Source organism: Streptomyces sp. NBC_00859 (assembly GCF_045161865.1).
In the GTDB taxonomy this organism is placed as follows: Bacteria; Actinomycetota; Actinomycetes; order Streptomycetales; family Streptomycetaceae; genus Streptomyces.
Genome location: NZ_CP108826.1, coordinates 3,488,412 through 3,949,784 on the forward strand (window position 1 = coordinate 3,488,412; position 461,373 = coordinate 3,949,784).

At 70.4% G+C, this 461,373-nt stretch carries 373 protein-coding genes, 3 tRNA genes and 4 pseudogenes (1 of these 380 cut by a window edge); 157 read left to right on the top strand and 223 right to left on the bottom strand.

Annotated features, from left to right (window positions below; genetic code table 11):
• Positions 1–499: 499 nt before the first annotated feature.
• From OG584_RS15015 to OG584_RS15100, 18 genes are all read left to right on the top strand, one after another.
• Positions 500–1,453 carry an IS481 family transposase gene (locus OG584_RS15015; protein WP_405778330.1) on the top strand — a complete coding sequence of 318 codons (954 nt, stop codon included), beginning with the start codon at positions 500–502 and terminating at the stop codon, positions 1,451–1,453.
• Between the two features lie 469 nt (positions 1,454–1,922).
• Positions 1,923–2,189: a DUF6284 family protein gene (locus OG584_RS15020; protein ID WP_405778331.1), complete on the top strand. Its 267-nt coding sequence runs from the start codon at positions 1,923–1,925 to the stop codon at positions 2,187–2,189.
• Positions 2,186–2,719: a hypothetical protein gene (locus OG584_RS15025; RefSeq protein ID WP_405778332.1), complete on the top strand. Its 534-nt coding sequence runs from the start codon at positions 2,186–2,188 to the stop codon at positions 2,717–2,719. Before OG584_RS15020 ends, OG584_RS15025 begins: the two co-directional genes overlap by 4 nt.
• The gene (locus OG584_RS15030; protein WP_405778333.1) at positions 2,716–3,723 is read left to right on the top strand and encodes a DUF2637 domain-containing protein; all 1,008 of its coding nucleotides are present in this window, start codon (positions 2,716–2,718) and stop codon (positions 3,721–3,723) included. Before OG584_RS15025 ends, OG584_RS15030 begins: the two co-directional genes overlap by 4 nt.
• Positions 3,723–4,058 carry an RRQRL motif-containing zinc-binding protein gene (locus OG584_RS15035; RefSeq protein ID WP_405778334.1) on the top strand — a complete coding sequence of 112 codons (336 nt, stop codon included), beginning with the start codon at positions 3,723–3,725 and terminating at the stop codon, positions 4,056–4,058. The genes OG584_RS15030 and OG584_RS15035 overlap by 1 nt, the downstream gene beginning before the upstream one ends.
• A 19-nt stretch (positions 4,059–4,077) precedes the next feature.
• Complete coding sequence (locus OG584_RS15040; RefSeq protein WP_405778335.1) at positions 4,078–4,323, top strand: hypothetical protein; 246 nt, start codon at positions 4,078–4,080, stop codon at positions 4,321–4,323.
• Positions 4,324–4,334: 11 nt separating this feature from the next.
• Positions 4,335–4,628, top strand: coding sequence for a hypothetical protein (locus tag OG584_RS15045; RefSeq protein WP_405778336.1), 294 nt, complete (start codon positions 4,335–4,337; stop codon positions 4,626–4,628).
• Positions 4,629–4,715: 87 nt separating this feature from the next.
• Complete coding sequence (locus OG584_RS15050) at positions 4,716–6,371, top strand: hypothetical protein (RefSeq protein WP_405778337.1); 1,656 nt, start codon at positions 4,716–4,718, stop codon at positions 6,369–6,371.
• 1 nt (position 6,372) lies between these two features.
• A complete protein-coding gene (locus tag OG584_RS15055) occupies positions 6,373–8,472 on the top strand; it encodes an ATP-binding protein (protein ID WP_405778338.1) in 2,100 nt (699 codons plus the stop codon).
• Between the two features lie 221 nt (positions 8,473–8,693).
• The gene (locus OG584_RS15060) at positions 8,694–8,885 is read left to right on the top strand and encodes a hypothetical protein (protein WP_405778339.1); all 192 of its coding nucleotides are present in this window, start codon (positions 8,694–8,696) and stop codon (positions 8,883–8,885) included.
• A 24-nt stretch (positions 8,886–8,909) separates the two neighbouring features.
• On the top strand, positions 8,910–9,416 hold the full coding sequence (locus tag OG584_RS15065) for a hypothetical protein (protein WP_405778340.1): 507 nt from the start codon (positions 8,910–8,912) through the stop codon (positions 9,414–9,416).
• A 12-nt stretch (positions 9,417–9,428) separates the two neighbouring features.
• Positions 9,429–9,935, top strand: a complete 507-nt coding sequence (locus OG584_RS15070) for a hypothetical protein (protein ID WP_405778341.1) — start codon at positions 9,429–9,431, stop codon at positions 9,933–9,935.
• Positions 9,936–9,958: 23 nt separating this feature from the next.
• Positions 9,959–10,420 (top strand): single-stranded DNA-binding protein, encoded by a 462-nt coding sequence (gene ssb, locus OG584_RS15075; protein WP_405778342.1) that lies wholly within the window; start codon positions 9,959–9,961, stop codon positions 10,418–10,420.
• Between the two features lie 88 nt (positions 10,421–10,508).
• Positions 10,509–11,447 (top strand): bifunctional DNA primase/polymerase, encoded by a 939-nt coding sequence (locus tag OG584_RS15080; protein WP_405778343.1) that lies wholly within the window; start codon positions 10,509–10,511, stop codon positions 11,445–11,447.
• Positions 11,444–11,800 carry a hypothetical protein gene (locus OG584_RS15085; RefSeq protein WP_405778344.1) on the top strand — a complete coding sequence of 119 codons (357 nt, stop codon included), beginning with the start codon at positions 11,444–11,446 and terminating at the stop codon, positions 11,798–11,800. Before OG584_RS15080 ends, OG584_RS15085 begins: the two co-directional genes overlap by 4 nt.
• Entirely contained in the window at positions 11,797–13,059 is a 1,263-nt protein-coding gene (locus OG584_RS15090; RefSeq protein ID WP_405778345.1) for a DUF3631 domain-containing protein, read from the top strand. Before OG584_RS15085 ends, OG584_RS15090 begins: the two co-directional genes overlap by 4 nt.
• A 173-nt stretch (positions 13,060–13,232) precedes the next feature.
• The gene (locus OG584_RS15095) at positions 13,233–13,439 is read left to right on the top strand and encodes a helix-turn-helix domain-containing protein (protein ID WP_405778346.1); all 207 of its coding nucleotides are present in this window, start codon (positions 13,233–13,235) and stop codon (positions 13,437–13,439) included.
• A 67-nt stretch (positions 13,440–13,506) separates the two neighbouring features.
• Positions 13,507–14,892 (top strand): tyrosine-type recombinase/integrase, encoded by a 1,386-nt coding sequence (locus OG584_RS15100; RefSeq protein WP_405778347.1) that lies wholly within the window; start codon positions 13,507–13,509, stop codon positions 14,890–14,892.
• 47 nt (positions 14,893–14,939) lie between these two features.
• Here the strand turns inward: OG584_RS15100 and OG584_RS15105 are convergent.
• The 11 genes and pseudogenes from OG584_RS15105 to OG584_RS15155 all read right to left on the bottom strand — a co-directional run bounded on the left by OG584_RS15105 (position 14,940) and on the right by OG584_RS15155 (position 29,930).
• Positions 14,940–15,013: transfer RNA gene (locus OG584_RS15105), tRNA-Thr, on the bottom strand.
• A gap of 97 nt (positions 15,014–15,110) precedes the next feature.
• Positions 15,111–16,673 carry an alpha/beta hydrolase gene (locus tag OG584_RS15110; RefSeq protein WP_405778348.1) on the bottom strand — a complete coding sequence of 521 codons (1,563 nt, stop codon included), beginning with the start codon at positions 16,671–16,673 and terminating at the stop codon, positions 15,111–15,113.
• A gap of 202 nt (positions 16,674–16,875) precedes the next feature.
• Positions 16,876–18,087, bottom strand: a complete 1,212-nt coding sequence (locus OG584_RS15115; RefSeq protein WP_405778349.1) for a DNA polymerase III subunit delta' — start codon at positions 18,085–18,087, stop codon at positions 16,876–16,878.
• 297 nt (positions 18,088–18,384) lie between these two features.
• Positions 18,385–21,684, bottom strand: coding sequence for a dTMP kinase (tmk, locus tag OG584_RS15120; protein ID WP_405778350.1), 3,300 nt, complete (start codon positions 21,682–21,684; stop codon positions 18,385–18,387).
• A 374-nt stretch (positions 21,685–22,058) separates the two neighbouring features.
• Complete coding sequence (gene topA, locus OG584_RS15125; RefSeq protein WP_405778351.1) at positions 22,059–24,887, bottom strand: type I DNA topoisomerase; 2,829 nt, start codon at positions 24,885–24,887, stop codon at positions 22,059–22,061.
• A 576-nt stretch (positions 24,888–25,463) separates the two neighbouring features.
• Positions 25,464–25,661 (bottom strand): hypothetical protein, encoded by a 198-nt coding sequence (locus OG584_RS15130; RefSeq protein ID WP_405778352.1) that lies wholly within the window; start codon positions 25,659–25,661, stop codon positions 25,464–25,466.
• Positions 25,662–26,000: 339 nt separating this feature from the next.
• Positions 26,001–27,509, bottom strand: coding sequence for a methyltransferase (locus OG584_RS15135; RefSeq protein WP_405778353.1), 1,509 nt, complete (start codon positions 27,507–27,509; stop codon positions 26,001–26,003).
• A gap of 155 nt (positions 27,510–27,664) precedes the next feature.
• Complete coding sequence (locus OG584_RS15140) at positions 27,665–28,234, bottom strand: small secreted protein (protein WP_405778354.1); 570 nt, start codon at positions 28,232–28,234, stop codon at positions 27,665–27,667.
• 298 nt (positions 28,235–28,532) lie between these two features.
• Positions 28,533–28,931 (bottom strand): annotated as a pseudogene (locus OG584_RS15145) (sodium/proton-translocating pyrophosphatase); the annotation flags it as partial.
• A 96-nt stretch (positions 28,932–29,027) separates the two neighbouring features.
• Positions 29,028–29,492 carry an ATP-binding protein gene (locus OG584_RS15150; RefSeq protein ID WP_405778355.1) on the bottom strand — a complete coding sequence of 155 codons (465 nt, stop codon included), beginning with the start codon at positions 29,490–29,492 and terminating at the stop codon, positions 29,028–29,030.
• A gap of 84 nt (positions 29,493–29,576) precedes the next feature.
• A complete protein-coding gene (locus OG584_RS15155; RefSeq protein WP_328318827.1) occupies positions 29,577–29,930 on the bottom strand; it encodes an STAS domain-containing protein in 354 nt (117 codons plus the stop codon).
• A gap of 80 nt (positions 29,931–30,010) precedes the next feature.
• Here OG584_RS15155 and OG584_RS15160 point away from each other — a divergent pair, with 80 nt between their 5' ends.
• On the top strand, positions 30,011–32,476 hold the full coding sequence (locus OG584_RS15160; protein ID WP_405778356.1) for a DEAD/DEAH box helicase: 2,466 nt from the start codon (positions 30,011–30,013) through the stop codon (positions 32,474–32,476).
• 94 nt (positions 32,477–32,570) lie between these two features.
• On the opposite strand, the gene OG584_RS15165 is transcribed toward OG584_RS15160, so the two are convergent.
• The 7 genes from OG584_RS15165 to ssd form a co-directional block, all read right to left on the bottom strand.
• On the bottom strand, positions 32,571–33,035 hold the full coding sequence (locus OG584_RS15165) for an Rv3654c family TadE-like protein (protein ID WP_405778357.1): 465 nt from the start codon (positions 33,033–33,035) through the stop codon (positions 32,571–32,573).
• A gap of 53 nt (positions 33,036–33,088) precedes the next feature.
• Entirely contained in the window at positions 33,089–33,832 is a 744-nt protein-coding gene (locus OG584_RS15170) for a TadE family type IV pilus minor pilin (protein ID WP_405778358.1), read from the bottom strand.
• The gene (locus OG584_RS15175; RefSeq protein ID WP_405778359.1) at positions 33,819–34,091 is read right to left on the bottom strand and encodes a DUF4244 domain-containing protein; all 273 of its coding nucleotides are present in this window, start codon (positions 34,089–34,091) and stop codon (positions 33,819–33,821) included. Before OG584_RS15175 ends, OG584_RS15170 begins: the two co-directional genes overlap by 14 nt.
• Before the next feature lie 181 nt (positions 34,092–34,272).
• Complete coding sequence (locus tag OG584_RS15180; RefSeq protein WP_405778360.1) at positions 34,273–34,773, bottom strand: type II secretion system F family protein; 501 nt, start codon at positions 34,771–34,773, stop codon at positions 34,273–34,275.
• Between the two features lie 302 nt (positions 34,774–35,075).
• Entirely contained in the window at positions 35,076–35,957 is an 882-nt protein-coding gene (locus tag OG584_RS15185) for a type II secretion system F family protein (protein WP_405778361.1), read from the bottom strand.
• On the bottom strand, positions 35,918–37,108 hold the full coding sequence (locus tag OG584_RS15190; RefSeq protein WP_405778362.1) for a TadA family conjugal transfer-associated ATPase: 1,191 nt from the start codon (positions 37,106–37,108) through the stop codon (positions 35,918–35,920). The genes OG584_RS15185 and OG584_RS15190 overlap by 40 nt, the downstream gene beginning before the upstream one ends.
• Positions 37,105–38,181, bottom strand: a complete 1,077-nt coding sequence (ssd, locus tag OG584_RS15195) for a septum site-determining protein Ssd (protein WP_405784083.1) — start codon at positions 38,179–38,181, stop codon at positions 37,105–37,107. The genes OG584_RS15190 and ssd overlap by 4 nt, the downstream gene beginning before the upstream one ends.
• 512 nt (positions 38,182–38,693) lie before the next feature.
• On the opposite strand from ssd, the gene OG584_RS15200 reads away from it, so the two are divergent.
• Entirely contained in the window at positions 38,694–39,551 is an 858-nt protein-coding gene (locus tag OG584_RS15200) for an HAD family hydrolase (protein WP_405778363.1), read from the top strand.
• 470 nt (positions 39,552–40,021) lie between these two features.
• On the opposite strand, the gene OG584_RS15205 is transcribed toward OG584_RS15200, so the two are convergent.
• Positions 40,022–40,882 (bottom strand): oxidoreductase, encoded by an 861-nt coding sequence (locus OG584_RS15205; RefSeq protein WP_405778364.1) that lies wholly within the window; start codon positions 40,880–40,882, stop codon positions 40,022–40,024.
• 102 nt (positions 40,883–40,984) lie between these two features.
• Between OG584_RS15205 and OG584_RS15210 the strand changes: the two genes are divergently transcribed.
• The 7 genes from OG584_RS15210 (at position 40,985) to OG584_RS15240 (ending at position 51,757) form a co-directional block, all read left to right on the top strand.
• Positions 40,985–41,974, top strand: a complete 990-nt coding sequence (locus OG584_RS15210; RefSeq protein ID WP_405778365.1) for an ATP-binding protein — start codon at positions 40,985–40,987, stop codon at positions 41,972–41,974.
• Between the two features lie 757 nt (positions 41,975–42,731).
• Positions 42,732–45,686, top strand: coding sequence for a SulP family inorganic anion transporter (locus OG584_RS15215; RefSeq protein ID WP_405778366.1), 2,955 nt, complete (start codon positions 42,732–42,734; stop codon positions 45,684–45,686).
• 268 nt (positions 45,687–45,954) lie between these two features.
• Positions 45,955–47,949: an acetate--CoA ligase gene (gene acs / locus OG584_RS15220; protein WP_405778367.1), complete on the top strand. Its 1,995-nt coding sequence runs from the start codon at positions 45,955–45,957 to the stop codon at positions 47,947–47,949.
• A 369-nt stretch (positions 47,950–48,318) separates the two neighbouring features.
• Complete coding sequence (gene nhaA / locus OG584_RS15225) at positions 48,319–49,932, top strand: Na+/H+ antiporter NhaA (RefSeq protein ID WP_405778368.1); 1,614 nt, start codon at positions 48,319–48,321, stop codon at positions 49,930–49,932.
• Positions 49,933–50,016: 84 nt separating this feature from the next.
• Positions 50,017–50,535, top strand: a complete 519-nt coding sequence (locus OG584_RS15230; protein ID WP_405778369.1) for a phage holin family protein — start codon at positions 50,017–50,019, stop codon at positions 50,533–50,535.
• Positions 50,532–51,458, top strand: coding sequence for an alpha/beta fold hydrolase (locus OG584_RS15235; protein ID WP_405778370.1), 927 nt, complete (start codon positions 50,532–50,534; stop codon positions 51,456–51,458). The genes OG584_RS15230 and OG584_RS15235 overlap by 4 nt, the downstream gene beginning before the upstream one ends.
• Positions 51,459–51,577: 119 nt before the next feature.
• Entirely contained in the window at positions 51,578–51,757 is a 180-nt protein-coding gene (locus OG584_RS15240) for a hypothetical protein (protein ID WP_405778371.1), read from the top strand.
• Between the two features lie 72 nt (positions 51,758–51,829).
• Here OG584_RS15240 and OG584_RS15245 read toward each other — a convergent pair whose 3' ends face one another.
• From OG584_RS15245 to nth, 4 genes are all read right to left on the bottom strand, one after another.
• A complete protein-coding gene (locus tag OG584_RS15245) occupies positions 51,830–53,203 on the bottom strand; it encodes a 6-phospho-beta-glucosidase (RefSeq protein ID WP_405778372.1) in 1,374 nt (457 codons plus the stop codon).
• 160 nt (positions 53,204–53,363) lie between these two features.
• Complete coding sequence (locus tag OG584_RS15250) at positions 53,364–54,569, bottom strand: MarP family serine protease (RefSeq protein WP_405778373.1); 1,206 nt, start codon at positions 54,567–54,569, stop codon at positions 53,364–53,366.
• Between the two features lie 117 nt (positions 54,570–54,686).
• On the bottom strand, positions 54,687–55,448 hold the full coding sequence (locus OG584_RS15255; protein ID WP_405778374.1) for an NUDIX hydrolase: 762 nt from the start codon (positions 55,446–55,448) through the stop codon (positions 54,687–54,689).
• Positions 55,449–55,596: 148 nt separating this feature from the next.
• On the bottom strand, positions 55,597–56,601 hold the full coding sequence (gene nth / locus OG584_RS15260; RefSeq protein ID WP_405784085.1) for an endonuclease III: 1,005 nt from the start codon (positions 56,599–56,601) through the stop codon (positions 55,597–55,599).
• 475 nt (positions 56,602–57,076) lie between these two features.
• Here nth and OG584_RS15265 point away from each other — a divergent pair, with 475 nt between their 5' ends.
• Positions 57,077–57,751, top strand: a complete 675-nt coding sequence (locus OG584_RS15265; protein ID WP_164258843.1) for a Crp/Fnr family transcriptional regulator — start codon at positions 57,077–57,079, stop codon at positions 57,749–57,751.
• A gap of 314 nt (positions 57,752–58,065) precedes the next feature.
• On the opposite strand, the gene OG584_RS15270 is transcribed toward OG584_RS15265, so the two are convergent.
• The 4 genes from OG584_RS15270 to OG584_RS15285 form a co-directional block, all read right to left on the bottom strand.
• The gene (locus OG584_RS15270) at positions 58,066–58,896 is read right to left on the bottom strand and encodes an MBL fold metallo-hydrolase (protein WP_405778375.1); all 831 of its coding nucleotides are present in this window, start codon (positions 58,894–58,896) and stop codon (positions 58,066–58,068) included.
• 24 nt (positions 58,897–58,920) lie between these two features.
• A complete protein-coding gene (locus tag OG584_RS15275) occupies positions 58,921–59,811 on the bottom strand; it encodes an NUDIX hydrolase (protein WP_405778376.1) in 891 nt (296 codons plus the stop codon).
• Between the two features lie 213 nt (positions 59,812–60,024).
• A complete protein-coding gene (locus OG584_RS15280) occupies positions 60,025–60,492 on the bottom strand; it encodes a RidA family protein (RefSeq protein ID WP_405778377.1) in 468 nt (155 codons plus the stop codon).
• On the bottom strand, positions 60,489–60,650 hold the full coding sequence (locus tag OG584_RS15285; RefSeq protein WP_164258849.1) for a DUF4177 domain-containing protein: 162 nt from the start codon (positions 60,648–60,650) through the stop codon (positions 60,489–60,491). The genes OG584_RS15280 and OG584_RS15285 overlap by 4 nt, the downstream gene beginning before the upstream one ends.
• 71 nt (positions 60,651–60,721) lie before the next feature.
• On the opposite strand from OG584_RS15285, the gene OG584_RS15290 reads away from it, so the two are divergent.
• Positions 60,722–61,681 carry an ArsA family ATPase gene (locus tag OG584_RS15290; protein ID WP_405778378.1) on the top strand — a complete coding sequence of 320 codons (960 nt, stop codon included), beginning with the start codon at positions 60,722–60,724 and terminating at the stop codon, positions 61,679–61,681.
• Entirely contained in the window at positions 61,678–63,204 is a 1,527-nt protein-coding gene (locus OG584_RS15295; protein ID WP_405778379.1) for an ArsA-related P-loop ATPase, read from the top strand. Before OG584_RS15290 ends, OG584_RS15295 begins: the two co-directional genes overlap by 4 nt.
• Before the next feature lie 64 nt (positions 63,205–63,268).
• On the opposite strand, the gene OG584_RS15300 is transcribed toward OG584_RS15295, so the two are convergent.
• Complete coding sequence (locus OG584_RS15300; RefSeq protein ID WP_164258855.1) at positions 63,269–63,616, bottom strand: WhiB family transcriptional regulator; 348 nt, start codon at positions 63,614–63,616, stop codon at positions 63,269–63,271.
• A gap of 430 nt (positions 63,617–64,046) precedes the next feature.
• Between OG584_RS15300 and OG584_RS15305 the strand changes: the two genes are divergently transcribed.
• Positions 64,047–66,320, top strand: coding sequence for a transglycosylase domain-containing protein (locus OG584_RS15305; protein WP_405778380.1), 2,274 nt, complete (start codon positions 64,047–64,049; stop codon positions 66,318–66,320).
• Positions 66,321–66,659: 339 nt separating this feature from the next.
• Here the strand turns inward: OG584_RS15305 and OG584_RS15310 are convergent, their stop codons facing one another.
• Positions 66,660–67,124 carry a GatB/YqeY domain-containing protein gene (locus OG584_RS15310; RefSeq protein WP_405778381.1) on the bottom strand — a complete coding sequence of 155 codons (465 nt, stop codon included), beginning with the start codon at positions 67,122–67,124 and terminating at the stop codon, positions 66,660–66,662.
• Between the two features lie 77 nt (positions 67,125–67,201).
• Between OG584_RS15310 and OG584_RS15315 the strand changes: the two genes are divergently transcribed.
• The 4 genes and pseudogenes from OG584_RS15315 to OG584_RS15330 all read left to right on the top strand — a co-directional run bounded on the left by OG584_RS15315 (position 67,202) and on the right by OG584_RS15330 (position 70,658).
• A complete protein-coding gene (locus OG584_RS15315) occupies positions 67,202–68,140 on the top strand; it encodes a metallophosphoesterase (protein ID WP_405778382.1) in 939 nt (312 codons plus the stop codon).
• A gap of 113 nt (positions 68,141–68,253) precedes the next feature.
• Positions 68,254–68,327 (top strand) — tRNA-Pro (locus OG584_RS15320).
• A 497-nt stretch (positions 68,328–68,824) separates the two neighbouring features.
• Positions 68,825–69,328: pseudogene (locus tag OG584_RS15325) on the top strand (radical SAM protein); the annotation flags it as partial.
• 451 nt (positions 69,329–69,779) lie between these two features.
• Positions 69,780–70,658 carry a hypothetical protein gene (locus tag OG584_RS15330; RefSeq protein ID WP_405778383.1) on the top strand — a complete coding sequence of 293 codons (879 nt, stop codon included), beginning with the start codon at positions 69,780–69,782 and terminating at the stop codon, positions 70,656–70,658.
• Positions 70,659–71,058: 400 nt separating this feature from the next.
• Here the strand turns inward: OG584_RS15330 and OG584_RS15335 are convergent, their stop codons facing one another.
• The 4 genes from OG584_RS15335 to OG584_RS15350 all read right to left on the bottom strand — a co-directional run bounded on the left by OG584_RS15335 (position 71,059) and on the right by OG584_RS15350 (position 79,267).
• Positions 71,059–74,202, bottom strand: coding sequence for a type I restriction endonuclease subunit R (locus OG584_RS15335; RefSeq protein ID WP_405778384.1), 3,144 nt, complete (start codon positions 74,200–74,202; stop codon positions 71,059–71,061).
• The gene (locus OG584_RS15340) at positions 74,202–75,413 is read right to left on the bottom strand and encodes a restriction endonuclease subunit S (protein ID WP_405778385.1); all 1,212 of its coding nucleotides are present in this window, start codon (positions 75,411–75,413) and stop codon (positions 74,202–74,204) included. The genes OG584_RS15335 and OG584_RS15340 overlap by 1 nt, the downstream gene beginning before the upstream one ends.
• Complete coding sequence (locus OG584_RS15345; RefSeq protein ID WP_405778386.1) at positions 75,410–77,155, bottom strand: N-6 DNA methylase; 1,746 nt, start codon at positions 77,153–77,155, stop codon at positions 75,410–75,412. Before OG584_RS15345 ends, OG584_RS15340 begins: the two co-directional genes overlap by 4 nt.
• A gap of 615 nt (positions 77,156–77,770) precedes the next feature.
• Positions 77,771–79,267, bottom strand: a complete 1,497-nt coding sequence (locus OG584_RS15350) for an ATP-binding protein (protein ID WP_405778387.1) — start codon at positions 79,265–79,267, stop codon at positions 77,771–77,773.
• Between the two features lie 1,339 nt (positions 79,268–80,606).
• Here OG584_RS15350 and OG584_RS15355 point away from each other — a divergent pair.
• Complete coding sequence (locus tag OG584_RS15355; RefSeq protein WP_405778388.1) at positions 80,607–81,923, top strand: hypothetical protein; 1,317 nt, start codon at positions 80,607–80,609, stop codon at positions 81,921–81,923.
• Here OG584_RS15355 and OG584_RS15360 read toward each other — a convergent pair.
• The 3 genes from OG584_RS15360 to OG584_RS15370 form a co-directional block, all read right to left on the bottom strand.
• Complete coding sequence (locus OG584_RS15360) at positions 81,844–83,988, bottom strand: tetratricopeptide repeat protein (protein ID WP_405778389.1); 2,145 nt, start codon at positions 83,986–83,988, stop codon at positions 81,844–81,846. The two genes, OG584_RS15355 and OG584_RS15360, sit on opposite strands and share 80 nt — an antisense overlap.
• 204 nt (positions 83,989–84,192) lie before the next feature.
• Positions 84,193–85,770 carry a DUF2207 family protein gene (locus tag OG584_RS15365; RefSeq protein ID WP_405778390.1) on the bottom strand — a complete coding sequence of 526 codons (1,578 nt, stop codon included), beginning with the start codon at positions 85,768–85,770 and terminating at the stop codon, positions 84,193–84,195.
• Entirely contained in the window at positions 85,767–86,333 is a 567-nt protein-coding gene (locus tag OG584_RS15370) for a LemA family protein (RefSeq protein ID WP_405778391.1), read from the bottom strand. The genes OG584_RS15365 and OG584_RS15370 overlap by 4 nt, the downstream gene beginning before the upstream one ends.
• Positions 86,334–87,051: 718 nt before the next feature.
• Here OG584_RS15370 and OG584_RS15375 point away from each other — a divergent pair.
• Both OG584_RS15375 and OG584_RS15380 read left to right on the top strand, forming a co-directional pair.
• A complete protein-coding gene (locus OG584_RS15375; RefSeq protein WP_405778392.1) occupies positions 87,052–91,122 on the top strand; it encodes an AAA family ATPase in 4,071 nt (1,356 codons plus the stop codon).
• Between the two features lie 384 nt (positions 91,123–91,506).
• Positions 91,507–92,268 carry a glycosyltransferase family 2 protein gene (locus OG584_RS15380; RefSeq protein WP_405784086.1) on the top strand — a complete coding sequence of 254 codons (762 nt, stop codon included), beginning with the start codon at positions 91,507–91,509 and terminating at the stop codon, positions 92,266–92,268.
• A gap of 156 nt (positions 92,269–92,424) precedes the next feature.
• On the opposite strand, the gene OG584_RS15385 is transcribed toward OG584_RS15380, so the two are convergent.
• The gene (locus OG584_RS15385; RefSeq protein ID WP_405778393.1) at positions 92,425–93,348 is read right to left on the bottom strand and encodes an FkbM family methyltransferase; all 924 of its coding nucleotides are present in this window, start codon (positions 93,346–93,348) and stop codon (positions 92,425–92,427) included.
• A 179-nt stretch (positions 93,349–93,527) separates the two neighbouring features.
• Positions 93,528–94,763, bottom strand: a complete 1,236-nt coding sequence (locus OG584_RS15390; RefSeq protein ID WP_405778394.1) for an amidohydrolase family protein — start codon at positions 94,761–94,763, stop codon at positions 93,528–93,530.
• 176 nt (positions 94,764–94,939) lie between these two features.
• Between OG584_RS15390 and OG584_RS15395 the strand changes: the two genes are divergently transcribed.
• The 6 genes from OG584_RS15395 to gyrB all read left to right on the top strand — a co-directional run bounded on the left by OG584_RS15395 (position 94,940) and on the right by gyrB (position 103,241).
• Complete coding sequence (locus OG584_RS15395; RefSeq protein WP_405778395.1) at positions 94,940–95,392, top strand: DoxX family protein; 453 nt, start codon at positions 94,940–94,942, stop codon at positions 95,390–95,392.
• 334 nt (positions 95,393–95,726) lie between these two features.
• Positions 95,727–96,098, top strand: coding sequence for an SAV_915 family protein (locus OG584_RS15400; RefSeq protein WP_405778396.1), 372 nt, complete (start codon positions 95,727–95,729; stop codon positions 96,096–96,098).
• Complete coding sequence (lysA, locus tag OG584_RS15405) at positions 96,095–97,432, top strand: diaminopimelate decarboxylase (RefSeq protein ID WP_405778397.1); 1,338 nt, start codon at positions 96,095–96,097, stop codon at positions 97,430–97,432. The genes OG584_RS15400 and lysA overlap by 4 nt, the downstream gene beginning before the upstream one ends.
• 145 nt (positions 97,433–97,577) lie before the next feature.
• Entirely contained in the window at positions 97,578–99,644 is a 2,067-nt protein-coding gene (locus tag OG584_RS15410; RefSeq protein ID WP_405778398.1) for an APC family permease, read from the top strand.
• Positions 99,645–100,187: 543 nt separating this feature from the next.
• Positions 100,188–100,826, top strand: coding sequence for a nitroreductase family protein (locus OG584_RS15415; protein ID WP_405778399.1), 639 nt, complete (start codon positions 100,188–100,190; stop codon positions 100,824–100,826).
• Between the two features lie 321 nt (positions 100,827–101,147).
• Positions 101,148–103,241, top strand: coding sequence for a DNA topoisomerase (ATP-hydrolyzing) subunit B (gyrB, locus tag OG584_RS15420; protein ID WP_405778400.1), 2,094 nt, complete (start codon positions 101,148–101,150; stop codon positions 103,239–103,241).
• 31 nt (positions 103,242–103,272) lie between these two features.
• On the opposite strand, the gene OG584_RS15425 is transcribed toward gyrB, so the two are convergent.
• Positions 103,273–103,722: an ATP-binding protein gene (locus tag OG584_RS15425; protein WP_405778401.1), complete on the bottom strand. Its 450-nt coding sequence runs from the start codon at positions 103,720–103,722 to the stop codon at positions 103,273–103,275.
• 158 nt (positions 103,723–103,880) lie between these two features.
• Here OG584_RS15425 and OG584_RS15430 point away from each other — a divergent pair, with 158 nt between their 5' ends.
• Together OG584_RS15430 and OG584_RS15435 are read left to right on the top strand one after the other, a co-directional pair.
• On the top strand, positions 103,881–104,732 hold the full coding sequence (locus tag OG584_RS15430) for a helix-turn-helix domain-containing protein (protein ID WP_405778402.1): 852 nt from the start codon (positions 103,881–103,883) through the stop codon (positions 104,730–104,732).
• Positions 104,729–104,920: a DUF397 domain-containing protein gene (locus OG584_RS15435; RefSeq protein WP_405778403.1), complete on the top strand. Its 192-nt coding sequence runs from the start codon at positions 104,729–104,731 to the stop codon at positions 104,918–104,920. The genes OG584_RS15430 and OG584_RS15435 overlap by 4 nt, the downstream gene beginning before the upstream one ends.
• A gap of 46 nt (positions 104,921–104,966) precedes the next feature.
• On the opposite strand, the gene OG584_RS15440 is transcribed toward OG584_RS15435, so the two are convergent.
• Both OG584_RS15440 and OG584_RS15445 read right to left on the bottom strand, forming a co-directional pair.
• Complete coding sequence (locus tag OG584_RS15440; RefSeq protein WP_405778404.1) at positions 104,967–105,920, bottom strand: nucleoside hydrolase; 954 nt, start codon at positions 105,918–105,920, stop codon at positions 104,967–104,969.
• 145 nt (positions 105,921–106,065) lie between these two features.
• Positions 106,066–107,454, bottom strand: coding sequence for an MFS transporter (locus tag OG584_RS15445; protein ID WP_405778405.1), 1,389 nt, complete (start codon positions 107,452–107,454; stop codon positions 106,066–106,068).
• A 178-nt stretch (positions 107,455–107,632) separates the two neighbouring features.
• Between OG584_RS15445 and OG584_RS15450 the strand changes: the two genes are divergently transcribed.
• Positions 107,633–108,451, top strand: coding sequence for a GntR family transcriptional regulator (locus OG584_RS15450; protein WP_405778406.1), 819 nt, complete (start codon positions 107,633–107,635; stop codon positions 108,449–108,451).
• 189 nt (positions 108,452–108,640) lie between these two features.
• Here OG584_RS15450 and OG584_RS15455 read toward each other — a convergent pair whose 3' ends face one another.
• On the bottom strand, positions 108,641–110,767 hold the full coding sequence (locus tag OG584_RS15455) for a glycoside hydrolase family 3 C-terminal domain-containing protein (protein ID WP_405778407.1): 2,127 nt from the start codon (positions 110,765–110,767) through the stop codon (positions 108,641–108,643).
• A 416-nt stretch (positions 110,768–111,183) separates the two neighbouring features.
• On the opposite strand from OG584_RS15455, the gene OG584_RS15460 reads away from it, so the two are divergent.
• Positions 111,184–112,179: a glycoside hydrolase family 16 protein gene (locus OG584_RS15460; protein ID WP_405778408.1), complete on the top strand. Its 996-nt coding sequence runs from the start codon at positions 111,184–111,186 to the stop codon at positions 112,177–112,179.
• A gap of 102 nt (positions 112,180–112,281) precedes the next feature.
• Here OG584_RS15460 and OG584_RS15465 read toward each other — a convergent pair whose 3' ends face one another.
• Complete coding sequence (locus tag OG584_RS15465; protein ID WP_405778409.1) at positions 112,282–112,614, bottom strand: chaplin; 333 nt, start codon at positions 112,612–112,614, stop codon at positions 112,282–112,284.
• Between the two features lie 263 nt (positions 112,615–112,877).
• Here OG584_RS15465 and OG584_RS15470 point away from each other — a divergent pair, with 263 nt between their 5' ends.
• A complete protein-coding gene (locus OG584_RS15470) occupies positions 112,878–114,686 on the top strand; it encodes a prolyl oligopeptidase family serine peptidase (protein WP_405778410.1) in 1,809 nt (602 codons plus the stop codon).
• A gap of 89 nt (positions 114,687–114,775) precedes the next feature.
• A complete protein-coding gene (locus OG584_RS15475; protein ID WP_405778411.1) occupies positions 114,776–115,711 on the top strand; it encodes an SURF1 family protein in 936 nt (311 codons plus the stop codon).
• 66 nt (positions 115,712–115,777) lie between these two features.
• On the opposite strand, the gene OG584_RS15480 is transcribed toward OG584_RS15475, so the two are convergent.
• The 6 genes from OG584_RS15480 to OG584_RS15505 form a co-directional block, all read right to left on the bottom strand.
• A complete protein-coding gene (locus tag OG584_RS15480) occupies positions 115,778–117,064 on the bottom strand; it encodes a hypothetical protein (protein WP_405778412.1) in 1,287 nt (428 codons plus the stop codon).
• Positions 117,061–117,723 carry a SigE family RNA polymerase sigma factor gene (locus tag OG584_RS15485; protein WP_405778413.1) on the bottom strand — a complete coding sequence of 221 codons (663 nt, stop codon included), beginning with the start codon at positions 117,721–117,723 and terminating at the stop codon, positions 117,061–117,063. The genes OG584_RS15480 and OG584_RS15485 overlap by 4 nt, the downstream gene beginning before the upstream one ends.
• A 428-nt stretch (positions 117,724–118,151) precedes the next feature.
• Positions 118,152–119,243 (bottom strand): aspartate-semialdehyde dehydrogenase, encoded by a 1,092-nt coding sequence (locus OG584_RS15490; protein ID WP_405778414.1) that lies wholly within the window; start codon positions 119,241–119,243, stop codon positions 118,152–118,154.
• On the bottom strand, positions 119,240–120,523 hold the full coding sequence (locus OG584_RS15495) for an aspartate kinase (protein WP_405778415.1): 1,284 nt from the start codon (positions 120,521–120,523) through the stop codon (positions 119,240–119,242). The genes OG584_RS15490 and OG584_RS15495 overlap by 4 nt, the downstream gene beginning before the upstream one ends.
• A gap of 446 nt (positions 120,524–120,969) precedes the next feature.
• Positions 120,970–121,677 carry a class F sortase gene (locus OG584_RS15500; RefSeq protein WP_405784088.1) on the bottom strand — a complete coding sequence of 236 codons (708 nt, stop codon included), beginning with the start codon at positions 121,675–121,677 and terminating at the stop codon, positions 120,970–120,972.
• A 142-nt stretch (positions 121,678–121,819) separates the two neighbouring features.
• Entirely contained in the window at positions 121,820–122,698 is an 879-nt protein-coding gene (locus OG584_RS15505; protein ID WP_405778416.1) for a hypothetical protein, read from the bottom strand.
• A 288-nt stretch (positions 122,699–122,986) separates the two neighbouring features.
• Here OG584_RS15505 and OG584_RS15510 point away from each other — a divergent pair, with 288 nt between their 5' ends.
• Positions 122,987–124,045, top strand: a complete 1,059-nt coding sequence (locus OG584_RS15510) for a LacI family DNA-binding transcriptional regulator (RefSeq protein WP_405778417.1) — start codon at positions 122,987–122,989, stop codon at positions 124,043–124,045.
• A 100-nt stretch (positions 124,046–124,145) separates the two neighbouring features.
• Here OG584_RS15510 and OG584_RS15515 read toward each other — a convergent pair whose 3' ends face one another.
• The 4 genes from OG584_RS15515 to OG584_RS15530 form a co-directional block, all read right to left on the bottom strand.
• On the bottom strand, positions 124,146–124,598 hold the full coding sequence (locus tag OG584_RS15515; RefSeq protein WP_405784089.1) for a DoxX family protein: 453 nt from the start codon (positions 124,596–124,598) through the stop codon (positions 124,146–124,148).
• 19 nt (positions 124,599–124,617) lie between these two features.
• Complete coding sequence (locus tag OG584_RS15520; RefSeq protein ID WP_405778418.1) at positions 124,618–126,375, bottom strand: discoidin domain-containing protein; 1,758 nt, start codon at positions 126,373–126,375, stop codon at positions 124,618–124,620.
• 77 nt (positions 126,376–126,452) lie between these two features.
• Entirely contained in the window at positions 126,453–128,273 is a 1,821-nt protein-coding gene (locus tag OG584_RS15525) for an adenylyl cyclase (RefSeq protein ID WP_405778419.1), read from the bottom strand.
• A 257-nt stretch (positions 128,274–128,530) separates the two neighbouring features.
• The gene (locus OG584_RS15530) at positions 128,531–129,643 is read right to left on the bottom strand and encodes a DUF1996 domain-containing protein (RefSeq protein WP_405778420.1); all 1,113 of its coding nucleotides are present in this window, start codon (positions 129,641–129,643) and stop codon (positions 128,531–128,533) included.
• 335 nt (positions 129,644–129,978) lie between these two features.
• Between OG584_RS15530 and sigJ the strand changes: the two genes are divergently transcribed.
• Positions 129,979–131,172 (top strand): RNA polymerase sigma factor SigJ, encoded by a 1,194-nt coding sequence (gene sigJ, locus OG584_RS15535; RefSeq protein ID WP_405778421.1) that lies wholly within the window; start codon positions 129,979–129,981, stop codon positions 131,170–131,172.
• Positions 131,169–131,735: a peroxiredoxin-like family protein gene (locus tag OG584_RS15540; RefSeq protein WP_405778422.1), complete on the top strand. Its 567-nt coding sequence runs from the start codon at positions 131,169–131,171 to the stop codon at positions 131,733–131,735. The genes sigJ and OG584_RS15540 overlap by 4 nt, the downstream gene beginning before the upstream one ends.
• Positions 131,736–131,925: 190 nt before the next feature.
• Here OG584_RS15540 and OG584_RS15545 read toward each other — a convergent pair whose 3' ends face one another.
• The 3 genes from OG584_RS15545 to OG584_RS15555 form a co-directional block, all read right to left on the bottom strand.
• Entirely contained in the window at positions 131,926–132,582 is a 657-nt protein-coding gene (locus OG584_RS15545) for a DUF5063 domain-containing protein (RefSeq protein WP_405778423.1), read from the bottom strand.
• Entirely contained in the window at positions 132,575–133,174 is a 600-nt protein-coding gene (gene recR / locus OG584_RS15550; protein WP_405778424.1) for a recombination mediator RecR, read from the bottom strand. The genes OG584_RS15545 and recR overlap by 8 nt, the downstream gene beginning before the upstream one ends.
• Before the next feature lie 114 nt (positions 133,175–133,288).
• Complete coding sequence (locus tag OG584_RS15555; RefSeq protein ID WP_405778425.1) at positions 133,289–133,624, bottom strand: YbaB/EbfC family nucleoid-associated protein; 336 nt, start codon at positions 133,622–133,624, stop codon at positions 133,289–133,291.
• Between the two features lie 539 nt (positions 133,625–134,163).
• Here OG584_RS15555 and OG584_RS15560 point away from each other — a divergent pair.
• Entirely contained in the window at positions 134,164–134,940 is a 777-nt protein-coding gene (locus tag OG584_RS15560; protein ID WP_405784090.1) for an SLATT domain-containing protein, read from the top strand.
• Between the two features lie 45 nt (positions 134,941–134,985).
• Here OG584_RS15560 and OG584_RS15565 read toward each other — a convergent pair whose 3' ends face one another.
• Complete coding sequence (locus OG584_RS15565) at positions 134,986–135,807, bottom strand: class I SAM-dependent methyltransferase (protein ID WP_405778426.1); 822 nt, start codon at positions 135,805–135,807, stop codon at positions 134,986–134,988.
• Between the two features lie 438 nt (positions 135,808–136,245).
• On the opposite strand from OG584_RS15565, the gene OG584_RS15570 reads away from it, so the two are divergent.
• Positions 136,246–137,415: a benzoate/H(+) symporter BenE family transporter gene (locus OG584_RS15570; RefSeq protein WP_405784092.1), complete on the top strand. Its 1,170-nt coding sequence runs from the start codon at positions 136,246–136,248 to the stop codon at positions 137,413–137,415.
• 110 nt (positions 137,416–137,525) lie between these two features.
• On the opposite strand, the gene OG584_RS15575 is transcribed toward OG584_RS15570, so the two are convergent.
• Positions 137,526–138,590: an NAD-dependent epimerase/dehydratase family protein gene (locus OG584_RS15575; RefSeq protein ID WP_405778427.1), complete on the bottom strand. Its 1,065-nt coding sequence runs from the start codon at positions 138,588–138,590 to the stop codon at positions 137,526–137,528.
• A gap of 163 nt (positions 138,591–138,753) precedes the next feature.
• On the opposite strand from OG584_RS15575, the gene OG584_RS15580 reads away from it, so the two are divergent.
• Positions 138,754–139,209, top strand: coding sequence for a DUF3515 family protein (locus OG584_RS15580; protein ID WP_405778428.1), 456 nt, complete (start codon positions 138,754–138,756; stop codon positions 139,207–139,209).
• Between the two features lie 65 nt (positions 139,210–139,274).
• Positions 139,275–139,628, top strand: a complete 354-nt coding sequence (locus OG584_RS15585; protein WP_405778429.1) for a hypothetical protein — start codon at positions 139,275–139,277, stop codon at positions 139,626–139,628.
• A gap of 84 nt (positions 139,629–139,712) precedes the next feature.
• On the opposite strand, the gene OG584_RS15590 is transcribed toward OG584_RS15585, so the two are convergent.
• The 4 genes from OG584_RS15590 to OG584_RS15605 form a co-directional block, all read right to left on the bottom strand.
• Positions 139,713–140,363 (bottom strand): hypothetical protein, encoded by a 651-nt coding sequence (locus tag OG584_RS15590; RefSeq protein WP_405778430.1) that lies wholly within the window; start codon positions 140,361–140,363, stop codon positions 139,713–139,715.
• Between the two features lie 186 nt (positions 140,364–140,549).
• Complete coding sequence (locus tag OG584_RS15595) at positions 140,550–142,967, bottom strand: dolichyl-phosphate beta-glucosyltransferase (protein WP_405778431.1); 2,418 nt, start codon at positions 142,965–142,967, stop codon at positions 140,550–140,552.
• Between the two features lie 2 nt (positions 142,968–142,969).
• Entirely contained in the window at positions 142,970–143,680 is a 711-nt protein-coding gene (locus OG584_RS15600) for a GntR family transcriptional regulator (RefSeq protein WP_405778432.1), read from the bottom strand.
• 229 nt (positions 143,681–143,909) lie between these two features.
• A complete protein-coding gene (locus OG584_RS15605) occupies positions 143,910–145,364 on the bottom strand; it encodes a hypothetical protein (RefSeq protein ID WP_405778433.1) in 1,455 nt (484 codons plus the stop codon).
• 212 nt (positions 145,365–145,576) lie between these two features.
• Here OG584_RS15605 and OG584_RS15610 point away from each other — a divergent pair, with 212 nt between their 5' ends.
• Complete coding sequence (locus tag OG584_RS15610; RefSeq protein WP_405778434.1) at positions 145,577–148,963, top strand: hypothetical protein; 3,387 nt, start codon at positions 145,577–145,579, stop codon at positions 148,961–148,963.
• Positions 148,964–149,007: 44 nt separating this feature from the next.
• Here OG584_RS15610 and OG584_RS15615 read toward each other — a convergent pair whose 3' ends face one another.
• Complete coding sequence (locus tag OG584_RS15615; protein WP_405778435.1) at positions 149,008–150,375, bottom strand: aspartate aminotransferase family protein; 1,368 nt, start codon at positions 150,373–150,375, stop codon at positions 149,008–149,010.
• 35 nt (positions 150,376–150,410) lie between these two features.
• Here OG584_RS15615 and OG584_RS15620 point away from each other — a divergent pair, with 35 nt between their 5' ends.
• The 5 genes from OG584_RS15620 to OG584_RS15640 all read left to right on the top strand — a co-directional run bounded on the left by OG584_RS15620 (position 150,411) and on the right by OG584_RS15640 (position 153,111).
• The gene (locus OG584_RS15620) at positions 150,411–150,539 is read left to right on the top strand and encodes a hypothetical protein (protein ID WP_405778436.1); all 129 of its coding nucleotides are present in this window, start codon (positions 150,411–150,413) and stop codon (positions 150,537–150,539) included.
• 220 nt (positions 150,540–150,759) lie between these two features.
• A complete protein-coding gene (locus tag OG584_RS15625; RefSeq protein WP_405778437.1) occupies positions 150,760–151,200 on the top strand; it encodes a hypothetical protein in 441 nt (146 codons plus the stop codon).
• Positions 151,197–151,370: a type II toxin-antitoxin system Phd/YefM family antitoxin gene (locus OG584_RS15630; RefSeq protein WP_405778438.1), complete on the top strand. Its 174-nt coding sequence runs from the start codon at positions 151,197–151,199 to the stop codon at positions 151,368–151,370. The genes OG584_RS15625 and OG584_RS15630 overlap by 4 nt, the downstream gene beginning before the upstream one ends.
• 116 nt (positions 151,371–151,486) lie before the next feature.
• Positions 151,487–151,912, top strand: coding sequence for an SRPBCC family protein (locus OG584_RS15635; RefSeq protein ID WP_405778439.1), 426 nt, complete (start codon positions 151,487–151,489; stop codon positions 151,910–151,912).
• A 20-nt stretch (positions 151,913–151,932) separates the two neighbouring features.
• On the top strand, positions 151,933–153,111 hold the full coding sequence (locus OG584_RS15640) for a methyltransferase (RefSeq protein ID WP_405778440.1): 1,179 nt from the start codon (positions 151,933–151,935) through the stop codon (positions 153,109–153,111).
• Between the two features lie 80 nt (positions 153,112–153,191).
• Here OG584_RS15640 and OG584_RS15645 read toward each other — a convergent pair whose 3' ends face one another.
• The 6 genes from OG584_RS15645 to OG584_RS15670 form a co-directional block, all read right to left on the bottom strand.
• The gene (locus OG584_RS15645; RefSeq protein WP_405778441.1) at positions 153,192–154,754 is read right to left on the bottom strand and encodes a hypothetical protein; all 1,563 of its coding nucleotides are present in this window, start codon (positions 154,752–154,754) and stop codon (positions 153,192–153,194) included.
• Positions 154,755–155,023: 269 nt separating this feature from the next.
• Entirely contained in the window at positions 155,024–155,290 is a 267-nt protein-coding gene (locus OG584_RS15650) for a hypothetical protein (protein WP_405778442.1), read from the bottom strand.
• Positions 155,290–155,547: a hypothetical protein gene (locus OG584_RS15655; RefSeq protein WP_405778443.1), complete on the bottom strand. Its 258-nt coding sequence runs from the start codon at positions 155,545–155,547 to the stop codon at positions 155,290–155,292. The genes OG584_RS15650 and OG584_RS15655 overlap by 1 nt, the downstream gene beginning before the upstream one ends.
• Before the next feature lie 186 nt (positions 155,548–155,733).
• Entirely contained in the window at positions 155,734–155,922 is a 189-nt protein-coding gene (locus OG584_RS15660; protein WP_405778444.1) for a DUF397 domain-containing protein, read from the bottom strand.
• Positions 155,923–155,935: 13 nt separating this feature from the next.
• A complete protein-coding gene (locus OG584_RS15665) occupies positions 155,936–156,790 on the bottom strand; it encodes a Scr1 family TA system antitoxin-like transcriptional regulator (RefSeq protein WP_405778445.1) in 855 nt (284 codons plus the stop codon).
• A gap of 174 nt (positions 156,791–156,964) precedes the next feature.
• On the bottom strand, positions 156,965–158,248 hold the full coding sequence (locus tag OG584_RS15670; RefSeq protein WP_405778446.1) for an adenylosuccinate synthase: 1,284 nt from the start codon (positions 158,246–158,248) through the stop codon (positions 156,965–156,967).
• Positions 158,249–158,413: 165 nt separating this feature from the next.
• Between OG584_RS15670 and OG584_RS15675 the strand changes: the two genes are divergently transcribed.
• A complete protein-coding gene (locus OG584_RS15675; protein WP_405778447.1) occupies positions 158,414–159,265 on the top strand; it encodes a diacylglycerol kinase in 852 nt (283 codons plus the stop codon).
• A gap of 70 nt (positions 159,266–159,335) precedes the next feature.
• Here OG584_RS15675 and OG584_RS15680 read toward each other — a convergent pair whose 3' ends face one another.
• The gene (locus OG584_RS15680) at positions 159,336–159,962 is read right to left on the bottom strand and encodes a GbsR/MarR family transcriptional regulator (RefSeq protein ID WP_405778448.1); all 627 of its coding nucleotides are present in this window, start codon (positions 159,960–159,962) and stop codon (positions 159,336–159,338) included.
• A gap of 127 nt (positions 159,963–160,089) precedes the next feature.
• Between OG584_RS15680 and OG584_RS15685 the strand changes: the two genes are divergently transcribed.
• The gene (locus tag OG584_RS15685) at positions 160,090–161,064 is read left to right on the top strand and encodes an ATP-binding cassette domain-containing protein (protein WP_405778449.1); all 975 of its coding nucleotides are present in this window, start codon (positions 160,090–160,092) and stop codon (positions 161,062–161,064) included.
• A complete protein-coding gene (locus OG584_RS15690; protein ID WP_405778450.1) occupies positions 161,061–162,701 on the top strand; it encodes an ABC transporter permease in 1,641 nt (546 codons plus the stop codon). The genes OG584_RS15685 and OG584_RS15690 overlap by 4 nt, the downstream gene beginning before the upstream one ends.
• Before the next feature lie 27 nt (positions 162,702–162,728).
• Here OG584_RS15690 and OG584_RS15695 read toward each other — a convergent pair whose 3' ends face one another.
• The 15 genes from OG584_RS15695 to OG584_RS15765 all read right to left on the bottom strand — a co-directional run bounded on the left by OG584_RS15695 (position 162,729) and on the right by OG584_RS15765 (position 177,186).
• A complete protein-coding gene (locus tag OG584_RS15695; RefSeq protein WP_405778451.1) occupies positions 162,729–163,331 on the bottom strand; it encodes a Uma2 family endonuclease in 603 nt (200 codons plus the stop codon).
• A gap of 89 nt (positions 163,332–163,420) precedes the next feature.
• Positions 163,421–164,089: a response regulator gene (locus OG584_RS15700; protein WP_405778452.1), complete on the bottom strand. Its 669-nt coding sequence runs from the start codon at positions 164,087–164,089 to the stop codon at positions 163,421–163,423.
• Positions 164,086–165,441: a sensor histidine kinase gene (locus tag OG584_RS15705; protein WP_405778453.1), complete on the bottom strand. Its 1,356-nt coding sequence runs from the start codon at positions 165,439–165,441 to the stop codon at positions 164,086–164,088. Before OG584_RS15705 ends, OG584_RS15700 begins: the two co-directional genes overlap by 4 nt.
• Positions 165,442–165,561: 120 nt before the next feature.
• Complete coding sequence (locus tag OG584_RS15710) at positions 165,562–166,407, bottom strand: alpha/beta hydrolase family protein (RefSeq protein WP_405778454.1); 846 nt, start codon at positions 166,405–166,407, stop codon at positions 165,562–165,564.
• 55 nt (positions 166,408–166,462) lie between these two features.
• Positions 166,463–167,653 carry a kynureninase gene (locus OG584_RS15715; RefSeq protein WP_405778455.1) on the bottom strand — a complete coding sequence of 397 codons (1,191 nt, stop codon included), beginning with the start codon at positions 167,651–167,653 and terminating at the stop codon, positions 166,463–166,465.
• Between the two features lie 124 nt (positions 167,654–167,777).
• Positions 167,778–168,599, bottom strand: a complete 822-nt coding sequence (locus OG584_RS15720) for a tryptophan 2,3-dioxygenase family protein (protein WP_405784093.1) — start codon at positions 168,597–168,599, stop codon at positions 167,778–167,780.
• A 162-nt stretch (positions 168,600–168,761) separates the two neighbouring features.
• Positions 168,762–169,175, bottom strand: a complete 414-nt coding sequence (locus OG584_RS15725) for a DUF3151 domain-containing protein (RefSeq protein ID WP_405778456.1) — start codon at positions 169,173–169,175, stop codon at positions 168,762–168,764.
• 87 nt (positions 169,176–169,262) lie between these two features.
• A complete protein-coding gene (locus OG584_RS15730) occupies positions 169,263–170,411 on the bottom strand; it encodes a MalY/PatB family protein (protein ID WP_405778457.1) in 1,149 nt (382 codons plus the stop codon).
• Between the two features lie 92 nt (positions 170,412–170,503).
• Positions 170,504–171,535, bottom strand: a complete 1,032-nt coding sequence (fbaA, locus tag OG584_RS15735; RefSeq protein WP_405778458.1) for a class II fructose-bisphosphate aldolase — start codon at positions 171,533–171,535, stop codon at positions 170,504–170,506.
• Positions 171,536–171,700: 165 nt separating this feature from the next.
• Positions 171,701–172,243 carry an orotate phosphoribosyltransferase gene (gene pyrE / locus OG584_RS15740; protein WP_405778459.1) on the bottom strand — a complete coding sequence of 181 codons (543 nt, stop codon included), beginning with the start codon at positions 172,241–172,243 and terminating at the stop codon, positions 171,701–171,703.
• A 32-nt stretch (positions 172,244–172,275) separates the two neighbouring features.
• Positions 172,276–173,079 carry an aldose 1-epimerase gene (locus OG584_RS15745; RefSeq protein ID WP_405778460.1) on the bottom strand — a complete coding sequence of 268 codons (804 nt, stop codon included), beginning with the start codon at positions 173,077–173,079 and terminating at the stop codon, positions 172,276–172,278.
• A 49-nt stretch (positions 173,080–173,128) separates the two neighbouring features.
• Positions 173,129–174,160, bottom strand: a complete 1,032-nt coding sequence (locus OG584_RS15750) for a hypothetical protein (RefSeq protein WP_405778461.1) — start codon at positions 174,158–174,160, stop codon at positions 173,129–173,131.
• A 148-nt stretch (positions 174,161–174,308) separates the two neighbouring features.
• On the bottom strand, positions 174,309–175,862 hold the full coding sequence (locus tag OG584_RS15755) for a polyamine aminopropyltransferase (RefSeq protein WP_405778462.1): 1,554 nt from the start codon (positions 175,860–175,862) through the stop codon (positions 174,309–174,311).
• 54 nt (positions 175,863–175,916) lie between these two features.
• Complete coding sequence (locus OG584_RS15760) at positions 175,917–176,435, bottom strand: DUF2617 family protein (protein ID WP_405778463.1); 519 nt, start codon at positions 176,433–176,435, stop codon at positions 175,917–175,919.
• 436 nt (positions 176,436–176,871) lie between these two features.
• Positions 176,872–177,186: a hypothetical protein gene (locus OG584_RS15765; RefSeq protein WP_405778464.1), complete on the bottom strand. Its 315-nt coding sequence runs from the start codon at positions 177,184–177,186 to the stop codon at positions 176,872–176,874.
• A gap of 148 nt (positions 177,187–177,334) precedes the next feature.
• Here OG584_RS15765 and OG584_RS15770 point away from each other — a divergent pair, with 148 nt between their 5' ends.
• Both OG584_RS15770 and OG584_RS15775 read left to right on the top strand, forming a co-directional pair.
• Positions 177,335–178,534: a pyridoxal phosphate-dependent aminotransferase gene (locus tag OG584_RS15770; protein ID WP_405778465.1), complete on the top strand. Its 1,200-nt coding sequence runs from the start codon at positions 177,335–177,337 to the stop codon at positions 178,532–178,534.
• Positions 178,535–179,100: 566 nt separating this feature from the next.
• Entirely contained in the window at positions 179,101–180,300 is a 1,200-nt protein-coding gene (locus OG584_RS15775) for a serine hydrolase domain-containing protein (RefSeq protein ID WP_405778466.1), read from the top strand.
• Between the two features lie 650 nt (positions 180,301–180,950).
• Here the strand turns inward: OG584_RS15775 and OG584_RS15780 are convergent.
• From OG584_RS15780 to clpB, 5 genes are all read right to left on the bottom strand, one after another.
• Positions 180,951–183,008 (bottom strand): alkaline phosphatase family protein, encoded by a 2,058-nt coding sequence (locus OG584_RS15780; protein WP_405778467.1) that lies wholly within the window; start codon positions 183,006–183,008, stop codon positions 180,951–180,953.
• Between the two features lie 748 nt (positions 183,009–183,756).
• Complete coding sequence (locus OG584_RS15785; protein ID WP_405778468.1) at positions 183,757–184,818, bottom strand: macro domain-containing protein; 1,062 nt, start codon at positions 184,816–184,818, stop codon at positions 183,757–183,759.
• 39 nt (positions 184,819–184,857) lie between these two features.
• Positions 184,858–185,517, bottom strand: coding sequence for a DUF4433 domain-containing protein (locus tag OG584_RS15790; protein WP_405784094.1), 660 nt, complete (start codon positions 185,515–185,517; stop codon positions 184,858–184,860).
• Between the two features lie 205 nt (positions 185,518–185,722).
• On the bottom strand, positions 185,723–186,259 hold the full coding sequence (locus tag OG584_RS15795) for a YbjN domain-containing protein (RefSeq protein WP_405778469.1): 537 nt from the start codon (positions 186,257–186,259) through the stop codon (positions 185,723–185,725).
• Positions 186,260–186,358: 99 nt separating this feature from the next.
• Complete coding sequence (gene clpB / locus OG584_RS15800) at positions 186,359–188,965, bottom strand: ATP-dependent chaperone ClpB (protein WP_405778470.1); 2,607 nt, start codon at positions 188,963–188,965, stop codon at positions 186,359–186,361.
• A gap of 186 nt (positions 188,966–189,151) precedes the next feature.
• Between clpB and OG584_RS15805 the strand changes: the two genes are divergently transcribed.
• Complete coding sequence (locus OG584_RS15805; RefSeq protein ID WP_405778471.1) at positions 189,152–189,556, top strand: pyridoxamine 5'-phosphate oxidase family protein; 405 nt, start codon at positions 189,152–189,154, stop codon at positions 189,554–189,556.
• Positions 189,557–189,685: 129 nt separating this feature from the next.
• Here OG584_RS15805 and OG584_RS15810 read toward each other — a convergent pair whose 3' ends face one another.
• Complete coding sequence (locus OG584_RS15810; RefSeq protein WP_405778472.1) at positions 189,686–190,015, bottom strand: (2Fe-2S)-binding protein; 330 nt, start codon at positions 190,013–190,015, stop codon at positions 189,686–189,688.
• A 327-nt stretch (positions 190,016–190,342) separates the two neighbouring features.
• Between OG584_RS15810 and OG584_RS15815 the strand changes: the two genes are divergently transcribed.
• On the top strand, positions 190,343–191,347 hold the full coding sequence (locus tag OG584_RS15815; RefSeq protein WP_405778473.1) for a helix-turn-helix transcriptional regulator: 1,005 nt from the start codon (positions 190,343–190,345) through the stop codon (positions 191,345–191,347).
• Positions 191,348–191,552: 205 nt separating this feature from the next.
• Positions 191,553–192,536, top strand: a complete 984-nt coding sequence (locus OG584_RS15820; protein WP_405778474.1) for a LuxR C-terminal-related transcriptional regulator — start codon at positions 191,553–191,555, stop codon at positions 192,534–192,536.
• Positions 192,537–192,843: 307 nt separating this feature from the next.
• Here OG584_RS15820 and OG584_RS15825 read toward each other — a convergent pair whose 3' ends face one another.
• Positions 192,844–194,157, bottom strand: a complete 1,314-nt coding sequence (locus OG584_RS15825; RefSeq protein WP_405778475.1) for an MFS transporter — start codon at positions 194,155–194,157, stop codon at positions 192,844–192,846.
• 852 nt (positions 194,158–195,009) lie between these two features.
• Between OG584_RS15825 and OG584_RS15830 the strand changes: the two genes are divergently transcribed.
• The 4 genes from OG584_RS15830 to OG584_RS15845 all read left to right on the top strand — a co-directional run bounded on the left by OG584_RS15830 (position 195,010) and on the right by OG584_RS15845 (position 201,698).
• A complete protein-coding gene (locus OG584_RS15830; protein WP_405778476.1) occupies positions 195,010–196,905 on the top strand; it encodes a RiPP maturation radical SAM C-methyltransferase in 1,896 nt (631 codons plus the stop codon).
• Positions 196,906–196,941: 36 nt separating this feature from the next.
• Complete coding sequence (locus tag OG584_RS15835) at positions 196,942–197,598, top strand: DUF5825 family protein (RefSeq protein WP_405778477.1); 657 nt, start codon at positions 196,942–196,944, stop codon at positions 197,596–197,598.
• 118 nt (positions 197,599–197,716) lie between these two features.
• Positions 197,717–199,879, top strand: a complete 2,163-nt coding sequence (locus OG584_RS15840) for a prolyl oligopeptidase family protein (protein ID WP_405778478.1) — start codon at positions 197,717–197,719, stop codon at positions 199,877–199,879.
• The gene (locus tag OG584_RS15845; protein ID WP_405778479.1) at positions 199,872–201,698 is read left to right on the top strand and encodes a prolyl oligopeptidase family serine peptidase; all 1,827 of its coding nucleotides are present in this window, start codon (positions 199,872–199,874) and stop codon (positions 201,696–201,698) included. Before OG584_RS15840 ends, OG584_RS15845 begins: the two co-directional genes overlap by 8 nt.
• Positions 201,699–201,988: 290 nt before the next feature.
• Here the strand turns inward: OG584_RS15845 and OG584_RS15850 are convergent, their stop codons facing one another.
• The 6 genes from OG584_RS15850 to dnaK all read right to left on the bottom strand — a co-directional run bounded on the left by OG584_RS15850 (position 201,989) and on the right by dnaK (position 209,108).
• Positions 201,989–203,020, bottom strand: a complete 1,032-nt coding sequence (locus OG584_RS15850) for a LuxR C-terminal-related transcriptional regulator (RefSeq protein ID WP_405778480.1) — start codon at positions 203,018–203,020, stop codon at positions 201,989–201,991.
• 96 nt (positions 203,021–203,116) lie between these two features.
• Positions 203,117–204,646 carry a hypothetical protein gene (locus tag OG584_RS15855; protein ID WP_405778481.1) on the bottom strand — a complete coding sequence of 510 codons (1,530 nt, stop codon included), beginning with the start codon at positions 204,644–204,646 and terminating at the stop codon, positions 203,117–203,119.
• A gap of 247 nt (positions 204,647–204,893) precedes the next feature.
• Positions 204,894–205,361, bottom strand: a complete 468-nt coding sequence (locus OG584_RS15860) for a heat shock protein transcriptional repressor HspR (protein ID WP_405778482.1) — start codon at positions 205,359–205,361, stop codon at positions 204,894–204,896.
• 1 nt (position 205,362) lies between these two features.
• Positions 205,363–206,553 (bottom strand): molecular chaperone DnaJ, encoded by a 1,191-nt coding sequence (gene dnaJ, locus OG584_RS15865; RefSeq protein WP_405778483.1) that lies wholly within the window; start codon positions 206,551–206,553, stop codon positions 205,363–205,365.
• Positions 206,554–206,586: 33 nt separating this feature from the next.
• On the bottom strand, positions 206,587–207,249 hold the full coding sequence (gene grpE, locus OG584_RS15870) for a nucleotide exchange factor GrpE (RefSeq protein WP_405778484.1): 663 nt from the start codon (positions 207,247–207,249) through the stop codon (positions 206,587–206,589).
• Positions 207,246–209,108 (bottom strand): molecular chaperone DnaK, encoded by a 1,863-nt coding sequence (gene dnaK / locus OG584_RS15875; protein ID WP_405778485.1) that lies wholly within the window; start codon positions 209,106–209,108, stop codon positions 207,246–207,248. Before dnaK ends, grpE begins: the two co-directional genes overlap by 4 nt.
• Before the next feature lie 434 nt (positions 209,109–209,542).
• Here dnaK and OG584_RS15880 point away from each other — a divergent pair, with 434 nt between their 5' ends.
• Complete coding sequence (locus OG584_RS15880) at positions 209,543–209,830, top strand: chaplin (protein WP_405778486.1); 288 nt, start codon at positions 209,543–209,545, stop codon at positions 209,828–209,830.
• 122 nt (positions 209,831–209,952) lie between these two features.
• On the opposite strand, the gene OG584_RS15885 is transcribed toward OG584_RS15880, so the two are convergent.
• Both OG584_RS15885 and OG584_RS15890 read right to left on the bottom strand, forming a co-directional pair.
• Positions 209,953–210,813 carry a tyrosinase family protein gene (locus tag OG584_RS15885; protein ID WP_405778487.1) on the bottom strand — a complete coding sequence of 287 codons (861 nt, stop codon included), beginning with the start codon at positions 210,811–210,813 and terminating at the stop codon, positions 209,953–209,955.
• 18 nt (positions 210,814–210,831) lie between these two features.
• Positions 210,832–211,281 carry a tyrosinase family oxidase copper chaperone gene (locus OG584_RS15890; RefSeq protein ID WP_405778488.1) on the bottom strand — a complete coding sequence of 150 codons (450 nt, stop codon included), beginning with the start codon at positions 211,279–211,281 and terminating at the stop codon, positions 210,832–210,834.
• 316 nt (positions 211,282–211,597) lie between these two features.
• On the opposite strand from OG584_RS15890, the gene OG584_RS15895 reads away from it, so the two are divergent.
• A complete protein-coding gene (locus OG584_RS15895) occupies positions 211,598–212,887 on the top strand; it encodes a cytochrome P450 (protein ID WP_405778489.1) in 1,290 nt (429 codons plus the stop codon).
• Positions 212,888–212,965: 78 nt separating this feature from the next.
• On the opposite strand, the gene OG584_RS15900 is transcribed toward OG584_RS15895, so the two are convergent.
• The 3 genes from OG584_RS15900 to OG584_RS15910 form a co-directional block, all read right to left on the bottom strand.
• On the bottom strand, positions 212,966–213,460 hold the full coding sequence (locus OG584_RS15900; RefSeq protein WP_405778490.1) for a DUF5949 family protein: 495 nt from the start codon (positions 213,458–213,460) through the stop codon (positions 212,966–212,968).
• Between the two features lie 256 nt (positions 213,461–213,716).
• Positions 213,717–214,991 (bottom strand): NAD(P)-binding domain-containing protein, encoded by a 1,275-nt coding sequence (locus OG584_RS15905; RefSeq protein ID WP_405784096.1) that lies wholly within the window; start codon positions 214,989–214,991, stop codon positions 213,717–213,719.
• 20 nt (positions 214,992–215,011) lie between these two features.
• Positions 215,012–216,361: an ATP-grasp domain-containing protein gene (locus tag OG584_RS15910; protein WP_405778491.1), complete on the bottom strand. Its 1,350-nt coding sequence runs from the start codon at positions 216,359–216,361 to the stop codon at positions 215,012–215,014.
• A 147-nt stretch (positions 216,362–216,508) separates the two neighbouring features.
• Between OG584_RS15910 and OG584_RS15915 the strand changes: the two genes are divergently transcribed.
• On the top strand, positions 216,509–217,783 hold the full coding sequence (locus OG584_RS15915) for a glycoside hydrolase family 26 protein (protein ID WP_405778492.1): 1,275 nt from the start codon (positions 216,509–216,511) through the stop codon (positions 217,781–217,783).
• A 56-nt stretch (positions 217,784–217,839) separates the two neighbouring features.
• Here the strand turns inward: OG584_RS15915 and OG584_RS15920 are convergent, their stop codons facing one another.
• The 9 genes from OG584_RS15920 to OG584_RS15960 form a co-directional block, all read right to left on the bottom strand.
• Positions 217,840–219,030, bottom strand: a complete 1,191-nt coding sequence (locus OG584_RS15920) for a GNAT family N-acetyltransferase (RefSeq protein WP_405778493.1) — start codon at positions 219,028–219,030, stop codon at positions 217,840–217,842.
• Positions 219,030–219,731, bottom strand: coding sequence for a lipopolysaccharide biosynthesis protein (locus tag OG584_RS15925; protein ID WP_405778494.1), 702 nt, complete (start codon positions 219,729–219,731; stop codon positions 219,030–219,032). Before OG584_RS15925 ends, OG584_RS15920 begins: the two co-directional genes overlap by 1 nt.
• Positions 219,732–219,815: 84 nt before the next feature.
• The gene (locus tag OG584_RS15930) at positions 219,816–220,979 is read right to left on the bottom strand and encodes a glycosyltransferase (protein WP_405778495.1); all 1,164 of its coding nucleotides are present in this window, start codon (positions 220,977–220,979) and stop codon (positions 219,816–219,818) included.
• A complete protein-coding gene (locus OG584_RS15935) occupies positions 220,976–221,740 on the bottom strand; it encodes a polysaccharide deacetylase family protein (RefSeq protein ID WP_405778496.1) in 765 nt (254 codons plus the stop codon). Before OG584_RS15935 ends, OG584_RS15930 begins: the two co-directional genes overlap by 4 nt.
• Entirely contained in the window at positions 221,730–223,397 is a 1,668-nt protein-coding gene (murJ, locus tag OG584_RS15940; protein WP_405778497.1) for a murein biosynthesis integral membrane protein MurJ, read from the bottom strand. Before murJ ends, OG584_RS15935 begins: the two co-directional genes overlap by 11 nt.
• Entirely contained in the window at positions 223,394–224,806 is a 1,413-nt protein-coding gene (locus OG584_RS15945; protein ID WP_405784098.1) for an O-antigen ligase family protein, read from the bottom strand. Before OG584_RS15945 ends, murJ begins: the two co-directional genes overlap by 4 nt.
• Positions 224,803–226,296, bottom strand: coding sequence for an exopolysaccharide biosynthesis polyprenyl glycosylphosphotransferase (locus OG584_RS15950; protein ID WP_405778498.1), 1,494 nt, complete (start codon positions 226,294–226,296; stop codon positions 224,803–224,805). Before OG584_RS15950 ends, OG584_RS15945 begins: the two co-directional genes overlap by 4 nt.
• A complete protein-coding gene (locus OG584_RS15955) occupies positions 226,293–227,405 on the bottom strand; it encodes a glycosyltransferase family 4 protein (protein WP_405778499.1) in 1,113 nt (370 codons plus the stop codon). Before OG584_RS15955 ends, OG584_RS15950 begins: the two co-directional genes overlap by 4 nt.
• A 145-nt stretch (positions 227,406–227,550) precedes the next feature.
• The gene (locus tag OG584_RS15960; protein WP_405778500.1) at positions 227,551–228,681 is read right to left on the bottom strand and encodes a DUF3344 domain-containing protein; all 1,131 of its coding nucleotides are present in this window, start codon (positions 228,679–228,681) and stop codon (positions 227,551–227,553) included.
• Positions 228,682–229,199: 518 nt separating this feature from the next.
• On the opposite strand from OG584_RS15960, the gene OG584_RS15965 reads away from it, so the two are divergent.
• The 3 genes from OG584_RS15965 to OG584_RS15975 all read left to right on the top strand — a co-directional run bounded on the left by OG584_RS15965 (position 229,200) and on the right by OG584_RS15975 (position 230,793).
• Positions 229,200–229,613 carry a rodlin gene (locus OG584_RS15965; protein ID WP_405778501.1) on the top strand — a complete coding sequence of 138 codons (414 nt, stop codon included), beginning with the start codon at positions 229,200–229,202 and terminating at the stop codon, positions 229,611–229,613.
• A 396-nt stretch (positions 229,614–230,009) separates the two neighbouring features.
• Complete coding sequence (locus OG584_RS15970; RefSeq protein WP_405778502.1) at positions 230,010–230,243, top strand: chaplin; 234 nt, start codon at positions 230,010–230,012, stop codon at positions 230,241–230,243.
• A 250-nt stretch (positions 230,244–230,493) separates the two neighbouring features.
• A complete protein-coding gene (locus OG584_RS15975; protein WP_405778503.1) occupies positions 230,494–230,793 on the top strand; it encodes a hypothetical protein in 300 nt (99 codons plus the stop codon).
• 204 nt (positions 230,794–230,997) lie between these two features.
• On the opposite strand, the gene OG584_RS15980 is transcribed toward OG584_RS15975, so the two are convergent.
• Positions 230,998–231,237, bottom strand: a complete 240-nt coding sequence (locus OG584_RS15980) for a chaplin (RefSeq protein WP_405778504.1) — start codon at positions 231,235–231,237, stop codon at positions 230,998–231,000.
• Between the two features lie 271 nt (positions 231,238–231,508).
• On the opposite strand from OG584_RS15980, the gene OG584_RS15985 reads away from it, so the two are divergent.
• Entirely contained in the window at positions 231,509–231,922 is a 414-nt protein-coding gene (locus OG584_RS15985; protein WP_405778505.1) for a rodlin, read from the top strand.
• A 135-nt stretch (positions 231,923–232,057) separates the two neighbouring features.
• Here OG584_RS15985 and OG584_RS15990 read toward each other — a convergent pair whose 3' ends face one another.
• Positions 232,058–233,281: a WecB/TagA/CpsF family glycosyltransferase gene (locus tag OG584_RS15990; RefSeq protein WP_405778506.1), complete on the bottom strand. Its 1,224-nt coding sequence runs from the start codon at positions 233,279–233,281 to the stop codon at positions 232,058–232,060.
• Positions 233,282–233,563: 282 nt separating this feature from the next.
• Here OG584_RS15990 and OG584_RS15995 point away from each other — a divergent pair, with 282 nt between their 5' ends.
• The 3 genes from OG584_RS15995 (at position 233,564) to OG584_RS16005 (ending at position 238,795) form a co-directional block, all read left to right on the top strand.
• Positions 233,564–235,831, top strand: coding sequence for a (Fe-S)-binding protein (locus OG584_RS15995; RefSeq protein WP_405778507.1), 2,268 nt, complete (start codon positions 233,564–233,566; stop codon positions 235,829–235,831).
• A gap of 348 nt (positions 235,832–236,179) precedes the next feature.
• Positions 236,180–237,628 (top strand): FG-GAP-like repeat-containing protein, encoded by a 1,449-nt coding sequence (locus tag OG584_RS16000; protein ID WP_405778508.1) that lies wholly within the window; start codon positions 236,180–236,182, stop codon positions 237,626–237,628.
• Positions 237,629–237,844: 216 nt separating this feature from the next.
• Positions 237,845–238,795, top strand: a complete 951-nt coding sequence (locus OG584_RS16005; RefSeq protein WP_405778509.1) for a Yip1 family protein — start codon at positions 237,845–237,847, stop codon at positions 238,793–238,795.
• 77 nt (positions 238,796–238,872) lie between these two features.
• Here OG584_RS16005 and OG584_RS16010 read toward each other — a convergent pair whose 3' ends face one another.
• From OG584_RS16010 to OG584_RS16045, 8 genes are all read right to left on the bottom strand, one after another.
• Positions 238,873–240,486: an NADase-type glycan-binding domain-containing protein gene (locus OG584_RS16010; protein ID WP_405778510.1), complete on the bottom strand. Its 1,614-nt coding sequence runs from the start codon at positions 240,484–240,486 to the stop codon at positions 238,873–238,875.
• The gene (locus OG584_RS16015) at positions 240,483–241,058 is read right to left on the bottom strand and encodes a phage tail protein (protein ID WP_405778511.1); all 576 of its coding nucleotides are present in this window, start codon (positions 241,056–241,058) and stop codon (positions 240,483–240,485) included. The genes OG584_RS16010 and OG584_RS16015 overlap by 4 nt, the downstream gene beginning before the upstream one ends.
• Positions 241,055–243,013 carry a putative baseplate assembly protein gene (locus OG584_RS16020; protein ID WP_405778512.1) on the bottom strand — a complete coding sequence of 653 codons (1,959 nt, stop codon included), beginning with the start codon at positions 243,011–243,013 and terminating at the stop codon, positions 241,055–241,057. Before OG584_RS16020 ends, OG584_RS16015 begins: the two co-directional genes overlap by 4 nt.
• Positions 243,013–243,450, bottom strand: a complete 438-nt coding sequence (locus OG584_RS16025) for a GPW/gp25 family protein (RefSeq protein ID WP_405778513.1) — start codon at positions 243,448–243,450, stop codon at positions 243,013–243,015. Before OG584_RS16025 ends, OG584_RS16020 begins: the two co-directional genes overlap by 1 nt.
• A 1-nt stretch (position 243,451) precedes the next feature.
• Positions 243,452–245,335, bottom strand: a complete 1,884-nt coding sequence (locus OG584_RS16030; protein ID WP_405778514.1) for a VgrG-related protein — start codon at positions 245,333–245,335, stop codon at positions 243,452–243,454.
• Positions 245,335–246,084: a LysM peptidoglycan-binding domain-containing protein gene (locus OG584_RS16035; RefSeq protein ID WP_405778515.1), complete on the bottom strand. Its 750-nt coding sequence runs from the start codon at positions 246,082–246,084 to the stop codon at positions 245,335–245,337. The genes OG584_RS16030 and OG584_RS16035 overlap by 1 nt, the downstream gene beginning before the upstream one ends.
• Before the next feature lie 12 nt (positions 246,085–246,096).
• A complete protein-coding gene (locus tag OG584_RS16040) occupies positions 246,097–246,522 on the bottom strand; it encodes a phage tail protein (protein WP_405784100.1) in 426 nt (141 codons plus the stop codon).
• Positions 246,523–246,671: 149 nt separating this feature from the next.
• Positions 246,672–247,460 (bottom strand): hypothetical protein, encoded by a 789-nt coding sequence (locus tag OG584_RS16045; RefSeq protein ID WP_405778516.1) that lies wholly within the window; start codon positions 247,458–247,460, stop codon positions 246,672–246,674.
• A 268-nt stretch (positions 247,461–247,728) separates the two neighbouring features.
• Between OG584_RS16045 and OG584_RS16050 the strand changes: the two genes are divergently transcribed.
• Positions 247,729–248,286, top strand: a complete 558-nt coding sequence (locus tag OG584_RS16050) for a hypothetical protein (protein ID WP_405778517.1) — start codon at positions 247,729–247,731, stop codon at positions 248,284–248,286.
• 2,063 nt (positions 248,287–250,349) lie between these two features.
• Here OG584_RS16050 and OG584_RS16055 read toward each other — a convergent pair.
• From OG584_RS16055 to OG584_RS16070, 4 genes are all read right to left on the bottom strand, one after another.
• Positions 250,350–250,508, bottom strand: coding sequence for a DUF6760 family protein (locus OG584_RS16055; RefSeq protein WP_405778518.1), 159 nt, complete (start codon positions 250,506–250,508; stop codon positions 250,350–250,352).
• On the bottom strand, positions 250,505–250,984 hold the full coding sequence (locus tag OG584_RS16060; RefSeq protein WP_405778519.1) for a hypothetical protein: 480 nt from the start codon (positions 250,982–250,984) through the stop codon (positions 250,505–250,507). The genes OG584_RS16055 and OG584_RS16060 overlap by 4 nt, the downstream gene beginning before the upstream one ends.
• The gene (locus OG584_RS16065; RefSeq protein WP_405778520.1) at positions 250,984–251,427 is read right to left on the bottom strand and encodes a phage tail protein; all 444 of its coding nucleotides are present in this window, start codon (positions 251,425–251,427) and stop codon (positions 250,984–250,986) included. The genes OG584_RS16060 and OG584_RS16065 overlap by 1 nt, the downstream gene beginning before the upstream one ends.
• A 163-nt stretch (positions 251,428–251,590) precedes the next feature.
• Positions 251,591–253,183 (bottom strand): phage tail sheath family protein, encoded by a 1,593-nt coding sequence (locus tag OG584_RS16070; RefSeq protein ID WP_405778521.1) that lies wholly within the window; start codon positions 253,181–253,183, stop codon positions 251,591–251,593.
• A 550-nt stretch (positions 253,184–253,733) separates the two neighbouring features.
• On the opposite strand from OG584_RS16070, the gene OG584_RS16075 reads away from it, so the two are divergent.
• Positions 253,734–255,188, top strand: coding sequence for an RICIN domain-containing protein (locus OG584_RS16075; protein ID WP_405778522.1), 1,455 nt, complete (start codon positions 253,734–253,736; stop codon positions 255,186–255,188).
• A 192-nt stretch (positions 255,189–255,380) separates the two neighbouring features.
• On the opposite strand, the gene OG584_RS16080 is transcribed toward OG584_RS16075, so the two are convergent.
• The 5 genes from OG584_RS16080 to dcd form a co-directional block, all read right to left on the bottom strand.
• Complete coding sequence (locus tag OG584_RS16080; protein WP_405778523.1) at positions 255,381–257,624, bottom strand: ATP-binding protein; 2,244 nt, start codon at positions 257,622–257,624, stop codon at positions 255,381–255,383.
• The gene (locus tag OG584_RS16085) at positions 257,621–258,313 is read right to left on the bottom strand and encodes a DUF4255 domain-containing protein (RefSeq protein ID WP_405778524.1); all 693 of its coding nucleotides are present in this window, start codon (positions 258,311–258,313) and stop codon (positions 257,621–257,623) included. The genes OG584_RS16080 and OG584_RS16085 overlap by 4 nt, the downstream gene beginning before the upstream one ends.
• A gap of 209 nt (positions 258,314–258,522) precedes the next feature.
• Positions 258,523–259,176, bottom strand: a complete 654-nt coding sequence (locus tag OG584_RS16090) for a LuxR C-terminal-related transcriptional regulator (RefSeq protein ID WP_405778525.1) — start codon at positions 259,174–259,176, stop codon at positions 258,523–258,525.
• A 470-nt stretch (positions 259,177–259,646) separates the two neighbouring features.
• On the bottom strand, positions 259,647–260,144 hold the full coding sequence (locus OG584_RS16095) for a phosphoribosyltransferase (RefSeq protein WP_405778526.1): 498 nt from the start codon (positions 260,142–260,144) through the stop codon (positions 259,647–259,649).
• Positions 260,145–260,151: 7 nt separating this feature from the next.
• Positions 260,152–260,727, bottom strand: coding sequence for a dCTP deaminase (gene dcd, locus OG584_RS16100; protein ID WP_405778527.1), 576 nt, complete (start codon positions 260,725–260,727; stop codon positions 260,152–260,154).
• Between the two features lie 644 nt (positions 260,728–261,371).
• Between dcd and OG584_RS16105 the strand changes: the two genes are divergently transcribed.
• Positions 261,372–261,445 (top strand) — tRNA-Gly (locus OG584_RS16105).
• Positions 261,446–262,313: 868 nt separating this feature from the next.
• Here the strand turns inward: OG584_RS16105 and OG584_RS16110 are convergent.
• Entirely contained in the window at positions 262,314–262,550 is a 237-nt protein-coding gene (locus OG584_RS16110) for a hypothetical protein (protein WP_266862480.1), read from the bottom strand.
• 953 nt (positions 262,551–263,503) lie between these two features.
• Between OG584_RS16110 and OG584_RS16115 the strand changes: the two genes are divergently transcribed.
• Complete coding sequence (locus tag OG584_RS16115) at positions 263,504–264,046, top strand: hypothetical protein (RefSeq protein WP_405778528.1); 543 nt, start codon at positions 263,504–263,506, stop codon at positions 264,044–264,046.
• Complete coding sequence (locus OG584_RS16120; protein WP_405778529.1) at positions 264,043–264,948, top strand: hypothetical protein; 906 nt, start codon at positions 264,043–264,045, stop codon at positions 264,946–264,948. Before OG584_RS16115 ends, OG584_RS16120 begins: the two co-directional genes overlap by 4 nt.
• 445 nt (positions 264,949–265,393) lie before the next feature.
• On the opposite strand, the gene OG584_RS16125 is transcribed toward OG584_RS16120, so the two are convergent.
• From OG584_RS16125 to OG584_RS16140, 4 genes are all read right to left on the bottom strand, one after another.
• On the bottom strand, positions 265,394–265,900 hold the full coding sequence (locus tag OG584_RS16125; RefSeq protein ID WP_405778530.1) for a hypothetical protein: 507 nt from the start codon (positions 265,898–265,900) through the stop codon (positions 265,394–265,396).
• Positions 265,897–266,442, bottom strand: a complete 546-nt coding sequence (locus OG584_RS16130; RefSeq protein WP_405784102.1) for a SigE family RNA polymerase sigma factor — start codon at positions 266,440–266,442, stop codon at positions 265,897–265,899. The genes OG584_RS16125 and OG584_RS16130 overlap by 4 nt, the downstream gene beginning before the upstream one ends.
• A 292-nt stretch (positions 266,443–266,734) precedes the next feature.
• Positions 266,735–267,448 (bottom strand): hypothetical protein, encoded by a 714-nt coding sequence (locus tag OG584_RS16135; protein WP_405778531.1) that lies wholly within the window; start codon positions 267,446–267,448, stop codon positions 266,735–266,737.
• A gap of 785 nt (positions 267,449–268,233) precedes the next feature.
• Positions 268,234–268,905, bottom strand: coding sequence for a lysophospholipid acyltransferase family protein (locus tag OG584_RS16140; protein ID WP_405778532.1), 672 nt, complete (start codon positions 268,903–268,905; stop codon positions 268,234–268,236).
• 171 nt (positions 268,906–269,076) lie between these two features.
• Between OG584_RS16140 and OG584_RS16145 the strand changes: the two genes are divergently transcribed.
• Positions 269,077–269,331: an acyl carrier protein gene (locus tag OG584_RS16145; RefSeq protein ID WP_405778533.1), complete on the top strand. Its 255-nt coding sequence runs from the start codon at positions 269,077–269,079 to the stop codon at positions 269,329–269,331.
• 180 nt (positions 269,332–269,511) lie between these two features.
• Here the strand turns inward: OG584_RS16145 and OG584_RS16150 are convergent, their stop codons facing one another.
• The 10 genes from OG584_RS16150 to OG584_RS16195 all read right to left on the bottom strand — a co-directional run bounded on the left by OG584_RS16150 (position 269,512) and on the right by OG584_RS16195 (position 284,804).
• Complete coding sequence (locus tag OG584_RS16150) at positions 269,512–271,227, bottom strand: beta-ketoacyl synthase N-terminal-like domain-containing protein (protein ID WP_405778534.1); 1,716 nt, start codon at positions 271,225–271,227, stop codon at positions 269,512–269,514.
• Positions 271,224–277,466, bottom strand: coding sequence for an SDR family NAD(P)-dependent oxidoreductase (locus tag OG584_RS16155; protein ID WP_405778535.1), 6,243 nt, complete (start codon positions 277,464–277,466; stop codon positions 271,224–271,226). The genes OG584_RS16150 and OG584_RS16155 overlap by 4 nt, the downstream gene beginning before the upstream one ends.
• Positions 277,467–277,528: 62 nt before the next feature.
• On the bottom strand, positions 277,529–278,755 hold the full coding sequence (locus OG584_RS16160; protein ID WP_405778536.1) for a beta-ketoacyl synthase N-terminal-like domain-containing protein: 1,227 nt from the start codon (positions 278,753–278,755) through the stop codon (positions 277,529–277,531).
• The gene (locus OG584_RS16165) at positions 278,752–279,978 is read right to left on the bottom strand and encodes a beta-ketoacyl-[acyl-carrier-protein] synthase family protein (RefSeq protein ID WP_405778537.1); all 1,227 of its coding nucleotides are present in this window, start codon (positions 279,976–279,978) and stop codon (positions 278,752–278,754) included. Before OG584_RS16165 ends, OG584_RS16160 begins: the two co-directional genes overlap by 4 nt.
• Positions 279,979–279,988: 10 nt before the next feature.
• A complete protein-coding gene (fabG, locus tag OG584_RS16170; RefSeq protein WP_405778538.1) occupies positions 279,989–280,732 on the bottom strand; it encodes a 3-oxoacyl-[acyl-carrier-protein] reductase in 744 nt (247 codons plus the stop codon).
• The gene (locus tag OG584_RS16175) at positions 280,729–280,989 is read right to left on the bottom strand and encodes an acyl carrier protein (protein WP_405778539.1); all 261 of its coding nucleotides are present in this window, start codon (positions 280,987–280,989) and stop codon (positions 280,729–280,731) included. The genes fabG and OG584_RS16175 overlap by 4 nt, the downstream gene beginning before the upstream one ends.
• Positions 280,990–281,043: 54 nt before the next feature.
• On the bottom strand, positions 281,044–281,838 hold the full coding sequence (locus tag OG584_RS16180) for an SDR family oxidoreductase (protein WP_405778540.1): 795 nt from the start codon (positions 281,836–281,838) through the stop codon (positions 281,044–281,046).
• 67 nt (positions 281,839–281,905) lie between these two features.
• Positions 281,906–282,841, bottom strand: coding sequence for a beta-ketoacyl synthase N-terminal-like domain-containing protein (locus OG584_RS16185; protein ID WP_405778541.1), 936 nt, complete (start codon positions 282,839–282,841; stop codon positions 281,906–281,908).
• Entirely contained in the window at positions 282,838–284,010 is a 1,173-nt protein-coding gene (locus OG584_RS16190) for a beta-ketoacyl synthase N-terminal-like domain-containing protein (RefSeq protein ID WP_405778542.1), read from the bottom strand. The genes OG584_RS16185 and OG584_RS16190 overlap by 4 nt, the downstream gene beginning before the upstream one ends.
• Before the next feature lie 2 nt (positions 284,011–284,012).
• Entirely contained in the window at positions 284,013–284,804 is a 792-nt protein-coding gene (locus OG584_RS16195; protein ID WP_405778543.1) for an alpha/beta fold hydrolase, read from the bottom strand.
• A gap of 281 nt (positions 284,805–285,085) precedes the next feature.
• Between OG584_RS16195 and OG584_RS16200 the strand changes: the two genes are divergently transcribed.
• The 7 genes from OG584_RS16200 to OG584_RS16230 all read left to right on the top strand — a co-directional run bounded on the left by OG584_RS16200 (position 285,086) and on the right by OG584_RS16230 (position 294,893).
• A complete protein-coding gene (locus OG584_RS16200; protein WP_405778544.1) occupies positions 285,086–286,036 on the top strand; it encodes a sterol desaturase family protein in 951 nt (316 codons plus the stop codon).
• Positions 286,033–287,580: a DHA2 family efflux MFS transporter permease subunit gene (locus OG584_RS16205; RefSeq protein WP_405778545.1), complete on the top strand. Its 1,548-nt coding sequence runs from the start codon at positions 286,033–286,035 to the stop codon at positions 287,578–287,580. The genes OG584_RS16200 and OG584_RS16205 overlap by 4 nt, the downstream gene beginning before the upstream one ends.
• A 168-nt stretch (positions 287,581–287,748) precedes the next feature.
• Positions 287,749–289,296: an isocitrate lyase/phosphoenolpyruvate mutase family protein gene (locus OG584_RS16210; RefSeq protein ID WP_405778546.1), complete on the top strand. Its 1,548-nt coding sequence runs from the start codon at positions 287,749–287,751 to the stop codon at positions 289,294–289,296.
• Positions 289,293–290,426, top strand: a complete 1,134-nt coding sequence (gene aepY / locus OG584_RS16215) for a phosphonopyruvate decarboxylase (RefSeq protein WP_405778547.1) — start codon at positions 289,293–289,295, stop codon at positions 290,424–290,426. The genes OG584_RS16210 and aepY overlap by 4 nt, the downstream gene beginning before the upstream one ends.
• Entirely contained in the window at positions 290,423–291,556 is a 1,134-nt protein-coding gene (locus OG584_RS16220) for a pyridoxal-phosphate-dependent aminotransferase family protein (protein ID WP_405778548.1), read from the top strand. The genes aepY and OG584_RS16220 overlap by 4 nt, the downstream gene beginning before the upstream one ends.
• 60 nt (positions 291,557–291,616) lie before the next feature.
• Positions 291,617–293,842 carry an FAD/NAD(P)-binding protein gene (locus tag OG584_RS16225; RefSeq protein ID WP_405778549.1) on the top strand — a complete coding sequence of 742 codons (2,226 nt, stop codon included), beginning with the start codon at positions 291,617–291,619 and terminating at the stop codon, positions 293,840–293,842.
• 247 nt (positions 293,843–294,089) lie between these two features.
• Entirely contained in the window at positions 294,090–294,893 is an 804-nt protein-coding gene (locus tag OG584_RS16230) for a BTAD domain-containing putative transcriptional regulator (protein WP_405778550.1), read from the top strand.
• Positions 294,894–295,058: 165 nt separating this feature from the next.
• Here OG584_RS16230 and OG584_RS16235 read toward each other — a convergent pair whose 3' ends face one another.
• The 13 genes from OG584_RS16235 to OG584_RS16295 all read right to left on the bottom strand — a co-directional run bounded on the left by OG584_RS16235 (position 295,059) and on the right by OG584_RS16295 (position 322,489).
• Positions 295,059–296,270, bottom strand: a complete 1,212-nt coding sequence (locus OG584_RS16235; protein WP_405778551.1) for a cytochrome P450 — start codon at positions 296,268–296,270, stop codon at positions 295,059–295,061.
• A gap of 269 nt (positions 296,271–296,539) precedes the next feature.
• Complete coding sequence (locus tag OG584_RS16240; RefSeq protein WP_405778552.1) at positions 296,540–297,478, bottom strand: beta-ketoacyl-ACP synthase III; 939 nt, start codon at positions 297,476–297,478, stop codon at positions 296,540–296,542.
• A 179-nt stretch (positions 297,479–297,657) separates the two neighbouring features.
• Positions 297,658–299,049 carry an MFS transporter gene (locus OG584_RS16245; protein ID WP_405784104.1) on the bottom strand — a complete coding sequence of 464 codons (1,392 nt, stop codon included), beginning with the start codon at positions 299,047–299,049 and terminating at the stop codon, positions 297,658–297,660.
• A gap of 112 nt (positions 299,050–299,161) precedes the next feature.
• Positions 299,162–307,507, bottom strand: a complete 8,346-nt coding sequence (locus OG584_RS16250) for a type I polyketide synthase (RefSeq protein ID WP_405778553.1) — start codon at positions 307,505–307,507, stop codon at positions 299,162–299,164.
• A gap of 46 nt (positions 307,508–307,553) precedes the next feature.
• Complete coding sequence (locus OG584_RS16255) at positions 307,554–308,417, bottom strand: alpha/beta fold hydrolase (protein ID WP_405778554.1); 864 nt, start codon at positions 308,415–308,417, stop codon at positions 307,554–307,556.
• A gap of 141 nt (positions 308,418–308,558) precedes the next feature.
• The gene (locus OG584_RS16260) at positions 308,559–310,130 is read right to left on the bottom strand and encodes a long-chain-fatty-acid--CoA ligase (RefSeq protein WP_405778555.1); all 1,572 of its coding nucleotides are present in this window, start codon (positions 310,128–310,130) and stop codon (positions 308,559–308,561) included.
• Positions 310,131–310,176: 46 nt separating this feature from the next.
• Positions 310,177–311,634, bottom strand: coding sequence for a polyketide synthase (locus OG584_RS16265; protein WP_405778556.1), 1,458 nt, complete (start codon positions 311,632–311,634; stop codon positions 310,177–310,179).
• 4 nt (positions 311,635–311,638) lie between these two features.
• A complete protein-coding gene (locus OG584_RS16270) occupies positions 311,639–318,067 on the bottom strand; it encodes an SDR family NAD(P)-dependent oxidoreductase (protein WP_405778557.1) in 6,429 nt (2,142 codons plus the stop codon).
• 70 nt (positions 318,068–318,137) lie between these two features.
• On the bottom strand, positions 318,138–318,539 hold the full coding sequence (locus tag OG584_RS16275) for an acyl carrier protein (protein WP_405778558.1): 402 nt from the start codon (positions 318,537–318,539) through the stop codon (positions 318,138–318,140).
• Positions 318,536–319,114: an FcoT family thioesterase gene (locus tag OG584_RS16280; protein ID WP_405778559.1), complete on the bottom strand. Its 579-nt coding sequence runs from the start codon at positions 319,112–319,114 to the stop codon at positions 318,536–318,538. The genes OG584_RS16275 and OG584_RS16280 overlap by 4 nt, the downstream gene beginning before the upstream one ends.
• A gap of 30 nt (positions 319,115–319,144) precedes the next feature.
• Positions 319,145–320,356 carry a cytochrome P450 gene (locus OG584_RS16285; RefSeq protein ID WP_405778560.1) on the bottom strand — a complete coding sequence of 404 codons (1,212 nt, stop codon included), beginning with the start codon at positions 320,354–320,356 and terminating at the stop codon, positions 319,145–319,147.
• Between the two features lie 2 nt (positions 320,357–320,358).
• Positions 320,359–321,561 carry a cytochrome P450 gene (locus OG584_RS16290; RefSeq protein ID WP_405778561.1) on the bottom strand — a complete coding sequence of 401 codons (1,203 nt, stop codon included), beginning with the start codon at positions 321,559–321,561 and terminating at the stop codon, positions 320,359–320,361.
• A gap of 40 nt (positions 321,562–321,601) precedes the next feature.
• Positions 321,602–322,489 carry a TauD/TfdA dioxygenase family protein gene (locus tag OG584_RS16295; protein WP_405778562.1) on the bottom strand — a complete coding sequence of 296 codons (888 nt, stop codon included), beginning with the start codon at positions 322,487–322,489 and terminating at the stop codon, positions 321,602–321,604.
• A gap of 1,140 nt (positions 322,490–323,629) precedes the next feature.
• On the opposite strand from OG584_RS16295, the gene dacB reads away from it, so the two are divergent.
• Entirely contained in the window at positions 323,630–325,246 is a 1,617-nt protein-coding gene (gene dacB / locus OG584_RS16300) for a D-alanyl-D-alanine carboxypeptidase/D-alanyl-D-alanine-endopeptidase (protein ID WP_405778563.1), read from the top strand.
• 161 nt (positions 325,247–325,407) lie between these two features.
• Here dacB and OG584_RS16305 read toward each other — a convergent pair whose 3' ends face one another.
• The 3 genes from OG584_RS16305 to OG584_RS16315 all read right to left on the bottom strand — a co-directional run bounded on the left by OG584_RS16305 (position 325,408) and on the right by OG584_RS16315 (position 330,096).
• Positions 325,408–326,769, bottom strand: a complete 1,362-nt coding sequence (locus tag OG584_RS16305) for an aminopeptidase C (protein ID WP_405778564.1) — start codon at positions 326,767–326,769, stop codon at positions 325,408–325,410.
• A 504-nt stretch (positions 326,770–327,273) separates the two neighbouring features.
• Entirely contained in the window at positions 327,274–328,872 is a 1,599-nt protein-coding gene (locus OG584_RS16310) for a cryptochrome/photolyase family protein (protein WP_405778565.1), read from the bottom strand.
• Positions 328,873–329,382: 510 nt separating this feature from the next.
• Positions 329,383–330,096, bottom strand: coding sequence for a TetR/AcrR family transcriptional regulator (locus OG584_RS16315; RefSeq protein WP_405778566.1), 714 nt, complete (start codon positions 330,094–330,096; stop codon positions 329,383–329,385).
• Between the two features lie 87 nt (positions 330,097–330,183).
• Between OG584_RS16315 and OG584_RS16320 the strand changes: the two genes are divergently transcribed.
• Positions 330,184–331,836: a hypothetical protein gene (locus OG584_RS16320; protein WP_405778567.1), complete on the top strand. Its 1,653-nt coding sequence runs from the start codon at positions 330,184–330,186 to the stop codon at positions 331,834–331,836.
• A gap of 194 nt (positions 331,837–332,030) precedes the next feature.
• Entirely contained in the window at positions 332,031–333,407 is a 1,377-nt protein-coding gene (locus OG584_RS16325) for a S8 family serine peptidase (protein WP_405778568.1), read from the top strand.
• A gap of 209 nt (positions 333,408–333,616) precedes the next feature.
• On the opposite strand, the gene OG584_RS16330 is transcribed toward OG584_RS16325, so the two are convergent.
• From OG584_RS16330 to OG584_RS16340, 3 genes are all read right to left on the bottom strand, one after another.
• Positions 333,617–334,009, bottom strand: a complete 393-nt coding sequence (locus OG584_RS16330; protein ID WP_405778569.1) for a hypothetical protein — start codon at positions 334,007–334,009, stop codon at positions 333,617–333,619.
• A 105-nt stretch (positions 334,010–334,114) separates the two neighbouring features.
• A complete protein-coding gene (locus OG584_RS16335) occupies positions 334,115–334,747 on the bottom strand; it encodes a TetR/AcrR family transcriptional regulator (RefSeq protein WP_405778570.1) in 633 nt (210 codons plus the stop codon).
• Positions 334,748–334,980: 233 nt separating this feature from the next.
• Positions 334,981–335,430 carry a hypothetical protein gene (locus OG584_RS16340; RefSeq protein WP_405778571.1) on the bottom strand — a complete coding sequence of 150 codons (450 nt, stop codon included), beginning with the start codon at positions 335,428–335,430 and terminating at the stop codon, positions 334,981–334,983.
• 328 nt (positions 335,431–335,758) lie between these two features.
• On the opposite strand from OG584_RS16340, the gene OG584_RS16345 reads away from it, so the two are divergent.
• Entirely contained in the window at positions 335,759–337,123 is a 1,365-nt protein-coding gene (locus tag OG584_RS16345) for an FAD-dependent oxidoreductase (protein ID WP_405778572.1), read from the top strand.
• 130 nt (positions 337,124–337,253) lie between these two features.
• On the opposite strand, the gene OG584_RS16350 is transcribed toward OG584_RS16345, so the two are convergent.
• Complete coding sequence (locus tag OG584_RS16350; protein WP_405778573.1) at positions 337,254–337,865, bottom strand: helix-turn-helix domain-containing protein; 612 nt, start codon at positions 337,863–337,865, stop codon at positions 337,254–337,256.
• Positions 337,866–337,985: 120 nt separating this feature from the next.
• Between OG584_RS16350 and OG584_RS16355 the strand changes: the two genes are divergently transcribed.
• Together OG584_RS16355 and OG584_RS16360 are read left to right on the top strand one after the other, a co-directional pair.
• The gene (locus tag OG584_RS16355) at positions 337,986–339,128 is read left to right on the top strand and encodes an aryl-sulfate sulfotransferase (RefSeq protein ID WP_405778574.1); all 1,143 of its coding nucleotides are present in this window, start codon (positions 337,986–337,988) and stop codon (positions 339,126–339,128) included.
• The gene (locus OG584_RS16360) at positions 339,125–340,510 is read left to right on the top strand and encodes a uracil-xanthine permease family protein (RefSeq protein WP_405778575.1); all 1,386 of its coding nucleotides are present in this window, start codon (positions 339,125–339,127) and stop codon (positions 340,508–340,510) included. The genes OG584_RS16355 and OG584_RS16360 overlap by 4 nt, the downstream gene beginning before the upstream one ends.
• A 126-nt stretch (positions 340,511–340,636) precedes the next feature.
• On the opposite strand, the gene OG584_RS16365 is transcribed toward OG584_RS16360, so the two are convergent.
• Positions 340,637–344,146: an AfsR/SARP family transcriptional regulator gene (locus tag OG584_RS16365; RefSeq protein ID WP_405778576.1), complete on the bottom strand. Its 3,510-nt coding sequence runs from the start codon at positions 344,144–344,146 to the stop codon at positions 340,637–340,639.
• A 208-nt stretch (positions 344,147–344,354) separates the two neighbouring features.
• Between OG584_RS16365 and OG584_RS16370 the strand changes: the two genes are divergently transcribed.
• Together OG584_RS16370 and OG584_RS16375 are read left to right on the top strand one after the other, a co-directional pair.
• Positions 344,355–345,614: an MFS transporter gene (locus OG584_RS16370; protein WP_405778577.1), complete on the top strand. Its 1,260-nt coding sequence runs from the start codon at positions 344,355–344,357 to the stop codon at positions 345,612–345,614.
• 183 nt (positions 345,615–345,797) lie between these two features.
• Positions 345,798–346,091 carry a hypothetical protein gene (locus tag OG584_RS16375; RefSeq protein ID WP_405778578.1) on the top strand — a complete coding sequence of 98 codons (294 nt, stop codon included), beginning with the start codon at positions 345,798–345,800 and terminating at the stop codon, positions 346,089–346,091.
• Here OG584_RS16375 and OG584_RS16380 read toward each other — a convergent pair.
• Positions 346,082–346,816 carry a class F sortase gene (locus OG584_RS16380; RefSeq protein ID WP_405778579.1) on the bottom strand — a complete coding sequence of 245 codons (735 nt, stop codon included), beginning with the start codon at positions 346,814–346,816 and terminating at the stop codon, positions 346,082–346,084. The genes OG584_RS16375 and OG584_RS16380 overlap by 10 nt on opposite strands.
• 73 nt (positions 346,817–346,889) lie before the next feature.
• Positions 346,890–347,717, bottom strand: coding sequence for a hypothetical protein (locus tag OG584_RS16385; RefSeq protein WP_405778580.1), 828 nt, complete (start codon positions 347,715–347,717; stop codon positions 346,890–346,892).
• Between the two features lie 234 nt (positions 347,718–347,951).
• On the opposite strand from OG584_RS16385, the gene OG584_RS16390 reads away from it, so the two are divergent.
• The 3 genes from OG584_RS16390 to OG584_RS16400 all read left to right on the top strand — a co-directional run bounded on the left by OG584_RS16390 (position 347,952) and on the right by OG584_RS16400 (position 349,834).
• On the top strand, positions 347,952–348,449 hold the full coding sequence (locus OG584_RS16390; protein WP_405778581.1) for a methylated-DNA--[protein]-cysteine S-methyltransferase: 498 nt from the start codon (positions 347,952–347,954) through the stop codon (positions 348,447–348,449).
• A gap of 75 nt (positions 348,450–348,524) precedes the next feature.
• Positions 348,525–349,163, top strand: coding sequence for an RNA polymerase sigma factor (locus OG584_RS16395; protein ID WP_405778582.1), 639 nt, complete (start codon positions 348,525–348,527; stop codon positions 349,161–349,163).
• Positions 349,160–349,834 (top strand): methylated-DNA--[protein]-cysteine S-methyltransferase, encoded by a 675-nt coding sequence (locus tag OG584_RS16400; RefSeq protein WP_405778583.1) that lies wholly within the window; start codon positions 349,160–349,162, stop codon positions 349,832–349,834. Before OG584_RS16395 ends, OG584_RS16400 begins: the two co-directional genes overlap by 4 nt.
• Before the next feature lie 73 nt (positions 349,835–349,907).
• Here the strand turns inward: OG584_RS16400 and OG584_RS16405 are convergent, their stop codons facing one another.
• Positions 349,908–350,483 carry a hypothetical protein gene (locus OG584_RS16405; protein ID WP_405778584.1) on the bottom strand — a complete coding sequence of 192 codons (576 nt, stop codon included), beginning with the start codon at positions 350,481–350,483 and terminating at the stop codon, positions 349,908–349,910.
• A gap of 123 nt (positions 350,484–350,606) precedes the next feature.
• On the opposite strand from OG584_RS16405, the gene OG584_RS16410 reads away from it, so the two are divergent.
• Complete coding sequence (locus tag OG584_RS16410; protein ID WP_405778585.1) at positions 350,607–353,735, top strand: BTAD domain-containing putative transcriptional regulator; 3,129 nt, start codon at positions 350,607–350,609, stop codon at positions 353,733–353,735.
• Between the two features lie 61 nt (positions 353,736–353,796).
• Here the strand turns inward: OG584_RS16410 and OG584_RS16415 are convergent, their stop codons facing one another.
• From OG584_RS16415 to OG584_RS16430, 4 genes are all read right to left on the bottom strand, one after another.
• A complete protein-coding gene (locus OG584_RS16415) occupies positions 353,797–355,062 on the bottom strand; it encodes an ATP-grasp domain-containing protein (protein WP_405778586.1) in 1,266 nt (421 codons plus the stop codon).
• On the bottom strand, positions 355,059–356,318 hold the full coding sequence (locus OG584_RS16420) for an ATP-grasp domain-containing protein (protein WP_405778587.1): 1,260 nt from the start codon (positions 356,316–356,318) through the stop codon (positions 355,059–355,061). Before OG584_RS16420 ends, OG584_RS16415 begins: the two co-directional genes overlap by 4 nt.
• Entirely contained in the window at positions 356,315–357,637 is a 1,323-nt protein-coding gene (locus tag OG584_RS16425; protein ID WP_405778589.1) for an MFS transporter, read from the bottom strand. The genes OG584_RS16420 and OG584_RS16425 overlap by 4 nt, the downstream gene beginning before the upstream one ends.
• A 270-nt stretch (positions 357,638–357,907) precedes the next feature.
• Entirely contained in the window at positions 357,908–358,627 is a 720-nt protein-coding gene (locus OG584_RS16430; RefSeq protein WP_405778591.1) for a spermidine synthase, read from the bottom strand.
• 181 nt (positions 358,628–358,808) lie between these two features.
• Between OG584_RS16430 and OG584_RS16435 the strand changes: the two genes are divergently transcribed.
• Positions 358,809–360,431 (top strand): peptide chain release factor 3, encoded by a 1,623-nt coding sequence (locus tag OG584_RS16435; RefSeq protein WP_405778593.1) that lies wholly within the window; start codon positions 358,809–358,811, stop codon positions 360,429–360,431.
• A 58-nt stretch (positions 360,432–360,489) separates the two neighbouring features.
• Here the strand turns inward: OG584_RS16435 and OG584_RS16440 are convergent, their stop codons facing one another.
• Together OG584_RS16440 and OG584_RS16445 are read right to left on the bottom strand one after the other, a co-directional pair.
• The gene (locus OG584_RS16440; protein WP_405778595.1) at positions 360,490–362,013 is read right to left on the bottom strand and encodes an alpha/beta hydrolase; all 1,524 of its coding nucleotides are present in this window, start codon (positions 362,011–362,013) and stop codon (positions 360,490–360,492) included.
• Positions 362,014–362,144: 131 nt separating this feature from the next.
• Positions 362,145–363,140 carry a LysR family transcriptional regulator gene (locus OG584_RS16445; protein ID WP_405778597.1) on the bottom strand — a complete coding sequence of 332 codons (996 nt, stop codon included), beginning with the start codon at positions 363,138–363,140 and terminating at the stop codon, positions 362,145–362,147.
• A 66-nt stretch (positions 363,141–363,206) separates the two neighbouring features.
• On the opposite strand from OG584_RS16445, the gene OG584_RS16450 reads away from it, so the two are divergent.
• A complete protein-coding gene (locus OG584_RS16450) occupies positions 363,207–364,556 on the top strand; it encodes an MFS transporter (protein WP_405778599.1) in 1,350 nt (449 codons plus the stop codon).
• Here the strand turns inward: OG584_RS16450 and OG584_RS16455 are convergent.
• The 4 genes from OG584_RS16455 to OG584_RS16470 form a co-directional block, all read right to left on the bottom strand.
• The gene (locus tag OG584_RS16455; protein WP_405778601.1) at positions 364,519–365,007 is read right to left on the bottom strand and encodes a hypothetical protein; all 489 of its coding nucleotides are present in this window, start codon (positions 365,005–365,007) and stop codon (positions 364,519–364,521) included. The genes OG584_RS16450 and OG584_RS16455 overlap by 38 nt on opposite strands.
• A gap of 115 nt (positions 365,008–365,122) precedes the next feature.
• A complete protein-coding gene (locus OG584_RS16460) occupies positions 365,123–365,527 on the bottom strand; it encodes a cupredoxin domain-containing protein (RefSeq protein WP_405778603.1) in 405 nt (134 codons plus the stop codon).
• A gap of 114 nt (positions 365,528–365,641) precedes the next feature.
• Positions 365,642–366,487: a ferritin-like domain-containing protein gene (locus tag OG584_RS16465; RefSeq protein WP_405778605.1), complete on the bottom strand. Its 846-nt coding sequence runs from the start codon at positions 366,485–366,487 to the stop codon at positions 365,642–365,644.
• On the bottom strand, positions 366,484–367,269 hold the full coding sequence (locus OG584_RS16470) for a ferritin-like domain-containing protein (protein WP_405778607.1): 786 nt from the start codon (positions 367,267–367,269) through the stop codon (positions 366,484–366,486). Before OG584_RS16470 ends, OG584_RS16465 begins: the two co-directional genes overlap by 4 nt.
• Positions 367,270–367,605: 336 nt before the next feature.
• On the opposite strand from OG584_RS16470, the gene OG584_RS16475 reads away from it, so the two are divergent.
• A complete protein-coding gene (locus OG584_RS16475; protein ID WP_405778609.1) occupies positions 367,606–368,919 on the top strand; it encodes an aldehyde dehydrogenase family protein in 1,314 nt (437 codons plus the stop codon).
• Positions 368,920–369,069: 150 nt separating this feature from the next.
• Here OG584_RS16475 and OG584_RS16480 read toward each other — a convergent pair whose 3' ends face one another.
• Positions 369,070–371,163: a GTP-binding protein gene (locus tag OG584_RS16480; RefSeq protein WP_405778611.1), complete on the bottom strand. Its 2,094-nt coding sequence runs from the start codon at positions 371,161–371,163 to the stop codon at positions 369,070–369,072.
• Between the two features lie 218 nt (positions 371,164–371,381).
• Between OG584_RS16480 and OG584_RS16485 the strand changes: the two genes are divergently transcribed.
• Positions 371,382–372,155 (top strand): uracil-DNA glycosylase, encoded by a 774-nt coding sequence (locus OG584_RS16485; RefSeq protein WP_405778613.1) that lies wholly within the window; start codon positions 371,382–371,384, stop codon positions 372,153–372,155.
• Positions 372,156–372,364: 209 nt separating this feature from the next.
• Positions 372,365–373,456 (top strand): magnesium and cobalt transport protein CorA, encoded by a 1,092-nt coding sequence (locus tag OG584_RS16490; protein WP_405778615.1) that lies wholly within the window; start codon positions 372,365–372,367, stop codon positions 373,454–373,456.
• A gap of 18 nt (positions 373,457–373,474) precedes the next feature.
• On the opposite strand, the gene OG584_RS16495 is transcribed toward OG584_RS16490, so the two are convergent.
• Positions 373,475–374,059 carry a GNAT family N-acetyltransferase gene (locus OG584_RS16495; RefSeq protein ID WP_405778617.1) on the bottom strand — a complete coding sequence of 195 codons (585 nt, stop codon included), beginning with the start codon at positions 374,057–374,059 and terminating at the stop codon, positions 373,475–373,477.
• 192 nt (positions 374,060–374,251) lie between these two features.
• Between OG584_RS16495 and OG584_RS16500 the strand changes: the two genes are divergently transcribed.
• A complete protein-coding gene (locus OG584_RS16500) occupies positions 374,252–375,493 on the top strand; it encodes a hypothetical protein (protein ID WP_405778619.1) in 1,242 nt (413 codons plus the stop codon).
• 2 nt (positions 375,494–375,495) lie between these two features.
• On the opposite strand, the gene OG584_RS16505 is transcribed toward OG584_RS16500, so the two are convergent.
• Positions 375,496–375,906, bottom strand: a complete 411-nt coding sequence (locus tag OG584_RS16505) for a hypothetical protein (protein WP_405778621.1) — start codon at positions 375,904–375,906, stop codon at positions 375,496–375,498.
• Positions 375,907–376,005: 99 nt separating this feature from the next.
• Here OG584_RS16505 and OG584_RS16510 point away from each other — a divergent pair, with 99 nt between their 5' ends.
• Entirely contained in the window at positions 376,006–378,033 is a 2,028-nt protein-coding gene (locus OG584_RS16510; RefSeq protein ID WP_405778623.1) for an FUSC family protein, read from the top strand.
• A 184-nt stretch (positions 378,034–378,217) separates the two neighbouring features.
• Here OG584_RS16510 and snpA read toward each other — a convergent pair whose 3' ends face one another.
• On the bottom strand, positions 378,218–378,892 hold the full coding sequence (gene snpA / locus OG584_RS16515; RefSeq protein WP_405778625.1) for a snapalysin: 675 nt from the start codon (positions 378,890–378,892) through the stop codon (positions 378,218–378,220).
• 164 nt (positions 378,893–379,056) lie between these two features.
• Here snpA and OG584_RS16520 point away from each other — a divergent pair, with 164 nt between their 5' ends.
• From OG584_RS16520 to OG584_RS16540, 5 genes and pseudogenes are all read left to right on the top strand, one after another.
• Positions 379,057–379,950: a LysR family transcriptional regulator gene (locus OG584_RS16520; protein ID WP_405778627.1), complete on the top strand. Its 894-nt coding sequence runs from the start codon at positions 379,057–379,059 to the stop codon at positions 379,948–379,950.
• A 129-nt stretch (positions 379,951–380,079) separates the two neighbouring features.
• Positions 380,080–380,382, top strand: coding sequence for a barstar family protein (locus OG584_RS16525; RefSeq protein WP_405778629.1), 303 nt, complete (start codon positions 380,080–380,082; stop codon positions 380,380–380,382).
• A gap of 162 nt (positions 380,383–380,544) precedes the next feature.
• Positions 380,545–382,224 (top strand): VWA domain-containing protein, encoded by a 1,680-nt coding sequence (locus OG584_RS16530; protein ID WP_405778631.1) that lies wholly within the window; start codon positions 380,545–380,547, stop codon positions 382,222–382,224.
• Positions 382,225–382,323: 99 nt separating this feature from the next.
• Positions 382,324–383,937 carry a methionine--tRNA ligase gene (gene metG, locus OG584_RS16535; RefSeq protein WP_405778633.1) on the top strand — a complete coding sequence of 538 codons (1,614 nt, stop codon included), beginning with the start codon at positions 382,324–382,326 and terminating at the stop codon, positions 383,935–383,937.
• A gap of 161 nt (positions 383,938–384,098) precedes the next feature.
• Positions 384,099–384,311 (top strand): annotated as a pseudogene (locus OG584_RS16540) (Uma2 family endonuclease); the annotation flags it as partial.
• Between the two features lie 235 nt (positions 384,312–384,546).
• Here OG584_RS16540 and OG584_RS16545 read toward each other — a convergent pair.
• Together OG584_RS16545 and aspS are read right to left on the bottom strand one after the other, a co-directional pair.
• Entirely contained in the window at positions 384,547–385,365 is an 819-nt protein-coding gene (locus tag OG584_RS16545; protein WP_405778635.1) for a L,D-transpeptidase family protein, read from the bottom strand.
• Positions 385,366–385,834: 469 nt separating this feature from the next.
• Positions 385,835–387,619: an aspartate--tRNA ligase gene (gene aspS, locus OG584_RS16550; RefSeq protein ID WP_405778637.1), complete on the bottom strand. Its 1,785-nt coding sequence runs from the start codon at positions 387,617–387,619 to the stop codon at positions 385,835–385,837.
• Positions 387,620–387,791: 172 nt separating this feature from the next.
• Here aspS and OG584_RS16555 point away from each other — a divergent pair, with 172 nt between their 5' ends.
• The gene (locus OG584_RS16555; protein WP_405778639.1) at positions 387,792–390,179 is read left to right on the top strand and encodes a SpoIIE family protein phosphatase; all 2,388 of its coding nucleotides are present in this window, start codon (positions 387,792–387,794) and stop codon (positions 390,177–390,179) included.
• On the opposite strand, the gene OG584_RS16560 is transcribed toward OG584_RS16555, so the two are convergent.
• From OG584_RS16560 to OG584_RS16570, 3 genes are all read right to left on the bottom strand, one after another.
• On the bottom strand, positions 390,101–391,207 hold the full coding sequence (locus OG584_RS16560; protein ID WP_405778641.1) for an AI-2E family transporter: 1,107 nt from the start codon (positions 391,205–391,207) through the stop codon (positions 390,101–390,103). The genes OG584_RS16555 and OG584_RS16560 overlap by 79 nt on opposite strands.
• A 246-nt stretch (positions 391,208–391,453) precedes the next feature.
• Entirely contained in the window at positions 391,454–392,410 is a 957-nt protein-coding gene (locus OG584_RS16565) for a pirin family protein (RefSeq protein ID WP_405778643.1), read from the bottom strand.
• A gap of 304 nt (positions 392,411–392,714) precedes the next feature.
• Positions 392,715–393,170, bottom strand: coding sequence for an SseB family protein (locus OG584_RS16570; RefSeq protein ID WP_328318616.1), 456 nt, complete (start codon positions 393,168–393,170; stop codon positions 392,715–392,717).
• A 152-nt stretch (positions 393,171–393,322) separates the two neighbouring features.
• Between OG584_RS16570 and OG584_RS16575 the strand changes: the two genes are divergently transcribed.
• The gene (locus tag OG584_RS16575; RefSeq protein WP_405784106.1) at positions 393,323–395,149 is read left to right on the top strand and encodes an acyl-CoA dehydrogenase; all 1,827 of its coding nucleotides are present in this window, start codon (positions 393,323–393,325) and stop codon (positions 395,147–395,149) included.
• Between the two features lie 139 nt (positions 395,150–395,288).
• On the opposite strand, the gene OG584_RS16580 is transcribed toward OG584_RS16575, so the two are convergent.
• On the bottom strand, positions 395,289–395,795 hold the full coding sequence (locus OG584_RS16580; protein WP_405778644.1) for a DUF6083 domain-containing protein: 507 nt from the start codon (positions 395,793–395,795) through the stop codon (positions 395,289–395,291).
• A gap of 130 nt (positions 395,796–395,925) precedes the next feature.
• Between OG584_RS16580 and OG584_RS16585 the strand changes: the two genes are divergently transcribed.
• Both OG584_RS16585 and OG584_RS16590 read left to right on the top strand, forming a co-directional pair.
• The gene (locus tag OG584_RS16585; protein ID WP_405778646.1) at positions 395,926–397,227 is read left to right on the top strand and encodes a M18 family aminopeptidase; all 1,302 of its coding nucleotides are present in this window, start codon (positions 395,926–395,928) and stop codon (positions 397,225–397,227) included.
• A 145-nt stretch (positions 397,228–397,372) separates the two neighbouring features.
• Positions 397,373–397,594 carry a DUF6458 family protein gene (locus OG584_RS16590; RefSeq protein WP_405778648.1) on the top strand — a complete coding sequence of 74 codons (222 nt, stop codon included), beginning with the start codon at positions 397,373–397,375 and terminating at the stop codon, positions 397,592–397,594.
• Between the two features lie 25 nt (positions 397,595–397,619).
• Here the strand turns inward: OG584_RS16590 and OG584_RS16595 are convergent, their stop codons facing one another.
• Positions 397,620–399,434 carry an NHL domain-containing thioredoxin family protein gene (locus tag OG584_RS16595; protein ID WP_405778650.1) on the bottom strand — a complete coding sequence of 605 codons (1,815 nt, stop codon included), beginning with the start codon at positions 399,432–399,434 and terminating at the stop codon, positions 397,620–397,622.
• A 194-nt stretch (positions 399,435–399,628) separates the two neighbouring features.
• On the opposite strand from OG584_RS16595, the gene OG584_RS16600 reads away from it, so the two are divergent.
• From OG584_RS16600 to OG584_RS16610, 3 genes are all read left to right on the top strand, one after another.
• Positions 399,629–399,850, top strand: a complete 222-nt coding sequence (locus OG584_RS16600) for a hypothetical protein (RefSeq protein WP_405778652.1) — start codon at positions 399,629–399,631, stop codon at positions 399,848–399,850.
• Positions 399,847–400,242, top strand: coding sequence for a DNA-binding protein (locus OG584_RS16605; protein ID WP_405778654.1), 396 nt, complete (start codon positions 399,847–399,849; stop codon positions 400,240–400,242). The genes OG584_RS16600 and OG584_RS16605 overlap by 4 nt, the downstream gene beginning before the upstream one ends.
• Before the next feature lie 63 nt (positions 400,243–400,305).
• On the top strand, positions 400,306–400,809 hold the full coding sequence (locus OG584_RS16610) for an LURP-one-related/scramblase family protein (protein WP_405778656.1): 504 nt from the start codon (positions 400,306–400,308) through the stop codon (positions 400,807–400,809).
• A 208-nt stretch (positions 400,810–401,017) separates the two neighbouring features.
• Here OG584_RS16610 and OG584_RS16615 read toward each other — a convergent pair whose 3' ends face one another.
• The 5 genes from OG584_RS16615 to OG584_RS16635 all read right to left on the bottom strand — a co-directional run bounded on the left by OG584_RS16615 (position 401,018) and on the right by OG584_RS16635 (position 405,309).
• Complete coding sequence (locus tag OG584_RS16615) at positions 401,018–401,968, bottom strand: ABC transporter permease subunit (RefSeq protein ID WP_405778658.1); 951 nt, start codon at positions 401,966–401,968, stop codon at positions 401,018–401,020.
• Between the two features lie 72 nt (positions 401,969–402,040).
• The gene (locus tag OG584_RS16620; protein WP_405778660.1) at positions 402,041–402,982 is read right to left on the bottom strand and encodes an ABC transporter ATP-binding protein; all 942 of its coding nucleotides are present in this window, start codon (positions 402,980–402,982) and stop codon (positions 402,041–402,043) included.
• Positions 402,979–403,377, bottom strand: coding sequence for a GntR family transcriptional regulator (locus OG584_RS16625; RefSeq protein ID WP_405778662.1), 399 nt, complete (start codon positions 403,375–403,377; stop codon positions 402,979–402,981). Before OG584_RS16625 ends, OG584_RS16620 begins: the two co-directional genes overlap by 4 nt.
• Positions 403,378–403,692: 315 nt before the next feature.
• Positions 403,693–404,340 carry a class I SAM-dependent DNA methyltransferase gene (locus OG584_RS16630; protein ID WP_405778664.1) on the bottom strand — a complete coding sequence of 216 codons (648 nt, stop codon included), beginning with the start codon at positions 404,338–404,340 and terminating at the stop codon, positions 403,693–403,695.
• Between the two features lie 177 nt (positions 404,341–404,517).
• Positions 404,518–405,309 (bottom strand): carbon-nitrogen family hydrolase, encoded by a 792-nt coding sequence (locus OG584_RS16635; protein WP_405778666.1) that lies wholly within the window; start codon positions 405,307–405,309, stop codon positions 404,518–404,520.
• Between the two features lie 185 nt (positions 405,310–405,494).
• On the opposite strand from OG584_RS16635, the gene OG584_RS16640 reads away from it, so the two are divergent.
• A complete protein-coding gene (locus tag OG584_RS16640) occupies positions 405,495–406,319 on the top strand; it encodes a maleylpyruvate isomerase family mycothiol-dependent enzyme (protein ID WP_405778668.1) in 825 nt (274 codons plus the stop codon).
• Positions 406,320–406,350: 31 nt separating this feature from the next.
• Here the strand turns inward: OG584_RS16640 and OG584_RS16645 are convergent, their stop codons facing one another.
• Together OG584_RS16645 and OG584_RS16650 are read right to left on the bottom strand one after the other, a co-directional pair.
• Positions 406,351–407,646 (bottom strand): nitrate/nitrite transporter, encoded by a 1,296-nt coding sequence (locus OG584_RS16645; protein WP_405778670.1) that lies wholly within the window; start codon positions 407,644–407,646, stop codon positions 406,351–406,353.
• Entirely contained in the window at positions 407,643–408,296 is a 654-nt protein-coding gene (locus OG584_RS16650) for a GntR family transcriptional regulator (RefSeq protein ID WP_405778676.1), read from the bottom strand. Before OG584_RS16650 ends, OG584_RS16645 begins: the two co-directional genes overlap by 4 nt.
• 377 nt (positions 408,297–408,673) lie before the next feature.
• Here OG584_RS16650 and OG584_RS16655 point away from each other — a divergent pair, with 377 nt between their 5' ends.
• The 3 genes and pseudogenes from OG584_RS16655 to OG584_RS16665 all read left to right on the top strand — a co-directional run.
• Positions 408,674–409,192 (top strand): toxin-antitoxin system HicB family antitoxin, encoded by a 519-nt coding sequence (locus tag OG584_RS16655; protein WP_405778678.1) that lies wholly within the window; start codon positions 408,674–408,676, stop codon positions 409,190–409,192.
• Positions 409,193–409,282: 90 nt separating this feature from the next.
• On the top strand, positions 409,283–410,128 hold the full coding sequence (locus OG584_RS16660) for a DUF4097 family beta strand repeat-containing protein (RefSeq protein WP_405778680.1): 846 nt from the start codon (positions 409,283–409,285) through the stop codon (positions 410,126–410,128).
• Between the two features lie 15 nt (positions 410,129–410,143).
• Positions 410,144–410,371, top strand: a pseudogene (locus OG584_RS16665) (ABC transporter permease); the annotation flags it as partial.
• A 202-nt stretch (positions 410,372–410,573) separates the two neighbouring features.
• Here OG584_RS16665 and OG584_RS16670 read toward each other — a convergent pair.
• Positions 410,574–410,978, bottom strand: coding sequence for a pyridoxamine 5'-phosphate oxidase family protein (locus tag OG584_RS16670; RefSeq protein ID WP_405778682.1), 405 nt, complete (start codon positions 410,976–410,978; stop codon positions 410,574–410,576).
• 180 nt (positions 410,979–411,158) lie between these two features.
• On the opposite strand from OG584_RS16670, the gene OG584_RS16675 reads away from it, so the two are divergent.
• Complete coding sequence (locus OG584_RS16675) at positions 411,159–412,145, top strand: BRO family protein (RefSeq protein WP_405778684.1); 987 nt, start codon at positions 411,159–411,161, stop codon at positions 412,143–412,145.
• 356 nt (positions 412,146–412,501) lie between these two features.
• The gene (locus OG584_RS16680) at positions 412,502–413,215 is read left to right on the top strand and encodes a hypothetical protein (RefSeq protein ID WP_405778686.1); all 714 of its coding nucleotides are present in this window, start codon (positions 412,502–412,504) and stop codon (positions 413,213–413,215) included.
• Between the two features lie 92 nt (positions 413,216–413,307).
• Here OG584_RS16680 and OG584_RS16685 read toward each other — a convergent pair whose 3' ends face one another.
• On the bottom strand, positions 413,308–413,496 hold the full coding sequence (locus OG584_RS16685) for a DUF397 domain-containing protein (protein ID WP_405778688.1): 189 nt from the start codon (positions 413,494–413,496) through the stop codon (positions 413,308–413,310).
• A gap of 3 nt (positions 413,497–413,499) precedes the next feature.
• Positions 413,500–414,381, bottom strand: coding sequence for a helix-turn-helix domain-containing protein (locus OG584_RS16690; RefSeq protein WP_405778690.1), 882 nt, complete (start codon positions 414,379–414,381; stop codon positions 413,500–413,502).
• Positions 414,382–414,608: 227 nt separating this feature from the next.
• Between OG584_RS16690 and OG584_RS16695 the strand changes: the two genes are divergently transcribed.
• From OG584_RS16695 to OG584_RS16705, 3 genes are all read left to right on the top strand, one after another.
• Positions 414,609–415,028, top strand: a complete 420-nt coding sequence (locus OG584_RS16695; protein ID WP_405778692.1) for an ATP-binding protein — start codon at positions 414,609–414,611, stop codon at positions 415,026–415,028.
• A 109-nt stretch (positions 415,029–415,137) separates the two neighbouring features.
• Positions 415,138–415,554 (top strand): hypothetical protein, encoded by a 417-nt coding sequence (locus OG584_RS16700; RefSeq protein WP_405778694.1) that lies wholly within the window; start codon positions 415,138–415,140, stop codon positions 415,552–415,554.
• Positions 415,555–415,716: 162 nt separating this feature from the next.
• Positions 415,717–416,262: a hypothetical protein gene (locus OG584_RS16705; RefSeq protein ID WP_405778696.1), complete on the top strand. Its 546-nt coding sequence runs from the start codon at positions 415,717–415,719 to the stop codon at positions 416,260–416,262.
• 83 nt (positions 416,263–416,345) lie between these two features.
• Here the strand turns inward: OG584_RS16705 and OG584_RS16710 are convergent, their stop codons facing one another.
• The 4 genes from OG584_RS16710 to pdhA (OG584_RS16725) form a co-directional block, all read right to left on the bottom strand.
• On the bottom strand, positions 416,346–416,930 hold the full coding sequence (locus OG584_RS16710; protein ID WP_405778698.1) for a hypothetical protein: 585 nt from the start codon (positions 416,928–416,930) through the stop codon (positions 416,346–416,348).
• 215 nt (positions 416,931–417,145) lie between these two features.
• Entirely contained in the window at positions 417,146–418,582 is a 1,437-nt protein-coding gene (locus OG584_RS16715) for a dihydrolipoamide acetyltransferase family protein (RefSeq protein WP_405778700.1), read from the bottom strand.
• 14 nt (positions 418,583–418,596) lie between these two features.
• Positions 418,597–419,577 (bottom strand): alpha-ketoacid dehydrogenase subunit beta, encoded by a 981-nt coding sequence (locus OG584_RS16720; RefSeq protein ID WP_405778702.1) that lies wholly within the window; start codon positions 419,575–419,577, stop codon positions 418,597–418,599.
• Between the two features lie 2 nt (positions 419,578–419,579).
• Positions 419,580–420,740: a pyruvate dehydrogenase (acetyl-transferring) E1 component subunit alpha gene (gene pdhA / locus OG584_RS16725; protein ID WP_405778704.1), complete on the bottom strand. Its 1,161-nt coding sequence runs from the start codon at positions 420,738–420,740 to the stop codon at positions 419,580–419,582.
• Between the two features lie 328 nt (positions 420,741–421,068).
• On the opposite strand from pdhA (OG584_RS16725), the gene OG584_RS16730 reads away from it, so the two are divergent.
• The 3 genes from OG584_RS16730 to OG584_RS16740 all read left to right on the top strand — a co-directional run bounded on the left by OG584_RS16730 (position 421,069) and on the right by OG584_RS16740 (position 423,327).
• On the top strand, positions 421,069–421,740 hold the full coding sequence (locus tag OG584_RS16730) for a response regulator (RefSeq protein ID WP_405778706.1): 672 nt from the start codon (positions 421,069–421,071) through the stop codon (positions 421,738–421,740).
• Between the two features lie 140 nt (positions 421,741–421,880).
• A complete protein-coding gene (locus tag OG584_RS16735) occupies positions 421,881–422,297 on the top strand; it encodes a pyridoxamine 5'-phosphate oxidase family protein (protein ID WP_405778708.1) in 417 nt (138 codons plus the stop codon).
• 25 nt (positions 422,298–422,322) lie between these two features.
• A complete protein-coding gene (locus OG584_RS16740; protein WP_405778710.1) occupies positions 422,323–423,327 on the top strand; it encodes a phosphotransferase in 1,005 nt (334 codons plus the stop codon).
• A 68-nt stretch (positions 423,328–423,395) separates the two neighbouring features.
• On the opposite strand, the gene OG584_RS16745 is transcribed toward OG584_RS16740, so the two are convergent.
• On the bottom strand, positions 423,396–425,072 hold the full coding sequence (locus OG584_RS16745; protein ID WP_405778712.1) for a protein kinase domain-containing protein: 1,677 nt from the start codon (positions 425,070–425,072) through the stop codon (positions 423,396–423,398).
• Positions 425,073–425,543: 471 nt separating this feature from the next.
• On the opposite strand from OG584_RS16745, the gene OG584_RS16750 reads away from it, so the two are divergent.
• The 6 genes from OG584_RS16750 to OG584_RS16775 all read left to right on the top strand — a co-directional run bounded on the left by OG584_RS16750 (position 425,544) and on the right by OG584_RS16775 (position 433,593).
• A complete protein-coding gene (locus OG584_RS16750) occupies positions 425,544–427,190 on the top strand; it encodes a protein kinase domain-containing protein (protein ID WP_405778714.1) in 1,647 nt (548 codons plus the stop codon).
• Between the two features lie 322 nt (positions 427,191–427,512).
• The gene (locus tag OG584_RS16755; protein WP_405778716.1) at positions 427,513–428,373 is read left to right on the top strand and encodes a hypothetical protein; all 861 of its coding nucleotides are present in this window, start codon (positions 427,513–427,515) and stop codon (positions 428,371–428,373) included.
• A 72-nt stretch (positions 428,374–428,445) separates the two neighbouring features.
• Positions 428,446–429,060, top strand: coding sequence for a PadR family transcriptional regulator (locus OG584_RS16760; RefSeq protein WP_405778718.1), 615 nt, complete (start codon positions 428,446–428,448; stop codon positions 429,058–429,060).
• Between the two features lie 294 nt (positions 429,061–429,354).
• Entirely contained in the window at positions 429,355–430,095 is a 741-nt protein-coding gene (locus OG584_RS16765) for an ABC transporter ATP-binding protein (protein WP_405778720.1), read from the top strand.
• Positions 430,092–432,953, top strand: coding sequence for an FtsX-like permease family protein (locus OG584_RS16770; RefSeq protein WP_405778722.1), 2,862 nt, complete (start codon positions 430,092–430,094; stop codon positions 432,951–432,953). The genes OG584_RS16765 and OG584_RS16770 overlap by 4 nt, the downstream gene beginning before the upstream one ends.
• A gap of 76 nt (positions 432,954–433,029) precedes the next feature.
• Complete coding sequence (locus OG584_RS16775) at positions 433,030–433,593, top strand: bacterial proteasome activator family protein (RefSeq protein ID WP_405778724.1); 564 nt, start codon at positions 433,030–433,032, stop codon at positions 433,591–433,593.
• 291 nt (positions 433,594–433,884) lie between these two features.
• Here OG584_RS16775 and OG584_RS16780 read toward each other — a convergent pair whose 3' ends face one another.
• From OG584_RS16780 to pdhA (OG584_RS16810), 7 genes are all read right to left on the bottom strand, one after another.
• Positions 433,885–434,862, bottom strand: coding sequence for an NAD(P)H-quinone oxidoreductase (locus OG584_RS16780; RefSeq protein ID WP_405778726.1), 978 nt, complete (start codon positions 434,860–434,862; stop codon positions 433,885–433,887).
• Positions 434,863–434,872: 10 nt separating this feature from the next.
• Positions 434,873–435,952, bottom strand: coding sequence for a potassium channel family protein (locus OG584_RS16785; RefSeq protein WP_405778728.1), 1,080 nt, complete (start codon positions 435,950–435,952; stop codon positions 434,873–434,875).
• Positions 435,949–437,235, bottom strand: a complete 1,287-nt coding sequence (locus tag OG584_RS16790) for a molybdopterin molybdotransferase MoeA (protein WP_405778730.1) — start codon at positions 437,233–437,235, stop codon at positions 435,949–435,951. The genes OG584_RS16785 and OG584_RS16790 overlap by 4 nt, the downstream gene beginning before the upstream one ends.
• Positions 437,232–438,092, bottom strand: coding sequence for a DUF6457 domain-containing protein (locus OG584_RS16795; protein ID WP_405778732.1), 861 nt, complete (start codon positions 438,090–438,092; stop codon positions 437,232–437,234). Before OG584_RS16795 ends, OG584_RS16790 begins: the two co-directional genes overlap by 4 nt.
• A gap of 765 nt (positions 438,093–438,857) precedes the next feature.
• Entirely contained in the window at positions 438,858–440,339 is a 1,482-nt protein-coding gene (locus OG584_RS16800) for a dihydrolipoamide acetyltransferase family protein (protein ID WP_405778734.1), read from the bottom strand.
• Complete coding sequence (locus OG584_RS16805) at positions 440,339–441,343, bottom strand: alpha-ketoacid dehydrogenase subunit beta (protein ID WP_405778736.1); 1,005 nt, start codon at positions 441,341–441,343, stop codon at positions 440,339–440,341. The genes OG584_RS16800 and OG584_RS16805 overlap by 1 nt, the downstream gene beginning before the upstream one ends.
• A complete protein-coding gene (gene pdhA / locus OG584_RS16810) occupies positions 441,340–442,458 on the bottom strand; it encodes a pyruvate dehydrogenase (acetyl-transferring) E1 component subunit alpha (RefSeq protein WP_405778738.1) in 1,119 nt (372 codons plus the stop codon). Before pdhA (OG584_RS16810) ends, OG584_RS16805 begins: the two co-directional genes overlap by 4 nt.
• Positions 442,459–442,630: 172 nt before the next feature.
• Here pdhA (OG584_RS16810) and OG584_RS16815 point away from each other — a divergent pair, with 172 nt between their 5' ends.
• Positions 442,631–443,152, top strand: coding sequence for an Lrp/AsnC family transcriptional regulator (locus OG584_RS16815; protein WP_405778740.1), 522 nt, complete (start codon positions 442,631–442,633; stop codon positions 443,150–443,152).
• Between the two features lie 192 nt (positions 443,153–443,344).
• On the opposite strand, the gene OG584_RS16820 is transcribed toward OG584_RS16815, so the two are convergent.
• Together OG584_RS16820 and OG584_RS16825 are read right to left on the bottom strand one after the other, a co-directional pair.
• Positions 443,345–443,944 carry a TetR/AcrR family transcriptional regulator gene (locus OG584_RS16820; protein WP_405778742.1) on the bottom strand — a complete coding sequence of 200 codons (600 nt, stop codon included), beginning with the start codon at positions 443,942–443,944 and terminating at the stop codon, positions 443,345–443,347.
• Complete coding sequence (locus tag OG584_RS16825) at positions 443,944–445,476, bottom strand: 3-hydroxyacyl-CoA dehydrogenase (protein ID WP_405778744.1); 1,533 nt, start codon at positions 445,474–445,476, stop codon at positions 443,944–443,946. Before OG584_RS16825 ends, OG584_RS16820 begins: the two co-directional genes overlap by 1 nt.
• 122 nt (positions 445,477–445,598) lie before the next feature.
• Between OG584_RS16825 and paaN the strand changes: the two genes are divergently transcribed.
• Complete coding sequence (gene paaN / locus OG584_RS16830) at positions 445,599–447,272, top strand: phenylacetic acid degradation protein PaaN (RefSeq protein ID WP_405778746.1); 1,674 nt, start codon at positions 445,599–445,601, stop codon at positions 447,270–447,272.
• Positions 447,273–447,429: 157 nt separating this feature from the next.
• Here the strand turns inward: paaN and OG584_RS16835 are convergent, their stop codons facing one another.
• The 3 genes from OG584_RS16835 to OG584_RS16845 form a co-directional block, all read right to left on the bottom strand.
• Positions 447,430–448,086 (bottom strand): TrmH family RNA methyltransferase, encoded by a 657-nt coding sequence (locus OG584_RS16835; protein ID WP_405784108.1) that lies wholly within the window; start codon positions 448,084–448,086, stop codon positions 447,430–447,432.
• A 137-nt stretch (positions 448,087–448,223) separates the two neighbouring features.
• Positions 448,224–449,561: an HTTM domain-containing protein gene (locus OG584_RS16840; RefSeq protein ID WP_405778748.1), complete on the bottom strand. Its 1,338-nt coding sequence runs from the start codon at positions 449,559–449,561 to the stop codon at positions 448,224–448,226.
• Positions 449,558–450,163, bottom strand: a complete 606-nt coding sequence (locus tag OG584_RS16845) for a DUF5819 family protein (protein ID WP_405778750.1) — start codon at positions 450,161–450,163, stop codon at positions 449,558–449,560. Before OG584_RS16845 ends, OG584_RS16840 begins: the two co-directional genes overlap by 4 nt.
• Before the next feature lie 372 nt (positions 450,164–450,535).
• Here OG584_RS16845 and paaA point away from each other — a divergent pair, with 372 nt between their 5' ends.
• The 6 genes from paaA to OG584_RS16875 all read left to right on the top strand — a co-directional run bounded on the left by paaA (position 450,536) and on the right by OG584_RS16875 (position 455,417).
• Entirely contained in the window at positions 450,536–451,576 is a 1,041-nt protein-coding gene (gene paaA / locus OG584_RS16850) for a 1,2-phenylacetyl-CoA epoxidase subunit PaaA (protein WP_405778752.1), read from the top strand.
• A complete protein-coding gene (gene paaB / locus OG584_RS16855) occupies positions 451,573–451,884 on the top strand; it encodes a 1,2-phenylacetyl-CoA epoxidase subunit PaaB (protein WP_405778754.1) in 312 nt (103 codons plus the stop codon). The genes paaA and paaB overlap by 4 nt, the downstream gene beginning before the upstream one ends.
• Complete coding sequence (paaC, locus tag OG584_RS16860; RefSeq protein ID WP_405778756.1) at positions 451,881–452,582, top strand: 1,2-phenylacetyl-CoA epoxidase subunit PaaC; 702 nt, start codon at positions 451,881–451,883, stop codon at positions 452,580–452,582. The genes paaB and paaC overlap by 4 nt, the downstream gene beginning before the upstream one ends.
• Positions 452,576–453,061, top strand: coding sequence for a 1,2-phenylacetyl-CoA epoxidase subunit PaaD (paaD, locus tag OG584_RS16865; RefSeq protein WP_405778758.1), 486 nt, complete (start codon positions 452,576–452,578; stop codon positions 453,059–453,061). The genes paaC and paaD overlap by 7 nt, the downstream gene beginning before the upstream one ends.
• Positions 453,062–454,153 carry a 2Fe-2S iron-sulfur cluster-binding protein gene (locus OG584_RS16870; RefSeq protein WP_405778760.1) on the top strand — a complete coding sequence of 364 codons (1,092 nt, stop codon included), beginning with the start codon at positions 453,062–453,064 and terminating at the stop codon, positions 454,151–454,153. It abuts the gene before it with no gap.
• A gap of 106 nt (positions 454,154–454,259) precedes the next feature.
• Complete coding sequence (locus OG584_RS16875; protein WP_405778762.1) at positions 454,260–455,417, top strand: acyl-CoA dehydrogenase family protein; 1,158 nt, start codon at positions 454,260–454,262, stop codon at positions 455,415–455,417.
• 294 nt (positions 455,418–455,711) lie between these two features.
• On the opposite strand, the gene OG584_RS16880 is transcribed toward OG584_RS16875, so the two are convergent.
• The 4 genes from OG584_RS16880 to OG584_RS16895 form a co-directional block, all read right to left on the bottom strand.
• Positions 455,712–456,056 (bottom strand): rhodanese-like domain-containing protein, encoded by a 345-nt coding sequence (locus tag OG584_RS16880; protein WP_405778764.1) that lies wholly within the window; start codon positions 456,054–456,056, stop codon positions 455,712–455,714.
• A 47-nt stretch (positions 456,057–456,103) separates the two neighbouring features.
• Positions 456,104–456,949, bottom strand: coding sequence for a J domain-containing protein (locus OG584_RS16885; protein ID WP_405778766.1), 846 nt, complete (start codon positions 456,947–456,949; stop codon positions 456,104–456,106).
• Positions 456,950–456,983: 34 nt separating this feature from the next.
• Complete coding sequence (locus tag OG584_RS16890) at positions 456,984–458,435, bottom strand: DUF2252 domain-containing protein (RefSeq protein WP_405778768.1); 1,452 nt, start codon at positions 458,433–458,435, stop codon at positions 456,984–456,986.
• A 236-nt stretch (positions 458,436–458,671) separates the two neighbouring features.
• Positions 458,672–459,799 (bottom strand): hypothetical protein, encoded by a 1,128-nt coding sequence (locus tag OG584_RS16895; RefSeq protein WP_405778770.1) that lies wholly within the window; start codon positions 459,797–459,799, stop codon positions 458,672–458,674.
• Positions 459,800–459,878: 79 nt separating this feature from the next.
• Here OG584_RS16895 and OG584_RS16900 point away from each other — a divergent pair, with 79 nt between their 5' ends.
• On the top strand, positions 459,879–460,322 hold the full coding sequence (locus tag OG584_RS16900; protein WP_405778772.1) for a MarR family winged helix-turn-helix transcriptional regulator: 444 nt from the start codon (positions 459,879–459,881) through the stop codon (positions 460,320–460,322).
• A 99-nt stretch (positions 460,323–460,421) separates the two neighbouring features.
• Here the strand turns inward: OG584_RS16900 and OG584_RS16905 are convergent, their stop codons facing one another.
• Positions 460,422–460,769, bottom strand: a complete 348-nt coding sequence (locus OG584_RS16905; RefSeq protein WP_405778774.1) for a winged helix-turn-helix transcriptional regulator — start codon at positions 460,767–460,769, stop codon at positions 460,422–460,424.
• 143 nt (positions 460,770–460,912) lie between these two features.
• On the opposite strand from OG584_RS16905, the gene OG584_RS16910 reads away from it, so the two are divergent.
• Positions 460,913–461,373: the 5' portion of an FMN-dependent NADH-azoreductase gene (locus OG584_RS16910; RefSeq protein ID WP_405778776.1), read on the top strand. 154 nt of this gene lie beyond the right edge of the window; only the first 461 of its 615 coding nucleotides appear in the window; the start codon lies at positions 460,913–460,915; its stop codon lies beyond the right edge, outside the window.

Sequence of the window (461,373 nt, forward strand, 5' to 3'; positions counted from 1 at the left end):
CCGAAGGCCTTCACTCACATGCCACCGCCGAGCGATAGATGCCGTCGCTGTCCACTCCAGCATGCACTACGTCACCGCAGGTCAACAGGGGTTAACAGGCCCCGTGTTAAGCGCTGTTGGCTACCGGACACCCCACCTTCCGAGGTCTCCTGATTAGGCGCCAGCAAGGCAGAACGGCAGGGGAACCCGCCGAACACCCTTGACTCTGGTGCGCACCAGATGCTTACCTTCTGGTGCGCACCAGATGACCTCGGTCCGGTGGCGCAACGCCCGGAGAGCTCCGTGAAACGGGTCGGCTCGATGGAAGCGAATGCGGTCCTTGAGAACTGAATAGTGATCATGCGGGGCTGACGCGAGAGTGGCGGTCACGGCAGGTGCCTAGGTGTTCTGTCCACGGAGGTTGGTGACGGATCCCACGGCTTGAGGATCTTGAACGAGTGAGGGCCTTCCGGGTTCGGTGTGGATTGCGACATCTACACGGAACGATCAGAAGGCCCTCATGCCCCACCGTAATGCACCCCTGACCGAGACCGGGCGTCTGCGTCTGGCCCGCTGCGTCGTCGAGGACGGCTGGCCACTGCGCCGGGCCGCCGAGCGCTTCCAGGTCTCGCCCACCACGGCTCAGCGCTGGGCGGGCCGCTACCGCGAGCAGGGCGAGGCCGGGATGATCGACCGCTCCTCCCGGCCTCACCACAGCCCCCGCCGGACACCGACCCGCACCGAGCGGCGGATCATCAAGGTCCGTGTCCTGCGGCGCTGGGGACCGGCCCGCATCGCCTACCTGCTCGGGCTGAACCCAGCCACGGTCCACCGCGTCCTGACCCGCTACAAGCTGGCCCATCTGGCCCACCTGGACCGGGCCACCGGCCGGGTGATCCGCCGCTACGAACACGCAGCCCCCGGCGACCTCGTCCACGTCGACATCAAGAAACTCGGGAACATCCCCGACGGCGGCGGCCACAAAGCCCTCGGCCGGCAAGCAGGCCGCAAGAACCGGGCAGGCGCCGGCATGAGCTTCCTGCACAACGCCGTCGACGACCACTCCCGCCTCGCCTACAGCGAGATCCTCACCGACGAGAAGAAGGAAACCGCCGTCGGATTCTGGCAACGGGCCCACGCCTACTTCACCGCCGCCGGGATCACCGTCAAGCGGGTCCTCACCGACAACGGCGCCTGCTACAAGTCCCACCTCTGGCGCAACTCCCTTACTAATCAAGGAGTTTCACACACGCGCACCCGTCCCTACCGGCCCCAGACCAACGGAAAAGTGGAGCGGTTCAACCGCACCCTGCTGGACGAGTGGGCCTACGCACAGCCCTACCGCACGGAAGCCGAACGACGCGACGCCTACCCGCGATGGCTCCACACCTACAATCACCACCGCGGACACACCGCGCTCAAGGGCCAACCACCCGCCAGCCGCGTCCCCAACCTCACGGGTCAGTACACCTAGGGCGAGAGTCCGGGGGCAAACCGCCGCGATGAACGCAGCTCTCCCCCTACGCGCCTGGCAGGCGCCGCCCGATCTGGGTGGGGGGAAGACCAGCGGGGCCCCAATGCATGTGGCGGTAAGAGTGAGACCGCCCCCGCGACGACCGGGTGATGTCGTCGGCGGCACGCCAACTGCACTCCGGTGCAGCCGCCCTGCTGGCGTCAGGGCAGTGATGCTGACGCACCTGATTCACAGGCTCGGGACCGCAGGACCGTAACGACGGTCCTGCGGTGAAGCCCTGACCTACCGCCGCAGCTCTCTTACTGCGGCCGGTTGCCTCCTTCGGCCGTCCGGACACCCTGCGGGGTGTTCGTACGGACGGGGTTGCAGGGAGCCGGACTTCTGCTGGTTCCACAACGGCGGGCGCCCCCGGAGCGGTAACTCCGGGGGCGCTGTTCGGGCCGTTCCACCCACTAAGGAGACACGACCCATGAAGAACATCGTGACTGTTCAGGACCTTGTTACTGCGTTCGCTCCGTTCATGGAGCCCACCGACGCAGAGCTGGACGCCATCGAGGACGAGGCGCAGCTGATGGCGGCCGAGCTTGAGCTGCTGGACGTACAGATCGCCCTGCTCGATCGGCCGGTGTCGCCGTTTGACGAGCGCCGCTTGCGGCGGGCCGCGAACAAGGTGATGGCTGCTCGTGCCGAGGTCGCCAACCGCACTGCCGCGGTTCGAGAGGGTGACGCCGCATGATCCGCATCGTCACTACATCCCGTCTCGAACAGCTCCAGCACGCCGCCCGCACGGCCGACGAGCACGCTCGGCAGAGTGCCAGTGCTGCGAATGAGGCGTTCGGTCGGCACGTCCGCGAGCTGTACGCCGTCACCGACCGCGCGGAGCGGGCGGAGACGACCACGGCCGAGACGAGCAAGATCCTGGCCGGTGCGCTCGATGAGCTGGCCGCTGCGCAGAAAGATCTCCTCCTCAAGGACAGCGAGATCGATCGCCTTCGTGGTGAGCTGGAGAGCGCGCCGACAGTAGGGCAGTCGCTCACGGTGCTGCTCCACTACGGCGAGCCGCACACGATCTACCGCACGCAAGCGGAAGCCCATGCCGACACCGTGACGCACGGGGCCCGCCCGGACGAGTGGAAGCCCTGTGGCGGTGAACGCCCGGCGGCTGAGTCCACGTGGCGGTGTGAGGCGTTCATTTACGACGCCGAATCCAACGGGTACCGCCGGGCGTTCCTGCCGTCTCCGGTGCCGGTTGGGGGTGCGGCGTGAACAGTGTTCAGACGCGTTCAGCAGAGAAGGCGCTGTCGGGTGGTACGTGGTCGATCGTGGGCGGGGCGATGCTCTACTCGATCCTCACGGTGTCACCGTTGATGGCGGAGCACACGGCTGATCGGTGGGACTGGACGGCTCCAATCTTGCCGCTCGTGGTGGATGCCGCGGTGGTGATTGTGGTCAAGCTCGATGACGTGCTGGCCCGCCTGGGCGGGCACGGCGGACGCTGGCCCACCGTGCTGCGCTGGATGACGGGCCTGATGACGCTCGCTCTCAACACCGCCGACTCGGCCCTGAAGAAAGACCTGGTCGGCGTGGCTGTCCACTCCGTTGCGCCGCTCCTTCTAATCGTCACCGCGGAGACCAGTCTTGCCTACCGGCGCGCTATCGCCGCGGCCGTAGCGGGGCTGGAGGCAGAGCAGAAAGCCGAGCATGCCCAGCATGAGCGAGCGGCCCAAGAGGTGGCCGAGCGGGCACGTCAGGAGGCGCGGGAGGAGCGCGAGCACGCCGCGCAGTTGTCGCGTGAACAGCGCGAGCACGAGGCGCTTTTGGCCCGTGAGCAGACCGAGCGGGAGGAGCGCCGGCGCCGCGAGGAGCGTGAAGAGCGAGAGCGGGCAGAGGCTGGTGAGCGGGAGATCCGTGAACGCCGTGAACGCGAGCGTGAACACCGTGAACAGGAACGCGAACGCCTTGAACGACAGGGCCGAGAGCGTGCCGAAGATGAGCGGCGCGAGCGGGTGGAGAAGGCGGCCCGTGAACAGCGTGAACGCGACGAGCGGGTGGCCCGTGAACGAGAAGCATTGCTTGAACGCGGCCCCGCGCAGAGCAAGCTCCCCGAGGACGAAGCCCGCCGGATCGTGGCAGCGGCGTACGAGTCGACACTGACCGTTCGCCAGGCTGCGGAACTGTGCGGCTGGTCGGTCGGGTGGGTGTCCACCCGCTACGCCGAACACCGCGACCCCAGCCACACCGGCGCTGAACTCGCCATCGCAAGTAACTGATGGCCTCCCTGCCCATCTACCGATGGGGCCTTGCCCCGGACGGCTACGCCACGTACCGGCAACTGCGTGCTCTTGGACTGCGGCCCGGTGGCCAGGACGTCGCCGCCCAGTTGGAGCGCCCGCGCCGTCGCCGGGGTCCGCTGGTCGCCTACCTCTACCGCATCGACCGTGCGAAAGCGGTGCGGCCGATGACGCCTGCGAGGTGGGCGGCGCTGGCGAAAGCGAATGCCGCCCGCCGTATCTGCCCCGCCTGCCGGCGCGATGCCGGTTACACGATCCCCACCTCGCTCGGCGTCTGCGTCGCCTGCGCGGACGCTCCCGCACTCGCCGCCTGAACCGGAGGTTCCTCCCGCTATGAGTACACAGACCAGCCCCAACGCCCCTGGCACAGCGGTTGCCCCGCCCCCGTCGCATCACTGGGTGATCAGCCTGAAGAAGCCGGGTGTCGCGGTCGGCAGCTGGCATTCCGCCTACACCCCGCCCGCCGGCGCCACCCGGCAGGAGGCCTTCCAGGCCATCAAGGACCTGGTGATCGCACAGAACCCCCCGATGGCCGGCGCGGTCGTCATCTTCTTCTCACTCGAACCCAACCTCCTGTGAGGCAGGTACTCGTGAACCGTCGTCTCGTTCTTCCCGCCGCGCTCCTGGCCGGCGCCGCAGTCGCCGTCGTGAACGGGCTGCGCCTGGCCGCGTACAGCGTGCCGCTCCCAGTGGTCGTGACCTGCTCTATCGCCGCGTTCAGCGTCGTGGTCGCGTCCGTGCTGCATCTCGCGATTGCGGCCCTGACGACGACGCACCGCTGCCGAGAAGCCGGGTGCGACTTCCGGGTCCAGCTCCGCAACGCCGACGCGGTCGAGAACCGGCGGTGGCAGGAGATCGCCGCCCGTCATCCGCACCGCTCCTGAACAGCCCCGATTTCACGCGGAGGCCCGACCGCCAGCCGTCCAAAGCGTCGGTCGGGCCCCCTTCTCCCGCAAAGGAGTGACATCAGCATGACCGAGACCCACACGGAAGCGGCAGTAGTCCCTGCAGCTGCCCCCGTTCCTCCTGTCGAAAAGCCCCCGGACTCCACCCCGGCCGCTGCTGTGGTGGAGCACACGCCGGGTGGTTGGCCGGTGGTGCCGCTCGCGGTGACCGGTACGAACAGCACGATCGGGGTCATCGCGGCCGCCGCTGTCGCCGGGGGCCCGCTGGCGGCGGCGGTGGCGGCGACCGGGGCTGCGGTCCTGGGGACCGCCGCTGTCGTCCGCTCCACCCGCACCGCACGCAAGAACACCCCCCGCCGCAGCACCGGCCGCACCGGTCGGGCCATGTCGTCGGCGGGTCTGGGCCGTGCGATGCGGTCAGCTTCCACCGGCCGCCTCCCGTCACAAGGTCGTACGTCGTCGCAGGGCCGATCCTCGGGCCGCAAGAGCGGAGCGACCGGTGCGGGCAGCGGTCGCACCGGTGGTCTGCTCAAGTCGGCTGGTGGCAAAGGACGTTCGTCTGGCCTGGCCGGTGCTGCTGGTGGGGCGGGTGCGGGCAAGCACCGCAGCAGCCCATCCACCGGCCGAGCAGGCGCCGGATCCGGTGGGCGTTCCGCGCTCGGTCCAGGCCGTACCACCGGCCGATCGCAGACGGGCACCGGCACAGGCGCGGGTGGTCGGGTGGGGCAGGTCAAAGCCCTGCGGCAGGCACAGAGGCAGCAGGCCCCGACCCGCTCTGCGGCCCGGACCCAGGGCACAGCCAACCGCCGGAACGTCGCGGATGCCCGCCGCGACGCCAAGACAGCCGCCCGCACCGCCGGCGCCTCCTCGAGGGGGGCCGTGGGCCGCACGACGGCCAAGGCCCTGAAGGGTGCGGGCCGCATAACCGGTGCTGCGATCAACAAAGCCCGTCAGACCGCTGACCGGCGCACCCAAGGCCGCGTCGACAACAAACGGGCGGCGGTACGTCATGCCGGGGCCCGCCGGAGGGCACGCTCCGCGCTGCTGCGTTCCGCGGCCCGCATGCACGGCCGCCGCCTGCTCGCCGCGCTTCTCGCCGCCCCGCTCGGGGTGCTCGGCATGCTCACGACCCCTCTGGGACGCAAGCTCCGCCTGGGCTGGCTCATGCACCCCGGACGGCGCTTCTACCAGCGCATGATGCGCTCCGCCGCGGAGCGCAAGGCCGCCCGCGACGCCACTGCACGGGAGCGGCTGGCCGCTGAGAAGGAAGCCCTCGACGCCGAAGCCGCAGGTGAGGCTGCGGAAGTCGGCGACACCGTTCAGCGCCCGTTCCACCTGGTCCCTGCCACGAACACCACGCCTGTGGAGGTCGTCAGCATGTCCGGTTTCAAGTTCGAAGAGGCCGCTGCCGAGATGGAGAACGCGGCCCGCACCTACGAGCCCGAGAACAGCATGGAGATCCTCTCCATGGTCGAAAACCTCCCCGAGGCTCTGACCTCGGTCGCGAACACCTTCCGCATCCTCGCCGAGCGCTCCGACAGTGAGTTCCCGCTGGAGAAGGACGTGGCCGGGGCCTTCGACGAGATCTACGGCGCCCTCATGCGGGCCGTCGACTCCTCCGCCGACCTGGGCCAGCTGTTCCACCAGGTCCACGAACACGACATCGCCCGCCATGAGGACCCGCGTAACGGGCCCGAGGCCGAGAAGGGCTGGAACGTCTGACATGAGCACCAGTACCGCGACCACGAAGAACCAGCACAGTGGCCCGGTGCTGGACTGGGCTGCCGGTCACGGACCCGTGACCGGCGCCTTGTCCGCCACCACCGGAGCCTTCGCCCTGGCCACCACCGGGGCCGCGACCGGTATGCCGCCCGGCTGGGCCCTGACCGTCGGCGCCGCCGGCGCCATCGGCCACAGCATCGCCGGACTACGCCACCGCAACGCCGGGCGCACCGTGGCCACCCGCGCCGCCTCCTGGCTCGTTGGCGCCGGATGGACGACGTGGGCCATGAGCACCGGCCCCCTGACCTGGACCGCGCTCGGCTCCCTGGCCGCGATCGGTGCCGGTATGGGAGCCGCCGCCCACACCACCAGCCTCTACGAAGAAGCCCGCGAGGAGGAAGCGCTGGCCGCGGCCGAACGCCAGGTCGCAGCCGAACTCTCCGCCGACCGCCGCGCCATCGCCGCCGAATGGGTCGACCGGATCCAGCGCGTCTGCGGGATCACCCTGCGCGTCCTGGCCGTGGAGATGTGGCCGACCGGCACCGGCTTCACCATCGACGCCGAACTCCCGCCCGGTGGCACGACGTACGGGCGGATCGCTCAGGAGTCGGCCAAGCTCTCCGCCGACGCTCGCCTGCCGCACGGCTGCACCGCGACCGCCGGCCCCGGCATCGACCAGGGGCGCGTCCTGATCGACGTGACCACGGCGAACGTGCTGGAGCAGGAGGTTTTCTACCCCTCCGACTACAGCCGTCTGTCCATCCACACTGGCATCCCCTGGGGGCTGCGGACCAACGCTGAGGAGATCCTGGCGTTCCTGCGCGAGCAGTGCGCGCTGGTCGTCGGGCCGACGGGGTCGGGCAAGACGAACATGGTTCACACGATCCTCGCCGGGTTCGCCCGCGCCGAAGACGTGCTCACGTTCGTCATCGACCTGAACGCCGGGTCCGCGGGCCTGCCCTGGGTCCGCCCCGCCTTCGACACCAACGGGACCCCGTTGGGGGGCATGCGGCCCGGTATCGACTGGCTGGCAGCCTCGCACAAGGAGGCTCTGGCCTTGCTGGATGCGCTCGTGCGGATCGCGAAGCACCGCAAGACCGCCTACCAGGACCTCATGTCCCAGGCGAACACGGACCTGTTGCCGATCAGTGCCCGGATTCCTCAGATCATGCTCGTCGTGGACGAGGGTGCGGAGATCCTCGCCAGCAGCGACCGGGAGGTCCGCAAGCTCGCCGACCGGATCCTCGAAGTCATCCGGATCTCCCGCGCCATGGGGATCCGCACCGTGCTGACCGCGCTCGGCGCCACCGGGAGCGTGCTCGGCAACCTCATGATCCGCCGCGAAGCAAAAGTCAGGGTCGCCCTGACCGGCGGGGAGAAGGAGGGCATGGACCTGGGCAAGCAGTTCCCCGGCTCCCGTGGTCTCAAGCCCGAGCAGGCCCCGTACAAGGGATCCGGGTTCATGGGGACCCCGGAAAGCGAAGTGGCCCTGTTCAAGTCATGGCGGATCCTGCCCAACCAGATCCGTGACATCGTCGCCGCTACCTGCGAGCGTCACCCCACCCTCGACGGCCCGTCCGCAAAAGCCGCCGGCGACACCTACGCACAGCGGTGGAACCCCGACCGCACCGCATGGATGCGCGACGGGACCGCCACCCCGGCCGAGACCGCCCCGCCCGCAACCAGCGGACACGCCCCGGCTGGGGGAGGACTGAACCTGTCCGCTCTGCGCGACGAGCCGTCGCCCGCGGACAGCGCGGTCACGGACGCTGCGGTGCGGGCGTTCATGGAGCAGATCGACCAGCAATTCGGCACCGCACCCGAACCCCCGAACACCTCGGAGCGTCCGGCGGCGCCGGGGCTGAACCTGTCCGCGCTGCGGGCCGGAGACAGCGACGCCCGGCAGGCCGCACTCCAGATCCTGATGGACGCCGGGCCGGAGGGCACCGGCGCCTCAGCGATCTCGCGGACTCTCGCCGATGGGTACGGCACCACCCGGCAGACCATCGTCGGATGGCTCAAGGAATGGGCCGAGAAAGGCGAAGCGGTCCGTGTCGGGGAGGGCACCAAGACCCGCTACGTCCACCGGAATCACACCTGAGCACGTCCCGGCTTGTCGCCTGTCACCCCACCCCGCCCGAGAACGCCTCCACGCGGGTCTGTGAGGGCCGAAAACAGGTTGTGACCTGCAAGGCGACAAGCGACAAGACAAGACAAGCGTCAAGCCGCACGACAAGCCAGACGACAAGCAACGCGACAAGCCACCGGCGGGCCGCACCCCACTTCGGGTGCAGCCCGCCGGACGTCTTCGGGAGGCCGCTCATGATCGTGACCCTGTCCGCCGTCGCCCTCTTCGGAGTGCTCACCCTCGTCCTGCTCCGAAGCCGCACTGTCGGCCCGCTCAACGCGCTCACGGTGTTCCTCTTCGGGTTCTTCGTCGCCGACACCGGAGCCGCCACCGCTATACGCGCCGTCCTCAACGCGCTCATCAACGCGGCCCACAACATCTCCTGACCCCACCGCCCGGAGGCCCCGATCATGACCGAGCACGAGCATTCGATGGCGGCCTGGGGGCCGCGGATGAGCGACGCCGAAGCCAACGCCGAAGCCCGCCGCATCATCGACAACATCTACCGCCCCACCCCGCCGATACTGTCGACCCCCACCTCCTTCAGGGACGACACCCCGACCCCGCAGGTTGGCGATGCCTCACCTGTCCATCAGGACGATCACCGCATCGTGCCCGCATGGGCCGCCGGGGCCGCGGTCGCCTCCATCGGGATCGGCGCCGGCACGACCGGTATCGGCTGCGGCGCCTGGCTCGTCCTCAAGGGATTCGCCTCCATGAGCGTCACTGGAGCCGTCGCCATGGGCGCCCTCTTCACGGGTATCGCCTTCGCCGCGCTCTGCATCGGCGCCGCCTTCTCCCGCGCCAAGTCCAGCGTCTCCAAGCACATCTACAACGGGCCGGTCACCAGGAACACCCACGTGACCACCCACACCAAGGGCACGTTCGCCCGCTCGCACACCCACCTGCACGACTGACCGGAGCCCGCCATGACCGCTGAGACCACGAATGCCGCCAGCTTGGCCGACCAGGCAGCCGAGACGATCCGCTCCCTGAACTACGCCACCCTTCCCAACGCCGGTGCTCTGGCCTTCCCCGGCGACGCCTACAGCACCATCGGCAACCTCTCCATCCTTGCCATGCGCCTTCCCCAAGCCCTGCACCAGATTGGGGCGTTTATCGACCGGCAGCACGAGATCGACAGCCTCTACAGCGACCAGGGACCCGAGGACCTGATCGCCCGGATTACCAACCTGCGCAACGCCACAGGAGACGCCGTACGTGCAGCAGAAGCGCTGTATGCGGCCCTTGATCAGGCCCACAGCGCGCTGAGCCCGATCGACGCCCGCGGACACAACCTCCACGACGACCCCGACGAAATGCCGTGCGGGGAGGGCATGTGCCGGTGCTACTGCACCGGCACCGGACATCCCTGTGGCTGCGACTGCCCGCACGACGACGACTGCGACTGCGACTTCTGCCTGATCGACGCCTGACCCCACCCGAGAGGAACCACCTGATGTCGTTCGGAGAGACCCCCATCACCGTGATCGGCAACCTCACCGCCGACCCCGAGCTGAAGTTCACCGAAGGCGGCGCAGCACTCGCCAAGTTCACCATCGCGGCGACCCCGCGCACCTTCGACCGCGAGTCGAATCAGTGGAAGGACGGCACCGCGACGTTCTTCCGCTGCGCCGCCTGGCGTCAGCTCGCAGAGCACACTGCCGAGTCCCTGGCCAAGGGATCCAGGGTCGTGGCACACGGGCGTATTCGGCAGCACGACTGGAAGACCGATCAGGGCGAGAACCGCTCCATGCTCGTCATGGAAGTCGACGAGATCGGCGCCAGCATCCGCTTCACCAGCGTCACCATCAACGCCAAACGCCCCGCGCAAGCCCCGCCCGCGGCGGTTGACGACCCGTGGAACAAGCCCATCAACGCTTCCGGGAGCAAGCCGGAAGGCGACGAAACCCCCTTCTAGCTGCGCCAAGGGCGGCCCCCGCATCTCGCCAAAGAACCGGGGCCGCCCTTGTCAGCCAGTACCCGAAAGAGAACTGGAGGCATCCAGCATGACGCAACCTGCCGCCGAGCCGCGAGGCTGCAATCCCGCCTTACTCGCCTGGACCCTTGAACACGTCCGCCGCGGATGGCCCGTCTTCCCTCTCCGACCCGGCGACAAGCGCCCCGCCGGCCACGCCGAACGGCTCTGCCCCGAAACCGGCCGGTGCGCCGACGGGCACCGCAAACCCGAACAGCGCGCCACCACTGACTCCGACCTGATCACCGCCGCATGGTCGCACCAGCCGTACAACATCGGCATCGCGACCGGCCCATCCGGGCTTCTCGTTGTCGACCTGGACGTGTTGAAGCCGGAAGAGCCCGAAGGAACGCCTGACGGCGTCGAAAGCCTCTTTGCGCTCTGCGAGCGCGCCGGACAGACGCTTCCCGCCACCTACCAGGTGCGGACCCCCAGCGGAGGACAGCACCTCTACTTCACCCAGCCCGACGAGATGCGCCTGCACTCCTCCGCAGGGCGGCTGGGGCACCACATCGACACTCGCGGGTGGGGCGGATACGTCGTCGCCCCCGGCAGCATCACAACCCAAGGCGCCTACACCGTCACCAACGCATCACCCGTCGCGCCACTGCCGTTGTGGCTCGCCGATCAGCTCAGGGAGCGGCCCAAGCCCAATCCCCACACGGTAATGACCCCGGTCCGCGACGGGACCAAAGCAGCGCAGGTGGCGTTGGAGCGTGAGTGCGCGATCATCCGCTCCGCGAGCAAGGGAGGGGGACAGGGCAAGAACGGCCGCAACAGCACCTTGCACGAGAGCACGTGCAAGGTGGCCCGGTTCGTCGCCTGGGGGAACATCAGCCGCTCCACCGTGGAGGAAGCAATCCAGACGGCGGGGCAGTCAACGGGACTGTCCGCTGCCGAGTGCACCACCACGATCCGCAGCGCCATGGACTGGATCCTCGCCCACGCCACCCCCAGGGAGGCGGCATGACCAGCCCCACACCCCCCTCCTCCCCTGGATTGCCTCACTCGGCCACGACCCGCCGCGAGGACGCCACCCAGGCGCCCGCGCCCGTCTCGGCTGTGCGGCCGAAGGGCGACGCCGAAGGCGTCCCCATTGCTGTTCGCTCTGACCCGCACACGATCACCGTGAGCGGCATCGGGCCCGGTCTCCACCTGCGTGGACTCAACCGGGGCGAGATCCCGGTAGCCGACTGGCTCTGCGCCTGCGGGCACCACGAACGCGCCCGCGGCCGAGCAGCTGTCACCGAACTGGCCACCCGCGTACGCGTCGGCCACTGCCCGCACAACGCCCCCGCACAGAACAGGAGGGACGCCGCATGAACGACCCCGCACCGGCCGCCCCCATCGATGGTGCCGCGCTGCTCGATGAAGTCGAGGCATTCCACCGACGCTTCAACATCTTCCCCACCGAACACGCATACGTCGCCGTGGCCCTGTGGGACGCTCACGCCCACCTCATGGATGCCCTCGACGGCACCGCCCGCATCGCCTTCCTGAGCCCCGAACCAGGGTCGGGGAAGTCACGCGCGCTGGAGATCGTCGAGACGCTCACGCCGCGGGCTGCGACCACCGTCAACGCCTCCGCGAACGCCCTGTTCCGGCTCGTCTCCGCAGACGAAGGCACGCCCACCCTCCTCTTCGACGAGATCGACACCGTCTTCGGCCCCAAGGCCGGCGGGAACGAGGAGGTTCGCGGGTTCCTCAATTCCGGTTACCGGCGCGGCGCCAAGTCCCTGCGCTGCGTGGGGGACGGAAACGACCAGAAGGCCGGGTTCTTCCCCTCGTTCTGCGCGGTCGCCATGGCCGGACTCGGCTCCCTGCCCGACACGATCCTGACCCGCTCCATCATCATCCGGATGCGCAAGAAGGCCCCGAACGAGAAGTGCGAGGCCTACCGGCTCCGCGTCCACGAGAAGCAGGGTCATATCCTGCGGGATCGGCTCGCTGAGTGGACCGACACCATCAACGACCGGATCGCAGAAGCATGGCCGGAGATGCCCGAGGGCGTCACCGACCGGCCCGCCGACGTGTGGGAGCCCCTGCTCGCAGTCGCGGACGCGGCGGGCGGGCACTGGCCCGAGCGGGCCCGCGCAGCTTGCGTCGCGCTCATCAAGGCGGCAAGCGAAGGCGACGAAGCGTCCCACGGAGTACGGCTGCTGACCGATCTGCGTGACCACGTCTTCTGCGGTCTCGACAAGATGCCCACCGCCGCCATCCTCGAAATCCTGCTCGCACTGGACGACGCCCCATGGGCCGACATGAGCGAAGACGGGCAGAACGTCAAACCGCTCACCGCCCGCCGCCTGTCCAAGCTCCTGAGCCAGTACGTACGCCCCAACAACACCCCGATCAAGCCCAAGGGTATGCGGGTCGGCAGCGGCACCCCCAAGGGCTACTACGCCGAGGATCTGATCGACGCCTGGGCCCGCTACTGCCCCCCTCCCCCCGGAGAATCCGCAACATCCGCAACATCCGCAACACCGCAGGTCAACGGGGGTGAATCTGTGGCGGAAGACCCCTCAGACAGCCGCCACATGTTCGCGGAAACCGCCACACCCACACTCCGCAGCGTCGGCTGAACCTCCCCACCCGATAGGTGCCGCCGTACCTGGTCCGCGGCGGCACCTATCCGCAACAGAAACGGCATCCGCCACAAATACAGCCTGCTGACCTGCAATGTTGCGGTGTGGCGGATGTTGCGGATCCCCCAGAAGGGGCTGAGAGCCCCGAGCCTTGCAAAGGAGTCGTTTCGATGAGCACGGCCGTACGCACCATCGAGCCCCTTCTCTACACACCCGAAGAAGCCGCAGTAGCCCTGAGGCTGGGCCGATCAACCGTCTACGAGCTAATGGCCGACGGAGTCCTCGCCTACGTGAAGCAGGGACGCTGCCGCCGCATCAAGGTGGCGACCTTGACGGCCTACGTCGCCGGTATCCCTGCGGAGACACCCACTCACTGACAACAGCAGAGCAGGCAAGGGCGGGCCGGAGCGCATCCGGCCCGCCCTTCGCGTTGGAGGAAGCGCAATGAGCCCCCGCAAGCCGAATATGGAGTCATCCGTCTACGAAGGCAATGACGGATGGTGGCACGGACGCGTCACCATGGGCGTCAAGAACGACGGAAGCCCCGACCGCCGCCACCGGCGAGCCAAGACCAAGTCCGAAGTAGAGCGCAAGGTACGGGCGCTGGAGAAACTGCGAGACGAAGGGCGTGCCCCGATCGCTGGGCGTAAGCCGACAGTCGAGCAGTGGATGACCACCTACCTCACGACGATCGCGAGCCTCAAGCTCAAACCCCGTTCTCTGGATGACTACTGGTCCAAGACTCGCAACGACATCGTGCCTGGTCTCGGTCAGCACCGGCTCGACAAGCTCGCACCGGAGCACCTGGAGAGGCACTACGCCGACATGCTCCGCGAGGGGCACGCCCCGTCTCACGTGCTGAAGGTGCACCGCATTCTGTCGCGAGCGCTGAAGATCGCGCACCGGCGACGGATGATCGTGGAGAACGTCGCCACCCTCGTGGACCCGCCAACGGTGGATGAGACCGAGGCGAACCCCTTCACCATGGAGGAAGCCAAAGCGTTTCTGCTGGCCGCTGCCAAACGCCCCACCTTCATGCGCTGGCTCGTCGGCGTCGGCATGGGCTTCCGGCAAGGTGAAGCCCTGGGCCTGCGGTGGAAGTACGTCGACCTCGAAGCAGAGCTGTTCAACCCGCACTGGCAGCTCCAGCGCCTCACCTGGCGCCACGGCTGCCCGAACCCGCACCTCTGCGGCGAGCGACTGCATCGCTTCGAGAAATGCGCCAAGGGCTGCACCACGCACAAGGGCTACAAGCGCGGCTGCCCCCAGCCATGCCCGCCTGACTGCACACGCCACGCGAGCGTCTGCCTGCAGCGCAAGGGCGGTGGCCTCGCCTTCACCCGGCCCAAAACGAAGAAGAGCCGGAACGCCGTCCCGATCCCGACGCCGTTCATCCCGTACCTGCACGACCACAAGGACCAGCAGGACACCGCACGAGCCGCGGCCGGTGAGGAGTGGCAGGACTTCGACGCGGTATTCACGCGCCCGGACGGCCGGCCGATCGACCCCCGAGACGACTGGGAAGAGTTCAAAGAGCTTCTTGAAGAGGCGGGGATCAGCGACCGGCGTCTGTACGACGGCAGCCGCCACACGGCAGGGACCATCCTGAACGAGCTGGGCGTGGACATGCCGACCATCATGGAGATCCTTCGGCACACTCAGATCAGCCAGACACGGCGGTACGTGAAGGGCCGCTCCACCCTCTCGAAAGACGCCATGCTCCGCATGGGCAACGCCTTCGCGCCCCAGCCCAAAGCGGCGTCTGAGACCAAAACTGAGACCGCCGACCGCAAAGCGGCCCGCTCCCGACGCCGCCGCCGTATCCTCTGAAAGCAAAAGCCCCAGGTCACGGCGAGTGAGTCCTGAGGCTTCTACAGGGCCGCCTTCGGGATTCGAACCCGAGACCTACGCATTACGAGTGCGTTGCTCTGGCCAGCTGAGCTAAGGCGGCACGCTGTCCGGACCATGGTGCGGTCAGCAGCGACGCCAAGTCTACACAGTTTCCGGAGGTGCTCCTGACACCCCCTGTTTGCGCCCCTATGCCCAGGTCAGGAGCACTTCTTGCCGTTCTTCGGCGGGGTGCCGTCCAGGAGGTACTTGTTGATCGCGGTGTCGATGCAGTCGCTGCCGCGGCCGTACGCGGTGTGGCCGTCGCCGTCATAGGTGAGGAGCGTGCCGGAGGAGAGCTGGGCCGCCAGGGACTTCGCCCACTTGTACGGGGTGGCCGGGTCGCGGGTCGTGCCGACCACCACGATCGGTGCCGCGCCCTTCGCCGTGATGCGGTGGGCGGATCCGGTGGCGTGGATCGGCCAGTAGGAGCAGTTCAGGGCCGCGTATGCGAAGCCCTTGCCGAAGACCGGGGATGCCTTCTCGAAGGACGGCACCGCCTTGGTGACAGCGGCCGGGCCGGTGAAGGCCGGGGGGAGGTCCAGGCAGTTCACCGCGGCGTTGGCGAACATCAGGTTCGCGTACTTGCCCTTGCTGTCGCGCTCGTAGTACGAGTCGGACAGGGCGAGCAGGTCCGCGCCGTTGCCGGCCATCGCGTGGGTGAGCGCGGTGCGCAGCTGGGGCCAGGACGCCTCGTCGTACATGGCCGAGATCACGCCGGTCGTTGCGAGGGACTCGCTCAGCTTGCGGGCCTGCCCGGTGGAGTCCGGCTTGGCGTCCAGGCGGGAGAAGAAGGCCTCCAGCCGGTGCGAGGCGTCGGCGGTGGACTTGGTGCCGAGCGGACAGTTCTTGTGCTTGATGCAGTCGGCGGCGAAGGACTTGAAGGCGGTCTCGAAGCCCGCGGTCTGGTCCCGGTTCATCTCCAGCGAGGTCAGCGAAGGGTCCATCGCGCCGTCCAGGACGAGGCGCCCCACCCGTGCGGGGAAGAGTCCCGCGTAGGTGGCACCGAGGAAGGTGCCGTAGGACGCGCCCACGTAGTTCAGCTTCTTGTCCCCGAGGATTCCGCGCAGGATGTCCATGTCACGGGCGGCGTCGACCGTGGAGACATGCGGAAGGATCTTGGCGGAGCGCTTCTCGCAGCCCTTCGCGAAGTCCTTGAGCGACGTGGTGAGCTTCTTGGTCTCGCCCGGGTTGTCCGGAGTCTGGTCGACCTCCGTGTAAGCGTCCATCTGCTTGCCCGTGAGGCACTCGACGGGCTCGCTGCGGGCCACACCGCGCGGGTCCACGGCCACCATGTCGTAGCGGGCACGGACCGCCGCCGGGTAGCCGATCCCCGCGTACCCCTGGAGGTACTCGATCGCCGAACCGCCGGGGCCGCCCGGATTGACGAGCAGGGAGCCGATGCGTTTCCCGGGGCCGGTGGCCTTCTTGCGGGAGACGGCCAGCTTGATGTCGCCGTCCTTGGGCTTCGCGTAGTCGAGCGGTGCCTTCATCGTGGAGCACTCGAAGCCGGATGCACCGCAGGAGCGCCACTTCAGTTTCTGGCCGTAGTACGTGCCCAGATCGGCCGTCGGTGCGGCCTTCGGCGCCTCAGCCGGCCGGGACCCCGAGGCTCCGGACGGCGTGGCGCCGGGGGCCGAACGACCCGACGAGCAGCCCGAGACAAGCAGACCGGCCATCGCCAGCACGGTGACGGGGGTGGAGAGCAGACGCCTGAAGTCCATTCCCGGAGCGTAGTCCGGCCCCGGCCGAAGGCCCTCTTTTCCGGCCCGTACGAGTGAGCCGTCAATCCCTGCCGCCGCCGACCGTGACGAGCCGCCTCAGCCGCCCCGCCGGTGCCGGACAGGCGACCGGCGCCGGACCGGCACTCCCCGGGCGGCAATCAGCCCGTCCACCAGTCCGTCCGCGACCGGGCCCGTCCGGCCGTCAGCCCGCCCGCAGCGACACCGTCATCGCCTCGACCGCGAGGAGGGGCGCCACGTTCCGGTCCAGCGCCTGGCGGCAGGCGGTGATCGCCTCGATCCGGCGCAGGGTGCTCTCCGGGCTGGAACTCAGCGCGATCCGGTCCAGCGAGTCCCTGACGTCCTCATTGGCGATGGCCACCTCGGAACGCAGCTGGAGCGCAAGAACATCGCGGTAGAAACCGGTCAGGTCGGTCAGTGCGAGATCCAGCGTGTCGCGCTGGGTGCGCGTCGAGCGGCGCTTCTGACGGTCGGCCAGCTCCTTCATCGCCCCTGCCGTCCCGCGCGGCATCCGGCCGCCGGCCGACGCGCCGAGTGCCGCCTTGAGGTCCTCGGTCTCCTTGGTGTCGGCCCCCTCGGCAACCTCCTTGGCGTCCTCGGAGGCCGCGTCGATCAGCTCCTGGGCGGATTTCAGGCAGCCGCCGATCTCCTCGACTCGCAGTGGCATCCGCAGCACGGCGGCGCGCCGGGCCCGTGCGCGCTCGTCAGTGGCGAGGCGGCGCGCCCTGCCGATGTGCCCCTGCGTCGCACGGGCAGCGTCCAGGGCGGCCTGTGGCTCGATGCCGTCCCGTCGGATCAGGAGATCGGCCACCGCCTCCACGGGAGGCGTGCGGAGCGTGAGGTTCCGGCAGCGGGAGCGGATCGTCGGCAGCACGTCCTCCAGGGACGGCGCGCAGAGCAGCCACACCGTGCGGGGCGCGGGCTCCTCGACGGCCTTCAGCAGGACGTTCCCCGCACCCTCGGTGAGGCGGTCGGCGTCCTCCATGACAATGATCTGCCAGCGGCCGACAGCCGGCGAGAGCTGGGCGCGCCGGACCAGTTCGCGGGTCTCCTTCACGCCGATGGAGAGCTGGTCCGTACGGACGACCTCGACATCCGCGTGCGTGCCGACGAGGGCCGTGTGGCAGCCCTCGCAGAAGCCGCAGCCCGGAACACCGCCGAGCGCACGGTCCGGGCTGACGCACTGGAGCGCGGCGGCGAAGGCGCGGGCCGCGGTGGACCGGCCGGAACCGGGCGGGCCCGTGAACAGCCAGGCGTGCGTCATGGTCGACTTCGACATGCCGTCGGTGGAGGCGCGCTCGCTATTGGCGGTGACGAGTGCGTCGGCGTCACGGGCGGCGGCGGCGAGCTGCGTCTGGACGCGGTCCTGGCCGACGAGATCGTCCCATACGGGCATGCGGTCGCCCCCCTCTTGTTGTGCCGTGCTTCTGTGCCGTGCTCATTCGCTGTACTTCTGTGGCGTGCTCATTCGCCGAGCTTCTGCCGGGCTCTTCCCTGCCGGCTCACCGTGCCCGCCGTTGGGTGCGGCGCGGTTCCCATTGTGACGCAGGGGTCCGACAGCACGGTCGTCAGTCGTCATCGGAACACCGGCGGTCCTGCCCCGCCCTCCCGGTGCACGCGCTCCCCGCCGTCCGACGGCACCCGGACACCGGCGCGGGCCCGGAGGACGGTGTCCTCCGGGCCCGCGGGACAGTCAGCGGCGGCCCTTGCCCCGGCCTCTGCCCCTGTTGTCGTAGTCCCCGGGCTCGTGTTCCTCGTGGTCCGAGCCGAGCAGCTCGTCGGCCAGCGACGGCAGGTCGTCCAGCGGAGTCTCCTCCGCCCAGTCCGAGCGCCGCCGCGGGCGGTCCGGGTCGATCTGCGGCAGCTCGCGGGTGCGCTCGTTCGGGTTCTCCGGCGGTGTCTGCCGCGCCTGCTGCGGGTGCTCGTCCCTGAAGTACCCCGGCGGTACGCGGTCAGCGGGCGCGGCGTCCCGTTCCGGAGCCCCGGCCTGTCCCTGCGCCTGGGCCTGCGGGATGACCGCCGTCTCCTCCGGGTCCCCGCCTCCGGTGGAGTCGGTGGGCCCGGATCCGGGCGCGCCTTCGGAGCCCGACGGCCTGGCGGCCCACGAAGGACCGGCGGACCGCGAGGACCGTGTGGATCCCGACGCCCGCGAGCTGTCCGAGCGGCCGGACGTACCGGCATCCCGCGGGGACTCCGGCGCCTCCGCGATCTTCGGAATCACCCGCGTCGCGTCGGAGTCCGAGTCAGGAGCGGAACCCGGGCGGGAACCGGAATCCGAACCGGTCTCCGAACCACCGGACGGCGCCGGAGTGGGGTGTACCGCGACCGGCTGCGTCACCTCGTTGGCACCGAGCACCGGGGTCTCGACCGTCGTCTCGCTGTCGGGGGAGGCCGCCGCCGTCCTAGCCGCCTCGGCGGCCTCCGCCTCGGCCTGCCTGCGCGCCTCCTCGGCCCGCAGCAGCGCCTGCTCGGCCTTGCGCTGCTTCTCCTTGCGGCGCTCCTCGGCCTCCGCGCGGAGCCGTGCCTCTTCTTCCTTCTGCTTGCGGAGCCGCTCCTGTTCCTGCTCCCGCGCCTGCTCCTCGGCCTCGCGGCGGAGCCGCTCCTCCTCGGCCAGACGCCTGGCCTCCTCGGCCTGGCGGCGCGCCTCCTCGGCCTGGCGCTCCTCCTCGCGGCGCCGGGCCTCGTCGAGTTCGCGGCGCTTGCGCTCCTCTTCTTCGGCCCGGAGCTTCGCGAGCTGCTCCTGGCGCTCGCGCTCCAGCCGCTCCTCCTCCGCCTTGCGGGCCGCTTCCTCCTCGGCCTTCCGGCGGGCTTCCTCCTCGGCAGCCTTCCGCGCCTCCTCCTGAGCCTTGATCTCGGCTTCGGAAAGGGGGAGCAGCTGGTCGAGACGGTGGCGGACGGCCGTGGTGATCGCTTCCGGCTCCTGCGCCCCGTCCACCACCAGGTAGCGGCCGGGGTCGGCAGCGGCAAGCGTCAGGAAGCCGGTCCGTACCCGCTGGTGGAAGTCCGCGGGCTCGGACTCGAGCCGGTCGGGCGCCTCCGTGAAGCGCTCGCGCGCGGCCTCCGGGGACACGTCGAGCAGCACCGTCAGATTCGGTACGAGACCGCCGGTCGCCCAGCGGTTGATACGGCCGATCTCGGTCGGCGAAAGCTCGCGGCCCGCGCCCTGGTAGGCCACCGATGAGTCGATGTAGCGGTCGGAGACGACGATCGCGCCGCGCTCCAGGGCGGGGTGCACGACCGAGTCGATGTGCTCGGCGCGGTCCGCCGCGTACAGCAGCGCTTCCGCGCGATTGGAGAGACCTGCCGACGAGACGTCGAGGAGGATCGAACGCAGCCGTTTGCCGACGGGCGTCGCGCCCGGCTCACGTGTGACGACGACCTCGTGGCCCTTGCCGCGGATCCACTCCGCGAGGGCCTCTACCTGGGTGGACTTGCCGGCCCCGTCGCCGCCCTCGAAGGCGAGGAAGAAGCCGCTCTGCGCGGGTGACTGCGCCGGGTCGGCGCCCCCGCGCAACGCGTCGCGCAGATCGTGCCGCAGCGGTACGCCCGTACGGTCGTCCGCCTTGACCAGGACGAGCGCGGCCACCGGCAGCAGCAGCGCGCCGACCAGCATCAGCGTGAAGGCGGCCCCGCCGTGGGCGAAGACGAAGCCTCCGTCACCCAGGTGGTGCGGTCCGATCAGGGCGGCGACGAGCGGGGCGACGATCGCGCCCAGCGCGACGGCGACCCGTACGACCGCCTGGAGGTGCCCGGTGGTCCGGGCCTTCCTGCTGTCCTCGGTCTCCTGGTCGACCAGCGTGTGGGCGGTGTTGGCCGCGACACCCGCCGACCAGCCGGCGACCGCGGCGATCAGCACGACGGTCGCGGTATCCGGAACCAGGCCCATCACCAGCAGCGCCACACCGGTCAGGGTGATCGCCAGGGCGAGCAGCCTGCGCCGGGAGAGAGCGGGGAGGGTCTTGGGCGCCGTACGGATACCCGCGGCCGTGCCCGCGGTCAGGACGAGGGCCAGCAGTGCGAAAGCGACCGGGCCGCCGTTCAGGTCGATGGCGTCCAGTACGGCGACGGCGACGGCGGACGCGATGGCCGCGGCGACCGATGCGGCTGCCAGGACCAGCAGCGGGACGGTGCCTGTGCGGCCCTTGTCGGGGCCTGCGGCACCCGTCGGACGGCGCAGGCCCTCCAGCGGGGAGCGGGCGCGCGGTGTCTGGCCGTCGGGCAGTTCCAGGAAATAAAGCGTCGAGACGGACGCGGCGAAGAGGCCCGCTGCCGCATAGGAGCCGAGCGCCGCCTGGTGCAGCGAGAACCAGTCGATGCCCGATCCCAGCAACTTGCTGATCAGCGTGGCCACGAGAAGTGCGGCGGCCGCCGCCGGAATGGCGAGGAAGGCCGTTCGCAGCGAGAGCTTGCGCAGCGCTTCCAGATGGTCGGGCAGGCCGCGCACCGCGACGTTCTCGGGCGGAGGCGTGGGCAGCAGCGCGGGGGCGGCGCTCTCCTTGGCGACCGTCCAGAAGCGTTCCGCCACGCCCGCGACGAAGACTGTGGCCAGGAGGGCGGCAGGCGCCTTGGCCGGCGTCCAGTCGATCCACAGCGGGGCGATGATCAGCAGTGCGACCCGCAGGCCGTCCGCGCCGATCATGGTCCAGCGCCGGTCGAGCGGCCCGTTCGGCGCCGTCAGCGCGGCCACCGGGCCGAGCAGTACGGCTCCGAAGAGCAAGGTGGCAAGGGCTCGCGCGCCGAATACGGCGGCTACGGCGAAGGCGGCACCGCGGTACCCGCCCCCGAAGGATTCTTGTGAGATCGCCGCCTGCAACGAAAGAAGCAACAGCACGAGAAGGGCGAGGGTGTCGCCGATATTGCCGACGAGCTGGGCGCTCCACAACCGCCGGAGCGGGGGGATGCGCAACAGGGCTCGAACGGCGCGCTCGCGTGAGTCTGCGGCTAGTTCGTCGGAGGTGGGGCTCACGACCGTTGGCTGCTCGGCTCGCGTCATCCGACCAGCCTATCCGGAAGGGTCAAATCCCTGCCGGGCCCCCCGAACATTTGGGCGGACATTCCCGCGGAGCCGCTGCCGTACGCGTTCCGAGTCCCGCATCGGTTTCGAGGCCCGCACCCGTTCGCGGCCCGCACCCGGACCTGACGGGGTGCGACATCGTATGTGTGCGGCCGGATCTGACGCATACCGGACGGTCACCGAGCGGCCGGTGCTCCGCACCTGTCCGGCAAGCGCCGCACCGGCGAGTCGATCGCCCCGAACTCCGTGCGAGCGGACTCCGGTGCACAGCGCCCCAGTTCACGGCGGAACCGGAAGGTCCCGGCCTCCGGAGTGCCCGCATCGGGGCACCCCGGAGGCCGGGCAGGTGCTTCCTACTCGTCGGCGACGGCCTTGGCAGCCGTCTTCTGCGCGGCCTTCTTGGCCGGAGCCTTCTTCGCGGTGGCAGTGGTCTTCTTGGCTGCCGTCTTCTTGGCCGTCGTGGTCTTGGCGGTCGTGGTCTTCTTCGCCGCCGACTTCTTCGCCGGTGCCTTCTTGGCGGTCTTCTTCTTCGCCGGGCCCTTGGCGCGCTTCTCGGCGAGCAGCTCGTAACCGCGCTCGGGAGTGATGTCCTCGACGCTGTCATCGGTCCGCAGCGTCGCGTTCGTCTCGCCGTCCGTGACGTACGCGCCGAACCGGCCGTCCTTGACGACGACAGGGCGCTCGCTGACCGGGTCCGTGCCCAGCTCCTTCAGCGGCGGCTTGGCGGCCGCGCGCCCACGCTGCTTGGGCTGGGCGTAGATGGCCAGCGCCTCGTCGACCGTGATGTTGAAGAGCTGGTCCTCGGTCTCCAGGGAGCGCGAGTCGGTGCCCTTCTTCAGGTACGGGCCGTACCTGCCGTTCTGCGCGGTGATCTCGACGCCCTCGGCGTCCGTGCCGACCACCCGGGGCAGGGACATCAGCTTGAGCGCGTCCGCCAGGGTGACGGTGTCGAGGGACATCGACTTGAAGAGCGAGGCGGTCCGCGGCTTCACCGCGTTCTTGCCGGACTTCGGGGTGCCCTCGGGAAGGATCTCGGTGACGTACGGGCCGTACCGGCCGTCCTTCGCCACGATCTGGTGGCCCGACTCGGGGTCGGCCCCCAGCTCGAAGTCACCGCTCGGCTTGGCGAGCAGTTCCTCGGCGTACTCCACGGTCAGCTCGTCGGGCGCCATGTCGTCGGGGACGTCGGCGCGCTGGTGGTTCTCGGAGTCCTTCTCGCCGCGCTCGATGTACGGCCCGTACCGGCCGACGCGCAGCACGATGCCCTCACCGACCGGGAAGGAGGAGATCTCCCGGGCGTCGATGGCGCCCAGGTCGGTGACGAGTTCCTTGAGCCCGCCGAGGTGGTCGCCGTCGCCGTTCCCGGCGGCCGCCGCCGCACCCGCGTCGCCCTCGCCGAAGTAGAAGCGCCTCAGCCACGGCACGGACTTGGCCTCGCCGCGCGCGATGCCGTCGAGGTCGTCCTCCATCCGCGCGGTGAAGTCGTAGTCGACGAGCCGGCCGAAGTGCTTCTCCAGCAGGTTGACCACGGCGAAGGAGAGGAAGGAGGGGACCAGAGCGGTGCCCTTCTTGAAGACGTAGCCGCGGTCGAGGATCGTGCCGATGATCGACGCGTAGGTCGAAGGACGACCGATCTCCCGCTCTTCCAGTTCCTTGACCAGCGACGCTTCGGTGTAGCGGGCCGGCGGCTTGGTGGAGTGGCCGTCGACCGTCATCTCCTGGGCGGAGAGCGCGTCACCCTCGGCGACCTGCGGCAGCCTGCGCTCGCGGTCGTCCAGCTCCGCGTTCGGGTCGTCGGCGCCTTCGACGTACGCCTTCATGAAGCCGTGGAAGGTGATCGTCTTGCCGGAGGCCGAGAACTCGGCGACCCGGCCGTCGGACGAGGTGCCCGCGATCTTCACGGTGACCGAGTTGCCCACCGCGTCCTTCATCTGGGAGGCGACGGTCCGCTTCCAGATCAGCTCGTACAGCCGGAACTGGTCGCCGGAGAGACCGGTCTCGGCAGGCGTACGGAACCGGTCGCCCGAGGGACGGATCGCCTCGTGCGCCTCCTGCGCGTTCTTGACCTTCCCGGCGTACGTGCGCGGCTTGTCCGGCAGGTAGTCGCTGCCGTACAGCTGTGTGACCTGGGCACGGGCCGCGCCGACCGCGGTGTCCGAGAGGGTCGTGGAGTCCGTACGCATGTAGGTGATGAAGCCGTTCTCGTACAGCTTCTGGGCCACCTGCATGGTCGACTTCGCGCCGAACCCCAGCTTGCGGCTGGCCTCCTGCTGGAGAGTCGTCGTACGGAACGGGGCGTACGGCGAGCGGCGGTACGGCTTGGACTCGACCGAGCGCACGGCGAAGGCCGAGTCGGTCAGCGCGGCGGCGAGCGCTCGCGCGTTGGTCTCGTCGAGGTGCAGGACGTCGCTCTTGAGCTGTCCCGTGGAGTTGAAGTCACGGCCCTGGGCGACCCGGCGGCCGTCCACCGAATTCAGCCGGGCGACGAGGGTCGACGGGTCGGAGGCGTCGCCCTGGCGGCCGGTGGAGAACGTACCGGTGAGGTCCCAGTACTCAGCAGAACGGAAAGCGATGCGTTCGCGTTCCCGTTCGACCACCAGGCGGGTGGCGACGGACTGCACGCGGCCGGCCGAGAGGCGCGGCATGACCTTCTTCCACAGGACCGGCGAGACCTCGTAACCGTAGAGACGGTCGAGGATCCGGCGGGTTTCCTGGGCGTCGACCATGCGCTTGTTGAGCTCACGCGGGTTGGCGACGGCGGCCCTGATCGCTTCCTTGGTGATCTCGTGGAAGACCATCCGGTGGACCGGGACCTTGGGCTTCAGGACCTCCTGGAGGTGCCACGCGATGGCTTCGCCCTCGCGGTCCTCATCGGTGGCGAGGAAGAGTTCGTCGGACTCCGCGAGGAGATCCTTGAGCTTCCTGACCTGGGCCTTCTTGTCGGCGTTGACGACGTAGATGGGCTGGAAGTCGTTGTCGACGTCCACTCCGAGGCGGCGCACCTCGCCGGTGTACTTGTCCGGCACCTCGGCGGCACCGTTCGGGAGGTCGCGGATGTGCCCGACGCTCGCCTCGACGACATAACCCGGGCCGAGGTAGCCCTTGATCGTCTTCGCCTTGGCGGGCGACTCGACAATGACGAGTCGGCGGCCGCCGTGTGCGGTCTCGCTGGTCGGGGACAACGTGGCTCTTCTCTCCGGTCGGCACTCGGTGGTCATGCTCGCTGCGGAGTGTGACGGTACATCCCGCACCCGTGTCAAACGGTGAAAGCCCGCAACGGCCACTGGAACGGTAACCCGACTACCGGCATTTCTGCCGCCCGGATCGGCTCACTGCCGTCCGCGGGGCTTCGCTCCGGCCCGGCCGGAACCCACCTGCGGGCTTCTGCGGACCTCACTACGGCGCCCGCGCGAGGGGCCTGGGGCGAAGGCTCGTCGAGAGAGAATGAAAACTTTCCGGCCCGGTGACCCTGCGTACGCCGTCTGTCGACAGTGGGGCGCGGCGCCGGTCCCGGTGCGATGCCGGGGCGGGGCGGGGGGCGCCGGCCGGGGCCGGGCGGGTGGCTGCGCGGGGCTTCCGGAGCGCGGGCTCGTACGAAGGTTCTGGAGCAAGGTTCGGGCCGAAGGTTCGGATGCAGGTTCGGATGCAGATTCCGGATGACGCTTCCTGCGGCGATTTCAGGCAGTGGGCTTTTTCAGGCGGTGGATTTCAGGCGGTGGTTTCAGGAGGCGGATTCCAGGGGGCGTCGGGCGGCCGGTTCAGAGCCGGGTGAAGCACCACGCGCCCAGGGCGAGGGCTGTCACGCCGAAGATCACCGCCAGCGTGAAAGCGAGCGTGGGGTTCACTCCCTCCGCCACCGGCGCACGCCGAAGGGTCCGCGCTGAGGTCCACCACAGCAGGGCGCCTCCGAACAGTGCGAATGTCGTTCCGGCGAAAATCGCGGGCTCGCTCTCCATCTCCGTGCCATCCCGTCCTCGTGTTCCAGGACGGTGAGGCTGGCACCCCGGAGCGACACCGGTTCGAACGGCAGATGAACAGTGCCGACGGGCGGACGGCGACAGGTGAGTGACGACGGTTGCGCTTCGGACGACCGGCGCACTTCGGACGGCGGCCGGCCTGCGGGCGATCAGCCGTGGCACCGCACGTCGGATCCTGCGGCGCACACCTGCAGCACCCAGCCCCAACTCCCGTGCCGCACAAGCCGTCCCGCACGAGCCGTGCCGCACAAGCCGTCCCGCACGAGCCGTGCCGCACAAGCCGTGCCGGACGAGCGGATGGCGTCGGCGGTGGCCGGATCAGACGGGTGGGCCCACGGGATCGAGGAACCCCTCCTCGACCAGCAGCCTGACGGACTGCGGGGTGCGGTCCCTGAGCACCACCGGGTCCTCTCCGAGCAGCTGCGCGATGGCGTCCAGGATCTGCCCCGCGGAGAGGGTCCCGTCACACACTCCTGCGAAGCCCGCGCCCACCGTGTCGACCTTGGTGGCCCTGCGCATGCCCCGGTTCTGCCGGAGGATCACATGTTCGGGGTCCTCCGCGCCCGGCATGCCCACCTGCTCCTGGACCACCTCGGGGGCGAGCTTGAAGTGGTCGGTGAGCAGGGCGGCATCATCGTGGTCCCGCAGATACTCCCGGCGCTCGAAGTGGGAGCGCACCGTCTCGCCGAGCGGCTGCTCGACCGGATGCGGCCATTCCTCCACGACGATCGAGGGACGCTCGGAGCCCGACTTGTAGAGCGTGATCCAGCCGAACCCGACAGCCTTGGTCCGCCGGGCGTCGAACTCGTCGAGCCACGCCTCGTACCGCTCGTCGTAGGCGTCCGGGTCCGTACGGTGGTCACCGCTGTCACGCAACCACAGCTCCGCGTACTGCGTGATGTCCTGCACTTCGCGCTGCACGATCCACGCGTCACAGCCACGTGGCACCCAGGACCGCAGCCGGTCCTGCCACTCCTCGCCCTCCACGTGCTGCCAGTTCGCCAGGAACTGTGCGTATCCCCCCGCGTTCAGATGGGCGCCCGCCTCCGATACGAGCGAGCGGCAGAGATCGTCGCCGCCCATCCCGCCGTCCCGGTAGGTGAGCCTCGCACCGGGCGAGATGACGAATGGCGGATTGGAGACGATCAGGTCGTACGTCTCACCGGCCACCGGGGCGAACAGCGAGCCCTCGCGGAGGTCGGCCGCCGGGGCACCGGAGAGCGCGAGGGTGAGCCGGGTGAAGCCGAGCGCCCGCGGGTTGAGGTCGGTGGCCGTTACACCCGTCGCATGCTGGGCGGCGTGCAGGGCCTGGATGCCTGAGCCCGTACCGAGGTCCAGAGCTCTTCCGACAGGCGTACGAACAGTGATCCCGGCGAGCGTGGTGGACGCCCCTCCGACTCCCAGCACCACGCCTTCGTCATGACTCCCGATGCCTCCTGCGCCGCCGACCCCGCACCCCGGGTCCGAGACGATGAACCAGTCCTGGCCTTCCGGGCCGCCGTACGGCCGGACGTCGACCGTCGCCCGCACGGCGTCGCCCTCCGCACGCACCACCCAGCCGCCTGCGGTGCACTCCTCCAACGGCAGGGCGGCTGCCGCCTCCCCTGTGGCGACGGGCTGCTGGAGCAGGAAGAGCCGCACCAGCGTCTCCAGCGGTGTCCCGCCGCGGGTGGCGCGCAGGGCGGGCACCGTCTCACTGCGGGCCAGCGCCGCGTACGCGGGCGCGCCGAGCAGGTCGAGCAGGCCGTCCGCGGTGAAGGCGGCGGCGAGGAGGCTCTCGCGGATCAGCGGCGAGTGGTCGGGCGCGGGAAGACTGGTCGTACTCACCCACCCATTGTGGCTGCTCCCACTGACAACGCCCGCACTGAGCACCCCCGGACGGCCGAAGACCGCCGCTGACGGCGGCCGACGGCAGTCGGAACGGGGCAGTCAGCAGCGGTCTTCGGCGGTCGTCGTCGTCCGCCCCGGGCGGAGTCGCTGTCCTACGCCTTGGAGGGCGCGACCGTGGGTGACGGCGAGGATGTCGCGACCTTGCACGCGTCCTGACTGAGCAGCGCCTTGCCCGTGTCGCCGGAGAAGAGCTTCTTGTAGGCGGTCTCGTTGATCTTCTTCATGTTCTCGCCGATGCTCTTGAGGCCGTCGGAGAACTTCTGCTGGTCCTTGACGTTCAACGCGTCGACCTGCTTCTTCAGGTCGGCGTACGCCTTCGAGTTGGTGTTCAGCTCGGTGATGGCGTTCTGCTGGATCGTCTTACCGTCGTCGCCGGGCGGGGGTCCGGCCTTCTTGAGGTCGGCGGCGATGGCCGCGTCGGCCGTGGACAGATCCTGGAACGCAGCCGAGTCGGCCTTCTGGATGTCCGCCGGCTTGCCGTCCGCCGCCACGGCGGTGATCTGCTGGTTGGCCTTGTTGATCTTTTTCAGCTGAGGCCCGATGTCGCCGCAGAGCGACTTGGCCCAGTCGTTCGTCTTGTCGCTGCTGTTGTCGCTGCAGCCCGACAACGCCAGTACCAGTACCGCACCGCCGGACAGTGCGGCAGCAAGCTTCTTGTTCACCGGATTGGTCCCTTCCAAGGCTCTCGGCCCCGGAACATACACGCCAAGTGGGCGACATTCGCGTATCGTAAGACCGTTTTTTACCGTATTGAAGCCATTTGCACCAAGACTGCACGGGAGAGACAAGGCTCACGGGCGAACAGTCGCGCGACGCCGCGATGACGGGGGCGGACTGGCCGTCAGCACAGCCTGCGCGGCCGTCACCTGATGAGGCATCAGTGATGTGCCCGTTCACTCCAGCCGATGCGCGGCCCACAGATCCACAGGACTCAACGTGACCGGGCGGCTTTCGTCTGGATCAGGTCGGCCCGGCCTCTCCACCGGCCCTTCCGCCACGCCCACGGAGACACCTCCCGCCCGCGCCCAGGGAAATACCTCGCCGCTTCGACACGTGAACGGCCTCGCCGATGGCCACGAGGGCGACGGCCGCCACCGCAGCGCGTACCGGGGCGTCGGCGTTGCCGCCGTAGCGGAACTTCACCACTGCGGAGCGATCAGGAGTGCCGCCGGATTCATCACCTTGAGCAGCGGGTTGATCTCGGGCTGCCGTGTACTTGACGGGTCGCAGACCGTGCCACCGATGACGGTCGCCGCGCGGGCACCACTGCCCTCACCGCAGCGGTGAAAGGGACAGTGACCGTCTTCTACAGGGCTTCTTCGCGTCGTCCCACGGGCCACCCGAGTTGGCCAGGAAGACTAAGGAGCAACGGCAGGAGCACAAGCTCGCGGACTCAGCCGCCGGCTGCGCTCAAGGCAGCACGTTCAAAGAGACACAGGGACACAGGGACGCAGGTCAAGGAAGGACCGGCGCCGCCGCAGTCGGCCACGTCATACGGATGACGCCCCCGGACTCGCCGGAAGTCACCTCGACGTCGTCCACCAGACCGCTGATCACCGCGAGGCCCATTTCGTCCTCGCCGTCCGCGGACAGGTCGAGAGACGGGTCGGCGCCCGCCGCGGCCGGAGCGCTGGGCGCCCCGGAACCCGCGGAGGCCGCGCCGCCCGTACTCGGCACTTCGTCCCCGACCTCGATCGAGAAGGACTTCTCCTCCTCGATCAGTACGACCCGGACGGGAGCCTCAATGCCATTGCTGCGGTGGAGACCCACCGCACGGGAACACGCCTCGCCGACCGCGAGCCTCACTTCGTCCAGCACAGCCTCATCGACCCCGGCCCTGCGTGCCACGGCGGCCGCCACAAGGCGAGCAGTCCTGACATGTTCGGGCTGGGCGCTGAAACGGAGTTCAACGGTGGCCATGCGATCCCCCTCAGACGTACGGGCGTGCTTCTCGGGGGTACCGGGCTGGGAGCCCGGTACCCCTGCGTTCTTCCTCCGGAACCGTCAGTCCGTTGCCGCGACGGCATCATCGACCGTGGTGTGGATCGGGAACACCTTGGTCAGACCGGTGATACGGAAGATCTTGAGAATGCGCTCCTGGTTGCAGACCAGGCGCAGCGAGCCCTCATGGGCACGCACGCGCTTCAGGCCGCCTACGAGCACGCCGAGTCCGGTGGAGTCGAGGAAGTCCACGCCCTCCATGTCGACGACCAGGTGGTAACTGCCGTCGTTCACCAACTCGACCAACTGCTCGCGCAGCTTGGGCGCGGTATATACATCAATCTCGCCACCGACCTCGACGACCGTACGGTCGCCACCAGGCCCGGACACATTGCGAGTCGACAGGGACAGGTCCACGGATCCTCCAGCACCTTGCTATCGAGCGGCCGCCCCCTGTGGTCTCCCCGGCGGAGCCAGGGAACGGATCGCCAGCCGCGATGGCATTCAATCACTTACCAGCAGGCATGCACGACGCCTTGAGCCCATTGTCCGTCATGCCGGTGACACACTCGGTGCCGATGGCCAAGAATCACCACTCCAGGCGACCCACCGCGGACACGGGTGCACGACCCGATCCACGGCAGGTACTCGACCGTCTCTCCGCGGGGCAGAGCCGGGCTTCGCGCATCACTCATACGGAGCACCTGCCCCCACGTGCGGGGCGTCATGCCGTCTGGCCCGATCGCATCCGACCGGAAGTGATTGCCGCCATTCGGGCACGTGGCATCGAACATCCATGGGCCCATCAGGCCACAGCTGCCGAGCACGCGCTCGACGGCGAGTCTGTGATCATCGCCACGGGGACCGCATCGGGCAAGTCGCTCGCCTACCTCGCACCGGTGCTCTCAGCTCTGCTCGACGGCTCGGAAGCACCCAACGGGCGGGGGGCCACCGCCCTCTATCTCGCTCCCACCAAGGCCCTCGCCGCCGACCAGCGGCGCTCCTTCCGGGAGCTCGCCGCACCACTCGGGCACGGCATCAGACCAGCCGTGTACGACGGGGACACGCCCGTCGAAGAGCGCGAATGGGTACGTCAGTTCGCCAATTACGTCCTCACGAACCCGGACATGCTGCACCGCGGGATCCTGCCCTCCCATCCGCGCTGGGCCTCCTTCCTGCGCGCCCTGCGGTACGTGGTCATCGACGAGTGCCACACCTACCGCGGCGTGTTCGGCTCGCATGTGGCCCAGGTGATCCGCAGACTGCGTCGTCTCTGCGCCCGGTACGGTTCCGACCCCGTCTTTCTGCTGGCCTCCGCCACGGCGGCTGAACCCGCGGTGACCGCGGGCAGGCTCACCGGTCTCCCCGTTCACGAGGTGGCCGACGACGCGTCACCCCGCGGCGAACTGGTCTTCGCCCTCTGGGAGCCACCGCTCACCGAACTCCACGGCGAGCAGGGCGCCCCCGTACGCCGTAGCGCCACTGCCGAGACCGCTGACCTCCTCACCGACCTGACTGTGCAGGGCGTCCGCTCGGTCGCCTTCGTACGTTCGCGGCGCGGCGCCGAGCTCGTCGCCGTCATCGCCCAGGAACGCCTCGCCGAGGTCGACCGCTCGCTGGTCCCCAGGGTCGCCGCTTACCGGGGCGGCTATCTGCCCGAGGAACGCCGCGCCATCGAAGCCGCCCTGCACTCCGGTGAACTGCTCGGCCTCGCCGCCACCACCGCCCTGGAACTCGGCATCGACGTCTCGGGACTGGACGCCGTCGTGATCGCCGGCTACCCCGGCACCCGGGCGTCCCTCTGGCAGCAGGCAGGCCGTGCCGGACGCTCGGGCAGCGGCGCCCTCGCCGTCCTGGTGGCCCGCGACGATCCGCTGGACACCTACCTCGTCCACCACCCCGAAGCACTGTTCCAGCAGCCTGTGGAATCGACCGTCCTGGACCCGGACAATCCGTATGTCCTCGCCCCCCATCTGTGCGCGGCCGCTGCAGAACTGCCGCTGACCGCATCCGATCTGGACCTCTTCGGTCCGGCGTCCGCCGGGCTCATGCCGCAGCTGGAGGCTGCGAAACTGCTGCGCCGACGGGGAAAATCCTGGTACTGGACCCGGCGGGAGCGGGCCGCCGACCTGGCGGACATCCGCGGCGAGGGCGGCCGTCCCGTCCAGATCGTCGAGGCGGGCACCGGACGTCTGCTCGGCACGGTCGACGAAGCGTCGTCCCACACCGCGGTCCACGACGGCGCCGTTCACCTCCACCAGGGACGCACCTACGTGGTGAAACACCTGGACCTGGAGGATTCCGCCGCCCTGGTCGAGGAGGCAGGCCCGCCGTACTCGACCACCGCGCGGGACACCACCGCCATCTCCGTCCTGGAGACCGACACCGAAATCCCCTGGGGTGCCGGACGCCTCTGCTACGGGTCCGTCGAAGTCACCAACCAGGTCGTCTCGTTCCTCCGCCGCAGGCTCATCACCGGTGAAGTGCTCGGCGAGACGAAGCTGGATCTGCCGCCCCGCACCCTGCGCACCCGAGCCGTGTGGTGGACGGTCACCGAAGACCAGCTCGACGCAGCCCGGATCAACCCGGAACAGCTGGCGGGCGCTCTGCACGCCGCCGAACACGCCTCCATCGGCATGCTGCCGCTCTTCGCCACCTGCGACCGCTGGGACATCGGAGGCGTCTCCGTGCCACTTCACCCGGACACCCTGTTGCCGACGGTCTTCGTGTACGACGGCCACCCCGGCGGCGCCGGCTTCGCCGAACGGGCCTTCCAGACGGCCCGCGAGTGGCTCACCGCGACCCGGGAGGCCATCGCCTCCTGTGAGTGCGACGCGGGCTGCCCTTCCTGTATCCAGTCCCCGAAGTGCGGCAACGGAAACGATCCCCTGCACAAGCGAGGCGCGGTCCGCCTCCTCTCGGAACTCCTCCGGGAAGCTCCCGCCACCGGTTCACCCGAATGAGGGAAGCCAACCGGGCCGGGAGGCCGCCGGGAGGCCGCCGGGAGGCCGCCGGGAGGCCGGAACTCTTCTGAGACGGATACCGGCCTGGCGACTGCTATCCAGCCTGCGAGGGGAACCGGCCGGAGGGCAGGCTCGGCCCCGTGGACGTGCGGGGCAGAGGGCCGCCCGGAGGGGAGGAAGCTCCCGCAGACGGGGAAGCTTCCGCAGATGCTTCGCCCGGTGACGGGAGGGGCGGCGCGGGCCCGGGAAGGGCGCCGCCCCGATCCAGGCCGTACGCCGGGCCCGCCCTCGCTCTGACCTGCGGCGCATACGGGCCGAAGCGTGCCTCGGCCGTGACGTCGGCGATCTCTCCGCTCACCGCACACCGCGCCACCCGAGCCCCCTGCTCCCCGGCCACCTTCGCCGCCGCAGCGCAGGCCCTGCCCTGCCCCTGCAGCGCCCGGTCCGCAGCTGCCAGAGCCGCCAGATCGGCCGCGCCACCCGCACGGTGCCTGGCCGCCACACCCTGCCCCATCGCGAGCAGGGCCGCGAAGACCACGCACAGGGAGGCCATCGCCATGGCTACCCACACAGTCGCCGAGCCGCGATCAGAGGCACGCCCTCCGAACCACCTCACACCGCCACCTCCGATTCGCCGAAGCGCGTCCGCGTCACCTTCGGGCTGCCGCTCCGGATGGGTACGCCGACTCCGGCAGAAACTCCGGGTCCGGCACCCTCTCCACCTCCACCGACCGCACCAGCTCCGTCCGGGGCCCGGCCGACTCCAGCAGCCCTCAGGCCGTCGGAGGTGCCCCGGGCGCCCGGATCCTCCTTTCCACGCGACGTGTCCGGGGCATCGGCAGCGCCTCCGCTGTTCCCCGTACCGGTACCGCTGTCCGCGCCGTCCCCAGCGCCGGAGGGACCCGGCATTCCGGGCTCTGCGAGCGCTGCCGCTTCCGCGCTGAGCGTCAGCGCGATGGTGCCTGGCCCCGGAGTGGGCGCCTCCACCCGGACCCGCCACAACTCCCCTGCGCGGCCTACCGTGATGCGCGCCCCGGGTGGAGCGGCCGACCGTGCGGCGGAGACCGCAGCAGCCCTGGGTTCCGACCTGGCGACCGCCCGCGCACCGATCCGCGCGGCATCGACACACTGGATCTGTGCTGCTGCGGCGGTCAGAGCCCAGACGAGCGTCATCGTGAACAGCACCAGCGCAGGAATCACCACCGCAGCCTCGGCGGAAACCGATCCCCGGTCAGCCGGCCCCGCGTCGATGGGTCCCCTCACGTGGAACTCTCTGCCGAGCCGGCCTCTGATGTCCCGTCCCCCGCCGGCCGATCTCCCGACACCGCGTCGCTCACCGGCTTCAGAACTGCGCATGGAGCGCCTTCTCGACCACCGATTGCAGTGCCGCAGCGACAGGGCCGCTTGTCACCACCTTGTAGAGCACCGCCGCGAAAGCACAGGCCGCGATCGTGCCCATCGCGTACTCGGACGTGGACATTCCCGCGTCCCTGCGGGCCCCGAACCGCAGCGCATGCCACCGGACCCGCACCCGCCTCCATGCTGCTGAGCTCCCCGGCTCACCGAACCCGACCGGCTCGCCCGCGCTGTCCGCCGGCCCTTGTACGTTTTCCATGCCAACCCCCGTGTCTTGTGTCGTCTTTGGCGCGAACGGGCGGTCGCCCGGTTCGCACTCCTCGTCCGGTGCATTCAGTACGTTCCGGCTGTTCAGCCGACCCGTCGCTGCTGCCGTTCCTGGCCTGCCGCACCAGCCGTTCCTGTGTTCCAGCGTTTCCCTCCCGTTCTCCGTCGGGCCGTCAGGAGGCCTTCAGGAGGTGCCCAGCAAGCCCGATCACCACTGGCACCACACCGACTGCCAGGAACGCGGGCAGAAAGCAGAGGCCCACCGGCCCAGTGATCAGGACGCCCGCCCGGCCCGCCTTGTCCTTGGCGGCTCTGGCCCGTTCGGCTCTGAGCCCTGCCGCGATCCGGGCTACGGGATCTGCAGCAGGAGCCCCGGTCGAGGCGGCTCGCTCCAGGCAGCCGGCCAGGGACGCCGCACCCGGCACCGACCCGAACCTCCCCCAGGCCGAGGCGGGGTCACCACCGAGCCGCAGCTCGGCCGCCGTCCGGGCCAGGGTCTCGCCCAGCGGCCCGCCCAGCGATTCCCCGACCGCCTCAGCAGCCTCCCGGGGCGCCGCGCCGGCCGCGATGCACGCAGCAAGGAGCTCGGCAGCGAGTGGTAGTTCACGTGCGGCCTCCTGCGCCCGGCCCTCCTCCGCTCCGGACGGTGAACGTCTGCGCTGCCAGCTCCGCACCCCGTATCCAGCTGCGAGGCCGACGACGCATCCGGCCCATCCCCCGACAAGGACACAACAGGTGACCAGCGCCGCCAGCGGTGCGCCCCACCGGGCGACCCACACCCGGTACTCAGGACGTCGCAGCGCTCTCCCCGGTGCGACAGCCAGGAGCGTGGCGGCCCGCTTGCGTGAGCGCCGTTCGTGCCGCCGCCCGGCGCAGACAAGACCCAGTCGGGCAGCTGCAGCCGAAACGCACAGGACTGCCCCCAGCCTGTGGACAACGTCACCCGGCATCACACTCCCGGCCCCGGCTCCCCCGGTCATACGTCCTCCCCTGCCCGCACGATCCGCCCCGCCCAGAAGAACCCCGCGCTCTCCAGCACCCCGCCCGCCAGCAGGCAGCACAGACCGGCCGGGGTATGCAGCAACGTCCGGAGCGGATCCGCCCCCAGAGCAGCCCCCAGCAAGAGACCGCCCGCCGGGAGCAACGCCAGCACCAGAACCGTCGACCGCGCACCGGCCAGTTCTGCCCGGAGACCCGCCCGTTGGTCGCGCTCGGCACGCAACGCGCCCTCCAGCCCTTCGAGTCCGGCCGCGAGGCCGGCGCCCCCGTCCACCGATACGCGCCAGCACGCGGCCACACCCCCAAGGCCGCCCGCCCCCGGCTCCCGCGCCGCATAGCGCAACGCCTCGGGTACGTCCCCGCCGAACCGGGCCGCTGCCAGTACCGCGGCCTCCGCCGCACCCAGGGCCCCCGAACCCCGCCCGGCAGCCAGTAGCGCCTCTCCTGGCTGTCTCCCGGCCCGCAACTCGGCGGCCACCGCCCCGCACAGCGCGATCACCGCGTCGGTCCGCGCCAGTCGGTCGCGCTTCGCGGCCGCGGCACGCAGTCGCCGGCGCACCAGCGGCACCGCCGCCGCCCCCACCAGTAACGGCAGCACCGATCCGCCCGCTGTCGCCACGGCGCCGGCCACCACCAGACAGAGCCACTCCGGCCCCGGACGGGAACGCACCCGGCCACGGAACGAGCCGCCCCAAGGGGCCCAGCCCTCCCCGGGTCCCCCGGCGAACAGCAGCCGCCCTCTGCGCAGCCCTCGCTCCCGCGCGACCAGCATCCACAGGGCCGCACCCGCACACAGCGCGGCCAGGAAGACCAGAGCCGTCACAACGCACCCCCGATCATGGTCCGCAACCGCGGCCATCCCCGGCCCTCGGTAAAGCCGTCAGCGCCCCAGCACAGCGCCGGCACGGTCATCACCAGCCCTGTCGCGTCCCGCTCCAGCACATGCACCTCAGCGACCCTGCGCCGCCCACTCCGGTCCCGTACGAGATGGACCACGACCGCCAGCGCCGCCGCCAACTGGCTGTGCAGCGCCGACCGGTCGAGCCCGGCGGACGTGCCGAGCGCCTCGAGGCGGGCCGGAACATCGGCTGCGGCATTCGCGTGCACCGTCCCGCAACCGCCTTCGTGCCCGGTGTTCAGCGCGGCCAGCAGCTCGGTGACCTCGGCTCCGCGCACTTCGCCCACCACCAACCGGTCGGGCCGCATCCGCAGTGCCTGACGCACCAGATCCCGCAGGGTCACACGGCCCGCGCCCTCCTGATTCGCCGGACGTGCCTCCAGTCGCACCACGTGCGGGTGGTCAGGACGCAGTTCGGACGAGTCCTCCGCCAGCACGATCCGCTCAGCAGGCCCGACCAGACCCAGCAGGGAGGACAGCAGCGTCGTTTTGCCCGAACCGGTGCCACCGCTGACCAGGAAGGACAGCCGGGCCTCGATCAGAGCCCGCAGCAGCTCGTCACCACGCGGTGGAACCGTGCCGGCCGCTACCAGCTCCCCCAGCGAGAAGGCTTTTGGCCGCACCACGCGCAAGGAGAGGCACGTCGACCCCACGGCCACCGGTTCGAGCACCGCGTGCAGCCGTGTCCCGTCGGGCAGCCGTGCGTCCACCCACGGCCTCGCATCATCGAGCCGCCGCCCGGCCACCGCGGCGAGCCGCTGTGCCAGCCGCCGCACTGCGGCCGCGTCCGGAAAGGCCACACCGGTCAGTTCGAGCCCGCCGCCCCGGTCCACCCACACCCGGTCGGGGGCAGCGACCAGCACATCCGTCACCGCCGGATCGGCGAGCAGGGCCTCCAGCCTGCCCGAGCCAACGAGTTCTGACCGCAATTCCTCCGCGTGCCCCAGCACCTCGGCATCCCCCAGCAGCCGCCCCTGGGCGCGCAGCGCAGCTGCCACCCGTGCCGGTGTGGGCTCTGCCCCGCTCTCCGCGAGCCGCTGGCGTACGGCGTCGAGGAGCGGGGGCGAACCGACCGGAGACGGAAGACCGGCGGACACCGGTACCGGGTTCATGAGGCACCTTCCCCGGCCAGCGCCTGAGCCCAGAACGCAGTACAGAATCCGGCCAGCGGCCCGCGGACCCGGCCGCCCGGCGGGGTACCACCGCTCTCTGCCGCGAGCAGCCCGTCCTCAGCCGGCAGTTCCCCCACGAGGGGCAGGTCCAGCGCCCGTGCGACCCACTCCTCGTCCAGCCCCGGCGCATAGGGCCCGCGTACCACCGCCCGCAGGTCCTGGAGGACCATGCCGGCCATGGAGGCGACCCTGGCCGCGGCAGCCACCGCCCGCAGCTCCCCCGGCACCACCAGGAGTCCGATATCGAGCTGGGCAAGCGCCTCAGCAACGCTCTCGTCGACCCGCCGGGGCAGGTCCACAACAACCACTCCACCGCCCCTCCGTGCGGCCGCCAGAACGGCACGCATGGCTTCCGGGGCGATCACCACCGCGTCCGTCCTGTCCCAGCTGAGGACGCGGAGCCCGTGCAACTCAGGCAGGGATTCCTCCAGCGCGCTCCCGGCCACCCTCCCCTTGGAGCGGGCGAAATCAGGCCATCGCCTGCCCTGTGCGTGTTCTCCGCCGAGCAGCACATCAAGCCCGCCGCCGAGTGGGTCCCCGTCGATGAGGACGGTGCGCCGCCCGCTCCGGGCGGCGGTGACCGCCAGCGCACACGCCAGGGTGGAAGCCCCGGCCCCGCCCCGGCCGCCGATCACCCCGACGGTGAGCGCCTGGTCCCCGGCGCCTTCGGCGACATCAGCGATCCGCTCCACGAGCCAGCTCTCGGCGTCCGGCAGCCGCAGCACATACTCGGCACCGATCTCGACGGCCCGCTGCCAGACATCAGGGTCGTCCTGGTCCTTGCCCACGAGATACACACCTGGTCTGCGGGTGCTCCCACTTACGCGGGAAGCCGCGTCGTCCCCCACGAGGATCAGCGGCGCACCCTCCCAGCCGCCCTTGTGCTCCGGCACCCCGTGATGAACCTCCGGTTCCGCGCCGGCCGCGGCGCACAGCCGCAGCAGGTCGTCGAGGAGCACCGCGTCCTCGGTGACGATCAGCGGTCCGCCCCGCTGCCTCCCAGCAGGCGGCATCCGATCCGGTGTGATGGATCCAGCCACGATCCGGTCTCCCTCCACAGTGATTCCTTCCGGCCACGAAGTCGCTGCGAACGGCAGCTGACTTCGCGATGGGAATCACCGTGCAGAGATCCTGGAAATTAAGTGGATCTTGCTCAAAAACTGTGAACAACTCACTGGTTGTGAATATCTCCCCCACTCTTATCGGTGACTTCCGGAGAGCAGCGCAACGACTACGCAGCGTCACTCGTATGTAGTGTCGAGGACCGTCGGAGTCGACCGGAGGAGAGTGCCGCGGATGACCGCAGAACCGCTGCTGACGCGGGAGGAACGCCCGAAAACGTGTCCGGACATGCGACGACCCCAGCCGGGGGGGAGAGCTGGGGTCGTCCCCACGTCCGACTCGGGGGGGGGAGGAGCCGGACGGGGATAACACGGTCGCGAACGATCCGTGACTTCCATGGTGTACCCGAGAGCCTTCTCAGGCAAACCCACGCGCCGACGCGTAAGCCGAATGGCGGGCACCTATGCTCAGAGTTGTGGAAAACCACTCGTCGCCCCGTACCGCTGCCTTCTTTGACCTCGACAAGACAGTCATCGCCAAGTCGTCGACGCTGACCTTCAGCAAGTCGTTCTATCAAGGCGGCCTGATCAACCGCCGGGCAGTGTTGCGCACCGCGTATGCCCAGTTCGTATTCCTGGCCGGTGGCGCAGATCACGACCAGATGGAGCGCATGCGTGCGTACCTCTCCGCCCTGTGCAAGGGCTGGAACGTCCGACAGGTCAAGGAGATCGTCGCCGAGACCCTGCACGATCTCATCGACCCGATCATTTATGACGAGGCCGCTTCACTCATCGAGGAGCACCACACGGCAGGACGCGATGTGGTGATCGTCTCCACCTCGGGCGCCGAAGTGGTCGAGCCGATCGGGGAGCTCCTCGGGGCCGACCGTGTGGTCGCCACCCGGATGGTGGTCGGCTCCGACGGGTGCTTCACGGGCGAGGTGGAGTACTACGCCTACGGCCCCACCAAGGCCGAAGCCGTGAAGGAGCTCGCCTCTTCGGAGGGGTACGACCTGGCGCGCTGTTACGCGTACAGCGACTCGGCGACCGATGTGCCCATGCTCGAGTCGGTCGGCCACCCCTACGCGGTCAACCCGGACCGGGCGCTCCGCCGCGAGGCGTCCGCACGCGACTGGCCGATTCTCGTCTTCAATCGTCCGGTTCGGCTGAAGCAGCGACTGCCGGCCCTGAGGATGCCGCCACGGCCCGCCCTGGTGGCAGCTGCCGCCGTCGGCGCCGCGGCAGCCACAGCCGGCCTTGTCTGGTACGCGAACCGAGGGGACCGGAGCCAACGCAGAAGGGGTCCTTTCGCCCGGATTTGAGGCGGAAAGCAAAGAAGTGGAGCGAGGCCTTCCCATCTCCCCGCGATGAGGAGTACAAAGGAATCAACGGCCCGCGAGACCAAGGACATCCGCGAGGATCACCTGAAACCGCAGAAGGCCCCACGGACCGAGCACAAAAACCGAGTACCCACGCGACGTCGACCCGTCGATTACGGGCCAGCCGCACCAGGTACACGGGCGAAGATCCCGGCCTGATGGGCAATATTTCGAGGACGCCTGGTAACCCGGTGGACGTGCCAGCGGCGGCACCTATGAGGTGCCGCCGCATCTTTCTGGCCTGCGCGGCGCCAAGGGCTGTCCCGTAACCGCTGATGTATGAGCGCGCATCGGACGCGGCACATCGCGAGGCGGAGGGACGTTCGCACACTGGACGTTCGTGCGTCCGACAACGTGACGAGGCGCCGTAGCCGTCGTCGCCCGCCCCGCCCGCCAGGGGTTGCGCGACAGCCCTAAGCCGCCCCGCGCTGAAGCGCCTCGCAAACGGCCGTCGATTCCCGGACGCCGAGCTCCACCGCTCGACCGCAGTGCACGATCCACGCGGCCATACCCTCCGGCGTCCCCGACACGTAGCCGTCCAGCGCCGCGACGTAGGCCGCACGACCCAGCTCCGCGTGGCCGACCTCCGCAGGGCAGATGGACTTGGGGTCGAGGCCACTGTTGATCAGCACGACCCGCTCCGCAGCTCGCGCGACCAACCCGTTGTACGAGGTGAAGGGGCGCAGCGCGAGCAGCTCGCCGTGCACCACGGCCGCTGTCACCAGGGCCGGAGCCGCACTGCCTGCGATGACCAGCTGCGAAAGGCCTTCCAGCCGGGCAGACACCTCGCCGGCCTCCGGCAACGGGAGTTCGATCAGCGGCTCGTCAGCCTTCTCGCCGGCAAGCCGCGGCCGGCCGACCGCGTCACCCGAGTCCGCGGCCGCAACCAGATGCAGGCGCGCCAGGACCCGTAGCGGTGACTGCCGCCAGATGGACAGCAGCTGGCCGGCCTCTGCCGACAGTCGCAGCGCCGCACCGACCGCCAGCGCCTCGGCATCACCGCCGAAGTCCGTTCGCCGGCGCACCTCCTCCAGCGCCCAGTCCGCTCCCGCCAGTGCGGCCGACCCGCGCGCGGCACGCAGCGCAGCCTCTCCCGTGACCTCAGTGCTGCGGCGTCGCATGACGCGGTGCCCGTAGACCCGGTCGACAGCTTTGCGCACGGAGTCGACAGCGGCGCCCACACCTGGCAGCTGCCCCAGTGCGGCAAGAGGATCTGAGTGATCTGGAGGAGTCACCGGGGCTCCGGCGGCCGCCTTCCGGGAGAACGCAGTCATAGGAAGCGAGGCTACGCGCCCATAGCACCCACCCCACCTTGGAGTGGTCTTCTTCACTCACCATGCCCACGCAGCGCACTCGCCCGACTACCCTTTGTGAACATGAAGATCGCTTTCGTAGGGAAGGGCGGCAGCGGCAAGACCACGCTGTCCTCTCTCTTCATCCGCCACCTGACCGCCAACGAGGCACCCGTCCTTGCTGTGGACGCCGACATCAACCAGCACCTCGGTGCCGCACTCGGCCTCGACGACGCGGAGTCCGCCGCGCTGCCCGCGATGGGCGCGCACCTCCCGCTCATCAAGGAGTACCTCCGCGGCTCCAACCCCCGGATCGCCTCCGCCGAGACGATGATCAAGACCACCCCGCCGGGCACTGGGTCCCGACTGCTCCGGATCCGTGAGGACAATCCGGTGTACGACGCGTGCGCCCGCCCTGTCGCACTGGACGACGGCGAAATCAGCCTGATGGCGACAGGCCCGTTCACCGAGTCGGATCTCGGCGTCTCCTGCTATCACTCCAAGGTCGGCGCGGTCGAGCTCTGCCTGAACCATCTGGTCGACGGACCGGAGGAGTTCGTCGTCGTCGACATGACAGCCGGGTCGGACTCGTTCGCCTCCGGGATGTTCACCCGCTTCGACCTGACGTTCCTGGTGGCCGAGCCGACACGTAAGGGGATCTCCGTCTACCGCCAGTACAAGGAGTACGCACGGGACTTCGGCGTCGCGCTGAAGGTCGTCGGAAACAAGGTGCGGGACAGGGACGACCTGGAGTTCCTGCGCGCCGAGGCCGGCGACGACCTGCTGGTGAGCGTCGGCCACTCCGACTGGGTGCGCGCGATGGAGAAGGGCCGCCCGCCCCGCTTCGAGCTGCTCGAAGCAGGGAACCGGCTGGCACTCCAGTCACTTCAGGACGCGGCAGAGGACAGCTACGCGCACCGCGACTGGGAGCGATACACCCGCCAGATGGTGCACTTCCATCTGAAGAACGCGGAGAGCTGGGGGAACGAGCGGACAGGCGCCGACCTGGCTTCCCAGGTCGACCCCGCCTTCGTCCTCAGTGAGCGCTACGCCGAGGTCTCCCCCGCCTCTTGACGCCGCCTGCGGAACGGGGCGAAGGCGGGACAGGGGCGAAGCGGGGCGGGACAGACAGCCGGCTGCCCCGCCCCGCCCCCTCACCCAGCACGCCCACGCCGTTCACAGCAGCCCACGTGACGCCCGCGCGGGTGGTATCCGACTTCGTCCCATCTCTCGCAGTACGGTCGGCAACGATCAACTGCTCGACCCCGGCCGGAAGTCCACGGACCGGTAAGCGTTTCCCCGATCGGGGTTCGGCCCATCCGGCGCACCTCGCGAGACCGCTCGCCACCTCCGCGGCCGAGCCGGCACCGGCAGAACGCACGACGGACGGGCCAGAACCCCAGGGCCACGGTCTCCCACTTCACCAGGGCTACGACCGACTTCACCCCTCCGGCTCCTGACCTTTCGCCGCCCGCGCGACCGCTCACTCCGCGACAAGGGCTGCGCACAGAGCGGCCGTGACCGCGGCGGGCCTGCGCATTGCCCTGCGAAGCCCCGGCAAGGGGCTCTCCGCGCGAGGACGGTCGTGGTCCGCCCCGTCCGACGGTCCCGCATTGCACGCCTCGGCGCTTCTTCGCCCCGGTGCACCACCGGGCTGCCCGATCACCGAATCGAGTGAACCACTCGACCATTTGACCCTAATGTCTATGCTTCGCCTTTACTCTGAATTACGATCTATTTACTGAGCGTTGAAGATCCCGCCGTTGCACGCCGTGATTCACGGCCGCGTCACCCTGTTCCGCGACCGCGCTGCCCGGAGGAGACGGGAACTATGCCTGCCTGCGTCCCCACCCGTACTGAGAACACCCCTTCCGACGTCCCACCCTCCACACGCATCCGTCCGCCATACGCTCCGCCCCCCGGCGGAGCTGGCCGCCGGTCCCGCTTCCGGATTTCCGGAGCCGACCTGTCCGCCTCGATCACGGTCTTCCTGATCGCGGTCCCCATGTCCCTCGGACTCGCCGTCGCGATCGGCGCCCCGCTCGAAGCCGGGCTGCTCGCCGCGGCCGTCGGCGGCATCGTCGCAGGACTCCTCGGAGGCTCCGCGCTCCAGGTCAGCGGCCCCTCAGCAGGTCTGACGGTGGTGACGGCCGGCCTCATCCAGAGCTACGGCTGGCGCACCACCTGCGCCATCACTGTCGGCGCGGGCCTGCTCCAGCTGATCCTGGGTTCGCTGCGCACCGCCCGCAGCGCACTCGCCGTCTCCCCGGCCATCGTGCACGGCACTCTCGCGGGCATCGGAGTCGCCATCGCGCTCGCCCAACTCCATATTGTGCTCGGCGGCACACCGCAGAGCTCCGCGGTGGCCAACGCCCTGGCTCTTCCGGAGCAATTCGGGCGCGTCGCTCCTGCGGCGCCGCTGATCGGAGGGATCACCGTCGCCGTGCTGGTGCTGTGGACGCGTATCCCAGGGCGGGCAGGGCGGGCGCTGCGCAGAATCCCGGCCGCGCTGGCCTCGGTCGCGGTGGCCACCGCGTGTGCCGCTGTCGCCGCTCCCCGGATCGCCCGCGTCGACCTCCCGTCGTGGGAGGCGCACGCCCTGCCGGAGCTGCCGCACGGCCCGGTGCTGGGCCTGCTCGGTGCTGTGTTCACGGTGACGCTGGTGGCGAGCCTTGAGTCACTGCTGTCAGCCGTGGCCGTGGACAAGCTGGCCGCCGACCGGCCCGGAGCCGCAGGCAGACGCGCCGACCTCGACCGTGAACTGCGCGGGCAGGGCATCGCCAACGCGGTGTCCGGGCTGCTCGGCGGCCTCCCCGTGTCAGGCGGAGCGGTACGCGGCACCGCGAACGTCCGGGCGGGTGCGACGGGCCGCGCATCCACCGTGCTGCACGGTGTGTGGATGCTGATCGCGGCCGGTCTGCTGGTCGGCGTACTGGAGTGGATGCCGCTCGCCGCGCTGGCCGCTCTCGTCATGGTCGTCGGTCTGCAGATGGTGAGTTACGCGCACATCCGCAACGTCCACAAGCATCGGGAGTTCCCGGTATACGGGGCAACGGTCGTCGGCGTCGTGGGATTCGGCGTGCTGGAAGGGGTATCCGTCGGAATCGCCGTCGCGGTAGGTGTGGCCCTGCATCGGCTGGCCCGGACCCGGATCACCCTGCAGGAGAGCGGTGGCACCCACCTGCTGCGGGCTCGCGGCCAGTTGACGTTTCTCGCGGTGCCGCGTTTGAGCCGGACGCTCGGGCAGATCCCGCCGGGGTCGCACGCCGTTGTGGAGCTGGACGGCTCGTTCATGGACCATGCGGCGTACGAGACGCTCCAGCACTGGCAGGAGGGACATGTCTCCCAGAACGGCACGGTGGATGTGACAGGCCGGGGAGGCAGCCGGATCGTCGACCCCGCGCCCGCCGCGCACACCTGTTGCCGCCCCTGGACGCCCTGGCGCAATCACCACTGTGACGACCGCGCCGCAGACCGGACCGGCCGCACAGACCAGGCCGGCCAGGCGGGCCACACGAACGGCGCCGACGGCGCGAACCACTCCAGCAGCACGGTCTGCGACAGCACGGCCTGCGCAGACGGGGGGCCCGCTTCCACCCCCGACCGCTCCCTCGCCCCCGGCCCTGAATCCGAGCCCGTCCCCGGCACCGCGTCCCCCGATGCCCCCTCCCGGGCAACGGTTTCCAGTACAGCGGCGTTCAGTACAGCGGGAGCCAGCGCAACGGGGCCCCATGCAACGGGGTCCACTCCACCGGCGTCTCGTACCGCACCGTCACGTCGAGCCGTCTCCCCCCACGGGGTGACGTCCCACGCCACCACTGCCTCGCACCTCGCCGCCCCAGCCCCCACCGCCCCACACCCTGTTACCCACCACCAGGAGGCCGCCCCGTACTCCATCGCCTCGTCCCAGCGGCCGGGGAGCCGTCAACTGGCCAGTGGCTTGAGCTCGTTCCAGCGTGACACCGCACCACTGGTCCGGGACGAACTGGCGCGTCTCGCGCGGGAGGGGCAGCGGCCATCCCAGCTCTTCCTCACCTGTGCCGATTCCCGGTTGGTGACCAGCATGATCACATCGAGTGGCCCCGGCGATCTGTTCACTGTGCGAAACGTGGGAAATCTTGTGCCGTTGCCGGGCGCGGAAGCCTCCGACGACTCGGTGGCGGCAGCGATCGAGTACGCAGTGGACATCCTGCGGGTCGAGTCGATCACTGTCTGCGGGCACTCGGGCTGCGGTGCCATGACCGCTCTCCTGAACGACGCGGACACCGCGGCCGCCACTGAAGCCCTGTGCTCCACCGGCGCCAGTTCCCCCACTGGCTCCACGAGCCTCACCGGCCCCGTGAACCCCAGCGACCCAACCGGCTCCCTGCACTCACCCGGCTTCGCGAACGCCTCAGGGGCCGCGAACTCCGCAGACGACACCGCCGGTGCGACCGGCGTACGGGGCGGCACGGCGCCGTACGACGCCGGCGGCGCCCCCGCGAGCACACCCCTTCGGCGCTGGCTGAGGCACGGGCAGCCCAGTCTCGACCGGATGCTGAGCCGCCATCACCCGTCGGCCCGGATCTCCGGCCGGATGCCGGCCGATGCGGTGGAGCAGCTCTGCCTCACCAATGTGATTCAGCAGTTGGAGCATCTGCGGGCGCACGAATCGGTCGCGCGCCGTCTCGAGGAAGGAGCACTGGAGCTGCACGGCATGTACTTCCACGTCGGGGAGGCGCAGGCGTACCTGCTCGCCGACCCGCATGAGCTGGACGGAGTCTTCGCCCGGGTGGCTCCCGCCTGACGGTTCTCCTGTGCGACGGAGCCACAACTGTGTGATGGGCCACTGATGCGCCCCCGGCTCAGTCGGCCGATGACCCATGAGCACCCTCCGATCGCCCCCGACCGCCCGCGTCCCCCTGCGGAACCCCGCCCGTGCCCGCACTCGTTGGGGAGGTTGATCCGCAACCGGTCCAAACCGGAAGGGGTGCCTGCCGACACCCAGGCCCTAAAGGTCTAAACCAATTTATTGCCGTGAGCCCTTGTCAGAGTGGCTCGCGGGCTGATGAGCTATGACCTGGGACACAAGGCTTTGTCGAAAGGGCGATCTCGTGAGCAACGAAAGCTTGGCCAACCTGCTCAAGGAGGAGCGGCGCTTCGCGCCGCCCACCGAGCTGGCCGCGAACGCCAATGTCACAGCGGAGGCGTACGAGCAGGCGGCAGCGGACCGGCTGGGTTTCTGGGCCGAGCAGGCCCGGCGGCTGACGTGGGCCACGGAGCCCACCGAGACGCTCGACTGGTCGAACCCGCCGTTCGCGAAGTGGTTCGCCGACGGTGAGCTCAACGTCGCGTACAACTGCGTGGACCGGCATGTCGAGGCCGGCAACGGTGACCGCGTCGCCATCCACTTCGAAGGTGAGCCCGGCGACAGCCGGTCGATCACCTACGCGCAGCTCAAGGACGAGGTGTCCCAGGCCGCGAACGCCCTCACCGAGCTGGGCGTCGTGAAGGGGGACCGGGTCGCCGTCTATCTGCCGATGATCGCCGAGGCGGTGGTGGCGATGCTGGCCTGTGCCCGTGTCGGCGCCGCGCACTCGGTGGTGTTCGGCGGTTTCTCCGCGGACGCCGTCGCCTCACGCATCCAGGACGCGGACGCCAAGCTCGTCATCACCGCCGACGGCGGCTACCGGCGTGGCAAGCCGTCGGCGCTCAAGCCCGCGATCGACGAGGCGGTGACGAAGTGCCCGCAGGTCGAGCACGTGCTCGTCGTGCGGCGTACGGGCCAGGACACGGCGTGGACCGAGGGCCGGGACGTCTGGTGGGACGAGTTCGTGGGCCGCCAGTCCACCGAGCACACCCCGGTGGCCTTCGAGGCCGAGCACCCGCTGTTCATCCTCTACACATCGGGTACGACGGGTAAGCCGAAGGGCATCCTGCACACCTCCGGCGGCTACCTCACCCAGGCGGCGTACACCCACCACGCGGTCTTCGACCTCAAGCCGGAGACGGACGTCTACTGGTGCACGGCCGACATCGGCTGGGTGACCGGGCACTCCTACATCGTGTACGGCCCGCTCGCCAACGGCGCGACCCAGGTCATCTACGAAGGCACCCCGGACACCCCGCACCAGGGCCGTTTCTGGGAGATCGTCCAGAAGTACGGCGTCTCGATCCTCTACACGGCGCCCACCGCCATCCGTACGTTCATGAAGTGGGGCGACGACATCCCCGCCAAGTTCGACCTGTCGTCGCTCCGCATCCTCGGATCGGTCGGCGAACCGATCAACCCCGAGGCCTGGATGTGGTACCGGAAGAACATCGGCGCCGACAAGTGCCCCATCGTGGACACCTGGTGGCAGACCGAGACCGGCGCCATGATGATCTCGCCCCTGCCCGGCGTGACAGAGACCAAGCCCGGTTCCGCCCAGCGCGCACTGCCCGGCATCTCCGCGACGGTCGTCGACGACGAAGCCCGCGAAGTCCCGGACGGAGGCGGCGGCTACCTCGTCCTCACCGAGCCATGGCCTTCGATGCTCCGCACCATCTGGGGCGACGACCAGCGCTTCATCGACACCTACTGGTCCCGGTTCGAGGGCAAGTACTTCGCGGGCGACGGTGCGAAGAAGGACTCGGACGGCGATCTGTGGCTGCTCGGCCGGGTCGATGACGTCATGCTCGTCTCCGGCCACAACATCTCCACCACCGAGGTCGAGTCCGCGCTCGTCTCCCACCCCGCAGTCGCCGAGGCCGCCGTCGTCGGTGCCGCCGACGAGACGACCGGCCAGTCGATCGTCGCCTTCGTGATCCTGCGGGGCACAGCCGAGGAGTCGGCGGACCTCTCGGCAGAGCTCCGCAACCACGTCGGCGCGGTGCTCGGGCCGATCGCCAAGCCGAAGCGCGTACTGCCCGTGGCCGAGCTGCCCAAGACCCGGTCCGGGAAGATCATGCGGCGCCTGCTCCGCGACATCGCTGAGGACCGCGAACTGGGCGACGTCTCCACCCTCACCGACTCCTCGGTGATGGGCCTGATCCAGAAGAAGCTGCCGAGCGCCTCCAGCGAGGACTGAGCCACAAGCCACGGAGACCCGACCGTCCCGTAAAGGCCCGGCAGCCCCGTAACAGGGCACTCCGGGAGGGGCAGGACGGTCAAGGAGCAGCGCAGGAGCAGAAGCACAGCAGAGTGCCGGACGGGCTTGATATGCCCGTCCGGCATTCTGTCCGTAAGGTGACGTAGAGACGATCACCGGATACTCCCTGCCACTCCAGCAGAAAGCGCCCCGACTCGAATCCCCCCTCTCGCTCCCTCTCGAACAGCAGAGCGTCCTGGCTCGGGCAGGCTCGGATAACGTAGGGGCAGACGAAGTAGGTAAACGGGTGCGCCGGGAAGTCTGGTCGGCATGTGTTCTGTGCTGTCCACCTGACCGGAGGTCCCCCGCGTGGCCACGCCCGCCCCGAAGCCGAAGCGCCGTTCCGACTCGCACCCACAGGCTGGCTCGCAGGCCGAGCACGAGTCGCAATCACCATCCGGCTCGCAACAAGAGCCCGGCTCCCAGGCCGAGCACGAGTCACACCCTCAGTCCGGATCGCAGGCCGAGCACGAGTCACAACCTCAGTCCGGATCGCAGGCCGAGCACAGGACGCAGCCGCAGCCACAGCCCGGCTCGCACGGCTCATCCACGTCGTTCCTCGGTCGGCTCCCCCTCCCCGAACGGACCTATCTCGCCGATGCTCTGCGCACCGAGACCGTCGGAGGTCTGCTGCTCCTCATTGCCGCCATCGCAGCCCTCGTATGGGCGAACACCCCGCTGAGCAGCAGTTACGCGTCCGCCAGCCACTTCCATCTGGGACCGGCCTCCGTCGGTCTGCACCTATCGGTCCAGCACTGGGCGGCCGACGGCCTCATCGCCGTCTTCTTCTTCGTCGCCGGCATCGAGCTGAAGCGCGAGATGGTCGCGGGCGAACTGCGTGATCCCAAGGCCGCCGCGCTGCCCGTCATCGCCGCGGTGTGCGGCATGGCCGTACCGGCGCTGACCTACACGCTGGTCAACGTCGTCGGCGACGGTTCGCTGGGTGGATGGGCCGTGCCGACCGCCACCGACATCGCCTTCGCACTCGCCGTACTCGCCGTCATCGGGACCTCGCTCCCCTCCGCGCTGCGCGCCTTCCTCCTCACCCTGGCCGTCGTCGACGATCTCTTCGCGATCCTGATCATCGCGGTGTTCTTCACCAGCGACATCAACTTCGCCGCGCTCGGCGGCGCGATGGCCGGTCTGGCCGTCTTCTGGCTGCTGCAGCGCTTCGGCGTACACGGCTGGTACATCTACGTCCCGCTCGGGCTGGTCATCTGGGCGCTGATGTACAACAGCGGCGTGCACGCCACCATCGCCGGTGTCGCGATGGGCCTGATGCTCCGCTGCACCCGCCGCGACGGCGAGCGGCACTCGCCCGGGGAGCACATCGAACACCTGGTCCGGCCCTTCTCGGCGGGTCTCGCCGTCCCGCTCTTCGCGCTGTTCTCCGCTGGGGTCTCGGTGTCCGGCCGGGCGCTCACCGACGTGTTCAGCAGGCCGGAGACGCTGGGTGTCGTGCTGGGTCTGGTCGTCGGCAAGGCGGTCGGCATCTTCGGTGGTACGTGGCTGACCGCCCGCTTCACCAGAGCCCAGCTCAACAAGGACCTGGCATGGGCCGATGTGTTCGCGGTGGCCTCCCTCGCCGGAATCGGTTTCACGGTCTCGCTCCTCATCGGGGAGCTGGCCTTCGCCGGGGATGCCACGACGACCGCCGAGATCAAGGCATCCGTGCTGCTCGGCTCCCTGATCGCCGCCGCGCTCTCGTCCGTCCTGCTCAAGATGCGCAACCGCCGGTACCGGGCCCTGTGCGACGAGGAGGAGCGCGACGAGGATCACGACGGCATCCCCGATATCTACGAGGAGGACGAACCCGCGCACCATCTGCGCATGGCTGCGATCCTCGAAGGGAAGGCGGCCGAGCACCGCCGTCTCGCAGAACGGGCGGGGGCAGCAAGCGAGGACGAGGACCGTCCGGCATGATCTGAAGTCAGATCACTCCGAACAGACCGTTTGTGACGATGCCCGCGCGGACGGACGCTCGCGCAAGAGAAGAGGGATTCAGCGATGAGCCACCCCAGCAGCCCTGCCGGCACCGCCGACCGCAGTCTCGGCCAGCTGTTCGCCTCGGCGACCGCCGAGATGTCCGCACTGGTGCACGACGAGATCGCTCTGGCCAAGGCCGAGCTCCGCCAGGACGTCAAGCGGGGCGCCGTCGGCAGCGCCGCGTTCTCAGCAGCCGGGATCGTGCTCCTCTTCTCCCTGCCGATGCTGAGCTTCGCCCTCGCCTACGGCATCCGGACCTGGAGCCACTGGAACATGGCGATCTGCTTCGTCCTGTCCTTCGCCGCCAATGTGCTGGTGGCCGGGGTGCTCGCGCTGATCGGGCTCGTCTTCGTCAAGAAGGCCAAGAAGGGCAAGGGCCCGCAGAAGGTCGTCGCGTCCGCCAAGGAGACGGCCGCTGTCATCCAGGGCGTCAAGCCGCACCCCCGTCCGGCCCTCGACAAGGCGGCCGCACTGGTGCCCGCCGATTCTCTGCCCGCGGTCACGGACAAGCCGTCAGCTGTGGCACGCTCGTCGGCATGACCGCTTCTGCCGAAATGGGCTCCGTCGTACGAATCGATGGGCCCTGGACCCACCGCGATGTCGCCGCCAACGGCGCGCGCTTCCACATCACGGAAGCGGGTGACGGGCCGCTGGTGTTGCTGTTGCACGGTTTCCCGCAGTTCTGGTGGACGTGGCGCCATCAGCTGACCGCCCTCGCCGACGCGGGATTCCGGGCTGTCGCGATGGATCTGCGCGGCGTGGGCGGCAGCGACCGCACGCCGCGCGGGTACGACCCGGCCAACCTGGCGCTCGACATCACCGGTGTCATCCGCTCGCTGGGGGAGCCGGACGCCGCGCTCGTCGGGCACGACCTGGGCGGCTATCTGGCGTGGACGGCTGCTGTGATGCGGCCCAAGCTGGTGCGCAGGCTCGCCGTGTCCTCGATGCCCCATCCGCGCCGGTGGCGCTCGGCGATGCTCTCCGACCTCTCGCAGTCCCGAGCCGGTTCGTACGTCTGGGGATTCCAGCGGCCGTGGCTGCCGGAGCGACAGCTCGTCGCCGACGACGCGGCGCTCGTCGGTGAGCTGGTACGCGAGTGGTCCGGGCCGGCCCGGCCGGAGGACGACTCCGTGGAGACGTACCGGCGCGCCATGTCGATCCCGTCCACGGCGCACTGCTCGATCGAGCCGTACCGCTGGATGGTGCGGTCACTGGCGCGGCCGGACGGCATCCAGTTCAACCGCCGGATGAAGCGTCCGGTGCGGGTACCGACGCTGCATCTGCACGGATCACTCGACCCGGTGATGCGCACCCGCAGCGCCGCGGGGTCGGGGCAGTACGTCGAAGCGCCCTACCGCTGGCGGCTGTTCGACGGACTGGGCCACTTTCCTCAGGAGGAGGACCCCGAGGCGTTCTCCGCGGAACTCATCAACTGGCTGAAGGACCCCGAGCCCGACCGGTGACCCCGGTGGGCGACCCCGCGGGAACACTTGTCCTACGAACAGCCAAATGCCTGACGCATAGGCCAATTGGCCCCATGGGACGCGATTACGGACCATGAGGCACGGGCAAACACGAGGGTATGGGCTGGACGCACGACTACGGTGACACAGCACGCAACCGCCGCTCGGCCACAGGCCTGAGCACCTACGAGAGGGGCGGATCCCACGACCGGGAGACCGATCCACGTCTCGGTATTCCACGCATCATCCGCCGCCGGGCTCGCTGGGTGTCGGCGCGCTTACGCCATTCCAGGCCGTAGGCCGCCCGCTCCCCGGACCGGAATCCGTTGACCGGCGGTTGGGCGGCTCGGCGACTCGGACCGTCCGGGTGCTCAGCGTTTCGTGAGATAGCCCAGCCCCGGATGCACATCCCGGTAGCCGTCGAGCAGGCGTCCCGCGACATTCACGGAATCGACCAGCGGATGCAGGGCGAATGCCCGCACCGCGGCCCGCGCCGATCCGCTCTCCGCCGCCTCCAGCACGGAACGCTCCACAGCCTTCACCGCTGACACCAGGGCCGCCTCATGCCCCGTCAGCTGTGATACCGGCAGTGCGCGCGGGCCATTGGCGTCGACCTCGCACGGGACCTCGATCACGGCTGCCGCGTCGAGCACGGACAAGGTGCGGCCGCCCGCGGTCCCGTCAGGGACGTTGCCGTTGGGGACGTTGAGGATGAGGGTGGCGCTCTCGTCGCGCGCGATGGCACGCATCAGGGCCAGCGCGACGTTCTCGTACCCGCCCGACTCCAGGTCGTCCGCCTCGCGTTCGCCCGCGCCCGCCGCCTCGCGGTTCTCCGCCATGTACGTCGCCTCGCGTTCGGCACGGGTACGGTCCCAGGCCGTCAGCGCGGGTGTCGCCGGGTGCGTCATCTCGTCGTAGAACCGTGCCTGCTGCTCGTGGAGGAAGGCACCGCGTGTCTGCCCCGCCTGCTGGTAGGCGGCGACCGTTTCCCGGTTGAAGTAGTAGTAGTGCAGGTACTCGTTGGGGACCGACCGGATGGAGCGCAGCCACTCCGCCCCGAAGAGCCGGCCCTCCTCGAAGGAGGTCAGCAGCGCCTCGTCGTCGAACAGCCGGGGCAGCACGTCCTGTCCGTCGGCATACAGCCCACGCAGCCAGCCCAGATGGTTCAGCCCCACGTAGTCGAGCCGGGCCGAGAGCGGGTCCGCGCCGAGTACCCGTGCGACGCGGCGGCCGAGACCGACCGGTGAATCGCAGATCCCCACGACCCGGCCGCCGAGATGCGCGGCCATCGCCTCGGTGACGAGCCCCGCCGGGTTGGTGAAGTTGATGACCCAGGCCTCCGGGGCGAGCCGGGCGACCCGGCGGGCGATGTCGACCGCGACCGGGACCGTGCGCAGCCCGTACGCGATTCCGCCCGCGCCGACGGTCTCCTGGCCCAGCACTCCCTCGGCCAGCGCCACCCGCTCGTCGGCCGCACGGCCCGCGAGCCCGCCCACCCGGATCGCGGAGAACACGAAGTCCGCCCCGCGCACGGCGTCGTCGAGGTCGGTGGTGGTACGGACCTCCGGCGCATCCGGCACGTCCGCCGCCTGGTCGGCGAGGACCCGCGCCACAGCGGCCAGCCTGGCGGGGTCGAGGTCGTGGAGCGTGAGGTGGGTGACCCGGCCCGCAGCGTGGTCGCGCAGCAGCGCCCCGTACACCAGCGGCACCCGGAAACCACCGCCGCCCAGAATCGTGAGCCTCACCGTGCGCCTCCCTCTTCCCTCACCGCGTACGTCCCCGCACGCAGACCTGGACGGTCACGGCGCACCGTCCCCGCGCGCGTGGCCGATGCGCCTGAGGCGCGCTCACGGGCGCCCCTCCGGTTCCGGATCACGAGCTCGCCTCCTGTGCGCCCGGAGCGGGTCACAGCGCGCATCCCTCCGTGTCCACCTGCTGGTTCGCGGTACGGCCCTTGTCGACGTCCTGGCGGACCTCGTCGGCCGAGAGCGCGTATCCCGTGTTGCTGTCGTCGAGCGACTTGGCGAAGACCACGCCGTACACCCTGCCATCGGGGGTCAGCAGCGGGCCGCCCGAGTTGCCCTGCCGGACCGTCGTGTAGAGCGAGTAGACGTCCCGGTTGACCGTCCCGCGGTGGTAGATGTCCGGGCCGCTGGCATTGATCCGGCCGCGGACACGGGCGGAGCGGACGTCGTACGCGCCGTTCTCCGGGAAGCCGGCGACGATCGCGCTGTCGCCACCGTGCGCGTCGTGGTTGGTGTCCGTGAACTTCAGCGCGGGCGCGTGCAGGTCCGGCACGTCCAGAACGGCGATGTCGCGCGACCAGTCGTAGAGCACGACCTTCGCGTCGTACAGCCTGCCCTCACCGCCGATCTGCACGGTCGGTTCGCTGACGCCGCCGACGACGTGGGCGTTGGTCATCACCCTGCGGTCGCCGAAGACGAAACCGGAGCCCTCCAGGACCTTGCTGCACCCGGTCGCCGTACCGACGACCTTGACGATCGACTTCTTGGCGCTGGTCACGACCGGGCTGTTGGCGAGCGCCGGGTCGGGCGGCTTGACCTCGGTGATCGGTTCATTGGCGAACGGGCTGAAGACCTGGGGGAAGCCGTTCTGCGCGAGGACGGAGGTGAAGTCCGCGAACCAGGTGCTGGCCTGGGCAGGCACCACCCTGGAGACGCCCACGAGCACCTTGGAGTTGCGGACCTCCTTGCCGAGGGTGGGCAGTGTCGTACCGGCCAGGGCCGAGCCGATCAGCCAGGCGACCAGCAGCATGGCCACCACGTTCACCAGGGCGCCCCCGGTGGCGTCGAGAGCGCGCGCCGGGGACCACGTGATGAAACGGCGGAGTCTGTTGCCCAGGTGGGTCGTGAGGGCCTGGCCGACCGAGGCGCACACGATCACGATGATGACCGCGACGACCGTGGCCGTCGTGGAGACCTCGGACTTCTCCGTGAGCTGGTCCCAGATGATGGGCAGCACGTAGACGGCGACGACGCCGCCCCCGAGGAAGCCGATCACGGACAGGATGCCGACGACGAAACCCTGGCGGTAGCCGATGACCGCGAACCACACAGCGGCAAGCAGCAGCAGGATGTCCAGCACGTTCACCGTCGGGAGCCTCGCTTTTCGTCGCCGGGCACGGTCCGCCGGCCGGGTGTGCGGCCCCTCGGGGTGCCGCAGTGGATCTCCGCGTCGCCCGAGTGGCCCAGTACGTCGGACACCCTGTCATGCGCGCCAGTCGAGCGGGACCTGTCTGGAGTGGTCCCAGGGCTGCTCCCAGCCCGCGAAGTGCAGGATTCGGTCGATCACCCCGGCGGTGAAGCCCCAGACCAGAGCGGATTCGACCAGGAAGGCGGGGCCCAGGTGTCCCTTCGGATGGACTGCCGTCACCCGGTTGGCGGGGTCCGTGAGATCTGCCACGGGAACCGTGAAGACCCGGGCCGTCTCACCGCTGTCCACGGCCCGCACGGGGGTGGGCTCGCGCCACCAGCCGAGTACCGGTGTCACGACGAAGCCGCTCACCGGGATGTAGAGGCGGGGCAGCACCCCGAAGAGCTGCACCCCCGAAGGTTCGAGACCGGTCTCCTCCTGCGCCTCGCGCAGCGCCGCACGCAGGGGGCCCGTCGTCTGCGGGTCACCGTCACCGGGGTCGAGGGAGCCACCGGGGAAGGAGGGCTGCCCCGCATGGGAGCGCAGGCTGGTGGCTCGCTCCATCAGGAGCAGCTCGGGCCCGGCCCGGCCCTCACCGAACAGGACCAGTACGGCGGACTGCCGCCCACTGCCGCTCTCGGGCGGCAGGAACCGGCTCAGCTCCTCGGGGCGCACGGTGTCCGCCGCACGCGCCACAGGCGCCAGCCAGCCGGGCAGCCCGCGCTGCGTCACGACGACCGGTCTCTCGTCAGTCAGGCCGTCGTCAGCGCGGTCGTCGCGGTCGTCGTCGGTGCGACCCGTGTGAGTCCGGCCCGTGTGTGTCTTTCCAGCGCGCATCATCGGCACCCCCGCCTCTTCCAACGACTGTGGCGGACCTGATCGTTCCGCACGTCCGGGTACACCGGAAAGTTCCGGCTGATCCGGCTGATCCGGCTGGTCGGGCCGGCCTGCTGGTCCGGCCCCGACGGGCCGGTGCGTCCTGCTGTCACCCGGCCCCCATCGGCGGCGCAGGCTGCCCGGGATAGTCCGAGGGGGGCTTCAGCCGCTGGCCGGGCTGCCCGCCCTTCTCGTACTTCAGCAGTTTCCGCGCCTTCTCCGGATCCGTCTCGCCCTCCCCGTACGAAGGGCAGAGCGGGGCGATCGGGCAGGCTCCGCAGGCCGGTTTACGGGCATGGCAGATCCGGCGGCCGTGGAAGACGACCCGGTGCGAGAGCATCGTCCACTCGCTCTTCGGGAAGAGCGCGCAGATCTCCGCCTCGACCTTCACTGGGTCCTCCTGCTCGGTCCACTTCCACCGGCGTACCAGTCGGCCGAAATGAGTGTCGACCGTGATGCCCGGCACCCCGAACGCATTGCCGAGTACGACGTTGGCCGTTTTGCGTCCTACGCCGGGCAGCGTCACCAGATCTTCGAGCCTGCCGGGCACCTCGCCGCCGAAGTCGTCCCTGATGGCGGCGGACAGCCCCAGAACCGACCTCGCCTTCGCCCGGAAGAACCCGGTCGGCCGCAGGATCTGCTCCAGCTCCTCGGGGTCCGCCGCCGCCATGTCCTCCGGCGTCGGGTACTTCGCGAAGAGCGCGGGCGTCGTCTGGTTGACCCTGAGGTCGGTGGTCTGGGCGGACAGAACCGTCGCGACCAGGAGTTGGAAGGGGCTCTCGAAGTCGAGCTCGGGGTGGGCGTAGGGGTAGACCTCGGCCAGCTCCCGGTTGATCCGGCGTGCCCGGCGCACCAGGGCGGTGTGGGACTCGGACCTGGGGACCTCGACCGGTTCGACCACGGCAGCCGTCACGGCGGCAGCCTTCCCGGCCGGAGCCGTGCTGGCCGCTGCTTTCCCGGCCGGAGCCTTCCCGGCCGCTGCTTTCCCGGCCGCTGCTTTCCCGGCCGCTGCTTTCCCGGCCGCTGCTTTCCCGGCCGGCACCTTCTTGGCAGAAGATGCCTTGGCCGGAGATGCCTTCGCGGACGCTTCCCCGGCCGGCTTTCCCGCGCTCATGCCGACGCCAGCGGCCTGCCCGGCGTCAGTGGCCCCTGACGCGCCGCCGGCCTTCTTCGCGGGCGTTTTCGCGGCCTGCTTCGTGGCCTTCTTCACGGCCTTCCCGGCCACTGTCTTCCGCCCCGTCTTCGCCGGTTCGGCTGCCTCTGCCATCTCGGCCCCCTTCACCGGTTTCGTCGCTCTCACTACCTTTTTCGCCCGGGTGGGCGACTGTTCGCCCACAGCAGAATTGCGGCTCGGTGACACCCGTTCAGCCCCCTTGCCCTCTGCTCTCACAGGCGTTTCGGACACCCCGCCAGCCTAGAGCCAGGCACCGACATCCACCCCGGTCACAGCCAATTCCCAACCCAATCGGCCCCCTCCCGCACAAGCCGCAGCACCAGTACGTCAAACTTGTGACTGATCACACTGATTGACCCGTCCGGCATGATGGGGACCAGCCGGTCCCCTGAGCAGGTCGACAAGGAGAGAACTCGTGGACGACGTTCTGCGGCGCGCCCCGCTCTTCGCGGCGCTCGATGACGAGCAGGCCGCTGAGCTGCGCGCCTCGATGAGTGAGGTGACGCTCGCCCGCGGCGACGCCCTCTTCCACGAGGGCGACCCCGGCGACCGCCTCTACGTGGTCACCGAGGGCAAGGTAAAGCTGCACCGCACTTCCCCCGACGGCCGCGAGAACATGCTGGCGGTCCTCGGCCCCGGCGAGCTCATCGGTGAGCTGTCCCTCTTCGACCCGGGGCCGCGTACCGCCACGGCCTCGGCGCTGACCGAGGTCAAGCTCCTCGGTCTGGGCCACGGCGACCTCCAGCCCTGGCTGAATGTCCGCCCCGAGGTGGCCACGGCCCTGCTGCGCGCGGTCGCCCGCCGCCTGCGCAAGACCAATGACCAGATGTCCGACCTGGTCTTCTCGGACGTCCCCGGCCGGGTCGCCCGCGCACTCCTCGACCTCTCGCGCCGTTTCGGTGTGCAGTCGGAGGAGGGCATCCACGTCGTCCACGACCTCACCCAGGAAGAGCTGGCCCAGCTGGTCGGCGCCTCCCGCGAGACGGTCAACAAGGCCCTCGCGGACTTCGCGGGCCGCGGCTGGCTGCGGCTGGAGGCCCGTGCGGTCATCCTGCTGGACGTGGAGCGCCTCGCGAAGCGGTCCCGCTAGAAGCGGTCCGCCCGCACGCATGTGAAGGGGCGCCGCGCCCTCCTGGGTCCCAGGAGGGCGCGGCGCCCCTTTCGCGTACCCGCGCACCCGCGTGCGCTGGTTTCTCGTGTGCGACTGCTTGCCCACGTGCGCCACGTCCCCGCCCACGCCAGGTCCCACCACGTGCCTGTGACGGTCCACATGCCCGCGTACGGGCCGTATTCCGTACGGTCCACGTGCCCGCGTACGAACCTGCCCGCGACGCCGCGCCCCCCGGCCCCGTCCACCGGATGCCCGCGGCGGGCCCGGACGCCGCACGAACCTGGCCTGCGGGCTCAGATCAGCCCGTGCTCCCGCAGGTACTCCAGCTGCGCCCGGACCGACAGCTCCGCCGCAGGCCAGAGCGAACGGTCGACGTCCGCGTACACCTGCGCGACAACAGCCGAAGCCGTCGTGAGTCCGTTCTCGGCGGCCGTCTCCACCTGGGCGAGCCGGTTCGCGCGGTGCGCGAGGTAGAAGTCGACGGCCCCCTGTGCGTCCTCCAGCACGGGGCCGTGCCCCGGAAGCACGGTGTGCACCCCGTCGTCCACCGTCATGGAGCGCAGCCGCCGCAGCGAGTCCAGGTAGTCGCCGAGCCGCCCGTCCGGATGCGCGACCACGGTCGTACCGCGGCCGAGGATCGTGTCCCCCGTCAGTACCGCGCCGTCGGCCGGGAGGTGGAAGCAGAGCGAGTCGGCCGTGTGGCCGGGTGTCGGTACGACCCGCAGTTCCAGACCACCGGTGGTGATGACGTCTCCGGCCCCGAGGCCCTCGTCACCGAGCCGCAACGCGGGGTCCAGCGCCCGTACGGACGTACGCGTCAGCTCGGCGAACCTCGCCGCGCCCTCCGCGTGGTCCGGGTGGCCATGCGTCAGGAGGGTCAGCGCGACGCGCTTGCCGGCGCCCGCCGCCGTCGCCACGACGGCCTTCAGATGGGCGTCGTCGAGCGGTCCCGGGTCGATGACGACGGCCAGCTCGGAGTCCGGTTCGGAGACGATCCACGTGTTGGTGCCGTCCAGCGTCATCGCGGAGGCGTTGGGCGCCAGCACGTTGACCGCCCGTGAGGTGGCCGGCCCGGACAGGACCCCGCCCCTGGGCTGGCCCGGGAGGGCTGCGGCGTCACTCACGCGGGGCTCCTGTCGTCCGGGACGTCATCTTGGGGACCCGGCCGGCCGTTCCGGGGCCCCCACCGCCGGCATGCGCCGGGTGAACTCATCATGACCCGGCCAGCTCAGCACCAGCTCACCGGCCTCCAGCCTGGCCCGCGCCAGCACCGGCGTGAGCTCCTGAGCCTCCGCACCCGCCAAGGCGGCGGACACCGTCCCGTACGGCTGCAGCGAGCGCAGTGTCGAAATCGTCGGGGGCATCATCAGCAGCTCCCCCCTGTCGTACGCGTCAGCCGCTTCCGCCGGCCGGATCCAGACCGTCCGGTCGGCCTCGGTGGAGGCGTTGCGGGTCCGCTGCCCGTCGGGCAGCGCGGCCACGAAGAACCAGGTGTCGTACCGCTTCGGCTCGAACTCCGGCGTGATCCAGCGTGCCCACGCACCCAGCAGGTCGGACCGGAGGACCAGCCCGCGCCGGTCCAGGAAGTCGGCGAACGAGAGCGCACGGTCGACGAGCGCCGCACGGTCCGCCTCCCAGTCGTCGCCCGAGAGGTCACCGACGACGGTGGACGGGGTCTCGCCGGCGAGCAGCACGCCCGCCTCCTCGTACGTCTCCCGGACGGCGGCGCAGACGATGGCCTGGGCGGACGCGGCGTCGACGCCCAGCCGCGCGGCCCACACCTCACGCGGGGGCCCGGCCCAGCCGACGAGGCGGTCGTTGTCGCGCGGGTCGACCCCGCCGCCCGGATACGCGTATGCGCCCCCGGCGAAGGCCATGGAGGCGCGTCTGCGCAGCATGTGGACGGCGGGCCCCGCCTCGGTGTCGCGCAGCAGCATGACGGTCGCGGCCCTGCGCGGTGCGACGGCGGTGAGCTCGCCGGCCGCCAGGGCGCGGATACGGTCTGGCCATTCCGGCGGGTACCACTGACCTTGGGACATGGGCGGAGGCTAGCGGCTCTCGCGCCAATGTTCGAGGGGCCGCCGGGGCGTGAGCGGAGCACACGGGCCCCGGGCTCCCCACGTCCCCGGGCGGCCCGCGCTCGGGCCTTCAGGCGTCTCCGGAGCCCCGGCCCGCCGTCACTCGGGCCGTCAGGAAGCCCTGAGCGCCCCTGCCTGCCGTCACTCGCGCCCGTCCGGACGGCCCTCGGCGCCTCAGTCCCTCAGCTCGACCTGGATCTCCACCTCGACGGGCGCGTCCAGCGGGAGTACCGCCACACCCACCGCGCTGCGCGCGTGGACACCGCGGTCGCCCAGGACCTCACCCAGCAACTCGCTGGCGCCGTTGAGCACGCCCGGCTGGCCCGTGAAGTCCGGGGCCGAAGCCACGAATCCCACGACCTTCACGACCCGCTCGATACGGTCCAGGTCACCGGCGACCGACTTCACGGCCGCCAGGGCGTTCAGCGCGCAGGTACGCGCGAGGCCCTTGGCGTCCTCGGCCGTGACCTCCGCGCCGACCTTCCCGACCAGCGGAAGCTTGCCCTCCACCATCGGGAGCTGGCCCGCCGTGTACACGTACGCACCGGACCGTACGGCCGGCTGGTAGGCGGCCAGCGGCGGCACGACGTCCGGAAGCGTCAGCCCGAGCTCGGCCAGCCGCGCTTCGACGGCCCCGCTCATGCCGACTTCTCCCGCTTGAGGTATGCCACGAGCTGCTCGGGGTTGTTCGGTCCGGGTACGACCTGGACGAGCTCCCAGCCGTCCTCGCCCCAGGTGTCAAGAATCTGCTTCGTCGCGTGCACCAGCAGCGGCACAGTCGCGTATTCCCATTTGGCCATACGGCGACTGTAGCCGCTGTCACTGGCAGCCTCGGGCGTACCACCGTGCCCGACTGGTTAGGCTCGAATACGTGAGCAGGCTTCAGGTCGTGAGTGGCAAGGGCGGCACCGGAAAGACGACGGTCGCCGCAGCGATGGCGCTTGCCCTCGCGACGGAGGGCAAACGCACGCTCCTCGTCGAGGTCGAGGGCCGGCAGGGCATCGCCCAGCTCTTCGAGACGGAGGCATCCCCGTACGAGGAGCGGAAGATCGCCGTGGCACCCGGCGGCGGGGAGGTGTACGGCCTGGCGATCGACGCCGAACGCGCCCTGCTCGACTACCTCCAGATGTTCTACAAGCTGGGCAGCGCGGGCCGGGCCCTGAAGAAGCTCGGCGCGATCGACTTCGCCACGACCATCGCGCCCGGGGTGCGGGACGTCCTCCTCACCGGCAAGGCCTGCGAAGCCGTACGCCGCAAGAACAAGCAAGGCCGCTTCGCCTACGACCACATCGTCATGGACGCACCGCCGACGGGCCGCATCACCCGCTTCCTCAACGTCAACGACGAGGTGGCAGGCCTCGCGAAGATCGGGCCGATACACAATCAGGCCCAGGCCGTGATGCGCGTCCTCAAGTCGCCTGAGACGGCGGTGCACCTGGTGACACTGCTGGAGGAGATGCCGGTACAGGAGACCGCGGACGGTATCGCCGAGCTGCGCGCCGCCGACCTCCCCGTGGGGGACGTCATCGTGAACATGGTCCGCCCCGCGCTCCTGGACGAGCAGACCGTACGGACCGTGTCCGGCGACCGCCGCAAGGAGGTGGCCAAGGCGCTGACCCGCTCGGGCGTCAGCGGCGCGGCGAAGCTGGTGACCCCGCTGCTCGCCGAGGCCGTCGACCACGCGGAACGGGTGGAGCTGGAGCGCGAACAGCGCGCCGTACTGGCGGAACTGGAACTCCCCACCTGCGAACTCCCGCTGCTCGGCGAAGGAATGGATCTGGCCGGGCTCTATCGGCTGGCGACGGAACTGCGGAGGCACATCACGTCATGACCCTGGACAGCGTGCCCGTCCTCGACATCGATCCGCTGCTCGACGACCCGGCGACCCGCATCATCGTGTGCTGCGGCTCAGGCGGAGTGGGCAAGACCACCACCGCGGCCGCGCTGGGCGTGCGGGCGGCCGAGCGCGGGCGCAGGGCCGTCGTGCTGACCATCGACCCGGCGCGCAGGCTCGCCCAGTCGATGGGCATCGACTCGCTGGACAACATCCCGCGCCGGGTGGCGGGCATCAAGGCCACCGGCGACGGTGAACTGCACGCCATGATGCTGGACATGAAGCGGACCTTCGACGAGATCGTCGAGGCGCACGCGGACAGCGAGCGTGCCGCCGCCATCCTGAACAACCCCTTCTACCAGTCGCTCTCCGCGGGCTTCGCCGGTACGCAGGAGTACATGGCGATGGAGAAGCTGGGTCAGCTGCGGGCCCGCGACGAGTGGGACCTGATCATCGTGGACACCCCGCCGTCGCGGTCCGCGCTCGACTTCCTGGACGCGCCGAAGCGACTCGGGTCGTTCCTCGACGGCAAGTTCATCCGGCTGCTGATGGCCCCGGCGAAGGTCGGCGGCCGGGCGGGGATGAAGTTCCTCAACGTCGGAATGTCGATGATGACGGGCACGCTCGGCAAGCTGCTCGGCGGCCAGTTCCTGCGCGACGTACAGACCTTCGTCACCGCGATGGACACCATGTTCGGCGGCTTCCGTACCCGCGCCGACGCCACGTACCGGCTGCTGCAGGCACCCGGAACGGCCTTCCTGGTGGTCGCGGCGCCGGAGCGGGACGCGCTGCGGGAGGCCGCCTACTTCGTGGAACGGCTGGCTGCCGACGGCATGCCGCTCGCTGGTCTCGTGCTCAACCGGGTGCACGGAAGCGGGGCCGCGCGGCTCACGGCCGAGCGGGCGCTGGCCGCCGCGGAAAATCTTGACGACAGCGGCATTGTGGATCAGGAGGCCGGGAATGAAGAGGTTCGTGGCCCCACGGGCACCTCTCCCGAGCCCGGAACCACAGAGCCTGCAGAGACCCCCGAGACATCCCCCGCGACATCCACGGAGGCGCCCCGAGACGCGTCCGCAGACGCCGGCACAACCGCCGCCGAGACATCCGCAAAGACCGGAAAGACCGGAGAGCCCACTGAGACGACATCGCCGGGGCCCGACACGCGTGGCTCCTCCGCCGAGCGCGGATCAGGCGCACTTGGGTCCGGAACACCCGGGTCAGGAACGTCTCCATCCGGCACACCCGAGTCGGGAACGTCCGAGTCGGGAACGTCCGGGCCGGAGCGCCCGTCGGACCCTCTGCCGGACCCGACAGTCGATGCCCTGACCGCCGGTCTGCTCCGCCTGCACGCCGAACGCATGCAGGTGCTCGCCCGTGAGCAGCGCACACGTGACCGCTTCACCGCTCTCCACCCCGAGGTAGCCGTGGCCGAAGTGGCCGCACTGCCCGGTGATGTCCATGATCTGGCAGGGCTCCGGGCCATCGGTGATCGCCTCGCGACCGGTCGTGCTCCGGCCTGAGCCGATCCTCCGTACCCCGGGGCGCTCACCCGCGCGGTGCACGCGCGGCCTGCCCCATCGCGGCCTACCCCACCGCGGCGTACGTCTCCTCGAACGCTTCGTCGTCCGCGACGATCGCGGGCAGGATGCCCGTGCTGCGCTCGTACTCGGTGCGCGCGGTCTCCAGCAGTCGACGCCACGAGGTGACGGTGGGACGCCGGCGCAACAGTGCGCGCCGCTCCCGCTCGGTCATGCCACCCCACACGCCGAATTCGACGCGGTTGTCGAGCGCGTCGGCCAGGCACTCCGTACGCACCGGACATCCGGTGCACACCGCCTTGGCCCTGTTCTGCGCTGCCCCTTGTACAAACAGTTCGTCCGGATCGGTAGTGCGGCAGGCTGCCTGCGCACTCCAGTCAGTTACCCAGCCCATCCCGGCGCCGTCCTCTCCCGATTTCGAGGCTCCCCCACGGCGGTAGCGGCATATTCACCGCTGCCAGTTGAGGACGTTACGGAAGGTAGGCACAGCGCAACACCCCCTTCGGGCCCAATCTTGAATGGTCCGAACGGACTATGCGTACGCGGCAGATCACCCAACGGAGTGAGCGGGGGACATTCTTGACAACCCCGGCAAAGCGGGGCTGTTCACCCTCGCCACATCGGACGTCGGGTTACACATGCGGCAGATTCGGACATGCATTCACCCCCTTCGGGAGGGGTGACATCGCGCCGGGGGGCTCGGGGGGCGCCGGGGGCTTGATACAGAACGACACTGCTGTGACAGTTAGGTGCAGCTTAGGCCAAGGCATGTCCGCGTGTCCGGCGAATGAGGCTGCTCCACCTCCACGACGTAGGCTGCCCTCATGCCAAAGAAGCGCTCCGGCGGGGGTCTCACCAAGACCCAGCAGGCCGCCAAATTCCTCGGTGTCGCCGTGCTCTCCGGAGCTGTACTGGCGGGCATCGCACTGCCGGCAGCCGGAGCGCTGGGGCTCGCGGCCAAGGGCACCGTCAAGGGATTCGACGACATCCCGGCCAGCCTCAAGACACCGCCGCTCAGCCAGCGGACCACCATCCTCGACGCCAACGACAACCAGATCGCGTCGGTGTACGAGCGGGACCGTACGGTGGTGAAGCTCCAGGACGTCTCGCCGTACATGCAGAAGGCGCTCGTCGCCATCGAGGACGCGCGCTTCTACCAGCACGGTGCGATCGACGTGAAGGGCGTGGCGCGCGCGCTGAACCGCAACGCGCAGGAGGGCGGCGCGGCGCAGGGCGCTTCGACCCTCACCCAGCAGTACGTCAAGAACGTCTTCGTCGAGGAGGCGGGCGACGACCCGACCAAGGTCGCCGAGGCACAGCAGAAGAGTCTCGGCCGCAAGGTCCGCGAGCTCAAGTACGCGATCCAGGTCGAGCAGTCGCTCGGCAAGAAGAAGATCCTGGAGAACTACCTCAACATCACCTTCTTCGGCGAGCAGGCGTACGGCATCGAGGCGGCGTCCCAGCGCTACTTCTCCAAGTCCGCGAAGGACCTGACGATCGGTGAGTCCGCTCTCCTCGCCGGACTGGTCCAGTCGCCGACCCGCTACGACCCGATCAACGACATGGAAGAGGCCACCAAGCGGCGCAACACCGTGCTGCAGCGCATGGCCGACGTCCATGACATCTCACAGCCCCAGGCCGACAAGGCGATGGCCGCGCCGATCCAGCTGAAGGTCACCAAGCCCAAGAGCGGGTGCATCACGGCGGTCAAGGGTTCGGGCTTCTTCTGCGACTACGTCCGCAAGGTATTCCTGACGGACCCGGCCTTCGGCAAGACCAAGGAGGAGCGCCAGAAGCTCTGGTCGGTCGGCGGCCTGACCGTCAAGACCACCCTCGATCCCAAGGCGCAGGCGTCCTCCAACGTCGCGGCCACCTCCCGGGTCAACAAGGACGACAAGATCGCGGACGCGGTGGTGCAGGTCCAGCCCGGTACCGGGAAGATCGTGGCGATGGCCCAGTCCCGCCCGTACGGCCTGGACCCCTCGAAGCACGAGACGGTGCTGAACCTCTCCGTCGACAACAAGATGGGCGGCACGTACGCGGGCTTCCAGGTCGGCTCGACCTTCAAGCCCATCACGGCGGCCGCCGCACTGGAGAAGGGCATCAGCCCGGCGCAGAGTTTCACGACGGGCTCGCACATCTCCCTGCCCGGCACGAGCTTCACCAACTGCCAGAACCAGCCGGCCGACAGCAGCCCCTGGTCCGTGGAGAACGAGCTCACGTCGGAGAAGGGCACGTTCGACATGACCAGCGCGCTGGGCAAGTCGATCAACACATACTTCGCGAAGCTGGAACAGAAGACCGGCCTCTGCGAGACGATCTCCATGGCGAACAAGGTCGGTTACATCCGGGGCAACAACAAGCCGCTCCAGACGGTGCCTTCCACCACCCTCGGTGGCCAGGAGTCGACTCCGCTGGCGATGGCTTCGGTGTATGCCACCTTCGCCAACCGCGGTACGTACTGCTCCCCGATCGCCATCGAGTCGGTGACCGCTCCGGGCGGCAAGCGGCTCGCGGTGCCGAAGTCGAGCTGCTCGTCCGCGATGAGCGAGCACACCGCCGACACCATCAACCAGATGCTCAAGGGCGTGGTCGCGGACGGTACCGGCAAGCAGGCCGGGCTCACCGACCGTGACAACGCGGGCAAGACGGGTACCACCGACGAGCGCAAGAACGCCTGGTTCGTCGGCTACACACCCAACCTGGCGACGGCGGTCTGGGTCGGCAGCGACGGCGCGAAGCAGATCCCGATGACCAACATCAACATCGGTGGTCACTACTACGACGAGGTCTGCGGTGGCTGTCTCCCCGGCCCCATCTGGAAAACGGCGATGACCGGCGCCCTGTCCCCGTCGGAGACGCCCTCCTTCAACCAGGTGGACGTTCCGCGCGGCCACTCCAGCGGCGGCGGCAAGGGCGGTGGCGACCACCACGGTGGCGGCGACGGCAACGGCGGCGGCGACGGCGGCGGCGATACGGACAACGGCAACGCGAATGGCGGCGACCCGGGGAACGGCGACCCGGGGAACGGCGGGATCTCGTTCCCGCCGGGATTCATCGGCGGCAACGTCGGCGGCAACGGCCACCACCGCAGGTAGCCGACCGGGCTACGGACGCGCGACGCAGCGGTGCATGGGCGCAGGCCCATAGGCAGACAGGGAGGGCGCCCGGTGAAAGCCACCGGGCGCCCTCCCTATGCGCATCCGTACCCATCCCCGTATCCGCAGACGTATGCGTATCCATACCCGTATGCGCAGACGTATCCGTATGCGCATCCGCAGGCCCGTCTCGCGGCGCCACCCCGTCTCCGCGGGGCCGGCCTGCGAGGTGCCGATCCACGGGCTCGGCCTGCGTGACACTGTTTCCGCCGGCCCGGCTCCGCGAGGCGCCCGGCCCGCATGCCCAGGCTCAGAGCGCGAGGCTCCGTCTCCGGGTGCTCAGCCCGCGAGGCGCTTCTTCACCTCGGCGGCCACCCGGCCACCCTCGGCAAGCCCCGCCACCTTGGGGTTCACGATCTTCATGACGGCGCCCATGGCCCGCGGCCCCTCGGCGCCCGCGGCCTTCGCCTCACTGACGGCCTGCGCGACGATGGCGCCCAGCTCCTCGTCGCTGAGCTGCTTCGGCAGATACGTGGCGAGCAGCTCACCCTCCGCCTTCTCCCGCGCGGCGCTCTCGGCGCGGCCACCCTGCTCGAAGGCCTCGGCCGCCTCCCGGCGCTTCTTCGCCTCCTTGGCGATCACCTTCAGCACCTCGTCGTCGGTGAGCTCGCGCGCCGACTTGCCCGATACCTCTTCGTTGGTGATCGCGGAGAGGGTCAGCCGGAGCGTGGAGGAGCGCAGCTCGTCCCGCGTCCTGATGGCCTCGGTGAGTTCTGCGTGCAGCTTGGACTTGAGCGTGGTCATGCCGCCAAGTGTCGCAGGTACGGCCCCCGAGCCGCCCGCAGATTTTGTGGTGACTCTCCGTCTGCGACGATGGGCGTATGCGCGCACGCTATGGGATCCCCCTCAAAGTCACCGCAGGAATCACGGCCGTTGGCGCGGCAGGCATCGCCTATGCCGCCGGATTCGAGGCACGCTCCTTCCGCCTCCGGCGGGTGACCGTGCCAGTACTGCCGCCGGGTGCCCGGCCCGTACGCGTACTTCAGGTCTCGGACATCCACATGGTCAGCGGCCAGCGCAAGAAACAGCGCTGGCTCCAGTCCCTGGCAGGGCTCCGGCCGGACTTCGTGGTCAACACCGGGGACAACCTCTCGGACCCGGAGGGCGTACCGGAGGTCCTGGACGCGCTGGGCCCGCTGCTCGAATTCCCAGGGGTGTACGTGTTCGGGTCGAACGACTACTACGGCCCTAAATTCCGCAACCCGGCCCGCTACCTCTTCGAGAAGGCCCAGGGCAAGCACGGCCTCAACGGCAAGGCCCCGGCAGTGGACGTGGTGCGCAACCCGTGGGAGGACCTGCGGGACGGCTTCGACGCGGCGGGCTGGGTGAACCTCACCAATACACGCGGCCGGCTGAAGGTCGACGGCATGGAGCTCGCCTTCACCGGCCTGGACGACCCGCACATCAAACGGGACAGGTACGCCCAGGTGGCAGGCGGCCCGGAGACGGGAGCCGACCTCTCCATCGCCGTGGTGCACGCCCCGTACCTGCGCGCCCTGGACGCGTTCACTACGGACGGCTACCCCCTGGTCCTCGCGGGCCACACGCACGGCGGCCAGCTGTGCATCCCGTTCTACGGAGCGCTGGTCACCAACTGCGACCTGGACACCGGCCGGGTCAAGGGCCTCTCCGCCCACGAGTCCGGCGGCAACCGCTCCTACCTGCACGTATCAGCGGGCTGCGGCACGAACCGCTACACCCCGGTCCGCTTCGCGTGCGCTCCGGAGGCAACGCTGCTGACGCTGACAGCGGGGCGCTAGAGACGGCCGGACCGGCCGGGACCGGCTCTACCCGGCCGCCGCCAGAAACCGGATTTCGTCTCAGGCCACGGGTCCGCTAAAGTAACTGATGTCGCCGCCACGCGAGCGACAATCGGGGTGTAGCGCAGCTTGGCAGCGCGCTTCGTTCGGGACGAAGAGGTCGTGGGTTCAAATCCCGCCACCCCGACAGCCGAAACACCAGGTCAAGGGCCTGATCCTCTCTGAGGGTCAGGCCCTTGCTGCGTCTCCGGAGATCGTTTGGGAGAAAACTGGGAGAAGATCTTGGTCTGCTTCCCCCAAGGGGTAACCGGTGAGGCCGTCTGAGGTGCGGCGGCTGAACGCACTCGGACCTGCGCGTTCGCGAATGCGGCCCCCGTAGTCGGCCGGGCCGATCAGTTGGATCTATAGGGGCGTACGCGCAGGGCACGGTTTCCATGGCCGACCGCATCAAGGACCTCAGCCGTCATTCCTACAGCCGCTCCATCTTGACGCTGGTTGTCGCCGCGGCACCCTCAAAGTGCCGCGCTCAATCGCAACGCGCCCGACGCCCCACTGCGGGCACGATACCGACCACCTTGCACAGTCCCTCCCGGCATGACGGGATGCGGTGGCATCATGCTGTCGGTGACGTGCAAGATTCGCCTGTCCGCAGCTGGCGTTCACCTGTTCGACCGTGTCTCGGGGATGAACGTGCTGCTCGACGAGGTGCCTGTTTCCGCTGAGCAGTTCTCCCGTGCTCCGAGGTACCTGTCCGTCGCGCTGACCAACGCCTGCGAACTCCGCTGCGCCTACTGCTACGCGCCCAAGCACGCCGCCGCGCTCGGCAGGGAGCGTGTAGTCGCGTGGGCGGTCGAACTCGATGCTGCCGGGTGCCTCGGGGTCGGCTTCGGAGGAGGGGAACCGACCGCGTACCGAGGGTTCGCCCAGCTGTGTTCGGACATAGCCCGGTCCACGACTATGGCGGTGACCTTCACGACCCATGGGCACCGGCTCACGCCCGAACTTGTCGAATCCCTGCGCGGGGCCGTGCACTTCGTCCGGCTGTCAGTCGACGGGGTCGGAGCCACCTACGAGCGGCTGCGCGGTCGACCGTTCGCGGCCGTGGTCCAGGCGGCCGGGTTGCTCGGCTCCCTCGCTCCGTTCGGCATCAACGCCGTCATCAATGCCGACACGGTCGGCGAACTAGATGACCTCGCCGAGTTCGCCGACAAGGTCGGCGCGTCAGAACTTCTGCTTCTGCCAGAGCAGCCAACTGCGACAACTCCCGGTATAAGCGCAGCCGACGCTCAGCGCCTCGTCGAATGGGCCGCGACCGCCAGGGCCGGGGTTCGGCTCGCGATCGGCCCGGAACGCGCCACGTTCACTGACCCTCACACCCTGGCAGATCATTCACGCCATCGGTCTCGGTGCTGCTTCGGCCCGACAGGGCGCGGGACGAGGTCTGGCCGAGCACTGGGGGAGCCTGCGCTACATCCAGGCCCTGGAGGGCAACCAAGGCGATTACCTGCAGCTGTCGTCCGAGGGGCGCGATCTCCTGCGCTTCTACAAGGCCACCCAGTCCGGGGAGATCGGCACCGGCTTCGCCTCGCTGCTGGCCGAGAAGCTGGTCCGATCCCGCTACCCGGATCACTCGGTCTCCGTGATTCCCGCAGACGTCGCCCTGAAAGCCGGCTGGGCACTCCGCAGCACCTCCGGAACGGGCGCCCGCCCGGAGCCACTCCAGCGACGGCCCCACTTCTTCGTCGAAGCCTGGCAGCCGGGACAGCCGTCCAAGATCCTCCTCGTCTCCTCCAAGGGCACCCACAGCAGCGTCCAGCAGGTGCACAAGCAACTCAGCACGGCCAGCGCTCACGTGGAGTCCGTACACATCGGGCCTTACGGCACCGTCCCGTACCTGCTTATCGGGACAGAGATCCCCAAGAAGGAGAGCCTCGCGCTGCACATCCTGGAGGCGCCGGGCACGACCGCCCTCCGCCCGTCCGAAGAAACATCAGAAGCCGACCTGGACCTCATCCTGGGTCAGGAGAACCGCGTGGCCGACGTCGTGCGGCACGCGCAACGCGAACGGACGACCATCCCCGGGTTCCAGGTACTGCCCGAATCCTTCGCCTGGTTCAGCATCGTGCTGGCACGGACGGAAGCGGCCACGCTCACCGCCTTCACCGGAGGTGGCAAACCCACCGCCCAGTACCTGACCAAGGAGCAAGGCCGGCGCCACTTCCAGCACGATGTCCACGCCAACACCGACAGACTGCGAGATGCGGAGCACCGCATCCACGACATCGACTTCGTCGGCACCGACCACATCTACCGCCTCAACGGCACCCGCGTGGAGGCGTTCTCCGGGCTCGAGAAGAGCCTGTACACGCATCTCCACGATGGGCGCGTCAACGAGTACCGACGCGAAGTACACGAGCGCCGAGACCAGTGGCCGGGCCGCAGCACAGCGAAGCAGTGGAGCGCGGTGTCCATCCGTGCCGACGGGACTGTGCTGGCAATCCGTCTCCAGGAGGAGTGACCGTACCGACGGGCACGCGCTCGGATGGTCTCAGTTCTGGTCTCGTTCGCCCCCGTCCGACGTCGTTCGCGGGTGCCGCCTTCACCGGCTCCGCACCAGGTCAGGACGCCCACGACCCCCGCCGGACCCCGAAAGGAACATTTGGAAAGCGTGATGAGGGCAACCCCTCACGAGTTCGAATCTCGCATCCTCCGCAGATCAAAAGTCCCGCGCTGTTCACCGGTGCGGGGCTTCTGCGATCACCGTCTCAGTTTCCGTCTCCGCGTCGCGCTCGGCATAGTGGTAAGCGCGGCCTACCGGGTCCAGGCTCGGGCAGCAGGGCCATGGATTCTGCTTGCCTCACCTCCGCAGCGAAGTGGTCTGCTGGAGCGGGACATGCGGGATACGCGTGCTGCCGTATCTAAGAATCCACCTGCTGATCGACCGCTGCTTCGTAGAAGGCATCCGCCAGGGCGACGATGATCGCGTTGATAGCCGGCCCGTCGGTGAAGAAGTAGTCAGCCATCGTGTTGTGGGCGTCCTGGTTGTCTACAACCGCCTCCGTAACGGCTGCTTGGAAGTCTTGTGACTCCATGAACTGCTTCTTGGAGTTCACCTTGGTCTGGTTGATCAGGTTCGGGTCGGCGAGCAGCCGCTGGACGAGCCCCTGTACGAACTCCCTGACCTGGGACGCGGTAAACGATTCGGCGCCGAAGAGGTCGTTCATCTTGTCTATGACGAGCTGGAGCGCGACATACTTCGGATCCTTCTTTGTGCCCGTGCCGGCGGCGCTGATGCCCTTCAGTTGCCCGTCGCCCACGAGTGAGATGTCGACCGGGATCGCCTTGTTGTGCTTGACCCCGACCAGCACCACGTCGGAGAGGTCGACGTCGGCCGCCCAAGCGGACTCGGCGATGACCTTCTCCAGGAGCCGCAAGAAGATCGAGAGCATCTCCATGTAGGGGTCGCCGTAGTCGACGATCTGGGACATGAAGTCATAGAGGCGTACGTAGGTGGAGACGTCCTTGCGGAAAAGGTCGAGCGCCTGGAGCGTGACCCTGTCCTCTTCCTCGATCGCCCGCGCGTAGCGGCGCCGGAAGTCGTGCTGCGCCGGACTGATCGCCGCTGAGAGCGCATTGTTGCCCTTCCGGGTCACCCACAGCTCGGCGACCTTGCGGACGTCGTCCTCGGTGTAGATCCCAGCCTGGGCGAGTTTGGCAGCCAGGTGGACGACGATGTACGGATTGGTCTCGGTCTCCAGGGTCGCGTTCTTGAAGTACGGCTCGAAGGCCGTCTTGATGTCCTCGGGCTTGTTGGCGAAGTCGATGACGAACGTCTTGCGCTTCTGCTCCCCACCAGCGGTGCGGTGGGTGCGGTTGAGCCGCGAGAGCGTCTGCACCGCGGTGACCCCCGGTAGCTTCTTGTCGACGTACATCGCCGAAAGCAGGGGCTGGTCGAATCCGGTCTGGAACTTGTTGGCAACCAGCATGATCTTGTACGTATCGCCCTTGAATGCGGCCGCCAGATCAGCCCCGGCGCCGGGGTTCATGTTGGCCTCGGTGAACTCGTCATCCTTCGACGGCTGCGGGCCCCAGTCGCTGTGCCAGGTCTCGCCCTCGGTCATCGTCACCCCGGCGGAGAACGCGACCAGAGTGCGATAGTTGTACGAGACGTCCTCGGCGCGACGCCTGGCGATGTAGGCGTCTATGGCCAACTTGTACTTCACCACGGACTTGCGCGAGTCGGTCACCACCATCGCCTTCGCCTTGCCTTCGAGGAGGTAGGCGACGTTGGCATGGAAGTGCTCAACGATGATCTGCACCTTCTGGCTGATGTTCGTCGGGTGGAGCTGCACCCACCGCATCAGACCCTTGCGGGCGGCGGCCTCCTCGACCTCTCCCCCGTCACCGCTCTCGGCCCTGCCGGCGATCTTCAACGCGGTGTCGTAGGACTGATAGCCCTTGAGTACGTCGAGAATGTAGCCCTCCTCGATCGCCTGCTTCATCGAGTACAGGTGGAACTCGCGCGGCTTCCCGTCGGCGTCCTTGCGACCGAACAGTTCGAGGGTCTTGTTCTTCGGCGTCGCGGTGAAGGCGAAGTACGAGATGTTCTCCGACTCGGCACGCTCGGTCATCTCCGATGCCAGGATCGACTCCACATCGATCTCGCCACCCTCCTCGATCTCCTTGACCTCCTCAGCGGTCAGCACTTGCTTCAGTTTCGAGGAGATCTGACCCGACTGGGAGGAGTGCGCCTCATCGGCGATGACGGCGAACCGCTTGCCCTTCAGGCCAGCGTCGATCCGGATCTCGTCCAGCGCGTACGGGAAGGTCTGCACCGTCACCGCGATGATCAGCTCACCGTTCTTCAACGCCTGCGCCAGCAGACCCGACTTCGACTTCGCGCCGGCCTTACGGACGTCCTCGGGGCTGATAGTCGCGACGATCTTGCCTGTGCCGTCGATCTGCCGGATCGCATCCTGCAGCTGGGAGTCGAGCACCGTGCGGTCCACGACCACAATGACCGAGTCGAAGACCTTCCGATCATCGACTTGCAGCCGCGCCAGCCGGTGGGCCGTCCAGGCGATGGTGTTCGTCTTCCCCGACCCGGCCGAGTGCTCGATCAGGTATCGCTGCCCGACCCCCTCCTCCTTCACCGCGTCGACGATGCTCGTGACGGCCTCCCACTGGTGGAACCGCGGGAAGAGCATGCTCGTACGCCGCACCGACGTGCCGGTGGTGACGTCCCACTCTTCCTTGGTCTGCACGATCATCAGCCGCCCGATGATGTTCAGCCAGGCGTGTTTCTCCCAGACGCGTTCCCACAGGTACGCCGTCGACGACTGCCCGTCCGCGCCGGGCGGGTTGCCGGCACCGCTGTCGAAGCCGGTATTGAACGGTAAGAAGTGGGTCTTCTCCCCCTCCAGCCTCGTGGTCATCGCCGCCAGGTCGTTCGAGACCGCGAAGTGCACCAGCGCCCGGTGACCGAACGACAGCAACGGCTCCGGCCGCCCGTTCGTCAATGGATTGCGATCCTGCTTGTACTGATTGACCGCTTCATCCATCGACTGGGTGAAGTCGGTCTTCAGCTCCACCGTGGCCACCGGAAGCCCGTTGACAAAGAACACCAGATCAATCTTGCGCTGGTCGGCGGTCGAGAAGTACACCTGCCGCACCACCCGCATCCGCATCGCCTCGTAGTGCGCCGTCGTGGTCTCGTTGAGCGACGTCTCCGGACGGAACTGCGCCATCTTCAACCGACCACCGCCGATGTACTGCACCCCGTTGCGCAGGATGTTCAGCGTCCCACCACCATGTTCCAACGGCCGGTCGAGCGCCGCGGTCAGCACGTCGAGGAACTTCGGCTGCGACCCCGCCGCCTTCAACGCCTTCTCGTACGCCAGCCCCTGCGTCGCCTCCAGCCACGCGAACAGATCCGCCGGGAACAGCGCCCGCTCCCGGTCGTACTCGCCACCATCACGGTCATTCTTCGAGTACAGCCAGCCGTGATCCCGCAGGTACTCGCAGATCTCAGCCTCGAAGACAACCTCGTTGTGGTCAGCCATCACGCCACCCCTCGTACGTCGATCTGCCCCGTCACCGCCGCCGTGATCAGTGCCGATCGTCGCTCGCGAGCGAGCTCGATGAACCGCTCCGTCTCGGCGATGAGCGTGTCCGTCTTCGCGGTCTGCTCATCCAGGTGAAACGCGATCCGCCGCTGTTCGTCAATCGGGGGGACGGTGACACGCAACTGCTTGAGTGCCTCACACGTCAACCCGCCCTTGGTGCTGCCGTTCTCATCGCTGATACTCCGGAGATTGCCGTAAGCGGCCGTGAGCATCCACAGCAGGTAGTCCGGCCACCATCTAGCTCGGTTCGGGGTTACGTACGCGAGGTGCTGATTCACCGTTGCCTCGATGTCAAGAATCGTCGCCATTCCGCGCGTCTTTCCCTGGCCGGTTAGACCGACGAGCACCGAGCCGGGCGGGACAATCGGGAGGTGACACTCTGCGAGCGCGGCAGCGGTGACGGACTCCGCTGCGGAACCAACACGCGCCTGGTTGACCACGGAGCTGTTGAGCCATGGAACATCGCCACCCCAGTACTCCCTGCTCTCGCGTCGGGGCGTCGACCCGTTGCCGATCCGTGCGGTGCGGCCGAGCTTGTCGGCACCGCTATCCAGGCTAGGTCTTGGCGGGATTGCATTCGTGACGACCGACCGCCGGCGCTCGCGGAGCATCTCGATCAGTCGCTGCTGCTCTTCGATGAGCGTGTCGATGCGGGCCGTCTCGCGGTCGAGGTAGTCGGCGATGGCGCGCTGCTCCTTAGCGGGTGGCATTGGGACGGATAGCGCATTGATCTGGGCGGTGCCGATGCCGGGCTGAGCAGCGGTCTGGGAGTACTGTCCGAGGTTCATGACCTCAAGGAGATGGGCAAGCCATCGCACATCAACGGTGTCGCCGGGATGCGCAACAATCGCATGCTCGGATGCCCAGTATTCTCCCGACACGAGGTGCACGTTGCCGCACAGCGCGCCCTGCCTCCCGATCAGAATTCGTGTCCCGTGGTGGGTCTTCTGTTCGGTGTAGCCCCTGAGGCCATTGCCCCCGTACACGGGGTAGGTCCCCGTTGGTTCGATGGATTCGGCCGTGATTGCTTCGCCCGCCCTCATTCCCGGAGCAGCGTACTTGACCTTCGACTCGGTCCAATCGGACGGAATCGAAATTCCTTGAAGCCATTTAATCCTCGTCAGGCTCTTGGTGCGGAGGGGAGTCATCCTTCCACCTCACGCAGGAGGTCGAGGATCTTGGCGACCTGTTTCTCGAGGTCGGCGTCGATCTCGGCGAGCGGCCGGGGCGGGACATACTTGTAGAATTGACGGGTGAAGGGAATCTCGTAGCCAGTCTTGGTTTTCGCCCAGTCGATCCAGGCGTCGGGGACGTGCGGCTTCACCTCAGCGTCAAAATAGGTCTGGATGACCTCGCGCTCCCTTGCCGACCCGGTGATTGAGCCCCCGTAGGTGAAAGGCACGTTCTCGGTTTCGCGCTTCTTCGGGTCCGGCTTCGGGTTGCCCTTGCGGTCGACGATAGGGTTCCCGTCCTCATCGAGCAGGGGACGCACGACTGTGATAGCCCAGTAGCCGAACTCATCGTTGCGCAGGACCTTGGAGAGCTCGGGGTCGGTGTCCTCGAAGTTGGCGTACAACTGCACGACCTGGGCGCGGTCAGCGGCGCTGATCTCGCGTCCCTTGGAGCCGAGGCTCTTGCGCATCTTGGTCCAGAACGACGTACCGTCGATGAGTTGCACCTTGCCCTGGCGGTCAGGGTGCTTGGTATTGTCGAGAATCCAGATGTAGGTGGCAATGCCAGTGTTGAAGAACATGTTGGTCGGCAGGGCGACGATAGCCTCGACGAGGTCGTTCTCCAACAGCCACCTGCGGATGTTGGAGGGGCCGGACTCAGCGGCGCCGTTGAAGAGCGGCGAGCCGTTCATGACGATGCCGACGCGGCCTCCGCCGTCCTCGGGTGCGCGCATCTTGTGGGCCAAGTGGAGCAGGAAGAGCATCTGGCCGTCCGAGGTCGCGGGGAGCCCCGGCGCGAAGCGGCCGTAGGGGCCAGCGGAGTCGCGCTCCTTCTTGACCGCCTTGGCGTACTGCTTCCAGTCCACCCCGTAGGGCGGGTTGGACATGCAATAGTCAAACTGGCGCCCCTTGAAGGCGTCGTCGGTGAGCGTGTTCCCGAAGGCGATGTTGGTTGCGTCGTGGCCCTTGGCGAGCAGGTCGGACTTGCAGATGGCGTACGACTGCGGGTTGTACTCCTGGCCGTACAGGCTCAGCTTCGCTTCGGGGTTCCCGGCGAGCAGGTGTTCCTCTGCCAGGGAGAGCATGCCGCCGGTGCCGGCCGTGGGGTCGTACAGCGACCGGATGATGCCGCCCTCGGTGAGGTCGACGTCCTTCTCCGCGAAGAGCAGGTCGACCAGCAGTCGGATCGCATCGCGCGGCGTGTAGTGGTCTCCGGAGGTCTCGTTCGCGGCCTCGTTGAACTTGCGGATGATGTACTCGAACGCATCCCCCATGTCTGCGTTAGACACCACGTCGGGATGCAGGTCGACGGCGCCGAAGGACTTGACGATCTCGCGCAGGAGCCCGGCCTTCTCCAGCGCCAGGATCTCCTTCTTGAAGTCGAAGTACTCGAACACGTCCACGTCGGCGGAGAACCGGTCGATGTAGTCAGCGAGGTTGTCCGCCAGCCCGTCCGCATCTTCCAGCAGGTTCGCGAACTCGTAGTTGGAGGTGTTGTGGAAGGTCCGCCCCGTGACCTTCTTGACCTCGACCTTGAGCCGGTTCGGGTTCTCGTACCTCGCAGCCAGCTCGCGTACCGCCGCGCGGTCCGGCTCGAGGATGCAGTCGAGCCGTCTCAGGATCGTGAACGGGAGGATCACTGTCCCGTACTGGTTGGGGCGATAGGGCCCCCGAAGCTGGTCAGCGATTGACCAGATGAAGCTACCGAGCGTGCTCACAAGTTCCTCACGAGAATCGTCTAGCAGTGCCGATCACTCTGTCAGAGACAGCAGCTACCGTCCGATGGTTCAGCTACGGAGCCCCCGCTAAGGGCTGAAGTACCGACCTGTACCACCGTCTCCCTCCCGATCTCTGCAGAGCTGCGGATCAGAAGGTCCTGACATCCCCGGCTGACATCAACGACGCACCGCATAATTTCAGCCGCCACAGCGTGGCCGAAGCGTCGGAATGTCAAATGAGGATGCACAGACGGGGCGCTTGCTCACGCAAAGCAGCGTGCGACTGCAGGATCGGCACCACTGATCCACGGTCTGGGAGAAAACTGGGAGATGATCTTGCCCCAGAGGCCCGCCAAGGCCACGCGAGACCACCCCACTCCAAGCCTCTGACCAGCACAGACACCGATCCGCCCTGGTAGGGATCTTGCCCGTACCTCATTCGGGACGAAGAGGTCGTGGGTTCAAATCCCGCCACCCCGACAGCCAAAACAGCAGGTCAGGCCCGGTACTGAGAAATCAGTGCCGGGCCTGATGTGCGTTCGGGAGTCGTTGGGGAGCGGCTCCTGGGTCCGACTCCCCAAACAGCTCCCCTGCCCGCCTCCTCAGGCCCTCGCATCACTCCCCGTGCCAGACGCGCTCCAGATCGACCAACTCCACGTCCGGACGTCCGCTAGCCACCTCGGTCAGATTCACGTCGAAGCCTGAGCGGCCGAAGAGCAGGAGCTTCGCCCCTTCGGCCAGGACGCCGCGGGCGACCAGCAACCCTCTGATCAGGTCGAGGCGTTCGAGATCGGACAGCGTACGAGCCCGGTCGGACGACTTGGCCTCGCCAATCGCCCGGACGACGGGAGCGCCGGCCTGTCGGCGCTCTCCCTCGTCGAGGGCCACAACGTCGAGTTCGTGCTGGGAGCGGCCCGCGCTGTCGTTCACCACGGTGCTGCCGACCTCACCGATCGGGCCGCCCCTCGTGCGCTCGGCGGCATGCCGGGCCGTCCATTCGCGGGCCAGCTGCTCGAAGGCCGGGCCGAGGATCTGGGCGCTGACGGTGTGCGCGGCGGCCTTCCAGGCGGGGGCTGCCCTACGTTCCTCGAAGGCTGCCAGACGGGGCACGGTGACCAGTTGGTGCAGGCGTACCACCGGGTCGGCGAGGCGCAGTACGGGGCGGCGCTGAAGTAGCAGGTCCTCGTCCTTTACCAGGAAGCCCGAGGTGATCAGGACATCGAGCGGGTGGTGCAGGCTGCGCTGGTCGCGGCCGATTGCGGCGGCGACCTTGGAGGGGGTGGTCGCGCCGGCCGCTACCGCGCCAAGGACCGACAGGTACAGCGCCCGGTCCTGGATCCGCGGATCCTCCCGCAGCAGGTACCCGGCCTCCCCGAAAAGCGCGTGGCTCGGGTTGAAGACGGTGGAGAGCAGTAGTTCGTCGAGATCGGAACGGGTCTGCGGAGAGGCGCCACCGAGCAGGTCGCGGTACCCGGGGGTGCCGCCGAAGTAGGCGTACGTGCGGAAAGCGGTGTCGGTGTCCTCGATCCCGTAATACGAGGCCGAGGTGCGGTAGTCGAACGGCTTCAGGAGTAGATCAAGTTCGGCACGGCCTCGCAGAGCCCTGGCTCCGGAGAGCAGATCCGACATCACCGCGAGCGCGGATCCGCACAGGATCACCCGGCCGCTCAACGATTCCGGAGCGTCTCTGCTCTCGTCGGCCAGGGCCTGGAGAGCAGAAGGGATCTGAGCGCCGAGCGCATGTGCAAGCAGGTAGGGAAGCTCGTCGATCACCAGGAGCGGCGCGGTCTGGCCACCAGCAGTGGGAACCGGGCGCAGCGCGGTACGGAGTCCCTCGTCCCAGTCCCGGAAGCGCAACTGGCCCGCTGCGAGTCCGCGCCCTGCCGCGACCGCATCGGCGAACCGCTGGAGTGCGGGAAGCGGCTCCTCCTCCTGGGCCATGTGGTACTGCCCTCCGTGCTCCCTGCACAGGCGGCGCAGCAGAAAACTCTTCCCGGTGCGGCGGCGACCGTAGAGGATCCCGATACGCAGGCCGGGTGCGGACGAGGTGACGAATCGCTCCAGGTCGGCCCACTCGGTGATCCGGTCGAAGAGGTCCGCAGGTCGTGTCATGCGTCCACGACAGCAGTGCTAGCTAGACTAAGTCAAGTTAGACTAACTCGAAACAGTAACTGATCGCCCGAAGGGCGCAAACGGCTCCATCCCGGTAAGGGGTGACCTCCTGCGCCTTCTTCGGGTACCAGTCGATCGTGGCCGGATGGAACAGCCAGGTGGCGAATCCGGTCCGCCACGGCTGAACGACGCAGGCGCCGGGAGGACGGCATTCAAATCCCGCCACCGCGACAGCTAAGTAGCACGTCAGAGGGCCCTTACCGAATCGGTAAGGGCCCTCTGGCGTTGCTGCGTGTCTGTCTGCGTGACTAGCGGTCCGGATCGCTCCTGACGATGCCGTCCATGACCACCGCGCCGGTCTGGATCACAGGCCGGATCTGCTTCCGGTAGACCTCCTCGGTCACAGCCATGCCGGAGTGGCCGACGAAGCGGGAGATCGACTCCAGGGGGATCCCCCGGTCAGAGAGCAGGGACTCGAAGCCGCGCCGGAGCTCCTGCGGCGTCCACTCGTCGGCACTGATCCCTTTGGCGTCCTTGAGCGCCTGCCGGAAGCCCCGCCGACCTCGTCCCGGGCCGTCAAGAGTGCGCCGGCCCGAACCCTGTCGGCCCGCAGCCCCGGACGGTCCCGCTCGGCCTCGCGGGCCTCGCGGTCCTCGGGAGAGCCGACCGCTCCCCCGATCCCTCGTGGCATCCTGCGAGCACACCTGGACTGCGCGACCGCCGACCGCGGGTGCATCGCGAGCCTTGAGTCCGTGCAACGGCTTCGAGACGCCGGCGCGACCATGGGCTTGGTCCAACGGTGGCTGTCACCGAGACGGCAATGGTGCGGCTAAGGTGATCGGTTCAGGGCGGCAGCACAGGTCGAGGAGGGCTGAACGTGAGGACCGTCGGACCTCCGCCCGTACGCGTACCGGTCGGGCCCGGTGCCGAGCGATGGACCAGCCGGACGACACAACGCCGGATCCTTCTCGTTGTCCACAACGTCACCGCCGCCGGCCGCCTGCTGGACATTCTGCCTTTGTTCCATGACGACTTCCGCATTCAGCTGCTCGCTACATCGACCGGCTCCTCCGTCTTCCAAGGCGGAGTCGGTGAACTCTTCACGGATCTCGGGCTCCCGGTGCTGCCCTGGGAACAGGCGCTCTCCACCCCGGCAGATCTTGCAATCTCTGCGAGCTTTGGCGGCCAACTCTCCCTCTTGGAGGGCAAGTTGAGCGTCCTCTCACACGGAGTCGGATACACTAAGAAGCTAGCCGGGAGCCGGGAGCCGGGAGCCGGGAGCCGGGAGCCGACGTTCGGGTTGTCCGCGGAGTGGCTCCTGGCGGACGGGAAACCGTTCGTGGACGGTCTGGTCCTGTCCCACCCCGAGCAGCTGGACCGGCTGCGCAGTGCATGCCCCGAGATGGTGGACGCCGCGGTCCTCGCCGGGGACCCGTGCTTCGACCGGATGCTGGCCGCCCGCCGGTACCGGGATCGTTTCCGGCGCGCCCTGGGCGTACACCGTGGTCAACGGCTCGTCGTCATCAACTCCACATGGAACCCCGAGGGTTTCTTCGGTAGCGGACAACACAACGTCCTGCCGGGCCTGCTGCCCCGCCTCACCGCTGAGCTGCCGGCCGACGACTACCGCCTGGCGGCTGTGCTGCACCCGAACATCTGGTTCGGTCACGGACCGGGCCAGGTACGCGCCTGGCTCGACCGGGCCGTGCGCAGCGGGCTGACACTGATCGACCCCGTGCACCACTGGCGGCAGGCTCTCCTGGCCTCCGATGCCGTCATCGGCGACTTCGGTGCCGTGTCCTACTACGCCTCAGCCCTGGGCACCCCCGTCCTCATAGCCGCCACCGGGGCCGGGAAACTGGACCCCGAGGCGCCCCTCGCCGCCTTCGTTGAGCGGGCGCCTCGCCTCGACCCGTACGGACCGCTGGAAACCCAACTGACGCAGCTGATCGCCGAACACCGGCCGCAGCCCGGCGGCGCCGATTACATCACCTCGGCCCCAGGCCGGTCGGCACCGCTCCTCAGGCGCCACTTCTACAGGCTCCTCAACCTCCCCGAGCCCTCCGCGCCCGCCCTACTGGAGCCGCTGCCGCTGACTCCGCACGATCCACCATCACGTACGGCTCCGTTCCATGTGCGCACGCGTACCAGCGGCACCGATATCGTCGTCGCACGGTCGACCGCTCAGCCCTACGGCTCGTACGACGCGCACGGGGAGACCCACCTCGCCGTGCACGAGGAGACCCGTGACCCAAGTGCCCTGGAACTGGCCGACGTGATCACGCGCTACGGGCCCGCGGACGATGTGCGCCTGGGCGGCGCCGTGGCGTGGGCTACGGAGGTGCTGCGCCTTTACCCTGGCTGCTCCGCCGCCGCGTACGTGACCGGGCCGGACGGGTGTCTCGTACGCACGCAGGAGCACGGCCAGTTCCAGCTGACCGCATGTCCGGGCTCCGACCTGGATCCAGCGGCGTACGCCTCGGCGCTTCACGCGTGGCTGGCCGCGGGCCATTGCGTTCCGGCCGGCGGCATCACCCTCCACGTCCATGCCGCCGGGGCCGATCATCCCGTGGACGTCACTGCGGACCGCCGTCATCCACACAGCGCAGCCGCAGGCCCGCAAGATAGCGCAGGTGTGGAGTCGCGGCAGGAGTGAGCAGTCGCTCGGCCTCGGAGATCCCCCTCAGGGCCGCCTCGTCGTCGCCCGCTTCGTGGAGCAGCTCGGCGAGGTCCGTGAGAGCGCGGGCCTTGTTGTAGTCCTCTCCCTGATCCGTGAAGAACTCCACTGCTGCTTCCAGGAGTTGCCTCGATTCAGGGAAGCGCCCCATGCCGCGCAGAGCGCGTCCACGATGCCGGCCGATAAGGGCGAGCGCCCGAGGCAGGTCCTGTGCCCCCTCCTCGTCCGCGGCGATCCGCCGCAGGATGCTTTCCGCCTCGGCGAAACGCTCATGAGCGGGCTCATGGCGCCACTGGGCGAGCTCCAGAAGCCCCAGTTGCTCCACGGCAGACGCCTCACCACGCAGATGCCCTCCAGAACGCTCGCACGCGGCGGCGGCACGCGCCGCCTCCTCGGCGCCGCTCCATCGCCGCAACTGGCCCAAACAGTGCGACAGTTGGAAATGCAGCGCGCCTGCCATGGGCGAATGCGGCCGGTGCTTGTCGGCGCAACCGGTCGCAAGTCGCAGCGCGGGCAGCACCTCGTCCCAGTAGCCGGCCTTGAGCTGGAGCGGCCACAGGGCACGGGCCAGGCGCAGCGCCCTGTCGACATACCGGTACTCCTCGGCCACACCAACGGCCCGGACCAGGTTGGCGACCTCCGACGACAGCACTGCGATGCCCTGCGCCTCGCCCTCGCACATCTCCCCTTCCTCCGGGGCGGGTTCCGTGCGCCAGCTGAATGGCAGCGCTGCGTACGCGGCATGCAGGGCACGGTTCAGCAGATAGTCAAGGACACGCTCCACTGACGCGGTGCACGCCGGGATTCCGTCCTCCGCGCCCGCCACGTCCGCCAGGAAGCGCCGCACCTCGGGACGGAACCGGTACCGCTCGTCAGCCGTGGATTCAAGGAGCTGTGCCTCCGCCGCCTCGGCCAGCATCTCCGCTGCCTCCTGAGGTGTGACGTCAGCCGCGGCAGCAGCCAGGCGGGCGTCAACGAGCGGCCAGCCGCCCAGCGCCGTGAGCCGAGCCAGCCGCACTGTCCCTGGGCGGAGCCGTTCGCACAAGCCGCGCACTGCTCCTCGCACCGGGTCGGGTGCCGCGGAAGTTGCCCCGCCCTGGTGCTCGTGAACCGCCACGTCAGTTTCGGCCAGGAGACGCAGCGCCTCCGTCTTCAACGCGAAGGCGTTGCCCCCGCATGCGTGGAGCACCTGCGGCATCCGGTTCTTGGCCAGGGCGACCTTCTCCCGCCCGGCCACCTTGCGTACCAACTGCACTGCGTACCGGTCGCTCAGCGGCGGTACGGCTACCCGCTCGGCCTCCAGTCCGAACGGCCGCCCGGAGACGACGACCAGCAGAAATACCTCCGCAGTCGCCGGAATCAGCCCACGCACCTGCGCCACCGACGAAGCGTGGTCCACCACCACGAGCGCCCGGCGGCCCGACAGGAGCCGGCGGTAGACCTGCCTGCGGCCCTCGCCGGTCGGCGGCATGTCCTCGTCACTCACACCCATCTTCCCCAGCGCATGGGCCAGAACCGCGGCAGGTTCCGCCCCCTGCTCGCCTGCGATGGTGCGCAGATCGACGTAGAACCGGCCGTCCGGGAAACTGCTTTGGGTCATGGCGCCCAGGTGCAGTGCCACGGCGGAGGTGCCGATGCCCGGCGGACCGTGGAGCAGGGCGACACGGGGCCGCCCGTCGGCGGGCCGAGTGGCTTCGCGCCTCAACTGCCGCAACACGCGCTGGCGATCCGTGAAGTCCCTTGTACTGGGGGGCATTCCATCCGTCGATGAGAGCACCGTCTGTGACAGCTGGTCCGGCCGGCTCTGGAGGAACCTGGTCCACTCCCGTGCTTGCTCCGGGTCATCTCCGATGTGCGCGTACACCTGGCCGGCCAGCGTCCGCCATTCCTCCTCGTCACCAGGCATCGGCGTCTGCCGCCCGAGGGTCCGGCGCACCAGCGCCCCAGTGGACAGAGCCACCTGCTTGCCCATCTCGCCCGCGGCGCCGTTCCCCACAGTGGTCAAAAACGCGGTCAGCGCACTCAGCGCCACGACCTCCAGCACGTCGGCCCCCTCACCTGATCACCGGCCCGGTCCTGCCGGACTGTATCGCCAGGCAGACTCGCGGGGGGCTGATTCAAGACCGCGAGGTTCTCATCAAGTCCCGCACGGAGCCCGACAGCCGCATCTCGCCACCCCGGACGCAAACTGCAGTTCGTGCAGGCGTCCGGAGCGCCTCACGGCGGAGGCGCTCCGGATCATCCATCTCTAGGAGGAGGCCCCTTGCTTGGGGGCCTTCACCCGGTCGCCCTCCGGCATCGCCGACCTCACCAGCTCCGCCGAGCGGACGGTGCGGGTGCCCCGTGAGACTCTCAGCCGTACCTGGGCGCCGGTCGCGATGCCCTGTGAGGCCGCGGGCAGCGCCCAGGCGGTGGTCAGGTCCGTGGTCCCCTCGTCCAGGACCAGGAACCGGGCCGCCCTCTTGCCCTTGCGGGACTCCATCCGCAGCACCTCACCGGTGATCGTGTCGGGCTCCCGGCGCTCCAGGAAGGCGAGTGCCAGGAAGTACGCCGCCAGCGCGCCGAAGGCCGCGATGGCCGCCAACTCGACGGGCAGGGGCCCCTTGTGGGCAGCCGCATCGACGAACCAGCCGTGACTGCCGCTCACGAAGTTGCCGGGCATCATCGCCAGGAACGCCAAGACCAGCGTCCAGCGCCTGAACTTGCCGGCCACCACGAGGCCGAGCAGCGCGCTGCCCACCCAGCCGGCGCTCAGCACCAGCCCCGGCCTGCGCAGCGAGCCCCCGCTCTGCGCGTGGGCCGCGACCGTCCAGTCGGGCTGCCGCAGCACCGCGAAGGCGCAGAGGCCCGCCGCGACCACGCCCGCCGCGGCCGCGAACTGCAGCAGCCCGCTCGTCGAGCAGCCGAAGCCTGGGCGCAGCCGCGGGTAGCGGATCCGTACCGGCCGCCAGGTCCCTCCGTACGAGGACCAGACGCGTCGCCGGTCTCCGGAGTCGAAGCCCAGGAGCCGGCCGGTGAGGCTGGTGACGCCGAGAGCGGTCCCGTACGCGAGATAGCGGTCCCAGACCGCCACGGATGCGGGCGGCAGCTGGGGGAAGTCCTCGTGCGCCGTCAGCCAGGCGCGCAACCCGGCCCAGTGCCCGGCGCGTTCGAGGCCCTTCGGCGTCGCCCGCTCGCCCAGCGCCTTGCCGAGCAGGAAGGTCAGCGCGCCTCCCGGGGCCGCACCGATGAGGACCGCTCCGCGCACGCTGTGCCCTCCCATGACCACGGCCGCGGCGAACAGCACACCGGGCACGAAGCCACTGGCCATCAGCGCGCGGCTGAGCAACAGCGGGAACCGGTACCGGGACAGACCGCGCAGCCGGGCCTCGGCGACGATCTCCTGGCGGAGAGCCGCGTTCCAGGCGGCGGCCCGCTTGTCGTCACGGAAGGCGATCGCCCCGATGGGCGCGCCGCCGTTCACCGCGCGGGCGGTGACGCGGTCCAGTACCCGCTGCTCGTACGGCGTCAGCCCCGGGGCCGCCCGGCCGGCCCCGGTGACGTGGACGGTGCTGCGGGCCGGGTCGTTGCCCGGCTGCCTCAGCTCGACGAACCCGCGGGCCGCGAGGTCCAGCAGAGTGGCCGCGGCGGCGTGCTCCACGCCCCGCCAGTGATTGCCGAGCAGGCTGACCACGCCCGGCGGTTCGGGGTCGGCCCCGATCTCCTGGGTCGCGGGGCCCGGCGTGACCACACCGTTCCGGGTGGCGGCCAGCGCGAGACCGAAGGCGACGAGCCAGAGCACGATCAGGGCGGCGCCGCCCCAGTAGAGCTGTTCGGTGAGCGTCATGCGAACCTCACCTGGACGGCGTCCTGCACCACGCCTGCGGCCTCGAAGTACTCCCGCCGCCCGTGTGCGCCGCCCAGTCCGGAAACGACGTTCCCCGGGAAGCTTTCGAGGGCGGTGTGGTAGCTCTGCACCGCACTGTTGTAGAACTGCCGCGCGTACGCGATCTTGTCCTCCGCCGACCTCAACTCGGCCTGCACCGTGCTGAAGTGCTGGTCCGCCTTGAGTTCCGGGTAGCTCTCGCCGAGCGCGAACAGCCTCCCCAGCGTCGCGGTGAGCGCGTCCTCGGCGGCCGCCCGGTCCGTAGCACCGAGGCCCTCGTTCACGGCCGCCCCGCGCGCGGCGGTGACCGCTTCGAAGGTGCCGCGCTCGTGAGCGGCGTAGCCGCGCGCACCTTCAACGAGATTCGGTATGAGCTCGTGCCGCCGCTTCAACTGCACATCGATCTGCGCCCACGAGGCCTGCGTCTGATTCCGCAGCCGGACCAGCCGGTTGTAGGTCCGGACGACCCACCACACGCCCACGACGACAAACACCACAAAAACTGCACCAATGATGACACCCACGGTGTCGCCCCCCAAAGGCCCTAAAGATCCGACCCCCCTGGCCGATCCACGTGATCTTATTCGGCCTTTACACCCGCGCGGCTCGGGGGGAGCGTCCGGACCTCCAGGCCCAGGCGGTTCGGGGAGCGTCCGCCCATGGGACCGAGCCCGTGCGGTGTCCGGGGCGGAGCGGCAGTCGGGCCGCGGGGCCGCAGCGGCGGTACCCGGCCGCACGTGGTCCCCGCCGTCAGCACGAACTGAAGGCCCCGGTCGGCCCGGGGCCTTGAGCACATACATACTCCGCACCGTTCGGCACCGGTCCCTCCCCTCGTGGGGACCGGTACCGAACGCGGGCGGCATCGATCCGCGCCGTATCGCGACAAAGACATATCGGTATATCGGCGTGGATCGAGAATGGGGCGGCCCGTGGCCGGTGTGACGGCGGTCCCGACGGGACGGGTACGCGTCACGGGCTCGCGTTTCGGGCGGTGGGGCAGCGGGCGCCGATTCGTGGCTACGGTGGAATTCGACCGAGAAGATGCGGCGTCATGAGGTGTCTCTCCGAGCGTTGAGCTGGTGGACGATCCGGGCGCCGCCCGGGGGGTGCGTTACTACGGCGTGATCCTGCCAGCTGAGGCCGTCCGTGGGGGCGATCCGGCGGCCGGACCGACGCCTCACCGCAGGTCAGCCGGATAGGCTGGGTTTTCCGGTCCGGATGTCAGGTGCGGGGAAGTAAGGGGTGGAGACCTTGAGTTCCGACTCAGGGGCACGCATAGCCTTGGCGGAGCGTCTCGCGCTGCTTTACAAGGAGGCCGGCAACCCTCCCCTCAAGAGCGTGTCCGAGGCAGTCGTGCGGCTCCAGCGGGTCGACGAACGCGGTCGGCCCGTACGGGTGTCCGCGCAGCGGATCAGCGACTGGCGGCGGGCCCGGAACGTGCCCGCCCAGTTCGTCGCACTCGCGGCGGTCCTTCAGGTGCTGATCCCGCAGGCACGGCGTTCGCAGCCCGCGCCCGTCTCCGCGGGCCTCTACGACCCGGCCCAGTGGCAGCGCCTGTGGGAGCGGGCGGTGGCCGACCCGATCGGCGACCACCCCGAAGTGTCCGCGGACGGTGAGCAACGCCCCTCGGGCGAAGCCCTGAACGTTCCCGGTGGCGTGTGTCCCTACCGGGGGCTCGCCCCGTACCGCCAGCAGGACGCCCGGTGGTTCTTCGGCCGCGAACGGAGCAGGGACGCGCTCGTCGCCCAGCTGCGGGCAGCGGAGGGGACGGGCGGCCTGGTCATGCTGGTCGGCGCTTCGGGGTCGGGTAAGTCCTCTCTCCTGAACGCCGGCCTGGTGCCCACGTTGCGGGACGGCGCCCTGAGCGGCGGTTCCGGCCGGGCGCGGGAGGTAGTGCAGCTCGTTCCGGGGGGTGACCCTCTCGGCGAGCTGACGCGTCGGATTCCCGAGCTTGCGCACGCCGTCCCGGCTGCCCCGAAGCAGGTCCTCGCGGCCTCGAACCACGTCGCGCCGCCCACGAGGGAAGCCGTGGCGGACGAATCCGGCGAGTCCGGTACGGGCGGATTCGCGCGGGCCGCGCGAGGAGCCGTCACGGCATGGGCGGAGCGTGAGACGCCGTCCGCCCCCCGTCCGGTCATCATCGTGGACCAGTTCGAGGAGGCCTTCACCCTCTGCTCCGACGAGCAGAACCGGCGCGCGTTCATCCAGGCACTCCATGCCGCGTGCACGGCGGCCGGCCCGGGTGACCCCGCCCCCGTGCTCGTCGTCCTCGGCATACGCGCCGACTTCTACGAGCAGTGCCTGGGTTACCCCGAACTGGCCGACGCGCTGCAGCACCGGCACATGGTGCTCGGGCCGCTGACCACCGCGGAGTTGCGCGAAGCGGTGACCGGCCCGGCCAAGGCCGTGGGCCTCGAACTCGAACCGGGACTGGCGGAGCTGATCGTCCGGGAGGTGAGTGCGGACAGCCCCCGCGGGAGCGGGACGCACGCGGGGGTGCTGCCGCTCCTCTCCCACGCCCTGCTCGCCACCTGGCAGCGGCGGACGGCGGGAAGGCTGACGCTGGCCGGCTACAGCGCGGCGGGTGGAATCCAGGGAGCGGTGGCGGCGACCGCCGAGCGAGCCTGGTCCAGCCTCGGCCCGGCAGCCCGTACGGCCGCGAGACTGCTCCTCCTCAGACTGGTCCGGCTCAGCGAGGACACCCAGGCGACCCGGAGGCGGGAGACGCGGCGCCAGCTGGCGGAGGAGTCGACGGACCCCGACAGGACGGAGGAGTCACTCGAAGCGCTGGTGCACGCCCGGTTGGTGACGCTCGACGCGGAGACCGTGGAGATCACCCATGAAGCGCTGCTGCACGCCTGGCCACGCCTGCGGGACTGGATCGACGAGGACAGGAACGACAACCTCCTTCGCCAGCAGCTGGAGGAGGACGGCCGGGCCTGGGAGGCCACACACCGCGACACGTCGCTCCTCTACCGCGGGTCCCGCCTGGAGCAGACCCGCAACTGGGTGAAGTCGGCCGGTGACGCGTTCCTGACCCGGAGCGCGGTGGAATTCCTGGCTGCCTCGGCCGGACTGCGCAGACGTACCGTCTGGATCAGCCGTGGCGCGGTGTCGGCTCTCGTCGTCCTCGCGATGCTGGCTGTCGGCTCGGCGGTGATCGCGTGGCAGCGGCGGGACGACGCCGTGTTCGAGCAGGTCGTCGCCGAGGCCGATCGCGTCCAGTACACGGATCCGTCGCTGGCCGCCCAGCTCGATCTCGTGGCACACCATTTGCGGCCCGACGACGAGGCCGTCGGCAACCGGCTGATCTCGATGGTCAACGCGCCGCTGGCCACGCCGCTTCTCGGCCACACCGGCGCCGTCTACCTGACCTCGTTCAGTCCGAACGGGCGGGTGCTGGCCACCGCCAGCTACGACCGGACCATCCGGCTGTGGGACGTGAAGGACCCGACGCGCCCGCAGCCGCTGGGCAAGCCTCTCACCGGCCATACGAGTTGGGTGAGCAGCGCCGTCTTCAGTCCCGACGGGCGCACGCTCGCCAGCGCTTCGGACGACGGCACGATCCGGCTGTGGAACGTACGGGATCCCCGCCACCCGAAGCCGCTCGGCAGGCCCCTGACCGGCCATGGCGGCACGGCGTACCTCCTCGCCTTCAGTCCCGACGGGCACACCCTGGCCTCGGCCAACGAAGATCACACCGTGCGGCTGTGGGACGTGGCCGCCCCGGCCCGGCCGAAGCCGGCCGGCAGCCTGACCGGCCACACCGCCGCCGTGCGCTCAGTGGCGTTCAGCCCTGACGGACGGACACTGGCGTCCGGCGGCGACGACGGAACGATCCGGCTGTGGAACATGGCTGACCCTCGTCATCCGCGTCGGATCGCCCGGGTACTGACCGGCCACACCAGCACGGTGCACTCCGTGGCCTTCAGCCCCGACGGCCGCACGCTCGCCAGCGGCGGCGCGGACGACACCATCCGGCTCTGGAAGATGACCGACCCCCGTCGTGCCACCGAACTCGGCGCGCCTCTGACCGGTCACACCGGCCCCGTATGGTCCGTGGCCTTCAGCCCCGACGGAACGAGGCTCGCCGCCGGCAGCGCCGACAGCACGGCGAGCCTGTGGAACGTCAGCAATCCCGCGTACCCGTCGCAGGTCGGCGAGCCCCTCGCCGGCAGCAGCGGCGAGATGTACGCCGTCGGCTTCAGTCCTGACGGACGGACTCTCGCCACCGGGAGCGGCGACAACAAGGCCCGGCTCTGGTCGATCCCGACATCGGACATGACGGGGAGGATCGGAGCGTTCCGCGCGGACGGCAAGGTGCTCGCCACGGCCGCACGCGACGAGAAGGTCCGGCTGTGGAACGTGGAATCCCCGAGCAGGCCCGCGCTGCTCGGCAAACCGTTCATGCCGGGCCGGGGGGACCCGCGTTCGCTGCTCTTCTCCCCGGACGGCCGCACACTCGCGGTACTGACCGGGAGCCGCGCGGTGCAGTTGTGGAACGTCGCCGACCCGGCCCGGCCCGTCCCCTACGGCTCACCCGTCGCGCTGCGCACACGGTTCGCGGGCCCCGACGCGCTGGCATTCAGCCCGGACGGGCACACGCTGGCAACGGCACTCGACGACCGCACCATACGGCTGTGGGACGTCAGCGACCCGTCCCGTCTCCTCCCGCTGGGTGCGCCACTCACCGGCCAGAAGGGCTACGTCAACGCCTTCGTCTTCAGCCCGGACGGACGGACCCTCGCCGGTGGCAGCGCCGACGGCACCATCCAGCTCTGGAACGTGACCGACCCACGTCACACGGCCCGGACCGGCGCACCGCACAAGGGCCACCTGGGTCCCGTCAACGCACTCGCCTACAGCCCGGACGGACGGACGCTGGCCAGCGGAAGCGACGACGGAACAGTCAGGCTCTGGAACGTCGCCCACCCTTCACGGGCCCGGCCGGTCTCCACTCTCACGGGCCATACCGAGGCGGTCGTGTCACTGACGTTCAGCCGGAACGGCCGCACTCTGGCCAGCGGCGGCAACGACGACACGGTCAGGCTCTGGGACGTGACCCGCCCCTCGCATGCCTCACCTATCGGCCAATCGCTGAGCCCGAATGCCAAGACGGGCAATTTCCTGTCGTTCAGTCCCAACAGCCACCTGCTCGGAGTGTCGAGTGGCGCCGACACCGTCCGGCTCTGGGACCTGGATGCCGACAAGGCAGTCGCACGAATCTGCTCGATCACCCGAGGTGTCCTCACACCGGAAAAATGGCACGAGTATCTGCCCCGCTTGTCGTACGACCCTCCGTGCGCCCAGTAACGGATACCAGGCCCCTTCCGGGCGGCTCACGTGATCTCCATCACAACTCTCCTCTGCCACTGAGCAGTTGTCCCCCTGCCCAAACACGCTTGTTAGGGTGACAAACAGCCCGGTCGTCGGCGCATCCCCCGTCGCCGGCGGCCGGGCACTGCCACGTCCTCGCGGTTGCCGGGGCGACCGATCGCGCGCGTCCCGTCGAAATAGCGGCGGAACAGCAGGTCCGCATTGGGGGCGCCGACGTCTCTCCGGCTTCCTGACTTCCCGGCTTCCTGGCTTCCCCGCCGCCAGAATGGTCCTGCCCCTCTCGGTACTCCAGAATTGCCAAAGGGCCCGCCCCCCTGCGGAAATACTCTTCACCGCTTATTCGGAAAGGTCGTGAGTGCCGTGCGCCGGCGCATCATCATCGTCACGGCCGTCCACGGCCCGTCGGCCCCGTTCCTGGCGGAGGCCCACGCGTCGCTCCGCGCGCAGGAGCTGCCCGACGGGTGGGACTGGCACTGGGTGATCCAGGAGGACGGCAAGGGTTGCGATGTCGCTCCGCATGTGCCCGCTGACGAGCGGGTGACGTTCCGGCAAGGGCGAGCAGGCGGTCCGGGCGTGGCCCGGACCATGGCTCTCGCCCATGCGGACGGTGAGTACGTCAAGGTCCTGGACGCCGACGACCAGTTGACCCCGGGTGTGCTGGCCCGCGACCTTGCCGCACTCGAAGGGAACCCGGGCATCGGCTGGGCGACGTCGCGGGTGCTCGACCTGCTCCCCGACGGTTCCACCGTCGGCTTCGAAGGAGACCCCGACGACGGGCCGATCGAGCGTGGCGCCGTACTCGAGTACTGGAAGGCGAACGGCTACCGGGCGCAGGTCCACCCGGCATCGCTCTTCGTCCGCCGCGACCTGCTCCTCGCTCTCGGCGGCTGGATGGCGCTGCCGGCTTCGGAGGACACGGGGCTGCTGCTCGCGATGAACGCGGTCAGCCGGGGCTGGTTCTCCTCCGATGTGGGCCTCCGGTACCGCAAGTGGCCAGGCCAGGCGACAGGCCAGGCGGCGCACACCGATGCGGCCGAGCACGCCACGCGTATGTCGGTCGTGGAAGCCAGGTCGCGTGCGCTGGAGTCCTTCCAGTGGGGACACCCGGTCAGTCCCTGCTGACCTGGGCTTCACCCACGGTCCCGCAAGGCCGCGGCGGGAACAGGGTCAGCGGCCCGGCCGGCCCCCGCCGCCGATGCGGTGTGCCCGCTGAACCAGTGCCCGTTCCAACGGAGTTGCTGGTGTCCGGCTCTCCCGGTGGGGCCGGGCAGCACCGCCTCAGGACAGCAGCTCGGCGTCGATCCGCGAGAAGACGAGGTCGCTCTCACCGGTGACCGGCCCGCGCCACCGGGCAGGCGCCGGTGGACGACGCCGCCGCGCCGCGGCGTAGCCCGCCGGACTGTAGTCGTTGGCCAGCCGGTAGACGTGGAAGCCGCGTTGCCTCATCGCGTCGAGCAGCTCGTCGACGCAGTCCCCGACCTGCTCCATCCGGCTGGGAGTGACCTCCACGGTGATCTCGGCATCAGGCCGCAGCCGATCGAGAACGGGGAGCAGGCCCCGTATGACACTGCCCTCCGCGCCCTCCACATCGACCTTGATCACTCTGGCCGTCGTGATCTCCTCCGGTCGCAGGACCTCAGCCAGCGGAAGGGCTTCCATGTCGAAGGTGGACTCCGCGGTTCCGTCGTAGGGAACGATGCTGTTCGCCCCCATGTTGTGGGAGCTGGCGAGGATGAACGTCAGCAGCTTCCGGGTGTCGGCGACGGCCGTGTTCACCGCACGGATGTTGTCGCACTCGTTGAGCCGGGCGTGCTGCAGCAGCCTCCGGTGGAACACGGGAGAGGCTTCGACGGCCACCACCTGCCCGTCTCCGCCGACGAGGCGCGAAGCCAGCACGCTGAAGTAGCCGATATTGGCGCCGACATCGACGAAGGTGTCCCCAGGACGGAGCCTGCTCCGCAGCCAGTGAGTCATGTTCGGCTCCCATACGCCGAACATGTACAGGTAGCGCTGGATCAGGTCCTGCGTGTCGAGGGCGAACCGAGCGCCGGACTCGCTCTCGGAGCAGCGCCGTCGGGGACGGTCGCGCAGACGCGGATTCAGGTACTGGGCGGCCAGCCGCTCCTTGCCGAGAGGGCCGGGGGCATCGCGCAGATACCGGCGGCCGAGGGTGACCAGTGCCTCTGAAATCGTGTCCCGCATCCGATCGCCTCTCCGCAGGGTGCCCCCCTGAACCGTAACGCCGGGGGGATCGCACGGGCCGAGGGACCAGGCGTTGAGGCCCCGTACACACTGAGGCGCCTGGGGTTGGGGGGGGCGTGCCCGTGGGGCCGCAGCGTTGAGGGACCGTACGCCCTCAACGCTCCGCCGCCGGGCCGCGGTCAGCCCGTGGCGGTCTTCCGGTCCCGGTCGAACGGCAGGTCCAGCATACGAATGGCGTTGCCCCGCAGCAGCTTGTACGCGACTTCGTCCGAGACGCCCGCCATGTGATCGGCCGCCACCTGCTTGGTGTTCGGCCAGGTGGAGTCGACGTGCGGGTAGTCGGTCTCGAACGTCGCGTTGTTCACGCCCACCGTCTCGATGGCCTCGATGCCGTGCCTGTCCCGGAAGAAGCAGCAGAACATCTGCCGGTAGTAGTACGTGGACGGCGGCTCGGGGATCAGATCCTTGACCCCGCCCCACGCCCGGTGCTCCTCCCAGACGTCGTCCGCGCGCTCCAGGGCGTAGGGGATCCACCCCATCTGGCCCTCGCTGTACGCCAGTTTCAGCCGGGGGAACTTGACCAGCACCCCGGAGAAGAGGAAGTCCATCATCGAAGCCATCGCGTTGTTGAAGGAGAGCGACGCCTGCACGGCGGGCGGGGCGTCCGGGGAGGCGGCGGGCATCTGCGAGGACGAGCCGATGTGCATGTTCACCACCGTCCCGGTCTCCTCGCAGGCCGCGAAGAACGGGTCCCAGTAGCCGGAGTGGATCGACGGCAGGCCCAGATAGGTGGGAATCTCGCTGAAGGTGACCGCGCGGACCCCGCGGGCGGCGTTCCGCCTGATCTCCGCCACCGCCAGATCAATGTCCCAGAGCGGGATCAGGCAGAGCGGGATCAGCCGGCCCTTGCTGTCCCCGCACCACTCCTCGACCATCCAGTCGTTGTAGGCACGGACGCAGGCTAGGCCGACTTCCTTGTCCTTGGCCTCGGCGAAGGTCTGGCCGCAGAAACGCGGGAAGGTCGGGAAGCAGAGCGATGCCTCCACGTGGTTGAGGTCCATGTCCTTGAGCCGCTCCGCCGGATCCCAGCAGCCTCGCCGCATCTGTTCACGCGTGATGCCGTCGAGCGTCATCTCGTCCCGCGAGAAGCCCACGGCCGCGATGATCCGCTTGTAGGGGAAGATCTCCCCCTCGTACCGCCACCAGTCCGTGACCTGCCCTTCCGGGTCGGTGGTGAACCGGTACTTCCCGCCGACGTACGCCAGATCCCCGATACCGGCGGTGAAGGGCTTCGGCCCCAGATCCCGGTACTTGCTCGGCAACCACGTATCGAAGAGGTGCGCGGGCTCGATCACATGATCGTCCACGCTGATCACCCTGGGCAGTTCCGTTGCGCCGTTCTGACTGCTGCTCATTCGCTTCCCCTCAGCTACCTGCCGTTTTGTCGAACGTGAGCTGACGATCCGTCAGTTCCAGACTACGGAAGCACTTCAGCAGCGACAAGCGGTAGCCCGAACTCGCCCCTTGCGGGATCGCGGTCCGTCCGGTGAACTGACGACCCATCAGTTCGATCGACGGGCAGGGGTGCCTCATGCGGACGATGTGGCTCAGCGGAGCCGAATTGCTGGCCGTACTGCGTATCGGCCTCGGACTGTGGTGGCTGGAGAGCTGGCGCCACAAGGACAAGAAGACCTGGTTCGGCGGGGGTGGCGTCACGTGGGCGGCCGGCATAGCCGCCGAGCACCGATGGAAGTTCGTACGGAGCGGCTTCGACAGGACAGTGAGCCCGCATCCCCGGCTCATGGCCTACGTCGTCGCCTACGCGGAGCTGGCGCTCGGCCTCGGTCTGGTCCTCGGGTTCCTGACGCCGGTCGCCCTCGTGGGCGGGCTGCTGCTCAACCTGATCTATCTGGTGCTCATGCTCCACGACTGGGCCGAGCAGGGGCAGAACCTGATGATGGTGCTGATCTCGGCCGTCGGGCTGTTCGCCATGTGCTGGCAGACCTGGTCGCTGGACAACGCCTGGGGACTGTTCCTGCCCTAGGTGTACTGGCCCCGTGGCGCGCCCAGGACACCCGGGCCGCTGGACCCGTGCCGCCGCGGCCCGCCACGGGGGCTCGCTGTGCGCGTACCACTCAGCTGAACGGCGCGCTCCGCGGGTGTCCCTCCGACACCGGACCGGCGCACCGTGACCAGTTCCGTACCCCGCGGCGGACCGGGCGTCAGCGATCCGTCATGACCCGGCCGGCCGGCGTCAGGGGGGCATCATGAGGCGGCGGCACCCGCACGGACCGGGCATAGCTTCGGTGTCACATCCCGGGCTGCCTCCCCGCACCCGGGACGTCACCCGCTATGTGTGGTTCCTTCGGGAGGTTCCCATGTGTCTGCACCAGTACGACGACCCTGAACCGGATGAACGGGTCCCGGCCGGCCCTCTGTACGTACCGGTCCGGCCGGGGCCCGCGGGAGTCTCCCTCCGGCTCTTCCGCAGTCCGCTGGGCGTGCGTACCGCCGTCGCCTTCACCGGGCCCGCGCTGCTCGCCGCGACGTTGGGCAGGGGCCAGGCGTGGATCGTCCTCTCCGAGTCCGCGTTGCGGGCGACGGCGGAACCCCTCGGTGTGACACGGATGACGCTCGACCCGGTACTCACCGCTCCGGCAGTACGGACCGTCGCCCCCGACGGTCCCGCCGCGGAGCTCCGGCGGCCGGAGACCCCGGCCGTCCCGCGTGAGGGGAACCTGACATCGTGACGACTACTCTCGCTCCCTCCCCCGCGCCTGCGGCCGGCGACGACCTGTCGATATGGCCCGGCTCCACGACACGCCTTCCGCACGGTGGTCTCGCCGTCGGCGGAGTGGATCTGGCCGAGATCGCCGAGAGATTCGGTACACCGGCCTACGTGCTGGACAAGGGCGAGGTGCAAGAGCGCTGCCGGACGTACCGGGACGCCTTCCCGCACGCCGACATCCTCTACGCGGCCAAGGCCTTCCTCTCCCGCACGATGGTGCGCTGGATAGCGGCGGAGGGGCTCGGGCTGGACGTCTGCTCGGCCGGGGAGCTCGAACTGGCCGTGACGGCCGGGTTTCCGGCCGACCGGATGGTGCTGCACGGCAACGCCAAGTCACCTCATGACCTCGATGCCGCGCTGCGGCTGGGTGTCGGACGGATCGTCATCGACAACCCGTCCGAGATCGCCCAGCTGGCGGCCGCGGTGGGTCACGGGGGCCGTCAGAGGGTCATGGTCCGCGTGGTGCCGGGGGTGTCCGCCGGCGGGCATACGAAGATCCGCACCGGAACGGAGGACCAGAAGTTCGGCCTGTCCCTCACCGGCGGGCAGGCCCATCACGCGATATCGTGCGTCCTCGGACAGCCGCAGCTCGAACTCACCGGCCTGCACTGCCACATCGGGTCGCAGATCACCGACGTCAGGCCGTACGTCGTGGCCGTGCGGCGCATGGTGGGGCTGATGGCCAGGGTGCGGGACACACATGGTGTCGTCCTGCCCGAGCTGGACATGGGCGGCGGTCACGGCATCGCCTACCGTCCCGGCGAGGCCGCTCTGGACATCACCGCACTCGCCCGCAGCCTGCGCGCCGAGCTGAGCGACGGCTGTGCGGCCGCACGGCTGCCGGTTCCCCGTCTGATCATCGAACCCGGACGCGCCGTCGCCGGGCCCGCGGGCGTCGCGCTGTACCGCGTGCTCTCGGTGAAGCGCACCGGCGAGCGGACGTTCGTCGCGGTGGACGGGGGCATGAGCGACAACCCCAGACCCGCGCTGTACGGCGTCCGCTACGCACCCCGCCTGATCGGGCGCCGCTCCACCGCCGGGACCTGCACGGCCACGGTCGTCGGCCGGCACTGCGAGGCAGGCGACATCCTCGCGGCCGGCGTCGGTCTGCCGGGCGACACCCGGCCCGGAGACCTGCTCGCCGTACCGGTCGCCGGCGCTTACCAGCTGTCGATGGCATCGGGCTACAACCTCGTGGGCCGCCCCCCGGTGGTGGCCGTGGACGACGGCCGGGCCAGGCTGCTCGTACGCCGGGAGACACTGGCCGACTGCTGCGCCCGCGATGTCGGTCCGTGAGCCGACGGGCGGCGTGCGTCCGGGCGGCAGTGCCACATGACGGCAGTGGGTTACGGGTCACGCCCGGCACGGCGTTGCCGGTCCGGTGTGCCTCGGCGCGCGTCGGGATACTATCTGCACCTTTTACACCGCTTACGCTCCCTTTGTGGCGAAACTCGTGGATGCAGTCAAGCGGATCGTGATCGGTCGGGCGCTGCCCAGCGAGGGACTGCAGGAGACCCTGCTGCCGAAGCGGCTGGCCCTGCCGATCTTCGCCTCGGACCCGTTGTCCTCGGTCGCCTACGCGACGCAGGAGATCCTGCTCGTCCTCACGCTGGGCGGTCTGGCGTTCCTGCATCTGACGCCCTGGGTGGCGCTCGCCGTGGTGATCCTGATGGCCGTGGTCGTCCTGTCCTACCGCCAGGTGGTGCACGCCTATCCGTCGGGCGGCGGCTCCTACGAGGTCGTCGCCACCAACCTCGGCCCGTCCTCCGGGCTGGTGGTCGCCGCTTCGCTGCTGGTCGACTACGTCATGACGGTCGCGGTGTCGGTCGCGTCGGGCGTCGACAACATCATCTCCGCGGCCCCCTCACTCAACGGCTACCGGACGGTCATGGCGGTCGGCTTCGTCGTACTGCTCGCCGCGGTGAACCTGCGAGGGCTGCAGGAGTCGGGCCGGGCGTTCGCCGCCCCCACGTATCTGTTCGTCGCCGGCGTCCTGATCATGTGCGGCACCGGGCTGTTCCGGTGGATTGCGGGTGACGCCCCGGTCGCGGAATCCGCCGCCTACGGCATCGCCCCGACCCCGGGGGACAGCAACCTCGCCGGCCTGGCCGTACTGCTGCTGGGCCTGCGGGCCTTCTCCAGCGGCTGCACCGCCCTGACCGGGGTCGAAGCGATCTCCAACGGAGTACCTGCCTTCCGCAAGCCCAAGTCCCGCAACGCCGCCACCACGATGGGCGCGATGGGGCTGATCGCGGTGGTCATGTTCTCCGGCATCACCGCACTCGCCATGATCGCGAAGGTCCACATCACCGAGGACACCTGCCGGCTCACCGGGTTCACCGGCGACTGCGCGAACACCCCGCAGCTCACCGTCATCGCCCAGCTGGCCTCCGCGGTCTTCGGCGGTGTCCACAGCGTCGGCTTCTTCTACATCCAGGCCGCGACCGCCCTGGTCCTGGTCCTGGTCCTGGCCGCCAACACCGCGTTCAACGGCTTCCCGCTGCTGACCTCGATCCTCGCCCAGCACCGCTATCTGCCGCGGCAGCTCCACACCCGCGGCGACCGCCTGGCCTTCTCGAACGGCATCGTGGCCCTGGCAGTGGTCGCCGGCGCACTGCTGTGGGCCTTCCACGCCTCGGTCACCAACCTGATCCACCTCTACATCCTGGGCGTCTTCACCTCCTTCACCCTTTCCCAGACCGGCATGGTCCGGCACTGGAACCGCACACTGCGCACCGAGACCGACTCCGCACTGCGCCGTCGCCACCACACCGCACGGTCCATCAACGGCCTCGGAGCGCTGGTCACCGGCCTCGTGCTGGTCATCGTGCTGTTCACCAAGTTCACCCAGGGCGCGTACCTGGCGGTCATCGCGGCGGTGTTGCTGTGGCTGATGATGCGCGGCATCCGCCGGCACTACGACAACACCGCCGAAGAGCTGGCCCTCACCGAGGAACCTGCCGAGAGCACCGTGCTGCGCGGCCGCGTGCACGCACTCGTCCTGGTGTCCAAGGTCCACAAGCCCACCGTGCGCGCGCTCGCCTACGCCCGTGCGTGCCGCCCCGACATCCTGGAAGCCCTCACCGTCGACGTCGACCGCGACGAGTCCCGGACCCTCACGGATCAGTGGGCGGCCTCCGGCATCGACGTCCCCCTCAAGACCCTGGACTCCCCCTACCGGGAAATCACCCGCCCTGTCGTGGGATACGTCCGTGGCATCGTCCGCGACAGCCCCAATGACGTGATCAGCGTGTTCATCCCCGAATACGTCGTCGGGCACTGGTGGGAGAACCTGCTCCACAACCAGACCGCCCTCTGGCTGAAGAGCCGGCTCCTCTTCACTCCCGGCATCATGGTCATCAGCGTCCCCTGGCAACTCAGCTCGTCCAGAAGCAAACCGCTGCGCCCCACCCGCCGCGCTCCCGGCTCCGTCCGCCGCGGCGAACCCTCCCGGCCCTCCCGGGCCGACCATCCCGACAAGGCGAAAGGGCCGCGCCCCCGCCCCTGAGCCGCCGGCTGCGCGGGAGGTCCTGCTGTGGAGCCGGAGGCCGGTTCAGCTGTCCAGCCTTTCCGGGCAGCGCCGCGACGGCCGGACGCCGCCCTCGCCGGCGGTTGTCCGCGACCTGTCCGGGGCAGAGCAGCGAGCCGTACGGACCGGCAGCCGGGTGAGCAAGCCCGCGGGCACCAGCAAGCATCGCCGGTGGCCGGGCAGCGTGCTTGGCGGCGGCCCGGACAACACTGGCGGGCCACTTGACGGAGTGTCCGTCAGCGGGGAAACGGGGTGATGGGACGTCAGTGTCCAAGCCTGTGGTGGAGTGCCGGTTCAGAGGAAGGGTGAGTGCGGATCGCAGTGACCACCCCGACGGGTGATGCCGCCCGCCAGGTCGTCGCCACCCCGCCACCCTGACGCACGCCGGGGTCCGGCGCCGCCGACAGGAGCGCGTCCGGGCCGACCGCCCGCGGCCGCAGGGCCGTGGGGTCGCGGGCGCGGGCAGGTACCAGGCCGCCGGGCCCCTTCTGAAACCCCCGCGCCGGTGAAATGCTCCACGGCATGGAATTCTCCGAGGTGGTCCGCCGCAGGCGCATGGTCCGGCACTACTCCGACAAGCCGCTGGCCCCCGATGTGGTCGAGCGGATTCTCTCCTCGGCGCTGCGGGCGCCCTCGGCCGGTTTCTCCCAGGGCTGGGCGTTCCTCGCCCTGACAGAACCCGCCGACCGCGCCCGTTTCTGGCCGTTCGTTCCCACCCGTGCCGAGAAGACACCGACGATGCGGGACGCCCCGTTGGTCGTGGTGCCGCTGGCGCACAAGGCCGCCTACCTTGAGCGCTACGCGGAACCCGACAAGGGGTGGGAGGACCGCGCCGAAGCCCGCTGGCCCGCTCCGTACTGGCACATCGACACGGGGATGGCCTCGCTCCTGATGCTGCTCACCGCGGTCGACGAAGGGCTGGGCGCCTGCTTCTTCGGCATCATGCCCGAAGATCTTCAGCCCTTCCGCTCCGAGTTCGGGGTGCCCGACGAGTACGCCCCCATCGGCGGCCTCACGGTCGGCTACCGCGCGGAAGACCTGCCCCCGCAGAGCGGTCTTGTCGGAGAACGCCGACGTGGCACGGACGCGGTTGTCCACCGTGGGCAGTGGGGGCGGCACGCCTCAGCGGGGGCGGCGCACGCTGCGGAAGAGCCCCGGTGAACCAGTTCCTGTAGCCCCGAGCAGCGCGATACCCAGAATGGCCCTGAAGGGCCGCCTGGGGCCTTTGTGGCCGATTCCCTCAGGGGGGATCGGCCGCATTCGTTTTCGTGGACCAGGCGGGCGCACAGAGGCCTTGCACCCCCCTTGGGTCAGGTGACATCCGGTATTCTGGAGCATGTCCCGACCCGCCCGTGAGCGCCGGAACCGCGGGCCGGAGGCCTTTCTCCGGCCTGCCCGCGGCCGCCCATTACCCAGAGACCTGCACCGCTCCCGCCCGCCTGCGCGGAAGCGCGGCTTGTCGTGCCCGAAAAGAGATGTTTTATGACTGATTACGGCATTCATCCCGGCACGAATGTCACCGCCACCGCCGCCACCGCTGTCACCGATACCGCCGCACCCGGCACGGACCCCGGCGGCACCGGCGGCACCGCAGTGACCACCGCGTACGACGCCGGCGCGATCACCGTCCTGGACGGGCTCGACGCGGTGCGCAAGCGGCCGGGAATGTACATCGGATCGACCGGGGAGCGCGGCCTGCACCATCTGGTCCAGGAGATCGTCGACAACTCCGTCGACGAGGCGCTGGCCGGGGTGGCGGACCGGATCGATGTGACGGTCCTGGCCGACGGCGGCGTACGGGTCGTCGACAACGGCCGTGGCATCCCGGTGGGGATGCACCCGGTGGAGAAGAAGCCGGCCGTGGAGCTGGTGCTGACCGTGCTGCACGCGGGCGGCAAGTTCGGAGGCGGGGGCTACGCGGTCTCCGGCGGCCTGCACGGCGTGGGCCTGTCGGTGGTCAACGCCCTGTCGACCCGGCTGACGGCGGAGATCCGGACCGAGGGCCACAGATGGACCCAGGACTACAGGAACGGGGCGCCCACCGCGCCGCTCGCCCGCCACGAGCCCACGTCCACCACGGGCACATCGCTGACGTTCTGGGCGGACGGCGGCATCTTCGAGAGCACCGAGTACTCCTTCGAGACGCTGTCACGGCGCTTCCGGGAAATGGCGTTCCTGAACAGGGGACTCACCCTCACACTGACCGACGAGCGCCCGGCCGCACGGGCGACCGCCACGGCCGACGAAGCCGGCTCGGACACGGCAGCGGGGCAGACCGCGAAGACGGTCACCTACCGCTACGACGGCGGCATCACCGACTACGTCGCCCACCTCAACGCCCGCAAGGGCGAGCCCGTCCACCCGTCGGTCATCTCCCTCACCGCCGAGGACACCGGGCGGCTGCTGTCGGTGGAGGTCGCACTCCAGTGGAACGGCCAGTTCTCCGAGAGCGTCTACTCGTACGCCAACTCGGTCCACACGCACGAGGGCGGCACCCATGAGGAGGGCTTCCGCACCGCGCTGACCACCGTCGTCAACCGCTACGCGCGGGAGCGGAAGCTGCTGCGTGACAAGGACGACAACCTCACCGGCGACGACGTGCGCGAGGGCCTGACCGCCATCATCTCGGTGAAGCTGGGCGAGCCGCAGTTCGAGGGGCAGACCAAGACCAAGCTCGGCAACACCGAGGCGAAGACCTTCGTGCAGAAGGTGGTGCACGAGCACCTCACCGACTGGTTCGACCGCAACCCCAACGAGGCGGCCGACATCGTCCGCAAGGCGATCCAGGCGGCCACCGCCCGGGTCGCGGCCCGCAAGGCACGTGACCTCACCCGCCGCAAGGGTCTGCTGGAGTCGGCGGCGCTGCCGGGCAAGCTGTCCGACTGCCAGTCCAACGACCCGGCGAAGAGCGAGATCTTCATCGTGGAGGGCGACTCGGCCGGCGGCTCGGCGAAGTCCGGGCGCAATCCGGAGTTCCAGGCGATCCTGCCGATCCGGGGCAAGATCCTGAACGTCGAGAAGGCGCGGATCGACAAGATCCTCCAGAACACCGAGGTCCAGGCGCTGATCTCCGCGTTCGGCACCGGGGTTCACGAGGACTTCGACATCGAGAAGCTGCGCTATCACAAGATCATCCTGATGGCGGACGCCGACGTCGACGGCCAGCACATCAACACCCTGCTGCTGACCTTCCTGTTCCGGTTCATGCGCCCGCTGATCGAGCACGGCCACGTGTTCCTGTCCCGGCCTCCGCTCTTCAAGGTCAAGTGGAGCCGCGACCACGTGGAGTACGCCTACTCCGACCCGGAGCGCGACCTGCTCGTCGCACGCGGCAGGCAGGACGGGCGGCGGCTCAAGGACGACTCCATCCAGCGGTTCAAGGGCCTGGGCGAGATGAACGCCGAGGAGCTGCGCGTCACCACCATGGACGCCGACCACCGCGTGCTGGGCCAGGTGACCCTCGACGACGCGGCGGTGGCGGACGACCTGTTCTCCGTGCTGATGGGCGAGGACGTCGAGGCACGGCGCTCCTTCATCCAGCGCAACGCCAAGGACGTCCGCTTCCTCGACATCTGACCGGCCCGCCACCGCGCCGACGCTGACACCGTCACCCGGGCTCCGAGGCGGCCTCCCCCTCCACCTCGGCGAACACCGTCTTGCCAGGCCCCATCCGCTCCCGTACGCCCCACCGCGCCGCCACCGCCTCGACGAGAATCAGCCCCCGCCCGCCGTCCGCGTCTCCGGCGGGGTGCAGTCGCACCGGCAGACCAGGATGCGTGTCGGAGACCTCGACCCGGATCACTCCGGTACCGGCCCCGTACGTGAGCCGCAGCGCGAAGTCCCGGCCGGGAACGCGGCCGTGCAGTGCGGCGTTGGCGGCCAGCTCCGCGACGATCAGGGCCACCGACTCCGATACCGGGCTGCCGTACGGGACGTCCCAGGTGTCCAACTGGTGGGCGGCGAGACGCCTGGCCAGCCGGGCACCACGCCGGGTGGCGGAGAAGCGCTGGGTGAACGTGCGTCCGGAGCGGGGCATTTGGGCTGCGGGAAGTGTCATGGTTCCCAGACTTCCCAGGTCACAGCCGCCCCCGACAGGACCCGCGCCCGTACAAGCGAATCTGTATGGGTGGGCGCCCTGGACTGGGCGGGTCACTGCGCGTAACGATGCTCCGGCGGAGTGCGTTCGCGGGGTACGGGAGCGAGAGGCGGACGGCGATGGCGGCGGACAGCGGTGGCGGTGGCGGTACGAACAGCGAGCCGGAGATGTCGGACAGCCTCAAGACCTTCGGCGTGGTGCTGAAGGCCCTGCGCGAGGAAGCACGCCTCACGCAGGAGGAGTTCGGCCCACGCGTGGGGTACTCGGCGCACTATGTCGCCAAGATCGAACAGGGGCGGCGCTTCCCGCCGAGCGTGCTGATCGAGCGGAGCGAGGCTGCGCTCGGACCGCTCGCGGGCCGCGTACTTGCTGCCGCTGCGCGGAGTCTCACGCGCCGGGCGGGGCTGGCGTCGTGGTTCTGGCACTGGGCGGGGATCGAGGAAGGGGCCGTATCGCTCTACGCCTACGAGTGCCGGGTGGTGCCCGGTCTCCTACAGGCTGAGCCGTATATCCGCGCCGTCTTCGAGCGGCGCCTGCCGCCGCTGAGCGAAGAGCAATTGGAGATGCAGGTCGCGTCTCGGCTCGACAGGCAACGGTTACTCGCGGAGAGGCCGAATACCAGTTTCTGCTTCATCATCGAGCAAGCCGTCTTCACTCGGACGCTCGGCGGCCCGCATGTGGCGGGGAACCTCATCGATCACGTCATGGAACAGGCGAGCCGCCGCAACATAGAGGTGCAGATCGTGCCGTTGAAGCAGGAGGACCACGCCGGAGCAGGCGGGCCGATGTACCTGGCGGAGACCGAGGACAACCAGTGGCTCGGATACTTTGAGGGACACGACAGCAGCGCCCTGATCACCGACCCAAAACTGGTCAGTGCGATGCTCCAGCGCTATGGCAAAATGCGGTCACAGGCACTCGGCTGCCAGGCCACCATGAGCCTGTTGGAGCAGATGCGGGGAGCGCTATGAGCGGCATAGAGCTGAACTGGTTCAGGAGCAGCTACAGCGGCGACGGCGGCGACAACTGCGTCGAGGTCGCCGTCCGCCCCGACGCGATCCACGTCCGCGACTCGAAGGACACCCGGCTCCCCGCCCTCACCGTCTCCCCCACCGCCTGGGCGGCCTTCACCGCCCGAGCGGGCATCCGCCGGAGCTGACGGAGGACGCCCCGGGCAGCCGGGGCGGCCCGGGGGTGCAGCGGGCTCAGAGCGTCAGCAGCCGCTGGACGAGGTGTGCGGCGGCGTCCGGGCCCGCTTCCAGTACGACCCGGCAGTGGGCGCCCTGCTGCGCCGGGTAGTTGAGGTACTGGCCGCGCAGGTCGCAGATGGTCTGGCCGCGTCCTGGGCCCTGGGTGGCGTCGACCACGACGTCGACCGTGGGTGCGAGCGTGGGCACCACGCCTCCGACCGCGATGGCCGCGGCCAGCGGGTCGTGCACGGCGCAGCAGCGGCGGCCGAACGTCTCCAGGTAGAAGGCGAAGTAGAGGTCCAGCATCTCGCCCAGGGCGGTGGGAAGCGGGCGGCCCGACTTCAGCAGGAGTTCACGGTCCCCCTCCTCGAGGGTGTGGGCGAGGGTGACGTCGAGCGGGACGAGCGTGATGTCCCACGGCGCGGCGAGGACTTCGGCGGCGGCCTCGGGGTCGTTGTGAATGTTCGCCTCGGCGACCGGCGAGACGTTTCCGCTCTGGTGGGCCGCGCCGCCCATGATGGTGATGTCCTGTACCAGCGAGGGCAGTTCGGGCTCCCTGCGGAGGGCCTCGGCGACGTTGGTGAGGGGGCCGGTGGTGAGCAGCCTCAGCGTTCCCGGGTGGGCGCGGGCAAGTTCGATGATCATGTCCGCGGCGTCCTGCGCGACGGCGGCTTGGGCCGAGTCGGGCACGGTGATGTCGCCGATGCCGTTGTGACCGTGGATGTGGGGCACGGAGCCCGCGTAAACGCCCGCCTGGGGGTCGGCCGCGCCGACGGCGACGGGGATGGTGGCCCGCCCGGCGAGCTGGGTGAGTGCCAGGGTGTTGCGTGCCGCCTGCGTGGAGTCGACGTTGCCGCTGACGGTGCCGATGCCGACTATCTCCACCTCGGGAGAGGCCAGCAGGTAGGCGAGCGCCATCGAGTCGTCGATGCCGGTGTCGCAGTCGAAGTAGAGCGGCTGGGCTGTCATGGGAGGTCCTTCGCGGTCGGGGCAGTGGATGCCGGGGAGGGTGTCGGTACGGTGCGGTTCGATGCGGTTCGATGCGCGGCGACTGTCGGTCCCCGGCGGATGGGGAGTGGCGCCGCCTGTGCGATGCCGTGCGGTGCGGCGGCTGTCAGTCCGCCCGGCGGGTGATGAAGAGGCTGGCCACCAGGGCCAGGACGGTGATCCCGACCGAGATCCACAGGGCGGTGCTGTAGCCGGCGTGGGTGGCGCGGGCCGCGTACGGGGCGACGATGCCGATGCCGGTGCTCGCGCCGATCCCGAAGGCGGCGCTGTTGAGGCCGGGCAGCGCGGCGGGGGCGTCCTTGGGCGAGTTCAGTACGCCCAGGCCGTTCACCGTGGTCAGGACGAGGCCGTTGTACGTGATGCCCAGGAAGGCCACCGCGGCGAAGACGGTCCACTTCTCCAGCGGGTACGAGGCGATGACGCACAGGGCCGCGATGCTGAGGACGAGACCGGCGCGGAGCGTGATCAACCAGCCCCGCCTGTCGGCCAGCCGCCCGGCCATCGGGGCGGCGGCCAGCCCGATCAGCGCCGCGGGGGTGAGGAAGAGCAGCGAAGATTCGGTGGCGTTCATGCCGAAGCCGGTCTTCGGGCTCTGGCTGATGACGACGACGGTGAAGTTGATGACCGCGAAGATCCCGGACAGGGAGATCACGGTCGTCGCGATGACCGGCCACACCTCGCGGGACCTGAGGTGCTCCAGCGCGATCAGGGGCGTGGCCCTGCGGCGCTCGACCATTCCGAAGGCGACGGCCGCGACGACGGTTCCGGCCAGGTAGCCGAGGGTGCTCGCGCTGTGCCATCCGTCGGCGAAGCCGTGCGAGACGAGGTAGGTGACGCAGTACAGCGCTATCGACAGGGTGGCAGCGCCCCACCAGTCCATCCGGCCCTTGTCCGGCCGCCCGTCCCTGGGCAGGACGAACGCCACGCAGGCCGAAGCGGCGACGCCGATCACCAGGATGACGGCGAAGATCGACCGGTAGCCGAAGGCGTCGGACAGGCGGCCGCCCAGTAGACCGTCCACACCGCCGACCCCGCCGTTGATCGCGGTGATCACTCCGAGGGCGGTGGCGAAGACCTTCTTGCTGAGCCGCTCGTTGAGGACCACGTACGCGATCTGGAAGGCGGCACTCGACGCGCCCTGCAGCACCCGGCCGGTCAGCAGGACCGGCAGGTTCGGGGCCGCGAGGCACAGGACCGTACCCACGGCGGTCACTAGCAGTACCGCGATGAGGATCCGGCGGCGTCCCCAGAAGTCGCTGAGACGGCTCAGTACGACGCCCGTGATCGCTCCGGCCAGGAAGAACAGCGAGGAGACCTGCGCTATGCCGTCCACGCTGCCGTGCAGCCGGCGCGCCATCTCCGGCAGCGCGGGGGTGATCATGCTGGCGTTCAACTGATAGGCGATGACGCTCAGCAACAGCGTCGCCACCAGGGTGGCCGCCTTCCGCCCCCGCAGGAGGGGCATCGCACCCTGTTCCAGCGGTTCTGGATCCATAACTCCCGAGCTGCTGCCCGGACTGCCTGTGTTCACAAGGAACCTCATCGTTACATTGAGTCACACTCTTGGCTGATGTGAGATGTTATACCTCTCCGTCCGACATGCGTCTAGCATCGATGGAAATCTGGTTAGATGGACCGGACCACTACCGGCCCGTAGCGAAGCGAGGTGTGCAGTGGCCGTCACTGCCGTCACTGTCGATGGGTTCCTGGCCGAACCCATGACCGTCTCCGTCGGCCAGCCGCTGCGGGTGGCCGTCTACTCCCGCCTCGCGCACGGCATCCGCGACCAGGTCTTCCCGCTGGGCTCCGCCCTGCCCAAGGAGTCCGAGCTCGGCGCCAGACTGGGAGTGAGCCGCACGGTGGTGCGCGAGGCCCTCATGCTCCTTGAGGAGGACGGACTCATCCGCACCCGCCGCGGGGTGGGGCGGTTCGTCAGCCAGACCCTCCCGCGTACGGGACTTGAGCAGTTGCAGCCCTTCGAGGAGACGCTGGCCACGCCCGAACAGCCCGTGCGCACCGAGCGCCTGGAGATGAACCTCCAGCGCACCACCGACTTCGTCCTGCAGGGTCTGGGGCTCGAAGAGGACAGCAACGCCTGGTTCTGCGAGACCCGGCTGACCCGCGGCGTGGAGCAACTGGCCCTGGTCCAGGAGCACATCGCGTGCGGCTCGGACCTCCGCGCGCTCTCCCCCGTCGTGGCCGACCGGGTACAGGAGCTGCACGACAGCCCGCGGACCCTCCTCGGCGCCATGATCGGCATGCTCGGCCCGGTCTTCGGTCCCGGTGAATGCACGATGACGGCGGGTGTCGCCGGAGTCACCCGCGGCAGGCTCCTCGGGCTGCGCCCCACCGATCCGCTGCTCATCATCACGCAGACCGCGCAGCTGGCCGGCAAGCCCGCCTACCTGGCCAAGTACCTCGTCGCCCCCACCGGCGACCCGCTCTCGATCATCCAGCCGCCGCAGCCGGGCGCGGCGCCGGCGCGGCCCTGAGGCACCCCCGGGCCACCCCGACGAGCCGTTGCCGTCCCGTCTCTCCTGCCGCCCGTACGCGCGTCACCGTCCGGCGGGCACCGGCATCCGGTAACGCGCGTACGCAGGGGCCGGGCCCCCGGTCGGGACCGGGCCTCCGGACGGCGACGGGCGCACAACGGCCCCGCCGGGGAAGGGCCGTGAACGGTCTCAGCCGATCCGCACCTTCGTCTCCAGCGGCAGATCCGCCGACGACCGGCCGACCGACACCGTGTAGGTCCCCGGCACCACGGTCCAGCCGGTCTTGGATGTCTGCCACACCGCGAACGCCTCGCGGGGCAGGGCCAGAGACACCCTCCGGCTCTCGCCCGGCTTCAGGGTGACCTTCTCGAACGCCTTCAGCTGCCGGGACGGCTCCCCGGCCGCGTCGGGCGCCGTCAGATACAGCTGGACGACCTCGCTGCCGGTGCGGTGGCCGGTGTTGCGGATGGCGACGCTCGCACGGTAGCCGTCCCTGGCCCGCTCAAGACTCAGGCCCGACAGCTGGAACGTGGTGTACGACAGGCCGTGGCCGAACGGGAACAGCGGTTTCTCACCCGAGCTCTCGTACCAGCGGTAGCCGACGGCGAGTCCCTCGTCGTAGTACACCTGCACCCCGTCACCCGGGTACTGGACCGTGGTCTTCGCCGGGCCCTGCTCCTCGGAGGCCGGAAAGGTCTCGGGCAGCCGTCCGCCGGGTTCGGCGTCGCCGAAGAGCATCGCGGCCAGGGCGTTGCCCTGCTCCTGGCCGCCGTACCAGTTGGCGATGACGGCTCCCGCGCCGTCGATCCACGGCATGAGGACCGAACCCGAGGTGTTCAGTACGACGACGGTGCACGGGTTCGCCGCGACCACCGCCGCGATCAGTTCGTCCTGGCCGTTCGGCAGGGCGAGCGTGGTGCGGTCGGAGCCCTCGCTGGTGTAATCGGCTGCCACGACGACGGCCACGTCCGCCGCGCGCGCCGCGTCGGCCGCTCCGGCGAGGTCCTTGGTGTACGTCACGGGGATGTCCCCGGCCCGTGCCTTGATCCCGGCGAGCGGGGTGACGACGGTGCCGTTGGCGCTGACGGCACCGGAGCCGCCGCCGTGGGTACGGGCCCCCGCGTCGGCCGCGTCCCCGATGACCGCGACGGAGGCCGGGCGGGCGAACGGCAGCAGCTGCTGAGCGTTCTTGAGCAGCACGCTGCCCTGGACGCTGATGCTCCGGGCGAGTTGGAGGTGCGCGTCGCTGCTGACCACCTTGGACAGCACCGTCGCCGGGTCGGGCAGCCGGTGGTCGAAGAGCCCGGTCCGGTACATCGCGGTGAGGACGTGGCCCGCCATCGTGTCCACGGTGGCCTCGCTCACCGTGCCCGCCGCGACGGCGTCCTTCAGCTTGGTGCCGAGGTAGGTGGAGCCCGGCATCTCCATGTCGGAGCCCGCCCGCGCGGTGAGCAGGGTGCTGTGGGTGCCGCCCCAGTCGGACATCACCAGACCGTCGAAGCCCCACGCGTCACGCAGGGTGTCCTGCACAGCGGTGCGGTTCTCGTGCGACCAGGCACCGTTGACCTTGTTGTACGAGGTCATCACCGCCCCGGCGCCGCCCCGCTGGACGGCGGCGCGGAAGCCCGGGTAGTAGATCTCCTGAAGGGCCCGCTGGGAGACCACCACGTCGATCGAGCCGCGCAGGACCTCCTGGTTGTTGGCGGCGAAGTGCTTGACGGTGGCCATCACCGGGTGGGCCTGGATGCCCTCGACGACCGACGCGGCCAGCTCAGCGTTGAGGTACGGGTCCTCGGTGAAGGTCTCGAAGGAGCGCCCCCAGTACGGGACGCGCAGGATGTTGATGCAGGGGGCCAGGGCGATGTTGTGACCCTTGGCCGCCTGCTCCGCGCCGTAGGCGTCGCCGTAGCTCCGCGCGGTGCCCGGGTCCCAGGTCGCCGCGAGGGTCTTGCAGTCGGGCCACTGGGTCACCCCCTTCGAGCCGTTGCCCACACCGCCCGGACCGTCACCGAGATAGAGGGCGGGGATGTCGAGCCGGGCGTTGGCCGGGACGGCGCCCGCGTACCCGGTTCCCCCGCTTCCGCCGTGGAGCAGGGCGATCTTCTCGTCCAGGGTCATCCTCGCGATGAGCGCGGCGGCCTTGGCGGCGGCCTCGGCCGAGCCGGGCACCGAGGTCGCGGCCGTACGTACTGGTCCCGCGGCCGCTCCGCTCCGTACGGCCGCGGCCGCGCCGGTGGCGGATGCCACCGTGCCGACGCTCGCGGCCACCGTGCCCGCTCCGGCCAGCTTCAGTACCGATCTCCGGTTGACGTTCATGTGCCCTCCCGAGTCGCTGTCATGGATATGCGCGTGCCATGGGTGAACGAGTGCACAGGGGTACGGGTGCACGCGTAGACGGGTGACAAAAGTCAGTGACATGTACATGGGCACATTGATCGACCGGATCGTCAATGGTTTATACACGCTTCGTCGAATACGACTCCTCCGGCGTCGACACCGGAAGGCCCCGCCCCAACTGGCCCGTTTTAGGGTCAAGTTGGCTTCAGACAGTGAACGCTGCACGCCCCTTGACGCGGTCAGCCACCGTGCCCGACAGTCGTTCGCAGGACCTCTGAGAGCGCTCTCATCCAGTCTTCTCTTTCTCCCCTCCCCTCCCCTTCTCCCCCTCCGCTTCTTCGCCGTCCCACCCCACCCCCCGCTGCCCCTCCCTCCCCCCACGAAAGCAGCCCCCCATGCGCAGGATCGCTTTCTCCGGCACGTCCCCCGGCTCCGAACGCCGCCCCCGGCGCCGCCTGCTGACCGTGCTCGCCGCCCTCTCCCTTCCACTCGCCGGGCTCACCGGCCTGGCGGGTTCCGCCGGCTCCGCCGCGGCCAGTGAGCCCGCTGCGGGAACCCGTACGCCCGCAGCCGCCGACTGGACCACGGTGTTCAAGGACGACTTCAACGGTGCTGCCGGAACGGGCCTGAACACGGCCGACTGGCTCTACGACAAGGGCACCGGCTACTCCGGCGGCGCAGCCAACTGGGGCACCGGCGAGATCGAGACATCCACGGACTCGACCGACAACGTCTACCAGGACGGCTCGGGCCACATGGTGATCAAGCCGGTCCGCGACGCGTCGGGGCACTGGACGTCCGGCCGGGTGGAGACACAGCGCACCGACTTCGCCGCACCCGCGGGCGGCCAGCTGCAGCTCAGCGCATCACTGAAGCAGCCCGACCCGGCGAGCGGGCTCGGCTACTGGCCGGCCTTCTGGGCGATGGGCGCGGACGCCCGGCCGACCGGGGCCACCAACTGGCCCAGCATCGGGGAGCTGGACATCATGGAGGACGTCAACGCGCTCAGCCAGCACTCGACCACGTTCCACTGCGGCCAGTGGGCGGGTGAGTGCCACGACCCGGACGGGATCAGCAGCGGTCTGCAGGCGTGCGCGGGCTGCCAGTCCGGCTATCACACGTACTCGGTCATCGTGGACCGCACGAACGCGTCCGCCGAGCAGCTGCGCTTCTACCTCGACGGTGTCCAGACCTTCGCGGTCAACCAGAACGAGGTCTCCGACGCGACCTGGAAGGCCGCTGTCGACCACGGGTTCTTCGCCATCTTCGATGTCGCGATCGGCGGCTCGTACCCGAACAAGGTCTGCGGCTGCACCTCGCCGTCGGCCGACATCAGTTCCGGTGCGGGAATGAGCGTGGACTGGTTCTCGGCGGATGTGAGCAAGTCCTGAACCGTTGGCGGCAGCGAGCAGCACCGTGCCCCGGAAGGGTCCGAGGAATCGGCCTTCCGGGGCACGGTGCTCACTGTGCTACTGGTTCACTGCCGGCGCGGGTCAGTTCCAGTTGTGGTTGCGGCCGTGGTCGCGGCCGTGGTCCGAGCCGCCGTGGTTCCAGCCGCCGTGCTCGTGACCGCGGCCGTGGTCACGTCCGCCGTTCGAGCAGGAGTTGCCGAAGGCCGGGTTGAGCAGGCCGATGACGTTGATGCTGTTGCCGCAGGCGTTGACCGAGAGGTCGACCGGCACCTGGACGACGTTGCCGGAGAGGACACCGGGCGAACCGATGGCCGCGCCCTCCGCACCGCTGTCGGCGGAGGCGATCGACGCACCCCCCAGGACGGTGGCGGCGGCGATGGCAGACAGCACGGTCATCCGCACGATTCGAGACATGATGAACACAAACCCTTCCGTAGGAGCACTCCAGGGCCGGACAGACGCGAGCCCTCTTGTGTGGTCCTTCGCTATGCCTGCCCGCTGGGATGGGTTCCGCATCCGTTGTTCACCCGAAGGGACGCGGCGGTGGGCCGGCGTACGGGCGGCGGCCCGCGGAAAGGGCTGCCCGCTCCGGGTGGCCGTCCCGGCGGCCGATCGCCGTCCCGGCCGTCCCACCCGCTGCTGCCCGGCCCGCGGGACCGGGCAGCCACAATGGGCGTATGAGTGACGACGAGAAGTCCATGCCCGACTGGGAGAAGCGCTTCCGCGCGCCGCGCGTCGGGCTGCCCGACTGGGCCGACGACGCCCCGGACCGCTCGCTCTTCGTCTCCAACGCGACCGGCACGTACGAGCTTTACGCCTGGGACCGTGCGAGCGGCGAGCAGCGGCAGGCCACCGACCGGCCTGGGGGCACCCCCTCCGGGGGAGGAACGACCGACGGGACCCTCTCGCCCGACGGGGAGTGGCTGTGGTGGTTCAACGACACCGACGGGGACGAGTTCGGCACCTGGATGCGCCAGCCGTTCCGGGGTGGACCCGACGAACCCGCGGCGCCCGGTCTTGAGCCCTCCTATCCCGCCGGACTCGGCATCGGCCGCGACGGCACAGCCGTGGTCGGCCGGTCGACGGACGAGGACGGCTCGACGGTCCACGTCGTACGGCCGGGCGCGGAGCCGGTGGAGATCTACCGGCACCGGGAGTCAGCGGGGGTCGGCGACCTCTCGTACGACGGGACGCTGATCGCGCTGGAGCACACCGAGCACGGCGACGCGATGCACTCCGCGCTGCGGGTGGTCGGCACCGACGGGTCCACGGTCGCCGAGCTCGACGACACCAAGGGCGGCACCGAGGAGCTGGGACTCCAGGTGCTCGGATTCGCACCGGTCGCCGGGGACACCCGGCTGCTCGTCGGACACCAGCGGCGGGGCCGCTGGGAGCCGATGGTGTGGGACGTGGCGACCGGCAACGAGAGCACCCCCGCGGTCGAGCTGCCGGGCGACGTGAGCGCCGAGTGGTATCCGGACGGCTCCGCGCTGCTGATCGTGCACAGCTTCGAGGCGCGCAGCGAGCTATGGCGGTACGAACTGGCCACCGGGCAGCTCGTACGTGTAGAGACCCCGGCGGGTTCGGTGTCCGGTGCGACCGCCCGGCCGGACGGCACCGTCGAGTACCTGTGGTCGTCGGCCGCGCTGCCGCCGGCCGTGCGCTCCACATCGGGGGCGGTCGTGCTCGACGCGCCGGGGATGAAGGCACCGGAGTCGGTGCCGGTGCGGGACGTGTGGGTGGAGGGGCCGGGCGGCCGGGTCCACGCGCTGGTGCAGCAGCCGGCCGGGGACGGACCGTTCCCCACGGTCTTCGAGATCCACGGCGGCCCGACGTGGCACGACAGCGACGCGTTCGCCTCGGGCCCGGCGGCCTGGGTCGACCACGGTTACGCGGTCGTGCGGGTCAACTACCGGGGTTCGACCGGATACGGACGCGCCTGGACCGACGCGCTCAAGCACCGGGTCGGGCTCATCGAGCTGGAGGACATCGAAGCGGTCCGCGCGTGGGCGGTGTCGTCCGGACTCGCCGACCCTGCGCGGCTGGTCCTCGCGGGTGGCTCCTGGGGCGGCTACCTGACACTGCTCGGGCTCGGAACGCAGCCCGACGCGTGGGCGGTGGGGCTGGCCGCTGTGCCCGTCGCGGACTACGTCACGGCCTACCACGACGAGATGGAGGGCCTGAAGGCGATGGACCGGACGCTGCTGGGCGGCACCCCGGAGTCCGTGCCCGAGAGGTTCGCCGCTTCGTCGCCGCTGACCTATGTGGACGCGGTGCGGGCGCCGGTCTACATCTCGGCGGGTGTGAACGATCCGCGCTGCCCGATCCAGCAGGTCGAGAACTACGTGGACCGGCTCGCGGAGCGCGGGGCGGTCCACGAGGTGTACCGGTACGACGCGGGGCACGGGTCGCTGGTGGTGGAGGAGCGGATCAAGCAGGTCCGCCGGGAGCTCGACTTCGCCGAGCGGCATCTGAACGGGAAGTAGCGGGCCGGACGGTACGGGGAACACGCGGTGCGGGTACGGGGCGGGGTCCGGGGCAATGCTCCGCAATCGCGCCCCGTACCGTAAGGGATGTGTACCGGTTCCTGCTGACACCCCGCTGGTGGGGGATCACCGTCTTCGCCCTGCTCGCCATCCCCTTCTGCATCTTCATGGGCTCCTGGCAGCTGAGCAGGTTCGAGGACCGGGTGGCCACCCACCGGACCGACGAGCACCGGCCCGATCCGACCCGTCAGGCGTCGGCCCCGCTCGATTCCCTGCTGCCCGTGAACCTCGACACGTCCGGGCGGCAGGCCGAGGCCACCGGGAAGTACGGCAAGCAGTTCCTGGTGCCGGACCGGGTCGTGGACGGCAAGGAGGGGTCGTACGTACTGACCCTGCTCCGCACCGGCAGCGGCAAGGCGCTCCCCGTGGTGCGCGGCTGGCTGCCGCACGGCGCGAAGGCACCCGCGGCACCGAAGGGTGCCGTCAGGATCACCGGATCGCTGCAGGCCTCCGAGAACAGCGGGACCGACGGCGCGGACACCGCGGGCGGGCTGCCGTCCGGCCAGATCGGGATCATCAGCGCGGCCTCCCTGGTGAACGTCGTGCCGTATCCCGTGTACGACGCGTGGGTCACCCTGCCGCGCGCCTCCGCCGGCCTCAGGGCCGTCCCGGCAGCGGCGCCGCAGAACAGCGGGCTCGACCTGAAGTCGTTCCAGAACCTCGGCTACACGGGCGAGTGGTTCGTCTTCGCCGGCTTCGTGGTCTTCATGTGGTTCAGGCTGGCCAGGCGCGAGGCCGAGGCGCTCAGGGACGTCCGGCTCGGCCTCGTACCGGAGGAAGGGCCGGCCGCGCCTCCGACCGTGGCGACGGCTGCGACAACGGATGGGGCGCCGGACGGTCCGACGACCGGGGCGACGGCGGACGGAGCCGCCGACGGCGAGGCCGCGGCCGACGCTGCCGCTGCCGCTGCCGGGGAGAGCGCCGGCGACGGGGCTGCCGCTCCGGGGGTTTCCGGGCACCGCTAGACCGTGTCCGTAAAGTCGCGCCTGGTCTGCGGTTTCCGGTCCTAGGGCTCCGGCCTCCGGCCCTGGCTACGGTGCCGTCAGCAGCCCGGTGCGGTAGATCGTCCCCGCGCACGCGTTGGGGATGGTCGCCTCCGCGGCCGGTACACCCGGCTCCGCCTCGTGCACCACGGCCACGCTGCCGTCCGACGCGCCGTCGCCGCTGCCGAGCTGGGGGGTGGCGTCGGAACCCGAGGTGCCGTCCGATGTGGAAGGGCCGTCGTCGCCCGTTCCCCCCGAGCCCTCCGGTCCTCCCGCGCCGCCGGAGCCGGCCGACGGGGTCGGGTCGGGCGTGCCGCCGCCGGTGGGACAGGTCTCGGCCGGGACCCAGGCGAACTTCACCTCGTACGCCTGGGACGGGGCGAGTACCAGGCCGCTCGTCTCCTGCGACGGGTCCGGCAGGCCGCCCGCCGCGTCGCCCGCCGTGTGGTCCACCACCGTGATGCGGGCGGCGTCCGCCGCACCCAGTGCCTGGAAGTTGACGGTGCCCGCGTCGCTGACCGCGCACTGGCTGTGCGAGACGTTGGAGACCCGGAAGGTGCCGTAGACGGTGCCGTCCGCGTTCGGGGTGCCGGTGTCCGCCGATGTGACTCCGAGCTGCTGCGCCCCGCAGGCGGGCAGGGAGCCGAGCGACCTGCCCGAAGGATCGGTGCCGCCGCCCCCCGGACCGCCGTGGGTGCCGCTCCCGGCGCCCTTCGGTTTGTCCTTCTTCCCGCCCCCGCCGTCGGTGCCGCCGTCGCCGGACGACGAGCCCTTGCCCTTCTTGCCGCCGTCGCCGTCGGCCGAAGCGCCCGTACCGCCGGGGGTGTAGTGGCCCCGGCCGGCCACCGCGGGGTGGTCCTTGGCCCCGTCACCGGAGCCGGCGACATGGAGGAACGCCGGAATCGCGGTCCCGACGAGCAGCGCCGCCGCGGCCGTACCGACGACGACCTGGCGCCGCCGGGCCCGGCGCGCGGGGACGGCTCTGCGGAGTCTGTCGAGCGCGTCGTCGGACGGGTCCAGCCCGCTCACAGCGCCCTGCATCATCCGGCGCAGCGCGAGTTCGTCCTCTTCGAGGTCCTCGGCAGCGTTGTCGGAACCGTCGGTCTGCATTCCGTTCCCAGCCTGGTTGTTCACAGACCGTGTGGGCCCGCCGTACTGCTTGCGCCACTCTGCGGGCATGTCCCGTGCGTCGGGCTCACGGGGCCCACCGGCCCTGTCGGAGCCGTTGAGGCCACCGGAGCCGTCAGCCCCGTCGCGCCCGTCCGGGGCATGCCCGTCACCGTCGCGACCTTCGTGGTCGCGGCCGTATCCACCGAAACGATCTCTTCCGCTCATGCCGGGGCCTCCATGGCCACCCGCAGCGCGGCGATGCCACGCGAACCGTACGCCTTCACCGAACCGAGCGAAATCCCCAGCGCGTCGGCGACCTGCGCCTCCGTCATGTCACCGAAGTAACGGAGCACCAGGACCTCGCGCTGGCGCCGCTGGAGGTTGCGCATGGCCTTCTTGAGCGCGTCGCGCTCCAGGAGGTCGTACGCCCCTTCCTCGGCGCTCGCCATGTCCGGCATCGGCTTGGAGAGGAGCTTCAGCCCGAGGATGCGCCTGCGCAGCGCGGACCGGGAGAGGTTCACCACGGTCTGACGCAGATACGCGAGCGTCTTCTCCGGGTCCCTGACCCGTTTGCGGGCCGAGTGCACGCGGATGAACGCCTCCTGGACGACGTCCTCGCAGGAGGCCGTGTCATCGAGGAGGAGAGCGGCGAGACCCAGCAGCGACCGGTAGTGGGCGCGGTAGGTCTCGGTGAGGTGATCGACGGTGGTGCCGGCGGCCATGGCGTCGTCAGCGCCCTCGCCGCTCCGGGCAGCGGCCCCGCCCGTCCGCCTGGTCGGCATGGGGGCGATCACCGGCATACCGCCGGCCACGCGCGGTCGCCGGAGCGGGCGGACCACTCCGCCCCGTCCGGACAACGCTGCAATATCGAGAACCTCTGCCACGCCAGTTGGACACGCTTCCCCCCGCCAGGGTTGTACGCGTATGGCATCGCCTTTGACGATGCGGCCAATGCCCTCATGCGTACCCGATCTCCCCCAATGCCCCTTTTCCAACGGCAGCTTGCACAGGAAGAGGCCACCCAAAAGACGCTCCCCGCACGTCCGCGGTTGCGGACGCACGGGAGACTGAATCGTGTAACAGGCACGCGCCACAGTTCAAGTGGTTCAGACCTACGTCTTGCTCACAACTCGCACACAGATTCTACAGAGGATCAGGTACGGTCCGGCGGGCCGGGCTTCGTGCGAACCCCCCGCGGTCCGGCGAAAGGGGCCCTTGCACTAGGAGCGTCCGATGACGTCGCGTGGCCTGGCACCGCGACCCGGACGGGCATAGCGCAACAACCCCTGACGCATGCGGTCACGTACCGCGCCTACGCCGTCCCGGTCAGCTGGATCTCGGCCGCGACCGCCTCGGCGATCTGCGCCGCGTTGAGCGCCGCGCCCTTGCGGAGGTTGTCGGCGCAGACGAACAGGTCGAGCGCCTGCGGGTCGTCCAGCGACCGCCGTACGCGCCCCACCCAGGCGGGGTCCGTGCCCACGGCGTCGGCCGGCGTCGGGAAGTCCCCGGCATCCGGGTCGTCGAACAGCACCACACCGGGCGCGGTCGCCAGGATCTCGTGGGCCCGCCCGAGCGTCAGCTCGTTCTCGAAGCGCGCGTGCACGGAGAGGGAGTGGGTGGTGATGACAGGGACCCGTACGCACGTCGCCGTCACCGGGAGCGCGGGCCGGTCAAGAACCTTGCGGGTCTCGGCGCGGAGCATCAGCTCCTCCGACGACCAGCCGTCGGCGCCGGGCACCCCGGCCCAGGGGACCACATTGAGTGCGATGGGAGCCGCGAAGGGCCCCGTGTCGTCCCCCACGGCACGGCGCACGTCACCGGGGTGCGTCCCCAGCTCGGTACCGGAGACGAGCGCGGTCTGGCTGCGCAGCGCCTCCACGCCGGGGTTCCCCTCGCCGCTCACCGCCTGGTACGTCGAGACGACCAGCTCGCGCAGCCCGAACTCGGCGTGCAGCGCACCGACCGCCACGATCATCGCCAGCGTGGTGCAGTGCGGGGACGCGACGATGCCGCGCGGCCTGAGCCGTACGGCGTGCGGGTTGACCTCGGGCACCACGAGCGGCACGTCGGGGTCCATCCGGAAGGCACCCGAACTGTCCACGACGACCACGCCCTTGGACGCGGCGACCGGCGCCCACTGCCGTGCGACGTCGTCGGGGACGACGAAGAGCGCGACCTGGACGTCCTCGAAGGCTTCCTCGGTGAGGGGCAGTACTTCGACCTCCTCCCCGCGCACGACCAGCTTGCGGCCGGTCCTGCGCGGGGAGGCGATGAGCCTGATATCGCCCCAGATGTCGGCGTGCTGCGAAAGCATCTGGAGCAGCACGGTGCCGACGGCCCCGGTCGCACCCACGACCGCGAGCGCCGGCTTACGGCCTCCCGCTCGGAGACCGGTGCCGGTCATCGACCGGTGCCCCCATAGACCACTGCCTCGTCGGAGTCGCTGTCGAGGCCGAAGGCGCTGTGCACGGCGCGCACCGCCTCGTTGACCTCGTCAGAACGAGTGACAACCGAGATGCGGATCTCGGATGTCGAGATCAGCTCGATGTTCACCCCCGCGTCCGAGAGCGCCTCGAAGAAGGTCGCCGTGACGCCGGGGTTGGTCTTCATGCCGGCGCCGACGAGGGAGATCTTGGCGATCTGGTCGTCGTAGCGCAGCGAGTCGAAGCCGACGATCGGCTTCGACTTCTCCAGGGCGTCGACGGCCTTGCGGCCCTCGTCCTTGGGGAGCGTGAAGGAGATGTCGGTCAGACCGGTCGACGCCGCGGAGACGTTCTGCACGACCATGTCGATGTTGACCTGGCTGTCCGCGATGGCGCGGAAGATCGCGGCGGCCTCGCCGGGCTTGTCGGGTACGCCGACTACCGTGATCTTCGCCTCGGAGGTGTCGTGGGCGACACCGGAGATGATGGCCTGCTCCACTGACGCTTCCCCTTGTGCTTCGACTCGTGCTTCGTTGCTGACCCATGTGCCCTGGAGCCCCGAAAACGAGGACCGGACATGGATCGGAATGTTGTAGCGGCGTGCGTACTCGACGCAGCGGTGCAGCAGCACCTTGGAGCCGGAGCTGGCGAGCTCCAGCATGTCCTCGAAGGAGATCCGGTCGATCTTCCGGGCCTTCTTGACGACCCGGGGGTCGGCGGTGAAGACACCGTCCACGTCCGTGTAGATCTCACAGACCTCGGCGTCGAGAGCCGCCGCGAGTGCGACGGCGGTCGTGTCCGAACCGCCGCGGCCGAGGGTGGTGATGTCCTTCTTGTCCTGCGACACACCCTGGAAACCAGCGACGATCGCCACGTTGCCCTCGTCCAGAGCGGTGCGGATCCGCCCCGGCGTGACATCGATGATCCGCGCTTTGTTGTGGACCGAGTCGGTGATGACACCGGCCTGGCTGCCCGTGAACGACTGGGCGTCGTGGCCCAGGTTTTTGATCGCCATGGCCAGCAGTGCCATGGAGATCCGCTCTCCGGCGGTCAGCAGCATGTCGAACTCCCGCCCAGCGGGAATCGGCGACACCTGCCCGGCAAGATCGATCAACTCGTCCGTCGTGTCGCCCATCGCTGACACCACGACAACCACCTGGTTGCCACTCTTCTTGGCGTCGACGATTCGCTTGGCGACCCGCTTGATGCCCTCGGCATCGGCTACGGAGGAGCCTCCGTACTTCTGCACGACAAGGCCCACGTGCGCTCCTCGATCCAGTCAGTTCTGCGGTCGGCTCAGTCTAACGAGCGGCCGCACGACACCCCGTGTGTATCAGATCGTGAGATGTCCCGCTCACTCAATGATCACCGCCGGATGGCACGGCCGCTCGGTGAGCATGCCTGCCCTCGATCAAGCGGGACACTCGGAACGTGGGGCGCGTCACACAGGGTGTGGACCGTGAGCCTCAGTGCCGGGTCGTCATTGGCCTGGAAGGGCGCGTACTCGAAGTGGAGCATGCCCCTCCGGGATGGTGCAGAACCTTCCGGCCGCCCTGACCACCGGTACGCACCCCGTGCGCCGTCCGGAACCGGGCCTCGACGCGCCGCACCTCGTCCGCCCGAGCCGCCCCGGGCACGGACCGGGGAGGGAAGCCACCGCGGCGGGGCCGGTGGCTGCGGCCCGCCGATCCTCCGGCCGGCCGCGCTTCAGCCCCCGTCGGCCGCCGGGTCGAGGTGGGCGAAGACGACCACGTTGTCCACGTAGTCCTGGGCGTCCCTGTCGTACGCGCCGCCGCACGTGATCAGCCGGAGCTGGGCGTCGGGGGTGTTGCCGTAGACGCGCTTGTCGGGGAACTCCGCCTTGCTGAACGTCTCGACCGAGTCGACCTTGAAGGTGGCGACGCTGCCGTCCGTCCTGGTGATGTCCACCGCGCTTCCCGGCTTGAGGGTCCGCAGCAGCAGGAACACGGCGGGCCCCGTCTTCGTGTCGACGTGACCCGCGACGATCGCCGCGCCGCGCTCTCCGGGTGTGGCGCCGCCCCGGTACCAGCCGACCATGTTGGTGTTGTCCGCGGGCGGCGGGTTGAGCCGCCCTGACTTGTCGAGGTCCAGGGCGGTGAACGGGGCGTTGACGGCGATGGAGGGGATCGCCAGCCGGGTCGGCGCGGAGCGGGGCAGCGGAGCGGCCGTCGCGGGGGCGGTTGCCCGGGGGGCCGACGCGGCGGCCGGACGGGACTGCACCTTGGCGTCGCCCGCCGGGGTGCCGAATCCGAGCCCGAAGGAGTTGCAGAGCAGCAGAGCACCCAGACCCGCTGCCGCGGCAGGCCACAGCAGTGCGCGGTGGAGGGGCGGAACAACACGCTTCGGGGACGGAAGGGAGGGCTTCGGCGGGGGAAGCTTCTCGGCGGCCATCAGATGCTGCCTTTCGGGCGCGGGCGCGGGGCGGCGGAAAGTGGGGTGGAGGGGGGGGCCGGCGGAGGCGGCGTACAACCGTCGCGGCCACCGCCCCTGGGGGCGGTGGCCTCGTCAACGTCGTGATCTGCGAACGGACGGGCCGTCAGGCCAGTGACATACCACCGGCGTTGCGGCGGCGGCGCACCATGTAGACGCCCGCGCCGACACCGCCGAGAAGCAGCACCGATCCGGCTGCGACACCGCTGTTGGTCGCGAGGGCCCCACCGCCGGTGTGGATGCCGCCGTGCGGCCTGTGGTGGTCGCCGGCGCCGGGCTGGTCGCTGTTCCAGGAGTCGTCCTTCCAGGAGTCGCTCTTCCGGGAGTCGTCCTGGCCGATGCCGGAGTACGAGCTGTCCTCGTCGCTCGTGTCCGCGTACGAACTGCCGTCGTCACTCGTGCCCGAGTACGAGTCGTCGTCGCTCTTGGTCAGCGTCGTGGCCATGGCGAGAGCGCCACCGCCCGTGTGCACCCCGCCGTGCGGCCGGTGGTCGCCGTGCCCGTGGTCGTGATCGCCGTGGTCGCCGTGGTCGTGGTCGCCGTGCCCGTGGTCGCCGTGGTCGCCCTGCCCGTGGTCGTGGTCACCCTGCCCGTGGCCGTCGTCGCCGTGCCCGTCGTCGCCGTACGCGTCGTCGCCGTCGTCACCCGTGACCACCGCCGGAGTCATGGCGAGGGCGCCGCCACCGGTGTGCATCCCGCCGTGCGGCCGGTGGTCGCCGCCACCGTCGTGGTCACCGTGCCCGTGGTCGCCGTGGTCGCCGTGGCCGTGGCCGTGGTCGTGGTCACCCTGCCCGTGGTCACCTCGGCCGGCCTGGTCACCGCCGCCTTCGCTGTCGCCGGAGTTGTCATGGCGGTCACTACTGGCGGCGGCGCCGCTGTCCGAGTTCGGGGAGCCGGAGGCAGTCAGGGCGTATGCGGAGGGAGCGGAGAAGGCGAGGGCGGCAGTCACAGCAGCTGACGCGAGCAGAGTGCGGGCAGTGCGCATTGAGCTGATTCCTTTCACCACGACTGCGAAGGCTGACACTCCGTCGGCTCATCGATTCGCAGAAGCGACGCCCTCACCATCAGCAGGAATCTGACACCCCGCCACCGGAGACCGGGGCATCCGAGTGACGGCATGGGCCCAATGAGTGCCGGACCCGCCGATATTCACCCGATGGACGGCACGTCGCACCGCCGAAGCGACCCGGCGATGAGGTAGAGGGTGCGAGCGGGAGCCACGAGCAGTCCGAGACGGAGAGCGCTCTCCGCGCAGTCCTACTACAGTGCGTCCATGAGCAGAGAGTCCGAGGCGCCCGCCGCCATGCCCACCCTGGAAGACGTGGCGCGCGCGGCGGGAGTCTCCCGTGCCACCGTGTCGCGCGTCGTCAACGGCATCCGCAATGTGGACCCCGCGATCCAGCAGGCCGTACGCGACGCCGTGGCCGCGACCGGATACACGCCGAACCGGGCCGCGCGGGCGCTGGTGACACGGCGGGCCGAGACCATCGCACTGGTCGTCTCCGGGGCCGGTGACGCGTCGGAGGCCGAGCAGAACGCCTTTGCCTCCGGAGTGTTCGCCGACCCGTTCTTCGGGCGGGTGGCCGCCGGGGTCGTCGGCTACCTCCGGCCGCGCTCGATGCATCCGGTGCTGATGTTCGCCGAGACGCCCGCCGCCCGTGACCAGGTCGTCGGCTACCTGCGCCAGGGCAGCGCCGACGGCGCGCTGATCGTGTCCACCCACGCCGACGACCCGCTGCCCGGCATGATCGCGGCGGCCGGACTCCCCGCCGTGCTGTTCGCCCGCCCCGCCGACGCCGTGCCCATCAGCTTTGTCGACCTCGCCCACCGGGAAGGCGCCGAGCTGGCCGCCGCGCATCTGATCGCCCGTGGCTGCCGCCGCCCCGTGACCATCGCGGGACCGCAGGACGTCGCCGCCGGGGAGCAGCGGCTGGCCGGTTTCCGGGACGCGATGGCGCTGCACGGCCATCCGGACGTGCCGGTGGCCGAGGGCGGCTTCACACTGCACAGCGGCGTGGAGGCGATGGTCCGGCTGCTCGACGAACACCCGGACCTGGACGGGGTGTTCGCGGCCAACGACCTGATGGCGCAGGGCGCCTGCCTGGTGCTGCGCGAGCACGGCAGGCGGATCCCCGAGGATGTGGCCGTGGTGGGGTTCGACGACAGTTCGGTGGCCGTGGCCTGCCGCCCGCCGCTCACGACGGTGCGGCAGCCGGTGGAGAAGATGGCGGCCGAGATGGCGCGACTGCTCCAGGAGCGCATCGAGCACCCCGGTCGGCCCGTCACCTCCGTCGTCTTCGAACCGGAGCTGGTGGTGCGGGAGTCGGCATAGCGAACAGCGGCGACGGCGGCCCCGCCCCCTGCGGACCGGCAGCATGCCGCCGGCCCTCCGGTGTCAGGACCGGAGAGCCGGCGTTCACGTACCCGTTCCCTCAGACGGGTACAGCCATGTGCGTTTGCTGGTCGCTCCCGGCCCGCTCGCCCGCGCGTGCCGTGCGGTGCGCGGTGATCAGCCGGTCGACGGCAAGCGCGCCGGGACCCGAGACGGCGATCAGCAGCAGGGCCCAGCAGAAGAAGACAGCGGCCTCACCGCCGTTCTCGATGGGGAGCAGTCCCCGGTGCTGGTGGATGTCGAAGTAGGCGAACGCCATGGACCCCGACCCCAGGAGCGCGGCCGTCCGTGTGCCGAGCCCGAGCAGCACCAGGCCGCCCGCCGCCAGCTGGATGACAGCGGCGTACCAGCCCGGCCAGGTGCCCGCCGGTATGGAGTGACCGCCGAGGAGCCCGAAGAGCGATGCGACCCCGTGACATGTGAAGAGCAACCCGATGACGATACGGAACAGGCTGAGCGTGTACGGCTGAGCCCGGCTGAGGCGTGTGTTCATCATGAGGGCCGTGCTCCTCTCAGCTGTAGACGCCGAACTCGTAGAGCGAGTAGCCGTATCCGGAGCCGCGCGTGTTCCCCAGCATCCGGACGTAGCGGCCCGTGCCGTTCACATCGAGGTCGTCGATGTTGCCGTTCCCGTCGGTCACCGACTTGACCGTGGTCCAGTTGGTCCCGTCCTGCGACGTCTGGATGTCGTACGCCTTGGCGTACGCCGGGTCCCAGGCCAGCTGGATGTGCTTGAAGGTGGTGGAGGTGCCCAGGTCGACCTGGAGCCACTGCGGGTCGCTCCAGTCGCTCGCCCAGCGGGTGTCGAACTTGCCGTCCACCGCGCTCGCCGCGGCGCACGGGCAGCCGCCCGTCGGGTCGGTCTGGAAGGACGACGCGGTGGCCGTCTTGCCCTGGGACACGTTCGTCCCGTCGACCTTCGGAGGAATGACCTTCAGCGACTTCGTCTCGATACCGACGTTGCCGTGGCCGTCCGTGGACTTCACGTAGACCTTGTAGACCCCCACCTTGTCGGGGACCTTGGCGGAGAAGGTGCCGTCGCCGTTGTCGGTGGTGTCGGCCGGGACCAGCGCCTTGTTCTGATCGATGTAGTTGCTGCTGAAGAACAGCTGCGATGTGGTCCTGTCACCGTTCGGGTCGGTGACCTTGGCGCTCACCTTGACCTGCCCGCCGGCCGGGACACCGGTGGTGGCGTTCTCGACGGACATGTCCGAGATGACCGGCGGGGTGTTGTCGCCCGACGTGTTGCCCCCGTACGCCTTCTTCACCGCGTAGTAGGAGAGCCGCTTCTGGCCGTCCGGCACCAGGTTGAACCAGACACCGCCGAAATCGTCCTCGGTGCCGTAGTGGAACATCGTGGCGCCGAGCGCGACACCCTTGTGGGCGGTGATGCAGCCCCACGCCTTGGTGTAGCCGTCGGCCTTCTGCACGTCCGTGGGCTCGTCGGGGACGCCGTTCGCGTCGTCCGGCACCTCCCACTCGCCCGCCGGGCCGGTCTCGGTGACGATGTACGGCTTGTCGTAACCGCCCTGCTCCCAGTCCGACTTCACGTTGCAGACCGCGTTGTAGGCGTTGACCGCGTACAGGTCCAGATCGGGCGCGTTCTTCTTGTAGTAGGGCCACGCGCCGGTCCAGGCGTCGGTCGAGGTGACCGGGTGGTTCGGGTCCACCTGGTGGATCTTCTTCGCGACGTCGTTCACGAAGGAGGTGTAGGCGTTGCGCTGGGCCTCCAGCTCGTCACCGCTGTAGCAGTTCTGAAGCCCGAGCGTCGACTCGTTGCCGACGTTCCACATCAGCACGCCGGGGTTGTCCTTGTAGGTGTCGACCCACTTGGGGAACTCCGCGAGCATGTTGTTCTTGTACGTGGTGTCGGTGAGGTAGTTGACGCAGCCACCGGCACCCGGGCCGCCGCCCGGCTGGAGCCAGAAACCGGCGATCACCTTGACGCCGTTGGCCGCCGCCGCGTCGAACAGCGGCTTGCTCGTCGCGTCCGTACCCCAGGTGCGGATCGTGTTGACGCCCATCGACGCCACGTCAGGCATGTCCTTGGCGGCGTCGTCGACCGACGGGCCCCAGGTCAGCCCCTTGACCGTGTACGGCGAACCATCCACGGTGAGCGCCCAGTTGCCCTGCGAACCGGTCACCTTGACGACGCTGCCGGCCGCGTGGGCCGCCGGGGCCTGCACAGCGAGCAGCGCCCCTGCGAGCAGCGCCGTGGCGGCGAACGGTGCCATGGCGCGTTTCGCCGTGCGGGTGGGGGGATGGTGCATGTCGCTCTCCTTCTGTCTCCAGCGGATGCTGTCTCGTGCGGATGCGTGCGGGCCCGCGCGGGTGGGCCGCGCGCCGGTTACGGGTAGCTGACGAGGTAGGAGATGCCGGTGTTGTCGTTGTTCACCGGATCGCCGGTCCCGTTGATGACGTGGCTGATCGTGCCGTCGTTGCCGAGCGAGACCGTGACCATGTCGTGGAACTTCACCCCGGCCGCGTCCGGCGCCTGGATGGCGTTGTCCGACACGACCGACGGATCGGCCAGGAAGAGGCAGTAGCTCCCGAGCCCCCAGGCCTCGTGCGAGTTCACCGACGGCGCGACCTGGTACGCGGCGTAGCCGTTGCGGGCGCCGTCCTTCCAGGCGGCCTGGTTCGGCGGGTCGTACGGCATCTCGTTCTGGAAGAAGTACGTACGGCCGCCGTTGCCGTTCCAGACGACCTCGGTCTTCTGGTGGTGCTCGACGAACAGCCCGTACATGACGACGTTCGCACCGTTGACGACCAGGCCGCTGTCACTCGTGTTGACGTCCCAGCCGACCCCGGTTCCGTGGTCCGCACGCCAGAGCCAGAGGTTGTCGCCGATCACGTTGCTGCTGTTGATCTCCACACTGGTCCTGGCCCTGCCGGCCTGCGCACCGCCGATCCGGACGAAGACATCCTGGAGCAGGGTGGGATCAGCCGAGTGGTCGGCCGACGCGCCGGCCGGGCCGACCTGCACCAGGACATCCGATGCGGTGGCACCAGCGTCGACGAGCAGTCCGGAGATCTTGACTCCGTCGACGTCGGCGACGGAGATCGCGGTCACACCACCGCCGGGGACGATGGTCGCGATGCCGAGACCGAGCACTACGGTGCCGGCCTTGGTGATCTTCAGAGTGTCGTCCAGCCGGTAGACACCGGGGGTGACGAGCAGGTGTTTGCCCGCCGCCAGAGCCGAGTTGATGACCGCCGCCGAGTCCCCCTCCTTGGCGATGTAGAAGTCGCTCAGCGGTATGGAGTCGCCCTGCGCGCCCCCGCTCCACGTGATGCCGCGCGTCGCGGTCTTCAGAGCCGGGACGAACACCCGGTAGGCGCCGGAGCCGTCCACGTACAGGAACGGCTTCTCGCGGATGACCGGCGCCGTGTCGACGACGGTGTGCGAGGGGTCGGGGAAGTTCTGCGGAGGTGCGCCGTCGACCCCCACGAAGACCATGTTCCAGACGGACCCGGCCCACTCCCCCAGCGCGCTGTTACGGGTCAGCCACTGCTGCTGAGAACCGGAGACCACCCGGCCGTCCACCTTGCAGTCGGCCATGAACCCGCCGCTGGCCCAGCCGTCGTAGCCGTTCCACAGCGGCACCTCGCCCCGGATGTGGACCCGGCGCAGCGGGGCGGCCTGGGAGACGGCCCAGCGGTTGGAGCCGTTGGTCGGGGTGACCGAGAGGTTCTCGGCCGAGCGCCAGAAGTTCTGGGTGGCGTTGCCCTGCATCCAGTCGGCCTCGACGTGGACCAGGCCGTGGATGTCGACGTCGTCCGGCGAGAGGCCCAGGCCGGCCACGTGCGTGTAGAAGCCGACGTTGACGTCCAGTCCGTCGTAGGTGCCCGGCTTGAAGAGCAGTGCGAACCGCTCGGTACCGAACTGGTTCGACTCCTGGGTGGAGAAGACCGAGCTGACCTTGGCCTGGATGTCGGCGACCGGCATCGACGGGTCGAAGACCAGGACGTTCGGCCCGAGATCGGGCTCGGCGGCCGCTGCGGTACGGGAGTTGGGCGTACGGGTACGGAGCGGAGCCGCGGATGCCGTGCCGGCGAGTACCGGGGCTGCGGCGAGGGCGGCGAGGCCCCCGAGCGCGGCGCGGCGGGAGAAGCCGCGGGAAGTGGCTTTGGAAGGGTCGTGGGAGGGGTGTGCGGGGGGCGTCATGGTCACCTGCGTATGTGGGGGCGGATATGCGGGCGGGGGCGAAGAGACGGCAAGGGGAGTGAAGGTGCTGGGTCCGGCGCGCATCCGGGAGTGCGACGGGGAGAGCACAGGGGATGGGAGAGCGCTCTCCCGAATGCGCCGGAGAGTGTCCGGCACGATCCGGAGACCGGGGCGGTGCGAAGGTCGGCACGATCCGATGTGCGGCTCGTGCCGACGTGCGGCACGCTCCGGAGTCCGGTGCGGTCCGGACCGGAGACCTACGGCAGTTCGTAGTCGTCGTTGAGCGCGGCGCCTGCGGACGGGTTGGACTCGTCATAGCCGTGCGCGTCGCACTGGAGACCACCGTTGATGCAGTGCGTGACCAGGGCCTGGAGGGTGGGCGCGTCCCACCCGTTGAAGAAGTCGTAGTGGAACGAGTGCCCGGTGCCGCTGGCCAGCCGCAGCTTCGACATGTCGCCGTTGACGGGCCACGCCATCTTGAACTCGATCATCGGCAGAGCCACCGGGTGGTCGGCCGGGCAGACGTTCTGGTTGTTGCCCGACGCCACCGGGTACGCCATGTGACTCTGGTGGTTCGGGGTGTCCAGATGGATACCGTCCCAGCAACTGGGCGCCTGGAGGCGGATGTTGAGCTGGGTGTCCGGAGTGTTCGGGCACGAGATCGGGAAGTCGAAGTTGTGGTACTGCGTACCGCACTCCCAGCCTTCCACCGTGCCCTTCAGGTTCTTGAAGTCGTCGGCGCTCTGCATGGGGTTGCCGACGGTGAACCGGAGTCCCTTGGGGAAGGGCCGGACGCTGGTGTAGTCGTTGACACTCGACTTGTAGTAGATGGTCTGCGGGCCGACGGGGAGGATCTTCTCGTCCCCGTTGTACAGACTGGGCATCCAGTAGGCCGACTTGTCACCGGGCGCCAGGCAGGTGGTGCTGCCCTGGTCGAGCGAGGCGGTGGTGGTGTTGGCGTCGGTGCCGGTGTTGCCCATGAAGGTGTGGTCGTGGGACTTCCCCGGCTGGCCGGGGTAGACGATCGGGTCGTCGGGCGCCGTGTGGTTCGGGGCGCACTTGGCCTGGAACTCGTGGAAGTACCGGTGCGGCGGGTCGTACGTCGACGGGGTGACTCCGGTCACCGGCGGGTCGGCCATGATGTAGCCGTCGCCGTCCGGGTCGTCACCGGATGCCTTGGTGGACACACCCATGCCGGGCATCCCGGCCATGCCGGGGGTAACGGCCTTGGGATGTGCGGCGGCGGCCGTCGCGGCCGGTGCTTCCGCCGATGCGCTGGCTGTCATCACGACCCCGCCGATTCCGGCCGTGGTCAGGGCCAGGGCGGTGGACAGCAGCAGTCCTGTGAGGGTTCTCGACCTGCGTGGCATGGAGACCTCCTCCTGCGTCAGTGCGGGAAAACGAGGGCGGGAATGCGGTGGGAGAGCGCTCTCCCGAATTCGGAGTGTTCCGCTCCTGACAAGACCGTGTCAATAGCTCGTTAACAGCCGGAGTGCGAGCCCGGCCGCCCGAACTGCCCTGGTGGCGGTGGGGCGTTCGGCGGGTGAAGGCAGCGCGTCCGATGTCAGGGGCCGGTTCGGGCCGCCGGCTGAACGCAGCGGTCCGGTAGCCGGTCCGTTCGGCCCGGGGACATTTTTTTCGCCGCCCGTGTCACACTCCGGCCCCCGGGACCGCTCTCATACGGTGAGGCGACAGGGAGGCCAGGATGCCCGACACCCCGAACGACGAGCCGGCGGCGGACGAACCGGCGGCGGGCGCGGCCCACGGCGCGGACGTAGCGCACGGCGCAGGCGTGTCGCACCGAGCGGTCCCGGCGGACGGGCCGAGCGGTCCGCATACGGGCAGGGAGGCGGACGCGGAAACAGAGGCGGACGCGGCGACCGTCACGTTCCTGGACCACCGGGAACTGCTGTTCTCGCTCGTCTACACGATGCTGGGCAGCGTCGCCGACACCGAGGACGTCCTCCAGGAGACCTGGCTCGCCTGGGCGCCCCGGCACGGTGCACGGGACGCGGAACCGGTCCGGAACCCGCGCGCCTACCTCGTACGGATCGCGGTCAATCTGGCCATCGCCCGGCAGGCGGTCATCACTCGCCGCAAGGAGACCTACGTAGGCCAGTGGCTGCCCGAACCCCTGGTCACAGTGCCCCCTTCCGGCCCTGCGACGCCGGTCACCGGCGAGGAGGCCGCGGAGCGTGCCGATTCGGTTTCGCTGGCGATGCTGGTGGTGCTGGAGACACTGACTCCCCTGGAGCGGGCGGTCTTCGTACTGCACGAGGTCTTCGGGTACCCGCATGAGGAGATCGCCGGAATCGTCGGCCGCAAGCCCGCCGCCGTGCGTCAGGTCGCCCACCGGGCACGCGCGCACGTCCAGGCCAGGCGCCCGCGCTACCGCGCCGACCCGCGGATGATCCGGCGGACCACCGAGCGGTTCGTGGCCGCGGCGTTCGGGGGCGACCTCACGGCCCTGCTGGAGATGCTCGCGCCCGACGTGACGCTGTGGAGCGACGGAGGCGGGAAGTCCCCCGCGGCAGGGCCGCGGCCGGTCACCGGACGCGACAACGTCGCGCGTCTCCTGGTGGCCCGCGCAGCCCACCCGCCCGCGCGGGACCTGGACTTCAGCGTTCGCTACCGGCAGGTCAACGGCGATCCGTCGGCCATCGTGTTCGCGGGCGGCGAGCCGCTCGGTGTGATGGTGCTGGACCTGTCGCCGGATGACAACCGCATCAGCAACATCTACAACGTCAGCAACCCCGACAAGCTCACCGGAATCGTGGACGAGCAGGACCGGCCACCCGGCGACGCGGGCTCCGGCCCGGTCCCGGAGCGACCCGGATCCCCGGGCACAGCAACCGCACACCTAGCCGCAGAACCGACGACCGACCGGGAGAAGCCATGACGAAGCTCGCAGCGGGCGACACCGTACCGGTGCGCACCCTCACCACGATCCTCGGACGTGAGACGTCCGTACCTGCCCCGGACGGGCTGACTCATCTGCAGTTCCGTCGTTTCGCCGGCTGCCCGGTCTGCAATCTGCATCTGCGGACGATGGCGGACCGCCGGAGCGAGATCCGGGCCGCGGGGATCCATGAGACGGCCGTCTTCCACTCCCGCAGGGAAGAGATGCTGCCGCACCAGGGCAGCCTGCCGTTCGACGTGATCGCCGACCCGGGCCGGGAGCTCTACACCGCGTTCGGCGTGGAGACGTCGCCGAAGGCGGTCCTGCACCCAAGGGTCTGGCTGGCGGGCGTACGGGCCACTCCGGCGACGCTCAAGGACATCCGAGGGGGCCGCAAGCCCGGCCCGGCCAAGGGCGAGACGGTGCTCGGCCTGCCCGCCGACTTCCTGATCGCCCCGGACGGCCGGATCGAGGCCGCCCACTACGGGCGCCACGCGGACGACCAGTGGCCGGTGGACGAACTGCTGGACCTGGCCGCACGGAGGCCGGGCCGCACGACGTGAGCGGACCACGCACGACGTGAAGTGGCCGCGCTGCCGGTGCGGTCGGCACGCGGCAGGAGCCGCCCACCGCACGCGGCGCGAACGGACCCGCCGCACGAACGACCGCACGCAGTGAGCGGACCCGCCGCACCACAGGAACCGCCGCGCAACCGGAACCGCCGCGCAACCGGTCCTGTGACGGGGTCCGGCCTCAGACCGAGGGGAGCCCCAGCGGGGCGCCGATCTCCTCGGCCATGACCCGGCCCGCCTCCTCCGCCAGCACTTCCTCGCTCAGGTCCTGGTCCGTGTCCAGGCCGTCGAGAGCCGGGAGGGGCTGGTCGAGGCGGACATGGGCGACCAGCGACTGAAGTGCGCGGAGCGCGGCCGAGGCGGTGGAGCCCCAGTTGGAGAAGTACGAGAACTGCCACCACCACATCGCCTCGGCCGTCCGGCCGGCGCGGTAGTGGGCCATCCCGTGGCGGAGGTCGGTGAGGATGTCCGCGAGGTCGTCACTGATACGGCAGGCGACGGGTGCCTTGCGGGGCTCGTACGGGTCGAAGACCTCGGAGTACACGTCGATCGGCTCCAGGATGCGCGCGAAGCGCTCCCGCAGGTCGTCGACATCGGGCTCCGGGCCGAGGTCCGGCTCGTACCGGTCGGCCGGGAGGATGTCCTCGTGAGCGCCGAGGCGGCCCCCGGCGAGGAGGAGCTGGGAGACCTCGAGGAGCAGGAAGGGCACCGCGCTGTCCGGCTCGTCGCCCTTCGCCACCTCCGTGACGGCGACGATGAAGGACTCGACCTGATCTGCGATCTGGACCTCGAAGTCGCTCGGGTCCTCTTTGACCTTGTTCAGCGTTGCGTCAGACATCGAGTAGTCGTCTCCCCTCAAAGGCACGACCGAGCGTGACCTCGTCCGCGTATTCCAGGTCTCCCCCCACAGGGAGACCACTCGCCAGCCGTGTGACCTTCAAACCCATGGGTTTGATCATGCGCGCGAGGTACGTCGCCGTGGCCTCGCCCTCCAGATTCGGGTCGGTCGCCAGAATGAGCTCTGTGACGGCGCCGTCCGCGAGCCTTGCCAGCAGTTCACGAATCCGCAGGTCGTCGGGGCCGACACCCTCGATGGGGCTGATGGCGCCGCCGAGCACGTGGTAGCGGCCGCGGAATTCGCGGGTACGCTCCACGGCCACGACATCCTTCGGCTCCTCCACGACGCAGATGACCGTCTGGTCGCGCCGGGTGTCCCGGCAGATCCCGCAGAGCTCGGCCTGCGCGACGTTGCCGCACACCGCGCAGAACCGGACCTTGTCCTTTACTTCGAGCAGCGAGTGCGCGAGGCGGCGCACGTCGGCCGGCTCGGCCTGAAGGATGTGGAAGGCGATCCGTTGCGCGCTCTTGGGACCGACGCCGGGCAGCCTGCCCAACTCGTCGATGAGGTCCTGGACCACGCCTTCGTACAACGGAGCGCCTCTTTCGTTCTGCTGTGGAACGTACGGTAGTTGGTGCGAGGTCCCCTTAGAACCTCGGGAGCGTGACGAGCTTCGGAAGCCGGCGCGTCACGCGCCCACCGGGCCTCAGATACCGAGGCCCGGCATGCCTCCCAGCCCCTGGGCGAGCGGACCGAGCTTCTCCTGCTGGAGCGCCGACGCGTTCTCGTTCGCGGCGTGGACCGCGGCGACGATCAGGTCGGCGAGGGTCTCCGTGTCGTCCGGGTCGACGGCCTTGGGGTCGATCACCAGGCCGCGCAGCTCACCGGAGCCGGTGACGGTGGCCTTGACCAGACCGCCGCCCGCCTGGCCGTCGACCTCGGTCCGCGCCAGCTCCTCCTGAGCCGTCGCGAGGTCCTGCTGCATCTTCTGGGCCTGCTGAAGCAGCTGCTGCATGTTGGGCTGGCCACCACCGGGAATCACGGGTCACTCCGAGGCTGTTCGACGACATTCCGACTGCGCCAGGACCGTGGTCCTGCCGCACTTCACTTGCGTTCGCTCTGCGTAGCTACTGCTTACCGCCGCGTTTCCGCCGCGCTCCGGCGAAAGCCTCCAGGCCTCCCTGAAGCTCCTGCGCCGGTAAAACGAGCCTACGTGTTCCCCGCGCGCCCCGCCCTCCACCGCGGGGACCAACTCTTTCGGGTGAGTGCACGGAGGCTCCTATACCTGATCACAGCCCGCACGGAGTCGTAAACCCTGGCATAACGGCGCCAGGGCCCACCATTCGGCGGTATGAAGGGCACTCGCGTCAGCAGCGTTCGCGTGGAGAAGCGATCAGCGCGGTCGGCGTTCCGCGCGTTCCGGGGCGACCGGTGGGCGAGCGCGCACCGTACGTGACGGAGGGGAGACACCTGGTGGGCCAGCCGGACATTCCGCAGCCCGGGGAAGACGCCGTACGGCCGGGGGGCAACGGCATCAGCTCCTGGGCGGGCACCGGGACCGGAGCGGGGGCGGATCAGAGCGTGGAGCCGGGTACGGGGCCGGGCGGGGCGGCTGATCCCGGCGCCCGTGCGAGTGCGGATACCGGCACCGGTACCGGTACGGGCGCTCCCGCCGATCCCGGGGCCGACCTGACCGGTGAGCCGTTTCCTCCGGGTGACTGGGCGGAGCCCGTCGAGCGCCTGGACGAGCTGTACCGGTGGGTGGAGTCGGCCGCCCTGCGGACTGCGGGCTGGTACATGGCCGACCGGACCTGGAAGCGACGGGGGGCGCGGGCCCTGCGGGCCGGGGCGGCCGGGGGCGCACTCGTGGGGGCGCTGCTGCCACTGCTCGACCTGGCGGCCGGGCTGCACGGTGCGGCGGAGTGGGGCTATCCGGCGCTGCTGGCCGGGGTGGCGTGCGCGGCGTGCGATCGCTGGTTCGGGCTGACGGCCGGGTGGATGCGGGACGTGGCGACGGCGCAGGCGGTGCAGCGCCGGCTCCAGGTGCTGCAGTTCGACTGGGCGTCGGAGAGCGTCCGCGAAGTGCTCGGCCCGGCGGACGGCACCGCGAGCGAGGCCACCGAGCGCTGTCTGGGGGTGCTGCGGAGGTTCTCGGACGACGTGACGGACCTCGTGCGGGACGAGACAACGGAGTGGATGATCGGGTTCCGGACGGGCGGCACCGTACCCGGATCGGTACGGGGCCCCGGCGGGGCACGGGCCCCCGGGGAGCCGGTGCCCCTGGGCCGGACGGTGCCGGCGCTGGGCGTACGCCCCAACATGCCGCGCCAGCGCCCGCCCGAGTCGCCGTCGCGGTAACGGCTGTCCGCCGCGGCACCAGGGCCTCCGGCCGGCCTGGTCTCCTCAGCGCAGTCGCGCGGTCGCGACATGGACCTTCATCCCGCACGGCACGCGCCCGTCCGGCATCGCCAGCTCCTGCGCCCCGGTGAAGAACGCCTCCCGCAGGGACGCGACGGTGGGCGGGTCGAGGGGGCCGACGTCATAGACACCGGACACCGACGCCCACACCTGTTCCACGGGGCCGCTCAGGTCGATGGGGACGGTCTCCCATTCGACCGGTGCGAAGCCGGCCGGCCCGACGATGCTGTCGAACCCGTCACGGCTCCGTACCCTCCTGTCACCCAGCGCGGGGATGTGCTGCGCAGCGGGGGCCGCCATGACCGCTGATCGCAGCAGTCCGACGAACAACTCGTAGGCTTCGCCCCCGACGGCGCCGCCGCCGATCACACAGGCGAGCGTGCCTCCGGGAGACAGCACCCGGGCGATCTCCGCGATGACCTGTTCGACCTCTCCCATCAGCATCAGCGCCATGTGGGACACGCAGGCGTCGAAACTGCCGCCTGCGAAGGGAAGGTGCTGAGCCCGGCCCTCCAACAGCGTGGCCCCGGACAACGAGTGGCGTTCCCGGGCGAGTTGCAGGGCCTCTGGCGACAGGTCCACACCCGTGAGCTGCCGGTCGTCACCGGTCCGGGCGAGCAGCTCCAGCAGCAGGCCGTCACCGCAACCGAGATCCAGCACCCTCCTGTCCCCCGCGACCCGGTCACACAGGATTTCGTAACTGGACCGGCCGTCGGCGGCGCGGCCGCCACCGAACGCGTCCGCTGTCACTGCCGGGCGCTCCGCGTGGAACTCCCGCAGAAACGCCTCTTGAAGTGTCGTCGTCATGGCCCGAGCCTATTCCGGCCCCGCTGCGGGTCGCCGGCGCCCCGGGCCGCTGCCGCCCGGCCCCGCGCGACTGCCTGTTCGCGCCGACGTTCCCCAACTGCCCGATGCCCGGCGGATTTCAGCGGCATGCTGTCGCTACACGTGGTGGGGAGAGTCCGGCGGACCTCGCCGCCGACCTCGAACAGGCCCGGAACGGGCCGTGAAGGATGACCGTTGAGCCACCCCGCACCCATCCCACCCGACGGCGCACCACCCCTGGGCCCGGTCGCGCCCGTCCCCGGACAGGAGAGGGACCCCGAGCAGACGCAGGAACAGGCGCCGAGACAGGCACAGCGGCAGGGGCCGGAAACGGCCCGGGGCCTGGCACTCGACACGGCCCCTGGGGCTCCTCCGTCCCGGTCCGGGGCGGCGGACCGGCCGGCCGGTCCGTTCGCCGGTCTGCTCCGTGACGCCTCGCTGTCCGCGGTGCTGGCAGGTCTGGTGGCGGTCGTCGTGTCGTACTCGGGACCGCTGGTGATCGTGCTCTCCGCGGCGTCCGCCGGGCACCTGAGCTCCGCACAGACCAGCTCCTGGGTATGGGCGATCTCCATCGGCAGCGGCGTGACCTGCATCGCTCTGAGCCTGCGGACCCGCATGCCGGTGATCACCGCCTGGTCCACACCGGGTGCGGCGCTGCTGGTCACCAGCCTGGGTGCCTACTCGTACCCGGAAGCCATCGGCGCCTTCCTGGTGAGCGGGGTGGTGGTGGCCCTCATCGGAATGACCGGTGTGTTCGGGTGGCTGATGCGGCAGGTACCGGGAGCCGTCGTCTCGGCGATGCTCGCGGGCATCCTGTTCTCGTTCGGCACCGGGGCCTTCACCTCGCTCACATCCGCCCCCTACATAGCGGGTTCGGTCCTGATCGCGTACCTGCTGGCCAAGCGCTGGCTCCCCCGTTACGCGGTTCTGGCCGCCCTGGCCGCAGGCGTGGTGGCCAGTGCGGCCGGCTCGCGTCTCCATGTCCACCTCGGCGGACTGGAGTTGGCACGGCCGGTGTTCACCGCACCGGACTTCTCGCCGGCCTCGCTCGTCGGTATCGCGGTGCCGCTGACCCTCGCGACGCTCGCCTCGCAGAACGCACCGGGCATGGCGGTGCTCAGCGCTTCCGGGTACGAGCCGAAGGACCGTCTGCTGATCGGCTCGACCGGTCTGGTCTCCACCGTGCTCGCGCCGTTCGGCTCGCACGCGGTCAATCTGGCCGCGATCACCGCCGCCATCTGCACCGGCCCCGAGGCCCACAGCGACCCGCGGCGCCGCTATGTGGCGGGCGTGTCCTGCGGCGCGTTCTACCTGGTCATCGGGGCATTCGGCTCAGCGCTTGTGGCCCTGTTCGCGGGGCTGCCCAAGGAGCTGGTGGCCGCGATCGCCGGAGTGGCGCTGCTGGGGGCCCTGGCGGGCAGCCTGACGGGGGCGGTGAAGGAGGAGAAGGACCGCGAGGCGGCCCTCATCACCTTCCTCGCCACGGCCTCCGGGCTCACGCTCTTCGGTATCGGTTCGGCGTTCTGGGGGCTGGGCTTCGGTGTACTGACCCACCTCGTCCTCACCCACCGGCGGAAAGCGGCCGCGTAGGGGGCCTGCCCGGCCGGCCGTGTCCCGTGGAGCGGCCGGCCCCTGGCCTGTCGAGGGGCTGCCCCGGCCGGGCCGTCTGCCGGGCGGGGACTCCCGGCCCCCGTGACGCCTCAGGCCGGTTCCACCGCCGGGGCCCGCATCGACGCATGCGCGAAGCCGGCGATGCCCGCGGCGAACTCCACCGCCGGCAGCCAGCCCAGTTCGGACCTGATCCGCTGGGACGAGGCCGTGATGTGCCGGACGTCCCCCAGCCGGAAGTCCCCGGTCACCCGGGGTGCGGGGCCCGGGTACGCGGTCGCGAGCTCCTGCGCCATCTCCAGGATGGTGTGCGGCTCCCCGCTGCCCACGTTGTACGCGCGCAGCTCGCCGTCCGCACGGGACGCAACCCCCTCCAGTGCGGCGGTGTTGGCGGACGCGATGTCGCTCACGTGGACGAAGTCCCGCCGCTGTCCGCCGTCTTCGAAGACGACCGGCGCAGCACCACGTGCCAGCGACGAACGGAAGAAGGACGCCACACCCGCGTACGGGGTGTCCCGCGGCATGCCCGGCCCGTACACGTTGTGATAGCGCAGCGCGATCGCCCGGCCGCCGGATGCCCGCGCCCACGCGGCGGCCAGGTGCTCCTGGGCGAGCTTCGTCGTCGCGTACACGTTCCGCGGGTCGACCGGCGCGTCCTCCCCGACGAGGCCGGGCGCCACGTCGTCACCGCACTGCGGGCAGACGGGCTCGAACCTGCCCGCCTCCAGATCGGCGGGCGCGCGCGGGCCGGGGCGGACGACGCCGTGCCGGGAGCAGTCGTAACGGCCCTCCCCGTAGACCACCATGGACCCGGCCAGCACCAGGTCCCGGACGCCCGCGTCCGCCATGGCGGCGAGCAGCACGGCGGTGCCCAGATCGTTGCAGCTCACATAGTCGGGCGCATCGGCGAAGTCCTTGCCGAGGCCGACCATCGCCGCCTGATGGCACACCGCGTCCACCCCGCGCAGGGCCCCAGCCACCGCGGCCCGGTCGCGGACATCGGCCTCGATCCACTCCGCCCCGGTGGGGGCGGGCCGTTGCGCGTGCGCAGCCGGCAACAGGGCGTCGAACACCACCGGTTCGTGCCCGCGGGCCGCCAGGTCGGCGACGATGTGCGAGCCGATGAAACCGGCGCCTCCAGTGACAAGTACACGCATGCTGTGAAGGGTACGGGCGGACGGGCCCTGGTGTACGTTCCGTTGGTCCTGGCCGCTTCGGGCGACGGCCCGTGCGACGCGGGAGGGCGACCGTGCAGGCTGTGCCGTTCAGGAGAGGTTCCCCGCTGTGGTGCGTGTTTCCCGGAAGCGAATGATCATCGCTGTGGCAGCGGCCGGCATCCTGGTCGTCGGTGTGCCGGCGGTACGGAAGTGGAGCGCGCCCGAGTACGACGTGGCGGCCCCGCCGGGCGGAGGGGCACCCGCCTGCGAGCGGGCCTCCCACCGGTACCCGCACCGGCTCGCCGGGCAGGAGCTGACCTTCACCGGCCGCCCGGGGGTGGCCGTATGGGGAGACAAGGCGGTGGTGCTGCGCTGCGGCCTCAAGCCGCCGGCCCCGACCGTTGACGCCTGTGTGAGTGTCAACGGCGTGGACTGGATCGTCCGGGACAGCCGGACCGCGGGTGGCAGCAGGACGATCGTCACCTTCGGACGCGATCCCGCTGTGGAAGCGGTGATCTCCGGCCACGTCGCCGCCATCGACGGCGTCCTGGTCGAGTTGAGCAGGACGGTCGAGCCGATCAGGAGGTATTCGAAGTGCCTCGGCCCCGACGACGTCTGAGCCCCTGACGCCCGGGGCCTCAGGGATGATGTGACCGGCAGACGCCGCAGAGAACGGAGGCCGGCATGGAATCAGGTGCGAGGGACCGGGCGGTCCGCGCCGCGGGTGCGGTGGCGGTGATTCTCCTGGCGTTGCTTCCGGGCCTGCTGGCCGCGCTTCCGCTCGCGTTCAATGGCGCACAGCAGACGCTGAGTGCTCTGGGCAGGGCGGAGATGCCGGAAGGCACTTCGCCCTCGCTCGGCTGGGGGATCGCCATGCTGGCAGCCGCGGCGCTGCCCTTCGTCGCGGCCCCGGCGGCCCTGGCAGTGGGGCGCGCCAGGCGGCTGCCCTGGCTCCGAAGCGCGCGGATCTGCGCCAGAACCACGTTCGGCTGCGGCTTGTTCGCCTGTCTGGTGGCGATGGTCTCCGCGGCAGTGTGACCCGCTGACCCGATGGATGCCGGAGGCCGGGGCCGCCCGGGAGCCTCATCTGCTCCGAGGCCCCCGGGCTCCCCCACCGTCCCGTCAGCTGAAGACGATCATCGACCCCTGCGCCAGGCTGCGCGTGGCCGCCGCGTGCAGCCCCAGCCACACGTGACGCTCCCGGGCGAACGGGCTGTCGTCGTGCGGGACCGGGCCCGCCGGTTCCTCCAGCGCGGTCGGACGGGACGGGGCCTGCGGTGTCGCCGGGGGGTTCGCCGCGTCGATTCCGATGGCCCCTGCCACCAGCTCCAGTTCGCGGAGCAGGCCATGGGAGGAGCCCAGCGGGCCGCCGCCCTCCAGAAGTTCGTCGTTGGACAGCGGTGCGGCGAAGTCGACCGGGACATACGCGCCAGCGTGGTCGTAGTGCCACACCAGATGGGACTGCTGCGCCGTGGACTCGAACATCTCCAGGAGCTGTTCGTAGTCGCTGCCCAGGTCGTCGACCGGGGCGACTTCGAGGCCGCAGATCTTCAGGAGGTACGCGCGCCGCAGGAAGTGCAGGGCGTCGTAGTCGAAACCGGCCACCGGGGCCACGTCGCCGGACAGGCCCGGCATATAGGCGAAGACGGGGACGGACGGCAGACCGGCTTCGCCGAGTGCCTTGTCGTAGACGGCTATCTCTTCCGCGAAGGGGTTGTCGGGGCTGTGGCACAGCACATCGACGAGGGGGACCAGCCACAGGTCACATGCCAACGGGGCTCCTAGCGGGGTTCGGGGGTTGCCCCCCGAGCGGGCTTGTCGGGCCAGCGTAATGCTCGGTTCACGCTGCGCGAAGACCCCCGGCCGTCTCCTCCGCGCGGTGGCCGCGTTCTTCGCCGGCGTTCCTCCTTCTCCGGTGCGTGCCCGCAGCACCGGAGAAGGACCGGCGCCACCGCGGAGTCAGCTGCCCTTGCCCACGTGCCAGACCCAAGCGCCGCCGATCCGCTCGCCCGGCCGACCGAGCAGCTTCTGCACGGTGACGTACAGGGCCGCGTCGTTGTCCTCCGGCGGGATGACGACCACTCCGGCCTTCCAGTAGGCCAGGTCGTACTGGGCCTGCGCCCGCCAGTGGGGGCCGATCACCGGGATCTTCGCGCCGTAGCGGACGTCCCGGAAGAGGTTCGACGTGAAGCGTGGCGGCGCCCCGTAGATGCCCGTGCGCTCTGTCCCGAACGGCCCGTTGAAGTAGCCGCCGGGCACCGGGAAGTGGACCCCGGTGGCCGACTGCCAGTGCAGGGCCTCCGCACTGCCCGGGTCGGGCAGCGGCACCGGGACCACGGATTCGCCGGGTCCCACGTACTTCTTCCACATGCCGTCCGCGATGAACGCCGGGACGTCCGGCCGCTTCTGCACCGGCATCGGCGTGGGCACGATCGGGACCAGGGCGGCGGCGACCGCGAGGGCCCCCAGGGCCCGGTACGCGCGGACCCTGGTCCGTATCAGCCGGTCCGCGGCGAGCGCGACCAGCACCCCGAGCGCCGGGGCGCAGATCATCGCGACCCGGCCCTCGATCACCGAATCGAAGAGCGGCTGGTGCGCCAGCGCCCGCCACGGCCCCGGGAACACCACATCCGTGTAAGGGATACGGATCTTCTGCCCCAGCGAGAGGACCGCGGCGGCCACCGCGGTGAACGCCAGCGCCTTGACCAGCGCGTGCCGCCACAGCCGTACCGTGATCGCGAAGGCCAGCGCCACCAGCGGCCAGCCGTAGAAGGCGTTCTGCTCGGTCCGGTTCAGCGCCAGCTTGTCGGCCGTCGCGTCGCTGCCGAAAAGGGCGCGTCCGGAGAACTCCAGGAGGGCGCGCGGGCTGTTGCCCGCGTTGTTCCCGTGCAGCACGCTGTGGTAGCTCTGCGCGCCGAAGAACTGCCAGGCGAGCGGGTACGCGACCAGGGGCAGCGCGGTGAGTGCGGCGACCCCGAGCCCCTTGAGCAGCGGACGCCACGCCGCCCGGACCGCCTCTCTGTCCAGCAGCCCGTAGGCCAGGGCGAAGAGCAGCATGCCGAGGGCCGCCAGCAGGAACGGCTCCTCGCCGAGGAAGACCTGGTACGTCGCGAAGAGGCCGAGCAGCACCCCGTCCCGTACGGCGTGCTCCCCTTCGCAGAGCCGCAGCACCCGGTCGATGATCACCGGGATCATGAACAGCACCAGGAAGTTGGGGTGCGCGTTGCCGTGCGAGATCATCGGCGGTGCGAAGGCTGCGAGGGCCGCGCCGAGCGCCGCGGCCCACCGGTTGCGGACCAGGCGTCCGGCGATCAGCCAATACCAGGCGGCGGCCGTCGCGGCGAGCCCGCCGGTCAGCACCAGCGCCCATGTCACGGTCGGCCCGAAGGCCAGCGTCACCGGTGTGAGCGGGACGGAGAGCCCCAGCATGGGGGTGTTGCCCATGAGGTTCACACCGGCGGGGAAGTTCTGCGCGGTGGTGAAGAGCGGGTTGTGCAGATGCGCGACGTTGTCTGCGGTGACCGCGAAGAACCACTCCCACTGGTTCTGGTCCTGGAGCGAGTCGCGGAGGTAGCCGTGGCCGAGGTCGGCCCAGAGGTTCTTGTAGAGCAGGACGGACGCCAGCAGGAAGAGGCCGCAGACCGCCAGGTCGACGCGGCGCACCGCGCGGGCCTTCAGCCGGATCAGTTCCGCGAGCACCCGCAGGTAGTCGAGCGGGCCGACCTTGGAGCCCTCCTGGTGCGACCAGCGCACCGGGACCTCGGCGACCGCCCAGCCGCGGCGCCGGAAGTACTGGAGTATCTCGACGTCGATGCCCCACCCGTCGAGCCGCGCGTCGGCGAACGCCTCACGCGCCTTGTCACCGTCCAGGAGCTTGAACCCGCACTGGGTGTCGCGGATGCCGGGGACGGCGACGGCCCGTATGAGCCGGTTGCCCATCCGTCCCATCCACTCGCGCAGCCGCCCCTGGTGCACCTCGACGCTGGAGTCGGGGTGGGCCCGCGAGCCGACCGCGGCCTCGTACCCGGCCTCCAGCTCCTCGGTGAGCCGGCCGAGCTCCTCGATGGGTGTGGCCAGATCGGCGTCGGTGACGAGCACCCGCGCGCCTCTCGAAGCTGCCACACCGAGCCGCAGGGCGTGCCCCTTGCCACGGTTTCCCGCACTGCTGACCAGCCGGACCCGGGGGTCGGCTGCCGCGGCCTCGCGGGCGATGCGCGCGGTGCCGTCGGCCGATCCGTCGTCGACGACCAGCAGTTCCCAGACGTCCCGGCCTTCGTCCAGGTACGCCCGGACGGCGTCCAGCGTGGGACCGAGACGGCCCTCCTCGTTGTACGCGGGCACGACAACCGACAGCTCCACCACGGGGGTATCCACCACACTCACAGGGCGGGCCCGCCGGACGGACGTCCGGACGGCTGGGCCGCCCCGGGACCGCGCAGCCGCTTCGCCCAGCGGACGGCGTGCGCGTTGTACGCCTCGATCAACGCGTGTGCCCGGTCGCCGTCATTGCTCGTCACCGCGTCGACCAGCTGCTCGTGCCCCTGCCACAGCCACTCCTCCTGCTCCGCACGGCCACGCAGATACGGCACGGCGAACACCCAGCACTGCACGCGCAACCGGTGCAGGAAGTCGGAGATGTAGCGGTTGCCGGTGAGCGCGCCGAGCTCACGCCAGAACCGCAGGTCGTATCCGATGAGGATCTCCAGGCTGCCGGTCCGCGCGGCCTGCCCGGCCTCTTCGGCCCGGCGGCGCACGGACAGCAGCAGCTCGCCGGACACCCCGCGCACCGCGAGCCGCCGGAAGATACCGTCGACGATCAGCGAGCGGGCCTCGACCATCGCGCAGTAGTCGTCGACGGTGTACTCGTGGACCCGGAAACCCTTGTGCTGGTCCGAGTCGAGCAGCCCCTGCGCGGTCATCTCGACGAGCGCCTCACGGACCGGGGTCGCCGAGACCCCGTATCCCTCGGCGATCTGCTTGACGGTGAAGATCTCGCCCGGTTGGAGACGGCCCGCAAGCACTTCGTCACGCAGCGCGTCGGCGATCTGCTGCCGCAGAGTACTGCGGGTCACCGCTCCGCTCGCGGGCATCGTCTTGTTTCCCCTCGTCCGACTCCGGACACCCTAAGGGGTCCTTGCGCTGCGAGGGTCCGATGAGGTCGCCTGGGCCGGTGCCGTGCATCGCAAGGCGCCGGAGAGTCCAGGATGGGGGTCCCCCGCTGGCCCTCAAGGCCTTGGGGGAAGAGCCACCTGGGCTTTTCGGCAACGCCGCGAGACGCGGTGCGGGCCCGTGCGACCGGGCGGCCATAGTGCGAGGACCCTATGGGGTCCTGTCCGGACAGCCTCCGGCGCGCGCGTAGACAGTGATCAGAGCCGAGGTGATCTTCCTACTGCCGCAGTTCACGAAGTACGTGCGCAGGGTCCGGCGCTTCACGGCCTCCTGAACACCGGCGTCCAGCGGCTGTCCCGGCAGATCGGAGACGACCACGATGCGCCGCGCGGCGATGATCCTTTCGCGGATCCGGTCCGGTGGCAGCTCGGTGCCGAACAGCGTGTGGGAGGCGCGCGGCGCGCGGGCGAGCGAGAGATCGGGGAGCCCGCGGAAGTCGGCGGGCCGCCACAGCGTCCACGCCCGGCGCCTGGCAGGGGTGAAGAGCACCCCGTCGAAGCCGCCGGAACGCCCGGTGGCTTCAACGGCCGCGGAGACCGCCGTCACGTCGTTCTTGCGGCTCTGCGGGGTCCGCAGCTCCAGGCCGACGGGCAGGAGCGCGACCAGTGCGGCGGCGACCGCGGCCAGCGCGACGGTCCGGGACCAGCACCGGTCCAGGACCGCACCGGCCGGCAGCGCGAGACCGGCGGAGCTGAAGAGGACGTAGCGGTCGACGTACAGCGGGTGGAGGTAGGACGCCGCGAGCAGCACCCCGGCGGGGACGAGCAGCAGCGGGAGCGCGAGCGCGTGCACGCCGGGTGGCAGCCGGATGCGGGCGCAGACCCATGCCCCGGCGGCCAGCGCCGCGTACCCGATGAGCGTGCCGGCGCCCGGCCTGCCGATCCATTCGACCTGCGCGGACTGGGAGGTGGAGAAGACCGCGAGCGGTGCGAGACCGGCCACGACACATCCGGCCGCCCACACGAACGCCCGCCGTGACCCCGCGAACCCGTGCCGCTCCGGGTCGGCCCGGCCCGGACCACGCGCCCCGACGGCACCACCAGCCCGGCCCGCGTCACCGGCCTGCACCGAAGCACGCGTCCCGATCGCACCACCGGCCCGGCCCGCGAACACCGTCACGCCGTGTGCTGCCACCGCCAGCACCGCGAACTCGTGCAGCAGACAGGCCGTCAGCATGGCCGCCGTGTATGCGACCCAGCGTTTCGTCAGCAGCAGCCAGGTCGCCCAGACGACGAGGGCGCAGACCAGCGCGTACGAGCGGCCCTCCTGTGCGTAGCGCTGCACCGCCGGGATCAGCGGCATGACGAGCCCGGCGAGCAGCCCCGCCCGCGGTCCCGCCAGCCGGTGGCCGATGAGCGCGACGCCTGCGGATGCGGCCGACACCGCGAGGACGGACGGCAGCCGCAGCGTGGTGAGCCCGCCGTCGTGGAGCGCGAACACGGCGTGCATCAGCAGGTAGTAGAGACCGTGGACGGCGTCGACGGTGCCGAGCGTCCGCCAGATCCCGGCGACGCTGCGGTGCGCCATCTCGTACGTCACTGCCTCGTCACCCCAGAGAGTGCCGTCGCGCCGGATGCCCCACAGCCCCACGGCGAGCGCCGCCACGGCGGGCAGGGCGACGGCAGTACGGGGCGACGGCCGGGGCGGGCGGGGCGGTTCGGTGGCCGGGGCGGCAGGGTCGTGGGTCGCGGGGGCGGTCCGCAGAGCGGTGGCGATGACGGGCTCCGGTGCTCGGGAGGGGTACGTCGTGCCAGCTCAGCCTCTGTCGAGTTGATGGGCAGCCCCCTCCCGCCACGCCCATCAATTACCGTGGTGGCATGGGTCGTCCAGAGAGGCCGCTGGACCCGGGCGCGGGTCCGGTGCAGCGCTTCGCGTACGAGCTGCGCAAGCTGCGGGGCGAGGCGGAAGGGCCCACGTACCGGACGATGGCTGCCGGTGGCCGGTACTCCGCGCCGACGCTCTCCGCCGCCGCGTCCGGTGAGCGGCTGCCGACGCTGCCGGTGGCGCTCGCCTATGTGGCTGCGTGCGGCGGCGACCTCGGCCACTGGGAGCAGCGCTGGCGAGAGGCCGCGGCCGCCGACGAGCCGGCGCCCGATGACACGGACACCGTCTCGCCCTACCCGGGGCTGGCTCGTGTCGAAGCGGGCGGCCACTTCTTCGGCCGGGCCGATCTGGTGGCCGAACTGACCGAGTTGACCGCGCGCCGCCGCTTCGTGGCGGTCGTGGGCGCGTCGGGCAGCGGCAAGTCCTCACTGCTGCGGGCCGGGCTGATCCCGGTACTGCGCACGGCGGACGGCCCACGGCCCGCGGCGATCCGTGTCCTGACCCCTGGCGGGCATCCGGTCCGCACGCACGCGCCGCGGATCACGGCGGGCGGCGGGCAGGACGGCAGCGCGGACTCCGGCGGCACGGTCGTCGTGGTCGACCAGTTCGAGGAGCTGTTCACGCTCTGCCACGACCCTTCCGAGCGCGCCGAGTTCATCTCTCTGCTGCTGACCGGCGGCGCACGTGTCGTCGTCGCAGTACGCGCGGACTTCTACGGCCGGTGCGCCGAACACCGGGCGCTGGCCTCCGCACTGCGGGACGCGACCCTGCTCGTCGGCCCGATGAGCAGGGCGCAGTTACGGGAGGCCGTCGTCGGCCCGGCGACGGCGGAGCGGCTGATCGTCGAGCGGTCGCTGACGGCACGCATCGTCGCCGATGTGGCGGACGAGCCGGGCGGCCTCCCGCTGATGGCGCACGCGCTGCGGGAGGTGTGGCGCAGGCGGCGCGGCAGGACGCTGACGGTCGCCGCGTACGAGGCGGTGGGCGGGGTGCGGGGCGCGATAGCCCACACCGCCGAAGAGGTCTACTCCGGGTTCACCGCCGACCGGGCCCGCACGGCGCGGGCCCTGCTCCTGCGGCTGATCTCCCCGGGCGACGGCACCCAGGACACCCGGCGCCCGGTCACCCGCACCGAGCTGGGGACATCGCCGGAGACCGCCGCCGTGCTGGAACAACTGGTCGGTGCCCGCCTGCTGACCGCGGGAACCACGACCGTGGAGCTGGCCCACGAGGCGCTGATCAGCTCCTGGCCCCGGCTGCGCGGCTGGATCGAGGAGGACCGCGAACGGCTGCGCCTGCACCGGCAGCTGACGGACGCCGCGCGCGCGTGGGAAGAGCTGGGGCGGGATCCGGGGGCGCTGTACCGGGGGATGCGGCTGGCCTCCGCCCGGGACGCGTTCGGCGCCGGTACGGCCGCGCCCCGCTCCGCCGGGCCTGCGCCCACCGCTTCGTATCCCAGCCCGCCCGGTCGCACCAGCCCCGGCCCCGGCCCCTCTGGACTCACGGCGACGGAGAGGGACTTCCTCAGCGCGAGTCTCGACGGGCACGACAGCGCTCTGCGTGCGGCGGCCCGCACCACCCGCCGCCTGCGCGCCCTCACCGTCACGCTCGCCGTGCTGCTCTGCGTCGCGGTCGTCGCGGGCCTGACCGTCGGGCGGCAGAGCCGGATCGCCTCACGGCACGCGGCCGAGGCCGAGGCACGGAGGGTGGCCGCGGCCGTCTCCGTACTGCGCACGACCGATCCCCGGGCCGCCATGCGGCTCAGCGTCGCGGCCTGGCGGATCGCCGATCTCCCGGAGACCCGCAGCGCGCTGTACGGGGCCGCCGCCCAGCGCGACCTGGATGTCTTCGGCGGCCCTTCGGCGGAGTTCGCCGCGGACAACAACGACACCTGGCGCCGGACGAGCACCGACGGCCGCACGCTGACGGTGATCGGCCCCGGACGCACCGACCGGTGGGACATCACCACGCACCGGCGGCTGCCGTCGTACGCGGGGCTCGGGGCGTACGCGAAACGGATCACCGCTGTCAGCCCGGACACCCGGACCGCCGCAGTGTCCGTGCCGGGCGGGCTGCGGATGTGGGACCTGGCGGCGGGGCGGCTGACCGGCCGGGTCTTCGGAGGCGCGGGGAAGGGCCCCGGCACCGGCTGGTTCACGGCGAACGGGCGGGCCTACGCCGTCAGCCACTACCGGCGCGACCTCCAGCTGTGGGACCCGCGCGCCGGCCGCCCGCTGCTCACCGTCCCGGAACCGCGCGACGAGGTCCGGGCCGTCCAGGTGAGCCCGGACGGCCGGCTGATGGCGTACTGCGCGGGCGGACCGCTCCAGGTATGGGATGTTCCACGGCACCGGAAGGTGCCGGTGCCGTGGGCGGCGCGCGATCTCTGCGACACCCAGGACTTCGTGTTCACACCGGACAGTGCGGCCCTCGCCTTCACGATGAACACGGCCACCGCGCACGGGGCGCTCCGTACCTGGGACGTGCGCTCCGGGCACGAACGCCCGCGCGTCTCCGTACCGGGCCTCTCCGAGGCGGAGTTCAGCCCGGACGGCGCGTACGCGGCGACGCTCACCGATGACGCGGTCCAGCTCTGGCGCCTGGCCGACCCGGCGAGACCGGTGCTGCGCACACCTGCGAGGGGCTCCGGCCTGGCGGGACTCACCCTGGACATGGCACACCGGGTCCTGCGGTACGAGGAGAGCGGCGGCGGGGCCCATGCCGTGCACACGGTCGCCCTGGACAGCGCGGTCGGCGTGGACTGGCACCCGAAGCGGGCGCCGCGCCGCCGCCCCGGCCCGGTGAAGGTGACCGGGCCCCGGGGGCAGACCCTCAACTCCACACGTGAGCTGACCGATCCGCGCACCGGCCGCACGACGCGCGTCATGCGCGGCGAGGACGTGCTCGACGGCGCCGCCTTCGGTCCGGACGGCCGCCACCTCGCGATGAGCGACATGAACGGGCGCGTCACGCTGTGGAACGGCTCCGGCACCCGGCTGCTCGCCGTGCTCGCTCTCGGTGTGCCGTCCAGCGGGGCGGTGCCCGGCTGGCACGTGCCGGCGCTCGCCTTCTCGGCGGACGGGCGCAGGGTCGCCGTGGGCGACAAGGACGGCGGGCTGCGGATGTGGGACACCGCGGACCCGGACACCGCGGGCGCGGAGCTGCCGCCCGTGGACGGCCCCGTGCTGGCGCTGGCCTTCACCCACGACGGCTCCGGGCTGCGCGTGACCACCCCGCACACGCCGTCACGCGCCGTGGAGCTGCGGCCGGCGCGGGCGGCCGCAGCGGTGTGCGCGCGGGCGGCCGGCGGACTGTCGCGCGCCCAGTGGCGGACCTACCTGCCGTCGGTCGCGTACCGGAGTACGTGCGGGGAACGCTGAGGCCGGCCGGTCTCAGCGCCCCCCTGCCGCGAACTCGGCGGCGGCTACGCGACCGCGTGCTCGTCGGCCACCGAGAGCGCCGTGTCCAGCGCCGCCAGGCCCTCCTTGGCCTCCGCCTCAGTGATGTTGCACGGCGGGACCACGTGCGTGCGGTTCATGTTGATGAACGGCCAGAGGCCGAGCTTCTTCGCCGCAGCTCCGAACGCCGCCATCGGCGCGTTGGCCTCACCCGTCGCGTTGTACGGGACCAGTGGCTCGTGCGTCTCCCTGTTCCGTACGAGGTCGAGCGCCCAGAAGGCGCCCACACCGCGCACCTCGCCGACCGACGGGTGCCGTGCGGCCAGGTCCGCGAGGGCGGGGGCCAGGATGTCGGTGCCGAGGCGGGCGGCCTGGCCGACGATGTCCTCCTCCTCCATGGCCTTGATCGTCGCGACGGCTGCCGCGCAGGCCAGCGGGTGGCCGGAGTAGGTGAGCCCGCCGGGGAACGGACGCTTGGCGAACGTCTCGGCGATCTCGCCGGAGATCGCGACGCCGCCCAGCGGGACGTACCCCGAGTTGACGCCCTTCGCGAAGGTCAGCAGGTCCGGGGTGACATCGAAGAGGTCGGCGGCGAACCAGGAGCCCGTGCGGCCGAAGCCGGCCATCACCTCGTCGAGGATGAAGACGATGCCGTACCGGTCGCAGATCTCCCGGACACCCGCGAGGTAACCGGGCGGCGGGATCATGATGCCCGCGGTGCCGGGGATGGTTTCGAGGATGATCGCGGCGACCGACTGCGGACCCTCGTAGGCGATGGTGTCCTCGAGGTGCTGGAGCGCACGGGCGCTCTCCTCGGCCTCGGTGGTCGCGTAGAAGGGCGAGCGGTAGAGGAACGGCGCCCAGAAGTGCACCACACCGGCGGACGCCGTGTCGGACGCCCAGCGGCGGGGGTCGCCGGTGAGGTTGATCGCGGTCGCGGTGCCGCCGTGGTACGAGCGGTAGGCGCTCAGCACCTTCGTACGGCCGGTGTGCAGACGCGCCATCCGGACGGCGTTCTCGACGGCCTCGGCGCCACCGTTGGTGAAGAAGATCTTGTCGAGGTCGCCGGGGGTGCGCTCGGCGATGAGGCGTGCGGCCTCGGAGCGCGACTCGACCGCGAAGGCGGGGGCGAACGTCGTCATCGTCGCCGCCTGCTCCTGGATCGCGGCGACGACCTTCGGGTGCTGGTAGCCGATGTTGGTGAAGACGAGACCGCTGGCGAAGTCGAGGTACCGGTTGCCCTCGTAATCCCAGAAGTACGAACCCTCGGCGCCGGCGACGGCGAGCGGGTCGATCAGGTCCTGGGCGGACCAGGAGTGGAACACATGGGCACGGTCGGCGGCCTTGACGGCGGCACCTGTCCGGGGGTCGGGCTGCTGGGTCTGAGGGGTCATACGGCCCAGCGTAGAGAGCGCACGGCAGGGAGCACATGGCCATCGTGTATGGACTCGGCCGGATTCGTCGGCAGGATGTCGCATTCCCGGACCCGGTGGCCGTCCGGACGGCCGGCCGGGCAGGCGTGACGGCCGCGTTCTCGTACGCCGGCTGGGGAGCCTGACACGGCTGGAACCACATCGCCGGTCGGCCTGCCCGCCCCGCGCTTCGTCGAGGCTCATGGCGGACGGCGACCGGCACCCACCGGACGTGACGGAGCGGGCGGCGGCCCCGGATTCCCCGTCACACCGGCCTCCCGGTCATATCGGCGTGCCGCGGGGCCGCACTATCCTCGCCTCCAGCGGGCGCGCGCGCCGGCGCGGCCTTGGGGAGGCGGCACAGCCATGGGGAAGTTACAGCCTGGCGATCCAGACGATGCCGGCGCTGAGGCCGGCGCCGCCGGTACCGGCGACTCCGCACCCGGCAGGCCGCTGCCCGGTTACAGCTACTGCACCCCTGAGCCGGCGCCCGAGCGGCCGGACCGCAGCAGCCGCTGGACCATCGCGCTCATCGTGGTGGCCCTGATAGTCGCGCTCGGCGCGGGCGGCTCCGTCTACGCGGTCATGAACAAGGACGGCGAACCGAAGACACCTGTGCCCCACGCCACCACCGGCTCCAGGGCTCCGGGCGGGGACGGCTCGTCCCGGAGTCATGCTGCAAGCCGGGGCAGGCAACGGAGCCGCCTCTGCTGCCGGACGGCGCCCTGGGCCACGTCAGCCACACCGGACGGGCCGGAGGCGGCCCGTAGCACGGCGCGTTACGCCGCGACACGATGGCGTTCATGAAGACCATTACCCAACGGGAACTCGCCGCGCGCTCCAAGGCAGTACTCGACGACGTCGAGGCGGGTGAGACGTACCACATCACGCACAACGGCAACGAGATCGCCGAGGTGCGCCCGCCGGCCGCCGGGCGCCGACGTCATCCCGGTGTGAACGCGCGTCGCGCCCGCTGATCGTCCGGGCCCCGGAGAGCCCCGCGTCCGCAGGCGTTCCGTGTGGCCGTCCAGTCTCCGGGTAGCCGGTCCCGAGAAGGATGAGCCCACGAAAGACGCAAGAGGGAGAGGCACACATGTCGTCATCGCTGGTCGAGACCGTGGACATCAACGCTCCGGTCGCCGTGAGCTGGGCGCTGTGGAGCGATGTCACCCGCTGGCCCGCCTTCCTGAGCCACGTCCGGATCGTCGAGCCGATGGACGAACGGCGGTTCGCCTGGCAGCTCTCACTGCCGGGCGCCGACAAGAACTTCGTCGCCGAGCTCACCGAGGTCGTACCGGAGGACCGGATCGCGTGGCGGACCACCGAAGGCGTGCACCACGCCGGTGTGGTCACCTTCCACCACCTCACCGACACCACGAGCCGGGTGACGCTCCAGATCGAGTACGACCCCAAGGGCTTCGTCGAGCACCTGGGCGCACTCACCAACCTCGATTCCGCACTCGCCAATTACAACCTGGGCGAGTTCCAGAAACTGGCCGAGAAGACGGCCGCCTCCTGAGGCGGCTAGCCTGGTCGGCAATGAACCATTTGCCGACGTCATCAGGCTCGCTCTCGCTCACCCGGTTCCCCGAGGACCCCCGCGACCAGCTGCGCGCCTGGGACGCCGCTGACGAATATGTGCTGCGCCACCTCGAAGAGAACGGGATCGCCGCGGGGGCCACTGTCGCCGTGGCCGGTGACCGGTGGGGGGCGATCACCACGGCTCTGGCCGCGGCAGGCCCCTCCGGGGAGGCCGGGGAGACCGGTGGCGCACTCGTACAGATCACCGACTCGTTCCTCGGCCAGGAGGCGACCCGGGCCAATCTGGAGCGGAACGGCGTCCCCACCGGCGCCGTGACCCTGCTCTCCACGCGGGAGACACCGCCGGAGCGGATCGACCTGCTGATCGTCCGGGTGCCGAAGAGCCTCGCGCTGCTGGAGGACCAGCTCCACCGGGTCGCGCCCGCCCTGCACGCCGGGACCGTCGTCGTCGGCACCGGCATGGTCAAGGAGATCCACACCTCCACCCTGAAGCTCTTCGAGCAGATCGTCGGACCCACGAAGACGTCCCTCGCGGTGAAGAAGGCCCGGCTGATCTTCTCCACCCCGGACCCGTCGCTCACCCCGGGACCCAGCCCGTGGCCGCGGAGTTACGAACTCCCCGCGGGTGTCGGGGCGGCGTCGGGACGGACCGTCGTCAACCATGCCGGGGTCTTCTGCGCCGAACGCCTCGACATCGGCACCCGGTTCTTCCTGCCGCACCTGCCGCAGCACGACGGCCCGGAGCGGGTGGTGGACCTGGGCTGCGGAAACGGTGTGGTCGGCACGGCCGTCGCCCTGGCCAACCCGCAGGCCGAAGTGATCTTCACCGACGAGTCGTTCCAGGCGGTCGCATCGGCCGAGGCGACATTCCGGAAGAACCTCGGACCCGACGCCCCGGCCGATTTCCGGATCGGCGACACCTTCGCGGGCGTCGCTCCGGGCTCGGTCGACCTCGTACTGAACAACCCGCCGTTCCACACGCACCAGGCGACCAGCGACCAGACGTCCCGGCGGATGTTCCGCGGAGCGCGCGAGGCCCTGCGTACGGGCGGCGAGCTGTGGGTGGTCGGCAACCGGCACCTCAGCTACCACGTCACGCTCCAGCGGATCTTCGGCAACTGCCGGGTGGTGACGAGCGACCCGAAGTTCGTGGTCCTGCGGGCGGTCAAGCGGTAGCGCGGGGCCGTACGCCGGAGCAGCGCGGCAGCGCCTGAGGCGCGGTAGCCGCCGAGAAGCGGTCCGTCCCCGCCGGACGCTCAGGCCGATGACAGCTGTTCTGCTATCTCCTTGACCCAAGCGGCACTCTTCGCCGGGTCGTTGAGGGAGGCCGCCCATTCGTCCGGAGCCAGCCGGTGGTTGGCGGGGCCTGCTTTGAGAGCGATGAGCAGGGCTCTGGCCGAGTCCCGCATTGCGGCCGTTGTGCCGCCGCTCCCGTTGATGTCCGCGCCTGCGGCCAGTCCGTACAATTTACGTGCCATGGCCTGGCGTTCGCCGTTCTGCACCTTCTTCCAGAACTTCAGGGCCTCCTTCAGCGCGTCCTCGCGGGAGGCGGGCTCCGCCGGGGCCTCGTCCGCCGCCCAGCGTCCGGGGTGGCGGGCCGCCTCGTAGCGCTTCATGCCCGCGCGGCCTGCCTTGTAGGCGGTGACGCCGAGGATGAGACCGGCCGCACCCGCTGCGAGACCCCAGCCGACCGGGTTGCTCGCCAGTCCGGCTCCTCCCGCTGTGGCGGCGACCGCCGTCACGATGCCGCCCGCGGCCTTGGTGGACTCTCCCACCGCGGTGAAGGCCTGCTTGCCCATCTTGTTGCGCTGCTTGCCGAGCGCGTACGTGTGCACCGTGTCCATCGTGTTCACGTCTTCGGCGCGCCGGACATCCCTGGCGGCGTCACGGGCTTCGCCCATCGCTGCCCAGGCCGCGTCGATGGCCTCGGAAACCCGCTCCAGCCGGTCTTCGCCCTCATGGTCCCAGTGGGCGTCCAGCGCGACGTATGCCTCGGCCGCGGCCCATTCGGCTTCCTGCCGGCTCCGGTTCAGCCGGGCCAGCGCACCGTCGTCGGTGCGGTCGGGCTTCGGGAGCCCTTTCAGGGCATGGTATTTGCGGGCCGTCAGGCCGAAGCGGCCCGCCGCGCGGGCGCCCTTCACCGCGCCGTAAGCGCTGGAGCCGATACCGCTCGCCTCGGCCGCTGTCATGGCGTGCGCCGCCTGCTGGGCCTTGGTCAGCTCCTTGGCGATGCCGAGGGCGTAGTTTCCCGCGCCGGCGGCGCCGACGACCGCGTCAGCCGTTTTGGAGTTGGACTTCTTGTCCGCTCCGTGGAAGGCGGCCCCGCTCTTGTACTTCTCGGCGTCCTTCCTGGCTTTGGCCGCCTCTATGCCACTGAGCAGGGCGCCGGCGGTCTCCGTGACGAGGTTCTCCCCCGCGGCGGCGGCTCCCGACGAGCCGGCGGAGTGCTTGAGTCCGTCACTGACCGTGGCGGAGGCCTGCTGGGAGAAGCCCGCGTTGGCAGGTACCTGGACGCCCTTGACGAAGGTGTCGATGAATTCGAGATTCTTCTTGACCCGGTCGAGGGCCGCGGCGATCCGGTCGCGATAACTCTTCGTTCCGGTGGACGCGTTGCCCTTCTGCGGTGCCTTCTCCTTCGCCGTACCCCTGGCGCGCTGCACAGCCGCGGTCGCGGCCCGGTTTCCGGCGGTGGACTGGATGCGCAGGAGGGCGCGCTCCGCCGGGGTTCCGGACGGGCTCCCGGCCCGGGTCCGGTCCCGGTGCTGCGTCAGGGCAGCAACGGACTGCCGGGTCGCGGTGCGTTGGACCGGGGTGCTCATGAATGTGTGCCTCTCCTGCGCCGGACCGGGGCGAGTGGAGATTAGCCAGGCAGGGCTAACAGAAGGGGCACAGCGGGAAAATTCTTCACGGAGCGCACGAAACGGGTGGTGGTCGATTCCACAGCTACTACGTCATGCCCCAAAGCACCTTCGCCAACTGCCGGGTGGGCACGAGCAACCCGAAGTTCGTGGTCCTGCGCGCCGTGAAGCGGTGACCGACGCCCACCCGTGCCCCACACCTCGACGGTGGGGCACGGGAATTGGCCTTTTCAGGCCTGGCGGCGCGTGACGAGGACCCCCTTGCGGCAATCCGGCCGGTTCGCCGCCGGGGTGATCAGCGAAGCCGTGGCGTCATCGAGCGCGTAACACAGCTGGGCGTGCAGCGTCTCGGCTTCGGCGGGCGTAAGTCGCAGAGCGGCGTCGGCCTCGAAGGCCCCGTCCCGGCGCAGCCACAAGTCAATGGAGAGCGACCCGTCCGGCTCCCGCCGCACGGGCTTGCTGGGCACCCTGCTCACACGTACCTCGTCCGTATCCATCAGGCCGCTGCTCCCGTGGTCCTGAGTACAAGACTGCCGACGCTGTATGCCTGACCCGCCCCTGCCACGACCACGATCCCGTCGAGCGCGAGCCGCATCGCGGTGCGACGGGTGCGGCGTTCGACGTCGAGAGCGTCGTAGAGGCGGTGGGTACGGGTGAGGCGCAGGGGGCGTTGCGGGTACGCGGACGGGTGCAGGGCAAAAGCAATCCGGGGTACGCGCCTTCGCGCGAGATGGGTGCGGATACGGTGGAACATGCTGGCGCTCCTCTGAGGGCGTTGGCCATGCCCCGGGGTGCTGATGACACCGCCGGGGCACTTCCCGTCCGGACGGTAATCGTGCGACTACCGCCCGAAGCCAAGGTTAGCCACAAAGATGCTGCCGCATCAACATTGATGCGCAAGGTACCCAGAGTGGCATATGCGAGGAGTGCTCCCTCTTCCTCAGACCAGTTCGTCGAACTCGCCCGACTTGGCCCCCGCCAGGAACGCCGCCAGCTTCGCGGGAGTCGTCCGGACGACCACCGCAGGGTCATCGCTCTCCCTGACAAGGACATCACCGTCGACAACGGCGAGTTCGAGGCAGTTGCCCGCTTGTTCCGAGAAAGACGACTTACGCCAGTGAATTTCCACGGTCCTCAAGCTCTCATAGCTCGTGCAGCACCTTGCGAATGAAGTCACGGGACGGCCCAGGCTCCAGCGACCGCGCCTCCATACGATCCAACACCGCACGGTAGTTCGCCAGATGGGTCTCGGCGTCGAGAAAGGTCACACCGCCTGGCACATCGATCTGCACCGTATCGAGCTGCCCGACCGGACCGCTCGCGTACATCGTGGAACTCCCCGCACTGGGGAACCCTCCGGCAGCGAAGGGAATGACGCGCAGCGTCACCGCATCCCGCTCCGAGTACTTCAGCAACTCCTCCAGCTGACGCCGCACGACCGACCGTTCACCGAAGAGCATCCGCAGGGCGGCCTCATGGAGGAGGAACGAGCAGGCAGGGGGACTCGCCCGGTCGAGCAGCGCCCGGCGCCGCATCCGGAATTCCACGTGCAGGTCCATCGCCTCGCGGGTCAGCGGCGGGACCGCCTCCCCGAACACGGCGCGGGCGTAGTCCTCGTGCTGCAGCAGGCCCGGCAGGTGCGTGATCTGCACGTGCCGCAGCGACTTGGCGTGATGCTCCAGCTCCACGAGGTCGAGCATGAACGGGGCGATCAAGTCCCGAAACTCGTCCCACCAGTTCGACCCGGCGCGCTCGCGGGCCATGTCCGTGAGGGCGTCCACGTAAGCCTGGTCGGGGCAGATGTAGTTGCTCGCCCAGACGCGCACACGGTCGGCGCTGACGCCGAATCGCGCGGACTCGGTGTTGCTGATCGCGGTCTTGTCCACTCGGTGCAGCGCGGCCGCGTCGGTGAGCGACAGCCCGACATGCTCCCGCATCCGCCGAAGCTCAGCCCCGAGCCGACGCTGGCGAGCGGTGGGCGGCTTACGGACGGGCATCGACTCCCCCTCCACTGGCTCGCCTTGGTCAACGCCCAGATTCTAAGCCCCTGCCCCCACCACCTGAGCCACCATCTGAGCCTCTGCCCTCACCACTCGACCCCCGCAACCGCGCGGCGGCCGGCCCGAACCCGGACCGGCCGCCGCGCGGTGTTCCTGCGCCGTTCTCAGTTGTCAGACGAACGAGTTGATCTCGATCGTCTCGGTCCGGCCGGGTCCCACACCGATCGCCGAGATCGGTGCGCCGGACATCTCCTCCAGCGCCTTCACATAGGCCTGCGCGTTCTTCGGCAGGTCGGAGAAGGTCTTCGCCTTGGTGATGTCCTCGGTCCAGCCCGGCAGGTACTCGTAGACGGGCTTCGCGTGGTGGAAGTCCGTCTGGCTGAAGGGCAGCTCCTCGACGCGCTTGCCGTCGATCTCGTACGCCACACACACCGGGATCTGCTCCCAGCCCGTGAGGATGTCGAGCTTGGTGAGGAAGAAGTCGGTCAGCCCGTTCACCCGCGTCGCATAGCGCGCGATGACCGCGTCGAACCAGCCGCAGCGGCGGTCGCGGCCGGTGGTGACGCCGTACTCGTGGCCGATCGAGCGCAGCTTGTCGCCGTCCTCGTCGAAGAGCTCGGTCGGGAACGGCCCCGCGCCGACCCGGGTGGTGTAGGCCTTGAGGATGCCGATGACCCGGGTGATCTTCGTCGGGCCGACACCGGTGCCGGTGCAGGCGCCGCCCGCCGTCGGGTTCGACGACGTGACGAAGGGATAGGTGCCGTGGTCGACGTCCAGGAGCGTGCCCTGTCCGCCCTCCATGAGGACGACCTTGTTCTCGTCGAGAGCCTTGTTCAGGACGAGCGCGGTGTCCGCGACGTACGGGCGGATCTTCTCGCCGTAGCCGAGCAGCTCCTCGACGATCTGACCGGCCTCGATCGCACGCCGGTTGTAGAGCTTGGCGAGGATCTGGTTCTTGCCGTCGAGCGCCGCCTCGACCTTCTGCTCCAGGATCGACTCGTCGTAGAGGTCCTGGACGCGGATGCCGACGCGGTTGATCTTGTCGGCGTATGCCGGGCCGATGCCCCGGCCCGTGGTGCCGATCTTCCGCTTGCCGAGGAACCGTTCCGTCACCTTGTCGACGGTGGTGTGGTACGGCGTGATCAAGTGCGCGTTACCGCTGACCAGCAGCTTGGACGTGTCCACGCCGCGGTCGTTCAGTCCGCTCAGCTCGGAGAGCAGGACCGCCGGGTCGACGACGACTCCGTTCCCGATCACCGGAGTGCACTCCGGTGTGAGGATTCCGGAAGGGAGGAGGTGGAGCGCGTACTTCTGGTCGCCTACGACGACCGTGTGGCCGGCATTGTTGCCGCCCTGGTAGCGCACCACGTAATCCACGGATCCACCGAGGAGGTCGGTGGCCTTTCCCTTGCCCTCGTCACCCCACTGAGCACCGAGCAGCACAAGTGCGGGCACAGGCGTACACCCCTTCCGGGCGGGGCATGTCCAAGGTCAGGGGGCGCACGTCTGGCGTACGCCGATACCCGAACCGTCGAACCGGCTGCCCCGGAATAGACGAAGCCCCTGGCGCAATAGCGCAAGGGGCTCTTGCACAAGGATGCTACCCGAGGAAGGACCGAGGTGTCGGCTCCAGATCCCGCAGCGAGCACCGAGCATCAGCTGCTGGTGGTCATCGACCCGGTCGCCCGCCGTGCGGACGGCGAATCCGTACGGATCGCGAAGGACGTGCTGTGCGCCGGAGCGCACGCCAAAATCTGCCTGCCCGACGGGCCGGAGGAGTTCGCACGGGCACTCTCCAGACGCGGCCACCGGCGCCTGGTGGTGATCGGTGACGACAGAGCGCTGCTCAGGGCGGTGACCGTGCTCCACCAGGAGCGGAACCGGGTGCGCGGCGCCCTGTCCCTGGTGCCGGTCGGGCCCGCGCCCGCGCTGGAGCTGGCACGGTCGCTGGGTGTCCCGGAGGGCGCGGTGGCCGCGGCGCGCTCGGTGCTCGACGGTGCGGTGCGCTGGCTGGACCTGCTGGTGGACGACAGTGACGCGGTGGTGCTCGGGGATCTGCGGATCCCGGCGGCCGGCCCGCGCTCGGGGCCGTCCGACCGGGACACGGGCACCCTGCTGTCGGTGTGGGGAGCCTGCCGCTCGCTCGTACGCACCCTGGTGGGCCCGGCACCCGAACCGGATGCGCCCAGGGAGCAGCGGTTGCGGGTGGAGGCGGACGGGGTGCTCCTGACCGATCTGGACCAGCCGGTGGCGGGCGTTCGCGTCTCGTCGCGGGGCGGTGCCGGGAAGGCCGAGGTGGTGATCGAGCTACCGTCCGGCGACCGGCTCACCGTGGAGGCGCTGGCGGTGCGGGTTTCCGGGCCGGATTTCCGGTACGGCAGGGACGGCCAGGTGGGCGGCCCGGTGCGGACCCGGACGTGGACGGTACGAGCGGGGGTGTGGGGGCTGACGCTGCCCCCGGCCGCGGCGTAGTCGCGGCGCGCGGCGGGACGGGGCCCCGGACGATGCAGCCGGGGCCACGCGGGCGGCCCCGGAGGGCCCCTCAGCCGAAGCGCCTCTCGCGCTCCACGTCCCAGCGCTCCATCAGTGACGCGAGCTCCCCGTGCAGGAACTCGAAGAACGCGAGCGTCTCCCCCAGCCGCTTGCCCTGGGGGGAGTCGCGGCCCAGGTTCTCGACGCCTTCGCGCAGGGCGTCCTCCCAGCGCTTGATGACCATGTCCCGGCTGGTCAGCGCCTCGTACCACTGGTTGCTGTGCACCCGGAAACGGTCCCGGCGCGAACCCGGTTCGCGTTCGCGCGTGACCATGTTGACCTGGGTGAGGTAGCGGACCGCGCCGGAGACCGCCGCGGGACTGACCTTGAGCTGGGCGCCCAGCTCGGCCGAGGTCAGCGCGCCCGATTCGGAGGCGAGCAGCGCGGCGAAGATGCGGGCCGGCATCCGCTGCATCCCGGCATCGGCGAGCTGCGCGGCGAACCGCTCGACGAAGCGGGACACCACCTCGGCCTTCGCGCCGTCCGCGGTCCGGCCCGCTTCAGCGTCCACAGGCTGTGCGCCGTCCACCGCCCGCCCGGCCGCGGTGTCCACAGCCTGTGCGTCGGCCGCGCCGCCGCCGGGGCCAGTGGTGTCGGATCCGGCGGCGCCGGGCCCGGTGGTGTCTTTGGTCGTCATCCCTGGATCTTCTCCCCAGCGTCCCCGGTCCCTGCCATCCGTACGAGCCTCCGTACGAGTTCCTCCGTGCGAGTTTATATGTTTCCTTAACTTCACAACTTTGTGAAATCACTGTACTTTCAGAAACATGACCAAGGCACTCACCGCCGCCGGACTGCACAAGTCGTTCGGCAGGACACCTGCACTGGACGGTCTCGACCTCAGCGTCGAGACCGGCGAGGTCCACGGCTTCCTCGGCCCCAACGGCTCCGGCAAGTCCACGGCCATCCGGATCCTGCTCGGCCTGCTGCGCGCGGACGCGGGAGCGGCGCAGCTCCTGGGCCGGGACCCCTGGCGCGACGCGGTGGAGCTGCACCGGCGCATCGCCTACGTGCCGGGAGACGTCACCCTCTGGCGGAACCTGAGCGGCGGCGAGGTCATCGATCTGTACGGACGGCTGCGCGGCGGTCTCGATCCCGCGCGCCGGGCCGGACTGCTGGACCGCTTCGAGCTGGACCCGACGAAGAAGGGCCGTACGTACTCCAAGGGCAACCGGCAGAAGGTGGCCCTGGTCGCCGCCTTCGCGTCGGACGTCGATCTGTTCATCCTCGACGAACCGACTTCCGGGCTCGACCCGCTGATGGAGGAAGTCTTCCAGCAGTGCGTGACGGAACAGCGCGACCGGGGGCGGACGGTGCTGCTCTCCAGCCACATCCTGAGCGAGGTCGAATCGCTCTGCGACCGGGTGAGCATCATCCGCCGCGGACGCACCGTGGAGACGGGATCGCTCGCCGAGCTGCGGCATCTGACCCGCACCAGCGTCGTCGCCGAGCTGGCCACCGCGCCGCGCGGTCTTGAGCGGCTGCCCGGCGTTCACGCGCTGGACGTCCAGGGCACCCGGGTGAGACTCCAGGTCGAGACGGACCAGCTGGACGCGGTGGTCCGCTCGCTCAGCGCGTCGGGTGTGCGGTCGCTGACCAGCACGCCGCCGACGCTGGAGGAACTCTTCCTGCGCCACTACACCGCACCGGACTCGGCCCCGCCAGGGACCGGGGCAAAGGCCGGAACCGGCGCCGGCGCTGCGGCGGCCGGAGCCGCACAGACCCCCGCGGTCCCCCGATGACCGCCGCCACCGGCCGCCCCGGCTGTGCCGCCGCCGCGCTGCCGACCGCCGCGGGACGCTCCGCACAGCAACTGGCGGGCACCGCTGCGCTCCTTCGGCTCGCCCTGCGCCGCGACCGGCTCATGATGCCGCTCTGGGCCCTGCTGCTCGGCGGCTCGTTCGCGTCCGTCGCGCGGTCCTTCACCTCGCTGTACAACACGTCGGCCGACCGTGCCGGGCTGGCCCGGTCGATGAACGCCAACAGTTCCCTGCGTGCGCTCTACGGGCCCGTGTTCAGCGACTCGGCCGGCGGGCTCACCGCCTGGCGCATGGCCGGGCTCGGGGCCGTACTCGCCGCCGTGATGAGCCTGGTCGTCGTCGTACGCCACACCCGCGAGGAGGAGGAGACAGGGCGTCAGGAGCTGCTCTCGTCGGCCGGCGTCGGGCGGCGGGCCCCGCTCACCGCGGCGCTGCTGGCCGCCATGGCCGCCAACGCCGCTCTGGCCTGCGTGACCGCCGCCGGACTCACCGCGTCCGGCGAGCCGGCCGGCGGTTCGGTCGCGCTCGCCCTCGCGGTGGCCGGGGCGGGAATGCTCTTCGCGTGCACCGCGGCACTGGCTGCCCAGCTCACCGAGAGCGCCCGCGCGGCGAAGGGGATCGGCGGGGCCGCGATCGGCGCCGCGTACGTACTGAAGGCGGCGGGCGACGCGGTATCGGGCGGCGGATCGTCCGGCCTGACCTGGCTGTCCCCGGTCGGCTGGGCCGAGAACGTACGGCCTTACGCGTCCGAGCGCTGGTGGGTGCTGCTGCTCATGGCGGCAGCAGTCGCCGCCCAGGCCGCCCTCGCGTACACCCTGGCCGGGCGCCGCGACCTCGGGATGAGCTTCCTGCCCGCACGGCCGGGACCGGCAGGGGGCCGGATGGGCACGGCGGGCGCGCTCGCCCGGCGGCTGCAACGGGGCGGCGTGGCCGGGTGGATCGCCGGGTTCCTGGTCACCGGGGTGGTCTTCGGCGGGATCACCGGCGGCGCGGGCGACCTGGTCGGTGGCAACGCGGGCGCCAGGGAGATCTTCGAGCGGATGGGCGGCCACTCCGGCCTCACCACCGCGTTTCTCGCAGCGATGACCGGGGTGCTCGGTACGGTCGCCGCGCTGTACGTCGTCGCATCGGTGCTGCGGCTGCACGCAGAGGAGACCGGTGGGCGCGCCGAGTCACTGCTGGCGGGCGGGGTCGGGCGGCTGCGATGGGCGGCGGGTCATCTCACCGTCGCCTTCGTGGGGTCGGCGGCCGTCGTGCTGGCGGGCGGTGCGGGCCTGGCCCTGGGGTACGGGCACGAACCGGGCGCGGTCATCGGTGCCGCTCTGGCCCAGCTTCCGGCCGTCTGGGTGCTGGGCGGCGTCGCGGTCCTGCTGTACGGGGCGGCCCCGAAGGTCGCGCCCGCGGCGTGGGCGGTGGCCGGTCTCGCTCTGGCCCTGGGGTGGATCGGCCCTGCGCTGAGGCTCCCGCAGCCGGTCCTGGGCCTGTCGCCCTTCGGGCATCTGGCGAAACTGCCGGGCGCGGAGATGGCCTGGACACCGGTGGTGGTCCTGCTGCTGATCACGGCGGCGCTGGTGACGGCGGGTCTTATGGCTCTGCGGCGGCGGGACATGACGGGCTGAGGGGGGGTGCTGTGGCCTGCGGGAGCCTCAGCGCACGTAGTTCGTGAGGACCTCGGTGTCGAGTTCGATGCCCACCGGGTCGGGCAGCATGAGGACTTCGCCGAACTTCGCGGTGTGGCTGTCGCGGTATCCGACGCCCTGCGGGTCCGGGTCCGGGGAGCTGAACACCGTGACGGCACCGGCCTCACGGTCGACCAGCAGACAGACCGGGATCCCGGCCGCGGCGTAGGCGGCCGGCTTCTCCTTGCGGTCACAGCGGTCGGTGTCACGGTCGTACGACGTGATCTCGACGGTCATCAGCACGCCGTCCGGGTCCGCCCACTCACCTTGCCCGGCGAAGTTCCCGCACGGGGCGAGAGAACCATCGGGACGCGCCCTGCCGTTGCGGTACGAATCGACCTTCAGGCCCTGATCACCGCCGTACAGACCGAGTTCGGGCCGGTGCTGCATACAGACTCCCTGCAGCCACATCCAGATCTCGTTGTGGTCCCCGTCCGGCACTCCGCTGTCTCCGATCCGACCGTCGATGAACTCCAGCCTGACGGCGTCGGACTCCGCGGCGGCGAACTTGGCGATCTTCTCGAATTCCTCGACCGTCACCTGAGACATGCGCTCTGCCATAACCGTCATCTTGCACCCCCTCCTGTGCGAGCACCAGCGTCACCGAGCGCCGGGCGGATCGGCCCGCACCCGTGACGATTCCCCCGCCCGAGTGATGGCTACCCCGGCCTGACCAGCCCCGTCTCGTACGCGAACACCGCCGCCTGGGTCCGGTCCCGCAGACCGAGCTTCACCAGGATCCGGCTCACATGCGTCTTGACCGTCGACTCCGCCACCACGAGCCGGGAGGCGATCTCCGCGTTCGACAGGCCGTGTGCGATCAGGACGAGCACCTCGCTCTCGCGCTCCGTCAGCTCGTCGACCCGGGCGAGAGCGGGCTGCCGCGGGGTGTCCGACAGCCGGGAGAACTCGACGATCAGCCGCTTGGTGATCGTCGGCGCGAGCAGGGCCTCACCGGCCGCCACCACCCGTACCCCGTCGGCCAGCTGACGCGCCGACGCGTCCTTCAGCAGGAAGCCCGACGCGCCGGCCCGCAGCGCCTGGTAGACGTACTCGTCCAGGTCGAAGGTGGTCAGGACCAGTACCTTCGCCGACTCGTCGGCGGCGACGATCTCACGGGTCGCCTCGATGCCGTTCAGCTCGGGCATCCGGATGTCCATCAGGACGACGTCGGGGCGCAGGGCCGCCACCTGGGCCACCGCCTCGACACCGTTGACCGCCTCGCCGACGACCTCGATGTCCGGCATGGCGTTGAGCAGGACCGAGAACCCCTCGCGGACCATCATCTGGTCGTCGACGACGAGGACCCGGATGTCCGGTGCCGTCATGACGACTCCTCTGCGGGCCGCTGCACCGGGATGAAGGCGGTGATCTCGTAGCCGCCTTCCCGGGTGGCCTCCGTGGTGATCTCACCGTTCAGCATGGTGACCCGCTCCCTCATCCCGGTGATGCCGTGCCCGGCGCCCGGAATGGGGTACTCCCTGCCCGGAGGGGGCTGAGAGCCGGAGGACGGCTTGACCAGGCCCTGCGGCGGCCCGTTGACCACGCGCAGCCCCAGCCCGCCCAGTACGTAGCTGATCTCCACCTGGGCCCGCGCTCCAGGCGCGTGGCGCAACGCGTTGCTCAGCGCCTCCTGGACGATGCGGTACGCCGACAGCTCCACGCCCTGCGGGAGTTCACGGACCGCACCGGTCACGCTCTTGTCCACACTCAGTCCCGCCTCCCGCACATTGGTCAGGAGCCCGTCGAGCTCGGCGAGGGTGGGCTGCGGGGCGTCCGGGGCCTCGTAGTCCTCCGCCCGTACGACACCGAGCACCCGGCGCAGCTCGGTCAGGGCGGCGACCGCGTTCTCCCTGATCACCTCGAACGACCTGGTCAGCTCGGGCGGCGGGTCGGTCACCCGGTACGGGGCCGCCTCGGCCTGGATGGCGACGACGGACATGTGGTGGGCGACGACGTCGTGCAGCTCACGGGCGATGGTGGTGCGCTCCTCCAGGAGCGTGCGCCGGTCGCGTTCGATGGCGGTGACCGTCTGCTGGGCGGTGACCTCGCGGTGCGCCTCCCGGCGGACCTGGCCCACCGTGGTGATGAGCAGCGCGACCCCGGAGAGGAACAGCATCATCGCCGTGTCGGAGCCGTTGATACCGACCGACACCGTCCCCGAGACCGCCCCCGCGAGGAACCCGTACAGCGCGGTGCCCGCCCACATCCAGGCGGCGGCCCGCGGCCTGGTCCTGGCGGCGACCACCGTCAGCACCACGAGATGGGCGAGGAAGGCGCTGTCGGACCAGGGCCAGGACCCGGAGCCGTTGTCGAGCAGGCCGACCACGGGCGTCGCCACCAGCGAGGCCCACCAGGCGCCGACCGGCCTGATCAGGGTCATCACGACCGTGCCGGCCGAGATCAGCCCGGTCAGGAAGGACAGCGTGCTGTCGAAGTCGGTGGTGCCGTGGGCCGACAGCAGGAGCGTGATCAGCGCGAGACCCAGCACCACCGCGTGCGGGGTCCATCCGGCGCGGGCCCGTATCCGGCCCGGCAGCCGCCCGGTCAGCGCCCCGTCCGTATTCATCGGCTGCAGCGGGCGGTAGGCGAAGGCATCGTGGAAGAGGTCCTGGCGCAGGCCCGCCAACGCCCCGGATGCCAGTCGGATCTCGGGGCTCCGCGTCTCTGTATCGGTCACACGGACAAAGGTAGGCGGCGGCGCGGTCACGGTCGTCCGCACTGATACGGATCCTGCCGGGTCCCTCTCAGGGACTACCGGAGGGTGTACTGGCAGGTGTACCGGCGGGTGTACCGGCCCTCACCAGGCGAGTTGCTCGATCTCCGCGACGACCACCGCGCAGGCGTCGGCCACCGGGTCGATCGGTGCGAAGTGCCCGACCCCGTCGAGCAGCGTCACACCGACCAGCTCGCCCTCCTTGGCCGCCGCGTCCGCGTAGGCGTCGGTGAGCTGCGGCGGGACCGTGGTGTCGTCCCTGCCCTGGACGACGGTGGTCGCGATGCCGGTGGGGAGGAGCGCGGCCGGGTCCGCCCACTCCTCACGGACCACGGCGGTGCCGGTCGCGCCACCGCCTGCCGACAGGAACTGCTCCACCGCGCCTCCGCACACGCCCAGCTCACGGGCGAGGCCGAAGTGCGCGATCGGGGCCAGGGCGACCACACCCCGGAAAGGCGGTGTGGACCTGTGCCACGGCGCCTCCGGCGGCAGGACGTGCCGGGCGGCCGCCCACAGCGCGAGATGGCCGCCGGCCGAGTGCCCGGTGAGGACGGTCCGCCGCAGGTCGGCGCGCGGCAGGAAATCCGGTACGAGTTCGGGCAGCGCGTCCAGGGCGGTGGCGACATCGTCGAGGGTTTCGGGCCACCGGCCGGCGTCCTGCGGCCCGGCGCCGCCCCTCCGGTACTCGATGTTGGCGACCGCGAAGCCCCGCCGGGCCAGGAAACCGGCGAACGGGGTGATGTGCCGGCGGTCGTACTGCCGGCGCCAGGAGCCGCCGTGCAGCACGACGACGAGCGGGACCTGCCCGTCGCCGCCGTGCGGGGCGTAGAAGTCCACGGTCTGGTCGGGGTGATCGCCGTATGCAGCGGTGGCATCGGGGGCGACGGCGGGGTGCGCGAGGACCGAATCGGCCTCTGCGTCGTCCGGCATACGGCTCCAACCTCTCTCTGTGCGGGCCTGGCTGCCCGGACCAGCCGGGACGTTATCAGGCCAGTACCTCCGCCAGAACGCGCGCGGCACGCAGCGCATCGCCGAAACCGACGTAGAGCGGGGTGAACCCGAAGCGCAGGATGTCCGGCGGCCTGAAATCCCCGACGACACCGCGGGCGATCAACTGCTTCATGACCGCTCCGGCGTCCTCGCACCGCAGCGACACCTGGCTGCCCCGCTGTCCCGGGGCGGCCGGTGTCACCGATTCGAGACTCACGCACTCCAGGAAGAAGTCCGTCAGGGCGAGTGACTTCGCCCGGACCGCCTCGACCGTCACCCCGTCCCAGACGTCGAGCGCCGATTCCAGCGCGAGCATCGAGAGGATGTCGGGGGTGCCGACCCGGCCGCGCGGGGCGCCGTCCGCGGGGGTGTACGCCGGTTTCATGCCGAACGGTTCCTCGTGCGAGGTCCAGCCCGGCAGCGGTGAGTCGAAGGACGCCTGGAGGTCCGGGCGCACATACAGGAAGGCGGGCGAACCCGGCCCGCCGTTGAGGTACTTGTAGGTGCAGCCGACCGCGAAGTCGGCCCCGTGGGCTCCGAGCCCGACCGGCAGCGCACCGGCGCTGTGGCACAGGTCCCAGACCACCTTCGCCCCCGCGGCGTGCACGGCAGCCGTCACGGCGGGCAGGTCGTGCAGGCGGCCCGTGCGGTAGTCGACATGATTGACCAGGGCGGCGGCGGTACGGGGACCGACCGGGTCGCCGGGGGTGTACGGCACGATCCGCCGGCCGGTCATCCGGGCCGCCGACCCGGCGATGTAACCGTCCGTGGGGAACGTCGTGGCATCGACGAGGATCTCGTCCCGGTCGTCCCCGGCCATCCGGACAGCGGCCACCAGTGCCTTGAAGACGTTGACGCTCGTCGAATCGCCGACGACCACCGTGCCGGGCGCCGCACCGACGAGCGGGGCGATCCTGTCACCGATGCGCTCCGGCGCGGTCCACCAGCCCGACTCCTCCCAGGAACGGATCCCCAGGGCGCCCCACTCCCGGGTGATGACCTCCTGCATCCGTGCCGGGACGTGCCGGGGCAGGGCGCCGAGGGAGTTGCCGTCGAGGTAGACGGTGCCGGGGTCGACGGTGAACAGCTCCCGGACCGGGGCGAGTCCGTCGGCGGCGTCGAGGGCTGCGGCCTTGCGGGCCAGGGCGGTCAGGTCCGGCACGGGACGCACCTGCGCGGATGTCATCGGCTGATCCTCGGTCGTCGGAGATTTCGGGGCGGTGAGGGCTTCGGGCCCGGCGCGGCCGGGGGCGGTCGTTACGGGGGCTTCCGGGGCCGCCAGCGTGGCGCGGGCCTCCGGGGCGACCGGGTCAGACATGGCTGCGCGCCGTCCACAGCTCCGGGAAGACGCTCTTCGCCGCGCGCTTCTCCAGCCAGGAGACCCCGGCCGAGCCGCCCGTCCCCGTCTTCGAGCCCATGGCCCTGCGCGTGGCGACCAGGTGGTCGTTGCGCCAGCGCCACACCAGCTCGCCGACATCGGTCAGCGCCTCACCGAGCCGGACCAGCGGGGTGTCCTGCTCCCCCGTGTACACCGCGGTCCAGACCGCCTCCACCTCCGGCGACGGCTCGTACTTCTGCGAGAGATCGCGCCGGAGCACCGCGTCGGGCACCGGCTGCCCGTGCCGGGCGAGGAAACGCAGCACCTCGTCGTACAGGCCCGGTTCCTGGAGCGCCTTCTCCAGCTCGGCGTGGACCCGCGGCGCTCCGCGGTGCGGGACCAGCATCGACGCGGACTTGTCGCCCAGCAGGAATTCGAGCCTGCGGTACATCGCGGACTGGAAGCCGGAGCCCTCGCCGAGCGCGCCACGGTAGGCGTTGAACTGCGCGGGGGTGAGCTGGGCCAGCGGCCGCCAGGATTCGTTGAGCGACTGCAGTTCGTACGTCGAGCGCTTCAGGGCCGCGAGCGCGACGGGCAGATCGTCACCGCGCAGAGCTGCCGCGGCGGTCTCCCACTCATGGACGATCACGGTGAACCACAGCTCCATCACCTGCGTGGTCACGAGGAAGACCATCTCGCCCGGATCGTCGGAACGCAGGTGCTGAAGGTGGGTGAGGACATCTGCCTGGACGTAGTCCTCGTACGGGGTGGTACCCGCGAAATCCAGGTTCGGGGCCGTTTCGTGCGAAGGCATCGACATCGCTGTCTCCTCGATGGTGCTCCAGGTAGCGGTCCGCCTCTTCCATCGACAGGTGGGCTCCGGTCCCCGCCTTCATCATCGGCGTGATCCGTGGTTCACGGCAAGACAAGCAAGGCCGGACACGGTGTGTGTCCGGCCTTGCTCCATGCGGTGGGATCAGCCCAGCGTGTCCGCCGCGGCCGGGGACGAGTCGCGCAGGAACTCCGTGCAGCGCTCGTACTCCGCCTTCTCACCGATCGACTGCGCGGCGCGCGCCAGGGCGTGCAGGGCACGCAGGAAGCCACGGTTCGGCTCGTGGTCCCACGGCACGGGGCCGTGGCCCTTCCAGCCGGCCCGGCGCAGCGAGTCGAGACCGCGGTGGTAACCGGTACGGGCATAGGCGTACGACTCGACGACCCGGCCGTGCTCGAAGGCATCGTCGGCGAGCTGCGCCCAGGCGAGGGAGGAGGTCGGGTACTTCGCCGCCACATCGGCGGGGGCAGTGCCGGCCGCGAGGAGCTCGCGGGGTTCGGGGTCGTCCGGAAGACGGGTCTCGGGAGGGCCCCCGAGCAGATTCTCGTGAATGGACATGGAAGCCAGTCTGCCTGGCCGCGGCGGCGACACGTGCCGGGGGCGGTGGAACCGGGCATCTCCCGGGTGATCCGGACGGGAGCCCCGCTACTCCCGCACGGCCCGGATCGCCCGTACGAGCGCGTCGGCGCCCGCCTCCGCCTTCTCCCGCGGGCATCCCGCGTTGAGCCGGACGAACCCCTCAGCCCGGTACACCGAACCCGGCATGATCGCCACCTTCTCCACTTCGATCAGCTGCCGCTGGAGGGCCGCGCTGTCGATGCCCAGCGGGCGCAGATCGATCCAGGCCAGATATCCGGCCTGCGGCGGCGCCCAGCTCAGCTCGGGGAAGGCCGCGTTCAGCCGCTCGGCGAGCATCGACAGGTTCGCCGCGGTGTACGCGCGTACCGCGTCCAGCCAGCCCGCGCCATGCCGGTACGCCGCGATGTGCGCCGTCAGCGAGAGCACTGCGGGCGAGGCCAGCCCCTCGGCCGTCTCCATGCGGGTGAGGTATGCCGCCCGGTCGTCCGGGTCACCGATGATGCCGTAGGAACCGGTCAGTGCGGGAAAATTGAACGCCTTGCTGCCGGAGGTGATGAGCGCCCAGCGCCCGCTCCCGTACCGGGTCCAGGGCAGGTGCCGGCGCCCTTCGTGCACGAAGTCGGCGTGGATCTCGTCGCAGATCACCGCGGTGCCGTACCGCTCGGCGAGTGCGGCGAAGCGGCTCAGTTCGTCGTTGGTCCACACCCGGCCGGTGGGGTTGTGCGGCGAGCAGAGGAGCAGCACCTTGCTGTCCGGCCGGGCGAGCTGCCGCTCCAGTTCCGCGTCGTCGTCGACCGCACAGCCGCGCAGCTCCCGGCCGAGGCCGGAGACCGCCTTGGTGAAACCGTCGTAGGTGGGCGTGTGGACCACGACGCCGTCGCCCTCGTCCGTCCACATCCGCAGCAGTTGCGACAGCTGGTTGAGGACGGAGGGCCCGTACACGAGCCGGCCGGTGTCGATCCGGGTGTCGAAGCGGGTCGCGTACCAGTCGCGTACGGCGTCCCGGAAGTCCCCGAGGCGCCAGTCGGTATAACCGAACACGCCGTGGTCGATCCGCTCGCGAAGGGCCGCGAGGACCTCGGGCGGGCAGCGGAAATCCATGTCGGAGATGGTGAAGGGCAGCAGCCCGTCCACGCCGAACCGGTCCGCGACCCCGTCCCACTGGACGCTCCAGGTACCGCGCCGGTCGACGGCCGTGTCGAAGTCGTACTCCATGTGCGGCACCTCTCTCTGGCCCGGGAAGCTGCGGGTATGACGCGGGCCCGGCACCCCTGGTCGGGATACCGGGCCCGGCGTGACGGACGTGCCTACTTGATGCGGGTGCCCGTGGAGCGCAGGTTCGCGCAGGCCTCGGTCACACGCTTGGCCATACCGGCCTCGGCGGCCTTGCCCCAGGTGCGGGGGTCGTACGTCTTCTTGGAGCCGACCTCGCCGTCGACCTTCAGGACGCCGTCGTAGTTGCGGAAGACGTGGTCCACAACGGGGCGCGTGAAGGCGTACTGGGTGTCGGTGTCGAGGTTCATCTTCACGACGCCGTTCTCCAGCGCGGTGGCGATCTCCTCCGCGGACGAACCGGAGCCGCCGTGGAAGACGAAGTCGAACGGCTGGCTGCCGGCGGGCTTGCCGTACTTGCTGGAGACGCCCTCCTGCAGGTCCTTCAGCAGCTCGGGACGGAGAACGACGTTGCCCGGCTTGTAGACGCCGTGCACGTTGCCGAAGGAGGCGGCGAGCAGGTAGCGGCCCTTCTCGCCCAGACCGAGCGCCTCGGCGGTACGCAGCGCGTCATCGACGGTCGTGTACAGCGAGTCGTTGATCTCGTGGCTGACACCGTCCTCCTCGCCGCCGGTCGGGGTGATCTCGACCTCAAGGATGATCTTCGCGGCAGCAGCCTGCGCGAGCAGCTCCTGGCCGATGGCCAGGTTGTCGGCGAGGGTCTCGGCGGAGCCGTCCCACATGTGCGACTGGAAGAGCGGGTTGAGGCCGGCCTCGACGCGCTTGCGGGAGACCTCGAGCAGCGGACGGACGTAGCCGTCGAGCTTGTCCTTGGGGCAGTGGTCGGTGTGCAGCGCGACCGTGACCGGGTACTTCTCGGCGACGATGTGCGCGAACTCGGCGAGCGCGACCGATCCGGTGACCATTTCCTTGGCGTACTGGCCGCCCAGGAACTCCGCACCGCCGGTGGAGATCTGGATGATGCCGTCGCTCTCGGCCTCGGCGAAGCCGCGCAGCGCCGCGTGCAAGGTCTGGGTCGAGGTCACATTGATGGCCGGGTAGGCGAACTTGCCTGCCTTCGCCCGGTCGAGCATCTCGTTGTAGACCTCGGGGGTTGCGATGGGCATCTGTCCGCTCCTTGGGATGTGCGGGTGTGCGTAACTGGTCCCTGACCTGGGGGCGACGTCATCGTCACCGCCCATCTTTCCAGACTCCTGGCCCGGCTCCACCTGGCGTGGTGCCTTGACCCGGCGGGCGGGGTGTGGTTTCACGTGAAACCACACCCCGTGTGCTCAGAGGCCCAGGTCACCCTGGCCGTACACGAAGATGTACGGAACCCCGGCCTTGGCGATGACTTCGGCGGCTCCGGTGTCGCGGTCCACGATCGTGGCGACGGCGACCACCTCACCACCGGCCTCGCGCACCGCCTCGACAGCGGTCATCGGAGAACCACCGGTCGTCGAGGTGTCCTCGACGACCAGGACGCGGCGGCCCTTGATGTCCGGGCCTTCGATGCGGCGCTGCATCCCGTGCGTCTTGGCAGCCTTGCGCACGACAAAGGCGTCCAGCGTCTTTCCGCGGGCGGCGGAAGCGTGCAGCATGGCGTCCGCGATCGGGTCGGCTCCCAGCGTCAGCCCACCGACGGCGTCGAAGTCCAGCCCGTCGGTGAGGTCCAGCATCACCTGGCCGACCAGGGGCGCGGCCACACCGTCCAGGGTGATCCGGCGCAGGTCGATGTACCAGTCGGCTTCGATCCCCGAGGAGAGCGTCACCTTGCCGTGCACCACGGCCTTGTCCTTGATGTGCTGGAGCAGGTCAGCGCGTACGTCAGTCATGCCCCCGAGCTTAGGGGGCCTTGAACTGCAGCTCAGAGGCGGCGCCAGCTCCAGGTCGTCGCGATCTCCAGTGGATCGAGGAGCGTCACCAGGCGCGGCAGCGTGTTCAGACCGTTCGGCGGGCCGGACTGGGGCTCGACACAGACCGCTTCGGCCTGTTCGTCGTAGATCACGACCCATTCGTCGCGGCTGTGCACCTTCAGCTCCAGCTGCTCGGGCCAGGTGAGGGTGACATCCACGCCGTCAGGCATCCCGAAGCAGTCGTCCCAGGGGCCGGGGAGGGGGGCGATCCGCTTGCCCGTGGGCAGGTGGTCGTCGCCGCGCTCCTCCTGCCAGGCGGCCGCGAAATCGAGCTGCGCGTCACCACCGGCGCCCAGATTCCGCCGGAACCAGGGATGCCAGCCGGCCTGCGCCGGGAACGAGTCGCCGTAGGTCTCCACACCGAGGGTGAGCGTCAGGGCGGTCTCGGTCAGCTCGAAGGTCTGGGTGACACGGCCGGTGTACGGCCAGGGGTCCGCCAATTCATAGGTGAACACCCCTACACCCGGTCCGTCGACACTGCCGGGCCGGGACTGCTGCCAGCCGGTGTTGCGTCCGGTGCCGTGGATGGCGTGCGGCGGGGAATTCAACGGCAGCTGGTGCGGCGTACCGCCACTGCTGAACCGGCCGTTCCCGGTGCGGCCGCACCAGGGCACCATCGGGAAACAGCCGAACTTGGCTCCCTGGCGCAGCAGTTCGGTGCCGCCGATACGGAGGCTGCTGATACGGCACCCGTGCTCGGGGCTCACGGTCAACTCGACGTCGCCGGCGACGAGCCGGACCTCTTCGCTACTCACGCCCCGACCCTAACGGGGCGCGAGCCGATCGGCCGGACAGAACCTGAGTTCAGCGCCTGCGCCTCAGAGCCCTGCCCACCACGACCGCCGACGCCACGGCCAGTGCCGCCGCGGGTGCCGCCCAGCGCAGGGTCGCACCTGCCGCCCCCGAGGACGGGGCAGGCACCGGGGCGTAGCGGCCGCGGGGCGGCGCGTGGTCGACCTCCTCCGCGCTGCGGCCGATCATGGTGCGGCGGGCATGCGCGGCCTCCACCGGAGGGTCGCCCGGGACGATCCCCGCATCGTCCGCCGGTTCCAGCGACGGCGGCGGAACCTCCGCGTCGAACACGGACGGCTGCTCCCCCGGGCTCGCCCCGGCACCGGCCTCGGGCGCAGAGCCTTCCTCAGGCGAAGACCCCTCCTCAGATTTCGAGCCGTCCTCAGGGACCGAGCCGCTCTCCGGTGCCGAGCCGCTCTCCGGTGCCGAGCCGCTCTCAGATCCCGAGCCGCCCTCAGGTGCCAAGCCGCTCCCAGAGTCCGATCCGCTCCCAGATGCGGAGCCGGACACCGAATCGGGCTCCGGGCCCTCTTCCTGGTCCCCGGCCTGTGCTGCGGCTCCCTGTCCCCCGGCCCCGCCCTGCGCCTCGGCCCGCACCCGGTCACCGAACCGGTCCAGCAGGCGGTGCGCTGCCGCCAGCACCGCCTCGGGGGGAAGGTCCGCCAGACGCCCATCGGCCGACTGGACCGTCCCGCTACACGTGAGAGTCGCAGCCACTCCCGTGTCGGCAGCGGGCTCAGCACCGGGCTGGGTACCGGTCTCGGTCAGCCGCAGCTCCAGCGAGAGTTTCACCGAGCCCGGTCCGCGCACCTCCGCACCCTCGCCATGAACCGTGAAGCCACCGTCCCGGTCCGTGATGCGCATGGTCCCGCGGTACGTGATCGTGTGACCGTCGATCCTGACCTTCAGCCGGCCCGCGAGCAGGCCGTCCGTGCTGTCCGCGTCCTGTTGGAATCCCGGTACACAGCGGGCAACCCGGGCGGGGTCCGCCAGGACCCGTCGGACGGACTCTGCCGGAACCGGAACGACCACCTCATGCTCCATGGAAGTCGAGCCTACTCAGCCACAGCCGACACGTCTGCCTTTCGGGCCCCGCCAGTACGGGCCTGCCCACGGGCAGCGCAGCCTGCGTGCGTCCGTCCCGCGCCGCCTGCTCCGTCCCCCGGCAGCGGACACCCGCCCGTGCCTCGGGTCACCCCCCGTACCGCGGATGCACCAAGGTCGACGGCGCGACACCGGACGGCCGGCCCGTCGCCAGTGACCAGGGGCCTGCCCCGGCCGGACCCAGTGCCGGACCACTGCGGGCCGCCAGGACGAAGCCCCAGTCGCTGGGGCCCTTCGCGGCGCCGTTCGCCCGGTCGGGGCCCCCGGCGAACCCGGCGCCACGGCCCGAAGCCCGGTAGGGGACCGCCCGCAGGCCGGCCGCCCGCACTGTCGCGTCGACGGTCCAGAAACTCCCCGGCCGGGTATCCACAGGGCCCGCGTGGACGGCCAGCCGGCCGCCCGGGGCCAGCGCCCGCGACACCAGTCCGTAGAACTCCTCCGAGTAGAGCTTGGTGCTCGCGGTGATCCCCGGATCGGGCAGATCCGATACGACCACGTCATACCGGGGCCTCGGCGAGCGCAGCCAGTTGAAGGCGTCGGCGGTGACCACGCGCAGCCTCGGGTCGCGGTACACGTGCCCGTTGAGCGCGGAGAGGCCGGGATCGGTGCGGGCAAGGCGCTCGACACCCGGATCCAGCTCGACCAGCGTCACCGACGCCACGCCACGGTGGCTCAGCACCTCGCGCGCCGCGAGGCCGTCGCCGCCGCCCAGGATCAGTACGTTCCGGTGCGGGCCGCGCATCGCGGGATCGACCAGCGCCCGGTGGTACTGGCGCTCGTCCGCACCGTCGACCCGGAGCCTGCCGTCCAGGAAGAGGTCCAGGGTGCCGCGCGCCGACCGGGTCAGGACGATCTCCTGGACGCGGGTCTGCTCGGCGACCCGGACCTGCCCCCCGTACACCGCTCTCCTCGCCGCCTGCTCGAAATCGCCCACCAGTGCCGTCGCGGTGGCCAGCACGGCGAGCACCAGCACGTTCAGCACGATCAGCCACCACCGTGCGCGCGTCGCCAGATCGCGCCGGAAGAGCCACAGCACCAGCGCACCGCCCACCACGGCGTTGACCGTGCCGGTGAGCAGCGCCCCGGTGAGCTGGCCGAGGAGGGGGAGGAGCAGGAAGGGGAAGGCAAGACCGCCTACCAGCGCCCCCACGTAGTCCGCCGCGAACAGGTCGGCCACCGTGCCGCCCGCGTCCTGCCTGGACACCCGTTGGATCAGCGTCATCAGCAACGGGATCTCGGCGCCCATCAGCACACCGATCGCCAGCGAGAAGCCGACCAGGGCAAAACGGGAACCGCCGCCGCCGGCCCAGGCGAACGACCCGTACAGCACGAGGGCCGAGCCGCCGCCGACCAGCGCCAGCGCCGCCTCGACCATGCCGAACCCCACGGCGGCGCGGACCCGCAGCCGTTTGGCGAGCAGCGAGCCGATGCCCATCGCGAAGACCATGACGGACAGCACGACGGACGCCTGCGTGACGGAGTCCCCGATCAAGTACGAGGCGAGCGCGACCAGTTCGAGCTCGTACACCAGCCCGCAGGCAGCGCAGACGAAGACAGTGGCCAGCACCAGCAGCCTGCCGGTCCTCGGGCGAACGGAGAGCCGCGCGTCCTGGGTTTCGGGGGGCGCGGTCTGGTCGATCATGCTACGAACGCTACGTTACGACACGCGCACAACTTGTCACCCACAAGGGTGTATTCAGGCTTCGACGGGGATACGCACCCCGACCCGTGTGCGGGTCACCACGAGCTGACCCTCCTGTGGATAGGCATGCCAGGTGCGCCAGTGCACCTGGCCCTCGTGCCGCTGGGCGAGCATCGCTGTGAAGGCGTGCGGCGAGCCCGGGAACGTACCCGCGAGGCCGTTCGGATGGTCCGCGACCAGCGCGAGGAGCTCCTGAGCACGTCCGGCGAACGAGCAGTCCGAGAGCGTCTCGACGCAGGCCGCGAACTCGTAGCCCCAGTCGCCCACGCGCTCCGCGACACCGAGCGGTAAAGGGGTACTGCTCCCCGGAATGCAGGCGACGGTCTCGGAACAGAGGCCGCCTTCCTCCTCCAGGAGCACTTGGTGGGAGGCGCCGAGGAGCCTCATCTGGAGTTTGGCGCCGCCGAGTTCGAGGTCGAGGACCGCGAGCGCGGGCAGCGGCTCGCGTCCCAGCGCCCAGGCCAGATCGGCGGCGCGCGTGTCGGTGTAGGCAGTACTGAGGGTCGTGAGCATGGCTGGGCTCCGCAAACACACAATCGGCAGATGGACGGGGTTCTCCCCGGAGCAGGTGTCAGGGAAAGAGACGCCGGCATGGGCCACGGTCAGGTCTCAGGTCCGAGGGCTGCTTCTTCTCACATGGAGGGAATCACGAAGTACGCGACGGTCACAGCGTTTTTACCCAACTTGACGGGGTTTCCATCCCCTCGGGGGCTCCACTGTTCATACGTTCAACAAACTCACGGTAAGCGAAGTGCGGGGTGAGACGGCAGGTGAGCTGTGGGGCCGGCGGTGCGGTTTCGTACCGGATCACGGATGGCCGGGAAACGGCCCGCAGCACGGGCACCCACCGGATCAAACAGAAGGCGCCCGCCGGGGGTTGACCCGACGGGCGCCTGGGGGAGGGAGGGGAGTCCGCTCCCCCGGCAGGACACCGGAGAACGGACCGGTGTCAGCTGGAGCCACCGCAGCCGCCGCCACCCCCGCAGGACGAACCCCCGCCGCACGAAGAACCACCGCCGCAGGACGAGTGGCCGCCCCCGCCGCACGAGTGGTGGCCGCCCGAATGACCGCCCGAATGACCACCCGAGTGGTGTCCGCTGCCGCCCGAGTTGTTGTCCCCGGCCCACCAACTGCCGCCGTCGGCCGCGCCGCCCGCAGCGGTCGAACGGGCCCGGCGGCCCTTGCCCGAGCCGTCGCGCTTACGGTCGGCCGCCACCAGCGCGACCAGTGCGACCACTACCACTGCCAAGATGAAAAAGCCCATGGCCCTCACCTCTCTCCGTCCGGCGCGGCGGGGTCCCCCGTCGGCCCCGCCCGGTTGCCGGGCTTCTTGTGTGACAGGCCAATCCCCGGTGCACGCGGGCTCAAGCAGGAGTTGAGGAAGTCCAGAGGTTCGGCGCAGGATGGTCGCCATGACCACTACGGGAAGCCCCACGGGACACGTCGGCGGTCGGCCGCTGCTCAACCGCCGTCTCGACGGACTGGGTACGACGATCTTCGCGGAGATGTCGGCGCTGGCCACAGCGACCGGGTCCATCAACCTCGGGCAGGGCTTCCCGGACACCGACGGCCCGGATTCGGTACGCGAGGCAGCGGTACGGGCACTGCGCGAGGGCAAGGGGAACCAGTACCCACCGGGTCCGGGCGTACCGGAGCTCCGCACCGCGATCGCCGACCACCAGCGCCGCTTCCACGGCCTCACCTTCGACCCCGACACCGAGGTCCTGGTCACCGCGGGCGCCACCGAGGCCATCGCCGCAGCCATGCTCGCCCTGCTGGAGCCCGGCGACGAGGTCATCGCCTTCGAACCGTTCTACGACTCGTACGCCGCCTGCATCGCCATGGCGGGCGCCGCCCGCGTACCGCTGACGCTCCGCGCACCGGACTTCCGCCCCGACCTCGATGCCCTGCGGGACGCCGTCACGCCCCGCACCCGGCTGCTGCTGCTCAACTCGCCGCACAATCCCACCGGCATGGTCCTCACACCCGACGAGCTGACAGCCATCGCGGAACTGGCCTGCGAGCGCGATCTGCTCGTCGTCACCGACGAGGTCTACGAGCACCTGGTCTTCGACGGCGTCCACCACCCGATCGCGGCGCTGCCCGGAATGCGCGAGCGCACCGTCTCCATCTCGTCGGCGGGCAAGACGTTCTCCTTCACGGGGTGGAAGGTCGGCTGGGTCACGGCATCGCCCGCGCTCGTGGCCGCGGTGCGCACCGCGAAGCAGTACCTGACCTACGTCAGCGCCGGGCCCTTCCAGTACGCGATCGCCGAGGCCCTCCGGCTGCCCGACTCGTACTTCGACGGCTTCCGTGCCGACCTGCGCGCCAAGCGCGACCTGCTCGGCGACGGCCTGCGCGCGGCCGGGTTCGAGGTCTACCGCCCCCAGGGCACGTACTTCATCACCACCGACATCACACCCCTGGGCGAGAAGGACGCCTACGCCTTCTGCCGCGCCCTCCCGGAACGCTGCGGCGTCGTCGCCGTCCCCAACTCGGTCTTCTACGACGACCCCGACGCCGGCCGCAGCCAGGTCCGCTTCACCTTCTGCAAACGCGAGGACGTCCTCACTCAGGCGGTGGGCCGGCTGCGGAAGGCGTTCGGAGACTGAGCCGAGCACCACGGTCAATGGGCGGACCGCAGTGTGCGCCGCCGTGCCGCAGTGGTCGTCGCGGACACTCCCGGCCCCCTGGCCGCGCTGGACTCGGCGCACGCCCGGTGAGGGCGTCTCGGTGGTTGGCGGCGAACAGCGCAGCCATGGAGGGCACATCGGCCTCAGCCGCATACCGGTACCGCTTCCGCGAGCCCTGCGTGCCAAGCGCGACATCCTCGGCAACGGCCTCACGGCAGCACGGTGCGGCGTGGCCTCGGTCCCCAACTCGGCCTTCTAAGACGCCCCACAGGCCGGCCGCAGCCAGGTTCGCTGCGCGTTCCGCGAGAGGAAGGACGTCCCGCGCGAGGCCGCTTCACGCCCGCAGCGACGGCAGGCGGCCCGAACGGCGTTGAGGCATGGGCCGTGACACCGGGGGGTGTCCCTACCACCGTTCCGGATGGCCACCCCATCGTGCGGGCCTGCGCCGTTCGGGCATCGTGAGCCAGGCGCGGGGAGGGCGAGGGTTCGCAGCCCCGCAGCCGACCGCCTCAACAGCCGGGATCGCTACGACGGGGGAAGAACACGTGACCAAGTACAAGCGCACGCTGGGTGGAGCACTCACGCTGGCCGTGGCGGTCGGCGTCCTGGGAGGAACGCTGCCGGAAAGCGTCGCCGCCGCGTCATCCGGGACCGTATCCGCAGCCGCACCGTCCCTCCATGCCCCCGACGACGCCCGGCTGCCCGCCCTCCTGCGCCGGCTGACCACTGTGGACGGTGCGCCAGGGGCGCTCATCGAGACGAGTAGCCGGCGTGGCAGCTCGTCGCTGACCAGCGGTGTCGCGGACGTGCAGAGACAGACGCCGGTGCGCGGCGACAGCAGGTTCCGGATCGGCAGCATGACCAAGACGTTCGTGGCGACGGTCGTGCTGCAACTGGTGGGCCAGCACCGCGTGGCCCTGGATGCGCCGGTCGAACGCTACCTGCCAGGCGTCGTCCGCGGACCCGGCGGCGACGGACGGGTGATCACCGTCCGGCAGTTGCTGCAGCACACCAGTGGCCTGCCCGACTACCTCACCTACCTCAGCCCGCAGGACATCCTCAAGGACCCTCTCGCCCACCACGACGCTCGCGACCTGGTGAACATGGCCCTCGCCAACCCTCCGGCCTTCCCCACGCCCGGCGCCGGTTGGAAGTACTCCAACACCAACTACCTGCTGGCCGGCATGCTCATCGAGAAGGTGACCGGCCACACCTACGGTGAGGAGATCCGCCGACGCGTCATCAGGCCGCTCGGGCTGCGCGCGACGTCCGTACCGGGTGACAGCCCGGCGATTCTCGGTCCGCACCCCCGCGGATACGCACGGCCCGGCTCTGACGCGCCGCTGATGGACGTCACCGCGATCAACCCGTCGGTCGCGGGCGCGTCCGGCGAGATGATTTCCAGCGCATCCGACCTCAACCGCTTCCTCGGCGCGCTCGTAGGCGGCAGGCTGCTGCGTCCGGCGCAGCTCAAACAGATGATGACGCCCCCGCCGAACCTCGCTTCGGACGGCCGGTATTACGGACTGGGCCTGGAGCGCTGGACCCTGCCCTGCGGCGGAGTCTACTGGGGCCACGGTGGCGACATCTTCGGGTACGAGACCCTGGGCGGCGCCACGGCCGACGGCAGACGGGCGACGGCCATGGTGAACGTCGACCCGGGCGGCACGGACGCCCAGGACGACGACATGCGGGCCGCCGTCGAGACTGCGCTCTGCGAGGGCCGGCCCCCGGCGGCTCGCTGACGCCCGCCGCCATGTGGCAGCCCTCACCGAGCGATACGGGTGTACGAAGGAGGGCTGGCCCGGATAACTGCCGCAGCCACACAGAACGGTGCGGCGCGGTCGTGGTCCTGCACTCGGTCTTCTGCGACGACCCGGACGCCGGCCGCGGCCAGTACCGGGAGTCCCGAGCCCACGGCCGGCTGGATTCGGTGCGGTGGCGGTGCTGGTGAGTCGGCGAGGTGGGCTCTGCCGACGGGGGCGGCGTTCCTCGGCCTGCCGGCAACGGCGCTGCCCTCACTCGTGGTGGCGGTCCGGCCGGTTTCCCCCAGCGCCCAGTTGGCGCAGGAGAGCACTATGGCGGAGTCGACTCTCTCCACTGGAACGGATCGGCATTCCACCTGGAAGGCGACTGGGGGAAGGCCGAGGTGGAATCTTCGCTGCCGACCATCCAGATCCATACATGACCGGCACAGCACAACGCAGACGTGAAGGTGTCCATCCTGACTGCCCTCAGGGGTCCTTGCACTATGCCCACCCGGAGCGGCTTCGGGCCGCCGAGAGGGACCGCCCGGACGTCCTGCCTCCGGTGGAATGCGATCGGCCAGGCCAAGGTCTGCGTGATGTCAGGGACGTCGGCCACAGCGATGGCGGCTCATGGGTGATCCCGCTCCTCAGTCTGTCGCCACGCGGCCGGCGTACCGCTGGCTCCAGCCGGTGCCGGTGTCCGCGGTGACGAGTACGTCGTAGTAGCCGTCGAACGTCGGGCAGGTGACGGTGGCGGACTTGCCGGCGGCGACGCTGTGAGTCCGACCGCCGCCCTGGTGGCCGTCGGCCTTCAGGGAGTACCGCACCGTGCGCGTCCCGTCGTTGTGCAGGGTGAGCCGGACCATCCCGTGAGAGCCGCCCACGAGGTGTACGTCGACGCGCGGGATCCCGGTTTTCTGCTGGGCGGCGGGGGCGACTTGACCGGCGAAGGACCGCAGGAAGCCGTCGGGGCCGTAGATGGAGAACGCGTACTTGCCGTCGGTCTTCCGCGCATCCCATGTGTACCGGCGCGGATCGGGCGCCGACACGGTGTACGGCGTGTTCGAGAAGTCCTGGTGGGCATCGGGGAAGACCTGCAGGCTGACCGCCTTGCCGGCCGGCCCCCCGGCGAGCGTCATCAGGGCGGTCACCGTACGGGCGGAGCGGTCCTCGGTGAGTGTGGCGTGCGGGTGGAAGGTCAGGCCGCGGTGCTTCATCCTGTCGGCCGTCATGGGCGGCGGCGTGCCGTTGACCGGATCAGCGATGATCACCGGGCCCGGCCTCGGACGGGCGAAGTCGACAGCACTGGTCAGGTCACCGGCGATGGAGCGGCGCCACGCGGTGATGTTCGGGCTGGTGAACGGCTTTCCCAGGTACTTCGCCCAGGTTTCGAGGAACTTGATCGTCGAGGTGTGATCGAAGACCTCCGATGCGACGTACCCCCCGCGTGTCCACGGCGACACGAGCAGCATGGGGACCCGCGGACCGAAGCCGTACGGCGTGTCACCGGCGTACTCGCCGGCGGTGCCCGGCTCAGGACGCGGCGGAAGCACATGGTCGAAGATGCCGTCGTTCTCGTCGTACGAGATGATCACCAGCGTGTGGTCCCAGATATCGGGATTGCTCTGCAGGGTCTGCAGGACCTTGTTCATGCAGCGCTCGCCGTGCACCGTGTCGAAGGCAGGGTGTTCGCTCCACGCGGCCGGCGTCACGATCCACGAGACCTCCGGCAATGGGTGCTCCGCACCCGGTCGGCACGCGGCGATGAAGTCGCGCAGCACGCCGTTCAGGTTCTCCTCGGAGTCGTCGTTCACCACACCGGTGTCGGCGTAGAGGAATGAGTTCGCCTTCCAGATCTTCCCGGTGCCCTCCGCGAGGTCGGAGTCACTCGCGGTTCGTGGGTCGAACGCCCGGAAGCTGTTCGTCACATTGCAGCCGTACTCCCCGACGAAGCCGCTCTGGAGGCTTCCCATGACGCCGTTACCGCTGTTGTCCGAGTAGACGCGCCAGTTGATACCGGCCGACTGCAGCTGCTCGGGCACCGTCAGCCAGGTCCGGCTGTAGTCGTTCTGGCCGGCGTTGGTGGTCTCACCGTTCGCAGTACCCGTCATGAGGTAGTACCGGTTCGGGACGGTCGGCCCGTGCAGAGAGCAGAAGCTCATGTCGCAGACCGTGTACTGCGAGGCAAGCGAGTACATCCAGGGCATCGTCCCGGGCAGGTAGTACCGCATGGCGTTCGTACCCTTGTCCACCACCCAGGTATTCCATCGGCCGCCGTTGGCGCCGTAGAAGTTGTGGTTGCAGCCGTTCTGGCTGGTCGAGGCGAACGGCGTGACGATGTTGCCGGCGGCGTCACGCTGCTGGAAGACGGTGGTGCCGTCCTGGAACGTGAGCACCTGCCTGTCGCTCTGCCCACGCACACCGGGCAGTTGGCCGAGATAGTGGTCGAACGAACGGTTCTCCTGCATCAGGATCACGACATGCTTCAGGTCGGCCATGGTGCCGCTGTAGCCCTTGGGCAGGACGTAGCCCGGTTCGCGGTGGCGCCGTCCGCCCGCGGCGACGGCCTCGGCGGGGTCGAGGCCGACGGCCACCGCCCCCGCCGCAAGGCCGGCCGTCTGGAGAAACCGCCGCCTGGGGAATCGCGCGCCCTGCCCGACGTGTCTGTCGGCGGGCTCTGGCTCAGGATGGGTCTCAATCGTCATCGGGAATACCTTCTGTCGTCGATCCGCAAGCGGGCCCAGGGCTTGTCACACCGTGAGGAGGAAGCCCGAGCCGGCACATGCCCGGCCGCGCGCGAACGGTATCGGCACCGCAGACGAAATGTCAGGGGTGCGCGCCCGAATGGTTCGAGGTCATGTCGTGGGCCGTGGAGGACTTCCGACGTACCGGGCACCCGTCGTACACGAGAGCCATCACGGGATGTCCGACGCCTCCGGACTGAACCTGACGTTACGTCACACTCCCTGTCGCTCGGCGTAGTTACCGAGGGCATGAGGCGCGAGGCATGAGGCGCTCAGCCACGGCCCGCGCACAGAGCGGCTCAGGTGCCTGCGTCCGGCTCCTGGGCCGACATCGCCGTTCGGCGAGAGGGGTGTTCCCGCGTTCGGCGAGAGGGGCGTTCTCGCGTTCGGCCGGCGCCGTCGGAGCGCCGCAGGCGTGGTGGCGGTGACCTGTTCCGCGCTCACGGCGACCCGGAGGCGGGCCGGACCCCCAGTGCGCGTCACGTTCCGCAAGCGGGACGACGCCCTCCGGGACGCAGCCGAACGGCTGGAGGGGGCCTTCAAGCGCTGGGCGCTGCCCTCATGAAGCCGGGCCCGCCCCATCACGCCAGGGAGCTTGCCCGCAGGCGCAGTCCCTGGGCCGTGGAGGGTCGCGCAACGGTGACCGGCGTCGGCAACTGCGAACAGCTCGGCAGCGGGCCACGGAATTGATGCAGCCACTCGCCGGCCTCTACAAGAGCCCCACCTCGGAGAGCCGCTGCCATGCGGTGCGAACGTGAGCCTCAGTGAACAGGCGCTGCTTGCGCTGATTCCACCCGCTGATGCATTCTGCCACCGCACCCGGGGTCGACGGGGGAACAACAAGCTCTTCTGCGGCGAATAGAACAGTACTCAACAGTTCCATGCCGAAAGCATCTTCAAATCCAGCCGTCAGTTTTTGAAATCGGTTCGCGATCTCTTCGAACTCTGGAAGCTGTTTCAACAGCAGCTCAGCATCAGTCACTGACTTGCCGTCTAGTTCCAGGACTGCCTGAGCTCCACTGGTGCCGTCTCCGAACCCCGTGACAAAGTGGCCCTCCATTGCCGACACCGCCCTGTCCAGTGCCTGCGAGTAAGGACCATACGTCCCCTTCTCGTAGCGAAGTCCCAACGGTAGATGCAACTTCTGCAAGAAGTATGCAACCTTATGCGCTTCGAGAAGAGAAACGCGGGGTTCGAACGCAAGGCCGCGCGAAATCCCGCTGCGGATGTAGCGGTCGAGCGCGGCGAGGAAGGCGGCACGCTCACGGGTCATGAGAGGCGCTTGGGTGGCGTTCGGCATGGAGGATGCTTCGGGCGCGCCCAGCGGCTGCCAGACTCGGACCTCGACCCCGGGGATCGTCCCCAGTACTTGCGAGATCATCGGCTCGACCTCCCGCCACGAGAGGCCGCCATTTCCACAGCCCAGCGGCGGGACAGCGATGGACGTGATCCCCCGCTCAACGATTTCGTCACGCAGCGCAACAAGCCCCGATGCGATGTCTTCAATTCGAGACGGCGTGCGCCAGTGACGCTTCGTGGGGAAATTGATGATGAATCTCGGGCCAACCACTTGCCCGACCTCATGCACATGCATTTTACCGACGACGACATCGCCACGATCACATGACGCTTTATAGTCCTTGAAGTTCTCCGGATAGGCCCGCTTGAACTGCAAGGCAATACCCTTGCCCATGACACCCACGGTATTGACCGTGTTAACAAGGGCATCGACATCCGCCACGAGCAGATTGCCGGTGCCGTGCGTGATCATCGTTGTCCTTCCTCGATGGGTCAGTTCGCTTCCGTTGACTCAGTAGTACCACTCACGTCTGACACTCACCGGGAGCTCAGCGCCTGCTTCATTGAGCAGATGCTGTGCCTGACGGGCGTGATCATGATCGTACGTCCCTACCTCGATCAGCGCGCTGACCGGCAGATGCTCATGCACCAACAGCTCCGCCATGCGCCGTCGCATACGGTCACCGTCATCGGCTGTGTTGTTCCAGTACCTGGCTTCCATAATCTCCCAGTCAACTGCGCTGGACATGATCCGCAGGTCCGTGAAGTGCCGCGTGATCTCGTTGGCGCAGTTGCCGTCACTGAAGACGTAGGGACGGCCGGATTCCACCACAGCGTCCACAGACGTGACCAAGTAGGCGAGTGGTATCTGCCCTTCCCGGTAGGTAGCTACGCCACCGCGGTTGATCACATAGAGCATTGGTGATCGCGGAGCGAAGTAGAAGGGCACATAGTCGGCAGGGCAACCATGCGGCGGAACGGTGATCCGCCGCTCGCGTCGTGTGGACTTGACATCCCTGTCCCCACACTCCATCAGTACGCCTCCCCGGCCCTGCATGACAGTGTCCGAGACCAACTGCTTCTCAGTGAGGATGTCGAGAAGGTTGCGCACGTGCGTGAAGTGAAAGAGACGCCGTTCCCCAGCTTTCGTCACAAGAGCTGAGTAGACCACAGGGGCGCGCGCGACGAACAACCGTCTCGCCCCCAACAGGCCCTGTTCCTATGAGGTTTGGGGCACCGAGCGCCAAGGAGCCAGGTCCGCACGGAGCACCGCGGGCCCGACCGCGTGCAAAAGCCCGGCCGGTGCGGCGCCGAAGCGCCTCCCGGCCGGGCTTTCCCTGCTGGTCGCTCAGGACCGGTCGTTCAGGACCGGCCGCTCAGGCGTCGTCGCCCGGTTCGTCGTCGCCCTTGCCGGACTCCAGGTCCTGCTCGAGACCGAGCTGGTCGACGAGCCACTTGTCGAACTCGATCGAGGCTCGGACCCAGCTGACCGTGGAAGACACGAAGTGCTCCAGGGCCACGCCGGTGCCGATGAGCATCTGCGCCTCACCGATGAGCCGGACGCTGCCGTCGTCGTGGGTGTGCGTGTAGACCTTGGGCCACAGCGTGCGGCGGTTCCAGTCGTCGATCAGCTCGAGGAGCTGGACCTTCTCCTCGATGCCGTGCGGCCGGTCGTAGAACGTCCGCACGGAGAAGACCTGCTGGTCGTCCTCGCCGCGGAACATGAAGTACGTGCGGAATTCCTCCCACGGCGCGGCGAGGTCGCCCTCGTCGTCCAGGACGTACTTCAGCTCCATCTGCTCGAGGAGCTGCTTGACCAGATCCTGGTCGGGAACGACGGGGCCCGCCGGTCCTGAATCCTGCGGATCGGGCTGGCCCCCGAAGTTCGGAATGGAGGACGGGTCGATGGTCATCTTTGAATTGCCCTTCGTACGAGTCCGGCCATCCTCTCTCATGGCGGGCGGGGCGTGGCAAGCCCCGCCCCGCCCTGTCGGCCGGTATCCGCTCCTGGCTTAGTCCGCACGCCCCACGATGAGGCCTTCCCCGCCCGCGACCCGGTCGACCCGGACCGTGTCGCCGTCGGTGACCTCGCCGGCGAGGATCTCCTTCGCGAGCCGGTCGCCGATCGCCGTCTGGATCAGCCTGCGCAGCGGCCTGGCGCCGTACGCCGGGTCGTTGCCCTCATCGGCCAGCCAGGCCAGTGCCTCCGGGGTGACCTCAAGGGTGAGCCGACGGTCGGCGAGCCGTTTGGCCAGGCGGTCGATCTGGAGCCCCGCGATGTGCGCCAGCTCCTCCGGCGACAGGGCGGAGAAGACCACCAGGTCGTCGAGCCGGTTGAGGAACTCGGGCTTGAAGGATGCCCGTACGACGTCGAGTACCTGCTTCTTCTTCTCCTCGGGCTTCGTGAAGGGGTCGACCAGGTACTGGCTGCCGAGGTTCGATGTCAGGACCAGGATGGTGTTGCGGAAGTCCACCGTTCGGCCCTGGCCGTCAGTGAGCCGTCCGTCGTCGAGTACCTGCAGCAGTACGTCGAAGACCTCGGGGTGGGCCTTCTCCACCTCGTCGAGCAGCACCACGCTGTACGGGCGCCTGCGCACCGCCTCGGTGAGCTGGCCGCCCTCCTCGTAGCCCACGTAGCCGGGCGGCGCGCCGACCAGCCGGGACACCGAGTGCTTCTCGCCGTACTCGCTCATGTCGATGCGGACCATGGCCCGCTCGTCGTCGAAGAGGAAGTCGGCGAGCGCCTTCGCCAGCTCGGTCTTGCCGACCCCGGTCGGGCCGAGGAAGAGGAACGACCCGGTGGGCCGGTCAGGGTCCGCGATGCCGGCGCGGGTGCGGCGTACGGCGTCGGAGACGGCGCCGACCGCTTCGGACTGGCCGATGAGGCGCCGGCCCAGCTCCTCCTCCATGCGCAGCAGCTTCTGCGTCTCGCCCTCCAGGAGACGGCCCGCCGGGATACCGGTCCAGGACCCGACCACGTCCGCGATGTCGTCGGAGCCGACCTCCTCCTTGACCATGGTGCTTTTCGTGTCGGCGGTCTTCGCGGCTTCCTGCTCCGCCGCGGAGGCCTCCTCCAGCTCCTGCTCAAGGCCGGGGATCTCCCCGTACAGCAGCTTGGAAGCGGTGTCGAAGTCGCCGTCGCGCTGAGCGCGCTCGGCCTGGCCCCGCAGTTCGTCGATGCGCTCCTTCAGCTCACCGACGCGGTTGAGGCCCTCCTTCTCCTTCTCCCAGCGCGCGGTGAGCCCGCGCAGTTCCTCCTCGCGGTCGGCGAGGTCGCGGCGCAGCTTCTCCAGGCGCTGCTTGGACGCGGCGTCCGACTCGTTCTTGAGGGCCAGCTCCTCCATCCGCAGCCGGTCGACGGAGCGCTGCAGCTCGTCGATCTCGACGGGCGAGGAGTCGATCTCCATCCGCAGCCTGGACGCGGCCTCGTCCACCAGGTCGATGGCCTTGTCGGGCAGGAAGCGGGATGTGATGTAGCGGTCGGAGAGGGTGGCGGCGGCGACCAGGGCCGCGTCGGCGATCTGGACCTTGTGGTGGGCCTCGTAGCGGCCCTTGAGCCCGCGCAGGATCGCGATGGTGTCCTCGACCGACGGCTCCGCGACCAGCACCTGCTGGAAACGGCGCTCCAGGGCGGCGTCCTTCTCGATGTGCTCGCGGTACTCGTCGAGGGTCGTCGCACCGACCATGCGCAGCTCGCCGCGGGCCAGCATGGGCTTGAGCATGTTGCCCGCGTCCATCGCGGAGTCGCCCCCGGCGCCCGCGCCGACGACGGTGTGCAGTTCGTCGATGAAGGTGATGACCTGGCCGTCGCTGTCCTTGATCTCGGCCAGGACGGACTTCAGCCGCTCCTCGAACTCACCGCGGTACTTCGCTCCGGCGACCATCGCCCCCAGGTCGAGCGAGATCAGCCGCTTGTTCCGGAGGCTCTCCGGCACGTCGCCCTTGACGATCCGCTGGGCGAGGCCCTCGACGACGGCCGTCTTGCCGACGCCCGGCTCCCCGATGAGCACGGGGTTGTTCTTGGTGCGCCGGGACAGCACCTGGACCACCCGGCGGATCTCCTGGTCCCGCCCGATGACCGGGTCGAGCTTGCCCTCGCGTGCGGCGGCCGTGAAGTCCGTACCGAACTTCTCCAGCGCCTTGTACTGACCCTCGGGGTCGGGTGTGGTCACCCGGCGCCCTCCCCTGCTCGTCTCGAACGCTTCCAGCAATTTCTTGGCGCCGGCGCCCTGCTCCGTCAGCAGTTCGCCCGCCTGGCCGCCCTTCGCGGCGATCCCGATGAGCAGATGCTCCGTCGAGATGTACTCGTCCCCCAGCTCCTTGGCCCGCTGCGAGGCGTCCGCGATGGCGGCGAGCGCCTCGCGGTTGGGCTGCGGGGGCGCGACGGTCGACCCGGTCACGCTGGGCAGGCCGCCGAGCAGCCGCTCGGCCCCGGACCTGATGACGGCCTGGTCCGCCTCGACGGCGGCCAGCAGGTCGACGACGTTCTCGTTGTCCTCGCCCTCCAGGAGGGCGAGCAGCAGATGGGCGGGGGTCAGGTCGGGGTTGCCGTTGGACACGGCGCGGCTGTTGGCCGCGTTGATCGCGTCCCGGCTCTTGTTGGTCAGCTCGGCGTCCACGTGTGCGTTCTCCTCCTCGCGGGCGGGTCCGTCCCGGCAGTCGTCCCTGGAATGCGTCCCTGCAATGACTCAGCCAACGTACATAAAGTTGAGTCTATTCCACTCAACATGCGATGGACAGGGCCCCCGCCCCCTGTGTTGTAGGCCTCTGCGGCAGCGTCGGCCGGGCCGGGTAGGTTCGCGCCCATGGCCATTGACCCACGGAACCCCGATCCGAGCTATCTCAGCTTCTGGCGCGAACGCCACATCTGCACGCTCACGACCCCGCGCCCGGACGGTTCGCCGCATCTGGTGCCGGTCGGCGTGACGTGGGACCCGGAGGCCGGGCTGGCCCGGGTCATCACCAACAAGGCGTCACGGAAGGTGGCCAACGTCCTGGCCGCCGGCCCCGAGGGGGCGCGGGTCGCGGTCTGCCAGGTGGCGACCAAGCGCTGGGCGACGCTGGAGGGCCGCGCGAGGATCCGTACGGAGCCGGACGTCGTCGCCGACGCGGTGCGCCGCCACGCGGCGCGCTACGACCGCACACCGGCCGAGAACCCGGACCGGGTGGTGATCGAGATCAGTGTCGAGCGGGCCATGGGCCGCGCCTGACCGGCGCCTGGACCGCACGGGGACGAACAGGGCCGTGGGCGCAGCACAGCGGCGCCACCGTGTTCAGGTCACGGTGGCGCCGCTGTGTGGGGGAAGCGCCTGAGCGATCTTTACGACGGGGGAATCGCGTCAGGCACTGTGGGGGATAGCTGCGGTCGGCTCGGCGTCGAACAACTCGTGATCACGCCGGTCGAGATTGACGAAAACCATGCCGTAACGGATGGCACAGCGGACGGGCTGCGGGGCGCCCCTGGGCTTGCGCAGACACCGGTAGGCGCGCACATCCCCGTCGTCACCGTCGTCCTCGCGTACGACGACGACCGGCTCACCGAACAGGGTGACCATCAACGAGTCGCCACGGTGCGGAATCGCCGTGACGAGGTCGATGAAATGCCACCCGGAGCGGTAGGCGACAGCCATCTCGCGCTGGAAGACTCTGTCATCGGGCGGGACGGTCATGCTTCCACCGATGCCGGGGTGCTGTCCCAACCACTGTCCATGGGCGGAGCTGCCGCGTGCGCAATGTCCCAGCCACTGTCCGACGCAGCGGCAGCGCTGTCAGCCCCGACGCTGAGGCCCACCCCACTCAGAACACCGAACGCCAAGGGTACGGAGAAAGCAGCGGCAAGCGCCGAGCGAAGCAATATCTTGTACATAGTCGGCTTCGTCCTCACTTGATGGTGTCTTCTCCCCCGCATCACAAGACGATGGCTCATTCCGGCACGTCAGCGCTACACGCACGATGCATCATGTTCTTGCACGTTCAGGACCCTGGGGGGTGGAGATTTGCCCAGTAACACCACACAACCGACACACCCTCATGCCGTCACGGACTTGTGCGACGAGGGGGCCCGCCTCTATGCCGGCGCGTTGAGCGCCGGCCGTGTCACCCGCATCGAGGTGGAATCCACACCGTGCCTCGTGGAACTAGCGCTGTTGCACCCCGATCCCGACGACGCGAACTGGCTCCGGCCGGTTCCGCCTTCCATCGCGCTGGCTCAGCGGCTGCATCCGATCGAACGTGAGATCCAGGACCGCAGACGGCTGTCCGTGCGGCTGACGGACTCTTTCGAGCCGTTCATGGCCATCAGCGCCCAGACCCCGCCGAGCACCCATGCGATCACCGTGCTGGAAGGCTTCGACAGGATCAACGCGGCGCTCAACCTCGCCACCGCCGAGTGCCGCACCGAGATGCTGACCGTCCAGCCGGGAGGCGGACGCAGCGAACACGTCCTCAGTCAGGCCCTGGAGCGGGACAGGCCGCTGATCGACCGCGGCGTCAGCATACGCACGCTGTACCAGCACACCGTCAGACACAGTCAGGGAACTCTCGCCTATGTCGACCGGATATCGGGCGGCAAGGCCGAAATCCGTACCCTGGAAGAGCTCATAGAGCGCCTGATCATCTTCGACCGCACAGTCGCCTTCATCCCCGCGCGAGATGACCGGCGGGTGGCGCTGGAACTCCGCCACCCCGGACTCGTCGAGTACCTCATCAAGGTCTTCGATCAGTTGTGGCGGCGCGCCACGCCGCTGCTCGACGCGATCCCGTACAACCCCACACCCGATGGCGTGTCCGGCGTCCAGCGCTCCATCGCCCAGCTCCTGGTCGAAGGTCATGTCGACGAGGCGATAGCGCGACGGCTCGGCATGAACGTACGGACCTGCCGAGCCCACGTGGCCAAACTCTCCGCCTCCCTGGGCAGCAACAGCAGAGCCCAACTGGGCTATCTGATCGCGAAGTCCGGCATCCTGGATCAGGCGAGCTGCCCTCCGCCACAGCACGAATGAAGCGTTCCGCGTCCCTCCGCGCCACCCCGGCGCATCCGTCACAAGCGATGATTCTCGTCTGTCCACCGCAGCCCCACCACCCTCAACTTGCTGCTCTGCAGGTTGAGGAGGGGGATGCACGACCGCCGCCACCGGGGTTAACGTCAAGATTCTGCAGGTCCCCTGCAGATTGATCCAGCACTCCGGAACCCAGGGAAGGGCAGTAGTGACGGGGCCACAGCACACACACGGCGTCGAGGAGCTGTGCGAAGCGGGCAGCCGGGCCTACGCGGAAGCCCTGAAGCAGGGCCGCGTCAGCCGCCGGGCGGCGACCACCGCACCCTGCCTCATCGATCTGGGACTTCTGCATCCGGACCCGGACGACATGGAACGCCTCCTTCCCACGCCTCCCTCGCTCGCACTCCACGCGATACTCCGGGACATCGAGTCGGAGATCCACACTCACCGTTCGCGGGAGGTGAAGATCGTGGAGACCCTGGAGCGCTTCATGACGCCCGGAACCCCGGGATCACCACAAGACGCACCCGGAGTCGTCGTCCTGGAAGGCCTGCCTCGTATCAACACCGCCATCAACCGCGCCAACAAGGCCTGCCGCTCGGAGGTGCTGTGTGTCCAGCCAGGTCCGCGCAGCGCATACGAACTGCGCACCGCACTGCCCAGAGGCCTGTTACTGCGTGAGCGCGGCGCCCGCATGCGCACCCTGTACCAGCGAGCCTCGCTGCACAGTCCGGGTCTGCGCGACTACCTGGAGCAGATGGGCGACTCCATAGAGATCCGCAGCCTCGACGACATCCCCGAGCGCCTGATCATCTTCGACCGCTCGGTCGCGTTCATCCCCGCCAGCGCCGACCGCACCACCGCCCTGGAACTGCGCCACCCCGCACTGGTCGAATACTTCGCCACCGTCTTCGAGCGGTTCTGGCGGCAGGGGATCGCCCTGCACGAACCCGCTCCGCCCGTACCCGCCGAGGCCGGGATCTCCGAGCGCCAGTACGCCGTCGCCCGGCTCCTCAGCGAAGGACACCCCGACGAAGCCGTCGCCAAAAGGCTCGGAATCAGCGTCCGCACCTGCCGCACGCACATCGCGCACCTCTCCACGGTGCTCGGCACCACGAACCGGGTACAACTCGGCGTACGGATCGCACAGTCCGGGATGCTCAAGGATCCTGAGACGCACCAGTCAGAGTGAGTGCCTCACACCGGCACCCCCCGAGACCCACGCTGATCCGTTGGAAGAGAACCGATGGAAGGCACACCGGCAACAGATGACCGTGGCCTCGCCGCCCACAGTGTTCGGACCGCACCGGCCCGGCAGAGTCCGAAGCGGCGACCCAAGGAACTGCTGCCACAATCTCGGTTGCGGCCTCCGTCCCCGGCGCCTCTGTCGGAGATACGACAACAGTCGCTGACGAAGCAGAGTGCGTCAGCCGACGGCAGGGGGCCGCAGCACTCCCTTCCCCCTCGTATTGGCGAAAAGAAAAGCACCGAACACGACGTCATTTTTTGAAGTTCTGCACTGTTTTATCCCGGTTACGCACCGCGGATCGCAGGGCTATCGCTGCGTACAACCCGCCTGCGACAACCAGCAGGCCGGCCGCTGTAAAGATCGTGTCGATCCGCCCGAACCGCATATCGCCCACGGTCGCATGAAAGTCGCGCAAACCCGTGCTGGCGAGCCAGCCGGCACCCGAAACTCCCACCAGGGCACCCAATTGCTGAACGGGATTTATCACAGAGATGACCCGCCCCAAATGGGACTGTGGAACCGATGCCAGCAAAACTGGGGTCAATGCCGTATTGACTGCCGCCAAGGGGATGCCCACGACGGCCAACGTGACGAGGGATGGCCCAAGAGCGCCCAGCCTCGAGTAGAACACTAGGCCTACGCCGGTCAACATCAGCCCAAAAGCGAATATTCGGGCAGCACCCAGTCGGCCCACCAGCCATGTGGCAACGAAAGCCCCGCCGATCAGTCCGAACCCAAGTGCCATCTCAAGCGTCCCGTACCAGCTCGCATCGGCATGCAGGTTGTCGGTCACGAAGAAGACATTCAACGTGTTCAGGGCATCAGCACCGACGGTGACCAAAGCAACGGTGACTACCAGTGCGGTCACGACGCGGCTCTGCGTCACCATCCGCAGTCCCGACATGAACTCTGCACGCACGCCTGCCAGTCCGGGCAGGGCCGTCGGCGCGGGAGCGGAGGCCGTGGCAGGTACGCGGACAGCACGTACGGCTACGAACGAGACCAGAAAGGAGAGTGCATTCAGCAATAGCGCCCACCGCACGCCGACGACAAACAGAAGTGGTGCGGCCAGTGGCGGTCCTGCGATGACGGCGATGGCCTGTGTCGCCTGGCCGATTCCGGAAGCTCGTGCCCGCTCCTCGGGTTCCACCACATCCCCGATCAGTGCAAACCGGGCCGGGTTGAAGAACTGCGCGGCGGAAGTGGCCAACAGCACCGTGGCATATACAGCCACGAGAACACCCATGTCCGGCAAAGTGCCATTGGGTAAGAACCCGACGACGGTCAACGCGCCAATCAGTCCCGCGCGAACCAGGTCAGTAATGATCATGGTGCGGCGCCGGTCCCAGCGGTCGACGAAAACCCCCGCGACCGGTCCGACAGTGAGGGTTCCCACTGCGACGACAGCAACCAACGCCGAGGCTGCAGCCGGAGCGTACGACTTGCCGGCCAGCAGTACCTGCCCGATCCAGAGCGAGAGAGTCGTGGCGAAGGCGAAATCACCGATCTGGGAGACCAACTGCCCTGCCCACAGCAACCGGTAGTTGCGATTGATCAGCATCATCGCGACATTGTGTCGGCAGCTGCGACCCACTGGGAAGAGGATGGGACGTGAAGATCCACATAGCTCGCTGGCCTAAACAGGCAAAGACGGTTTAGGCCAGCGATCGCGGCTGACAGGGCTTGCCGATGTGTGCAGAATTCATATCGTCGCACCGAAAGAAAACCCGGCGCGAACCGTGAATGGATAAGGGACGAATGGAGATGCAGACGTTCAGTTCCATTCGCACCTCCAGACGTTTCGGATCCGTATCACTGGTTGCTCCGTCCATCGTCGGACTCGATATGGAAAATGCCCCTGATTTTCCATTCCGATTGAGTCCGACGATGGAGGTCCAGCGATCAAGGAAGGTACGAATCCGTTGGCGCGCAAACATGCCCGCATGAATACAGATTCGGAGGAGCAGATGCAAGACTACCTGGAGCAACTCCAGACGCTTCCCATACTTTCCGAGGACCCTTCGGCCGAGCAAAACGTACCCGAGCCGGCTTACTGACCTCTCGCCCTGGTCGGCCTTCACAAATGAGAGGAGGAACGCACCATGGCCCACAAAATCACGATTGAGAACGACCCCATCGAGGGCGAAGACGGCGAGACGAACCCACCCATCACCATCTCCATCGAATAAGGGACCCAAAGATTTCGCAGGTCCCTAGGTCGATTCACTACAGAGAGAAGGCATCCTCATGGCCAGGAAGATCACCATCGAGAACGACCCCATCGAGGGCGAAGACGGCGAGCTGAACGCACCTATTACGGTCTCCGTCGGAGACTGACGGGCACCGCTGACAGCTCAGGTGTGGGGTCGCCTCTACGGCGGCCCCACGTCCGACATCCCTAAGGAGTACACCTGCCGTGCGAGTTTTGCTGGTCAACATGCCCTGGGCTCCGATAGAAGTACCTTCGCTCGCCCTCGGAATACTGAAGAATCGCGTCGCCAAGGCCATGCCCGATGCCGAGATCGACGTAATCCACGCAAACCTTGATTTCGCGGATTGGATCACCGAGCGCATAGATTTCCATGGTCGAGACTACTACTATTACTCTCTGGTCAGTTACTTCAAGGGTTGCGGTGACTGGGTCTTCTCTTCGGCCTTGTATGACAATCCCCAGTGGAGACTCGCCGAATTTAAGGAGCAGCTTGGAAACAGCATGACCGAAGCTGAATTGGAATTGTCCATTCAGCTACATGCACTGGTTCCGCAGTTCATCGAGCATATCGTGAAGCGCATCGCAGGACTCATGCCCGACGTGGTCGGCTTCACTTCCACGTTCCAGCAGAACGCCGCCTCACTCGCCGCAGCAAAACACCTCAAGGCTCTTATGCCCCGCGTAGCGACCATCTTCGGCGGCGCCAACTGTGATGGCGAACAGGGAGCCGCTCTCCACAGAAATTTCAATTTCGTTGACTATGTAGTACGGGGAGAAGGCGAATCTGCATTCCCTCGACTCCTTGCAGCGCTGCAAGATACAGGGGATCTGGCGAAAATACCCGGACTGTGCTGGCGAGACCATAACGGACAGACATCAGCTAATCCAATGGACGCTCGACCGTTGCCCCCCGGCGAGATCGAAGCTCCCGATTACGACGGGTACTTCGAGCGTCTCAATGCTTCGCAGGCCCGCGGTTGGGCGGAGCCAAAATTGGTCCTGGAGGGCGCACGTGGCTGTTGGTGGGGAGAGAAGCACCACTGCACTTTCTGCGGACTGAATGGATCATTCATGGAGTTCCGCAGCAAGAGTCCGGCGAGGTTCTACGAGGAACTGATCACACTGGTTGAGCGCCACCAGGTACTGGACATATTCGTCGTCGACAACATTCTCGACATGGCATATGTGAAATCTGTTCTTCCCAGGATAGTCGAATCCGGATACGACCTACGCATCCAGTACGAGATAAAGTCCAATATGCGGTACAAACAGCTGGGCACGTTGGCGGAGGCCGGTCTCATGCACGTCCAGCCTGGAATCGAGAACCTCAACAGCCATGTTCTCAAACTCATGGACAAGGGCGTTACCGGCTGCCATAACGTCCGAATGATGCGGGACGCGGAGACCCACGGTCTGACTGTCTCCTGGAATTACCTCTACGGATTCCCGGGTGAATCGGATACAGATTATACTGACGTCATTGTACAGATGCCGGCTCTGCACCACCTCTTCCCAGCCGGAGGCAGTAGCCGAATCGCCCTCGAACGCTTCAGCCCCTACTTCAATCAACCCGACCGTGGCTTCGCCGAGCGCCGGCCCGATCCGCAGTACTCACTGATCTACGATCTTCCGGAGTCTGAACTCAACGACCTGGCATACCTGTTCAGCGCGCCGCCCCAGGGAATCGGAAAGCAGACGGCCAGCGTGCTGGATGCCGCTATCGACGACTGGAAGCGCGCCTATCCGCACAGTCGGCTGACCTATTGCGATCTAGGTCACTCCATCACGCTGGTGAGCGACCGCCCAGGGTTCCAATGGTCAGTGCTGCTGTTGGAAGACCCTCTGGAGCTGGCGGCCTTCCGGCTTCTGGACCAACCACACAACCTTCCTTCCCTGGCACGAAAGCTATCCGTGGGTGAACCCCTCCTCCAGCAGTTGCTCGACAAGTGGCGAAATCTGGGCGTGGTGTTCACTGAGAGCGGCACCTACATCCAGGTAGCGCCCGAGGCGCGAAATCAAGCTGTGTTGCACATCGCTCAGGAGCGAGGGAACAAGGCTAGGCGGCAAGGCGTGGACTCACCAGAACTCCTGCCGGCTTGACAGCACAGTTCTGGACCCACCAGAAGGAGGACCGACTTGATCACCCAAGTGACGCCGCAGACCGTGGGGTTCTGGCGCGAATACGAGCCCGCCGTGTATCGCAGCTGGAACATGAAGCTCGGTGACACCCCGGTCAGCAAGGACACAGCCGAGCAGGCCCGAGCGGCATACACGGCCGGTGCCCGGCGTGCGGAACTGTACGAGCCAGTAGACCTGGCCTCCCAACGGGATCCCCTCTCGACCATCCGCGCGCTCACACTCGTACGCGAACTCACCTCTCATGGAATCGTCGTGCACTGGCGTCTGAACCTGGGAGAAACCGGGGACCTGGACAGCTGGCGAACACTGAGCCACTTGTACCCACCTGTAGAACTCGGCGGATTTCCCGGGGCTGGAACGGCACTCGAGCAATGGCAGTCGAGGTTCTACGTCTGCAAGTTCATCTTCCGGCAAGGGCCCGGATTTCTTCAGGTTCGCGATCGGCGTAACGGATATCTCGCCAGTCTGACCCTCGACGAACCGTCCGAGCTAGGCGCAGTTCCGACCCTATTGCCAGGCGCGATGCCCAATAGCGTGCCATCAGGCGTCCTGGCTGAGTTCGCCGCCGAAGATCTGGTAGGGACCGTTGGGGAACTGGTGTGGTGGTTGCCGTACCGAGTCCGACGCTGGCCATTTCCGTCGACCGTGGTCTGAAGCCACTGCCCCGGTCTCCTGCGGAATGCGGCGTCCAAGGCCCCGACAGACAGGACCACTGACCATGGGAACTATTCGAGTGACCATATCGCGCTCCCGCCCCCAAACGGCCAGAAACATGTCAGCGTATCCCGTGGCTCCACGGTCGGACCTCGTCGAGGTCCAGCATGGACACCGGATCGCTGATCCGTACCGCTGGTTGGAAGACCCGACAGATCCTCGAACGGTGCAGTGGTGTGAGCAGCAGGATGCTCTGTTCGCAGAGCATCGCAGGGATCTGGCAGAACTTCCCCGAATGCGTGACGCCATGAGCGGGTTGCTAGCCGCGGGCTGGGTCTCCACACCGAGCTGGCGAGGAAGTACACAGTTCTTCATGCGGCGGTCCGCTGGACAGGATCACGCCGTCCTGATGGTGGCAAGCCCTGACGGGGTCGAACGAGTCCTCATCGATCCCATGCTCATCGACCCCAGTGGCCGGACCACACTGGACGCCTATCAACCGTCGCAGGAGGGTGACCTACTCGCTTACCAGCTTTCGCATGGTGGCACGGAGGAGTCAGTGCTGCGGGTCATGCGCGTGGATACCGGTGACATCGTGGATGGCCCCATTGACAGACTGAGATATTCCTCGGTGGCCTGGCTTCCGGGCGGCGAAGCGTACTACTACGTCCGCAGACTGGATCCTGCCCAACTACCAGAAGCTGAGACGCAGTACCACCGGCGTGTGTGGCTGCACCGGCTCGGTTCCGACCCCGCCGAGGACCGGATGGTCTTCGGAGATGGCCGGGACAAGCGAAACTACTACAAGGTGGCGGTCTCACTGGGGGGCCGGTGGCTGAGTATCAGTGCGTCGACCGGCACCGCACCACGCAACGACGTCTGGATTGCGGAACTGCCCAGCGCCGGCGTCGACGACTTCACGCACCTGGCGTCGCCACACTTCCGCACCGTCCAGGAAGACGTTGACGCGATCACCTTGGTGCGCTTCGGCCGTCCCGGCACTCCGCTCGAGAACCGGCTTTACCTATGCACCGATCGCGGAGCCCCCCGCGGACGTATCTGTTTCACCACGGCTGAGAGGCTGGCTTACTCCGACTGGCAAGACCTGGTCCCGCAGGACTCAGAAGCCGTTCTTGAGGAGTACACGATCCTGGACGGCCCGCAGATGGCCACGCCACTGATGCTCATTTGCTGGACCCGACATGCAGTCAGCGAACTCAGCGTGCATGACCTGAGGACGGGAAGGCTGGAGGACACTGTCCCGATGCCGGGCCTCGGTTCGGTGAACGGTCTTGCCACCCGCTCGGAGGGTGGCCATGAAGTGTGGTTCGGGTACAGCGACTTCACCACTCCACGCTGTGTCTACCGATATGACGGATGCACCGGTCAGGTGCAGCGATGGTCCTCGGCCCCTGGAATGGTGAAAGTTCCAGATGTGATAACTCGTCAGGTCAGTTATCAGTCCGCAGACGGCACCACTGTCAGGATGTTCGTGATCGCTCCAGCCAGCGCGGTCGGCCCGGCCAGTGGGCCCGACCGTCCGCGTCCCACCATCCTCAACGGGTACGGCGGCTTCGGTGTCTCACTCACCCCTGGATATTCCGCGCCCATGTTGGCTTGGGTGGAGGCCGGCGGCATCTACTCGGTCGCCAACATCCGCGGCGGCGGCGAGGAGGGCGAGCGCTGGCACCGTGCGGGAATGCTCGAGAACAAGCAGAAAGTCTATGACGACTTTCACGCAGCCGCCGACTGGCTCACCGAGCACGGTTGGACGACACCGGCCGGACTCGGCATCTACGGCGGCTCCAACGGCGGACTACTGGTGGGCGTCGCGCTCACTCAACACCCCGAGAAGTACGGCTCTGTCGTATGCTCCGCGCCGCTGCTCGACATGATCCGCTACGAGCAATTTGGGCTCGGAGCTACTTGGGCCATGGAGTATGGGACTGCCGCAGACCCCGAGCAGTTCGGCTGGTTACTGTCGTACTCGCCCTACCACCAGGTCAAGCAGGGTATCGACTATCCGGCGGTACTCCTGACTGTCTTCGATGGCGACACCCGCGTCGATCCGCTTCATGCGCGCAAACTGGCCGCCGCGCTCCAACACGCAACCAGTGGTCGCCACCCGGTGCTGTACCGCCGCGAGGCCGGTGTGGGGCACGGAGCGCGGGCCATCTCGCTCGCTGTGGAGCTCTGCGCCGACACCCTCGCGTTCCACGCCGCACATCTGTCGCAGCCAACCAACGAACTGACGACTTGGTCCGAGGACTGCCATGACTGACTTTCGTTCTTATGCTCCCTTGTGCCGTTTCAAGCAGGTCCTGGTGTTCTCCCCCGACGGCAACATGCTGGCATGCTCCAGTAATTTCTCCGGCCAGTACAACGTCTGGCTGTATCCAGTGCGCAGCGGGGCCCCACGGCAACTCACACGATTCACCGATCATGCCGTGCGCCAAATCGCTTACTCACCGGACGGACTGACCCTCGCGTTCAGCGCTGACCACCACGGCGGCGAGTTGCGCCAGCTCTATCTGATACCGGTGGCCGGCGGCGACCCGACGCCCTTCACCGACTCTGCGGCCGACCATTGCTTGGCCGCTTCTCCCTTCTCCCCGGACGGCAAGCTGCTCGTCTACGCCGCGAACGACCGTGACCCCTCGGCCCAGGACATTGTCATCCGCGACCTGAGCAACGCCGATCATCAGCGCTTCGTCGCCCCGGCGGATCTGGTGGCCGAGCCAGTCGGTTTCTCACCGGATGGAAGACAGGTCCTAGTACGGGCCGAACGCGCAACCATGGACACAGATTTGTACTTGCTCGACCTGTCCACAGATCACTCCGAGTGGCGGTGCCTCACCAGCCACCAAGGCAGGCAGATGCACCACCCCGGCCCATGGGGGAAGGACGCGTCCGGGCTGTACCGGATTACAGATGCGGCGACTGGGCATCTGGCTCTCGTATTCCATCAGTTACAGTCCGACTGCGTTGATTCGTGCTCGCATTCGGATTGGGATGTGGAGGAAGCGGCCTGCTCGTCCGATGGCTCAGTGCTGGCATGGGTCATCAATGAAGACGGCCGTTCCGTGATCAGAGTTCGGCACAATGACGTCGACCTGCCGTCACCAGCTGTCCCGTCAGGACAGATTCGCTGTCTCACGATGGACTCGGATGGGCGAACTCTCGCCTTCCAGCTCGATCAGGCCACCCGTCCCACCGAGGTCTGTGTGGTCGAACTCGATGGAGGTGGCTTCCGGTATCTCACCGACAACCGCCCTGCGGCTGCATTGAGCTCGAACTCGCTGGTAGACCCGGAGCTGATTCGCTATGTCACCCATGACGGCCGCCACGTACCCGCCTATATCTATCGCCCACGCGGCGAGGGTCCATTCCCCGTAGTGCTCTCGGTACATGGTGGCCCTGAGGAACAAGAGCGTCCGGTGTACCGGTATGCAGGGCTCTACCAGTATCTTGTGGCGAGCGGAATCGCTGTCATGGCGCCGAATGTCCGTGGCTCTACCGGCTACGGGGCCGAGTACCAGAGACTCATCCACCGCGACTGGGGTGGCGCTGAGCTCGGAGACCTGGAGTACGCAGCCCTGTATCTGCACGCGCAACCCTGGGCAGATCCCCAGCGACTGGCGGTCTTCGGCGGATCCTACGGCGGATTTGCAGCGCTCAGCTGCCTCTCGAAGCTGCCCGATTACTGGGCAGCAGGTGTCTCCGTCATGGGGCCGACCAACCTTGTCACTTTTTTGCACGCAGCGCCAGCAACTTGGCGGCCACTTCTTGCTGAGTGGGTCGGGGACCCCGAACTTGATGCAGAGATGCTAAGGGCCAGATCCCCGATGACCGACGCTGATCGTATTGAATCCTCCCTCTTCCTCATCCAAGGCGCAAAAGATCGGCGGGTTTCCAAGGCTGAGGGCGACCAGCTTGTCTCCCGTCTCCGCGCTCGCGGCGTCGATATTCGCTACGACGTGTACGAGGACGAAGGACATGGATTCACCAAGCGACAGAACGAGCTGCAGGCATGGTCAGACGTTGGGTATTTCCTCGTCGGCGCCCTTCGCCGTCGCACCTTGAGAGCGGCACATCCTTGAGCCTGGCAGGCCACGCCTACCCCTTTGGAGCGCGCTCCGTTGTCGGTTGATCAAATGACGCACGGGCCCACGGCTTCCCTGTGTGCCTCATAGCCCTGCGGCTGGGGAACCGCAACAGGACGCGGACCTGCGAAGCAGGCACCGTCCCACGTTGCAGGCGTTCGGACGCTCGCGGTGCAACGGCTCCTTCTGCCTGGCCGATCGGGTGCACGACCAGGAGACGCGGGCAGTCAGTGGAACTGCTGGCGGCAGCCCAGTGCCCACGCTGGTCCCCCGTAGCAGAAGCGCACTCAAGGAGACGACGACAGCCAGCCGCGTTCTGCGGCTTTGGCCCCAGCCTGGAACCGGCTCCGGGCTTCGAGCCGTTCCATGAGCTGAGCCGTATTGCGGCGTGCGGTACGCGGTGAGATTCCAAGCTTACGGGCCACCACCGTGTCAGTGGCACCCTGAGCAAGCAGGGACAGGAGTGCACGCTCCTGCCCTGTGAGGCCCTCATCGTCCCGATTCGAAGGCGCCTCAAGCGAATATGCAGCCGCCCACAGCTGATCGAAAAAGGCACCGAACGCGGCGCCGGGCGCTGCGCCGTGAACCACAAGAGCGCTTGGCACGCTCGCGTCTGCACCGGACGGTATAACTGCCAGGCTGCGGTCGAACACGATCAGGCGGGTGGGGAGGGTCGGCAAGGTCCGCACTTTCCCCCCGAGGCCGGCGAGCCAGAGAGCGTAATCGGTTGTTGGGCCATCATTACGGATACTGTTGAGGTAGATGGTCGCCACCTTTATGCCGCGCCCCAATAGCTCGTGATTCAACTCTCGACTCGCCTCGATGTCGGCGGGGCCCCAGGCACTGTCAGGCATGAGTGAGATGACTTCGTGAGTTGCACCGCGGGCGAGGCACTCCAGTCGGTCCCTCATTGTGTCGATGCCATTGATTTTCTCAATGCCGTAGTACCCCTCTCCGGTTCGGGCTCGAGTGTGTTCGGCGGCGAAGATAGCGGCCGCCGCGCGGCTTTCCACGATTTCTGCCTGTCGCCGAACGAGTTCGGCCTCTTGTCGGGCGAGCAAGGATTGTACAGCGAGTTCTGGACTGACCAAACGGAATGTATCAGGATCATCTCGCGAAGGGCGCAGCAGCGACAGTTGCGACAATTCGTCGAGAGCGCGACGAATATCGACTTGTTTGCACCCGAGCTGGGATGCAAGATCAGCGATCCCGTTCCATGATTGAGTGAGCATCGCTTCGTAGACCAACTCCACGGACTTGTCGAGACCGAAGGCTTCCCACACTTCCCACACTCCTGACGAAATAGGCTTGATGCTCACCAAGTCAAGGTTCACGCCACATAGCGACACTCCGAGCGAATGCCGACCGTGCTCTTTCCTCGTCCGCTGACACTGCATAGATTCACGGAGTCCGGGTCAGATCGAGCCGCCAGCGCTTCCGCCCTGGCCGCAGGGCAGTTGTCCGTCCTCACACCTTCGGGGTATTCCCTGAACCGCTCCGGCCGCCACGGCCTTCAACGGCTCCGGCTCGGGCTCCTCGTCCAGCAGCCCGTGCTCGAAGAGGTGGTCGAGCCAGGCGAACGTGTGCTCCGGGGCGACTCCCGACCGGTAGTTGCGACGGGTGGCGAACGCTATCGCCATCAGCGGGCTCTCCTCCCTGAGGCAGGCAGCGAGGTCGTCGAGATCGGGCTGGTCGCACACCGCGACATGACGGCCGGCCGCACTGATCCGGAGTTCGCCGTCGGAGAGCGCGAGGCGGGCATCCCGGCGCAGGCGTACCGGATCGGCGAGTCCCACTCCGGCCCTCATGTTGCGGGCGATCATCCCCTCGATCACCTCGCTGAGGCCGGCCGCGTCCGAGAACCGGCCGCGGCCGAGGACCCAGTGCCCCAGGGGCCAGCGGTCCGACGGGACGCACGGCGTGACGAGCTGTACCGTGCGGTCGGTCATGCCGATCAGGAATCCGGACACTCCGGCCGGCACCGGTGCCACATCGGGTGCGGAGGGTTCGGCCTCTCTCGTCCGCGCGAATTCCCGGGCGAATTCCCGCGGGAATTGCCGCGCCCGGTCGGTGTGCGGGCTCCGGATGGATTCGGCGGCTTCCGGGTTCCGCGGGACACACTCCACCCGCAGCAGCTCTTCCGCGGTGAACGCCGCGTGCAGCCGGTTCAGGGAATCGACCGAGCCGATGGACAACCTGTCGGCCCCGGGCCCCAGTGACCGTGTGAGTTCGAGCAACTGCCGTGTACGCCCGACGTCCTTGTGACCGAGGGCCGTAGTGGTACGGGGACAACTGCCGACGACTTCATGGAAGTCGGCCAGGTAGCTCTCGTAATGGGGGGTGTCCAGCGGGTCCGTGGCCCAGCACAGGAGCCCCTCGTCGAGAACATCACCGAGCAGGCGGCGCATCGTCGTCAGGGTGTCGCGCCAGAGGGCCGCGTCGTCCGTGGTGTACGGCCGTCCGTGACCGCTTGTGGTCTCCGCGCGCCCGCCCTGCGCGCAGCCCGCAGCAGAGAGCTCGAACGCGACCGGCGCGTGCGCGGTGGCGTCCTCCCGCCCCTGCCCCGGCTCACCCGTGCACCGGTACAGCTGACGGCGCCGCCAGGCCGCCATGCCAGGATCGGCAGCCTCGCCGCAAGCGGAGAACCGGCGGCGGAGCTCACGCTTCTCGCGCATGAACGACTCATAGCGGCGGGCCGAGAGCGGTAACTCGGCCTCCAGATCGAAGCCTTCGGTGAACGGCCGGATCTGGCCGGGCTCCAAAGGGGCACCCATCGCCTGAAGCGCGGCTGTGGCACCGGACGCGAATTCCGCCCTGAACACGGAGTCCACCGTCCAGCGCTCCAGTACGCGCTTCGTCCAGGCGACGTCAACGACATAATCGCGCGGTACCGCGGATATGTCGTGCTCGCACAGAAGCACATGGGCATGAAAGTCGCGCGTCACTGGCCTGGTCTCCCCGATGTGTGGTGCACGATCCGGCCGTTCACCACCGGGCCGTTTCAGCCGCTCCGGACGGAGTAACAATGCACCTGGCCGCCACATCCCCGCTACCACCATCTTCCTGCATTGCATCGAGCGGAGGCTTCCTGCATTGCATGGAGCGGGGACCGGCGGTGCGAGTGGTCCAGGGGCACGCGTGGGGGGCCGCCACCCCTCCGGGTGACGGCCCCTCACACACGCGTCCGCTGTACTACTCCGGCGACCGCTTGGGCCTGGGCCGCCAGACCACCAGCGCGCTGGTCTGGTGCATGTCCTGGTACGGGACCAGGTCACGGCGGTACGAGGCGTGGACCTGTGCCTCGCGCTGCTGCATGGCCACCGCCGCGCCGTCCACGGCCGACGAGAGTTCGGCGACCCTGGCCTGGAGCGCGGCGACCTGGTGTTCCAGCTCGATGATGCGCTTGATGCCCGCGAGGTTGATGCCCTCGTCCTGGGACAGCTGCTGCACCGTGCGGAGCAGCTCGATGTCCTGGGCCGAGTAGCGCCGGCCGCGCCCGGCCGTCCGGCCCGGTGAGACCAGGCCGAGACGGTCGTACTGGCGCAGGGTCTGCGGATGCAGACCCGAGAGCTGAGCGGCGACCGAGATGACGTAGACGGGGGTCTCGTCGGTCAGTTCGTACCCCATGGAGGGGTCGCGTCGTCCTCGGCGGCCATTCATCTCAAGCTCCCTTCACGGCCTGGAAAAGCTCCGCACGCGGGTCCTCCCCCGCGGTCGCGGCGCGGTACGTCTCCAGCGACTCCCGTGCCTTGTCGCTGAGTTCCGTCGGTACGGCGACCTCGACGGTGACCAGCAGGTCCCCACGGGTGCCGTCCTTGCGTACGGCGCCCTTGCCCCTGGCCCGCATCGTGCGGCCGTTGGGTGTGCCCGCGGGCACCTTCAGCGTGACCGGTGGCCCGCCGAGCGTCGGGACCTTCACTTCGCCGCCCAGTGCCGCCTCCGCGAAGGTGACGGGCACGGTGACGGTGAGGTTGTCGCCCCTGCGGCCGAACACCGGGTGGGCGTCCACATGGACGACGACGTAGAGGTCACCGGCCGGACCGCCCTGCTCGCCCGGGGTGCCCTTGCCGCGCAGCCTGATCCGCTGGTTGTCGGAGACACCGGCCGGGATCCGGACCTGCATGGTCCGGGAGGACTTCGCCCGCCCGGAACCCTTGCAGACCTCGCAGGGGTTCTCGGCGATGAGCCCGCGGCCCTTGCAGTCCACACACGGATCGGTCAGCGAGAACCCGCCGCCGGTGCCGCGCGACACCTGGCCGGTGCCGACACAGGTCGGGCAGACCCGCGGTGTGCCGTTCTTGTCGCCGGTGCCCGAACAGGCCTTGCACGGCGCCTGGCTGGACATCCGCAGCGGGACCGTGGCCCCGTCCACCGCCTCGGTGAAGCTGAGCGTCACCTCGGACTCGATGTCCTGGCCGCGCCGCGGCTGAGTGCGGGTCGTACCCGGACCGCCCCGGTTGAACAGTCCGCCGAACACGTCCCCGAGTCCGCCGCCGAAACCGCCGGCGCCGCCCGGCTGCCCCCCGCCTCCGCCCTGGGCGCCTCCGAAGAGGTCCCCCAGGTCGAAGTTGAAGGAGCCGCCGCCCGCGCCGGGTCCTGGCCGGTAGCCGCCGTTGCCGAAGAGAGCACGCGCTTCGTCGTACTCCTTGCGCTTCTTGGGGTCGCCGAGGACGTCGTTCGCCTCGGATACCGCCTTGAACCGCTCCTCGGCCTTGGCGTCACTCTTGTTGGCGTCCGGGTGCAGCTCGCGCGCGAGCTTGCGGTACGCCTTCTTGATCTCGGCCTCGGTGGCGTCCTTCGGGACGCCGAGAACCTTGTAGTAGTCCTTCTCGACGAAGTCCTTGGTGCTCATCCCCGACGTCCCTCCTTCCGCTCGCTGCTTACGTCAGCCCTCGTCCGGGCCACCGCTGTCCTCGTCCGGCGCCTCGTCCTTGGCCTGCGCGCCCGGCTGGGGCTCGGCCACCGCGACCCGCGCGGGACGGATGGTGCGCTCGCCGAACCGGTACCCCGGCTGCAGGATCGCCACGCACGTGTCCTCGGTGATGTCGGGCGCGTACGAGTGCATCAGGGCCTCGTGGATCGTCGGGTCGAAGGGCTCGCCCTCCTTGCCGAACTGCTGGAGGCCCATCTTGGCCGCGACCGTCTCCAGCGATTCGGCCACCGACTTGAAGCCGCCGACCAGCTCGCCGTGCTCCCGGGCGCGACCGATGTCGTCGAGGGTCGGAAGGAGCTCGGACAGGAGGGTCGCGACAGCGACCTCCTTGACCTGAACCCGGTCCCGCTCCACCCGGCGACGGTAGTTCTGGTACTCCGCCTGGAGCCGCTGGAGGTCCCCGGTGCGCTCGCTGAGCGCGGTGCGGACCTGGTCCAGCTGGGCGGTGACTGCTGTGTCCTGAGCGTTCTGACTGCTCTGTGCGTCCCCGGCCGGGGCCGCCGGCTCCGACTCCTTCTCGGAGTCGGGCTCGGCGGCCTTCGGCGCGGCGTCTTCGGAGGTCGCGCCGGAGGGGACGTCGGGCTCCTCCTCGAAGCCCGGAGTCTCCTCCGTCATGCGGCGCCTCCCTGACGGCCGTCCTTCTCGTCGTCCACGATCTCGGCGTCGACCACGTCGTCAGGGGCCTCGGTGGCCTGCTCGGTGCCCTCGGCGCCCGGCGCGCCACCGGCGGCAGCAGCGCCGTCGGCGTTCGCGTACATCGCCTGGCCGAGCTTCTGCGAGACGGCGGCTACCTTCTCGGTGGCCGTGCGGATCTCGGCGGTGTCCTCACCCTTGAGCTTCTCCTTCAGCTCGGTGAGGGCCTCCTCGACCTCGGTCTTGACGTCGCCCGGGACCTTCTCCTCGTTGTCCTTGAGGAACTTCTCGGTCTGGTAGACGAGCTGCTCGCCCTGGTTGCGCGACTCGGCGGCCTCGCGGCGCTTGTGGTCCTCGTCCGCGTACTGCTCGGCCTCTTCGCGCATCCGGTTGACCTCGTCCTTCGGCAGCGAGGAGCCACCGGTGACGGTCATCTTCTGCTCCTTGCCGGTGCCCAGGTCCTTGGCAGCGACGTGCATGATGCCGTTGGCGTCGATGTCGAAGGCGACCTCGATCTGCGGCACACCGCGCGGGGCGGGCGGCAGACCGGTCAGCTCGAACATTCCGAGCTTCTTGTTGTACGCCGCGATCTCGCGCTCGCCCTGGTAGACCTGGATCTGCACGGACGGCTGGTTGTCCTCGGCCGTCGTGAAGATCTCGGAACGCTTGGTCGGGATCGTGGTGTTGCGCTCGATGAGCTTCGTCATGATCCCTCCCTTGGTCTCGATACCGAGGGACAGCGGCGTCACGTCGAGGAGCAGGACGTCCTTGACCTCGCCCTTGAGGACACCGGCCTGGAGCGAGGCGCCGATCGCGACGACCTCGTCCGGGTTCACACCCTTGTTGGCGTCCTGACCGCCGGTGAGCTCCTTGACGAGCTCGGCGACGGCCGGCATACGGGTCGAGCCGCCGACGAGAACGACGTGGTCGATCTCGGAGAGCTGGATGCCCGCGTCCTTGATGACGTTGTGGAAGGGGCTCTTGCAGCGGTCCAGCAGGTCGGTGGTGAGCTGCTGGAACTGCGAGCGGGTGAGCTTCTCGTCCAGGTGCAGCGGGCCCTCGGCCGACGCCGTGATGTACGGCAGGTTGATCGTGGTCTCCGTCGAGGACGACAGCTCGATCTTCGCCTTCTCCGCGGCCTCGCGGAGACGCTGGAGAGCCATCTTGTCCTTGGCGAGGTCCACGCCGTGGCCGTTGGCGAACTGCTTCACCAGGTAGTCGACGACGCGCTGGTCCCAGTCGTCACCACCGAGGTGGTTGTCACCGTTGGTGGCCTTGACCTCGACGACGCCGTCACCGATCTCCAGGAGCGACACGTCGAAGGTGCCGCCACCGAGGTCGAAGACGAGGATCGTCTGGTCGTCCTTGTCGAGCCCGTACGCCAGCGCGGCGGCCGTCGGCTCGTTGACGATGCGCAGGACGTTCAGGCCCGCGATCTCGCCGGCCTCCTTCGTCGCCTGGCGCTCGGAGTCGTTGAAGTACGCCGGGACGGTGATCACCGCGTCGGTGACCTTCTCCCCCAGGTACGACTCGGCGTCACGCTTCAGCTTCTGCAGGATGAAGGCGCTCATCTGCTGCGGGTTGAAGCTCTTGCCGTCCAGGTCGATCTTCCAGTCGGTGCCCATGTGGCGCTTGACCGACCGGATGGTCCTGTCGACGTTCGTGACTGCCTGGCGCTTGGCGACCTCGCCGACGAGCACCTCGCCGTTCTTGGCGAAGGCGACGACGGACGGCGTGGTCCTGGCGCCTTCGGCGTTGGTGATGACGGTGGGCTCGCCGCCTTCGAGAACGCTGACGACGGAATTAGTCGTGCCCAGGTCGATGCCGACCGCACGTGCCATGGTGAATCCTCCAGCTGACTTGAGTGGAACTGGCTCAAGAGTGCACGACAGATCCTGCGGCGTCAACCGACATGAGTCGAGCCCACTCAACTTTTATCCCGACCTTATGCGCAATGCAGCAAAAGCACTGGTGGGAGCAGGTGTCACTGGGCAGGGCCAGGGCCGCAGCACCGGAACGGTATGCGATACACGCCACAGATGAGCGTATCGCCCGAAACACCCCATTGCTCTGCATGTTTTCCTACTAATGCGGATTACGGAGCGGCACGTACGGCTCCGGCCGACCCGGAGGGCGGCCCGCCCGCACCGTGTGCCCGTGACTTTGATCGTCATCCGTTACTGGCGGTCCGCTGCGGCGTTGAACGACACGTCGGACCGTGAATCGCTGCGGCCGAACCTGAATGTTCCCGTTCCACTGTTCCAAGGAGAACGCAATGTCGCGTATCGCGAAGGCCGCTGCCGTACTCGCGGGCACCGGCGCCGTCCTGGCCGGCTCCGCCGGTCTGGCCGCCGCCGACGCCGGGGCCCACGCTGCCGCTGTCGGCTCGCCCGGTGTCATCTCCGGCAACGAGGTCCAGGTCCCGGTCCACATCCCGGTGAACCTCTGCGGCAACACCGTCGACGTCGTCGGTCTGCTGAACCCGGCGTTCGGCAACACCTGCGTCAACGCCGACCAGCACCACTCCCACGGCGGCTACGGCGACGACGGCTACGGCAACTGAGAGACCGGCCCGCCGGTCGGACAGAGCTGAAACAGCGGGAGGCAGCGCCTCCCGCGGCCTGCGGCCCATCCCCCTCACCGGGGATGGGCCGCAGGTGTGTCCGGTGGCGCCCGCGCCGTGTCTCAGGCGTACCGGTAGAGGGAAGCGTGGCTCAGCAGCGAGGAAGGCTTGTCACCCCACGGCGCCATCGGCTCGTTGAGACTGAAGACCCGGCCGCTCTGCGGGTCGTCGTCGGCCAGCTTCCCGACCGGGACGAACCCGGAGTGCGGATGCGCCTTCTGCCAGCGGTCCCACACCAGGTCGCAGAAGGAGTGGTGCAGCCAGAAGACCGGGTCGTTGGGCGAGGTCGCGCTGTTCATCGCGCCGCCCACCCAGCGGTGCACCAGGTTGTGATTGCGCCAGGTCGGGCCGCCACCGACGGACCAGCCCTCGAAGGTGTTGCGGAAGCCCTTCGGCACGGTGGAATCCCATGGGGCCGCGTCGTAGAGCGGCTCCTCCACCGCGCGCGCCAGATCGGCCCGCGTGGGCAGCGGCACGGGCCGGGCCGGGCGGCCGAAGTCGCGTGTGAGGAACCTGTTGACGGTCACACCGACCGTCACGTCCCAGTTCCCCGTGCGGTACGCGAAGGGGCCCGTCATCACCTGGTGGTCCGAGCTCCGGCCGTTGCCGCCCAGGAAGTCGTCGCCCCAGGGCCCGGTTTCCTGCGTGTTGTCCACCGTCCAGTCCCAGTAGGGCACGGTGACACCGGGGGCGACCGCCTGGAGGGCACGCTCGAACTCCAGCAGGAAGCGCCGGTGCCAGGGGAAGAACGTGGGCGCCATGTGGGCGACCCGCTTCCCCGGCGACCCGTCGGGCACGTAGTACGCACCGTGCGTCCGGACGAAGTCGTCGTACCGGCCCGAGCGTTTGACCTCCAGGACGGCGGAGACGAACCGGGCCTTCTCGGCCGCGGTGAGGTCCTTCTGGTTCTTGCGGGTGTACACGGGTCAGGGCCTCCCCGGTCAGAGCTGCTGCATGGATGTCAACGACAGCTGGGCCGTGCCCAGTTCATCGACCGCACCACGCGCCACCGCAAGCGGCGACGGGTACGACTCGTAGTGGTCGACCATGCTGAGGTAACTGCCGTCGGCCCGCCGCATGATGTGCAGGGGCCTGCCGTCGACGGTCACCTCGGTGGAGTCGTCCACCGTGCCGCCCCGGATGCGCCGGCCCCGGTACATCTCGTCGAAGACGTCCCGCAGTTCCTGCGGCGGTCCGGGCGACAGGATGCCCTTGCCGTCATCGCCGTCGCGGCCGCCCGCCCGCACGATCGGGGACAGCGCCCCGGCGGTGCCGCCGGCCACACCCACCGCGAACACCGCCCGCAGCACACCACGGCGGGACGGCTTCCCCGGGCGGGCCGCCCACTTTGCCGGGGCCTTCCTGTCCGTGCCGCGCGTGGACGCTCTCATCTGGTTCCCTCCGGTTCACCCCGCCGAGCGGCGTGCCCCGCCGCGCGTGACGCACGCCGGGCCCCGCCTCGTCGTTGACAACGACGGCACGACGAAACAGTTCTTCAGACAAGTGACCGCACCGCCGCGCCGACCAGCCGCTCCGGCTCACTCCGCCGGCCCCGGAGCGGCGGCCGTTCGGCCGTACGGGGGGAATGTCACGCTCCGGAGCGGGAACTTGCCCGCGCACCCCGGTACGGGCGGACGGGGCCCCTGCCGATGCGCCACGATGACCGCCTGACCAGGGCCGTTCGGCCCGGGGGGAGGACATCGGCAGATGAGGGTCCCTGCACAGCCGGCCGCGCGGCGCACGGTCCATCCACCCGAAGCCGATCTCGCGGACCCGTTGTTCTGGCAACTGCCGCGCGGGGCGCGGCTGGACGCCTTCGCCGCGCTCAGGAAGCTCGAATCACCCGCGTACTTCACGGAGCGCCCCGCCACCCGGCGCCGGCCCGAGCAGGGGTTCTACGCGCTGGTCGGCCACGCCGACGTGGTGCGGGCGAGCCGGCTGCCCCAGGTGTTCGCCAGCGCCCCCGGCGTCACCACACCGGAGCCCGCCCGCTGGGTCAGGTTCCTGTTCGGTGAGTCCATGGTCAACATGGACGCCCCGCACCACACCCAGCTGCGCCGGGTGGTCTCCCGGGCCTTCACACCACGGCTGCTCGCCGAGGCCGACGAGGACATCCGCCGCGTCGCCGGGCGCGTCGTGGACGACATGATCGCGCAACGGCCCGGCGACTTCGTGGCGTCGGTGGCTTCCCGGATGCCGTTCGAGGTCATCTGCAATCTCATGGGCATCCCGGAGCACTACCGCGCGGAGATCGCGGGCCGCGTCGACCACGCGTCGGAGAACGCGGGCGTGAAGCGCGGCATCGGCGCCCGGCTGCGCGACCCGGGGCGCGGGCTGCGGGCGCTGGCCCGGATGCACCTGATGATGGCAGCGCTGGGCCGCGAGCGGCGCCGGCGGCCCACCGGCGACCTGATCTCCGCGCTGGTACGGGCCGACGTCGACGGGCAGGGGCTCGGCGCCCGCAGCCTCGGCTCGTTCTTCTCGCTGCTGATGGTGGCCGGGGTCGAGACCACCCGGAACGCGATCACCCACGCGCTGACCCTGCTGACCGAGAACCCTGACCAACGCGCCCTGCTGGCTTCGGACTTCGACCGTTACGCGGACGGCGCGGTCGACGAGGTCGTACGGCACTCGACGCCGATCATCCAGTTCCGCAGGACAGTGCGGACGGAGTACGCGCTGGGCGGACACCTCTTCCGGCCCGGTGACAAGGTCGTCCTGTACTACGCGTCGGCCAACCGCGACGAGAGGGTCTTCTCCGACCCGGACGCCTTCGACATCACCCGCAGCCCCAACCCGCATCTGGGGTACGGCGGCGGCGGCCCGCACTTCTGCCTGGGCTCGCACCTGGCCCGCCAGGAGATCAAGGCGCTCTTCCGCGAGCTGCTGGGCCGCCCGCTGGCGCTGCGCGCGGTGGGTCTCCCGGACCTGGCCGGGTCGAACTTCGACAACCGGGTGCGGGCGCTGCGGTTCGCCTTCGACCCGCCGGCCCCCTGACGGCCGGAGCACGGCAACGGTGGTGTGGGGCCGGGGGCGCGCCCCCGGCCCCACACGCTCAGCCGCCGGACGGAGGCGTCACTTCCGCAGCTGGGTGACCGGCAGCAGGCAGTGCGCCGACGTGGCGAGCACGGCCTCGTCGCCGACGAAGGCGCCGAGGATCTCCGCGGTCACGGGCCTGCCCGGCACGGCGTCGGGCCATGGCCTGCTCGCGAACATGAAGTGCACCTGGCTCCGCTCGGCCACGGCCTGGAGCCACTCGGGCGGGACCGGGCACTGGGCGCTCAGATACGGCATGTTGACGGCCGCCTGGCCGCCCTCGACGAGCAGCCTGACCGGGAAGCCGGGCCGGGAACCGTCGGCCAGGGAGCTGCCCAGCGGAAGGCCGAGCTCGTTGAAGAGCGTGCGCAGGGCGGCCTCGCCCGCGGGGGCGCCGTCCTTGCCGTCACCGAGTGAATAGGCCAGCAGATAGGGCGTGTTGTGGGTTTCGGGGTCGCCGGACCAGGCGAGCACGGAGAGCGTGCCCAACTGGTCGCGCTGGACACTGCTTGTGCCGGTTTGGGATGCGGTCATGGCTCGGCACCCTAGTGGCGGGTGAGGGTGCCCGCGGCGGCCGTTCACCCGGATGGCTGAACGGCGGACCGCAAAGCCATCAGTCGGGGCACCCGGCCGCCAAACCGGACTGCCCAGAACCGGGAGGGTCCTGGGCAGCCCGCAGGGAAACGTTCACTCCCATGCGACATCGTGATCAACGACGGCGCGGTGAATTCGTTACTGCCGGGGTCGCTTCGGGGGTTTACTGCCGGGGAAGGACGCGTCCGGGCGGCCCCTACCGCCCTCCCGGCAGTGCCACCGCCGGCTCCTGCGTGGCGGTGCTGCCGCCCGTGGCACCCAGCCTGCGCCGTACGCCGCGGACCAGCCGTCCCGCGGTGAAGCCGGCACCGTGCACGAAGCGCATCGAAGGTCCGAAGGACGGCGCGGCCAGGAGCCCCGCGAAGAAGAGGCCGGGGTGGGACGACTCGAACCCGGCGCTCAGCTCGGGCGAGCCCCCGGCGCCCACCGTGGCCAGCGAGCGCAGCAGCCGCTCGTCGAGCAGCCCGGCATGCCCGAGCCGGCCGAGTCCGGGGGTGAAGCCGGTGGCGGCGATCACGTGGTCGGTCTCGACGGTACGGGTGCCGTGCCTGCCTGCCGGGTCGCCGGCCGCGGTGAGCACGAGCCGGACCCGGCCGCCCGTGACGGTGGCCGTGCGCATCTCGTACCCCAGCTCCACAGGCACCTGCCGCTCGAACCGGTCCCGCAGCCACCAGGCACCGGCGGGGCCCAGCGCGTTCCGCGCGATACGGTCCCGGGTGCTTCCCGGCAGCCGCCTTACGAGACCGGGGGCCTCCGACCAGACCCAGCTCCTCCAACCCGTGCCGAGCCCGCTGTGCGGCTCGCGGAGCGAGCGGAGCGGGCCCCTGCGCAGCGGCTGGGGTGTGGTGTTCCAGTCGATGTGGCCGGCGCGTGCGAGCAGCCGGGGCCGCGCGCCGTTCTCGGCGAGCAGCGTCGCGGTCTCCAGCGCCGCCTGCCCGGCGCCGACGACGGTGACGTCCTGGCCGCGGAAGCGGTTCAGGTCCTGGTGACCGCTGCTGTGCGAGCAGCGGTCAGCGGGCAGGGACCGCAGGGGGGCCGGGATGTTGACGAACGGCAGGACGCCGACCGCGAGCGCCACCGTGCGGCTGCGGAAGGGTGCGTCGCCGGCCGTCTCGACGAGGAGGCCTGCGGAGTCCGGCCGTACCCGGGTGACGGTCAGTTCCTCGACGGGCGGGACCGCACGGCCGGCGAACCAGAGACCGTAGTCGGTGAAGGTGCCGATGGGCAGCGGGCTGCCGTGGCCGGTGCGCAGACCGCGGGAGGCGCAGAACGCGCCGAGGGTGTGGCTGCCGCCGGGGTCGGAGAGGTTCGAGGACCAGGGTTCAGACTTGAGGAACATGCCCTGCGGCATGTGGTCGCGCCATGAGGCCATGGGCCTGCCGAGTACCCGGGTGCGCAGCCCGGCGGATGCGGCGTGCGCCGCGACGGACAGCCCGTACGGGCCGGCTCCGATGACTGTCAGGTCGTACATGGTGCGGTCCTCTCTCGTCGTCATCGTCGTGCTGGAGCGTTGTCGGGCCGCGGGGCGGAACTGCCGTCGGGGGAGGCCCGGGTGGCGGGGACGCCGCCCGCGCACCCCGCCGCCGGCGGGTCAGCAGGGGCCGGGGACGGCCGGCGCAGCAGCCCGGCGCCCCTGCGCAGCGCCCGGCCGCACCAGACGGCGCCCATGGCGAGGAAGGGGCGGATGTCGTCCCGCGCGAACCAGGCGCCCTCGGCCCCGTCGCGGACCCGCCCGCCCGCGCCCCGCGAGCGCTCCAGCGGCCACGGCCTGCCGCCGGAGGCCAGAACCGAGAGCAGCGTGTAGTTCTCGGCGACGAAGGTCCGGCCCCACCGGGCGGCGGACGGCGGTACGGGGCGGCCCGTCAGGTCCAGGTACTGCGCCCGTACGACGTCGAGCCCGGTCCGGTCGGTGAAGAGGCGGAACTGCGCCCCGGGGCGCGGGTTGAAGTCCAGCAGGTGGAAGCCACCGGTCGACGGGTCACGGCGGAAGTCGAGGTCGAGGATGCCGCGGTAGCCGACATGGGCCGCGAGGCGGTGGGCCGCGCGCTCCACCTCCGGGTTCGGCAGCCAGCGGCCCACGGCGGTCAGGCCCGTACGGAGCGGCCAGGAGAGCACCTTGTGTCCCGTACCGCCCATCAGGCAGCCGCCGCGGCCGGCGAAGTAGCCGTGGAAGAACCAGTCGTTGTCGGGGCCGTACGGCAGATACCGCTGGAGCAGCAGCCGGCTCCCCGCGGTCCCGCGCCGCTCGTACAGGCGCAGCGCCTCGGCCGCCGTGTGCACCAGGGTCGTGCTGCGCAGGTCCAGGCCGCCGGGCAGCAGCCAGGGCCTGCTCCACTTCGCGACCATCGGCAGCCCCAGCTGCCGGGCGGCGGCGGCCGCTTCCGCACCGCTGCGGGGGACCACCGTCGCCGGGTGGGGGATACCCAGCTCCGCGCAGAGCGCGGCGAGTTCGGCCTTGTCGGCGAGGCGGCCCGGCAGTCCGGCGGGCTGCTCGGGCAGCAGGTAGTGCCCGCTGAGGCGCGGGGCGAGCTGGGCGATGTGGATGGCGCTGACGTCGTCCATCGCGATCAGTACGGCGGGCCGGCCGATGCGTTCGGAGACACGGAGCAGCGTCCGGTGGAGGTGGTCCCGGGTCACGTGGCCGGGGGGAACGGTGTGGGCGGCGTGCAGGTGGCGGGAGCGGGTGACCGGGCTGCTCGCCGATTCGACCAGGGCGTGCACCTCGATCCCCGCCCGGCCCAGCGACCTGACGGCGCCGAGAGTGCCGTGGTGCAGCGGGTTCCGGTCGAGCCGGACGAGCAGGGCGGGTGCCGGGGACCCGGCGTCGGGTGGTGGCTTCACGTCACGTCTTTCACCTGGATGGAGCTGACTGGGGGTCATATACGCACCGATGGCCCAGCGCAGCGCGCCCGGCCGACTCATCGGGGGGACCGTTTGACCAATGACTCATGAGTCCGCTGATTCCGTCACCTGAACGAGGAGAGGCCCATGCCGAACCCACGCCGCCGGCTGAGGGGCATCTGTATCGCGGCCGTGGCCACCGGCCTTCTCGTCTCCGGAGCAGGGGGCGCGCAGGGCGCGCTCGCGCCCGCGCCGGCCCCCACCGGCCCCGTGGGCGCCGAGCCCCCGGCACCCGCCCCGGCCGGTCCCACGGCACCGAAGCCCTCCGTCCCCGCCGGCGCCGCGACACCGAAGCCCTCCGCTCCCGCGACGCCGAAGCCCGCCGCCCCGGCGGTGGGCGCGTACCTGGACTACGGGCCGAAGGGCGTCGCACGTATGGCCGACCTCTCGCACTGGCTGGGCGGTGCGGACGTGCGGGTGGGGCACACGTACCTGCCGGGTGACGTGTGGTCGAACATCGAGGGCCGGCCCGACTTCCTGGAGAGCTGGGCGAAGTGGCGGCGGGCCGAGTCCGACCGGATGTTCGTGCTCAACGTGCCCATGCAGCAGCACAACGAGGACCATGTGTCCGACGACGACGTCCGGGGCCTCATCGGCCAGGGTGCACGGGGTGACTTCGACGACCACTACCGCAAGCTGGCCACCCGGCTGGTGAAGCTGGGGATCCCCGACACGGTGATCGTGCTGGGCTGGGAGATGAACGGGACGACCTACACCCAGCGCTGCGGCCCCGACCCGCAGGGCTGGAAGACGTACTGGAACCGCGTCGTCGCCGCGATGCGTTCCGTTCCCGGCCAGAAGTTCAAGTTCGACTTCACGCCCAACCGCGGCCCGGACGACGTGCCCTGGACGCAGTGCTACCCGGGCGACGACACGGTGGACATCGTGGGGATGGACTCCTACGACCAGCCGCCGGGCGACACCTTCGAGGACCAGGTGAAGGGTGCGTACGGGCTCCAGGCCCAGGTCGACTTCGCCGCCGCGCACAAGAAGCAGATCTCCTACCCGGAGTGGGGGCTCTTCAGGAACGGCGACGACACCGACTACATGCGCGGGATGCTGGCCTGGTTCGACGCGCACAAGCCGCTCTACCAGACCATCACGGACTACTGCCCGCACGGTGTGTGGCAGTGCGACGAGAACCCCGAGGCGTCGAAGATCTTCCGGACCACGGTGGCCGGGGAGGCCCAGCCGGAGCCGGGCACGCACCCCAGCACGGAGCCGACGCCGAGCCGGCCGCCGGTGCAGCCGCCCACCGAGCCGAACGGCCAGAAGCAGTGGTGCGTCCCGGTCGACCTGGGCGACTGGGCGAGCCCCTGGTTCAAGCCCCGGAAGATCTGTGTGTCCCTGCCGACCGACTGACGGGACGCAGGGCGGACCGGCCGGCCGGGCGGTCCCGGCCGGCGGGGGGTGGCCGGTCACCGGTCGCCGTCCGCCTGCCGGCCGCTGAGCCTGGCACGCCACTGGCGCGCCACGAGCCCGATGGAGCGCGCCGCGCCGGCCGCCAGGTCACGGGCCGCCAGCTGGGCCGCGTACAGGTTCAGCACCGGGGTGAGCGCGGTCGGCGCGAGCAGCAGCCGCTGGTTGACGACGACGGCCGGGCGCCAGTGGCTCTTGTACGGTTCGGTGCCCCGCAGCAGGCTGATGACGGTCCGCCCGCTCTCCGCGGCGTGCCGGGCGTCGCGGCGCAGCAGCATCGTCGCCACGTCGACCTTCTTCGTACGGAGCTGCGGATCGGCGCCGTACAGATAGCCGCCGCTGAGGTGAGCGGACTGGAGCGTCACATTGGCGGCGACCACCGCGCCGTCCAGCCGGTACTCGGTGAGCGCGGCATCACCGTCCCTGACCATGCGCTGGGTCGCGCGGGTCAGATGTTCGGCGAACCGGGGCCTGAGGTGCTCGGGTGTGACACCGCGCCCGCGCCACTGCAGCTCGTGCAGCCGCAGCAGCTCCTGGATGGTGCAGGGCACTTCGTGCTCGGCGACGGTGTGCTCCTCGATCCGCAGCGCGTCGAGCTTGCGCAGTTTGGCCCGGACCCGCTGGGCCCGCGACGAGGCGAGCCTCTTCACCAGCTGGTCGATGGGCTCGGCGGGCAGTTCGAGACAGACCGAGTCGTCGAGCCTGCGCCGTACGCCGGGCCAGCTGTCGAAGAGCTGCTCGGCCGCGGCTCCCGGACGTACCTCGCGCAGGTCGATCAGCGCGTGCCGGGACGCCCTGCGCAGCCCCTCGGCCAGGGCGGTGAGCGTGCCGGGCGGCTGCGAACCGTCGATGAGGATGTCCGAGAAGTCGGAGATACCGCCGCCCAGCGGGACGAGCAGCGGCAGCGGCCGGTGGACGAGCATCAGCGGGGCTGCCCCGACGAGCCGTTCGCCGCGCCGTACGAGCACCACCCGCAGCCGCCCCGGTGTGCCGTACGAGAGCCACCAGGAGTGCAGCCAGGAATGGCTCTGGAACGGGGTGGCGGTGGCGCAGCCGCGGTGCAGCGCCGCCCACTGGGTCTCCAGCGCGGCGAACTGCCGTTCGTCGCGGCACAGCGTCACGGACAGGCCTGCCCCCGTCCCGGCCTCAGCCCCGGCGATCCGGGTACCGGTCCCGGCGGCCACCGCCATCAGACGTGTTCCTTCTGCTGGGCGGGCTCGGCGAGCACGTCGGATCCGGTGGCCTGGGCGGGCGCCGGGACCGCCGTGCCCGCGCTCCACTGCTTGCGGCGCGGGCGCACCAGCAGCGCGAGCGCTCCGGCGAGGCCGCCCGCACAGCCGCCGACGGCGATGCTGACCGGCGTCGAGGGGGAGACGGCGGACGAGGGAGCGACGGCCTTCGCGAACAGGACCAGCCGGACCCCGGTGTTGTCCGCCGCGCCGTTGCCGCTGGCGGTGAGCGCACCGGCCACCGCGTTGGCGATGTCGGCCGCTTTGCCGGCGCCCGTGGCGGTGCCGGTGACCCCGATCATCGGGGACTCGGGCGAGGTCTCGGTACGGACGTGCCGGCCCAGCGTCCGCGCCGGGACGCCCGCTGCGGACTGTGCGGCGGCGAGCGTGGAGGTGCTGGTGGAGATACGTCCGTACGCCTGGGCGAAACCGAGGGCGATGGCGGGGTCGGCGCCCTTGGCGGGCGCCGCGACGACATAGCTGGTCGCGGTGTACTCGGGCGCTGCGAGCGCACCGTACGACGCACCGCCGACGATGCCGGCGACGGCGCACACCGGCAGTGGCCACCAGAGCGGCAGCGCGGCGAAGCGGCGGCGCACGGCGCGTCCGACGGTGAGCGCCCGGGGGGCGGCGCGGTGGTCCTGGCGGGGGGAATCAGGCATGGGTCTCACTTCTTCGTCGATGTCATGGAGATGTCGCACAGCCACTGGTCGCTGAGGGCTGGTCCCGGATGGGGCTTGCGGGGGTCACGGGACGGGGGTCACCGTCGTGGGCCGAACGGGCGGACGGACGGGGCGGTCCGCGAGGACCCGTGTGTACACGTCGAAAAGGCCGGCGGCGCTGCGCGCGATGTCGTAGCGGCCGACCACCGGCGGAGGCGCCAGCCGCCGCGCCCCCAGGTCCAGTTGGTGACGGAGCGCCGCCTCGATCGCCCCGGCGCCGCCCGGCAGCCGCACCGCACCGGGCACCGCGCCGGGCGGCAGGTCGTCGAGCGCCGGGCAGGCGGCGTGCAGGACCGGGAGCCCGGCGGCCAGCGCCTCGACCACGGCGAGCCCGAACGACTCCTCGCCGGACGCGGAGACGAAGACGTCCACGGCGTCCAGGACGGCGGGGACGGTCGGCCCGGGGTGCGGTCCGTCGGGCAGCGCGTCGCACTCGCCGAGCAGGTGGACGCGGTCCCCGGCCCCGAGCCGGCGGGCGAGGTCCCGCAGCGCTTCCCGCTCGGGCCCGTCCCCGGCCAGCAGCAGCCGGACGCCCGGCAGCGCGGCGACCGCACGTACCAGCAGGTCGAAGCGCTTGCCCGGCACCAGTCTGCCGACGCCGCCCACCACGAACGCACCGGCCGGGACGGACAGCAGGGCCCGGGTGGCGGCCCGGACCTGCGGGTCGTGCCGGAACCGCTCCCCGTCGACGCCGTTCGGCACCACATGGATGCGCCGCGCCGGGACGCCCCAGGCACGCAGCCGGTCGGCGACGGTGTCGGACACCGCGACCGTCGCGGTGCCCAGCCGCTCGGTCCGCAGATACAGGGCACGGGTGGACCGGGTGAGCGGGCGGCCCTCGATGTACCGCTCCCCCAGCGAGTGTTCGGTGGCGACGACGGTGCGGACCCCGGCCAGCCGCGCGGCGATCCTGCCGTACACGCAGGCGCGGTAGAGGTGGGTGTGGACCAGGTCGTACCGGCCGCGCCGGATCAGCCGGGCCAGCCGCGGGAGCGCGGTGACGTCGCGGTTGCCGCGCATCCCCAGGTGCGTGACGGAGACCCCGTCGGCGTGCAGGCCGTCGGCGACCGGGCCCGGGTTCGTGAGGGTGACCACGTCGCAGTCGGCGGGCAACCGGCGCAGCAGAAGCCGCAGTTGCTGCTCCGCGCCACCGACGCCGAGCCCGGTGATGATGTGCAGGACCCTCACCGGCCGCCTCCGGGCGCCAGCTGCCGCAGCCGGTGCAGCGCCCGCTTCGTCCCCAGGCGCAGACCGCGGTCCGCGTGGCTGATGTGGGTGCGGGGCAGTGCGTGAACACCGGCGAGCCGGCCGGGGCCGATGGCGCAGCCGTAGCCGTAACCGGCGTCGCGCACCGCGTCGACGGCCCGCCGGTCGATGGTGCCGTACGGGTAGCAGAAGCCCTCCGGAGCTGCCCCGGTGATCCGGCGGAGGAGTTCGCGGCTCCCCCGGGTCTCCTCACGCAGCTCGTCGTCGTCCGTCCCGGTGAGGTCCTGGTGGTACAGGCCGTGCGAGCCGATCTCCATGCCCGCGTCGGCGGCGGCCCGGATGCCGTCCTCGGTCAGGAGCGGTTTGCGCGGGCCGAGCGCGTCCCAGGCGTTCTCGCCGCCCGGCCTGCCGGGCAGGACGAACAGGGTCGCCGTGCACCCGTGCCGCTTCAGGAGGGGCAGCGCCCGGTCCGTGAAGTCCCGGTAGCCGTCGTCGAAGGTCAGGCCGACGAGCCCCCGGCCGCGCCCTTCGGCACGGGCCCGCAGCAGGGCGCCGACACCGACGCCTGTCAGCCCGCGGCGCTCCAGCCAGCGCAGCTGCTGTTCGAGCCGCTCGGGGGCGACGGTGATGCCGTACGGGTCGTCGGTGGGGTCGGCCACCGAGTGGTACATCAGGATCCACGGGTGGGTACGGGACCGGGGTGCGGGCGGGGCGGTGTCGCGGGACACCGTGTCAGCTGACATGACGGAACCTTTGCTTGGTGAGGTCGAGCAGGCCGACGACTTCGGGGGCGCGCAGCGCGAGTGCCGCGGCGCCGAACACACCGGGCACCAGCAGGCAGCCGGTGATCAGGCTCGGCAGCGCGCCGGGGATCAGGGGTGCGGCCAGCAGGCCGGCCGCACCGGCGGCGACGGCCGCGGCGGACAGCCTGGCGAGCGTCACCGCGACGCCCCGCACATGGATGGAGACGACGCGCGAGCCGAGGCCCCGGAGCAGGAGCCCGGCGGTGACGGTGATCCCCAGGGCGTTGGACGCGGCGATGCCGTACACCCCCCAGGGGCCGACCGCGAGCACACCGGCGACCGCGTTGACGAGGAGCCCCGCCGCCATCGCGGCGGCCGGGAACCAGGTGGGGCGCACCGCCGAGAAGAACGGCCTCCCCAGGGCCCCGACCAGGCACTGCCCGAGCAGCCCGAGGGCGTACACCCGCATGATGGACGCGGTGGTCGCCGTGTCGTGCGGTCCGAACGCGCCGCGCTGGAAGAGGACTTCGATGATCTGCGGGGCGTAGGCGACGACGACCGCCGTGCCGGTCAGCACCATGAAGGCGGCCAGCGCCAGATCGCGCTCGACCCGGCGCCGCGCCTGGTCCCCGTCGCCGTCGGCGACGGCCTTCGCGACCACCGGGAAGGTGACCGTGCAGATCATCAGCGACAGCATCATCGGGACCTGGGCGACCTTCTGCGCGTAGTTCAGGTGCGAGATCGCCCCGGCGGGCAGCGAGGCGGCCAGGAACCGCTCGATGAGGACCTGCGACTGACGGCAGACGGTGAAGATGACGACGGGCGCAAGTACCCCGATGCCCAGCAGCGCGGGCCGCACGGTACGGGCCGCGCCACCGGGGAGCAGGGCCCCCGTACCGGCCGGTCGTGCGGCAAGATGCCGTACAAAGGCGGGCAGTTGGGCCAGCACCATCAGCACGCTGCCCACGGCGACCCCGGCCGCCGCGGCCCGCACCCCCCACAGGGAGTGCAGCACCAGCATGGTGACGATGATGCCGACGTTGTACGCCACGTAGATCGCGGCGGGCGGCAGATAGCTGCGGTGCGCCCGCAGTGCCGCGCTGAGATAGCCGGTGACACCGAAGAAGAACACCGTCAGAGCCGTCAACCGGGTGCATTCCACGGCCACTTGTGGCTCGGCGAGACCGGGCGCGAGGAGATCCACGATCACCGGGGCGCCCAGGACGAGTCCCCCGGTGACACAGCCGAGCAGGACGAGGAGCCGCGGCAGGGTGGCGGAGATCAGGCCCCGTACGGGGTCCGGTTGCTCCCCCGCGGCGCGCCTGGCCATGGCGTGGCTGAAGGCCGGTACGAGGACCAGCGCCATCGCGTCCTCGATGAGCAGCGTGGAAGCCATCTCCGGCACGGTCCAGGAGATGAGGAACGCGTCGCTGTCGCTGCCCGCGCCGAAGAGGTGCGCGATGCTCTGGTCCCGGACCAGACCGAGCACGGAACCGGCGATGGTCAGCGCGGCGGTGACGGCGGCGGCCCTGGCGAGCACCTTGCCGAGCCGTGGCGGTGTCTGCGGGCCCGGCGGCGCGTGGACCGCGGCCGGCGGTGCGGGCACGGGCGTCCGCGCGGTGGCGCGCGGGCCGGCACCGGTGGTCGTCTCGTTCATACGGTGCCCGGCGCCCGTACGCCGCCCGGGACAGCCGCACCCGGCGGCACCGGACCGGCCAGCGCCCACCAGGCGATGAGGCCGAAGACGATGCCGGTCAATGCGGTGGAGGGGCCGCCGATGTCCGCGTACAGGAAGTCGACCGACTGCCAGAGCGCCAGACCCACCGCCACGAGACCGCAGTCGGCGGCCGCTCCGCGCGCTCTCCGCGCCCCGTACAGCCGGCGCGCCCCGCCGGCCAGCAGCGCCGCCCAGCTGCCGGCCAGCGCGGTGATGCCGATGAGGCCCTGTTCGCTGAGGACCAGCAGATACATGTTGTGCGGGGAGAGCAGGGGCTGGCGCTGGTAGGCGTGGCCCGCGCCCGCCGTGTCCGAACCGGACGAGAGCCCCAGCGACGCGTGTCCGTCGCGGTACGCGGGGAAGCCCTTGAGGCCGACGCCCGTCGCGGGCTCCTCGCGCCACATGCTGACCGCGGCGGCCCACATCGTGTACCGGTCGGTGACCGACTGGTCGGGCGCCGCGGCGACCTGGGTGATCGAGCCGATCCGGTCGGTGATCAGCTGCGAGCCGACCCCGAAGCCGCCCACGAGCACCACCGCCACGGCGACCGCGGCCGCCAGGGTGCGCACCGCCGTGCGCAATCCGGCGAGCAGGACGACGGCCGCCACCGCGACCGCCGTGGCGATCCACGAGCCGCGGCTGAAGGAGAACGCGAGAGGCACCACGAGCGCCACCACGGCGCCGAGCGCCGCAGGGCGCACCCAGCGGGGCGCGCCGGGTGGCGGGCGCAGGGCGAGGCCGGTCGCGACGACCATCCCGAACGCCACGATGGTGGCCATCCCCATGACGTCGGTGGGGCCGAAGGTGCCGACGGCCCTGATGTCGGAGCCCATGTAGGAGGCGCCGGTGCGGGTCACGTACTGCCAGACCCCGAACCCGCCCTGGACCAGGGCGAGTACGACGAATGATCCGGCCACGAGACGGAAGTCCCGGGCGTCCCTGAGCAGCAGCACGACAGCCGCCGGCACCAGTACGAACACCTGGAGGTAGCGGACGAACCCGGGGAGCGCGGCGGCCGGGTCGGCGGCGGTCATGGTCGCGACGGCGAGCCCGGCGGCCGGGACGCCCAGCACGAGCGCGGCGGCCGGGCTCAGCGGGCGCGATCCGCTCCGCAGCAGCCGTACCGCGCAGAACAGCACCAGGAACGCCGAAGCGACGTCCGCGACAGAGATGTTGGTGGAGGTGCTGGACCCGTTCCCGTACTCGAAGGGGACGGCGAGCAGCAGCACCGGCGCTGCCGCGGGCAGTACCGGCCACCAGTGGGTGAGGCGGCCGGAGAGCCGCCGGCCGGGCCGTTCGGTACGCGGCCGGGGGAGCGCCGGGGCCGGGGTGAGGACCGTCACGGTCAGCTGCCCCCCATCCTGAAGAGGGAGCCCGCGGTCCTGACGAGGATGCAGATGTCCTGCCAGAGCGACCAGCTGTCGATGTAGTGGTTGTCGAAGCGGGCGCGGTCCTCGATGGAGGTATCGCCGCGCAACCCGCTGATCTGGGCGAGCCCGGTGATCCCGACGGGCATCCGGTGTCTGGACCGGTAGCCGGGGTGGCTGCCGGAGAACTTCGTGACGAAGTAGGGGCGTTCGGGGCGCGGGCCCACCAGGCTCATGTCGCCGCGCACCACGTTCCACAGCTGCGGCAGCTCGTCGAGCGAGGTCCGGCGCAGCAGGCTGCCGACACCGCTCATCCGGCGGTCCATGGCGACACTCCACCGGGTCGCCGACTCGTGGTCGTCGGCCGGGCGCAGCGTGCGGAACTTGAGCAGTGTGAAGGCCCGTCCGTCCATGCCGATCCGCTCCTGCCTGAAGAGGACACCCGGCCCGTCGGAGATCCGTACGGCCAGGGCGCACAGCCCCATCACGGGCGCTGCCGCGAGCAGTGCCAGGCAGGCGAGCGAGGTGTCCAGGACGCGCTTGCCCCGACGGCTCGCACGGTGGCCGGAGGCGGCCAGCGGCCGCACGGCGAACCCCCACAGGTGGTCCGCCGAGACCCGCCGGTGCTCGGTCCCCGCGGTGTCGACGAGCCACATGTGCACGCCGTGTCCGCCGAGCAGCTGGACGAGCGAGGGGTCGTCGGCGCCCGCCCTGCCGTGGCCGACGAACAGCGCGTGGCGGACGGTGGTCTGGATGACGGCGCGGCGGATGTCCTCGTGGGCCGCCAGCACGGGCAGGGCCGGATTCCCGTCCACCGCGCCGGGCCCGGCCGCCTCGGCCGTGCCGCCGGCCCCGGTCTCCACCAGGCCCACCGGGCGCATGCCGTAAGCCGGGTGCGCGTAGAGCGCGGCGCTGATCTGCTGGGCGGTGGATCCACCGCCGACGATCAGTGTCGAGCGGCAGTGCCGGGCAGCCGAGAGGCGCAGCAGCTGGTGGACCGCGCCGCGGACCGTGCATCCGATGAGGGTCTGCGCGGCGACCGCGGTGGCCAGCACCGTCCAGTCCAGGACACGCCATGGCCCGACAGCGGCGAGGCACGCGGCGGCCGCGCACCACAGGACCAGCGCATGGCCGAGCAGCGCGGGCAGTTCGAGCAGCGCCGACGGGGACAGGCGCCGCCGGTAGAGGCCGCCGCGGACGTGCAGGGACAGGTGCAGCACCAGCAGTGGTACGAGGACCAGCGGCGCCAGACGCAGCCCCGGCACCAGTGCGCTGGTTGCGGCCAGGGCGAGGGTGTCGCCTGCGACAAGTGGCGCTGCGGCGCGGCCCCGCCGCAGCCGTACCTGCCGCGCCGGACCGGGGCGCGGGCCGTCCGCGCTGCGCGGCGGGTGGATCGCGGGCACCGGCCGCTGCACGGCCGTGGCCGGGCCACCGCCGCCCGCCCGGGGAGCATGTGCGCTGTCCGTCGTCATCGGCTGATGTGCTCCCTCTTCGTGGAATGTGGCGGACCCGGCAGCACCGGCAGACCTCGCGGGCCGACGAGCCGCCGGTACAGCTCCGAGACCGCGGTGGCCGTGTGCCGCACATCGAAATTCGTGCGGGCGTGAGCTTCGGCCTCGCGGCCCAGACGGTCCCGCAGGGGGGCGTCGGCGAGCAGCTTCCCGACCGCGCGGGCCAGCGCGTGCGGGTCGTCCGGCGGCACGAGGCCGTGCCGTTCGTGGCCCGGCGGCAGGCTCTCGCGGGCGCCGTTCACGTCGGATACGACGACGGGCCGCCCGCAGGCCATCGCTTCGAGCGGGGCCAGGGCCATGCCCTCCCAGCGGGACGGCAGGACGACGAGGTCGGCGGCGCGCAGCCAGCCGCGCGGCCCGTCGACCGCTCCGGTGAACAGCACGCCGGGCGGTGCGGTGCGGGTCAGCAGTTCACGGTCGGGGCCGTCCCCGACCAGGACGAGGCGGGCTCCGGGAACCGCACGGAGGATCTCGGGCCAGGCGCGCAGCAGGACGTCCTGGCCTTTCTGCGGGCAGAGCCGGCCGACGCAGACGACGACCGGGCCGGGGCCCGGGGGTGCTGCTCCGGCATCCGGTCCGGGGTCCGCGGCTGCGTCGGCGCTGAACTCGCCGAGGTCGACGCCGTTGCGGATCACCGCCCACCTGGCGGCGATTCCCGCCGCTTCACCGGCCCGCCGTTCGGCCTCACTGACACAGAGGACCCGCTCGGCCCACCGGGCCGCGTACCGCTCCCAGGCCAGCGCGAGGCGGGCGGTCCCGCCGCCGACCGCATCGAACGACCAGGCGTGCGGCTGGAAGACCGTCGGTACCCGCCCGCGCACAGCGAGCCGCGCGGCCAGTCCGGCCTTGGAGCTGTGCGCGTGGACCACATCGGGGCGGGCCGCGCGGATGAGCCGGGCGGCGGCAGCGGTCTCGGCGGCCAGACCGGGGCCCGGCGACCGGCCGGCCCGCCAGGGAAGGACATCGGCGCCGGACCCGGCGAGCGCCGACGCCAGACCGGCCCCGGGCGGGCAGGCCACAACTGCTCTGATCCCTTCGGCGACTTGGGCCCGCACCATATCGGTGACCACGCGGGCGACTCCGCCTTCCACGGGCTGCACGAGGTGAAATACCGTCAGCCGGTGCGGGGAGGAATTACTTTCTGGCAGCACGTGTGCGGCTCTCGTAGTACGTGGCCCGGAGATCGGTTTCCCCGGGGTGCGCGGAGCGGAGGGCTCAGCGCCTCGAATCCGTCTGCACGAAGAGCGCGCCGAGAAAATACCCGCGGCTTTCGGCGGAGAAGTGGAAGTTCAGGCTGTCCGCACCGCGGGAGAGTGCGGGCTTGAGGTCGAAGACGTCGGAGTCGTATCCGAGAGTGTTCGCATAGGCGGGTTCCCGCGCGGTGACGGAACGGCCGAAGTCCGAGATGGTGGAATTCATTACGTTGTCCGCGGGGTTGGCCGCGTCACTGACGGCGCGGGCCCGCCGGCCGCCGGCCGCGACGGTCAGCGCGTCGCCCCGTACCGTGCGGTCCCCGTCGTAGGCGACCACGCCCGCCCGGCCCGAAGCGCCCGCCGGGACCGCGAGGCCCCTGAGCTTCACGGACTCCTGCGCGCGGGCGGCGCCGACGGGCTGGAAGCCGTCCCAGACGGACAGGTCCCGCCGGGGCTGACGGGCGTTCTCGTAGGCGACGACCAGGGTCCAGCCGCCCCACGCGCCCACCGCGGAACGGCCCTTGGCGACATTGATCTGCGCCACGGTGTACGCGCCGGACCCGCTGCCGCGTACCAGCCGGGTGACGTCGGCCGAAGCCTGGAAGGCATCACTGCCGTCGGCGGTACGGTGCGCGATCCGGGTGTCGGCCCGCAGCGCCTTGTACGCGCCACCCGGTTCGGCGATGAGCACCCGCCCGTTGTCCCGCGGCGGCTTCTGCTCACCGACCCGGAGGTTGCCGCCCCAGTAGAGCCGGGCGTAGCTGACGCGTGAACGGGCGGGCAGCACCAGTCGCGCACGGCTGGAGTTGTAGGTGTTGGGGTCCTTGTCCACATCGGTGTACAGCATCGAGAAGTCGCTGTTGGCACCCTGCCCGCCCCGCTGGACCCGCGCGCACGGGCGGGCCGCGGACGCGGGCGCGGGCGCACAGGTGATGGCCGAGTTGGCGGCCCTGACGATGCCGCCGTGCTGCACGGCGTGGTAACGCCGGGTGAAGGAAATGGTGGCCCGTTCACCGGCTTTCTCCCTCACGGAGTCGCGCGCGGGTGCGCGTGGCGCGGAGACCGCGGGCGCCGAGAGAAGGGTGCTGGAAAGCACCACACATGACAATACGCCCAGAACATACGGCACAGCGGGACCCGTTGTTTTTCGCATGACTGGCTCTCCCGTTTCGACAAAAAGCGACCAAGCGGACCAAGCAGGAGTGCACTTTGTCAGAAACCGGGGTGGAAATCATGCCGGAACGCCCGCATACCGCCGGACGGCGGAGCAGCCGAATACCGTGAATTCCCCTGCAGCGCACGGGAATAGGCAGGAAGGCAATCCCCAAAGGTCCCCAACGGGTGACGGCGCGTACCTCGCCGGGTGAGCTTTCGTTAAACGCGGGTGGAAATTCGGGGCGGGCAGCCGGGCGCGGTGAAGGCGGGTACCCGGGCACGGTGAGGAAGCCCCGGCCGGTGAACGCCCCACCCGCCGGCCCCGCCCCCGCCCACCCGCCGGGCGTCGGGGAGGGGCCGCGACGGCAGGGCGCACCCCGCGCGCAGGGGGCTCACTCCAACGGGCCGCCGCACTCGTGCGCTACGGCAATCGAGTGAAGGGGCGGAACCAAACTCGGCCCGCGGAGTTGATCAGGGTGCTCCACTTCCGGGCAAAAATGCAGAAAAGGGACCACAGTGATCAAGAAGATTCTGGCCACCGCAGCCGTCACCGCTTCGATCGTCGGCGCCGGCGCGACCCTGGCCCCGCAGGCCATGGCCATCGGCAACGACGGCGGCACCACCTCCGCCAGCGGCAACGGCGCCGAGCAGGCCTTCGGCAACTCCTCCGCCCACGGCAACCAGAGCCCGCAGCTCAGCCTGGTCCAGGGCTCGCTGAACAAGCCCTGCCTCGGTGTCCCGGTCAAGGCCAACGTCGGCTCCCTCGTCGGCCTGGTCCCGATCGCCGTCCAGGACATCCCGGTCCTGTCCTCGCCGCAGAACCAGCAGTGCACCGAGAACTCGACCCAGGCCAAGGGCGACGAGGCTCTGTCGCACATCCTGGACAACATCCCGGTCCTCTCGGGCAACGGTGCGGCGAACCGCGGCTGATCACCTCGCTCCTCCCACGTGGCCGCCGCAGACAGGACGTTGCGGCGGCCACGCGTGTGTCCGCACCGTGCTGCGGTCCGGGCCGCCTTCCGTGCCGCCCTCCGCGGCGCCCTCCGCGGCGCCTTCCGGGCCGCCTTCCGGGCTGAGCCGCGCGCCGGGCTGCGTGCCGGGCTGAGCCGCGCGCCGGGCTGCGTGCCGGGTTCCGGGCACACCCCCGCTGCGTTCCGCGTCCCCGCGGGAACCATTCGGGTCGACTTGCCGCCGGACGGCCGCAGCGGAGTTTCCCCGGGGCGCACCGGTCGTTAGCCGTCCTGTCAGTGGTGCTCACGAACAGGCAACTGGGCACGCGCCGCGATGGTCGTGGATGCGGGAGACACCGCTGCGGGAAGGCTCGACATGAAGTTCAAGAAGGCTGCTGTTCTCGCCGCCGGCGTCATGATGGCCCTGGGTGCCGCTGCGCCCGCCATGGCGGACGCGGGCGCGGAGGGTGCGGCCATCGGCTCGCCCGGCGTCCTCTCCGGCAACGTCATCCAGGTGCCGATCAGCATTCCGGTGAACCTGTGCGGCAACAGCATCAACGTCATCGCTCTGCTGAACCCGGCGTTCGGCAACACCTGCGTCAACAAGTGACGTACGGCTCTCCCGCAAGGGCGAGCCGTTGAAGCGGCCCCGTCGAGGATCCCGGTCCTCGGCGGGGCCGCTTTCCGTGCGGGGGCGGACGCCAGGGGGCCAGGGCACGGAAACGTTCGCCGTTCCCGGGGTTTCTCCGGCGGAAAGAGATCGTTAGCCATGGTGACGGCGGCGCACCGGCACCCTCCGGACGGTGCCTCGGCGCGAGATTCGTGGCTGTGAACAGCGCCGCTGGAGAAAGGTGTCCGACATGAAGTACGCAAAGGCCGCAGCGCTCGTCGCCGGTTCCATGATGGCGATCGGCGCGGGCGCGGCCGCGGCCACCCCCGCGTTCGCGGCGGAGGGTCCGGCCATGCCGCCCATGAGCCTCAACGGCGGGCTCGGCCAGGCCGCGGAGGCGCTGTCACAGGGCGCGGCGGTGCCGGTCACCGGGGTCGCGGAGACCGCGGACAGCGTGGTGTCGGGCAAGGGCGACGCGCCCGAGAAGGTCATGGGACTCGTCGGCCAGGCCACCCCGATGCTGGGCGGCGTCCAGCTGGGCAGCCAGTAGCGGCCGACGGCTCCGGGCGGCCCCTGAGCGGCCCCGGACCGTCCCGCGGCGGGGGCTTGCCGGACGGACCGCACAGCCCGGCTCCGCGCCCGGCAATCGGCCGCGACGCGAAAGTGGCGGTACCCGCATCATCTGCGGATACCGCCACTTCTGCTGTCCGGCCCGGGGGCCCGGCGTCACCGGGCCGCCCGGATCAGAGCAACGTCACTTGTTGATGCAGGTGTTGCCGAACGCCGGGTTCAGCAGACCGATGACGTTCACGGTGTTGCCGCAGACGTTGACCGGGATGTGGACGGGGACCTGGACCAGGTTGCCCGAAAGGACACCCGGCGAGCCCACGGCCGCACCCTCGGCGCCGGCGTCGGCGAACGCGGAACCGGCGGCGCCGCCGGCGGCGAGGCCAGCGGTGGCAAGGACGAGAGCTGCCTTCTTGGCAGTGTTCATGGGAGTTGCACCTTCTCTTCGATGTTGTGCCCCGATATCAGGACTCACTCGATTCGCAACGAACAACGGGGCCCTGCGACACGGCCGGCCGCTCCACGGAACCTGTTCGGCCCAACGGAGAACGGCTCCGCGCGCCGCGGCCGTCAACCCGCCCCACGGGCCCCCGCGACAAGAAGCCATATGAGTGAAGCGGCGGAACCAATCCACCATCCGGCAGTTGATCAGAGTGCTCCGGAAGCGGGCACTCGTGCGACAACAGAAGGACGCGAATATGATCAAGAAGGCTGTGGCCACTGCGGCGGCCACTCTCACGATGGCCGGCGCGGGCGCGATGATGGCGTCGCCGGCCATGGCTGCCGGTCATGACAGCGGCACCACCTCGCTGAGCGGAAACGGCGCCCAGCAGGCGTTCGGCAACTCCGCCACGTACGGCAACATGAGCCCGCAGATCGGTCTCATCCAGGGTTCGCTGAACAAGCCCTGCATCGCCCTGCCGGCCAAGGCCAACCTCGGCTCCCTCGTCGGCCTGGTCCCGATCTCCGTGCAGGACATCCCGATCCTCTCCTCGCCGCAGACGCAGCAGTGCACCGAGAACTCGACCCAGGCCAAGGGCGACGAGGCCCTGTCGCACCTCCTGGACAACATCCCGATCCTCTCGGGCAACGGCACGGCGAACGGCCGCTGATCACCGCCGCTCCTCCGACCTCCGGACGCTGATGTCCTGGTGGAGCAGTGAAGTGGCCCCGGTACAGCGCGAGCTGTCACCGGGGCCATTTCATGTCCGCTTCATGTCCGCCCGCCCCCGGTAGTCCCGGACACCTCACCCGCGCCGGAACAGGACGGCGCCACCGGGCACCCGCACCGGCGCCTCGGTGTAGCCGGGCAGCGGGACCGTCCGCTCCCCCCGCGTCTGCAGTCCGACACACTCCGCCGCGTGGGTCCCGGCGCCTTCGAGCAGCCGCTCCTCGTGGCCGGGGGCCCGCAGCCGTACGAACAGCCGCTCGCCCGGCGCGGTCACGGCGTCCCACAGCGCGTCGAGCCGTTGGCCCCCGCCGGGTCCGTACCCGTCCCCCAGCGCGTACGGCAGCACGGACCATCCGGGATCGCCCGCCGCGCACCGCAGCAGATGTTCGCGCCGCGCGGGCAGCACCTCGAACGACACGACGCGCCCGCGGTATCCGGCGCGGCGCAGCCCCGCCACGTACGCGCCGTCGTCCGCGCCCGCGTCCAGGAGGAGATCGACCTCGGCGTCGGCCAGCAGCTGGGCGAGCTCGCGGTACGGGCCGCGGCCCCGGTACAGCTCCCGCGCGGTGGCCCGCACGAAGCGCGAGTGCCCCCGCAGTCCCGCCAGCCCCCGCTGCCACCGGGCGCGCGACGGGCCGCCCGGAGCACTGCCCTGGATGAGGGCGAAGGCCGGGCCCACCGCGACGTACACCGCGGGGTGGACCGCGGCGAGGCGGGCGGCCGCGCTGTGCTGCCGGACGGTGTCGGGGCCGCCGATCCAGACCAGGCGGGCGCCGCTCTCCCGGATGCGGGCCACCGTCGCCGCCCATGTGCCGGAACCCGGGCCCCGGCCGGGCAGCGGCTCCGCGCCCGCGACGCGTGCGCCGGGGTAACGGACCAGCAGTTCAGCGGTCAGCCGCTCGCCGTCCGCCTCCCCCTCCACTCCGAGCAGATAGTGGCTCAGGCCCTCGCGCTGCCCGGCCCGGACCGTGTCGAGCAGCAGATCGGGGCCGTACACCCGCGCCACCGGCCGGCCGCCGGGCCGCGCGGCACGGGCCGGCCCCCCGCCGGCGGGGATGCCGAGTGCCGCAGCACGCAGCAGCCGCTGGAGTCCGGGACTGCGGTCGGCATCCCCGAGGGTGCCGGCCCGGCAGAGGTGGACGTCCGCCGCCGAGCCCGATGCCGCGAGGCGTACGAGTTCCCTCGCGGCCTCCGCGGGGGCGAGCGGGGTGAGCGGGATTCCGGCGCGGCGGACCCTGGGGCGCGGGACGCCGGCCGGAAGGCCGTGCTGGCTGTCGGTCCGGGGGATCGCCTGGCTCATGCGCCGCCCATCGGTTGCGGTATCGGGGTGATGCCACCGGGGCATCCCGCTCGAACGATCCACAAGCTAGTTCGTTATGCACCACTATGCGGTGACTAACACGATTGGACGGCAGACATCCGATGAGGAGACCCTGAGCGACGCAGATCACCGCCTGCTCAGGTACATCGCGGTGGGATAAGTGGGTACTCTCAGCACGGACTGCATTAAGTTACTGCTTAGTAATCACTTGAGCATCACTGTTACCACTGAATCCCCACCTCGCAGGCCCGAGGAGCCCTTATGCAACTCGCCGCGATCATTGTGTCGCTGGTACTCGCCGTGGTCGGTGTCGCGCTGTTCGCCCGAGCCATCGCCCAGATCTACCGCTCCCTGCGGGTCGGTCAGGACGTGCCCGCCGGCACCCGCACCGACGAACCCGTCCAGCGGACGATCACGGTGGTCAAGGAGTTCCTCGGCCACACCCGGATGAACCGCTGGGGCATCGTCGGCTTCGCGCACTGGTTCGTCGCGGTCGGGTTCTTCTCGCTCGTACTGACCCTGCTCAACGCCCTCGGCCAGCTCTTCAAGGCCGACTGGGTGCTCCCCGTCATCGGCCACTGGCTGCCGTACGAGATGTTCGTCGAGTTCATCGGCGTCATGACGACACTCGGCATCCTCACGCTGATCGTCATCCGCCAGCTCTCGAAGCCGGACCGGCCGGGCCGCAAGTCCCGGTTCGCGGGCTCCAACTTCGGCCAGGCGTACTTCGTCGAGGCCGTCATCCTCATCATCGGCCTGGCGATCTACTCGCTGCGCGGACTCGAGGGCGCACTGGCCGGCGTGCACGGCTACGACGCCGCGTACTTCCTCTCGTACCCGCTCGTCGCGGCGTTCCGCGGGGCCGACGTCTCCACGCTGCAGAACATGATCTACCTGACCGCGATGATCAAGATCGGGACGTCCTTCATCTGGATGATCGTGGTCGGGCTCAAGACGGACATGGGCGTCGCCTGGCACCGCTTCCTCGCCTTCCCCAACATCTGGTTCAAGCGCGACGCGCAGGGCGGTGTCGCGCTGGGCGCGCTGCTGCCGATGACCTCGGGCGGCAAGGAGATCGACTTCGAGGACCCGGGCGAGGACGACGTGTTCGGCGTCTCGCAGGTCGAGCACTTCTCCTGGAAGGGCCTGCTGGACTTCTCCACCTGCACGGAGTGCGGCCGCTGCCAGTCGCAGTGCCCGGCCTGGAACACCGGCAAGCCCCTCTCGCCGAAGCTCCTGATCATGTCGCTGCGCGACCACGCGCACGCCAAGGCGCCGTATCTGCTCGCCGGCGGCGGCAAGAACATGGAGGGCGAGGAGCAGGCCACCGAAGAGCAGCTCAAGGACGTCCCCGCCGCGGCTCTCGCCGAGGCCGAGCGCCCGCTGATCGGGACGCTCGAAGAGAACGGCGTGATCGACCCGGACGTGCTGTGGTCCTGCACCACCTGCGGTGCGTGTGTGGAGCAGTGCCCGGTGGACATCGAGCACATCGACCACATCGTCGACATGCGCCGCTACCAGGTGATGATCGAGTCCGCGTTCCCGTCGGAGGCGGGCACGATGCTCAAGAACCTGGAGAAGAAGGGCAACCCCTGGGGTCTTGCCAAGAAGCAGCGCGTCGAGTGGACCAAGGAGGTCGACTTCGAGGTCCCGATCGTCGGCAAGGACGTCGAGGACCTCACCGAGGTCGACTACCTGTACTGGGTCGGCTGCGCGGGCGCCCTGGAGGACCGGGCGAAGAAGACCACCAAGGCCTTCGCCGAGCTGCTGCACATCGCGGGCGTCAAGTTCGCGATCATGGGCGGCGACGAGAAGTGCACCGGTGACTCCGCCCGCCGCCTGGGTAACGAGCCGCTGTTCCAGCAGCTCGGCCAGGAGAACGTCGCGATGCTGAACATGGCGTACGGCGAGGATGACGAGGACGAGAGCACCAAGAAGGCAAAGGCGACGAAGAAGATCGTCGCGACCTGCCCGCACTGCTTCAACACCATCGCCAACGAGTACCCGCAGCTCGGCGGCGAGTACGAGGTCATCCACCACACCCAGCTGCTGCAGCACCTCATCGACGAGGGCAAGCTCATCCCCGTCACCCCGGTCGAGGGCCTGATCACGTACCACGACCCGTGCTACCTGGGCCGCCACAACAAGGTCTACACACCGCCGCGCGAGATCATCGCGAAGGTGCCGGGACTGCGGAGCGAGGAGATGCACCGGCACAAGGAGCGCGGCTTCTGCTGCGGGGCCGGCGGCGCGCGGATGTGGATGGAGGAGCGCATCGGCAAGCGCATCAACAACGAGCGTGTCGACGAGGCGCTCTCGCTCAACCCGGACATCGTCTCCACGGCCTGCCCGTTCTGCCTGGTGATGCTGACCGACTCGGTCAACGGCAAGAAGAACGACGGCAAGGCGAAGGAATCGCTCCAGGTCGTCGATGTCGCGCAGCTGCTGCTCGACTCGGTGAAGGTGCCTGCCGACCCGGCGGACGAAGCGGCCACCGAGGACGCTCCGGAGCCCGAACCGGCGAAGTAGCGGCATAGCGGAGCAGCCGTACACGGCAGGAGGGCCGGGAACGCCAGATGGCGTCCCGGCCCTCCTGCTTGCGTCATGCCTGCTTGCGTCACGCCTGCTTGCGTCACGCCTGCTTGCGTCACGCCTGCTGGTGCCGTGGCCTCTCCCGTGTCCGGCATTCACCACCACGCCACACCCGCATCACATTTCCCTCGCATCACGTACAACCATCAGCCCCCACCAGCGGTCTCCTCCCTGTCGAACATCCGTGCCCCCAGGGGCTATTGCCGCATTCCGGGCACGGGGTCCGCGCTCCATCCGACTCGGGTGCTCCCGCACCCCTGCATGGCGCAGGAGAAGAAGATCCGCATGCACAGACAGCTCCGCACCGCCCTCGCCACCGCCGCTGCCGCCGCCCTCACCGGCGGTCTGCTCGTGGCCGCCGCGAGCACCGCCACCGCGGCCACACCCTCGGGCACCCGGGGCGACTTCAACGGCGACGGCTACGGGGACGTGGCGGTGACTGCCCCGCTCGCCACCGTGAACGGCAAGTCGGGCGCGGGCTCCGTCTCCATCCTGTACGGCTCCAAGTCCGGCGCGGGCGCCGCCAAGGTCCAGACGGTCAGCCAGGACAGCGCCGGTGTCCCCGGCGCCGCCGAGAAGGACGACACCTTCGGCGGCATGGCCGCAGCCGGTGACTTCAACGGCGACGGGTACGCGGACCTGGCGGTCGGCTCGTACAAGGAGGACGTGGGCTCGGACGCCGACGGCGGCACGGTGACCATCCTCTGGGGATCGGGCGGCGGCCTCTCCGGCGGCACCAACGTCAAGGACCCGTCGGCCGGCAGCCACGACTACTTCGGCACGATGGTGGCGGCGGGCGACTACAACGGCGACGGCCGGGCCGACCTCGCCATCGCCTCCGACCTGAACGTCATCGACATCTACCGCGGCGGTTTCACCAAGACCGGCGGCACCGGCGGCCACTACACCGTCACCGCACCGGTGCAGAGGATCCCGGGCGCGGACTTCCGGAACCTCATCCCCGGCGACGTCAACCACGACGGCCGCACGGATCTCATCGCCGACGGGTTCGAGGCCGACAGCCAGGAGGGGTGGAACGCCAACTACTACCTTCCCGGCAGCGCGTCCGGGGTGACGAGCACCGGCGCCCAGAAGCTTCCGGCGGGCCTCGTCTCCGACGTCGGTGACGTCAACGGCGACGGCTACGGCGACATCGTGATCGGCGCCCAGTGGGACGACGAGATCGCCGGTGCGCACAAGGGCGGCGTCGTGAAGGTCGTCTACGGCACGTCGGGCGGCCCCGACGGCGGCCAGGACTCGCTCAACCAGGACTCCCCGGGTGTGCCGGGGGCGGGCGAGAAGGACGACGCGTTCGGCTACGAGCTCTCCCTCGGCGACATCAACGGTGACGGGATGGACGACCTCGTCGTCGGCGCCCCGGGCGAGGACCTCAACGGCATCGCCGACGCCGGGATGGTGACCGTCCTCTACGGCTCCACCAGCGGCTTCGCCACCACCGGTGCCCAGGCCCTCGCCCAGGACACCCCCGGCGTCCCGGGCGACAACGAGAAGGGCGACGGCTTCGGCGCCGAGGTCTACCTCTCCGACACCAACAACGACGGCAAGGCGGACCTGACGGTCGGCACCCCGTTCGAGAACAACGGCGACGGGTACACCGTGACGTTCGACTCGGACGGTACGAAGCTGGTCGCCACCGGCCAGGGCTACGGCCTGACCGCCACCAAGATCTCCGCGGCGGGCACTCCTCACCTGGGTTACGGAATGACGGGCTGACCCCGCGGCGGGCCACCGCCCGTCCACGGCTCACCGCCCGTCCAGAACCACCGCCCGTCCAGGGCCACCGCCGGCCACTCCGGCCGGGCTGCGGCACCGGCCCCCCAGCCGGCCCCCCGGGTGTTCCCCTAGGGGATGTCACAGCTCGGCCGCAAAGCCCGCCCTGTCCTCCCAGGTCCGGCACCACACCCTCCGGAAGCGGGTACGTTCGAAAGCGTGGCTGGATTCAGGATCGGACGCGGCCGGGACAACCGCACGTCGCAACAGAACCCGCAGCGGCAGCAGCCGCGGGGACCGCAGCAGCAGCCGTACGGCAGGCAGGCACCGCCTCCGCCGTACGGCGGCGCAGCTGCGCCGCAGCAGCGCGCGCAGCAGCAGCACCAGTGGCCCCCGCAGGCACAGCAGCCGTACGGGGAGCCGGAGTACTTCGGCGACCCCTACCAGGGCCGGCAGGGCGGGCAGCAGCACTACCAGGGGCAGCAGGCCCCGTACGGCGGGCCGCCCGCGGACCCGTACGCGAACAGTGCGGACAACCCCGGTCATACACAGGCCTTCAGCATCGGCGAGGACCCGTACGGCGACGGCAACACCTACCGGGCCGGGCAGACGGCGGCCCCGCCCTCCGGGCCGCGCCTGCAGTGGAAGGAGCTGCTGCGCGGCATCGTGATGCGGCCGGGGCCGACCTTCTGGCAGATGCGCGACCACAAGGTGTGGGGCCCGGCGCTGACCGTCACGTTCATCTACGGGCTGCTCGTGCTCTTCGGCTTCGACCAGGCCCGTGAGGACGCCGTCCACGCGACGCTCTCCAACGCCGTCCCGTACGTCCTGACGACCGGCGTCGCCTTCGTCATCGGCGGCCTGATCCTGGGCGCGGTGACCCATACGCTGGCCCGGCAGCTCGGCGGCGACGGAGCGTGGCAGCCGACCGTGGGCCTGTCCATGCTGATCATGTCGATCACGGACGCGCCGCGGCTGCTCTTCGCCTTCTTCCTGGGCGGTGAGAACGGCCTCGTCCAGGTGCTCGGCTGGGTGACCTGGATCGCTGCGGGCGCGCTGTTCACGTCCATGGTGAGCAAGTCGCACGACCTGCCCTGGCCGAAGGCGCTGGCCGCCTCGTCGATCCAGCTGATCGCCCTGCTGTCGCTGCTGAAGCTCGGCACGCTCTGACACGCTGACGCGCCCTCGCGGTGCGACTGAGGCCACCCGGTGTCGAACCGGGTGGCCTCAGTGCTGTGCGGGGCTGTTCAGGAGCTGGAGCCGGCCCGTCCGAAGAACTCGATCTCGGCGATGGAGACCTGCTTCTTCGCCGATGTGCCGTAGGCGGTGCGCAGGATGAAGCGGACCGAGGAGACCGTTCCGACGCGGAAGTCGAGACGCTGGGCTCCGCTGCCCTGGTCGAGGTTGAGATGCCGCTCGATCATCTTGCCGTTCGACTGGGTGATGACCGCGTCGAGGCGGTGCGGCCTGGCGGCGTGCGACAGGTCGCTCGCCTGGACCGAGATGCCGGGGGTGATGACGACATCGAGCAGCCGGACCGGGTCCTGGAAGCTGGCCTGGATCCACTCGCCCCGGCCGTCCTGCGAGACTCCGGGCTCCCAGAAGGTGTTGTTGAGCTCGTCGAAGGCCTTCTGCGGGCTGTGGTCGGGGAAGGAACGGGACGCGCGGTAGCCGTCGGGCGTGATGGGGTGGCGCGTGGCGAAGTGGTCGCCGATCGCGTGGACCGCCGATCCGATGTTGAGCGCACCGATGATGAGGAGCGTGAGGGCCACCGCGCCCGCCACCCACTTCAGGATCTGGCCGATCCCGCGGCGCAGCCTGGGACGGTCACCGGCCCACGGCACCTCCCGGTTCCCGGCGCGCAGCCTGCGCCACCAGGGGAGCCTGGCCGGGTCCTCGGGGCGGCCCGCCATGGTCATGCCGCAGCGGCGGCAGAAGTGGCGGTCGGGCCGGTTGCCGGTGGCGCACCACGGGCAGGCGTAGCCGCCGTCGCCGTCGGGCTCGGCGGCCGGTCCCTGGACGAGCGGACGCGAGGCGGCGGGACGGCCGGGCAGCACGGGAGCGACCGACGGAGCGTCCGGGGCACGCCGTTCCGGATCGGCGACGGGGACGAGCAGGGCTCGGGCCCGGTCGGTTGCGGCAGCCGCCGAAGCGGCCCGCGCCTCCTCGGCCTCCTGAGCGGCCCGCGCCGCCTCGCGCTCCCGGGCGGCCCGCTCGGCCTCGCTGTCCCGGGGAGGGGGCGGATTCCAGCCGGCGACGGGCGGGCCGGGGTGGGCCGTGCCGGGGTCGGCCGCCGGAGAATCCGGGCCCGCGCCCGGGTCCGTGGCATACGGGTTGGCGCCGAACTGGCCTGCGGCGCCACCGAACTGGCCTGTGCCGCCGTACGGGCCTGTGCCGCCGTACGGGCCAGTGCCGCCGTACGGGCCAGTGCCGCCGTACGGGCCAGTGCCGCCGTACGGGCCCTCGCTGCGCGGAGCTGGGCGTTCCGCTTCCGGGGCCGGTCCCGAGGGGGCTTCCGGCGCAGCGGGCGCCGTGCCACCGGGGCGGCCGGTGCCGGGTGCGGCGGTGCCGCTCCGGTCGGCGTCGCCGCGCGGCGTGTCACGCGCCGCCGGGCCGCCCTCGCTCCGCACCGCCGGGACCGGCACCGTGCTGGGCTCGTCGTCGGTGAGCGGGCCCCGGTCACCCGGCGACCGGTCGGGGGCCTCGGCTGCGGGGGCCGATTCGCCCGGGGACCAGCTGAGGACGGCGCCGCAGCCCTCGCAGAACGAGTGTCCTGGCGTCGTGGGGGTACCGCACTCGGCGCATGTACGGGTCCGCTCCCGCATCCGTCCCGGGTCGGCGCCTGGGGGCTGAGTGGTCATTTGCCGGGGGTCCTTTCGGCCGCGGTCACCTGGACCGTGAAGGGCATATGGGCGGGGCGGGCTGCCTCGACGAGGCTCTCCAGACGGTGCTGGTCGCCGGGGGCCGGATCGGACAGCGCCACCGTCACGTGCAGGCGCGGGCGTCGGTCGCCGGGGACGGGGCCGAGCGGTCTGGCGTCCCAGTCGGCCGCTCCGCTCTCGGTGATCTCGGGGTCGACGCCGAAGGTCAGCCGGACCGCCTCGGCGAGACCTCGCCGAGTACCCCGGATGCGGTGCAGGTGCGCGGCGGCGGCGACGGAAGCCCGGAGCGCGGCTTCGCCCTCCGGACCGCCCGTACGGTCGGCGCCGTCCGTCTCGGCGCCGACCCACTCCGCGAGCCAGCGGGTGAAGTCGACAGGCGCCAGCGACGGGGTGAAGTAGGAGTCCAGACAGTCGAGCACGTTGTGGATCGGCGCGAGCACCTCGTCGAGCCCCGCGACGAAGCGCTGCGCGAGCTCGTCGTCGGCGAAGACCGCGGGGAGCATGAGGCCCAGTGGTGCCGATGAGCCGAGACCGTCGACGGAGCCCCTCACGATCCGTCCCCGATGACCCGGACCCGGTGGTCGAACGAGAAGACCAGGGCCGGAGGTGCCAGGTCGATCCGCTCGGTCGCGTCGCCGCGCTTGCCGGTCAGCGGGTCGGCGGGGTGCAGCAGCACCTCGTCGACGAGCTCCACACCGGGTACCCGCTGGAGGACCGCGAAGACCTCACCGGACTGCACCGGGCGCCCGAACGGCCACCCCGTGCCGTGGGCGCCGCCGGTCAGCGGGTCGAGGTGGCGGTAGAGCGCCTCGTGCGCCTGTCGCCTGACCTTGTCGGTGTCGGCGCCGCGGAACGCGTGCAGTGTCGCGACGACGGTGACGCCCTGGTAGTACGGCGGGCCCACGGCCAGCCGGGTGCCGAGCAGCCGCCGCTCGTCGAGGTAGCGGGTGATCCGCTCCAGCAGCGTGTCGCCGGGGACGAGTTGCTCGAAACGCAGCCAGCCGCCCGGGTCCGGCACCGCCTGCGGCACGACAAGGACCCGTACGGCGTGGGCGCCGTGCTCGTCGGAGTCGCCTTCGAGGCAGGTGATGCGGGCGGTCTCGGGAGCGGCCCGCCGGGCCAGCTCCTCGTAGTCGCGCAGGGTCACCGCACGGTCCTGGGCGCGCAGCGTGATCGGCGCGCGCGCCTTGGCCTCGGCGACGGTCTCCCCGTCGACTCCGCCCCTGGCCGCCTCGCGGTTGACGACCTCGGAGACGTACGGGACGGAGTTGCGCAGCACCTGCACGGCGCCACGGGCCACGTTGCCGGCCCGTCCGCCGCCGGTCCGGTAGCTGCGGGCACGGATGACAGCGCCCTTGGGCGGCACCGCGCCGTACTGGCGCATGGTGCCGTCGGGTTCGCGCACGGAGGGGCCGAAGGCTATCTCGCCGGTGGCCGCGTCGAGGGTGAGGTGCCGGTCGTCGGCGCCGGACGCGGCGAAGTGCGGGACGACGTGCCAGTCGGTCCAGCCGTCGCGTTCGGCGATCTGGAGATTCAGCGGCGGTACGTCACCGACGACCGGGGCGGCGGCGAGCCGCAGCCGCTGGCCGGGCAGTCCCGTGGACTCCCCCAGCGCCTCGTCGCGCACGGTCTCGGCGTGCACGGCTCCGGTGGTGCCCCCGATGGTGAACGCCTCGGCGGACCGCACGGTGGGCGACGTCGTGTAGAAGGGCTGCCCCGGGGCCGCCTCGGTGACCCGGCAGCGCAGCCAGCCCGCCTCGCGGCGGCCGGTGCGGGACCGGGTGTGGCCGCCGGGGACGTGCAGAACGACCTCGCCGGGGCGGTTGAGGCCACCGGTGCCGTCCCGGTCCACCTCGCACACGGTCCAGCCGTCCTCCGTCCACGCCTCCCAGACCAGCGGCGGCTGCCGGGGGTCGACACCGACACCGTCGACGCGGCTGTCGAGTGTCAGCGCCACGGCGCAGTGCGGGACGGCAGCCGTGAGCCCGAACATCAGGCAGTCGCCGGGCCGCGGCGACTCGGAGAAGCAGAGCAGGTCCTTGCCCTCGGCCAGCTCGGACGTACGGTCGGCGGCAGTCTCACCGCTGCGCTGCACCACTAGGTACGCCAACTCGCTGGAGTACACCGTGAGTTCACGCTCGGTGGCGAAGACGACCGCCTCCTCGCTCTCGGTGCGGGAGGTGGCGACCTCGGTGCCCACGGGCAGCCGGACCGCCTCGTCCAGCGGCGCCGACAGCCAGAAGGTGACGTCGGTGCGCGCCGCCGACGGGGGGAAGAGCGTGATCCCGATGAGGTCGAGGAAGGCGAGGTGGTTCTTCTCGGGTACGCGGTTGAGCCGGTAGACGATCTGGTCGGCCATGTGCGCGACCGTCTCGACGAGCGTGACACCGGGGTCGGACACGTTGTGGTCCGTCCACTCCGGGGCGCGCTGCTGGATGTAGCGCTTGGCGTCGTCGACGAACTGCTGGAAGCGGCGGTCGTCGAGGTGGGGAGAGGGCAGTGCCATCAGCGTTCGCTTTCGGGGGCCGGTCCCGCGTCCGAGGACGGCTCGTCGTGGGAGGGAATGACGTAGAACGGGAAGACCAGGCTGCGCGGGTTGTTGGTGCCGCGGATCGAGTAGCGGACGTCGATGAAGAGCACGCCCTGCTCTTCCCCGGCGCTCACTTCCACGTCCTCGACCTCGATGCGCGGCTCCCAGCGGTCGAGGCTCGCGTACACCTCGTGCTGGATACGGCCGGCCGTCGCCTCGTTCACCGGGGCGAAGACCATGTCGTGGATGGCGCAGCCGAAGTCGGGGCGCATCGGCCGTTCGCCCGGCGCGGTGGCGAGGACGAGCCGGATGGCCTCCTCGACCTCGCGCTCCCCGCTGACCATGGCGATGCCACCGGTGGGGCTTATACGGAGGGGGAACGCCCAGCCGGTGCCGACGAATTGCTCTGCCATGTCAGACCACCGGCAAGTCGTTGGCGGTGACGACACCCATCAGCGCGACGCTGACAGCCTTGATGCCGATGTTCGCGACCGCGTTGAGCTGGATGCTGCCGACGGCGTCGATGGTCGCCAGGCCGCCTACGTTCATGCCCAGTTCGCCACCCGCCTCCATGTTGAGCGCACCGGCGGCCTTGGCATTGATGACCGAACCCGTCAGGTCGAGCATCCCACCGCTCATGATCGAGATCTTGCCGCCCGCCTTCAACGAGAGGTCCTTGCCCGCCTCGACGGACACCGACCGGGTGCCCTTGATGGTGACGGAACCCTTGCTGTCGACGGTGATCTCGGTCTTGGTGCGGTCCAGGTTGATGGTCAGCCGGTCGTCGCCGCTGCTGATGCGGACCCCGCGTTTGCCGCCGGTCCGCTGGTCGAGCAGGTCGACCCGGTTGTTGCTGCGGTCGGCCAGCGTGTGACGGGTGGCCCGGCCGCTGGTGCGGTCGTAGGGCTGGACGTCGTTGGTGCCCGGCTTGTCCTTGCCGTTGTAGAGGCCGCCGATCACGAACGGGTGGTCCAGGGCGCCGCGGTCGAAGGCCACCAGCACCTCGTCCCCGGCGTCGGGCGCGATGATGCCGCCGCCCTTCGAGCCGCCGAACTGCACGGTACGGGTCCAGTCGCTGGTGTACATGTCGTCCAGCCACGGGAAACGCAGCTTGACGCGGCCCTGCTTCAGCGGGTCCTTGATGTCGGTGACCAGCGCGTTGGCGACGCTGGGCAGCCGGACGGACGGGCTCGCCCCGCCCGACGTGAGCCCGTACAGCGAACGCCACTGACGGCCGCTGACCGTCAGGAACGTCTCGTAGTGCCGTCCGCCGCCGAACGAGTGGCGGGCGGCCGTCACCGTGTACTTGCCCTCGAACGGGTCGCCGACGTCGGCGAGCGCGACCGGGACGCCGGGCCGCAGCTTGGGGTTGCCGCGGACCGTCACCTCGAGCTCGGCGAAGGCGGCCGTGACGTCGTCGGCCAGCGCCGAAGCGGCGTTCTTCACCTCGCTCTGCTTGTCGTACGGGGTCTCCGTCTCGACAATCGTCGCGGGCCCGAACTTGCTGCTGGCCTTCGCGGGCGTGGTGCCGATGGAGATCCCCGGATTCGAGGTGGCGGGCGACTTGCCGACGAGGTCGCGCTTGGCCGTCACGTCCCAGCCCCGCGCCTCGACGTTGGCCACCTGGTCGGCGGATGTGACAGCGGCGCGGCAGCGCAGGATGTCGACCCCGGCCTCCAGGACGTACGGGCTCTTCTCGCTCGGCGTACTCACCGGCGGGGCGCCGGACGCCCGTTCGGCCTTCACGAACTGGAACTCGCCTTCGGAGTCGACGGACAGCACCCGCTCGTTCTCGTCCGCCAGCCGGCACAGGAAGTCCCAGTCGGTGACGTTGGCCTGGGTGATGTACTCGTAGACGCCCCTCGTCGCGTCGATCTTGCCGATCTTCAGCTTGTCCTGGCCCGCCAGCTTGCGGGCGATGTCGGACGCCGTCATGTTGCGGTACGCGATCACCCGCCGCTGCCGCAGCATGCGGTGGCCGCCGTCGTAACCGCGGATGACCGTCGTGGTCCCGGTGCCGTCGTAGTCGATCTCCAGGCCGGTGATCTCACCCGTGATCAGCGGGGACTGGGCGCCCTGGCCGTCGGCCACCGGCGCGACGACCACCTTCTTGCCGATGTCGGCCCCCGAGTCGGCGATCACCTTCTTCTTGGGGTCCCGGAAAGTGAGCTGGAAGGCGCCGGGCACACCGGCGCCGAAGTCGATCCAGCCCGCGACGAGCAGCGAGGCCAGCTCCTTGTTCAACGGCGCCCCGCCGATGGTGACATGGAGGACGTTGGAGTAACCGATCTTGGTCATCAGTGACCGACCTCTTCGGCGGCAGGGAGCATGAGTTCGGTCCCCGGGCTCAGCTGCGCCGGGTCGTCGATGCCGTTGGCCTCGGCGATCGTGCGCCAGACAGTGGCGTCACCGTACTCGCGCCAGGCGAGGAACTGGAGCGAGTCACCGGCGACGACCCGGTGCACCCGGCGTGCGGTGAGCGCGCCCGACGTGGGGTTCTGACCGGCGGTCTTGCTCGGGATCTCGTGCAGATGCACCTGGCAGGTGGCCCGGATCGGGACGCCCGTCGTACTGAACAGGCTGTACGTGGCGTCCACCGAGCTGACGTAGGCGGTGAAGCGCGCGGTCGAGAACGCACCCCACTGGAAGACCACCCACGGGGTCGACGGCTGCTTCGCCGCGATGCTCGCCGATGTCACCTCGCAGCAGGAGAAGAGCGCTTCGACGTTCTTCCGCACGTCATTGCTGTCCGGCTCGTCGGAGCTGTCCAGGAACACCTCGACGGTCATCTCCCGGGGCTCCGGGCCCAGGAACTCCGGGACGGCCCCGTCCCGCACCGCAGCCGTGGGTGTGGTCTTCCACTGGGCGCGGCGGCTCAGCGCCAGCTGGGACGGGTTGAAGTCGAAGTTGAACGTGCGGATCAGCCCGCCGGGCGTGGTGCTGTAGCCGACGGGCGGCTGGTGGATGGCGAGCGTGGCACGCACCAGGCTCTTGCCCGCGCCGCCCTTGCCGCCGCCCTTGCCGCCTCTGCCTCCGGTCATCGCCATCTGCGAGGCCCCCTAGTCCGTGAATCCGTGGTGGGTGATCTCCAGGGTCTCGGTGGCCACCGCGGGGCTCGACGGGTTCAGCGAAGGACCGCGCCAGCTCACCGGCAGCACATCGATCAGCCCCCAGCGGGCGACCAGCGAACCGTCGGCCCGCAGCGCGGAGATCTGCGCGGTGGGCCGGGTGACCCCGGTGGTGATGGACGAGATCCACGCCGCGACCTTCGCCGTGTCCGGCGTGAGCGGGCGGGTCAGTGTGATGTTGGAGAACGTGACCCGGGACGGCAGCTGCCAGACGAAGCCGTTGTTGCCGCCCTCCTGCCGCTGCTCGATCTCCACCTGGGAGGAGAGCCCTTCACAGCCGTTGAACGTGCCCAGGCTCTCTCCGTCGATGGACAGGCTGAAGAAGATGGTGGAGCCGGGATCCTGGTCCTGGGGCATCGGGTGCGGCTTTCCTTCCTGCGGGTCGGTGCGGGTGGTGCGTCTCGCGGTGGTGCTGTGGTGCATTCTGCTGTGGTGCGCGTTCGCGCCGGTGCGGTGGGCGGGCCGGTGGTGGGGGCCGCACCTCGCGGCAGCCGTGGTGGTCCCGGTCAGCGCCGCGGGTCCCGGAGTCTGCCGATCCGTTCGCGGTCCATGCGCAGCTCCGTCCTCAGCAGCCGGGTGAGCGGGCCGACCAGCCGGTGGGTGAGCTCGTCCACCTGACCGTCCGAGAGATCCCGGGCGTCGAACCTGGGCGCGGCCTCCTCCGTCGAACCGTCGCAGCGCGGCCCGTTGTTGAGGTTCGGGGCCACCGCACTGTACGGCGGGGGGCTCTCCGCGCTCTCGGTGTACGGGGGCGGCGGAGCGCCTCCACCGTTGCCTGCGCCGCTCCCCGTGCCCTGGGCCGTGACAGTGACGGCCGAGAGCTGCGGCGGCGCGGGCGTGGCCGGCTTGAGCAGCGAGGGGGCCTTCGGCGCCCGCGCCGGTGTACCGGGCGCCCGCTGTACGGGCAGCGCGGAGGGTGCGGGCGCGGCAGCCGTCCGGCCGAGGGTGACAACCGGGGCGGCCGGGCCCCCTGTGGTGTCCGTTCCGACGGCGCCGGTGCCAGGAGCGGCCGCCGGTACCGACGGGGCACCAGCCGCGGGCCGCGCGGTACTGACTGCGGTACTGCCCGCGGGCCGGGACGGCGCGGTGAGCGCGATGGGTGCGTGCCGCACGGCGGGCCCGGTCACCGGACCTGCCGGCAGCGCGGCCTGCGCCGTGACCGCACGCTGCACGGGCAGGGGCGCAAAGGCCTCGGCGACGCCGCTGAACCGTTGGCCGTCGACCCCGCGGCGCACCGGAGCACCGCCCTGGCCCACCGCCGCCGGGCCCTGCGGGGCGGGCGCGGGGCCGGACACACGCTGAAGGGTCAGCGGGGCGGGCAGCACAGCGGGCTGCTGGGCGGCCGGACCACCCGGCACAGCGCCCGGAGGCACCGGCCCGGCAGCGGCGGACGGAGCGAACGGAGCGGACTGTACGGGTCGCGCCACCGGGGCCGTACCGGTCGCACCGGCCGACCGGGCGGGCTCTCCGGCCCCGGGGAGCGACACGGCACGGCGCTGGACCACCGGACCGCCCGCGGTGGAACTGCCTGCTGCCGGAACGCCCGATGGGGAACTGCCGGTTGTGGAACTGCCCTGTGCGCCAAGGCCCGTTGGGGAATTCCCGGGTGCGGGAGCCCGGTTCGCCTCCGGTGCGGCGTGCCGTACGACGGGCACGGCGGGCACGGCGGGCACGGCGGGCACGGCGGGCACGGCGGGCACGGCGGGCACGGCGGGCACGGCGGGCACGGCGGGCACGGCGGGCACGGCGGGCACGGCGGAACGCTGGACCACGGCCGCGTCCGGAGAGTTCCGCTGCCCGGCAGCCGACGGCGCCAACGGCGACCGCACCGCGCGCGCCGGGGCCAGGGGGCGCGCGGCGGCGGGCGCGCTGGAGGGCCGCCGCTCGGACGGTGCACGGGTGGCGGGCGCCGCGCTGCCCGGTGCGCGCTGCACGCTCGGGCCGTCGGGCGCTGCGGCATCGCTGCCGCCGACCGGAGCCGGCGGTCCCGCCGCGTCAGTACGGCGAACCGGGGCAGCCGTCGGCGCGGCCCCCGACGGGGACTTCGCGTGCGACGGTGCGAGGCCCGCGTCCGGGCCGGTGACACTCCCCGAGGTACTGGCCGCAGGGCCAGTTGCCTGAGCCGCGGATGTGGCCGACCGCTGCACGGGGGCCTGGGCGGCCTTGCCGATCGGAACGCCTCCGGGCTTGCGCTGCACCGGAGTCGCGGCCTTCACCTCTGCCCCGACCGGGCGCGCCCCCGCGGGCGGCGTAGCCAGCGGTGCACCGAGGAGCGGCCTGCGACGGGGGGCGGGCGCCGGAGGAGCCGGAGTACCGGCCCCGCTGGTTCCCGTTCCGGTCGTACGCCTCTGTACCGGGGCAGCCGGAGGCTGCCCCGGAGACGGAGCGTGAGAAGGGGAGGACGAGGAAGGTGAGGAAGGTGAGGAAGAAGCACCCGGAGTGGCCTGGCCGGACGGGCCGTTCCCGGGCTGCGCCGCAGCGCCGGACGGCGCGCCTCCGGGCTGCGATATCCCCGCACCTGAGGCCGAGTCGGTCCGCTCGCCGGATACCGGCGAGCGCTGCACCCCCGGAGCCGCCGCGGGGGGCCCGAGCCTGCTGGGACGCACGGGCTGCGGCGCTGCGGCCGGTCCGGCACCGGTCGGCGTCGCACCGCCCCGCGTCGGTTCACCGAGCCCGGCCGCCCGGCCTGGTCCCTGTGCGGCCCTGCGCTGCACGGAAGCCGTACCGGTCCGCACCGCGCGCTCAGGCGTCATGGACCGCTGAACCGCGGGCCGTGGGGCGGTCTCGCCGGCCGCGGAACTTCCGGCGGCGGGGCTCGCGACCCCGGAATTCGTCGTCCGGGAACTGTCCGCGGCAGGGCTCCCGGCTGCGGGTCGCCCGCTCGCGGAAGGCCCGGACGCCCCGTCGGCGCCCTCACGTTCGGCAGCCGGCGGCGCAGGAGCCGCGCCGGACCCTCCCGGAACACTCGCCCCGGACCCACCGGTCGCCGCAGGCACGCTCCGCTGAACCGGGCCTCCGGCGACCGGACCCACCGGCCCGGCAGGCAGCGCGGATGCCGAGGGCGGTACGGGCGCGACCGCGGGACGCGATGCCGGACCGGACGGCGGCGCGGCCGGAGACACCTCGGCGGAACGGGAGGCAGGACCGGGAGCGGAAGGTGCGCCCCCGGCAGCCGGCTTGGACGACTTCGACAGCTGTACGGGGGTCCGCGGCGGGCTGGACGGCCCGGACGCACCCGTCGGCCGCCGCACCGGAGCGGGCGCCGGCGCGCTCCCCTGCGCAGGACCGGAAGCGGCAGGACCGGAAGCGGCAGGTCCTGAAGCAGCGGGGCCGGACCCTCCACGCGGGGGCTCGGCCGAGGCGGCTGAACGCTGCACCGGGCGCGCGCCGGGCCCCGCCCCCCGCAGCGGAGCGGTGGCAGCAGAGGTGGACGGCCCCGCCGGGGCCGGGGAGGAGGGAACCGGAGGCACCGGAGCGGGAGACGTCGGGGGTGCCGAAGAGGCCCGGGACGAAGACGCCGGAGCCGAAGTCGGGTGAGCCGGAGATTCCGCCTCCCTTGCGGGAGGCTCACCCGCCTGTGCCGGACGTACCGACGCGGGCAGGACCCGCCGCTGCACAGCGGCCGGAGCAGCCGCCGTGGTCAGCGCTGCCCGGCGGCTCGCTTCCTGCCGTACGGGCGCGACGCGGGGACCGGCCGGGCGCGCGGCGGCGACCGCCCGCTGGACCGGCGAGTCGGGCAGCGGGGCAGGGCCCCGTGCCATGGCACCGTCCGCCGCTCCCGCTTCGTCGTCCACCACGGCGACCGGCAGCGACAGCGCGGGCAGCCCGAAGCCGGCCCCGGAGGGAGCGGCGGCGGGTGTCAGCGCATCCCGGAGCAGCCCGCCGGGCGCGCCGTCGAGCACGGCGTGCGAGAGCGACCCGGAGAAGGAGGGGTTCTGCCAAGTGGCCAGCCGTGAACCGAAGTCGGCGGTGGCCACCGCGTGCCCTGCCGGCCGGACGGACGCCCGCTGGATCGCGGGCAGACCGTTCCAGTCCCGCCCGGAAGCCGCGGCAGCCGTTTCCGGCGCCGCAGGTGCGACCGCGGGGGCAGAAGGTGGAGGTGTGGTGCGGACAGGCGCGTCCGGGCCCGTGTCCGTACGGCCCCGGAGCCGATCGAGGAATCCCATGACGGTGCTCCCGCCCCCTTACCGCTCAGCCGACGCGCGGGTCACGAGCTCGGCGATCTGCTCGGCGTACCGACGACGGTCACGGTGTTCGAGGTCCAGGATGTCCTCCAGGCTCCAGTGGAAGTGGTAGGCGATGTACGCGATCTCCTCGTGGACACGTTCGGTCGCGTACGTCACGATTCCCCCAGGCGGCTCCCGCCGAGTTCGACCTCGAACGGCTGCTCACAGTGCGGACAGGTCACCCCGGCCCTGGTGTGGCCCTCGGCGTTGACCTGACGGTAGAAGTCCTGCAGGAAGGCCAGGTCGGAGGCGAACATGTTCTCCACCACGCCGTCGTGCATGTGCGCCACACTGCCCAGCCGGGTGATGACCCGGCCGAGCAGGACGACCGACAGGTACGCGGGGTTCTCCTGCACCCGGATGTCCCGCAGCGGAATCAGCTCGTCCCGTGCGGTGGCCAGGCGCATGACGCCCTCGCGGTGCACGGTCCCCGCTTCGTCCACGTAGCCGCGCGGCAGCTCGAACGCGAACTCGGTGCGCAACTCCCGTCGTACCGGCGCTGGTTCGGCCGGGGCCGCGACCGGGACGGTCTCCTCGGGGGTCACCGCGGCGGCGGCGGCCGGTGCGGGCTGGGCAACTGCTCCCCTGCGCATTACTCCATGATCATTTCTTCGTAGGTGATCGTGACGGTCTCGGTGAGGGCCGAGGCTTCGCCCGCCTTCACCGTGCTGGCCGAGACCTTGCTGCACCAGGCGTTGCGGAGGTGGTAACGCTTCACCGGCGCGTTCTGGTAGTCCATCACGATGATGGAGGCGTTCTTGCGGGCCGAGCCCATGTCGCCGCGTACGGAGGCGTTGATCCAGTCGTTGAAGGACTTGGACTGGGTCATACCGCGGACGACCGTGGCCTCCCCGGCCTTCTTGACGCCGGGCAGCTTCTTGGTGATGGGCTGGCCGTTCGCCGAGACCTGCTGGAACTCGATGACGTCCTGCGTCATGTCCAGGCCGTTGACCTCCTGGAGGTACTCGACCATGACGCCGTCGATCTGGAGGCCGAAATTGTGTGAAGTGAGCGAATCGCCGGGCATGAGGCTCATGGACGCTGTTCCTTCTGTTCGCGCTGTCCGTGGTGTCGGTAGTGCCGGTGGTGCCGGTACCGGGGCCGCCCGCACGAGCCATGCTGGCCCCGGCGGACGGACACCCGGTGGTGCGCGGGCCGGACCCGGCGGCCAGGTCCTGGCCGCCGGGTCCGGAGCGCTGCTACTCCTCCAGCTCTCCGCCACCGCTGGAGAACTGGGCCAGCCTGAAGATCACGAACTCGGCCGGCTTGACCGGTGAGACACCGATCTCGCAGATGACCCGGCCGAGGTCCACCGACTCCGGCGGGTTGGTCTCGGCGTCGCACTTCACGTAGTAGGCGTCCTCCGGCGTGGCGCCGAAGAGAGCGCCGTTGCGCCACTCCGTCACCATGAACGCGGAGATGTTACGCCGGATCCGGGCCCACAGGGCCTGGTCGTTCGGCTCGAAGACGACCCACTGGGTGCCGGTGAGGATCGACTCTTCCAGGTAGTTGAAGTACCGGCGGACGTTCAGGTAGCGCCAGGCCGGGTCGGAGGAGAGGGTGCGCGCTCCCCAGATCCGGATACCGCGGCCCGGGAAGGCCCGGATGCAGTTGATGCCCAGCGGGTTCAGCAGGTCCTGCTCACCGCGGGTGATCTGCATCTCCAGGTCCACGGCGCCGCGTACGACCTCGTTGGCCGGCGCCTTGTGCACACCGCGCTCGAAGTCGTTACGGGCCCAGATACCGGAGACGTGACCGCTCGGCGGGATCAGCCGGGTCTGGCCGCCCGCCGGGTCGAAGACCTTGATCCACGGGTAGTACAGGGCCGCGTACTTGGAGTCGTAACCCGCGGTCTCCTGGCGCCAGACCCGGATCTGACGGGCATTCAGGCCGGGCGGCGGGTCGATGACGGCCAGCCGGTCGCCCATCAGCTCGCAGTGGGCGATCAGACCGAGCTGGACGGCCTTGACGGCCTCCAGGTCGATGGCACCGCGCTGGTAGGCGGCCATCAGGTCGGGGACCGCGACCATCGAGATCTCGTCGACCGCCTCAAGACCGCCGAAGCCGGTCCGGTCGGCGGAGTCACCGAGGTAGTCGCCGATCCGCACCTGATCGGTCTGCTGCTGCTCGACGGGGGCCGGAGTGGCCGGCGCCGCGGGCGGCGCGGCGAGCGCGACCGTCTGGTTCTCCGGCCTGGCGACCTGCGCGGCAGCCGCGTCCTCCTGCAGGAGGATCAGCTTCGAGCGCTCCTTGACCTGCGTGACAACGTAGTTGCGGTTGCCCTTCTTGGCCGATACGTCGAAGGTCTCCGCGACCTTCTCGCCGTCCTTGACGACCAGCTTGAAGCGGTCCGCGGGACCCTCGGAGTCCGCGACCTCGACGCTGATGGAACCGCTCTCACCCGGCGCGATCGCCGACACCGCGAAGGTGCCGAGCTGCTTCGGCTCGCCGGGCGGCAGTGCGGCCGGCGCACGCCGGCCGGTGACGGCAGCGGGACTCTGCTCCTCGTCGCCGGGGATTCCACCGGGGACTCCGCCGACGCGGACCACATAGGCGGCCGAGCCGCCGTTGTTGAAGAAACCGTAGACCGAGTGCGCCAGGTAGTAACCGTCGGTGAACTCACCGAACGAAGCGACGTACTGCGTCCAGTTCGTCACCAGCGTCGGCTCGTTGAGCGGCCCGACGGGCGCGAGACCGACAAAGGCGGCGACCGAGGTGCCCACACCCTCGATCGGACGGGAGCCGCTGGCCACCTCCTCCACGTACACACCTGGTGACAGGTAAGACGGCATGCTCAGCTCTCCTCGGGGTACGAGATACGACCTGCCTTCCACCCTGCGAGACCGGACGCGGCGGCGAAACGTCCGCCGGTACCTAACCGAGGGCATGCCGTATGCCCCGACGGGCAGCCGGGCGTTCACGGAACCGCGGCCGGTCCACGGCCCGCACCTGCCCGTACCTGCCCGGACGTGCCCGCACCCGGCTGCCGGGTGCCCCGATGGGCACTCCGGGGCCGAAGCCCCGCTGCCCGCGCGGTACACCGTACTGTCCGACAGGGCAATCGTCCCCGGCCGGTCACCGTTGAAACAGGGCCGCCCCGGGGCAGAATCCGCACAACACCGCCCCGGAACCGGCCATTCGCGACACAACGCCCTCTCCTGCGGCGGGCGGAACGCAACGCGGACGGCCCGACGGCGACAGCCGCATACCCGGCAGCCGAGCCACCCGGATCTGCCCGTTCCCGCAGCCGCCACGAAGGGCAGGGGGAAAAGCCGTGCGGGGCATCGATCCTGCCCTGCTGCCTGGTGACATGGTGTCAAGCGGCTGGTTAGAGTCCGGCGCGTGAGCATCTGGACTTCTCTGGAGCCTGCGTCCACCACGGTGGACCCCGGCAGTACGGCTACTGTGCGGCTTCGCCTGCGCAACACGGGCGACGTCGTGGACGAGTACCGGTGCGTACCCGTCGGTGATCTGGCCCCGTACGTGACCGTCGAACCACCGACCATCCGTCTCTTCCCGGGCACCACCGGCACCGTGGACCTCACGTTCGCCCCGCCCCGTACCCCGGACGCCATCGCCGGGCCGAACCCGTACGGTGTCCAGGTCATTCCCACGGAGCACCCGGAGGCCACCACGGTCCCCGAGGGCAACGTCACGATCACCCCGTTCTCCGAGGTCCGCGCGGAACTCGTGCCCCACACCGTCAAGGGCCGCTTCCGCGGGCGTCCGAAGCTGGCCATCGACAACCTGGGCAACACCAAGCTCACCGCGTCCGTCAACGGCAGTGAGAACGGCGACCAGCTGTCGTACGAGATCCACCCGGCGAACGTCCAGATCGAGCCCGGCCGTGCCGCGTTCGTCAAGGCCACCCTGCGTCCGCGCCAGATCATCTGGTTCGGCCGCAAGCAGGACCGCCCCTACCGGCTCGCGATCCAGCGCTCGGGCACCAAACCCCTCGACGTCGACGGCACCTACGTCCAGCGCGGATTCCTGCCCCGCTGGCTCGCGACGTTCTTCGCGGTCTGCATGGCCATCGCCATCGTCTTCATCATGGCCTGGTTCACCCACAAGCCCCAGGCCGCGACCCGCGCCACCGCCAAACCCCAGGAAGCCGGCGTCGCGCTCCCCGCACCGACCCCCACCCCCAGCCTGCCGCCCCCCGCGGCCAGCGTCCCGCCACCCACCCCCTCGGCCCCCAACCCCGACACCGGGGACAGCGGCGGCGCAGGCGGAGGCGGCGGCGGCGGCGGAGGAGGTGGTGGCGGCGGCGCACCCAAGAAGAAGCCCGCGGACCCGGCGAACCAGAAGCACGTGGCGATCGAGAACACCGGGACCAAGCTCTGCGCCGAACTCCCCGGCAGGGACAAGGGACAGATCAACGGCTGGGTGATCGAGAACGACTGCAACTTCACGGACGCGGACAACCAGGTCTGGGACCTGGAGGTGCGCTACTCGCACGGTGGCCCCGGCAAGAACAGCCTCTTCCAGATGCGCAACATCAAGGACCGCCTCTGCATGGACCTGGGCGATTACGGCGCCAGGGCCGCCGGAACCGGGGTCGCCGAGTTCACCTGCGACGGCACCAAGAGCGACAACCAGCTGTGGTGGCTCGACAAGCAGCGCGACGACCACTACCTGATCCGCAACTACGCCAGTCACGACCTCTGCCTGAAGACGACGCCGAACGGTCCGAACGGCAAGCAGGGCGACAACGACGACAACGAGCTCCTGATCGGTCGTTGCGACCTCCAGGACGCCCATGAGTGGGCCATCATCCAGGCCCCCAAGAACGCGTGAGGCCGGGCGGTCCCGGCCGGAGCGGTACGGGACCGTGAGCGGCAAGTGACGAGGAGCGGGCGGTGGGTCCTCACCCACCGCCCGCTCCTCGTCGGCCGCGCGTCTTCGTCGGCCACATGTCACCGGCTGCGCTTCACCGGCCGCGCGTCACATCAGCCGCTCTTCACCGGCCGTGCGGCACATCACCGCTCTTCACCAGCCGCCGTCGTCCAGCACCAGCCGCCCGGCCTTGCGGTACTCGCGCTGCGCGCCTGCCAGCAGGTCGGCCGAAGTGACCGGCGACCCCCGGCCCGCAGCCGCATAGGCGGCGGTGACCACGGCGCTGCGGATCGAACCGCCCGCCAGCTCGAAGTCCTTGGCGCACCGGCCCGGATCGATGTCGTCCACGCACGGCACATGGACCAGGCTGTGCTGCCAAAGCGCCAGCCGCTGGCCGGCGTCGGGGAACGGGAAGTCGACGATCAGGTCCAGCCGCCTGGTGAACGCCTCGTCGATGTTGGCCCGCAGGTTGGTGGTGAGCAGCACGATGCCGTCGAAGGACTCCAGCCGCTGCAGCAGGTAGGCGCTCTCCAGGTTCGCGTAGCGGTCGTTCGAGCTGTTGACCTCGGAGCGCTTCCCGAAGACGGCGTCGGCCTCGTCGAAGAGCAGTACGGCGTCGGCCCGGTCGGCCTCCGTGAAGATCCGCTCCAGGTTCTTCTCGGTCTCGCCGATGTACTTGTCGACCACGGACGAGAGCTGCACGACGTAGAGATCGAGGCCGAGTTCGGCCGCGACCACCTCGGCCGACAGCGTCTTGCCGGTCCCGGAGTCACCGGCGAACAGTGCCAGCGCACCCCGCCCGCGCCCGCCGCCGGCGCTCAGCCGCCAGTCACCGAGCACCCGGTCGCGGTGGCGCGCCCGCAGCGCCAGCTCATGCAGCTGCGCCAGCGGACGCTCGGGCAGCACCAGATCGTCCCAGCCCACATCGGGCCTGATCCGGCGGGCGTGCTGTTCCAGGCCCGAAGCGGACTGCTGCCGGGCGGCGAGCCGCAGATGCGCCGCGGACAGCGTCCCGCCGTCGAACGCCGCGAGATCCAGCGCGGCGCGCGCGGTACGCCGGATCCGGTCCCCGCCCAGCCGGTACGGCGCGACGACCGGCGCCAGATCGAAGCCGAGCTCCTGCGGCCCGTCCGGGCCCTGCGCCGACCCGAGGGCCGCCGTCCAGACACCGAGATCGCCGGACCGCTGACGGGGGGCGTCGAGGACCAGCGGGTCCTGGTCGCACCAGTGCGGATCGTACGGGCGCCCGCCGGCGAGCAGCACGGATACACCCGCAGGGGCGCCCTCCGCGACCTGCGCCAGCAGCGCCCTGAGCAGCGGTCCCGGCTTCTCCGGTACCGGTGCCACCACGATGGGGCACCCCCGCAGCCGTGCCTCGCGCAGCAGATCGGGGACGAGCTCCGTTGTCCCCTGCTCGCCCTGGTCCGGATGAGGGGCGGCCGGGTCCGCCGCGGCGTCCCCCGAGGAGCCGTGGCCGGGCGTGAAGTGCAGTGCTTCGAGCCCGGCGATGGTCAGTGCGGCGGTGGCGCAGGAGAGCGCGTCGCCCTCCCGCTCCTCCCGGAGGTACACCGCCGGCCGCCCGGCACCGAGCCGTTCGGCGAGCCGCTCCACGAGCGGGCCGCCCTGCGGCGCGGACTCGGCGGGGCGGGGCCGCAGCAGCGTGACCTGTCCGGCGAGCGCCGCGTCCGGGGTGTCGTCGCCGAGCAGATGCGCGGTGACCCGGTCCGGTACCCGCAAAGACCGGCTGAGGAAGGGCCGTTCGGCCTCCTCGACCTGGAGGAGGCCCATGGCGCGCAGCGGCGCCGATGAGTGGAAACGGGCCCGCGCCACAGCGTCGTGCACGGGCAGCCCGCACAGCTCGACGGCCAGCCCCACCGTCGCCCGGCGGCGGCTGACGTCGTCGTTCAGGTAGCCGTACAACGGCTCGAAGGTGCGGTCGAGGTCGGGGGCTAGGGCCAGCAGCAGGATCGCCTCGTCCAGCGGTCCGAGCCCGAGGCGGGTGACGAGCCGGCGCAGCCGGTCGCTGCCGCCCGGCGCTCCGGGGCCGGGGCGGGAGACGGCCCCGGCCCCGGAGGAAGCGGCATCCTCGCCGGTGTGCGGAACGTCACCGGATGCGGGCCCGGCCGCACCGCGCGGCCCGAGCAGATGCTGGACGGCCTCGTCGGAGAGGTAGAGGCCGCGCAGCGGATCAGCGGCTGTCGGGTCGGCTGCGCTGCGCTGCGCCACCAGCTCCGCGACCCGCTCGCGCAGCAGCGTCAGCCGGGCCAGCAGCGCGTCGGCCGGGGCCCGGAGACCGGCGTCGCCACTTCGGCCGGGCTCAAGTCCGGGAAGGGCGGGTTCGTGACCGGCCTGAAGGCCGGGATCGGCACCTGCGGTCGTGTCGGCACCTGCGGTCATTCGGACTGCGCCCCCGTGCTCGGTGCCCCACCGGCGGTGCCGGGACGGCGGCGCACGCCGGTCCTGGCGAAGTGGCGCTGCTGGTGATGCCGTTCCTGCGAGTCTTCGAGTGTGCCGTCCGTCCCGCGCACCCGCACCCCGGCGCCCTCGGTGACCGGCGGCCCGACCTCGTACTCGGGGAACGCCGGGAACGGCGCCGTCACCACGAGGTCGAGGGAGGGCTTGAGCTCGCCGCCCAGCGCGGACCAGATCTCGGCGAACGACCGCGCGTCGGTCTGCAGTCCGGCGATCGTCATGGGCACGGTGAGCCCGAGTTCGGCCAGCGCGCCGGTCAGCTGGTCCGGCGGCAGCACCTCACGGGGCAGCAGCGTGGCCAGGACGGCGGAGAGCATCCGGTGTTCGTCCTGAGGCTGCTTGGTCCAGGCGGTGACGAGATACGAGAGCCGGAACCAGCGCGGCGGCTGCTGCCGTTTGAGTACCACACCGCGCTCGTCCTTGACCGCGATGGCGCCACGCTCACGCCGCTTGACGTCCTCACGGATGTCGTACAGGTAGACGTCGATCGTCGGTGAGTTGCGGCGCGCCGCCCAGTCCCGGGTCGGGGCTTCGAAGGCGATGTCGACCCCGGTCCCGGCCAGCGCGCCGCCTGACAGCAGCCCCTTCAGGACCTCGTCCACCTCGTGGATCACTGTCGCGCCCTTCACTGGTGCCGGCGGTGTCTCAGGCGTCACCGCTCCGCGTCGCGGGTCCGCACCGCCATCCTGCCCCCGAGCCACCCCCGCGCCCCAGGGGTGCGGGGGACGGTACGGGGGCCACGCTGTCGGGCCTCAAGGGCAGTGGGTACTGCCCTTGAGGCCCGACGATGTCGTCCAAACCGGGGGATCACCCGCCGGTTCGGTCAGATATATCCCTCTCTGAACGCGTATGCGACAGCATGTGCCCGGTTGCGCAGGTGCAGCCGGGTGGTGAGGCCGTGCATCACGTTCTTCACGGTGCGCTCGGAGTACGAGAGCTTCCTGGCGACCTCGGCGGTGTCCATGCCCTCGGCCACCAGCTGCAGTACCTCCAGCTCACGCGAGGAGAGCCCCGAAGCGGGGGCGCCCGGCGAGCTGGTGGCCTTGCGCTGGAGAGCACCGACCTGGGATATCAGCCGTCCCAGAAGATCGGACGGGAGGTCTCCCTCGCCTCTCGATGCCGCGATGACAGCCTGCAGAAGCCGGTGCCCGGTGGCCTCGTGACGCCAGACGATCGCCGCCACGCCGCTCTCTATCACCTGAAGCAGTTCCGCCTCACGGATCAGGCCCGCCACGAGCACGGCCCGGGTGCCGTCGATCCGCACCAGTCGCCGCAACTGCGACAGGGTCGGCTCGTCCAGCGCATCCGCCAGCAGGACCGCCACCGTCCCCGGCCGCTCGCTCGCCTCGTCGACCAGCTCGATGGCCGGCTGCTGGCGCAGCTGAGTGGTAGCTCCTGCCAACGAGAGCGGGTCGGACGCGTGGATGGCGACCGGGATCCTGGCATCAGGTCCCGTCGTGTCTAAAGACGTCCGCAAAGCCAACCCCTCACGTTCTCGCAGAACACCATGATCCGGCGGAATCAACGGAGCCCGCACTCCTGTGTCTGATGGTGTGTCCGCATTCGTGGTCTGCACGAGATCGGCACGAGACGGACAGCCCGGTATTAAGGCGACCACCGACCGGAAAGCCTCTCACACACCCGTATCCGACCGGTTACATACCCCGGGCGATCGAAGATGACAGGTTCGTGAACTCCGCGGGCTCTGAGTCGCATTACAGCCAAGAGGCCGCGCAAATACCACCCGCATCAAGTAAGAAAGCTGGACAAACCCCGCAGAACGCCGACTGCCGCACACCGCGACAGCGGAATCCCGAGGGCCCAGCGCCGCCGTCAACAGGTACAGAACGGATACAAAACAGTGACGGAGGCGGAGAAGCGAGAGGGTCCGAGTGCCGGTCGGCACTCGGACCCTTCACCATTCCCACGCAATCCGAAAACGCCTCGTCAGGCGTCCAGCACCTGGCCCTCGCGCCGCACGACGGGAGGCTCGACGCTCCAGGGGAAGTTGATCCACTCGTCGGTGCGCTTCCACACGTACTCGCATTTCACCAGCGAGTGCGGCTTCTCGTAGATGACAGCGCTGCGCACCTCGGCGACGGCTCCGACACAGAAGTCATGGACCAGCTTGAGGGTCTTCCCCGTGTCGGCGACATCATCGGTGATGAGCACCTTCTTGGCCGAGAAGTCGATTGCGTTGGGCACCGGCGCCAGCATCACCGGCATCTCCAGCGTGGTCCCTACACCGGTGTAGAACTCGACGTTCACGAGATGAATGTTCTTGCAGTCGAGGGCGTAGGCGAGCCCACCGGCCACGAATACCCCGCCGCGCGCAATGCTGAGCACTATGTCCGGCTCATAGCCGTCGTCGGCGATGGTCTGCGCGAGCTCGCGCACCGCGTGCCCGAAACCTTCGTACGTCAGGTTCTCGCGTACGTCACTCATGGCTGAATCACACCTGGGTCCGATGGAAATTGAGGAAGGACCGCGAGGCGGTCGGCCCGCGCTGCCCCTGATAGCGCGACCCGTACCGCTCACTGCCGTACGGGTGCTCGGCCGGCGAGGAGAGCCGGAACATACAGAGCTGCCCGATCTTCATGCCGGGCCAGAGTTTCATCGGGAGCGTCGCGACGTTCGACAGTTCGAGCGTGACGTGCCCGGAGAATCCCGGGTCGATGAACCCGGCGGTCGAGTGCGTGACGAGCCCGAGCCGTCCGAGGCTGGATTTGCCTTCGAGGCGCGAAGCGAGATCGTCGGGCAGCGTGACGACCTCGTACGTCGAGGCGAGCACGAACTCACCGGGGTGCAGGATGAACGCCTCGTCCCCGTCCGGCTCGACCTTGCGCGTCAGATCCGCCTGCTCGACCGCGGGGTCGATGTGCGGGTAACGGTGATTCTCGAACACCCGGAAGTAGCGGTCGAGCCGCACATCGATGCTGGAGGGCTGCACCATGTATTCGTCGTACGGATCGATGCGCACGCGTCCGGCGTCGATCTCGGCCCGGATGTCCTTGTCTGAGAGAAGCACGCCCCGAGGATACGGGGACCGTGCGGCCCTGCCCCAATCGGCCGACCCGCACACCCCGCACCACAGGCGCCACTCCTGTCCCACACGGCGGCCACAGCCACCGCTCCTGCCACTCACTTGCTCCTACTGCTGCTCCAGCCCCACCGGCACGGCGTGCCGCAACCGGGCACAGCGCGGACACCGAATGAGCCGTCCGGGCCCGATCCGGTCGGCCCCGAGCTGCTGCAACGGGAACGAGCTGGTACTGAACACGTGCCCTTCGGCACAACGGACGACGGTACTTTCCATCGGGTCCATCAAGTCCCTTCCCCATCAAGCGTGGACGAGAGAAAACACCACATTAGGGGATGTACAGGACGCCGCATCAACCGGCACTCCGATCGGCCACGGTACGCCTCAACACCCGCACCCGGCGGCCGGATCCCACCCTGGAACAACCGGATCAACAACAACGGCGACCGCGAAGCGGACACCCGTACGGAACGTCCCCCGGACAGCGACGCGGGGTGACCGGAGGTGCCCAGCAGACCCACGGGGCGTCCGACCGGCCGGACGACAGGGCCCGAGCGATACGGACACAGACGGGCCCGGCTCGGGGATGCGGTAGAGTGAGCGCGTGCGATTCCCTCCGGGAAGATCGCTGCGCGAGTGTAGTTTAATGGTAGAACATGAGCTTCCCAAGCTCAGAGCGCGGGTTCGATTCCCGTCACTCGCTCCATTACGAAGGCCCTGGTCGGAGACCAGGGTTTTCTTTGTTGTCTGGACCAGCTCAAGCGTCACGTGCCCGTTCCGTACCCGATGCCTGACCTTCGGCTTGCCGACCAGCGTTGCCCGCCCCGTCAGGACCCTCATGTCCAGGCCAACAGCGGACCTTCTCCTGCATGGACCCAGCGCACGTGACCGGGTATGGATCAGCCAAACCCACCGCAATCCCGGGGCCCTGGGCTCATCAGGTTTTCGCTCGGTCCCGAGAAACATCCCGGTCAGCACCCAGGAGCCGCGCTGCGGGCTGGACCACAGGTGCCGCCTACGGGGTCCGTGCGAGGAAGGCAGACAAGTCGCCCGCTGAGCGGCCATGATCCACTGCGGACCGGGGATGCACACCCGTGACCGGCAAGGAATCGCCCGCACAGTTACGTAAGCGCGCTGACACCTTGCGCACCTGCGCCCGGAAGGCTCACAGCGCGGTCCACGAGATGGGCATATATCTCGACCGTGAAGCCAAGCGGGCATCCGGGGCCGGGGAGAACCTGATCTGGATCAGCCCGTACGCCACCGATACCACCGGCACATCGCAGGGGCGTTCACGGCGGCGGCCGTTGCCGGGAAACTGCGTGGCCTGGATGCTTCGGCGATCACCTCGGCACTCGACATATGCGGCACCCATGGCCGCAGGCACTCTGGAGCTCGCCGGATCCTCACTCAAGCGCCTCCATCCGGGCTGGGCCGCTCACTCCGCCATCACCGCCGCCACCCTCGCCGGGGCCGGCTTCACCGGACCCGCCGGCGCACGCTCACGAACGGCGGCCCCACCGCCCCGGCGAACGGAGCGGCGGGGCCGTGCGCGTCCATCGGGCACTACGCCATCAGTACAGCACCCAGAGGGAGATGCGCCCCTTGTTGTCGACACAGGTGGCGTCCTGGTACTGCTTCTTCGCCCGGGGGATGTCCGCCTTGCACGCGGCCATGTTGGGGTACATCTCGGGACCACCGGCGATGTCGTGCCAGCTCGCGGCCGAGGCGGAACCGGCCGCCAGCGGAATCGCGACCAGAGCGGCAGCAACAGCGGCACCGTAGGTCATTCGCTTACGCCACGACTTCATACATCTCTCCTCAAGCAAGGGGCCGGACCGGGACCGGCCAACCGCGTCAGGTCAACGTTGCGCCCGAAGATCTTCGGACATTCGTCAGTTGAACACACCGGCACTACGCGCCCCAAAGCCCCCAGGACCCTTGTTACAAGCCCCTGACAAGGGAGGATAGGCAGACGCTTGCCAAACAGGACTTGGCAGCCCTTCACCACTTCGGGGCGAAAAGTCAGAAATTGTCAGTGCTTAAGGCATGGACTTCTTGACCCGCTCAAGGGCGTTCAACGGATCGCGCCGACCTCGCCGCGCGGCAAGTCGCGGACCGGGTCGGGGGTGTTGACGCCGAGGAGACAGCCGTGCCGGTTGCGGAGGACGCTGTCTGGCGGTGGCAGCAGCCCTCCGGACGTCCACCCCGGCCCTCCAGCCGCCCAGGAACCGGCAGTAGCGGACCGATCTCCCGCCACTCGATGTCCGTCAGATCCGTGCCATATGCCGGCGCCCGGCCAGGCTGATCGGCCGCGCTCCCGAACCGATGAGCGAGACAATCTCACGACACAACAGACGTGTTGAGATCCTCGCCCTCGACCGCGTACAACATGGACAACAGGGCCTCCTGCCGTACTCGGTGTCCCAGCAACTCCGAACTGCGCACCAGGGGCCCTGCCTTCAGGCACGGACGCGACGAGGTTCACCCGCCCCGGCGGCCACTTTCGAACACACCGCACTCAAGATCGACAGGACAACGGCTTCTTAAGCCAGAGGGTGCTCTGATCAAGGGGACAAGGCACGGGATGGACTGGAGTGAGGGCCCTCAGCAGGCAAAGGTCAGCGGAGACCCACAGGGGCGGTTCGGGAGCACAGCCGATTAGATTCGCTACAGCAAGGGCGCGGAGTCCGGCCCCGGAAAGACGGGATTCTTCAGACTCTCCAAGGACCATGACTGTACCGAATTACACGACGGGAATGCGATGAGCTTCTGGATCCAGCCCGGAAATCCCCAAGTACTGGATGCCGACGAAGTCGCAGACAGCTTTTTCGAAGCAATCGGCCTTATCTACCCTCCCAACACTGAATACCTGGTGCTTTCTTGGAACGGCGTGCCAGTCGCAGTGAACTACGCCGAGGACCTTTATGTCTTCGTCGACGACATCATCGTCCTGCTGGAAATGGTGAGGGGCCCCGAGTTTTCGCACACCAAACTGGTCACCGGCGCCTCTTCGTTCTTCACCACATGGGAAATCCGCCGGGAGGGGGCTGAGCTCATCATTGATTCCCGGTGGGAGTCGGTCCTGGGCGGCTACGAGTTCCTGCTCAATGAGCGGGGCAGCCTCAGGCTCACTACGGCCGACTTCGCCCGTGAGTGGCTGAAGGTGCTTCGTCGGCTGGTCGACGACGTCACCTCCAAGGCCGTCCGAATGGAGGACGACGCGATGTTTCTGCGTGCCAGGGCTCTCCTGGCCGACCACGGCGAACCCGGCGGGCACGAGATCTACAAGGGGCCCTGCCCATGATCTGCAACTTGATTGCCACCGAGGCGGCCACCCCTGACCGCCTGGCTGCCGCCCTCTGCTCCGCCCTGGGCGTAGCCGCCGGGGATGTCGATGTCGCGGATTCCGACGGCGACACGGATGTACGGAGCTGGGAAGCGCTGGTCCTCTGCGACTACACGGCGATCCGGGGCGACCTTGCCTGGTCACTGGACATCTACGTTCACGATGAGTTGACGCAGAGACCATCGGAGGCGGAGATGGCATCGCGGCTCGCTTCCGCCACAGGCGCCGCGGTTCTTTTTCCGGCGGAGTCGGATCCGCCGAGCGCGTACTGGGCTGTCACCCCGGAGGGCCGCTTCACGCGGGCCCGGCTGCTCGTCTCGGACGAGGACCACAGCTACAGCGTCGATGCTGTCGAGGAGTACGTGCCGCAACTGCCGTCAGCTGCGGTCATGCTCATCCCCGAAGTCGTCCCGGAGCTGCCCGTCGCCACACCGCTCAGGGACGCCTTCGTGGCGCAACTGCGGGCTTCCGCAGTCACCGAAGCCCGCTTGCAGAGCCCGGCATCGCCGGACGTGCCGGGTAGCCTGGTGTGGCAGGCATGGACGGGGCTGGGTGCCTGGGAGAAGCTCGTCAATCACATGGCAAGCGGATGGGAGGGCGCAGGCTGGTGCCCGCCCGATCTGTACCGGCGACGCCTCGAAGCCCGGGACGACCTCGAAAACCTCCCCCAGCAACTACCACCCGCCATAGCAGCGAGCCTCCAGACAGCGCTGCAACAACTGGACGATGTCTTCGCCCTGCTCACCGTCGAGGACAACCAGGGGTCGATCATCCAGCAACTCGGCGAGAGCACGGCGCGCATGGGGCAGGGCTGGTGGTGGCACCGTCGCCCTGATCCGCTGCCGGGGCAGCGGGCGTAGGCGAAATCAGAGGCGTCACTACAGCCGAGCGGGCCGTAGACGAGCGCGGAACTGGCAGTTCTCCGGACGGAGAACCCGGCTACGGCAAGCGTATTGCGGGACGGGTCCCGCCGCGCCGACAACTCCTCGAAGGCGAAGGGGAACGCGCACGCGGCAGCGCGCGGCGGGCCGTTCGGCCGGACACCCTCATTCCGTCGGCCCGTCGGCCCGTCGGCCCGTCGGCCCGTCGGCACCCCGGGCTGAGGGCGAGGTGGTGGGAGCCGCGCGGTCTGCCGGTTCGGTTGCGCGTGCGTGCGGTGCTGACGCACTCCGTTCCAGGACTGACGCGTGGTGGAATGCAGGGGGGTGGTGGCCCCGGTTCCGACGGGGCCACCACCCTCTGTCCTGCCTCTGTTGACCCGCATCCGCCCGTCGGTCCGTCCCGGTCAGGACGGTTCCGCCGGGGTCAGCGGTAGCAGGTGGTCACGAGGACCGTGTCACCCGCGTGGACGACCGTCGGGGCATGCGGCGAGAGCGAGACCACTGCGTCCTCCGGCTTCTGGCAGTCGGCCTTCTGGACGCGGGTGAACGTGGGCGTGAGGCCGAAATGGACGAGCGTCGCCCGGACCCTCGCCGACGTCGCCCCGGCCAGCTGCTCCTTGGCGGTGCTGCCGTCGCTCGTGCGGACGAGCAAGGTGGTGCTGTCGGCTACGGTGCCGGCTGCGGCGGCCGGCCGCGAGGTGTCCGAACCGCCGCCTACCGCACCGACCGCCAGGGCGGTGCCCGCGCCGGCCACGACGAGGGCGGTGGCGATGCCCGCGATGGCCGTTGCCCGCTTGCGACGAGCCCCGCGCGCGATGGTGGCCGTATCGAAGTGCGGCGTCCGGGTGGTGTTCACGAAGTCGTTCATGGCATTCACCAGTTCCTGCTCGAAGGATGCGCAGCCGGAAGGCGGCGAATCGGGTGAACTCATCGGGTTCCTTCCGTGGGCTGCGGTGTTGAAGGGCTGGGGACTGCGGGGAACTGGCCTCTGAGCTTGCCCATGCCGCGAGCGAGCTGGGACCGCACGGTGCCTGTCGAGATCTTCAGGTCGGCCGCTATCTCGTCGTCCGACAGGTCATGGAAGTACCGCAGCACCACGACCGTCCGCATGCGCATCGGCAGACTCTGGAGGGCCCGGACCAGCTGGTCCCTCGTGTCCACCCGCCCGTACTGGTCCCCGGGGGCGGCACGGTCGCCGCCGTCCTGATGCGGGACCATGCGGCGGAACCTCCGCCACCGGTCGTTGGCCAGGTTCACCATGATCCGCCGCACGTACGCCTCCGGGGCGTCCTTGGCGGCGATGGTGCGCCACTTGCGGCAGGCCCGCTCCAGGGTCTCCTGGACCAGGTCCTCCGCGGCCCCGTGATCTCCCGTCAAGACGAGGGCGCCCCGGAACAGTGCGGCCGACCGGGCGACGACAAAGCCGTGGAAGTCGTACTGCGACTCCGCCGGTCCGGGCTTGCTGATTCCGATACGGACATCGTGCTCGGTTGCCAGGTCCACATCCCCATCCCTTCCTGTCACCCCTCCTCGACGGGAAGGCGGTCCCGTTTGCTGCACGGGCAACGTGAGACCTGCGTCACACGGACGGGAGCCAGAAGGGAGCCTGCGAAGGGAACGGCGCAACTCCTGGTCAAGGAAGATCCACCGATGGCCAGCGGCCGCGTGAGTGAGCCGGGACCGTCGAGGGGTCCGGGGGGCCCGGGTGATGCAACTCGACGACCGGGGCGCGCCGTTGAGCCGAGGCTCTCCCACCCGGGCTGAGCTACAGCTCAGGAAAATCCGGGACCATGGCGACGGCAAAGGCCAATCGCCGATCCAGCCACCCCACCTTGATCGATATACCGATGCTGCTGTCGAACTGTGGAATTCCTTTGGAGACCATCACCAACTCGCCCCCGGCGGTCTTCCATTCGAGCGTGCGCCCCTCCGCGGTTCGGTTATCGCCGTCCGCCGCCAGCTCCAGAACCATATTCAGGGTCGACTCGAGGCCGCGCAGGGCCAGGCCCCTCGGGCTGTTGTTCGCGAGGGACCATTGGCTGCGGCCCGCGATCTCGGGGCAGTCCGGCTGGTCGATACGCCACGTATGGTGAACCACCCTGTTCGATGAGGGAATGCGACGGATCGTACCGATCACCCGCCCTTCACCGTCCAGAACGCTGCGGTGCACCTCCTTGCCGACGTCCATGGGACCGTCCACGGCACAGAGGACCCGTTGGGCCGCTTCGTCCTCGTAGAGCGTCGGCTCAAGCACCGGATTGCCGGGCGAATCGGTCCGGAAATAGGCGCAGGGCGCATAGGTCCGAACGTCCCTCGCCTGTCGGGGAACCCGCACCGCGAGCCGCCCCAGCTGACGCCTCTCTCCATGGACACCCGATCGCTCGGTCCTTCCGATGGTGAAGCGGCGAACATCCCTCCAGCCGACGGCGGGGACAGGGGGCCGCTCCTCCTCCTGCGCCTTGCGCTTGCCGAACACCACCGCAGACTCCCTCCATCGCTTCCGCAATGTTAAGGACCGGAGTGTTAAGGACCGGAGCCTGGCCGGCGAGAGCAGTACACGGAGAGCGGCGTCGAGCGCTACGCCACCGGTGCTTCCGTCCGGGCGATCGACGACGAACCGGGGACCGGGGAAACGGTCACCGCCGAGTTCGGCGAGGCCCTTGCGCGGGCTGTCGGATCGCGGGCGGGCCCCGGCCCTTTCGCGGGCGGGCCCTTCATGTACCCGTCGCGTGCGCCGAGTTGTGGCAGCGGAATGAGCGATCGGGCTCTGAACGGCATCGGACTGGGCCTGTTCCGCTATTGCTGTCCCCTCGGATCGGCGGCGGAGGGTTCACGGCCAAAACGGCTGTGGAGTGCTCCAGTTCGGGCTGCGCTCCGCGCACGCCGGTGTCGCGATCCGCGACCGCAGGACCCCAGGGACCCCAGGGACCCCAGGGACCCCAGGGACCCCAGGCTCTCGCCCGCGCCGCCGGTCGGCCGGCGCTCGTTCGCGACGTTCGTACGGGACATCTCCAGGGGGTCGATACGGAAGGCAGCCGCCGCACGGGAGCCACACGTGAGCCGCACCGGAACCCAGGCAATCGTTCCGCAGGTCGGCTCCGGGTGCCACCTCGCGCCCACTGCGCTCAGGAGCGGGAGTGGCTCTCCTCAGGGACGGGACCCGTAGCCCGTGACCCGTGGCCCCTTGAGGTGAGCCCGCATCGTTGCGGCGCACGATCCGGCGGCCGGACGCCCGGCCTCGGTCTCCGGTGCTGCTGCACACCGTCACCTGCCGCTCATCACCGTCTCCGCGTATGTGTCGACGTACTCCTGGCCCGACAGGGCCGAGATCTCGGCCGTGATGCTCGTCGTCACCGCGCGGCGGGCCCGGCGGTCCGATTCCCGTCCGAGGTGCTCCGCGAACGTCATCGCGGAACCGAATCGCGCGTCGAAGCTCGCGACGTACAGCCGCTTGGCACCCTTGGGGTGCACCCGCTCCGTGCCGGTGAGGCCGCACGGGATCACCGGGGCCCCGCTGCGCATGGCCAGCCAGGCGGTTCCGGTGGTGCCCTTGTAGAGGCGCCCGTCCGGCGAACGGGTTCCCTCGATGTGGATGCCGACGCCGTGCCCTTCCGCCAGCAACTTCAACGACAGTTCCAGTCCGGCCATGGTCCCCGCGCCGCTCGTCCTGTCCACCGAGATCATTCCGACGGACCGGAAGAACAGCTTCTGCAGCCGGCCCTTGAGGCCCGGTATCTCCAGCCAGCCCTGCTTTCCAACGAAATACAGTCGGCGCGGAGTCAGGAGCGCGATAAAGATGGAGTCGAAGAATGAGAGGTGATTCGCCGCGAGAATGAAGGGACCACTCGCTGGTATGTCGCGAACCCCCTCGACGCGGGGCCGGAGAATGAGCTTCAGCGGGATCAGGAGGATCCATCGCAGCAGCATTCGAAACATATGGCTGTCCTGTCCGTACGAGGGGCTTCACAGATGGTAACGCGGCCCGCTTAAGCGGGACTTAGAAGCCGCTTCTCAAAAATGGTCACTGATGCACCCGGCGATTTGCGGGTAAACTTTCTCCCATCCATTCCGTTCGTTCTCCACCGGATTTGAGAGACCAGGAGCGACATGTCCGAGCCCACCACGCCTGATTCCGTCCGCACCTTCATAGAGCAGGAGCTCGTCGATTTCGGTGCCGAACCGGAGGCGATTTCGGACGGCATCTCACTGGACGCCCTCGACATCGACTCCCTCGCAGTCGTCGAGCTCGTCGCCTCGGTCAAGCGGCGTTTCGCCGTCGAGATCCCCTTCGAGGACATCCCGCGCACCAGCACGGTCTCGGCGGTGTGCGAGCTGGTCCACTCCCGGGCCGCGGCGGCCTGAGGGGCCTTGCACGATGAGCGTCCGGTGAGGCCGCGTGGCCGGTGTCGTGTACCGCTGGGCGCCGGAGAGTCCGTGCAGCCGAGCTGCCTGGACTGTCCGGCAACGCCGCGACACGCGGTGCCGGACCAAGCGACCCGGGCGGGCGCAGCGCAGGGGCCCCTGAGCCACCGCGCCGCCGGCTCAAGGAAGTTCGGCGGCCGGCGGTGCGTACCGGCGGCGCTCCCACGGATACGCGGGCAGCGTCAGCACCCGGCGCGGCAGACCGGCGAACGACGGCTCGGTGCCCCGGTCGAGGAACTCGGCCGCCGGGCACTCCCGGTCCTCGGCCAGCGCCTCCAGCGCGACCCGGGCCTGCTCCCGGTCGGCCGCCGCCACCCGCACCCGGTTGGCCAGCGCCGCCCTTCCGTGAGTGAGGGTGTAGGCGAAGGCGGGGTAGTCCTCGTCCTTGACCGTGATCAGATGTGCGGCCAGCAGCCCGGCGTAGACGCGCAGCGCGGCGGGCGTACGGGCTGACACCTCGAATCCGGTGACCTCCACGGCCTGTCCGGCCGACGGAGGGGCGGACGCCTGAGCCGCGCCCAGGATGACGTGCGCGTTGGTGCCGCTCATCCCGAACGAGCTGACACCCGCATACGCCCCGGCCCCGGCGGGCCAGGGTTCCAGCCGGTCCGGCACCCGGAAGCCGGTGCCCTCCAGGTCGATCCGCGGGTTGAGTGTGGTGAAGTGCGGCACGGGTGGCGCGGCCCGGTGGCGCAGGCTCAGCATCGCCTTGAGCAGGCCCAGGACGCCTGCCGCCGATTCGGTGTGGCCGAGGTTCGCCTTGGCCGACCCGAGCAGCACGGGGGCCGCACCGCCGGGCCGGCCGAGCGCCTCCGCCAGCGCTTCCACCTCGATGGGGTCGCCGAGCGCCGTCCCCGTGCCGTGCGTCTCCACGTACCCGATGTCCGCCGGGCTCAGCCCGGCATCCGCGAGCGCCCGTTCCACCAGCACGGTCTGCGCCGCCACGCTGGGGGCGGTGAACCCGGAGGCGGCGCCGTCGTGATTGACGGCCGACCCGTGGATCACCGCGTGTACCCGGTCCCCGTCCCGCACCGCGTCCGCCAGCCGTTTCAGTACGACGACTCCGCACCCCTCGGCGCGGGTGAATCCGTTGGCGCGCGCGTCGAACGGGCGGCACTCCCCGTCCGGGGAGAGCGCCCCGGTCCGGGCCGCGAACTCGGTGGCCCGCGGGGACAGCACCAGGTTGACCCCGCCGGCCAGGGCGACGTCGCACTCACCTGCAGCCAGCGCCTGACGGGCCAGGTGCACGGTCACCAGGGACGACGAGCACGCGGTGTCGACGGCGGCCACCGGCCCGGTGAGGCCCAGCGTGTGCGCGAGCCGGCCCGCCGCGAAGCAGTGGCCGTTGCCGGTCGCCCAGTACACGTCGGACTCGCCGGGCATCCACTCGCGGTAGTCCTGTCCTGTGACACCGACGTACAGCCCGCAGTTCCCGCCGGGCCGGGCCAGGCCCGCGTCCTCCAGCGCCTCCCAGGCCACCTCCAGCAGCAGCCGGTGCTGCGGGTCCAGGGCACGGGCCTCACGTGGTGCGACGCCGAAGAACGGGGCGTCGAACGTCAGGACCTCGTCCAGGAACCCGCCGCGGTGCGGCACCTCGTCCCAGGCGTCACCGAAGGGGCGGCGCCGATGCTCCGGGATGGGCCGGACCGCGTCACCGCCCGCGGCCAGCAGCCGCCAGTAGCCGTCCATGTCGGCGACGCCGCCCGGGGCGCGCACGCCGACCCCGACGACGGCCACGGTCCGTCCCCCGCGCAGCGCGGCGAGTTCCGCGCGCAGCCCGCGGATGGTCTGCATGGCCCGGCTGACCGGCGTCGCCGCTGATGCCGTCTCGCTCATCGCTGTTCCCCGTCCACGAGTTCTGCCGCTACCCGCTCCATGAGCGCCTGGGACAGCGGCCGGAGGCTGGCGTACGTCCACAGCAGCGTCGGTGACAGCTTCAGGCCGAAGTCGGCCTCCAGGCGGTTGCGCAGTTCCAGGCTCATCAGCGAGTCCAGGCCGAGGGACTTCAGCGGTGTCTCGCGGTCGACGGAGTCCGCGGCGATGCGCAGCACCCGGCCCGCCAGATGCCGTACCCGCTGCTCGACGAGGTCGGAGCGGCCCTCGGGGGCGCAGGCGGCGAGCCGTTGCCGGAACGCTCCGCCCGTGGCGGAGCCGGTGGACCGGCGGGCCGCCGCCAGCCCGCTCCAGCTGGGCAGGCTCGCCGTCGCCGGGTACGTCTCGAACCAGCGTCGCGCGTCGAGTGACAGATAGCCCACGACCGTCTCGCCGTCACGCAGGAACTCCTCCAGCGCCCGCCAGGCGTCGGCCGCCGGGAACGGGGCCATCCCACGGTCCGCGAGACGGGCGCCGCGGTTCTCGCTGCGGGCTGCCAGTCCCATGCCGTCGAAGCTGCCCCACTGAACGCTCAGGCCCGCGCGGCCCGCGTGCCGACGGGCGGCCGCGAGGGCGTCGAGATAGGTGTTGGCCGCCGCGTAGGCCGCCTGCCCGACGTTGCCGATCAGGCCCGCGGCCGAGGAGAACATGACGAAGAGGTCCAGCGGGTCGTCGGCGGTCAGCCGGTCCAGATGGCGGGCGCCGTCCACCTTGGGTGCCAGCACCCGGGCGACCTGAGCGGCGTCCAGCCCCTGCACCACACCGTCTTCGAGGATTCCGGCCGCGTGGAACACACCGCGCAGCGGCGGAAGTCCGGCGCGTATCCGGGACAGGGCCTCCGTCAGGGCCGTCTCGTCGGCGATGTCCGTCCGCGCCACGCTCACCGTGACGCCGGCCGCGCGCAGCGCCTCCACGCGGGCGGCGGCCTCCGGGCCCGGCTCCGAGCGGCCCAGCAGGGCGAGGGCCGTGGCCCCGCGCTCGGCCAGGTGCTCGGCGAGTGAGAGGCCGAGGTCGCCCAGACCGCCGGTGATCAGATAGCTGCCGTCGGCGCGGAAACTCCCGTACGGCAGTGGGTCCGCGACCACCCGGCGCACCCGGTGCGGCTCGTGCAGGACGAACTTGCCGATGTGGTCGCCGTGCGACATGGCACGCAGCGCGTCGGCCGCCCGGTCGAAGGTGTAGGGGATGACGGGCAGCGGGCGGATACGGCCCGCGGCGACCTGGTCCCACACCGCGTGGAGGATGCGGGTGAACCGCTCCGGACGGCGCATCACCAGGCCTTCGAGGTCGACGGCCGCGAAGCTGATGCCCTTGCGGAAGGTGTGCAGGTCGAGCCGGCGGCCGCCGTGGATGTCCTTCTTGCCGACCTCCAGGAACCGGCCGTCCTCGGCCAGTACGTCCAGCCCCCGGTTCAGGGCCGCGCCCGTCAGCGAGTTGAGGACGACGTCGACTCCCCGGCCGCCGGTGAGGTCGAGTACGGCGTCGGCCCACGCCAGGTCGCGGGAGTCGAAGACGTGCCGCACGCCGAGACCGCGCAGGTGGTCGCGTTTGGCGGGGCTGCCCGCCGTGGCGATCACTTCGGCTCCGAGGAGGTGTGCGACCTGGACGGCGGCGAGACCGAGGCCGCCGGCCGCCGAGTGGATCAGGACGCGGTCGCCCTCCTCGACCCGGCCCAGGTCGTGCAGCGCGTACCAGGCGGTGGCGACGACCAGCGGCAGCGTGGCGGCCTCGGTCTGCGACATACCGCCGGGGACGGGGCGGGCGTGCGCGGCACTCAGCGTCAGGTGGGAGACCATCGCGCCGAACTTGCAGGCCACCACCCGGTCACCGGCTCGGAACCCGGTGGTGCCCTGGCCCACCGCGACGACCCGGCCGGCGCAGTCCCCGCCGAGCAACTCCTTGCCGCCGGACTCGTCGGGGTAGGTGCCCATCGCCTTCATCACATCGATGAAGTTCAGGGACGTGGCATCCACCTCGATCTCGATCTCGCCGGGACCGGGCGCGCGGCGCACCAGCGGAAGGAAGCGCAGCGACTCCCACTGACCGGGCCGCGGTCCGGGGTGCAGCCGGAACGGCTGACCTGTCGTGTACGGCACGGGCGTCGACGCGTCCGTGCCCTGCCCGGCCGTGCGCTCCAGCCGGCCCGCGAGCCGCCGGCCCGCCCGCAGCAGGACCTGGTCCTCCCGTTGTTCCTCCCGCAGTTCGCGTACGGCGTACGGCGCCCAGCCGTCCTCGGCCGCCCGGTCGACGAGGGCGGCGGCGAGGACCGGATGCTCGCCGCGGAGGACCCGGGTGAAGCCCCAGTACAGGGCGGCTCCGGGGTCCGGCCGCTCGTCGGCCGCCGCCTGGGCCTGCGTGGTCAGCACGGTCAGGCGGGGGGCGGTCGGCCGGTCGAGGGCCGCGCCCGCCAGGGCGGACAGCACCGTCAGCCCGGCCCGCTGCGCGGCCTCCCCTGCCGTGGCGTCGGGGGCGGCGAACACCACGTCGGTGACGTCCGCCCTGCGCAGCAACCCGGCCCAGGCGGTACGGTCCGCGGCGGCCGCCGCCGGCAGAGCTGCCCCTTCGGCGCCCAGAGCGGCCGCGAGTTCCTTCACCGTGCCGGATGACGCCTCGGGGCCGCAGACGAGCCACCGTGCCTCGCGGCCGTCGCCCTCCCCCGGCTCCCCCGGCTCGACCTCGTGGAAGGCGAACCGGTGCACCCGCTCCAGGGCGGGGTCCGCCTCGCCCTCCAGGACCAAGGGGTGCAGTTCGAGTCCCGTCAGCCGGACCAGCGGGCAGCGGTCGGTGCCGTACAGCCACACGTCGAAGCGGCGGTCGGGGCGGCGGCGTACGTGCGCCCACAGCTCGGTGACCTCCGCCGGCAGAGCGGGGAGCAGGTCGATGCGGTCGACGCCGACCGGTACGAGCGTGCCCTTCTCGTCCGACAGCGGGAGCGACAGCTGCAACGCGCCGTCCCACAGCGCCGGATGGAGGGTGAAGCGGCGGGCGCCCATCCGGCAGCGCTCGTCCAGCCGGAGCAGCCCGAGTGCCTCGTCGGCGGTGGCGTACAGCTCGCGCACACTGCGGAAGGCAGGACCGTACTGCAGGCCCCGAAAGGCGCAGGCGTCGTAGAAGGCGCCGGGGTCCGTGGCCGCCGCCCGGAGCAGGGCTTCGGGGAATTCCGGGGCGGTCGGGGCGTCGTGCCCGTACGACACACGAGCCGTGGTGTGCCGGGTCCAGACGTGGGCACCCGCCGCCAGCGAGAGCAGCTCGACTCCGGCACCGTCGGCTGCGTCCTCGCGCCAGAGGACACCCAGCCTCAGGGCGTCGTCGGCGAGCGTCATGTCGTGCTGCAGGGCAAGGCCGTGCAGGACGGACGGCAGGCCGCCGGTGCGCGCGGAGGCTGTGCCCAGGCAGAGTTCGACGGCGGCCGCGGCGGGGACGACGACCGCGTCGTGCACCCGGTGGTCGTCGAGCCAGGGATGGGCCACGGTGTCGAGGTCGAGTGTGCCGTGCCAGGTGTCCGCCTCGGTGGGCACCGGCGCGAGCGGGAGGGCGAAGGAGGCGGCGCGGTCCGCCGGCCGGCGGACCGCGTCCACCCAGTGCCGCTCCCGCTGCCAGGGGTACGTCGGGACGTGCGCGTCCCGGCCCAGCGGCTCACGCCCGAAGGGGGTGAGCCCCGACACGTAGGCTCGGGCGAACGACTCGGCGAGGTCCTCCGGTGCGCCCCGGTCTCGGTGCAGGGTGCCCTGGAGGGCCGGCGGCTCGGCATCCGAAGCGGCAAGTTGCTCCAGGGCCGGGAGCAGTACCGGATGGGCGCTGATCTCCACGAAGTGGGTGACGCCCTGGTCGATCAGGGTGCGGACGGCGTCGGCGAACATCACCGGGCGGCCCAGGTTCTCCACCCAGTACCCGGCGTCCATCTCCGGCCCGTGCAGCAGTTTCGTGCGCACCGTCGACATCAGCGGGAGTTCGGCCCGGCGGGGCCGGGCGGGCGCAAGGACCGCGCGCAGTTCGTCGTTCAGGCCTCGCATCAGCGGGCTGTGGGAGGCGTAGTCGACGTCGACCAGACGGCAGAACGTGCCGTCCGCCTCCAGGAGTTCCTTCAGCAGCAGCACCGAGTCGGTCTCGCCCGACAGGACGCATGAGCGGGGGCCGTTGTGCACGGCCAGCGCGATGCTGTCCTCGAAGCCCTCCAGCGCGGCGCGCGCCGCGTCCGCGTCCAGGTCCACGGCGAGCATGCGGCCGGTGCCGGCGCTGGTGCGCAGCAGAACCGCGCTGCGGCGGGCCACGACGAGGGCGGCGTCCTCCACGGACAGGATGCCCGCCACGGTGGCGGCGGCGATCTCGCCCTGGCTGTGGCCGACGACGACGTCCGGTTCGACACCCGCCGCACGCCAGACCTCCGCCAGTCCCACGCAGACGGCCCAGAGCACTGGCTGCACGATGTCGACGCGCCCCAGCCACGCGTCCCCGGTGCCCCCCGCGATGATGTCGGTGAGGTCCCAGTCCACGTGCGGGGCGAGTGCGGCGGCACAGTGGTCGACCGAGGTCGCGAAGACCGGGTCGCAGGCGTACAGATGCCGGCCCATCGCCGCCCACTGCCAGCCCTGTCCGGGAAACACGAAGGCCGTACGGCCGTGCTGCCGGGCCCGGCCGGTCACCACGCCGGGCAGCTCACCGCCGGGGTCCGCGGCGAACTTCTCCAGCAGGACGGCCAGTTCACCCGCGTCGGATGCCACCGCGGCGGCCCGGTGCGGGAAGTGGTCGCGCTGCCAGCCCAACGCCGCTGCCAGCTGCCGTGGTTCGGCGCCGGGACGCTGGAGCGCGCGGCGCACGTCTCGGGCCCGCTGGGCGAGCGCAGCCGGGGTGTGACCGCTCAGCGGCATCAGGAAGGGCGCCGTCGTGTCGACGGGCGTCTCCACGACGGCGGGCCGCTCGGACGGTGGGCCGGTGACGGCGGCGTGGGCGTTCGTGCCGCCCCAGCCGAAGGAGCTGACACCGAGATAGACGGGGCCGTCCTCGGGCAGCGGCAGCGGCTTCTGCACGACGTGCAGGTTGAGGTCGTCGAAGGCGATTTTCGGGTTGAGCTCGGCGGAGTGGAGGCTGGGCGGAACCACGCCGTGCCGCAGGGACAGGACGGCCTTGAACAGGCCGGCGAACCCGGCGGCGGCCTCCAGGTGGCCGATGTTGCTCTTCACGGACCCGACCGGGAGGGGCCGGCCCGCACGCTGCGGAGCCTGGCCGATGACCCGGCCGATGGCCGCCGCCTCGGTCGGGTCGCCGCGTCTGGTGCCGGTGCCGTGGGCCTCGACGTAGGCGACCCGGTCGAGCGGGATTCCGGATTTCTCATAGACCTGCCGCAGTACGTCCTCCTGTCCTTCCTGGCTGGGGGTCACCAGGCTGGGGCCGCCGCCGTCGTTGTTGATGGCGGTGCCCGCGATGACGGCGTGCACCCGGTCGCCGTCGCGCAGGGCACGGTCGAGCCGCTTGAGGTAGACGGCGGCCGCGCCCTCTCCCCTGACGAACCCGTCGGCGCCGGCCCCGAAGGTGGCGCAGCGGGCGTTCGGCGACAAGCCTCCGAAGTGGGTCAGCCCGATCGTCACCTCGGGGGTGACCATGAGGTTGGCCGCGCCGACGAGGGCGCCCTCCACCTCACCGACGCGGATCGCCTGGCAGGCGAGGTGCAGGGCGACCAGCGCTGAGGAGCAGCCGGTCTCCAGGTTGAGGCTGGGGCCCATCAGGCCCATGAAGTAGGAGACGCGGGCCGAAAGCATGTCCAGGGAGGTGCCGGCGATGGAGTGCTGCGAGATCGGCACGCCGCGGTTGTTGCGCAGGTTCTCGTAGTCGTGCCAGATCCCCGCGCTGTAGACGCCGATGCGGGAACCGCGCAGCGAGGCGGCGGGTACGCCCGCGTCCTCCACGGCCTGCCAGGCGGCCTCCAGCAGCAGCCGCTGCTGGGGGTCCATCACCTTCGCCTCGCGCGGCGAGATGCCGAAGAAGGCCGCGTCGAACTGGTCGATGTCCGTCAGGAATCCGCCGCGGTCCTGGATCCACTTCTCCGGGTCCAGGAGCTCCTGGGCGTTCCAGCGGTCCGCGGGTACGGGACGGATCGCGTCGCCGCCCTCGATCAGCAACTGCCAGAAACTGTCGAGGTCCGGGGCTTCGGGGAAACGCCCCGCCATCCCCACGATGGCGATCTGCTCTGCCGGGTCCTGCTTCACTTCCTACCTCCGTAGCCCGGCGGCCGGTGACCGGGCCGGGATGTTCGTGAGTTCTGTGGGCGTCAGGACCGGCGCGGGACGCGCAGGACCACCGCGGACGCGCCGGGGCGGTCGTCCGACGTCAGGACCAGGGCCGCGGTGGTACCGGGGAGCTGTCGGCGCGCGTCGCTCACGGCGAGCTGCGGGAGCGCGGGGTCCCAGTCGGCGAGCCCCGCCGTCGCCGGCATCTCGCCGTCCGTCAGCACCTGTGCGGTGAGGGCGATTTGGAGCAGGGTGGTGGTGCCGGCGCAGTCGCCGAGCGCCGCGAACGCGGTGAAGACCGGGGTGTTGGAGCCGAGCGTCCTGGACAGGGCGTGGGCCTCCGCCCGGTCGACGGGACCGGAGCCGTCGGCCGATGAGCAGACGAGCCCGACGGCCCCGGGCGCGAGGCCGGCCGCCGCCAGGACGGTGTTGACGACACGTACCGCGGCCTCCCCCTCGGTGTCGCCGGTGACGCCCAGAGCGGTACTCACGGCGGCGACCTCGGCGTGGATACGGGCACCGCGGTCGCGGGCCCGGTCGGCGTCCTCGACGACGAGAACCACCACGGCCTCGCCGGGCAGGGAATCGGTGCGGTCGGGCCCGAAGGGGTGCGGCAGTGGGGCGGCACGGTCACCGGTGCCTCCGTCCACGGCACCCGCGCCCGCCCTGAGCGGATCCAGCACGTCCACCCCCGCCACCAGCACCACCTCGGCCTGACCGGTGCGGACGAGGTCGGCCGCCAGCGTCAGGGCCTCGGCGCCGGAGCAGCGGCCGGCCGTGACCGTCGCGACGGGGCCCTCGGCATCCGCCGCGATGGCGAGGTCGGATACAGCGGCGTTCAGGCTTCCCTGAGGGCCGGCATACGGGCTGACCAGGTCCGCCCCGAGGGTGAGACCGTCACGGAGGACCTGCAGGTAGCCCGTCAGGCCCGCCCCCGATGTTCCCAGGACGACACCGAGGTCCTCCGGGGCGGGCCGGCCGCCCGCGTCGAGTCCCGCGTCCTGCCAGGCCAGCAGGCCGGCTCGGGACACCAGCAGTGACTCGCGGCTCAGCGCGCGCAGCCGACGCCGGCCGAAGGCGGACACGTCGGACAGGTCGTCCAGGAGCGCGGCGGCCGGCGCGGGGCCCCGGCCGGGGTACAGCCCCTCGGGCGCGGCCACGTCCCTGACCGCCGTACGCCCCGTCAGGAGGCCCTCCCAGGTGGTTTCGAGTCCCGCGCCCAGCGCGGTGGCCAGTCCCACGCCGGTGATGGCGGCGGATGAGCTCATCCTGTGTTCCCTCCGGGTCGCGGCCGGGTGAACACGGTGCAGGCCGTGTTGCCCCCGAAACCGAAAGCGTTGTTGACGACCACGTCCAGCGGCGCCTCCCGGGCCGCGCCGTACACAAGGTCGACCGCGCAGTCGGGGTCCGGGTCGACGAGGGTGGCGGTGGGCGGGATCACGCCGTCGCGCAGCGCGAGCACACAGGCCACCGCCTCGATGGCGCTGGCCGCACCCTGGGTGTGCCCGAGCGCCCCCTTCAGGGAGGAGACGGCGGGGCCGTGCTCCCCGAAGACGGCCCGCACGGCCGCGGCCTCGACGCTGTCGTTCGACGGGGTGCCGGTGCCGTGGGCGCTGATGTGCCCGACCCGGTCGAGCGGCACCCCGGACATGGCCAGGGCCCGCTCCAGGGAGCGGCGGGCGCCGCGCCCTTGCGGATGCGGTGACGTCATGTGGTGTGCGTCGCAGGCGGACGCCCACCCGGCCAGCTCGGCGTACACGCGCGCTCCGCGCCGGCGGGCGTGCTCGTACGACTCCAGGACGAGAGCGGCGGCGCCCTCGGATACGACCAGTCCGGAACGGTTGCGGTCGAACGGGCGCAGCGCGTCGTCGGTGAGCGAGCGCAGGCTGGCGAACATCATCATGATGCCGGTGGACAACTCGTCCGCCCCGCCCGCGACCATCACGTCGGCCCGGCCGGCCCGGATCGCCTCCCCGGCGTACGCGAGCGCGCTGTTGCCCGAAGCGCAGGCGGTCGCCACGACCGAGCTGGGCCCGAGAAATCCGTGCTCCCGGGCGACGGCGTCGGCGAGGCCCACGACGGGGCGTGGCCTCGCGGGCTGGGTGCCCGCGCCTGACTCCGCGTCCCGGTGGAACTGTGTCACCGCTGGTTCCAGTGCCGCCCGGTTCCCCAGCAGCGTGCCGAAGCACACGCCCGCGCGGGACGGGTCGCCCGTCCACGGCGCGAGGCCGGCGTCGGAGGTCGCCGCCGAGGCGGCCGCCACCGCCAGGCGGGTGGCGCGGTCGCCGTCGCCGCGCGGGGCGGCGAAGCCGCGGACTTCGCCGGCCAGCCGGCCGGCGAAGTCGGCGGCGTCCGGCCGGTCCAGCGGGCGGGTGCCGACGACACCGCGCACGGCGGCGTCCCAGAACTCCTTCAGCGTCTCCCCGATGGGGGTGAGGACGCCGAGGCCGGTCACCACCACGCGGGCGGAGGGGTCCAACACTGCGTTCACCTGTGCTCCCTCAGATGCCGATTCCGCCGTCGACCTGGATGACCTGGCCCGTGATGTAGGCGGCCCGGTCCGAGGCGAGGTAGGCGACCGCGTCGGCCACCTCGTCCGGCGTGCCGGCCCGCCGCAGCGGAATGTCGGCAACGACCTTCCGGTGGGCCTTCTCGTCCAGGCCGGCTGTCATGTCCGTCTCGATGAGTCCCGGCGCCACCACGTTGGCGCGGATGCCGAACCGGGCCACTTCCTTGGCCAGCGACTTGGAGAAGCCGACGATCCCGGCCTTCGATGCCGCGTAGTTGGTCTGCGAGGCATTGCCGCGCAAGCCGGCCACCGACGACACGTTGACGATCGCGCCCCGGCGACGGCGCATCATGGTCATGATCGCCGCCCGGCACACGGTGAACGTCCCCGTGAGATTGGTGTCGACGACCGCGTCCCAGTGCTCCCGGTCCATCACGGCCAGGGGCATGTCCCGGATGATTCCGGCGCTGGTCACCAACACGTCGACGCCGCCCAGGCGTTCCTCGGTCTCCGCCAGCCAGCCGTGCACCGCGCCCTGGTCCGTCACGTCCACCACGGCGCCGTGTACCCGCACGCCGTACTTGTCGGCGAGCTCATCGAGCCCCGCGGCGCCGGCGGGCGGGGTGCGGTGGCAGTAGCCGACGTCGTATCCGTCGGCCAGGAAACGCTCGACCACCGCGCGGCCGATGCCGCGGGAGCCGCCGGTGACCAGGGCCGTACGGGGGCCCGCTGTCATGAGGACGCCTCGAAGTGCTCGGCGAGCAGCGCGTAGGTCTCCTTGAGCGAGCGCACCTTCTGCAGGTTCGACTCGGCCAGCTTCACCCCGTACTTGCGCTCCAGGATGACCAGGATCTCCAGCGCCAGCAGGGAGTCGACGTCGAGCGTCTCCTTGAAGTCCGCCGTGTCGGTGACTTCGGCGACGTCGACGTCGATGACCTCGGCGATGGTGATGCGCAGGTCTTCCAGGTCGAGCGGGGTGGTGAGTTCGGGCATGGCGGTTCCTCCGTCGTGGGTGCTCAGCAGGGTCGGGGACAGCGGGCCGGCGGGTCAGACGAGTCCTTCGCCGCCGTCGACGTCGATGACGTTGCCGGTGATCCAGGAGGAGTCACTGGCGGAAAGCATCACGACGGCTTCGGCGACGTCCTCGGTCGTGGTGATCCGGCCGTGCGGGTTGGCCGCGCCGGCCCGGTCGGCCAGGAGTCCGCTGCCGGGGATGCGGACCAGGGCCGGGGTCATGGTGAGTCCGGCGCGCAGGGCGTTCACAGCGATGCCCGAGGGCGCCAGTTCGACGGCCAGTTGCCGGACGTGGGAGACGAGGGCGGACTTCGCGGCGGACACCGCGCCGTAGCTCGGCATGACCCGGGCGTCGCCGCGGCTGGTCAGTGCGAACACCTTGGAACCGCGGGTCAGCAGGCCCGCGGTGTACAGGTCGCGCACCCAGTAGACGAGGCTGTGGCCCATGACGTCGGCCGTCATGTCCATCTGCCGGGGTGTGATGACGTCCGGCTGTCCCTCCTGCGGAATGAACGGGAGCAGACTGCCGAAGGCGAGCGAATGCAGCAGCACCCGCACTCCGTCCGGACCGGTCAGTGCGGCCAGCCGCTCGACGGCCTCGGTACGCGTCTGCGCCTTGGCGGCGTTGAGGTTGTGGAACGAGGTCCGGACGCCGAGGGCGTGCAGCTCCCCGACGACCGCGTCGGCCTCCTCCTGCTGGGCGGAGGTGCCGAAGTAGACGCCGAAGACGTTGGCGCCCTCGCGGGCCATGGCGAGGGCGGTGGCCCGGCCCATACCGCTGGAGGCGCCGAGTATCAGGCACCAGGATCCCTTGACGGATGACAGCATGCTTTCCTCTTGCTCGGTGGGTGGGCCGGTGGGGAGGGCGGGCGGTGGGGAACACCGCCCACGGGCCTCAGCGGACGTCGACGGCGGCGAAGGCGAGGTTGCCTTCCCGGGAGGCGACGACCACGGCCTCGGGGCCGGGGCGGTCCGGCCGCAGTGCGCGGGCGAGCAGTTCGAGCGGGGCCAGTGCGCCCGCCCCGACCGGGACGGCCGCGTCCGTCACCGCGGTGGTACCGGCACACCAGGCGCGCACCGCGGCCTCGGCCGTGCGCGCCGTGGGCGAGTGGTCGCTCACCAGGTGCAGGGAAATCGGGCGGACCGGGCACACCCCGTCCAGCGCGGCCTGTACCGCGCGCCCGGCCCGCTCCCGCCCGGCCGCGGTGGCGGCGGCCCTGGGCGGCAGAAATCGCAGCGCGGTCCGTACGACGGGCCCGGCGGCGCGGGCGGTCCGGGCCCGCAGGAGCAGCAGCGCGGCCCCCGACTCGGGTACCGCGTCGCCGGCCCTCGGGTCGGGTGCCTCGGTGGCCCCCGCGAGGACCAGGTCGCCGCGTCCTGCGGACAGCGCGTGGGCGGCCAGGTGCACCGCTTCCAGACCGGCCACCCGCGGTGAACTCACGGTGAGGTTGAAGGCCTTGAACCGGTGTTCGGTGGACAGCTTGGCGGCGACGAGGTTCACCGAGAAGAAGGGCACGGTCATGGGACTGAGCGTGTCGAAATCCCCGCCGCGCACGGCCCCCGCGATGTCGGAGTGCAGTGCGGTCACCGCGCTGTTGGTGCCGACCACGATCCCCCGGCGCTCCTCGGCGTGCTGCTCGGGTTCCGCATCGGCCAGCGCCTCCCGGGCCGCCGCAAGCAGGTAGTGGCAGGCCTCGGGCAGGTACCGGTAGCCGCGTCCGAGCCGGGCGCGGTGGTCGAACCACGGCGCCTCCCGCGGGAGCGGCACGGGCGGTACGACGAGTCCGGTGCCGGTGACCGTCGCCTCGGCCACGGTGTTGCGGGCGGTCACCGTTTCCCACCCCCGAACACCAGCGAGAAGTTGCTGCCGCCGAACGCATAGGCGTTGAGCAGTATCCGGGACCGCTCCAGCGATACGGGGCCCGTCCGCGGCAGCCACACCGGGCACGCCGGGTCCTGCCGCCGCGGGGCGATGTTCGCGGGGACGAGCGCGTGCCGTGACATCAGTGCGGCGGCCACGACGGCGAACGCGGCCGCCGCGCCCGCGGTGTGTCCGATGAATGCCTTCAGGCTGAACAGCGGTACGCGCTGCAGGTGTTCACCGAACACCTCACGCAGCACACGGCTCTCCAGTACGTCGTTGTGCTCGGTCCCCGTGCCGTGCGGCACCACGCAGCCGATGTCCTCGGCATCGTCCGCCGCCTCCCGCAGGGCCTCGCGGGCGGCCCGCAGGGGCTGGTCGCCCGCCGGGTCGGGGGCGGTGAGGTGATGGGCGTCGCAGCTCCATCCGCTGCCGCGCAGCCGGCCGTGCGACGGCCGGCCCGCCGCGGCGCGCGCGGACTGCACGACGAGCATCGCCGCGCCCTCCCCGAACACGGTGCCCCGGCGGCCGGTGTCGAACGGACGGCACAGTTCGGGGTCGTTCGCCCCGACCCGGCTGAAGCTGGCCAGTGGCGCCCAGGCCAGTGCCTCAGCACCCCCGACCAGCACGGTGTCCGCCTCGCCGCGGCGCACGAGGTCCATGGCGATCGACAGGGCGTACCCGCTGGCGGCGCAGGCGTTGCTGACGTTGATGTTCGTTCCGAACGCGCCCAGTTCACCGCCGACCTCGGATGCGAGCCGGAACACCGGTGCCCATGTCGCCGCCGGGGACGACAGGCCGTCGCGCTCGCCGCTCTCGCCGGCCGCGGTGCCGATCACCACAGCCATGTCGGCGGTCTCGTCCTCGCTCAGCCCCGCGTCGGCCACGGCCTGCCGGGCCGCGTGCAGCGCGAGCCGGGCGGCCCGGCCGTACGGCTCACCGGCTCCCGGCGCCCACTCAGGCCCCTCCGGGACCTGGTAGGCGAGGATGCCGGGCACCCGGTCGGTGAGCCCGGCCACCGGGGTCGGGCGCGGAACCGCCGAGGTCAGGCCGGACCAGAACGCGTCCACCCCGGTGCCGAGGCAGCTGACCGCGCCGAGCCCGACGACATGGACCTCGGAATCCGTGGCGGCAGCCATCCTCAGCTCACCCCTGCGGATGTGACGGACTCGCTCACGAACGCGTGGACGGCGTCGGCGAACTCCCGCGGCCGTTCGGCCATCGGGAAGTGCCCGCAGCCTTCGAGCAGGCACAGCCGCCCGCGGGGCAGCGTGCCGACCAGGGCCGTCGCGTCCTCCGGCGGCGCGAACCGGTCGTCACGGCCGGCCACCGCGAGGACCGGCAGGTCGAGTGCGGCGGTGTCGAGGAAGGGGCTGCGCAGGTAGCTGCCGTAGAAGCGGAACCAGCCGTAGGGGCCGACCCGGTCGCGTACCAGCAGGGCCATGTCCTGACGCATCCCGGGGTCCAGCGGGCGCGTCGCGGCGAGGCCCAGCGCCTCGTCGAACACGTCCTGGAAGATGCTCAGATAGTGCTGAGCCGTGTCCCACCGGAAGTCCGCCGGGTCACGCCGGTGGAAGGGCGAGACCACCACGAGCGCACCGGGGCGGGCCTGCGGGGGAGCGGCGGCCAGGTGCTCCAGCGCCAGGAGCGCGGAGTAGGAGTGGGCGATCAGGACGTCGACGCCCCCGGGCACCTTGTCCATCGCCGCGCCGATCCAGTCGGCCGGGTCGCCGCCCGGCAGGCTCCACGCCGGCGCGCCGACCTGCCCCCAGGGCAGCTCCGCGGTCCACAACTCGACGTCGGGGGCGGCATGCTGACCGTAGGCGTTCCAGCTGGTGCCGGTGGCCGCCAGCCCGTGCAGGGCCAGCGCACGCACGGGGCGCTCCTGTGCCGCGGCCCGCGCTCTCCGGACGACGACATCAATCCCGCTCATGGCTACCCCGCTCACAACTCATAGATGGCCCACGCGATTTCTGTCTGCGACCGCTGACCGCCCGGAGTTGGAGCATAAGTAATTCCTCTTAACCCTCGCTTAACGACTGATTGGCCTGCTCAACGAAAGCCTGACGCCGAAACGTTGCCCGTTGGCCGCAAGGAGTTCGTAAGTCAGTTTTAAGCAGCCCGAATTAAGGTGCCTAAAAGCTCGGGCAGTTCCGGGGTTTCCAACGGATCGCATGCGACAGGCCCGGCACATACCAATCGAGGAGGGGCCTGATGCTCGACAAGGTGATCGAGCGGCTGCACGATCCCGCGGTGTACGCGATGCCCGCGATGGCACTGCTGATCGTCATCGAGATGCTGGCGATCAAGTTCGGTGACGACCCCGACGAGCGGCAGGGATACGAACTGCGGGACCACAGGGCGAGCATCATCACCGGCCTCGGGGCGCTGGTCTCCTCCACCCTGCTGCGTGCGGTAGCGCTGGCGCTGTACCTGCTGGTCTACGAATACGTGGCGCCGTGGCACCTGTCGTCGACGTCCTGGACGACCTGGTTCATCGTCTTCTGGGGCGTCGAGTTCCTGCTCTACTGGTACCACCGGGCCGCGCACGCCGTCCGGCTGATCTGGGCCGGTCACCAGGTCCACCACTCCAGCCAGTACCTGAACCTGTCCACCGCGCTGCGCCGCAAGTGGGCGCAGTGGTTCGAGAAGATGATCTGGCTGCCGCTGCCGCTCCTCGGCGTCCATCCCGCCCTGGTGTTCACCATGCACTCGGTGCACTTGCTGTGGGGCCTGTTCGCTCACACCGAGAAGGTCGGCAAGCTGCCGCGGCCCATCGAGTACGTCCTGGTGACGCCCTCGCACCACCGGGTCCACCACGGCAACGACCCTGAGTACCTGGACAAGAACTTCGGCAGCATCCTCATCATCTGGGACCGGATCTTCGGGACCTTCCAGCCCGAGGTGCAACGGCCGACGTACGGCCTGACCAAGCAGTTGGAGAGCTTCAGTATCTGGAAGATCCAGCTGCACGAGTTCGCCACCATGGTGCGGGACGTGCGCGGGGCCAGGACGTTCCGGCACAAGCTCGGCTATGTCTTCGGCCCGCCCGGCTGGCGGCCCGCCGACGTCACCGGCACAGACACGGACACCGGCACCGATACCGGCACAGACCGCCCCGAGCCACGGCCCGCGCCCGCACAGCTGCCCGGAGCGGCGACGTGAGCGGACCGCCCTCCACTGCGGAGCCGCAGGAGGTGGGGGCCGCCCGGCACGGCCTGCGCGGCCATCCGTGGCTGACCGTCATGACCTTGTCCGTCGGCGCCATGATGGTCTCGCTGGACACGACGATCGTCACGGTCGCTCAGCCGGCCATGCAGGCGGACCTGCACACGGACCTCACCGGCGTCCAGTGGGTCACCGACGCGTACCTGCTGGCCGTGGCCGCGCTCCTGATCACCGCGGGCCGGCTGGGCGACCGCTTCGGACACCGCATGATGTTCCTGGTGGGCGCCTGCGGCTTCACCGCCTCGTCGTTCGCCATCGGCATGTCCTCCAGCCTGGGCTGGGTGGTCGCCATGCGCGTGGTGCAGGGCGTCTTCGGCGCGCTGATGCAGCCCGCCACGCTGGGGCTGCTGCGCGGCGCGTTCCCGCCCGATCGGCTCAACCAGCCCATCGCGGTGCGCAGCGCCGTCATCGCCGCCTCCACCGCCGCGGGCCCGGTGGTCGGCGGTCTGCTCGTCGAACACGCCCACTGGAGCTGGGTGTTCTTCCTCAACATTCCGCTGGGCGCACTTGCCCTGGTGCTGGGCATCACCGTCCTCGGTGACGTGCGCGACGGGGCCGCGGGCGGCCGCCTCGACCTCGTCGGCATGCTCCTGGTGGCCGGTGCCCTCGGTTCGCTGGTGTGGGGCCTGTCCGTGGCGGCGGACTCGCGCCGGAGCTCACTGGAGGCGCTGCCCTATCTCGTGGCGGGTGCGGTGCTCGGCGCCGTCTTCGTGGCGTGGGAGAGGCGCAGCACGCACCCCCTGGTGCCGCTGCGGCTGTTCCGCTCGGCGCCGTTCACCTCGGGTGTCGTCACGATGGCCGTGATGGGATGCGTGATGGTCGGCGCCCCGTTCGTGCTGATCTTCTACCTGCAGAACGTGCTCGCTCTCTCGGCCGCCGAATCCGGTGTCCGGGTCCTGGGCCTGACCCTGCTGATGATCGTGGGTGCGCCACCCGCGGCGATCTGGATCGGCAAGGCGGGTCCGCGGATTCCGGTGGCCGTCGGACTGACCGTCATCGCCGCGTCGATGTGCGCCCTCGCCGGACTCGACGCGGACTCGGGCACCCTGCACACGACCCTGTGCTTCCTGCTGCTGGGCCTCGGCTTCAGCCCGGTGATGGTAGGTGGTACGAAACTCGTCATCAGCAACGTCCCGAAGGAACTGTCCGGAGTGGCGGGCGGGATGCAGCAGACGGCCATGCAGGTCGGGGGCAGCCTTGGCATCGCGGTCGTCAGCGCCGTCGTCATGACGTACACGGCGGCCCGGCTGCCGTCCCGGCTCTCGGCCGCCGGGGTCACACTGCCATCGGACCGGACCGAGCAGGCCGTACGGTCCGTGGCCGTCGGGCTGCCGCCCGGCCTCACCGGTCCGGCCGCCCCCGGTGTGCTGGAGCGGGTCGGCCAGTCGGTGTTCCTCGACGCCATGCAGTACTCACTGCTGGCCACGGCGGCGGTGGCGGCGCTGGGGGCCGTCGTGGTGGCACGCGCCCGGCAGGACTGACCGGCCGCGATTCCGACCGGGATTCCCCTCGTACCGCCGAATCCATTCGCCGCTGTTCCCGCCGCTGTCCCGCTTCGGTTTCCCCCGCATTTCGCCTGTCAGTCAATCGTAGATTTCAGGGCTGCCCCAATGGTGCTGCGCCGCCCTTACCCGCAAGGAGAATTCGGCATGGGTGCTGCAACGACGGAAATCCATCGGGCTTCCGGGACCTCTGGGGCTCGCCGGCTGCGCGAGCTGTTCGCCCGTCCGGGAGCTGTGCGACTGGCCGGCGCCCACAATCCGCTGGGGGCACGGCTCGCCCAACGCGCCGGATTCGACGGCGTCTGGTCGAGCGGCCTGGAGGTGTCGGCCTCCCAGGGCGTACCGGACACGGACATCCTCACGATGAGCGAACTGCTGGGCGTCGCCTCCTCGCTGACCGCCGCGGTCGACGTACCGGTGGTGGCCGACTGCGACGCCGGGTACGGCAACGCGCACAACGTGATGCACATGATCCGGCGCTACGAGGCGGCCGGCATCGCCGCCGTGTCGATCGAGGACAAGCGGTTCCCGAAGGTCAACAGCTTCATACCCGGTCGTCAGGAGCTGGCGCCGGTCCTGGAGTTCTGCGGAAAGCTGACCGCGGCCAAGGCGGCGCAGCGCACCCCCGACCTGATGGTCATCGCCCGCATCGAGGCACTGATCGCCGGCTGGGGCATGGACGAAGCGCTCTCCCGCGGGGAGGCCTACGCCCGAGCGGGCGCCGACGCCGTGCTGATCCACGCGAAGGGGTCGTCGCCGGAGCCGATCCTGGACTTCCTCGCCCAGTGGACACTGCCGACCCCGGTGGTCGTGGTCCCGACGACCTACCACACCATCACCGCGACCGAACTCGCCGCGGCCGGCGCGAAGATGGTCATCTACGCCAACCACGGTCTGCGGGCAGGCATCGCGGCCATGACCGACACGTTCGCGTCGATCCTGCGGGACGACCGCACCACCGGCATCGAGGACCGCATCGCCCCCTTGGCCACCGTCTTCGACCTCCAGGGCATGGCCGAACAGAAGGTGCACGAACAGGAGTTCATCACCTCGTACGAGTCCCGCACCCGCGCGGTCGTACTCCCCGGTCCCGCCGACGCCACGCCTCCGTCCCTCCAGGAGCACCGCACCGCGGCCCTGCGCCGCTCCGGCGCCGACGACATCACGGTCACCGGCACGCCGGGCGAGCCGTCGGTCGTGGAGGCGCTGCTCGGCCTGACCGAGGCCCACCACGGCCCCACCCTGGTCGTCTGCGGCGACGCGCTCGTCGAGGCCGGGCCACTGCGGCTGCTCACTGCGGCCGAAGCCGATGTCGCCGTCCTGGCGGACGTGTCGGCCACCCCACGGCGGGACGACGGGCTGCCACTGTCGATCAGCTCCATGGCGCAAGGCGGCCGCAGGCTCGTACCGGGCGGAGGCGCTGAGGTCGTGAGCACCCACGAGGCGGACGCCAACGCGGAGTTCGCGGGAGCTGCGGTCTTCTCCCCGCAAGGCTTCGCCGCGCTCCGCACGGCGGCCGAGAAGCGGCGCGCCGACGCTGCTCCGGCCACCCTCGGCGACCTGATCGCGGACCTGCTCGCCGCCGGCCAGCGGGTCCGCGCCGTCGAGATCGCCTCCGGCTGGATGGAACTGCGCACCGCGGGCGACTCCGAGCGGGCCGCCGCGCTGTTCGCGGCACCGGAGGCGGGACGTTGAGCACCACGATCCCCGCACAGCTCGCAGCGGACGGTGTCGTGGCGCTGCTCAAGGAACGCGGCCTCGGCCCGTTCACCGGTGTGCCCTGCTCCTTCCTGGGACCCGTCATCAGCTGCCTCCAGGCGGAACATCCCGAGGACTACGTCATCTGCGCCAACGAGGGCGAGGCGGTGTCCATCGCGGCAGGCGCCCGGCTGGCCGGCCGCAGCCCGGTGGTGATCCTCCAGAACTCCGGACTCGGCAACGCCGTCAACCCCCTCACCTCGCTGTGCCACACGCTGCGGCTGCCGGTCCTGCTCCTGGTCACCTGGCGTGGCCGCCCCGGACAGCCGGACGAGCCGCAGCACGAGCTGATGGGCAGGATCACCCCCGAGATGCTCACCTCGATGGGCATCCGCAACGAGCTGCTTCCGCAGACCCTCCCGGAGCTCGGCGCCCGTCTGGACGGCGCGCTCACGCACATGGCCGCCACCGGCGGGCCGTTCGCCTTCATCGTGCCCAAGGGAGCGATCGCGCCCCGCCCGGCAGCCAGGGCCGGCACACCGGACCCGCGCGCCCACCTCATGCTGCGGTCCGAGGCGATCCGCCGGGTCGTCGAGGCCATGGACCCGGTGACGCTGCTGGTCGCCACCACCGGCAAGACCGCCCGTGAGCTGGAGAGCGACTTCGACCGGCCGGAGAACCTGTACGTCGTCGGCTCCATGGGCTGCGCCTCCAGCGTGGCCCTCGGAGTCGCGATGCACACGTCGCCCGGCCGGCCGGTCGCGGTTCTCGACGGCGACGGCGCCGCGCTGATGCGCCTGGAGGCCATGGTGGCGATCGGCCGCCGGGCCCGCACGGACCTGTGCCACGTCCTTCTGGACAACGAGTCCTACGAATCCACCGGAGGCCAGCCGACCGCGTCGGCCGGCGTGGACTTCTGCGCCGTCGCCGCCGCGAGCGGCTACCGCGCCACGTACGACGTGTCGGACGCGGAGGCATTGCACACCGCGGTGCGCAGCGCCCAGGCCGAGGGCGGCCCTCAGCTCGTCCGCGTCCGGATCAGACCGGGTTCGGACCCCTCGCTGGGCCGCCCCGCGCTCCGTCCGCCGCAGTCGGCGGCCCGTTTCATGGAGGTGCTCGCCCGATGACCGCTCCCGTTTCGTTCCTCGCGGCCGATCCAGCCGAGCAGCTGGTCCTGATGAACCCCGGACCGGTCGTCCTCGACGAGCGGGTCCGCGCCGCGCTCGCCGGCCCGGACCTGTGTCACCGGGAACCGGAGTTCGCCGGCCTGCTCGCCCGCATCCGGCACAAGACGACCCTGGTGGCCGGCGGCGGCGACGCGCACACCTCGGTAATCCTCACCGGGTCCGGGACCTCGGCCGTGGAGGCGGCGATCAGCTCGGCCGTCCCCCCGGACGCCGGGCTGCTCGTCATCGACAACGGCCACTACGGCGAGCGGTCGGAGCACATCGCCGCCGCGTACGGCATCCGCACCCACCGGCTGGAGTTGGGCTGGTCGACGCCTGTCGACCTGGCCGGGGTGGAGCAGGCGCTGGCCGCCGACCCCGCGCTGACCCATGTGAGCATGGTCCAGCACGAGACCAGTACCGGCATGCTCAACGACGTCGCCGCCGTGGCCCGGATCGCCCACGGCCTCGGCCGCGAGGTGATCGTGGACGCCGTCAGCAGTGTCGGCGCCGAACGGATCTCGCTGGCAGGGGACGGTGCCGACTGGCTGTGCGGATCGGCCAACAAGTGCCTTGAGGGTGCGCCAGGGCTGGCCTTCGTCAGCGCCGCCAGAACGGCGTTCGAGCGGCTGGCCGACCACCCGAACCGCACCTACTACCTGGATCTGCACCGGCACTACACGGCCCAGGAGAAGTCCGGCCTGCCTGCTTTCACCCCCGGTATTCCGACTTACTACGCCTTCGATGCGGCGCTCGACCTGGCGCTCGCCGAAGGTCACGAGGCCCGGCACGCCCGCTACGGCGCGCTGGCCGAGCGACTGCGTGCCGGCCTGGAGGCCCTCGGCCTCGAACTGCTGCTGCCTCCCGGGCAGCGCGCGGTGGGGCTGACCGCGCTGCGCCTGCCCGCCGGAACGGGGTACGAGGAACTCCACCAGCGCATGCGCGCCGCCGGGTTCGTCATCTACCGGGCTCAGGAGCGGCTGGCCGCTGACCACTGGCGGCTGTCGACGATGGGCCGGATCAGCGCCCCCGACATCGACCGCTTCCTGGCTGTGCTCGCCGGCATCCTGCCCCGCGGAGCGCGGACATGAACCGCCGGCCGGTCCGTCCACCGGCCGGCAACACGACTGACACCGCTGAATGAGGTACGAGTGACCACCACACACTCCGAGCCGCCGAACCCGGCTCTCCCGGCCGCGCCGGGCCGGCCGTACCGGCTCGCTCTGGTCGGCGGCGGGCCCAGGGCCACGTACGTCGTCGAGAGGCTGTCGGCGACGATCGGCAGGCTCTCGGGCCGCGGCCTCGAGGTGCGGGTCTTCGAACGCACCGGGGAGTTCGGGGCCGGGCAGGCCCACAGTCCCGGTCAGGCGCGCACCAGTTACCTCAACCGCATCGGCTGTCAGGTGGGTTTCGCCGCCGACGAGACCGTTTCGGGTGCCGGCCCGCTGCGACCGCGGGAGGAGCGGCCGACGCTGCACGAGTGGTGCCGCCGCCGCTACACCGAGACCGGGCACCCGGACTTCGACCTGTGTCCGGGGGACTGGCCCCGGCGGTACGTGCACGGTCTGGCGCTGAGCGACATGTTCCGGGCGTTCGCCGACGACCTGCGCCGGTACCCGGACACCGACCTGCACCTGCACCACACGGACATCGTCGACATCGAGCCCGTCGGTGCCGAACTGTGGCTGGTCACATCGGACGGCACCCGCCATCCGGCCGACGAGGTGCTGCTGCTCACCGGACACTCGTACCACGATCCGGGGCTGTCCCCGGAGGGACGCCGGCTGGCCGGGGCGGCGGCCCGCGGCGGCGCCTCACATGTGCCGCACCCGTACCCGCTGAACGAGCTGCTCGGCCCGGACACGGCCGGACCGGCGGACGTGGTCGGCTGCGCCGGCATGGGCCTCACCGCCATCGACACGATCCTGCACCTGACCGAGGGGCGGGGCGGGAGTTTCCACGAGGAACCCGGACGCGGGCTGGTGTACCGGGGCAGCGGTGCCGAACCCGCCGCGATCGTCGCGTTCAGCGGCTCCGGGCTGTTCACCTTCGCCCGGCCCGACAACCACAAGCCGGGCGACGGCTCCGGCGACCACCCCGGCATGTTCCTGACCGAACAGGCAGTCGACCTGCTCCGGGCGAACTGCGGGCAGCCGTACCCCACGCAGGACCGCACCCGGCCGCAGCTCGACTTCGACCGGGACGTCCTGCCGCTGGTGGTGGCGGAGATGGCCCACCTGCACTACGTGACGCTCCTCGGACCGGGTGCGGCGCTGCCGCTGACACAGCGTGCGATGCCCTCCTACCTCGCCTTCCTGGCCGGTGCGCGGACCGGCGGCGAGGACTGTCTGCTGCCGGCTCTGGACGCGGCCGTGGACGGCATCGTCCGGACGCTGCTGCCGGTGCTGCACGGCGAACAGGCGCTGTTCGAGGCCCAGAAGACAGTCGTGTGGTCCGTCAGGGACGTGCTGCTGCACTGGGTGCGGACGGTGTACGGGCCTTCGGCGCAGTACGAGGTCCGGCGTTGCCTGGACCGTTCGCTGCCGCCGGCCGGAGTACTGGAGGGCCGGGACTCACCGTGGTCCCTGGACACCGGACTCGACGGGAACCGGTTCGACTGGCGGACGGCCGTATGCCCGGTCGGCCCGGCGGGCTCCCCCGCGGAATACCGGGCGGCGCTACTGGAGTTCATGATCCGCGACCAGGCCTGGGCCAGGCAGGGCAACCTGTGCAATCCGCACAAGGCCGCGTCCGACGGAGTATGGCGTGATCTGCGGTCGGTCATCTCCTACGCGGTGGACGACGCCGGGGTGACCGCACCATCCCAGCGAGCGTTCCTGCGCGGGCACACCAGCCGGCACAACCGGCTCGCCAACGGGGCCGCGCCGGAGGTCATGGCGAAGATCACCGCGCTGGTCGAGCACGGGCTGCTGGATGTGAGCACCGGTCCGGACGCCCGGGTCCACTACGAGGAGTCGAGCGGCCGCACGGTCGTGACGGGGCCGCACACGGGAGCCCGCCGCGCCCTGGACGTGCTGGTCGAGGCCCGCATGCATCCCTTCGACCCGCGCTTGGACGCACGACCCCTGTACCGCAACCTTCAGGACCGCGGGCTGGTACGCCTGTGGCGCAACCACGGTGCTGACGGCGCGGGTACCACGGACTTCGCGCCCGGCGGACTGGACCTCACCTCGCAGTTTCATCCCCTGCGCGCGGACGGCGATGTGGAGCCCCGCATCACCGTCATGGGGGCGCCGGCGGAGGGGGCGCGCTCGTTTCTGCTGTCGGCGCTGCGCCCGGACGCGGACCATTACGTCATGCGGGACATCCTGGTCTGGCTCGACGGTTTCTGGGAAGCACTTGCGAGGCCCGAGTGAATACCACCGATGCACCGCGTTGACCACAGAAGCTGTGCCATACACTCGCCACATGGTCATCCAGGGTGCCTATCCAAAAATCACCCGGGGATAATTCCGCCCCAATCCTCCCTTTCCCCCACATCACCACCGGGCGTAACCTCAGACAAATCCCAAAGTGCTTGCCCGCCGCCGCAGGATCGTTGACGATGAACCGTCGGAGGCGGGGGCCTCCCCCGCCTCATCCAAGGCACGGGGGTGTTTGGGTATGCTCTTTCGTATTCTGGGTCCGCTCGGAATAGAAAAACCTAACGGTGAAAGCGTCAGGCCTTGGGCGCCGAAAAACCGCGCTTTGCTGGCCTATCTCTGCGTCAACAATATGACAGCAGTCTCCCCTGAGCGGCTCATCAACGCGATCTGGTCGGGCACGCCGCCGCAGAGCGCTCACACCGCACTCCACGTCTATATCTGCAACCTGCGAAGCCGCTTCCGTGAACTGGGCCTCGACGCCTCCGTCCTCACCACCCAGTCGACCGGCTACGAACTGCGGCTCCCGCAATCCTCCCTCGATCTCTACCTGTTCGAGGCGCACCTGGCAGAGGCCCGCAACCTCCAGAGCCGCGGTGAACTCGAAGCGGCGTCGGCCGCGCTCAGCTCCGCCGTCGCCCTCTGGCGCGGTCCGGCGCTGGCGGACTTCCGCGACATGCCGGCCTTCGCAGGCGTCTGCCGACTGCTCGACGAGAAGCGTGTCTACGCCCACGAGCGCCGGCTCCAGCTGGAACTGGACCTGGGCCGCCATCACGAGCTGATCTGCGAGCTCTACTCGCTGATCGAGGCACATCCGGCCTGGGAGTCGACTTACGGCTACCTCATGATCTCCCTGTACCGAAGCGGCCGCACAGCGGACGCACTGCGAACCTTCGACCGAATCCGCGGGATTCTGGTCGAGGAACTGGGCCTTGAGCCCGGACCGCAGCTTCAGCACATTCAGCGGTCCATTCTGGCTCGCGCCTCCTGGCTCGAATCCGGTGCGGCCCGCGGCGGTTCCGACGCCCAATTCTCGTTGCGATAACCATGGCGCATGATGCCTTCTTTCAGAGCCTTACCGGCCCGGAAAGAAGGCATCCAATCCATTGGAGCAGAGAAATACCGGGACCGATCGGATTCCCAGTCCGAACAGGGTTCAGGGAATCACCCCGTACGGCGAGGGCCACCCTCGGGTCAGCGCGACAATCCGCTACGCCGCGTCGAAGCGCAGGGGCAGGACCACCGGGCCCTGAATGGTGTCGGGCCGGCTCCACAGGGTCTCGCCGTCGAGCGCCAGACCGGACAGACGCCGGGAGAGAACGGTCAGCGCCTCGCTGAGCTCGGCTCGCGCCAGCACCGACCCGACACAGCTGCGCAGCCCCCAGCCGAACCCCAGGTGAGGGTGGAGGAACTCCCGTCCGACGTCCAGGTGTTCTGGATCGGGGAAGACGCCGGAGTCGCGGTTGGCGAGGGTGGACATGACCAGGACGGGAGTACCGCGAGGGAGCCACAGCCCGTCGAGGTCCACATCCTCGTTGGTGACGCGTTTCATCGCGTACGCCGTCGGGGCGTAGCGGACGACTTCCTCGACGGCGTTCGGCACCAGCTCCGGCTCCTTGCCGAGCCGCTCCCAGACATCGGGGCGCTCGGCGAAGCAGTGGAGCGCGATGGCGAGCTGGTTGCGCGTGGTGTCGGTGCCGCCGACGATCAACGACGTGACGACCGTCATCACGTCCGTGGTCGAGACGTTCCTGTCCTCGTCCCCGGTTGCCGCGAGGAGGTCCGTGATCAGGTCGCTGCCCGGCTCCGCGCGGCGCCGCTCGATCAGGTCCTCGATGTACGAGTCGATCCTCTCGGTGGCCGCCATGGCCGCCGGTATGGTGCTCGGATCGCCGGAGAACACAGCGGTCGACGCCTCGGCCACCTCAGCGAAGAACGCCGCTTCCTCCCGCGGGATGCCCAGCACCCAGCAAATCACCGAAATGGGGAACGGGTTGCAGAGGTCGGCGACCGCGTCGCACCGTCCGCGCTCCTGGACACGGTCCACCAAATCGTCGACGACCTGGACCATCGCGGGCCGGAAGCGGTCGAAGTTGCGGGGCCGCAGCGCGGGAATCGCCAGCCGGCGCAGCCGGGTGTGCCGCTCACCCTCCTCGAGGAGCAGCGACTGCCGGCGCCGCGCGACGAACTGCGGGTCGATGTCCTGCATGGCACCGATCTCGGCCCGGAGCCCGTTGCCGAATCTCCTGTCCGACAGGGCGGCCCGGCAGTCGGCGTACGTCGTCAGGACGACGGCGGGGCCCCAGCGGACGGCGCGGTGTCCCCGTGTCAGCCCGGGAAGCCACTGCCACGCCGGGCCGGTGCAGGCGGCGGCTTCCCCCTCGATGGGGTGGAGATCCGCCGCGCTGATCAATGCTGACATCGTTATCTTCCTTTCCACACGTGTGCGTCGGGCAAGGTCCGGTTTTCCGCTGACCGGCCCGGAGCACCGGAAGCAGCCGACCTCGGAGCTGCGGGCCGGTGGGCCGATACGCGGGCCTGCACCAACCGTTGACCAGGCGCTCGGTCAGACCCGTCTGAGATGACGTGCCGTGCACCGGGCGTCCCTCACGCCCTGCGGCCGGCCCCTCGCGAACACTGCTGCACCCCTCTCGCCCAGCAGTGCGGCGGTCCGGGGCACGGGTTCACCCGTCACGGGCACCGGACGACCTGACCGGCGTACGACAGGCCGCCGCCGAATCCGAAGAGCAGCACGGGCGACCCCGGGGTCAGTTCTCCGCGTTCCACCAGTTTGGAGAAGGCCAGCGGGATGCTCGCGGCTGAGGTGTTGCCCGAGTCGACGACGTCCCGCGCGATGACCGCGTTCACTGCGCCGATCTTCCTGGCGACCGGCTCGACGATCCGGAGGTTGGCCTGGTGCAGGATGACACCACCCAGTTCCTCCGGCTTGACGCCGGCCCCGTCGCACACCTTCCGGGCGATGTCCGGCAGGGTGGTGGTCGCCCAGCGGTACACGGACTGGCCCTCCTGGGTGAACGTGCCCGACTTGCCCTCGATGCGCACAGCCCGGCCCATCTCCGGGACGGATCCCCAGACGACGGGACTGATTTCGGCCGTGTCGGACGCGGTCACGACGACGGCACCCGCTCCGTCACCGACCAGCACGCAGGTGCTGCGGTCCGACCAGTCCACGAAGTCCGTGAGCTTCTCGACCCCGATCACCAGGGCCTTCGTCGCGGAACCGCCCTTGATGGCCAGGTCAGCCATGGCGAGGGCGTGCGGGAAGCCCGAGCAGGCCGTGTTGATGTCGAGCGCCGCAGGGGCCGTGATGCCGAGCCGGCTCGACACACGCGCCGCCACATTGGGAGAACGATCGTGCGAAGTGCAGGTCGCGACGACGACCAGATCGATCTCCGCACCGGTCAAGCCCGCATTGGCGAGGGCTTTCTGAGCGGCTTCCGCCGCCATGTCCGCCACCGATTCGTCTTCCCCCGCCACATGCCTTGTGCGGATGCCGACGCGGCTCTGGATCCACTCGTCACTGGTGTCGACCATCTCCGCGAGGACCTCATTGGTGAGAACCTTCTGAGGCTGGTAGTGGCCCAGGGCCACGAGGCGAGACCCGAACATAATGAAGTCCTCCTGCTGTAATGGCGATTGACTCGTCGTCACCATAGCTGTTCCCGGATGCCGCCCAGGTGTGAGCGGAGTTGACCGGCGACCCCCAATAGATCCGAAAATTCCGGGTCAGGAATCCGTGGGTATCTGTCCGGCACGCATCCGCTGCGCCCGGCTTCGGGCCGGACATGTCAGGCGACGGTTTCCCCGGCCGGGTCGCTCTGCCGCACAGCGGGCTTCCCGGAGCTCATCGGGTTGAGGGGGGTGCGCATTGCGAGAGAGGCCACCGCGGCGAGAAAGCAGCCGATCGCGGTGATCCAGAACGCCTCTTGATAAGCACCCAGGGTGGGCAGCGGTGAGCCCTTGATGGTGTCCCCGGCCAGGGTGGAACCGAGCACAGCCGTTCCCACGGCGCCACCTACCGTACGGAACACCGCGTTCATGCCATTGGCAATGCCGCTCTGCTCGATCGGGACAGCGGAATTGATGGCGGCCGGCATGGCCGTGTAGGCGAGACCGACGCCGAAACCGAACACGGCGGCGGCGAGGTAGAGGTCGATCGGATGCCCGTTCACCACGGCGAGGAATCCCATCGCCACCGCTGCCAGCAGTCCGCCCAGGGAGAGGGGGATGCGCGGGCCCCGTGCGGCGATCAGCCTGGCGCCGACCGGGGCGGCCGTCATGCTGCCGATGGCGGAGGGCAGCAGCATCACACCGGCGTGCAGGACGTCGGCGCTGAATCCGTAGTGCGCGGTCTTCTCCGGTGTCTGGGCGAAGTTGCTGATCACCATGAAGCACCCGTACATGCCGAACCCGATCACCGCGCCCGCCACGTTGGTGATGGCCACGACGGGGCTCACGAGCATCCGGATGCTCACCAGTGGGTTCTGCACCTTCAGTTCGATGACCGCCCACGCGGCCGCGATCACCACGGCCGCGATGAAGAGGCCGACGATCCGGCCGGAGCCCCAGCCCCACTGGTTCCCCTGGCTGACGGCGAGCAGCAGGGCGCAGAGCCACCCGGTCAGCGTGAGGGCGCCCAGCGGATCAACCCGGACGGTGCGATCGGTCACCACGTCCCTGGGCACGCCCACCACGGACCAGGCGATGGCGACGAGGCTGATCAGCAGCCCGGCCCAGAAGACCGACTTGTAGCTCCACTGCTCCATCAGCAGTCCGGTGACCACCAGGCCGAGGGCGCTGCCGATGCCCATCGCCGCGCTGACGGCCCCGATGCCGCCCGGGATCCGGTTCGCCGGGAGCTGGTTGCGCACGATACTGATGGCCAGCGGGAAGACACCGCCGCCCGCGCCCTGCAGGACACGGGCCACCACGAGCCAGGCAAACGACTCGGTGCTCACCGCGAGCACCGACCCCAGCGCCAGGCCGCCGAGCGAGATCAGCAACATCGTTCTGCGGCCGTAGAGGTCACCGAAGCGGCCCAGCAGTGGGGTGAGGACTGCGGCCGAGAGCAGGTTGGCGGTCATCAGCCAGGCGACCGTGCTGCTGGAGACGTGCACGCCCCTGGCGAGGGAGGGAAGGATCGGCACCACCGCGGTCTGCACCATGCTGAAGGCCAGCATGGACAGCACGAGTGCCGACAATATCTTTCCGCGGCCGGGTCCCCGGGGCGGCATGTCTGCGTCCTGAATCTGGTTCATACTCACTGCTTCTGTGGGAGGAGGGCGGGCGATGTCACAGCTGCTTCGGTACGGCCTCCCTGGTCAGCGCCCCGAGGAGGTACTGCGCCAGCGCGGCGGCGGAGGGGTGGTCGAACGCGAGGGTGAGCGGCAGGCGCAGGCCGGCCGCGGCGGTCAGCCGGGCGGTGAGTTCCAGCGCCGTCAGTGAATCGAGGCCGAGGTCCCAGATCTCCCGGCCGGGCTCGACGGCGTCCGCCGAGGCGTACCCCATCACCGCGGCGATCTGCTCGCGGACGAACGTGAGGAGCGCGGACGGCCGTTCCGCCTCCGGCAGCGCCGCCGTCCGGTCCCGGAGCGAGACCCGCAGCGCCGCCCCGGGCCGCGCGGCCCCGGCCGGTGCCAGCCCGGCCAGTACCTTCGCCAGGCCGCCCGACCCGGTGCGCAGCGCCTCGGCGTCGAGCGCGACGGGAGCAAGTACGGGCTCGTCACAGGCGAGGGCGGCGTCGAAAAGCTCGATCCCGCGCTGCATGGACAACGGCGCCAGACCCGACCTGGCCATACGGGCGATGTCGACGTCCGACAGACTCGCCGCGAGTCCCGCGTCGGGGTTCCACAGGCCCCAGGCCAGCGAGACGGCGGGCAGCCCGAGCGCCCTGCGCTGGTGTGCCAGCGCGTCCAGGACGCTGTTCGCCGCGGCGTAGTTCGCCTGCCCGGCACCACCGAGCATGCCGATGACCGACGAGAACAGGACGAACACCGACAGCGGGTCCTGTGTGGTGAGTTCATGGAGATTGAGCGCTGCCGTGCTCTTGGCCCGCAGGACACGCCGCAGCCGCTTGGGCGTCAGCCCGGTGACGGTGGCGTCGTCGAGGATTCCCGCCGTGTGCACCACGGCGCTCAGCGGTGCCTCCTTCCGCAGCCGCGCCAGTGCATCGGCCAGCGCCGGACGGTCGGCCGCGTCGCAGGCCAGAACGGTCACCTCGGCCCCGAGCGCGGTCAGTTCGGCCACCAGGCCCCCGGCACCGGGTGCCGCCGGGCCACGGCGGCTCAGCAGCGCCAGCTTCCGTACGCCGTGCCGCCGCACCAGGTGGCGGGCGAGCAGGCCGCCGAGCATGCCGGTCCCACCGGTGATGAGCACAGTGCCGTCCGGCGTCCACGGTCCGCTGCCCATCGCGGCCGGGTGACGCCTGCCGCGAACCGCGGCCAGGCGGGGTTCCCGTACGGCACCGGAACGGACGGCCGTCTGCGGCCCGCCGGACGTGATCGCACCGATCAGCCCGTCCACCCCGCGTTCCCCCGGTTCGATGTCGACCAGCACGAATCGTCCGGGGTGTTCCGTCTGGGCACTTCGGATCAGGCCCCAGACGGCGGCGCCCGCCGAGTCGGAGACCTCCTCGTCCGCGCGGGTGGCGACCGCGCCCGCGGTGACGAGCACCAGCCGGGTCTCCGCCAGCCGTTCGTCGGTCAGCCATTCCTGGACCAGTCTGAGCGCCCGCCGGGTCGCCGCTGCGACCGACTCGTCGACGGTGTCCTTCTCCCCCACGCACGTGACGACGACGGCCGCGGGCGGCGGCTCGGGGGACCCCGCCAGACTGTCGAGAGCCAGCAGGTCGGGGCAGACGTCCACCGGTACGCCGACACTCTTGAACATCCCGGTCAGACCGAGGTGGTCACTGCCCAGAAACGCCCACCGGCCCTCCTGCCGGGGCCCCGCCGGGGCCGCGACGAGCGGCCACTCCAGCCGGTACAGCTCCCCCTGCCGCTGCCCCAGCGCCCGGCCGAGCTGTTCGGGCGTGGTCCGCTTCAGACGCAGGGACGCGACCGAGGCCACCGGGCGGCCCGAGCTGTCCGCGAGGGCGAGCGAGACCACCGGCTCTCCGGATCTGCCGCCCTGGCGCAGCGGGGTCACGCGGACCCGCAGGCTCCGCCCGCTCGGTGCGTAGGTCTCGATCCCCTGCCAGACGAAGGGCAGGGCGGGGCCCTGCTCCTGTACCGGCGCGAGGACCGCGTGCAGCGCCGCGTCGAGGAGAACGGGATGAAGCAGGAATCCGTGGGCCTCATCGGTCTCGCCACCGGGGAGTTCCACTTCGGCGAGGAGCTCGTCCCCGAGCTGCCACAGGGCCCGCAGCCCGCGCAACTCGCTGCCGTACCGCAGCCCGCGTTCGGCGAACCGGTCGTAGACACCGTCGAGGTCCACCTCGACGGCTCCGGCGGGCGGCCAGCTCCGCTCAGCTGCCGGGGCGGCGGCCGGGCGGCCGGTGTCAGCCGGTTCCAGCCAGCCGGCCGCGTGCCGGGTCCACTCCCGGCGGGACGCGTCCTGCGGCCGTGCGTGCACGGTGAATTCGCGCCGGCCGTCCGCCTGCGCACCACCGGCGCTCACCCGTACGTCGAGCCTGGTCCCCTCGTGCAGGGCCATGGGCGCCTCGAGCACCAGCTCGCCGACCCGGCCGCCGCCTGTCCCCGCGGCGGCGTGCACGGCCCACTCGACGAATACCGCGCCCGGAACCAGGACCGTGCCGAGCACGACGTGGTCGGCCAGCCAGGGGTGGCTGTCCAGGGACAGTCCGGCGGTGTACGCGACGCCGTCGGTGGCGGGCAGTTCGACCGCCGCCCCGAGCAGCGGGTGGTCCGCCGCTTCGAGCCCCGCGCCGACGAGGCCGGCGCCGCTGCGCGCGGGTGCGGTCAACCAGTAGGACTGCCGGTCGAAGGCGTAGGTCGGCAACGCGACGGTCTGTCCCCCGGCCCGGGACAATCCGGCCGCCCAGTCGACGTCGACTCCCCGGACGTACAGCGCGGCGAGCGCGGCGAGGAACGTCCGCTCGGCGGGCCGGTTGCGGCGGGCGGCGGCCGTCAGCACTGCCTGCGGGGCCGCCGTCAGGCAGCTCTTCGCCATCGACGACAGCACACCGTCGGGTCCGAGTTCGAGGAACTTGGTGACTCCCGCCGCTTCCAGCGCCCTGATGCCGTCCAGGAACCGTACGGGCCGGCGCACGTGCCGGACCCAGTACTGGGCCGAGCACAGCGTCGCCTCATCGACCGGCAGGCCGGTCAGGTTGGAGACGACGGGCAGCGTCGGCGGACGGTAGTCGAGGGTCTCGGCGATCCGGGCGAACTCGTCCAGCATCGGCTCCACCTTCGCGGAGTGGAAGGCGTGGCTCACGGTCAGCCGCTTGGCGCGGCGGCCGCGCCGCTGCCACTCCGCCATGATGCGCACCGCCCAGTCCGCGTCCCCCGCGACGACCGTGGCGTGCGGGCCGTTGACCGCCGCGACGTCCAGGTCGGCGCCGTGCGTCGCGATCCACTCGGTGACCTCGTCCTCGGCGGCCTCCAGTGACACCATCGCCCCGCCGTCCGGCAGCCCGCCCATCAGCCGGGCGCGGCTCGCCACCAGGAGGCAGGCGTCCGGCAGCGACAGGACTCCGGCCACATGCGCGGCCGCGATCTCGCCGACGGAATGGCCGAGCAGATGGTCCGGGGTGACGCCCCAGTGTTCGAGCAGTCGGAACAGGGCCACTTCGAAGGCGAACAGGGCCGGCTGGGTCCACTCCGTACGGTTCACGAGCGCCGTCTCCCCGTCCGCCTCGTCGGCGAACATCACATCGCGGAGCGGTCGTCCGATGTGGGGGGTCAGATGCGCGCAGACCTCGTCAAGCGCTCGGGCGAAAGCGGGGTGAGCCGCGTACAGGTCGCGGCCCATGCCCGGGTACTGGCTCCCCTGGCCGGTGAAGAGGAAGGCCACCCGGCCGGGCGTCGCCGATCCCTGTGTCACGTGCCCCGCGAGGACGCCGCCGGCCAGGGCATCGAGGCCGCCGGAGAGCTCGGTGCGGTCCGACGCGAGCACCACGGCCCGGTGTTCGAACGTCGAGCGGGTGGCGGCCAGACTGTGGCCGAGGTCGAGCAGTCCGGCGTCCGAGGCCGCGGCGTGGGCGCGGAGCGCGTTGGCCTGGGCGCCCAGGCCGGCCGCGCTCCTGGCCGTCAGCGGCAGCGGCACCGGCCCGGTCACCGGCACCGGGACCGGGACCGGGACATGGTCCCCGGCGTCGGGACCCGGCGCCTCCTCGATGACCACGTGGGCGTTGGTGCCGCTGATACCGAAGGCGGACACGCCGGCCCTGCGGGGCCCGCCGGACCGCTCCCAGGGCATCTCCTCCTGCAGCAGCCGTACGCTCCCCGCGGACCAGTCGACGTGGGACGAGGGCCGGTCGCTGTGCAACGAGCGCGGCATGACGCCGTGCTGCATCGCCATGACCATCTTGATGATGCCGCCCACTCCCGCCGCCGCCTGGGAATGGCCGGTGTTGGACTTGAGCGAGCCCAGCCACAGCGGACTGCCGTCGGGGCGGCCCTTCCCGTACGTGGCGAACAGCGCGCCCGCTTCGATGGGATCACCCAGCACCGTGCCCGTGCCGTGCGCCTCCACGACGTCGACCTGGCCCGGGGCGAGCCGGGCCGCGGCAAGGGCGTCCAGGATGACCTGCTCCTGCGCGGGGCCGTTGGGTGCCGTGAGTCCGTTGCTCGCACCGTCCTGGTTCGTCGCCGTACCACGGACCACGGCGAGCACGCGGTGGCCGCGGCGGCGGGCCTCGGAGAGCCGTTCCAGCAGCAGGACGCCGGCGCCCTCGCCCCATCCCGTGCCGTCCGCATCGGCGGAGAACGCCTTGCACCGGCCGTCGGGCGACAGGCCGCGCTGGCGGCTGAACTCCAGGAACATGCCGGGCGTCGCCATCACGGCCACCCCGCCGGCGAGCGCCATGGAGCACTCCCCGCGGCGCAGGGCGTGAACTGCCAGGTGCAGCGCGACCAGCGAGGACGAGCAGGCGGTGTCGACCGTCACCGCCGGCCCGTTGAGCCCGAAGGTGTAGGCGAGCCGGCCGGACAGCACGCTCGGGCTCGAACCCGTCAGCAGGTATCCCTCCAGGTCATCCGGTGCCTCGCCGAGCGGCGGTCCGTACCCGGAGGGCATCGCGCCGATGAAGACACCCGTGCGCGTGCCGCGTACCGTCTCGGGGACGATGCCGGCCCGCTCGAACGCCTCCCAGCCGGTCTCCAGCAGAATGCGCTGCTGCGGGTCCATGCCCCGCGCCTCACGCGGGCTGATGCCGAAGAACGCCGCGTCGAACCGGGCTGCGTCGTACAGGAATCCGCCGAAGCGGGCGTACGTGGTTCCGCGGTGCTCCGGTGACGGGTGGTACAGGCCCTCCAGGTCCCAGCCGCGGTCGGCCGGGAAGTCCCCGACGGCGTCCTCGCCCTCCGCCACGAGACGCCACAGATCCTCGGGTGAGGCCACCCCGCCGGGATAGCGGCAGGCCATGCCGACGATGACGACCGGGTCGTCATCGGCCTCGGCGTCCACCGGCGGGGCGGCTTGCGCCCCGTCGGACGACGACAGCAGATACCGGATCCTGCGGGCCAGCGCGAGGGGCGTCGGATGGTCGTAGACGGTGCTGACGGGCAGCTTCAGGCCGGTGGCCTCGACGAGCCGCCGACGCAGCTGGACCGAGCTGAGGGAGTCGAATCCCAGGTCGCGGAAGGCCAGCCGGCCGTCGACCGCCTCGGCCGTGTCGTGTCCCAGGAGCAGTGCGGCGTGCCGGCGGACGAGGTCCAGCGCCTCCCGCTCGCCGATCGGTCCCGGCTGCGGCCGCCTGCCCGCCTGCTGTTCCGCCGGTACTGCTTCGGCGGGTACGTCGGGCGCAGCGGCGGGGGCGGATGTGCCGGGGGCCGTCGTCCGGGGGGCCGCCAGCCAGTGCCGGCGGCGCTGGAAGGGGTAGCCGGGCAGCTTCACCCGGCGGGCGCCGGTCCCGGCGTACCCCTTCGCCCAGTCGACCGGGACACCGTGCACATAGGCCTCGGCGGCGGACCGCAGGAAGCGCCCGGCGCCGCCCTCTTCCCGCTGGAGGGTGCCGACGACGGCGGCTTCGACGGGCTCATCGGCGGATGCCTGCGCCGCGTCCTCGATGGTGTCCAGCATCCCGGTCACCAGCACGGGATGCGGGCTCACCTCGATGAAGACGTTGTGTCCCGTGTCCAGCAGTGCCCTGGTCGCGCGCTCGAACTGCACGGCCTCGCGCAGGTTCCTGAACCAGTACGCGGCGTCCAGGCCGAGCGTGTCCAGCGGCCCGCCGTCGGTGCTGGAGTAGAAGGGGATGTCCGAACGGCGGGGCGAGACGTCCTTCAGCGCACCGAGCACCTCGTCGCGGACGGCCTCCACCTGAGGCGAGTGCGAGGCGTAGTCGATCAGGATCAGGCGACTGCGCACCCCGTCCCGCTCGCACGCGGCGGCCAGCGCGGCCAGCGCTCCGGGAGAACCGCCGACGGCTGTCGACCGGGGGCTGTTGACCACCGCCACGGACAGTTCGTCCGCGGAGCGTTCCAGATAGGGCATCACGCGGTCGGCCGGCAGGGCGATGGACAGCAGGCCGCCGGTCCCGGCGATCCTGGCGATGGCCCGGCTGCGCAGCGCGACCGCGCGGGCGGCTTCCTCCAGAGTCAGGGATCCGCAGACGTAGGCCGCGGCCAGTTCACCCTGGGAGTGGCCCACCACGGCGTCGGGTTCGACGCCGTACGCGCGCCACACGGCGGCCAGCGAGACCATGACCGAGAACAGCAGGGGCTGGACGACCTCCACCCCGTCCAGGCCCGGCGCTCCGGGGGCCGCGCGCAACACGTCGGCCGGGGACCAGTCGACGTACGGGGCCAGCGCCCTTCCGCAGGCCTCCAGTTCCTCCCGGAAGACCTGGGAGCTCTCCAGCAGGCCGAGGGCCATCCCGGCCCACTGCGAGCCCTGGCCGGGGAAGACGAACACGACCTTGGCCGGGTGCCGCGCGACGCCGTGCGCCGTGGTGGTGCCCGCCTCACCCGCCGCGAACGCGTCGAGGGCCGCGCCGAACTCGCCGCGGCCGCCCGCGACGACCACTGCCCGGAAGTCCATCTCCGAGCGTGTCGTGGCCAGCGAGCGGCCCACGTCCTCGGGCCGGAGATCCGGGGAGCGGGTCAGCTGCTCCGCGAGGCCGCGGGCCTTGGCCTCCAGCGCCGGCCGGCTCCTGGCGCTGAGCGGCCAGGCCATGACCTCCGGCGCCGCCCGCCGGGCGTCCTGCCCGTCGGCCTCGGGGGCCGGACCGAGGACGACGTGGCAGTTGGTCCCGCCGATGCCGAAGGAGCTGACGCCGGCCAGCGGCCGCCGTCCGGGGCGCGGCCAGGGGCCGCGGCCGCGCTGCACCTCGATGTCCGACTCGCCATGGAGCGGGCGTGGTCCGGGGGTCTCGTAGTTCAGGCTCCCGGGTATCTCACCGTTCTTGATGCTCAGGGCGGCCTTCAGCAGTCCGACAGCGCCGGCAGCGCCTTCCAGATGCCCCACGTTGGTCTTCGCCGACCCCACGAGCAGGGGGCAGCCGGGCTCCCGCGATCCGGCGAACACCGAGGCGAGGGCGGAGGCCTCCAGCTCATCGCCGCGTGCCGTGCCGGTGCCGTGCAGCTCGACGTACTGGATGTCGCCCGGCTGGACGCGCGCGCGGCGCTGAGCCGTCCTGATGACCGCGCTCTGGGCCGCCGGGTTGGGCACGCCGACGGCCTCGCCCCGCCCGTCGTTGTTGACCGCGCTGCCGAGGACCTGACAGATGATGTCGTCGCCGTCGGCGACCGCGCGGGACAGCGGCTTCAGCACGAACACCACGCCGCCCTCGCCGCGGACGAACCCGTTGGCCCGCGAGTCGAACGCGTAGCACCGGCCGTCGGGCGAGAGCACCCCGAACCGGTCGGCGCGCAACGCCGACTCCTGGACGAGGTTGAGATGCACCCCACCCGCGAGCGCGAGTTCCAGCTCACCGGAGCGCAGGCTCTCGCAGGCCATGTGCACGGCGACCAGTGAGGAGGACTGGCCGGAGTCGAGGGTGAGGCTGGGGCCCTCAAGACCGAACAGCTGCGAGACCCGGTTCGCGATCATGCCGCGCTGCAGCCCGGTGAAGGAGTGCTGCGTGATGCTGTCCGCTCCGTACTGGTTCAGCAGCGCGTCGTAGTCACCGGCGATGGCGCCGAAGAAGACGCCGGCTGCGCTGCCCTCGACGTCCCGCGCGGGTATACCGGCATCCTCGACGGCTTCCCAGCTCAGCTCCAGCATCAGTCGCTGCTGCGGGTCCATCGACGCGGCCTCCCGCGGCGAGACGCCGAAGAAGTGCGCGTCGAACTCGCCTGTGCCGTCGGCGAATCCGCCGCGGCCGGTGCTGCCCGGCTGCGGCACGGACGGTCCGGCCGCCGCCCAGCGGTCGGAGGGCACATCGGTGATGCCGTCCCGTCCCTCCCGGAGCAGCTCCCAGAAGCTCGTCGGCCCCGCTGCCCCGGGCAGCCGGCAGGCCATGCCGACGACGGCGATCGGTTCGCTCCGGGGGCTCGGCACAGTGCTGGTCATCGCTCTCACCTAGGGTCGCAATTACTGGTTGCTGAGGAGTCCGGCGCTACTCGTCAGATGTCACTTCGTCGCCGAGGGCGAACGTCAGCACCTTGGTGATCACCGTGGTGTCGCCGAGGATCCGGCGGTGTCCGAGCTTCTCCGTCAGCAGGAGCTCGGCCCGGTCGCCGTACGCGGCGGCGATGAGGCGGCCCTGCTCCACGCTGACTTCGCGGTCGTTCCGGTCGTGCACCACGAGAACCTGCTGCTCGATCTCCTCCGGGCGGTGCACGGGCGAGAAGGCGTTCCACAGGTCCGGCTCGGAAGCGAAGAGCAGCTCGCTGCGGCGCCGCAGCTCGCGCGCGTACACCGGCCGCAGGCCCAGCTGTTTGCAGAACGTGCCCGGCAGGGAACCGAATTCGCCCACGGACGAGATGGACACCAGCCGGCCTGCCTTGATGCCGCGCCGCAGCGCGAGGTACCCCGTGGTGCCGCCGAACGAGTGCCCGATGACAGCGCGGAAGGGCCCGTGGCGGTCCTGCAACTGCCGCAGCACGGCCAGGTGGTCCAGGACCGTGACGCCCTTGCCCCCGGAGTCGCCGTGGCCGAAGGCGTCGTAGGCGAGCGCGGTGACGCCGAGCTGCTGGAGTCCGTGGACGAACCCGGCGAAGTTTGCCGCCCGGCCACCGAAACCGTGGATGAACAGCACCGGATTGCCGCCCTCGCCCCAGCGGTAGGTCACCACGTCCTTGCCGTTCACGGTGATCTTCTCCACCACGGCCTGATCGTGGACCGGCTGCTGGGCGCCGCGCACCTTGTCACGCGCGACCGGCTCGCAGAACAGCCGCCACACATAACCGCCGAGCAGCCGGGGGGAGACGTACGAGGCGGCGTTCAGCACCCTGCGCACGGCAGTGAAGGACGAACTCATCAAGTCACCTGGAATTCCTGCCGGCGGCCAGCGGACGGCCGGCGTCGAGGGGCGGCCGGCCCCGGGAGCGGGAGCGGCCGGGCGGTACCGGCGGGTGTTCGTCGCGGAGCCCGCAAGACCCGAACTCCCCCCGGCGCACGTCTAGTTAACCTTACGTTCGCGCCCCTGCCAGAAGCTGTCGCGCAGCTCTCGGCGGAGGATCTTGCCGCTGGGGTTGCGGGGAAGCGTGCCGATGAACTCGTAGCCTGTCGGGATCTTGAAGTCAGCGATCCTTCCCTTCAGCGACATCATCAGTTCCCGCGGCGTTGCGTCCGCCCCCGGACGCAACACCACGAACGCCCGGACGGCCTCCCCCCACCGCTCGTCGGGCACGCCTATCACCGCAGCCTCCAGCACCGCCTCGTGCTTGGTCAGCGCGTTCTCGATCTCCGCCGGATAGACGTTCTCCCCCGCGACGATGATCGTGTCCTTGATCCGGTCACAGACGAACAGATATCCGTCCTCGTCGAGATAGCCGGCGTCCCCCGTCATGATCCAGCCGTCCACCAGGGTGTCGGCCGTCGCCTCGGGCAGCCCCCAGTACTCGACCATGTGCGCAGCGGTGCGCAGGCACACCTCGCCCACTGAACGTCCTTCGAGGCGGGTGCCGTCAGGGCCCGCGATCTTGACTTCGAAGCCGGGGTACGGCCGGCCCGCCGCCTGCATCCGCGGCCCGCCGACCACGTGCTCGTGGGGCGGCAGACACACCGCGGTGTTACCCGTCTCGGTGAGCCCGTAGATCTGCGCGAAATCGCAGCCCATGCGTGCGACGGCCTGTTCCAGGAGCCGCTCGGAGATCGGGGAACCCCCATAGACCACCTTGCGCAGCGATACGAAGTCCTCTTCTCCCGCCTCCGGTTCGCTGAGCACCATCTGCAGCATCGACGGGACCACGCACGCCGTGGTGATGCCGAGCTCACGAATCCGCTGTACCGCCTCACCGCTGATGAACATCCGCATGGCGACGTTGGTGATACCCGCGTTGAAACCCTGGGTGGCCCACCACAGCCCGCCGACATGGAAGCCGGGGATGCCGATGAGGCTCACGTCGCCTTCCTGCCAGTCGATCCACGACAGCCCCTCGGACGCCAGCGCGTCCCGGACCTTGAAGAAGCTGCGGTGCGCGAGCACGACGCCCTTGGGCAGACCGGTGGTTCCGCTGGTGTACAACTGCGCGACCGGGTCGTCCTCGTGCACGGACCGTGCCAGGTCCGTGTCCGGGTGGCCGGCGGCCCAGCCGAGGATGCCCCCGCCCGCGTCACTCCCGTGATCCACGACGACGACCTGGACCCGGTGGGGCAGCGCCGCGATCGCCTTTTCGGCGAGTGCGCGGAACTCCTCCTCCACGAAAAGGAATTCTGTCCGGGAGTCCCGCAGGATGTGGTCCACCTCGCCGACGGTCAGCCGCCAGTTGATGGGCACCAGGACCCTTCCGGTCTTGGCGCAGGCGAAGAGCACCTCGTAGTAGTGCTCCGACTCCTTGCCGAGATAGCCGATCCTGGCCTGATCCGACACACCGGCCGCATGCACCCCGTGCGCCATACGATTGCTGCGCCGGTGCAGCTCACCGTATGTGACGGTCAGCCCCTCACACAGCACGGCCGGGTGGTCCGGACGGCGCCGGGCATGGAACGCCACACTCGCGTCCAGCGTCCGCAGGTTCGGAAAGTACATTCGGTGCTCCTCGGTTCCTCGTGCCAAGGCTCGCGACACAGCCGTGTCAGCCCCAGATGTTGTCGTCGGGCCAGTGGCGGCGTCCCTGGGCCGCAGTGCTGTGCGGCGCGGGCCGGGGGCCGGGGTCCCCGTCCGCTTCCATCAGCACATGTGCGTTGGTGCCGGTGAAGCCGAACGAACTCACCGCCGCCGTCGGGGATTCGGCATCGGGCCACGGCACCGCCGTGCGGGGCAGCCGCAGACCGGTGCGGTCCCACGGCACCGCCGGGTCAGGGACGTCGATCCCCGGCTGTGGCGGGATGACCCGGTTCTGCAGCGCGAGCACGGTCTTGATCAGCCCGGCGGCCCCGGAGGCCGTCTCCAGGTAACCGAGGTTGGCCTTGGCCGAGCCCAGATACAGCGGCGGCGCCCCGCTCGTGTCACGCCGGTACGTCTGAGCGATCGCCTCCGCCTCGATGACCCCGCCCAGCTTGGAGCCGTTGGCCTGGGCCTCGATGTACTGCACCTGATGCGGATCGACGGCGGCGTCCCGCAGCGCCTGCGCCATCACCCGGCGCTGCGCCACCGACGAGACTGCCGCCATCGCCGGCCGGTCGCCGTGCTGGTAGATGCTGCTGCCCTTGATCAGCGCGTACGGCCGGTCGCCCGCGGCCCGAGCGTCACGCTCGCGCTTGAGCACGAGCACTCCGCAGCCCTCGCCGCGCACGTGACCGTCGGCCTCGCTGTCGAAGGGGCGGCTGCGTCCGGTGGGCGAGAGCATCCCCGCCCGCTCGAAGACGCCCGCCGTGAAGGGCGCGAGCGCCAGGTGGCAGGCGCCGACGATCGCCACGTCGCACTCCCCGCGTCGCAGCGCCGACGAGGCCAGGTGGGTCGCGGTCAGGGCGGACGAGCACGCCGTGTCGACCGTCAGTACCGGGCCGTTCAGTCCGAGCCCGGTGGCGACCCGGGCGGCCGTCGCGCTGAGTGCACCGCCGGTGCCCATGTACGGGGAGAGGCCCTCGGCACCCAGGCCGTTGCGGAGCGCGGCGAAGTTGTACTCCACCGTGCTGACCCCGGCGAATACCCCCACCCGGACGTCTCCGCGGTCGAACGGCGCCACGTCCTCCAGGGCATCGGCGGCACAGGTCAGCAGCAGCCGCTGCTGCGGGTCCATGTACCGCGCCTCCTCGTCCGGTATGCCGAAGCGCTCGGCGTCGAAGAGGTCGATGGCATCCAGGTAAGCGCCCTGGGCCAGCAGACCGGCCAGCGGCGCCAGGTCCGGTGCCGACACATTCCACCGGGGGCGCCCGGTGGAGTCCTTGGGGATGCCGCCCCGTTCGGCCAGGACACTGCGGCCCGTGTGCAGCAGGTCCCAGTACTGCTGGGGGCAGTCGATGCCACCGGGGAACCGGCACGCCACACCGACCACGGCAATCCGCTCGGTCTCCTGCCGGCGCTGTCGCGCCAGCAGGAGCACCAGCTGGGACTTGGAGAGCCCCTGCAACGAATCGATGTACTCCTTCACCGGCTCACAGCTCCATCATCGCGGCGAGCTCGGCCTCGGCCTCGGCGTCGGAGAGCACCGCCACGTCGTCAGCGGACTGCTCGTCCTCTGCCGCCGCCTGCGGTACGAGCTGCTGCTCCAGGTACTCGGCCAGCACCCCGATCGACGGGTAGTCGAAGACGATCGCGGAGGAAAGCGGCACCTGGAGCGCCGCTTCGAGGCTGTTCTTCAGTTCCACCGCGCTGAGCGAGTCAAGGCCCAGTTCGAGGAACTTCGCGTTGACGCCGACATCGTCGGGCCCCTCGAAGTGGAGCAGGCCCGCGATCCGGGCGCGGACCAGCTCGTTGACGCGGGAGAGCCGCTCGGACTTCGGCAGGGCACGCAGCGCGTCCAGGTCGACGGTGGAGACACCGCCGCCGCCGGCCCCGGCCACCTCACGGTAGAAGGCGTTGGCGGCCGGCCTCCCCGAGACGAAGCGGTCCCAGTCGAACTCGCCGATCATCAGGTGCGCGGCGGGCTTTCCCAGCGCCTTGAACAACGAGCGGGAACCGTCGGCGGGCTTGAGGAACTTCATACCCTGGGACTCGATGCTGCGGACCAGCTGCTCACTCAGCTCCGCGGCCATGCCCACCTCGGCCCAGGGGCCCCAGCTGATGCTCAGGCCCGGCAGGTTCTGCGCTCCGCGCCACTGCATGAGCGCGTCGATGAACGCGTTGCCCGCGGCGTAGTTGCCTTGCGCGGTCGACCCGACCACCGAGGCGATCGAGGAGAAGCCGACGAAGAACGGCGAGTCCGGGAGGTCGCGCAGCGCCTCGTGCAGGTGCCAGGTCCCGTACACCTTGGGCTGGAAGACCTTGTCGAGACTCTCCCAGGAGAGGGAGGAGATCGGCATGTCCGCGAGGACGCCGGCTGTGTGCAGCACACCGCCCAGCGGGTGCGGCCCGGCCGCCACGAGGTCGACGAGCCGCCGGACGTCGTCGGCCGAGGCCACATCGCACCGCACCGTCCTGACCCGCACCCCCTCGCCCAGCTCGGCGGCGAGCGCCGCGGCTTCCGCCTCCGGGACGGCACGCCGTCCGGCCAGGACAAGGTCCCTGGCACCGAGGTCGGCGAGCTTCTGCGCCATCACCAGCCCCAGGGCGCCCATCCCGCCGGTGATCACGTACGCGCGGTCGGCCGCGATGGTCACCGGGCGCTCGCGGAAGCCGTCCTCCTGCTCGAAGCTGATCACCAGCTTGCCGACATTGGCTCCGCGGCTGAGGACCGCGAAGGCCTCCTCGATCTCGTCCAGGGTGTAGGCGGTCGTCGGGAGCGGCTGCACCGCGCCCTCGCGGAGCAGCCCCGCCACGGTCTGGAGGATGCCCTTGTTGATCCTTTGCAGCTCCTCCTCGCCGAATTCGCTGAGGTCGAAGTTGTGGTACTTCACGTCCGGTCGCGCCGTATGCGCCTGCTCGGCCGACCAGATGCCGATCTTGCCGAGCTCCACGAACCGGCCGCCCTCGCCGAGCGCCTTCATACCGGCCGTGATGTAGTCCTTGTTCAGGCTGTTCAGGACGATGTCAACGCCCTTGCCGCCGGTGACCTCCAGTACCTGGTCGGCGAAGTCCAGGGTGCGGGAGTTGAAGACGTGCTCGACGCCCTGGGCGTGCAGCAGCTCCTGCTTGCGGGGCCCGGCGGTGGCGATGATCTCGGCGCCCGCGAGCTTGGCCAGCTGCACCGCGGCCTGCCCCACGCCGCCGGCAGCCGCGTGGATGAGGATCCTGTCACCCCGCTTGATGCCGGCCAGGTGGTGCAGGGCGTAGTGGGCGGTGACATAGGCCGTGGCCAGTCCGGCTGCCTCGGTGAACCCGATGTTGGCGGGCTTGCGCACCGCCATCGCCGACGGCACGGTGACGCGCCGCTTCATGCAGCCGAGGTGGCTGAGCAGCACCTCGTCGCCGGGCCGGAACTCAGCGTCGGGGCCGGCCGCGACCACGGTGCCCGCCCCCTCGAAGCCGAGACCGAGGGGCTGGTACTCGATGCCGCTCTCCTCCGCGTGGGCCTTCAGCAGCCCCAGCACGTTGAGGACGTCCTTGAAGTTCAGGCCGGCCGCGTGCACCTGCACCTGGATCTCGTCGCCCTCGGGTGCCACGTCCTCGATGGGCACGGCCCGGATGTTGGAGAACTCCCCGAACTCGGTGATGGCGAGCTCGAAGTTGGCGTCGTTCTTACCGGCCGGGTCCGCGCGGTGGATCCGGCGAACGTGCCGGTTGCCTGCCCGGAAGGCCACTTGATACTCGTCCGGCTCGGCGGTCAGCAGCTCGTCGGCCAGGGCCCTGCTGTCGCCACCCGCGGGGAGGTCGATCAGCGTCGCCTGGCAGGTGGGGTACTCGTTCCACAGCGTGAGGCCAAAGCCCCACAGGGTCGCGGCGGGTGAGACCTCCGAGGCGCGGCCCGGCCGGCCGGGGAGGTCACCGGGCAGCCGCTGGGCCCCTTCGGTGACCAGCCACAGCCGCTGGCCACGCCCGAACCCCGCGTTCTCCAGCGCCGCCAGGAGCTCCAGCAGTCCGGGGTAGTTGGCTTCGCACTCCGCCCGCAGGCGCTCGGCGGTGACCGGGCCCGGCAGGCTCTGCCAGAACCAGCAGACGTCCGTGGGCCGCTCGCCCAGCAGCCCGGCGGCCCCGTTCGCGTCCGGCACGAACGTCAGCGAGGCGCTGTTGGCGGCGAGGTGCTCGCGTACGGACCGGAAGTCCGCGGCCTCCCGGCCGACCACCAGGATGCGCCGCTCGCGTTCGCCGCCGCCCTGGCGTACCAGGGAGCGCTTCACCCAGCGCGGCTCGTGGAACAGCTGACGGCGCGGGGTGCCCGCGGCCGTGACCTTCTTCAGCCGGAAGCCGTGCACGACGAAAACCGGCCGGCCGTGCTCCGTCAGGAGCATGTCCGCTGTCATCTCGCCGTCGGTGTCCTCCTCACTGGTGAGCCGCACGTAACTGCGCAGCTCGCCGCTCCTGGGCTTCTTCAGCAGCTGGAAGCGGCCGAACCCGACCGGGAGATAGGTGTTGCCGTTGTCCAGCACCCCGGCCAGCGACTGGGTGACGTTGTCGAGCACGACCGGCGGCAGGTGCTCCAGCGCATGGGCCGCCCGGCCGCGCAGCCGGGCGACGGAGACACTGTCGCCCTCGCGTGCGATGTGCTCGATGCGCCGGAACTCCGGGCCGTACTCGAGCCCGAGGTCGGCGAATTCCGCGTACAGGTCGTCAGGGCGGCGGGGCAGCGACGGATGGCCCTCGGCCGCCGCCCTGGTCTCCAGCTCCGCCGCGACCGCCCGCAGCTCCGGAAGCAGGGTGTACTCGGTGCCGATCCGGGCGGTGACGTGGCACCGCTCAATGGCGTTGTCGGCGCCCGGAGTCCGGCTGTAGATCGCGGCTTCCCCGCTGCCGTCCGGGAGCTCCCGCAACCGCGTACGGATCTCGGTGCGCTGCTCGCCGGAGAGGATCAGTGGCTCCAGGATCGCCACGTCCTCCAGGATCCGGCCGCTCTCACCGTGCACCGCGTCCTGCAGGGCCAGCAGGATCTCGACATAGCCGGCGCCGGGGAACACCGTCTGTCCCATGATGACGTGGTCGACCAGGTAGGCCGGCTGGCCGGGACCGATCTCGGCGGCGAACTCGCGCACGCCGTCCTGGAGCTGCGCGGCGGTGCTCACCTCGGCGCCGAGCAGCGGGTGGTGCGCCCGCGAGGCGTCGACCGCGCGCTCCTTGGAGTGCCGGTCCCCGGTGATCGGCAGCCAGTACCGCTTGGTGTCGAAGGCGTAGGTCGGCAGTGCGGTCCGCCGCCCGCCGCGGCCCTGGTGGTAACCCTCCCAGTCGATACCCAGTCCGGCGGCGTAGCACCCGGCCACCGAAGCCCGGACGACCGAGGCGTCCGTGTCCCCCTTCGCCGAACTCCGCAGCCAGACGTGCTCCTTGGCGTCCAGAATCCGCTTGCCCAGTCCCAGCAGGGTTCCCGAGGGGCCCACCTCGATGAAGACGTGCCGGCCACGGGCACCGATCGCGGACATGCCGGCCTGGAAGTCGACGGGCTCCGCGATGTGCCGCACCCAGTACTCGGGGGTCGACATCTCGGCGACGTCGGCGACTCGGCCGGACACGTTGGAGATCAGGGAGAATTCGGGCTCCCGGAAGGTGATGCCCCGGATCTCGTCGCGGAAGGCGTCGAAGACCTGCGCCATCAGCGGCGAGTGGAATGCGTGCGAGACCGCGAGCCGCTTGGCGCGCAGACCGCGCTCCCCGAGCCGGCCCGTGATGGCCGCCACGGATGCCTCACCACCGGAGATGACGCAGTGGCCCGGCGCGTTGAAGGCGCCGAACGCGACGTCCTCGTAGGGTTCCAGGAGGGGGGCGACCTCATTCTGCGCAGCTTCCACGGCGACCATCGCGCCGGGTTCGGTGACGGACTGCATCAGCCTGGCCCTGGCCGCGACCAGCCTGACCGCGTCCTCCAGCGAGAAGAGTCCGGCCACGGTCGCCGCGACCACCTCGCCGATGCTGTGGCCGATCAGAACGCTCGGCTGGACACCCCAGCTCAGCCACAGCTGTGCGGTGGCGTACTCCAGGGAGAACAGCGCGGGCTGCGTGAAGCACGTCTGGTCGATCGCCTCCGGGTCCTCGGCGTCACCGAGGACGAGTGCCTTGACGGACCGGCCGATATGGGGTTCGAAGAGCCGGTCACAGGCGTCCAGGTGTTCCCGGAACACCGGGTAGGCGTCGTGGAGCGGCCTGCCCATGCCCGCGTACTGGGAGCCCTGGCCGGTGAAGAGGAAGGCGGTCCTGCTCAGGTCGTGGCCGGCGGTGGGGGTGCGATCGAGCAGCGCGGACAGATCCTCGGTGTCGCGCACCACGCCCACCAGCCTGCTGCCGAAGTGGGCCCGAGCGACGTTGCTGGTGTAGCAGACGTCGGCCAGGCTCACCTCCGGGTGCTCGGCGAGGTGCGCCCGGTGGCGCTCCACCTGGAGTGCCAGGGCCCTGTCGTTCTTCGCCGAGAGGGTGAAGATGTGCGCCCCGTCACTCACCGAGGGTTCGGTGGGGGCGAATACGGGGGCCTGTTCCAGTACGGCGCAGGCGATAGTGCCCGCGAAGCCGAAGGAGTTGACGACGGCGCGGCGGGTGTCCGCCTTCCAGGGCCGTGCCTCGACCGGCACCTCGACGCAGTAGTCGTCCCACGGGATGTGCTCCGAAGGAGCCGCCATGTTCAGGTGCGGGTAGATCTGCCCGCTGTGCAGCTGCAGCGCCGCCTTGATCACACCGCCGATACCGGCCGCCGCTTCCATGTGGCCGACGTTGGTCTTCAGCGAGCCGACGACGATCGGCGCCGCCTTCGAGTGCGAATCGGCGAAGACGGACTGGATCGCTCCGACCTCGATGGGGTCACCCAGCGAGGTGCCGGTACCGTGCGCCTCCACGTACTGGATGTCCGCGGGGTCCAGCACCGCGTTGTCGAGCGCCGCGCGAATGACCATGGCCTGGGCGGAGCCGTTGGGCACGGTCAGGCCGCCGCTCTCGCCGTCCTGGCGCACGGCCGAGCCACGGACCAGGGCCAGCACGCGGTCCCCGTCGCGCTTGGCGTCCGTGAACCGCTTGAGCACCACCATGCCGCAGCCCTCACTGCGGCTGTATCCGTCGGCGGAGGAGTCGAAGGTCTTGCACTCACCGTCGACGGCGAGCATGTTCGCCTGGGAGAAGACGATGTGGTTGCGCGGGTGGTGGATCACGTTGACCCCGCCGGCCAGCGCGATGTCGCACTCGCCGCGGCGCAGGCCCTCGGCGGCCAGGTGCAGGGTCACCAGGGAGGCGGAGCAGGCGGTGTCCACGGCCATGCTCGGTCCGCGCCAGCCGAGGAAGTACGAGATCCGGCCAGGCACCGCGGAGTGCGCTGTCCCGGTACCTATGTTGGCGTCCAGCTCCTCGTACGCGAGGGCGTCCGCCTCGATGGTGTAGTCGACGGTGGAGACGCCGACGTAGACACCGCCATTGCCGTTCCGCAGGCTGTCCGGGTCGATTCCCGCCTCTTCCAGGGCTTCCCACGCGGTCTCCAGCGCGAGCCGCTGCTGCGGATCGATGTACTGCGCTTCCTTCGGCGAGATGTTGAAGAACTGCGGGTCGAACTGGTCCACCCGGTCCAGGAATCCGCCGGCGAACGTGCGGATCTTCCCTTTCGCGTCCTGACCGCCCGAGGAGAAGCCGTCCACGTCCCAGCGGTCCATGGGGATCGGCCCCGTACCCGACCGGCCCTGCTCAAGGAACTCCCCGAAGCCCGGAAGTGTGGAGTTCCCACCGGGGAAACGCATCCCGACGCCCACGATCGCAATGGGCTCGTGCTTTTCGAGCAGCAACTCCCTGAGTACTGTGCGCTGCTCCCGAAGTGCTTCGCGAGCAGCGTCCAGTTCTTCCTGTACATCCGGGCGCCGGTTGGACATCGTGGTTCCTCCGCTCGGGAGGCAGCGCAGCGCCCCCCGGAATAGGTCGTTGGTCGGGCCAGGTATGCGTTCAGCCCTTGTACAGGTCATCGAGCAGGTCGGTGACCAGCGCCCTGCGGTCGGCCGGCACGGTGCTGACGGCCTTTTCCGCCGGCGCCGTCGGCTCTCCGACCAGCTTCGGGAGGATTTCGTCCTGCAGGTATTCCACGAGGCGGCCCAGCGTCGGTACCGCGAAGAGCACGGCTGTGTCGACGGCACAGCCGAGCTGGGTCTCCAGACGCTGCTTGATCTCGGTGACACGCAGCGAGGTCAGGCCCAGGTCGAAGTAGTTCTGGTCCAGCGGAACGTCCTGGCCCTCGGACATGAGCAGCGCGGTCCGGAACTCTGTGCGCGCCAGGTCCTCGATCCGGGAACGCCGCTCCGGCCGGGAAAGGCTGCGCAACTGCTGCGCCAGTGGCGTGGTCTTCGTCATGAATGCCTCAGGATCGATTCTGAATTGCTGATCGGGTTGGTGATGGCCAGGCGGACTTCGCCGTGGCAGTTGCCGCCCTGCTCATCCCAGTAACGGCATGAGGTCTGCGCGACCAGCAGCGCCTCGTGAAGATCGTCCCCTTCCCATTCGGTGAGGTCGAGGATCACGATCTCGCCGGAGAACTTCCCTCCCCGCATCGCACGCCGGAAGGAGCTGCGGAAATCGGTGATGAGGAAGTCGGCGAGCTGGCGCGACCAGTAGTCCGCCATGCTCCAGGAGGAGAGCGGCTCCAGGAGGCGCTCCTTCACCGCCTTGGCGATGACGTAATACATCATCTGGTTGTAACAGATGTTGAATTCGACCGAGTTGAAGTGTCCGGTGTCGTCGATGTAGCACGACTCCGGGATCTCGAACTCGCAGGATGCCGATACCCGTTCAGTATCTCCGGGCCCGTCGGCCAGTTTCACCACTGCGGACTTGAGGTATTGGCAGTTGAGCCGGTACGGCTTCAACACCTGCTCACGCAGTACCTCGTCGGTGGCGAATTCGGTTGTCCGCGCCGACGGCTGGGACAAGGCCACCATCTCATTACCCCCCGGATGAGTTCAGTACGTGACAGGCAGCTTTTCGAGGGACCGGATGGAATACCCGGGCCGCAGCCTGAGAGTGTCCGCCGGTACCGCCAGCCGAAGGTTCGGGAGGCGATGCAGCACGGCCTCCAGCACCGCCGTGATCTCCATGCGGGCGAGTTCGGCGCCGGCACAGAAGTGCGGCCCCTGCCCGAGGGAGACGTGGCGGTTGGGCGACCGCTCCGGATCGAAGACCTCGGCGGACTCGAACTTCTCCGGATCGCGGTTGGCCGCACTGAGCGACAGGAACACGGCAGCCCCGGCCGGAATGGTTTCGCCGCCCACCTCGATGTCCTCCGCGGCGAACCGCCGTGCGCCGGTGTGGCTGGCGCCGTGCAGCCGCAGGAACTCCTCCACGGCCGACGGCATCAGGTCCGGCTGCTCGCGCAGCCGCTGCGCCAGGTCCGGTTCCTCCAGGAGCCGCAGGACGGCCGAGCCGATGACGCCGGCCGTGGGGTCGTAACCGCCCAGCAGGACCATGAAGCCGAGGCCCAGCAGTTCATCGGTCTCCAGTGGCTCTTCCTGCCCCTGGAGCCCCCGGATCCAGTCGTTCCAGATGTCGTCGCCCGGTTCCTTCCGCTTCAACTCGACCAGCCGGGACAGGCAGTGCAGCATGCTGATGCCGCCCTTGCGCAGCTCCTCCTGGTCCAGGCCGACGAGTGCGTCGGCCCAGCGCCGGAAGTCCGCTTGTTCCTGTGCCGAGACGTCCAGCATCTCGCCGATGATCGTGATGGGCAGCGGCATGGCGAGACTGGCCATCAGGTCCGTCTCGCCGCTGTCACCCAGCGCGGAGACGAGTTCGCCGGTCACCGCCTCGATACGGGGCTGCAGAGGCCGCACCCGCTTCGGCGCGAACGCCAGGTTCATGTACCGGCGCAGCCGCGTGTGCACGGGCGGGTCCTCACGGACCAGCGACTTGGAGAACTCGACGGGCAGCGGGAAGCGGTAGTGGTCGCCCTTGGCGTGCCGCACATTGCGCACCAGCCGGTGGTCGCCCAGCAGCTGGTGCACATCGGCGTAGCGCGTGACCAGCCAGGCGTCGTAGCCCTCAGGCGTCTTGATCCGGTGAACCGGCCCCTCGGTGTGCAGACGGCGGTACGTGGCGTACGGATCCGCGAAGTAGGCGGCGTCGAACGGGGTCTTCGCCGCGCCGTACGGACAGCGGGGCGCATCCGGCGTCATCGCCATGTTCAGAACCTCACGGGCAGCTCGTGCGGGACCCGGATCAGGTACGACGGGCGCCAGACGACCTTCTCCTCGGGCACGGCCAGCTTCATGTCGGGGAAACGGCGCACCAGTTCACCCAGCGCGATGCGCAGCTCGTGCCGGGCGAGCTCCTTACCCGGGCAGTGGTGCGGCCCCCGGCCGAAACCGAGCTGCCAGTTGTTCTCGCGCTCGAAGTCCAGCGTGTCGGGATCGGCGAAGCGCATCGGGCAGCGGTTGGCTGCGCCGAGCGAGATCAGCACACAGTCGCCGGCGGCGATGGTCTCGTCACCCATCACCACGTCCTCGGCCGCGAACCGCCGGATGCCGCTGTGGGTCGAGCCGTCCCAGCGCATCAGCTCCTCGACCGCGTCCGGGATGATCTCCGGATTGGTTCGCATCTGCTCGGCCTTCTCCGGGTACTTGAGCAGCGCGATCACGGAGGCGCCGATCTGCCCGACCGTCGTGTCGTAGCCACCGAGCAGCAGGAAGAAGGTCATGCCGATCATTTCCTGATCGGTCAGCGGCAGGTCATCGGCGTCCCTGGCCGACACCCAGTACGAGATGAGGTCGTCGGCCGGCTCGCGGCGCTTCAGGTCGATGAGCCCCTGGACGTAGCCGAGCAGCTGCTCGGAGGCCTGACGGGCGCGCTGGGGCGCGCCGCCGAGGAGCTCGTCGCTCCAGTAGCGGAAGTCGCCCCGCTGGTCGTCGGGCACACCGAGGATGCCGGTCGTCATCGCGATCGGGAGCGGCGCGGCCAAACCGTCCATGATGTCGCCGCCGCCGTTGGCCTCCATGGCGTCGAGCAGCTCCTTGGTGACCTGCTCGATCCGGGGCACCATGGCCGCGACCCGCTTCGGGGTGAAGGCGAAGTTCATGAAGCGGCGGAGGCGGGTGTGGATCTGCCCGTCCTCCATGTGCAGGTTCCCGGAGCGGACGATCTCGGGCAGGATTTCGCTCTGGTAGTCGGGGCCGGCGTGGCGGCGGTTACGGACGAACCGGCGGTCCTTGAGCGCCTCGCTGGCCTCCTCGTAACCGGTGATGAGCCAGACGTCGTTGCCGTCCGACAGGGACACGCGGTGCAGGGGCGCGCCCTTCGTGTGCAGATCGGCGTAGGCCGGATACGGGTCCTTGAAGAACGCCTCGTCGAACGGGTTCGGGTACTGGGCGGCCGGGTGCGCTGTGGTCATGACGACTCTTTCTCGGTCGTGAGGTGCAGGAACGAGCTGGTCAGGCGGAGATGCCCTCGTAGAACGGAAAGTGGTCGTGCACGGTGACGCGGTACGAGACGGTGGGCTCCGGCGTCGCTGTGTGCAACGCGCGGTGCACGAGGCTGCGGTTGTCCCAGAGCAGAAGGTCGCCCTGCTCAAAGGTCTGGAGGTGGATGTTCTCGTGCTCGCCCGAAGGGTCCAGCTGGCCGACGGCCTCCAGCGCGCTCTTCAGGACCGAGTCGTCGAGGCGGTTGCCGTCGGCGTCCTGCAGTTCAGCGGTGAACCCCTCGCTGATGTAGAGGATCTGTTCGCCGGTCCCGGGGTGCTTGAAGACCGCGGGGTGCGGCGACGCCGGCGTCTTGGTCTCGATCTCGTCGAGGATCTCGGAGATCGGGCGGTACACGTCCGTCGGGCGGATCTTGAAATACCGGCGCACGGTCTGCACCGCCACCGCGTCGGCGAGAGTGGTCCTCAGCTCGTCGGAGAGACTCTCGTAGGCCTTCCCCATGTCGATGAAGTAGGTTCCGCGGTTCTTCTTCGGTATGACCTGGGGGTAGATCAGTGTGAGTCCGAAGGGCTTCGGCATGAACATGTAGTCGGCATGCCAGAACTTTCCCGTCTTGGGGACCCCGATCTGCTTTTCGCCGTCGCTCATGTTGGAGGAGACGAAGACTTCCTTCACCTCGGGGTGCTGGTACATCGGCTCGTAGTAGGTCTCAGGAGTACCGAGCCTCCGGCCGAGTTCAAGGAATTTCTCCGGTGCGAGGTCCTGGTTCTTGAGCACGAGGATCTTGTCGTGGTAGGTCCGGGTCTTGAGCTCTTCGAAATCTTCGTCCGAAGCAGTGTCCAGATCGAATCCCTCTACCACGGCCCCCATTTTCTCATCGGCCTGTCGAGTGATTTTCAATTCAATCTCCCCCATTGACTGAAAACGAACATTCATCGGCACGCTCATGCCCACAACAACTTAGCCCAGGACGCTAAAAGCCCCCTTAAAAAGGGCTTTTCATGATGCTCACAACTTCAACCCGCGTGCAGTTTCGGATCGTTGTGCGGTCGGCGGGCATGCCCACGGGCGCCACCGGCGGCGTCGAGTGAATCGCTCCGGGGCTGATGGATACGGCAGATCTTGACTTCGGCCCGGGGATTCCTGTCGGTCAGGCCGTAGCCGGCTTCGTATTCCGCGGACGGGAGGTGGTCCGCCTTGCCGTGCGGGCATTGCCGGTTGTACCGGTCGTCCCGCCCAGCAGTGTCCGGTTCGACGTCGGACAGGGCTCTCGGGCCTGTGGAGCTGAGGGCTGCCCCGCCCCCTCCGGTGGATCGGCGCACGGCGTCGGATGCGGTGCATCGCGAGGCGCGGGAACGTTCGCACACCGGACGTATGCGCGCGTTCCGGCAACGCGGCATGGGGGCCCCGCGGCCGGAGGCTGAGGGGGAGTGCCGTAGCTGTCGTCGTACGCCCGCCAGAGATGACGGGACAGCCCTTGGACCGATCCGCCTTTGCACAGGCCTGTCGTGGATTCCATCGGTGCGTTGCCGCGGAGGGGGCGTAGCCGACCGATCCGGTGGGGGCCGCGATGCCATGCCTCCTGGTGCGGGCCTCGCACCGGCGCGTGCCGACGGTCCCGGCCGAGTACGCCAAGAGCGGCCGGGGTGACACCGGCCGTCGCTCGCGTCGGGACAGCCCCGGGCGGTCCCGCAGGCCGCCGAACATGTGCCGGGCTGCGAGGCCGACGCGGTCCGTCGTGTCGTCCGCGGCGGCCCCGGACCGGCCCGCGTACGGGCACGTACGGCCTCCGGTTCACGAAGCACCCGACTGCTCCGTCGCCGCCGCGGTCACACGCCTCGGTGCGCACGGTCCGAGCCCGCCGACGGCTCGGCCGCGGTCGCTGACCGGCTGCCCCGGCCGGACGATGGCCGCGCATCCCGCCGAATGCGCCGTGCCGTTCGGGTGACTACCGTTCGCGCCGCCCGTCTCCGGCCCCCATCGGGGTCCATACCTGACGCCATGGACAGGAAACTACCGAGACGAACAGTGCGTCATGCGGTGCGAGGCCGGAATTTCGGATCCTTTCGGCATCGCGTTGTCGCCGGATGCAGCGCCCTGCTGCTCCTGACCCTGACATCGGGCGCGGCAGCCCAGGCCGCCTCGTCGCCCGACGACGGCGGTTCCGGCCGGCTCGATCCGCGGATCACCGAGATCATGCGGAAACCGGACTACCCCAACGCCCAGTGGGGCCTGCTCCAGCAGGACCCGGACAGCGGCCGGGTCGTGCACAGCCGCTTCGCCCACCAGTTCTTCATCCCCGGATCGGTGGCCAAGCTGTTCGGCACCTCCGGAGCGTGGGACACCCTCGGCGGCGACCACCGCTTCAGGACCCCGGTCTACGCACTCGGTGAGCGCCGCGGAAGCACGCTGAACGGCAACCTCGGTCTCGTCGCCCAGGGCGACCTGACCATGGGCGGCAGGACCCGCCCCGACGGCACGGTGGACTACACCGACCTCGACCACACGTACGCCAACGACTTCCCCGGCGCCACACTCACGCCGGAGAACCCGCTCGCCGGGATCAACAAGATCGCACAGCAGGTGCGGAAATCCGGCATCACCCGCGTCAACGGAAACGTGGTCGTCGACAACCGGCTCTTCCAGCCCGATCCGACCTTCGTCCCCGACCCGACGCCGCTGATGATCAACGACAACCTCATCGACCTGCTGACCACGCCCGGCGACCACCCCGGCGCACCCGCACAACTGGACTGGCGGCCGAAGGTCGCCCCGTACAGCGTCACGTCGTCGGTGAGGACCGTGGCAGCGGGGGAACCGGCGAACATCCAGGTGACGACCTCCGGCAACGGCACCAGGATCCGGCTTTCCGGCACCATCGCGGCCGGCTCCCAACCGGCGCTGAAGGTGTCGCCGATCGCCGACCCGGCGGCCTTCGGACGCACCGCGCTGATCGAGGCCCTCGGACGGGCCGGGGTGAAGGTGTCGGCCGAGCCGACCGGCGCCAACCCGGTGGGCGAGCTCCCCGGCTCGTACGAGGGCCGGCCGCGCGTGGCCCTCTACACCTCGCCGCCGTTCGCCCAGTACGCCAAACTCATCTTCAAGGTCAGCCACAACCTGGGTGGCAACCTCGCCATCTGTCTGATGGCGGTCGCGGCCGGCAGCAAGGACTGCATGGACGGCTTCCCGGTGCTGGCAGATTTCCTGGACCACGCGGGCGTCGACCGCAAGCAGGTCCAGCTCCTGGACGGCCGCGGCGGAAACCCCGCCGACCGCACCACACCCGAGGCCGTGGTGCAGTTGCTGACGTACTGGCAGCACACCCCGGAGGCGGGGGTCTTCCGGGACGCGCTGCCCATCCTCGGCGTCGACGGCCTGCTGGCCGAGAACTGCACCCACTGCCCTGCCCGCGGGAAGGTGTTCGCCAAGACCGGCGCCGCCGTCGGGCTGGATGCGCTCAACAACCGCCTGGCTGTCGGCGCCATCACGATCGCCGGCTACCTGGACAAGGGAGACGGCCGCTTCGACGCCTTCTTCGCCGGCGTGAACGGCGCCTCCACCCCGACGACCGACGTCAACGGTGTGCTGGATATCGGCAATGACCTCGCCATGATCTCCGCGTACCTGCAGGAGGACGCGGCGCGAGGAGAGGACTGAGCGCCGGTGATTCCCGGGCCCGGAGCGCGGGCCCGGTCCCACCACTCGCACCACAGCGGACACCCCTCAGGCCATCAGCCTGGGGGGTGTCCGCTGTCCGTGCCCTCTTCGGGCGTGGTGTCCGGGTCGTGTGCCGGTTCCGTGCCATGAGGCCCGGGGCCTCAGTCGGCGAGCGCGCCCATGGGGTCCCAGGCGGGGAGGACGACCGGCGCCTCACCGAGGGCCGCGGCCAGCTCCGGCGGCAGGGCCGAGCGCCGGACCGCGATCTCGAAGACGTGCTCGCCGAACCACGAGTCGTTCATCGTCCAGAAGCCCTTGTCGGCCTTCTCGTCGCCCCAGCTGTTCTCCACCCGCCAGCGCCGCGGGCTCCCGTCCACCACGTCCACACCGGTGAACAGCATCGCGTGGGTCATCTGCGTGTCGTGGTGCAGCAGCCGGGACGCCTTGTCCATGGTGAAGGGAGCGTCGTAGACGGCCGCGTAGTCGAAGAGCGCCGCGTCCCAGACACCGGCGTCCGCGCGCATCATCTTGGCCACGTCGCAGCCGAACCACACCGGCTCGCCGCCCACGATCGCGTCCATGGCGAGCCGCTTCAACAGCTCCACCCGCACATTCAGATAGACCACCGGCGGGGCCTCGACGACATTGCCGAGGTACTCGACGGTGAAGGTGCGGCCGACCGGGCTCGACTCCCGCGGGTCGTGCACCAGGCAGACGTACTCGTCCAGCGGGAGCCGCACGTAGGAGGCGGCGAACTCCGCCGGGGTGAGCCAGCCGTCGCGGTGGAACTCCTTGTCCTTGTCCTGCCACTGCCACAGGAACCGCTGCGGCGGAGTGCCGAGGTGGATGCTGAGCACCCGGTGCACGGCCGCCAGCACCTCCTGCTTGCGCTCACGCTGCGCATCGGCTCCCTCGGACGCCTGCTCGCGCACGTCACGGGCGCCCTGGCGGAGCAGGGTCTCCAGGGCGCGGTTCATCGCCCGCGTCGCCGAGGAGCTGTCTGTCTCCGGCATGGCCGACTTGGGGACCAGACCGTGCTTGGCGACGAGCGCCACAAACATGTTCCACTGCCCGCCGTCACTGATCGGGTCCGACAGCAGGTGCGCCACCGTACGGTCGTCCACGTCCCGGTCCGAGGTCTCGATGACCGACTCCAGGAAGTGGTTCGCCCGCTCGAACTTGTCCCACCAGAGCAGGTAGTTCTGGGAGAACTCGAAGTCCTTCATCCCCAGTGCCTCTGCGGCCCCGACCCGCAGCAGGTTGAGGCCGGCGAACATCCAGCAGCGCCCGCTCTGCTTCTGGTTGGTGACCTTCCAGTCGTCCAGGTGGTGGGAGACCGAGTGGTCGATGCCGGTGAGAATCCGCCGGTCCAGGGCCACATCGTCCACAGGCGTCTGAGTGACGGCGTTCTGCATCAGCCGGTTGACCGGCCGGGCGGCGAATCCCTTCTCGAGGAATTCGAGCTGCTCCGGCGTCAGACTGCGGTTCGCGGCCGAGCGGGAGTCATCGTTTCCGAAGGTCACAGCGGTCTGCCTCCAGTTCCCATGGCTCCCGGGAGGAGCACTCGCTCACCGTCGCACGGCCGTTCGTCCGGCGTCAACGGACTACCGGGGGCAAACCGGCACCGCCGCGAGGCGCCGGCGCAGCTGCGGGGCGGGGCCCGTGCGGACGTCACCGTGGGAGTCCAGACGGCTGTGACCCCATGGCGCGCCGGCCTTCAGCCGACCCCTTCGCCGAGGAGCCGACGGGCCGGTAAGTTCTCCCAGCCGTCCGTCAGATCCTGACCGGCGCCGTCGAAGAGGAGGTGTGGAGCACATGCGCAGGAGCGCCCAGCAGTTGAGTCCGCGTACTGACCATCGCCACCTCCTCACGACGGAGACACCTTGTCGTTCCGCATCACCCCACTGACCGACCCTGCTCGCGGGGCACACAGCCGACGCCTTGCGTGGTTGGCGTCCTCCACCGCCGGATCAATACGCCGGTACCGCGGGGGAGCCGCCCGCCGCGCGTACGCCGCTCCAGGTCGCTCAGGGGGCCGTGTCGCCCCGCTGTGCGTTCGTGTCGAGGAGTTCGCGCAGGTCCTTCAGCCGGTCCAGTCCCTTCACGGCGCGGGCCGTGCGGTGGTTGGCGGCGAGCCTGGTCCGGTGGCGGTGGAGGAAGGCCCAGTAGCCGGTGGTGTAGGGACAGGCCCGGTCACCGGTGTGCTGGGCGGGGCGGTAGGCGCACGGGCCGCACAGGTCGCTCATCCTGTTGATGTACGCGCCCCCCGACGTATAGGGCTTGGTGGTCATGAGGCCGCCGTCGGCGTACTGGGACATACCGACGACGTTGGGGAGCATGACCCAGTCGTAGCCGTCGACGAAGCAGCGGTGGAACCAGTCGGTGACGGCCGCCGGGTCCCAGCCGTCCTGGAGGGCACGGCTGCCGAGCACCATCAGGCGGGGGATGTGGTGGGTCCAGCCGGTGTCCCGGACCTGTGCGAGCACCGTGGAGAGGCAGTTGGCGGTGACCGCGTCGGCGTCCAGGTCGAGGAACCACTCCGGCAGGGGGGTGGTGTGGCGCAGGGCGTTGCGGTGGCGGTAGTCCTCGCCGAAGTGCCAGTACAGGTGCCACACGTACTCGCGCCAGCCGGCGATCTGCCGGACGAAGCCCTCGACGCTGTTGAGGGGTGCGTCGCCGGCCCGGTACGCCTGTTCGGCGCGCTCCACGCATTCGGCCGGGTCGAGAAGACCGAGGTTCAGGGGTGCGGACAGCAGGCTGTGGCTCATCACCGGGTCGGCGGCGAGCAGGGCGTCCTCGTGGTGGCCGAAGTCCGGCAGACGGTGAGTGACGAAGTGGCGGAGCGCGGAAAGCGCTTCGCGCCGGGTCGCGGGAAAGCGTCTGGGGCCGTCCCGGCCCACGAAGGAGATGTCACCGTCACGCTCCCAGCGGTCGAGGTCGTGGCGGACCTCCTCGTCGATGGCGTCCTCACGCGGCTGCCAGGGGCCGCGGATACCGAGGGTTTCCCGTCCGCGCGGCGGGGGTTCGCGGTTCTCGTGGTCAAGGTTCCAGCGCCCGCCGGCCGGCTCGTCACCGTCCATCAGCAGGTCGTGGCGTTCGCGCACCCAGCGGTAGAAACCCTCCAGGCGCAGGCTCCGCCCGGTGCCGCGGCCGGCCCACTCCGCGAAGTCGTCGTGGCTCACCAGGAAGCCCTTCGCCGGCAGGACCTCCACGCCCTCCAGAGCACCGGCGAAGTCCCGCGCCCGACGTGAGGTGGGATGGCGGACCGTCAGCCGGGCCCCGGTGGGGCGCTCCCCCGAACGGCGCGCGCCCCCGTGCTCTCCCGCGCCTCCGCCCCCGCCGCGCGTGCCCGGCCTGCGGCTCGGCGGTCGTCCGAGGAACTGCTCCAGGCCCTCGGCGTACGTCTCGGTACGGAGGTAGGTGACCCGGTCGCCGAGTTCGGCGGCACGGTGGCGCATCGCCGAGAGCACCAGGTGGGCCTTGGCGCGGTGGAACCGGCGTCGGCGCAGCACCGAGCGCGCCTCGATCATGACCACCGGCGCGTGCGCGTCGGGGCCACCGTGGCGCGGGTCGAGGAAGGACGGACCGAGCTGGTCCCCGAACAGCCAGTGGGGGCGTGGCGCCATGGGGTTCCGCCTCTCGCGGCTGTGGCCCCGCCCGCGGCCGGCGTGCGGCCGGGGATGAGATGAGTCGAAGGGGCCCATGAGGTGAACAGGTCGTTGGAGGTGAGGGGGCGTTGAAGGTGAAGGGATCGTTGAGGCCGAAGGGCGGGACGGGTACGGGACCGGCCGACGCGCCGCGCCGCACCGCGCGGTATCCGTCGGAGCTTCCCGGCCCGATGCTGTCAGCCGCCACCGCCGCCCGCACTCCGACGCTCCGCCGGATGGCAGGACCTCGGGAAGCTGCCTGAAAATGCTCCGCCCTGAGTGCGATGGGGTGCAGGGCTGATCGGAGGGGGCCGGGCGGTACGGGGCGGGCCGATCCGGGGAGGGCGCGGGCGGACGGGGCCGGGCGGAGCGTCGGCATGCGGTGCGGGGCCGGATGGGGCGGGCAGGGACAGCGGACGGCCCGTCCCCCGCACTTCGTACACCGCTACAGCACCGCTACTCCGCTACTCCGCTACTCCGCTGCGACGTTCACAGGCCCGCTTCCGCGCCGATGAGCAGATGCCAGGGCCAGGTGTCGTCCGCGAGCGGCTCCGCGGCATGCGGGAGAAACTCCGCGGTGGACTCGGAGACCGGGGCGAGCAGGATGCCGACGGTGGCGTCGACGAGATTGGCGGCGAGGAGCGCCACCCGCCGGGCGTCGTCCGGGCTGCCGGGCTGCATGGTGTGTTCGCACGCCGCCAGTGCGCGGACAGTGAGCATCATGGCCAGGGCCAGGCGGGTACGCAGCACCGGCCCCGGAAGGTCCGCCAACTGCTGGGCGATCGCGGTGAAGACGGTCTGCACGCTCCGCGTCGCCGTGGGGTCGGCGTGCACGAGCGAGCCGATCCAGGGGGGTGTGGACACCTGGGCCAGGAACCGCGCGTAGTGGCTGTCCCCGTCGACCGTTTCGGCCAGCGGGCGGATGAGCACGTCGACCAGTTCCTCCAGGGCGGGACGGCCGTCCCGCTCGTACAACGCGTCCAGCAGGCGGCAGCGGCGGTCGTTCACCTCACCGGTGTGCTGTTCGAAGATCTCCCGGACCAGCTGTTCCTTGGTGCCGAAGTGGTACTGGGCCGCCGACTTGTTGCGCTGGCCCGACGCGGCGGTGATTTCCCGGAGTGAAACGGCGTCGATGCCCCGCTCCGCGAACATCCGCAGAGCCACCTCGGCCATGGCCTCACGGGTTGCGCTCCCTCTGGACATGACCTCATGATAAGGCACTCTCCTTAATAAGGCGGACGCCTTAAAAGGCTGTCCTCATGAACCGGATGCCAGGGAAGGACCACGCAGATGTCCCCCACCTCGAAACTGCGCCGTACCGCGATACCAGCCGCCTCGCTCGCCGCAGCCGCCGCACTGGTGCTGACAGTCACCGCACCCGTACAGGCCGCACCACTGCCGGCCGCCGCCGCTCCGGCCGCACCACTGCCGGCCGGTCCCGGGACCGGCCAGGTGCCGGGTCGCTCCGCCACCGCCCGCCCGGTGCCGGGCAGCGAGATCCACAACCCGTACATGGCACAGGACGGGCGGAGCGCCATGCACGGCGACAGTTACGCGAGCAACACCCAGCCCCAGAGCGGCCCATTGGGACACAGCCCGCGGGTGACCAGTTCCAGCAAGGTCACCGACCCCAAGGACCCGGCACAGTGCGCGACGGCCACCTTCCTGCGCAACGGGCTGATGGTCCTGAACTGCGGCGGCGCGTCGCACCACCCGACCCTGCGGCTGGAGGACCCCGTCACCCTCAAGGACCTGGCCTCGTACCCGCTCCCGGTGCGGCCCTCCACCTACCGGGCGGCGGCCACCGGCGATCCCGCCGTGATGTTCACGGACACCTCTGGCTCCTACTACTACCTGGACAACAGGGACCGGATCGTCATCGCCGCCGCCGACCAGCACATCCAGCGGCTGTCGGTACGTCATGTCCTTTCCGGCCGCTGGGAGTTCAAGCAGGCGGACGACTGGGACCTGCGCCCGTACCTGCCGCACGACTGCGCCACCGCGGCCGACCCCGACCCGAAGGGTGAGTGCGACCCGGTGACCGCGGTCCAGGCGGACTACCACGGCCTGATGTGGTGGGTCAGCGATCACGGCCGCGTCGGCACGGTCGACCCGCGTACCGGCGCGGTCAGGACGGTCGGTCTGCCCGGCGAGCAGATCGAGAACTCCTTCTCCACCGGCCCGGACGGCACCTTCGTCGCCACCGACCACGCCCTGTACAAAATGCACGCGTCGCCGGACGGCACTCCGCGGACGGACTGGCGCGAGACGTACGACCGCGGCAGCCGCACCAAGCCCGGCCAGATCAACCGGGGCACCGGCGCCACCCCCGCGCTGCTGGGCGACGGCTACGTAGGCATCACCGACAACGCCGACCCGCGCATGCACGTCCTGGTCTACAAGCGCGGCAACCACATCAAGGGCGATCGCCGGGTGTGCTCCGTGCCGGTCTTCCGGCCGGGCGCCGGCGCCACCGAGAACTCACTGACGGCCTGGGGCAACGGCTTCTCGGTGGAGAACGACTACGGTTACACGTCCATCGGGAGCACGCAGGGCGGCAGGAGCACCCCGGGCGGCATCACCAAGGTCGAGGTCGACAAGGCGGGCACCGGCTGCAGGGTCGCCTGGACCAGCCCGGAACAGTCCCCCACGGTCGTCACCAAACTCTCCCGCGCGAGCGGCCTGCTGTACGCGTACTCCAAACCGTCCAGCAGCAAGGGCACCGACGCCTGGTACCTCACGGCCATCGACTGGCGCACCGGCAAGACCCGCTACCGCACTCCGACCGGCACCGGCGACGCCTACAACAACAACTGGTCGCCCATCACCCTGGGCCCCGACGGCTCCGCCTACATCTCCACGTACAGCGGAGTCGTCCGCGTCCACGACGGGGCGCGCCGTCTGCCCGGCTGCCCAGGTAGCCCGACGGCAGGAAGCCGCTGAGCCGCTGAGCCGCTGAGCCGCTGAGCCGCTGAGCCGCTGAGCCGCTGACCATGAAACGGCCATGGGCTTCTCAAGGATTCACCCTTAGGCAAAGCGTTCGATATCAATGAACAAACGCTCTTGTCCTGCGCATGCTCCCCGGATGGGATCACGGCAGCCGCTTGGCGCGGCTCCGCTCCATACAAGGAGAAGTCATGCGCATAACCCGCCCCCGGACGCGTGCCGGGGCCACAACGGCCGGGGCCACCGCCCTCGTTGCCGCTGCGATGATCGCCACCCCCCTGAGCACCAGCATCACCGCCGCATCCGCCCACGCCGCGACCCCGGCCGAGGCGGTCCCCGCCGTGGCAGGGCATCAGCTGGTCAGCGGTGAGAGCAGCCCCCTGTCCATCGCGCAGTGCCAGGCGAAGTGGAAGATCGCCTGCTACACGCCGGTCCAGTACCGGCAGGCGTACAACCTCAACCCGCTGTACAAGTCCGGGGTCACCGGCAAGGGCCGCACGATCGTCATCGTCGACTCGTACGGCTCGCCGACCGTCCAGCACGATCTGGACGTCTACAGCAAGCAGTTCGGGATGAAGAGCGCCAAGGTACAGGTCAAGAAGTGGGGGCATGTCCCCGAGTTCGACCCGAAGAACGCCGACATGACCGGGTGGGCCGGCGAGACGACACTTGATGTGGAGATGGCTCACGCCGTCGCCCCCGACGCCAAAATCGTGCTCGTCGAGACCGCGGTCGCCGAGACCGAGGGCGTCACCGGCCTGCCGGAGATGATGTCCGCCGAGAAGTCGCTCATCGACCACGGCGTCGGTGATGTGATCACGCAGAGCTTCGGCGCCACCGAGAACACCTTCCCCGGTTTCGACAAGGGGGACTTCTCCAGCATCGGCAAGCTGCGTTACGCGTTCAAGGACGCCGCCAGGCACGGCGTGACCGTCCTCGCCTCCTCCGGAGACGGCGGCGCCACCGACAGCACCGCGGACGGCAAGGGCTACTACAAGAAGCGTGTCAACTCCTGGCCTTCGTCGGACCCGCTGGTGACGTCGATCGGCGGCACCCAGCTGCACCTGGACGCCAAGGGGAATCGCACCGCGCCGGAGAGTGTGTACAACGACAACGGCGCCGGTGGCGGCGGCCAGTCGCACGTCTTCGACCGCCCCGCGTTCCAGAACGGCGAGAAGAAGGTCGTCGGCAACCGCCGCGGCACCCCGGACGTCTCGATGGCCGCCGCGGTCAACGGCGGTGCCTGGGTGTACTCCAGCTTCGACCCGACCGCCGTCGGCTGGGACGTCTCCGGTGGTACGAGCGAGGCCAGCCCGCTGTTCTCCGGCATCGTCGCCCTCGCCGACCAGGCCGCCGGCCGCCGGGTGGGCGACATCCACAAGGCGCTGTACACCCTGGCCGACCGCCGGTCGTCCGGCGTCGTGGACGTCAATGACGGGACGGACAACAGCTACCAGGGGGTGACCGGCTACCCCGCTGCGAACGGCTACGACATGGCCACCGGCGTCGGCACCGTGGACGCGGCCCGGTTCGTTCCGGCCCTCGCGCGTGCGAGCCGGCACAGCTGACCGTCGCGCGGCTCCGGTCGCGCAGGACCACCCGCCTCCCGGATTCAGAGGGATACGGGATACGGGATGTGGAACCCCGTATGCGGAATCCCGGATACGGGAAAGGGAACGCGGGAACCGCGAGAGATCCCGGACCCGGCAGCCGGACGGGCTCGGTCACCGAACCCGTCCGGCCGCGCCCGGCATTCCTGCTGCCGGCAGCCGTCACCTCAGGTGTGACCCGGGGTGAACACCGTTCGCAGCGTGGTGGCACAGCTCACGGTTCCGATGAGCAGCAGCCCGCAGACGCCCTGTTCGATCTTCATCCAGACGGGGAAGCCACCGGGCACCGCGATGATCACGACGATGACGGCAACCATGACGGACGAGATCACCGTCAGGCGGCGCCAGGCCCCCCTGGAGCCACGCGCGGCGCGCGTGGCGAACGCGTACAGCAGCAGGGAGCTGACGGCCACGATCGATCCTCGGATCCACACGGCGGCGTTCACCGCGGCGTGGTCGTTGCGCAGCAGCACGACGGCCGCCAGCGTCAGCACGCTCAGGCCGAGGTACGCGCCCACCAGCAGCTTGATCCTCCGGAACGCCTCCTTGGTACGAGGCATCTCCAGACTCCGGGAACTGGGCCCGTCCATAGTGCTCGTCCTCCTCGATGTCTCTCCGTCCGGCCCGGTTCAGCCCGGCTGAAAGGGCGCCGGGCCGGGCCAGGTTCATTCCGCTTGCGCGGCCGGGATCATCCGGTCGATCAGCCGCACCAGATGTTCGGCCACCTGCGGGCCGTCCACGCCGGGGTTGGTCATGAACTGCTCGGAGAGCGCGTCGATGGTCGCGCGAAGCAGCACCGCGGCCGTCCACGTGTCGAAGTCCCCGAACTCGCCTGCCTGTTTGCCCGCCTCCAGCAGTTGCTGGGCGACGGCGATGAGGCTGTCGTTGCCCTGACTCGTGTACCGCAGCCTGCCGTCGCCGTCACGCAGGTTCCGGCTGATCTCCAGAACGGCCTGCGCCTCCTTCTGGTGCGTCCACGTGAAGTTCACGCACGAGCGCACATAGGTCAGCACGCGCTCCCGCTCCGTCGCCGCGGCCTCGCGCGCGGCCCGCAGAGGCACCACGGCATCCGCGTACACCTGCTCCATCACGGCTTCCATCAGCTCGGAGCGAGAGGCGAAGTGGTAGAGCACCACGCTCTTCGACACCTCGGCCCGCCGGGCCACCTCGGCGATCGTCGTCGCCGTGAATCCCAGCTCGACGAGGCCTTCGATCGCGCACTCGACGAATTGGAGCCGACGGGCGCGGTTCACGAACGTTCCCTCGTCCTGACCTTCGGCACTCTTTTTCGACCGCATGGTCAAAAAATAACATGTGCGGACAGCTGACACCACTGCTGCCGGTCAGGCACTGGCCGGACACTGGCCGGACAGGCCACAGCACCACGGCACCCGCACGCGACGTGCTGCGTGCGGGTGCCGTGGTGCCGTGGTGCTGTCGTGCTGTCGTGCTGTCGTGCTGTCGTGCTGTCGTACGGGCACGGGCGGGTGCCGGTACCCGTGGCCGGGTGGCCGGGGTCAGCCCGTCGGTTTCACCGGGCGGCCGTCCTGCTGTGGTCCGACACAAGGGACCAGATCACGAAGACGCCCATCGCGATGGCCACGAACGCCCAGATCGGCTGGTACGGGAGCCACATGAAGTTCGCGACGACACTGATCGCGGCCATGGCCACACCCAGCCAGCGGGCCCAGGGGGCACCGCTGAGGATGCCGAACCCGGTGAGGAGCAGGACCACGCCGATGATGAGGTGGATCCAGCCCCAGCTGGTCAGGCTGAACTGATACGTGTAGTGACCGACGTGCGTATAGACGTTGTCCTTGGCGATGCCGACGATGCCGTTGAGCACCGCCAGCACACCGTCCACGATCAGCAGCACACCTGCGAACAGGGTGCCGCCGCTCGCCCAGGCACTGCCGCCGCCCCTACCGGACTGCGGGTGACGGGGTTCGTGTGCCCCTGTGGGGGCTGTGGGCTGAGCCATGAGAGCCTCCTTGACCGGGTTGCTCGGGCTACCCGACGTGGGCCCGACACTCCGCCGCCGCAGCGCGTACCACCAGCCGAGCAGGGCCATTCGGGTGAATTGTCCGGCCCGTGGACGGCCAGGGGATTGCGCCACGCGGTGCCATATGCTTTCGGGAGACACGCCTGCTCGGCTCCCGGCGGCAGAGGTGGCACCGATCCCGTCAGGAGATCCCCGGGCGGACCGGGCGTGGGACACACGGCTGCGGGCCACCCGCCCTGCCGTCTGCCGCCGTCCGGCGGGGCTTGTCGTGAACCGTCCGTCCGCGTTGCCTGGAGGAACGTCCCGTATGTCTCGTCCCATCCGTGTCGCGATCGTCGGTGCCGGTCCGGCCGGCATCTACGCCGCTGACGCACTGATCAAGTCCGACGCCGCTCAGGACCCGGGCGTCTCCATCGATCTGTTCGAGCGGATGCCCGCACCGTTCGGGCTGATCCGCTACGGCGTCGCCCCGGACCATCCGCGGATCAAGGGCATCATCACCGCACTCCACAAGGTGCTGGACAAGCCGCAGGTGCGGCTCTTCGGCAATGTGGACTACCCGGGCGACTTCACACTGGACGACCTGCACCGCTTCTACGACGCGGTCGTCTTCTCCACCGGCGCGACGGCCGACCGCTCCCTCGGCATACCCGGGATCGGCCTGGACGGCTCGTTCGGCGCCGCGGAATTCGTGTCCTGGTACGACGGCCACCCGGACGTCCCGCGCACCTGGCCGCTGGAGGCCGAGAAGGTCGCCGTCCTCGGGGTGGGCAACGTCGCCCTGGACGTCGCACGGATCCTGGCCAAGACCGCCGAAGAACTGCTGCCCACCGAGATACCGCCGAACGTCCACACCGGCCTGCAGCAGAACAAGGCCGTCGAGGTGCACGTCTTCGGCCGCCGCGGACCCGCGCAGGCCAAGTTCAGCCCGATGGAACTGCGTGAGCTCGACCACTCGCCGACCATCGAGGTCGTGGTCAACCCCGAGGACATCGACTACGACGAGGGCTCGATCGCCACCCGGCGCGGTGACAAGCAGGCCAACATGGTCGCCTCCACCCTGGAGAACTGGGCCATCCGCGACACCGGCACCCGGCCGCACAAGCTCTACCTGCACTTCTTCGAGTCCCCCGAGGAGATCCTCGGCGAGGACGGGCGTGTCGTAGGACTGCGCACCGAACGCACCGAGCTCGACGGCACCGGCAACGTCCGCGGCACGGGCAAGGTCACCGACTGGGACGTGCAGGCCGTCTACCGGGCGGTCGGCTACCGCTCGGACGAGCTGCCCAAGCTGCCCTTCGACGTGGACTCCGGGACCGTCCCCCACGAGGCCGGCCGCGTGCTGGCCGCGGACGGCACCCACCAGGCCGCCGTATACGTCACCGGCTGGATCAAGCGCGGCCCGATCGGACTCATCGGCCACACCAAGGGCGACGCCAACGAAACCGTCGCCTGCCTCCTCGACGACCACGCCACCGGCCGCCTCCCCGGTGCCGCCGTACCGGAACCGGACGCCGTCACCGCGTTCCTGCGGGAGCGCGGCGTCCGGTACACCACGTGGGACGGCTGGTACCAGCTCGACAGCCACGAGCGGGCGCTGGGCTCCGCGGAGGGCCGCGAGCGCGTGAAGGTCGTCGAGCGCGAGGACATGCTCCACCGCAGCGGCGCCTGACAGCACCCGCACAGGGCCCGCGCCACACGGCCCGCACGCCGTCCGAGCCCGTTCCCGGGGCCGGGCGGCGCTGCCCCCGTGCAGCCCCGGCCCGGTCCCGGGACCGGGCGGCCGGGTCAGGGCCCCGGCCTCAGGAGGGCCCTGGGCCGCCCAGGGTGACCTCGGCCTGGTCGGCCACGGCGATGAGCAGCACGCGGGTGCCTTCCTCCCGCGCCCGCCACCGGTGGCGCACCCCGCCGGCGAGGTAGAGCGTGTCCCCGCGGTCCAGTCGGCAGGTGCGGCCTTCGGCCTCGACCTCGACGCTGCCGTCGGCGACGTACATCAACTCGTCGTTGCGGTGCCGGAATTCACGGTCGGCGTCGTGATCTCCGGTGAACTCCATTGCGTGCAGCTGGCGGTGGCCGCTCACCAGCGGCCGGACGCGGGCCGCCGCGTCGAGCCCCGGATCGGCGTCGGCGCGCACGATGTCCACCCGGCGCGGTGAGCCGGCCGCGGCAAGGAGCTGGACGGCCGTGGTCTCCAGCGCGTCGGCGATGAGCTGGAGTGAACGCATGCTGGGCCGGGCCCGGTCGTTCTCGACCTGGCTCAGGAACGGCGACGAGAGGCCGCTGAGGGCGGCGACCTCGGCAAGGGTGAGATCCAGAGCCCTGCGCCGTCTGCGGATGCCCGGCCCGATCCGGAGGACGGGCGGTTCGGCTGTCACGTCGTGGGTTCCTCGCTTCCGGTCCGCTGCACCGCTCATCATCCCGCAGCCGGCCGAGGGCTTCGTACGCCCTTCACAGCGCTGCAACACTCCGGCGCTAACTTCGAAAAGGATTGATCCCATCAAATAAAGTTTCATAGGAGGGACGCTGTGCCGCCGATGTCCATGTCACCGAAACCCCCGGTCGACCAGAACACGCGCCGCCGTCGCGGTACCGGCCTGATCGCCATCGACTCCGACGCGTCCGAGGGCGGCTACACCCTCTTCGCGCCGCTCACCGGCGCGGGAGAGGTGTACCTGATCGACCTGCACGGCCGGGTCGTCCACGAGTGGAAGATGCCGTACCGGCCCGGTCGGCACGCGCGCGTCCTGGCCAACGGAAACCTCGCCTACAACGGCGTACTCCCCGATGAACCGGCGCTCTTCCCCATGTGGCACAAGTACCGGGGCGGCGTGATGCTCGAAGCCGCCCCGGACGGCACCGTTCTGCGCGAGTACCGCGACCCGCTCCAGCACCACGACGCCCACCACACCGGCGACGGCCGCATCCTCTACACCGCGCTCGAACCGCTGCGGGGCGCGGAGGCGGACGGTGTACGGGGTGGCGTGCCCGGCTCGGAGGCCGACGGCACGGTGTGGGCCGACACGATCCGGGAAGTCGACGCGGACGGCTCCGTGCGCTGGACGTGGCGGGCGGCCGAGCACCTCGGCCGCGAGGAGTACGCGCTGCACCCCGACTACGCACGCGAGCACTGGCCGCTGATCAACAGCGTCGTCCCGCTCGCCGACGGCAACATCCTGGCCAGCCTGCGCAGCGTCTCGGCCCTCGTCGTCATCAGCCGCGAGACCGGCGGGATCCTGTGGCGGAGCGGCGCCGGAGTGGTGTCGCAGCAGCACGCGCCCACCGAGCTGGACAACGGCGGCCTGCTGGTGTTCGACAACGGAGTCTTCCGCCCCGGTTCGGACGTCCCGTACTCCCGCGTCATCGAGATCGAGCGAGCCTCGGGAAGGATCGTGTGGGAGTACCACGACCCGGCCCGCGAGTCGTTCTTCGCGCCGTTCATGGGCAGCGCCCAGCGCCTCGCGGGCGGCAACACACTCGTCACGGACTCACCGGCGGGCCGCCTCTTCGAGGTGACGCCCGACGGATACCTGTGCTGGGAGTACGTCGTCCCGTACTTCGGCGGATACCGGGAGTCCGAGGTGCGCGGCCTGTTCCCGTCCGAACCCAACGCCGTCTTCCGCGCCTACCGTTACACCGCCGGCGAGCTGCCCTGGCTGGCCGCGGAGGCCACACCGTGACCGACGCCGGCATACGGTCCGGACAGGCGGCGGCCGTCGACCGGCGGCTGCCGCTGCGCCGGCTGGCTCCGCTGTCGGCGCAGCACGTACTGGCCATGGTCGCCTCGCCCGTCTCGACGGTGTTCCTGACCGGCCAGGCCCTCGGCCTCGACGCCGGCCGCACCGCGTCCCTGCTCAGCGCCACCCTCGTACTGTGCGGAGCGGGAACGCTTCTGCAGTCCGTCGGGGTGTGGCGGATCGGGGCCAGGCTGCCGTTCGTCATGCTGCCCGGCGGGGCGGCCACAGCGCTGTTCATCCAGACGGCCAGGGAGCACGGCCCGGCCACCGCGACCGGATCGGTCCTCCTCGCGGCGGCGCTGCTCTGCGCCGTACTGCCGTTCTACGCCAGGATCGTGCGGCTCTTCCCTCCCCTGGTCATGGGCACCACCGTGCTGCTGATCGGCATCGGCATGATCAAGATCGGCGCCCAGCTGATCACCGGCCGCAGCGGAACCGCCGGGTACGCCGCACGGCCGGCCGTGGTGCTGGCCGCCGCGACCATCGGCTGCACACTCCTGCTGCTTCTGCTGCTCCGCGGGGTCTGGCGGCAGACCGCGGTACTGCTCGGGATGGGCGCCGGGACACTCGTCGCCGTCACGACCGGCCTGGGCGGCTTCGCGCCCCCCTCAGGCGGCGGGGGCGGATCGGGGGGCGGGGCGGTTCAGGGGGCCGGGGCTCTTCCGCACCTCCTTCCCTACGGAGCCCCGCACTTCGACGTGCTCGCCGCGCTGCCGCTGCTGCTCTTCAGCCTCACCACGCTCGCGGAGATCACCGGGCAGACCGTCCTCAACAGCGAGACGGTGGGCCGCGTTTCCGACCCAGGGCGCGATGTGCCCCGCGTCGCGAGGGCCGACGCGCTGGTCTCGGTACTCGGCGGGCTGTTCGGCACTTCACTGCTCGTGACCAGCTCGGAGAACATCGGGATCGTCCGGCTGACGGGGGTCCGCAGCCGCTTCGTCACGGCGGGCGCGGGCGTCCTGCTCATCGTGATCGGCCTGCTGGCGCCCCTCTCCCGGCTGCTGGCGGGGGTACCGGCACCCGTCGTCGGAGGGTCGTCGCTGGTGATCTACGGGATCATCGCGGTGATGGGCGTCGACATGCTGGGGCGCGCGGCGCCCGCCGAGCGCTCCAACTCCACCGTCATCGCCCTCGCCCTCACCGCCGGCCTGCTCCCGGTGGTCGCGCCCGACATCTACCGGTCCTTTCCCTCCTGGGCCGGGACGGTGCTGGGCAGCGGTGTCGTGGCGGGAACGCTCACCGCCGTCCTTCTCCACGTCCTCTTCCGGCGCTTCGGCCAGAGGGAGAACCAGGATCCGGACACCGCACCGGACACCCCGGCCTGACCCGGCCGGGAGACCGGCCGGGATGCCCGGCTTCCCGGGCGCACAGCGGGGAACAGCCGGGCGGGGCCGACAGCGCCGGCCCGGCCCGGGTGCCGCGGCGGGAGGCGCCGCCGCGGCCCGGGAACGTCACCCCGGACGGTCAAGTGCCGTACGGGCGTACAGCGCGGCCCCGCCGGGAGTCAGCCGGGCACCTCGCTCGAACGCCTCCGAGAACGCGGGCTCGCCGAGTACGGCGCGCGCCGCCGCCCCGATACGGTCGGCGTCGCCGCGCTCGGCGGACGGCAGCGGGGCGCCCGCACGGCGGCGTGCCGCGTCCGCCGCGCCGAGCAGCAGCGCCGTGTATCCGGCGGAGCGTGCGTGCCCGTGCGGGGTCACGGCGCCCGCGAGGCCCTCCAGGGACAGGGCCAGGGCGCGTGGTTCGCCGAGGGCTCGGGCGATGTCCAGTCCGCGCAGGTGGTGGTGCACGGCCCGGACCGCATCACCTCGGAGCTCGGCGATGAAGCCGAGCTCGGCGCAGAGCAGGTGGTCACCGGCCTGGGACGACACGTCGGCGTAGCCGTCGCGGATGTGCAGCAGGTGCGCCTCGGCGGTGTCGAGGTCGCCGGAGCGGCGCGCGCCGAGCGCCAGGCCCATCTCGGCGTGGATCTCGCCGTAGGTGTAGCCCTGTTCGACAGCGATACGGCGGGCCTGCTGGTGCAGGTCGCGGGCCCGGCCCCAGTCACGGGCGAGCAGCGACAGCCGGCCGAGCCCGGACAGCCGCGCCGAGACCTCGGCACGAAGCCCCAACTCCTCTGCGATCCGCAGCCCTTCGTGTTGGCGTCGCGCCGCGTCCTCGTAGTCACCCTTGATCTCGGCGAGCACGGCGAGCGGCGATACGGACTGCAACTCCCCCCAGGAATCGCCCAGTTCACGGAAGAGTGTCAGGCTGCGCAGGCCGTCGCGCCCGAGCCCGGCGAGGTCGCCGCCGACCAGCGCGAGCGTCGCCCGCAGACCGAGCGCCGCAGCGGTGCCCCACTGGTCACCGGCGGAGGTGAAGAGGGTGAGTGCGCGGGCGTTCAGCTCACCGCTGTCAGCCGTGACCCCGGCGCTGAAGAGCCCGTAGGCGCACAGCCACAGGGCACGCGCACGGCGCACCGGGTCGGGGACACGGCCGGCGGACGCGGTGACGGAGACCGCGGCCGCATCCCGGCCACCGGTGAGCAGCGCGAACGCGGCCTGTAACAGGCTGAGTTCGGCGGTGGCGGAGACACCGGCAGCCCCGGAGGCCGGACCCCCGCCACCGGTGACCGTGTCGTCCGGGTCCGGGTCCGGGTCCGGGTGCTCCAGGGCCGCATCGGCCGGGGCCGCGTCCTCCCGGCCCCCGCCACCGGTGCCGACGCCCTCCGGGGCCGCGCCGCCGGAGACCGCGGCCAGGACGGCTGCCAGACTGCGGCGGCCCTCGGTGAGGCGGCCGCGCAGCAGCCACCACCAGGCCAGAGCGGCAGCCGACCGCGCGGCCTCGTCCGGCTCCCCCGCAGCGGCGCGACGCACGGCCTCGTCGAGTGCGGCGCGCAGATTGCCCGAATCGGCGTCCAGGCGCGCGAGCCAGGACCGCTGCCCGGCACCGCGCAGCCCGGATTCGGCCCGTTCCGCGAGTGCGAGGTAGTGACGCCGATGACGGTCGCGCACCGTGGCGAGTTCGCCCGCCTCGTACAGCCGCTCCATCGCGTACGCGGCTACGGATTCCAGGAGCCGGTAACGGCGTCCGGCCGGCCCGTCCACCCCTTCCACGAGGGAACGCTCGACGAGCCGGCTCATCAGGTCGAGCACATTCTGCCGGTCCACTCCGTCGCCCGAGCCCACCGCTTCGGCGGCGGCCAGGTCGCAGCCGCCGCTGTGCACGGCGAGGCGGCGCAGGAAGGCACGCTCGGGGGCGCTGAGCAGCTCCCAGCTCCAGTCGATCACAGCCCGCAGAGTCTGCTGCCGGGCGGGCGCGCCGCGCTGTCCGGAGGTCAGCACCTGGAACCTGCACCCGAGGCGGTCCGCCAACTCCCTTACACCCAGGGCGCGTACCCGGGTGGCGGCGAGTTCGAGGGCCAGCGGGATGCCGTCGAGGCGGCGGCAGATCTCGTCGACGGCAGCCCGGTCAGACGGATCGCACGCCGCCGGGTCCTGCGGGAAGCCGGGGGCGGAGGCGGCCGCACGCTCCATGAACAACTGGACGGCATCGGCGGCCGGGAGAGGCTCCACCAGGAACACCGCCTCGCCCGCCAGGCCGAGCGGCTCCTGGCTGGTGACCAGCACACGCAGGCCGGGGGCTGTGCGCAGGAGCAGCGCCACGAGTTCCGCCGCCGCGTCGACGACGTGCTCGCAATTGTCCAGGACGAGCAGGGTGCGGCGGTCGCGAAGGGCGGCGGCGAGTCGGTGCACCGGGAGCAGGCCACTGGAGCCGGCGCCCAGCGGGGCGGCCGGGGCGCCGTCCCGGATGCCGAGGGTCGCGGCGACGACCTGGCTGAGGTCGGCCGGGGTGCCGGAGCGGACCCCGGCGAACTCGACGAGCCAGACCCCGTCGGCGAGTTCGCCTGCCTCCGGGACCGCGGCTCTCACGGAAGCGCCGGCCGCCGCATCCGCTGCGGCGGCCGCTACGGCCAGGCGGGTCTTGCCGACGCCGCCGGGCCCGGTGAGGGTCACGAGCCGGGCGGTGCGCAGGAGTGCGGAGAGGCCGAGCAGGGACTGCCGGCGGCCGATGAGAGGGGTGAGCGGGGCGGGCAGGTTCGAGCGGGCGGCGGCGGACGGCGCTCCGGCATCGGCAGGGGGCCCGGAGTGGCACCGGTCCTGGCGGGGCCGTGCGGCCGCTGATGTGCGGGCACGGCCACCGCTGCCGGGCGCGTACGGCTCGGGCTCGCGCGGCTGGGCAGGGGCCAGCTCCGGGTCCTGGCGGAGCACCGCCAGATGCAGGGCGCCGAGTCCCGGACCGGGTGCCACACCCAGTTCACCGGCGAGGCGGGATCTCAGGTCCTCGTACGTCGCGAGGGCCTCGCTCTGGCGCCCCGCCGCGTAGAGGGCCCTCATCTGCACGGCCCGCAGACTCTCCCTGAGCGGGTGCCGCGCCACATGTTCGGTGAGCTCCCCGGCGACGAGCACCTGGTCCCCGGAGTCCAGCCGGGCCTGCGCCTGCTCCTCCACCACGGATAGCCGCTGCTCCGCCAGGTGCTGTGCGGCTCCCCGTACGAACTCCTCGTCCGCGAAGTCCGCGTACGCGGGCCCCCGCCACAGCCCGAGTGCCTCGGTGAGCAGTGCCACCCGCGCGTACGCGTCACGTGCCGTACGGGCCTGGGCCACGAGCGCCCGGAACCGGGAGGCATCCGTACCGTCCGCCGATTCGTCGAGCCGCAGCTCGTAGCCCGGCGGCCGGCGTACGACGCGGTCCCGGCCGACTACCCGGCGCAGTTGGGAGACTCTGGCCTGCAGAGCCCCGGACGGCCTGGCCGGCGGCCGGTCGCCCCACAGGTCGTGGATGAGCCGGTCCACCGGGACGGGGCCCCCGTCGTGCGCGAGCAGGTCCGCGAGCAGCGCCCGGACCTTGGTCTCGGGGACACGGACTGTGCCGCCGGTGTTGTCCCACACCACCAGTGGCCCGAGCACCCCAAAGCGCATGCGGGTCACCGTACATGGGCGGATACGGGCTCCCCGGTCCACCGCCTGTCAGGTCCGGCGGCGGGCCGCCCGGCACCCCACGCGGCGGCGCGGAGGCAGACCCAGGGCCCGAAGGTTTCCCGAAGGTTCTCCGAAGCCGCCTCGTGCACAGTGCGGTCCTGGTGACGGCACCGACCGTCAGAAACGGCAGAAGACCTGGAGCCCGCACATGAGCACCGCACCCGACACCGACTCACGCACCGGAGACTGGGGCGAGAAGCGAGGGCACGGGCAGGAGGGGGCGAAGCAGCGGCTCCCGCTCCTCGCGCTGCTCGCCCTCGCCACCGCAGTCTTCATCACCAGCCTCACCGAGACCCTCCCCGCGGGCCTGCTTCCCGCGATGAGCCACGACCTCGGTGCGAGCGAGTCCGCGACGGGCCAGACCGTGACGGTCTACGCGATCGGCACCGCCCTGACCGCCATCCCGCTGACAGCGGCCACCGCGGGGTGGCGGCGCAAACGGCTGCTGCTGACCGCCATGGCGGGATTCGCGCTCGCCAACACCGTGACAGCCGTGTCGTCCGTCTACGGGCTGACCATGGTGGCGCGGTTCGTGGCGGGTGTCGCGGCCGGTCTGGCCTGGGCGCTGCTCGCCGGGTACGCCCGGCGCATGGCACCCGCCCGCCTCCAGGGCAAGGCGATCGCCATCGCCATGGCGGGAATCCCCCTCGCCCTGTCGCTCGGCGTACCGGCCGGCACCCTGCTCGGCAAGGCCTGCGGCTGGCGCACGGCCTTCCTCGCGATGACGGCGCTCACCGCGCTGCTCCTGCTGTGGATCACGGCGGCCGTGCCCGACCAGCCGGGGCAGCGGCGCGGCGAGCGGCCGAAGACGCTGCGGACCCTGCGCATTCCGGGCGTGGCCCCGGTCCTCTTCGTCACGCTGGTATTCGTCCTGGCCCACACCATCCTGTACGCCTACATCGCCGCTTTCCTGGACGACCTGGGCATGAGCGGACGCACCGACCTGGTGCTCCTGGTGTTCGGCGTCGCGTCACTCGCGGGCATCTGGGTCGTCGGTGCCCGGATCCAGCGCCGGCTGCGCGGCCTCACGGTCGCCAGCGCCCTCCTGGTCGCTGTGGCAGCGGCGCTCCTGGCCCTCTTCGCCGACCACACCTCCTTCGTCTATACCGCCGCAGCCCTGTGGGGTCTGGGCTGGGGCGGCGTGCCCACCCTGCTGCAGACGGCTGCCGGGGACGCGGGCGGCGACTCCGCCGACGCGGCCCAGGCGATGCTCGTCACGCTCTGGAACGTCGCGATGGCGGCGGGCGGCATCGCCGGCGGGGTACTGCTGGACCTGATCGGCAGTCACTCCTTCCCCTGGACCGTGCTGCTGCTCCTGCTGCCGGTGCTCGCCGTCGTCCTCCTCGCCCGCCGTCACGGCTTCCCCGCAGGCCGGGCCGGTGCCCCGGACGCCGGGCAGGCGGCATGACCGAGGACGTGGCTGTACTCATGGCCGACGGAGCGAGGGCCCGATGTACCGGGGTACCGGCACGCACCGTCGCGTCGATGCGGCCGGTGGAGGTGAGTTGTGGCGGCTCACCCGAATCGGTCGAATGCCTGGAGGGCGAGGCGACGTTCACCCCGAACCGGGCCACCGGATGGGGTGGTCGGCATGCCGGCGGCCGACCTGGCGTACGGCACCAGCGCCGACGACGCCCTGGTGGACGACGCCCGGCTGCGGGGGATCGAGCTCGATGTCATCGAGGCCCTGGGCCCGGACGCCCACTGGTACGCGACAGGCGACCACCCTCTGGAGGGCTTCCGGCCGGCCGAGCCTCAACTCCGCGACGTACGACCTGCTGCTCGCGGCACGTGGGAACGGCTTCGATCTGGTGCTGTTCCGGACGCAGGAGGACTGACCGCGATCCGGTCCGCGGGCAGCAGGTGCGCCGCGGATCAGGTGTGACCGGTGAGGGAGGCGTACACCACCACGTTGTCCGCGTAGTGGTGCTGCGCCTGCGAGTACGCCCCGCCGCAAGTGATCAGCCGCAGACCGGCGTTGCCGATGTTGCGGTACACCTCGACCGTGGGGAAGGCGTCCTTGGGGTACACCGCGACCCGGTCCACCGTGAACTCCGCGGTGCGGCCGTCCCGGCGCGCCACCTGGATCCGGTCACCCGGGCCGAGGTCGGACAGCCGGAAGAAGACACCCCGCGCCCCGTTCCAGGTCACATGCCCGGCGATCACGGCGGGGCCGACCGAACCGGGTGCGGTTCCGGGTGTGTACCAGCCCGCCCTGGACGGATCGCGCGGCGTCTCCATCGCGTGATCCTTGCCCAGACCCAGCCTCTCCAGCGTGGACGAGACCTTCAGCGCCGGAATCGTGAGCCGTACGGGATCGGAAGCCGGGAGGGCGGAGACGGCGTGCGCCGCCCCGCTGTCGCCCTGCCCCGGCGGGGCGCTCGCCGGTGGGGGCTGCCGCCCCGCCTGCGACCGGGCAGGCGCCGCAGGTGTCGTCGCGGACGGGCCGCCCTTGTCGACGGCCCTCGGCGGCGCGGGCTGCTGCCGGGCGATTCCCGTGCCGAGCAGCACCCCGCCGGCCACCAGCAGAGCGGACACCACGAGGACCAGGACCGTTCGCCGACGCCGATGTGCGAAGCCCATCCGCTGCATGCCCCTCATCTGCCTCATCGGCCTCGTCTCCCTCAACCGCTCCTGTTGCCACTCTGCTTCGGGTGTGCGCCGGGCCTGAGCGCGGTTGCGGTCAGCTCTCCTCGTGGGTGTCCGCCGTCAGCAGCCTGCGGCGTGCGGCGAAGAGACCGGCCGCGGCCAGCAGCGCGATTCCGCCGCCGGCGATCAGTCCGGGGGACTCGATCCCGTTCGTACTGCCGGAACCGGTCTCCACCCCGCCGACCGGTACGGAGCCCACCGCGGCGCCCTTGACCATTCCGCAGTCGGTGGGGGCGGTGGCCTCCTGCGGCAGTTTCGGGTCCAGTTCGCTCTTTCCCTTGCCGAAGTCGTACTTGCCGTTCTTGTTCGGGTCGATGCCGTGTTGGACGACGTGCAGGTCCTTGATGTGGTCCGCGGTGGCCTGCGTGACGTCGATGGTGCGCGAGTACGAGAGGTCGCCGTTCTTGTCGGCGACCGGCATCCGGTCCACGGCCAGCCCGCTCTTCATCGACGTATCGCCCTTGGTGGTCAGGGAGATGTGGATGTTGCCGTAGTCCGGGATGCCCTCGGCGGTGGTGACGATGCCGTCGCCGTTCTTGTCCGCGCTTGCCGTCGGGCAGTGGAAGTCGTGGCCGTCCGTGGAACCGTGGATGTGCTGTGCGTGCGGCTGCCCCGGTACCAGCCCATGGGCCTCGATCTTCACCGTCAGCCTGGTGCCTTCCACGCTGAGCATCGCGGTGCCGCTCGCACCGGAGTCGTTCAGCTCGGACAGGTCGATCTGGTACGCCTTGGGGGCCTTGGCGACAACGCCGGTGTGTGCGGTGTGCGCGCTCCGGGCCAGCGAGGGCGTGGCCACGCCGAGCGTCAGAGCGGCGGGCAGGGCCAGAAGTGCGGTGAGCCGTGCTGTGCGGTGAGTCGTCACTGCGATGCATCCCCTTCCGAACGCGCCGCCGGCCCTGTGCCGACAGCCGCGTATCGGTCTCTGGTGTGCTGCTGATTCGGACCTGACAGGTTCATGGCTTGGTCGGTGACCGCTCGGATTCGGTTCACGCCCAGGACCGGCCCTGGGCCGGGCTCACGTTTTTCCCGGCCGGAGCGTCTACCGGGTACAGGGGTGGCCGCCACGGAGCCGCCCGCTGGGAAAGGAGCCCGTGCCATGAGGACGCACACAGTTGTCGGATCGCCCGTCGGAGGCCTGACGGTCGTGGCCGAGGACGGCGCGCTGCTGGGGCTGTACTTCGAAGGGCACCGCCGGCGCCCGGCGGAGGACACGTTCGGGGAGCGCACCGATGAGGGATTCGGGACGGTCCGCCGGCAGCTCCAGGAGTACTTCGACGGCGAACGGCGCGAGTTCGACCTGCCGCTCGCCCCCCAGGGCAACGACTTCCGGCGGCGCGTCTGGGATCTGCTGACGACGATCCCGTACGGCGAGACCTGCTCGTACGGGGACCTCGCCCGGCGCCTCGGCGATCCGGCGCTCGCACAGGCCGTCGGCGCCGCCAACGCGCTCAACCCCGTTTCGGTGATCATTCCCTGTCACCGGGTCGTCGCCACCGGCGGCAGCCTGCGCGGGTACGCCGGCGGTCTCGACCGCAAGCGGTTCCTGCTGGGGCTGGAGGAGCCGGCCGCCGAGAGCGCCGCCCGGCTGTTCTGATCCCCCGGCTCCCCGGGACTCATGAGTCCCCTCCAAGTCCGCCACCACTCCTAGCGGTTGGATCGTTGAACCGATGTGAGCAAGCCACTGTTCGAACAGATCGTGACCGACCACGGGCCCATGGTGCTCCGCGTCGTGCGGGCCGTCGTGGGGCCGCACGACGCCGAGGACGCCTGGTCGGAGACCTTCCTCGCCGCGCTGAAGGCGTACCCCGGACTTCCGGCCGACGCCAACGTCGAGGCGTGGCTGGTGACCATCGCCCACCGCAAGGCCATCGACGTGACCCGTGCCAACGCCCGCCGCCCCACGCCGGTCGGGGAACTGCCCGAGCGCCCCGGCCGTACCGACGGCTCCGCGGAGGGCTGGGACCCGGACCTGTGGGCGGCCCTCAAGGCCCTTCCCGACCGGCAGCGCCGGACCGTCGCCTACCACTACCTGGCCGGGCTGCCCTACAAGGAGATCGCCGCGCTGACCGGCGGCAGCGCGGATGCCGCCCGCAGGGCCGCGTCCGACGGCATCAGAGCCCTGCGCCGCAGCTTTCCGCAGTACCCGGCGGCCGGCTCCGACGACCGCACGGAGCCGACCGGTGCCCGCAGCACCGACCACACCAACCACGCTGACACCCCCAACAAGACCGACAACGCCGAGAACGCCGACAACACCAGGACCCACACAGCCCGGACAGCCCGGACGAGAGGAGGGGACACACGATGAAGCCCCCATCCGAACCCCACAGCCGTTCCCACAACGAACGATCCGACGACGCTCGCCTGTTCGCCGCGCTGCCCGAACACGACGAGGCGGCGATGGCCCGGCTGCACACCCGGCTGGCCACCGCGTCGCAGGACGCCGGGCTCCTCGACGTCGCCTACCGCGTCCTCGACTCCCCCATCGGCCCGCTGCTGCTGGCGGCCACCGAGAAGGGTCTGGTCAGGGTCGCCTTCGACGTGCAGGACCACTCCGCGGTGCTGCACCAGCTGTCCGACTCGATCAGCCCGCGCATCCTGCGTGCCCCGGCCCGCCTCGACGCGGTGAGCCGGCAGCTCGACGAGTACTTCACCGGGCGGCGCCACCGGTTCGAACTTCCGCTGGACTGGCGCCTGTCGAAGGGCTTCCGCCGCGAGGTCCTGACGCACCTCCCCGAGATCGGTTACGGCCGCACCGAGAGCTACGCGCAGGTGGCCGCCGCCGCCGGGAGCCCCCGGGCCGTACGCGCCGTGGGCTCGGCATGCGCGACGAACCCGCTGCCGCTGGTGGTGCCCTGTCACCGAGTGGTGCGCTCCGACGGGTCCGCCGGACAGTACGCCGGGGGCGCCGCTGCCAAGCACCTGCTGCTGGAACTGGAGACACCGGGCCGGGAGAGCGCCGGACCCCCGCAGCCGTAGGCCGTGGCGCCGAACTGCCCTGCGCCGCACGGCAGCCGGCACCCGCCCGCCACCGCCCGGCCCCTCTCCCGGATCACGGTGCAGGCTCGCGCCGCCGCCCGGCGCCGGCTGTCCGGCCCAGCAGGTCCGCCTGCTCACTCTTCAGGCGCGTGAACCGGTCAAGGATGTACGCCCGCAGCTCCCGCCCGGGAAAGGGTATGAACGACAGGTGGTCCTCATAGCTGCCCTGCGCCCAGCGCGCGGCAGTGATCTCGTAGCCGGAGACATGGGCGCAGAGTTCGAGCAGGACCTGCGGCATCTGCTCCTCGATGAGGAGATCCGCCTTGCCGACCACCACATCGCGCATCGCCCGGATGTTGGGGATGAAGACGGTGGTGGCCCAGGTGCGCCACTCGGCGAGTTCCCGATCGGTGGGAGGGACGTCGTGGTGGAAGGGGTCGCGGCCGTCGGGGCGGGCGTATTTCTCGGAGAAGGCGTCGAAGGTACGGCCGTTGGCCTCCATCAGGGCGAACAAGGGCCCGTAGAAGTCGCTCAGCTGGGAGTTCACCCGGGTCAGTCGGGCCTGGCGCTGCGCAAGCCGCAGTCCGTTGAGGTAGGTCGCCAGGTAGCCGATGAACGCCAGCCCGACGGTCAGGATCGCGGTCGTCATGGGACGTGATGGTAAGCGGCGGCAATGTGGGGCGGCCGGCGCGCGGTGGTCACGTAGTGTCCCTGAGGGTTGCCCCGGCGTCGGTCCTGCCGGGAGTCCGATGTGCACGAGGGGGTGCGGGGTATGACCGGCGACGCGGACCCGGCGGCGCATGCCGGACGTGCCGACGGCCTGGCGCGTTTCAACGTTCTGGGGGCGCTGGAGTGCTGGGCCGGCGGGAAGCGGGTGCACGCCGGCGGGCCCGTGGCCGAGCGCGTCCTCGCGATGCTGCTGCTGGAGACCGGGCACGTGGTGACGGTGGCCCGCCTGGTGGAGGCGGCGTGGGACGGCGAGCCCCCCACCACAGCGCCCCATCAGATCCGCAAGGCGGTGGCCTCGCTCAGAAGCCGTATCCCGGGCGGCAAGGGCCTGTTCCTCACCGACGGCCCCGGCTACCGGGCCGCCGTCCGGGACGAACAGCTGGATGTGCGCATGTTCTCCCGCTGGGCTCAGGAGGGCGGCCGCGCCCTCACCGACGGAGAAACCGCCGGGGCCCGCGCCCTGCTGCAGGACGCCCTGGCCCTGTGGCGCGGCCCCGTACTCGCGGCGGACGGGGGCGACGTCATCGCCGGCGTCTCCACCTCCCTGGAGGAGCGGTGGCTGACCGCTACGGAACAGCTCTTCCGTATACGTCTCGACGACGGCGAGGCCGCCGAGCTCGTGGGCGACCTCAAGGCCGCGGTCGCCGGCCACCCCCTGCGCGAGACGCTCCGGGGCCAGCTGATGCTCGCCCTCTACCGGTCACAGCGGCAGGCAGAGGCGCTCAGGGAGTACGACACGGTCCGGGCGATGCTGCGGGACGAGCTGGGCGTCGACCCCGGGCCGCACCTCAAGGCCCTCCACCGGGCGATCCTCCGGGAGGCCCCCGAAGCCGCCGCCCCCGATCCCGCCCGGCCCAGCACGCCGCCCGGCCCCGCAGCCGCCGTCGCCCCCGCGCCACGCGCGAGCGGCCAAGGGCCCCGCACCCTGCCCAGCGACCTCGGCGACTTCACGGGCCGGCAGGCCGAACTGAGCATGCTCCTGTCGTACGCCACCGCCCCGGAGCCCGCGAACGGGCCCCGCGTCGTGGCAGTCGACGGCATGGGCGGCTCGGGCAAGACGACGCTGGCCGTACACGCCGCACACCTGCTCGCCGGGCGGTACCCCGACGGGCAACTCCACATCGACCTGCGGGGATTCAGCTCCGGCGAGCAGCCGCTCGGGCCTGCGGACGTCGTATCGGCCCTGCTGGGCGCACTGGGCGTTCCCTCCGGACGGATACCCGGCGACGCCGCAGGACGGGACGCACTGTGGCAGGCGACGCTCGCCGGGCGCCGCATCCTGCTCCTCCTCGACAATGCCGCGGACCTCGCCCAGATCAAGCCGGTGCTCCCGGCGTCCCCCGGCACGCTGACCCTCGTCACCAGCAGGGGCCGCCTGATCGGCCTCGACGGGGCGGACTGGATATCCCTCGGCGAGATGACGCGCGAGGACAGCACCGCCCTCATCGCCCGGACCCTCGGCCAGGACCTCGCAGGCGAGGACCCGGAGGCGACCGCGGCGCTCGCCGGCCTCTGCGGCCACCTCCCCCTCGCGTTGCGCATCTCCACCGCCCGGCTGCGCAACCGGCCCCGCTGGACCGTGCGCAACCTCGTGGACCGGCTCAGCGACGAGTCCCGCCGCCTGGACGAACTCCACGCCGGCGACCGGGGCGTGGCCGCCAACCTCCGGCTGTCGTACCAGGCGCTCGACCAGTGGCACCGGACGGCGTTCCGCCTCCTCGGTCTGCACCCCGGCGCCCGCGCCGACGTCCACTCGACCGCGGCCCTGCTCCGGGTAGGCACTCAGGACGCCGACGACGTTCTGGAGCACCTGCTCGACATGCACCTGCTGCAGCAGCACGAGGCGGGCTCCTACGCCTTCCACGACCTGGTGGGGGCGTTCGCGAGGAGCCTGCGCGGGCACGGCGCCGAAGCGGCCGACATCACCGCCTTCGAGCGCCTGCTGGACTTCTGGTTCCGTGCGACGGAGGAGGCCTGCGCGGTCCTCTTCCCGGGCCGTGCGCAGTACCCCACGGCCGCCCGGCCGGCGGACGTGGAGAGCGAGCTGCCGCGGCTGGACACCCCGGAACTCGCCCGCGCCTGGTTCGACAGGGAGCTGGACTCGCTGAGCGCCGCCGTGCGCCTCGCCCACGAGTGGGGGCTCGACCGCCAGGCGGTGCGGCTCGCCCGCAACGTGGTCTTCCACCTCAACCTGCGCAGCTGTACGCGGCAGTTCCACGAGGTCTCCACGGTCTCGGTGGCAGCCGCCCGCACCCTGGACGACGGGCTGGGCCTGCGCATGAGCCTCTCCAACCTGGCGGCGGCGCAGTGGAAGTCCGGCCGTCTCCTGGAGGGGGCCGAGTCGGCGGCGGAGGCCGTGGAGGTCGCCCGGCGCATCGGGGACAGACGGGGCGAGGCGTTCAGCCTCGACCTGCTGGGACTGCTCCGGATGACTCTTGGCGACCTCGGCACCGGCCGGGACCATCTGCGGCGGAGTATCGCCATCCATGTGGACACCGGCAACGCCGGGCAGGAGGCGATAGCCCTGTGCAACCTCAGCACCGTGAGCACCTGGCTCGGCGATCTCGAGGAGGCGGTCCGCGCAGCGGAGCGGGCCCGCGCGATCTACCGCCGCCTCGGCGACCGGGAGAACGAGGTGGCTGCCCTCAACGACCTGGCCATCGCCCACCTGCAGACGGGCGATCCGCATGCCGCGCGCCGCTGTGTGGCGCAGGCCGACCCCACGGAGGCCCCGGAGCGTACGGGCGGCGAGCGGGGAGCCGCCGATGAGAGCAGCATGCCGGAGCACCTGGCACTCACACTCGTCATCGCGGCGGACATCCACCACCGCCTCGGTGACGCCGAGGGAGCGGACAGCCGTCTGGACCGGGCCCTGGAGCTGGCGAGTTCACGCGGCACGCCGATCCGGCGCGCGACCATCGAGAACATCGCGGGCTTCATCCACCTGCGGCGCGGTGAGCCGGAAGCCGCCCTGGCCCTGCACCGTCACGCCCACCGGTCATCGGAGTCGATCGGCTACCGCTTCGAGCAGGCCCGCGCGCTCACCGGCATGGCCGCTGCATCCGCCGTGCTGGGGGGCGGGGAGCGGGCCACGGAATACCGGCGGCTCGCCGACGAACTCTTCGACCGTATGCGGGTGCCCGCCGCCGCCCGGCCGTCGGCCGGAGCCTGAGCCTGAGCCCCCGGACCGTACGGACGGCAGCGCCCTCACGTCGGTACGGGGCCGGGCCGCCTCAGGCCTTCAGGCCGGCCGTGGCGCGGTCCTCCTGCGCCACCTCGATCCGGATCCGGCCGCCCGCGAGGAGTTCGCACAGCTCGACCGCCGAACCGGTGTCCGCCGCGCGTACCGCGACGTGCCCGAGCCGGTCCCAGTTGTCGCGCACCGGACGGACCGTGTCGCCGGCCCGCACCGACACCTCGACCGACAGCACCGCCGGGTGCGCGGCGACATCCGGCACCCCTTCAACCGCCACCACCCGCCCCGGATCCCGCAGCAGGAAGCGTGTGCACGCGGCCGACGAGGCGCGGGGCGCATCGCGCAGCTCCGGCACCAGGCCGAGCGGCCAGCCGATCCCGTACGTGGTGAGGTCCAACCCGTATGCCGCGCGCACCAGTTCACCTATCTGACCGCCGCCGACCCGGTTGTGGCCCTCGATGACGACCGGGCCGCGCCCCGAGAGCCGGATCTCGGTGTGGCTCGGCCCGTCCGTCACCCCCATCACAGTGAGGAACTCCACCGCCGCTGCGGTGACCGCTGACCGGTCGGCCTCGGTGAGGCGCGCCGGCAGCGCGTGCCCGAGCTCCGCGAAGTGGAGCTCGTCGACGAGCTTCTCCGTGACGGCGACGACGATGTGCGAGCCGGCGAAGCTGAACGCCTCCACGCTGAACTCGGGCCCGTCGATGTACGCCTCCATCAGGAAGGCGGTGACGGTGAAGAGTGTCGATCCGCGGTCCGTCCGCCCGCCCCTGAGCGCCTCGATACGTGCCCAGGCACGCTCGGCGTCGGCGGCGTCGGCCACCCGCAGCAGCCCGAACCCGGCGGTGGTGTCCGTCGGCTTCACGATGAACGGGTAGCCGGCCAGCTCACCGAAGGCGGTGAGTGAGGCCCGGTCGGTGACGCGCCCGGTCTCCACCGTCAGCCGGGAGCCGGTATCCCGCAGCCGGGCCCGCATCCGGCTCTTGTCCCGCAGCCGGACCGTCGCCCGGTGCGGGGTGCCGAGGAAACCCAGCTGCTCGCGCAACCGCGCCGCGGCGGCGAGACCGCCCTCGGTGAGGGAGACCACCGCATCGAACCGGTGCAGCCGGTGTGCCGCGACCGCCAGGGGCCGTACGGCCTCCCAGTCGGTGTAGTCGACAACGAGCAGGGTGTCGGCGAGCTCCTTCTGCCGTGCGGTGAGCTTGTCCGGGTGCTGGAAAAGGACGACGCGCGCGCCGAGTTCCTTCGCGCGGTCCAGGTGGCGGTCGGTGCCGCCGACGAGCAGCAGGGACTTCACAGTCATCGCAGGGCTTCCTCGCGGGTCGCGGTGGGCAGGGGGTCGTCCTCGCGGACCGCGACCCGGACGGTGGCCCGCACGGCGGCGATCCGAGCGGCGGCCTCCGCAGGCGAGGCCGCGTCGACGACGACGTGGCCGTGGCGGCTCGCGGAGTCCGTGGTGGGCGGCAGCACGTCACCGGGCCTGAACCGGAAGGTGAGGGCGTGCACGTAGGGCAGCGCCCTCACCTCGTCGAGGCCGGTCACGGAGGCGAGCGCGCCGGCGGGGAACTCGAAGAACCCCACCGCCGCGTACCGGCCGGGCACGACCCGCGGCACTTCATCGCCGGCCAGCGCCCGGAAGACGGCGGCCTCCAGGTCGAATCCGGCGGCCACGTCGACGAGGAGCGGGATGCGGTCGCCGCCGAACCGGGCCTGCGACTCCACGACACGCGGCCCGTCCTCGGTGAGGATGACCTCGGTGTGCGCCGGGCCGAACTCGAAGTCGGCGAGGTCGAGCAGCGAGGTGACGGTGGCGCGTACCTCGGCGGTGTCCGCTTCGGGCAGCGGTGCAGGGTGGATGTGGCCGCGCTCCACGAAGCGGGGCGGCCCGCCGGTCTCCTTCGCCGTGATCCCCACGACGTGGTGGTGCCCGGCGACGCTGAGCGTCTCCACGCTGAACTCCGGCCCCCGCAAGTACTCCTCGACGACGAACGGCCCGGCCGGCCCGGCCGCCTCGATCCGCTCCACCCAGCCGTCGAGGCAGGCGGCGGACCGCAGCAGCGCGACGCCCCGGCTGCCGGCCGACCGGGAGGGTTTGACCACACACGGGAAGCCCAGGCTCCGCGCGGCGTCGGCGACCTGGGAGCTGTGGGCGGCCTCCGCCACCCGCACCGGGGAGATCCCGTTGCGGTTGAGGAGTTCGCGGGTCGCGGCCTTGTCGTTGAGCAGACGCACCGAATCGGCACGGTTGGGGGAGAGGCCGAGCCGTTCCGCGACCCGCACCACGGGCACCATGCTGCTCTCGCTGCCCAGGTGCAGTACGTGTCCGACCGCGTGTGCGACGGCGGTCTCCTCGACGAGTGCGCAGAGCGCCTCCTCGTCGGCGAAGTCCACCAGGAGCAGTTCCTCCGAGTGGGCGGCGACCTCCCTCAGATAGGCGTCGTCACGCATCGAAGGGTCCCAGATCGACCAGACCCTGAATCCGGCCTCGACAGCCTTGCGGACGAGCTGGTGGTACGGCATGACCATCAGCAGCCTTGCGGAGTCGCGCGGTCCGGTCATGACGTCACGCCCTTCGGGAAGGCCGCGGCTTCGGCGATGGCGGTCCCGGGTACGGCCCCCCGGATGTCGCGCAGCCGCAGCAGCGAGCGGTACAGCAGGATGGCCGCGAGCCCGAACACTCCGTAGAGCAGGCTGATGCCGAGCGGCGGGACGAGCGCACCGAGGGTGACGAAGAGCGAACCGACCAGCAGGCCGATGCGGGCGTTGAGACCGTAGGCGGCCATGTACTTGCTGCGTGCGGCCGGATCGACCAGGTCGGCCAGGATGGCCTGCTTGACCGGCACGTTGACGACCTCGCCGATGGTCAGGACCACAGCGGCGCCGATCAGCCCCCATCCGGAGTCGCTCACCGCCCACACCATGTAGCCCGCGGTGAAGACGGAGATGCCGGCGTAGAGCCGGGTCCGGTCGGACAGTCTCCGGAAGAGGGAGTTGGCGAACAGCGCGAGCGCCACCACGAGGGCGGTGTTGACGGCCCGCAGCACGCCCAGCATCGCCACGCCGTCCAGCCGCGGCGACCACGCGCCGAGGCCGGCGAGGGTCTGCCGGGGGAAATGGGCGGAGAGCCGCACCGCGATGTAGTAGCTGATCTGCACCTCTATGGAGCGGGTGAGGACCGCGGCGGCCAGCAGCCGGAAGAAGACGTGGTCACGGGCGACGGACAGATAGCCCCGCAGCATCGCCGTGATCCCGCCCGCGGGCCGTGCCACGGCGTCCGGCGTGCCGGTGAGCGACGGGTCGAGGGACGGAGCGGTCTCCGCCAGCCACCGCCAGGTGACGGACGCGGTGACGAGGGAGAGTGCCGCGCCGCCGGTCAGCAGCAGCGCGAAGTGCCCGCCGTAGAGGAAGCCGCCGATGAGTGCGCCTGCCGTGAACGCCATATTGATCGACCAGTAGTTGAGCGTGTAGACGAGCGGGCGGCTCTCCGGCGTCGATACGTCCACCATCATGGCGTCGGCCGCGGGCGTGGCCGCTCCCGAGAGGCACGTGTTGGCGAGGTAGAAGACGAACGTCGCCACACCCGATTGCCACCAGGGCGAGTTGGCGAGTGCCAGCGCGGCGAACGATACGGCGGCGCCCGCCTCGCCCATGACGAGCAGTGGCTTGCGTCCGACGATGTCGGCCAGGTGCCCGCCGGCGAAGTTGCTGCAGATCCCCGCGGCGGCCACCACCAGCGTGAGTACACCCGCGGTCGCCGCCCCGTACAGCGCCGCCAGGTGGATGACCATGAGCGGTACCAGCATGACCGCCAGCATGCGCTGGACGAAGCCGATTCCCATCCGCAGCTTGATGTTGGGGTGGAGCCGGCGGAAGTTCACGACACGGCCCCGTCCGCGAGTATCAGCCCGGCGGTCGCCGGGGGCGCGGTGCGGGCCTGCTCCCCGCGTGTACTGCCCGGCATCGGATGGGTCTTCAGGGGGGTGTCCACCGTCTCTCCTCCTCACGGGCCCGCCGCTGGGCCCTGTGCTGGAGAGACAGTGGAGGACCCGGTTCCCGATGGCCTCCCGGTCCGTTCCCCGTCCGGAACGCGCACGGGGAACGAGCGCCTCAGGGGCCCCTGCGCTCCTGGTGCAAGGGCCCCTTACGCCTCAGTGCTCGCTCCGGGCCACGTAGACGGTGTTGGTCGACGTGCCCCCCTGGAGGGGATTGCCGAAAGTGACCACGTGGGCCTGCGTATCCGCGAAGACCTCCGCGAGTACGGCGCCGAACTCCGCGTCCGGCGGATCGTTCGACCACAGCGCGAAGACCCCGCCGGGATGCAGCAGCCCGGCGAGGGCCCGCAGCCCTTCGGGCAGGTACAGCGCCGCGTGGCTCGGGTGCAGCACATGGCGCGGCGAGTGGTCGACGTCCAGCAGGATCGCGTGGAAGCGGCGGCCGGGCTGCTCGGGGTCCAGGCCGCCGGGCCCTGCGGCCAGCGCGAAGAAGTCGCCCAGGACGAGACGGCAGCGGTCGTCGGACGCGAGACCCGCGCCCAGGGGCACCAGGCCGCGCCGGTGCCAGTCGATGACCTCGCCCAGGGTGTCGACCACCATCAGCGAGGCCACCCGCGGGTCGTCCAGTGCGGCGCGCGCCGTGTAGCCGAGGCCGAGACCGCCCACGGCGACGTCCAGCGGGGCGTCGGGCAGCTCCGCCAGGCCGAGCCGGGTGAGCTCGGTCTCACCCAGGGTGAAGAGACTCGACATCAGGAACTCGTCCCCGAGCTTCACCTCGTACACGTCGTCGCCGGACGCCGGGTCACGCCTGCGACGCAGGCTGATGTCGCCCATGGGCGTCGGCTGCCAGTCGATCTCCTCGAAACGTGCGCTCATCCGCTCTCTTTCTCCGTGGGCACGGCCGGGCGAAGTCCGGCCGTGCCTGGAGGGTCCCACAGCGGGCAGCACGGGCCGCCCCGCGCCGGGCTCCGGTCCCGGTCGGGTGGCGCCTTGCCGCACACTGGTGGTTCGGACGGACGAGGGACTGGTGGCGAGGGTGCAGACGTACGGGACTTCCTTGGGCAATGGGGACTCCCCCGGCGGGGCTGAAGCGAGCGTGGCGGCGGGCGAGGCCGCCAGGCGGCGGACCTTCGCCGTCATCAGCCACCCCGACGCGGGAAAGTCGACGATCACCGAGGCCCTGGCCCTGCACGCGCACGCCATCACCGAGGCGGGCGCCGTGCACGGGAAGTCGGGGCGGCGCGCGGTCGCGTCCGACTGGATGGAGATGGAGAAGGCCCGCGGTATCTCGGTGACATCCGCCGTGCTCCAGTTCGACCACCGCGGCCACGTGCTCAACCTCCTCGACACCCCGGGCCACGCGGACTTCTCCGAGGACACCTACCGGGTCCTCGCGGCGGTCGACTGCGCGGTGATGCTCATCGACGCGGCCAAGGGCCTGGAGGAGCAGACCCGCAAGCTCTTCGACGTCTGCCGGCACCGCCGTATCCCGGTGATCACCTTCGTCAACAAGTGGGACCGGCCGGGCCGGGAGGCCCTGGAGCTGCTGGACGAGATCGAGCGCGAGCTGCGCGTCCGCCCCACCCCGGTCACCTGGCCGGTCGGCGAGGCCGGCGAGATGCGCGGGCTGATCGACGCCCGGAAGCCCGAGCAGATGCTGCGGTACACCCGCGCGCCCGGCGGCGCCCACCAGGCCGAGGAGGAGCTCATCTCGGCCGAACAGGCGGCCGCCGAGGAGGGCGACCGCTGGGAGCAGGCATCCGAGGAGCTCCAGCTGCTCCAGGCCGAGGGTGCCGAATTCGACGCGGAGTCCTTCCTGGGCGCCACGTCGACCCCGGTCTTCTTCGGTGCGGCGGTCTCCAACATCGGCGTACGGCTGCTGCTCGACGCGATCGTCGATCTGGCCCCGGCACCGTACGCGCGCGAGATGGAGGACGGCGGCGCCCGCCAGGTCGACGCGCCCTTCTCGGGGCTCGTCTTCAAGGTGCAGGCGAACATGGACCCCTCGCACCGGGACCGCATCGCGTTCCTGCGGGTGTGCTCGGGGGTCTTCGAGCGGGGTGCGACCGTGACCCGGGCCGCCACCGGGCGGCCGTTCGCCACCAAGTACGCGCACAGCATCTTCGGCCAGGACCGCTCCATGGTCGACACCGCCTACCCCGGCGACGTCGTGGGCCTGGGCAACGCGGCGGTGCTCCGGGTGGGCGACACGCTGTACGACGGGCCGCCCGCCCGGTTCCCGCCGATGCCGACCTTCGCGCCGGAGCACTTCGCGGCCGTACGTCCGGTCGACATCAGCCGCTCCAAGCAGTTCCGGCGCGGTATCGCCCAGCTCGACGAGGAGGGCGTGGTGCAGGTGCTGATCTCGGACCGGCGCGGGGACCAGTCGCCGGTGCTCGCGGCGGTGGGCCCCATGCAGTTCGACGTGGTGACGCACCGGATGGCCGGCGAGTTCTCCTCCCCGGTCCGGCTGGAGTTCCTCCCGTACCACCTGGCCAGGTCCACGGACGTGGCCGGCGGCGAGGCCCTGAACGGTGCCCGGCTGGTCCAGGGTGAGGCGCTGACCCGAGTTCGCGACAAGGAGGTGCTGGCGCTCTTCCCGGACAAGTGGCAGGCCAACTCCTTCCAGCGCGCGTTCCCCGACGCCCGCCTCGACCACCTGCTGGCCGCGCACGACTGACGCGCACGGCGGGGGGACGGCAGGCGGGGGGCGGTGGTCACGGCCCGCCCGCCTGCTCTCAGCCCGCGCAGTACGTGTCGTGCTCCGGCCGCTGCCCCGTGGTGAGGAAGCGCGTCACGGTGCTGTCGCCGCAGGCGTTCCCGGTGCCCAGGTAGGAGCCGTGCCCGCCGCCGTCGACCGTCACGAGACGGGCCCGGCCGCCGAGCGCCGCGCGCATCTTCAGGGCGCCCGAGTACGGCGTGTAGGGGTCCCGGCGATTCTGGATCATGAGGATGTCCGACGGGCCCCGGTCGGTGATCCGGACGGGCGGCGCGGTCGGCGCGTCCTTCCAGAAGGTGCAGGGCGTGATGTTCACCGGCATCCCCGCCGTGAGGGGGTGCGCGGCGCGGTCGGCGGCCACCGCGGGGCCGTACGAGGAGACCGGGTCCGGCCAGCGCACGTCGTTGCAGATCACCCCGATCGCCACGGCCGCGTCCTCGTCGGGCATGGCCTGGGAGAGATCGGGCGTCAGGACGGGCGTCGCGGCCGGGTCCTGCGCGGCCTTGACCAACTGAGCCAGCTGCGGGAACGCTGCGTCGTCGGAGAGCGCGTTCTGCAGCGCCTGCCGCAGCAGGGTGCCGGTCAACGGGACGCCCGGGGTGGTCGTCCCCTTCGGCTCGCGATCCAGCTTCGCGGCCAGCGCGAGGAACAACGGCCTGACGTCCGCGGGGTGTTCGGCCAGCCGCAGCCCCTCGCCCGCACGGGCCGGGTCGGCGGCCCAGGCTGCGAAGTCGGGCATCCGGTCGTCCACTCCGACCGCCATGTTCGCCAGCCAGCCCCGCTCGACGCGCGCCGGGTCGGGGTCGCCGTTGCTGTCCAGGACCCAGCGGTCGGTGTGCTGCGGGTACTTCTGCGCGTACTCGGCGCCCACGTACGTCCCGTACGACTCGGCCCACGCCGACAGTTTCTCCTCACCCAGCGCCTGCCGGAAACGGTCGATGTCGCGCACCTCGTCGGCGGTGGTGAGGCTGCGCAGGACCGCGCCGCCGTTGCGGGCGCACGCCTCGGCGATCCGCCGGGATCTCGCGATGTTCCCGGCGATCCCGCCGTCCGCCGCGGGCCAGGACCGGACCGTCACCAGATGCCGGTCGGCCGCGTCGAGCCCGCAGCCCGCCTTCGTACTGCCGCCCACCCCGCGCGGATCGAGGCTGACGATGTCGTAGGCGCCGCCCAGCTGCCCGCGCAGCGCCGCCCCCTTCTCCGTCAGCCGCTGCACCCCGGACCCGCCGGGCCCCCCGGGAATCACCATGAGTGTCCCGCGCCGCTCCGCCTGCCGCTCGCTGCGCAGCCGGGACACCGCGAGGGTGAGCTGCGGTCCGTCCGGGCGGCGGTAGTCGAGCGGTACGGGCAGCTCGGCGCACTCCTGTCCGGCGGGGCCGCCGGGCCGGTCGCAGGCCCGCCAGGTGAGCGAGGGGACCGGCGTGGGAGATGCGGTGGACGCGGTCCCGGCGTGCGCGGCGGGTACGGCGGTGGCGGTGAGAGCGGCGCCGACGGCTGTCGCGGACAGTGCGCGGAAGAGGCCCCGAGGGGCGTAACTGGTCATGAGGCAAGAGTTGTTGAACCTGATCACCGTGCCCATACGACAGGCACGACGCCGCGAGTGGGGGTAACCCCCGGCTGACGACCCACGGCTGCGAAGCCGTGAGGGACGGGCCCAGGCCGTACGGAGCAAGCTCAGGCCGGTACCGGGCCCCCGAAGCACTCCTGGGCCCGGCTCAGCACCAGGTCGATGAAGTCGGATACGACCGGGGTCCGGGTGCGGGCCGTCACCCGGGTCAGCCCGACGGTGCGGGACGCGCCCGGGTCGTCGAGGGGCAGGTCCACGAGGCCGGGCACCGGGACCGCCGACGGCGGGAGCACCGCGACTCCGAGTCCGGCGGCGACGAAACCGCGGATGGTGGCGATCTCGGCGCCCTCGAACGCGACGCGCGGTGGGAAACCGGCGTCGGCACAGAGGCTGTTGACCAGCCGGCGCAGCCCGTAGCCCGAAGCGGCCATCACGAAGTCCTCGTGCTCCGCCTCGGCCAGCAGCACCCGGCCCCGCCCGGCCAGCCGGTGCTCCACCGGGACGACGAGACTCAGCGGCTCGGCTGCGACGGGCAGGGTGGTGATGCCGGGTTCGTCCGGCAGCGGCGAGGTCAGGCAGAGATCGACTTCGCCCGCCCTGAGCCGGTCGAGCAGGCCCTGCGCGTTGTCCTGGACGAGCTGGAAGCGGACCTGCGGGTGCCGGTCCCGGAACCAGCTGACCAGCAGCGGCACCGGGGCCGAGCCGAGCGCGGGCAGGAAACCCAGGGCGACGGTGCCCGGCATGTCGGTGGCCAGCCGCAGCTCCTCGCAGCCCGTCGCGATCTCCTCAAGGCCCCGCTGCACCCGGGCCAGGAAGGCACGGCCCTGCCGGGTCAGCCGCAGCCCGCGGCCCTCACGGTCGAAGAGCGGTGTCCCGACGGCCGCCTCGAGCCGGGCGACGCTGCGGCTCACCGTCGACTGCGGGGTGCCCAGCTCGCTCGCCGCGGCCGAGAGGTGCTCGAGCCCGGCCACCGTCGCGAACCGTACGAGGTCCGGGCACATGCCGAGCAGTGGCGCGGCGGCCTGGGAGAGGGCGGGGTCCTGGGAGGCGGTGAGGCCCTGGGACGGGGCCGGGCGGTGGGGCCGCCGGGGTTGCTGTTCCATATGCGGAACGTATCCCGGCAATCCTTGCATTGGACGCATGAACAAGGCCGGGCCTACCGTCGTCCGGTGACCCACCCCCACATAACGCCTGCCGCGCACACGCGGGGAACGCCCGGTTTCCGCCGGGCCACCGGCGCGCTCTTCGCCGCCGGGATGACCACGTTCATGACGCTCTACTGCGTCCAGGCACTGCTGCCCGCCCTGTCCTCGCACTTCAGCCTGTCCCCTGCGGCCTCGTCGCTGACCATCTCGGTCTCCACCGCCGCCATGGCCGTCGCCGTGGTGCCGCTGACCGCGCTCTCCGACGCGTGGAGCAGGACCGGGATGATGAGCCTTTCGCTGGGCGCGGCGGCGCTGCTCGGTGTCGCGGCGGCCTTCGCGCCCAACTACCCGACTCTGCTGGTATTCCGGGTACTGCAGGGCCTCGCGCTGGCCGGGCTCCAGGCCACGGCGATGTCGTATCTGGCCGAGGAGGTGCACCGTGAGTCGCTCGGCCAGGCCATGGGGCTGTACGTGGCGGGCAACGGCATCGGCGGGATGGCGGGCCGGCTGGTCGCCGACGGTGTGCTGGACCTGACCGGCAGCTGGCGCTGGGCGATCGGCGCCGTCGGCGCCGTGGCGGCCGTGTCCGCCGTGGTCTTCCATCTGACGGTGCCCGCCTCCGTACGCTTCGTCCGCAGGGAGGCCCGGCCGCGCGCGCTGGCCTCCGCGATCGGCAGAGCGCTGCCGGACAGCGCCCTGCTGAGGCTATATCTGATCGGGTTCCTGGCGATGGCCGGCTTCGTCACGGTCTACAACTACCTGGGCTTCCGGCTGATCGAGGCGCCGTTCAATCTGTCCCAGACGACGGCGGGGCTGCTCTTCATCGCGTACACGGCCGGTTCGTTCTCCTCGGCCGCCGCGGGCCGGCTGGTCGACCGGTTCGGCCGGCCGCGGGTGCTGCTGCCCGCGTTGCTCGTCACGCTCGTGGGGCTCGCCGTGATGCTCGTACCGCACCTCGGCGCCGTCATCCCCGGCCTGGTGATCTTCACCGTGGGCTTCTTCGCGGCGCACGCGGTGGCCAGCGGCTGGGTCGGCGGGCGGTCCACTGTGCTGGGGGTGCAGGGTGCGGCGGTCTATCTGTTCTTCTACTACATCGGCAGCGCTGTCGGCGGTTCCGTGGGCGGTATCGCGTACTCCGGCGGCGCGTGGAACGGCCTGACCCTCTACTGCGGCTGTCTGGTGGCGGTTGCCCTGATCAGCGCGGTGACGCTGAGCCGGGTACGCACTGCGGCCCGGCCGGGCGCGTCGGCGGGCCCGCCCCGGCATCCCGCGGCTGATCTGCCGGCCGGTCAGCCTGCGCGTCACTCGGCGGACGGGGCCGCCGGTACCGCCGCGGTCACTCCACCCGGCGACGGCTCCGGCGGCGCGCGGTGAAGCGCTTGCGGTAGGAGCCGGTGAGCAGCAGCAGGGACGCCGCGACGATGGTCACGGCCTGCGCGATCACCGTGAGCCACTTGTCGCCGAACCACACCGGCTCGTACATGTTCGGCACCGGGCCGAGCTTGCCCACGTTGATGTACCGGTAGACGAGCAGCAGTGCGAGGCCGCCCGCCGCGACCAGCCAGGCGAACGCGTCGGAGACGGCGCGGCGCCAGACCAGCACGAGCAGCGCCGCCAGCGCGGCCGCCCCGGCCTCGATACGGAAGAGCGTGCCCTGGCTGATGCTCGCCGAGATGGGGTCGTACCGGTCGGCGAGGTGGGCATGCACATAGGCGTCGACCGCGAGCCCGGCGGCGGCCAGTACACGCAGCAGCGCCCGCAGGTACCTGCGGGCCGGACGGGCGGTGGGGTCCGGCGGCTCGGCAAGCGAGGGATCGGACGGCATGGGGGTCCCTTCCCGGCACGGTGGAGCGGGCGGTGGAGCGGGCGGCGGGCCGGTACACCGGCGTCGGCCGGTTGGAGTGCCGGCCAGTACGGCGGGGCGAGCACGGACCGCGGGGTCAGCCGACGGTGAGCGTGCCCTTCATGTACTGGTGGATGGTGCAGATGTAGGGGTACTTGCCCTTGGCGGACGGCGCCGTGAAGGTGACCGTCTTGCCGGCGGCGATGTCGCCCGTGTCGAACGCCTTCTTGCCCGTGGCGGTCACGGTGTGGGGCGTCGAGTCCTTGTTCGTCACGGTGATCTTCGTACCCGGCGCGACGGTCAGGGAGGCGGGCATGAACTTGAAGTTCTGGATCGTGATCCGGCTGCCCTTGCCGCTCGCCGTGGACGCCGCGGTCGTGGGCGTCGTGGACGACGGCGAGGAGGATTTCGATCCGCTGTCCGAACAGCTGGTGAGAGCGGTCAGCATGCACAGGGCCGCGACGGCTACCGCCGCGCGCGGTCTGCGGGTCCGGTTGAGCATCGTGTCTCCGGTGGTCTCGGGGCGCCCGGCCCCCGGCCAGGCGAGTGGGGGGATACGCGCCTGGCCGGGGAGTCGGAAGGGGACGGACGGGTTCGAACGGTCGGCCGGACGGCGTCAGACCGTCAGCAGGCTGGGGCTCGCAGCCTTCTTCGTACCGATGAACGCGTCCGGCACCGGGTACTGACCCAGCACGTAGTGCAGGATCGCGGCGTGCATCGCCTCGACCGGGGCGATGGTCGCGGCCGTGTTGACTCCGCCCATGCTCTTGACGTTGGACGTCGCGAACACGTACGTCTCGGTCGCCTGGTCCTCCAGCTGGAGCGCCAACTTGGCCACCCCGGTGACGTCCTTGACCTGGCCGAGCGCCTTGGTGACAGCCGGCTGGCTGGAGAGCGGCACGTCGGTGATCTTGGGCTTGCCCGCGCTGGAGAGCACGCCGTTCCACGCGTCGGCGTGGTCCTTGTGCTGCGCCATCGCGGTCTGGATGAACGTCGCCACCGCCGGCGGCACCTTGCCGAGCTTGCCCGCGTTGGCGGCCTTGAGAGCCGCCTGGTAGGCGCCGACGGCCTGGTTCTCCAGGGCCACCGCCAGGGCGACGACCTTCAGGTCGCCGGTGTACTTGCCGGCCCCACCGGATGAGGAAGCGGACGCCGACGGTGAGCCGGACGCGCTCCCGCCGGTCGGCGTGGTGCCCGACTTCCCGCCGCACGCGGCGAGCGCCAGCATGGCCGCCGACGCACCGGCACCGGTGAGGAAGCGGCGGCGCGCCAGGCGCGTGCGCTCCGCCTCGATCCGGCCGGGACCCGCGGTCCCGAGGTCCTTCAGCTCCGCCGACAGATCACGGGCGGACGCGGCCATGACCGGAAGGGTCTCCCGGTGCGCCTCGTCCAGCTCGTGCGTCAGACGGGACATCTCGCCCTCGCTGATCGGCAGCTCCCAGCCGCCCTTGCTGCTGCTCATTTGACGGCCCCTTCACTGACCGGCGAAGCCATCTTGGTGGGGTAGAAGGCGTCCGGGAAACCGACGCTGCCGATGTTGGCGGGAAGCTTCGCGACGTCGGTGGGGATCGCGATGAGGCTGGTCTTCCCGTCGGCGAGCAGCGCCTGAACGGCCAGCAGCGTGGCCCGGTGCTGGGCCTCCACCGGCGCGACCGAGGCGAAGAGCTGACGCAGGCTGGTGTCCTTCACCTGCCCGATGTTCTTGGTGTACGTCTGCGCCGCGACGTCCTCCAGCGTGATGGCCAGCTTGACCACGTCCGCCGATGTCTTGATCGTCGGAAGGGTCTTCTTGACGACCGCCGCGTACTTCGGGTCCGTGCCCGTCTGCTCCTTGCCGCCGGCCTTCTTGGCGGCGGCGTTGAACGCCTGAGCGTGCGCGGTGTGCTGCTGCGCCGTCTTCGTGATGAAGGCCAGCACGGTCTTGTTGCCCGTCTTGATGAAGGGCAGCCCGGCGGCGGTGTGGTACACGCTCACCGCCAGGTTCTCCAGCGAAGCGGCCGTCTGGAGTGCCATGACGTCAGTGCTCGAAGCCGCCGCGGCGCGTCCCGCGCCCAGCAGGGTCGCCGCACCCGCGGCGCCCAGCAGAGTGCCCCGGCGCTGCCACCAGCGGCGGTTCGCGGAATCAGCTGTCTCGGCGAAATCCACCAGTGCGGAGTTCGTCACCCGAAGCGCGTCGCTGTTCAAGTCCTGCGACTGCTCGGTCAGCTCCTTCAACAACCCGGTGTCGATGTGATCGGTGCCCATCGCGTCCCATCTCCTTCCCCGCGCCGGACAGCACGGGTGTCTCCCCGAGCGTTGAGCAAGAAGGGCCTGTCCGGCCCGTCCGCCGGGACCGAATGCCACAACGCGTACCCGAATGAATGACGAGTCGGTTGCCCGGGGCGCGCATACCCGTCGGACCGGGACCGGGAGACCGCCGGCCCGGCGAGGGAAGAAGTCACCCCGCCGGATTGTTGGTAAATACAAATACCTGAACCGGTCCGTCGAATCGCGTACTGACACGTAAGAGCACATATCTAGACATACAGGCCACGCGTCAATCACGTACGACCAACCGGACTTTCGACCCGAGGAGTATCCGTGCAGCCCACCGAGAAGCCCGCCGCAGCCGTCGCCAGGCTCCGTGCCACCTTCCGTACCGGCCGGACCAAGACGCTGTCCTGGCGCACCGAACAGCTGCACGGCCTGCGGGCGATGCTGACCGGACACCGCCAGGAGCTGGCCGCCGCGCTCCACGCCGACCTGGGCAAGAGCGAGCCCGAATCATCCCGTACGGAGATCGATTTCACCGTGCGCGAGATCGACCACACCCTGGAGCGGCTGGAGGGCTGGCTGCGGCCCGAGCCCGTCGATGTACCCGAGCACCTCGGCGCGGCAAGCGCCTGGACCGTGATGGACCCGCTGGGTGTCGTCCTGGTGATCGCCCCGTGGAACTACCCGGTCCAGCTGCTGCTCGCCCCGGTGGCCGGAGCGCTCGCCGCGGGCAACTGCGTCGTCGCCAAGCCCAGCGAGGTCGCCCCCGCCACCTCACGGGTCATCGCCGAACTGCTGCCGCGCTATCTGGACGGTGACGCGGTGACCGTGGTCGAGGGAGCGGTACCGGAGACCACCGCCCTGCTCGAACAGCACTTCGACCACATCTTCTACACCGGCAACGGCACCGTGGGGCGCATCGTGATGCGCGCCGCCGCCGAGCATCTGACCCCGGTCGCACTGGAACTGGGCGGCAAATCACCGGCGTTCGTCGACCGGGGCACGGACCTCGCGGCGGTGGCCGCACGCCTCGTCTCGACGAAGTTCCTCAACGCGGGCCAGACCTGTGTCGCACCGGACTACGTCCTCACCGACCCCGCCACCGCCCGTGAGCTGGAGGGCGCGCTGGCCTCGGCCGTACGCGAGCGGTTCGGCGCCGATCCGGCCGCATCCGGGGACTACGGCCGGATCATCAACGAACGCCACTTCGACCGGCTGACCGGCCTGCTCGACTCGGGCCGGGTCGTGGTCGGCGGCGAGAGCGACCGCGCGCACCGCTATCTCGCGCCCACCGTGCTCGCCGACGTCGCACCCGGATCACCGGTGATGGCCGAGGAGATCTTCGGCCCGATCCTGCCGATCGTGGAGGTCGACGGGCTCGACGAGGCCATCGCGTTCATCAACGAGCGGGACAAGCCGCTGGCTCTGTACGCGTTCACGGAGTCGCTGCTGACCCGCGACCGGCTCACCACGGAGACTTCGTCCGGCGGTCTCGGCTTCGGCCTGCCCGTGGCCCATCTCACCGTGCCCGACCTGCCGTTCGGCGGTGTCGGAGAGAGCGGGACGGGGCGCTACCACGGCCGCTACTCGCTGGAGACGTTCAGCCACCGCAAGGCGGTGCTGGACAAGCCGCTCGGCTGAGAGCCGGTGCACCAGGGCCCGGTACACGAGCACGGCCGGAACAGCGCCGAACCGCTCGCGTACGGCCGGGACGGCGCGGGGCGCCGCGGACAGGGGGGTGTACGGCGTCCGCCTCCGTACACCCCCGTCCGCGGCGCCCGCGCCACGGGATCAGCCGGTAGTCCCCGGTGCGCCCGCTCCGGCCGGGTCCGACCCGGTGAGGGTCCGGTCGGCGAGGAACCGCAGGTACTCCACGCGGTTCAGCGGATTGCCGTCGGTGCGCGGCCGGGCCGGAGCCCGGCCGCGCACCGGCCGGTCCTGCCCCGCACGGGACCACATCGCGCCCTCCCCGCGGGTCAGTCCGGGCAGCGCCTTCCGGAACTCCTGCACGGTCCTGACCGGCATCTCAGCGGTGACGAGCCATGAGGAGCCGGCCTCGGTGGAGCCGGTGACATCGGCGCCGAGCGGCACGAGAGCGCCGACGACCGCGTTGAGCGCGTCCCCCGGGATCTCGGCCTCCAGCTCCTGGCACGGCTCGAAGACCCGGCTGCCGGCCCGCCCCAGCGCGCGCATCAGGACCAGCGGTGTGAGATGCCGGAAGTCCGCCGCGACGGTGAGCGGTGCCACGTAGCCGGTCCTCGTGAGCGTGACCGTGCAGTCGGTCACCTCCCAGCCGTACAGCCCCTGGTGCAGGGCCCGCAGCGCGGACTCCTCGATGGCGCGGTGGAAGGCGCGGGGCAGCGCGCCCAGCTCGACCTCGCGGACGAAGGTGACACCGGCGCCGCGCGGGGCCGCTTCGACCCGCAGGCCCACCGTGGCCAGGAAGTCGTTGGGACCGTGCCGGTCGATCTCGGTGACCGCGTCACCCCGGCCCTCCGGCCGCTCGAAGTACACCGGGCGGACCGGCTCGAACCGCACCTCCACCCCGAAGTCGCGCTCCAGCCGCGCCGCGATGACCTCCTGCTGCACGGCCCCGTAGAGCAGTACGGAGGTCGCGCCGCCGCCCGCCGGCCGGGTACGGATCAGCGGATCCTCGTCGGCGAGCGCCCGAAGTGCCGCGTGCAGCCGTGCCTCCTGTCCGGGACCGCAGGCCCGCACGACGGTCTCCAGGCCCGGCGGCGAGAAGTGGAGCTGCTCCGGCCGTTCGTCCGGCGCGCCCAGCCGGTCCCCGACCCGGATGCCGGGCAGGCCGCGCACCCGGCCGATGTCCCCCGCCGTCAGTCGCCGCCCGGACTTCGCCCCGGCCACGCCGTCCGCCCCCGGGGCGCCTGGTACGCCCACGACCTCAAGACCGGTGACGCGTCCGCTGAACTCGACCTGCCTGCCGCCTGGTTCACGCTGCCAGTAGGTGACGCGCCGGCGTTCCCTCACCTCTCCCGAGAACAGCCGGAGGTAGGCGACCTTCTCCCCGGCGTCCGTGCGCTCGACGGCGAAGACCGTCCCGCGCGGGCCGGAGTCCGCAGCCGGGGCCGTCCGCGGCGGGCGCAGGAGTGTGGCGATGCCTTCCGTGAGCGCGGCGACCCCCTCCCCGGTCAGGGCCGAGCCGAAGAAGACCGGGTGCAGCAGCCCCGCGCCGCACTGCCGGGCCAGCAGGGTACGTACGCCGTCCGCCGGTGGCAGAGAGCCCGCAACCAGCCGGGCCAGCAGGGCATCGTCGTGTTCGGCCAGGGCCTCGGCGGCCTCCATACGGAACTCGGGCTGCTCCAGGGACCGTACGACCGCCCGCCCGGCCGGCGTGCCCACGTCCCGCACCGAGCTCATCGCGAGGATGTGCGGCGTCAGTTTCTCGCGGATATCGGCCAGCAGGCTGCCGGAGCGCGCGCCCGCCCGGTCGATCTTGTTGACGAACAGCAGCGTCGGCAGCCGCAGCCTGCGCAGCGACCTCAGCAGCACACGGGTCTGCGCCTGTACGCCTTCGACGGCGGACAGCACGAGCACCGCCCCGTCGAGGACGGACAGCGCCCGCTCGACCTCGGCGATGAAGTCCGGGTGGCCCGGGGTGTCCACCAGATTGATCTGCGGACCCGCCGCGCCTGCGCCGCCCGCGACGGTGAAGGGCGCCACAGCGGAACGGATCGTGATGCCACGTTCCCGCTCGATCTCGCCGGTGTCGGTCTGCGTACTGCCCGCGTCGACGCTGCCGAGTGCGGAGATGGCGCCGTTGTCGAGCAGCAGCCGCTCGGTGAGGCTGGTCTTACCCGCGTCGACGTGGGCGAGCACGCCCAGGTTCAGGGTGGTCCGGGGATTCAGGATTGCTTCGGGCACAAAAGTCCTCAGTGGCAGTGGAAGTGAGACACGACCTGATGACTCCGTGGAACTGGCGCATGTCCGTCTCTTCCTCTGCTTCCTGTGGTGGCTCCGGGCCCGCCGGGCCGCTGAATCCTGCACGGCCGGGCACGCGAGGTTACCGCTGCGGGGCCTTGGCGGCGACCGGATTTCGGCGCCTCCGGCGAACGCCGCTCGGATCGCCGTACCGTGGCAAAATGGCCGAGTCCGGAGTGTCAGAGCCCCAGCCGAGCGTCGCCGACCGGCGGTTTCCCGCCCACCGGGCGCCGCGCTGCGCCGATATCGGTGAGCTGGACGCACAGCTGACCGGATGCCGCGCCTGCCCCCGGCTGGTGGCCTGGCGCGAGCAGGTCGCCGTGGAGAAGCGCGCCGCGTACCGGGATGACGACTACTGGGGGCGCCCGGTCCCCGGCTTCGGACCCGACGACGCCGCGCTGGCCGTGGTGGGCCTGGCGCCCGCCGCGCACGGCGGCAACAGGACCGGGCGGATGTTCACCGGCGACCCGGCGGGCGACTTCCTCGTCGCGGGGCTGCACGCCGTCGGCCTCGCCTCGCAGCCGACCGCCACCGGTATCGACGACGGGCTCACGCTGCGCGGCGTGCGGATGGCCGCCCCGGTGCACTGCGCGCCCCCGCAGAACAAACCCACCACCGAGGAGCGCGACACCTGCCGGCCCTGGCTGGCGGCGGAGCTGTCGCTGCTGCACCCCGGGCTGCGCGCGGTGGTGGTGCTCGGCGGCTTCGGCTGGCGGGCGCTGTTGCCCGTACTCGCCGACGCGGGCTGGCAGCTGCCCAGGCCACGTCCGAAGTTCGGGCACGGCACCCAGGTGGTGCTCGCCGACCGGGACGGCGAGGAGCTGCACCTGTTCGGCTGTTACCACCCGAGCCAGCGCAATGTGAACACCGGGCGGCTGACCCGGCCGATGCTGGATGCGGTGTTCCGCGAGGCGGCCGCTGTCGCGGGACTGTAGGTTCCGTTGCCCGCGGCGGGCGGGCCCGGTGCCGGCGACAGGCGGGGCCGGTGCCGGCGACAGGCGGCCCCGGTGCCAGCGGCGGGCGGTCCCGGTGCCCCGGCGGGGCGGGAGGGGGCCGACCGCCGGCCGCTCAGTGGTACCGCGCTCGGCCCTGCGGAGACCGGCGGTGGCACACTGGCCCGCGGTCCGCCGAAGGAGCAGCCACCATGCCGATGTTCCGCACCCTGCGCCGTGCCGTGCGGCTCCCGCACCAGCGCACGGTCGATCTCAGCCACCCCGCCCGCTCCCCGCTCGGCAGCGCGGTCGTGAACTGCGTGGTCTACCGCGACGGCGAAAGGCAGCCGGGTGACTGCCCGGCCGACGAGGCGCTGCGCCGGGTCAGAGCAGCGGGCAGCGGCTTCGTCTGGATCGGGCTGCACGAGCCGCCGCAGGCGGAACTGGCCGCGATGGGAGAGCTGTTCGGGCTGCACCGGCTCGCCGTCGACGACGCACTGCGCCCGCATCCGGGCCCCAAGATCGACACCTATGGCGACGTGCTCTTCGCCGTGCTCAAGACCGTCGGATACATCGAGCACCAGGAACTGACGACGACCAGCGAGATCGTCGACACCGGTGAGCTGATCGCCTTCACCGGAGCCGACTTCGTGCTGACCGTCCGGCGCGGCCGTTACGGCTCGCTCGGCCCGCTGCGCGAGGCCCTGGAGGCGGCCCCCGGCCAGCTCGCCAAGGGCCCGGCGGCCGTGCTGCACGCCATAGCCGACCACGTCGTCGAGGAGTACGCCCGTGTCGCCGACGCCGTGCAGGACGACGTCGACGCCGTCGAGTCCGCGGTCTTCTCGCAGCAGGCCGCGAGCGGCGACTCCGAGCGGATCTATCTGCTCAAGCGGGAGCTGATGGAGTTCAGGCGGGCGGTGGTCCCGCTCTGCCGCCCGCTGGAGAAGCTCCTCGCCCAGCAGCCGACGCCGCTGCTGACCGAGGACATCCGGACGTACTTCCGCGACGTGGCGGGACGGCTCACCCGGATCACCGAGCAGACCACGGCGTACGACGCGCTGCTCGACTCGGTGCTCCAGGCGCATCTGGCGCAGGTGGGCATCGAGCAGAACGAGGACATGCGGAGGATCAGCGCCTGGGCCTCCATAGTCGCCGTACCGACCATGGTGTGCGGGGTGTACGGCATGAACTTCGAGCACATGCCGGAGAAGCACTGGGAGTACGGCTATCCCCTGGCCATGGCCCTGACCGCGATCGCCTGCCTGACCATGTACCGGGCCTTCCGCCGCAACGGCTGGCTGTAGCGGCCCTCCCGCTGCCCGCTACCCGGCGCTGCCCGCATGCTCGATGGCGCGGCTCCACGCCTCGTACGTGGGCTGCGGCTGCGTCGCCACCAGGCGCTCACGCGGCTCGCGCGGGCGCACATCGCCGAAGCGGGCCCAGCCCCACTCCCGCATCGCGCTGCGGGCCGGTGTGTTCTCCGGCTGCACCAGGGCCGCGACCAGCGCGGCCCGCGAACGCACCAGGAGCTGGTCGACGAGACGGGTGGCGATGCGCTGCCTGCGGTAGGCGGGCTGCACCATCAGCTCGGCCAGGACGAACACCTGCCCGGAAGCGGTCAGCTCCTCGATATCCACCGGGAGCCCGCCGCGGAAGCCCCGCCAGAGGCCGCCGTCACGCTCCAGCACATACCCGTACGCACATCCGGCCAGCGAGGGACCGTCGGCGACCATCATGTCGAAACCGGGGCGCTGCATGTCCTCGGCGAAGCGCTCCAGGAACTGCTGGCGATCGTGGTACTCCTCCCCACGCGGACCCCGGTACGCCTCGACATAGGTGTCCGCAACGGCCTCCCGCTGCTGTTCGGCCTGCCATCTGGTCAGGCGGCGCATGAAGACCTCTGCCATGTGTTCCTCCCGTTTTCCGGCCATCGTCTCAGCGCCCGGCGATCAGCGAAACGGATAGTGCAGGATCCGGCCTCGCGCGGACCCCCGCAGGCGAGGCCAGGTGGCGCGACGCGGAAAGGCCACGCGGCGGAAATGGCCGAATGGCGCCGTCCGGAGTGGCGGGCTCCCGGCCGGTGCCTTCCCCTGGGAGACGTGACGGACGACGGCGCGGGCGGACTCGACGGGCCGGGGGCCCGGACCGCCGCGGCGGCCGGGCGCCCGGCGGGCCGCCGGGTCCGGGCGTTCTTCGCCGTCCTGCTGATCGTGGCCGCCGGGATCCTCACCCCGGTCTCCACGGTCGCCGTCTGGACCCGCGACGTCGTGGGCGACACGGGCCGCTACGTCGCACTGGTGCGGCCGCTGGCGTCCGACCCTGCCGTGCGGTCCGCCGTCACCGAGCGGGCGACGGACGCCATCGTGCGCCACGTCGACCTGGACACCCTGCTCAAGTCGGTCGGCGCCACCGACCGGGCCCTCATCGAATCCGCCATCGGCCCGGGGTTCAAGGGCCTGGTGCACGACACGGTGGCCGAGTTCGTTGCCAGTGAGGCGTTCGCCGAGGTCTGGACCCAGCTCAACAGGACAGCCCACACCGCCGCTGAGAAAGCCCTGACCAGCGACCGGGGCACCGCGCTCACGATCGATCTGGCACCCGTGACGGACGCGGTCAAGCAACAGCTCGTGGACAGAGGACTGACGGTCGCGTCGAAGATCCCCACCGTGCACACCCGGTTCACCGTGGTGGACTCCGACGCGGTCGGCCGGGCGCGCACCGCGTTCCGGCTGCTGCGGGGCGGTGGTCTGTGGCTGCCGCTGGTGACCGTACTGCTCGCGGTGGGGGGCGTTCTCCTCGCGGTCCGCCGACGGCGGGCCCTGGTCACGGCCGCCCTGGCGGTGGCGGCCGGTGCGCTGCTGCTCGGCCTGGCACTCGCCGTGTTCCGCGGCGTGTACCTGGACCGGCTCCCGGAAGACATCCCGCGGCCCGCCGCCGCTGCCGTCACGGACGCGCTGACGGCCTTCCTGTGGACATCGGTCCGGATGCTCGCCGTCTCCGGCGCCGTGGTGGCGCTCGCCGCCTGGCTGGGCGGCCACGGGCGGGCGGCGACGCGGGTACGGACGGTGTGGCGGCGCGGCATCGGCGCCGCGGGTGACGCCGTCGGCCTGCAGACCGGACGGGCCGGCCGGCGGGTGCTGCACGCCAGGCCCTGGCTGAACGCGGGGGTGGTGGCCGTCGCGCTCGCCGTCTACCTGGTCCAGGACCGGCCGGCCGCCGGCGTCGTCGCGGGGATCGCGCTGGCCGCGCTTGCCGCGCTGGCGCTCGTGGAGCTGCTCGCCGCCGGCGCGGCACCGCGCCCCGCCGGCGGCGGGCAGTCAGCCGGCGGTTCCCCGCCGTGAGATCACTCCTCGTGTGTGTAGAACAGGTAGAACGTCGTGACCAGCGCACCGATGCCGAACCCGGCGCCGATGAACGCCGACGTCAGGACACTCGCCCCGGTCATCGAGTACAGGAACCCCATCGCTCCGCCGATGAGCAGGCCGTACCCGGCCGCCCTCGCCTCCTTCGGGAGCGCGTGCTGGATCCGGCCGAAGCCGAAGGCCAGCAGGGCGAGAACGAGACCCGAGACCACGCTGAGGACCACCTTGGCGGTGCTGAAGACGTGGCCGGAGCTGAGGATGAACGCCGTGTAGAGGCCGTACACGACACCCAGGACGAGAGGCGTCGCCAGTGCCGCCACCGGCAGGTGCCCGTGCGCCGCGGGCTTCCGGCCGGCCGGCCTGTGGCCGCGGACAGTCGTTGGTGTGGCCATCGCAGATTCCTTCCGCTCGCCTTCCACCAGCGCACACCCGCAGCGGCGTCCCGGCAACTCGTACGGACCAACGCTCGCCCCGGCACGTAGGTTGTTGCCATGGGCGACACGGTCGGCAGCACAGCAGACACACACGGAAAGCAGCCGCTGATCTCCCCGCCGGAGTGGCTGATCCGGGGGCTGCGCCCGCAGCGGGCACCGGTCCCCTGGGCCGCCGTGGTCCGCGCGAGCGTCGCCCTGGCAGCACCGCTGGCCGTCGGCCTCGCCGCCGGCCGGCCCGCCTACGGGGCGCTGGTGGCCATGGGCGCGCTGTCGGGCGTCATCGGCGACACCGCCGACGCGTACCGCATGCGGATCTTCAACATCGCCGTGCCGCAGTGTTTCGGTGCGGTCGGCGTCATGCTCGGCACCCTCGTGTACGGCGACGGCTGGGCCGCGGTGGCGGCGCTCACACTGGTCGCGCTGGTCTCCGGGATGATCTCCACGATCGGCGCGGTGGCGTCCGTCTCCGGGCTGCTGCTCCTGCTCAATTCCGTGGTCGGCGCGGGCCTGCCGATGCCGGGCCCCTGGTGGAAGGCCCCGCTGCTGCTCTCGCTCGGCGGGCTCTTCGTACTGGTGCTCGCGCTGCTCGGCTGGCCGCTGCGTGCTCGGACGCCCGAACGGACCGCGGTCGCGGAGACCTACCGCGCCGCCGCCGGGCTCCTCGCGGCGGCGGGCACGCCCGCCTACGGCGACCGGCGCCAGGGCGTCACCGCCTCGCTGAACGCCTCGTACGACCTGATTCTCGCCCGGCGCGCCCACTACCACGGCCGCAGCACAGCGATGGTGCGGCTGCTCGCCCAGCTCAACGTGCTCGTCCCGCTGGTCGAGGCGGCCGCCGCCGCCCATCTGCACGGGCGCGCCTCACGCCGCCCCGAAATCGCCGCCGCGGTGCGGGACTTGGCGGACGTGGTCGCGACAGGCAGGCCGGGCGGTGTGCCCGACCTGGTACTGCCCGAGCCCGAGGGGCCCGCCGACCGCGCCATGAACGCGGCGCTGCGGCACGCGGGCGCCGTCGTCAGCCACGCCGACCCGGAGCATCCGGATCACGACGGCGCCGACGACCGGCTCGGCCGCCCCGCCGAACTGGGCGTCCGCGCCCGCCGCGCCGCCGCCACCGTCCTGCTCTCGCCCGCCTCCTGGCGCTACGGCCTGCGGCTCGCTCTCTGTATCGGCCTCGCGCAGGTGCTGGTGTCGGTGGTGAGCGTCCCCCGCTCGTACTGGGTCGCGCTCACCGTCACCTTCGTACTCAAGCCGGACTTCGGCTCGGTCTTCTCGCGCGCGGTCCTGCGGGCGCTCGGGACCGCGGTCGGGGTACTCACCGCGGCACTGGTCCTCGGCGTCGTACCGCGCGGCTGGTGGGACGTGCCGGTGATGGTGGTGCTGGCAGCCCTGATCCCGGCGGTCTCCGCGAACGGGTACGCCTTCCAGACCGCGGCCATCACCCCGGTGATCCTGCTGATCTCCGACCAGCTCAACCACCTGGGGTTCCATCTGGTGCTGCCCCGCCTCTTCGACAGTCTGATCGGCTGCGGTATCACCCTGATCGCGGGCTACCTGCTCTGGCCGGAGAGCTGGCACACCAGGATCGGCGACCGTCTCGCGACCGCGGTCGAGGAGAGCGCGCGCTATGTCGAGTGCGCCTTCGGAGGGGGCAGCGGACCCGGCCCGGTGCACGGCGGCACGGCCGCCGCGGCCCCGCCGGGCGATCACAACGACCGGGCCCGGATGCGGCGGCGGCTCTACCGCGATCTGTCGGTCGTACGGACGGAGTTCCAGCGGGCGCTGACCGAACCGCCGCCCACCGGGAGACGGGCCGCCGCCTGGTGGCCGCTGGTCGTCGCGGCGGAACGGATCGTGGACGCGACGACAGCCGCGCGGGTACGCGTCGACCACGGCGCCCGGCCGCCCGCTCCGGAGGAAGTCGGCGCGGTGACAGGGCAGTTGCGGGAGCTGGCGCAGGGACTGCGGTCGAGCCCGGTCCTGGTGGAGGTGGAGACCCGGATCGAGGGCGACGACGAGGGCGTACTCGCGCCACTGCGCCAGGAGGTCGTCGCGGCACGGGAGATCGCCTCGCCCCAGCGCTGACACGGCCCGGACACGACGGAGCCGGGCCGGGCGGTGCCCGGCCCGGCTTGTTCCGCCCCGGCAGGTCACCCGCACCCGGCGTCGTCAGCGACGCCGGGTGCGGGGGTGGGGGGCCGACGCCGGGGAGGTGGCGTCAGGGCTTGCTCCAGGGTCTAGCCTCAGCACCCGGTTCCATAGCCTTGTGTCAGGACCTGGCCGCCACGTTCGCCTTGGCCAGCGCCTTGGCGAAGCCGTTCGCCCACAGCGAGTCGACCTGAGCGCGCTCCTGCGCGTCCGGCTGCTGGTTCGTGCAGGACGGGCCGGGGCCGCCACCCGACATCAGCTCGCTGCACGGTCCGCTGTAGTCGTCCGGAAGACCGAGCACGTGGCCGGTCTCGTGGGCGGTGACACGGACCGAGTCGTACTCCTGGGTCTGCGCGTGGTCCAGGAAGACGAACCCGCTGCCGTGCCCGTCGGTCGAGGCGTACGAGCCCTGCGGGTCGTCGCCCTCACGGTAGGAGAAGTCGGCGCCCGACGATCCCGCCTGGAGCTTGACGTTGGTCTCGGCCGCGTTCCATATCTGCGCGCTGGCCGCTATCTGGCTCTGGTAACTGGGCGCCGCCGAGGCGTCGTAGGTGATGGTGACCGACTTCAGTCCGGGGTGGGCCGCCTGCTTCTTCGCGACCGACTTCATCACGGCCTCGAAGAAGGCCTTGTTGCCGGCCTCCTGCTTCGCACCCGCGTAGTGCTGGGCGCTCTGCGCCGCGGTGTGCTGCGTCGGGGCCTGGGTGGTGGCGGCCTGGACGGGTGCGGCGGTGCCGAGGGCCGCGGCGATGCCGAGGCCGAGGATCGCGGACAACGCGGTATTACGGTGCTTCATGTGGGGGGCTCCTACTCGTCCGGTGTGGGGGTGAACGGGTGGTACCGGAGAGTGTGCTGTGCGGGCGCCCCGCCGGGATGATGGCAACTGGCGATAACTTGGGGCTATCGGTGGGGGTTTGATGGTCTGGTGCCACTCCGGGCACACCCCTACTCTCTGGTTCCATGGACCTTGAGGTGCGGCACCTCCGCGCACTGTGCGCCATAGAGGACACCGGGAGCCTGCATCGGGCGGCCCGTGAGCTCGGCATGAGCCAGCCATCGCTCACCACTCAGCTCCGCCGGATCGAGAACTCCCTGGGCGGGCAGCTCTTCTCCCGGGCCCGCACCGGCTGCCGGCCCACCCCGCTCGGACGCACCGTCCTCAGCCGGGCCCGGCCGCTGATCGACGAGATGCGGTCGCTGGTCACCGAGGCGAAGTCGGCTGCCGCGCGCGCGGCAGGGCCCCGGCTGCGGATCGGTGCGACGGCGAGCCGGGCCATCCCCGGCTGGCTGCGCCGGCTGCGCGGCCGGCTGCCGGACACCGAGACATCGCTCCATATGGACGTGTCGGCCAACGCCCTGCTGCGGCAGGTCGCATCGGGCCAGCTGGACGTGGCGTTCGTGCACGAGGTCGAGGGGTGTCCGCTGCGGGTACCGGCCGGCCTGGAGGTACGCGTCCTGGTCGAGCGGGAACCGCAGTCCGTGACCCTGCCCGCCGACCACCCGGCGGCCGGCGACCCGGTGGTGAAGCTGGCCGATCTGGCGACGGACCAGTGGATGGTCGACCCGACCGTGGACGGCGAATGGGACGGCATGCGCCGGATGCTGCGAGAGGCGGGCCTCAATCCCCGTGTGCTGCACGGCGATTACCTCACCGCGTTCGCCCTGGTCGCATCCGGAGAGGTGGTCACGGTGTGCCAGCCGACCACCAGACCCAGACCCGACCTGGTGATAAGACCACTGCACGGGGACCCACTCGGAGTCCGGCTGCTGCTCGCGGCGGGCCCCGCGGCGGACGGGGCGGAGCTGGACGTGGTGTACGAGGAGCTGGCGGCCGCGTACGGGGAGTTGCTCTAGGTTTCCGCCGGATCCAGCCGGTCCGGCCCGTCACTGAGGGTGGCCAGGTACTCCGGCTGGAGCCAGTGACGAGTCCATGGGGAGCCGGCCCCGCACACCTGTCGCACCTTCCGCGTACCATCCGCTGCCATGGGCACCGAACTGGTCGTGGACCTGCGCACGCTGCCGCTCGCCTCGCTCGACGATTTCTGGGACGCGGTGTCCCGGCCGTGCGGGCTGCCCGACTGGTTCGGCCGGAACCTCGATGCCTGGTGGGACGTGGTGGAGACCCGCGGTGTCTCGGAAACGGTCGACGCGCACGGCCTGCTGGTCGTACGGGCCAGGGCGGCCGGGCTGTTCGCACCGGGGCAGCCCGACGGTGCACGGCTGTCGGCGCTGTTCTCCGACACGACCCGCGCACGGCTCGACCTGGAGCCCGACCCGGCGGCGTGAGTCCTACGCTTCCTGAGACCGGCCCTTCAGGGGCCGGTCGGTCCAAGATCGCCCACGGCGGTCGTTAACCTTACGTGTCCGCCCTGGCCAGGGATCGCCTCCCGTCGGCGCGGACTTGTCTCGTACTCGACTCACTGCGAATCATTGCGAAAGGTCTCGCCCATGGGCATTCGGAGCTTGCTGCGCAAGGTGTTTGGACGCGACCGCGTGGAGTCCGGTGAGCCGTCGGCGGCCACTACCGTTCCGGCGCAGGCCGAGCGTACGACGCAGTCATCGGAGACAGCGCACAGCGTGCCGGCGGCGACGACTGCGGAGTCCTCGCCGGAGAAGGTGACATCGGCGAACTCGGCACCGGACAAGACGTCGTCGTCGAAGGCGTCCCCCGAGAAGAAGGCGTCGGACAGCTCGTCTGCCGCGAGCGCGTCGTCCGGGAGCACGCAGCCGGAGAACACATCGCCCGGAAGCGCCTCGTCGGGGAAGGCCGGTACGGCTTCCGTACCGGCTCAGGCCGACAAGTCGTCGAGCGCCGTGCCGGACGCCGGCAGAACGGCGCCGAAGCAGACGCGGAGGTCCGGCCCCGGGATCGCGTCCGACCTGGTGGCGGAGGCCTTCGACAACCCGAAGCGGAGGTCGGCGGACCCGACCGTCCCCGCTCAGGCGAAGGCATCGGACGAGCCCGCTCCGACCGCTCCGGCCGCGTCCCCTGCCGTGCCGGAGCCCGAGTCCGTCGAGGAGACGAAGCCGGAGGCCGGGCCCGCTGCCGAGGCGGAGCCCGAGCCCGTCGCCGAGCCCGTCGCCGAGGCGGAGCCCGAGTCCGTCGCCGAGGCGGAGCCCGAGTCCGTCGCCGAGGCGGAGCCGGTTGCCGTTGAGACGGTCGCGACGGTCGCGACCGAGGACACGGAGCCGGAGGCCGAGGCCGCCGCCGAGCCGACGCCCGAGCCGGCCGCCGCCGAGCCCGTCGTGCCGGAAGCCGCGCCCGTCGAGGCCAAGGCCAAAGCCAAGAAGAAGGCCACAAAGGCCACCGGAGCAGCGGCCAAGCCGAAGACGAAGGCAAAGGCCAAGGCGGCTGAGACAGAAGCCGAGACGGAGACACCGGCAGAGACACCGGCAGAGACACCGGCAGACGCCGGGGCGGAAGCCGCACCCGTGACCGCCGCACCCGCGCCTTCCGGCGTCAAGACCGATCTCAAGACGCGCGCCCCCCAGCTCGTCAGCGCCCACCAGGCCGCCGGGGCTGCGATCGACAAGGCCGGGCTGCGTGACACCAGGGCCGTCGTCTACCTCGTCCTCGACCGGTCGGGCTCCATGCGTCCGTACTACAAGGACGGCAGCGCGCAGGCACTCGGCGAGCAGACCCTCGCCCTCGCCACGCACCTCGACGAGCGGGCCACCGTCCGTGTCGTCTTCTTCTCGACCGACATCGACGGCACCGGGGAGCTGACGCCCGACGCGTACGAGGGCCGCGTCGACGAGCTGCACGCCGGGCTGGGACGGCTGGGCCGCACCAGCTACCACCGGGCCGTGGAGGAGGTCACCGCTCTGCACGAGAAGTCGGCCGACCCCGCCGCCCCCGCCCTGGTGATCTTCCAGACGGACGGCGCCCCGGACGCCAAGGTCGTGGCCAAGCAGGCCATCGCCGAGGTGGCGGACAAGCCGCTGTTCTGGCAGTTCGTGGCCTTCGGCGACCACGAGTCGAAGGCGTTCGACTTCCTGCGGAAGCTGGATGTCCCGCACGCCGCGTTCTTCCACGCGGGTCCCACCCCGCGCGAGCTCGCCGACTCCGAGGTGTACGAGCAGCTGCTCGCGGCCTTCCCGGCCTGGCTGGCGGCGCGCAAGGCCTGAACCGGACAGCACCGGCCGAACGGAGCCCCCGCCCACCGGGCGGGGGCTCCGGCACAATCCCGTTCGGCCGGTCGGCGCGGGGCCGTTAGGATTTCGACCATGGCGGCCACTGGATCCGAGAAGCAGGGGACGAACGCGTACTACGTATCGACCCCCATTTACTACGTCAACGACGCTCCTCACCTGGGCCACGCCTACACGACCGTTGCAGGGGACGTGCTCACGCGCTGGCACCGTCAGCGCGGCGAGAAGGTGTGGTACCTCACCGGCACGGACGAGCACGGTCAGAAGATCATGCGCACGGCCGATGCGAACAACGTCACACCGCAGGAGTGGTGCGACAAGCTCGTCGAAGAGTCCTGGAAGCCCCTCTGGGAGCATCTGAACATCGCGAACGACGACTTCATCCGGACGACGGAGAAGCGGCACACGGACCGTGTGCAGGAGTTCGTGCAGGACCTGTTCGACAAGGACGAGATCTACAAGGGCGGCTACGAAGGCCCGTACTGCGTGGGCTGCGAGGAGTACAAGCTCCCCGGCGACCTGATCGAGGGCGAGCCGGACTTCCCCGGCCAGAAGCTGTGCCCGATCCACAAGAGGCCGGTGGAGATCCTCAAGGAGGAGAACTACTTCTTCAAACTGAGCGAGTACGGCCCGAAGCTGCTGGAGTTCTACGAGGCCAACCCGGGCTTCATCCAGCCCGAGTCGGCCCGCAACGAGGTCGTGAACTTCGTACGGCAGGGGCTTCAGGACCTGTCGATCTCGCGCTCGACCTTCGACTGGGGCGTCCCGGTGCCGTGGGACGAGAAGCACGTCATCTACGTCTGGGTGGACGCGCTCCTCAACTACGCCACGGCCGTCGGCTACGGCGCCAACCAGGAGAAGTTCGACTCGACCTTCCCCGCCGACGTGCACCTCGTCGGCAAGGACATCCTGCGCTTCCACGCGGTGATCTGGCCCGCGATGCTGATGGCTCAGGGCCTGCCGCTGCCCGGCAGGGTCGTTGCGAACGGCTGGCTGATGGTCGGCGGCGAGAAGATGTCGAAGTCGAACCTGACCGGCATCAAGCCGCAGGATCTGACCTCGCACTTCGGTGTGGACGCCTACCGCTGGTACTTCCTGCGGGCCATCGCCTTCGGCAGCGACGGATCGTTCTCCTGGGAGGACTTCTCCGCCCGCTACACCTCCGAGCTGGCGAACGACTACGGCAACCTCGCCTCGCGGGTGGCCGCCATGGTCGGCAAGTACTACGGCGGGACCCTGCCGGCCGCCGAGGCCCCCGGCACAGCCGAGCAGGCCGTGCAGGAGGGTCTCGCCAAGGCGGTCACCGAGGCCGACCGGCTGATCGGTGAGGAGCTGGACTTCCAGGGCGGAATCCTGGCGGTCTTCGACTTCGTGAAGCAGGTCAACGGCTACATCACGGAGCAGGAGCCGTGGAAGGTCGCCAAGGACGGGTCGCCGGAGGGCCGGGCCCGCCTCGCGACCATCCTCTACACGGCCGCCGAGTCGCTGCGTGGTGTCGCGGTCCTGCTGAACGCGGTGATGCCGGTGACCTCGCAGAGCCTGTGGGATTCGCTGGGCGCCGCCGCCGGTCTGGGCGCGCTCGCGGACCAGCCGCTGCGGGAAGCGGGCTCCTGGGGGCAGCTCCCGGTCGGCACGACGGTGACGAAGGGCGCGGTGCTGTTCCCGCGCCTGGAGGAGAAGCCCGCGTAGCGCTGAGCGTCTGCGACAGAAGGCCCGGAACCGTGACGACCGATTCCGGGCCTTCTGGTTGCCGTACGGGTCAGCGGACCCAGGCCGTGAGCGGCTCCGTTTCCAGCTCGATCCCCACCGGGCCGGGCAGCTCGACGCTCTTCCCGAACGGAACCGTGACCACGTTCGTCGGCCAGGGGGAGTGGGCCGGTGCGGACGGTGCGCTGATGGTGGTCGAGGTCACCTCGAACGACGACGACACCGACCGCCGGGACCGGGTGGCGAAGCCCCGCGCCTACGCCGAGACCAGCATCCCCGTCTGTCTGCTGATCGACCGTGACACCGGTGAGGTCAAGGTCCACTCGCTGCCGGACGGCGTGCAGTACGAACAGCTCGCCGCTGGGAGCCAGAGCTCCGTCGGGGCGGGCGTTGCCCTTGCGGTAGGTCTCGATCCGCAAACCCTGCTCCGGATGGAGCCACAGACTCTGATCAGCCTGCATACACAGACGGGTCACCGTTCGACGATCCGCCCGTGGACGGTGCACCGCTCCTCCACGACGCTCACCACGGTCTCTCCGGGATCGGTGACACTCTCCGGACTACGGGGCACCGCTCTGCCTCCGCCTGGCTTCACTTGCCCAGCATCGACGCGTCTCCCATGACCACCACCGGCTCCTTCGACGGGTCGAGCCAGCGCAGCAGCTCCTTCATGCGATCCTCCGGCAGGGAGACGCAGCCATGCGTGGGGCCGCCGTGATCGACGTGGATCCAGACGCCGCCACCCCGGTTCGCACCCATCGGGCGGGACCAGTCGAGCGGCGTCCTGCCGGGCGTGTGGTTGTAGTTGATCGCCACCACGTAGTCGAAGGCGCCCGCGAGGGACTCGCCCTCGAACCCGTTGCCGGCAGCGACGAACTCGGACCGGTGGTCGTACGGCAGGCGGGTGCCGGGGTCCGCCTTGCGGCCGCCGGCGTCGGTCAGGCCGAAGACCCCTGCGGGTGAGTGGAGGTCGCCCAGGTGGTGATCCTCGGTCCAGCCGCGCAGTGCGTTGCGCGACGCCCACGGATCCGATACCGGCTCCCAGCCCCTGGCCGGGTCGCGGACGTAGAGGACGACCGTGGAGTGACTGGAGTCCGCCGCCTCGCCGGTGACGACGACCGCCTGCCGGGCGGATTCCGGGATCCTCTTCAACGTGTGGGGGCCGAGTGCGGGGATCTCCTTGACCTGCAGCTCCGCCGCCCGGCGGAGTTGCGGATCGGCTGCGGGCGTCGCGGACGCACCGGGCCTCGCCGCCGCGCCGGGCGGCCCGCCGTGACCGCTGTTGTCCTCAACCGTCCGGGCCGGGGCCGTCGCGTGTCCCGGGAACCCCGAACACCCGGAGAGCACCAACCCACCGGTGACCAGTGCGGTCGCGACAAGCGCACCTCTGGGAAGTCGGCGAAGAGACATGTACCGGCCTTTCATTTCACGTCGGATCACTTCGGGTGCACGCCTATAACGACTGGTGGGTGCCGTTGGCGTCGTTCTTATGCCGGGGAACCTGCGAAGTCGCCTCCGCAGGCGGCCCCTTCGTCGAAGTCGGGGTGGAGCACGACGGCGGTGCCGACGGTGTCGCGAAGCGCGCGCCTGCCGGAGCCTGCCGTACGGCCGCCGGCCGTGGCACGTCTCCACGCATACCCGGACCTGCCGGAATCACATTGCCTTCGTCCTCGGTACGGGGATTGCCCGGCACGCCGATCAGTCCGTCGTACTGCCTCGTCCCGTGGAGCATCCGGCAGAGCAGGAAGGAAAACCCGGCAGGACGGAACAGCCCCCGGTCGGTCGACCGGGGGCTGTCCGCTGTTTCACGTGAAACCGTGCGGTGTGGGACCGGACGGCGTGCGAGGGCTGTGACGCCGCCCCCGCCTGCCGGTCGGTCCTACTTCTCCTGCTTGTCCTTCGGCGGTGCCGCGGGCTTGCGCAGCTGGATGTTCAGTTCACGGAGCCGGGTCTCGTCGAGCACCGTGGGGGCGCCCATCATCAGGTCCTGCGCGTTGCCGTTGAGCGGGAAGGCGATCGTCTCGCGAATGTTCGGCTCGTCGGCCAGCAGCATCACGATGCGGTCCACGCCGGGGGCGATGCCACCGTGCGGCGGGGCGCCGAGGCGGAAGGCACGGAGCATTCCGGCGAACTCGTGCTCCACGGTCTCCCGGTCGTAGCCGGCGATCTCGAACGCCTTGAGCATCAGGTCGGGCTCGTGGTTACGGATGGCGCCCGAGGAGAGTTCGATGCCGTTGCAGACGATGTCGTACTGGTAGGCCAGGATGTCGAGCGGGTCCTTCTCCTCCAGGTCGGCATAGCCGCCCTGGGGCATCGAGAAGGGGTTGTGCGAGAAGTCGATCTTTCCGGTCTCCTCGTCCTTCTCGTACATCGGGAAGTCGACGATCCAGCAGAACCGGAACACGTCCTCCTCGAAGTGACCGGCGCGCTTGGCCGCCTCGACGCGGACCGCGGACATGATCCGGGACACCTCGTCGAACTCGCCCGCGCCGAAGAAGACCGCGTGGCCCGGCTTGAGCTCCAGACGACCGGTGAGGGCCGTGACGTCGTCCTCGGTGAGGAACTTGGCGATCGGTCCGGCGAGCGCGCCGTCGTCACCGACACGCACCCAGGCCAGACCCTTGGCGCCCTGCTCGACGGCGTACGCGCCGAGGCCGTCGAAGAACTTGCGGGACTGGCCCGCGGTGTCCGGGACGGGCAGCGCGCGGACGTGCTGACCGGCGAACGCCTTGAATCCGGAGTCGGCGAAGACGTCCGATACGTCGACCAGTTCGAGCTGGGCGCGCAGGTCGGGCTTGTCGTTGCCGTACTTCAGCATCGACTCGCGGAACGGGATCCGCGGGAACGGCGAGGTGACGTGGCGGCCGTTGCCGAACTCCTCGAACAGTTCGGTCATCAGCTTCTCGATCGGGCCGAAGACGTCCTCCTGCTCGACGAAGCTCATCTCGACATCGAGCTGGTAGAACTCGCCGGGCGAGCGGTCCGCGCGGGCGTCCTCGTCGCGGAAGCAGGGCGCGATCTGGAAGTAGCGGTCGAAGCCCGAGATCATCAGCAGCTGCTTGAACTGCTGCGGCGCCTGCGGGAGCGCGTAGAACTTGCCCGGGTGCAGCCGCGAGGGGACCACGAAGTCACGGGCGCCCTCGGGGGAGGTCGCGGTGAGGATCGGGGTCGCCATCTCGTTGAAGCCCAGCTCGGTCATCTTGTGGCGCATGGCGGAGATGACGGCCGTACGCAACATGATGTTGCGGTGCATGCGCTCGCGGCGCAGGTCGAGGAAGCGGTACTCCAGGCGCCGCTCCTCGTTCACGCCGTCCTCGGCGTTGATGGTGAAGGGCAGCGGGGCGGCGGCGCCGAGCACCTCGACCTCGCCGACCTCGATCTCGACCTCGCCGGTCGGCAGCTCCTCGTTGACGTTCTCGGTACCGCGTGCGGAGACTTTGCCGTCGATCCTGACGACCGTCTCCTTGGTGACCTTGGAGAGCGCCTCGTTGGCGGGGGTGCCGGGCCGGGCGACAAGCTGCGTGATGCCGTGGTGGTCGCGCAGATCGATGAAGAGGATGCCGCCCAGGTCTCGGCGATTGTGCAGCCAGCCGCTCAGCCGGACGTCGGAGCCGACGTCAGAGGCGCGGAGCTCGCCGCACGTGTGGGACCTGTACCGATGCATCGTTCATCCAGTTCTTCGCGAGACAGGCGGGAAGGGTGTACTTCGCACCAGGGTACCGCCGGGCACACCGTGCCTTTACGCCTTTATTGGGCCGTGACCGCGGCCCCCGGGGACGGCCGCATGGCCGCACCCTGTGTGGCGGCTGCCGGTGTCACCTTCTTAAAGTGGGTCAATGCGCACCGAGGACGTCCTGGCCGCCATCGCCACCGGCCTGTGGCGATGGGACAACGCCGCCGGGCTCGTCACGCTCGACGCGGAAGCCGCCCGGCTCCTCGGTATGCCCGCCGAAGCAACGACCATCTCCGAGGTGACAGCCCGCTCCCGATTCCACCCGGTCGACTGGAACGAGATCAACGGGACCGTGAACCTCGCGGTCGCCGAGGACACCCTGGCCGAGGCCAGGCTGCGCATCGTGGACGAGTCCGGCCAGGTTCTCCGTACCGTGCGCAGCCGCTCCAAGCCGCTGGTCAGTGCGGACGGCTACATCCTGGTCGGCACCCTCCAGGAGGTCGCGGAGCCGCAGCCGGGGGACGCGGCCCATACCCCGATCACCGGTGACTGGCGCCGTTCCCGTGAGGCGTTCCTGCTGGACGCCGGGCGCGCGCTCGCCGAGGCCAGGTCCACCGAGGAAGTACTGCGGGTCGCTGCCTCGCTGTCCATGCCCGGCTTCGAACCGGACGGCCTCGCGGTCTTCGGGATCACCGGCGACTGGCTGACGATCATCGGGGCCCACGGCCACAACCCCGGCCAGAACGGCCTGATGTCGGAATTCCCGATGAGCACCGAGGCGGACTACCCGGCCGCCGAGGTGGCCAGGACCGGGCGGGCCATCTATCTGCCGACGCCCGCCACGTACCGCGAGCGCTACCCCCGGTACTGGCCGTTGGTCGAACCGCTCGGGCGGCAGTCCTGGGCGTTCGTCCCGCTGGTCGACTCGGGCGTGACGATCGGCGCCTGGATGGCGGCCTTCGCCTACCCGGTCAGCTTCTCGCCCGACGAACGCTCGGTGCTGACGACCGTCGCCCGGATGCTGGCCCAGGCGCTGGCCCGCGCGGGGGTCGCCGACAACGAGCGTGAGCTGTCCCTGGGGCTCCAGCGCTCGATGCTGCCGATGCTGGGCCCCCGCATCCCGGACATGACGGTCGCCGCACGGTATGTACCGACCGGGGGCGGGCTCAAGGTCGGCGGTGACTGGTACGACGTGATCGCGCTGCCGGGGAGCACCGCGGAGGCGGACGGCAAGGGCGGCGGCCGGGTGGCGCTTGTGATCGGCGATGTCCAGGGGCACGACGTGCGGGCCGCCGGAATGATGGGCCAGCTGCGGATCGCCCTGCGGGCGTACGCGGCCGAGGGGCACCCGCCCGACGCGGTGCTCTCACGGGCCTCGCGGTTCCTGTACGGCATCACGGACACGTACGACCAGGGCGACACCGAAGAGCCGCCCGCCCCCCGGTTCGCGACCTGTCTGTACGTCGAGGTCGACCCGGCCACCGGAACCCTCGACGTCGCCCGCGCCGGCCATCCCGACCCGACGGTCCGCACGGTCGACGGCACAGTGCTGGTGCGACCCGTCGAGGGCGGGCTGCCGCTGGGCATCCATCCGGACACCGACTATCCGACGACTCGGCTCGTGCTCCAGCCGGGCGAGACGCTGATGATGTGCACGGACGGGCTCATAGAGACCGGCGGCCACGACCTCGACACGGGCTGGGAGCGGATCCGGGAGACGCTGGAGCGGCACACCGGGGAGAATCTGGAGATCCTCGCCGACGCACTGGTGCAGGCCGCGCACGGCCCGCCGGAGCACCATCACACCGGGCCGTTCTCCGACCGCCGCGAGGACGACATCGCGGTCCTGCTGATGTCCCGCGCGGGCGAGCCCGTACGAACGGGCACCACCCGCCGTATCTCTCTGACGATCGCCCAGGCCCAGCCGGAACTCATCTCGGCGGCCCGGAGCCAGCTGCGGGAGCTGCTGCACGACTGGGCGGACAGCGAACAGGTCGACTCGGCCGCCCTGATGGTCTCCGAGATGGCGACGAACGTCCTCATCCACACGGACGGCGACGCCACGCTGAAAGCGGATGTCACCGGTGAACCCAGCAGCCGACGGCTGCGGGTGGAGGTTTCCGACGACAGCGACGAGCTGCCCCACAAGCGCCGCCCCGGCGAGATGGCCTCGTCGGGGCGCGGACTGCTGCTGATGGAGATGCTCGCGGACATGTGGGGAGTGGACCCGCAGGGCTCCGGCAAGTCGATCTGGTTCGAGCTGTACGAGTCGCGCGGCGGACGGGACGACAAGGAGGCCGGTGAGGCCGACGGCTCCGACGGCCCGTCATCCGACCTCCTGACAGAGTTCCTGGCCGATCTCGCACCCGACGAGCTGCTGGAGGCGGACAGCCCGCAGCCGTCTGATTCCGGGGCGGTTCCCGATCCGGGTTCCGCTTCAGGGGCGGGCTCCGGGCCCGCTTCCCGGTCCGGTCACGCGTCCCGGCCGGGCGCGGGCACCGGCCCCGCGCCCGCGCCCCCGTCGGCGCCCGGCTCGGGCTCCGGCGGGTAGCGCTTCCGCAGCTCCCCGATCACACCGAAGGCGGCCGCCGCGACCGGTACGGCGAGGAGCATCCCCAGGAGCCCCGCGACGCTGGCCCCGGCGGTCAGTGAGATCAGGACCATCGCCGGGTGCATCTGGACCGTGCGGCTCTGGATCACGGGTTGCAGGACATGCCCCTCCAGCACCTGCACCAGCAGGACCACGCCCAGCGCCCAGAGCGCGATCACGAACCCCCGGTCGGCGAGCGCGACCAGGACGGCGACGGCACCGGAGATGAACGCGCCCAGATACGGGATGTAGGCGCCGACGAACACCAGCGCACCGAGGCCGATCGCTCCCGGCACCCGCAGGATCAGCAGGCCGACCGTGATGCAGACGGCGTCGATGAGCGCGATCAGCGTGGTACCGCGCATGAACCCCTCGACGGCCTCGAAGGCGCGGCGGGCCATGGCCTCCATCGTGGCCCCGTGGCTCGGCGCGATGGCGTACGCCAGGCCGCGGGCGTGGTCACGGTCGCGGATGAAGAAGAAGGTGAGCAGCAGCGCCAGCACGCTGGTCGCGATGAGCGTGCCGATCAGGCTGAGTCCGCTGAGCAGCCCGCCCGCCGCGTTCGCGCCGAACTTGCCGAGCAGGTTCTTGGCGTTGTCGGCGATGCTGGTGACGCCGTCACCGGTGGCCACCCCGAAGTGGTCGGCGATCCACTTCCCGGCGTCCTTGAGCGAGGCGACGATCTGGTCGCCGGTGTCGATCAGCGCGGTGACGACGATGTACCCGGCGCCGCCGACCACGGCGACGAGCACGGCGCAGGTGAGCCCGGCCGCGAGCGACTTGTTCAGTCGCATCCGGACCAGCCACCGGTGGACGGGTCCGAGGAGCGCCGTACCGAGCAGGGCGAGCATCACCGGGGTGACGGCGGTCTTGAGCGTGACGCACAGCCAGACCGCGACCGCGGCCACACCCGTGACGAGCAGTGTGACGACGCACCAGGCAGCCAGACGGCGGGCGTGAACGGGCAGGAGCGGCTTCTGGGTATGCACGCCTCCAGCCGATCACGGACGCCGGGCTACGGCTCGTTCGCCGGGGCCGGGCGAGTGGCGCGGGGCCGGGCGAGTGGCGCGGGGCCGGGCGAGTGGCGCGGGGCCGGGCGAGTGGCGCGGGGCCGGGCGAGTGGCGCGGGCCGAAAGCCACGCACAGCCGGGGCGGACGGCAGCCACGGGCGAGGAGCTGCGGGCGTCCCGCAGCTCCTCGCCCGCCATTCCGTCGGTGGGCCGCGTCCCCTCCGGCTACATCCCGTGTACGGCGGGCACCGTGCCCAGCCGTCCACGCTGGAAGTCCTCGAAGGCCTGCTTGAGTTCGGCCTCACTGTTCATCACGAACGGCCCGTAGTGCGCCATCGGCTCGCGGATGGGCCGGCCGCCGAGGAGGACGACCTCCAGGTCGGGGCTCTTCGCGTCCTGGGCGCCGTCGGCGCGGACGGTCAGCGACGAGCCCTCGCCGAAGACCGCGGTCTGGCCCGTGCGGACCGGGCGGCGGTCCGTACCGACGGAACCGTGTCCGGCCATCACGTACGCCAGCCCGTTGAAGTCCTCGCGCCACGGCAGCGTGACCTCGGCGCCCGGCCGTACCGTCGCGTGGATCATCGTGATCGGGGTGTGGGTGATGCCGGGACCCTCGTGGCCGTCCAGCTCACCCGCGATGACGCGCAGCAGCGAGCCGCCGTCGGCCGAGGTCAGCAGCTGGACCTGGCCGCCGCCGATGTCCTGGTAGCGCGGGGCCATCATCTTGTCGCTCGCCGGAAGGTTCACCCAGAGCTGGAGCCCGTGGAAGAGACCGCCGCTCACGACCAGCGACTCCGGCGGCGCCTCGATGTGCAGCAGGCCGGAGCCCGCCGTCATCCACTGGGTGTCGCCGTCGTTGATCGTGCCGCCACCGCCGTTGGAGTCCTGGTGGACGAAGGTTCCGTCGATCAGATAGGTGACGGTCTCGAAGCCGCGGTGCGGGTGCCAGGGCGTGCCCTTGGGCTCACCCGGCGCGTACTCCACCTCACCCATCTGGTCCATCATGATGAACGGGTCGAGGTACTGGTAGTTGATCCCGGCGAACGCGCGGCGCACCGGGAACCCCTCACCCTCGAAGCCTCCCGGCGCGGTCGTCACCGCCAGCACCGGGCGCGGCACGGCACCCTCCGGCGCGTGGACGCGCGGCAGGGTCAGTGGATTCTCGACGGTGATGGCAGGCATGACGGCCCTCCTGGCTGGGATGCTCGGCATTCAAAGTAGTTGAATGGTGAACATCTAGCAAGGCGTGACCATTCCCGGACCCTGCTGATCCCATGCTTCAGGCCAAAGATGGCCGGATCGGCCGCGCCCACACCCGCGCCCACCCCGCCGCACCGCCCGGCCGCGACCCCGGTTCACGCCACCCCGGTCCGATCACCGGCCGGACGGCGCCAGGCCACAACGGGCCAGGCCGCCCGCATCACACCGGACCGGCCCGCATCAGACCGGCCCGTGCCCGATCACGCCGGGCGCGGACCGGTTCCGCTCAGCCGTACATCCGCCGCATCGCGAAGTCGACCATCTGCTCCACGGCCTTCGCGTCGAAGACCATCCGGTGCTCGCCCTCCATGTCGAGGACGAAGCCGTACCCGGTGGGCAGCAGGTCGATCACCTCGGCCCCGGTGATCACGAAGTACTTGGACTCCTTGCCCGCGTACCTGCGGAGCTCCTTCAGTGAGGTGAACATCGGGATCACCGGCTGCTGGGTGTTGTGCAGCGCGAGGAATCCGGGGTTGTCGCCGCGCGGGCAGTAGACCTTCGACGTGGCGAAGATCTGCTGGAAGTCCTCGGCGGCCATCGAGCCGGTGGTGAAGGCCCGCACGCCGTCGGCGAGCGAGGGCGGGGACGGCTCGGGGTACAGCGGCTGATCACCGTAGCCGGGCTGCGGCGCGGCGTACTGCTGCTGGGCGCCCTGGTTCGGGTTCGGGTCGTAGCCGTACATGCGCGCAAGAGTACTGAGTAAAGGGGTCCCGCCGCAGGGGCGGTCTCGTCACACTTGACCGATAGGGGTTGCATCTTATTACCGACGGGTAGCATCATCGTAGCTACTTGCTGGTATTCGTTACAGGTATGCGTTACGAGAGGGCTGTCGCCATGGGGCACTACAAGTCGAATCTCCGCGACATCGAGTTCAACCTCTTCGAGGTCCTCGGCCGCGACAAGCAGTACGGTGCCGGGCCGTTCGCCGAGATGGACGTCGACACCGCGAAGAGCATCCTCGACGAGGTGGCCCGGCTCGCGGAGAACGAGCTCGCCGAGTCCTATGCCGACGCCGACCGCAACCCGCCGGTCTTCGACCCGGACACCAACACCGCCCCCGTGCCCGACACCTTCAAGAAGTCCTACCAGGCCTTCATGGAGTCCGAGTACTGGCGCCTGGGCCTCCCCGAGGAGATCGGCGGCACCACCGCTCCGCGCTCCCTGATCTGGGCGTACGCGGAGCTGCTGCTCGGCGCGAACCCGGCGATCTGGATGTACTCCTCCGGTCCGGCGTTCGCCGGGATCCTCTTCGAGGAGGGCACCGAGGAGCAGAAGAAGATCGCGGAGATCGCGGTCGAGAAGCAGTGGGGCTCCACGATGGTCCTCACCGAGCCGGACGCCGGCTCGGACGTGGGCGCCGGGCGCACGAAGGCCGTCCAGCAGGACGACGGCTCCTGGCACATCGAGGGCGTGAAGCGCTTCATCACCTCGGGCGAGCACGACATGTCCGACAACATCATCCACTACGTGCTGGCGCGCCCCGAGGGTGCGGGCCCCGGCACCAAGGGCCTCTCGCTCTTCATGGTCCCGAAGTTCGAGTTCGACTGGACCACCGGCGAGCTGGGCGAGCGCAACGGCGTGTACGCCACCAACGTCGAGCACAAGATGGGCCTCAAGGCCTCCAACACCTGCGAGATGACGTTCGGTGACCGCCACCCCGCCAAGGGCTGGCTGATCGGCGACAAGCACGAGGGCATCCGCCAGATGTTCCGCATCATCGAGTTCGCCCGGATGATGGTCGGCACCAAGGCCATCGCCGCCCTCTCGACCGGCTACCTGAACGCCCTGGAGTACGCCAAGGAGCGCGTACAGGGCCCCGACCTCGCGCAGTTCATGGACAAGACCGCGCCGAAGGTCACCATCACGCACCACCCCGACGTACGTCGCTCGCTGATGACGCAGAAGGCGTACGCCGAGGGCATGCGCACCCTGGTGCTCTACACGGCCTCCGTCCAGGACGCGATCCAGGAGAAGGAGGCCGCCGGCGAGGACGCCAAGGCGCTGCACGGCCTCAACGACCTGCTGCTGCCCATCGTGAAGGGGTACGGCTCGGAGAAGTCGTACGAGCAGCTGGCCCAGTCGCTCCAGACCTTCGGCGGCTCCGGCTACCTCCAGGAGTACCCGGTCGAGCAGTACATCCGGGACGCCAAGATCGACACCCTCTACGAGGGCACGACGGCGATCCAGGGACAGGACTTCTTCTTCCGGAAGATCGTCCGCGACCAGGGCGCCGCGCTGAACACCCTCTCCGAGGAGATCAAGAAGTTCCTCGCCTCCGGCACCGGCGGCGAGGAGCTGACCGTCGCACGTGAGCAGCTGGCCAAGGCCGCCGTGGACCTGGAGGCGATCGTCGGCACGATGATCACCGACCTGACCTCGACCGGCGAGGACGTCAAGAACATCTACAAGGTGGGGCTCAACACCACCCGCCTGCTGCTGGCTTCGGGCGACGTCGTCGTGGCGTACCTGCTACTCAAGGGCGCGTCGGTGGCCGCCGAGAAGCTGCCGACGGCTTCCGCCAAGGACACCGCGTTCTACCAGGGCAAGATCGCGGCCGCGAAGTTCTTCGCGGCGAACATCCTGCCCGACGTGAGCGCGCAGCGCGCCCTCGCCGAGACCGTCGACACCTCGCTGATGGACCTCGACGAGGCGGCGTTCTGAGCGGACCCCCGCACCGCTTCCGCGCGTCCCGCGTGTGACTTCGGCGGCGGCGTGACCCCGGGCCTGGTCCCCGGGGTCACGCCGCCGCCGCGTGTCGTGCGGGACCCGTCGGCGCGACTGCGGCAGCAGTACAACGGCGTCAGCGCAACAGCTGCCGGTTACGGACCCAGCGCCGCTCCAGGACAACGGAGCCCGTCGGCCGCTGCTTCGCCCCGCAGACGTCGAAGTGGCTGATCCGGCAGGTGTCGGCGGGCTGGGACGAGCGCAGATTCACCGCCGTGCCGTCACCCGCTATCCGGTAGCGCTTCCCCGGCGGCACGGAGCCGGCCGGGACACCGCCCGGCTCCATCAGCATCCACCGCCCGCGCTCCGTCCGGGACCAGACCGCTTCCGCGCCGCACTCCCCGCACCACGCCGGACGCACGTCGCCCCGGCGGACAGCGCCCGGCCGCACGGCGCTCCCGCACGAAGCTGCCTGCCGCGAAGGGCCGCCCTGCGGCGGAGCGGCCTTCGGTGCGGCGCCCTGCCGCGAAGGGGCCTGCGCCGAAGAGCCCTGACAGGAGCGGGCAGTTGCTGTGTTGAGCACGTGTGCCAGGATCTCGCCCAGCAGCACGGGCTCCCTGGTGTCGGCACCGTATTCGACCATGCACCGATAGTGGCACCCACCACTGACAGCGGCGGGAATCCGTCCCGCGCCGGCCGCCCACGCACCCGCCCCGAAGCCCCGTCCGGTTCCGGCGGGCGGGGCCGCGGCTGCGGTCGTTATGGTGGCTGCCATGAGCACATCCGCCCGCTTCGACCGCGGCCACACCGACGACCTGATGACCTTCCTCGCGGCCGGCCCGTCGCCCTACCACGCCGTGGCGACCGCCGCCGGACGGCTGGAGAAGGCAGGCTTCAGGCAGGTGTCGGAGACCGACGCCTGGGACGCGTCCGCGGGCGGCAAGTACGTACTGCGGGGCGGCGCCATCATCGCCTGGTACGTGCCGGAGAACGCGACGGCGCACACCCCGTTCCGGATCGCCGGCGCGCACACCGACTCCCCGAACCTGCGCGTCAAGCCCCTGCCGGACACCGGCAGCGAGGGCTGGCGCCAGGTCGCCGTCGAGGTCTACGGCGGCACCCTGCTCAACACCTGGCTCGACCGGGACCTGGGCCTCGCCGGCCGGCTCACGCTGCGCGACGGCACCCACCGGCTGGTCAGTGTGGACCGGCCGCTGCTGCGCGTACCGCAGCTCGCCATCCACCTGGACCGCTCGGTCCACTCCGACGGCCTCAAGCTCGACAAGCAGCGTCACATGCAGCCGGTATGGGGCCTCGGCGAGGTCCGCGAGGGCGACCTGATGGAGTTCGTCGCCGAGGAGGCCGGACTCACGGCCGACGACGTGACCGGCTGGGACCTCATGGTGAGCCCCGTCGAGCCACCCGCCTATCTGGGCCGCGACCGTGAACTCCTCGCCGGCCCCCGGATGGACAACCTGCTGTCCGTGCACGCCGCCACCGCCGCGCTGGCCGCCGTCGGCTCCGCATCCGGGGCCGGCGACCTGGCGCACATCCCCGTGCTGGCCGCCTTCGACCACGAGGAGAACGGCTCCCAGTCCGACACCGGCGCCGACGGACCGCTCCTCGGCACCGTCCTGGAGCGCTCCGTCGTCGCACGCGGCGGCACCTACGAGGACCGGGCCCGCGCGTTCGCCGGGTCGGTCTGCCTCTCGTCCGACACCGGGCACGCCGTGCACCCCAACTACAGCGAGCGCCACGACCCGACGCACCACCCGCGCGCCAACGGCGGCCCGATCCTCAAGGTCAACGTCAACATGCGGTACGCGACGGACGGCAGCGGGCGGGCGGTGTTCGCCGCCGCGTGCGAGAAGGCCGGGGTGCCCATGCAGCACTTCGTGTCGAACAACTCGATGCCGTGCGGCACGACCATCGGCCCGATCACCGCGGCCCGGCACGGCATCAGCACCGTCGACATCGGGGTCGCGATCCTCTCCATGCACAGCGCACGCGAACTCTGCGGAGCCGACGACCCGTACCTCCTCGCCAACTCCCTCGCCGCGTTCCTGGAGGGCTGACCCCGTCCAGCACGCCCCTCCTCGCACCGCCCCGAACTCCACTGCCCCGCCAAGGCGCTGATGCGGCGTTGATTGGCTGTTCCGGTCCCGGGTACGCGCCCTGTACAGACCGGAACAGCCACAACGACTTCGGAGGCGACCACAGATGGGCCTTGGCGGCTGCATCATTCTTCTCGTGGTGGGGGGCATCCTCACCTTCGCAACCGACTGGCACATGAGCGGCGTCAACCTGGACCTGGTCGGCGTCATCATGATGCTCGTGGGCGTGATCGGCATCGCGGTCTACACCAGCGTCCTGCGCCGGCGCCGTCCGCCCATGCCCTCCTCGACCACCGTCGTCGAGGACGACCACCACCACATGGGCTGACCGCCCAGGAGCGTTTCCCGCCCGGTCAGCCGTCCATCCCGGCCAGCACCAGGGCCAGCCGGGCCGTCCCGTCGTCCGTCACGCGGACGGGGACGCCCCAGTCCTGCTGGTGCACATGGCAGGCCGGGTATTCCTCGGCGGGATCGTCGTCGCAGGACGCCGCCATCGCCGACACATGGAGCACGCCTTCGGTGACCGCGGGGTTCAGCACCACGTCCCGGAACAGGTCCGTACCGGCCCCGTCCCCCTCCAGCAGCAGCTCGGGCGGGGTCGACGAGACGAGCAGCCGGGTGGACGGCCCGTAGCGGGTGTCCAGCTTCTGACCGCCGGGCGCCTGGAAGACGACGTCCACCCGGAGGCTGCCCGCTGCGACATCGGTCGCGGCCCGCTGGGTGCGGTGGGCGACGCTCTCCACCCGTACGGCCTCATCGGGCAGCCGCAGCCGGGTCAGCCGGTGCCGCGCCGACTCCACCACGACGATGTCGTCCCCGACGAGCACCGCGTCGCTCGGCTCCCGCAAGTCGGTTGCCAGCGTGGACACTTCACCGGTGGCGGGGTCGTAGCGGCGCAGCGCGTGGTTGTACGTGTCGGACACGGCCACCGAACCGTCGGGCAGTGCGGTCACGCCCAGCGGGTGCTGGAGCAGGGCCTGCCCGGCGTCTCCGTCCCGGTGCCCGAAGTCGAAGAGACCGGTGCCGACGGCGGTGTGCACCACCGCCTCACCCGCAGAATCCCCAGGGGCGTACTGGTCGATCCAGCGCAGCGCCGACGTCTCGGAGTCGGCGATCCACAGCCGGTCCCCCGCGGCCGAGAGCCCGGAGGGCTGCGCGAACCACGCTTCGCCGGCCGGTCCGTCGGCCAGCCCCTCGTTGGTGGTACCGGCCGCCACCTCGACGGTCCCGCTCTCCGGGTCGTAGGTCCACAGCTGGTGGACCCCCGCCATGGCGATCCACAGCCGCCCGCCGAACCACGCGACGTCCCAGGGCGACGACAGCGCCACGTCGAGAGCGGGCCCACTGGTCGGCGACCCCTGCCACCACTGCTTCCCGGTGCCGGCGACGCGCGCGATCTCACCGCTCTCCGGGTCGTACGTACGGATCGCGTGGTGGACCGTGTCGGCCACCGCGACCTTCCCGCCGGGCAGCAGCGCGAGCCCCTGCGGCTCGTTGAACACGCCCTCGCCACCGATCCGCCGTACGACGGTCTCCCCGTCCGGCTCCAGCTCGACCAGCTGGTGGCGGGTGGTGTCCGAGACGAGCAGATTGCCGTTCGGCAGCGCGATCACCTTGCCCGGGAAGCGCAGGTCGGTGGCCACCGGCTCGGGCGCGACGTACGGCCCGTCGCCCCGCCGCAGCGTGCCCTTGGCCGCGTGCTCGGCCTCCAGCTCGGTGACGAGTGTCTCAATGGCGTGCGCGTGCCCCTCACCGGCGTGCTGGGCGACGACGTACCCCTCGGGGTCGATCACCACGAGCGTCGGCCAGGCGCGGACGGCGTACTGCTTCCAGGTGGCCAGCTCGGGGTCGTCGAGCACGGGGTGGTGCACGCCGTACCGCTCGACGGCGTCGACGACGGCCTGGTGCTCGGCCTCGTGCACGAACTTCGGGGAGTGCACGCCGATGATCACGACGGTGTCGCTGTGCTTCTGCTCCAGCTCGCGCAGCTCGTCGAGCACGTGCAGGCAGTTAATGCAGCAGAAGGTCCAAAAATCCAGCACGACAACGCGCCCACGCAGGTCAGCGAGGGTGTACTGCTGACCGCCCGTGTTGAGCCAGCCGCCCTTGCCGACGAGCTCGGGGGCGCGTACGCGGGCGCGACGGGGTGCGGGATTCACATCGTTCATGGGGTCAAGGGTGCCACCTGCCCCCCAGTGACCTGCGGCACGTCACCTCGGCCGCACCCAGGGGTGCGCACCGGAGCCGGCACACCACCGCACCTCTGATAGAACTTTTGCCAGAGTGCGTGTGTGAGCGAACCGCGCAGGATCGAACCGGCCTACCCCCGGGCGAGGGGCCGAAAACGTCCGTATCCGTCTCTGTGCACGAGGGCACGATCTCCGCCGTTCGCGCCCGGGCCGGGAAACGCGGGGTCTCCCCCTATGCCGAAGCCGCCATACGGCGTCAGATCGAACGCGACAGCCTCGCCGAACTGATCGCGGCGAACGAGGAGATCCACGGCGCGCTGACGCCCGACGAGATCGCGGCAGCCGAGAGAGAGATGTTCGGCCCCTCGCGACCGGGGGCGGAGCACGCCGCGTGAGCGGTACCTGGGTGCTGGACAGCCAGGCTCTGTCGCTCTGCCTCAGGACGGACCGCACCATGACCGCCAGGCTCGCGGCGGCCCTGCGCCACGACATACGGGTGGTGATCAGCGCGGTCACTCTCGTCGAGGCGGACCCCCAAGGAGCACACCGGGGCCGTCTGGAGTGGGCGCTGTCGCGGCTCACGGTGGAGGCCGTAACCAGGGAGACAGCCGCGAAAGCCGTCGCCGTCCTCCGCGATACGGGAAACAGCGGCGGCCACACGTACGCTCTCGACGCGATCGTCGCCGCCACCGCGCGTGCCGCGTCGCGCCCCGTCACCGTCCTGACATCCGACGTGGACGACCTGGTGCCGCTGTGCGGCACGGGCATCACGGTGCTCAAGGTGTGACGGTTTCCCGCGAGTTCACCCGGCCCCCGATCCGGTACGGAGCCCGGCGGTAACGTCGTCCGCATGAAATTCCTTGTGCGCGACCGCATTTTCGACATCGGCGACGACTACTGGATCGAGAACGAGCACGGCCACAAGGCCTATCTCGTCGACGGCAAGGTGATGCGCGTCCGCGACACCCTTGAGCTCAAGGACCTCGACGGGCAGGTGCTCATCACGCTCAAGGAGAAGCTGATCTCCATCAGCGACACGATGACGCTGAAGCGGGACGGCGAGGAACTGGCCACCGTCAGGAAGAAGAAGCTCACTCTCCTGCACGACCACTACCGCGTGAAGATGGTCGACGGCACCGAGCTGGAGGTCAGCGGGAACATCCTGGACCGCGAGTTCGCGGTCGAGTACGAGAACGAGCTGCTGGCCGACATCTCGAAGAAGTGGTTCAGCGTGCGGGACGCCTACGCGGTCAACGTGGTCCGTGAGGACTCCGACCCGGCACTGATGATCGCCATCGCGGTCTCCGTGATCCACATGCACGAGAAGGAACACGAGAAGGAGCACGAGGGCTAGGGGCCCCGCCCCGTCTCGTCCGCCCCGTCTCCTCCGGCAGACGTCCGGATCACCGCCCCCGGACATGAGTGCCGAGCCGGGGCCTGCCCTCCATGGGCCCCGGCCGGCCCGGTGAGGTGAGCGTCATGGCTTGGTGAGCGGTGCCGCAGCGCCCCCGGGGTCGTGGCGGGCCGAGGACCGGGGACCGCTCCGCGGTCCCGGGGCCGGATCAGACCGTACGGCGCTTCAGCACCCAGAAGGCGATGCCGACCGCGAGCGCGGTCAGGGCGAGGAGGACGCCGCTCTCCGCGAGCTGGCGGGGCCAGAAGTCGGACGACGGGAGATAGGTGCGGGTGAAGCCGACCACGTCGTGCTGGGCGAGGCACCGCGCCTTGTCGTAGCACTCGGGGTCGGCGATCCGGGCGCCGGTGGATGTGATCGCCCGGCTGTGTACGGAGAGTTCGGGCACCTGGTAGGCGCGCTGGAAGGGCCACAGTCCGCTGCGGACGGCCAGGACCACGTACTGGACGATGCCCGCGACGGCCATGGCGGGCACGGTGCGGCGCAGCAGCAGGCCGCAGAGCGCGCCGATGGCAAGGGCGAGGAGTGGGGCGACCACCGCGGCCGGGCCGATGGAGAAGTACAGGTGGCGCGGGTCGTACCCGGCACGCAGCAGATCGCTGTGGGATGACCACAGCAGCCGGTAGAGCAGGATGAGCAGCCCGGTGCCCACGGTGACGACGAGGGCGGGGACGGCGAGTTTGGCGGCGAGCCAGCGGGCCGGGGAGACCGACTGGGACCAGGCGAGCCTGGTGGTGCCGCTCTCCAGCTCGCGGGCGATCAGCGGGCCGGCCGCGAAGAGCGCCACACAGAATGTGGCGATGCCGATCAGGGTGGCCGGGTCGTAGAAGAGGTCGTTGTAGGTGGTGGACCGCCAGAACTCCGCCCCCCGCCAGGCGTCCTGCTGCACTCCGGCGTAGCCGAACTTGTCGAAGAGCTTCTGTGTGGCGTCGGCGCCCGGACCGTACAGCCAGAGAAGCAGTCCTGCGGTGACGACGACGAAGGCGGTCCAGGACCACAGCGCCGCCCGGTGCAGGCGCAGTTCGGCCCGGAACAGGTCGGGACCCGAGGGGCTGGGCGAGGGGGCGGGGGCGGGTTTGTCCAGGGAGGCGGCAGTCATGAGAGGTCCTTGTGAGCGGCGGTACGGCTGTGGGTGGGGGAACGGGAAGCGGGAGCGGCGCGGGCGGAGCGGTCAGGCTGCCCTCGCGGTGGCTCCGCGCATCTCCGGCGTGAGGAACGCCGGTGACGACGGGGCGCGGAGGTGAGCCAGCAGCAGCTCTTCCAGGGTGGGTTCCTGCGTCTGCCAGCCATCGGCCAGCGGGCCACGGGGCCGGATCAGCGCCGTGCGGCCGCGTCCGGTGGGGCGGGACTCGATGACCGTGTGCGGGGACAGGTCGCTGCCCCGGCCGGTGACCACGGTGTGCGCGGCGAGCAGCTCTTCGACGGACCCGCCCAGTCGCACACGGCCGTCGCCGAGAAGCAGCAAATGGTCGCAGGAATAGGCGAGTTCGGCGACGATGTGCGAGGAGAGCAGGACGGTGGTGCCGTTTTCGGCGGCGTCGGCCAGCAGCAGGCCCATCAGCTGCTGACGTGCGAGGGGGTCGAGCTCTGCCATCGGTTCGTCGAGCAGCAGGAGCTCGGGCCGTTTGCCCAGGGTGAGGGCCAGTGCCACTCGGGTGCGCTGGCCGCCCGAGAGCCGGCGGATCTTGGACTTGGGGTCGAGGCTGCCCTGTTCGACGATCCGGGCCGCACAGGCGGCGTCCCAGTGGCCCGCGTTGAGGCGGGCACCGAGGGCGAGGGTGTCGGCGATGGAGAGATGTCCGTAGAGCGGCTGGTCCTGGTCCAGGTAGCCGACCCGGTCACGGTGGGTGCCGGGCGCGGCGCCCAGCACGTCGACGGTGGTGCCGGTGCCGCCACCTGTACCGGCGCCGCTGTCCGGCCGGATCAGCCCGGCGATGATCCGCAGGAGCGTGGACTTGCCCGCGCCGTTGGGGCCGACCAGCGCGCAGACACTGCCCGCCGGGACCCGGAAGGAGCAGTCCTGCAGGGCGAGGGCCGCGCGGCGGCCGCGACCGTAGCGCAGGCTGAGTCCGGACGCCTCTATCGCCGCCGGTGCGCTGCTGGTGGTGCTCACTGGTCCCCCTTCGGGAAGTGCTCGTCCAGTACCGAAGTCAGAAGCGCGGCGGCGCTCTCCCTGCCGATACCGGCGGCACGGGCCCGCAGGGCCCAGCCGTCCAGCTCCGCTCGCAGGGGGGAGTCGGCACCGGTGCCGTCGAGTGTTCTGAGAACGAAGGTGCCCACACCCCGCCGCCCCTCGACCAGGCCCGAACGCTCCAGCTCGCGGTACGCCTTGAGCACGGTGTTCGGGTTGATGGCCGTGAGTTCGACGACCTCTCGGGCGGTCGGGAGCCTGTCCCCCGGTTCGAGAAGGCCCAGACGCAGCGCCTGCTGGGTCTGCTGAACGATCTGGAGGTAGGTGGGGACGCCGCTGTGCCGGTCGATGCGGTACTCGACGTGGTGGTCGGCCACTGGCGCACCCTCTTTCACTAATTGACTAGTGAAACTTTGCACGGCGGCCCGAGACGCGTCAAGTCCGTGGTGGGTGAGCGTGACGTGCGGCACCACGTGATGGGCGCACCCGGAACGCGGGACGGTGTGATGCGCGCACCCGGAACGCGGGACGCGCGGCTCAGCTGCGACGCGCGATACGGCCGGTGCGCCGGGCAGGGCCGACCCGCCCTTGCCCACCCTCGTGGGCTCAGGGCCGACCCGCCCCCACCCACCCCCGTGGGCTCAGGTCCGACCCTGCCGGGCGGGCCCCCGTGGGCTCGTGGTGGGCCCGGCTCAGCGTCCCCTGGTCGCCTGGAGGTACGCCTGCGGCTGCTTCTCCTGTGGGTCCGGCGCACGGACCAGCTGGGCCCGTACGTCGAAACCGGCGTCGGCCAGCCACCCGGCGACCCGGCCCGGCGGCAGCCAGTGGACATCGAGCGAGAGGTCGTGGCCGTAGGCGTGGTCGAGGTGGCGGAGCTCGTCCCCGGCCTTGAAGGCGAGCAGCAGCCGGCCTCCCGGCGCCAGCACCCGGTGGAACCCGGCGAACACCGAGGGCAGCAGCTCCGGCGGGAGGTGGATGATCGAGTACCAGGCGACCAGACCGCCGAGCGATCCGTCCGCCAGGTCGAGAGCGGTCATCGACCCCACGTCGAACCTCAGACCTGGGTACGCCCGACGGGCCACAGCAACCATCTCCGGGGAGAGGTCCACCCCGAACGCCCGCACACCCAGCGCGTCCAGATGCCCCGTCACCCGGCCGGGACCGCAGCCGATGTCGGCCACCGGACCGCCACCGTCCGCCCGGACGAGGTCGGCGAACGCCGCGAGCATCGCGCGGTCGTAGGGGCTGGACGCGAGCTGGTCGCCGAGGAGTTCGGCGTAGTCGGCCGCGACGGTGTCGTAGGAGGCGCGGATGGTGCGCAGGCAATCGGGTTCAGGCATGGCGGTACTCCGTGGTGGATGGCCGGTGACGGATGACCGGTGACGGTGGCCGGTGACGGTGGCCGGTGACCAACGACCGGTGGCCAGGTCGCAGGTGGCACGTGGCTGGTCGCACGTGGCTGGTCGCACGTGGCGGAGGCCCGTGCCCGGTGATCACCCGCCCCCGGGCGCCCGTCGTCAGCGCGGCGGGGCCAGCCCCAGCCGCCGGTCCTTGAGCGCGGGGAACTGCTCACGGGTCGTGGCGACGAAGGCCGGGTCGAGCTCGACCGTCAGGACCTCCTCGCCCGGACCCGCCTCCGCGAGCACCTCACCCCACGGGTCGACGACGATGCTGTGGCCCGCCTGCTCCACACCCGCGTGCGTACCGGCGGACCCGCAGGCCAGGACGTACGCCTGGTTCTCCACCGCGCGCGCCTGCGCGAGCAGCGTCCAGTGGGAGCGGCGGCGCTCGGGCCAGCCCGCCGGGACGACGAGGAGCCGGGCGCCCATGTCGGTCAGGCCTCGGAAGAGCTCGGGGAAGCGGAGGTCGTAGCAGGTGGCGAGGCCGAGCGTGGTGTCCGGCAGATCCACCGTCACCAGCTCGTCTCCCGCGCTCATCAGGACCGCCTCGCCCTTGTCGAACCCGAAGCGGTGGATCTTGCGGTAGACGGCGGACAGTTCGCCGTCGGGGGTGAAGACGAGCGACGTGTTGTAGAGCGGTCCTCCGGGGTCCCGCTCCACGATCGATCCCGCGTGCAGCCAGACCCCGGCATCGCGGGCGGCCTTCGCCATCGCCCGGTGGGTGGGGCCGTCCAGCGGTTCGGCCTCGGACTCGAAGGACCGGTAGGCGAAGGCGCCGACGGGCCACAGCTCCGGCAGGACGACGAGATCCGCACCCGCCTGTTCGCGCACGAGTTCCGCCACACGCAAGCGGCGCGAACCGGGCGATTCCGCCGGATTCACTGCGATCTGAAGGAGAGAGGCGCGCACACTACCACCGTCCTGGCATTCGGGCCGTCAACGCGGGCCTACGATCGTCACACGAAAGCACTGCCGGGGTGCCACTGGGCAGCGTACTGTGCCTTTCGGGGGGATGCCCCCAGACCCCCAGCAGCGCCTCGAACACCAGCAGGTCTACGCCCGCCGTACCGCAGAACACCGCTCCGAGGGGTCCCGTGACAGTCCATCCAAGCCTTCAGACCTATGCCGACGCCTGGACCCACTCCGCAGACGCCATATCCGAGCTGGTGAAGCCGCTCGTGGAGGGCGAGTGGAACCGCGGGACGCCCTGCCCCAACTGGTCGGTGCGCGACATCATCTCGCACATCATCGGCATGGAGAACGAACAGCTCGGGGACCCGCGGCCGATCCACACGCTGCCGCGCGACCTCTTCCATGTGAGAACCGAACACCAGCGGTACATGGAGATGCAGGTCGATGTGCGACGCCACCACACGTCGCCGGAGATGACCGCGGACCTGGAGTACACGATCATCCGCCGCTCGCGGCAGCTGCGGAACGAGACCCGGGAACCCGGCACCATGGTGCGCGCGCCGCTCGGCGCGGAGCAGACCCTGGAACTGGCGCTGCGGATGCGCGCGTTCGACGTGTGGGTGCACGAGCAGGATCTGCGCACCACCCTCGGCAAGCCGGGCAATCTGGACTCGCCCGGCGCCTATGTGGCCCGCGACGTCCTGGTGAGCGGGCTGCCGAAGGTCGTCGCCAAGGAGGCCGGCGCGCCGCCGAACACCGCGGTCGTCTTCGACATCACCGGCACCGTCGAGTTCATGCGGACGGTACGGGTGAACGCCGACGGACGGGGCACGGTCGACGGCGCGCCGTCACTGGGCCCCGCCGTGACGATCGCGATGGACTGGGAGACGTACTTCCGGCTGGCCTGCGGGCGGGTCAGGCTGGCGTCGGTCTCGGACCAGATCAAGGCCGAGGGCGACCAGGAGCTGGCGGCGGCGATCCTCCAGTCGTTCGCCGTCACGCCGTAGGCGGGCCGGGGTCCTCCGGGGACCGGCACGCCTACACGGGGACGTGCACGGCTTCCACCCGGCTGGTCACGAGCCGCTCGTCCTCCCGCCGTGCGGTCCGGCGGCGCAGGCGGAGGATCTGGGTGATGCCCAGCGCCTGCAGGACGAAGACGGAGCAGAAGGCGATCCGGTAGTTGTCACCGGTCGAGTCCAGCAGGACACCGACCGCGAGCAGGGTCGTCATCGAGGCGACGAACCCGCCCATGTTGACGATGCCCGACGCGGTGCCCTGGCGTTCCGGAGGGTTGGCGGGACGCGCGAAGTCGAAGCCGATCATCGACGCGGGACCGCAGGCACCGAGAACCGTGCAGAGGATCAGCAGCAGCCACATCGGCGCGTGGTCCCCCGGGTAGCCGAGCGTGCACGCCCAGAGCAGCGCGGTCGCACCCACCGTGGACAGGGCGATCGGGGCGCGGGCGCCCTGGTGCCGGGCGATGATCTGCCCGTACACGAGGCCGACGACCATGTTGGAGAGCACGATCAGGGTGAGCAGTTCGCCCGCCGTGGCGCGCGACAGACCCTGCGCCTCGACGAGGAAGGGCATCCCCCACAGCAGCAGGAAGAACATCGCGGGGAACTGCGTGGTGAAGTGCACCCACAGCCCGAGCCGGGTGCCGGGCTCGCGCCACGCGGCGGCGATCTGCCGCCGCACGGACGTGGCTCCGGGGTGCGCGGCGGGCGGCGGCTCGAATCCCTCGGGGTGGTCCTTGAGGAAGAGCAGCATCACGACCAGCACCAGCACCCCGGCGAGCGAGCTGCCCGCGAAGGTGGCGGTCCAGCCGAGGCCGTGCAGCGTGCGGGAGATGACGACGGTGGACACGAGGTTGCCCGCCATGCCGACAAGACCCGCGAGCTGGGCGATCATCGGCCCGCGCCGGGCCGGGAACCAGCGGGTGCCGAGCCGCAGCACGCTGATGAAGGTCATGGCGTCACCGCAGCCGAGCAGCGCCCGGGAGGCGAGGGCCGTGCCGTACGTGGGGGAGAAGGCGAAGCCGAGCTGTCCCAGGGTGAACAGCACCACGCCGAGGGTCAGCACCTTCTTCGTGCCGAACCGGTCCACCAGCAGGCCGACGGGTATCTGCATCCCGGCGTAGACGAGCAGCTGGAGTATGGAGAACGTGGAGAGGGCGGATGCGTTGACGTGGAAGCGGTCGGCGGCGTCCAGGCCCGCCACGCCCAGGCTGGTACGGAAGACGATCGCCACGAAGTAGACGGCGACGCCGATCGACCACACCGTGACCGCCCGCCGTCCTCCCGGCGGATCGCCGGGCAGCGCGACGCTGCTCATCGGACCTCCCCCCGGGCCAGGTCACGGACCCGCGAGACGTGCCGGCGGACGACGGTGACGGCTCCCTCGGCGTCACCGGCGCGCAGCGCTTCCAGGATCTCGCCGTGTTCGGCGAGGGTGGTGGCGGTCCGGTCGGGGTGCGCGTGGAGGACGGCGACGCCCATCCGGAGCTGGCGGTCGCGCAGCTGGTCGTAGAGGCGCGAGAGGATCTCGTTCCCGGCGCTGCGCACGATCTCCGCGTGGAAACAGCGGTCGCTGACGGCGGCCCCGGCGAGATCACCGGACTCCACCTGCGCGGTCTGCTCGTCGAGCAGCTCGGCCAGCCGCTCGACGAGCCGCGGCGGCGCGGGCACGGCCTTCCGAGCGGCGAACTCCTCGACCAGCAGCCGCGTCTCCACGACATCGTGGATCTCCTGCGCGGAGACGGCCAGGACGAGGGCGCCCTTCTTCGGATACAGCTTGATGAGCCCCTCGACCTCCAGCTTGAGCAGCGCCTCCCGTACGGGTGTCCGGGAGACCCCCACGGCATCGGCGAGCTCGCCCTCGGTGAGGAGGGTCCCGCCCTCGTAACGGCGGTCGAGTACGGCCTGCTTGACGTGGGCGTAGACGCGGTCGGCGGCGGGGGGCTGTTTCAGCGGGGCGACGGGCATGCGCACAGCATAGATACAACAGGGATGCGTTCGGTGGAGCGTCCGGATGCCGGGACGGACAGGGGGTCACCCGACCCCCTGCCCCTACGGTCGGCACCGGCCGCAGGGGCAGGGGGTGGCGCCAGGTGGCACGAAATGGCACACGGATAGCGCCAGACGGCATCACGCGACGCCAAGTGGCGCCATCCGAGAGCCCCGAGTCCCGGTCGACACCACTCAGCACCACCCGGAACGGCTTGACGCCGCAGACCTCATCTCTCCTCAACACGCCATTGACCTGCAATAAAGTGACCAACCACTCCCCCCGGACCGCACCCCGCACCACGCATCACCCTTTAACGCTTGCCATGGCGCCATAGTGGTGCCACTATTGCGCCATGGACCTCACACCGTACGTCGAAACACTCCGCAGGGAACTGGCGGTGGCCGCCGAAGCCGGGGGCGACGAAGCCCGCGAGCTCGCCGAGCGGCTGACCGCGCCGCTGGAGTCGGCCACCCGTCTGACCCTGCTCAATGTGCTGTCCGCCGCCACGGACGAGATCACCCGTGAACTCGCCCCCGGCTCGGTCGATGTACGGCTGCGCGGTCTCGACCCCGACTTCGTGGTGGTGCTGCCGCAGCACCAGGACAGGACCGAACCGCACGACACACCGGCGCCAGCCCAGGCTCCGGCCACCGCGGACACGGACGAGGGCGGCACATCCCGCGTCAACCTGCGCCTGCCCGCCCAGCTCAAGGCACGCGCCGAGGAGGCGGCCGGCAGCGAGGGCCTCTCGGTCAACGCATGGCTCGTACGCGTTGTGGCGGGCGCCGTCGACACGGGTGGCGCCACCGCCCCCCGTACCGCGGGGAAGACCAGGGCCGTCGGCCAGAGCTTCACGGGCTGGGTTCGTTAGCCGGCCCGTCGCGACAGCTTCATCCACACCACGTCCCCACCGGCGGGGGCGCCATCGAATTTCACGAGGACCCAAGAGGACGGGACAGCCATGCCTTCTTTCGACACTCCCCAGCCGATCTCGGTCAACGCCCGTGTGGACGCGGGATCCATCCAGTTCGCCGCGGCCGACCGCCCCGACACCGTCGTGGACGTGGCCCCCCGCGACCCGAAGAAGGACCAGGACGTACGGGCCGCCGAGCAGACCGAAGTCACCTACTCGGGCGGCAAGCTCCACATCAAAACGCCCAAGCAGCGCTACCCGTTCGGGCGGACCGGCACCGTCGACGTGACGGTCGAACTGCCCACGGACTCACGTGTCGAGATGACCGGGTCCTGGGCGCAGGTTCTCGGCGAAGGCCGGCTCGGCGAGGTACGCGTGAAGACCTCGTCCGGTGACGTCCGCCTCGACACGACCGGGCCGCTCCAGCTGACGGCGTCCCACGGGTCCATCACCGTGGACCGCGTCGAGGGCTCCGCGGAAATCACCACCAGTTCCGGCAGCATGCGCGTCGGCACGGTCACGGGCGTCGCCGCCCTGAAGAACTCGCACGGCACCACCAGCATCAGCGATGCCGCCGACGACCTGCGGGTCAGTGGCGCCAACGGCGACATCATCATCGAGCGCGCCCAGGCATCCGTCGCGGCCACCACCGCCAACGGAACCATCCGTGTCGCTGAAGTCCGCCGAGGGGTCGTCCAGTTGGAGACCTCCTACGGATCCATCGACGTGGGCGTACGGGAGGGCAGCGCCGCCTGGCTCGACGTCAACTCGGGTTCCGGGAGCGTACACAACTCGCTGGCCGCGTCCGAGGGGCCGGAGAAGTCCGAGGACACTGTCGAGGTCCGCGCCCGTACGCGCTTCGGGAACATCGACATCCGCCGCGCCCGCGCCTGACGTCTACGCCCGGCTCCCCTCCTCTCCAGCGCCCTCACCCCACTCCACTCCATGCCCGGCTGGGTCCAGCCCTTCGCCCAGTACCAACCCTTCACTCCCGCCATCGAAACCCTCCGAGGCCTCCGCCTCGGCACCGGAATCGGAATCGGCAACAACGCGTGGATCGCCGCCACCTGGTGCATCGCCCTCACCGCGCTCGGCTACCTCTGGGCCACATCAAGGTTCAACCAGGGGCCCGAGTAACCCCATTGCAGCGCCGACCTGCTTCCGTACTCCCGCCCCGCCCCTCCTCCGTGGCGGGGCGGGTATCGCGGCTGAAGGGCCTTCGCCAGGCGGCGGCAGGTCGGCGTGGTCCTCGCCCCTCGCGCCCGAAGCTGAGACCAGCCGAGACCCGCCGGGACCAGCCGGGACCAGCCGGGACCAGCCGAGAATCGCAACTCCGGCCTCACTGCGCGGCACCGCACAACAACCAGCGACTGACCGGGATTTCAAGCAGCACGCGCTCGCTGTCCGGGCGGTCCGGAACCGTGACGTCCCATGCGTACTTCGCCGCGAAGGCGGCCGTCACCTCTGCGGGAAACCCGTCATGGCGAAGCCGCACCTCGCCCTCCGCGACGACGGGGGCCCGCCCGTCCTCCAGCGCCAGGGATACACGAGGGTTCACGCGGAAATTACGCACCTTGACCGAATTGCCGTCGACACCGATCCACCAGCTTCCCTGGGCGAAGACGAACCACACCGGAGTCACATGGGGCGACCCGTCCGGACGTACACCGCACAGCCACACATTCCGCTCGGTGGCCAGACGGCCCAGGACGGCGGGATCGCTCGGATACCGGAGAGTACTCATCCGCCCATCCCACCCCGCACGGCCACCACCCCGCTTCGGCCCTCGGACGTAGACACACCGGACGTTCGGTTTACGCCACCGCAGCGTTTTCGGGCACATTCACTCGCAATCGTGAATATTCCATCCCCAGCTGGCATATTCCAATTGAGCCGTCCTACGTTCCGCGTGGAGGTGGTTCGCATGAGCGATCACAGCATTGATCACAGCAACCGATCGGAACCGGCTGCCCGGCGCGAGGCGATCGACATTAGCGACTTCGTTTACGGGGCGACAGGCGCCCGGATCAGACGGCTGACGATGCCGGACGGAAGTCACTGGTTTCCAGTGGTGGACGTGCTGGGAGAGCTCGGGTACACCAACCCCAGAAAGACCCTCAAGGATCACGTTCCCGAAGCGTTCCGAACCCAGCTCGGAAGCGTAACTACACGTTACGCTTCACCCATTCCTGCTGGTCACGGCTTCAAGAAGTCGATGAACATAGTGAACTTGAACGGTCTCATCATGTTGATCGCCGCAGCAACGAAGCCGGCGACGCGGCCCTTCAAGGTCTGGATGACTGAGGTGGTCGTCACTGTGCAACGGGAGGGTTCGTACTCCCTCCCCAGTGCAGCGGGCCCGCCGTCAGAACCACCCGCCCCCCTCGCCTACGCCATGCCGGAGCAGATGGTGAACGCGATCGTCCGCCTTGAGGAGCGCAACATACGGCTGGATGAGGAGTTCGCGGCTGTGCAGCGTGAACGCCTCGCGATGGAACGGGAACACCTGACCTTGCAGCGCGAAACGCTCTCCGTTCAGCGGGAGATGCTCACGGCACAGCAGTCCACCGCTCAGTCCGCCGGGCGGATCGCGGACCGCCTGGGCGAACGGCACCCGGCGGGGCAGACTCAGGACTCCCGCCCCGAACGCCCCACCGCGGAAGCCGTCCTGGCGAGCTGGAGGACGCGCATGTCGGTGACGGAGGACGTCTGGGCCGTGGCCGTCACCATCGCACCGGTCCTCGTCGACGACGGCGAGTTGCGGGTACCCCTGGACTCCATCGCCGCCCGGACGGGCCTTTCGGTACACCGCGTCAACGAATGCCTGCGGTTCATGCGCAAGCACGCCTGCATCCGCGCTGCCGGCGCGTCGCCGGACGGGATGCCGGTGTACGTGCTGAACCGCCCGTAGGGCTGCGTACGAGACCGGCCCACCGGGGCGGTGTCCCACGGGTGAAAGGGTGCTTTCGCAGGCAGCCCGCACCGGGTGAAAGTCGTACGGCCCCTTCGCTCGCCCGCCTCCCTGGGCAAGGGCACCCGGCGGTGCCCCATGGGCCGTTCCGGACGCCCCAGGATCTGCCCCCGAGGCCCTTCCGCCGGGCACATCCTCACCGGTAATGCTGTGGTGTCGGCAATGGAGGGAACATCGTGCACGCGCGGGAACAACGGAATCACGCGGCCAGCGGCCGGGGACAAGTACGCGGAACCACGGAGCCGGGCCCTCCGGACGGATTGCTGGCCCTGCAGCGCAAGGCGGGGAACGCTGCCGTGACCCGCGCCATCGAGGAGCAGCGTCACACCCACGGCACCGGCTGTGGTCACGCCCCCACGGCGCAGCGCTCGGTGGACCCGAAGGCGGCCGTCGCCCTCTCCGACGGCGGCGTGGCGGTGCAGAGGATGCCCGCCCCGCCAGTACCGCACAAGCCCGCGAACCTGACCGCAGCCAAGACCGGCGCCGGGGGCTCACAGGACCCCGAGCCGTCGCAGGCGGCTGCCCCCACGCACCAGTACACGCTCGCGGGGGACGCGGGGACGATGGAGTTCTACCGCGCTGACGGGCGCGCCCCGGAGGACCTCAAGAAGTCGGGCGGCATGAGGTCGTGGCGGCCTGCATCCGTCAAGAGCGAACTGACCTCGTTCTTCAACGACCCGGTCGGCTACGCCCAGGCACACATCAGAAGCCCCAATCAGCACCTGGTGTCCATGGCGACGAACGAGGGCTGCGGCGGCTTCGCCAGCGCGGACAGGCACATTTACAAGGTGGCGGTCTCGGGCCTGTACCGCTTCGAAGGGCCTCCCGCGAGGAGCAAGCTCCTGGCCAAGCCGACCCTCTACGCGAACAGCACGACCCTGGAATCGGCGACGGTGGTCGTCATGGGCCCTGTCGGCCCGACCCAGGAGATGGACTTCTTCGGGGACATCCCGATGTCCCACATCGTCGGCTGCCGCAGGCCCGGCGAGAGCGGCTACAGCGCACCGTGACATCCCTGCCCTGACATTCCAGCCGTGACATCCGCCGAGCCCGCACCGACTGCGACCCGGCCCTGCGCGCGTCCAGCGTCGGGCCGGGCGGTCTACGGTTCCCGCGTCACGCCGGACCGGAATGCGGCCCAGGCGGCGGGGGTGAGGCGGATGACGGGGCCCACTGTGTTCTTCGAGTCGCGCACGGCCACGGTGCCGGGGACGTTGAGGGCGACCTCGACGCACTCCTGTCCGGCGTTGCCCCCGCTGAAGCTGGACTTGACGAACTCGAACGGGTTCACGCGTTACAGCTCCTTGAGAGCACTCTCTATCAGCCTGGTCGAATTGCGCTGAGACAGCCCCAACCGAGCAATGCGATCGAACAGTTGGCCGTGGCGCGCGGCATCAGTATCGCCCTCCAGCCACAGGGTGGTCGACGTGGTATCCATGTGCACCACATCCAGCGAACCCGGCTCGGCGAAGGAGACAATCGTAAAAGCGCTGGTCATCCCTGGGTGGGCGCCCGCGAGGAACGGAACCACCTGCAACTTCACGTGCGGACGGCGCGCCATTTCCAGCAAATGACCAAGCTGCGCACGCATCACTTCCCGGCCGCCGACCAGCTGTCGCAGACAGCCCTCGCCCACGACCGCCCACAGCTCCAGCGGATGTTCTCCCACCAGCCGCGCCTTGCGCGCCATGCGGGACTCGACGAACGGATCGATCTCGTCAAGGTCGGACCACGAGCCATTGCCGACCGCGAGGGCGCGTGCGTAATCAGCAGTCTGTAGCAGCCCCGGGACCACGGCCACCTGCCAAGTACGTACAAGGGTGGCGATATCCTCCAGCGCCACGTACTCGCCCATCGCCTGGAGCCGCGGGTACTGATTCCACCAGCCGTGCGCCTTGCGTCTCTCCCGGTCCGTCCTGGCGAGGGCCAGCAGTCGGCTGACGGCCCCCGGATCATCATTTCCGTACAGATGACACAACGCCCTGACATCTGGATCGCGTACCGGGACGAGCCCGCGCTCTATCTTCGCGACCTTGGCGACCGACGCTGTCAGGGCATCGGCCGCATGCGATTGGCGCAGTTCACTCGCCTCACGCATACGTAGAAGCTCACCCCCGAGGCGTCGCCCCAGGACAGTGGAGACCGTTCTGCCTCGGTCAGGACTCGTACCGGCCATGTGAGGCCCCTTCCCCGCAATTCGACTCAGTCTGATGTCACATCCAGACACAGCACAACAAGGGCAGAGAACTTTCTGCGCGAAGAACTTGCTGCCCAGTGATTCACACCGCTACGGTCAGTACTCAACCGCTTGCACAGCGGCGCCAGTTGGCGGAAGTGCACCGCTCCTGCCTGCCGGTTCGGAGCGGCGATGCCACCGCCGCACTCACACGAGGAGGCACCGTCATGACCGTCCGGCACGACAAGGTCAGCTACCCGCCGTACCCACGCAGCGTCCCCCTGGCCCGCAGACACGTCGCGTCGCTCGTCGCCGACTGGGGGCACCCCGAACTGGCGGGTGACGCCGCCCTCGTGGCGGGTGAGCTGTGCGGAAACGCCGTGCTGCACGGCTGCCTGCGGGACCGGCTGTTCCGGGTCGACGTCACGCTCGGCGGGGCGGCCCTGCGGATCACAGTGACCGATCCGCGCGGGGAACGGCTGCCCGTGCCGCGCGTCGCCGACCCGGGTGATCAGTTCGGGCGTGGGCTGCTCATCATCGATACGGTCGCGGCCCGCTGGGACGTACAGACACTCCCCGTCGGAAAGGCGGTCTGGGCCGAACTCGACCTGGTAGCAGCAGACTTACGTCGCTCGGACCGTACGTAGCACCCCGCAGAGTGCGGAATCATCACCAGGCTTCGCCAACAACCACCTGTTGCAACGGACATGTAAGTGATCGCATCCTCGAAAGGGATGGGACGACGGGAGGGGCGGAATGGAGCAGTCGGTCTTCGAATCCATCGAGTATTCGGCTGAGTGCCCGGACTGCGGTGCGGACTTGGAGTGCGTGGGTGTCCAGGCCCTGGTGCGGGGCTCCTTGCGCTGGGACACCGATTCGATGTGCCCGGCCTGCGGGTTCGCGGTGGCAGCGTGCGGTGGCGCCCTGCCTTGCGAACTGCGGGAACGGCTGCTCGCCGAGCACGGACGGGCTCGCCTTCAGGTGTTTCCACCGGCGGGCACCGCTGCGGCCATGCGTGTCCTGCGGGCAGAGCTCGGCGTTGGACTCACCGAAGTCAAGGCCGTGCTGGGCGAGGTCATGGCAGGCGCCCACTCGGGCACGATGCCTGAGATGGAGTCACTGGCCCGCAAGCTGCGGGCAGCCGGCATCGATGCGGCTGCCACTCGGTCGTAGGTGCACCGACCTGGCGGGGTACCGCATCAGGTGTGAACTCCGAGCCTGCCCTGTCCGGAATCCGGCGGTGCCACACGGTGCGCCTCTATGTTCGACAGGACCGGCGGCAGGGAACACCGACAACACCGCGCCGGCCGGGCCCTTCGTGGATGGAGCAGAACAATGGAACAGTCGGCGCCTCCCTCCGGCTCACAGCGGCAGGGCAACATGGTCGGCCTCTTCTGGATCGAGGCGCAGGACGTGTATCTGGGCATGCCGCCCGTCGCCGCGGCGCCCGGTGTCCTCCTGACACCGGCAGGCCTGCGCGTGGTCGGGCCCGACCCGCAGTTCTGGGAGTGGCCGGCTGTACATGACCTGCGGGTGAGCGAGGTACCCGTCCGGTCGACCCTCACACGGTGGGCCACCCGCGCCGTGACCATGGCTGCGGCCGCCCTGGACGCGTGGTTCCCGGGCAGTCCGACCGAGATGACCGTGACGGTCACCACGACGCAGGGGGACGAGTTCCGGACGACGGTCCTCTCCGGTGCCGACACCGCGTACGCGCAACAGGAGGCCGATCTCTCCCACAGGCTGCTCGCGCGATTCGCCCGCGGTGAGGGGTCGCCCACAGCCCTGACGGACTGGTGGAACGGCGCCCGGCCCACTGCGGTTCTCCGTTCCCGCCAGCGGGAAGCCCTTCTCCAGCGCTGGGTGGCCGCCGCAGACTGAGGAACGCCCGGCCCCGCCCATTCGTCCCGTCCCCGTCAACGGACGGGAGGGGCCCGGCACGTGGACCACCGCAGCGCGAGGATCTACTCGTAGGCGGCCATCAGTTCACGGTCCACCGTGATGTTGCCGCGGTCCAGCGCGGGTATCCCCAGGTGGTCGCAGAGCAACTGGGTCAGCTGCTCCTCGTAGTTGTCGTAGTTGGCGCAGTTGTCGTAGTTACCGTTCTCGTTCCCGTAGGCCAAGGCGGCCCCTGTGATGACGGGGGCCAGCCTGTTGGGCCAGTACTCGCCGACCGTCGCAGGGCCCTCGTAGTCGATGCAGGACGAGATCCGGCCGTCCTTGTAGTGGAACGCCTTGGGGCCGTGCGCCTTGCCCACGCACGGGTTGGGTACGAACACCATGAGTTCGGCGCCCCGGGGGCACAGCGAACGGTGGTCGGTCTCGTCGAAGTCGTCGCGGGACGGGTTGTACATGGGGTGCACGATCACTCCCCAGTCACCGGGCGCCGGGTCGTTGCCGTGGGCGAAGGGCGGCCGGTGCCGCACCGTCAGACCTTCGGACATGGCACTCAGGCCGACGCCCTTGAAGTACACGAGCACGGTCTCCTCGTCCCCGCCCCCGCCTTCTCCCAGCCAGGACATGACGCCACTCTTGATCCAATGTGTCATGCCGAGGAACATAATCGGCGCCACTGACAATCCCACGCCCCTCGTCGCGAGCCAGCCGAACGCGGCCCCACAGCACGACTCCGGCCCACAGCGCGAATCCGGCCGCGCAGCGTGACCGCGGACTCCTCGGGGCACACACCACCACGGCGCGCGGCGGCCCCCGGACGCACAGCGCGTCCGGGGGCCGTCTCAGCTGCTCGGGTCACCGCGCCCGGCTACGCCCAGGTGATCAGGCGCTTCGGCCGCTCCAGGATCGCCGCGACGTCCGCGAGCACCTTCGATCCCAGTTCACCGTCGACCAGCCGGTGGTCGAACGAGAGCGCCAGCGTGGTGACCTGACGGGGCTTCACCTTGCCCTTGTGGACCCACGGCTGGAGCTTGATCGCGCCGACCGCCAGAATCGCGGACTCGCCCGGGTTGAGGATCGGCGTACCGGTGTCGACGCCGAAGACACCGACGTTGGTGATGGTCACCGTGCCGCCCTGCATCGCCGCCGGGGACGTCTTGCCCTCGCGGGCCGTGGCGACCAGTTCGCCCAGTGCACCGGCCAGTTCGGGCAGCGTCTTGGCGTGCGCGTCCTTGATGTTCGGGACGAGCAGGCCGCGCGGTGTCGCCGCCGCGATGCCCAGGTTGACGTAGTGCTTCTGCACGATCTCCTGGTTGGCCTCGTCCCAGGCGGAGTTGACCTCCGGATTGCGCTTGATCGCGACCAGCAGAGCCTTGGCGATCAGGAGCAGCGGGTTGGCCCGCAGACCCTCGAAGGCCTTGTCGGTCTTCAGCTCGGCGACGAGCTTCATCGTGCGCGTGACGTCCACCGTGACGAACTCGGTGACGTGCGGCGCGGTGAAGGCGCTGCCGATCATCGCCTGGGCGGTGGCCTTCCGTACGCCCTTGACGGGGATACGGGTCTCCCGCGCGTCCGTCGCGGTGCCGGGCGCGGCCTCGGCCGCCGCCGGTTCCACGGCCGCAGCCGCCGCTGTGGACTGCTGCGCGGCCGGGGCCGCGGCCGCGTGGACGTCCTCGCGGGTGATGATCCCCTCCGGGCCCGACGGCGTGACCGTGGTCAGGTCGATGCCGAGGTCCCTGGCGAGCTTGCGGACCGGCGGCTTGGCCAGCGGGCGGGCAGTGGTGTGGCCGTTCACCGGCCCGGTGACCCGTTCCTGCGGTGCGGGCGCGACCGGTGCGGACGCCGGCGGCGCGTAGTACGTGCCCTCCGGTGCGGCCTCCGGCTCCGGCGCCGCGGTCTTGCGCGCACGGCGCTTCGTCGAGGCCTCGGCGACCCCGTATCCGACGAGCACGGGCTGGCGGGCGGCGGGCTTCGACTCCTGCGCGGACTCCTGCTCGGCGGGCTGATCGATCTGCTGCGGCGCGGCGGCCGGCTCCGGCTCGGAACCCGGGGCCCCGCCGATCGTGATGATCACCTGGCCGACGTCGACCGTGGTGCCCTCCGGGAAGCGCAGCTCCCGGACCACCCCGTCGAACGGGATGGGCAGCTCGACCGCGGCCTTGGCCGTCTCGACCTCGCACACGACCTGGCCGTCGGTGACGGTGTCGCCGGGTGCGACGTACCACTTGAGGATCTCCGCCTCGGTGAGCCCCTCGCCCACGTCGGGCATCTTGAACTCTCGGACCGGGATCGCGATATCAGTCATGGTCACGGCGCTCCTCAGTACGCAAGCGAGCGGTCGACGGCGTCGAGCACCCGGTCCAGGCCCGGCAGGTACTCGTCCTCCAGGCGGGCCGGCGGGTACGGGACGTGGTAGCCGCCCACCCGCAGCACCGGTGCCTCCAGGTGGTAGAAGCTCCGCTCGGTGATCCGGGCGGCGATCTCCGCGCCGGTACCGAGGAAGACCGGCGCCTCGTGCACCACGACCAGCCGGCGCGTCTTCTCCACCGATGTCTGCACGGTGTCGAAGTCGATCGGGGACATCGACCGCAGGTCCACGACTTCGAGGGACTTGCCCTCCTCGGCCGCCGCTGCCGCCGCCTCCAGGCAGACCTTCACCATCGGGCCGTACGCGGCGAGCGTCAGGTCGGTGCCCTCGCGGGCCACCTTCGCCTTGTGCAGCGGGTGCGGGATCGCGTCGGTGTCGACCTCTCCCTTGTCCCAGTACCGGCGTTTCGGCTCGAAGAAGATGACGGGGTCGTCGCTCTGGATGGCCTGCTGCATCATCCAGTACGCGTCCGAGGCGTTGGACGGCGAGACGACCTTCAGACCCGCCACGTGCGCGAAGAGCGCCTCGGGCGACTCGCTGTGGTGCTCGACCGCGCCGATGCCGCCGCCGTAGGGGATACGGACGACGACGGGCAGCTTGATCTTGCCGAGCGCACGCGCGTACATCTTGGCCAGCTGCGTGACGATCTGGTCGTACGCGGGGAAGACGAAGCCGTCGAACTGGATCTCCACGACCGGCCGGTAGCCGCGCAGCGCCAGGCCGATCGCGGTGCCGACGATGCCCGACTCGGCGAGCGGGGTGTCGATGACCCGGTCCTCACCGAAATCCTTGTGCAGACCGTCGGTGATGCGGAAGACGCCGCCGAGCTTGCCGACGTCCTCACCCATGATCAGGACCTTGGGGTCGGTGTCGAGCGCCTTGCGCAGTGAGTCGTTGAGCGCCTTCGCGATGCTCATGCTTTTCGCGGCCATGATCAGTTGCCCTCCTCGTCGGAGTCCGCGAAGGACGCCTGGTAGGCGGCGAACTGCGCGCGCTCCTCGTCGACGAGCGCGTGGCCGTCGGCGTGGGTGTTCTCGAACATCGCCATCGAGTCCGGGTCGGGCATCGCCCGCACGGCCTCACGTACCCGCTTGCCGAGCGTCTCGCTCTCGCTCTCCAGGCCGGTGAAGAACGCCTCGTCGGCGAACTCCTGCTTCTCCAGGTAGGTCTTCAGCCGCTGGATCGGGTCCTTCGCCTCCCACGCCTGCCGCTCGTCGTCGGTGCGGTACTTCGTGGGGTCGTCGGACGTCGTGTGGGCGCCCATGCGGTAGGTGTACGCCTCGACCAGGGTGGGTCCCTCGCCGCGGCGGGCCCGCTCCAGGGCCGACTTGGTGACGGCCAGGCAGGCCAGTACGTCGTTGCCGTCCACCCGGACGCCGGGGAAGCCGAAGCCCTGCGCGCGCTGGTAGAGCGGCACCCGCATCTGCTTCTCGGTGGGCTCGGAGATCGCCCACTGGTTGTTCTGGCAGAAGAAGACCACCGGGGCGTTGTAGACCGCCGAGAAGGTGAACGCCTCCGCCACGTCGCCCTGGCTGGACGCGCCGTCGCCGAAGTACGCGACGACCGCGGAGTCCGCGCCGTCCTTGGCGACGCCCATCGCGTAGCCGGTCGCGTGCAGGGTCTGCGAGCCGATGACGATGGTGTACAGGTGGAAGTTGTTGCTGTTGGGGTCCCAGCCGCCGTGGTTCACGCCGCGGAACATGCCCAGCAGATTGGTCGGGTCGACGCCGCGGCACCACGCCACGCCGTGCTCCCGGTAGGTCGGGAAGACGTAGTCGTCGTCCCGCAGGGCCCGGCCCGATCCGATCTGGGCTGCCTCCTGGCCGAGCAGCGAGGCCCACAGGCCCAGCTCGCCCTGACGCTGGAGTGCGGTGGCCTCGGCGTCGAAGCGGCGCGTCAGGACCATGTCCCGGTACAGCCCGCGCAGCTCTTCTGGCGTGAGATCCACTTCGTACTCGGGGTGCTCGATGCGCTCGCCCTCGGGCGTCAGCAGCTGTACGAGCTGGGGCTCGGACGCCTGCGGCGTCTTTGCGGCGCCGGCTCGCTTGCCGCTGCGTCGCGGCTTGCGCGTCGCAGCAGTGCTCTCCACGGTCACGTGCGTGCTCCTCCGTCGGTCCGGCCCCCGGGATTGCCGGTAAGGCCAGTGCGGCTCGCCCGAATCCGGATCCCCCGCACGGGGTGGGTGCGATGCGAACCGGGAACAGGCGTGACAGGTGCCCCGGCGAGCACCCTGTCAAAGGCACGTTACCCAGTGCGTCGCAGAACTGCGAAACCCCATTTGACCTGCGATTTTGCTTGGATTTCCAAGTAAATCGAAAAATGGGCGAACAATCACTGGTCACAGCCTTGCAGGCCGCCGGAACAGGGGCACGTTATACCGGGCACCCCGGGCACGGGAAGAGTTCGTATGGGAAACTGATTCCGTGCGCGAAGACGGAAAAATCAGTGTTTTTCTCCTTGACGACCACGAAGTGGTGCGCCGCGGAGTACATGAGCTTCTTGCGATGGAGGACGACATCGAGATCGTCGGCGAGGCCGGGACCGCCGCCGACGCCCTCGCCAGAATCCCGGCCACCCGGCCCGACGTGGCAGTCCTGGACGTGCGGCTGCCGGACGGCAGCGGGGTGGAGGTCTGCCGGGAGATCCGGTCGGCGGACGAGAACATCAAATGCCTGATGCTCACCTCTTTCTCCGACGACGAGGCGCTTTTCGACGCGATCATGGCGGGTGCCTCCGGCTACGTCCTGAAGGCGATCCGGGGGAATGAGCTCCTGTCGGCCGTCCGGGATGTCGCGGCCGGCAAATCGCTGCTCGACCCGGTGGCCACCGCCCGGGTCCTGGAGCGGCTGCGTGACGGTGGCAGCAGCAAAGGCGACGCCCGGCTGGAGAGCCTCACCGATCAGGAACGCAAGATTCTCGATCTGATCGGCGAGGGACTGACCAACCGGGTCATCGGCGAGCGGCTGCATCTCGCCGAGAAGACGATCAAGAACTACGTCTCCAGCCTCCTCGCCAAACTGGGCATGGAACGGCGTTCGCAGGCCGCCGCGTACGTGGCCCGGATCCAGGCAGGACAGGAAGCGGGCGAGCGCTGACCCGGACGGGGCATCATGGCGCCCCGGAGGGTTTGAAATGTCATCGAGTGGGTTGTTCGGACTTATTCGGGACCTACGTCCTCCATCCTGAGGCAGCAGTCCCCTTACCGGCGCCGCCGCAGGGGCGGACAGTGGAACCCATGCCCATCGAGGAACAGCGCGCCATCGCCCTGCTCAGCCGAGTGTCGTACGGCCGAGTCGCGGCCAGCATGCGCGCGCTCCCCTTCCTGGCCATCGCCCGGCACATCGTCTCGGACGGCTCCGTCATCCTGCGGATGCACGCGGGCCACGGGCACCACGAGGCCTGCGCGGGCAGCGTCGTCGCCTACGCGGCCGACAATCTGTCCTCCGGGGACGCGCACCTCTGGTCGGTCCAGTTCACCGGCACCGCCGAGCCGGCCGTCCCCGCCCCCGAAGAGGTCGCACGCTTCGGGACGGCCCCCGCCGAGGTGAACGGGGAACCGTACGAGGCGGTCTATCTGCGCATCAGGCCCCAGTTCGCCACGCTGGACCGGATGGAGTACACCGCTCAGGAAACAGCCGCCGCCGCACTGTGATGCCGGTCGGTCTAACATCTGGCGAGTGCCGCGCTCATATGCAACACCGCCTGTCGGGGAGCTGCTGCGCCGCTACCGCTCGGCCGGTGACGCGCTCTCCTGCGAGCCCGTCGCCCAGGGGCTGCTCAACCGCGGTTACCGGCTCTCCACCACACACGGCGACTACTTCCTCAAGCACCACCTGGACGGCGATCCCGACGCGATCAGCCACCAGCACCGCGCCACCCAGCGCCTCCAGGCGCTCGGGGTGCCCGTCGCGCCGCCGCTGGCCGACACGGACGGCGACACCGTCACGGTCATCGGCGGGCGCTGCTACGCCCTGCACCCCTGGATCAACGGACGGCACCGGGACGGCGCCCAGCTCAGCACGGCGGGATCGCGCAGGCTCGGCGCACTGCTCGGGCTGGTCCACACGGGTCTGGAACGGGTGATGGAGACCGAGCACGCACCGCCCGAGCACGAGAGCGCCGACCCCGCCGACACCTTCGCGGTCATCGACGCACTGCTCGGCCGGCTGGCCGCCAGGCACGCCGGCCGTGACACCTTCGACGAGCTCGCCGAGCACCGGCTGCGCGAGCGCCGCCGCCTGCTGGCACGCCACGCGCACCGCCGGCCGCCGCCGGGCGCGGCGGGCGGCTGGGTGCACGGCGACTTCCATCCGCTGAACCTGCTCTACCGGGGCGCCGAACCGGCCGCGATCATCGACTGGGACCGGCTCGGCGTGAAGCCGCGCGCCGAGGAGGCGGTCAGGGCTGCGGTGATCTTCTTCGTACAGCCCACGGGGGAACTGGAGCTGGCGAAGGTACGGGCGTACGCGCGGGCGTACCGGCAGGCCGCTTCGGCGGGCCCCGCGGAACTGGCGGCCGCCGTCCACCGGGTGTGGTGGGAGCGGCTCAACGACTTCTGGACGCTGCGCTGGCGCTACGAGCTGCACGACCGCAGGGCCGACGCGCTGTTTCCGGCGGCGTCGGCCCTGGTGGTGTGGTGGACCCGCGAGTACGAGGCGGTCTGCGAGGCCTTCTCGGGGTGAAGCTCGGGGCCCGGTGGGCCCGGTGGGCCCGGTGGGGCTCGCGGCGAGGAGCCGCGGGCCCGCCGGGGTCAGGTCCCGGTGGCGCCCGCCGCCGCGTCACCCGCGGTGGTCCCGGCGGCGTTGCCGGCCGTGGTCGAACCGTCCGTGGTGGTACCGCCGGTCTGGTTCCCGCCGTTCGTCGTCGAACCGTCCGTCGTCCCGCCGTCGTCCTGGTTCCCGCCGTTCGTCTTGCCGCCCGTCGACGAAGTCCCGCCGTCCGACGACGTACCGCCGCTCTGGCTCCCGCCGCCGTTCGTCTTGCCGCCCGTCGACGAGGACCCGCCGTCCGACGACGTACCGCCGGAGGTGGAGGGCGAGGACGGGGTCATCGACGGCGAATTCCTGCTCGGGGTGCCCGACGGGGTGTACGAAGGCCGCTCGGTGTACTCGCCGCCACTGGATGTACCGGGGTCGGAGCTGGTGTCCGGCGACGAATCGTCCGTCGGGGGGTCGCTCGGCTTGTCGCTCCTGGAGTGGCTGGTCGACGGCGACTTGTCGGTGGTCGTACCACCGGAGCCCTTGCCGCCACCCAGACCGCCCTGCGCGAAGACGATGCCCGCGCCGATGGCGACCACCGCGAGCACGGCGACCACCCAGATCCAGCCGCGGCCGCCCCGGCGCCTGCCCTCGGCGTCGTACGAACCGTCGTCCGGGTTCATCGGCGGGAGGATCGGGGCCTGCGAGGTGTCTCCGTGCTGAGGGTAGCCGATGACCGAGGTGGCCGCTGTGCCCATCGCCGGGGTGGAACCGCCCTCGTGCATCACGACGGGGCCGGTGTTCCACGTACCCGTGTGGCCGCCCTGCTGCTGCAGCATCTGGAGCGAGTACGCGACCAGCGCCCGCATCTCCTCGGCGCTCTGGAACCGGTCGTCCGGGTCCTTCGCGAGGGAGCGCATCACGAGTCCGTCGAGCTCCGGCGGCACCGCTTCCGACACCTGTGACGGCGGGACCGGCGCGTCCTGGACGTGCTGGTAGACCACCGCGAGCGGGCTCTCCCCGGTGAACGGGGGCCGCATCGCGAGCAGTTCGTACAGCAGGCAGCCGGTCGCGTACAGGTCGGAGCGGTGGTCGACGGCCTTGCCGAGTGCCTGCTCGGGGGAGAGGTACTGGGGCGTCCCCATGACCATGCCGGTCTGGGTCATCGTCGACTGCGCACCGTGCAGGGCGCGGGCGATGCCGAAGTCCATCACCTTGACCGCGCCGCCGTCCGTGATGATCACGTTGGCGGGCTTGATGTCCCGGTGCACAATGCCGTGCTGGTGCGAGTAGGCGAGCGCCTCCAGCACACCGGAGACGATGATCAGGGCCTGCTCGGGCGGCGGGGCCTCGGCGTTGATGAGCAGATCGCGGATGGTGCGGCCCTCGACCAGCTCCATCACGATGTACGGGACGGTGTTGCCGCCCCAGTAGTCCTCACCGGAGTCGTAAACGGCGACCACGGCATGGTGGTTGAGGCCCGCGACCGACTGCGCCTCGCGGGTGAACCGGGCCTTGGAGACCGGGTCCTCGGCAAGGTCGGATCTGAGCAGCTTCACGGCGACGGTACGGCCCAGCCGTACGTCCTCGGCCGCGAACACCTCGGCCATGCCACCACGGCCGAGACGGTGGGTCAGCCGGTAACGGCCGTCGCCGACGAGTCCGCCGACGCCCCACGACTCCGGCACGTCCGACACCCCGCCGCCGCCTGCCTCGGATTCGGGTGCCATCAGTCCTCGCCGTCGTGTCGGTCCGCGTCAGCGGTGGTACGCGGGTGGTGCTCGGTGGTCCTCGCGGCCCAGTGCCACGTCACGCTACAGGCTCCTGGAGAGGGCCCGGTCCGGCAATGACCGGCTATCAAACCCGGAATCGCGTCACCCATGCAAATTCTGCGTGCTTCCTGTAACGCTTGCGAGACGCTTGATACGCGTACGGTCACGGAACGGGCACCCGGCTTGACGTGTCCGTGGCCTCGGGCAGACTTTCCCCCGTAGGTCGGGACCAGTGGGCCAGGATCCGCAGGTATGGGTCATGGAGCACATCGGTCCACTCGGGTCCAGACGTAACAGGCTTTGTAGACACAACCGATGGACCGGATGTACCGGACAGGCTCGGCAAATCAACCAACCTGCCCGGATTGCCCGGATTCAGACGCAGTACGCAAGAGCGCCACATCAGTGCGCCATAGGGGGAGCCACGCCATGAGCCAGGACGGCGCGCAGGGCCGCTACGCGGGAGATTCGGTCGCCGGAGGGCGCTACCAGCTCCGTGACCTGCTCGGCGAGGGCGGTATGGCGTCGGTGTACCTGGCGTACGACCAGGCGCTGGACCGGCAGGTCGCCATCAAGACGCTCCATACCGAACTGGGCCGCGAGCAGTCGTTCCGCGAGCGGTTCCGGCGTGAGGCGCAGGCGGTCGCCAAGCTGTCGCACACCAACATCGTCTCGGTCTTCGACACCGGCGAGGACACGCTCGGCGACGCGTTGATGCCGTACATCGTCATGGAGTACGTGGAGGGCCGGCCGCTCGGCTCCGTGCTCCAGGCGGACATCGACCAGTACGGCGCGATGCCGGCCGACAAGGCGCTGAAGATCACCGCCGATGTGCTGGCCGCCCTGGACACCAGCCACGAGATGGGCCTGGTCCACCGCGACATCAAGCCCGGCAACGTGATGATGACCAAGCGCAACGTCGTGAAGGTCATGGACTTCGGCATCGCCCGCGCCATGCAGTCGGGCGTCACGTCGATGACCCAGACCGGCATGGTCGTGGGCACCCCGCAGTACCTTTCGCCGGAGCAGGCGCTCGGCCGCGGGGTCGACGCGCGCTCCGACCTGTACTCGGTCGGCATCATGCTGTTCCAGCTGCTGACGGGCCGGCTGCCGTTCGACGCGGACTCGCCGCTGGCGATCGCCTACGCGCACGTACAGGAAGAGCCGGTCGCCCCTTCCTCGATCAACCGCTCCATCACACCGGCCGTCGACGCGCTGGTCGCACGGGCGCTGAAGAAGAACCCGAACGAGCGGTTCCCGTCCGCCGAGGCCATGCGCGACGAGTGCGTACGGGTCCTGACGTCGGCTCAGACCGGCGCCGCCCCGGCGGTCGTCGGTGGCGCGGCGCCGAACAGCGGCGCGGGCGTCGGCTCGGCGGTCTTCCCGCCGGTGGACTCCTCACTGCCGCAGAGCGGCCAGGTCCAGACGCCGTACCAGCCGGGCCCGTACGGCACACCGGCCCCGGCGCCGTCGTACGGCTACCCGCAGCAGAGCGGCTACCAGACCCCGCCGCCGCAGAACGGCTACCAGTCACCCGCCGCCCAGCCGTACGCCTCACAGCAGTACGGGGTGCAGACTCCGCCGCCGTACAACATCTCGCCCGCCGCATCGTCGTCGCTGTCCCAGCAGGGCGGTTCCGGCGGCAAGCGGAACACTCCGATGATCGTGGGCGCTGTCGTGGTGGTGCTGCTGGCGATCGGCGGGGTGCTGGCGGCACTCCACTTCAGTGGCAGTGACGACACGAAGGCCGACAGCCCGACGAAGTCCAGCGGACCGGCGAAGGCGGGGCACAAGGGGCCCGAGCGGAACCGGACGATGGAGACGACGGAGTGCTCCTCCCCGGAAACGGGCGTTTCGGACCCGGACAAGATCGTGGTGCCGGACTTCACCTACAAGGACATCCTGTCGGCGAAGGCGTGCGCCAGGGCGGCCGGATGGCACGTCACGACGAAGGAAGAACCGAGCGACCAGTGGGGCCAGGACGTCGTGATGGACCAGTACCCCTTGTCCGGAACGAACGTCAACCCCAAGGACCTCACCATCACGCTCGGCATCTCGACGGGCGACGCGAGCTGATTTCCGGCCGCTGGTGGCCTGCTGATGGTGGCCTGCCGATGGCACCGACGGCGGGGTGCCGGTGACCTGCCACTGACGGCGGGGTGCTGACGGCGGGGTGCTGACGGCGGGCTGCTGAGCGTCCGCGCGTCTCGTACGAGTCCGCGGCGCCCTCGGGGAGGTCGGCGGGCCCGCAGGTCCACAGGCCCAGTACACGTACGCCGTGTGCTGGGCCTTTTGCCGTGTCCGAGATGCCGGAAATGTGATGAGATGTGAGTCTTGAGCAGTCGTTCTTTTGCTTTCTGCTGCCGGGTGGGTCCGGCAGGAATGAGGGGGGCACCCAGTGATCGGTCTGGTGGCGCTAGCGGTGATGCTGTCCCCGGTGTCGGTGGACGCGGAGGCATCGCCACCGGCGGCCGGCATCTCCGTCGGGCGGAGCGTGTCGCCGAACGGAGGAGCGGACTCGGCCAGGCCCGACCCCCCGGGCAGCGCGGCGGGGGCAGCCGCGGGCACTCCGCAAGCGGTAGCGGGGGCAGGCCCGGTGGACGCGGGAGCCGACGGCGTACCCACGGCCGGGGACACGGACACCACGTCGGACGCGGGCACGGCACCGGGCGGAATCGACGGCGGCCCGGACACCGCCACGGACGCGAGCCCGGACACGAGCCCCGCCGCGGGCCAGGACGCCGGAGCCGACGGCGGGGAGAGCGGCACATCGGGGGCGTTCGCCGGTGCGGGCGGCACGAAGCCCTCCGGCGCCGCGGGCCCCACACCGACCGCCTCACTGGCGGGCGGCCGCGCGGGGGAGGGCCGCCCGCGGCCGGGCAGGTCGTCGGACGCGTCCCTCTCCCCCTCCGGCATCCCGAGCCCCACCGCGCACCCGAGCGCTTCCGCGCGAGTGGTCCACCCCTCCGCACCGGCGCACCGCCCACCGCCCGCCCGGCACCAGCAGCCGAGTGGGCAGAGCGACCCCAACACCGGCACCAGTACCGACGACGACGCCACGGACGCCGGGCGGACGCCGGAGCCCCCGGCGAGCCGGCCCGCCCCCGACGCGCAGGACATGGAGGCAGCCGGGCGCGCCAGGCAGCAGGCCGTCTCCCGCAGTTCCGCGCTGGCCCTGCACGTGGGGGCGCTGGGTGCAGGGATGGCCCTGATGGGACTCGGCCTGGGTTTCCTGGGGCTGCGCCTGCGCCGGTCGTAAGGACCCGAGGGCTTGAGGGCTTGAGGGCTTGAGGGCTTGCACCGGGGGGCATACTCGGTATACATACTCAGTATGTCGATTCGCCACGGGCTGCTGGCCCTCCTGGAGCACGGTCCCCGCTACGGCTCTCAGCTCCGCACCGAGTTCGAGTCCCGCACCGGCTCCACCTGGCCGCTCAACGTCGGGCAGGTCTACACGACCCTCGGCCGCCTGGAGCGCGACGACATGGTGGTACAGGACTCCGAGGACGACGCGGGCCATGCGCTGTACGCCATCACCGACGAGGGACGCGAGGAGTTGCGCAGCTGGTACGAGGCTCCGGTCGACCGCACCAGCCCGGCCCGTGACGAGCTGGCGATCAAGCTGGCGATGGCCGTCGGGGCCCCCGGAGTCGACATCCGCGCGGTGATCCAGGCGCAGCGCCACCACACGGTGAAGGCGATGCAGGACTACACGAGGCTCAAGGCGCAGGCCCTGGAGGCCGCCCCGGCCAACCGAGACGAGGTGGCCTGGCTGCTCGTACTGGAACAGCTGATCTTCCAGGCGGAGGCGGAGGCCCGCTGGCTCGACCACTGCGAGTCCCGGCTGGTCCGCCTCGCGGCAGCCGCACAGACGGACCCGCTCCCGGCCGCGCCCGGAAAACCCCGCACGAAGACCGGCAAGCCCCGCACGAACACCCGCCGCTGACGCCCGCCCCGCACCCGCCCGCCGGCGCTTGAGGTCCGGGAACCGGGGCCGCCCCGGCCGCACAGGCGCCGCCCTGCGGCCCACCGGCGGCGCAGGGCCCGCCCGGTCCACGCCCGCCCACGCGGCACCTGGCGTCCAGATCCTGGCGTCCGGCGTCCAGCACCGGCGTCCAGCACCCGGCGTCCGGCGTCCGGCGTCAGAGATCCCGGGCGTCCGTCCCGGCCGCCGTCACCGTCACACCGCCCGCCGCCACATACCCAGCCGACCGACCACCCGTCGCACTCAGGGGGACCCATGCCCGCACCGGCCGCCGCACCACCCGTACTGGAACTCCGGAACCTCAGCCGTAACCACGGCACCGGCATAGCCGAGGTGCACGCCCTGCGCGGCGTGGACCTCACCGTACGGGCGGGTGAACTCGTCGCCGTCATGGGCCCGTCGGGCTCCGGCAAGTCCACCCTCCTCACACTGGCCGGCGGCCTGGACACCGCGACCACGGGACAGGTGATCATCGAAGGCCAGGACATCGGCGCCCTCTCCCGCAAACAGCTCGCCGCGCTGCGTCGCCGCAGCGTCGGCTACGTCTTCCAGGACTACAACCTCATCCCCGCGCTCACCGCCGCGGAGAACATCGCACTGCCCCGCGAGCTGGACGGCGTATCCGTACGCAAGGCCCGCAAGGAGGCGGGGGAGGTGCTCGCCGGGATGAAGCTGGCCGATGTCGCCGACCGTTTCCCGGACGAGATGTCGGGCGGCCAGCAGCAGCGGGTGGCCATCGCCCGCGCCCTGGTCGGCGACCGGCGTCTGGTCCTCGCCGACGAACCGACCGGCGCCCTGGACTCCGAGACCGGCGAGACGGTCCTGGCTCTGCTGCGCAGCCGGTGCGACGCGGGCGCGGCAGGCGTCATGGTCACCCACGAGCCCCGGTATGCCGCCTGGGCGGACCGGGTGGTGTTCCTGCGGGACGGCTCGGTCGTCGACCAGACACTCAGCTCGGACGCCGATTCCCTGCTGGCCGCCGAGGACGCCAAGTGAGGGCGTTCGCGGGATGGCGCGCCGCCCTCCGCATCGCCCGCCGGGACGCCCTGCGCGCCAGGGGCCGCAGCGCCCTGGTCGTCGCCATGATCGCGCTGCCGGTGCTGGGGGTGACGGCGGCGGACGTCACGTACCGCAGCTCGGTCTCGACTCGGCCGGAGAAGCTGACCGCCTCGATGGGCAGCGCCGACGCGCTGTTCAGCGATCCGGACATCGGTGGCGGTCCGATCGAACAGATGCCGGGGGCCGATGAGTTCGGGAAGTGGGACGGCGGTGCTTCCGGCGGGAAGGCCGGATCGCACCCCGGCCCGCCGGACCTGACAGCCGCGCTCCCCGCCGGCGCACGGGCCATCACGCAGCGGGAGGTGATGTCCACCCTCACCACCAGGTACGGCATCACGACCACCGACGTCACCGAGCTGGACACCGCTGACCCCATGGTTCGCGGAATGGTCGAGCTGGTGCGCGGCTCGTACCCGACGTCGGACAGCGGCATCGTCGCCAACGACGCCTTCCTGAAGTCGGCCGGGCTGCACGTCGGTTCGCGCACCACGGTCCGCGGCGTGGACAAGACCTTCACGATCACCGGTGCCGTCGAGGTGCCCGCCGACCTGAAGAGCAACTTCCTGTACGTCAGGCCGGGCGCCCTCATCGGGCCCTGGCAGCGGGCGGCAGCAGCCGACCACACCGTCGCGCCGCCCAGCCCCGGCCACGTGTCCCTGCTCGTCAAGGCCGCCGGAACATCGGGCGAGACCTGGCGGAACGTTCTCGCGGCGAACAAGCGCGGTGTGCTGGTCGAGTCCCGCAGCGTCGTTCTCAACCCGCCGCCGGACTCGGAAGTCCCGATGGCGTCCAAGTTGAGCGGGGACGGTTCCGCGAACGGCCTCGTGCTGACCGCGGCGCTGACGACGGTCGTCGCCATGGCGATGCTGGAGATCGTGCTGCTCGCGGGCCCGGCCTTCGCCGTCGGTGCGCGCCGCTCGCGCCGCCAGCTCGGCCTGGTCGCCACCTGCGGCGGCGACCGGCGGCACATCCGCGCCGTGGTGCTCGCAGGGGGAGTGGTCCTGGGCGGTGCGGGCGCGGTGGCGGGCACCGCCGCAGGTCTCGCCCTGACGGCCGTGCTGCGCCCTCTGATCGAAGGCTGGTCGGGCAAACGCTTCGGCCACATCGCCATCCACCCCTGGGAGCTGCTGGGGATCGCGGCGATCGGCCTGGCCACCGGCGTACTGGCTGCCCTGGCACCGGCCGTCGTCGCGAGCAGGCAGTCGGTGCTCGAGTCGCTGACCGGCAGGCGCGGGGTGCGCCGCTCCTCACGGCTGATGCCGGTGCTCGGGATCGTCGCCATGGTGCTCGGGGGCGCCCTGGCAGTCATGGGCGGGCTCATGGGGCGTGCGGTGGCCACGGCGGCCGGCTCGGTGATCGCCGAGCTGGGCGTACTCGCCTGCATCCCGGTGATCGTTGGATCGCTCGGAAGGCTCGGCCGCTTCCTCCCGCTCACCCCGCGGCTCGCCCTGCGCGACGCGGCCCGCAACCGGGGCCGCACGGCACCTGCTGTCGCCGCGGTGATGGCGGCCGTCGCGGGCACCGTGGCCGTCGCGACGTACACCGTGAGCTCCGAGGCGGAAGGGAACTACAACCTTCATCTGTCGCTGCCCAAGGGAGTCATCGCGATCGGCGCCGACACCTATGGCGAGCACGCGGACCCGGCCGGGACGCTGACCCTGGCACGCGGCATCGCCCGCCGTGATCTGCCGGTGCAGGGCGCGCCCGCCACCGTCAGCCGAGTGTGGGCCGGCAGTGACTGCGACAAGTTCAGCGACTCGGACGCCTGCGGCTCGCTCACCATGGAGAAGCCCAGGGCGAACATCTGCCCCCTGCAGGCAGCGGGTGGCAGAGAACTCGCGGAGAGGCTGTCCGCGGGCGAACACAAGAAGCTGGTGCACTCACCGAAATGCGAGGGCGCGGAGTACGCCGACACCAGCTTCGGCAACGACTCGGAGATCGTCGTCGGCGACAGCGCGCTGCTGCGCGTCTACGCCGGGCTGAAGGACCCGGCCGCCGCCGAAGCACTGGCCGCCGGCACCCCCGTACTCCTCAACAACGCGTACGCCGGGCCGGACGGCAAGGTCACGCTGAAGGCCATCCACCGCTACATCGCCGAGGACAGGGCGAACCGCAGGCTGCACCCCGGAAAGGCCAGGACGACCGTCAGCCACCTCCGGGTCTACCGGGCGGCCGACCGGTACGCGGCGACTCCCGGCATCCGCATGATCATTCCGCAGGCCACCGCCGACCGCATCGGGCTGCACACCGGCCCCGTGACCACTGTCTACCGGGCCACGCGCCGACCGACCGAGGAACAGAAGCAGCGTTTCGACGACGGGATTTCGCAGGCCGGCGGCGGCGCCTACCTCTGGCAGAGCGAGACACCGGCCGACAGCGACACCACCATGCTGATCCTCGCGCTGTTCTCGGGCGTGGTGACTCTGGGCGCGGCCGCCATCGCCACAGGCCTGGCGAAGGCCGACGCGGAGGCCGACCTGACGACCCTGGGCGCTGTCGGCGCCCCGCCGGGCGTGCGGCGCAGCCTCAGCGGCTTCCAGTGCGCCGTGGTCGCGGGGACCGGCGTGCTGCTCGGTACGGCGGCGGGTGCGCTGCCCGCCGTGGCGGTACGGCTCACGGATCTCAAGAGGGCGCTGGACCAGATGCGGGCGCAGCCGATGGACTCCGCGTACACACCGATCGTGCTGCCGTGGGAGACCATCGGCATCCTCGCCGTTGCCGTACCGGTCCTGGCCGGTCTGCTCGCGGCCTGCTTCACCCGCTCCCGCCTGGTCCTGGCCCGGCGGGCCGGCTGAGGCGGCGCGCGGGGTGGATCAGCCTGGGCCGGGGGCACCAACCCCTCATGAAGTGTGTGTGCGAGACAATGGCGGCATGGAGATGCCGAGGAGTGAACGGTCGGAACAGCCGGAGGAGCACCCCAAGGTCCTCATCGTGGGACAGGACGGGATGGCACTCGGCGGCGGGGCCGGCGGTGACGACGAGTCGCGTGAGGTCCCAGTGACAGAAATGGTGGAACAGCCCGCGAAGGTCATGCGCATCGGCAGCATGATCAAACAGCTTCTGGAGGAGGTCCGTGCAGCCCCTCTCGACGAGGCGAGCCGGGTCCGTCTGAAGGACATCCACGCGTCGTCCGTGAAGGAGCTGGAGGATGGGCTGGCGCCCGAGCTGGTGGAGGAGCTGGAGCGTCTCTCGCTCCCCTTCACCAATGAGGCCATCCCGTCGGAGGCGGAACTGCGCATCGCGCAGGCGCAGTTGGTGGGCTGGCTGGAGGGCCTGTTCCACGGCATCCAGACGGCTCTGTTCGCCCAGCAGATGGCGGCGCGGGCCCAGCTGGAACAGATGCGCCGGGCCCTGCCTCCAGGCGCGGGCGGCCCGGAGGACGAGGACGAGGGCGGCGGCCACGGAGGGGCGATCCGCTCGGGGCCTTATCTCTGACCCTGGCTCTGTCGCTCTGCCCCGGTCCTCGCCGCTTCCACCGCACCCTGGTCCGGGGCGGGGTCCGGGGCGGAGGGCCGAGGCCCGCCCCCGCCGGTTGCGGGAACCCGAGGCCCGGCTTCCCGCGATGAGCGGGGGGCCGGGCCTCGGGTATGCGCGGGGCCGCGCCTCGGGTGTGCGCGGGGCCGCGCCGCCGGGGGCCGGATCCTGCCGGGGCTTCCACCGGGCGAGGGCTTCCACCGGGTGAGGGGCTTCCGCCGGGGATACGGAGGGGTAAGGCCCGCAGAGGGGTCAGGCCCGCAGCAGAACCTTCCCCACATGCGCCCCGGCGTCCAGCACCCGGTGCCCCTCCGAGGCGAGGGCCATCGGCAGCTCCTGGTCCACCACGGGCCGCACGCGCCCACCGGACACCAGCGGCCAGACGTGCTCGCGCACCGCGGCGACGATCGCCGCCTTCTCCCCCAGCGGGCGCGCCCGCAAAGACGTGGCAGTGATGGCACCGCGCTTCCCGAGCAGGGTCGAGAGATTCAGCTCGCCCTTCACGCCGCCCTGCATACCGATCACTGCCAGCCGCCCGCTGGTCGCCAGCGCCTGCACGTTCCGGTCCAGGTACTTCGCGCCGACGACGTCGAGGATGACGTCCGCGCCGGACCCGTCGGTGGCTTTCCGGATCTCCTCGACGAAGTCCTGCTCGCGGTAGTTGATCAGTACGTCGGCGCCCAACTCCGCACAACGCTCCAGCTTCTCGCGGCTGCCGGCGGTCACGGCGACACGCGCCCCGACCGCCTTGCCCAGCTGGATCGCCATCGTGCCGATCCCACTCGACCCGCCATGCACCAGAAGCATCTCGCTGGGCCGCAGATGGGCGACCATGAAGACGTTGGACCAAACGGTGCAGATGACTTCCGGCAGCCCCGCGGCGGTGACGAGATCGACCCCGTCCGGCACCGGCAGCAGCTGCCCCGCCGGTACGGCGACCTTCTCCGCGTACCCGCCGCCACTCAGCAGCGCACACACTTCATCGCCGACAGCCCACCCGGACACCCCTGGTCCGATCTCCGCGATCCGCCCGGAGCATTCCAGGCCGGGATACGGTGACGACCCGGGAGGCGGCTCGTAGAAGCCCTGTCGTTGCAGCACATCGGCGCGGTTTACGGCGGACGCCACCACCTCGACGAGGACTTCGCCCTCGCCGGGGACGGGGTCGGGCACTTCGGCCCAGACAAGCGCCTCGGGACCGCCGGGTTCGGGGATCGTGATCGCATGCATGATCGCGAGGCTACTCCGCGCCGGCTCCCGCCGCCTTGGCGGAAACCCGGACAATCGCGATCACTCGGTCGGTGAGCTGCAGAGGACTGGCATCAGGGTCGTCGTAGCCGATCAGCCGGTGCCCTCGCTTGACGGTGACGACCAGATCGTTCGCGTCCCGGACACTCCGCCCCACCTCCGCCTTTATGACCGGCCGCTCGACCAGATCGAGCCCGCTGCCCTGCTGGATCAGATCCTCCATCACGGTGCCCGCGCTCGGGCTGAGCACGGAGAGCCCGAGCAGCCGTCCCGCCGCACTGGCACTCGTGATCACCGCGTCCGCGCCGGACTGTCGCAGCAGCTGGGCGTTCTCCTCCTCGCGCACGGCGGCGACGATCTTCGCCCCTCGGTTGAGCTGCCGCGCGGTCAGCGTGACCAGTACCGCGGTGTCGTCGCGCTGGGTGGCAATGACGATCTGCCGGGCCCGCTGCAACTCGGCGCGGAGCAGCACATCGCTGCGGGTCGCATCCCCGACGACACCCGCGAAACCCTCCGCATTGGCCGCCTCGATGACTTTGCTGTTGGGATCGACGACGACGATCTGCTCCCGTTTCAGACCGGTCGCGCACAGTGTCTGCATCGCGGAGCGGCCCTTCGTACCGAAGCCGATGACGACGGTGTGGTCTCGCAAGCGGAGCCTCCAGCGGTTCAGCCGCCACTCCTCCCGGGTGCGCTCGGTGAGCACTTCGAGAGTGGTGCCGACCAGGATGATCAGGAACAGCACGCGCAGCGGCGTGACAACAAGGATGTTGGTGAGCCGCGCGCCGTCGCTGTACGGGACGATGTCGCCGTAACCCGTGGTGGAGAGGGTGACAGTCGCGTAGTAGAAGGAGTCGAGCAGATCGACCTTGCTGTCGGCGTTGTCGTGATAGCCGCCGCGGTCGAACCACACGATGAAGGCCGTCAGCGCCAGCACCAGCAGCGCGATCAGGACCCGCCTGCCGACCTGCCGGAGCGGGCGCTCGACCACCCGGTGAGGCAGCTTCACACGGCGTGTCACCAGCTGCTCCCCCACCTGCCTGTCCAGCGCGTCATGGCCGGGAAGTTTCACGTGAAACACTCCTCCGCCCACGGCAGATCGATGATCTCCAGCAGCTGCCCGGCCTGCGCACCGCCGGACGGTACGACTGCGAGCCCGTCCGCGGCAGCGATACCGCGAAGCATCGCCGGCCCATGGAAATGCAGCGGAACCACCTCATCTGTCCTGTGGACTACTGGCACGAGTCGGACGTCGTACGGGTGGCCGTGCACCGCTTCACACACGGGCATGGCGTAAGGCTCCGCCACCGCGCGGCCGGATAGCCCACGCACCAGGGGCTCAGCAAGCGTGAGCAGCCCCGACACGGCCGCCAGCGGGTTGCCGGGAAGCCCGACGAGATGGCGGCCGTCAGCCAGCCTGGCGAGCAGCATCGGATGGCCGGGGCGCACGGCCACGCTGTCGACCAGCAGCTCGGCACCGAGCTTGCCGAGGATCGGATGGACATGGTCGACGGGCCCGGCAGCTGTTCCCCCGGTAGTGATGACCAAATCGGCCGCGGAGCCCGCGATGGCTTTCCGCAGCACATCGGCGTCGTCACCGAGCCACCGTGTTACCAGGACCTCGGCGCCGAACGACCCCAGCCAGGGTCCGATCATCGGCCCCAGCGCGTCCCGGATCAGCCCACTGTGCGGAAGCCCGGCAGGCAGCAACTCATCTCCCAGGACCAGGACTTCCACCCGGGGCCGGGGAATGACCGGCAGTTCGTCGTAACCAGCCGCTGCTGCCAGACCGAGCACAGCGGGGGTCACCAGGCCCCCGGTCGGCAGGAGCTGATCGCCCGTGCGGCACTCCTGTCCCCGGGGCCTGATGTCCTGCCCGGTGACGACGTCGCGCTGTGCGTAGAGCTGCTGCGCGCGCTCATCGGTCCGGGCATGTTCGGTGCGAACGACAGCGGTCGCGTCCGGCGGGATCCGGGCGCCGGTGGCGATCCGTACCGCGTCACCGTCGTCCAGCCGGTCGGGTGCGGCGTGGCCGGCGAGGATGCCGCCCGCGTCAATGATGCGCCAGGGCCCCGGCCCGGCGACCGCCCAGCCGTCCATGGCCGAGGTATCGAAGGACGGCAGGTCGGTGAGCGCCGTCAGCGGCGCGACGAGGATCAGGCCGAGCGCCTGGTCCAGCGGCACCCGCCGAGCGGGAGCGGGCACCGCCCGCCCGGCTTTCGCCGCACGGGCGCGGGCCTCGGCCCAAGGAGCGGCCCGGTGCTTCTCCGGTGAAGCGGGCTGCGGCACGGCCGGCGCCACCCTGCCGACGAGTGCGAGCGCTTCGTCCAGGTCGCGGTCCTGCTGCCCGGTCATCCGGCGTCGGTCCCTTTGGCCTCTCCGGCCTCGTCCGCCCACCGGTTGGCGAGCGCGGCCGCCTTGCGCGCCGCGTCGGCGACAGCCACGGGTCCGTCCTGTTCGGCCTTCGCCGCGGCATAGCCGACCAGAAATGTCGTAAGCGGCGCGGCCGGCCTGGCCACGCCGTGTGCGGCATCTCGGGCGAGATCGAGGAGGACGCCGGTGTCGACATCGAGCTCGATGTCGAGTTCGGCCTTGACTGCGGTAATCCATTCATCAAGCACGTTCCCATGCTCCCTGATGCGGGCCCGCGCCGATGCAACGTCCTGCCAGGTGTCGCAGTCGAACGAGGCAAGGGGATCGGCCGCGATCCGTACGAGGTCGAGCTCAGCGGTGAGCAGCCGCAGCGGGAGCCCGCCGACTGAGCCGTGCTCGGTGGCGAGCAGTGCGAGTTCACGGCGCAGCGCCTCGGTGCGGTAGGCGGCGACAAGCGGCTGGTCCCGGCCGCCCGGATCGGTCAGCAACGCCCCTTCGTGCGAACCCGTCTTGAGGGCGCCGAGCAGCGCCTGCACGGTCGCCTCCCCCAGAAAGGGCAGATCGGCGGAGAGTACGAGCACGGTTCCGGCCGACACGCCGCGTACCCCGGCACCGAGGGCTGCCAACGGCCCGCCGCCGGGCGGCTCTTCGAGGGCCCAGACCACAGGCCGGACAGTCGAGCGCCGGCCCCCGACCACAACGGTGGTCCGGGCCTCACGGCAGGCCCCGAGCACCCGGTCGAGCAGCGTCAGACCCCCCACGGTGACACCGGGTTTATCGGCACCACCGAGTCGCTTGGCGGCCCCTCCGGCGAGCACGACGGCGTCATACAAGGTCATCCCGCGAGTATGGGCCGCGGCAGGGCTCTGCGGAATGGCCGGGCGCCATCTGCCCGTCGATTGTCCGGGCGCTTCCCTCCTGTGCCTCGACAGCGCCCCCGGCCGCCGTCAGTCGAAGCCCACACTGCCGACCGGCCCCGGCCACCACCGCACACAGTCGGCCCACGCCCGCCTGACCCAACGGGCCCGAGCCCCGCAGCGCTACACCGAGCCGGCCACCGCACCCGCCATACCAACCCGTTCAACCCGCCACCACACTCGGACGCCCCCCTACCGACCGGCCCAGGCCGCCACCACCCGGCCGACCCCACCTACCGACCGGCGCACGCCGCCACCGCACCCGGCCGACCCCACCTACCGGCTCCCGGCGCCATACCAGGCGATACACGCCCGCCCTCCCCAACGGGCCCAACTGGCCTAACGGGCCCGCCCCCCGCAGAGCTACACCCAGGCGATCGACACCCGCCATACCGACCGGCCCAGGCCACCACCCGGCCGACCCCGCCTACCGACCGGCCCAGGCCGCCCCACCCGGCCGGTGCACACCCGCCTTGCCGACCGGCCCAGGCCACCACCGCACACCCGGCCCACGCCCGCCCGACCCAACGGGCCCGACCCCCGCAGCGCTACACCCGCGCGATCGACACCCGCCATACCGACCAGCCCAGGCCGCCACCACCCGGCCGACCCCGCCTACCGACCAGCCCAGGCCGCCCCACCCGGCCGGTACACCCCTGCCCTGCCGACCGTCCCGGGCCCGTCGCGCTACACCCCCCGCAACAGCACCGCCGGCTGCTCCACACAGTCCGCCACATACCTCAGGAAGCCACCGGCCGTGCCGCCGTCGCACACCCTGTGGTCGAACGTGAGCGACAGCTGCACCACCTGCCGGACAGCGAGTGCCCCCTCGTACACCCAGGGCTTGGGCACGATCCTGCCGGCACCCAGCATCGCGGCCTCGGGGTGGTTGATGATCGGCGTGGAGCCGTCGACCCCGAACACCCCGTAGTTGTTCAGCGTGAACGTGCCACCCGTCAGCTCTGCCGGACTCAATGCCCCGCTCCTGGCCGCCTCCGTCAGCCGTATGAACTCCTCGTTGAGTGACTCCGTTGTCCGCCCGCCGGCTTCGCGGACGACCGGTACCACCAGACCGCGCTCCGTCTGAGCGGCGAAACCCAGATGCACGGACGGCAGGCGCACGACCTCCCGCGCCTCCACGTCCACCGTCGAGTTCAGCTCGGGGAAGCGAGCCAGGGCCGCTGTGCAGACCCGGGCCAGCAACGCCAGTACCGAGATCTTCGGAACCTCCGGGCCGGCCGACGCGTTCATGGCGGCCCGCGCGGCCATCAGCTCGGTGGCGTCCGCGTCGACCCAGCATGTCGCATCCGGTATCTCCCGGCGGCTGCGCGACAGCTTGTCCGCGACGGCGCCGCGCATCCCCCGCAGCGGAACGCGGCTCCCCGCAGCCGCCGGAGCCCGGCCCGCCTGCTCCGGACCGTTCTCCGCCGGCGTGTTCTCGTCGGCCGCGATCGCCCGCAGTACCTGCTCCACGTCGGACCGCAGGATCAGTCCGTCCGGCCCGCTGCCCGCCAGCGCTCTCAGATCCACACCGTGCTCGCGCGCCAGCCGCCGCACCAGCGGCGAGATCACCGGAACAGGACCCGTCCGAGCGGCGGGAGACGGGGCTGGGGCCCCGGCGGGAGCCGGAGCTGGGGCCAGAGCCGGCCCCGTGGCACCGGCGACCCGCACACGCCGCCGCCGCGCGGCCACCGCACCGCCAGTGCCGTACCCCACGAGCACGTTGCCCGACGAGTCGTCATCAGCTCTCTTCGGACCCGTATCCACCGCCCCCGCACCGCCGACATGGCCCGAGCCCGCACCACGGGCACCGGCAGAGTCCGCGCCGCGGGTGCCGCCGGAACCCGCACCACGGGTGCCGCCAGGTCCAGCGACACCACGACCGGGACCGGCTCCCGCGCCCACCGAAGGCCCCACCGTCACCGTCAGCAGCGGTGATCCGACCGGCAGTTCGGCGCCCTCTTCACCGAACCGGGCCGTCACCATGCCGGCGTAAGGACAGGGCACCTCGACCAGTGCCTTGGCCGTCTCGACCTCCACGACCGGCTGGTCGACGGCGACGACGTCGCCGACCTCCACCAGCCACCGCACGATCTCAGCCTCGGTCAGCCCTTCCCCCAGGTCAGGCAGCTTGAATTCCAGGCAGTTGACATCAGAAGTGGTGGACATCAGCTCTGCGCCTCCCACTGCAGCCGCGCGACGGCGTCCAGCACCCGGTCCACACCCGGCAGATGGTGCCGTTCCAGCATGGGCGGCGGATACGGGATGTCGAACCCGGCGACCCGCAGCACCGGGGCCTCCAGGTGGTGGAAGCAGCGCTCCGTCACACGGGCGGCAATCTCCCCGCCGGGTCCGCCGAACCCGGCCGACTCATGGACGACGACCGCCCGGCCGGTGCGCCGCACGGACGCACACACCGTCTCGTCGTCGAACGGCACCAGCGAGCGCAGATCCACGACCTCAAGGTCCCAGCCCTCGTCACGGGCGGCCTCCGCCGCCTCCAGACACACCGGCACTGACGGCCCGTACGTCAGGAGGGTGGCGCTGCTGCCCGCGCGCCGGACCACAGCCCTGCCTATCGGCTCCACGGCGGCAGGTGCGTCAGGTGACCACTCGGCCTTCGACCAGTAGAGCCGCTTCGGCTCCAGGAAGATGACCGGGTCGTCGGAGGCAATGGCGGCCCGCAGCAGCCCGTACGCGTCGGGAACCGTGGACGGCGTCACGACATGCAGCCCCGGAGTCGCCATGTAGTACGCCTCCGACGAGTCGCTGTGGTGCTCGACCCCACCGATGCCGCCCCCGTACGGCACACGCACCACGATCGGCATCGGAAGCGCTCCCCGCGAACGGTTGCGCATCCGCGACACATGGCTGACGAGCTGCTCGAACGCCGGGTAGGCGAACGCGTCGAACTGCATCTCCACGACCGGTCGCAGCCCGTACATCGCCATGCCGACTGCCGCCCCGAGAATGCCGGCCTCCGCGAGCGGCGTGTCCGTACAGCGGTCCTCGCCGAACTCCTTCGCGAGACCGTCGGTCACCCGGAACACCCCGCCGAGTGTCCCGACGTCCTCCCCCATGACATGCACGGTGGGGTCATCGGCCATCGCGTCCCGCATCGCCCTCTGCAGCGCCTGGGCCATGGTGGCCGGCTTCACCGCGACTGTGGTCACCGCCCGGCCTCCGCTTCCAGCTCGGCGCGCAGCTGCTCCGCCTGTTCGCGCAGCTGCGGGGTCGGCGAGGAGTAGACCTGTGCGAAGAGGTCCATGGGGTCGAGCAGCGGATCGGCGTTCATCCGTCCGCGGAGGTCCGTGGCCATCGTCTCGGCGGCCTCCCGGGCAGCCCCCATGCGTTCCTCGCCGAGCAGTCCGCGGCCGGTCAGCTCGCGCTCCATGAGCCGGACCGGGTCGTGCGCACGCCACGCCTCCACCTCGTCGTCCGCGCGGTAGCGGGTGGCGTCATCGGCGTTCGTGTGTGCGTCCATCCGGTACGTCACCGCTTCTATCAGCGTCGGCCCGCCACCGGCCCGCGCCCGTTGGACCGCTTCGGAGAGCACCTGGTGCATCGCGGCCGCGTCGTTCCCGTCGACGAGCCGGCCGGGCATCCCGTATCCGACGGCCTTGTGCGCCAGGGAGGGTGCCGCGGTCTGCTTGGCAAGGGGCACGGAGATCGCGAAGCCGTTGTTCTGGACGAGGAAGACGACTGGCGCACGCCACACAGCCGCGAAGTTCAGCGCCTCGTGGAAGTCGCCCTCGCTGGTCCCGCCGTCCCCGACCATTGCCAGCGCAACCACATCGTCCCCGGTCAGCCGGGCGGCATGCGCCAGCCCGACCGCGTGCGGGAGCTGGGTTGCGAGCGGTGTGGACAGCGGCGCGATCCGGTGCTCACGCGGGTCGTATCCGGTGTGCCAGTCGCCGCGCAGCAGCGTCAGGGCCTCGACCGGGTCCAGACCGCGTGCCACGGCCGCGAGGGTGTCGCGGTAGCTGGGAAAGAGCCAGTCCCGCTCCTCCAGGACCAGAGCGGCGGCCACCTCGGACGCCTCCTGCCCGGTGGACGACGGGTAGACGGCGAGCCTGCCCTGTTTGGTCAGCGCTGTCGCCTGCGCGTTGAACCTGCGGCCGTGCACCAGGGCGTCGTACAGCCGCAGCAGCAGCTCCCTGTCGAGCCCGGCAGCGGCGTCCGTACCGAGCACGCGGTACGGCTCCGGGTCCGGGAGCAGCGGCGCGGGGTCGGTACGAAGCTTCCATGCCGGGTAGGCAGTAGCACCGGGCAGCTCTTGGACCGTCATGCCAGACACCTCCTCGTGGGAGCGGGAGGGCGCAGCGTCGTGTGATGCGCCTCACCTACCGATTGTTCGGTCGAAAGCGCATTTTGGCTACCGACCCCTTCAGCCTGTGGACAAACGGTTCTCCACAGCCTGGGATAGAAGCAGGTCGTCCATGGTGGAGAGGCGGGGACACATGGCAGCTGAACAAATGGCCGACGAGGGCGACGAGCGCCCTCCCGCGCGTCCGCTGGACGCCGTGGACCGCGACATCCTGCGGATCCTCCAGCAGGACGGCCGCGCGTCGATACGGTCCGTATCCGACCGCGTCCACGTCTCGCGCGCCAATGCGTACGCCCGCATCAACCGGCTCATCGAGGACGGCGTGATCCGCGGGTTCAGCGCCCGGGTCGACCACGAGCGCGCGGGCCAGGGGTCGTCCGCCTACATCACACTCAAGATCGTCCAGAACTCCTGGCGCACGGTCCGCAGACAGCTCACCGAGCTGCCGGGCACCGCTCACATCGCGCTGGTCAGCGGCGATTTCGATGTGCTCCTGCTCGTGCACAGCGCCGACAACAGGGCGCTCCGCGAGCTCGTCCTCACGAAGATCCAGGCGATCCCCGAAGTGCTCTCGACCCGGACGCTGCTGGTGTTCGAGGAGACGGACCTGGATCCGGCCAAACCCTCGGACCAGGCCGCGCGGCGGGACGGATGAGACCAGGGCGTCAGGCCCCTGACACGGGCAGACCTCAGGACTGACGCCTCAAGCCCCGGGACACCGGAGCGCGGCGCGGCAGGTCCGCAGGGTCGTCGCCGGCTACCGGCGACCACGCGTTGGCCCCGGGCGGCGCTGCGTCCGGACAGCTCCATGGGGCACCAGAGGCGGCTCGGGGCGCGGCCCTGCCCCTCAGCGGGCCGGACCCGTGCGCAGCCCTTCGAACGCCAGCTGCACGACGGCCTCGGCCAGCTGGTCGGCGTCGGGACCGGCGCCCTGTGCCGGGCGGACCCACTCGACCAGCGAGTTGATCATCCCGAAGAGCAGCCGGGTCGCAAGGCGGATGTCCACGTCGGAGCGGAGATCGCCCTCGGCCACCGCCGCCTTCAGCAGATCGGCCACCCGCTGGTCGAATTCCCGGCGCCGCTCCATCGCCCAGCGCTCGGTCTTCGTGTTGCCGCGTACCCGCAGGAGAAGCGTCACGTAGGGCAGCTCCGCCACCAGCACACCGACCGTACGGCGTGTGACGTACTCGACGCGCTGGATCGCCCGCCCCCGGACCGCGCCCGGCTCGTCCAGCACACCGAAGAGCCCGTCGATGGCGCGGCTGACCGCACGCCGCAACAGCTCCTCCTTGCCGACGACGTGGTGGTAGATCGAGGACTTCGAGATGCCTGCGGCTCTGGAGAGATGCTCCATGGACGTGCCGTCGTAACCGCGCTCGTTGAAGACCCGCACGGCGACCGTCAGCAGGGTCTCCGGTGTGTACGTCTCCCGCTTGGGGGTGCCCATCAGGCTGCCCCGCCCTTCTCCGGACGGACGTACGACTGCCGGTACAGCGCCAGCGACGGGGCGTAGCGCCCGCCCGGCACGCGCGCGTGGAGCTCGTCGAGCAGTTCGTGAGCCCAGGCCCGGCCCAGCTTGCGGCCCCATTCGACCGGTCCCAGCGGGTAGTTCACACCGAGCCGCATCGCCGTGTCGATGTCCTGAGCGGAGGCGACACCCTTGGCCAGCGCATCCGCCGCGAGGTCCACCATCATCGCGACGGTCCGCGCGACGATCATGCCGGGGACGTCCCCGATGACGCTGACCTTCTTGCCGAGCCGCTGGAAGAGACCGATCGACTGCCGCAGCGTCTCCCATCCGGTGACCTCGGATGCCGACAGCGCGATGCGGGTCGCGGAGCGGTAGTCGAGCGCCAGGTCGAAGTAGACGACGTCGCGGAACTCGGCCGACGTCTGCCCGTCGGCGAGCACCAGCTGCCCCCCGCTGGGCAGCACGATCCTGCACCCACCGTCCTCCTCGTCCTCGCGCACCGCGATCCCCGCCTCGCGGAACATCGCGACCAGCTCGGCCGCAGGCCCGAGATCGCCCTCCACCGTGATTCCCGGCGGGGCCTCGGTGGCCGGGGCGGTGTGCGGCTCGGGCCGGGCCGCCCCCTCGCCGTACGCGTACCAGCCGCGGTCGCTCTTCCTGCCCAGCTGCCCGGATTCGACAAGCCGCTGCTGGGACAGCGACGGGCGGAATTTGGGGTCCTGGAAGAACGATTCCCAGACCGAGCGGGTGACCGCTTCGTTGACGTCCTGGCCGATCAGGTCGGTCAGCTCGAACGGCCCCATCCTGAAGCCGCCGGACTCCCTGAGGACGGCGTCGATGGTGGCCGGGTCGGCGCCACGCTCCTCGTGCACCGCGAAGGCCTCGGCGTAGAAGGGTCGGGCGATGCGGTTGACGATGAACCCGGGGGTGTCGGTGCAGCGGACCGGGGTCTTGCCCCAGGCCTTCGCTGTCGCCCACGCGAGCGCGGAGCTCGCTTCGTCGGTCGCGAAGCCGCTGACGATCTCGACGAGGGGGAGCAGGGGTGCCGGGTTGAAGAAGTGCATACCGACGAAGCGGCCGGGGTGCCTCAGGGCGCCCGCGACGGCGGTCACCGAGAGGGACGACGTGTTGGTCGCGAGCAGGCAGTCCTCGGCGACGATCTCCTCGACGGCAGTGAAGAATTCCTGTTTGACCTGGAGTTGTTCGACAATCGCCTCGATCACGAGCGCGGCGTCGGCGAGCTCCGCCGGGTCTCCGGCGGGCAGCAGCCGGTCGCGGGCCGCATCGCGCTGCGGGGCCTCCATGCGCCCCTTCTCGACCAGCCGGTCCAGCCGGGCGGTGATGGCTTCGGCGGCCTTCTCCGCGCGACCCGGGAGGGCGTCGTAGAGGCGCACCGGGTGCCCGGCGACCAGGGCGACCTGGGCTATGCCCTGGCCCATGGTGCCGGTGCCGACGACTGCGACGGTGCGGCTCGGCGCCAGGGCGGGCAGGTATGCGGTGGCGGTCATGGGGCGATCTTCCCGTACTGAGTTATCCACAGTCTGAGCGGACCCCCTTGTCCCGACCGATCGTTCGGTTACTCTAACTCTGTCCACCTGTCCTGCGCAGCTCGACGAGGAGTTGTCTCGCGATGCAGTTGACCGAGCTGTCCCAGATCCACCGGCCCACGCTCGACCAGGCCCTCGAAGTGATCCGTACGCGTGCGTACTGGACGCCCCACCCCGAGCACCCCAAGGCGTACAGCGGTGACGGCAAGGCAGCCTTCGACGCCCTGCTGGGCGGGCGCATCGATCTGGGCCAGCCAGGCACCGACGACTGGACCGGGGGCGAAGTCTCGCCGTACGGAGTCGAGTTGGGCATTACCTACCCGCACCCCGACCTGGACGTTCTGCTGCCCGCGATGAGTGCGGGGACGGGTGCGTGGCGAGCGGCCGGCCCCGAGGTGCGGGCCGTGGTCTGTCTGGAAATCCTGGCGCGGATCAGCGCCCGTACACCGGAGTTCGCCCACGCGGTCATGCACACCAGTGGTCAGGCGTTCATGATGGCCTTCCAGGCGGGGGGCCCACACGCCCAGGACCGCGGCCTCGAAGCCGTGGCATACGCGTATGCCGAGCAGGTCAGGACGCCCACGTCCGCCGACTGGTCCAAGCCCCAGGGCAAGCGGGACCCACTGGAGCTGCGGAAGTCCTTCACCACGGTGGGACGGGGCATCTCCCTGCTGATCGGCTGCAACACCTTCCCCACCTGGAACGGCTATCCGGGCCTGTTCGCCTCCCTGGCCACCGGAAACCCGGTACTTGTGAAGCCGCACCCGCGCGCGGTACTGCCACTCGCGCTCACCGTCCAAGTGGCACGGGAAGTCCTCTCCGAGGCCGGCTTCGACCCGAACCTGGTCGCACTGGCCGCCGAGCGGCCCGGCGAGGGAATCGCCAAATCCCTCGCTGTCCGCCCGGAGATCAAGATCATCGACTACACGGGTTCGACCGCCTTCGGAGACTGGCTGGAGGCCAACGCCCGGCAGGCGCAGGTCTACACGGAGAAGGCCGGGGTCAACACGGTCGTCGTCGACTCCACGGACGACTACAAGGGGATGCTCTCCAATCTGGCCTTCTCGCTCTCCCTGTACAGCGGCCAGATGTGCACCACTCCACAGAACCTCCTGATTCCGGCCGACGGCATCACCACCGACGCGGGCCACAAGTCGTACGACGAGGTGGTCGCCGATCTCGCCAAGGCGGTAGCGGGGCTCCTCGGCGACGACACCCGGGCGAACGCGCTACTGGGCGCGCTGGTCAACCCTGATGTGCGGACCCGCCTCGAAGCAGCCGCAGAGCTGGGCGAAGTGGCCCTCGCGTCACGGGAGATCGCCCACCCGGACTTCCCGGACGCCGTGGTCCGTACACCCGCGATCGTCAAACTGGACGGCTCGCGGAAGTACTGGGCCACGTCGGACGCCGACGCGGCATATCTCTCCGAGTGCTTCGGGCCGGTGTCGTTCGCTGTGGCCGTCGAGTCGACCAGCTCCGCACTCGACCTGCTCCGCCGCACGGTCCGCGACAAGGGAGCGATGACAGTGGGCGCGTACACCACGTCGGCCGAGGTGGAGCAGGCCGTGGAGGAGGTCTGCCTGGAGGAGTGCGCCCAGCTCTCGCTCAATCTGACGGGCGGTGTCTACGTCAATCAGACCGCGGCCTTCTCGGATTTCCACGGCTCCGGTGGAAACCCGGCGGCGAACGCGGCGCTGTGCGACGGGGCCTTCGTGGCCAACAGGTTCCGGACGGTGGAGGTCCGCCGGCAGGCGTAACAGGCCCCTGAGGCACGGGCTCTGCGGCCGCGGCGCCCGACGCGAGACCTCGGCCGTACACGGGCCGACCGACCCGGCCGGGGTCTCGCCGCTCAGGCTGTGCGCCCGTCCGGCGCGGCCTGCGCAAACCGTCCGTGTGCCCCGCCGGCGTAGCGGCTCAGCCGATCTGTGCGTACCGCTGCACCCAGGCGTGCATGGCGATCGCAGCGGCCGCACCCGCGTTGATGGACCGCGTGGAGCCGAACTGCGCGATCGAGCACACCTGCTGCGCGTGGGTCCGCGCCTCCTCTGTCAGCCCGGGGCCCTCCTGCCCGAACAGCAGTACGCACCGTCGTGGCAGCTCGGTCCGCTCCAGGGGTACCGCCCCCGGCAGATTGTCGATCCCGATGATCGGCAGGTCCTCGGACGCCGCCCACGCGGTCAGCGATTCCGTGTCCGGGTGGTGACGCACATGCTGGTACCGGTCGGTGACCATCGCCCCGCGCCTGTTCCAGCGCCGCCGACCCACGATGTGGATCTCCTTGGCGAGAAAGGCGTTGGCGGTGCGGACGACCGACCCGATATTGAAGTCGTGGCTCCAGTTCTCGACTGCGACGTGGAAATCGTGGCGCCTGGTGTCCAGGTCGGCGACGATCGCCTCACGCGTCCAGTAGCGGTAGACGTCGACCACATTGCGCCGGTCCCCCGCAGCGAGCAGCTCCTGGTCGTACCGAGCGCCCTCAGGCCACGGAAGCGGATGCGGCCCGACACCGATTTCGGGGGCGAGGGCGAAAGCCTCGTCGTACTGCGCCGGTTCGACGGACAGTGCCGGCAGTACTGTCACTCCGGAAACTCCCGTCACCCGGCTCGGCCCGAGCGCTTCTCGCGTTTCGGCCGATTCGGGTGCCTCGGATGCTTCGGGTGTTCCGGGTGTTCCGGGTGCCCCGGGTGTTCCGGGGGAGGGCTCGCTGGTCACCCCACGAGCGTACGGGGCTGCTCGCCCTGCTCCCCCTCGGCCGTACGCCGCCTGCCTGCAGGACCGGTAAGTACACCCGCGAACCGACCTGCGCGAGTGCGGGCGGTGAGCGTCGCCGCCCGGCCGCCGAGCCAGAGCAGGAACCCGGTCGGCAGGAAGACCGCATCCGCCGCGATCATCGCCATCGAGAAGAACGGCAGCCCCAGCAGTACGGCGATACCGGCGTGCTCGAGGATCATCGCGACCAGCAGTACGTTCTTCACGCGCCGGTTGAAGAGGGTGAACGGGAAGGCCACCTGAACGATGACCGTGCCGTACGTCACCAGCATCACCAGTACGCCGCTGGCCGCGAACAGCGAGGACAGTCCGGGCCAGGGCGAGAAGTAGTCCAGATGAAGCGGGTAGTAGAGAGCCGTGCCGTCCTCCCAGCGGGAGCCCTGGATCTTGTACCAGCCGGCTGTCGAGTAGATCAGGCAGACCTCGGCCATGATCACAACGAGGGTCGCGTTGTGCGCGAGGTTGGCGACGACGTCGAGGAACGTGCGGGGCTCACCCGGAGCGACACGGCTTACCGCCCACCACAGGCCCTGCACCAGCCACATCGCCCAGAAGATCAGCGCCCAGCCGGCGCTCACATCACCGGGCAGTGTGACAGCGGCGAGTGCGGCACCGACCACGGACCACAGCAAGGGCCCGGTCCGGTCCCGGCCCACCGGAGGAATGGCACCGGATCCGCCCGGCACACCTGAAGGGCCCGGGGCGGGGCCTCGGTCGGTACCTCCGGCCTCCGATGCTCCCGCGGCCTGCGGAGATACGGCGGCCTTCGAGGCGCGGGCAGCCCGGCGCGCATCCAGCGACCAGACCTGTGAGCAGCGCGTCAGCACCAGATAGATCGCCATGATGTGGACGACGTTGTCGCCGCCGTCGCCCACGAAGATGGACCGATTCTGCAGCGACAGGACACCGATCATGAACAGTGCAGAGGAGAAGCGGGTGTGCCAGCCGAGCAGCAGCAGCACGCTGGAGAGCACAGCCAGGGCGTAGACCACCTCGAACCATGCCGTGGAGTCCGACCACATCAGCACGGTGAACGCGTGATTTCCGTCGATGAGCTGCTTCGCCATGGCCCAGTCCCACGGCGAGTGCGGCCCGTACAGCTCACGGCGGTGGGGCAGCTCCCTCAGGAGGAAGAGCAGCCATGTGGCGGAGAACCCGATCCTGACCACGGCAGTCTGATACCGGCCGAGCGAGGCCGAGGTGATGCGCTGGACACCGCGTGCGATCCCATTGGTGATGTTGCTGCCGGTGGCGGTGCTGCTGCTGACTGGGCTCACCGGTCGGCCTCCGTACGGTCCGCGGGGACAACCGCCCACCAGGGGAGGACCCGGTAGGAGACACGTGTGTCGATCTTCTCGTGGCTCCACGGGGGCGCCTTCACGGAGGCGGTCGCCGACCGGACCTGTATCCGCTCGACCGTGGAACCGCGCTGCTGCTCGTCACTCATGCGCATGACGACAATGCGGCGGATGTACCGCTCCGACAGGGCACCCCGCAGCCCGACCGGCTGGTTGTCGTTGTTGTGCGAGCCGGTGAAGAAGTCCCAGGCACGGCGCAGCTCGTTCTGGTCGACATGACTGGGGAGCACGTTGTGGTGGAGGGACGCGCCGTCCTCGGCAGACAGATCCGTCCACCCGGAGGTCCTGAGCCCTCCGTCCTTCGTGCGTATCTCGGCACGCGCCTGGACGTCGATGTTCTGCTGGAGCGGATTGGGGGCGAAAAGCTTCCAGTTCTGCTCGAACTCGGGGTAAATCCAGTCGCCCACCGCCTTGCCGTACTGCTTGCTCACAGTGTTCGACGGCGCGACATGCAGGAAGACCATCGAGAGGTGCACAGCGGCCAGCACCCCGATCAGCCCGAGCGCGATGGCTGCCGCCACCTGGTACGGGAAGGAAAGGGCGGCGATCCCGCGGGACTCGACGACCCTCCGGCGCTCAGCAGCCCCGGCAGGGCGCTGTGCCTCCGTGCTCTCGGCAGCCTCCCGGGACCCGACGGCCCCAGGGGCACCGGAATCCTCAAGCGGGTCGGCCGTCTCACGCGGCTCCCTCGGCTGAGGCGGCCGGGACGGCTGAGGCGGAGCCCCTGGCCCGTTGGCTCCGGGCTCCCCACTGTCGTACGAATCCATCCCGCCCCGATCCCCTTTGACGCCCGCCGGTCTTCAGGCCAGTTATCCACAGGGTTGACACCCTAAGGGCCCGCGCCCCACCATTGAAGTCCATGAACCGAACGATCGGTCGGTAGGGGGCACGCGATGGCGACAGTGGCGTACGGGGCAGACGGGGCACCACAGCCCCAGGCGGCCGCTGCCCCCTCGGCAGCGGCCGGGTCCAGCAGCGAGCAGTCACGGGAGGCCGCCTTCGACACCGCTGTGGCCGCGGACGAGCGGATCGAGCCACGGGACTGGATGCCCGACGCCTACCGCGCCTCACTCGTCCGCCAGATGGCTCAGCATGCGCACTCCGAAATCATCGGGATGCAGCCCGAGGCCAACTGGATCACCCGAGCCCCCTCACTGCGCCGTAAGGCGATCCTGATGGCGAAGGTCCAGGACGAGGCAGGACACGGCCTGTACCTGTACAGCGCGGCCGAGACTCTCGGCACGGGCCGCGAAGAGCTGCTCGACAAGCTCCACTCCGGCCGCCAGAAATATTCATCGATCTTCAACTACCCCACATTGACCTGGGCCGACGTCGGCGCGGTCGGCTGGCTGGTGGACGGCGCGGCGATCACCAACCAGGTGCCGCTCTGCCGCTGCTCGTACGGTCCGTATGCACGGGCCATGGTCCGTGTCTGCAAGGAGGAGTCCTTCCACCAGCGCCAGGGCTTCGAGCTGCTGCTCACGCTCAGCCGCGGCACACCGGACCAGCATGCGATGGCCCAGGACGCGGTGGACCGCTGGTGGTGGCCGTCGCTGATGATGTTCGGCCCCCCGGACGACGAGTCCGCGCACTCGGCACAGTCCATGGCCTGGAAGATCAAACGCCACTCGAACGACGAGCTGCGCCAGCGTTTCGTGGACATATGTGTCCCACAGGCCGAGGCCCTGGGGCTGACACTTCCCGACCCTGATCTGCGGTGGAACGAGGAGCGGGGACAGCACGACTTCGGCAGCATCGACTGGACCGAGTTCAAAGAGATCCTCAAGGGCAACGGGCCCTGCAACGAACAGCGGATCACCCAGCGGCGCCGGGCCCACGAGGACGGCGCGTGGGTCAGGGAAGCGGCGACCGCCTATGCCGCGAAGACCGCCGGAGCAGCCGAAGCCACGGCACGAGGGAAGGCGAGCGCATGACCGCCACATCCGGGAACAGTCCGGCCGCCGGCGACTGGCCGCTGTGGGAAGTGTTCGTGCGCTCGCGACGCGGGCTGGCCCACACCCACTGCGGCAGCCTGCACGCGCCGGACGCCGAGATGGCGCTGCACCATGCCCGCGATCTCTACACCCGCAGGAGCGAGGGCGTATCGATCTGGGTCGTCCCCTCCACCGCTGTCACCGCCTCCTCGCCCGACGAGAAGGACTCGTTCTTCGAACCGGCCGGTGACAAGCCCTACCGCCACCCCACGTTCTACGAGATCCCGGAAGGGGTGCAGCACCTGTGACCGCGGCTCTCGCCCTCGGCGACGACGCGCTGGTCCTCTCCCACCGGCTGGGGGAGTGGGCGGGCCATGCGCCCGTGCTGGAGGAGGAAGTGGCCCTCGCCAACATCGCTCTCGACCTGCTGGGGCAGGCGCGGGTGCTGCTCTCACTCGTGGGGGACGAGGACGAACTGGCATACCTCCGCGAGGAGCGCGCTTTCCGCAACCTCCAGCTGGTGGAGCAGGAGAACGGCGACTTCGCGCACACCATCGCCCGCCAGCTCTTCTTCTCGACCTACCAGCACCTGCTGTACGACCGGCTGGCCGTCGGCGGCAGCCCGCTCGCGCCTCTCGCCGGGAAGGCGGTCAAGGAGGTCGCCTATCACCAGGAACATGCCGAGCAGTGGACGCTGCGGCTCGGCGACGGGACAGCCGAGAGCCATGAGCGGATGCAGCGGGGGCTGGACGCGCTGTGGCGCTTCACCGGTGAGATGTTCCAGCCGGTCGAAGGGGCGGATGTGGACTGGAGCGAGCTGGAGGACAGCTGGTCCCGGTCGGTGACGGCACTGCTGGCTCGGGCCACGCTGTCCGTGCCGGCCGGGGAGCGGACCGGAGCCTGGTCCGCGGGGGCGGGCAGGCAGGGGCTGCACACCGAGCCCTTCGGACGGATGCTCGCCGAGATGCAGCATCTGCACCGCAGCCACCCGGGGGCGACATGGTGACCAAGACCCCTCTCGAAGCGGAACTGCGCCGGCTCGCAGGAGCCGTCCCCGATCCCGAACTCCCGGTCGTGACACTGGAGGAGCTGGGTGTGCTGCGAGGTCTGGAGATCCTCGGCCCTGGCCGCGTCGAGGTCGAGCTCACTCCGACATACACCGGCTGTCCAGCCATCGAGTCGATGTCCTCCGACATCGAGCGGGTGCTGCATGAGCACGGGATACCGGATGTATCGGTGCGCACGGTGCTGTCACCGGCCTGGTCGACGGACGACATCAGCGCGGAGGGGCGGCGCAAGCTGGCTGACTTCGGGATTGCTCCCCCGCGCCCGACCGGACCTGTCTCCCTCGCTCTGTCCATACGCTGCCCCCACTGCGGATCGACCGACACCGAACTGCTCAGCCGGTTCTCGTCCACGGCCTGCAAGGCACTGCGACGTTGCACCTCCTGCCATGAACCCTTTGACCACTTCAAGGAGTTGTAGATGTTCCATCCGCTCCGGGTCAGCGCGGTCGAACAGCTCACGGACGACGCCGTGGCCATCACCTTCGCCATCCCCGCGGAGCTGCGTGAGACATTCCGGCACACACCGGGCCAGCATGTGGCGCTGCGCCGCGTCGTGGGCGGTGTGGAGATCCGCCGGACGTACTCGATCTGCACCCCGGCAGCCGGAGCCGCCGATGATCCGGTCGTACGGGTCGGGGTGCGGCTGGTGGAAGGTGGCGAGTTCTCCACGTACGCGCTCAAGGAGCTGGGTGCCGGGGACACCGTCGAGGTCATGGAGCCGATGGGCAGGTTCGCGTTCGAACCGCGCCCCGGACGGTTCGCGGCGATCGTGGGAGGCAGCGGCATCACGCCCGTACTCTCGATCGCGGCGACCCTGCTGGCGCGCGAGCCGGAGGCCCGGTTCTGCCTGATACGCAGCGACCGCACCGCGGCATCGACGATGTTCCTCGACGAGGTCGCCGATCTGAAGGACCGCTGGCCGGACCGTTTCCAGCTGGTGACCGCGCTCTCCCGGGAGGAGCAGCAGTCCGGTCTGCCATCAGGTCGGCTCGACCGGAAACGGCTGACGGGGCTGCTGCCTGCGCTGCTGCCGGTGGAAGACGTGGACGGCTGGTTCCTGTGCGGCCCGTTCGGTCTGGTGCAGGGTGCGGAAGGGGCGCTGCGCGAGCTCGGAGTGGCCAGGTCCCGCATCCACCAGGAGATCTTCCATGTCGACGGCGGGACTTCCGCCACTGGGACGCCCACCACCGCGACACCCGCCGACGCCGCGTCGGCCGCAGCAGCCGCTCCGGCGCACAGCACGCTGACCGCCACCCTCGACGGCCGCTCGGGCAACTGGCCGGTGCGGGAAGGGGACTCACTGCTGGAAACAGTCCTTCGGAGCCGCTCCGACGCTCCTTATGCCTGCAAGGGCGGAGTGTGCGGCACGTGCAGGGCGTTCCTGGTCTCGGGTGAGGTGCGGATGGACCGCAACTACGCGCTGGAGCCCGATGAGACCGAAGCGGGCTATGTGCTGGCCTGCCAGTCACACCCGCTCACGCCGGAAGTGGAGCTGGACTTCGACCGCTGAGAGCAATCCCGATCGCCGCGTCGCCGGTGTTCCGCATCATGGCCCGTTGCCCTAATCTGACGCTGCATCAGAAACGTGGGACGGGGCGGAGCGGGAGGACAGGGCTGTGGACTTCACCTTCACCGAGGAGCAGCAGGCTGCCGTAGAGGCGGCGAAGGCAGTCTTCTCGGGCGTCGCGCCCGACGGAGTGCCCAGCCCGGCGCTGACCGCGGGCGCGGTGGCCGAGGACTTCGACCGACCGCTGTGGGGAAAGCTGGCGGAGGCCGACCTGCTGAGCCTGGTCGTGTCACCCGAGCACGGCGGGGCGGGGCTCGGGCCGATCGCCCTCTGCCTGGTCCTGCGCGAGGCGGCCCGGGTGCTGGCCAGGGTGCCGCTGCTGGAGACCAGTGCGGTCGCAATGGCCGTGGAGCGTTATGGCAGCGCGGAGTTGAGGGACGAGATTCTGCCCGCTGTGGGACGCGGCGCACTGGCCCTCACCGTCGGTGCCAACGGCCGCACCGGCCATGATCCCGCCGAACTCGCTGTCACCGCAGAACGGGACGAGGACGGCTGGGTCCTCGACGGGGTACAGACAGGTGTGCCCTGGGCCCAGACCGCCGACCGGATCGCGGTGCCGGCCCACACGCCGGCCGGGGTGTCCGTGCTCGCGCTGATCTCCCGCGAAAGGCAGGGGGACAACCGTCAGGGGGCCACCGGGATCACTCTGGCCGAGCAGATATCCACCAGCGGCGAGCGCTTCGCAGAGGTACGGCTGGACTCCGTCCGCCTCATGGACCGGGATGTCATCGAGGCCGACGGCGCCTGGGAGCTGCTGCGTGATCTGCTGACCACCGGGACCTGCGCGCTCGCCCTGGGGCTGGGTGAGGCCGTGCTGTCCATGACCAGTGCCTATACGAGCAAGCGGGAACAGTTCGGCTTCCCGGTCGCCACCTTCCAGTCGGTGGCCGTGCAGGCCGCCGACCGCTATATCGACCTGCGTGCCATGGAGGTGACGCTCTGGCAGGCGGCCTGGCGTCTCTCCACCGGTGAGGGAGGCCCGCTCCCGGCGGCCGGGGACATCGCCGTGGCCAAGATATGGGCCTCCGAGGGCGTACGCCGCGTCGTCCAGACGGCACAGCATCTGCACGGCGGCTTCGGGGCGGACACCGACTATCCACTGCACCGGTTCCACGCCTGGGCCAAGCAGCTGGAACTCTCACTCGGCCCGGCCGCAGCCCACGAGGAAGCACTGGGCGACCTACTGGCCGGCCACCCGCTGGGCTGACCCATCCCACGCCGCCGGGGTCGCGCAGCGGACCGACCAGCCAGCCAGCCGGACCGACCGTGGCGCGCGCCAGGGCCGGTCCGGAACAGCAGAACCACACTCACCGGGTCGCCGCACCGGCGCCCCCGGGGCGAAGCGAAACCAACACAGACCTCAGGCCGCCGCGGAGCCGGAGCCCTCAAGCCGCCGCGGAGCCCTCAGGACGAACCGGATCCCACCTGGCCGCGGCCGAACCGAATCCGGACCGGAGCGGGACTGGACGGGAGCAGGACCCGGCGGGAGCGGTGCCGTCGGTCAGAGGACGTACGCCGGTTCCCCGCCGTCCGCCACCATCGGACGCCCCGCGCCTTCCCAGGCAAGCATCCCGCCGTCGACGTTCACCGCGTCGATGCCCTGCTGCACCAGGTACTGCGTGACCTGCGCCGAGCGCCCACCGACCCGGCAGATCACGAACGCCTGGCCGCCCTCGGCCGCCGCTTCGGTCACCTCACCGAAGCGCGCCACGAACTCGCTCATCGGAATGTGCAGCGCTCCTTGGGCATGCCCGGCCGCCCACTCGTTGTCCTCCCGGACATCAAGCAGCAGGCCGTCGGCCGGTACCGCCGCGATATCCACCTGAGGCAGCGGGGCGAAATTCATGGATCATGCCTTCTCTCGTACATACGCGGCAGAGGTCACCGGGAACGCTACTGCACCATCTCCGCGAGCTCTGCCTCCCTCTCGGAGACCTGGGCGAGCAGCTGCTCCGCGATCTCCTCCAGCAACCGGTCCGGGTCGTCCGGTGCCATCCGGAGCATCGCGCCGATCGCGCTCTCCTCCAGCTCGTGAGCGACCAGGGACAGCAGCTCCTTGCGCTGCGACAGCCACTCCAGCCTCGCGTAGAGCTCGTCGCTCTCGCTCGGCTCGGCAGCCTCCTGGACTGGCCCGGCAGCCCACTCCTCGCCCAGCTCCCGCAACGCTGCCTCGTCCCCGCGCGCATAAGCGGCGTTGACCCGCGTGATGAACTCGTCGCGCCGGTCCCGCTCCGCGTCGTCCTGCGCCAGATCGGGGTGTGCCTGCCGGACCAGCTCGCGGTAGAGCTTGCGGGCCTCCTCGCTGGGTCGCACTCGCTTGGGCGGCTGCACCGGCTGCTCGTTCAGCATGGCCTGCGCCTCGGGGGGCATCCCTTCCGAGTCGATCCAGTCGTGGAACAGCTCGTCGACGCCGGGCATGGGCATCACCATCGCCCGCGCTTCCTGGGCCTTGGCCAGATCCTCCGGATCACCGCTGCGTGCGGCCCTGGCCTCGGCGAGCTGCGCGTCGAGCTCGTCAAGGCGCGCGTACATCGGGCCGAGTCTCTGGTGGTGCAGCCGGGAGAAGTTCTCCACCTCCACCCGAAACGTCTCCACCGCGATCTCGAACTCGATCAGCGCCTGCTCGGCGGCGCGCACAGCCTTCTCCAGCCGCGCCTCCGGCCGCTGCTCGCCCATGGGCTGCCCGCTCTGCTCGTCGTCGTTCCGGGTCGTCGTTCCCCCGGTGGCATCCTCCGTCACCCATCCAGCCTACGGGCGCCCCGGGCCGGCCCGGTCACACTCCCGGCTCGGCGGCCATCCGTCCGCACCGCACTGCCGCCACCAGGTCCGCGTGATCCGCCTCCGTGCGGTCCGCGTAGGCCATGGCGAACGCGGCCACCGCCTCGTCCAGCTCCCCGCTCCTTCCGCAGTACCCGGCTATCAGCCGGGGATCCGCGCTGTGCGCGTGGGCCCGTGCCAGCAGCGCTCCTGTCATCCGTCCGTAGTCGTCGACCTGGTCGGCTGCGAGTGCCGCCGGGTCCACGCTGCCCTTGCGGTTCCTGAACTGCCGGACCTGGTAAGGCCGCCCCGCCACCGTCGTCCAGCCCAGCAAACTGTCGCTGACCACCTGCATCCGCTTCTGCCCGAGCACGACACGGCGGCCGTGGTGCTCCGTCCGCCGCGGCCCGAAGCCCGCCGCCGGCAGATACGGCAACAGCGCGGAGGCACGAGCTTCCTTCACCTGGAGCACCAGCGGCTCGCCCCGGTGGTCGAGCAGCAGCACCACATACGAGCGGGTCCCGACACTGCCGGTGCCCACCACCCGGAACGCCACGTCGTGCACCGCGTACCTCGCCAACAGCGGAAGCCGGTCGTCGGGCAGCGAGCCGAGATACTCCGCGAGCGACCCGGCCACCGCCGCCGCCTCCTCGTCCGGTACCCGGCGAAGCACCGGGGGCGCGTCCACGAAGCGCCGACCGCCACCCGCGCACATCTCCGTCGCCTTCGATGCGAAACGCGCGCTGGTATTGCTCCGGGCCTTCTCGGAGACGCGCTCCAGCGTGCCCGCGAGATCGTGCGCGTCCGAGTGCGAGACCAGCTCCTCATCGGCTATCGCGTTCCACGCGTCGAGTACCGGCAGCTTCGACAACAGCCGCATGGTGCGCCGGTAGGCACCCACCGTGTCGAAAGCCGCCGACCTGCAGGTGTCCTCATCGGCTCCGGCCTGCCGCCCGGCCAGTACCAGTGAGGTGGTCAGCCTCTTGAGGTCCCACTCCCATGGGCCGGTCTCGGTCTCGTCGAAGTCGTTCAGGTCGATGACGAGGCGCCCCCGCGCGTCGCCGTACAGACCGAAGTTGGCCGCGTGCGCGTCACCGCATATCTGTGCGGCCACCCCTGTGACCGGTGTCCCCGCGAGGTCGTGAGCCATCAGTCCAGCCGCACCCCGCAGAAAGGCGAAAGGCCCGGCGGACATCCGGCCCACCCGTATCGGCACCAGGTCGGCCACCCGGCCGCGGTTCGAGGCCTCGACCGCGGTCACCGCGTCCGGGCGACCCCCGGACGAGGCCTGCGCACCGTGCGACGACCGGGGGACGCGGGCCCTCAGTCCCTTGCCCGTGCGCTTGGGCGAATGCGCCTGCGAATGCGGCGGTGAGTGCGGCGGTGGCAGCGGGCCGGCCGGAGCCGCGCCGTCGGCCCTCCGCCGAGCGAATCCGGCCACCACCGGGATACGTACCTGCTCGTCCATCGAGTCCCCCGCCCTGGACAACACCAACTGCCCACGACCGTACCGTCGTCGGCCGGAGGGCGTTCGAGGCTGTGGACAACTGCCCGGTTGTGGAAAACGCCTGTCGGCCACACCACATGTCGGTCACACCGCCTGCTGGTCACACCTCGTGCCGGTCACACCGCCTGCCCGTTCACCGCCTGCCGGTCCAGCGTCTCCCCGGACCACACCGCCTCCCGGACCGCGCCGTCTGCCGGTCACACACCGACCGCCTCTTCCAGCTCCTCCTCCGCAGCCACTTCCGCGGTCTCGTCGGTGGTCTGCGCCAAAGGGACTCCGGTAGCCGCTGTCACGCGGCCCGTCCCCCGGTCCGCCCCCCGGTCCGCCTTCGCCGACTTACGGCGCCCGGCCTCGGCCAGCCCCGCCACACCCATCACGACTGCCCCCGCCAGCAGCCAGAAGGCCAGGACCAGCACATTGCCGCCGAGGCCGTCCCCACCGAAGTAGACGTGGCTCCGCACACCTTCCACGAAGCCCGCGCCGTTCCAGAAGGCGTGCAGGGCCCCGAAGAATCCGGGCTGCAACTCGGGCCGGAAGATCCCACCGGAGCTGGTGAAGTTGAGCATCACGAACAGCAGCATCACGCCGAACGTCGTCCACCGCTTCAGGAAGGTGTGCAGCCCCACGCCGACGAACAGGACGCCCGCCGAGTAGATCCATGCCATGGCCCAGACCCCACCGAGCCCATGGCCGACCAGATGGAACACCGGCCCGGCGAAGGCGGCCCCGATCGCGCTGACCACCAGGGACGTCCCGAGCGCCAGCAGCGCCCTGATGCGCAGTGGAAGCACCGCGCCGGCGCCACCGATCACCGCGACCGAGGCGTAGGAGCCGATACTCAGGGCAACCAGCAGGAAGAAAATGCCCTGCCCTGTCGGGTCACCGCTCGCTGTCGGCGCCACATCGGTCACCTTCAGCGGTTCACCCTGCTGGGCGGCGACCTGCGTGAACACCTTCTGCACCGCGGTGGCCGTGGTGTCGGACGACGCGGAGGCCACAACCAGCTCGGGGGCCGTGCCGTTCGGCACGAAGACACCGTAGACATCCCGGTCCTTCAGCTGGTGGACGGCAGTGCTGCGGTCGGCGACCGTACGGACATCCAGCGCGCCGTCGCCCTTGTCGTGCAGCGTCTGCGCCAGCACCTGAGCACTCGGCCCGGATCCGACCACTGCGACCCGCAGTTCATGCGGCTGCGGGGAGTGGAAAGCCCCCAGGTACGCGAGCCCCATCCCGATGCACATCAGCAGGGGCGTGACGAGATGGCCGAGGACGTGGCGCAGAGCCGCCCCCGTACTGACGGCGCCGTTCGTGGGGCCTGCGGACATCGGACACCTCTCCAGGTGGTTGGCTTTTACAACTTACATTTGAGTTGTACTATACAACTAATACCTAGGAGGGCAAACCATGACCGGCACACACCCCCGGGAACACGACGCGTCCGTCGACACCATTCAGCGCGAGCTGACGGCTTTCGCCCGGCGCGCCCGCGCCACGGCCGCCCGCCTGCACCCGGAGCTGCCCCTGGTCTCGTACACGCTGCTCGCGCACATCGACGATCGCCAGGGCTGCCGCGCGACCGATCTCGCGACTCACTACATGCTCGACAAATCCACCGTCAGCCGTCAGCTTGCGGTGCTCGAGAAACTCGGCCTGGTCGAGCGGCGCCCCGCCGCCGACGACCAGCGAGTACAAGTACTCCACCCCACCGAAGCAGGCACCAGAACGCTCGCCTCGACGCAGGGCAGCCGACGCGCGGCCGTCCGCGAGCGGCTGGCCGACTGGAGCGAAGAGGACCTCGACCGCTTCGCGACCTATCTACTGCGTTACAACTCGGCGGAGTTGACCTGAAAGCCGCCCCCTGGCCCACCCCTTGCCCCCGGCGCCCCGCTTCGAGAGGGACCGGGCGAGGCCCGGCCGAGAGACGGCCGGACCGGACAGGGCCCGGCCTCAGCAGCGACCGCTTCCACCCGGCAGATACGTCTCGGACCACTGCCCTAGCTCCCTGAGGGCGGGCCCCAGCGCCTTGCCCGCCTCGGTCAGCCGGTACGAGACCCGCAGTGGGGGACCTTCGTCCACTTCACGCACCAGCAGCCCGGCCGCAGCGAGCTCGGTCAACCGGTCGGAGAGCATCCGTTCGCTGATCCCTGGAATGGCCCGTCTCAACTCCGCGAAGTACACCGGCTGCTGCATCAGCACAGCCACGATCAGGCCCGTCCAACGCTTGCCCAGCAGCTCGAAGACGCGCGTGATCGCCCCGCCGACCTGGTTGCACGTCCGCTCACTGTGTTGCGCCATACCCCTCAGGGTACTGAGTGCGAACCAAGGACGAGGAGCTGCGGAAAAGTAAGGGACTATACTAATGTTGGGTTCGCGTGGTTTTCAGAGTCACGCCGGCCAGCACAGGGCCGCGCCCGCACCGACACAGCATGGAGAACGACATGGCCACCCTTCTGCACATCGACTCCGCCCTCTTCCCGCAGGGCTCTGCCTCCCGAGACGTCACCGCCGCATTTGTGAGCGCCTGGCGTGAGCAGCACCCCACCGGCCGGATCATCTACCGCGACCTTGCCGCCCACCCCCTTCCGCACCTGGACGCCGCGGCTGCGGCCGCCGGTGCCGAGTCACCGCTCCGCGCGGAACTCGCCGGGGAGCTCGCCGAGGCCGACGCCGTGCTGATAGGTGCCCCGATGTACAACTTCTCGATCCCCTCGACCCTCAAGGCATGGCTCGACCACGCGATCATCGCGGGCCACAACGGCGGCGGCGCGGAGAGCCCGCTCGCCGGCACCCCGTTCACCGTCGTGGCCAGCCGCGGCGGCTCGTACGCCCCGGGAACTCCCCGCGAGGGCTTCGAGTTCGTCCAGAACTACCTGGAGAAGCTGCTGACAGGGATGTTCGG

Bases quoted from the DNA above. Each gene is read 5' to 3' on its own strand.
- OG584_RS15015 (WP_405778330.1), top strand. From the start codon at position 500: ATGCCCCACCGTAATGCACCCCTGACCGAGACCGGGCGTCTGCGTCTG.
- OG584_RS15020 (WP_405778331.1), top strand. From the start codon at position 1,923: ATGAAGAACATCGTGACTGTTCAGGACCTTGTTACTGCGTTCGCTCCG.
- OG584_RS15025 (WP_405778332.1), top strand. From the start codon at position 2,186: ATGATCCGCATCGTCACTACATCCCGTCTCGAACAGCTCCAGCACGCC.
- OG584_RS15035 (WP_405778334.1), top strand. From the start codon at position 3,723: ATGGCCTCCCTGCCCATCTACCGATGGGGCCTTGCCCCGGACGGCTAC.
- OG584_RS15040 (WP_405778335.1), top strand. From the start codon at position 4,078: ATGAGTACACAGACCAGCCCCAACGCCCCTGGCACAGCGGTTGCCCCG.
- OG584_RS15050 (WP_405778337.1), top strand. From the start codon at position 4,716: ATGACCGAGACCCACACGGAAGCGGCAGTAGTCCCTGCAGCTGCCCCC.
- OG584_RS15055 (WP_405778338.1), top strand. From the start codon at position 6,373: ATGAGCACCAGTACCGCGACCACGAAGAACCAGCACAGTGGCCCGGTG.
- OG584_RS15060 (WP_405778339.1), top strand. From the start codon at position 8,694: ATGATCGTGACCCTGTCCGCCGTCGCCCTCTTCGGAGTGCTCACCCTC.
- OG584_RS15065 (WP_405778340.1), top strand. From the start codon at position 8,910: ATGACCGAGCACGAGCATTCGATGGCGGCCTGGGGGCCGCGGATGAGC.
- OG584_RS15070 (WP_405778341.1), top strand. From the start codon at position 9,429: ATGACCGCTGAGACCACGAATGCCGCCAGCTTGGCCGACCAGGCAGCC.
- ssb (WP_405778342.1), top strand. From the start codon at position 9,959: ATGTCGTTCGGAGAGACCCCCATCACCGTGATCGGCAACCTCACCGCC.
- OG584_RS15080 (WP_405778343.1), top strand. From the start codon at position 10,509: ATGACGCAACCTGCCGCCGAGCCGCGAGGCTGCAATCCCGCCTTACTC.
- OG584_RS15085 (WP_405778344.1), top strand. From the start codon at position 11,444: ATGACCAGCCCCACACCCCCCTCCTCCCCTGGATTGCCTCACTCGGCC.
- OG584_RS15090 (WP_405778345.1), top strand. From the start codon at position 11,797: ATGAACGACCCCGCACCGGCCGCCCCCATCGATGGTGCCGCGCTGCTC.
- OG584_RS15095 (WP_405778346.1), top strand. From the start codon at position 13,233: ATGAGCACGGCCGTACGCACCATCGAGCCCCTTCTCTACACACCCGAA.
- OG584_RS15100 (WP_405778347.1), top strand. From the start codon at position 13,507: ATGAGCCCCCGCAAGCCGAATATGGAGTCATCCGTCTACGAAGGCAAT.
- OG584_RS15110 (WP_405778348.1), bottom strand. From the start codon at position 16,673: ATGGACTTCAGGCGTCTGCTCTCCACCCCCGTCACCGTGCTGGCGATG.
- OG584_RS15115 (WP_405778349.1), bottom strand. From the start codon at position 18,087: ATGCCCGTATGGGACGATCTCGTCGGCCAGGACCGCGTCCAGACGCAG.
- tmk (WP_405778350.1), bottom strand. From the start codon at position 21,684: ATGACGCGAGCCGAGCAGCCAACGGTCGTGAGCCCCACCTCCGACGAA.
- OG584_RS15130 (WP_405778352.1), bottom strand. From the start codon at position 25,661: ATGGAGAGCGAGCCCGCGATTTTCGCCGGAACGACATTCGCACTGTTC.
- OG584_RS15150 (WP_405778355.1), bottom strand. From the start codon at position 29,492: ATGGCCACCGTTGAACTCCGTTTCAGCGCCCAGCCCGAACATGTCAGG.
- OG584_RS15160 (WP_405778356.1), top strand. From the start codon at position 30,011: ATGGCATTCAATCACTTACCAGCAGGCATGCACGACGCCTTGAGCCCA.
- OG584_RS15165 (WP_405778357.1), bottom strand. From the start codon at position 33,035: ATGGCGATGGCCTCCCTGTGCGTGGTCTTCGCGGCCCTGCTCGCGATG.
- OG584_RS15170 (WP_405778358.1), bottom strand. From the start codon at position 33,832: ATGCGCAGTTCTGAAGCCGGTGAGCGACGCGGTGTCGGGAGATCGGCC.
- OG584_RS15175 (WP_405778359.1), bottom strand. From the start codon at position 34,091: ATGGAAAACGTACAAGGGCCGGCGGACAGCGCGGGCGAGCCGGTCGGG.
- OG584_RS15185 (WP_405778361.1), bottom strand. From the start codon at position 35,957: ATGGCCGCGGTTGCGGACCATGATCGGGGGTGCGTTGTGACGGCTCTG.
- OG584_RS15190 (WP_405778362.1), bottom strand. From the start codon at position 37,108: ATGAACCCGGTACCGGTGTCCGCCGGTCTTCCGTCTCCGGTCGGTTCG.
- ssd (WP_405784083.1), bottom strand. From the start codon at position 38,181: ATGCCGCCTGCTGGGAGGCAGCGGGGCGGACCGCTGATCGTCACCGAG.
- OG584_RS15200 (WP_405778363.1), top strand. From the start codon at position 38,694: ATGCTCAGAGTTGTGGAAAACCACTCGTCGCCCCGTACCGCTGCCTTC.
- OG584_RS15205 (WP_405778364.1), bottom strand. From the start codon at position 40,882: ATGACTGCGTTCTCCCGGAAGGCGGCCGCCGGAGCCCCGGTGACTCCT.
- OG584_RS15210 (WP_405778365.1), top strand. From the start codon at position 40,985: ATGAAGATCGCTTTCGTAGGGAAGGGCGGCAGCGGCAAGACCACGCTG.
- OG584_RS15215 (WP_405778366.1), top strand. From the start codon at position 42,732: ATGCCTGCCTGCGTCCCCACCCGTACTGAGAACACCCCTTCCGACGTC.
- acs (WP_405778367.1), top strand. From the start codon at position 45,955: ATGACCTGGGACACAAGGCTTTGTCGAAAGGGCGATCTCGTGAGCAAC.
- OG584_RS15230 (WP_405778369.1), top strand. From the start codon at position 50,017: ATGAGCCACCCCAGCAGCCCTGCCGGCACCGCCGACCGCAGTCTCGGC.
- OG584_RS15235 (WP_405778370.1), top strand. From the start codon at position 50,532: ATGACCGCTTCTGCCGAAATGGGCTCCGTCGTACGAATCGATGGGCCC.
- OG584_RS15240 (WP_405778371.1), top strand. From the start codon at position 51,578: ATGGGCTGGACGCACGACTACGGTGACACAGCACGCAACCGCCGCTCG.
- OG584_RS15255 (WP_405778374.1), bottom strand. From the start codon at position 55,448: ATGCGCGCTGGAAAGACACACACGGGCCGGACTCACACGGGTCGCACC.
- nth (WP_405784085.1), bottom strand. From the start codon at position 56,601: ATGAGCGCGGGAAAGCCGGCCGGGGAAGCGTCCGCGAAGGCATCTCCG.
- OG584_RS15275 (WP_405778376.1), bottom strand. From the start codon at position 59,811: ATGTCCCAAGGTCAGTGGTACCCGCCGGAATGGCCAGACCGTATCCGC.
- OG584_RS15280 (WP_405778377.1), bottom strand. From the start codon at position 60,492: ATGAGCGGGGCCGTCGAAGCGCGGCTGGCCGAGCTCGGGCTGACGCTT.
- OG584_RS15285 (WP_164258849.1), bottom strand. From the start codon at position 60,650: ATGGCCAAATGGGAATACGCGACTGTGCCGCTGCTGGTGCACGCGACG.
- OG584_RS15295 (WP_405778379.1), top strand. From the start codon at position 61,678: ATGACCCTGGACAGCGTGCCCGTCCTCGACATCGATCCGCTGCTCGAC.
- OG584_RS15300 (WP_164258855.1), bottom strand. From the start codon at position 63,616: ATGGGCTGGGTAACTGACTGGAGTGCGCAGGCAGCCTGCCGCACTACC.
- OG584_RS15305 (WP_405778380.1), top strand. From the start codon at position 64,047: ATGCCAAAGAAGCGCTCCGGCGGGGGTCTCACCAAGACCCAGCAGGCC.
- OG584_RS15310 (WP_405778381.1), bottom strand. From the start codon at position 67,124: ATGACCACGCTCAAGTCCAAGCTGCACGCAGAACTCACCGAGGCCATC.
- OG584_RS15315 (WP_405778382.1), top strand. From the start codon at position 67,202: ATGCGCGCACGCTATGGGATCCCCCTCAAAGTCACCGCAGGAATCACG.
- OG584_RS15335 (WP_405778384.1), bottom strand. From the start codon at position 74,202: ATGGCTGACCACAACGAGGTTGTCTTCGAGGCTGAGATCTGCGAGTAC.
- OG584_RS15340 (WP_405778385.1), bottom strand. From the start codon at position 75,413: ATGACTCCCCTCCGCACCAAGAGCCTGACGAGGATTAAATGGCTTCAA.
- OG584_RS15350 (WP_405778387.1), bottom strand. From the start codon at position 79,267: ATGACACGACCTGCGGACCTCTTCGACCGGATCACCGAGTGGGCCGAC.
- OG584_RS15365 (WP_405778390.1), bottom strand. From the start codon at position 85,770: ATGACGCTCACCGAACAGCTCTACTGGGGCGGCGCCGCCCTGATCGTG.
- OG584_RS15385 (WP_405778393.1), bottom strand. From the start codon at position 93,348: ATGCGGGACACGATTTCAGAGGCACTGGTCACCCTCGGCCGCCGGTAT.
- OG584_RS15390 (WP_405778394.1), bottom strand. From the start codon at position 94,763: ATGAGCAGCAGTCAGAACGGCGCAACGGAACTGCCCAGGGTGATCAGC.
- OG584_RS15395 (WP_405778395.1), top strand. From the start codon at position 94,940: ATGCGGACGATGTGGCTCAGCGGAGCCGAATTGCTGGCCGTACTGCGT.
- OG584_RS15400 (WP_405778396.1), top strand. From the start codon at position 95,727: ATGTGTCTGCACCAGTACGACGACCCTGAACCGGATGAACGGGTCCCG.
- OG584_RS15415 (WP_405778399.1), top strand. From the start codon at position 100,188: ATGGAATTCTCCGAGGTGGTCCGCCGCAGGCGCATGGTCCGGCACTAC.
- gyrB (WP_405778400.1), top strand. From the start codon at position 101,148: ATGACTGATTACGGCATTCATCCCGGCACGAATGTCACCGCCACCGCC.
- OG584_RS15425 (WP_405778401.1), bottom strand. From the start codon at position 103,722: ATGACACTTCCCGCAGCCCAAATGCCCCGCTCCGGACGCACGTTCACC.
- OG584_RS15430 (WP_405778402.1), top strand. From the start codon at position 103,881: ATGGCGGCGGACAGCGGTGGCGGTGGCGGTACGAACAGCGAGCCGGAG.
- OG584_RS15435 (WP_405778403.1), top strand. From the start codon at position 104,729: ATGAGCGGCATAGAGCTGAACTGGTTCAGGAGCAGCTACAGCGGCGAC.
- OG584_RS15440 (WP_405778404.1), bottom strand. From the start codon at position 105,920: ATGACAGCCCAGCCGCTCTACTTCGACTGCGACACCGGCATCGACGAC.
- OG584_RS15445 (WP_405778405.1), bottom strand. From the start codon at position 107,454: ATGGATCCAGAACCGCTGGAACAGGGTGCGATGCCCCTCCTGCGGGGG.
- OG584_RS15455 (WP_405778407.1), bottom strand. From the start codon at position 110,767: ATGAACGTCAACCGGAGATCGGTACTGAAGCTGGCCGGAGCGGGCACG.
- OG584_RS15460 (WP_405778408.1), top strand. From the start codon at position 111,184: ATGCGCAGGATCGCTTTCTCCGGCACGTCCCCCGGCTCCGAACGCCGC.
- OG584_RS15465 (WP_405778409.1), bottom strand. From the start codon at position 112,614: ATGTCTCGAATCGTGCGGATGACCGTGCTGTCTGCCATCGCCGCCGCC.
- OG584_RS15470 (WP_405778410.1), top strand. From the start codon at position 112,878: ATGAGTGACGACGAGAAGTCCATGCCCGACTGGGAGAAGCGCTTCCGC.
- OG584_RS15480 (WP_405778412.1), bottom strand. From the start codon at position 117,064: ATGAGCGGAAGAGATCGTTTCGGTGGATACGGCCGCGACCACGAAGGT.
- OG584_RS15490 (WP_405778414.1), bottom strand. From the start codon at position 119,243: ATGACCGGCACCGGTCTCCGAGCGGGAGGCCGTAAGCCGGCGCTCGCG.
- OG584_RS15505 (WP_405778416.1), bottom strand. From the start codon at position 122,698: ATGCGCACTGCCCGCACTCTGCTCGCGTCAGCTGCTGTGACTGCCGCC.
- OG584_RS15510 (WP_405778417.1), top strand. From the start codon at position 122,987: ATGAGCAGAGAGTCCGAGGCGCCCGCCGCCATGCCCACCCTGGAAGAC.
- OG584_RS15515 (WP_405784089.1), bottom strand. From the start codon at position 124,598: ATGAACACACGCCTCAGCCGGGCTCAGCCGTACACGCTCAGCCTGTTC.
- OG584_RS15520 (WP_405778418.1), bottom strand. From the start codon at position 126,375: ATGCACCATCCCCCCACCCGCACGGCGAAACGCGCCATGGCACCGTTC.
- OG584_RS15525 (WP_405778419.1), bottom strand. From the start codon at position 128,273: ATGACGCCCCCCGCACACCCCTCCCACGACCCTTCCAAAGCCACTTCC.
- OG584_RS15530 (WP_405778420.1), bottom strand. From the start codon at position 129,643: ATGCCACGCAGGTCGAGAACCCTCACAGGACTGCTGCTGTCCACCGCC.
- sigJ (WP_405778421.1), top strand. From the start codon at position 129,979: ATGCCCGACACCCCGAACGACGAGCCGGCGGCGGACGAACCGGCGGCG.
- OG584_RS15540 (WP_405778422.1), top strand. From the start codon at position 131,169: ATGACGAAGCTCGCAGCGGGCGACACCGTACCGGTGCGCACCCTCACC.
- OG584_RS15545 (WP_405778423.1), bottom strand. From the start codon at position 132,582: ATGTCTGACGCAACGCTGAACAAGGTCAAAGAGGACCCGAGCGACTTC.
- OG584_RS15565 (WP_405778426.1), bottom strand. From the start codon at position 135,807: ATGACGACGACACTTCAAGAGGCGTTTCTGCGGGAGTTCCACGCGGAG.
- OG584_RS15575 (WP_405778427.1), bottom strand. From the start codon at position 138,590: ATGCGTGTACTTGTCACTGGAGGCGCCGGTTTCATCGGCTCGCACATC.
- OG584_RS15585 (WP_405778429.1), top strand. From the start codon at position 139,275: ATGGAATCAGGTGCGAGGGACCGGGCGGTCCGCGCCGCGGGTGCGGTG.
- OG584_RS15600 (WP_405778432.1), bottom strand. From the start codon at position 143,680: ATGCCCGCGAGCGGAGCGGTGACCCGCAGTACTCTGCGGCAGCAGATC.
- OG584_RS15610 (WP_405778434.1), top strand. From the start codon at position 145,577: ATGGGTCGTCCAGAGAGGCCGCTGGACCCGGGCGCGGGTCCGGTGCAG.
- OG584_RS15615 (WP_405778435.1), bottom strand. From the start codon at position 150,375: ATGACCCCTCAGACCCAGCAGCCCGACCCCCGGACAGGTGCCGCCGTC.
- OG584_RS15620 (WP_405778436.1), top strand. From the start codon at position 150,411: ATGGCCATCGTGTATGGACTCGGCCGGATTCGTCGGCAGGATGTCGCA.
- OG584_RS15625 (WP_405778437.1), top strand. From the start codon at position 150,760: ATGGGGAAGTTACAGCCTGGCGATCCAGACGATGCCGGCGCTGAGGCC.
- OG584_RS15630 (WP_405778438.1), top strand. From the start codon at position 151,197: ATGAAGACCATTACCCAACGGGAACTCGCCGCGCGCTCCAAGGCAGTA.
- OG584_RS15635 (WP_405778439.1), top strand. From the start codon at position 151,487: ATGTCGTCATCGCTGGTCGAGACCGTGGACATCAACGCTCCGGTCGCC.
- OG584_RS15640 (WP_405778440.1), top strand. From the start codon at position 151,933: ATGAACCATTTGCCGACGTCATCAGGCTCGCTCTCGCTCACCCGGTTC.
- OG584_RS15645 (WP_405778441.1), bottom strand. From the start codon at position 154,754: ATGAGCACCCCGGTCCAACGCACCGCGACCCGGCAGTCCGTTGCTGCC.
- OG584_RS15650 (WP_405778442.1), bottom strand. From the start codon at position 155,290: ATGGATACGGACGAGGTACGTGTGAGCAGGGTGCCCAGCAAGCCCGTG.
- OG584_RS15655 (WP_405778443.1), bottom strand. From the start codon at position 155,547: ATGTTCCACCGTATCCGCACCCATCTCGCGCGAAGGCGCGTACCCCGG.
- OG584_RS15665 (WP_405778445.1), bottom strand. From the start codon at position 156,790: ATGCCCGTCCGTAAGCCGCCCACCGCTCGCCAGCGTCGGCTCGGGGCT.
- OG584_RS15680 (WP_405778448.1), bottom strand. From the start codon at position 159,962: ATGACGACCAAAGACACCACCGGGCCCGGCGCCGCCGGATCCGACACC.
- OG584_RS15685 (WP_405778449.1), top strand. From the start codon at position 160,090: ATGACCAAGGCACTCACCGCCGCCGGACTGCACAAGTCGTTCGGCAGG.
- OG584_RS15690 (WP_405778450.1), top strand. From the start codon at position 161,061: ATGACCGCCGCCACCGGCCGCCCCGGCTGTGCCGCCGCCGCGCTGCCG.
- OG584_RS15695 (WP_405778451.1), bottom strand. From the start codon at position 163,331: ATGACGGTTATGGCAGAGCGCATGTCTCAGGTGACGGTCGAGGAATTC.
- OG584_RS15700 (WP_405778452.1), bottom strand. From the start codon at position 164,089: ATGACGGCACCGGACATCCGGGTCCTCGTCGTCGACGACCAGATGATG.
- OG584_RS15710 (WP_405778454.1), bottom strand. From the start codon at position 166,407: ATGCCGGACGACGCAGAGGCCGATTCGGTCCTCGCGCACCCCGCCGTC.
- OG584_RS15715 (WP_405778455.1), bottom strand. From the start codon at position 167,653: ATGACATCCGCGCAGGTGCGTCCCGTGCCGGACCTGACCGCCCTGGCC.
- OG584_RS15720 (WP_405784093.1), bottom strand. From the start codon at position 168,599: ATGCCTTCGCACGAAACGGCCCCGAACCTGGATTTCGCGGGTACCACC.
- OG584_RS15725 (WP_405778456.1), bottom strand. From the start codon at position 169,175: ATGTCCATTCACGAGAATCTGCTCGGGGGCCCTCCCGAGACCCGTCTT.
- OG584_RS15730 (WP_405778457.1), bottom strand. From the start codon at position 170,411: ATGGAGTACGACTTCGACACGGCCGTCGACCGGCGCGGTACCTGGAGC.
- fbaA (WP_405778458.1), bottom strand. From the start codon at position 171,535: ATGCCCATCGCAACCCCCGAGGTCTACAACGAGATGCTCGACCGGGCG.
- pyrE (WP_405778459.1), bottom strand. From the start codon at position 172,243: ATGACTGACGTACGCGCTGACCTGCTCCAGCACATCAAGGACAAGGCC.
- OG584_RS15750 (WP_405778461.1), bottom strand. From the start codon at position 174,160: ATGGAGCATGAGGTGGTCGTTCCGGTTCCGGCAGAGTCCGTCCGACGG.
- OG584_RS15755 (WP_405778462.1), bottom strand. From the start codon at position 175,862: ATGATCGACCAGACCGCGCCCCCCGAAACCCAGGACGCGCGGCTCTCC.
- OG584_RS15760 (WP_405778463.1), bottom strand. From the start codon at position 176,435: ATGCTCACGACCCTCAGTACTGCCTACACCGACACGCGCGCCGCCGAT.
- OG584_RS15765 (WP_405778464.1), bottom strand. From the start codon at position 177,186: ATGGGCTTTTTCATCTTGGCAGTGGTAGTGGTCGCACTGGTCGCGCTG.
- OG584_RS15770 (WP_405778465.1), top strand. From the start codon at position 177,335: ATGACCACTACGGGAAGCCCCACGGGACACGTCGGCGGTCGGCCGCTG.
- OG584_RS15780 (WP_405778467.1), bottom strand. From the start codon at position 183,008: ATGACGATTGAGACCCATCCTGAGCCAGAGCCCGCCGACAGACACGTC.
- OG584_RS15785 (WP_405778468.1), bottom strand. From the start codon at position 184,818: ATGATCACGCACGGCACCGGCAATCTGCTCGTGGCGGATGTCGATGCC.
- OG584_RS15795 (WP_405778469.1), bottom strand. From the start codon at position 186,259: ATGACCATCGACCCGTCCTCCATTCCGAACTTCGGGGGCCAGCCCGAT.
- OG584_RS15805 (WP_405778471.1), top strand. From the start codon at position 189,152: ATGGCCATTGACCCACGGAACCCCGATCCGAGCTATCTCAGCTTCTGG.
- OG584_RS15810 (WP_405778472.1), bottom strand. From the start codon at position 190,015: ATGACCGTCCCGCCCGATGACAGAGTCTTCCAGCGCGAGATGGCTGTC.
- OG584_RS15825 (WP_405778475.1), bottom strand. From the start codon at position 194,157: ATGATGCTGATCAATCGCAACTACCGGTTGCTGTGGGCAGGGCAGTTG.
- OG584_RS15840 (WP_405778478.1), top strand. From the start codon at position 197,717: ATGTCAGCGTATCCCGTGGCTCCACGGTCGGACCTCGTCGAGGTCCAG.
- OG584_RS15845 (WP_405778479.1), top strand. From the start codon at position 199,872: ATGACTGACTTTCGTTCTTATGCTCCCTTGTGCCGTTTCAAGCAGGTC.
- OG584_RS15860 (WP_405778482.1), bottom strand. From the start codon at position 205,361: ATGAATGGCCGCCGAGGACGACGCGACCCCTCCATGGGGTACGAACTG.
- dnaJ (WP_405778483.1), bottom strand. From the start codon at position 206,553: ATGAGCACCAAGGACTTCGTCGAGAAGGACTACTACAAGGTTCTCGGC.
- grpE (WP_405778484.1), bottom strand. From the start codon at position 207,249: ATGACGGAGGAGACTCCGGGCTTCGAGGAGGAGCCCGACGTCCCCTCC.
- dnaK (WP_405778485.1), bottom strand. From the start codon at position 209,108: ATGGCACGTGCGGTCGGCATCGACCTGGGCACGACTAATTCCGTCGTC.
- OG584_RS15880 (WP_405778486.1), top strand. From the start codon at position 209,543: ATGTCGCGTATCGCGAAGGCCGCTGCCGTACTCGCGGGCACCGGCGCC.
- OG584_RS15890 (WP_405778488.1), bottom strand. From the start codon at position 211,281: ATGAGAGCGTCCACGCGCGGCACGGACAGGAAGGCCCCGGCAAAGTGG.
- OG584_RS15895 (WP_405778489.1), top strand. From the start codon at position 211,598: ATGAGGGTCCCTGCACAGCCGGCCGCGCGGCGCACGGTCCATCCACCC.
- OG584_RS15900 (WP_405778490.1), bottom strand. From the start codon at position 213,460: ATGACCGCATCCCAAACCGGCACAAGCAGTGTCCAGCGCGACCAGTTG.
- OG584_RS15905 (WP_405784096.1), bottom strand. From the start codon at position 214,991: ATGTACGACCTGACAGTCATCGGAGCCGGCCCGTACGGGCTGTCCGTC.
- OG584_RS15915 (WP_405778492.1), top strand. From the start codon at position 216,509: ATGCCGAACCCACGCCGCCGGCTGAGGGGCATCTGTATCGCGGCCGTG.
- OG584_RS15920 (WP_405778493.1), bottom strand. From the start codon at position 219,030: ATGGCGGTGGCCGCCGGGACCGGTACCCGGATCGCCGGGGCTGAGGCC.
- OG584_RS15925 (WP_405778494.1), bottom strand. From the start codon at position 219,731: ATGCCTGATTCCCCCCGCCAGGACCACCGCGCCGCCCCCCGGGCGCTC.
- OG584_RS15935 (WP_405778496.1), bottom strand. From the start codon at position 221,740: ATGTCAGCTGACACGGTGTCCCGCGACACCGCCCCGCCCGCACCCCGG.
- murJ (WP_405778497.1), bottom strand. From the start codon at position 223,397: ATGAACGAGACGACCACCGGTGCCGGCCCGCGCGCCACCGCGCGGACG.
- OG584_RS15950 (WP_405778498.1), bottom strand. From the start codon at position 226,296: ATGACGACGGACAGCGCACATGCTCCCCGGGCGGGCGGCGGTGGCCCG.
- OG584_RS15960 (WP_405778500.1), bottom strand. From the start codon at position 228,681: ATGCGAAAAACAACGGGTCCCGCTGTGCCGTATGTTCTGGGCGTATTG.
- OG584_RS15970 (WP_405778502.1), top strand. From the start codon at position 230,010: ATGAAGTTCAAGAAGGCTGCTGTTCTCGCCGCCGGCGTCATGATGGCC.
- OG584_RS15975 (WP_405778503.1), top strand. From the start codon at position 230,494: ATGAAGTACGCAAAGGCCGCAGCGCTCGTCGCCGGTTCCATGATGGCG.
- OG584_RS15980 (WP_405778504.1), bottom strand. From the start codon at position 231,237: ATGAACACTGCCAAGAAGGCAGCTCTCGTCCTTGCCACCGCTGGCCTC.
- OG584_RS15985 (WP_405778505.1), top strand. From the start codon at position 231,509: ATGATCAAGAAGGCTGTGGCCACTGCGGCGGCCACTCTCACGATGGCC.
- OG584_RS15990 (WP_405778506.1), bottom strand. From the start codon at position 233,281: ATGAGCCAGGCGATCCCCCGGACCGACAGCCAGCACGGCCTTCCGGCC.
- OG584_RS15995 (WP_405778507.1), top strand. From the start codon at position 233,564: ATGCAACTCGCCGCGATCATTGTGTCGCTGGTACTCGCCGTGGTCGGT.
- OG584_RS16000 (WP_405778508.1), top strand. From the start codon at position 236,180: ATGCACAGACAGCTCCGCACCGCCCTCGCCACCGCCGCTGCCGCCGCC.
- OG584_RS16010 (WP_405778510.1), bottom strand. From the start codon at position 240,486: ATGACCACTCAGCCCCCAGGCGCCGACCCGGGACGGATGCGGGAGCGG.
- OG584_RS16020 (WP_405778512.1), bottom strand. From the start codon at position 243,013: ATGGCACTGCCCTCTCCCCACCTCGACGACCGCCGCTTCCAGCAGTTC.
- OG584_RS16025 (WP_405778513.1), bottom strand. From the start codon at position 243,450: ATGGCAGAGCAATTCGTCGGCACCGGCTGGGCGTTCCCCCTCCGTATA.
- OG584_RS16030 (WP_405778514.1), bottom strand. From the start codon at position 245,335: ATGACCAAGATCGGTTACTCCAACGTCCTCCATGTCACCATCGGCGGG.
- OG584_RS16035 (WP_405778515.1), bottom strand. From the start codon at position 246,084: ATGGCGATGACCGGAGGCAGAGGCGGCAAGGGCGGCGGCAAGGGCGGC.
- OG584_RS16040 (WP_405784100.1), bottom strand. From the start codon at position 246,522: ATGCCCCAGGACCAGGATCCCGGCTCCACCATCTTCTTCAGCCTGTCC.
- OG584_RS16060 (WP_405778519.1), bottom strand. From the start codon at position 250,984: ATGCGCAGGGGAGCAGTTGCCCAGCCCGCACCGGCCGCCGCCGCCGCG.
- OG584_RS16065 (WP_405778520.1), bottom strand. From the start codon at position 251,427: ATGAGCCTCATGCCCGGCGATTCGCTCACTTCACACAATTTCGGCCTC.
- OG584_RS16070 (WP_405778521.1), bottom strand. From the start codon at position 253,183: ATGCCGTCTTACCTGTCACCAGGTGTGTACGTGGAGGAGGTGGCCAGC.
- OG584_RS16080 (WP_405778523.1), bottom strand. From the start codon at position 257,624: ATGACCGCAGGTGCCGACACGACCGCAGGTGCCGATCCCGGCCTTCAG.
- OG584_RS16095 (WP_405778526.1), bottom strand. From the start codon at position 260,144: ATGAGTGACGTACGCGAGAACCTGACGTACGAAGGTTTCGGGCACGCG.
- OG584_RS16110 (WP_266862480.1), bottom strand. From the start codon at position 262,550: ATGAAGTCGTGGCGTAAGCGAATGACCTACGGTGCCGCTGTTGCTGCC.
- OG584_RS16115 (WP_405778528.1), top strand. From the start codon at position 263,504: ATGAGCTTCTGGATCCAGCCCGGAAATCCCCAAGTACTGGATGCCGAC.
- OG584_RS16120 (WP_405778529.1), top strand. From the start codon at position 264,043: ATGATCTGCAACTTGATTGCCACCGAGGCGGCCACCCCTGACCGCCTG.
- OG584_RS16125 (WP_405778530.1), bottom strand. From the start codon at position 265,900: ATGAGTTCACCCGATTCGCCGCCTTCCGGCTGCGCATCCTTCGAGCAG.
- OG584_RS16140 (WP_405778532.1), bottom strand. From the start codon at position 268,905: ATGTTTCGAATGCTGCTGCGATGGATCCTCCTGATCCCGCTGAAGCTC.
- OG584_RS16145 (WP_405778533.1), top strand. From the start codon at position 269,077: ATGTCCGAGCCCACCACGCCTGATTCCGTCCGCACCTTCATAGAGCAG.
- OG584_RS16150 (WP_405778534.1), bottom strand. From the start codon at position 271,227: ATGAGCGAGACGGCATCAGCGGCGACGCCGGTCAGCCGGGCCATGCAG.
- OG584_RS16160 (WP_405778536.1), bottom strand. From the start codon at position 278,755: ATGAGCTCATCCGCCGCCATCACCGGCGTGGGACTGGCCACCGCGCTG.
- fabG (WP_405778538.1), bottom strand. From the start codon at position 280,732: ATGACAGCGGGCCCCCGTACGGCCCTGGTCACCGGCGGCTCCCGCGGC.
- OG584_RS16175 (WP_405778539.1), bottom strand. From the start codon at position 280,989: ATGCCCGAACTCACCACCCCGCTCGACCTGGAAGACCTGCGCATCACC.
- OG584_RS16180 (WP_405778540.1), bottom strand. From the start codon at position 281,838: ATGCTGTCATCCGTCAAGGGATCCTGGTGCCTGATACTCGGCGCCTCC.
- OG584_RS16190 (WP_405778542.1), bottom strand. From the start codon at position 284,010: ATGGCTGCCGCCACGGATTCCGAGGTCCATGTCGTCGGGCTCGGCGCG.
- OG584_RS16195 (WP_405778543.1), bottom strand. From the start codon at position 284,804: ATGAGCGGGATTGATGTCGTCGTCCGGAGAGCGCGGGCCGCGGCACAG.
- OG584_RS16200 (WP_405778544.1), top strand. From the start codon at position 285,086: ATGCTCGACAAGGTGATCGAGCGGCTGCACGATCCCGCGGTGTACGCG.
- OG584_RS16210 (WP_405778546.1), top strand. From the start codon at position 287,749: ATGGGTGCTGCAACGACGGAAATCCATCGGGCTTCCGGGACCTCTGGG.
- OG584_RS16220 (WP_405778548.1), top strand. From the start codon at position 290,423: ATGACCGCTCCCGTTTCGTTCCTCGCGGCCGATCCAGCCGAGCAGCTG.
- OG584_RS16230 (WP_405778550.1), top strand. From the start codon at position 294,090: ATGCTCTTTCGTATTCTGGGTCCGCTCGGAATAGAAAAACCTAACGGT.
- OG584_RS16235 (WP_405778551.1), bottom strand. From the start codon at position 296,270: ATGTCAGCATTGATCAGCGCGGCGGATCTCCACCCCATCGAGGGGGAA.
- OG584_RS16240 (WP_405778552.1), bottom strand. From the start codon at position 297,478: ATGTTCGGGTCTCGCCTCGTGGCCCTGGGCCACTACCAGCCTCAGAAG.
- OG584_RS16245 (WP_405784104.1), bottom strand. From the start codon at position 299,049: ATGCTGGCCTTCAGCATGGTGCAGACCGCGGTGGTGCCGATCCTTCCC.
- OG584_RS16250 (WP_405778553.1), bottom strand. From the start codon at position 307,507: ATGACCAGCACTGTGCCGAGCCCCCGGAGCGAACCGATCGCCGTCGTC.
- OG584_RS16255 (WP_405778554.1), bottom strand. From the start codon at position 308,417: ATGAGTTCGTCCTTCACTGCCGTGCGCAGGGTGCTGAACGCCGCCTCG.
- OG584_RS16260 (WP_405778555.1), bottom strand. From the start codon at position 310,130: ATGTACTTTCCGAACCTGCGGACGCTGGACGCGAGTGTGGCGTTCCAT.
- OG584_RS16270 (WP_405778557.1), bottom strand. From the start codon at position 318,067: ATGTCCAACCGGCGCCCGGATGTACAGGAAGAACTGGACGCTGCTCGC.
- OG584_RS16275 (WP_405778558.1), bottom strand. From the start codon at position 318,539: ATGACGAAGACCACGCCACTGGCGCAGCAGTTGCGCAGCCTTTCCCGG.
- OG584_RS16285 (WP_405778560.1), bottom strand. From the start codon at position 320,356: ATGGCGATGACGCCGGATGCGCCCCGCTGTCCGTACGGCGCGGCGAAG.
- OG584_RS16290 (WP_405778561.1), bottom strand. From the start codon at position 321,561: ATGACCACAGCGCACCCGGCCGCCCAGTACCCGAACCCGTTCGACGAG.
- OG584_RS16310 (WP_405778565.1), bottom strand. From the start codon at position 328,872: ATGGCGCCACGCCCCCACTGGCTGTTCGGGGACCAGCTCGGTCCGTCC.
- OG584_RS16315 (WP_405778566.1), bottom strand. From the start codon at position 330,096: ATGTCCAGAGGGAGCGCAACCCGTGAGGCCATGGCCGAGGTGGCTCTG.
- OG584_RS16320 (WP_405778567.1), top strand. From the start codon at position 330,184: ATGTCCCCCACCTCGAAACTGCGCCGTACCGCGATACCAGCCGCCTCG.
- OG584_RS16325 (WP_405778568.1), top strand. From the start codon at position 332,031: ATGCGCATAACCCGCCCCCGGACGCGTGCCGGGGCCACAACGGCCGGG.
- OG584_RS16330 (WP_405778569.1), bottom strand. From the start codon at position 334,009: ATGCCTCGTACCAAGGAGGCGTTCCGGAGGATCAAGCTGCTGGTGGGC.
- OG584_RS16335 (WP_405778570.1), bottom strand. From the start codon at position 334,747: ATGCGGTCGAAAAAGAGTGCCGAAGGTCAGGACGAGGGAACGTTCGTG.
- OG584_RS16340 (WP_405778571.1), bottom strand. From the start codon at position 335,430: ATGGCTCAGCCCACAGCCCCCACAGGGGCACACGAACCCCGTCACCCG.
- OG584_RS16345 (WP_405778572.1), top strand. From the start codon at position 335,759: ATGTCTCGTCCCATCCGTGTCGCGATCGTCGGTGCCGGTCCGGCCGGC.
- OG584_RS16350 (WP_405778573.1), bottom strand. From the start codon at position 337,865: ATGAGCGGTGCAGCGGACCGGAAGCGAGGAACCCACGACGTGACAGCC.
- OG584_RS16355 (WP_405778574.1), top strand. From the start codon at position 337,986: ATGTCCATGTCACCGAAACCCCCGGTCGACCAGAACACGCGCCGCCGT.
- OG584_RS16365 (WP_405778576.1), bottom strand. From the start codon at position 344,146: ATGCGCTTTGGGGTGCTCGGGCCACTGGTGGTGTGGGACAACACCGGC.
- OG584_RS16370 (WP_405778577.1), top strand. From the start codon at position 344,355: ATGAGCACCGCACCCGACACCGACTCACGCACCGGAGACTGGGGCGAG.
- OG584_RS16375 (WP_405778578.1), top strand. From the start codon at position 345,798: ATGCCGGCGGCCGACCTGGCGTACGGCACCAGCGCCGACGACGCCCTG.
- OG584_RS16380 (WP_405778579.1), bottom strand. From the start codon at position 346,816: ATGAGGCAGATGAGGGGCATGCAGCGGATGGGCTTCGCACATCGGCGT.
- OG584_RS16390 (WP_405778581.1), top strand. From the start codon at position 347,952: ATGAGGACGCACACAGTTGTCGGATCGCCCGTCGGAGGCCTGACGGTC.
- OG584_RS16400 (WP_405778583.1), top strand. From the start codon at position 349,160: ATGAAGCCCCCATCCGAACCCCACAGCCGTTCCCACAACGAACGATCC.
- OG584_RS16405 (WP_405778584.1), bottom strand. From the start codon at position 350,483: ATGACGACCGCGATCCTGACCGTCGGGCTGGCGTTCATCGGCTACCTG.
- OG584_RS16410 (WP_405778585.1), top strand. From the start codon at position 350,607: ATGACCGGCGACGCGGACCCGGCGGCGCATGCCGGACGTGCCGACGGC.
- OG584_RS16415 (WP_405778586.1), bottom strand. From the start codon at position 355,062: ATGACTGTGAAGTCCCTGCTGCTCGTCGGCGGCACCGACCGCCACCTG.
- OG584_RS16420 (WP_405778587.1), bottom strand. From the start codon at position 356,318: ATGACCGGACCGCGCGACTCCGCAAGGCTGCTGATGGTCATGCCGTAC.
- OG584_RS16430 (WP_405778591.1), bottom strand. From the start codon at position 358,627: ATGAGCGCACGTTTCGAGGAGATCGACTGGCAGCCGACGCCCATGGGC.
- OG584_RS16440 (WP_405778595.1), bottom strand. From the start codon at position 362,013: ATGACCAGTTACGCCCCTCGGGGCCTCTTCCGCGCACTGTCCGCGACA.
- OG584_RS16445 (WP_405778597.1), bottom strand. From the start codon at position 363,140: ATGGAACAGCAACCCCGGCGGCCCCACCGCCCGGCCCCGTCCCAGGGC.
- OG584_RS16455 (WP_405778601.1), bottom strand. From the start codon at position 365,007: ATGCCGTCCGATCCCTCGCTTGCCGAGCCGCCGGACCCCACCGCCCGT.
- OG584_RS16460 (WP_405778603.1), bottom strand. From the start codon at position 365,527: ATGCTCAACCGGACCCGCAGACCGCGCGCGGCGGTAGCCGTCGCGGCC.
- OG584_RS16465 (WP_405778605.1), bottom strand. From the start codon at position 366,487: ATGAGCAGCAGCAAGGGCGGCTGGGAGCTGCCGATCAGCGAGGGCGAG.
- OG584_RS16470 (WP_405778607.1), bottom strand. From the start codon at position 367,269: ATGGGCACCGATCACATCGACACCGGGTTGTTGAAGGAGCTGACCGAG.
- OG584_RS16485 (WP_405778613.1), top strand. From the start codon at position 371,382: ATGGCCGAGTCCGGAGTGTCAGAGCCCCAGCCGAGCGTCGCCGACCGG.
- OG584_RS16490 (WP_405778615.1), top strand. From the start codon at position 372,365: ATGCCGATGTTCCGCACCCTGCGCCGTGCCGTGCGGCTCCCGCACCAG.
- OG584_RS16495 (WP_405778617.1), bottom strand. From the start codon at position 374,059: ATGGCAGAGGTCTTCATGCGCCGCCTGACCAGATGGCAGGCCGAACAG.
- OG584_RS16505 (WP_405778621.1), bottom strand. From the start codon at position 375,906: ATGGCCACACCAACGACTGTCCGCGGCCACAGGCCGGCCGGCCGGAAG.
- OG584_RS16510 (WP_405778623.1), top strand. From the start codon at position 376,006: ATGGGCGACACGGTCGGCAGCACAGCAGACACACACGGAAAGCAGCCG.
- snpA (WP_405778625.1), bottom strand. From the start codon at position 378,892: ATGAAGCACCGTAATACCGCGTTGTCCGCGATCCTCGGCCTCGGCATC.
- OG584_RS16520 (WP_405778627.1), top strand. From the start codon at position 379,057: ATGGACCTTGAGGTGCGGCACCTCCGCGCACTGTGCGCCATAGAGGAC.
- OG584_RS16525 (WP_405778629.1), top strand. From the start codon at position 380,080: ATGGGCACCGAACTGGTCGTGGACCTGCGCACGCTGCCGCTCGCCTCG.
- OG584_RS16530 (WP_405778631.1), top strand. From the start codon at position 380,545: ATGGGCATTCGGAGCTTGCTGCGCAAGGTGTTTGGACGCGACCGCGTG.
- metG (WP_405778633.1), top strand. From the start codon at position 382,324: ATGGCGGCCACTGGATCCGAGAAGCAGGGGACGAACGCGTACTACGTA.
- OG584_RS16545 (WP_405778635.1), bottom strand. From the start codon at position 385,365: ATGTCTCTTCGCCGACTTCCCAGAGGTGCGCTTGTCGCGACCGCACTG.
- aspS (WP_405778637.1), bottom strand. From the start codon at position 387,619: ATGCATCGGTACAGGTCCCACACGTGCGGCGAGCTCCGCGCCTCTGAC.
- OG584_RS16555 (WP_405778639.1), top strand. From the start codon at position 387,792: ATGCGCACCGAGGACGTCCTGGCCGCCATCGCCACCGGCCTGTGGCGA.
- OG584_RS16565 (WP_405778643.1), bottom strand. From the start codon at position 392,410: ATGCCTGCCATCACCGTCGAGAATCCACTGACCCTGCCGCGCGTCCAC.
- OG584_RS16570 (WP_328318616.1), bottom strand. From the start codon at position 393,170: ATGTACGGCTACGACCCGAACCCGAACCAGGGCGCCCAGCAGCAGTAC.
- OG584_RS16575 (WP_405784106.1), top strand. From the start codon at position 393,323: ATGGGGCACTACAAGTCGAATCTCCGCGACATCGAGTTCAACCTCTTC.
- OG584_RS16580 (WP_405778644.1), bottom strand. From the start codon at position 395,795: ATGGTCGAATACGGTGCCGACACCAGGGAGCCCGTGCTGCTGGGCGAG.
- OG584_RS16585 (WP_405778646.1), top strand. From the start codon at position 395,926: ATGAGCACATCCGCCCGCTTCGACCGCGGCCACACCGACGACCTGATG.
- OG584_RS16590 (WP_405778648.1), top strand. From the start codon at position 397,373: ATGGGCCTTGGCGGCTGCATCATTCTTCTCGTGGTGGGGGGCATCCTC.
- OG584_RS16595 (WP_405778650.1), bottom strand. From the start codon at position 399,434: ATGAACGATGTGAATCCCGCACCCCGTCGCGCCCGCGTACGCGCCCCC.
- OG584_RS16610 (WP_405778656.1), top strand. From the start codon at position 400,306: ATGAAATTCCTTGTGCGCGACCGCATTTTCGACATCGGCGACGACTAC.
- OG584_RS16615 (WP_405778658.1), bottom strand. From the start codon at position 401,968: ATGACTGCCGCCTCCCTGGACAAACCCGCCCCCGCCCCCTCGCCCAGC.
- OG584_RS16630 (WP_405778664.1), bottom strand. From the start codon at position 404,340: ATGCCTGAACCCGATTGCCTGCGCACCATCCGCGCCTCCTACGACACC.
- OG584_RS16645 (WP_405778670.1), bottom strand. From the start codon at position 407,646: ATGAGCAGCGTCGCGCTGCCCGGCGATCCGCCGGGAGGACGGCGGGCG.
- OG584_RS16650 (WP_405778676.1), bottom strand. From the start codon at position 408,296: ATGCCCGTCGCCCCGCTGAAACAGCCCCCCGCCGCCGACCGCGTCTAC.
- OG584_RS16655 (WP_405778678.1), top strand. From the start codon at position 408,674: ATGGACCTCACACCGTACGTCGAAACACTCCGCAGGGAACTGGCGGTG.
- OG584_RS16660 (WP_405778680.1), top strand. From the start codon at position 409,283: ATGCCTTCTTTCGACACTCCCCAGCCGATCTCGGTCAACGCCCGTGTG.
- OG584_RS16670 (WP_405778682.1), bottom strand. From the start codon at position 410,978: ATGAGTACTCTCCGGTATCCGAGCGATCCCGCCGTCCTGGGCCGTCTG.
- OG584_RS16675 (WP_405778684.1), top strand. From the start codon at position 411,159: ATGAGCGATCACAGCATTGATCACAGCAACCGATCGGAACCGGCTGCC.
- OG584_RS16690 (WP_405778690.1), bottom strand. From the start codon at position 414,381: ATGGCCGGTACGAGTCCTGACCGAGGCAGAACGGTCTCCACTGTCCTG.
- OG584_RS16695 (WP_405778692.1), top strand. From the start codon at position 414,609: ATGACCGTCCGGCACGACAAGGTCAGCTACCCGCCGTACCCACGCAGC.
- OG584_RS16700 (WP_405778694.1), top strand. From the start codon at position 415,138: ATGGAGCAGTCGGTCTTCGAATCCATCGAGTATTCGGCTGAGTGCCCG.
- OG584_RS16705 (WP_405778696.1), top strand. From the start codon at position 415,717: ATGGAACAGTCGGCGCCTCCCTCCGGCTCACAGCGGCAGGGCAACATG.
- OG584_RS16710 (WP_405778698.1), bottom strand. From the start codon at position 416,930: ATGACACATTGGATCAAGAGTGGCGTCATGTCCTGGCTGGGAGAAGGC.
- OG584_RS16715 (WP_405778700.1), bottom strand. From the start codon at position 418,582: ATGACTGATATCGCGATCCCGGTCCGAGAGTTCAAGATGCCCGACGTG.
- OG584_RS16720 (WP_405778702.1), bottom strand. From the start codon at position 419,577: ATGGCCGCGAAAAGCATGAGCATCGCGAAGGCGCTCAACGACTCACTG.
- OG584_RS16735 (WP_405778708.1), top strand. From the start codon at position 421,881: ATGCCCATCGAGGAACAGCGCGCCATCGCCCTGCTCAGCCGAGTGTCG.
- OG584_RS16745 (WP_405778712.1), bottom strand. From the start codon at position 425,072: ATGGCACCCGAATCCGAGGCAGGCGGCGGCGGGGTGTCGGACGTGCCG.
- OG584_RS16750 (WP_405778714.1), top strand. From the start codon at position 425,544: ATGAGCCAGGACGGCGCGCAGGGCCGCTACGCGGGAGATTCGGTCGCC.
- OG584_RS16760 (WP_405778718.1), top strand. From the start codon at position 428,446: ATGTCGATTCGCCACGGGCTGCTGGCCCTCCTGGAGCACGGTCCCCGC.
- OG584_RS16765 (WP_405778720.1), top strand. From the start codon at position 429,355: ATGCCCGCACCGGCCGCCGCACCACCCGTACTGGAACTCCGGAACCTC.
- OG584_RS16775 (WP_405778724.1), top strand. From the start codon at position 433,030: ATGGAGATGCCGAGGAGTGAACGGTCGGAACAGCCGGAGGAGCACCCC.
- OG584_RS16780 (WP_405778726.1), bottom strand. From the start codon at position 434,862: ATGCATGCGATCACGATCCCCGAACCCGGCGGTCCCGAGGCGCTTGTC.
- OG584_RS16790 (WP_405778730.1), bottom strand. From the start codon at position 437,235: ATGACCGGGCAGCAGGACCGCGACCTGGACGAAGCGCTCGCACTCGTC.
- OG584_RS16795 (WP_405778732.1), bottom strand. From the start codon at position 438,092: ATGACCTTGTATGACGCCGTCGTGCTCGCCGGAGGGGCCGCCAAGCGA.
- OG584_RS16800 (WP_405778734.1), bottom strand. From the start codon at position 440,339: ATGTCCACCACTTCTGATGTCAACTGCCTGGAATTCAAGCTGCCTGAC.
- pdhA (WP_405778738.1), bottom strand. From the start codon at position 442,458: ATGACGGTCCAAGAGCTGCCCGGTGCTACTGCCTACCCGGCATGGAAG.
- OG584_RS16815 (WP_405778740.1), top strand. From the start codon at position 442,631: ATGGCAGCTGAACAAATGGCCGACGAGGGCGACGAGCGCCCTCCCGCG.
- OG584_RS16820 (WP_405778742.1), bottom strand. From the start codon at position 443,944: ATGGGCACCCCCAAGCGGGAGACGTACACACCGGAGACCCTGCTGACG.
- OG584_RS16825 (WP_405778744.1), bottom strand. From the start codon at position 445,476: ATGACCGCCACCGCATACCTGCCCGCCCTGGCGCCGAGCCGCACCGTC.
- paaN (WP_405778746.1), top strand. From the start codon at position 445,599: ATGCAGTTGACCGAGCTGTCCCAGATCCACCGGCCCACGCTCGACCAG.
- paaA (WP_405778752.1), top strand. From the start codon at position 450,536: ATGGCGACAGTGGCGTACGGGGCAGACGGGGCACCACAGCCCCAGGCG.
- paaB (WP_405778754.1), top strand. From the start codon at position 451,573: ATGACCGCCACATCCGGGAACAGTCCGGCCGCCGGCGACTGGCCGCTG.
- paaD (WP_405778758.1), top strand. From the start codon at position 452,576: ATGGTGACCAAGACCCCTCTCGAAGCGGAACTGCGCCGGCTCGCAGGA.
- OG584_RS16870 (WP_405778760.1), top strand. From the start codon at position 453,062: ATGTTCCATCCGCTCCGGGTCAGCGCGGTCGAACAGCTCACGGACGAC.
- OG584_RS16880 (WP_405778764.1), bottom strand. From the start codon at position 456,056: ATGAATTTCGCCCCGCTGCCTCAGGTGGATATCGCGGCGGTACCGGCC.
- OG584_RS16890 (WP_405778768.1), bottom strand. From the start codon at position 458,435: ATGGACGAGCAGGTACGTATCCCGGTGGTGGCCGGATTCGCTCGGCGG.
- OG584_RS16895 (WP_405778770.1), bottom strand. From the start codon at position 459,799: ATGTCCGCAGGCCCCACGAACGGCGCCGTCAGTACGGGGGCGGCTCTG.
- OG584_RS16900 (WP_405778772.1), top strand. From the start codon at position 459,879: ATGACCGGCACACACCCCCGGGAACACGACGCGTCCGTCGACACCATT.
- OG584_RS16905 (WP_405778774.1), bottom strand. From the start codon at position 460,769: ATGGCGCAACACAGTGAGCGGACGTGCAACCAGGTCGGCGGGGCGATC.